The following is a 449,119-nucleotide window of genomic DNA, read 5'->3' as shown; positions in this document are numbered from 1 at the left end:
GAGAGTGATGTGGCGATCAGCCGCCAAACGCAGATGGGCGCAGTTGAGATCGGGCGGCTGGCTTACGGCTGTTGGCGGTTTTCTGGCAGCACGGTGCCTGCGGCCACAGCCAAAATAGAAGCGGCGCTTGAGATTGGTGCAAACCTTGTGGACACCGCTGCGATTTATGGATTTGGCGGGGAAGGATTTGGCGGGGCAGAGGACGTTTTGGGGCATGTCTATGCTGCCAACGCGGGGCTGCGAGAACGGACCGTTCTGGTGACCAAAGCGGGGATTCATCCGCCGGTGCCTTATGACAGCCGCGCGTCCAATCTGATCACCAGCTGCGAGGGCTCGCTCGCGCGGCTCCGGACCGATGTGATCGACGTTTTTCTGATCCACCGACCCGATTTACTGGCCTCCTTTGAGGAGGTGGCAGCGGCGTTGACGCAATTGCGCGCGGATGGAAAAATCCGTGAAGCAGGTGTCAGCAACTTCTCCCACACCCAGATCCGGGCGTTGCAGAGCAAGTTGGATTTTGCGCTGGTGGCCACGCAGCCCGAGTTCTCACCTTTGGCGATTGAACCGCTGCAGGATGGCACGCTGGACATTGCCCAAGAGATGAACCTGACCACCATGGCGTGGTCGCCGCTGGGCGGGGGGCGGTTGACGCCCCAGCATCAGCCTGAAGCGGGCACACAAGAAGCGCGGGTGCTGGCGGTGTTGGAGGCGATTGCTGCGCGCGAGGGTGTTGGTGTGGATCATGTGGCGCTGGCTTGGGTGTTGGCGCATCCGGCCAACACGGTTGCCCTGATTGGCACGCAGAATGTGGCCCGGATCAGAGACAGTGCCAAAGCCTACGATGTGCGTTTGAGCCGTCAGGATTGGTATGACGTGCTGGTGGCCGCACGCGGAGCCCCCATGCCGTGAGAGCTGCGGCGCGACATATCACGCTGACGGCACCCACCGCCGCTTATGGCTCGCGGCGGTCGCGGATTTCCTGCTGGCGCAGAGGCAATTTGTCGATGCTGGCCGAGATTTCGCGCACCGTCCAAGGCTGCGGTTTGCGCAGATACACGGTGCCGTCTTTGCTGAGCAGCACCATGGTGAACCCGCGAGGTCGCAGTGTTTCGCGCAGAGCAGACTGGGCGGCGGGATCGGTGTCTGTCAGCACCACCACATCACGTTCGAGCAGCTCTTGTGGCAAAGCGTTGATCAAGTCCATTTGCTGTGCAAATCGGGGGTCGCGGTCCGTGTCAGCAAAGATCACCAGAGGGCGATTGACCCAAAGGAAGTCTTCCAGACTGGCGTTGGGATCAGATTGTATTAATTCCGGTGTATTTTCTGCCTCCTCCGATCCAACTTCGGATGTCGTGATTTCGGCAGATTTGGGGGCAGATTCTGAGGCCTGCGCGGTGGCGCCTGAGGCGGCCATTATGGCAATCAGAACAAAGGGTAAGCGGTATGTCATCGTCTCTCCTGTTGACACCAATATAAGCGCCCAACGCAGCATTACGATCCCCTTTGTGAAAGTGGGTCAAATTTTAACGTCAGTTAACAGCATTTCCATGGGTGTTAAGACATGATGGCGGCCTCTGTATATCCGGTCGCACCTTGGGGGTGGGCCTTAACAAAGGTGCACGCTGCCATGGACGTCATCCTGCATGTGGGAAGCCATCTCTCTGGGGTTTCCACGCTTTCGAGCTATCTCAACCGCAACCGCAAACCGCTGAGATCGCGCGGCGTAGAAGTGTGGACCACCGATGTGACGCGCAAGGGGCTGTTTGACGGTTTGACCCTGCGGTCGGGATTGAACGGCGTTGATATGCGCCGGGCGCGCGGTGCAGGGCGTGTGCAGCTGCGCTGTGCCATGCTGGAGCGGGACAAGATCAAAGAGCTGATGGTGTTGGACCCGGTGATGTTGGGCACCATGGAGAACAACCTGGCGGCGGAACGTCTGTATCCTGCGGCGGGCGAACGTGTGGCACGGATGGTGCATGCTTTTGGTGGACGGGTGAAACGGATCATCATCGGCATTCGCGCGCTTGAAGACTACTGGGGTGGCGCGTTGGCACATGGGCTCAAGAAAGGGATTGGCATGCCGGATGAGGCGATGCTGGACCGGCTTGTGACACAGCCCCGCAGTTGGCGCAAAGTGGTGATGGATGTGGCGTGCGCCGCACCGGATACAGAGGTTGTGGTGGTCCCTTATGAGCGTTTGGGCGAACAACCACAGACCGTGACCGGATTTGCGATCAAGGGGCGGTTTGCGCCGCCGACAAATTTTCGCCTCAACGGCTTGGCACAGGTGCCCAAGCTGCCGGAGTTGCGCGAGATACTGAAAGACCGCGGCGAACCCACGGAGGTTTTGCCGCAGGGCATGGACCGCTGGCACCCATTTGGGGACCTGCAGGTCGACATATTGAGAGAAATTTACGTTGAGGATCTCGCTTGGCTGCGCGCCGGAGCGGATGGCTTGGGGTATCTGATTGAAGACAGCACTGCGGATCGAGTTGGCCAAGCCAGCCGATTTGGCTCTTAGCAAGGCACGAGGATGACAGCGATGACGGACACCAAGAAATGGGCCGAACTGGCAGAAAAAGAACTGCGCGGGAGACCGCTTGAAGATCTGACGTGGAAGACGTTGGAAGGCATTGATGTCAAACCTCTTTATACCGAAGAGGACACCAAAGATTTGGACCACATGGGCAGCATGCCTGGATTTGGTCCGTTCACACGAGGGCCCAAGGCAACCATGTATGCCGGGCGTCCTTGGACGATCCGCCAGTATGCTGGGTTCTCGACCGCCGAGGAATCCAACGCGTTTTACCGCCGCAATCTGGCCGCTGGTCAGCAGGGTGTGTCGGTGGCCTTTGATCTGGCTACGCACCGGGGTTATGACAGCGATCATGAGCGGGTTGTGGGCGACGTGGGCAAGGCTGGCGTGGCGATCGACAGTGTTGAGGACATGAAAATCCTATTTGACGGCATTCCGCTGGACAAAGTGTCGGTGTCGATGACCATGAACGGCGCTGTGGTGCCGATTTTGGCCAGCTTCATTGTGGCAGGCGAAGAGCAGGGGCACGACAAGAGCCTGCTGGCGGGCACCATTCAGAACGACATTCTGAAAGAGTTCATGGTGCGCAACACCTATATTTATCCGCCAGAGCCGAGCATGCGCATCATCAGTGATATCATTGAGTACACCTCGAACGAGATGCCGAAGTTCAACAGCATTTCGATTTCCGGCTATCACATGCAGGAAGCGGGCGCGAACCTCGTGCAGGAGCTGGCCTATACGCTGGCTGACGGGCGTGAATATGTGCGCGCGGCCATGGATGCGGGGATGGATGTCGACAAGTTTGCTGGGCGTCTGAGCTTCTTCTTTGCCATTGGCATGAACTTCTTCATGGAGGCCGCAAAGCTGCGCGCGGCGCGGTTCTTGTGGCACAAGGTGATGACCGAGTTTGGTGCAAAGAACGAACGCTCCAAAACATTGCGCACACATTGTCAGACCTCTGGTGTGAGCCTGCAGGAGCAGGACCCGTACAACAATGTGATCCGCACCGCCTATGAGGCGATGTCCGCCGTGCTGGGCGGCACACAATCGTTGCACACCAATGCGCTGGATGAGGCGATTGCGCTACCGACGGATTTCTCCGCACGGATTGCGCGCAACACGCAGCTTGTGTTGCAAGAAGAGACTGGCGTCACCAATGTGGTCGACCCGTTGGCGGGCAGCTACTACGTCGAAAGCCTGACCGATGATTTGATCCAAAAAGCCTGGGCCTTGATGGAAGAGGTTGAGGAGATGGGCGGCATGACCAAGGCGGTGGCCTCAGGCATGCCCAAACTGCGCATCGAGGAAAGTGCGGCGACGCGTCAGGCGCTGATCGACAAAGGCGACGAAGTCATTGTGGGCGTGAACAAATACCGCAAAGACGGCGAAGACCCGATCGACATTCTGGATGTGGACAATGTGGCGGTGCGCGAAAGCCAAGTGGCGCGACTGGAGCGCATTCGCTCGGAGCGGGACAGTGCGGCATGCGACGCAGCACTTGAGACCCTGAGCAAAGTGGCAAAAGAGGGCGGCAACCTTTTGGCGGCGGCTGTGGAAGCGGCGCGGGCGCGGGCCTCGGTGGGAGAGATCAGCATGGCGATGGAAAAGGAATTTGGACGTCACCGGGCCGAAGTGAAAACGCTGGCAGGTGTATACGGCGCCGCCTATGAGGGCGACGCGGGTTTTGCGGCCATTCAGAAATCCATCGAGGATTTTGCCGAAGAGGAGGGGCGTCGCCCCCGCCTGTTGGTGGTGAAGATGGGCCAAGATGGGCATGATCGAGGTGCCAAAGTGATTGCCACGGCCTTTGCGGACATCGGATTTGATGTGGACGTTGGTCCCCTGTTTCAAACCCCTGCAGAGGCGGCGCAGGATGCGGTGGACAACGACGTGCACGTGGTGGGCATTTCCTCGCAGGCGGCCGGGCACAAGACACTGGCACCACAGCTAATTGAAGCGCTGAAAGAGAAAGATGCGGAAGACATCATCGTGATTTGTGGCGGCGTGATACCGCAGCAGGATTACGCGTTTCTGCAAGAGGCGGGTGTGAAGGCGATCTTTGGGCCCGGCACCAACATTCCGGAAGCTGCGGAGAACATTCTCAAGCTGATCCGCGATACAAGAACCTAAGAGGGCTGGGGGCCGTCCGTCTGCCCCCAGACCCCCCGCAGGTTTTTGGCTCAAATCGCAGCTGCGCCCAAAAGCAAACGTGTCGCACGGTCTGCGGCGCGATGGCCTAAGGCATGGGTTATTTGACCAATCTCAGAATGCCAATCCACGGGTAGGACTTGCCGCTTTCGCGACGGTCGACCAGTTTGTTGTCGGCGTCCAACTGCACTGTTTTTGCCTTCACCGAGTTGCTGACGTTGCCGCCAATGGTGGTGATCTTTTTGGCCGCAAGGTCAACAGACACAACAATATCGCTGTGGGACGGGTAAGATCCGTCTTCGCCATAACGGGCCTGAGCGGTTAAAAAATCAAAGCGTTTGGCGTATTGCCGTCCGTAGTGCACGATGTCCCCCACTTGCGGGGTCTCGTCCTTTTGCGCAAAGGCCCGATACAGGTTGGAATTTGACAGCTGAACAAAGCGCTGGAAGTATCTTGCGTGCGCCATCTTTGCCGGGAAGTTATTCGCGCCTGCGCTGTGCAGGACATAGCTGACAAACACAGCGGACCACGCGGGATTATAGTCGTTGCCATCTTCGTCAATGAGGACGGTTCTTCCGGTGTAGGATTTGTCGACAACTGCCCAATAGTCGCCGACACGCAGATACTGTGGATCCTCGGACTCCTTGGCGCTGCCGTTCTTAAAGAAGGCCAATTCTTCTTTGCAAATTCGGGCGATGTGTTGTGCCAGAGTGGTTGTGTCGGTTGGCATTTCGACACTTGGCTTTGCCTCTTGGGCACCGACAGCATCAAAGTGGAATCGCTCGCTTTCAAACTGGATCATATACGGTACGGGCAGCGTGCCATGGGGCGGGAACCCGTGATAATGCACATCTTTGGCAGCGTCATTTCCCCAGACGGCGGTTGGGTTTGCTTTCACATGTCGGCCCCAATTGGCCATGGCTGTGCTGCTTGAGAGATAGGGATTCAAAAAATGCGTGGCGCCCTTGATGGCGCTGGCTTGGCCAGCAGCGCGATTTTTGACGTGGGTTTCGACAAACTGGGCAACGGCTGTTTTTGGGGTGGGCAGTTCATGCCAACCCTCCAGTTTGTTGATCGCAGAAAATTGTCTTTTCTGGTTGATGACGGCTTCGATGGTGCGGGGGTAGCCTTTGTGTGCAACACGGTTGAAAACTGTGTCGACAACCGCCGCCAGGCCGCCCTCAAATTGGGTGGCTCCGTACTTCTGAAAATGCCCCACTTCAGAGGCGGCCACAGCTTGAAGCGCTTGAAGATCACGCGAAGTGACCTCAATCGGCACATTCATCGCATTTAGGACGGCTGGCAGAGATACATTTTTCGCGGCGCCAAGCGTATCAGGCACCTCATAGGTGCAATAGGCGATGAATTTGCCCGGGTTGTTCGGGTCAGGTGAGGAGGAAAATTGGCCTCCGGTGTCTAAACAAGCGTCTTGCAGCCCCCCAAGCGAACTCTTTTCCTGTCGGGTCACTTGCCAAGGTTCAAAGGCCATAAAGCACCTCCTTTAGCTGTCACTAAGCTCTTTTAGAATCTCTTTGTTGCCGGCTGCATTTCGGGCGTCTTTTGCCGTCAGGATCGCTGAAATTTGCGGAGAGCCATGCGGTGCGACCGTCAACCCTTTGCTTTTTGCAAGGGTAAGATACCGCGGCGCGTTTTCGCTTGGATTGGCGTTGATCAGCGCGACCAAAGTATCCTCAACGGCGATTTCGGCGGTATTGGCGGAGCCTTCGACCGCGACAACCTGTTTGGCGGCCAGTTTGTTTGTTACCGCGTTGACCGTGTTTTCGTCCGAGCGGGCAAAGAATGTGGTGGCGGCTTTTCCAGACATAAAGGAGCCACGCATAGACACGCTGCCGCCGGTCAATGGGTTGCCGCTTTCGTCGACGGCTTGGGCAAGATCGAAGTTTGAGGCCATGTTGGCGGCTTCGCCCACGGCATTGCCGTTGGCATCCACTTTGCTGGGCGGGGTGACACCAATGACCTGCCGTCGAAAGCCGGTGTTCAATTCGATAGGGGTTGATTTGGCGGGATCAACGGTCACGCCGATGTTGATGCCGGTACGCTCGCCAAAAACCATGGTGTTTGTGGTGAGGTCGGCACAGCCAGACATCGATAGGGCAACCAGACCCATCAGAAAGGTGCGGTGAGGCGGGAGGACTATCTTCATGATCCGCCCTCCTTGTCTTTGGAGTCGGTGACTTCACAATCAAAGACCGTTGTTGTGCCGTTCAACTTGCTGGCCAAGGACACCGCAGCATCCCCTGTGACAACAAAATCTGAATATTGGACAAGTCGCGCGCCTTTGACCTTGGCGCGATTGCAGCCGATGGAGGCCATCACATCTTTTTTGGTGCCGCCGTTGCCGTCCGAAACGGTTACACTTTTGGGAATGATCGTCACGTAGTCGCGATCATACCCAATCACCAAACGCCCCTGTTGGCGCGTATCGCTGAGCTTCGCGTTGATGCCGATGACGGTGTCATGCGCCACGTAAAGATTTTTTGCTTCGCAGCCTGAGAGCAAAATAGCTGTCAGAATTAGTCCGGAATGTGCCAGTCGCAACGACGTGCCTCCCCCTCCTTAAAGTTCTAAAAAACAATCCCCACCGTCTGACACTCGTAAAAAAGTTTGTTCTAGATTGTTTGGTAAATATCGAATGAGCCTACAGTCGCTCTGAGTTCTGTCAAGGGCGGACAAAGAGGTGTGCTCGCGCAATCCTAGCGTGAAACTGGTTTCTCCCTCTCCGGATTTCAGCTGCAGGCCAACCACCCGGCTGGCGCTGAGATGTGGGTGTTGGGTTTGAAATGGGTTTGCGGGGAGGATTGCCTCTTCGGCCTCCGAGGATGGCGCGACAAAAACATGTGTGGCCTTGTAGTGCCCGAGGGTGAGGCTGGGCTGGGCATCGCGGGTGTCCAAGTGAATGCCGGGGGCGCTGGTCACATAAACCGAGGCCGTTTCCGTTTGCATGATCTCTGTGTGAATTAGGCCAAATTCATTGATGGAACATCCTGTCACCAAGAGGGTCGCCAGCAGGCTGACCGTCAGTTTTTGGATGTTTGACAATGGCAAAATGCGCGTTCCCAGTTCAAGTCGATCAACGGTCAATGACCGGAAACTAGTGCGCTGACATGGACTAAGCAACTCTTCGTCTGACTGTCTGGCGACCGCCCGTTTGATGTTTGCGAATGGGGGCGGTGGAAGACTAGGTCGGTACACGCACAACAGGAAATTGAAAACGTTGACTGGCGGGCTCAGGCACATGTGCGCATCTGGTGTTGCTGAGATCGCGGAAGCGGATAAGGTAGAGTGTCGGAAATCAAACAAGCAGAAGGGGCGAGCCATGTTGACATTGGATCATTTGGCCGTGGCTGGCGGGAGCCTTGCTGAGGCGGTGGCGCATGTGGAAGCCGCGCTTGGTGTGCCCATGGGGCCAGGTGGGGAACACGCGCATTTTGGGACGCACAACCAGCTGATTGGGCTGGCAGACGGACTGTATCTGGAAGCGATTTCGGCCAATCCAGCGGTTGGCGCTTTGCCATATCCAAGATGGTTTGACCTTGATCGGTTTGCGGGTGCTCCAAGGCTGAGCAACTGGATTTGCCGCAGCGACGACTTGGATGCCGATCTCGCTCTCATTGAGGCGGATGCGGGCAAGTCGGTTGCGCTGTCGCGGGGGGACCTGCGCTGGCGCATGGCGGTTCCAGGCACAGGTGTCTTGCCGTATGACAATCGCTTTCCCGCGCTTATCCAATGGGATGTGGCGGTGACGCCTGCGGAGATCTTACCAGCCTCCGGTGTGGCGTTGATCCGGTTGGAGGTCGCACACCCTGAGGCTGAGGCTTTGAGAAAGCTGGTGGCGTTGGACGACCCGCGCGTGGTCTTTGTCAGCGGGGCGTCTGAAGTGAGGGCGACATTTGAGACGCCGCATGGCCGGCGGGTGTTGCAATGAGCTTGCGAGACGCGGTCAGTACTGACGTCCCGGCAATTGCGGAGATTTGGAACCACGAAATCCGAGAAGGTGTGAGCACGTTCACAACCGAGCAGAAAGAACTGGGCGCATTGCAGGCGGCTCTGGCGTCTGGCGCGGTGTTTTTGGTGCACGAGGAGGCCGGTCGGGTTGTGGGATTTGGCACTTTTGGACCGTTTCGCAGCGGTCCGGGGTATGCCCACACCGCAGAACACACGGTGTATTTGGCGCAGGAAGCTCGCGGTAAGGGGCATGGGCGGGCGTTGGTCGATGCGTTGGAAGAGGCGGCGAAAGCGCGCGATTTCCATGTGATGGTGGCCGCGGTTGGAGGCGAAAACGTCGCAGGGATCAATTTCCACAAAGCGTTGGGATTTCAAGAGGTTGCTCGCATGCCGCAGGTTGGTCGCAAGTTTGATCGCTGGATGGATTTGGTGCTGTTGCAAAAGATGCTGTAATGCAGCGCTGGCCATTTCTGTGAGAGAGGATATTGTAAGCATATGTCGATTTGGTCTCGCATATCCCAAGCTCTCTCAGCCCTCAGTCAGGGTGAGTCCCTTTCCTCGGTGTTTGATCATCTGCGCGCACCGCCAGAACGGACCGTGGCGTTCACCATTGCGGTGATTGCTTTGGGCGCAAAAATGGCGAAGGCGGATGGGTTGGTGACACGTGACGAGGTCACCGCGTTTCGGGACGTGTTTCAGATTGCCCCCAAAGATGAGGCGAACGCCGCCAAAGTATTTAACATGGCACGTCAGGATGTGGCGGGCTTTGAAGAATACGCCAGTCGCATCAAGGGAATGTTCGGCGCGGTTGATGGCCGGCCGGATGATTTGATGGAAGGCCTGTTTCATATCGCGGTTGCGGATGGGGAATATCACCCCAACGAGGATATCTTTCTCAGCCGTGTGGCCGAAATTCTGGGCATGCATGAGCTGTGTTTTCAGGCCATGCGCGCGCGCTTTGTCCCGGATGCTGAACCCGATCCCTACCGGGTGTTGGGGGTGGCGCCAGAAATGTCGATCGAAGACATTCGCAAAGCGTGGCGCAAACTGGTGCGTGAGACCCATCCTGACAAAATGATTGCACGTGGGGTGCCTGAAGAAGCGGTGAAGATTGCCGAGAAACGGATGATCGACATCAACCGTGCTTGGGATCAAATCAACGAGGCGGCCTAAGCCATGCGGATAGCCACCTACAATGTGGAGTGGTTTTCCAGCCTATTTGACGACAACAATCGGCTTGTGATGGATGGCGGCTGGTCAGGTCGACAGAATGTGACACGTGCGGCGCAGATCGAGGCTCTTGGTGTGGTGTTCACCGCCTTGGATGCGGATGCCGTGATGGTGGTGGAAGCGCCGGATCAGGGCCGCAAGCGTGACACGGTCAAGGCTTTGGAACACTTTGCCGCCGCTTTCAAACTGCGCGCGCACCGCGCGGTGATGGGCTTTGCCAACTCCACCCAACAAGAGATTGCATTGCTCTATGATCCTGATGCGCTCAGCCCTGTGCATGACCCGCGCGGGCAGGAGATCGGCGCGTCAGGCATGACGGGCGCGCCGCGGTTTGACGGGGTGCTGCGCATTGATCTGGATGTTGATGCAACGGAAGACAAAGTGGTGTTTTCCAAGCCACCATTGGAGTTGGCTGTGCGCACCGCAGCGGGTCGCAACTTGCGGATGATTGGTGCGCATTTGAAATCCAAAGCGCCGCACGGTGCGCGCACCCATGATGAGGTGATGCGCATCTCCATCGCCAATCGACGCAAGCAGTTGGCGCAGGCGATCTGGCTTAGGCGGCGCATTGAAGACGATTTGGAACGTGGTGACGACGTGATCCTGATGGGCGATCTGAACGACGGTCCGGGCTTGGATGCCTTCGAGGATTTGTTTGGGCGCTCCTCTGTGGAAATCCTGTTAGGCACCAGCGGCGGTGCTGCGATGTTTGACCCACATGCACAGATGGCACTGCGTCATCGGTTGGCCGCACAACCCACCACGGCGCGGTTTCACATTGAACGCGAAGGCCGGTATCTGAACGCGCTGCTGGATTACGTGATGATCTCAGAAGGCCTACAGGCGGCGGATCCGCGCTGGCGGATTTGGCATCCGTTTGAGGATCAGACATGTTGGGATGTGCAGGATTTGCGCGAGGCGTTGCTGACTGCGTCGGATCATTTTCCGGTGGTGTTGGACATCGAGATTTGAAGACTTTTGATAGGTTCTTAGTGGGAGGCGCAACATGAACAGGACGAAACATCTGATCTTTGCAGCCATCATAGGGCTGTCTGCGGGGGCCGCCTCTGCGGAGGAGGCCGGGGACGGGCAGAGTTTGATGGAGCGGGGGCTGACGCTGTTCTTTGAAGGTTTGCAGGAAGAAATGGCCCCAACGGTTGAGAGCCTAAACTCTCTGATGGAGGAGATTGGACCCGGCGTGCAGGGGTTTTTGGAAGACATGGGGCCCAGATTGGGGGCGGTTTTTTCCAAAGTGGAAGACTGGAGCCAGTATCATGCGCCAGAGATGTTGGACAACGGAGATATCATCCTGCGTAAGAAGACCCCGGAGGACATCGAGATTCTGGATGAGGGCACTGAAGGCGGCGGCATAGAGCTGTGAGCAGTGTTGTGGGTTAAGGCGAGCTTCTTGGCGGCCCCACATTGCTCCCGCCTTGGGGTTTTTGGGCGCGTATAAAGTGCGCCCCAACTGACCTCACAGGGGGCGTTGTCAGTCCTTGACCGTGACTGAGGGGGTGGCCCCAAGTGTGTTGCACAGGCTGTTGAAGCGGCTTTCGGCCACCTCGCCGTATAGAGCGCCGGTGCTTGTGGGCAGCCTGAGGTTGAGAGCGCCTTTCTTGGGGTAATACTTCAACGTGCCCATGTTGTTGCTGTCTTGTTGCCAGAGCATCGCACCAAAGCGGATGGCTTTGCCGATCACCTCTGCGTCATGGCGTTCTTTGTCGCTGAGCAGGTGAGCGAGGTCTTCAAAGCGGGTGCCTTCGGCCTTGTTTCGGTAGCGGTGCAGCAGGGATAGGCCCAAAAACAGTCGTTCGCTGTGTTTGAGACCACCAAGGTTGGCGCGGGTTGTGCTGTCAAACACCGTTTCGGCGCGGTAGTCCGGATGCGCACGCCAGCTGACGTCATGAAGCAGGCAAGCGGCTTTGATCAAACGCAGCCGGTCAGCTTTGGCGGATTTGAACAGTGGGAATACAAATTTGTAGAGTGCCTTGCCAAATCCAGGAATGCGGGCGTCTTTGGCTTCCATAAAGCGGCAGGCTTCAATCAGCGGATCACGCTGGCGAATGTGATCTGACATCTGCTCATAGAGCACACCTTCGCGAATGCCATAAGAACTGATGGCGATGTCATGGGGTTTGAAGCGACGCAGCACGCCTTTGAGCACCTCGATGGCCAGAGGCACCAGATCCATACGCGAACTGGAGATGCCGCAACGACTGCGCAGTTCGTCCAGATCGTTTTCCTGAATGTAGCGGGCCGTGTCGCGCACCGTGGTGGCTGTCATGCGGTATTCGTGCAGAACCTTAAGCGGATAGCCCCGGCGCTCCATGTCGATGCGGGCGATGGCACGCCAAGAGCCGCCAACCAGAAACAAGCGATTTCGTTGATTGCCCATCTGTTGATAGAGATCATCAAGCGTGTCGTTTATGAAGCTGCGGCGGCCTTTTTTGCCCCCCTTCAGGTCGCGCAACTTCAGTGGGCCCAAGGATGAGGTCACCCGTTTGCCCACCTCGCCGTCGTTGATTTCCGCCAGTTCCATAGAGGCGCCGCCGATGTCACAAATCAGACCATAGGCACCGGGCCAGCCGGTCAGCACCCCTTGGGCAGACAGGCGTGCTTCTTCTGAGCCGTCGATCACGTGGATGTTGACGCCGGTTTGTGCGAGCACTTCCGCACAGAAATCAGGCCCGTCGGTGGCTTCGCGCACAGCAGCGGTGGCCACTGCGGTCAGCCCATAGACACGCATGGTTTTGGCAACAGCCGCAAAGCGTGCGATGGCGGCAAGGGCGCGCGCGCGGCCGGTCGGGTTCAGCTTGCCGGTCTCGGCAATACCAGCCCCCAAGGCGCACATGATTTTCTCATTGTAAAAATAGGCAGGGCTGCGGGCCGCACCGTCAAACACCACAAGGCGCACAGAGTTGGAGCCGACGTCGACCACGCCGACACGTGACAGGGCACGTGCTTCGGGATCTTCAAAGATCGGGCGTTCAAACAGCGAGTGGTCCGGAGAGGAAGTGTTTGTCATAGAGCGTCAGATCGTAGCCAAAAGTGCGCGTGGTGGTGGCTTACAGTGCGCCACGCGCCCTTTTGGGTCAATCGTCTGCGAAGGTCAATTGTTCTCAGTCTTCGGTGTGGGTCAGTTTGGGCACATCTGAGGCCCCGGCAGAACCGCGCCCTGACAAAGAAGGGTTTTCCATAAAGAACCGGTGGCAGTTAAACGCAAATTCGCCTTCGGGCACCTGTGTGCGTTCAAAGCTGCCGTCTGGTTTCATCACCCAGCTTTGGGCGACATCCGCCATGTTGGCAGCCATGACTTGCGATAAGATTTGCGCTTTGACGGTGGCGTTTTTAACCTCAACCAAGGTTTCAACACGGCGGTTGAGATTGCGGCCCATCCAGTCAGCAGACGACATAAAGATACGCGCCTTTTTGTTTGGAAGTTCCTGCCCATTGGCGAAACACACCAAACGTGAGTGCTCAAGGAAACGACCCACGATTGATTTGACGCGGATGTTTTCGGACAGACCTTCGATGCCCGGACGCAGACAGCAAATGCCGCGCACCACCAAAGAGATCTTCACGCCGGCCTGAGAGGCTGCATAAAGTGCGTCGATGACTTCGGCGTCCACCAAGGAGTTCATCTTGGCCCAGATCGCCGCGGGCTTGCCATTGCGGGCGTTTTCGGCTTCTTGTCCAATCATCTCGATCAAGCGCAGTTTGAGAGAGATCGGGGAGATCGCCAGATTGTCGAGCTTTTCGGGCTCCACGTAGCCAGACAGGTAGTTAAACACCTTGTTGGCGTCGCGCCCAAGATCCGCATCGCAGGTGAAGAGGCTGACGTCGGTGTAAATTTTGGCGGTGATCGGGTGGTAGTTGCCTGTGCCGTAGTGGGTGTATGTCACCAGCTGTTCGCCCTCACGCCGCACCACAGTGGAAATTTTGGCATGGGTCTTCAGATCAAGAAAGCCGTAGACCACATGCGCGCCCGCGCGTTCCAGACGGCGGGACTGACGGATGTTGGCGGCCTCGTCAAAGCGGGCTTTGAGTTCCACAAGGGCGGTGACGGATTTCCCATCTTCAGCGGCTTCACAAAGCGCTTCCACAATGGGGGACCGTTTGGACGTGCGATACAGCGTTTGTTTGATGGCCACCACGTTGGGGTCACGCGCCGCCTGCTGCAAGAAACGCACCACCATATCGAAGGTCTCATAGGGGTGGTGCAGAAGCATGTCTTTCTGGCGGATGGCTGCGAACATATCGCCGTCAAAATCCTGTACCCGTTCGGGCACGCGCGGCGTGAAGGACGGCCACAGCAGGTCAGGGCGGTTATCCAGCACCAGCTCCTTGAGATCCGCGAGGCCGATCATGCCGTCGATGTCCACCACCTCGTCGCCGGTGACTTCGAGCTCTTCCATGATCAGTTTTTTGAGGGCTGTCGGCGCATCAGCAGAAATTTTCAGGCGCACAACTTCGCCGCGGCGGCGTCGTTTCAGTGCGACTTCGAATTCGCGTACGAGGTCTTCGGCCTCGTCTTCGACTTCCAGATCGCTGTCCCGCAGCACGCGGAACGCACAGTGGCCTTTGGGTTTGTAGCCCGGGAACACGCTGTCTAGGTGCAACAAGAGCAATTCTTCGAGGGGCAGGGCACGAATGGTGCCATCTGGAGAGGGCAGAAATACAAACCGATCAATCTGGTTTGGAATCGGCAACAGCGCCAGCAGCACACGTTTGTTTTTCTTCCGCTCCAGTTGCAGCGCAAGCGAAAAGCCGGTGTTGGGGATGAAGGGGAAAGGGTGCGCAGGATCGATTGCCAAGGGGGACAAGACCGGGAAGACGCGGTTCATGAACACATCAGCAAGGAAATCGCGGTCGTCGTCAGACAGCGCGTCACGTTGCATAATGTGGATGTTTTCGCCTTCAAGTTCGCCACGTAGATTGATGAACATGCGTTGCTGATCTTGCAGCAAATGGCGCGCGTCAGCGTTGATCAGAACCAATTGTTCGGCCGGGCTAAGACCGTCTTGTGCCGGGCTTGAGTGGCCTTCGCGCACAAGTTCGCGCAGACCTGCCACGCGGACGGTGTAGAACTCGTCAAGGTTGGTTGCAGAGATCGACAGGAACCGCAGGCGTTCCAACAAAGGCACGCGGGCATTTTCGCTTTCTTCCAGCACACGCCAATTGAACCCGAGCCAACTAAGTTCGCGGTTGTGGAACCTATCGGGGCCCGTCAGGTCGGCGTCGGGCAGGGCGATTGGGGCGGGGAAATCAGATTTCAGAAAGTCAGCTTGGGTCATAGTGCTCTCATGCCATTGGCAGGTAACGAGAAGATGACTGTAAGCGGGTTTGTTCGAAGGGTCCAGAGAAGGCGGATTCGTCTGGGATTTCCAGCGTGTGGCTGCGCAAAAATTATACGTGCTGTGACAGGAAAAAACGTGGAGGCAATTGAGCGGGTTAGTCTTGGTCTAACACACGCTTGGCCAAAGCTTTGGTGATGGGGCGCTTTTCACTGAGGCTGAGTTGATCCAGAGCCTCAACAAGATGTGCCGTTTTGGCAAAGCTGCGGTCCATGTTTTTGGCAATGTAGCTGAGCACATCAGGTGTCGGGGTCAGTTGGCGGTCCCCAAACTGTTTGGCCATCACGGCCATAAGGAGCATATCGTCGGGTTGCTCCAAAGTGGCCACGGTGCTGCCCTGCATGCGCGACAGTAAGTCAGGCAATGTGAGGCCCCATTGCAATGGGGCGCCCACGCCGGTGAGCAACAGGGTGTTGCCTTCGGCCAAGGTCAGATTGTGCAGATGGAACAGCGCCGTTTGAGCTTGAGGGTCATCGGCAATGCGTTGCACATCTTCGACCGCAATTGGAGATGTGGCAAGCGTGGGGACAGCCTCTTTGGTGAGCGTTGCTGCATCAATGATGTGTGCGCCAGCGATTGCCGCCCACACGTGGGTCAAATGGGTTTTTCCGGAGCCGACGGGCCCGGACAATACCAACTTGCCTCCTGCCCAATTGGGCCAGAGGTCCACAAGCCCAAGTGCCATAGCATTGGCCGGGCTGACGAAGAAGTCATCACGCCCAAGGGCTGCCCGAACGGGCAGATCAAAGTTTAGCTGTTCAGCCATCGGTGCTTAGTTGGCGTCCTGTACGCTTTCCGTCTCTGGGTCGCTCTCTTGATCGCTGTGTCCGCGATAGAGCTTAGATGACATGTATTGGCCCGTCACGAAACGTGCAAGTACACCAATGGAGGCCGCAACAGGGACGGCAACAAGCATGCCGACGAATCCAAACAACGCACCAAAGACGGACAGGGCCAGCAAGAGCCACACGGGATGCAGGCCAACAGACTTGCCAACAAGTTTGGGCGTCAGGATGTTGCCTTCGACCATTTGTCCAATGGCAAAGATTGCCCCCACCAGTCCGATGTGTAGCCAATCACCCCAGAACTGAAACAGTGCCAGACCAATGGCCAATGCCCCACCGATCAACGCACCAAGGTATGGAATGAAGGTCACCAGGCCGGCGATGAAGCCAACCACCAGACCAAATTGAAGTCCAACCACCATCAAAGCGACAGCGTAGTATGTGCCGAGTACCAAACAGACGGTGCCCATGCCTCGCACAAAGGAGGCCAGCGTTTTGTCGATGTCTTTGGCCAAGGCGCGCACTGTTGGAGCATGATCGCGTGGCAGCAAACTGTCGATCTCAGCCACCATGCGGTCCCAGTCAAGCAGCAGGTAGAAGGCGACAACAGGGGCGATCACCAGTAGCATCACAACGTTCAACAAAGAGGCGGCAGAGCTGAGCGCCCCTTGGACAAGCTCACCACCGCGTTCTTTTAGAACTTCGCCGATCTGCAACAGCGTTTGATGCATCACCGACTCGGGCTGCATAAGGCTGGGAAACTTCGTTGAGACAAAAGTGCGCAGTTGCGCGATGACTTCGGGCAATGTGTCCGCCAGCGCAACGGCCTGTTGGATCAGGCTTGGCACCACCGCAAGCACGCCAATCGCAAAAACCAATACGCCTACCAAGGTGATGATGGCGGTTGCTGCCACACGTGAAAGGCCACTTTCTTCCAGCCGGTCGGCAACCGGATCAAGGAAATAGGCAATAGCGCCACCAAGCACAAACGGCAAAAGCACATGGCCAAGGGCCCAAAGCATCACCGCAAAAATAACTACAAAAATACCCCAGAACTGAAACTGCTTATGGGCGGGAAGGGCCATGAAATCGGGCTCCGTGCAAAATACCAATGGCGACAGTCATCGCCCAAGCCGGGGACGGTTGCAAGCCTTGGAAGTCAGCTCGCGCGCAACGCAAGCAAATCGGTGCGCCGGATCGGTTTGGGCAGGCATTTGTCAAACCCAGCCTCAAGGTAGCTGTCGACATGATATTGGAACACATTGGCGGTCACAGCGATCAGTTCTGGCAGCTTCGTCAATTGCTGTTGCCGCTCTAACTCCCGGAGTGCGCGGGCCACGTCGTCTCCGTTCATTTCCGGCATGCGAATGTCGATAAACAACATGTCAAACGTGCCGTTTTGAGCTGTGTTGAGCGCTGACTTTCCATCCGAAACCGTGACCACCTCAGCGCCCAGGCTTTCCAGCATGCGCGCGAGTACCATCTGATTGACCTGGCTGTCATCGGCAACCAAGACCCGAGCCCCGGCAAAGGATTTGTCCATATGCCCGTGTAATCCCGCGTCGTCGGGACGTAAATCAGTCGGGGCAAAAGGGGCCCAAGCGGAAAAGGTTGTGCCTTTGTCCGGGGTGCTGGTTACGCTGACCTCACCGCCCATCAGGGTGATCAGTTTTTTGACAATGGCCAGTCCCAAACCGGTGCCACCTTTGCGCCGCGCAACCGAGTCATCCGCTTGTTTGTAAGGGGCAAACACTTGGGCAAGCTGTTGTTCACTCATGCCTGCCCCAGTGTCAGTGACCGTGGCGCGGCATCCGCTTGAATCGGCGTCCAGATGCAAATGAATGGTGCCATGGTCCGTGAATTTGACCGCGTTGCTGAGCAAATTTCCCAGCACTTGGCGCAGACGGTATTCATCTCCCAATCGCAAATCATTTGGTGCCGTGTCCGTGGCCGTGCATTCCAAAATGACCCCTTTGCACTCAGCAGAGGAGCGGTGCAGTGCGATCACGTCGGCGACGGCCGCGCGCAGATTGAACGGGGCCATTTCCAAAGCCAATTCGCCAGCGTCTATTTTGCTGAGATCAAGGGAGTCGTTCAGGGTTCTCAAAAGCCCCTGTGTCGAGCTGTCGACCGCATTCAAAAGCTGTTTTACATCACGGCTGCAATCCGTTCCGTCTATTTCAGAGGTGAGAAGATCGACGGACCCGATAATTCCATTCAGCGGCGTGCGGATTTCATGCGCCATGTGCGCGAGGAACTCCTCACGCGAACGGGCTGCAGATTGGGCATCCTCTTGAGCGGAGTTTGCATCGATCAAAGCGGCTTTCAAGGCAATCTGCTCATTCACGCAGAGCGCGATCTGCTGCAGGGATTTCTGGTCGTCAGCGGTCCAATTGCGTGGTTTGTGGTCTATTGCACAAAGCGCCCCGATTGGGGTGCCGTCAGGTAGGTGAATGGGCGCCCCCAAATAGGCGATGATACCGAGGTCTTTTACGGCACCGTTGTGTTGCAAAACAGCGTGTGTGCGCGCATCGCCGACTTCTAAAACAGCGTCGCTGTTGCGGACATGTTGGCAAAAAGAGTGGCTGAGTGGCGTTTGACGTGCCTCAGCGACCTGCCCTGAGAGGCCAACGTGACTTTTGAAATACTGGCGATCCAGATTGCATTGTACAATGCTTACCAGCGCAACGGGGGTTTTGAGGACCCGGCTTACAAGAGTGGTATGGTTGTCAAACGATTGTTCGACGCTGGCATCCACCAAGCCAAGTGCTTGCAGAAAAAGGTCATCTGCTGCAGGGAAATCAGTCTCCAAAGCTCCGGGCGTGTTCGTCATTTGAACTCATTTACTCAGGTAAAAGTGCGGGCACCCATTTCAACTGCGCCGTCACACTCCCTTAATCAAGGGGAAAAAGCGGGATCGGCACCTTTTGACAAGACAATGTGATCAAACCCTTTGCAGTGGTAAAAGTGAAAGCTTAATTCCGCACTAATTGCGCCATGCAAAACTTAACACTGATTTTTGCTCAGCAATATGAGACCTTTGAACAGGCCGTTAGCGTGATCTTCGGATGCTCTCTACAATCGGCGGAACGATGAGATCTATACCGGCAAGTGAGGCGTGGTTGCCATCGGTAAAGAGCAGTTTGCCCTCTCGGACCAGATCACATTGGTCGGCTGTACAAAAAATCTCTGCAGGTTTTACGATACTTAACTGGTCAGCATTCAGCGTGGAGATTTGGACCGCGTCGTCAACGATGGATTGGAGGCGGGTGCCCAATTCGTCATAAATTGCGCGTGGATAGCCGTCGCGTTGCGGAAGTGGGGTGCCCCACCAAAGCTGTGTCGCGTAGTGGCGTGGAATGTCTACGTCCGGCCTTGGTGTTGGCAAGACCAAGGTGACGTGGCGATCATTTTGCGCCAATGCGTCCAGCTGAGCGGCAAGGGCATGGGCAAATGCACTTTCGCGTTCTTGTTGCGAGACAGGGAGTGGCGTCAGCGTTGATACACTGTAGAAACCATCTTCGCTTTCACGGCCGAACATATTGGGACCGCTTTCGTCAAACATGTAGTTGGTCCAACTGGCAAACATCACAACATTCTTGATGCGTGTTTCGGTCTGCAATGTTTCCAGCACGGCTTTGTTAAAGGCTGGACATTGGGCCGCGCGGGATTGGCCCACATTGATCAGGTCGGCCACAGGTAGGCAGCTGGAAAGTGTGAGTTGCCGCATGGAAAGTCCGGCTTCTGACAACGCATCGGCCAAGGGCTCCGCCAATCGTGCACCGTGACTGTCGCCAATCAATAAGACCGATGGCGCGGGTTCCGGCCCAAATGTGCAGCTGGTGCCAAAGTCATATGTGGGAACATCTTTGCGGGAGGGCAAACACTTGCGATAGGTGGGGCTGTAGTCATCCTCCATCGCCAGCACATCGAGAACTTGGTCGGGCATGCGTGCGGGGAAACCTTTGGACATGTCTCCGGCAATGGCCACTCCCCAGACACCAGCGACTGCGAGAAAGAGCGCACCTAGCCGAAGTCGTGGCACAGGTGCCGTGCCGCGAAAAGGTTGTTCGACGAACTTCCAGCTGAGTGTCGCCAGAGCGATCATTGCGGCCAATACCGCCAGAACTCCGTAGAGGGTGTCTGGCCACAGATAGGCCTTTTTGAGCAAACTGATCACAGGTTGATGCCAGAGGTAGAGCGAATAGGAAATCAGTCCCAGAAACCGCATCGGGGCATTTGACAGAATTTTGCGCAGAGAAGGTGCGGCCTGAGGCGCCCACAACACCAAAACAGTGCCGATTACCGTGGGAAGGGTCCACAAACCCGGCCAAGGTGCCGTGGGAGGCACAGACCAAAGTCCCCAAACAATCAGCAATAATCCCATCGAAAACGCGGGCGAATGCATGCCCGTTGGCAGTGGGCGATTGCGTTGGCTCCAAGCAACCAGCACGCCGACCAAAAGCTCCCATGCGCGTGTGTGCAGCAGGTAGAAGGCTTCCATGCGAAACTCCGCTGCTGTGACCAGCGCGATGCCAAAACTTGCAAGGGCCAAAAGCGCGAGAACGGGCATCAAGTAGCGTGGCCGCCAACGCCAAAGTAGCAACAAGAGCAGGGGAATGATCAGGTAGAATTGCTCTTCGATCCCTAAGCTCCATGTATGGATCAACGGATCGTATTTGGCCTCCGGGTTAAAATAGTCGATCCGGGTTAGGAACCAGACGTTGGACAGCGACAAAAGTGCGGTGACGGCCGCGCCCCCCATGTAGCGGTAGTCATTGGGCATCATCGAAAACCAACCAAGACACATGACCGCAAGGATCATCACCACCAACGCCGGGAGGATGCGCCTTGCGCGGCGGGTGTAGAAGGTTTTGAAAGAGAACTGACCTGCGGCGAGATCGTCCAAAATCTTGCCACCAATCAAATAGCCAGAAATCACAAAAAACACATCAACCCCGGCAAAGCCGCCAGACATTTGCTTGAGGCCCGCGTGAAACAGAACCACGCCGAGGATGGCAATGGCACGAAGCCCGTCGATTTCAGTTCTGTAGTGCATCTAGCCCGTACCTTTGGGGGAAGTGTTTGCGGGTTTTGTATCTGTGGTGTCCTCCGTTTGGAAGCACCGACCTTGCCACGCGCGGGGGATTGGGCTAGCCCATGGCGAAAGTCGATCCCCGGTTTTGGCGCCCGCACGTGTGCCAAGCCCCATCCGAGAGAGTAAGTGTCCATGCGCCTGTCCCGCTATTTCTTGCCTGTGCTGAAGGAAACCCCTTCTGAGGCGCAGATCGTCAGCCACCGTTTGATGCTGCGTGCTGGCATGATCAAACAATCCAGTGCGGGGATCTATTCCTGGTTGCCGCTTGGTTTCAAAGTGTTGCGCAAGATTGAAAACATCGTGCACGAAGAGCAGGTGCGGGCAGGGCATATCCCAATGCAGATGCCAACAGTACAGTCTGCAGATCTGTGGCGTGAGAGCGGGCGGTATGACGCCTATGGCGACGAAATGCTGCGCATCACCGACCGCCATAACCGTGAGATGCTGTACACGCCAACCGCCGAAGAGCTGATCACCGACATTTTCCGTAGCAATGTGAGCTCTTACAAAGACTTGCCGCTGACGATGTATCAGATCCAGTGGAAGTTCCGTGATGAAATTCGTCCACGGTTTGGCGTGATGCGGGGCCGCGAGTTTTACATGAAAGACGGCTACAACTTTGACCTGTCAAAGGAAGACGCTCTGCATGCCTATAACCGTCATCTGGTGAGCTATCTGCGGACCTATGAGCGTATGGGGCTGCAAGCCATTCCAATGCGCGCTGACAGTGGCCCAATTGGTGGCGACGACACCCATGAGTTCTTGGTGTTGGCTGACACGGGCGAGAGTGAAGTGTTCTACGATAGCGCTGTGACGGACCTGACGTTTGGCGATCGTGACATTGATTATGACGATGTGGCGCAATGTCAGGGCGTGCTGGAGGAGTTCACCTCCAAATACGCGCGCACGGATGAGACACATGATGAGGCGTTGTTTGGCGAAGTGCCCGAAGAGCGTCGCCGCACGGCGCGCGGCATCGAAGTGGGACAGATTTTCTACTTTGGCACCAAATACTCCGATGCGCTGGGCGCGACAGTGCAGGGGCCGGATGGCAAACCTGTTGCGGTGCATATGGGCAGCCACGGAATTGGCGTGAGCCGTTTGTTGGGGGCGATCATTGAGGCCAGCCATGATGAAAACGGCATTATTTGGCCAGAAGGCGTGACGCCATTCCATGCGGGTATCGTGAACCTCAAGCAGGGTGATGCGGAAGCGGATGCGGCGTGTGAGGCGTTGGAGGCGGCGTTGGTCGCCGCTGGGCTTGAGCCGCTTTATGATGATCGCAAGGAGCGGGCAGGCGGCAAGTTTGCCACGATGGATTTGATTGGTCTGCCTTGGCGGATCACCGTTGGCCCGCGTGGCTTGAAAAACGGCGTGGTGGAGTTGACCAGCCGTCGCACCGGTGAAAGCGAAGAGATGGCACCAGAAGCGGCGGTGGCGAAACTGATCGAGATTTACGCCAACCACCGGGTTGTTGGGCTGTAAGGTCCCAAGTCTGACGCTTCGGCGCGGTATGAATTGATGAAAGCCCCTGCTTTTGCAGGGGTTTTTTTGTTTAAGGGGCAGGGGTCTTGACAGGGAGGGATTGCAACACGGCAAAGCAGAGTTCGACGGCTAGGAACCCCCAGAGCAACGGGCTTGCCCCGTTCAAAAGCGCATAAAGCATCCAGGTGGAGAACAGCCAACGCCCGGCGGCGTCATATCGTGCGAGCCGCATGTCGTTCAGGCGCAATCGCACCACCGACCAGATGATGACAACCGTGCCAAAGAAGTTTGCAAAGAGCGTCCCATACACCGTCAGAACAGGCAGGGGTGTGAGGCCTGAAGCGGCGTGCGCGCTGTTGAGCGTGGTCCACATGACGCCTAGTGTGACGGGCGTCATGTAGGGCCAGGTGATCAACACATCATACCATGCGGAGATGCGAAATAGACGGTGGAAAGCGTTTGGAGACATGGGGCATCCTTTGATTGGTTGATTTGGATGCCACGAGGTGTAAACCTTTGAGTTAGGTCCAAGGTCAAGGAGAAATGTGATGCGGATCGGGGCATTGGCAGAGGCCACTGGCGTGAGCCGAGATACGTTGCGTTTTTATGAGCGGCAAGGATTGTTGCGTGCAGATCGGCGTGGCAACGGATATCGGGACTATCCTGAGGGAGTAGTCACCCTGGTGCGGTTGATCCGGCAGGCGCAGAGCTTGGGGTTCACGTTGTCAGAAATTGGCGCGTTGCTTCAAGGGCTCCATGGCGGTCTGTCGCAAAACGAAATCGAAACAGTGTTGCGGTCTAAGTTGCATGAGATCGACGTGCGCATGGCGGAGTTGGCGGAATTGCGCGCTGTTGTGGCGGCGCGATTGGCGGCGGCCTGTCCGTTGGGGCTCAAGACGGCCGGACTGCTTGACCCTGTACGGGCTGGCCCATAGGGTCGCGCCAAACAAGAACTCGGAGCAGTCATGGCAGGTCGAACCGCCCCTTTTTCCCGATTTGAATGGATGATCGCCTGGCGGTATCTGCGGGCCCGACGCGCCGAAGGTGGCGTGAGTGTGATGACGTGGATCAGTCTTATTGGCATCACGTTGGCGGTGTTTGCTTTGATTGCCACGCTGGCGGTAAGGGCCGGGTTTCGTGCAGAGTTTGTGGACACAATTCTGGGGGCAAATGCCCATGCAACCGTATATCAGAGTGGTGAACTTTCAGAAACTGGCGAGATTGACCGCACGATCCGTGACTATGAGGATGTGGCCGCACGCTTAAAAACGGTGCCGGGTGTGGTGCGGGCCGCACCTTTGGTCAAGGGACAGGTGATGGCCAGTCTGCGCAGCCGAAACGCAGGTGTCGAAGTCTTCGGCATGGCCGCCAAGGATTTGGCGGAGCTGCCACGAATAGCTGATCCTGAGACCAGTGATGGGGATTTGGCACGTTATCAGGAAGGAATAGCGATTGGGTCTGGCGTCGCGCGGGAGCTTGGGGCGCTGGTTGGAGATAAAGTTAAGATTATCTCTCCCAACGGTGTAAAAACTGCCTTTGGCACCTCCCCCCGGATCAGCGTGTATGAGGTGGTGTATATCTTCAGCGCCGGGCGCTATGACATTGATCGCACAAGAGTATATTTGCCGTTTGCAGAGGCGCAGCTGTTCTTTGACCGGGACGGGGCGGCGGATGAGATTGAGGTGATGGTGGCAGAGCCGGAGGCCGTTGAGAGCCTGCTGGTGCCGTTGATGCAGGCGGCAGGGGATCGCAGCTTGGTCTGGACGTGGAAGCAGGCCTCTGGTGGCTTCCTGAACGCGTTGGAAGTGGAGGACAATGTGATGTTTGTGATCCTCTCCATTCTGGTGCTGATTGCCACGATGAACATTGTCTCTGGTTTGGTGATGTTGGTCAAAAACAAGGGACGCGACATTGGGATCTTGCGCACTATGGGGCTGACCGAAGGGTCCGTCCTGCGGGTGTTTTTCATGTGTGGCGCGTTTACCGGGCTGTTGGGCACCGTGTTTGGTGTGGTGTTGGGGTGTTTGTTTGCTGCTTATATCGATCCGATTTTCTCGTTTGTGAATATCTTGTTGGGTGGTGAAGCTTGGGACCCATCGATCCGAGGGATTTACCATTTGCCTGCCAAACTGGAAGTGGGAGATGTCATCAGCGCGGTGAGCTTGTCGCTGGGGCTGTCCTTCATTGTCACGATCTTTCCGGCGCGACGTGCGGCGCGGATGAACCCTGTGGAGGCGCTGCGCTATGAGTGACGTTGTGCTAAAGCTGGGCGGCGTAGAAAAGTTTTACAACAAGGGCTTAGCCGGTGAGATCCACGTGTTGCGCGGGGTCGATCTGGACCTGAAAGCCGGAGAGATGGTGGCGCTTGTGGCCCCATCTGGTGCGGGGAAATCGACGTTGTTGCACATCGCGGGCTTGCTTGATGAAGCAGATGTGGGTGTGGTCGAGATCGGCGGGAAAGAGCTGGGCGGAACCTCAGACCGGCGGCGCACCAAGGCGCGGCGAGAGGACATTGGATTTGTCTATCAGTTCCATCATTTGTTGCCTGAATTCAGCGCTTTGGAGAACATTTCCTTGCCGCAGATGGCCAATGGGGTCAGCAAAAAGGCTGCGGCCGAACGGGCGCAGGAGCTGCTGGACACCGTTGGCGTGGCCCATCGCGCCCATCATCGGCCGGCAGAGCTGTCTGGGGGCGAACAGCAGCGGGTGGCGTTTTGTCGGGCCTTGGCGAATAAGCCACGGATTTTGCTCGCTGATGAGCCGACAGGAAACCTTGATCCGGCGACCAGCGATCAGGTGTTTGACGCTTTGATGAGGCTGGTACGGGAGACCGGATTGGCGGCTTTGGTGGCCACACATAATATGGCATTGGCTGCGCGTATGGATCGCGTGGTTCGGTTGGAAAACGGGGTTTTGGTCGACGGCCAAGCTGACGCCGTTGCGTAAGTGGTTAGCGCCAGAAATCTCTTAAAATTCACGTCGGTATTGCGTCGGTAGCGTGGCTGTTTCGCGGAGGTGCTGCTCTTGCGTTTGCGCCGTCCGTAAACACAAGGGACGCTGATGGTGCGGCGATGGACCGGCGATGGGCCATGGTGCCGCACAACAAAAAAAGCGCGGCCCCAACAGGAGCCGCGCTTTAAATGTCTGGATCGCTAAGGCTTATGCCAATGCGAGGTTGATCGCGGATTCACGACCGTCGCGACCTGCTTCGATGTCGAAGGTCACTTTTTGGTTGTCAGCCAGACCAGTCAGGCCAGAGCGTTCCAGAGAAGAAATGTGTACAAACACATCCTTGCTGCCGCCGTCTGGTGCGATGAAGCCGAAACCTTTAGTTGTGTTGAACCATTTTACGGTGCCAGTAGCCATTCCGTAGTCTCCTTAAAAATCTGCCCGCGGGATGCGGCAGCGCGGCGAGGTCGGTCTGTATCGAGAGACTGAGCGCCGTTGGAAGGGAGACAGTGGTCGAAAAAGAAAAACGTGTGCGAGCGCTATGTATAGCGCGGCGGCGGAAATTACAAGGGCCACCTTTACCAGACCTGCGGATCGTTGAGGGCGGTCACACAGGTGGGGGTACCCGTCATCCGCGTGAGTGGCGCGTCGGTCAAAGACTGGCCCATCCAGCCATGTGGAAAGCTGAGCGGGTGTGGGGCAGGGGCGATGTCTTCGGTGATCGGCTGAAAACCAACTTTGCCGTAAAACGCTGGGTCGCCATAGGTGAGGGCGACATCCACACCTTTTGTCCGAAGGGAGACCAGCGCATGCTTGATCAGCGCCTGGCCAATGCCTTGGCAATGGCGCGCGGTGGTGACGGCCATCGGGGAGAGCAGCACAACTTTGCGCGGATCGTCAGTGTAGGGCATCGGGGAGAAGAGCACGGCGCCGACCAACACAGTGTTGTCCGTGGCGGTGAAGACCCGCGTGCCGTCAGAGTGACGGTCGCGCAGCAGGTTTTTGACCAAGGTGCCGATGAGCGCGCCCTCCGTTTCGCCTTCAGATGCGGCGAAAGTGTCTGCAAAGAGCGTGGTGATCTGTGCCGCGTCCGGTGTCTGGTCTTCGGTGTGGATCATGGCAGGGTCTCTTTTGCAGGTGCGGATGATTTTTACCGGCGCGGATAAGGTGTGTCACGCGCTATGATCCGGATCAAGGTGCGGCGCTTACGGGCATGGCATCCTGAAGCTGAGTTTATCGCTTAAGGAGGACAATGCCATGAAGAGATTTTTGTGCAGCTTGGCCATTGCCATGGCGGCCAGTGGAAGTCTTGCGGAAGACATCACGGAGGGCGAATTGCTCTACCTTGAGTACTGTGTGACGTGCCATGGGTTCAATTTGGACGGCATGGGACCGATGGCAGGCGTCTTGACGATCAAGCCCGACAATCTGACCACATTGAGCCAGAACAACGACGGGGTGTTTCCTGTGGTGCGGGTCATTGGGCGCATCGACGGGCGCGACCCATTGGTGAGTCATGGCAGCCCAATGCCGGTCTATGGACAATTTTTTCAGGGCCTTGATGTTGCGATGAAAGCCCCAACGGGACAGCCCATCATGACCTCTCAGCCCATCGCCGATCTTGTGGCCTATCTGAAAAGCGTGCAGCAGTGAGACTTTGCAATGGTGTTTTGGCGGTGTGACAGGTCGAGTTGCGGGGCTACCAAAGCGAGCCTGCGTTGACTTGATAGTCTTCCATTGTGAGCGCCCGTGCCGCATCGCTCACCAGAAAGGCGGCAAGTTCGGCAACTTCCTCTGGTTGAACCAGCTGGTTCTGAGGATTTGATTTGGCGTAGTCTGCGCGGACCTGCTCGCGGGATTGTCCTGTGGTGGCCATATCGGCTTCGATGAATTGGGTGAGCATTTCGGTCTCCACCCAAGTTGGGCTGATCGACACACAGGTCACCCCATGGGCCGCACCCTCAAGGCTGACACAGCGACCAAGTCCCAGAAGCCCGGCTTTTGAGGCGCAATACGCGGCGTTGTTGGCCATGCCGTTGTGCGCGGCCACCGAGGCGAGATTGACAATCCTGCCCCATCCCGCCGCTCTCATATGGGGCATCACAGCCCGGATCATGCGGAAGGTGCCCGACAGGTTGGTGTCGATTTGATCCAGCCAGATTTGATCGGGGTGGTCGATGATCGCAGCTTCGTCATACACGCCGGCGGCATTGATCAGGATGTCGACGCCGCCATGGTCGTCCGCAACCTGCGCCACAAAGGCGTTGACGCTGTCGCTGGAGCACACGTCGAGCGGGGCGGCGTGGATTGTGCCATAGTGATCGCCAAGGGCTGTGCGGACTTTGGCGTCGTCACCGCCGCTTCGGGCGCCGACAATCACCGTGGCCCCGTCATCTGCCAGCCGTTTTGCAATTGCGCAGCCCATGCCGGAGAGACCCCCAGTGACGATGGCGGTTTTCTGTTTGGACGTCATAGGTGGGCCTCAAAGAATTGGTGCGGGTTGAGGCAGTGCTACGTCAAAATGGCTTGAGGTGCACCGCCAAAGTGCGGAAACGTCCAAGGAAAGCTTGGACCAGCGCATAAGGCGCGGATTTGCTTACAGGCTGAACGCCAGAACCCGGCTGATTTCTGTGAGGCTGCGGCCGGATTGATCCATCCAGATGTTAAACGTCTCTTGCACCTTTTTCATCGCGCCTTTGGAGGTGGGTTGTTTGTCGATCACACCTTCGGCAATCAAACGCGCGACCACATCGCGGGACAGGATGAAGCTGTCTTTGCCCAAGAAACGCAGGGCATATTGGCCGGTGTTGCCACCAATGCGAGAGCCGCCTTTTTTCATGAAGTCCAATTGGTTGACGTAGTCGGTGGAGGCCCAACCGCCGAGCACTTGGCCCGCGCCGCCCTGATCGCGCAGGCTTTGCAAGAAATGGGCGTTTTCGATGACAGTGCGGATTTTGGGGCCGTTGCGCACGATGGCGGTGTCTGACATCAGGCGGTCCATGTCCTCGTCATGCAGGAAGGCGCAGCGGTCCACATCAAAACCGTGGAAGGCGGCTTCGAACCCGTCCCATTTGTTTTCGATGACCTGCCAGTTGAAACCTGCTTGAAAGACACCTTTGGTGAATTGGGCCAGCCAGCGGTCCTCGGGGATCTGGGCGAGGTCGGCGGCGGATTTGGGCTTGGACAGCTGAGCGTTGAGGGCATCGGCGCCGCCTTTGCGCTCAGCAGAAATGGCGAAAAGGTCGTCGAAGGTGCGCATGGGGTGGTCCTGTAGGGTTCTAAAGGCTTTTGCCATTGTTACCCGCTGTTGGCATAAATGCTAGAGATCGCGTCAGACCGTTTTGCTGAGCGGCACGAGCTGATCTTTCCATTTGTTTAATGCGATACTCAGCGAAATTATTGGATTTGTGATAGTTAGGAGCATTAAATTTTGGATATTCCGGACCCAAACTTGGTAGCACGAAATGTGATCCATCTCTTAGGCGGGCGGCAAGAAGCAAATAAAAAGATCGAACGAGAGCATGCGGCGATAGACAAAGCTTGGGCGCAAAACGCGGAGATTATTGGTCGGATACTAAGAGGCCATCTCTTTGTCGAGCATTACTTGACCAAGTTCTTGGAAAGAGAAAACCCTCAGTTGAAAAACTTGGCCAGAGTTCGGCTGAACTTTTCGCAGAAGATAGAATTGGTCAACACAGGATCTCCAGTCATTGACGATTTGATGCCAGGCATCAGGCATCTGAACAAAGTTAGGAACCGCGTTGCCCATACACTTCACGGCGATGTTACACAAAACGACGCCCAAATCTTCCTAGGCTGTGGTCTCTTTCGGGCTATGCGAGTTGAGAGTGCGACTGCTACTGAGAAAGAATTGAGTAACGAGCCAATTGAAATACTGGAAGATTTTTCAAGGTATGCTGGTGGTGCTTTTCAATCCGTTCATTCAGAGTTAAGCGCTGCGTTTGGTAGGGCTATCGAAATGGCTCGTGAACAGTCACCACAATAAGCACTCTCTCGAAAAAGGTGCGTTTAGGGTTGCATACCGCGCACGAACCGAGGGGCAGGAAGCGAAGCGCACGCCCCGTGGGGGCGGTTCGGGCGCTGCCGATGCTAAGCATCGGCATTGGTGAGCCACGCAGAAGTGACCTGCCAAGCCCCTGCTCTTTACCTGCCCTTAACCCAAAAATCATTAGGTGGCCTTGCAGCTCCCCAAACCCAATACTAAGACTCTCTTGGTAGGGTCCGATGGGCGGGCCGCAACGCGATCTACAGGCAGGCGATATGAACGACCCTTATGAAACGTATATGAACACCCTTGTGCCCATGGTTGTCGAACAGACCAGCCGTGGCGAGCGCGCGTATGATATTTTCTCGCGCCTGCTCAAAGAGCGCATTATTTTCCTCAACGGTCCGGTGCATGACGGCATGTCCAGCCTGATCGTGGCGCAGCTTTTGCACCTTGAGGCGGAAAACCCCTCCAAAGAGATCAGCATGTACATCAACAGCCCCGGCGGCGTGGTGACCTCTGGTCTGTCGATCTATGACACCATGCAGTACATCAAACCAAAGGTGAGCACGCTGGTGATTGGTCAGGCGGCCTCCATGGGCTCGCTGCTGCTGACCGCGGGTGAAGCTGGCATGCGCTTCTCACTGCCCAACTCGCGCGTGATGGTACACCAGCCTTCCGGTGGCTATCAGGGTCAGGCAACCGACATTATGATCCACGCCGAAGAGACGTTGAAGCTGAAGCGGCGCCTCAATGAAATCTACGTCAAGCACACTGGTCGCACCTATGAAGAGGTCGAGCAGGGACTTGAGCGGGACAACTTTATGTCCGCAGAAGACGCCAAAGAGTGGGGTTTGATCGACGAGATTGTCGAAAACCGCGCCAAAGGTGATGACGAAGACAGCTAATTTTAGGTGCCCGGCGGCGCGGTTGCGCTATCGGGCACTTTCGCATTGTGCCCACTTTCCGGCTGTCTTAAGCTGGTTGGAACGTGGGGAGCTCCTTGTGAAACGGGAGCGGTATTTGGCCTGAAAGGTACGACATGTCGAACACGTCCGGTGGTGACAGCAAGAACACACTCTACTGCAGCTTTTGCGGCAAGAGTCAGCATGAAGTGCGCAAACTGATTGCGGGCCCCACGGTTTTCATCTGTGACGAATGTGTCGAACTCTGCATGGATATCATCCGTGAAGAGACCAAGGCGAGTGGCCTGAAATCCAGCGAGGGTGTACCGACACCGCGTGAGATTTGCGACGTGCTGGATGATTATGTGATTGGTCAGGCGATGGCCAAGCGCGTGTTGTCTGTGGCGGTGCACAACCACTACAAACGTCTGAACCATGCGGACAAGACCGGTGACATTGAGCTGGCGAAATCCAACATCCTGCTGATTGGCCCAACCGGTTGCGGTAAGACGCTGCTGGCGCAGACGCTGGCGCGGATTTTGGATGTGCCGTTCACCATGGCGGATGCGACCACGTTGACCGAAGCGGGTTATGTGGGCGAAGACGTTGAAAACATTATCCTGAAGCTTTTGCAGGCATCGGAATACAACGTGGAACGTGCGCAGCGCGGCATCGTGTACATCGATGAGGTTGATAAGATCACCCGCAAGTCTGAGAACCCGTCGATCACACGTGACGTGTCCGGCGAAGGTGTGCAGCAGGCGCTGCTGAAATTGATGGAGGGCACCGTGGCCTCCGTGCCACCGCAAGGTGGGCGCAAACATCCGCAGCAGGAGTTCCTGCAGGTGGACACCACCAACATCCTGTTTGTCTGCGGCGGCGCATTTGCCGGTCTGGACCGGATCATCGCACAGCGCGGCAAGGGCAGCGCCATGGGCTTTGGTGCAGATGTGCGTGACAATGATGAACGTGGCGTTGGCGAGATCTTCCAAGATCTGGAGCCGGAAGATCTGTTGAAATTTGGTCTGATCCCCGAATTTGTTGGCCGTTTGCCAGTTCTGGCGACGCTGGAAGATCTGGATGCAGAGGCGCTGGTGATCATTCTGACACAGCCGAAAAACGCGCTGGTGAAACAGTATCAGCGTCTTTTTGAGTTGGAAGATGTGCAGCTGACCTTCACCGATGATGCGCTGAATGCGATTGCCAAACGCGCCATCGAACGCAAGACCGGTGCGCGGGGTCTGCGCTCCATTCTTGAAGAAATCCTGCTCAACACGATGTTTGAGCTGCCCGGTCAGGATAGTGTGACCGAGGTTGTGGTGAATGAAGAGGCAGCCACAGGTCAGGCGGCGCCGTTGATGATCCACGGAGAAGCAGAGAAAGAGCCCGCCACAGCTGGGTGATCTGTTTGCAATAGCTGAGAGAATTTGAAGGGCGTCCCGGTGGGGCGCCTTTTTTGTTGTGGCGGCAATGTAAGTTGCGCGGATGCTGCCCGCCTTGACGAAACCAGTTTCACGGTCTGGAATGCCCCTGTGACATTCCCCCCCCCCCAAAGGCTTGTGGTATGACGCGCTTAGAAATCTCAAAGGTCCCGGCCTCGCGACACTCCAATGTTGCAGAAAAAATCGAAGATGCCTTGTTGAGTTCACTTGCCGAAATGAACGAACAGTCGGTGAATTCATCGGTTGTGATGCAGGTCACTGACAAAAACGACCGTCTTATCGCGGGTGTCACGGGCGCGACTTCATACGGGTGGTTTCTGATAAAAACTCTGTGGGTGGGTGAGACCCACCGCAGATCCGGTTTTGGCACGCAGCTGATGTCAGCAGCAGAAGATGAGGCCAGGCGGCTGGGCTGTCATAGCGCTTGGCTCGACACGTCCACGTCTGAGGCCAGAGAGTTCTACCTTCAGCTAGGGTACGCGGACTTTGGGGTTCTCAAAAACGGCGCTGAAAACGAGCCGACCAACCATAGTCGATGGTTCATGCAAAAGTCGCTCTGACCCCAGACGAGATCAGGGAAAAACAGCCCGATCTGATTTTTGACACATGTCGGGGTGTTTGGCAGCGGATGGTTACAGCTCTTTGCCACAGCGTTTGGGTCGGTCTCAACCGGAGGGTTTCGGTGGGCAGATGTGGCGCGGCAGCTGGCATCTGGGGCGGTTGGGGACGGCCATCGCGTTTGTGATCAAACTTCTATTTTTTGAGCAAACGGCCCCAAATTTCTAAGATGTTTGCGCCTTGTGACCATTGAGGCCGGAAACAGTTTGACTTTGAGGTGTGTCCTGCACATGGTTTTTTTACCAATAAGTCAAAAATAGGAATCCTGCGGTGAACAAACTTGCTACACATTTTACGGGTCTGGACTTCGTCAATCCATTTGTTCTGGCATCTGCGCCGCCAACCGAGAGCAAACGCAAGATTTTGAAGGCTTTTGACTCTGGTTGGGGCGGTGTTGTCACCAAGACCATTGGGTTGCACCCAGTGGAAAACGTGGCTGGCCCCAAGACGATCTATCAACGTACCAGCGAAGAGAAGCCTTATGTGTCGCGCAACAAGCGGCCCGATACGGTGTCCCATTCCTCTTGGAACTGGGAGCTGATCTCTGACCAACCGCTTGAACAGTGGTTGCCAGATCTCAAAGAGATCAAAGAGACCTATCCGGACCGGATGGTGATTGCCTCCATTATGGCAGGCGCAGGCAGTGAAGAAGAGATGGACAATTGGCGCAAGCTGGCGACCTCGGTTGTGGGTGTGGGGTGTGACGCGCTGGAACTGAACCTGTCGTGCCCGCATATGGACCGCAAAGATATGGGCGCACATGTGGCCAACGACGAAGATATCATCCGCTCTATTCTGGGTGCTGTGACCGAAGTGGTGGATGTGCCGATCTGGGTGAAGCTGACGCCATCAACCGCCACGTTGGTGGACGCGGCGGCGGCGGCCTATGAAGCTGGGGCGTCCTGTATTTCACTGTGTAACACCTTCCCATCGCTGCCTCTGATGGACCCTGAGACGATGAAATTTGAGGTGGAAGTGGACGGTCTGGTGACCTCTGGTGGTCAGGGTGGTTTGGCGATCTTGCATCAGGCGCTGTTGCGGGTGCACGACATCTCAAAAGCTTTCCCGGACAAAGAAATCTCTGGAATTGGCGGCATCAAAGGCTTCCGCGAAGCGTTCAACTTCATTGTGCATGGAGCAGGCAATTTGCAGGTCTGCACAGCCGCAATGGAGGAGAAGGGCAGTGGCGGCGTTGGCGTCAAGCTCATCCAAGATCTCAAGGATGATCTGAGCGACTATTTGGAGCGCAACGGCTATGCGTCTATCGAAGAGTTCCGTGGCGTCGCTCGGGAGCGGATTGTGGAGCATTCCAAAATCCGCAGAAAGAGCGACGAATACAACGGTGGCTTCGCCAAGTCCGCCTAGACCGCAGGGACCTGCCCGCTGACACGCATGTTTGCATGACATGTTGTGGTCTGCGCGAAAAAAGTGGGGCATTTCGCATCGTCCTGAGAGACGGATGCGAGGTGCCCCAAAACGTTCTGAGTGGTGTGCTCAGATGTCCAAATCTGGTGTCGCGGGTTATTGACTCTCTCCCCTCTGCAAAGGATGTCTTGGGTGGTCAATTTAAGGAGCACGTCATGAGCGTTCGTCACATTTCCACTGGGTCACCTTTCGAAGAAAAAATTGGGTACTCCCGCGCGGTTGTGGCTGATGGCTGGGTGTTTGTGGCAGGGACCACAGGCTATGATTATGACACCATGACCATGCCCGAAAGTGTGGCTGATCAGTGCCGCAACACGCTTGCGACCATCGGCAAAGCGCTGAAAGAAGCTGGCAGTTCACTCGATGACGTGGTGCGGGTGAACTACATTCTTCCCAATGGCGATGATTTTGAGGCGTGCTGGCCGGTGACGAGCGAAGTTTTTGCCAAGGCCAAGCCGGCGGCCACCATGATCATTGCGGACCTTATGGAAGCGGCAATGAAAATCGAGATTGAAGTCACCGCACGCGTGTCAGACTGACGGCGCGGTCAGAGGGCAGGGCCGGTTATACGATCCCGAAATGCGCACGCCAGATGTCGGTGCGGGCGGCATCGCGTTGGTTGTAGGCCTTCAGAGCAGTGGTCAAGTCGGTTGCGGTATCCGTAGGGCGCCCGTTGCCAAGAGCTGTCATCTGCATTGTGTACCAGGCGGTGATCCCGCCTTCGGGGGCGGCTTGAAACCGCGGAAAATCAGGGTCGGTTGGCTGAGCGCGGGCCCATTGATCGGGCAGATCCGGCGCCAAAACCAAGGCCCGGGCAAGACCAACGACATCCACCACGCCGTTTTCGATCAAGGCCGCAGCTTGGGCGTGGGTCTTGATGCCACCGGTGAGCATCAGCGGCTTGCGAGTGTATTCGCGCGCGCGTTTGGCAAAACCCTCAAAATACGGACCGGAGCCCGCGCTGTCAGAGGCCGCGCGCGCGCCCGGGAAATAGGTGCCGCCGCTGATGTCGATCAAATCTAGTGAGGTGTGATCGAGGGCGCGCACAACCTCCAGAGCCTCCTCGTTGGTGAGACCGCCGTCCAGTTGGTCGGTGGCATTGAGTTTAAGGCCAATCGGGAAGCCTGCGCCTACGGCCTCGCGGATGGCCTCAAGGCATTCCAGCAGCAGACGCATGCGGTTTTGTATGGACCCACCGTAAGCATCGGTGCGTTTGTTAAACAGAGGTGAGAGAAATTGGCTGAGAAGGAAGCCATGTGCGGCATGCAGTTCAACACCGCCAAAGCCAATGGTTTGGGCGCGTTGTGCCGTCTGCGCGAAGGTGGTGGGAAGGGCATGGATGTCCGCAAGCGACATCTCAGTGCACGTGAGCCCGGCGATGTTGAGCGCACTGGGGCCTTGAGGCTGGCTTATGGGTGCGTAGGCCATGGCACCGGCGTGGCCAAGCTGTAGCCAGAGCTGGCTGTTGTTGGCTGCGCCAGCTTGGGCAAGCGGGCGGAACCGGGTCAGGTCAGCCTGTGCATCAAGCACGAGGTTGCCGGGTTTCTCGGCAAAGTCAGGCGTTGGCTGGACCTCACCAATGATGGAGAGCGCAAGTCCGCCTTTGGCCCATTTACCGTAGAGTTTGGTTTGCGCCACAGTGGGGTGGCCGGTGCCATCCCCAAGGGAGTCCGACATCGCCGCTTTGGCGATGCGATTTTTGAGCGTGGTTCCACAAGGCAGCGTGAGAGGCGTGAAAAGTGTGGTTGTCATGGGGGCAACTTTCGCGGGGTTCGGAGAGCTTAGGCGGATGTGTTGTGGACGTACAGAGCGACCTGCTGCGGACAGGCTTTGCGCAGGTTGCGCGGGGCTGATAGGAGGGTCGTAAGCGGCCGCATGTTTGCGTGTGCTGCTGACGGAGAGGGTCTCACAAACATGAGCAATGCCATAGCCACCGATCGGGCCGCCAATCGCCTTGGAAGCCTCTTTATGATTGCCGCCATGGCGGGGTTTGCGGTTGAGGATGCCTTTCTGAAGGCGGCTGCGCGAGACCTGCCGATATCGCAGGTGATGGTGCTGTTTGGGGCAGGTGGGGCTATGGCGTTTGCGCTTTGGCTGCGCAGTCAGTCGCTGCCATTGGCGCCACGTGAAGTGTTGTCACGACCGATGCAAGTACGCGTTTTCTTTGAGATATTTGGGCGTTTGTTCTTCACGCTGTCCTTGGCTTTGACGCCGCTGAGCTCCACCACGGTTATCTTGCAAGCCACGCCTTTGGTGGTGGTTGGATTTGCCGCTTTGGTGTTGGGTGAGCGAGTCGGCTGGCGGCGCTGGTTGGCGATTGCAATTGGACTGGCGGGAGTGGTGATTGTGGTGCGTCCGGGCGGAGATAGCTTTTCGCTGCTTTCACTGCTGGCGGTGGGGGGCATGTTGGGCTTTGCAGGTCGCGATCTGGCGAGCCGCGCGGCGCCCGCCAGTCTGAGCACCGCTGTCTTGGGCCTCTATGGCTTTCTGGCGATTGTTGTTGCGGGCGCGCTGTACGGGGTGCTGTGGGAGCAGGTGCCGTTTCACACACCGCCGCCCGAGGCGCTGTTGATGGTGGTTGGCGCCGTGGTATGTGGCGTGGGGGCTTACAGCGCTTTGATGCGGGCGATGCGCACGGGTGAAGTCTCTGCCGTCACCCCCTTTCGATACAGCCGACTGCTGTTTGGAGTGGCCTTAGGCGTGCTGGTGTTTGGCGAACAGATGGACGCAATGATGCTCTTGGGCTGTGGTTTGATCGTGCTCTCCGGCCTGTTCATTATGGTCAGAAAACGGCGGGTCTCTGCTCAGGCAAACGATTGATCAACCACGCAGTTTTGATGCACTGGACCTTTGGCCTGAAATGGGTCATATGAGGGATGAATTTGCGGAGATTTCCATGGGCATTCTGAGCACACTCAACAATGTTTTCACTTGGTGGAATGGCGCCACGCTGAACACCCGGCTTTTCACAGCGCGTAAGGGCGTGAAAGTGGGGGAAGATGCGGAGGGCAATATCTACTACCGCACGGCCAATGATTCCAAACGTTGGGTGATGTTCAACGGCGATGTGGAAGCCAGCCGTGTGAATGCGGATTGGCATGGGTGGCTGCACCGGACTTTTGATGAGGTCCCAAGCCAGAAGCCGCTTGTGCACAAAGACTGGGAAATCCCTCATCAGGAAAATGTGACCGGTACTGCGCTGGCCTATGCGCCTGCGGGCACCATCCGTGCGACGGGCAAAGCGCCAGTGGCGCGCACGGACTATGAGGCATGGAGCCCCGAGTAACCAATGTCGGCAGTACGGACAGAGACCTTTGTCGGCGCGGCTGTTGTGGCCGTTGCGGCAGGCTTTTTGATTTATAGCACGCAGTTTGCCAATATGGGACGCGATGCGGGCGGCTATGGGCTGAACGCCTCATTTCGGTCGATTGAGGGTGTGAGCGTGGGCACAGATGTGCGGCTGGCCGGGGTGAAGATCGGCACGGTCACGGACATCGAACTGGATCCCGCAACCTTTCGCGCGCTGACCACGTTTAGCGTGGCGCAGGGGGTCGCGCTTCCTGATGACAGCTCTGTGGTGATTTCTTCAGAAGGATTGCTGGGCGGCAATTTTGTCGAAATTCTGCCGGGTGGCTCCCCGTTTAATTTTGAACCGGGTGACGAGATCGAAGACACACAGAGTTCTGTGAGTCTGATTTCATTGTTGCTGCGCTTTGTGAGCGGTGGTGACGAGGAATGAGCTGTCGCGGCGTGATATTTTCAGCCCTGCTGGCCGGGTTTGTTGTACCGGGTGCGGTGATGGCGCAGGAGATCGTCATCGAGATGCTCGACATTGCGCCGCTGAAGTATGAGCCACTGGACATCCCTTTAGGGGACGTGTCCAGCGAGACCGTTGTGGCTGCGACGGTGGGTGAGGGCGCTATGCTACGCGGCCTGGACAAGCTGACCGGTCAAGTCGCTGATTTTGAGTTGGACAACGGCTTCTCGGTGAATTTCGGTACACTGCGCGTGGATATGGCACAATGCCGTCATCCAAGCGAAAACGCGACGGGTGAGGCTTACGCCTTTATCTCCGTGTATGAGGACAAAGGTGCGGGTGCAAATCTGTTCCAAGGCTGGATGATTGCCAGCTCTCCGGCCCTGAGCGCGCTTGACCATGCGCGATACGATGTTTGGGTGTTGGCGTGCAAGCCAAGTGCTGCCGCTCAGGCAGAAGACGACAGCACCTCTGAGGGCGACGGCAGCGAGTGAGCCGTGATGTCGGCCTGATGGCGCAGCGCCCAAGTGAGCATTTTGTGATAATCGGCACGCGGAATTTCGATCGCCCCCAACGAGGCGAGATGGTCGGTAATGAACTGGGTATCAAACAGTGTGAACCCGCAGCGGCGCAGATGCTCGATTAAGAACGCCAGAGCAATTTTTGAAGCGTCTGTGGCGGTAGAAAACATGCTTTCTCCAAAGAAAGCCCCCCCCAATGTGACACCATAGACGCCACCGGTAAGGTGTCCATTCTGCCAGACCTCCAGCGAATGGGCTTCGCCCCGTTTGTATAAGTCCACGTAGAGTTGACGGATTTGCGCGTTGATCCAAGTTTCTTCGCGGTCGGCGCAGCCATCCAACACACCTTCAAAATCAGCGTTGAGAGTGATGTCATAGTTTGCACGCCGAATGCGGCGCGCGAGGCTACGGGAGATGTGGTAACCGTGCAGCGGGAAGATGCCGCGCCGGATCGGATCCACCCAGAAGATATCCGGGTCATCGCGGTTCTCGGACATGGGGAACACACCCATGCCATAGGCGCGCATCAAGAGGTCTGGTGTGACCTCAGACATGACGCGCGCCCATTGGGTATCAGCCCTCTACCAAGTTGGTCTCGAGCCATTTCTCCAACCAGTGAATGTTGTAGTCACCGGTTTGGATGTCATCCTCGGCCAGCAACGCGTCAAACAATGGCGTGGTGGTGTCGATGCCGTCAATGATCAGCTCTCCCAGCGCGCGGCTGAGGCGGGCCAATGCTTCGGGACGATCACGCCCATGCACGATCAGTTTGCCGATCAAACTGTCGTAGTAGGGGGGAATCGAGTAGCCGTCATAAAGCGCACTGTCCATGCGCACGCCCAAGCCGCCCGGCGCGTGATACGCCGTGATCTTGCCGGGCCGCGGCGCAAAGTCAGGCAGCTTCTCTGCGTTGATGCGCACTTCGATGGCGTGGCCATTGATCTCCAGATCATCTTGACCAAATGTCATCGGCTCACCTGCCGCAACGAGGATTTGCTCGCGCACCAGATCGACACCAAAGATCGCCTCGGTCACCGGATGTTCCACTTGAAGGCGGGTGTTCATCTCGATGAAATAAAACTCGCCATTCTCATAGAGGAATTCGATGGTGCCCGCACCGATGTAGTTGATTTTTGCAACCGCATCTGCGCAGACTTTGCCAATTTTGGCACGCTCTTCAGGTGTGATTGACGGGCCGGGGGCCTCTTCAAACACTTTCTGGTGGCGACGCTGCAAAGAACAATCCCGCTCGCCCAAATGCACGGCGTTGCCTTTGCCATCGCCGAAGACCTGAATCTCGATGTGGCGAGGTGTGGTGAGGTACTTCTCGATGTAGACTTCGTCATTGCCGAAGTTGGATTTGCCCTCTGCCCGCGCAGTCATAAAGGCGCTTTCCATGTCGGCGGCGGTTTGCGCCACTTTCATGCCACGCCCGCCGCCACCTGCGGTGGCTTTGATGATGACAGGATAGCCCATCTCTTCGCCGAGCTTCTTGGCTGCGGCCAGATCAGGCACGCCGCCGTCAGAGCCGGGTACCACAGGCACGCCAAGTTTGATCATCGTGTCTTTGGCGGTAATCTTGTCGCCCATGACGCGGATGTGCTCAGCTGTGGGGCCGATGAAGGTCAGGTCGTGGTCTTCGACGATCTGCACAAAATTGGCGTTTTCTGACAGGAAACCATACCCCGGATGGATCGCTTGCGCGCCGGTGACTTCGCAGGCGGCAATCAGGGCCGCCATGTTCAGATAGCTGTCAGTGCCCGGAGGTGGGCCAATGCAGATGGCCTCATCAGCCATGCGCACATGCATCGCATCGGCATCTGCAGTGGAGTGCACTGCAACCGATTTGATGCCCATTTCGCGGCACGCACGGATCACGCGCAGGGCGATTTCTCCGCGGTTGGCGATCAGGATTTTATCAAACATATGAATGCCTTATTCGATGATCGCCAGCGGTGCGCCGTATTCAACGGTGTCGCCATCGCCAACCAGAATGCGCTTAATGGTGCCAGACTTGGGCGCCGGGATGTGGTTCATGGTTTTCATCGCTTCTACGATCAGGAGCGTGTCGCCTTCGGCCACGGTTTGACCCACGGCGGCAAATGCAGCGGCCCCGGGCTCTGGTGCCAGATAGATTGTGCCGACCATCGGAGAGGTCACAGCGCCGGGATGGCTTGCTGGGTCATCGTCTGAGGTGGCTGGTGCGGCAGCGGCTGCCGGAGCTGCTGCTGGTGCGGCAGCCACTGCCGGTGCGGCCACGGCCACAGGTGCCGGAGCGGCAACCATTTGAGTCTGGCGGCTGACGCGCACGTTCAGGCTGTCGTCTTCGCCATATTCACGCATGACCTCAAGCTCGGTCAGGTCATTTTCGCGCAACAGCTCTGCCAAAGCAGAGATGAAGGCCACATCAGAATCGTGATTTTTTTTGCTCATGTTCCGTTTCTATCCCCTACGCGCGGCGCGCGGTTGAGTCTTATTGGTTTCCCCTGCGGCGCTTATAAAGAAAAAGCTGCCCCTAGGAAAGCTGAACTGCCCTGTCAGATGGGAGGAAAAGACATGGTTTTCTACCCCTAACACGAAGCAACGTCTCTGTTCACAGCGGCATGCCTGCCAATTTGGCGACCAATTCTGCCAATTTGCGCGCGCCAAACTTGCGCAGCAGCCGCGCGCGGTATTCTTCGACTGTGCGGTAGGACAGTTTGAGTTCCAGTCCGATTTCTTTGGACGTCAGGCCGCGACAGGTCAGAATGGCGACTTCACGTTCGCGCTGGGTCAGCTCGACAATCGGGCGGTCTTCACTCAGATCAGCAAAGGACCAGACGCTTTTCTGAAACGGGTTGTCTGGCGATGTGGACTGGCCGCGCACACGGCACCAAAACAACGTGTCATCGGCCCGTCGCATCACACGTTCATCACTATAGCGACCGGTGTCGGCAAAGGATGAGTAGACTTTTTCTCCTAATTTTTCAAAGTCTTCAGGTGAGGCATAGAATGCCTCAATGGATTGTGCCGCACAGGCGTCAGCCGTCACACCAAACATTTCTGCGAACCTGAGGTTCGCCCGCTGGATGATGCGGTTTTCCAAAATACAGAGCCCAACGGGGGCGTGATCAAAGGCCAGTTCGTGCAGTTCCATAGGGCAGTGTTGGCACAGCTCGGCGATAAGGGGAAGAGGGCTGTGTTATGTGCTCACATGTGACCGCAACGTGCAAAACGACTCATTGACATGAATGATGTCACAATGACATTTATAGTGTCATGGAAAAGTTTGATGCACTCTACCGAATTATCTGGATGTCCCGACCGTTGATGCAGGCGGCGGAGGCAACTGTTGAAACAGCGTTGCGCGACACTGATTTGACAGTGCGTATGCGGGCAGTTTTGGAAATCCTCCTCCAATTTGGGGACTTGGCTGTGCCCGACATTGCCCTTCGGCTGGAAATAAAACGGCAATATGTGCAGGTGATGGTGAACGAAACGCTGGACGCGGGATTGACAAAGAAGTTGCCCAATCCACGACACAAGCGGTCTGTTTTGATTTCGCTGACAGAACGGGGCCACACTTTGATTGAGGAGGTTGTCGCGCAAGAGAAGCGTCTCGCTATGAGCTTGGCTCAAGGTTTTGAAGAAGAAGACATTCTTAATGCGCTGCAAGTTGTGGAGCGACTGACGGAACGCTTGAAGCAAGTTGCAGAGGGAGAGGATGGATGATCAAAACTCTATTGGTGATTTTGGCGGTTGGTTTTGTCGGCTGGCTGGCCAATGGCGTGCGTTTGATTGGGGCGGTCAGCTTGGGCGAACGTATTCCTGTGCGCCCCAAAGAGGCGGTGTTGCTGATTGATTTGCAAACCGTGTTTTGGGAGCAGGGCCCCTATTCGGAGGCTGACAAGGCCCTTGCTTTGGCGACCATCGTTGAAGAGGTGAACAGAGCCAAAGCCGCCGGAGTGCCTGTGATCGCCATGCGCCAGGAATGGTCTATTCCATCGACAAAAGTGATCGCGAAGCTGACCATGGGTGGTCAGGCAATCGCGGGATCAAAGGGAACAGAGATTGCCACACCATTTGCCGACCTGCCGGATTTTGTGTTGACGAAACGGGTGCAAGATTCATTTGAAACGGGGGATCTGGATGCACTTTTGGCCGAATTGGACGTTGGTCGGCTTACGATCACTGGGTTGGACGCGCGGTATTGTGTCGCCAAATCCATCCAAGCCGCCAAAAACCGAGGCTACCAAGTAGACGTTGTGCAGAACGCCGTGTTGTCAGCGGACCATGCCTCTGGCGTTGGCGCATTGGAAGCATTGGTGGGTGAAGGCACAATCTTGCGATAGCGCAGCGCGGATTGTAGACAAAAACCCCGCCGGGTTTGGCGGGGTTTTTGTTGTTCCTGAAAGGAGATCAGTCGACGATGGTCGCCTCAGTGGCGGCGCGCAGTTCGTCTTCGCTGACACCTTCGGCGCATTCAACGATTTTCAGGCCGCCATCGACCACATCCAAGACACCTAGGTTGGTGATGATGCGGTCAACCACACCTTTTCCGGTCAGGGGCAGGGTACAGGCCTTCAGAACTTTGGACTGACCGTGCTTGTTGGCGTGATCCATCACAACCACCACGCGGCCAACGCCAGCCACCAGATCCATTGCGCCGCCCATGCCTTTGACCAGCTTTCCGGGGATCATCCAGTTGGCCAAATCGCCATTTTCAGCGACTTCCATCGCACCGAGGATGGCCATGGCGATTTTGCCGCCGCGGATCATCGCAAAGCTTTGCGCGGAGTCAAAATACGCGGTTTGTGGCAGTTCGGTGATGGTCTGCTTGCCAGCGTTGATCAGGTCTGGGTCCTCGTCGCCCTCATAGGGGAAGGGGCCCATTCCGAGCATGCCGTTTTCAGACTGCAGCGTCACCTCAACCCCTTCGGGGATGTAATTGGACACCAGCGTCGGGATGCCGATGCCGAGGTTCACATACCAGCCGTCTTGCAGTTCTTGTGCGGCGCGTGCCGCCATTTGATTGCGATCCCAAGCCATGTTTATGCCTCCTCGCGCGCGCGCACGGTGCGCTGTTCGATGTGTTTTTCGGCACTGCCTTGGATCATGCGGTGTACATAGATGCCGGGCAGGTGGATGCTGTCGGGCTCCAAGGTGCCGGTGGGCACAATCTCTTCGACCTCAGCGATGCAGATTTTGCCGCAGGTGGCCGCAGGTGCGTTGAAGTTGCGTGCGGTTTTGCGGAACACGAGGTTGCCGGTTTCATCGGCTTTCCACGCTTTTACGATGGAGAGGTCAGCAAAAATGCCTTCCTCCATGATGTAGTCTTCCATCGCGCCATCTGTGCCGGTTGGGAATTGCTTCTCAAATTTACCTTCGGCAATCACCGTTCCCACGCCGGTTTTGGTGAAGAAACCGGGAATGCCGGCTCCGCCCGCACGCATGCGTTCGGCCAGCGTGCCTTGTGGGTTGAATTCCAGCTCCAATTCGCCTGACAGATATTGGCGCATGAATTCGGCGTTCTCACCTACGTAAGATGACATCATTTTGCGCACCTGACGCGATTCCAGCAATATGCCGATGCCGTGGCCGTCGGTGCCCGCGTTGTTGGAGGCAAACGTCAGATCTTTGACGCCGGAGTCGCGGATCGCATCCAGCAGCATTTGGGGCACACCGCAGAGCCCGAAGCCGCCCGCCGCGATGAGCATGTCATCGCGCAGCACACCTTCAAGCGCCTCGGTGGCGTTTTTGAATACCTTTTTCATGAATGTCTCTCTCCCTTGCGTCGGAATTTGCGCCGAGTTGTGACGGTGCGTCAGGTGGGAGTCAACGTTTGCAGGCGGTGGGCGTATTACTACGGGGGCACAGACGGCGCGCACTTGCTGCGTTGCGCAGGCGCTGTTTCTCGGCGCACAGGAACCTTCGGTGCGCCAAGCAACATGTACAGTTGGCACACCAAGTTCGGGCTGCGTTAGAGGATGCGAACCTGTGTGCCGATTGGGCTGATCTCAAAAAGTTCGGCGATCATCTGGTTGTAGAGCCCGATACAGCCGCTGGAACTGCGGCGGCCGATTTTGCGGGTGTCATGTGTTCCGTGGATCAGATAGGCGGGCCACTCCAAGTACATCGCATGGGTGCCAAGCGGATTGCCCGACCCTGGTGGCATATATTTTAGCGTGGGGTCACGCTCGATCATTGAAGAGGTTGGAGTCCAATCAGGGCCAACGCGTTTGCGCACAATTTTGGTGTAGCCGCGTTTGGTGAGCTCCTCGGACATGGGCACCGATGTGGGGTAGACACGATAATCGCTGCCATCACCCGCCCAGAAATGTAGCGCACGCGAGGTGGTGTCCGCCACAATGGTGGCCACGCCAAGTTCGTCAAAATGGTCACGCCAGTCCTGCCGCTTGAAGCTGGAGATATTGCGCTGCGCGGTTTCTGGCGTTTCGATCTCAGTGGGGGCAGGCGTAGCCGTGTCTTGTGCCCATGCAAGCCTAGATCCAAAAGTGAGGGCAGGGGCGGCAAGGAGAAGGCTACGCCTTGTGATGCGGCTTTGTGACATGACATTTCCTGGATGATGCTCGTTTGACGTAGACCTTGGCCCAGAGAGAGACCACTGGCAATTCACATCCGCTTGAGCCGCACCTGAGACGCGATACGGTGCGCGAAATTGGCGCTGGGTTGGCCGGTTGGTCGCAGCAAGCAGCACACCGTGAAAAATTCGCGCTGGGGTTTAGGTCGGGCGCGCCTCATCGGTATATTGCACGGCAAAGGCGGCGCTTGGTGGGATTGGGGTGATCACATCTATCAGCACGCCATTGGGATCGCGGAGAATAAAGTGGCGTTGGCCAAAGTCTTCGTCGACCAAGGGTTTTACAACCTCCAATCCCTGATTGGTCAGGCGTGTGTATTCCGCTGTGGCGTCTGCGACCTCAAAGTTTAGCAGCATGTGGGTTGTGTGACCCCGGCCAACTTCGGGCACCGTGGGGTGATGCCCATCCAAGACCGCTAGGTTGACCGATGGGTCCGCATCGCTTTGTAGATGGATGTACCAATCCGATGTGAAGGCTGCGGAGAAGCCAAAGTGCTTTTGGTAGAAGGCTGCGGTTGCCGCAACATCATTGGTCTGAATCACGGGGTAGAATTGGGTGGGTTTCATTGGAAGCGATTCCTCGATAAAAACAAACAGAGTGTATGCAATAAACAAACAGGCTGTATGTATGCAAGAAAAATCCACCCGGACGCCCAATGTTGAACGCCGTGCCCAGATGCGGGCGCGCCTGATTGCGGCGGCGCGCGCCGTCTTTGTTGAGAAAGGGTATGCGGATGCTGGCACGCCGGAGATAGTGCGTGTGGCAGAGGCCACGCGGGGCGCGCTGTATCACCACTTTGAGGACAAGCAGGCGTTGTTTCGAGCCGTGGTTGAGGCAGAGGCCGCAGACGTGACGCAAGCGATTGAAACCGCAAGTGGGGCAGTTGAGGCGTCGCAGGCTTTGGCAGCGGGCAGCCACGCGTTTTTTGCCACGATGGCTGTTGCCGGACGCGCACAGATTTTGTTGGTGGATGGGCCAGCCGTGCTTGGGGCTGCGGAAATGGATCGGATTGACGCGGGTGGTGGGCGGCAATCGCTTTTGGTTGGGCTGCAGGCGGCGCATCCGGAGCGCTCTGGCGCAGAGATCAAGGCTCTGGCGATTGTGCTGTCAGCGGCGTTTGACCGGGCCGCGTTGGAAGTGGCGCAGACCGGTGCGCAGGCAGCTGTGTTTGAAGCGGTGTTGACCGGAATGCTAAACACGGCGCTAACCCCCGGCTAAAACCGGGGGCGCGTTGCTGTGCGGGCGTCTATTTCTTGGCGGCGGCTTTTTTCGCCGGAGCTTTTTTCTTAGCAGTCGGCTTCTTTTTTGCTGCCGCTTTTTTCTTGGCAGGTTTTTTGCCCGCCTTCTCGACGATCCATTCCATGGCCTGTTCCATAGTCACGTCTTTGACATCGACCTCTTTTGGAATGGTCGCATTGACCTTTTCCCATTTGACATAAGGACCATAGCGGCCATCCATGATGTTGACCGGGCCGCCCGCATCCGGGTGTTCGCCAAGCTCACGCAACGCCTTGGCGGCAGCACGACGTCCACGGCCCGGGTTGTTGCGCTTCTCCGTGATCATTTCCATCGCGCGGTTCATACCGATCTCAAAAACGTCGAGCGTTTCTTTGAGGTTGGCATAGATCGGTTTTTCTTCGTCCGGCAACTGGTGCATGATGTAGGGACCAAAGCGGCCCAGATTGGAGGCAATCATACCCCCTTCAGGATGCTCGCCGATTTCACGAGGCAGGGTAAGCAGAGTGACTGCCTGCTCTAAGGTCACCTCTTCGGGTCCCCAACCGGGCAAAAACTCCTTGCCTTGTTTGGGCAGAGAGGAACGCGGTGGTTTTTTGTTTTCAGGCGTGGCTTCGCCGCGCTGTACGTAGGGGCCAAAGCGACCGGATTTCAGGTGGATTTCGTCACCTGCATCTTCGCCCAGAACCTTTTCGTAGCCTTCCGCACCTTCGCCAGAGATCGGACGGGTGTAGTTACATTCGGGGTAGTTGCCACACCCCACAAAGCCGCCGGTGCGTGAGGTCTTCAGGTGCAGTTGACCAGCACCACATTTGGGGCAAATGCGTGGGTCGGAACCATCCTCACGTGGCGGATACAGTTGTGGCGCTAGTGCGTCGTCCAGAATGTCGAGGACTTCGGAAATGCGCAGGTCGCTGGTCTCAGCGATGGCTGCGGAAAAATCCTTCCAGAAACGTGTGAGCACGTTTTTGTAGTTACGCTCGCCGGCGGAGACGTCATCAAGCTCTTCTTCGAGGTTCGCCGTGAATTCATATCCGACATATTGGCGGAAGAAATTCACCAAGAAAATGGTCACGATCCGGCCCTTTTCCTCGGGGAAGAGACGGTTTTTCTCTTTGCGAACGTACTCGCGATCTTGGATGGTGGTGATCACAGAGGCGTAGGTCGAAGGGCGGCCAATGCCGAGCTCTTCCATACGCTTCACCAATGTCGCCTCGGTGTAGCGTGGCGGCGGTTGGGTGAAATGCTGTTCTGGTGAGACAGAGCGTTTGGCCATGGCTTCGCCTTGCGCGATCTGCGGCAGGCGCTTGTCATCATCATCCACAACTTGATCATCGCGGCCTTCTTCATAGACACGCATAAAGCCATCAAACAACACGACTTGTCCGGTGGCGCGCAGCTCGATTTGTTGATCAGCGGAGGCGATATCGACGGTGGTGCGCTCCATGCGGGCCCCTGCCATCTGACATGCCAGCGTGCGTTTCCAGATCAGGTCATAGAGCTTGCGCTGATCGTCTTCGGAGACTTTCAGATCAGACGGTTTGCGGGTCATTTCTGTGGGGCGAATACACTCGTGCGCTTCTTGCGCGTTTTTGGCTTTGTTTTTGTATTCACGTGGTTTTTCAGGCACATATTCTGCGCCGTAGAGGGACGTGATGGCGTTTCGGGCTTCGGTCACCGCCTCGGGTGCCATGTCGATGCCATCGGTCCGCATATAGGTGATGTAGCCTGCCTCATAGAGACGCTGCGCTGTGTTCATGCATTGCTTGGCGCCCATGCCAAATTTGCGGCTGGCTTCTTGCTGCAAAGTGGAGGTCATGAAGGGGGCGGATGGATTGCGGGAGGCAGGTTTGGCCTCAACACGGGCCACTTTCAAGTCCCGACTTTGGATGGCTTGCACAGCCAGCTCAGCGGCTGTGGAGTTTTCCAAGGAGAACTTATCAAGCTTTTCGCCGCCCAATACGGTCAGGCGGGCTTCAAACTCTTGACCACGTGGGGTCGCGAGCATGGATTTCACAGACCAGTATTCACGGGCATTGAAGGCATCGATTTCGGCCTCACGCTCTACGATCAGACGCAGGCAGACAGATTGCACACGGCCTGCAGAGCGCGCGCCGGGCAATTTTCGCCACAACACGGGCGAGAGATTGAAACCCACAAGATAGTCGAGCGCGCGGCGCGCCAGATAGGCGTCCACCAACGGTTGGTCGATCTGACGTGGGTTTCGCATGGCCTCGGTGACGGCGGTCTTGGTGATGGCGTTGAACACCACACGTGACACTGGTGTGTCTTTTTTGATGGCGCGACGTTTGCGCAACGCTTCCTCAAGGTGCCAACTGATCGCTTCGCCTTCGCGATCGGGGTCGGTTGCGAGGATCAGTTCGTTGTCATCTTTGAGGGCGTCCGCGATCGCTTTGACGTGGGGGCGGGAGCTGTTGCCGATTTCCCAGGTCATTTCAAAATCGTCGTCGGGATCCACCGAACCGTTTTTGGCGGGCAAATCGCGGATGTGGCCGTAAGACGCCAAGACAGTGTAGTCTGAGCCAAGGTATTTATTAATTGTTTTGGCTTTGGCTGGGGACTCTACGACGACAACTGGCATTCATTTTCCTCTCGACTCGGCGCGAGCCTTATGGCGGCGAAAAATGTGGGGCGAAAGGGGGGATTGTCAATGCATGTCGGTTTTTGCGGTAAAAGAATGATGCACAGAAAGGGAAATAGCGTGTTTTTGAAGCGAGTGATTTTGGCGGCCACGGTTGCAGTTTGTACTGTGGGGAGTGCGTGGGCACAAAGTTGGACCGAGCCTGCGCGCGGGTCGCAGCAGCGCAAAGATTTGATGAGCGCCGTGCGACCCATCGCAGAATGGCAACTTGGAGCGCCGGTACAGTTTGTGGTGAACGAACTGCGGGTGTCAGGTGATATCGCGTTTGCAATGCTTCAGGCGCAACGCCCCGGTGGGCAGCCAATTGATTTGGAGCAGACGCCGGGCAATGCGCGAGGTGAAATGTATGTGGAAGACATGGATGGCGCGCGGTTTGACGTGCTCTACAAGAAATCCGGAAATATGTGGGTGGCGGTCACTTGGACGCTGGGCGCAACGGAGGCTTGGTGGTCATGGAAGCCAATCTGTGATGCGTTTGGGCCGGTCATTGAAGACTATTGCCAATACGTAGAGTAACTGCGTTTCAGGTTTTGGACAGCAAACCACCGGCAAGTCGTGTGACTTTGCCGTCCATTTCCAAATCCAGAAGTGCGGCCGTGAGATCGTGCGCGCGTATCGACAGGTCGCGATTCAGCTGATCCTCGCTCAGTGGCGAAGGGCCGAGTCGGGTGAGTATCTCGCTGTGCAGCGCTGCTGTTTCGCGCAGGCTGCGCGGAGGGGTGGTCGGCGTGTCCAGCGGGATGATTGGCGTGTCTTTGGGGGCGGGCATGCGCATAGGCAAGGTGTTGAGAGCCTCCAGCACATCGGCAGCATCGCGCACCAAAAGCGCGCCATCTCGGATAAGAATGTTCGCGCCCGCAGCGCGGGCATCAAAAGGATGTCCCGGCACAGCAAGCACATCGCGGCTTTGATCCAATGCGATGCGCGCAGTCAACAGGCTACCGGATTTGGCGGCTGCCTCGACCACGACAACGGCACGCACCAAGCCAGAGATAATCCTGTTGCGTGCAGGGAAGTGGCGTGCGCGGGGTTCCATGGTGGGGGGCTGCTCAGACAGGCAGAGGCCTTTTTCACTAATTTCTTCAGCCAACTGATTGTTTTTAGCGGGGTAGGGGCGCGACAGGCCGCCCGCATATACGGCGATTGTGCCGGTCTCCAAAGCGGCCTCATGCGCCGCAGCGTCGATGCCACGGGCAAGACCCGAAACCACCGTCAGACCTGCCTCTCCCAGTTCTTGTCCCAAGCGGCGCGCCATGCGTTGGCCCAATGAGGAGGCGTTGCGCGCACCGATCACTGCCACGCAGGGGGTGTTCAGAAGCTCGGCACGACCCAAGGTCCACACCATCGGCGGTGCATCAGGCGTTTCAGCAAGCAGACGGGGATACTCGGCCTCGCCAAAGAAAAGCGGCCGCGCTCCAAGAGCCCGGCCGGTGTTCAGTTCGCGTTCTGCGTCTTCGGTCGATGTGGGTGTGTACCGAGACACACCAGCAGTTCTTGCTATGTCGGGCAGGGCCTCGAGTGCCGTCTGCGCCGTTCCGTATTCTCGCATCAGCCGATGATATGTTATTGCCCCGACGCGGCGGGATCGCAAGAGGCGAAGCCGCGTCAATCGCGCTTCCTCCGTGGTGGGTGGGATTTGGGGGTGAGTGGAAGAAATTCGATCTTCGGTCATCCGCAACCTCGCCTGCTTGCAAGACAAGGATTAAGCTTTCAGTGGTTAACAGGGCGTAAATCAAACCAGAAAAAATTGTCATTACACAAAAATAAATGGTCTGGGCTGCTATTAACCACAGTTAGCGGATCTAGGATGCGGACCCTCCGACGGTCAAACCTTCCATCAGAACAGTGGGTTGCCCCACACCCACCGGCACCCATTGGCCAGCTTTGCCGCAATTGCCCATGCCCGGATCAAGGGCCATATCGTTGCCCAGCCCCTTAATCTGCATCATTGCGGTCGCACCATCACCTATTAACGTGGCTCCCTTTACAGGCGCGCCGACCTTGCCGTTTTCAACCCGGTAGGCCTCGGTACAGGAGAACACGAACTTGCCATTGGTGATGTCTACCTGCCCGCCGCCAAAGCCGACAGCATAGATGCCATCCTTCAGAGACGCGACCAGATCAGAAGGATCAGAGCTGCCACCTTCCATATAGGTGTTGGTCATACGTGGCATCGGAGCGTGGGCGTAGCTTTCGCGACGGCCGTTGCCTGTGGGAGACACATCCATGAGGCGCGCGTTTTGTCGGTCCTGCATGTAGCCGACCAGAATGCCGTCTTCGATCAGCGTGGTTTTGCCGGAGGGTGTGCCCTCGTCATCAATGGTGATCGAACCACGGCGGTCGGGAATGGTTCCGTCATCAATCACGGTCACCCCTTTAGAGGCCACTTGCTGTCCGATCATGCCAGAGAATTTGGAGCTGCCTTTGCGGTTAAAGTCGCCTTCAAGGCCGTGGCCCACCGCTTCGTGTAGCAGAATGCCGGGCCAGCCTGGCCCCAGCACGACTTCCATGGGACCTGCCGGTGCCGCGACAGCGTCTAGATTGACCAAAGCGACACGCAGGGCCTCTTGGGTTTTGGCTTGCCAGTCTTTGGGATCAAGCAGCCCATCAAGCCCGATGCGCCCGCCGCCGCCAGCGGCGCCGCTTTCACGGCGGCCGTTCTCTTCGACAATGACCGAGACGTTCACACGTGTCATGGGACGCACGTCAGAAATATGGGTGCCGTCAGGGCGCAGAATGTGCACCTCTTGATGGGATGCAGCCAGCGTGGCCGAAACTTGAACCACACGGGGATCAAGGTCACGTGCGAACATGTCGATGTCGCGCAGGGTTTCGATCTTCACCGGAAAGTCGATGCCACCAATAGGATCCGCGTCGGTGTAAAGTCGGCGATTGGTGGCGATAGGGCCGGTTGCCAAAGTGCCGCCGCCGCTGCCCACGGCGAGCCGCGCGGTTTCAACGGCGCGCTTGATGGCAGATTCGCTAATTTCGGACGAGTGGGCGTAGCCTGCGACCTCGCCATTGACCGCGCGCAGGCCGAATCCTTCGGCTGCATCATAGCTTGCGGTCTTCAATCGGCCGTCATCGAACACCAAAGCCTCTGCACTTCGGCGTTCGAAAAACAATTCTCCGTCCTCTGCGCCCTCAGTGGCTGCGCGCAACAGGCGCAGGGCTGTGCCCTCATCTACGTTGGTTTCAAAGGGTTGAAAGCGCGTGTTTGTCATCGGTGGTCATGCCTCTTGTTTTGATCTAAATCAAAAAAGCGTCTGTTTGCCGCAAGCTTCGATCTTTATCTGTGGGAGAGAATATGTTTTTTAGGCGCGAAACAACAGCAGGATTCCGCCGAAAGGTGCTAGGGATTCTGTGATACCGTCAAGAACAACACCGCAACCGATCAGGGTGACACATGCGAATTCTATCGACATTCCTGGGCCTTATGGCAGCCACCATCGCCGCGCCCGCCTTTGCGCAGAGCGCCGAAACCATCGGCAAACCCGTTCCAAAAGCAACCGGCTTCCAGCCAGCTGCGACAGAACTGGCGCGCCAAATCCATTCTTTGGACAACCTGCTCCTCTGGATCATCGTTATTATTACGCTGTTCGTGACCGGTTTGTTGGCGTACTGCATCGTCCGCTTCAACCGCCGCTCCAACCCAGAGCCTGGTACATTCACGCACAACTCTCCTCTGGAAATTGCTTGGACCCTTGGTCCAATCCTGATCCTGTTGTTCATCGGCGCAAACAGCTTGCCGGTTCTGTTCAACCAGCAGGAAATCCCAGAAGGTGAAGTGCACATCAAAGTGACCGGGTACCAGTGGTACTGGGGGTATGAATACACAGACCACGAATTTGAATTCGAAAGCTTCCTGCTTGGCAAAGACGAATTGGCGGCGAACGGCTACAACGACGATGAATACCTATTGGCAACCGACACAAAAGTGGTCGTGCCCATTGGCAAAACAGTTGTCATGGATGTGACCGGCGCAGATGTGATCCACAGCTGGACCATTCCAGCCTTTGGTGTGAAACAGGATGCTGTGCCAGGCCGTATCGCTCAGCTTTGGTTTAAAGCGGAGAAAGAAGGCATCTACTTCGGTCAGTGTTCTGAGCTTTGCGGCAAAGACCACGCGTATATGCCAATCACCGTTCAGGTGGTGTCTGAGGCTGAGTACGACGCTTGGCTCAAAGGCGCGATCGAAGAGTACGCTGGCGACATGTCCACCCTTCCGGGTATGGAACTCGCCTCTGCTGACTGAGCGATCAGGGCGGGAGTGTTCCCGCCACACAAAAGCCAAGGCGGGCAAGGTGCCCGCCTTTGATACACAGGACAGAACATGAGCGACGCAAGCATCCATACGCAAGCCAGCCACGGTGAAGCAGAATTCGGCGATTACTTCGCGCTGCTGAAACCACGGGTGATGTCGCTTGTTGTGTTCACAGCCGCTGTAGGTTTGTTGGCCGCGCCCGGTTCTGTGCACCCTTTTGTTGCGTTCTGCGCGATTTTGTTCATTGCCGTAGGCGGCGGTGCTTCCGGCGCGTTGAACATGTGGTATGACGCCGACATCGACCGGCTTATGAAACGGACGCAGGGGCGTCCGATCCCTGCGGGGAAAGTCACAGAAGGCGAAGCGCTCGCTGTTGGTGTGGCGCTTTCTGGTTTCTCGGTTGTGATGTTGGGGCTGGCCGCCAATTGGGTTGCGGCCGGGTTGTTGGCTTTCACAATCTTCTTCTACGCGGTGATCTACACCATGTGGCTGAAACGTTGGACGCCGCAGAACATCGTGATTGGTGGTGCGGCTGGTGCCTTCCCGCCAATGATTGGTTGGGCGGTTGTGACCGGCGGTATTTCGATTGAAAGCGTGCTGATGTTCACACTGACCTTTATGTGGACCCCGCCACACTTCTGGGCGCTGTGTTTGTTTATGAAGTCCGACTACAAAGACGCAGGCGTGCCGATGTTGCATGTGACCCACGGGCGTCGCGTGACTCGCAACCACATTTTGGTTTACACGCTGCTGCTCGCCGTTGTCGCAATAGGCATGGCCTTCACCGGCGTTGGTGGGCCAATCTATCTTACGACGGCTGTCATTTTGAATGGTTTGTTTGTGGCTGGCGCGATTTCAATCTGGCGTCGCGACGAAAAAATTTCTGAGGCAGATGGTTACAAGCGTGAACGCGCGTTTTTTGCCCTGTCGTTGCTTTACCTGTTCTTGCATTTTGGTGCGATTTTGGCAGAGGCCACGTTGGCCCCTTATGGCATTGGAGGATGGTAAGCAGATGAGCTTTCGCGAGGAACACGAACTGCACAAGCGCCGCTTTGGCCGCAACGTTGGGGTTGCGCTGGTGCTGGTGAGCTTCATTGTCATCGTTTTTGGCCTGACCGTGGTGAAAGTCACCCGCGGGGATTATGAGCCAGAAAACGCCAGCATCCAGAGGGATCAGTGATGGCGATGGACCCGAAGAAAAAGACGTTGGTTCAGACCGTGGGCGTGGTTGTGACCATGGGCGCGCTGGCTTGGGCATCGGTGCCGTTTTACGACTGGTTCTGCCGAGTGACAGGCTTTGGTGGTGTGACCAACGTTGCGGAGACCGGCAGCGATGTGATCTTGGACAAGACCATCAAAGTGCGCTTTGACGCCTCCACTGAGCGTCACATGCCGTGGGACTTCAAACCCATGCAGCGCGAAATGGAAATTCGCATCGGTGAAACTGGGCTGGCGTTTTATGAGGCGCACAACCCAACCGACCGGGCTGTGGCCGGCACCGCGAGCTACAATGTGGCGCCCTATGACGCAGGTGGTTTCTTCACAAAAATCGATTGCTTCTGCTTTGAAGAGCAGGTGCTGCAACCCGGCGAAACAGTCATGATGCCGGTGAGTTTTTACGTAGATCCGGAGATCGTTGATGACCGGGACGCAAAATATGTAAAGGTGATCACTTTGGGATACACCTTCTATGAAACTGACTTGCCCGAAGAGTTGGCGTCCTTGACGCCAGCGGGTGAGAGCAAGCAAAACTAAGGGCAAGCCTTCCAACGAGGGAAACTGAAAAAATGGCGCACGCGAAAAATCACGACTATCACATTCTCCCCCCGTCGGCGTATCCGCTCATCGGCTCAGTGGCAGGCTTCGTCATGCTACTTGGTGCTGTATTATGGATGCACGACAGTGGTCCTTGGATCTTCCTTATGGGTCTCATTGGTGTGCTCTACACCATGTGGGGCTGGTGGGCTGAAGTCATTGCAGAAAGCAAAGTGGGCGACCACACACCGGTGGTGCAGATTGGTCTGCGCTATGGGTTCATTCTCTTCATCATGTCCGAAGTTATGTTCTTCTCGGCATGGTTCTGGACCTTCTTCAAACACGCAATGTACCCAATGGGTCCAAACAGCCCTGCGATGGATGGTGTGTGGCCACCTGCTGGCATCGAGACGTTTGACCCGTGGCATCTGCCGCTGATCAACACGCTGATCCTGCTGTGTTCTGGCTGTGCCGCGACATGGGCACACCACGCTCTGGCACATGAAGACAACCGCGAGGACGTGAAGTGGGGTCTGATCATCTCTGTGGCTTTGGGCGCAATCTTCACCGTGTTCCAAGCCTATGAATACAGCCACGCAGCCTTTGGCTTCTCTGGCAATATCTACGGCGCATCCTTCTTTATGGCGACTGGCTTTCACGGCTTTCACGTGATCATCGGTACGATCTTTTTGCTGGTGTGTCTGCTGCGTTTGCAGGCTGGCCACTTTACCAAAGAAAAGCACGTCGGTTTTGAAGCCGCTGCTTGGTACTGGCACTTTGTGGATGTGGTCTGGTTGTTCCTGTTTGCAGCCATTTACATTTGGGGCCAATAAGCCTGCGTGCAAAAGGTTGATCCTTTTGCCTGAATACGATTAAAGCAGAGCGCGGCAGATAATCCTGCCGCGCTTTTTCTTTTAAAGGACTTCTGAAGTGCGCCGACTGATTCTGCCGTTGTTTTTTGGCATTTTGGGCACTGTTGTGCTGGTGTCTTTGGGCATATGGCAGCTGCAGCGGATGGCGGAAAAAGAAGCGTATCTCGCTGATATCGACGCGCGGATGTCCGGTGCACCTACGGCCTTGCCAGATGCCATCGACCCGGTTGACGACAAATACCTGCCAGTGGTGGTTTCTGGCACGATCCTGAGCGATGAAATTCATCTGCTGGCAAGCACGCGCGACGTCGGGGCCGTTTACCGGATTGTGTCTGTTTTTGAGACCAGCGACGGGCGGCGCATCTTGGCGGATCGCGGTTGGGTGAAAACGGAAGACAAAGACGCGACGGATCGCGCGCCCGAGGCTGCGGAGTTGACAGGCAACTTGCATTGGCCAGAGGAACGCGACAGTTTCACGCCGGAAAATGATGTGCAGGCAAATATCTGGTTTGCGCGTGATGTGGACCAAATGGCCACGCAGCTGAACACAGAGCCAGTGTTGCTTATTGTGCGGGAAACGACTGAAAAAAACGCACCTGTGACGCCCTTACCTATAGACAAAGTGGGCATTCCCAATGACCACTTGGAATATGTGATCACCTGGTTCGGACTGGCAATTGTATGGGTGGCAATGACCCTGTATTACCTGCGCCGAATGCGCAAAACCAAAAAGGCACTAGAGACGTGAAATACATTTCGACCCGTGGAAATGCCCCGGAGCTGAGCTTTGAAGAGGCCATGCTGACCGGCCTTGCCCGTGATGGCGGTTTGTATGTGCCAAAAACGATCCCGACACTGAGCGTGGATGAGATCGCAAGCCTCGCAGGCAAATCTTACGAGGAAGCGGCTTTTGTTGTGATGCGCCCGTTTGTGGGCGACGCTTTCACCGATGACGAGTTCAAGGGCATCATCGCGCGCGCCTATGCCAATTTTCGCCACGAGGCGCGTGCGCCTTTGGTGCAATTGGCCCCAAATCACTATTTGCTTGAGCTGTTTCACGGCCCAACGTTGGCGTTCAAAGACTTTGCGATGCAATTGATTGGCCAATTGTTCCAGTTCTCGCTGGGCCGTCGGAATGAACGCGTGACCATCGTTGGGGCAACCTCTGGCGACACCGGCTCAGCCGCGATTGAGGCGTTTCGCGGTTTGGAGAACGTGGATGTGTTTATTCTGTTCCCGCACGGGCGCGTGTCGCCCATTCAGCGCAAACAGATGACCACTCCGGAAGATGCGAATGTGCATGCACTGGCTTTGGACGGTGACTTTGACGATTGTCAGGCCAAGCTCAAAGACATGTTCAACGACTTTGAGTTCCGCGATGGCGTGAAACTGGCCGGTGTGAACTCGATCAACTGGGCACGGGTTTTGGCGCAGGTTGTGTATTACTTTACCTCGGCTGTGAGCCTTGGCGCGCCGCATCGTAAGGTGAGCTTTACGGTGCCGACTGGCAACTTTGGCGATATCTTTGCAGGTTACATCGCCAAGAAGATGGGGCTGCCCATTGAGAAGCTGGTGATTGCCACCAACCAGAACGATATTTTGCACCGCACCATGGAGAGTGGCGCCTATACCAAAGAGGGCGTGACGCCTTCGATCAGCCCCTCTATGGACATTCAGGTGAGCTCAAACTTTGAGCGCGCACTTTTTGATGCTTATGGCCGGGATGGCAATGCCGTCTCGCAACTGATGGACGAGCTCAACGATGGTTCGTTTGCTATCAGCCAAGGGGCAATGGAAACATTGCGAGAGCATTTTGACAGCGGTCGGGTGTCTGAGGATGAAACCAAAGCCACGATTGCAGCGGAATTTACCGCGTGTGGAGAAGTGCTTTGCCCACACTCCGCAGTTGGCGTAAAGGTCGGGAATGCCCATATGGGGGCAGTGCCTATGGTCACGCTGGCCACGGCGCACCCAGCTAAGTTCCCGGATGCGGTTGAGGCTGCCATGGGCGTAAGGCCGGGGCTTCCGACACATATGGCGGATATGATGGATAAAGATGAACGCGTGACCCGTGTGCCCAATGATCTTGGAGCCTTGGAAGCGCTTATTAAGGAACGGATTGCACAACGTTGACGGTTAAGTTTCATACACTCTCAAATGGGTTTCGCATCGCTACTGAACATATGCCTGGGCTAGAAAGTGCCTCGATTGGCATTTGGGTGAACGCTGGGGGCCGCCATGAGCGCGCGCCGCAAAACGGCATAGCGCACTTTCTGGAGCACATGGCCTTCAAAGGCACCAAGCGCCGAAACGCGCTGGAAATTGCGGAAACCATTGAGGATGTGGGAGGCTATATCAACGCCTATACCAGTCGCGAGGTGACCGCATATTACGCGCGCGTGCTGAAAAACGATGTGGCGCTGGCCATGGATGTGGTGGGCGATATTGTGCTCAACCCGATCTTTGATCCCAGTGAAATCGAGGTGGAGCGCGGTGTGATCTTGCAAGAGATCGGACAGGCGTTGGATACGCCGGATGATGTGGTCTTTGACTGGTTGCAAGAACGCGCTTACCCGGATCAACCTATTGGCCGCACCATTCTGGGTGAGGGCGACCACGTGCGCAGTTTTGACCGCGAAGATCTTGCAAGATTTGTAAAGGAACATTACCGGCCTGAGCGTATGATTTTGTCAGCGGCTGGTGCTGTGGATCATGATGACATCGTGCGGCTTGCCGAAGAGATGTTCGGCCATCTCGAGCGTGGGCCTGCGATTGAATTGGTGCCTGCGCAGTTTTCAGGTGGCGAGTACCGCACGGAAAAGGCGTTGGAACAGGCGCATTTCGCGATTGGGTTTGAAAGCCCGGATTATTGCAGCCCAGATATCTACACTGCGCAGATTTACTCCTCTGCATTGGGCGGCGGAATGTCGAGCCGTCTGTTTCAGGAAGTGCGCGAAAAGCGTGGGCTGTGTTATTCAATTTTTGCGCAGACCGGAGCCTATGCCGACACCGGCATGACGACAATCTATGCGGGCACATCTGGCGGACAGATTGCGGAGCTGGCCGAAATCACCATTGATGAGCTCAAGCGCGCAGCAGAAGATATCAATGCCGTTGAAATTGCACGCGCCCGCACGCAGATGAAGGCGGGTTTGTTGATGGGACTGGAAAGCCCATCAAGCCGCGCAGAGCGTTTGGCGCGGATGTTGGCGATTTGGGATCATGTTCCAAGCTTGCCTGAAACCGTGGAGCGCATCGATGCGGTGTCGGATGCCGATGTCCGCCGTTTTGCGGAGCAGATGGCAACGCAGGCACGCTGCGCGATGGCGCTTTACGGTCCTGTGTCTGCGGCGCCAGCCTTGGAAGCCTTGGAAGAGAGGCGCGCTGCCTGATGCTTCTGACGCGGCGCAGGGTTCGGATAGAGACCGACCAGCTGACGTTACGTCCGCCCATCCACGCGGATTTCCGCGAATGGGCGGAGTTGCGCAGCGCCAGCGCCGATTTCTTGGTGCCGTGGGAGCCCGTGTGGGCTGCAAGCCACCTAAGCCGCAAAAGTTTCACCAACCGCGTCTATTGGGCACAGCGGTCGATCTCCAATGACACTGCGGTGCCTTTGTTTATGTTTCGCCGCAGTGATGAGACCTTGGTGGGGGCCATCACGTTGGACAATATTCGGCGTGGTCCTGCGCAAGCTGGCACATTGGGCTATTGGGTTGGGGCGGCCTTTTCGCGGAAAGGCTATATGAGCGAAGCGATTGAGGCGGTTGTGCATCATGCGTTTAGCCGACTAGAGCTCAGCCGGATCGAAGCCGCGTGTTTGCCGGAGAATATCGCGAGCCGCGGCGTGCTTGAGAAATCTGGTTTCAAGTATGAAGGGGTGGCGCAAAGCTATCTGCAGATCAATGGGCGCTGGCGCACACATGTGTTGTACGCAGCACTGCGTCATGATCGTCGTGGTCGTACTATGGCGGGCCAAGCCTAGGTCAGATCAGCCATCATGGCAGGATGATTTGCCCAAATTTGCGGCGTGACCTCCGAAGCGTCGACCCCGCACAGAAAACAGGGGCGCTTGTTTTTCAGCTTTCTGGTAGTCTTCTTTCAATAGGGAGAGGATTTGCTATGCGGCTACTGTGGATGATCTTCATATTTTTGGCTGGTGCGGCACAGGCGCAAGACCGACGTCCGAGCCACTGCATCGCATTGGCAGAAGCGCCCGGAGTGCAATATCTGCACAAGGCATCTTTTCGCGATCCGGTGGAAAAGCACGACGTGCGGATCAGCTATATCGCACATGCCTCCTTTCTGCTTCAAACCCATGACGGCATTGATGTGGTCACAGACTACACAGGCTTTTTGGGCGCGACAGACCTTGTACCGGATGTGGTCACTATGAACCACGCGCACGACACACATTGGACGGCCAATCCCGATCCGGCTGTGCCACATGTTTTACCGGGCTGGGGCGACTATGGGCTTGGAATCGAGCATCACCTTGATCTGGGCTCCATGCTGGTGCGCAATGTGGCCACTGATATTCGCAGCTATGGTGGTGTTGAGGAAAAGGGCAACTCGATCTTTGTGTTTGAGGTTGCTGGCCTGTGCATTGGCCACCTTGGGCATCTGCATCATGAGCCCAATGACGCGCAATATGCGGCTCTTGGGCGGCTCGATATTGTGATGGCAGCGGTGGATGGCGGTATGAGCTTGGATGTGCCCACCATGATCCGGGTTTTGCGGCGGCTGCGGGCCCAAGTGGTGATCCCAATGCATTGGTTTGAGGACTGGACGCTGGCGGCGTTTTTGACCGGTATGTCGGATGCATATCTGGTGGAGCGCAGACCGGGAAATGCACTTACTATGAGCTTACGTGACCTGCCATCTCAGCCAACAATCATGGTGCTGTCGCCGCGCTATCTGCAAGACCCCTAGACGGAGGATTGTCTGGGGCGTAAGCCTTGGCGTATGACCTTAAACGCTGCCACTCCCGCCTTTGTACAAGCCCTTGCCGACAGTTTGCCCGATGACACGCTGCGCGCCCCTGAAACTCAGTATCTAGAAGAGCCGCGCGGACGGTTTTTCGGCGAAGGTGGCGTTGTCGCGTTGCCACGCTCGGTTGAGGAGGTTGCTGCAGTCGTAAAGGCTTGTGCGGCGGCGCGGGTTGGCGTTGTGCCTTATGGCGGCGGTACCGGGCTTGTGGGGGGGCAAGTGGCCACGGGCGCGCCCGCGCCACTGATCCTGTCTTTGCAGAGGATGACTGCCATTCGTACGGTGCATGCACTTGAAAACGTTTTGGTGGCAGATGCAGGTGTGATCCTTGTGGATGTTCAATCGGCTGCCACCGCCGTTGACAGGCTGTTTCCATTGTCGTTGGGATCGGAAGGTTCCGCACGCATCGGGGGCAATTTGTCCACCAACGCTGGTGGTGTGAACGTTTTGCGATACGGGAACACGCGGGATCTGTGTTTGGGGCTGGAGGCGGTCTTGCCCAACGGCGATATTTGGCACGGGCTGACACGGCTGCGCAAGGACAACACAGGCTACGATCTGCGCAACCTTATGATTGGGGCGGAGGGCACGTTGGGCGTGATCACCGGCGCGGCGCTGAAATTGTTTGCGCGACCCAAGTTTGTGGCAACTGCGATGATGGTGGTGACAGACCCGCAGGCGGCGTTGCGCCTGTTGGCCCTTGCGCGCGGCATCGCGGGTGAGTCAGTCTCCGCCTTTGAATTGTTACACGCGCATGGGATGGAGTTTGTGTCTGAGACCTTGCCGGACGTACGTCTGCCATTTCCTGAGGCCCCAGAGTGGTCTGTGCTGATCGAAGTTGGCGCGGCGACAGCGGCGCAGGAGCAACTGGAAGCTTTGTTTGAGGCTGCCCTGAATGAGGGGTTGGTGCACGATGGTTTGATTGCACAGAGCGCGCGCCAGAGGGATGAAATGTGGAGCCTAAGAGAGCACATTCCCGTTGCCAACAAAGCGATTGGCTCCGTTGCCAGCCACGATATCTCCCTGCCACTTGAGGCGTTGCCGGAATTCATCACAGAAGCAGACGCCATGATCGCTGCGAAAGGCCCGTTCCGGATCAACTGTTTTGGCCATCTTGGAGATGGCAATCTGCACTATAATATTTTTCCACCCAAGGGTGGCAGTCGGCATGACTATGACGATCTGCGCCATGATTTAAGCGCAGCAGTGTATGAACTGGTGCATCAATATGAGGGATCGTTTAGCGCCGAACACGGCGTGGGGCGCTTGAAGGTAGGCACGCTGGAAAAATATGCCGATCCGGCACGGCTTGCGGCGATGCGTGCCATCAAAGACGCCCTAGACCCGATAGGCATAATGAACCCGGGCGCCGTGCTTGCGCGCTAGGATGTTGACTTGCTGCACGTGTCCTTGGAGGTGTCCACGATGGATAAGGCGGGGGCAAAGCCCCGATTTTTAGAGCCCTTCGAATTCACACAGCACCGATACATCCATCCCCATTGCCTCTAGCTTTTTACGGCCACCAAGCTCTGGGAGGTCGATGATGAAGGCGCAGCTAATGATTTCTCCGCCCAGCCTCTCAATCAATTTGATACCAGCCTCAGCGGTGCCGCCGGTGGCCAGTAAGTCATCCACCACGAGGATTTGTTCGCCGGGTTGAATGGCGTCGTCGTGGAGTTCCACAATCGCCTCGCCGTATTCCAATTTATATTCCTGCGAAATCGTGGTGCCGGGCAGTTTACCCTTTTTGCGGATCGGCACAAAGCCGACGCTTAGCTGGTGTGCGATTGCGCCACCAAGGATAAAGCCACGCGCTTCAAGTCCGACAACTTTGTCGATGCGTGTGCCGGCGTAGGGGTGCAGCATCTGGTCGATTGCCATGCGAAAGCCGCGTGGATCGGCGAACAAGGTTGTGACATCGCGGAACATGATCCCTTCATGCGGGAAGTCCACAATGGTGCGGATGTAGTCTTTTACGTTGGCGCTTTTGGGCATCAGATTCCCCAGAGAGTGGCAGTTGTTACCTGCGATATCTCGCCGATGCGGGCCCCCAGCGCAAGGGGGGGTTATGGTTGTTTGGCATCTCCGTGGAAGCGTCGCAAACGATACATTGCATTGCTCAACCAAGAGGCATGAGGCTTGTGCCAATCCATGCGATCGGTGACCAGAAGTGTTTTGGCTGTGTTCAGGTTCATTTTTGTTTTCCTTTCCTGAAAGGCCTCAGATATAATTTTCGTGTAGACTATGTATATTTAATGTATATACACTCCATCGTGATTTCAAGACAAAGACGGACGGACGCTGCCATGCCCAAAAAAGACAAGACCGATCTGGGCGGCGCAACCTCCAAGAAAAAGTCCAAGTCTAAAAACAAAGACAGCCAACTGGTGTTGCGGCTTGATAAAGAAGAACGCGACGCATTTGTCGACCTTTGCAAGGATCTAGACACCAGCGCCGCACGTGAAATTCGCGGTTTCATACGCAAATTTATGAAGAAAAACGGTGGTTAAGTCGCGCGTTTGAGTGTGGCCGTCAGAACACCCATTCCGATCAAGGTTAGGCCACCCAATCTCGTCAGACTGTGCATCACCGCAGGGCGCTCAATGCGGCTGCGCAGGCGGTCTGCAAGCAATGCATAAGCCAGTGCATTCAGTGCGGCGAGGGTCACAAACGTGGCGATAAGGATTGCGAACTGCGGCAGCATTGGCGCCGATGGAGTCAGAAACTGCGGTACGAAGGCAATGAAGAAACCAATGCTTTTGGGGTTTAAGGCGGTAACGGCAGCGGCGTGGCCAAAGACCCCATGTGCCGGTAGCTCACTCGCTTTGGTCATATCCCCAAGAGTGGCTGTTCCGGCAGTGCGCACCATTTTTACGCCCAACCAAATCAAATATACGGCACCAACCCATTTCAGCACAGCAAAAGCTGTGGCTGACGCCAACACCAAAGCCCCCAATCCCATAAGAGATGCGGTCATTGCGATCAGATCGCCTAGGGCGACTCCCGCAGCTGTCGCCACGGCGACTTTGCGCCCCTGTGTGAGCGCGTAGCTGAGAACCAGCAGGATGGTCGGACCCGGGATCAACAAAAGAGCGGTGGATGCGGCGACAAACGTCAGCCAGAGATCAAAAGACATGAGTGCGGCCTTGGAGACGCTGTGGATTGGGCGTGTACCAAACCGCAAAGCCGTGCCTTCGTCTAGGGGTTTTGTACCGCTATGGCAGTTTTATTGCCTGTACATGCATCCAATCAAAATTGCGCTCACGCCCCAGCGACACCCATCCTTCCTGCTCCCAGAAGGTCCAAAAGTCGAGACAATCGGCACGTGCCAATCTGGCTTTGTCCCACCCCCAATTCAGCTTGTTTCGGCTGGGGTCAAAATCAATGGCTGCCGCGAAAGAGTGGGTTGACCAGGTGCTGCCCCCGCGCTTTTTGCGCACTGCTTTGCAGCCGCCGTAGATGTCGAGCCCCATGTCCCTGCGCGCCGCATCATCATAGCGGTCTGCGATTTTGGTCAAAACCCGCTCCAGACTTTCAGCAAGTTTTGGGTGGCACCCAATTTTGGATGTCTTGGCCGAGCGATCCCAATCCAATTTCATGGTCCAGGGAACACGTACAATTTTGGTAGCGGGCTCGCCGCCGCGGTTGGGGTTGAAGTCAAAAAAATCAAACAGTTCAGCCTGTCCGGGGCGATCGGTTGGCCACCCATTGGGGTTGCTGTTCAACGGTACGATATCGCGAAAGTTTAGAGGCCGCTCGCCGGTGTTTTTGAAGAACCGGAAATCTGCGTAGGCAGACTCTGTCAGGCTGCCCCAAAGGCCATCAGCAGGACCGGGATCAAACTCTGCATCTTTGCATACCAGTTGAAAGGCGGCCACTCGTTTGCGCGCTGTGCTCCAGCCAGTTGGCGTGCCGTGCAGTTCTGCTGGGCGGGCGTCAATCAGCTGGGCGACGGCGGTGTCCAAAGTTGCGTTGAGGTCACCGTCGATGGGGCCAGTGTATTTTCCGGCCGCATCCATTTCTTGCTGCAAAATACGAATAGCACCTTGTTTCATGGTCGTTCTCCCAAAAATATCTCTCTAAAATTGGGGAGACCATACCACGAAATGGCGGCTGTTCTAAGTGGAGGAGTTCAATACCCTGCCTGCGACGGCACCAAGTTTTGCCACCATGCCTGCGTCGCGCTTGTCTGGCGCTGTAAGGATGGCGAATTCCAGAGCGCGATCGCAGCCGTGCTCACAGGGCGCACGATTTTGACCAAGCAGGTCGGGCAGGCGGCGGACCAAGTCGCGGGCTTTGTTGGCGTTGCCGGTCAATATGGCAATGATTTCTGTCACATCCACTTCGCCGTGGTCCGGATGCCAGCTGTCATAATCGGTGACCATGGCGACAGAGGCATAGCAGAGCTCTGCTTCGCGGGCCAATTTTGCCTCGGGCATGTTGGTCATACCGATCACATCTGCGCCCCAGCTTTCACGGTACATTTTGCTTTCTGCCAGTGTGGAAAACTGCGGGCCTTCCATCGCCAGATAAGTGCCGCCTTTGTGCACGGTGATGCCTGCGTCGGTGGCTGCCGTGAAACAGGCATCTGACAATCGGGGGCAGGTGGGGTGCGCAACGCTGACGTGGGCCACAAGACCGGGGCCGAAGAAGGATTTTTCGCGTGCAAACGTGCGGTCAATGAATTGATCCACAACGACAAAGTCTCCTGGAGCCATGTTTTCACGGAAGCTGCCTGTTGCGGAAACGGAGATCACATCGGTGACGCCTAGGCGCTTAAGAGCGTCGATGTTGGCGCGGTAGGGCACCGAGCTTGGTGTGTGTACATGACCACGGCCGTGACGCGGCAAGAAAGCCATTTTCACACCACCCAAACGCCCCGTGAGGATTTCATCAGACGGTGTGCCAAACGGGCTCTCAACGGCCTGCCATTTGGCGTCTTCCAGCCCGTCGATGTCGTAAATGCCGGATCCGCCAATCACGGCGATCATGGTCTCTTTGGTGGCCTCAGTCATGGCTGTCTCCCCGTTCCAAATCTTGCGGCAAGTCTTGGGCAGGGCACCGCAAAATTGCAAGCGAAAGGCATGTCGGTATCGCGTCTGTAATGCGACTGTATCGCGGAGGTGGTGAATTGGCGGGCAAAAGTGTCGCGGCGCTGTGCGCAACAGGCCCCCGCGCGGCATCACTATTGTTTGTTAACGGTAAACCCGCTAGGGAGGCGCAAAGCGAACACTCCCGAATTAACGCAGGTATACGTATGAAACGCACGGCGTTGGCCATGCTGGCCAAGAATATTTCTCCTCCCAATCTTTCCATCATGCAGGATGAAGGGTTCACCCCGAGCCGGCTCAAGACCGAAGTGCTGTCTGGATTGACTGTGGCGCTCGCGTTGGTGCCCGAAGCGGTGGCGTTTGCCTTTGTGGCTGGTGTGCACCCGCTGGTGGGCCTTTACGCCGCCTTTATGGTGGGTTTGATCACAGCGCTGATTGGTGGCCGACCGGGAATGATTTCCGGTGCCACTGGCGCGTTGGCCGTTGTGATGGTGGCTTTGGTCGCCGAGCACGGTGTGGAATATCTGTTTGCCACCGTGATCCTTATGGGGATTTTACAGGTCATTGCCGGTGTCATGCATTGGGGTAAGTTCATACGCCTTGTGCCACACCCGGTGATGCTTGGTTTTGTGAACGGTTTGGCGATTGTGATTTTCCTCGCTCAGCTGACCCAATTTAAGGACCCTGATACCATTGTGAACACCGGCCATGGCGCTGGTGGTGGCGAGTGGTTGGCGGGGCCGCAGCTTATGATGATGCTGGCGCTGGTGGCGCTGACCATGGTGATCATCTGGGGCTTGCCGAAACTGACCAAAGCCATTCCGGCACCTTTGGCGGGCATTGGCATCACAGCCTTGGTTGTCATCATCTTTGGCATCAACGTGCCGACCGTGGGTGACATGGCCTCTATCGCGGGTGGCTTCCCAAGCTTCCACGTGCCGTTTGGCTCAGGTGAAGGCATCTACCCACCTGCGCTGCTGGCGCCGCTTAACCTTGAAACGCTCTGGATCATTTTGCCCTACGCAGTTATCTTGGCTGCGATTGGTTTGATTGAAAGCCTGCTGACGCTGAACCTTGTTGGTGAAATGACTGGCAAGCGCGGTGGCGCATCTCAGGAATGTATCGCACAGGGCACAGCCAATGTGGTCACTGGTTTCTTTGGTGGCATGGGCGGTTGTGCGATGATTGGTCAGTCTATGATCAACGTGAAATCCGGTGGTCGCACACGGATCGCCGGCATTGCCGCAGCGCTGTTCCTGTTGGCGTTTATCGTGGTGGCAAGCCCGTTGATTGAGCGTATCCCGCTGGCCGCTTTGGTGGGTGTGATGTTCATGGTGGTGATCGGAACCTTTGCTTGGAACAGCTTTCAGATCATGCGCAAGGTGCCACGTATGGACGCCTTTGTGATCGTGTTGGTGACGGTTGTGACCGTGCTCGAAGATCTTGCTGTGGCAGTGGTTGTTGGTGTGATTGTGTCCGCGCTGGCGTATAGCTGGCAGAACGCACGCCGCATTCATGCCCACACCCGCGAAAGCGAAAGCGACCCGGGTGCTAAGGTCTATGAAATTGAAGGCCCGCTGTTCTTTGGCTCCGCTGAAGGTTTTGGCGAGTTGTTTGAGATCGAAACAGACCCAGACCACGTGATTGTCGACTTTGTGCGCTCGCGCGTTGTTGACCAATCCGCGTTGCAAGCGATTGAGGCTCTGGCGGGCAAGTATGAAGCTGCAGGTAAAAAGCTGGTGTTGCGCCACTTGAGCCGTGATTGCCATGAGCTGCTGAGCAAAGCAGGTCACCTGATCGTGGATAGTGACGATGATCCCGACTACGAATTGGCGGTGGACTACTCGGTGCGCACGGGCGTGCTTAGCGGCGGTCACTAATCTCTCTTTGAGATTGAGGGTTTTGAAAGGGCTGGTCGTTGACCGGCCCTTTTGGGTTGATGCGCTGCGTCCTCTTGTGTTGGTGGGCAGATAGGCGCAATAGGGACGCATTGATTTGGAGCGTCCCAGAATGACCTTTATTGCCATTTTAGTTGGGTTGACGCCTTCCTTTCTATTGGTCGGCTTGGGCGGGCTTTTGCGGTCGCGTTTGTCGGTGAATGCGTGGCAGGGGTTGGACAAACTCAATTTTGAAATCTTGTTTCCTGCGCTGCTGTTTGTGGCCGCCAGCCAAAGGCCTTTGGAGATAGGGCAAGTGGTGGGCATTGCGCCGTTGGTCTGGGGGGTGTTGGCCGTCGGGCTGATCGTCGGGTACGGCGCGCGGCGATTTGGGCCAGAGCGATTTCTGGATTTTGCCGGAGCATGGCAAACAGCTTGGCGGTTCAACACCGCGCTGGCGTTTATAGCCATCGCGACCACTGATATGGCGGATGTGTCCGTGATGGCTGTGGCCGTCGGAATGGCGGTGCCTGCATCCAATGTGTTGGCCGTGTCCGTGTTGAGCCGCGGGGACAGTCTTGGGCTCTGGGGCACAGTCAAAAAGGTGGCGCTGAACTCGTTTTTTGTCGCCTCGTTGGCAGGCGTGTTGGTGGGGTTGTCTGGCTTGCGTGTTCCGGGACCGGTCTTGGCACCTCTGGAGATGTTGTCGGCTGCCGCGATCCCAATTGCGCTGATTTCTATTGGTGCGACAATGAACTGGGGCGCGCTGGCGCGGCTCAATCGGTTCAGCGCCATCATTTGTGTCACAAAGCTCATCGTGATGCCGATCACGGCGCTGGCGTTGGCGATGGGGCTCGGACTGGAAAGCGGCGTTGCGGTTGTGTTGGTGATTTGGGCCGCATTGCCAACGGCGAGCGCGTCACATGTCTTGGCGTCAGGGTTTGGCGCAGACCGCGAGCTGTCGGCCACATTGGTGGCGCAGACAACCCTTTTGAGTGCAATCACCCTGCCAGTGTGGATTACCCTGGCAGAGGTGCTTTTTTAGGTCGCTTGACGCGCGGCCGTATCAGCCCGAGGTGAAGGCTGCCTGACGTGCCATTGACCATCTTCTATCTGGCGCCGTTGCGCCGACAATCAGCTTAGGTGCCCGGACGGGCAAGGGTGAAGGTGTTGTCCACCACCGCGTAGTCTTTGTAGCCCAAACGGCTGAGGGGGCGGTAGGTGGTGACGTCAAAGATGCCATCGACAATACAGTCATCACGCAGGTGAATGCCTGTGACTTCGCCGATGGTCATAAAGTTGTTTTCCCCTTGAAGCGTAATGATCTGCGTCATGCGACATTCCAGCGAGGCTGGCGCACCGATGAGGCGCGGGCAATCGATGGTGTCGCATTGCGTGGCCTCAAGGCCTACCTTGGCAAATTCGTCTTCTTCCTTGGCCAGACCGCCAGAAGACACATTCATCGCATCGCGCATCCCTTCGGCCACGATGTTCACACAGAACACGCCGGTGGCGCGGATGTTGGCGAGGCTGTCTTTGCCCTCAGCCTGATCGTCTTTGCTGCCGGTGGAGGCAAACATCACCTGTGGGGGATTGTCGGCCAATGCATTGAAAAACGAATAGGGGGCGAGGTTGCGGTGACCGTTGGCATCTTGTGTCGACACCCAAGCGATGGGGCGTGGGCTGACAATGGCTTTGAACGGGTTGTGCGGCAGGCCGTGGCCGTCTTGGGGCTGATAGAACATCGCAGGCAATCCTTATTGGTTTGCAGGCAGTCCTAGCGCCATGTTAGGGGCGAGGGAACCGCAAAATTCTAATGACGGGTATGGGGGCGCGCAGGTGTTTACGCTTGCAGTGGAAACAGGCGAAGACTGGTGGGAAGTGGAGGCGATTTACGATCTCTGCTTTGCACCTGGCCGTGAAGCTTTGAGTTCTTATCGACTGCGAGATGGTATTGATCCCGTGACTGGGCTCTCGCTTGTGGCGCGCGACAGAGATGGCATTCTGGCAGGTGCCATCCGGTTTTGGCCCGTCAAGGTTGGGCAGGTGCAAGCCTTGTTGCTGGGCCCGGTGGCTGTCCACCCCACACATCAAGGAGAAGGTTTGGGCGGTCTGCTGATCGAGGACAGTTTAGAGCGCGCCGCGACGTTGGGCTGGAAGCGAGTGATGTTGGTGGGCGATGCGCCCTATTACGCGCGATTTGGGTTTGAGAAGCTGCACGATGTGGTGATGCCCCCCCCGACGAACCCAGAGCGCGTTCTGGGACGGGCCTTGGTTGAGAGGGCTTGGGAGGGTGTTGCCGGGGATGTTGGCAGCATTTCGTGAGGTGTCGGAAGGTCGATCCTAGAAACACCTCGAAGCACCTAATTCCGTAGTGCGGGGCCATTCAAACCTTCGCTGTACGAACACAAAATTTGGTTTGTCCAAGAACCGTTCAGCAAACGGTTGTTTTTGGGGAGGCTAGCCAAGCGTATCAAGACAGGCATTGGCCGCTGCCGTACGCCAGGCCCAATCCTCACCCTTGATGTATTTCCACTCCGCCCCCAACTCATCAAGCCATGAACGCAGCCTGTCGGTGAACCATGCTCGGCGTGTCGGATCGGAGAAATATCGTGTTCCGTCATCTTTCCAAGGCGTTGCATGGTCGAGCAGAAGGTAGGTTTTACCGACCATCGCAGCACGTGCACGGTCTACGAGCGGCTTATGCACCTTACCTAACAACGCCTCGGCCCAAACCAAAGTTTGTATGGCATCTGTATCCTCGATCATGATTGGTCCACCTCGTGCCGCCATCGTATCGGCCAACGCCTTGTGACCCGCCATGATCGCGTCGAAGTCTGCCGCAATCCAATCTTGCCCATGCCGGAAGACGGCGTCGTAATCACGCCCATATTCAGGGATCGGAACACCTTTGAGCCGTGCGGCCAAAGCCTCGCACAATACTGTCTTGCCGGTGCTTTCTGCTCCTAGCAGAACAAGGCGACGTTGGTAATGGCTCCGCACTGGAACTGGTACATAGCTCCAATTCTTTTCCATATTCTCTCGGATTGCCGTGGCCGACACCGGCATAACCTGTCGCTCCGGGTCCACTGGAAAGGGCCGCGCGCCTACTTCCCGGGCGAGGCGGTGGATGTAGCCTTCCGAGCCGAAGACCCAATCAATCGGCTCGGGGTGGAATTCTGCGATTGCTGCGCGCCAGATAGGCCAAAAGTTATGGTGATCTTCGGGGGCCTGCGGAATATCGCGGTGCATGTGCAGTACGCGATAGCCCGGCCGCGACAGGCACTCCTTTATCCACTTTGCTCGTAAGTATCCATCGATTGGCTCTGCGTTATGGCTACATACGAGCACCGTCATCACATCACACCGAGCCTTCCCGACCTCTGCGCAATAGAGATGGCCGGCATGGGGCGGCATAAACTTCCCCAGTAGAAAGCCATGTGTTTTCATGTCGTCAGAGGCTGCATCGTGGCCCGACGCCACTGGACCAATCCTGTGACAGCAAGGCCAAGGAACACGAGGTAAAGTGCCGCCGTTGGCTCCAGTCCGCGCGTGTAGAAAAGCCCAATCGCCAGGACATCCACAGCAATCCACAAATACCAGCTTTGCAAGTATCTTCGTGATAAGAGGAACTGCGCAGTTATGCTTAGGGCCGCCACCGCCGCATCCCAGTAAGGGGCCGCTGCATCGGTATAGGCAGCCATCAGACTCGCAACGATCAACCATACAATGGCGGTCGCCCCAAGATACAACGCGAACATGCCAATTCCCAAAGGCGCCACGATGACACGACCGTCGTGCGCGCGTCCGTTTAGCCAGACATAGAGGCCGTAGAACTGAACAAAGAAAAAATAGACCTGTAACAGCGCGTCACTATAAAGCCGATATTCCCAGAAGATGAAAAAATACAGCGTCACCACAGCAAAGCCAAACGGGTAGTTCCAAATCGAACGTCGGATAATGAGGCTTACGTTCAGTATTCCACATACGACAGCTATCCACTCTACAGGGCGGCTGCCAACCATGCCCCAAAAAACTCTACCACGTCTTTCATCCTGCTCGTTTTACTTGCCGATTTAGACAGCAAGTCATCAGTCGGGGCAACCAATACAATTTGGCTCTTCGCCTCCTCGTTCCGAAACGTATGACATTGCATAAACCCTCTCTGTCGGAACGGCAAAGAAGGGTTCATTTTTCGCCGCCAAAGACATCATTCAGACCCCAAGCGGCTTTTGAAGGTTTTTGTTTCTCTCATGTCAATAGATATGAGCCGCACTGCGGAAAATCGGTAAAGTGGGCTCAACCTGCCTTCAGAGCGACCTTTCTTTTAGAGCCATATTTGCACGCCACCAAGCCTTTCTGCCCCCAATGGTTGAACCGGGCGACACGGTACCTACTTCACTTATATGACCCAAACAGAGATTTTGCCGGACGTTCCGGTGCGCGAATTTGATGTGGATGCGGAACTGGATGCTTTGGCCAAGCGCTACAGCGGAGCCAGTGGGGTGGGCATGAAGGTGCTTGGTGTGCTGGGCATGCCGGTCAGCGGGTTGCTTAAGAGTCTGCCAAACGACGTGCAGGATGGACTGGGCAGCGCGACCGAAGTGGCGTTGATGCAGGCGGTGAAATGGGCGGATGGCAGCCGGGGGGTGATCAAGGATCAGCCGGACTGGGTCAACGCCTCGATCACGGCGGCGCTGGGCGCGGCAGGTGGGGTGGGCGGTGTGACATCTTCGCTGGCAGAGTTGCCGATCACGGTGACCGTGCTGCTGCGCGCCATTCAAGGTGTGGGTGCGCAATATGGGTTTGATCCCAGTCATGAAAGCGTGCGGTTTGATTGTGTGCGTGTGCTGGCGGCCAATGGGCCATTTGAAGAAGACCGCGGTGCAGACTTGGCGATGTTGGAGCAGCGCGCGGGTTTGGCTGTCGGTGGCACCAAGTGGATCACCAATGTGATTGTGCCGCGCCTTGCCCCGGTTCTGGGGCAGAAGCTCGCCGCCCAAATGGTGCCGGTGATTGGTGCGGCGGCAGGGGCCGCGACAAACTACGCCTACACCAGCTATTACCAAGACATCGCGCATGTGCACTTTGGCCTGCGACAGCTGGCGGTGGAGGCAGATGTGGCGCCACAGGTGCTGGTAGACGGTATGCGCAGGCGACTTTCTTAGCGTGACCTGTATGTGGCTGGCGGGGCGCTTTTTGCGCCGCGTCTATCCGCTGGTGCGCAAGTATTCCATCACGGCCGGGCGCACCGACTGATCGCCGCGCTCACGCGCGGTGTGGATCACCTGTTTTACTTCACTTAAGTCCACGCGTCTTATCAGGCTCTTCACCGGCCCAATCGAGGCAGGACGCATGGAGAGGTTGCGAAGCCCCATGGCCGCCAGACACACCGCTTCGATGGGACGCCCAGCATCCTCGCCGCAGAAGCTTATAGGGGTATTGGTGTCCACACAACGGTTCACGATGCCTTCTAGAAAGGTCAGGAAGCTGACGTTGAGGGTGTCATAGCGCCGGCGCACACGCTCATTTTCGCGATCCGCAGCAAAGAAGAACTGTTTCAGATCATTGCCGCCAATCGACAGGAAATCGACCTCTTCATAGAACTTCTTGGGCGCAAACGCCAAGCTGGGGGTTTCCAGCATAGCGCCCACTTCGATCTCTGACGGCAAGGGATGACCAAGGATCATTTCGCGTTCAATCGCTTTGTCCACCTCGGCGCGGGCGGCGGTGTATTCTTCATACTGCGCGACAAAAGGGAACATGATTGTCAACGGGCGGCCATTGGCCGCGCGCAGCAGCGCCTGAAGCTGCATGCGCATAACGCCGGGTTTGTCTAGCGCGACACGCACTGCGCGCCAGCCAAGCGCCGGATTGGGCTCATCCTGAGGGGCCATGTAAGGCAGCACTTTGTCAGAGCCGATATCCAGCGTGCGAAACACCACGCGTTTGCCAGCCGCCGAGTCCATCACCTTGGCGTACAATTGCGCCAGTTCGGTGCGTTTGGGCATTTGGTTGCGGATCAGAAATTGCAGTTCGGTGCGGAACAGACCAACGCCTTCGGCGCCAGAGGTGGGCAGCGAAGGCAAATCCGCCATCAGCCCGGCGTTCATGTACAAATGTACAATGTCACCGTCTCGGCTCTTGGCCTCTTTGTCGCGGATCGACGCATAGCGTTCCTGTGCCTGCGCGGCCATGGCGATCTTGTCCCGAAACGCTGTGACCACAGTGTCGTCGGGACGCAGGTGCACAATGCCCTGATCCCCGTCCACCATGACATGATCCCCGTTCAGCGCTTCGGTTGTTATTTTTTCTGCGTGGATCACCAAAGGAATCGCCAAGGCGCGCGCCACAATGGCGGCGTGGCTGCCCACAGAGCCTTCCTCAAGCACAACGCCTTTGAGTTTGCGGCCGTATTCCAAAAGCTCCCCAGGACCGATGTTGCGCGCGATCAGGATCGGGTCGGTGGGCATTTCAGAGCCGGTTTCGCTGCCTTGCCCGGTGAGAATACGCAAAAGCCGATTGGACAGATCGTCCAGATCATGTAGCCGCTCACGCAGGTACTGATCGGTGACTTGCTCCATGCGGGCACGTGCGGCGGATTGTTCCTTTTCCACAGCGGCCTCTGCGGACAACCCGCGCGAGATGTCTTCTTCCATGCGCCGCATCCACCCTTTGGAATTGGCAAACATGCGATACGCTTCCAGCACGTCCAGCTGTTCTTTGTCGCCGCGTGCGGCGCCATCCAGCATTTTGTCCACACCAACACGCAGCTCATCAACAGCCGCGTTCAGGCGCAGCAGCTCAGCCTCAGGGTCGTCTGCGACGGGATTGGTGACCACAACGCGCGGTTCGTGCAGCCAAACATGTCCCTCGGAGGCGCCTTCCTGACCGGAGGTGCCACGCACCATCTCCGATTGTTGGTGAAGCGCACTCATGGCGGCGCCTTCCCCAACAAACGCACCAAGCTCGGTCATCTCGGCCAGAACCATCGCGACCACTTCAAGGGCGTAGACTTCATCGGGGGAAAACACCCGGCGTTCTTTGGACTGTACCACCAGAACGCCGAGATTGTCGCCCAGACGTTGAACCGGCACACCGCAGAAACTGGAGTAAATCTCCTCGCCGGTTTCAGGCATGAACCGGAAGCCTTTTGCCGATGGGGCGTCATCGGTATTCACAACTTTGGAGGCGCGTGCGACCCGACCCACCAGTCCTTCGCCAACCCGCATACGGGTTTGGTGAACAGCCTCTGCGTTCAGACCTTCCGTGGCACAGAGTTCAAGCGTTTCATCGTCGCGAAACAAATAGATGGAGCACACTTCGGTGCCCATAGAGGAGGCGATCAAGTTGGTGATCTTATCCAGCCGTTCCTGTCCGGCGCTGTCTTCGGCCAAAGCATCTCTCAGCCGTCCCAGAAGTTTGCGGCTTTCGGTTTGGGTGTCTTGCACCATAAACGATCTGATCCTCGGTTGTCGCTCCCTGCGCCGAATAGACCACAAGCTGCATGAAAGCAAAACGGTTTATCGGGGTTCTCCTGCGTCAGATTTACGCTGCATTGCAGCGACTTCGTGCGAATTGAGCGCGGCCTGTCATGAAAAACACGCTGTAGACCTAACAGCGAAAGGCGATTGTCCGAATGCTGCGGTGAAGCAAGAAATTTGTGCTGCGACACTGGAGCGTACAGCTCAGGCAGAAAGACGCGCAAAATATTCTGGCGCGACGCTTGAGAATTGTGCAGGCAGGCGTGTGGCCTGCCCAGTTCGCAATGTCTGGGGGCGCGCAGGACACAAAAAAGGCCGCGATCAGCGATGTGCGCGGCCTTGCTTGTGATAATCGGAGGCGTGACTTAGTTGGATTTTTCCAACTCAAACGCGTCATGCAGGGCCTGTACAGCCAGCTCCATGTATTTGCGATCAATCAGCACCGAGATTTTGATTTCAGAGGTGGTGATGACTTTGATGTTGATGCCTTCGTCAGACAGCACTTTGAACGTTTTGGCGGCAACTCCGGACTGGCTGCGCATGCCAATGCCAACCACAGACACCTTTGCGACGTTTTCGTCGACAATGAGTTCCGCAAAGTTGAGACCGCCGGTTTCTTTCAATTCTGCCAAAGCTTGATCTGCGCGTTTCACCTGATCGGTGGGCAGGGAGTAGGTCATGTCGGTGCGGCCATCTTCAGAGATGTTTTGCACGATCATGTCGACGTTGACGCCAGCATCAGACAGGCAGCCAAAGATGATCGACGCGATGCCGGGGCGGTCAGCCACAGATTGCAGGGTCATTTTGGCTTCGTCGCGCGAATAGGCGACACCGGAGACGACGTTGGATTCCATGATTTCCTCCTCATCGCAGACCAAAGTGCCTGCCTCGTCGGATTGTTCTTCAAAAGAGCTCAGCACCCGAAGGCGCACTTTGTTGCGCATCGCCAGCTCAACGGAGCGGGTTTGCAGGACCTTGGCACCAAGGGAGGCCAATTCCAGCATTTCTTCAAAGGCGATCTTGTCCAGTTTGCGTGCTTTTTGGCAGATACGCGGGTCGGTGGTGTAGACCCCGTCCACATCTGTGTAGATGTCACAACGTTCTGCCTCAAAGGCCGCAGCAAAGGCCACTGCGGTGGTGTCAGAGCCGCCCCGACCCAGTGTGGTGATGCGGCCCTCTTCAGAGATGCCTTGGAAACCCGCCACAACCGCAACACGCATGCCTTCGCCAAACTTGGCGGTGATGTTGTCGGTCGGAATCTCTTCGATCCGGGCCTGACTGTGCGCAGAAGTGGTCTTAAGCGGCACTTGCCAACCTTGCCAGCTGCGTGCCGGAACATCCATCTCTTGGAGGGTCAATGCCATAAGGCCGGCGGTGACATTCTCGCCTGAGCTGACAACAGCGTCGTATTCACGTGCGTCATACAGCGGGGAGGTTTCATCCACATACCCCACCAGTTTGTTGGTTTCCCCAGACATGGCGGAGACAATGACAATGACGTCATAGCCCTTGGCCACTTCGACGCCAACACGTTTGGCGGCGCGGCGAATGCGGTCCAGATTGGCCACTGAGGTGCCGCCGAATTTCATCACAAGTACGGGCATGGCGCGTCCTTTGGTCTTAAGTCGCAGGCGGTTTACGCGCTCATAGGCCAAGAGGCAAGGCGGATTGCCGAAAGGCCAACTGAGGCCTGTCTTTTGCAGGCCTGTGACCTCTCCACATATGTATCTGGGCACCAAGTTCCGACGTGGATTTCTGTTGCCGCGAGCGCAGAGCAAACAAGAGGCCGCAGTTTGCCGTGGTGCGGATCAAATCGCGTGTGCCGTGCCGTCCCAGTTTTCAAAACATCCTGTCGTTTCAAGGGTCAATGCCTCAAACCTGTTTGCAAGACCCTGGGCGGAGTCGGTGACAGAGAGTGCGGCCTGTGTGCCGCCCATATCTGTTTGCACCCAGCCAGGGTGATAGATACCCACAGCGATGTCGATATGTTTGAGGTCTTCGGCCAAGTTGAGCCCGAGATTGAGAGCGGCCGCCTTAGAGGCGCGATAGATGTAGCTTCCGCCGCCAATTTTTGTGCTGGATCCCATTTGGGAGGAGATGATTGCAATTTTGGGAGCGGGCGAAAGTTGCAAATTGGGCAGCAGCGCCTGCACGGTCAGAAACACGCCTGTGACGTTGGCGGCGAAGGTGTCGGCCCAGAGAGTGGCCTCATAGCCGTCTGCAAGGTTTTGGCCTTTGTCTAAGTAGACACCTGCATTGCAGATCAGCAGATCGACGGGCTGCGCGTCAAGCGCGCGTGCAAACTCCAACTGGCTGGCTGGATCGGTGACGTCCAATGACAGAAAGCCACTTCCCGCGCGGCTGGCTCCGGTAACGCGATGCCCTTGGGCCTGCAGGATGTGGTCTAGTGCTTGTCCAATGCCACGGTTGGCTCCGGTGATGACTGCATGCATGGAAGCGTCCCTTTCGGCTGGCGTTCAGTTTGTTTTGCGGCCGATGTTGAAGGGCAGCGGCGCAACGGGGACGCCGTCGTCGATCAAAGCTTTGGCGTCTTCCAGTTTGGCCTCGCCATAGATGGCACGCTCGGGCGCGCTGCCTTCGTGCATGGCGCGGGCCTCGGTTGCAAAGTCTTTTCCGACATAGTCGGAATTGGCTTCCACGTGGGTGCGCAGTTCTTTCATCGCCTGTTCCGCTGCGGAGGCGGGGGCCGAAAGAGGGTTGGGCGTTGACGACACGGGCGTGGGCGCAGTTTCTTGCGTGTCGGTTTGCGGCGGTGTGGCGGTTTTGGATGCGGGTCGCACCCTAGGGGCCATCATCGCTTTGGTCACAGATGTGTCACCACATACGGCGCATTCAATCATGCCCGCAGCTTTGAGCTTGTCAAAGGCGTCTGCGGATTGAAACCAACTGTCAAAACGGTGGTTTTTTGAACATTTAAGCGTGTAGTTAATCATGCGCCTGCTTGTCTATGGCTCGGTCGAGCAAACATAGTCGCGCCGATCATAGGGATCAAGCGATGGCGCGCTATGACGCTCAATTGGTTCAGTGCATCAGCTTTCGGTGGTCAAAGCTGCGTACAATTTCTGCAAGCTCTGGATTTTGGATTCGTTTGGCTGCCTTTTTGGGAGTGAGCCATTTTCGGTTTCGCTGGCCCTTTTCTGGGTAGGCCGAGGAGAGCTTGCTGACCTTTAAGGGGAAGACCATGACGTTGATCTTTTGGCCGCGTTTCGGCCCGCGTTCTTTGCGGTAGCGATATTTACCAAGCCCAAATTTGCCCGGCTGTCCAATCACGCCGGCTTCTTCCCAGGCTTCCTGAGCGGCAGCCTTGTGAGGTTTGAACCCGATCATGGGCCAGCCTTTGGGGATCAGCCACTGGCGGGTGCCGCGTGAGGTGATGAGGAGAACCTGCGTTTTGTTTTTGCGCACGCGGTAGGCGAGCGCCGCGAACTGGACATGTTTGCCTGCTTTCTCGGCCTTGCGGATCATCGCGGTCGTTTCAGAGGGGGCGAGTGAGCCCATACGGCATCTCCGGGTCATTGGCGTCAGTATCTGCGGGTCAACGCTATCCTAGTCAGCAATGGGAATGCGGCCAAGATGCGCGCGATACTTTTAGCAGAAGTGTGTTGCTAGAGCGTTAGGGCATCTCTCGATCTTTTGGGGGGAGGTGGGTCTATATGGGATCTCAGGTGGGAATTGATGGGATTTGGGCGCCTGATCCATGGGAATGCAGCCGAATCATCAGGCGTGCTGTGAAATTTCAGGCGCTTATCCACAGATTTCGAGGAGTTATCCACTGCACGTGATCAGCTGAATTGAAAAAAGTTGGGAATTTCTGGGAATACTTGTTCGGCGAAAATCTGCGCATCATTTGGTGTTTGATTGGGTGCATGGATCAATATGTGGTAGATTGGGGTTGAAATTTTTCGTCAATATCTTGTTTTGGGAGGCTGTGGATAACTAAATGTGGACTCTATAAGGCGAAATACTTGTTGATTTCCATAAATTCCCATGGCATCCCTAGTTACACGATGAGGACGGGATCAAACGAGGCGCTAAGACCTCAAATTCCAAGTCAGGTTTCATACAGGCGCCCGCTTTCATCGAAAAAAAGAGATCCGGTGCGTGGGCGAGCAGAACATCCCCCCAGGTGGCACGCGCAACTGGACTACCCGCAAAGCGGGACGAGGGCGGCGGATTGATCAGTGGCAGCAGATCAATCCGCCGTTTCGCTTCCTGGCCCCCTTCGGTGGCAGGCAACATGAGGTTAAAGGGGCCATAGGCAGTGGCGCTAATGTTTCGAGGCGAAAGCCGCAACAAGGTGGATACGAAAGGACGGATGTCAATTCCGGCCAAGTTTCGCCGTGTGCTCGAAGCAGGGGACCCTGACTGGAAAAGTGGCGACACGCCGAACCTTGTAATTGTATACGGCGGGAAAACCCGAGATTTCCTAGAATGTTTCACGGTTGAAGCGATGAATGATGTGGTCAGCCGCATCATGAAAATGCCCCGTGGCAGCAAAAAGCGCCTTGCGCTTTCCAAGCTTTATCTCACGCAATCTTTGGAAGTCTCCGTTGATGAGACCGGCCGATTGGTGTTGCCCAAAGAGCAGCGCGACAAGATTGCGCTGACGGACATGGCGTTTTTTGCCGGTAAAGGCGACACGTTTGAAATTTGGCAGCCTGAGGCCTATGAGGCCATGGAGGCTGATGCGCTCGAAGCGGACGATGACTTTGACCCGGATGCAGACCCTTCCATCTATCTAGATGGCGACGAGGATTTCTAAACATGGCGACGCCTGAAGATCCCGCCGCCAAACGTCCCCACATTCCCGTTTTGCTTGCTCCCTTGTTGCGTGAAGTGGCGCCTGTCTCTGGCCGTTGGCTGGACGGCACCTTTGGGGCTGGAGGTTACACCCGCGGTTTGATCGCGGCTGGCGCAGACAAGGTCTATGGCGTTGACCGTGACCCGCTGGCATTTGAGATGGCAGCCCCTTGGGTTGGGGACTATGGCGACCAGATTGAACTGGTTGGCGGCGTGTTCTCAAAGATGGATGAGTATGCCCAAGAATTGGATGGCATAGTGCTCGACCTTGGGGTCAGCTCAATGCAACTTGATCTGGCAGAACGTGGCTTCTCCTTTATGCGCGATGGGCCATTGGACATGCGCATGAGCCAGGATGGACCTTCTGCAGCGGATTTGGTGAATGAGGCTGAAGAAGCTGATATCGCCAATATTCTGTTCCAATATGGCGAAGAGCGCGCAAGTCGGCGGATTGCCAAAGTGATTGTGCGCGAGCGGTCGGTGGAACCGATTAAGACAACCCTGCGTTTGGCGGAGATTGTGGAGAGCTGTTTGCCGCGATCCAAGCCGGGGCAAAGTCATCCGGCCACGCGCAGCTTTCAGGCACTGCGCATTGCGGTGAATGATGAATATGGTGAGCTGTTTCGCGGCCTTATGGCGGCAGAGCGCGCGCTAAAGCCGGGCGGTTTGTTGGCTGTGGTGACCTTTCATTCGGTTGAGGATCGGATGGTGAAGAGGTTCATGCAATCGCGTGCTGGTAAGACCGGCAACGTCAACCGCTATGCGCCTGAAACAGAACAAGAAACACCTGCCTTTGAGCTGATCACGCGCAAAGCGGTTGGGCCTGATCCGGATGAGTTGGTCGACAACCCACGTGCGCGGTCAGCAAAGCTGCGCGTGGCGCGGCGCACCGATGCACCCGCAGGAGAGATTGCGGAAAAGGCGATTGGCATGCCCATGTTGGGAGGGCGCAAGTGATGCGCACAGTGTTGTCGATATTGGCCGCAGCAATGGTGATTGCGCTTTCTGTTTGGGCCTATCAGGAGAACTATCGTACGCAGGCAATGATTGGGGAAACCGAACGTTTGCAGCGCGAAATCGGCGATGCGCGTGCGCGTTTGTCGGTGCTTAAGGCCGAGTGGGCGTATTTGAACCGTCCAGATCGGCTGCGCGACTTGGCAGAGATCAACTACAACGATTTGCAGCTTCTGCCGCTGCGCCCAGATCAGTTTGGCCGCGTCGAGCAGGTGGCCTACCCATCAGTGGAAGAGCCGATCACATTTGAAAACGCGGTTGAGGTGTCCTTAGAGGAGGCAAAGCCATGATCCGCAAACCGCTGCGTCCCTTGGCGTCCGTTTTGCATGCGCGCAGCGCAGGTGAGAACCCAGACAGCATTGAGCGCGCAAATTTGCGCGTGCGACATGAGGAGATGCGCAACAAAAGCCGGGCGCGTGCCGAAGGGCGGTTGTTGATCATGGGTGTGCTGTTTGTCGGGGCGTTTCTGACGGTGGGCGCACGTATGGGTGTGGTCAGCATGTCTGAAGCAACAGAGCCGCGCACCAGTTTCGCGGGCAGCCGCATTCAGGCAGAACGCGCTGACATCGTGGACCGACATGGGCGCATTCTGGCGACCAACCTGGAAACACACGCGCTATACGCTCAACCGCACCACATGATCGACAAAGCGGGCGCGGCGCGAAAACTGGTTGAGATATTTCCAGAGCTAAAAGAAGAGCGTCTGATAAAAGATTTCACTGGTAAGCGTAAGTTTCTGTGGATCAAAAAGAAAATTAGCCCCGAGCAACAGCAAGCCGTACATGATATTGGCGAGCCCGGCTTGATGTTTGGTCGCCGTGAGATGCGCCTGTATCCAAATGGGCGCTTGGCAGCGCATATTTTGGGCGGCGCGAGCTTTGGCAAAGAGGACGTGCATGACGCCGAGTTGATCGGTGTGGCTGGTGTTGAGAAATATTTCGATGACGCGCTGCGTGATCCCGCCAACGGTGACAAAGCTCTGACGTTGTCAATTGATTTGACCGTTCAAGCGGCCGCCGAGCGGGTGCTTTGGGGCGGTATGAAGTTGATGAACGCCAAAGGCGCAAGCTCGGTTCTGATGGATGTCCATACGGGCGAAATCATTTCGATGGTGAGCCTGCCGGACTTTGACCCGAACAACCGTCCACGCCCGCCCGTACAAGGGCAGGCGGCAGATAGCCCGCTGTTCAATCGGGCTGTTCAGGGGCTGTATGAGCTTGGTTCAACGTTCAAAATCTTTACGGCAGCTCAGTCGATGGAGCTGGGATTGGCCAATCCTGAAACCAAGATCAACACCGCGGGTCCGCTGCGGTGGGGCAAGTTCCGTATCCGCGACTTTCGCAACTACGGCGCACAGTTGACGTTGACCAAAGTGATCGTGAAATCGTCTAATATTGGCACAGCGCGGATCGCTCAATTGATTGGGGCAGCACGTCAGCAAGAGTTCCTTAAGAGCCTAGGGTTTTTTAAGCCGACCCCGGTCGAACTTGTTGAGGCAGGGGGCGCGCAGCCGCTGTTGCCTAAGAATTGGTCTGAGTTGTCGACGATGACAATCTCCTATGGTCACGGGATGTCCGCAAGCCCGTTGCACTTGGCGGCGGGTTATGCGGCGATTGCGAATGGCGGGACCAGTGTGGTGCCAACAATCATGAAGCAGGATAGCGTCGAAAAAGGCCCACGCGTCATGACACGTGCGAGTGCCGAGGCCTCGCGTGTAATGCTGCGGAAAGTGGTCAGCGAAGGCACCGCTTCCTTTGGCGAAGTGCCCGGATACGCTGTGGGGGGAAAGACTGGCACCGCCGACAAGCCGCTCGAAAGTGGCCGGGGGTACTACGAGGACAAAGTGATCGCCACTTTCGCCGCGATGTTCCCGGCACATGATCCAAAATACGTGCTGATCTTGTCGCTGGATGAACCTGTGGAGACCTCAGGTAGTGAGCCACGCCGCACTGCGGGGTGGACCGCGGTGCCCGTGGCCGCAGAAATGATCACGCGTGTTGCGCCGTTGCTTGGGTTGCGTCCCGAGGTTGAGCCCGCCCAGCTGGCTGATATAACGCTGACATCAAACTAAGCCGAATAAGGGCAGGAACCGATGGCAGCAGGCACAAAACAGCTTTCAGAACTGGGCCTGACGGCTCTTGGGGGCGCAAACCCTGAGATCACGGGATTGGCTGTAGACAGTCGCGATGTGAAAGACGGCTACCTCTTTGCGGCACTGCCCGGCACGCGGGTGCATGGGGGCACATTCATCCAGTTTGCTTTGCGCATGGGCGCGTCCGCCATTCTCACGGATGCCGCGGGCGCAAAGATTGCAGAATCTGAGCTGGAGCAAAGTGGGGCTGCGGTGGTGATTGCAGAAGACCCCCGCCAAGCCCTGGCCTATACGTCCGCGCTGTTTTTCGGCAAACAACCGGGCATCATTGCCGCCGTGACAGGCACCAACGGCAAGACCTCGGTGGCGACTTTTTTGCGCATGATATGGCAGGAGATGGGGCTTGAGGCGATCAATCTTGGCACCACCGGTGTTGAGGGCGATTTTACTGCGCCTCTGAAACACACCACGCCAGAACCGATCACGCTGCACCGGACGCTGGCCGCCGCCGCTGAAGCAGGCATCGGCTTTGCCGCCATGGAAGCGTCGTCGCATGGGTTGGCACAGAGCCGGCTGGATGGTGTACAGCTGAAAGTTGCGGGTTTCACCAACTTCACGCAGGATCATCTCGACTATCACGAGACCTTTGAAGACTATTTCAACGCCAAGGCCGAATTGTTTGGGCGCGTTTTGCCCGAAGAGGGTACGGCGGTGATCAACGTGGATGATCCCCGTGGGCTTGATATGGCGCTCATCGCGGGCACACGCGGGCAGGGTGTCCTTACGGTTGGCAAGGCGGAGGCGGATCTCGCCTTGATGGCGCAGCGCTTTGATGCCACGGGTCAGGACATTCGCTTCACGTTTCGCGGTAAAGCTTATCAAACACGTTTGAAGCTATTGGGTGGGTTTCAGGCCGAAAATGTTCTGTTGGCAGCAGGCATGGCGATTGCCTGTGGGGCAGAGCCTGAACGGGTGTTTGAGGTGTTGCCCGAGCTCAGAGGTGTGCGAGGCCGGATGCAATTGGCCGCAACCCGTGAAAACGGTGCCGCGGTGTTTGTGGATTATGCGCATACACCGGATGCGGTGTCCACGGCGCTCGCCGCGTTGCGCCCACATGTGATGGGACGGCTTGTGGTCATCATTGGCGCCGGGGGTGATCGTGACGCCGCCAAGCGCCCGTTGATGGGGCAGGCGGCCACGCAGAACGCAGATGTTGTTTTTGTGACCGATGACAATCCGCGCAGTGAAGACCCGGCAGTGATCCGCGCCGCCGTGATGGAGGGCGCGCCGGGGGCCACAGAAGTTGGCGACCGGGCCGAGGCGATTTTGCGCGGCGTGGATGCTTTGGGGCCAGGGGACGCTTTGTTGATCGCAGGTAAAGGCCACGAGACTGGCCAGACCATTGGCGACGATGTGTTGCCGTTTGATGATTGTGAACAGGCTAGCGTGGCTGTGGCCGCATTGGATGGAGGATTGGCATGAGCCTTTGGACATCAGAAGACGCCGCCACCGCAACGGGTGGCCGTGTCACCACAGATTGGGCGTGTGACGGCGTGTCAATTGACACGCGCACGCTGGCGCAAGGTGATTTGTTTGTGGCGTTGACGGCGGCGCGTGATGGCCATGAGTTTGTTGCGCAGGCTTTGGCAAATGGCGCCGCTGCAGCTTTGGTCAGCCGGATCCCCGAAGGTGTGGCGCCGGATGCGCCTCTTTTGATTGTGGACGATGTTCTTGCCGGATTGGAAGCCTTGGGCCGAGCAGGCCGCGCCCGTACAGATGCGCGTGTTGTGGCGGTGACCGGATCGGTGGGCAAAACTTCCACCAAAGAAATGCTGCGGGCCATGCTGGACAGTCAGGGACGCGCCCATGCATCGGTTGCGAGTTACAACAACCATTGGGGTGTGCCGTTGACACTTGCGCGCATGCCGCAGGACTCCGAGTTTGCTGTGATTGAGATCGGCATGAACCACCCGGGTGAAATTTCGCCGCTTGCGAAACAGGCCCGCCCCCACGTGGCATTGGTGACCACGGTGGCAGCCGTGCATCTGGAAGCCTTTGAAAGCGTGGCAGGCATCGCGCAGGAAAAAGCGGCCGTATTTGATGGGCTTGAGCCAAGAGGCATGGCGATTTTGAATGCGGACATCGACACAGCTGATGTGCTGCGCGCGCATGCGACCACGCTTGGTGTGGCCATGCAGGAGTTTGGTGAAACCGGGGCCGATTGGCGTTTAGATGAGGTGACGTTGCAGGGCAATGTGACGATTGCGCGTGCGACCCATGCGGACGCCCCCGTTATGTTCAAAGTGCAAAGCGCAGGTCGGCATTTCGCGATGAATGCGTTGGGCGCGTTGGCTGCTGTGGAGGCCATGGGGGCGGATTTGGCGCTGTCGGTGGCATCCTTGGGACGCTGGACACCCTTTGTGGGCCGTGGCGCACGTGAAACGTTGGTGCTGGATCCGGTTGAAACCGATCGCACGATGGAATTGATTGACGAGGCGTACAATGCCAATCCCACAAGTGTTGGCGCGGCGCTGGAGGTTTTGGCGGCGGCGGAGCCCATCGACGGGATCGGGCGCATTGGCCGCGGGCGTCGCATCGCCTTTTTGGGCGATATGAAAGAACTGGGGCCGCAAGAAGCGGCGATGCACGCAGATATCGCGACACACCCCGCACTGGCGACCATTGATGTGGTGCATTGCGTGGGCCCTCTGATGCAGCATCTGCACGCGGCTTTGCCAGAAAGCAAACGCGGGGAGTGGTGTGAGAGCAGCGTGGAACTGACAAGCGAAGTTCGACGGCTGGTGGATGCTGGTGATGTGGTCATGGCCAAGGGCAGCCTGTCGATGGCTTTGTCCAAGGTGGTTGACGCCATCCGCAATCTGGGCCATCCCGCCCAGCAATCCAAAAACGAGGACGCGTAATGTTTTATTGGCTGACCGAGCTGTCGGATGGCGGTGATTTTTTTAACTTGTTCCGCTATATCACCTTCCGGGCAGGCGGTGCCTTTATGACTGCGTTGATCTTCGGTTTCCTGTTTGGGCAGCCTTTGATCAATGTCCTGCGCCGCAAGCAAGGCAAAGGTCAACCGATCCGTGATGATGGGCCTGAGGGCCACTTTGCCAAAGCAGGCACACCCACGATGGGGGGCTTGCTGATCGTGGGTGCGTTGGTAACCTCGACGCTCTTGTGGGCGCGTTGGGACAACGGTTTTGTTTGGCTGGTGTTGTTTGTTACCTTGGCCTATGGCCTGATCGGGTTTGCGGACGACTACGCCAAAGTCTCCAAGCAAAACACCAAAGGCGTGTCGGGCAAAGTGCGGTTGCTTCTGGGCTTTGTAATTGCGGGCATCGCTGGCGTTTGGGCAACGTATTTGCAGCCAGACGCACTGCAATTCCAATTGGCAGTGCCGGTCTTTAAAGAGGTGCTGATCAACCTCAGTTGGGCCTACTTGCCCTTTGCCATGTTTGTTGTTGTGGGCGCCGCCAATGCCGTGAACCTGACCGATGGTCTGGACGGGCTTGCCATCATGCCGGTGATGATTGCGGCAGGTGCACTTGGCGTGATCGCCTATGCGGTTGGACGCGTGGACTTTACCCAATATTTGGATGTGCATTACGTGCCGGGCACTGGCGAGATTTTGATCTTTGTGGCTGGTCTAATTGGCGGCGGGCTGGGCTTTCTGTGGTACAACGCGCCCCCGGCCGCAGTGTTCATGGGGGACACCGGATCACTGGCTCTTGGAGGCGCATTGGGTGCCATTGCGGTCTCCACCAAACACGAACTTGTTCTCGGTATTATCGGCGGATTGTTTGTGGTCGAAGCGTTGAGTGTGATCATTCAGGTGCTCTACTTCAAACGCACCGGCAAACGGGTGTTCTTGATGGCGCCGATCCACCATCACTATGAGAAAAAGGGCTGGTCCGAACCGCAGATCGTGATCCGTTTCTGGATCATCGCTGTCATCCTTGCGATGATCGGACTGGCCACACTGAAGCTGCGCTAACCTGAGCGCATTGACGTGCATGCCGGGAGGGGCAATACCCTTCGCCCATCCGCAAAATACACTTTCAGCAGTGGCCCCGACTTGGCCACTGCTGACGGTCGTTTTTTTGAGCCGGAGCCTCGTGGGAATGTGGCAATCACGGTCCAAATCTTCCTTTGGTGCCAAGCACGTCTAACCGCAGCTCGCAGCCCTAAGTAGCCACGACGTTTCAGGCATCGATTGACAAAAGCCGACGTTCATGGAGTTGTTTCCCAGTGACGGTATACGGGACGAAGCCGCCGCTCGACCTTCCAGATTGAACGACAATTTTTAGAATTTGAAAGTCTGCCATACAAGGCTCCTATCCCAGCAAGCACGGGCCATCGCAAGAATGACTGATGACTTAAAAATCGAAGCCATCATCTCCGATATTGGCACATCTGTTGTCTCGAAGGAGAAGCTCAAAGGCGGCTTCTCGCATGAAGCGTGGTTGGTGAAGTGTTCGGACGAAAGACGCGTCGTCGTGCGGTTTGGTGACGCAAACTCTTTGATCGAAGCAGCGGTCCTGTCATTGGCAAAAACAGTTGTTCCAGTGCCCAATGTGTTGTCATTCGGCGACGACTTCACGGTTCTAAGTTTCGTTGAAGGTCAGACTTTAGAAGAGGTGTTGCTTACCCACAGCCCCCGCGAAGATTTTAAAAAATTGGCTAATCAACTTGGGCAAATGGTCGCTGCGATTGGCAGCATCCAGTTTGGACGACCCGGCTTTTTCGAGAGTGACGACTTAATACCGTCGAGCGAAGATCTTTGGTCGCAGCAGCTCGTGATGTTCTGCGCAGATCAACTTGCCTCTTCGGACCGCTTTTCTTCCTCTGAGTCGGCTGATTGGATGCATTTGTGCAAACAAAATTCAGGAGCTTTAGAACCCGTGGACTTAGTCAGCCGGTTTGTCCACTCGGATATGAATCCCAAGAACATCATCGTAGATTGCATCAATAACGAGTGGCAGATCGCAGCAATCATCGACTGGGAGTTTGCCTATTCAGGTTGTCCCTTTGCTGACGTGGGAAACTTCTGCCGGTTCCCAACCGACTATCCAGCAGGCTTTTTGGCAGCGTTCATCCGCGGCTTTGAATTAGCCTCACCGCAGTTGACCGACCAATGGAAACTTCAAGCACGTATTCTGGATATGTTCGCTCTGAGTGCTCTGGCCGCAAAGCCGAAAGGGCACAAAATCGGTGACAAGGCTGAAGCGATCATTCGCGAATGGTCTGCAAATGGAATTCCACCATTAGCTGTTTAGCTCCCGCCGAAGCTGACATTGTTGCAATCCGCAGCACCAAGCATTTGGGCTCTAAGCTGTCGTTGGTTGCGATTTCCGCTTGTTTCAGACTTCCAAAGCTCGTGATGTGGATAGAGACGTCAAAGAAATGGACGCGTCAGCGGGTTTTGATCAGGGCTTAAAACCTAGCGCGCAGCCTCATACCAGTCCACTTCATGGACGTCGACGAATGCTGTGTGATCCCGACCAAACGCGACAATACCAATCGATGTGATTGTTTCTGCACGTGGCGTTTGCCTGAGAAATTGGCCGGACGGCTTAAATGTATCTAACGGCAGTTGGATGTCGGACCAATTGGACGTGGTCGAAAACTGTGCCTGATAGTACTGCCAAGGCAGGCGGGTGCCTTTGGTGCGAAGATGCACAAAATAAGTGTCGCCATTGCCGCGAACCTTTAGGCGTACACCTTCGGTGCTACTGGGCAAACGCTTGGATAGACTGCGCCGAACCTGGATGAAGCCACCATTGTTGTCTGTGCTAACCTGACCTGCCAATCGGACAAATGCGCCGGTGGCATCGCGCTCAAAAGTGGCACTGCCCGCCGAAACGCCGCCCATCACAGTGTCGGCCAAATAGGTCCAACTTGTTGCCGGATCACTTTCGAAGGTTTCAAACATCGCTTCCGCACCGGCAGTTGAAGACAGGCTGAGGGCCACAAGACTTGCCACAAAACATTCACGCATCCGCATCACCCCCGTCTCCCTAATTAAAAATCGCTATGGACAGGTTCAACAAACTCGCAAAGCTGACCCAGACCAAATACGGAATGAACGCCAATGCGGACAACCGATCTCTGGACCAAGTGCCGCGTATGAAGAGCGCAATCACAGCCAAGAGGGCGAGGATCACCGCCAGCGCCAGCCATGGCTGCTGTAAGACAAAAAACATCGGCGACCACAAGAAATTCAGTAAGAGCTGCACCCACCAGAGGGTCAGGTAGCCGCCTTCATTACGTGCTTCATACTGGCGCCACCCGGCCATTGCGATCAGCACATAGAGGGTTGTCCACACGGGTGCAAAAATCCAATTGGGCGGATTGAACACAGGTTTGTCCAAGGCCGCATACCATGGGCCTGGCGCTGTGAGCGTGCCTATCAAAATACCGCCGCCCATAACCAACAGGAGAAAGGCGATGCGGATCGTCCATTTTGTCACGGTTGTCGTTCCACTTTGTTGGCAGCAGTGCGTTGCATTAGCATGAAAAGCCTACAACCCAAGCCTTGGCCGCCGTGTCAAACTGCGCCGACCTTTGACCTTGTGATCCGATGAGGGTCACCGTTGCGTCGGCAATTTCAGATCCGGACACTGTGATCTCGCGTGCACCAAGCGTATCATCAACATCGGTTGTAAACGATATCTTGTCGCCTGAGCTCAGCTTAGATATGCGCAGATCCACTGCGTTTTGTCCGTCCATCACAGCCGGTACTGATGCAAGCGCGTCTTTCCCAGTCACCACTTCAAATGGTTGAAAGACTTCCACACCGGCCCCGCCATCAGCAACGTCAAAGATCAGCGCGCCTTGAGACGTGGACATGTCCAGCGTGATGACGCTCTCGCGCAGCACGCAGTCCCCCTCGTTCTTGATCTCAAAGCGATCCTTTGGTGCACCTTCTACAAAACGGACGCTGAGGTCGGCGTGCACTGGGCTGGCGATCAAAGTGACGGCGACGATGGCATGGGCAAAGCGCAAGCGTTGAAACATCTGTGAACCTTTCAGGTTGTCTGTTGTTCCGTCTACGTCGCGGTACGAACCCAAGATCAATTTTTTCTGATCTGAAGTCGTCCGGATACCGACCGTTCCCGTATCCAACAGCAAAGCAGTAGAGGAGGGTCGGGTGCAATTAGTTTGGTTCAAACGCGACCTTCGCGTGCAAGACCATGGCGCGCTGTCCTTTGCGTCGCAGCGCGGTCCGGTCCTGCCTTTGTATGTTGTTGAGCCGGACTATTGGGCGCAGGGTGATGCATCACGTCGGCAATGGGTGTTCGCATCGGAGACACTTGCGGAGTTGAGAAAGCACCTTGCAGGCTTGGGTCAGCCGCTTGTTGTGCGGGTCGGAGATGTTGTGGAGGTCTTAGACAGCCTGCAACGGGAACATCGCGTGGAGGTGCTCTGGTCGCATGAAGAAACCGGCAATGGCTGGACTTATGCACGTGACAAACGGGTGGCAGCTTGGTGTCGCGAACGCGGTCTGCCTTGGCACGAGATCTCACAGCATGGGGTGCAGAGACGTTTGGCGTCGCGTGCTGGATGGGCAGGTCACTGGGATCGCTTTATGGCAGAGCCAATGGCCCAACCGCCCGTTTTGGCGCCAGTCCACATTGCCGCCGGACAGATCCCAACTGCCTCAGATCTGAACCTTGCTGCCGATGGTGCGACTGATACGCAGCCTGCGGGGCGCCATTTGGCGCAAGAGCTGTTGTCGTCTTTTCTGGCGGAACGAGGACAAATCTATCGCCGCGCGCTGTCTTCGCCAGTGACGGGCGCACATGCCTGTTCCCGGCTGTCGCCGCATTTGGCCTGGGGCAGTCTTTCTATGCGAGAGGTTACGCAGGCGACTTGGGCAAAACAAAGGGACGTGAAAGCGCGTGGTTTGCGAGATGGCTGGAGTGGGGCGATGTCGTCGTTTTCCAGTCGCTTGCATTGGCATTGTCATTTTATCCAGAAGCTAGAGGACGCGCCGCGTATTGAGTTTGAAAACCTGCATCGCGGCTACGATGGTATTCGGTCGTCTGCGCCCGACAGAGAAAGACTTGAGGCTTGGGCGCGGGGGGAAACCGGATTGCCGTTTGTGGATGCCTGCATGCGCGCGCTGCGTGCCACCGGGTGGCTGAACTTCCGTATGAGGGCCATGGTCATGTCGGTGGCGAGCTATCACCTGTGGTTGCATTGGCGGGCTCCGGGGCTGGCGCTTGCGCGGCTGTTCACCGACTATGAACCCGGCATTCACTGGAGCCAGGTTCAAATGCAGTCTGGCACCACGGGGATCAACACCGTGCGGATTTATAATCCGGTAAAACAGGGACAAGATCAGGATCCAACAGGCGCGTTTACCCGGCGTTGGGTCCCGGAACTGGCCCAAATTGAAGACCGTTTTTTGCACGCGCCGTGGCAAGCTGACAATGCAAGCGCTGTTCTGGGCCGTGCCTATCCCATGCCCATTGTGGATCATCTGAGTGCTGCGCGTGACGCACGTGAGCGCGTTTGGGCCGTGCGCAAAGGAGCGGCGTTCCGTCAGGAAGCACAAGAGCTTGTGGTGAAGCACGCCAGCCGGAAACCCACGCGCCTGCGCGAAAACAAAAAAGCCCCCACGGCACAACTTGACCTGCCGTTCTAAAAGGAGGGTCTGATGAAGATGCGTAAGAAATCTGACCTGCCCAGCAAGATTTGTGTCCGGTGTGAGCGACCATTCTTCTGGCGCAAGAAGTGGGCCAAGGTATGGGATGAGGTTCGGTATTGCTCGGAGCGCTGCAGGCGTGGCGGATAAGAAGTCAGCTGGACAGGCCATCCAGCACAGCTGACGCGCTGCTGCGATAAGCATGTTGTTTGTCCGGGCTCATCCGGTCCCAAGTGCGGTAGGCATGCCCAAGGCGCGGGTTTCCGCGCAGTTTTGCTTCGTTGCGTATGAGGAAGTCCCAGTAGAGCGGATTGAAAGGGCAGGCATCGGCACCGGTTTTCTGCTTCACATCGTAACGGCATCCCTGACAGTGGTCGGACATCTTGTTGATATAGTTTCCACTGGCCGCGTAGGGCTTGGAGGCCAGCAAACCGCCATCCGCAAACTGGCTCATGCCAATGACATTGGGGGCTTCGACCCACTCGTAGGCATCCGCATACACGGCCAGATACCATTCATGTACTTCATGGGGATCGACCCCAGCCAACATGGCAAAATTGCCAGTGACCATAAGACGTTGGATGTGATGCGCGTAGGCGTGGTCGCGGGTTTGCGAGATGGCTGCGGCCATACAGGCCATGTCGGTTTGCGCGGTCCAATAGAAAGCGGGCAGCGGGCGTTGCGCGTCAAAGAAATTGGCCTCTGTGTAGCCCGGCATTTTGAGCCAGTAGATGCCACGCACATACTCACGCCAGCCGATGATCTGGCGGATGTAACCCTCTACCGCATTTAGAGGCGCATCTCCGTCATAGAAGGCGCGCTCCACGCGGCGGCATATTTCCAAAGGCTCAAGCAATCCGGCGTTGAGATACAAAGCCAAAACCGAGTGATATAGAAAAGGTTCGTCTGTCAGCATGGCGTCTTGATAATCGCCAAACAGCGGCAGGGCGGATTGAACGAAATGCTCCAACGCCAGCAGTGCATCTGTGCGAGTTACGCCAAACCAAAACGGCTCAAGAGCGCCAAAATTGTTGGAAAAACGGGTGCTGACAAGCGACAAGACATCCTCGGTGATCGCGTCGCGCATCGTGTGCCGGGGGTGTGGCATAAACAGATCGCCTTTGGCAGGCTTGCGGTTCTCGGCGTCATAGTTCCACTTACCGCCTTCGGGCGCGTCACCCTTCATCAGAAGACCGGTTTTGCGGCGCATCTCGCGATAGAAAAACTCCATTCGGAGCTGTTTTCGACCCAGCGCCCATGCCTGAAATTCAGCGTGCGTGCAGATAAATCGCTCGTCCTCGCGCATGTCTAAGGCAATGTCTTTAGACTTGGACCAGCTCAAAAGCGTTTGTTTGAGCCGGAACTCCCCGGGCTCCGTCATCACAACCTTTGCGCAGCCAAATTGCTCCAGCTCGTGGGTCAGTTGGTTTGGTAAGCTTCCCGCATTATCGTCATCGTCCAGTTGCACATACCTGACCGCCCACCCTTCTTGTCGCAGCAGCTTTGCGTGATGCCGCATGGCCGAGAACAAAAATGCAATTTTCTTTTTGTGGTGTGGCACGTAGCTGGCTTCATCAGCCACCTCCGCCATAAGGATCACATCTCGCTCTTTGTCTGCATTGCGCAGCGAAGAAATGTTCAAAGAGAGTTGATCCCCCAATAGCAGGATCAGGCGCTCGCACCGTTTCAAGGTCGTCTCTTTAGTCATGCGATCTACCAAAGGCTTACTTCAAAAGGTCTTCGATTTGGCTGGTGATGGCGTCAGACATCGGCTTTGTGTTGGATCCAAACTGGGCAACAACCGTGCCGTTCGGGCCAATCAGGACTTTGCTGAAATTCCAACGGGGCACAAATCCCGCCTCCTTGCGCAAGGACACAAAGAGCGGATGTGCTGATGGGCCTTTCACAGAGGTGATCCCAGTCATCGGCATGTCGATGCCATATTGCAGTTCACAGAACTCTTTGATGTCGGCGTTTGATCGCAACTCCTGTTTGAAGTCGTTGGAGGGAACTGCAAGCACAACCAGCCCTTGATCACGATAGGTGTCGTATAAATCTTGCAGTCCGCGATATTGCTTGGTGAAAGCACATTGTGAGGCAGTGTTCACCACCAACACCGGCTGTCCTGCCCAGTCGGACACGGCGAGCGTGCCGCCATCAATCGAGTCAAACTTTGCCGACACGTCCAAAGCAAGGGCCGCACCTGCAGCAGACAGCGCGCCCATCAATGCAACAAGGAACTTCATAAACGTTCTCCTTTATAGGGTTACGACAGTTCGGGAACATTGGATGTTCTTTCCGCTTTCTTTTTGGCTTTCATAGATGGGCGTTTCTGACCCTATGAGGAGACAGGTGTGCTGCGCGCCATCCGACGCGCCCGCCTGCCGTTTGACCATGCCATCGGAGCCGGAAATCCAGTGCTGTTTTGGGCTGCGCGCGATCCTTCACTTTGCGACCGGGCCAGATAAAATGTCGCGTAAGACCGACCAACTGCGGCTTTGGGCCATTGGTGCCGACGGTCGACCATTGATACCGGTCGTATCCGGATCAAGGCGCCTTGGGCTGCCACTTGTGCCTCAGCGCTCGGGCGGGCACTCTGCCAGAAAACATGAGGTGGGTGACGCGCAATGATTCCGGTACAAGGATACGAAAACGCCAAGGTGGCTGTGTTGGGACTGGGCCGCTCGGGATTGGCGGCGGCGCGTGCCTTGCGCGCCGGCGCGGCAGAGGTCCTCTGCTGGGATGACAACTCCAACGCACGCGAAAACGCAGAGGCCGAAGGTTTTCTGTGCGCTGACTTGCTGAAGCAAGGTGCCTTTGAAGGTGTCGCAAGCCTGATCGTGTCGCCGGGCATACCACATCTCTATCCCGCACCAAACCCTGTGGTCGCTGCAGCTCTGGATGCGGGGGTGCCGGTGGACAATGACATTGGCCTGTTCTTTCGCTCCTTTGCCACGCGCCAATGGGACAGTTTTGAAACCACACCCAAAGTGGTTGCTGTTACTGGCTCTAATGGCAAATCGACCACCTCCGCGCTGATCCATCATGTCCTCACCGAGGCGGGACGCCGCACACAATTGGCAGGCAACATTGGCCGCGGTGTGCTGGACCTAGACCCTGCGGAGGATGGCGACGTGATTGTGCTGGAGCTTTCCAGTTATCAGACCGATCTTGCGCGCAGTTTGACACCCGATATTGCCGTTTTCACAAACCTCAGTCCCGACCATCTTGATCGGCACGCGGGCATGGGGGGGTATTTTAGCGCCAAGCGCCGCCTGTTTGCCGAAGGTGGGCCGGATCGTGCGGTTGTGGGTGTGGACGAGAATGAGGGCAAATACCTTGCCGGACAGCTTGCTGAGGGTGTGGCGGATGACCGGGTGATGCGCATCTCTACCGAGCGCAAATTGACCGGTTCGGGATGGAACATCTTTGCGCGCAAAGGGTTTTTAAGTGAATATCGCAAGGGGCGTCAGGCAGGGTCGATTGATTTGCGCGCGATCAAGGGCCTTCCCGGGGCACATAACCATCAGAACGCCTGTGCCGCCTATGCGGTGTGCCGGGCCTTGGGATTGGCTCCGCGGGTGATCGAGGCGGCGTTTGCCAGCTTTGCAGGTCTGCCACATCGCAGCCAGATCATCGCGGAGTCGGCTGGTGTGACGTATGTGAATGACAGCAAAGCCACCAATGTGGATGCCGCCAAGAAAGCACTGTCCGCGTTCAAAAATATCCGCTGGATTTGCGGTGGTTTGGAGAAAGAAGGTGGGCTTGGCGATTTGTCAGACAGCGCCAGTGGTGTGCTCAAAGCTTATGTGATTGGGCGCGAGGCCGCCAATTTCGCAATGCAGCTAAAAGGCATAGAGACAGAGGTCTGCACCACCATGCAAGAGGCCGTGCAACGCGCGGTCTCGGATGCACAATCTGGTGAGACCGTGCTGTTGGCGCCAGCGGCCGCTAGTTTTGATCAGTACGACAGTTTCGAAAAACGCGGCGCGGATTTTGAAGCCTGCGTCAAAGCCTCCATAGGTCTGTAAAATAGGCCCAATAACTTGTTTTTGTCCGGATCATGCATAGCTCTTTTGTGTAACAATGAAAGGCACATCAGATGCAGATTCAGGTAAACACAGACAACTTTATCCATGGTGACACACGGGTGATTGAGGTGGCCGAACGGGCCGTCACACAGGATCTGGATCACCTGAGCGAGCGGTTGACTCGTATAGAGGTACATCTCAAGGACCAGAACGCTGACAAGCACGGACCTGATCATATTCGCTGTACTCTAGAGGCCCGGCCACGCGGCATGGGCCCGATGTCAGCACATCACGATGCGGCAGACATTTCGGCCGCGCTTAAAGGCGCAGCCAAGAAACTGCGCAGCCGTCTGTCCAGTGAGTTTGGTAGGGCAGATCAACACCGTTGATTGGCTCTCTAGGGCCGTCCGGCAATGGCTTTTCCGGCGGCCCAACCTGAGGACCATGCCCACTGAAAATTGAACCCGCCTAACCAGCCGGTGACATCCACAGCTTCGCCGATCACGTAGAGACCGGGCACAGCTTTCGCTTCCATGGTTTTGGACGACAGTGCATTGGTGTCAATCCCACCCAAGGTGACCTCGGCGGTGCGATAGCCTTCGGTGCCGCTGGGCTGCAATTCCCAATGTTGCAACACGTCACACAGCGACCGCAGTGCGCTGTCAGATTGATCCGCAAGATTGCCGGACAGATCCATGATACCGGAAAGATGCTCGACCAGCCGTGACGGCAGAAGTGTGGCCAGTTCGGTTGTCAGATTGCGGCGACCTTGGGCCTGTCGACGTGTGCGCAACTCTTCAAACGGATCACCGTTTGGAAACAGGTTGAGGCTGATGGAGTGTGTCTCTTGCCAGTAAGAGCTGATTTGCAGCATAGCAGGGCCGGACAGACCACGGTGGGTAAACAGCATGGCTTCGTCAAATTGGGCCCCGTTGGCGCTGGCACGCACAGGGTGTGCGACACCTGCGATGGGCGTAAACCGCCCATCTGAGAACGTGAAGGGCACAAGACCTGCACGTGTGTCGGTGACGGCCAGCCCAAATTGGTGCGCAATGTCATATGCCAGACCAGTGGCGCCCATTTTGGGGATGGATTTTCCACCTGTCGCCAGAACCAGATTTTTCGCTTTCAGAGTTTGGCGCAGCCCATCTTTTTCGACCTCAACGACAAACTCTGTTCCTGTGTGCGCCACCGAAACGATTTTTGTTTGTAGCCATAGTTCGGCGCGGGCTGCCTCCATCTCCGCACGCAACATGGCGATGATCTCTTTGGCAGAGGTGTCGCAGAACAGCTGGCCAAGGGTTTTTTCATGGTAGGCGATGCCATGTCGCGTGATCAGATCGATAAAGTCCCATTGGGTGTAACGACTGAGCGCAGACTTGCAGAAATGCGGGTTGGCGGAGAGGAAGTTCTGAGGGCCTGCGTACATATTGGTAAAATTGCAGCGTCCGCCTCCGGAGATGCGAATTTTTTCGCCCGCTGCTTTGGCATGGTCCAACACCAACGTGCGCCCGCCTGCGTGCGCGGCGCACATCATGCCGGCGGCCCCGGCGCCAAGGATGAGTGTGTTCCAAGTCATGGTCGCGGCGTGCCTGATCGATGGCGGCGGGTCAAGAGTGGTTGCGCGTTTCACGGCAATACGTGGTCGTGATCAAGCTTTGGCGCCGACAGACAGCCAAGGCAGGGCCCGCATGTGATGATTTGCGGCATGTTGTTGGCGCGCTGTAGGTCAAAATCGTGCCTCTACGATGGTGAAGCGCAAATTTTCTTGATGGGCACCCTCGGGAAGGCACTCTTACCAAAAAGCCGAGAGACGAATGAGCATCCCGCTCATACATGCAATGTCGCAGTCGTGGCCTTTGTGAGGGGTCTAATCTTTGAGAATGATTTTGTGAGTAAAAAGTATTGCCGCAAATATGAGTGCAGATGAGGCTTTGTTTGCCAAATAAACAACGATACGTTGATAGTCATGGACAGAATTGACTTAATGAGAGCCTATGTGGCGGTGGCAGACTCCGGATCCTTTGTGGGCGCGGCGCAACGGTTGAGCATCACGCCCCAATTGGTGAGCAAATACGTCCGCACGTTGGAAGATCACCTTAGTGCGCAGTTGTTCATTCGCTCGACGCGCAGTGTGCGACTTACCGAGACCGGCGCGGCGTACCTAGGAAAATGCCGCCAGCTGTTGGACGACTTCGAAGAGCTCACCGCAGCTGTGCGCCAGGATCATCGCGCTCCGCAGGGCAGGCTGACGATTGCGGCGCCGACCACCTACGGCGAGATCCATTTGGCAGATGCCATCGCCGAATTTGCCTTAACTTACCCCAGAGTGGAGATCGATCTGCGCTTGTCAGATCGCTATGTCAGCCTTGTAGATGAAGGCATTGATGTGGCTATTCGTATTGGTCATTTAGATGATTCAAGTTTCGTTGCGCGTAAGTTATCCGACGCACAACTCGTCTATTGCGCAACTCCACATTATCTTGATCGCAACGGGCGTCCGCAAAGGCCAGAAGACCTGACCCAGCATAGTTGTGTGATCGATGCCAACTTTCGGGCCGGTGATCGGTGGCCGTTTGTTGTCGAAAGCCAAGATGTTCAGATAACCGTGTCGGGCCGTTTGCGGGCCAATAGCGCAAGTGCTGCGCGACGGTTTGCATTGAAGAACGGCGGTATTTTGCTTTGCCCCAAGTATGTGATCGCGGACGATTTGGAAAAAGGTCGATTGCTACCAGTTCTGGACCAGCACTGGCCGCAGCCTCTGGGCGTTTTCGCCGTGTACCTTGAGAACCGCCATCTCTCTGCGAAGATACGCGCCTTCGTTGATTTTATGCGCCAAAATTTACGCCAGCCCAATTAGCAACAAAATGACGATTAAGTTGGTCCAATTCTATCCATTATCATGATGATGGGTTGAGTTTATCTGTGCCTTCATAACTTAGACGAAAGGAAAAGATATGTTGGTCAACGGGACATGGGATGCAGAGTGGCAACCCGTTCAATCATCTGATGAAGAGGGGCGGTTTGTTCGACAGACGTCAACATTTCGCCAATGGGTGACACCTGATGGTACTCCGGGACCGGAAGGCCAACCGGCCCTGCGCGCAGAAGCGGGGCGCTTTCATCTGATTGTTGCCTATATATGCCCTTGGGCATCGCGCGCTTTGATGGCGAGAACCCTAAAAGGGTTGGAAAACGTGATTTCGGTCTCTGTTGTAGATCCTCGATTGTCTGATCAAGGCTGGACCTTCGGTGATTTCCCCGGTGCGACCTTGAAGGATGAGCTGATCGGGGCAAGCTATATGCATGAATTCTACACCCACACTGACCCCGATGTCTCCGGTCGCGCAACGGTTCCGGTGCTCTGGGACAAGAAGACCAATCGTATCGTGAACAATGAAAGTGCGGACATCCTGTGCATCCTTAACGACGGCTTTGGTGAATTGGCGGACCCTCGCATTGATCTGCGTCCAGCCGATCTGCTGTCTGAAATCGAACGGTTGAACACGCAAATGTATGAAAGCTTCAATAACGGGGTCTACAAGGCCGGATTTGCATCGACGCAGTTGGCTTATGAAGAGGCCAATCAGAGTGTGTTTGCAACATTGGATTTGTTGGAGACACAGCTTTCCGATGGGCGTCGGTTTTTGTTTGGTGCGAAGATCACCGAAACCGATTTACGCGCGTTTGTGACTTTGATCCGCTTTGATGCCGCCTATTTTGGTTTGTTTAAAACCAACATTCGTCGCGTCGCGGATTATCCCAACTTGCAGAATTTTCTGAAGTCCGTTTTGTCGCTAAAGGGTATTCGCGACACAGTGCGGATCGATCACATTCAGGCCGGATACTACTCTATCAAGGCTCTGAATCCGCTCGGCATCGTTCCACAAGGGCCAGATTTGTCCGACCTTGGTCTTTGACGAGGCATGCGGGCCGCAGTGATCAATTGGGCATTTGTTCAGCGCGACGTTCGGCGTCACATCAAATGGGCGCAATTTGGCCGGAGAGGCGAGACGTTTATCTCTTTTCTTTTCATGAAGGCCAATGGGTGTTAGGCTGTCCCTTAGACCCGGAAAACGGGCGTTTTGAGGCAGAGATCGGCGGATTTCGATGACAGAGATGGTATATGGCGCGTTGCCCCAGCGGGCACGTGAACCTGTGATTCCAAAGTGGTGGCAGACCTTGGACAAATGGACGATGACGTCCATTTTGCTTTTGTTTTGCATTGGCTTGATGTTGGGTATGGCGGCCAGCCCGCCTCTCGCCGCCAAAAATGGCTTTGAGCCGTTTCACTACGTCAAAAAACAAGTGGTCTTTGGCGGTGCGGCGATGGTCGCTATGGTTGTCACCTCGATGATGACACCCACTCTTGTGCGGCGTCTGTCGGTTGTTGGCTTTGCTGTGGCGATGGTTGCGATGATGCTGTTGCCGATTTTTGGCACCGATTTTGGCAAAGGCGCGACGCGGTGGTATTCGCTAGGTTTTGCGTCTTTACAGCCTTCTGAGTTTCTGAAGCCCGGATTTGTTGTTGTGTGCGCGTGGCTTATGGCCGCCAATGAAGAAATCAACGGGCCGCCCGGACGACGTTGGTCGTTTCTCTTGATGATGACCATTGTGTTTATGCTGGCGATGCAGCCTGATTTTGGGCAGGCCTGTCTGATCCTGTTTGGCTGGAGCGTGATGTATTTTGTCTCCGGCGCGCCGATGATGTTGATTGGTGGAATTTGCTTGTCACTGATCCCAGTGGCCAATTTTGCCTATAACAATTCAGAGCATTTTGCGCGTCGGATTGATGGTTTTTTGGATCGCTCTGTCGATCCAACCACGCAGATTGGCTATGCCACGGAAGCCATCCGGGAGGGCGGATTGTTTGGTGTCGGCGTGGGGGAGGGGCAGGTAAAATGGTCACTGCCTGATGCGCATACGGATTTCATCATTTCGGTGGCTGCGGAAGAATACGGCCTGATCTTGGTGTTTGCGATCATGTTCCTCTACGCGACGATTGTTTTGCGCTCTTACTTCCGACTCATGCGGGAGCGTGACCCGTTCATTCGTCTGGCGGGCACCGGCCTTGTGGCGATTTTCGGCGTACAAGCGCTGGTCAACATGGGGGTCGCGGTGCGCCTATTGCCCTCAAAAGGCATGACTTTGCCATTTGTCAGCTACGGTGGCTCCTCTCTGATTGCGGGGGGGATTGCAGTTGGCATGATTTTGGCGTTTACCCGCTCCCGCCCACAGGGCGAACTCAGTGACATTCTCCGCGGTCATACGCGATAAAAAGGCAGACGCTATGAGCAAACAACCCCTTCTGGTGATCGCAGCGGGTGGCACGGGTGGGCATATGTTCCCAGCTCAGGCCTTGGCAGAAGTCATGTTGCGCAGAGGCTGGAGGGTGAAACTTTCCACCGATGCACGTGGCGCGCGCTACACCGGTGGATTTCCACATACTGTTGAGATTGAGGAAATGAACTCAGCCACGTTTGCACGTGGTGGGGTGGTGGCGAAGCTGGCGGTGCCGTTCAGAATTCTTGCTGGTGTGCTCGGCGCAATGGTCAAAATGCGTCGGGACCGGCCCGATGTGGTTGTTGGATTTGGTGGCTATCCGACCATTCCCGCGATGGGAGCTGCGTGGTTGATGAAACTGCCGCGGATGATCCATGAGCAAAACGGCGTGTTGGGCCGCGTCAATCAGGTCTTTGCAAAACGTGTGGATGTGGTGGCTTGTGGTACATGGCCGACAAAGCTTCCGGACGGAATAGAAGGGACACCTGTCGGCAATCCAGTGCGCAAATCGGTTATGGATCGTGCAGGGGCAGGGTATATTGCCCCCGGTGACTATCCGATGTCTGTGTTGGTGATTGGCGGCAGCCAGGGCGCGCGCATACTAAGTGATCTTGTGCCCTCCGCCATTGCGGCGTTGTCGCCCGATATTCTTAAGAACCTAAGGGTCAGTCATCAGGCGCGCGGCGAAGATTTGGATCGGGTCACCGCGTTTTACGACGATCACGGCATCTCTGCCGACGTGCAGGCGTTTTTTCAAGATGTCCCCGCACGTATGAGCGAAGCACAGCTGGTGATTTCACGCTCTGGTGCCAGCTCGGTGGCCGATATCAGCATCATTGGCCGCCCGTCGATTTTGGTGCCTTTTGCAGCGGCAGCCGGAGATCATCAGACCGCCAATGCCCGAGGTTTGGCTGAAGCCGGGGGGGCAATTGTCATCCCAGAGGGCCTTCTGACAGAGGCCGCACTTACCGAGAACATCACAACCATCCTGTCCGACCCTCAAGGCGCCACGCAAATGGCGCATGCAGCGCTGTCGGCAGGGAAACCCGATGCCACAGAGGCGCTTGTTGCGCTGGTCGAGCAGCTGGCCGAGAAGGACCAATAATATGAACGCAGCAACCAAACTTCCCGGCGACGTGGGTGCAATTCACTTTGTGGGCATTGGCGGAATCGGCATGTCTGGCATCGCTGAAGTGCTTTTGAATCATGGCTACTCGGTGCAAGGTTCTGATCTTAAGACCACCAAGATCACAACGCGTTTGGCAGAGATGGGCGCGACCATATTTGAAGGTCAGCGCGCAGAGAATTTGGAAAACGCCCAAGTTGTGGTGATCTCCTCCGCCATCAAGCCAGGCAATGCAGAGCTGGATGAGGCCCGCAGGAAAGGCCTGCCGGTGGTGCGGCGTGCGGAAATGCTTGCTGAGTTGATGCGGTTAAAATCCAACATCGCGGTTGCTGGTACACATGGCAAAACCACCACCACAACCATGGTGGCCGCGCTTCTGGATCATGGCAAGTTTGACCCCACGGTGATCAACGGCGGCATCATCCATGCTTATGGCTCCAACGCCCGTGTGGGCGAGGGGGAGTGGATGGTTGTCGAGGCTGACGAAAGTGATGGCACGTTTAACCGCTTGCCAGCCACCATCGCCATTGTCACCAACATCGACCCGGAGCATATGGAGCATTGGGGCACCGAAGAGGCTTTGCATCAAGGGTTCTACGATTTTGTCTCCAACATCCCATTTTACGGATTGGCCGTCTGTTGTACCGATGATCCGGATGTGCAGACCTTGGTGGGCAAGATCACCGACCGGCGTGTGGTGACTTTTGGCTTTAACGCGCAGGCCGATGTGCGGGCGGTGAACCTGACCTACAAATCGGGCGTGGCGCATTTTGACATTCAGCTGCAACTCGAAGGTAAAGTGATCGAAGGGTGCAGCCTGCCCATGCCGGGAGACCATAATGTGTCCAACGCGCTTTCTGCCGTCGCGATTGCGCGCCATCTGGGCATGAAATTGGATGAAATTCGGGCCGCTCTGGCTAGTTTTGGTGGCGTGAACCGTCGTTTCACCAAAGTTGGTGAAGTCATGGGCGGCGTGCCGGTGATCGATGATTACGGTCACCATCCTGTGGAAATTGCCGCCGTTCTCAAAGCGGCGCGTCAAGCGATTGGTGACAGTGGCGGCCGCGTGATTGCGGTACATCAGCCGCACCGTTTTTCGCGGCTGCATTCGTTGTTTGAGGATTTCTGCACCTGCTTTAATGAGGCGGATGTGGTCGGGATCGCGGATGTGTTTGCCGCCGGCGAGGCCCCCATCGAAGGTGCGAGCCGCGACGATCTAATCACAGGGCTGGTTGCACATGGCCACCGACATGCCGTTGCAATTTCTGAGGAAGCGGATCTGGTTGCGTTGGTAAAAGACGCGGCCAAGCCCGGCGATATTGTGGTCTGTCTTGGTGCGGGCTCGATCAGTGCCTGGGCCAATGCCTTGCCTGGGCATCTGGGATAAGTTTTGCGCCGTTCTGTTTCACTTCCTGACTTGCGCCAAGTGACGCCAAGTTTAGACTGTCTGCATATCTAATCATTTTGGGACATCTGTTGTGAGCCTGTCTTTGATCTTTGCCTGTTTCTGGGTGCTTGCAGCCGCCGGCGTGGCCATGCTTCCCATGCGCCGCCAGTACGCGCCCGGCCTTGCGTTGTTGGTCATGGCGCCGGTATTGATCGGTGTGATCTTCTATGAACATGGATGGCTCTTTGGTGGCGTTGCGCTTTTTGGGTTTTTGTCGATGTTCCGCCGCCCCTTAATGTTCTTTGGACGTAAAGCGCTTGGCTTGCCCGTTCAGGGGCCTGAAGCGGAGAACGATACGTGACGCTGTCTTTGACCTGCGCCTTTCTTTGGCTGGTCGCAGCCAATTTGCGGGCGATGTTCCCGTCCAAAGACCATCACTGGCGCTTTGCCTACGTGATGATTGCGATTGGTGTGCCGATTGTGATTGGCGTGGCCTATCAGCATAATATCTTGATTGCGCTGGTGGTTTTGCTCATGGGCGGATGGATCATGCGCTGGCCGGTGATCTTTTTTTGGCGCTGGCTCAAGAGGACTTTTGAATGATTGTGGATCTCACGCTTGGTCTCAATGCGGTGATTTGGTTTGCGGCAATGATTATGCCGGTTTACGGCGTGATCACCGGTTTCAAGTCGCGCCGGGATCTGATGTTGCGTGCCAGTCTGATTGTCGGCTCTCTTGTGGTGCTGCTTTTGGCGTTGGAGGTTTTGTTGAACGCCACCGCTGCTGACACTTACGCATCCACATTGTCCATGCTGCAAGGGTATCGGCCATGGCTGATATTTGGCGTGAGCGGCGCGATTGGTCTTGGATGGGCGCTGCACTATATCGGGTCAGCCGTGCGCAAGCGCAGCTAAGCAGGGCTTGTTTGGCCCCAGCGCCTTCGGTATCGGTGAGCTTCAAACCATATCGAGCACAAGGACTTTCTCATGACAGAGATGCCAACCCCGCGTGGGACATTGACCGAAGGCAGGGCTCTGTCGGAGCTGACGTGGTTGCGTGTTGGAGGTCCCGCAGATTTTCTATTTCAGCCCGCCGACGTTGCTGATCTGGCTGAGTTTATGAAGGCCTTGCCCAAAGATGTTGCGGTGTTTCCGATGGGGGTGGGGTCCAACCTGATTGTACGCGACGGCGGCCTGCGCGCGGTGGTGATCCGGATGGGGCGTGGTTTCAACCATATCGAAATCGAGGGCAATCGTGTGCGGGCAGGGGTGGCCGCGCTGGACGCTCATGTGGCGCGCAAAGCTGCGCAAGCTGGTGTTGATCTCACGTTTTTGCGTACCATACCCGGCGCGATTGGCGGTGCGGTGCGGATGAACGCGGGCTGCTATGGGAGCTACACAGCAGATGTGTTTGTTGAGGCCACGGCCGTCACGCGGGATGGGGCCATTGTGACACTGAGCGCTGATGATCTTAAGTTTCAGTACCGCCAAACCGATCTGCCTGAAGGTTGGGTACTCGTTGAGGCAATTTTGGAGGGGCCTTCGGGGGATCCAGAGGCCCTGGCCGCGCGTATGGAAGATCAGCTTGCCAAGCGAGACGCCACTCAGCCCACCAAAGATCGCAGCGCGGGCAGCACATTTCGCAATCCGGCGGGTTTTTCATCGACCGGGAGAGCCGACGACGTGCATGATTTGAAGGCTTGGAAGGTCATTGATGATGCGGGGATGCGCGGCGCACGGGTCGGGGGGGCGCAGATGAGCGAGATGCATTCTAACTTCATGATCAACACCGGTGACGCAACTGCCGCAGATTTGGAAAATCTCGGGGAGGAAGTTCGAAAAAGGGTTTTCCAAAACGCTGGAATAGACTTAGAGTGGGAAATCATGCGTGTCGGTGAACCGACAGCGGACTAATTCCGGACAGATGGCGCACTTTGAGCCAAAAAATAGAACCGGAAACGACAAGAAAACAAGGGCGCAAAGCCCTTAGAATATGGGCCTAGGGCCCAATTGAGAGCAGGGCCACGTGCCCACCCGAGCGGGCTTCACGCCTGAGATAAGAATGCAGCCCAAAACGGCTGTCATAATGAGTCCAAAGGGCTCGCATAAAAAGGGTCGCAAACGGCCCGTGAATTTGAGGCACAGTGGGCATGTCAGACAAGACACCCCGCAAAGTAGCAGTTGTGATGGGCGGCCCTTCGGCAGAACGGGATGTGTCGCTGTCAACAGGGCGCGAATGCGCTGCTGCACTTCGCGAAGCAGGATTTGACGTTGTAGAGCTCGACGCAGGGGCTGACATTGTTGCGCGCCTGAGAGACATTGCACCGGATGTGATTTTCAATGCCCTGCATGGGCGTTGGGGGGAAGATGGCTGCGTGCAGGGTGTCTTTGAATGGCTGCAAATTCCCTATACCCATTCCGGTGTGCTGGCGTCTGCTCTGGCGATGGACAAGCAGCGTGCCAAGGATGTGTTCGTCTCGGCAGGCTTGCCGGTTGTAAACAGCGTGATTGCCAAAAAAGCTGACGTTGCCCTGCGCCACGTCATGGCACCGCCTTATGTGGTGAAACCCAACAATGAGGGCTCCTCGGTTGGCATCTATATTGTGAACGAAGGTGCAAACTCACCGCCCCAACTGGCGGAGAGCATGCCAGATGAGGTTATGGTGGAAACCTATGCGCCCGGACGTGAACTGACCACAACGGTGATGGGGGATCGCGCACTTGGGGTCACCGACATCATCACGGACGGCTGGTACGACTACGAAGCAAAGTATGCGACAGGCGGATCGCGTCACGAAATTCCCGCGAATGTGCCGCAAGAGATCTATGACGCCTGCATGGCGTTTGCTGTGCGTGCGCACACTGCCTTGGGGTGTCGCGGTGTCTCGCGTACAGACTTTCGGTGGGATGAGGCCCGCGGTTTGGATGGCTTGATCCTGCTTGAAACCAACACCCAGCCAGGTATGACGCCAACGTCGTTGTCCCCGGAGCAAGCCGCCCACTGTGGCATGAGCTTTGCCGCGTTCTGCGCATGGATGGTGGAGGACGCCTCATGCGATCGATGAGGGCGGCCCGCCGCGACAACGCTCCGTCCCGTTGGGCATATCGTTTTGAACGGCTTATGCTGACGCCGCTGTTTCGACTTTTCTTACGGGTTGGGGTGCCCTTTTCCGTTGTGGCCATTGCCACAACCGTTTGGTTCTCCAATGAAACTCGCCGCGAGAACCTGAACCTCGCGGTCAATGATTTGCGGCGCAGTATTGCAGAGCGTCCTGAGTTCTCTGTCAGCGCCATGGCGATTGATGGTGCGTCAGACGGCACCGCCGAAGACATCAGAGACATTCTGGCGCTCAGCTTTCCGGTCAGTTCCTTTGACCTCGATCTGTCTGGCCTTCAGGCTCAGGTGGCAGACCTTCCAGCAATTGCCAGCGCCGCACTGAGAGTGAGACCCGGAGGTATTTTGCAACTCACCATCGTCGAGCGGACGCCAGTTGTAGTCTGGCGCACGCACGAAGGACTGACCCTTGTTGATCCGGATGGCCATGTCACGGGGCCGGCGATCAACCGCCACGCGCATCCTGAGATGCCGCTGATCGCGGGGGAGGGTGCGGACGCTCACGTTCTCGAAGCGCTGCGTCTCTTTGCGGCGGCGGCACCTATCGCGGATCGCGTGATTGGACTCGTGCGTGTAGGTGAACGTCGCTGGGACGTGGTGCTTGACCGCAATCAGCGCATTTTGCTGCCGGAGCAGAACGCAGAAGAAGCGCTGGACCGGGTGGTTGCACTTGGCAATGCAGAAGAGCTCTTAGAGCGCGATATTCAGATTGTGGACATGCGCTTGGCGCGTCGTCCCACCATCCAACTTACAGAAAACGCAGTAGAAGACTGGTGGCGAACCAGCAAGATGAATTTGGGGACGGCAGGACAATGACAGAGCTTTATCAAAGCCAGCGTGCCATGCGCGCGATGCGCAAAGCGGCGATGCAACGTGGCGTGATTGCGGTTCTGGATGTGGGGACGTCCAAAATCGCTTGTCTTGTGTTGCGGTTTGATGGCACCGATCGCTTGGCCAGTGTCGAAGGCATTGGCTCAATGGCTGGCCAATCCGGCTTTCGCGTGATTGGGGCAAACACAATTATGTCCCGCGGTGTGAAGTTTGGCGAAATTGCCACCATGCAGGAAACCGAACGTGCCATACGCACGGTGGTGCAAGCCGCGCAGAAGATGGCGAAGATCCGTGTAGATCACGTGATCGCCTGTTTTGCCGGTGCTGAACCGCGTTCTTACGGGCTGGACGGGCAAATTGACGTTGCCGAACATGTCGTGGGTGAACAGGATGTGGCACGGGTGCTGGCGGCCTGTGATGTGCCTGACTACGGCGCTGATCGTGAAGTATTGCATGCTCAGCCGGTGAATTTTGCACTTGATCATCGGTCTGGCCTTGGCGATCCGCGCGGACAGGTCGGACAAGTTTTGACCACTGACATGCATATGCTGACGGTTGACAAGGTCGCAGTTCAGAACCTTGTGCACTGTATCAAGCGTTGCGACTTGGAACTCGCGGGCATTGCGTCCTCGGCTTACGTTTCCGGCCTTTCGGCATTGGTTGAGGATGAGCAAGAGCTGGGTGCTGCCTGTATTGACATGGGCGGTGGGGCGACCAGCCTGTCGATCTTTATGAAGAAGCACATGATCTTTGCCGATACCGTACGCATGGGCGGAGATCATGTGACCAGCGATATCTCGATGGGCCTGCAAGTGCCGACCAACACGGCTGAACGGATCAAGACCTTTTACGGAGGCGTTGTGGCCACCGGCATGGATGATCGTGACATGATCGAGTTGTCCGGTGACACTGGCGATTGGGAGCATGATCGCCGTACCGTGAGCCGTGCGGAATTGATCGGCATTATGCGTCCAAGAGTTGAGGAAATTCTGGAAGAGGTGCGCGCCCGCTTGGACGGCGCAGGCTTTGAACATTTGCCAAGCCAGCAAATTGTGCTGACTGGTGGGAGCAGCCAAATTCCTGGTCTGGATGGATTGGCCACAAAAATTCTTGGTCAACAAGTGCGCTTGGGCCGCCCTATGCGCGTGCACGGACTGCCACAAGCGGCCACTGGCGCTGGGTTTGCGGCAACGGTTGGCATGTGTCTCTTTGCCACCCATCCTCAGGACGAATGGTGGGACTTTGACTTGCCAGCGGACCGCTATCATTCACGCACGCTTGGGCGCGCGGTGCGATGGTTTAGAGAAAACTGGTGAGGAATAGACAGAAACACATTTTCGGGGGTGACCTTCTTTTCAGGCTCGTTTAAGATTTTGGTAACCGCGACAAAAACGCGGATTCATCAGGCCGAGCAGTGGCCCCCGACGTAAAACAAACTCCATTTCGTGACATCCTCCGTGTCTCGGGTGGTTCCTTAGTGTTGTGCTATGTGTGGATTGCCCCGCGAAATATGGCGGTTTCGGCAAGATACCGCTAGTTTTCAAGTTTTTGCCCCATATTTTGTGGCTAAATGTGCTTTTTAGGATGACGATTCCTGAAAGCCTGTTTAATAATGGCTGTGAGTAGGCAGAAACTCGCCCGCTATGCGGGAACGAAAAAATACAGGCGGACAGTTCTATGACATTGAATCTGACAATGCCCGATGAGGGTGATCTGAAACCCCGCATCACCGTGTTTGGTGTTGGCGGTGCAGGTGGCAACGCGGTCAATAATATGATCGATAAAGAGCTTGAAGGCGTTGAGTTCGTGGTTGCGAACACAGACGCGCAGGCGCTGCAGCAGAGCAAATCTGAAAGCCGCGTGCAATTGGGCGTGAAGGTTACCGAAGGTCTGGGCGCTGGGGCGCGCGCAGCCGTAGGTGCCGCTGCCGCCGAAGAAAGCATTGAGGAGATTGTTGATCACCTCGCAGGTGCGCACATGTGCTTCATCACCGCCGGTATGGGCGGGGGAACAGGCACGGGCGCAGCCCCAATTATTGCGCAAGCTGCGCGTGAGTTGGGTGTTCTGACCGTTGGTGTTGTGACCAAACCGTTTCAGTTTGAGGGCGCAAAACGTATGCGCCAAGCGGAAGACGGTGTGGATCAACTGCAGAAGATGGTCGACACACTGATTATCATTCCAAACCAGAACTTGTTCCGCCTTGCCAACGAGAAAACGACCTTCACCGAGGCGTTCTCCATGGCGGACGACGTTCTGTATCAGGGCGTCAAAGGCGTGACGGATCTGATGGTGCGTCCGGGTTTGATCAACCTCGACTTTGCCGACGTTCGTGCTGTGATGGACGAAATGGGCAAAGCGATGATGGGCACCGGCGAAGCAACCGGTGAAGATCGCGCCATTCAGGCCGCTGAGAAAGCCATTGCCAACCCGCTGCTGGACGAGATTTCACTGCGTGGTGCCAACGGCGTGCTGATCAACATCACTGGCGGTCACGATCTGACTCTGTTTGAGCTGGATGAAGCTGCCAACCGCATCCGTGAAGAAGTGGACGCGGACGCCAACATTATCGTTGGCTCTACCATGGATGACAATCTTGACGGTGCCATGCGCGTGTCTGTTGTTGCCACAGGGATTGATGCTGCGGAGACAACTTCCGCCATGCCATTGCCACGCCGGTCGATGAAGGCGCCATTGGCACAATCACCAGAGGAGGCGGCTGCTGTTGAAGCTGCAGCTCCGCAACAACAAGCTCCTGCAGCGTATTCCGCGCCGCATGAGTCAGAGGTGGTTGCAGCGGAACCTTCGTTGTTCCCGCAAATTGACGCACAGCGTGCAGCTGCTGCGGAGCAAATGGAAGACATCTTTGAAGAGCCTGCGCCAGTGTCCGCGCCGGCCGCACCAACCTTTGATGCCGCATCCGCCGGTGCTGACGTGCCGGCTCCGGCGTATCAGCCGTCTGCTGCTCAGCAGGTTCAGCCACAGATGTTTGAGGAAGAAGAGCCTCAGGATTTTGTCGCCCCTCAGCGCCCAGCACCGGGCACACCAACGCCTCAGCTGATGCAACGCTTGCAGGCTGCTGTTGATAAAGCCCCGGCAGCTCCGGCCCGTCCGGTGGTTCCAGATGCGGAACCTAAGGCCGAAGAACGCCCTCGGTTCGGTATCAATTCATTGATCAACAAAATGACTGGGCAAGCTGGCGAGCAACCCGGCGCGCGCGCTCCACAACAGATGCCTGCCGCACGTCAACAGCCAGCGGTTCAGTCCAGCGAACCTGCGACTCAGATGGACGAAGATCAGGAACGGATCGAAATTCCGGCTTTCCTGCGCCGTCAGGCGAACTAAATTATCGACCATACCTCGTGAGAAGGTCGCCTTTCGGGGCGGCCTTTTCTCTTTTTGTATCAACGACTTTCGACGGGGATGGCGATGTTTTGCCGAAGTGTTACATTCATGTTTCAGATCGTTGCAAAGCTTTATTTGAGATGACGGGCTGAAGCCACTACCTCAAGGATGCGGCCAATGGGGTGTGCCGCGCCACATTGGGGAAACGCGTGCAAGCCACACTTAAGACACCAGTTCATTTTTCCGGCACCGGGCTACATTCCGGTGCAGCAGTACATCTGACCGTGTGCCCTGCATCATCCGATTACGGCATTTGGTTTAAACGCACTGACGTTCTCTTGGGCGATTCCATGGTGCCTGCCCGCTGGGATGTGGTGGAACAAACTGCACTTTGCACACGCATCAAAAACGACTCGGGCGTCACGATCTCCACCATTGAGCACCTGATGGCCGCTCTGGCGGGCTGTGGCATTCACAATGCTTTGATCGAGTTGGACGGCCCCGAGGTTCCAATTCTTGATGGCAGCGCAGCAGAATTTGTTCACAGTTTTCTCAGAGCGGGTATTGTGTCACAAGGCACACCGGCTTGGGCCGTGGAAGTTTTGAAACCCGTATCCGTGCAGCGAGGCGACGCAATTGCAGAGCTGCACCCTGCGGAAGAAATGCGGATTGATTTCCACATCGATTTTGTTGACGAAGCTATAGGTCAACAGACCAAAGGTCTGAACTTGGCCAATGGCAGTTTTGTGCGGGAACTCTGTGACAGCCGGACGTTCTGCCGTCAGGCGGACGTCGACGCGATGCGCGCCAATGGCTTGGCTTTGGGGGGTGATCCTGCGGAAAATGCGGTGGTGTTTGACGGCGCCCACGTCGAAGCAGCGGGCGGATTGCGTCATGCGGATGAGCCTGTGCGCCACAAAATGCTGGACGCCATGGGTGATTTGTATCTCGCCGGGGCCCCGTTGTTGGGCCAATATCGTGGACACCGCGCTGGTCACGCATTGACCAATGCGCTTCTTCGCGCGCTTTTTGCCGATCCAAGCAACTGGCGCATGGTGCAATGCACTGCAGCACAGGCCGCACGTTTGCCTGGCGCAGGGGTGCATATGGGCGAATTTCCTGCCGTCGCTTGATCCATCTCACGTCAATTCCTTCCAAAGGCGTTTTGCCTCGGAATTTTCTGTGCTAACAGCATGTGAAAGACAGGGGAAATCCCCTCAGGGAGCAGAAGGTTGAGTACTATGTCAGGCATCGGAGCACGCGCCCGCATTCTTGGTTCGGTTCTGGCACTAGCAATTGTTGCTGCCTGTGGTGACAACGATGCAAGCCACGCCCGGCGTGGGTTGATCGATATGGAACAATTCACACCCGATCAGATCTATGAGCGCGGCGAATTTGAGCTGGCGCGCGATCGTGGTACTGACGCTGCATTTTTCTTTTCAGAAATCGAACGCCTCTATCCGTATTCGGAACTGTCCAAGCGCGCGTTGATCATGCAGGCGTTTTCTTATCATTCTGACAAAAGCTATCCAGAGAGTCGTGCTGCTGCACAGCGGTATATTGACTTCTATCCGGCCGATGAAGACGCAGCTTATGCTCAGTATCTCTTAGCATTGAGCTACTATGATCAGATTGATGAAGTGGGACGCGACCAAGGGCTGACATTCCAAGCTTTGCAAGAACTGCGCAAAGTGATCGAAATCTATCCTGAGAGTGAATACGCCCGATCTTCGATACTGAAATTTGATCTGGCGTTTGATCACTTGGCCTCCAAAGAAATGGAAATCGGTCGTTATTACCTACGCCGTGACCACTACGCCGCCGCCATCAAACGGTTCCGTGTTGTTGTAGAGGATTTTGGCACCACCACCCACTCGCCAGAGGCTTTGCACCGTCTGGTGGAAGCCTACCTGTCACTGGGCCTGACCCAAGAAGCACAGACCGCCGCCGCCATATTGGGGCACAACTTCCAAGCCACCGAATGGTATGAGGACAGCTACGCTCTGTTGCGGCAAAACGGTCTGGAAGCCAAGGCAGAAGGCAGCAGCTGGCTTAACCAAGTCTATCGTCAGACCGTGCAGGGCAAATGGCTGTAGAGGGGCGCGGGTTTAACCCCGTGGTGTGACGCCAGATGCTGCGTGCGCTTGATATCCGAGATATGTTGATCATTGATCATCTGGAACTCGCGTTCCAGCCGGGTCTCAACGTGCTGACCGGGGAAACCGGAGCTGGTAAATCCATATTGCTCGACAGCCTTGGTTTTGTGCTGGGCTGGCGTGGCCGTGCGGAGCTGGTGCGTGCAGGTGCCGAACAGGGCGAAGTGGTCGCTGAGTTTGACTTGCCTGAAAATCATCCTGCGCATGCCATTTTACAAGAGGCTGGCCTGCCGGGTGGAGAGGAACTGATCCTGCGGCGTGTCAACCGAACGGATGGCCGCAAAACGGCTTGGATCAATGACCGTCGCGCCTCCGGTGAGGTGTTGCGTCGCCTATCTGAAACACTGATTGAACTGCATGGCCAGCATGATGATCGCGGGTTACTGGACCCCAAGGGGCACCGAGACCTATTGGACATCTTTGCAGACACCTCGGTCTTGCGTCAGGACACAGCCACAACATGGCGCGCGTTAAGTGCGGCGCGCCGGGCTCTTGCCAGCGCAGAGGCGGCTTTGGCGGAGGCAAAAGATGAAGAAGAGTTCTTGCGGCACGCGGTTGCTGAGCTGGACAAACTTGACCCGCAGACAGGTGAAGAAGCGGACCTCGATACACGCCGCCGCATGATGCAGGGTGCCGAAAAAGTGCGTGAAGACGTCAGCCGCGCGCATGCAGCTCTGGGCAATGGCGGAGCAGAAAGCGCCATGGGGGATGCCTTGCGGTGGTTGGATGGCGCTTTGGCCGAGACCGGCGACACATTGGAGGCTCCGGTGGCAGCCTTGGAGCGCGCGCTCAATGAGTTGGGCGACGCTGTGGATGGGATCGAACGTTGTTTGGACGTGTTGGATTTCAATCCGCACGAGCTTGAAGAGATCGAAGAACGCTTGTTTGCGATCCGTGCGTTGGCACGAAAACACGGTGTTGTGCCTGATGAACTTGGTACATTTGCGCAGGAGTTGCGCGCGCGTTTGACGGCGCTCGATGCTGGTGAAGGTAATATTGCCGGCCTGAAGGCTGAGTTGAATGCGGCACAGACAGCTTTTGATACCGCAGCAGACGCATTGACTGAGGCGCGGAGCGCTGCGGCATTGGACCTGGACACAGCAGTCATGGCAGAACTGGCGCCCCTTAAAATGGAACGCGCGGTTTTTCAGACCCAAGTGACACCGGGGGACGCGGGGTCTGAGGGTCGAGATCAGGTGGAGTTCGTCGTGGCGACGAACCCCGGAGCGCCTTCTGGTCCGCTGGCGAAAATCGCCTCTGGTGGAGAACTCAGCCGCTTCTTGCTGGCGCTGAAGGTTTGCTTGACCGACGATATCAGTGGCATGACCCTGATTTTTGACGAAATCGACCGCGGCGTCGGTGGCGCAACCGCAGATGCAGTGGGGCGGCGGCTGAAAGCACTTGCCGAAGGAGGCCAGGTCCTTGTGGTCACTCACTCGCCACAGGTGGCCGCTTTGGGCGCGCATCATTGGCGGGTGGAAAAATCGGTCAAGAACGATCAGACTCTTAGCCAAGTGGTGCCTTTGGATGCTCTGGAACGGGTAGACGAAGTGGCCCGCATGATTTCCGGTGACACGATCTCTGACGAAGCCCGCGCCGCCGCAAAGGCGCTTTTGCTCTGATCTGGTGACGCCAGGTCGCATAGATGCGTTGGCTGCTGAACAAATTTGGCCACTTTGACGTGAAACTCCACGCTTACCCCTTTGCCTTGTAAGCAAAATCTGACTACATCAAAGATTACCCAACGATGGTCCACCCACCCCGGAGATTTTGCGGAACTATGGCGAAGTCGGTAGGCTCCTTTCTGGCGGAAAGCGCGCATGACGCGGCAGATACCTGCCGTGGCGGATGGAGGGTGCTGGTCAACAAAGGCCCCAGTCAATTTCAATTCTGGATCATCGCCTTGTGTATCGGGATTGCCGCCGGGTTTGCGGCGCTCCTGTTCCGCAAAGGCATTCATTTCCTGCAATCCAGCCTCTATGGCGCGGAAGACCTGACCCGTCTGCATAGTTTTGCAGGGTCGTTGCCGTGGTATTGGTTGTTGCTCATTCCAACGGTTGGCGGTTTGTTGGTTGGCTTGATTTTGCACCGGTTCACGCCGGATGGTCGGGTGCGCTCTGTTGCCGATGTCATCGAAGGGGCTGCGCTGCATGAGGGCAGGGTAGAACGCCGCGCCGGGATTGCCTCAGCCTTTGCCTCATTGATCACCCTTAGCTCTGGTGGTTCCACTGGGCGCGAAGGACCCGTTGTGCATTTGGCCGGTGCGATCGCCAGCTGGGTCAGTGACAAGATCCGGGCAGATGGCATCACCGGGCGGGATCTGTTGGGCTGTGCTGTGGCCGCCGCCGTGTCAGCCTCGTTTAATGCGCCGATTGCTGGCGCGCTCTTTGCTCTCGAAGTGGTGCTACGTCACTTTGCAGTGCATGCTTTTGCACCGATCGTCATCGCGTCTGTGGCAGGTACGGTTATCAATCGGCTCGAATTTGGCGATGTCACAGAATTCACGCTTAACACCGGGACCGCGCTTCAGTTTTATCAAGAGCTGCCAGCGTTCCTGATCTTGGGGGGGCTGTGTGGCTTGGTCGCTGTGGCGCTTATGTGGACCATCTTTTGGGCGGATGACATGGCCAGCCATCTGCAAGAAGATCTGCGTATCCCTCGGTGGCTGCGTCCTGCAATCTCAGGTTTGTTGCTGGGCGCTTTGGCAATCTATTTTCCGCACATTATCGGCGTAGGGTATGAAACCACCTCTGCGGCTTTGACGGGCCAATTACTGCTACATGAGGCTGTGGTCTTTGCCATCCTGAAGGTGGTGGCCGTGTCGATCACCATGGCAGGTCGTATGGGGGGCGGTGTCTTCTCTCCAGCGTTGATGGTGGGGGCGCTGACCGGATTGGCCTTTGGTATGGTCGCAACCGCGATTTTCCCTGATGTGTCTGGTACCACCACGCTTTATGCCTTGGCGGGGCTTGGGGCGGTTGCCGCAGCAGTGTTGGGCGCGCCGATATCAACAACATTGATCGTCTTTGAACTTACAGGGGACTGGCAAACGGGTTTGGCGGTGATGGTGGCTGTGTCAATCTCCACCGCCCTCAGTTCACGTTTGGTAGAGGGGTCGTTCTTTCTGGCTCAGCTTGAGCGGCGCAATGTGCATATCGCAGCTGGACCGCAGGCCTATTTGTTGGCCATGTTTGGCGTGAATAAAATTATGCGCCGTCTCGAGCACCCGCGCGCCGCGCCAGAAGACCAATGTTGGGACATGATCGCGGAGGGCCAATATGTGGATCGGACCGCCACATTGGAAAGCGCAATGCCCTTGTTTGAAACGCTGAACGTGGCCTTCCTGCCCGTGGTGCGTCTGGGCGCCGAAGGGGAGCCGCCGGTGCTGTTGGGGGCGGTGTTCCATGTTGATGCACTGCAAATCTATAACAAGGCATTGGCTGAGACCGCCGCAGAAGAACATTCCTAAAGCGCGTAGATCAGAATTCGTATTCCCGCACGCTGGTGGCGTCCAATTGATAGGTGACACTGACATCTGTGTCGCCATCAACCAAATACAATGACTGCTGTACGGGCGCGTTGCGCAACTCTCCGGTGATCCAAATCGGTGTGAAAAACCCATCAGCGACGAAGCCCTCAGGATAGCTCACCCGTATGATCTGGTTCGCAGGCGGTGGCGGGACGTGAATGCAGGAACCAACCGTGGGCACCAAAAGGAATTCCACGGCCCGCTCACCGTCCATCTCCAGCGGCAACATATAGCCGGGCAGGCGGATATTCTCACCGACCAGATCTTCGTTTGCTGCGCTGGCTTCCTTTTCAAGCTGCGCCATAATGCGCAGCCGTTCTTTCAGCAAAAAGTCAGCGTCGATGCTCTGTGCCTTGAGGTCTGATCGCAGGGCGCTGGCATCGCCCTCACTGGAGGTATCGATGCCGTCTTCTGCCAGCATATCGAGACGCAATATTTGCGCCAAAGTATCCATCTGATCAGAACTCAGATCTTCAAATGGGTTTTCGAGTTGTGTCGTGGGGCCCGTCAATTCGTCCCAGCCGATGTCACGCGGTTCAAGGGCAAAGCTCGGGGCGGCGAGCACCGCTGCCATAAGCGCCATAGTTGCAGAAGCATAACCCGGTTTCATCAACGTTCTCTGTCCTCTCCTTTTGGCGCAGACCGACCCACATCTATAGGCGTGTGGTCAAACCGTCAGCCAAAGTTATCCGATACACCCGCCACGCTGGCAGAAAACTGGCCAAACAGCCAAAACAAAAAATCGCGAGCACACGCAGGCTGTCGCTTTCTGAGACCCCAAACATCGCAATCCTGAAACCAAATTGATCAAACAAAACGGGGTTGGCAGCGCCTGTTGCACAGATCAAGAAAATCAGACCGACAATGATGCCCGCCGTCGTTGTGAGCATGGCCTCCATGATGATCAAACCAACGATACGCTTCGGAGTTGCACCAACTGATCGCAAAATGGCGAACTCGCGCCGTCGGCTTTCCAAGGCTGCTGACAACATGACAACCATCCCGATCAAACTGGCAACGGCAACGGCCAATGACATGAACCGCAACGCCTTTTCGGCCGTCCCAGTGATCGCCCAGAGCTGAAGCAAGGCCACGTTGGGCATTACCGCGCTCAAAGTGCTGCTGGTGTTCGCTGAAACGTGCCGCTGAACTGCCAGAATTGCGTTGCGGCTTTTGAGACCAACAAACACACCGTTTATTTGCGCTGAGACCTCAGTGTCATGTGCTTGGGTCGCATCACCGGAACCATTGTCGGTTTTCCAGGCGAGGGTTGCAGCGTTTGCCCCGTTTTTGTGGCTCGGGGCGGTGCCTGACGCAGCGGCCAAAGGGTCGGTCTGAGGGGAGGCCAAAGGTGCATGCAGCGCATCAAATCCGCTCAAAGTGACAAACACCATTCGGTCAACAGGTGTGCCGGTCGCAGCCAATATGCCAGACACCGTAAATGGGGCATCGTCGTGGAGCTCAAAGGACACCGCGCCGGTGCCATGCGCGTTTACAATTTCAGTGCCAACGCCGTAGCCAAACCGGGCCGCAACATCTGCGCCAATCACGGTTTCTTCAGCTGTGTCAAATCTGCGTCCTGCAGCGAAACGCAGCGGCTGATCCGCGCCGTATCGGAAATGGTCAAAATAGGCGGATTGAGTGCCGACTACGGGGTGTCCTCGGTGGTTGTCCCCCATCATCAGAGGCACAGCCCAATCCACTGCGTCCAAGGCTTGCAGATCTTTGTAGTTTTGCCAGTTCATGCCAGCGCCGGTGGACCCAACGCCAAACACTGTGGACATTAATATCTGAACGTCGTTGCCGCGTGGCGCTACAATCAGATCGATACCGGACACCGAGTTGAAAAACGACTGTCGCGCGCTGTCTCGTAAACGCTCAACACCAAGTATTAACGCGACGCTCAACGCAATTGTCAGAACTGTCAGGCTGGCGACAAAACGTCGGTTCCACAGGCTTTGCACGGCATAACTCAACATGCGACAGCACAACATCTGTTTAACTTTTCGAAGGAAACAACCCGATCAAAGTGTCGCCCAAGGGTCTCGTCATGGCTGACCATCAGCAAGCTTGCCCCGGTGTCCTGCACCTGCTGGTTCAGCACATCCATGAACCTGTGTTTTGCCCGCTCATCCAGCGCGCTGGTGGGTTCATCGGCAAGTATCACCTCCGGGCTGCCAATCAGCGCGCGCGCCGCAGCCACCCGTTGTTGTTGACCAACACTCAGATTTGCAGCCGGTTGGAGACCAACGGTGGCTGGATCCAATCCAAGTGCTTTCAATAGCCGATCTGCTTCAGCTTGAGGCGACAGCTGCAGCCGTGCCTTGCGCATCTTAGAATAGGTGATTGGCAACAGAATATTTTCTCGGGCGGACATCCATGGGATCAAGTTGAAGACTTGAAAAATCATGCCCAGATGATCGGCGCGAAATTGATCTCTTCGGCGCGAAGACAGTTTTGCAATGTCGGTGCCAACGACTTCGACCGCGCCGTTTGGAAGTGATGTGATCCCTGAAATTGCAGAGAGGAGCGTGGATTTCCCACTGCCGCTTGGCCCTTGCAGAAGGAGCCGTTCACCTGCCTCCAGCGAAAAATGGTCAATGCTCACGACCGTCTGATCTTGTCCCGGCCAAGCAAAACTCAGATCGTTGATGGATATGCGGGTCATGTTGGGCCTTTGTATACTACAATCGACCAAAATCGAACAGTCGGGATTGGACGGCTTAGACCCGTTCTACAGCCACAAGATCGCTCGTATAGAAGGCCAAATGCCCTTGGATACGTGCAGCAGCCTCGGTTGGGGCTTCGTAGCTCCAAGCAGCATCTTTAATCGTCTGGCTTTTGGTGACGATTGAATAGTACGTCGCATCGCCTTTGTGTGGACAATGGGTGCGTTTCTCGCTGTCGTCCAAAAATGCGGTGGCGATGTCGCCGCGCGGAAAGTAGATCACCGGGGCATAATCGCCTTCGGTCAGTTCCAACGCTGATGTGCTTTCGCCCAGAATCGCGCCGCCAGCCCGAACAACCCAGTTGCCCTCTGCTTTGCGAATGGTGATTTTGATGCTCATAGGTCATCCCCTTTCCGAATTGCGGTGTTTATAACCACGTTGCGTGACACAATAATGTCACGTGGTGCGACGTGCTGTGATGTCACAAGGTCGCGGTGGCCGCATCCAACCATAGATTGTCGTCAGGCGCGAGTCGCTGCGACAAAAGCTGACGACACGTCGCATGATAGGCGTTGAGCCAAGCACGGTCTTCTGCGCTGAGCATCTCAACCACAATCATCTCCCGCGCGATCGGTGCATAGGTCAACGTGCGGAACTGCAGCATCTCCCTATGATCGTCGCCACCTGGCAGCGCGGGGGCTTCTTCGACCACAATTAGGTTTTCCAGACGAATACCAAAGGCACCGGGGCGGTAATATCCCGGCTCATTGGACAGGATCATGCCGGGCTCCAGCGGCGTATCGCTGATCCGCGCCAAACGTTGTGGTCCTTCATGTACGCAAAGATAGGCGCCAACGCCATGCCCCAAACCATGGTCGAAGTCTTGTCCTGCAGACCACAGGGGAAGGCGCCCGATGGCCTCAATATGGCACCCCGCCACCCCTTTGGGAAACCGCATGCGTGACACTGCGATCATACCTTGCAGAACGCGGGTGAAGGCAATCTTTATCTCATTGTCCACGTCACCGATCGGCAAGGTGCGCGTGATGTCTGTGGTGCCATCCGCATATTGCCCACCGCCATCGAGCACCATCACATCGCCGTTTTGCAGAGCGCGGTTGGTTTCTTCGGTGACGCGGTAGTGCATGATGGCGCCATGCGGACCGGTTCCGGCGATGGTGTCAAAGCTGATATCCAACAGCGCGTTGGTCGCACGACGGCACTCTTCGAGTTTGCGTACCACATCAATTTCGGTGAGAGCGGGTTTGTCTTGGCGCTCAAACCAGCTTAAGAAATTCGATACAGCTGCGCCATCGCGCAGGTGGGCCTCAACCATACCGGCGACTTCGGCATCGTTCTTGCAGGCCTTGGGCATCACACAGGGGTCTTGACCATAAGAAATGGCTGCATCGCTTTGTGCCACTGCCGCCTGCACCGCCAAGGGGGCGCTCGCTTTGTCCAGTCGGATCGTGCCATCGCGACTTGCCAAATGTGGGACAAACTCAGAGGGCGCGTGAACGCGCACGGATGCGCCGAGGTGCGCGCCAACTGCGCCCAGTTTTTCTGTGGCCATAAAGAGATCAACGGTGGCATCGGCATTCAGAATGCCAAACCCATGGGCCAGTGGATTGCGTGGAATGTCCCCACCTCGGATGTTGAGCAACCAAGCGATGCTGTCCGGCAATGTGATGACAGCTGCTGTTTCGCCCTTTGCGGTCAGTTCGGCCGCAAGCCGGGTGCGTTTGTCTGCGTGGGCCTCGCCGGCGATGGCTGTGGGATGGGCTTTTACGGGCGCCATGGGCGGTTCAGGCTGATCCTCCCAAATGGCGTCAATGACATTGCTCATAGGCACAAAAGACACGTCACTTCCGGAGACGGCGTTTTGCAAGGCTTCAATTTGACCAACAGTATAAAGCCATGGGTCAAAACCAATTTTGCCCGAAGACAAATTTTCTAAAATCCAAGGGCCTGGTAAAACATCAGGCCAGTCCACCGGCGTAAAGCAGTTGGCGACTTGCCCTTTGACCTGTGTCCGGTAGCGCCCATCCACAAATACGCCAGCCATCTCATTGAGCACCACACAGAATCCGGCAGACCCGGTGAAGCCGGTTAGCCAAGCCAGACGATCATCACGCGGCGCGACATATTCTCCCTGATGTGCGTCCGCCCGTGGCACCAGAAACCCGTCCACACCTGCATCCGCCAATTTGGCACGCAAAGCCTGTAGGCGTGCAGGCCCTTGTTCCGGGCGGGTGGTCACGTCAAATTCCTGAAACATGTTGAGTCTCCATCAACGGGTGAACATGTGTTCATGTGATAGCCTGTGCTGATGCAATAGCAAGCCCGATGAAAGGCCTTGGCGCCGAAACCGCGCCAGAGCGCTCAGCGTCGGCAAGCCTGCGTTTTACCCATCAAAGCCTTTGTCAGCGGAAAAACAGCCGACAGGGTGCCCCAGTTGCAAAGATGGGTGCGCCCGATTGGGGCCGCAATCAATGTTTGAGCCCTTATCCGACTTTGCGCATGCCCATAATGCGTGCGCGGGCGCGCGGGTCGTTGTCAAACAAGGCCGCCAACTGTTCGGTCATTGCACCCGCGAGCTGTTCCACATCGGTGATTGTCACCGCGCGGTCATAGTAGCGGGTCACATCATGACCAATACCAATTGCCAACAACTCAACCATCTTGCGCTTTTCGACCATCGCGATCACATCGCGCAGGTGCTTCTCAAGATAGTTGGCAGGATTCACCGATAGTGTACTGTCGTCGACCGGAGCGCCGTCCGAAATGACCATGAGGATTTTGCGCTGTTCTGGCCGCGCCATCATCCGGCGATGTGCCCATTCGAGCGCCTCGCCGTCGATGTTTTCTTTCAGAAGTCCCTCTTTCATCATCAGACCCAGATTGGGTCGCACACGACGCCAAGGTGCGTCCGCCTGTTTGTAGATGATGTGGCGCAGATCGTTCAGTCGGCCTGGCTGCTGCGGGCGGCTGTCATTGAGCCATTTTTCGCGGGCCAAACCGCCTTTCCAAGCGCGGGTGGTGAAGCCGAGGATCTCGACCTTCACGTTGCAACGTTCCAATGTGCGCGCCAGAACGTCGGCGCAGATCGCAGCAATCGAGATTGGGCGGCCACGCATGGAGCCAGAGTTGTCCAACAACAAGGTCACCACCGTGTCCCGGAACTCCGTGTCATGCTCCATTTTGAAGCTGAGCGGCGTGGTGGGATTGGCAACAACCCGCGCCAGACGGCCCGCATCAAGCGTGCCTTCCTCAAGATCAAATTCCCAGCTGCGGTTTTGCTGCGCCTGCAAGCGGCGCTGAAGGCGGTTGGCCAAACGGCTCACAGCGCCTTTGAGCGGCTCCAGCTGTTGGTCCAGATACGCGCGCAGGCGTTCCAGCTCTATAGGCTCCGCCAGCTCTTCGGCGGCAATCTCTTCGTCGTGGGTGGTGTCAAACACCACATAGTCCGGGTCCGCCTCCGAGATTGGAGGGGGAGGGGGGGGATCGAGCGGCGCTTCGCCATCCGGCATTTCGGCCTCGTCAGACATGTCTTCGTCCGCCATGTCGTCCATGGTGACCTGCGCCTCAGACATGTCCTGTTGCTCTTCCTGAGATTGCTCAGGGCTGGCTTCGCTGTCGTCTTCTTCGCTGTCGTCCTGACCGCTGCTGTCAGGATCGTCCTCTTCCTCTGATTCCGGTTCCGCCTCGTCCTGATCATCTTCAAGATCATCCGGGTCATCGCCCAACTGATCGCCATACCCAAGGTCATCTATGATCTGGCGGGCAAATTTGGCGAAGGCCTGCTGGTCATTTAACATGTCCTGCAAATCGTCGAGATGGTCTCCGGCGCTTTGTTCGATATAGCCGCGCCATAGGTTCATCACGTTCGCCGCTGCAGATGGCAGATCACGTCCCGTGGCCAAATGGCGGATGAGATAGCCCGCCGCTACGGGCAATGGGGCCTGTTCAGAAGACGTCATGTCGCCATAGCCGCGCCCGGCAGCCTCATGGCTTATTTTCACGTCGATGTTCGAGGCTGTGCCCGGCATGTCGCGCGCGCCCATAGCTTCACAGCGGGCGGTTTCCATGGCCTCATAAAGATCGCGGGCAATGCCTTGTCCGGGCGCATAGCGCGTGTGTGTGGCGTTGTCGTGATACTTGCGTTGCAATGCCAAGGCATCCGCTGTCCCTCGCGCCAAAAGAACCTCGTCCCGGCTCATACGGCGGCTGACCTGCGGCAGCCGCATCGCATCCCCGGACACACCCGACGGATCTACCGTGTAGGACACGGATAGTTCCGGATCGTCGGCCATGACTTTGGTGGCCTCAGCCAGGGCCTTTTTGAACGGATCAGCGGGGTTGTCGCTTGGTTTTTTCATTCTAAATAGCCACTTCATCTAGGCGGGTGCGGCCACAGGCCAAATCGGCCAGCACATCCACGTGCACATCCAGTGCGTCCACCACCTTATAGCCGGTATCCTGCCCGTCAAAGGCAAGGTTGAGATCTGTGCCTGCCAACACAATGGCATCTGCGCCATGGTCCTGCACCATGCGTTGCCCTGCGTCGATCAATTCAGCGCGCTGCGTTTCAGAACAGGTGCCGGCCACGGCGATGTCCTGATAGGTTTGCCCCAGCACCTCAATTTCGTCATCCAGCGCCACGGCGCCGGTCTTGGCCAACTGCCCATAGAGCCGCGTCCGCATCACCACCCGTGTGCCCAGAAGCCCAACCTTGTTGAAGCCTTGCTGCACAAAAAACTGATCCAGTGGTGTCACGCCGGAGATCACTGGCAGGCTGGACAGCGCGTTCATCTCGTCCACGCAATAGTGCGCCCCCAAGGAGGTCAGCGCCACACAGTCACAGCCCGCGCCTTTCAGATCGTTGATTTGCGCGGCAAAGATGTCTGCTTGTGGTGCACGGTCATCGGCCAGGTTGTTGCGGATCAGCGTGTGAATGTCACCGTGGCTGATTGTGAGTTTTAGGTCGCCGCCACGCGCTGCTACAGCGGCCGTAAGGCGCTGGTAGTAAACAACAGTGGCTGCGACGCCGATGCCTCCAATCAGACCGATGTGCATTCTTGCTCCGATCTTAGCCCAAGCTCACGCTTGCCGCGCTTTCAGGCAGCTCTTCGTCAAAGCAACGCTGATAGAACTCGGCAACGGTCTGGCGCTCCAGCTCGTCACACTTGTTCAAGAAGCTGAGACGGAACGCATAGCCGACATTGCGGAAGATTTCCGAGTTCGCGGCCCAGTTGATCACGGTCCTTGGGCTCATCACGGTGGACAGATCACCGTTCATAAACGCAGTCCGGGTTAGGTCCGCAACGGTCACCATCTGGTTCACAATCTTACGGCCTTCGGCAGTGTTGTAATGTGGCGCCTTTGACAGGATGATCGCGGCTTCAGCATCGTGGCTGAGGTAGTTCAGCGTGGACACCAGCGACCAACGGTCCATCTGGGCTTGGTTGATCTGTTGTGTGCCGTGATACAGCCCGGTTGTGTCACCCAGACCAACAGTGTTTGCGGTGGCAAACAGACGGAAGTAGGGGTTTGGCGTGATCACTTCGTTCTGATCTAGAAGGGTCAGCTTGCCGTCATGTTCCAGCACACGCTGGATCACAAACATCACATCGGCGCGGCCCGCATCATATTCATCAAACACAATGGCCGTGGGGTTGCGCAGCGCCCAAGGCAGGATGCCTTCGTGGAACTCGGTGACCTGCTTGCCGTCGCGCAGTTTGATGGCGTCTTTACCAATCAGGTCGATCCGGCTGATGTGGCTGTCCAAATTCACCCGTACACAGGGCCAGTTCAGGCGCGCGGCGATCTGTTCGATGTGCGTGGATTTACCAGTGCCGTGATATCCTTGAATCATCACGCGACGATTGTGGCCAAAGCCTGCGAGGATCGCCAATGTGGTTTCAGGGTCGAATTTATAGGTCGGGTCGATCTCTGGCACGCGGTCAGTGCGCTCAGCAAAACCCTTGATTTTCATATCACTGTCAATGCCAAAGACGTCACGCAGATCAATGTCTTCGGTGGGCTTTGCGTTGCTTTCCATCATGCCGTCGGCCATGTCCATTGTCCTTCTACAGGCCGCGCGACGAGGGCGGCCAAATTCTACCGGCCTTTGGTGCATCAAATCCCAACGGATCACAAGGGAAACTGATCAAAAACACAGGCGTTGTCATGAAACTCACGCGGCTGTGCAAAACTGTTCCTTGCACACCGTACAACTGCTGCGCATTTTCCAAGAGGAGGGAGAGATGCTTATGCACAGACGTCATTTTATCTTGGCTGCGTCCGGAACGGCGCTAACGGCGATGGTCTTACCGCGTGCTTCACTGGCCAATGCTTTTGAAGTCACACGCACAGACGCGGAATGGCGCGCGCTGCTGACGCCGCAGGAATACAAGGTCATGCGCAAAGAAGGCACTGAGCGCGCAGGGTCTTCGCCGCTTGACAAGGTCTATGACAAAGGCACCTACCACTGTCGTGGTTGCGATCTGAAGCTCTATAGCTCTCGGCATAAATACGACAGTGGCACCGGTTGGCCAAGCTTCTACAAATCGCTCCCCAATGCGATTGGAACCAAGCCGGACCGCAAGCTCCTCCGGGTCCGCACCGAATGCCACTGTCGTCGCTGTGGGTCTCACCTGGGGCACATTTTTGACGATGGACCCCGACCCACAGGGAAGCGCCATTGCTTAAATGGCGTCTCCCTTGTTTTTAAACCGGTCTAGAAGACCGGAATGCGCAACGGCGTGCTTGTTTAGGCGGCCATACGTGGCGAAGTGTCCGTGAAACGATATCCAAGTCCATAAAGCGTTTGGATTGCGCTGAATTCCGGGGCAACGCCGCGCAGCTTACGTCGGATGCGTTTCACCTGACTGTCGATGCTGCGATCAGTGACATAGACATCCTCACCATAAGCCAAATCCAAAATCGAGGCGCGGCTCAGCACATGGCCGGGGCGTTGTGCGATGATCCAGAGCACATTGAATTCCGTCGCCGTTAGTATGACTTCTTCGCCATCCCATGTTGCCTCGTGGCGCAAGCGATCCAACCGAAGCGGCCCCCGCTCTAAAACCGAGCTGTCGCTGACGGGTTGATGCGCAGGTTGTCCGGCACGCAGCGCTGCCGCGACCCGGGCGGACATCACATTTGAAGCATAAGGCTTGGACAGGAAGTCCGCAGCTCCAAGCCTCAGGAACATCGCTTCATCAGAGGCGGTTCCTCCGCGACTGATCAAGATCACCGGAACACCAAACCCATCGCGCAGGCGTTCAAACAAGGCCAATCCATCGGTCTTGTTATACCGCGTTTCCATGATCACAAGATCTGGCGCATGACGGCCCACATCAGGCATTGCCGTGTCTGGATCGACATGCGCGCGCACTTCGTGCCCTTCGACTTCCAAGACAGTCTGCAGTCGCTCCAATGCGCTGCGGTCTGGGTCAATCACAATAATGCTGCTCATGCTGACACCTCCGCCGATGTGGGCCTATGTGCGCAAACAAGGATTGGTTTGCGCGTCCTGTGTGGAGCGAACTGCGTGGCGTTCCAGATCAAGGTGCCGACACTGACAGCAAAAATTACAACAAACAGACTCATTTCATCTCCCATCTCACAGCAGAACTTCTTTGGGTGAGGGCATGGCATTGGGGCCGTGCTCATGGTGAAAGAGATGGGGATGGGACTCGTGGTTACCTTCGGCAAACACGCCAAGGTATTGTGCAAATCTGCCAAAGGTGACGGGTGTGACGCGGTTCAGTGCAACGTTTGACGCATCTCGCCCGGTGATGTCCCAGTCCAGCGCTTGAAAGCTGAGGCAAAGGAGCTGACATCAGAGTATCCCAACATATAAGCGATCTCACTTTGGGACAGGGTATGATCAGACAGGTAGCGCTCCGCCAGCGCGCGCCTGAGATTTGCCAGCAGCGTTTGATACGTTGTTCCTGCATTTCCTAAGCGGCGCGACAAAGTGCGCGCGCTCATGCCCAAATCACTCGCCACGGCTTCGACGGAAGCCTGACCTTGAGAGATGCGGTCTACAATGGCTTTTTCCACCTTCACCTGAATGTCAGGCCGGTCCTTGGGGCGGCTGGCCAATACAAGGTCACAGTGACGCTGTAAAACTTTCTGCAGGCCAGCATCGGCGGTGCGCAACGGCATGTCCAAATCCGTCAAGTGAAAGCCGATCCGGTTGGCCTTGTGTCCAAAGCTGATAGGGCAGCCGAGCAAATGCTGTACGTCGGCAATTCTTTGGACCCGACGATGTTCAAACTCGATGAACTTAGGCACAAGTTTGCGCGGCGTGACAACTCTAAGCCCACCGATCAGTTGGGCAGTTTGTGCCTCGACCATGCGTCCCAGATCGATCCGCGGCGGCAGGTTGTAGCTCCAAGAGAACGCGCCTTTTGTGTCAAGTTCAGACAAGTCAAAATCGATCGGCTCTGAAAACACACGGCGATAGCGCGCGACATTGATCACCAAGTTTTTCACACTGTGAGAGGAGCGGCCCAGATACCCCACGAGCCCCAATTGAACAAATCGGCGGTTAAAGCCCCAGCGCATGCCGATGAGGTCATCGCCAGAAAGCTTTGCCCCCTGATCAAAAATCCGTGCAAGTGCCGCAATTGGGGCCAATGCTTCCGGCTCCGCGATGTCCGCTTTGCGCAGCCCGGTGCCAGAAAAAATGTCGCCTTCTGAAAACCCTTGAGCAATCAAATGTTCTGCGAAATCACGCGCAATAGCGGCCAGATGTTTTGGACTGGTGTCAGACATGCCCACACAACAGCTGATTTGACGCCCAAAATCAACAACCTGCTTGAGGCCCCCGGTTTTTCATTTGCGGTGTGGATGCCAACATAAAGGTCTGCGCACAACGCATGGAGAATTGAAAGAAGGCAAACGGCGCTGCGATGGGAGACACGTATGTGAGGGCTAGCTCTTGTCCAGCGCGTCCTTAACGGCGGCGGTAATTTTGGCCCGTGTCGCGGCATCTAGCCCTTGCATGTCCACCACCAAATTAGAGCCGTCTTCGCGCGCGGTGGCGGTGCGTCGGGTGGTTCCATGCCGCAGCACACGATATGGAATGATCTCGCGTGAGATGCCTTTAAAGTGTTGTGGCTCCAAGGATTCCGCCTCTACCAAATCACGGACATGGGCATAGGTCTCATAGCTCATAACAATTCCGCCGGGCTCTGCAATCCCTTCCAACCGTGCGGCCAAGTTGGCCTCCGCCCCAATGATGGTGTAGTCCATCCGCGTATCGCTGCCAAAGTTGCCGACATTACAGTAGCCAGTGTTGATGCCCATGCGCGCGCGGAACGGGTGCTCAACGCCGTTGGCACGCCATTTCTGTTCCAGCTCATCCAGCCGTGCCTGCATGTCCAGAGCCATACGTACACAAGCCCGCGCGTCTTCGGTGGAGCCGTGCGTGGTGGGATCTCCAAAAAACGCCACAATGGCATCCCCAATGAACTTGTCGATTGTTGCGCCGTGTTCCTGCGCGATGGCACTCATCTCAGTGAAGTACTCGTTCAGCAGCGCAGTGAGCTCTTCAGGCTGCATGCGTTCTGTGGTGGCCGTAAAATCCTTAATGTCACTAAAGAACACGGTCAGTTTTTTGCGCTCAGTGCTGATTGCCACATCGCGTTCCCCTTCAAAAATGGAACGATAGACCTGCGGTTCCAGATACTTTGAAATTTTCAGAGACACATCTGCCAGGAACGAGTTGTTTTCGGTCAGCTCGTCATTTGCGGCGCGAAACTTGTCTGCCAATCGCAGCTGATGAGCCGCAAACGCAACGCCAAAGGCTCCCGCTACTAGCAGATATCCAAGCAAAAACTTAAACGAGCTCAAGTTCAGAGACAGCGGTTGACGCACCTGGACAACCTGCAGCCCGCGCACATCGCCTACTTGCCAATCGGTTTTAGTGCTCTCGGCATGGGTGTTGTGGCAATTGACACAGGCCTCTTGCATGAAGACAGGCGCAGCAAGCGCCATCCGGTGGTCCAGCAATCCGCCTTCTTCGGCGATGATACGCTCGCGCGTATTGTCAGGCGCTCGGAACGTCTCCAAGGCACGCTGTTCGAAATCGGTCATTTCGCGGTGGGACCGGCCTTTGAACGGGTGATCTGAGACAAAGTGATAGTCTACGCCGGGAAGGATTTCGGAAAACCGCTCAGACAACTCAATGGCTGCGGTGGCAGGGATCGGGAACGCGCCGGGAATGTCATGATAGTCATGCCGCGCCTGCGGAGCGCCTTCGGCCTGCTGCACCCGCGCAACCACGTTGGTGGCATAGTATGTGCGGACGTCGTCCATCAGACGGCTTAAGTTTGTCGCCTGCCGGTGCAAATTGTGATGTGAGAGGCTGTTGAGATCCAGCCAGAGCGCCACAGGCAACATCACAACAGAGACGGCGACAACAGTGTAAAGCCGTTGCGGTCGCGCCGTCACATATTCGATCAACCGCTGCATGTTGTGTGTCCCATGTTGCTTATTGGCCTGTAGGAGCAAGTGTTAACCAAGCCGTGTTCCACCTTACACGTCTTTTGCCACCCATTCTGTCGCAAATAAAAAAGGCGCGGCCCTTTGGCCACGCCCGTTTTTTAGAGATGTGTTGCCGTTAAACGAAGTTGCGGCTCTCTTTGATTTGATCCCAAGCCCACATAACTTCCTGCAGCTGCTCTTCCTGACTGCGATCTCCACCGTTCATATCCGGGTGCAGCACTTTGATGAGCTTTTTGTAGGCTTTGCGAATTTCAGCTTTGCTCCAGCTGTCTTTGGCCTCCAAAATCTCCATCGCGCGGCGCTCCGTGGGCGGCAAACGCTTGCCTGCTCCGCCGTTTTTACCGGGGTTCTGCGTGGCGTTGCCTCCAAGAACTTGATGTGGATCCTCGATGCCCAGCCGTGCCCAGGCGCGGGCCTCAGGGTCGGTCATCTTTTTGGTCTCACGCTCCCAGACTTTGTCTTTGGAATTTTGCGCGTTCAATTCGGCTTCTGTTTTACCATCAAAGAAATTCCATTTGAGATTATATTCCCGCACGTGATCTTTACAGAACCACTTGAATTCATCCAGCACATCAGGCGCGCGCGGAGCGCGGTATAGGCCTGCCTCGGTACAGCCAGGATGTTCGCAAACACGGGTTGATGTCTCAGAAGCCCCGGACATGCTGCGCCGACCGCGGGGGTTTTTCTTCTTTGCCGACTTTATCGACATATCAAAACCAAAGGGATCAGATTTTGTCATACACGCACCTATTCGACTCGGAGCAGAGAGTTTACCCTAACGCGCGGCAGATTGAAGAGGCAGAGGGCAGAAAAATGAGCGTTGCACAGGAAATTCACAATAAGTTGGCAAGCGCGTTTTCGCCAACCGAACTGGAAGTACACGATGACAGCGCGCGTCATGCCGGACATGCCGGAGCCCCCGCGACAGGGGAAAGCCACTTCAACGTGCGCATCCGAGCCGCTGCATTTTCTGGAAAAAACCGTCTTGCGCGACATCGCGCTGTACATGCTGCACTTGGCCCAGAGATGATTGGCCGCATCCATGCGTTGGCGCTGGACATCGACACGCCGTAGGGCGCACAATTTTCAGGCATATTGTCGCCGACTACGGTCGTTCAAGAGTTTCTACACGTTTCTTAAGAACGTCGGGCACGTCTTGCAGAGTGTCACCCTCGTCTGGGTCCTTGACTGCGGAGGCACCTGTTTTGTCGTTCTCTTCCAGAACCAGCGTCTCGTCATCTGATGGCGTGTTGTCTGCTTGTGGCGCTGGCAACTCAGCGGTCTTGGGAGGCGCTAAACTTTCAGGTTGAAAGGCCGCCACGTCTCCGGCTTTGGCGCGGCGAAACACCAGCACTGAGCGATAGGTTGTATTTGATCCGGTAAGCCCGCTGCGCTCTTCATTTGGCAGTGTTTCTGCGCGAACAAATTCCCAGCCATTGCCGGCCAAAAGGTTCATTTGCGATTCTAGAGCATGCGCAAATCGCCCCTCCGGGCCTTTCACGCCTTTGCCTTTCTGGCCGCGGGTGGGCGAGGGGATCACTTTGTATTCAAACGTCATTCTATACATTCCAAACCAACTTACCGCCAAAAGCTTAGATCACATTTAGCGGGCTTTGCGCAGGCTAACCACGCATTTTCTTAGGCAACTGTCGCAACCGATCCGGATAGGCCGGAACGTCTGCTCTTTCTTTGAACAAAGCCCAACTTGGGAACTTGTCTTGTGGATCACGATTCTTGGACATCGCGGTGCGCATCACCGGCTGGTCCAAATCTTCGGCCAGGGCATCGACACAGATCTGCACCAACGGCCATTTCTTGTGATAGTCGTGTCCACCGATCATGCCGCCGACCTTCACCTTGGAAAACCAGTCAAACATGGTCTTGCCGCGTTCTTCGCCGGTATGGGCGTAGCCATCGATGTAGACAAAATCGAAGTATTCGTCGGGAAAGGCATCCAATGCGTCCTCAAACGTCATCCGCAGCAGCCAATAGTTCTGCCCCATGCCCACATTTTTCAATGCTTTGATGTATTCTTTGGTGTCGTGATGGTCGCCATAAATGTCCACGCCATAAAGCTCGGTGAACAGCCCACCTTCCATCAATCGCTTTGAGTACCAGCCCTGCGCCACGCCCAGTTCGATACCGATCAGCCCATCACGCTCCAGAAACTGAGGCAGTTCCTTGCGTTCTTGAATAATATCTATCACGTCCGCCATTTGGCGCTCACCGTTTCACGCAGCTTGCCATTCGTCCAGCCTTTTGCACACAAGGACTCAGCAAGCGTGCCAACCGTGTCGCCCTTGCATCGTGTCACTTGCGACGAATGCCTATCTGCCGGCCTACCCGCTCTGGTTGGGGCAGGGCGCTATGCTCTCTGGCCAAGGCATCAAGCCGCGCCAGAATGTCCTCCGGCATTGGCGCCACACGTGGGCCGCTTTGGTCGATATGCAGCCCCATGCCCTCACCAGTTGCCGACAGCCACCCATCCGTATGGCGCAGTTCCTGATAGAAATGAAAGCTCTTGGCGTCGTGATCCAACAACTGAAAACTCGCCGTTACCTCATCCCCCAAATGCAGTTCGCGAATGTAGCAAAGGTGAAACTCAGCTGAAAACGTCGTATTGCCGGTGCGCTCCCGATAGGCGGGGCCAAAACCCAACGTCTCAAATACCTGATCCACCCCGCGATCAAACAGCACGTTGTAATAGGCCATATTCAAATGCCCGTTGTAGTCGAGCCACTGCGGCTCGATCGGCATGGGGGCGGAGAGGAGGGGGGCGGTGGTCATGAGGTGAGGTTCCAAGCTGGGTTTCGTACGCTTATGACAAATGCATCTTCGACGATAAAGCAGAACAGAGATGTCTACCCGCTCCGAAGCCCATCCGGCTCGCGAGGAAAGGATGTGTCGGTAAACGGTTTATCAAGCCTATGTCCGCATATTGCGCATGAAACACCCCGCCAGCAGAAAGCCGGTTCCAATGCCTATTGACGCATCCTTGCGCTTCAGTCTCCTGATCCTCTGCCTCACGGCCCCCGATGTGCAGGCAAAAAATGGTTCGCTGCTCCAGAATGGCTTCTTTGTGAAGCGTGCCTCCCTCACTGATGCCGCCCCCCTTGTGCCGCAACAGGCGGCGCTTGCGCAGCCCTCCGGCGCCGATGTCAGCCGTGGTGCCGTCGCCTTGCGCCCCGGGGCAGCGAGCCTGTTTCGCGGTCGCGCCAGCGGCGGCCTCTTTGCGCCGATCCAAGTCCTGCCGTCTGCCGCCAAGCAGCTTATGACCTTGATTGCGGGAGCGGAGGCAGGCAAGGCCGGGTATGATGCTGTGCAGCACGGTGCCCGGATCCGACCGGCCAAGCGGCCAACCGATATGACAATCGAAGAGCTCTATCAGTGGATTGACGCCACCCCGGGACAGCCCCATGCCATCGGGCGCTATCAATTCATCCCCGCCACCCTGCGCCGTCTCGTCCGCCATCAGGCGGTGCCACTCAACAAGCCCTTCAGCCCGGAGGTGCAGGACCAGCTGGCACATCAGCTGTTAGAAGAGGCAGGGCTGAGCGATTTCCTCGCCGCCGACATGCCGCGCGCCGACTTTATGCTCAACCTTGCCAAGATCTGGGCGGGCTTGCCCACGACAAGCGGCAAATCCTACTACGAAGGCTATGCCGGCAACAGCGCGGTCTACACGTGGGATTATTTTGACGCCCACTTCAAAAAGATCTTTCCGGGTTAAGCGCTGAAACGGGTCGGAAGAGGGCGGTGCGGTGACAGCCGCTGTCTGCTTCCAGCCCAAAGCAGACATGGTCTATCGTCACCAAGGGCGGTAAGCGGACTCTCGCTGCGGTCTGTTTGAAAGTCAGCTTAGCTAGTATTGCGGCTGTAGAGCTTGGTTGAAAAGGTTAGAAAGCCTGCTTGAACGCCATCAGTCTAACTGGTGTGGGCCTATGGCCTTCAGCCGTACAACTCTTCCCAAGCCGCAACCTGTTCAATCAAGACGTGCAACATCATCTCATAGTCATCAGGCCACTCCGAAAAGGCCTTGGTCTTGATACCTTCAAGCACCTCTTGATTTACCTTTGGGTTCTCATATTCAAAAAAATTTGAAGCAGCATCAATCTGCCCCTCAAAGACATGAACTTGCATCGAAAAGTCGTTGGGCCACTCCGAAAGAGACTTGCGCAAACAGGTGTCAACAATCTCGTTTGTCGTGTCCAAATTCTGCTGATAGTGGAACATTTTTTCAGCAGCTTCCGTTTGCTCTTCAATAACGTCGCGCTGCATCTCAAAGTCGTCTGGCCATTCTGCCGCCGCTTTAGATCTTATTATCTGCGTGGTTTCTAAGGATACGGTCAATTACTTCTCTCCGTGTGACTGCGTTGTCGACCCAATTTCTTGCGAATTCTAGTGATTAACTTGAATAGCTGCCCGTTTCGGTGAGTTTTAGGCTATGAACCCATTCCCATTTCAGCCCTTGCCGCCTTGATGTCGATCTTGGCATTGACACCGTGCTTCTCCAAAAGATGCAGAAGATGGGAACCGGTCATCAGAGTGATCGGCTTACCGGATGCGAATTTGTATGCATCAGGCCCGTAGTCAGCCGTTGTGACAAGAATGCCCTTACTCGCTCCCTCATTCATCGTCGTTCCAAATAGATCGCGCACAGCGCCGACCCCGACAGTACGAGTGTACCGTTTGGCTTGAATGACGATCTTGCCCCCGGTGATTGGATCAGGATCGAATGCAACCGCGTCAACGCCGCCATCGCTGCTTGATCGGGTGACTTTCACTTCACCACCTCTTGAAGCAAATTCTTTCTCGAAGAGTTCTCTGACAAGATGCTCAAATTCCTCCCAGTCCATTGCCGCCAAATTCGTAGTTCCATCGGCAGCGACCTGAGAGGCTCTCGCTTCAACGAACCGCTTGTCCGTTTTCTCAAGTTCGATGACCGGTGCAATCGGCGTCAGCCCAACAAGCGAAGCCGCTGAGACGCCTTTCAAGGACTTGAAGCAAGCCTTGGGGTCCACCTGCCCAAGGTTGATTTGCAGGAAGTCGCTCTTGCTTGTCATGACCGAAAGGACAGTAGCAGTGACCTGCTGACCAGTTGCACGATCAATGGTATCGGCCCAACCGTTGAATGCGATGTTTTCAATGTTGCCGGGGCTATCAGCTTCGTGCAACTCATGGATCGTTCTCAGGCAAATCTGATAACATAGATTGTCGTAAAGCGCCTTGCGATCACGTTCGCTTATGTTTGTTTCCTTCAACTCTCCTGTTGACGCCACGTATCGCACTGACTTTGTTACCGGCAAATCTTCAGGCGCAGGAAGCATGTACTCGACAACAAGTAGCTTGGTTTCTGGGCTGTACTGAATTTCCCATCGCTTCGGCACCGCTTCATCGTGATCAGAGGCTTCAAGAACAATCGAAGCATGTTCCTCGACGGCTTCGGGTTGACCGTTTTGCCAAGCGGACTTGAGCGCATCTACCTTTCCGTTCTCGGCGTCTTGTGCCTCAGCAAAGATGCGGGCTTTCTCATCCTGATCGGCGTTCCATTGGTCACGCGCTGCGACCCATTCGGCATGTGCTTTCGCATTTGCGGATTTCACCCGCTCTACTTCGCGAGTGTAGTTGGCAACTTGAGCATCGTACTGCGCTTGAAGTTTTCCACGTTGCCCAAATAGAACCTGAAAGAAGCCGACCTTGAGAGGTGGTGGCGCAGTCAGCGTAACCCTTTCCTCTTTGGGCTGCCTCGCATACCTCTCGCGCTCAAACTTGGAGTTGTCTTTGAGAATATTCCAATCAACCGTGTCATCAACTGAAAGCGTATGGCGCAATGTATTATCCAACCGATCACGGCGGAACGCCGCATCCGTACTCATTTGATCAGCAAGTTCCTTGCCTGATGCCGCCTCTTCCTTTCTGAGGTACGCTTCGTACTTTTTGTCCCACTGCGCCATCAGTGTGTCGACCTTATTCTGTAAGATCGAAATCTCAGGGGCGCTCAACTCTTTGTGCAGATCAAGAACAACGTGACGAAAATCCATATAATACCGGAGTATGCGGTCACCCGCCGCGCTAAATTTGGCGCGTAGTTCTCCCGCTTGAATGTTTTGCAGATTTGTCGATTGATATGAAATCTTTCCCAATGCGCCGTCCCGCCATCACGTTGCAACCGCTACGGTTGCATCGACCCGTTTTGAAATCAAGAGACCGGTATCGAAAACGACCTACAATCGCACAGCTCGGGTCGCTTCGGGAACCCATAGCTAACATTCAAGATCGCTTCGCGCTTTAGGTCCATCCAACTGCCGCCGGGATACCCCCTTTAGCTCATGGTCTTCTTTTGGTGTCCAAAGATGACGCCCGCTATGGGTTCGAAGCGGCCTTTCGCCGCAAAGTTCATGAACGGGAGGTTTGGGCCGTTCGCAATACTGTGCAAACTCAGCTTACTGCGCTTAGCTGCCGTTCCCAAAAGTGCTTCAACGATGCGGTCTCTGCCGTTGAAAAGTTAACGCCAAAAACGCGAAACGCGCCGGATTTTGCACCGACGCGATAACACTGTAATACAGACGCAAAACCGACGAGCGATTTAGCCGTTTAACTTCTGCGCCACCAATTGGTTAACGGCCTTGGGATTGGCCTTGCCACCGGTGGCTTTCATCACCTGACCAACAAACCAGCCCGCCAGTTTTGGGTTCTGTTTTGCCTTCTCCACCTGCGCGGGGTTGGCGGCGATGATCTCATCCAAAGCGGCCTCAATTGCGCCTGTGTCGGTCACCTGTTTCATACCGCGCTCTTCCACGATTTGCGCTGGATCGCCCCCTTCGGTGTAGATAATCTCAAACAGGTCTTTGGCGATTTTTCCGCTGATCACGTCACTGGAAATAAGCTCGATGATGCCGCCCAGCTGGGCCGGGGAAATTGGGCTTTCCGTGATGTCGTGATCTTCTGTTTTCAGACGACCAAACAGTTCGTTGATGACCCAGTTGGCGGCCAGTTTTCCATTGCGGCCTTGGGCAACTTCCTCAAAGAATGCGGCGCTTTCGGCCTCCGCAGTCAGCACGGATGCGTCATATTCAGATAGGTTGAAGTCTTTGACAAACCGCGCCTTTTTCTCATCCGGCAGCTCCGGGAGCGTCTTGGCAATGTCATCTACCCAGCCCTGTTCGATCTCCAGTGGGAGCAGGTCGGGGTCAGGGAAGTAGCGGTAGTCATGCGCCTCTTCTTTGGAACGCATAGAGCGGGTTTCGTTTTTGTCAGGATCATAGAGGCGCGTCTCCTGATCGACGCTGCCACCAGCCTCAACAATTGCGATCTGCCGCCGGGCTTCATATTCGATCGCCGCTTGGATAAAGCGCATGGAGTTCATGTTTTTGATCTCACAGCGGGTGCCAAGGTGGGAGAAGTCCTGCGTTTCCATGTACTTTTCGTACTGACCCGGACGGCAGATCGACACGTTTACGTCGGCACGCAAATTGCCGTTTTGCATGTTGCCATCACAGGTGCCCAGATAGCGCAAAATCTGGCGCATCTTTGTGACATAGGCCGCAGCCTCTTCTGGGCCACGAATGTCGGGGCGGCTGACAATCTCCATCAACGCCACACCGGTCCGGTTCAGGTCGACAAAGGACATATTGGGGTCCATGTCGTGTACCGATTTGCCAGCGTCCTGCTCTAGGTGGATACGTTCGATCCGCACCAAACGCGCCACACCCGGCCCCATATCGACAAGGATTTCCCCTTCACCAACAATAGGTTCGTAGAGTTGGGAGATCTGATAGCCCTGCGGCAAATCCGGGTAGAAATAGTTCTTGCGGTCAAACGCAGACTTAAGGTGGATCTCTGCCTTCAGACCAAGCCCGGTGCGCACAGCCTGCTCAACGCAGTATTCGTTGATGACCGGCAACATGCCCGGCATTGCACTGTCCACAAAGGCCACGTTGGAGTTCGGTTCCGCACCAAACTGCGTAGAGGCGCCGGAGAACAGCTTTGCGTTGGAAGAGACCTGTGCGTGCACCTCCATACCAATGACCAGCTCCCAGTCATGTTTGGCACCCGCGATCACTTTGGGTTTGGGGGTTTCGTATGTCAGGTCGAGCATCGCTCACGCTCCTTAGATATCAGGCTGGTCTGCGTTCTAGGCCAGCGCGAAGTAAGGAGCAAGGGGGCAGTGAGCTAAGGGTTCACCTGAGTGATGCCTTCGGGCGTGAAATACACGGTTTGCCCAGCCTGTAGGCCGCTCATAAACGGCATTGCCACCGCTTGAAGCGCGACATCTTTGCCTTTGGCGGACAAGCGCTCCTTTGAAATCACGCGCGCAGTGTTTTCAAAGCCAATTTCAGCATGTCCCCAGATAAGTGGGTGAATTTCCCGCAAATGTTTGCGCACAACCATCTCAAACGCCTGACGTAACGCCGGGGGCAAATCTTCGCGCAGACCATCCACACCATATTGCGCGCGCGCATGCTGCCAGCTGCGATACAATTGTGCCGCCATCAAATTCGCCGAATGCTGGTCTCCACGGCGCTGCAGAGCGTCGGTTACCCCATCAATAAAATATTCAATCTCAAGCATTTCCAGCCCGGTCGGATCGACCAATAGTGCATCAAACCACACCCATGCATAAGCGCCTGCTCCCCAAATGTCATAGGTTTGTGCGGCAATGCGGCGGGCTTGAAGATCTAGTTGATCGAAGTCGCCATACCAACGTGGCAATAGATAATTCCCCAATGCACGCATGTGGCGCGGATTGAGCGGATCTAGGGCGATCAGGGATTCAAACTCCGAACACAGGGTGTTTAGAGGCTGGTGTTCGCCAGGAAGCAAAGCACAGCGCGCTGCGGATAAGGCAGGGGAGTGGTGTTGTTTGGGGCAGTATCGAGACAAAATGTCAGACGCTCGGTCAAAATGAGCATGAAATGCTTCACGATTGAGTTCTCGAATATCCTCTTTGGATGCCGCGCCACGCCAGGCCCAACCCACGTCGATATGCATATGTGCAACCACCAAGGCCATCGGGTAGCTATCCGGATAGTCCTCTAGCAAATATTCCATTGCCTCGATGCCGGAAAAGAAATCAGCATCCTCTGCCGGACGGCCATGCAAGAGCGCATGTTCGGCTGCGCGGACCACATCAGCACGCGCACCAAACAGCATCAGCTCAGCCAAAGGTGTGCCTGTTGCGGTGGAGGCGCGGTTCTGATCATGAGTTCGGATCAAGTCTTCGAGCTCTTCCCAACGTTCTTGGCGAGCCAAAAATTGGCCGCGATCACGAACCTGTTCGCTTTCGACTTGGTCGGGGGTTGCTGCATTTATGGGTATCTGTAGGCGGTCAAGGAGATCACGACACGTTTTATTCCCCTCAATTGGGAGGCCGCTTGTAGCTTGAGGACGCGGAGAAGTCAGGACACGGCTCAGTTTGCTCAACGCATTGGGCGCAAGCGCGGCAGTCTGCCTTTGGGACTGCTGTTGCTGCGGCTCAGTCCGATTTCTGGAAAACAGTTTCATCATGGCTCCGTCCTGTCACTGTCCCCATTATGGAAGAGCTTTCAGGCCAAAAAAGGGCACCAAGTTGAAATCATGAGGCGACGTAGGGGCTGATTGGCGGCAAGAATGGGGCTTAGATTAGCCGGAGACGCTCGTGTTCCACGAGAATATTATGGTCTGCAAAAGCCGCTTCTAACTGCTGCCTTGGCGGTAAAACATCCCTTGGAATCCGTACTTTGCCATCGTTATCCATGATGAGTGTGACGCGAAATGCCACGTTCAGGCGGGTAAAAACTTTCACCGAAATGATGCGTGCAAAGTCGATGTCTGCTTCTTGCGTGGCATTTTTCCAGTGAAGTCCTGTGTCATCAATCAGGAACGTCGCACTGGGATTGAACAGTACGTCGACCAGATTCGGCACGGCAAACAACGCCAAAAAGGCGACGACTCCCCAGTGTGTCCCTACGAAAAGCAACGCGAGTAGGGCGCCAGCGACGCACAACAGCGATGCCACACTTTTGCGGCTGCGGCCTTGCGATGCAAATTCCAGATCAGCCAAATTTATCGCCCCCCGGACACATCGAGCGTTGCCCCAGTGATGTAGGAGGCTTCGTCGGACAATAGAAATAGAATGCTACGGGCAATTTCGGTCGCGGTCCCGGCGCGTTGCATGGGAATTTTGTGGGCCAGCCTCTGCGCGCGGTCCGGCGCGCCGCCTTTGGCATGAATTTCAGTGTCCGTGATCCCCGGGCGCAGGCAATTCACGCGGATGTTTTGCACGGCAACTTCTTCAGCAAGGCCTTTGGTGAACGTATCTATGGCTGCTTTAGAGGCCGCGTAGTCGACATATTCATTGGCGGACCCAGTACGAGAGGCTACAGAGCCTACGTTCACGATGGCTCCTTTTCCCGCCCTCTGCATGCGCAGCACAGCTTCTTTGGCGACCAACATGGCACCGATGACGTTGACATCGAACATGCGTTTTAGTCGCGCGTGAGAGAGCTCCGTGACGGGCGCTGCCAAATCTACGATACCAGCATTGTTTACAAGGGCGGTAAGGGTGCCAAACGTGGTATCAATGCCAGCGAACATTGACGTTATTTGAGTCGGATCTGCCACATCTGCTTGAAACAACTTGGCGCGCACGCCCGCATCTTTTGCATCTTGAGCGACGCGCTCTGCGCCAGCGATATCTTTTCGGTAGTGAATGGCCAGATCATAGCCAGCCACGGCCGCAAGGCGGGCTGTGGCCGCACCGATACCCGTACTTGCACCTGTGATGAGTAGTGTTTCTGCCATGTCTAACCCTCCAAAATACGAGTGACCATTTCGGTTGTATCGCGGCTAAGCCCGTTTTGAGATGCGATGCGCTCTAGCTGGCCTTGGATCATAGTCTGTCGCGTTTGGTCGTAGCGTTTCCATGTTTGGAACGCGGCGCACATGCGTGCTGTGGTCTGCGGATTGACCGGGTCCAGTCGGATTAACCAGTCGGCGAGAAGCTCATAGGCGCCCCCGCTTTCGTGGTGAAAACCAGCATGATGAGCAGCTAACATGCCCATGACGGCGCGGAATCTATTTGGATTTTTCCATTCAAAATCAGGGTGATCACAGAGTTTTCTTACCGTTTTGGTCAATGCTGTAGGTTTGGCATGCATCACCTGCATGGAGAACCACTTATCGATCACCAACCGGTCGTTTTGCCACTGGTCGTAAAACGCTTCGAGTGCGTCTTCGCCCTTTTCTGCGTCCAGAAGTGCGCTGAGCCCAGCGAGCTGCAAGGTCATATTGTCAGCGGATGCATATTGCTGCGCAGCGGTTTTCCCTTGGTCCAGCCGTGTTAGTAGGGAAAGGGCTGCATTTGCAAGGCTACGCTGACCGGCAGGACCCGCGTCTGGGCTGAAGGTCCCTGCGACTTGATTGTCCGCGTAGAGCCCAGGCAACAGATCCGCGAAAGCCTCTGCTTTGGCACGACGAAGCGCCTCGCTGGCGGTGTGTATTGCTGCTGGGTCAGGGGTATGGCCCATCTTATGCAACTCACTTGCGAGCTCGGATTGGGATGGCTGCCCCAACATCAACGCGCGATAAGCTGGATCCAACGTTTCGTCGCTCAGAACGGCCTTCAGGCCTTGCAAATAGGCTGTGTTGTGCGGCGTGCCCTCAAGGACTGCGCCCAACAAGCTATCACGTGCCAAATCGCGCCCAGCCTCCCAACGGTTGAAAGCATCGGTGTCATGCGCGAGAAGGAAAGCGCGGCGGGTGTTGTCGATGTCTTGTCTCAAGGTCACGGGTGCTGAGAAGCCACGCAGTACGGATGGGATGGGGCGCGACGCGTGGCCCTCAAAGGTGAAACTTTGTTCTTCTTGCGTGAGTTCGAGCACTTGTGTGGCCAGAATTTCGTCGCCATTGTCGTTCAGCAGGCCCACGGCCACTGGGATAACCTGCGCGGCTTTCTGGCTCTGACCCGGAGTTGGGGCGCTGGATTGGCTTAGATGCAGCGTGAATGTCGTGCCGTCGTAAGCTTCGCGGACCGCGACCTCTGGTGTGCCGGATTGAGAATACCAGAGCTTGAATTGGTTCAGATCACGACCTGTGGACTCCTCAAAGACTGCGATCCAGTCCTCAATCGTGCAAGCTTGTCCATCATGGCGCATGAAATAGAGATCGAGCGCCTGTGAATACGCCTCGTCACCGACCAGTGTTTTCAACATCCCAATGACTTCAGCGCCCTTTTCATAGACGGTCGCTGTGTAGAAGTTGTTGATTTCCTGAAAACTTTCGGGCCGTACCGGATGGGAAAGCGGCCCTTGATCCTCGGGGAACTGCCGGGCCCTTAGAGTGATAACGTCATCTATCCGTTTCACGGGTTCTGAGCGCATATCCGCAGTGAACTGCGCGTCGCGAAACACGGTCAAGCCTTCTTTCAGGCAGAGTTGGAACCAGTCACGACAGGTGATGCGATTGCCGGTCCAATTGTGAAAGTACTCATGTGCGATGATCGCTTCGATGCGCTCAAAATTCCCATCCGTCGCTGTTTCAGGAGAAGCGAGAACGCATGAAGAGTTGAAGACATTCAGCCCTTTGTTTTCCATTGCGCCCATATTGAAATCGTCCACAGCAACGATGTTGAATTCGTCCAAATCATATTCACGACCATAGATATCTTCGTCCCATTTCATCGATTTTTTCAGGGCTTCCATACCAAAGGCACATTTGTGCTCATCACCGGGGCGTACCCAAATGGCCAATTGCACCTGCTTGTCGGAGAGCGTGGTGAAGGTGTCGCGATGGGCGATCAATTCACCGGCGACCAAGGCAAAAAGATATGCCGGCTTTGGCCATGGATCGGACCATGTCGCACGCGCTTTGCTTAATTCCACGCCATTTCCGTTTGAGAGCATGATGGGTGTATTGTCGCCATCGGCCTCAATTTTCACGTCAAAGACCGACATTACGTCAGGGCGGTCAGGATAAAATGTGATCTTGCGAAACCCTTCCGCCTCGCACTGCGTACAGTACATGCCGTTGGACATGTACAGACCCTCAAGCGCGGTATTGGCCTGTGGGTTGATTTCAACCTCTGTTTCCCATGTGAATGGGACATCGGGCACATCCGCTTCCAGTCCACCCACGACCATTTTTGTGTTGATCTCAACGCCGTCTATTTTGGCGGAAATCAACTTAAGTTGTTCACCATGAAGGAAAAACCTAGTGTCAGATGCGTCGGGGATCGGGGTGAAGCGGATTTTTGAGATCACGCGCGTGGCCGTCGGATGAAGGCGAAACGTCAGCGACACACTTTCCACAGCAAACCCAAAGGGCGTGTAGTCTTTCAAGTAGATCGTCTGTGGTGCTGCGTCTTTCATAGGGCTCTCCATCAAGTCTCTCCGTTTGGTGTAATTCATCCGTCGCCACTCGCAAGGGAAGAAACCCATTGACTAGAAAAACGTGAAAACCATAGAGATTGTGTTGGAAAAGTTGAAAATCTCTTTGGTAAAAAAAGATAACCAATTTTGTTGCCTATCGGAAACTCATGCTCTAATTGAGAAACATAGCCAGAGAAAAGGGAGCTCCCCAATGACCACGCGCATTGAGCAACACGGTTTGCAGATTGCATCGCAACTCTACAATTTCATTGTCGACAAGGCGCTTCCCGGCACCGGTGTCTCCGAGGATGATTTCTGGGCAGGACTAAGCGTTTTGGCGCATGAATTTGGGCCGCAGAACCGGACGTTGCTCGCCAAGCGAGAAGAGGTCCAGCAAAAAATTGATGGCTGGCATTTGGCGCGTAAAGGGCAGCCGCATGACGCGGAGGCCTATAAGGCGTTTCTGGCAGAGATTGGATACCTCGTTGCGGAAGGCGATGCGTTTTCGATTGAAACGGACAACGTTGATCCTGAGATCGCAGCTTTGCCTGGGCCTCAGTTGGTTGTTCCGATCACCAATGCAAGATTTGCATTGAACGCTGCGAATGCGCGGTGGGGTAGCCTGTATGATGCGCTGTATGGCACCGATGCCATGGGCGATCTTCCCAACGGCGAGGGTTATGATTCCGCGCGTGGTGATCGGGTGATCGCGTGGGGGCGCAACTTCTTGGACCGGACTGTACCGCTTGCAGACGGATCTTGGTCTGACGCCACAAGCTTGAAAATTACAGGCGGGCAGTTTTCACCTGCACTGAAGCGTGCCGACACCTTTGTTGGATATGTCGGAGATAAAGATTCTCCTTCGCGTATTGTTTTGAAAAACAACGGTCTGCATGTCATTGTTGAAGTGAATTCTGGTGAAAATATTGGTGCCACGGACAAAGCCGGAATAAACGACATCACACTGGAAAGCGCGTTGTCGACCATCATGGATTGCGAAGACTCTGTCGCCTGCGTGGATGCGGAAGACAAAGTGGTGGCCTACGGAAACTGGCTGGGATTGATGAAAGGGGACCTCGCTGAAGAGGTGTCCAAGGGTGGTCAGAGCTTCACCCGTGTGCTGAATGATGACGTGACTTTTACCGCAACGGACGGTGCTGCAACGACATTGAAAGGCCGCTCGTTGATGCTTATCCGCAACGTTGGCCACTTGATGACCAACCCGGCGGTTTTGGATCGGGACGGCAATGAGATCGGCGAAGGCCTGATGGACGCGCTTGTGACCGTGATGGTCGCAATGCATGATCTGAAACGTGAGAGTGGCAACTCGGTGCATGGCTCTGTCTATGTGGTGAAGCCAAAGATGCACGGCCCAGAAGAGGTGGCTTTCGCGGATGCAATTTTTGCCAAAGTGGAGGATATTCTTGGTCTGCCGCGCAACACGGTGAAGATGGGGATCATGGATGAAGAGCGCCGCACTTCGGCGAACCTCAAGGAGTGTATCCGGGCTGCCAAATCCCGCGTGGCGTTTATCAACACGGGATTCCTTGACCGCACCGGTGATGAGATCCACACCTCGATGGAGGCAGGTGCCTTCTTGCGCAAAGGTGAGATGAAAACCACACCTTGGATTTTGTCGTACGAAGATCGCAACGTGGACATCGGGCTGGCCTGTGGTCTGCAAGGCAAAGCGCAAATTGGTAAAGGCATGTGGGCGATGCCGGATTTGATGGGCGCGATGCTGGAGCAGAAAGTTGGCCACCCGAAATCGGGTGCCAACTGTGCATGGGTACCATCGCCAACGGCGGCGACGCTGCACGCGACGCATTATCACGAAGTCGATGTTTTGGCGCGTCAGGAAGAGATCAAAGCGGGCGGTGCACGTGGTGCATTAGATGATCTGCTGACGGTGCCGGTGATGGCTGGCGAAAATCTGTCGGATGAGGAAATTTCCGCTGAGGTCGAAAACAACGCGCAGGGTATTCTGGGCTATGTGGTGCGCTGGGTGGATCAGGGCGTTGGCTGCTCCAAAGTATTGGACATCAACGATGTAGGACTGATGGAAGATCGCGCGACCTGTCGGATTTCCAGTCAGGGCTTGGCGAATTGGTTGCACCATGGCGTCGTTAGCGAGGCGCAAGTGATGGCGGCGATGCAGAAGATGGCCGCGGTGGTGGATCGCCAGAATGCCAGCGATGCGCACTACAAGCCAATGGCGCCAAGTTTTGACGGGATTGCGTTTCAGGCTGCATGTGATCTGGTCTTCAAAGGTCGCCTACAGCCGTCTGGCTACACAGAGCCTGTGCTGCATGCTCGGCGTTTGGAACTGAAAGCAAATCAATAACATCAAATAGGTCGGGGCGTTGCTCCGGCCTTTATTTTTGGGAGACAAGACACATGGCAATCTCACTGCGACGGGCTCGTACTATCATTCGTAAAACGTTGGAAAAAGGGCGTGCGCTGGAACTGAAACCTTTGTCGGTTGTGGTTCTGGATGCGGGCGGACATGTACAGGCGTTTGAGCGTGAGGATGGTGCGGCGCCGGGCCGGTTTTCAATTGCACACGGCAAAGCGTATGGCGCTGTGATGCTGGGCATGGCGGGCACAGCCCAGATGGCGCGCGCGGAGCAGCAGGCGTATTTCATGGCAGCGGTAAATGGCGTTTACGGTGGACAGGTTGTGCCAGTACCGGGTGGTGTCTTGGTGCGTGACCAAAAGGGACGCGTGATAGGCGCTATTGGGGTGACAGGGGACACGTCTGATAATGATGCAATTGCCGCAATGGCGGGCATCGAGGCCGTGGGACTGAACGGCGAGATGTGATCAGGGGTTCCTCAATTGCTGTGCAGGTCCTATGTTAACCTGTGCAGCAATTCAAAGAGGCCTCTATGTCGCGACCTATCGTTGGTATCATCGGAAACCAATACCTGATCAACGATCAATATCCAGCGCATGCTGGTGGCACCATGAATTCCGAAGCGATTTCAGGGGTTTCCGGATGCATGCCCTTGTTGGTGCCTGCAGACCCAAGGTTCGTGTCGGTCGAAGAACTGCTGAGCAAGTGTGACGGCTTTCTGCTGACGGGTGGGCGGCCGAATGTGCATCCCGAAGAGTACGGCGAAGCGGCGACAGCGGCGCATGGAGAGTTTGACCGTGCGCGAGATGCAATTGTACTTCCTTTGGTGCGTGCTTGTGTGGAAAGCGGGCAGCCGTTTATGGGGATTTGCCGTGGGTTTCAGGAGGTCAACGTTGCCATGGGGGGCAGCCTCTATCCAGAAATTCGAGACCTGCCGGGCCGTGACAATCACAGGATGCCGCCTGATGGCACGCTGGAGGAGAAGTTTGAATTGCGCCACAGTGTGACCTTTGGCGAAAACGGCCCGTTTCACCGTCTGATGGGGGCCCAAAAAGTGATGACCAACACCCTACATGGTCAAGGCATTAAATGTCCGGGAAGTCGTGTCATTATAGACGGTTACGCACCAGATCAGACGCCAGAGGCGATCTATATCGAGGGGGCTCCCGGGTTCACCATGTCAGTGCAGTGGCATCCGGAATGGGATGCTGCCAACGACCCTGTCAGCCGCCCTTTGTTTGAGGCCTTTGGCGAGGCTGTGCGGGCCTGGTCGGCGGGTCGCGAAACGCGCCCGATCCTGAAGTCTGCTTAAACGTTAACGGTGCAATTCGTCGTCATTCGAACGTCGGTATTGCGTCTGTATTGCGGTGGTATCGCGACGGTTCGAAAAATGCGAATTTGCAGAGGTTAACACAGCTGCAGAACTCCCGAAATGTGGGCTCCGGCGTGGAAGAGTCGCCGAAGCCCTGCGGGTGGCACCTCGCAAAAGGTTATTCGCCTTCTCCCTGAGAGGGCACGACATCTGGGGGAATGTCATTTGGCGTGCCCTGATCGGAGGTCAAGCTTGAGAGGCCGAGAGCCCCAAGCAAGATGACGGCGGCCACAACCGCGCCTGCTTTAAGCCAGCGAACGCCGGGTTTGACGGGTTTGGTGCTGAGAGCCATTCTGTGCTCCTTTGTCATTGAACGGATCATTCACCCAAAGGCCTACTGCGCAGGTGGGACGATCAGACCTGAGTCTAACGCTGCACTCAGTTCGAAGGCGTCAACATAGCTGTCACCGCTGCTGTCAACGGCGTCAAACGCCTCGCTGGTCAGGTCGGGGTAGACCACCAGCATCTCATCAAATGAGATCAGACTGTCGCCGTCTGCATCTATTTCAGACACGGTCAGGGCAAAAGCTGGGGCTGCGACCAGGCTGGCGGCCAGTAGGCTAATAGAAAATTTACGCATGTTGTTTCTCCTAAACTAAACCACAAAAGGCACATCCTTTCGTGTGTTCATAAGATGTGCCTTCAAAAAATATTGATCAATATCAATGGTATGCGGGATATTGCCAGTGGCGATGCCTTGCCGGAGGGCATCGGCAAAACTCCGCTGCGAGAAAGTCCGGATTGCTCGATGCATGCAAGATGTCTTTGAGTTTAAAGCGTTTGTGTAACCCAACGCAGACGGCGCAGAAGTGGCAAGGAGTGGCCGAACGGCAGCGGTGGCTTGCCATGCTGCTTTTGGTGGATCGGCGTGTTTGCGCATGGCCCTGTTGTGACCGCTCTGTCAGCGCGGTCTTGCTTACCTAGAGTTGGGGCTTGCGCCACCTATGTCAGGATTCTGGACATGAGTCGTGGCGCGACCTTTAGAAAACGGGGTGTCAGTTGGAGCCGCAACAGGTCTTGAGGGTGGCGTTGCCTTTGCAGCAGTCCTCCAAAAGGAACCGCATCAACCCGCCGATCTGATCAAAGTCGATCCGATAGGTCTGGCTGCGGGATTGGCGTTCTCTTTTGACCAAGCCTGCGTCCGATAAGGCGGCGAGGTGAAAAGAAGCGCGCGACGGGCTGGCGCCAATTTGCGTGGCGATACCACCGGCCTTCATACCGTCGGGCCCTGCCTCAACCAAGGTTCGCAAGACCAGAAGACGGTCAGCATTTGAAAGCGCGGCGAACAAGAGCGCGGCTTGGGTTTCAGTCATATTTCAACACCTCTTGAAATAATGTCGATCTTTGATATATTATTTCAAGAATCGTTGAAATGAAAGGTTGCGCGATGACATCTTTTGCAAAATTGTTGGCGGAACTGCAGGGGCAGGGTGCAGATGACCCTTTGGTGTTTGTCACCGACGAGGGCGAAATTGGAGCTGGTTACCACGTGACCGAGTTGCGCCACTCGCAGGCCACGGGAATTGATTGCGGTGGTGTGATTGAGACCTGGCAAGACGCGCGTCTACAGCTATTGGACGGCAACGGCGCAGCCCATATGCGGGTTGGCAAATTCTGCGCGATCGTCGAGCAGAGCCTGACGGCGGTGCCGGAATTGGCGGACGTGCCGCTTATGGTGGAGTTTGGTCACAACAATGCGGCGCTGCGGCTGCTGTCGATTGCGAATGTGGCTCACGAAAGCGGGCGTGTGGTCGTGCAGCTTGGCGAAACGGGCGCAGTGTGTAAGCCACAACAGCGCGGCTTGGCCGCGCTACAGGCCGGCCAAACAGCTGCATGTTGTGTGCCGAAGGTCTCGCAATCCTCCCAGTGTTGCGGGTGAGTGCTACATGTCTCCCCCTGACACTTGCACCATCTGACCCCGGATGGAATCGGCCATGTCAGAGCACAGGTAAAGTGCGGTGTGGGCGACCTCTTCCGGCTTGATGAGGCGGCCATGTGGGTTCACGCCCACCATCATATGTCGTGCCTCTTCCTCTGTGCATCCGGTGCGCGCCATGATGCTTTCGATGTTTTGGTCGATAATGGGTGTTTCCACATAGGCAGGGCAGATGGAGTTGAAGGTGATTGGCTGTTTTGCATAGTCCGCGGCCAGTGACTTGATCATGCCATTGACGGCGTGTTTGGAGGTTGAATAGGCCGGAGCTCCTTTCAGGCCGCGCAGTCCAGCAATTGAAGAAATCACCATAACGCGCCCCCAATCGGTTTGTGTCATGGATTTGAGGCTTTCGCGGATGGTGAGAAAGACGCCGTCGATGTTGATCGACATCATTTTGCGCCAGAACTCCATATCGGTTTTGTGCAGCGCGCGGCCTTCGGCGATGCCCGCATTGGCGACGCAGATCTGAATGGGTCCGCGCGCGGCGACTGCGGTGGCCACGCCGTCGACAACGGATGCTTCTTGCGCCACGTCCATGGCGAGCGGATGCAACCCGTCGGTGGCGGCGTCTTCCAAAACACTCAAACGACGTCCCGTGATGGTGACTTGTGCGCCTTCTGCGGCCAAGGCTTTGGCAATGGCCAATCCGATTCCAGTGCCACCACCTGTGACCAATGCGTGTTTGCCGTGCAGTGACATGACCTTATCTCCCTAAAATCTTTGCAATGACAGTATCGGGCAGGTCGCTTCAAACAAGACGGGCTGACGGAAACTGCCGCACCGTCATTATGGCAGCAACGCATTAGAACAGCGGCATGTTCCGGGTATAGATTGTGTTGTTTTGGTTTCAATATCTCTGAAAGAGCAGACATTCTGTCCTTTTTGACGCTTGCAGCGATTTGTGTCGTTGCGTCGCCTTCAAACATCGCTACACCGGGGGAGACGCTTTTTGCGTCGGCCACAGACGCACGAAGCGTCGCAAGCCAGTTGAGGAGCCTGTGCATGACCGAGACCGCAAGTCGGCGTTTTTTTGACGTGCCGCCGGTCTGGCTTGTGGTGGCGCTTTTGATTGCTTGGCTACAGGTGCACCACTTTCCCATGGGATTAAGCTTTGGACCGGTTTGGGCCGATCTGCTTGGCGGTCTTTTGGTCGGTGGTGGCGTTGTACTGGTGGTTTTGGCCGTCACCGAAATGCGGCGCCATCAAACCACACTCCATCCGCATCAAGACAGTGCACGCCTTGTGCAAAGTGGCATTTTTAAACGCAGTCGAAATCCAATCTATCTCGCAGATGTGATGATCCTTGCAGGGTTCATCCTCTACTGGGATGCTGTTTTGGCCCTAATTATGGTGCCTGTGTTCCTTTGGATGCTGGAGCGGCGGTTTGTCATTCCGGAAGAGAACCGGCTGCGCAGAACATTTCGCATGGATTTTGCACGCTATTGCGAGAAGGTGCGCAGATGGGTGTGATGCCGTTGCGTCGTAGTAACACGGAAGGGCGCTTGTTTGCTTGTGCAGCAATTCAGGTGTCGTTAAAATATTATGCAAGTGCAGCACGGTCTGCGTGAAACATTATTGCTCTGACTCTTAAGGGGGATAAGAAAGGTGAAAATAGGTACACCAAAAGAGGTGTTTGACGGTGAAAACCGGGTCGCGATGACGCCGGACAGCGCCAAACAGCTCCAGAAGCTCGGTTATGAGTGCGCCATTGAAAGTGGTGCCGGTGCCGGTGCAGGGTTTTCGGACGCCACATACGAGGCGGCAGGCGTTGAGGTTGTTAAAACCGCAGCGGCGCTTTGGAAGGCCAGCGATATCGTCGCCAAAGTGCGACAGCCCAACGAGACAGAGCTGAAACGCCTGACCAAAACCAAGACGTTGATTTCGTTCTTCAACCCCGCGGGCAATGAAGACGGAATGGCGGCGGCCAAGGCCAAAGGCGCCAATGTGATCGCCATGGAAATGGTGCCACGTATCTCGCGCGCGCAGAAAATGGACGCGCTGAGCTCGATGGCCAACATCGCGGGCTATCGTGCGGTGATTGAAGCCGGCAACAATTTTGGTCGTTTTTTCACCGGCCAGATCACAGCTGCTGGCAAAGTGCCCCCGGCCAAAGTGTTGGTTGTGGGCGCGGGCGTGGCGGGTCTGGCTGCCATTGGCACCTCAACATCGCTGGGTGCGATCACCTATGCGTTTGATGTGCGACCCGAAGTGGCGGAGCAGGTTGAATCGATGGGTGCAGAGTTTGTGTACCTCGATTTTGAAGAAGAGCAGGCGGATGGCGCGGCAACGGGGGGCTATGCGTCCGTGTCGAGCCCTGAATTCCGCGATGCGCAGTTGGCGAAGTTCCGCGAGCTGGCACCGGACGTGGACATTGTGATCACCACGGCGCTCATTCCGAACCGCGAAGCGCCGGAGCTTTGGACCGAAGACATGGTTGCGTCGATGAAGCCGGGGTCGGTGATTGTCGATTTGGCAGCGGAAAAGGGCGGCAACTGTAAGCTGACCGTGATGGACGAGAAAATTGTGACCGAGAATGGCGTGACCATTATCGGCTACACGGACTTCCCATCACGTATGGCGGCGCAGTCGTCCAGCCTTTACGCGACCAACATCCGTCACATGATGACCGATTTGACCCCTGAGAAAGACGGCCAGATCAACCATGACATGGAAGACGATGTGATCCGTGGCGCGACGGTGACGTTTGAAGGTGACATCACCTTCCCGCCACCCCCACCAAAGGTGGCTGCAATTGCGGCCAAACCTAAAGAGGTGGTGCCGGAACTGACACCTGAAGAAAAGCGCGCGGCCGAAGTGGCAGCGTTCAAACAGGCGACCAAACAGCAAGTGACACTGCTGGCTGGCGGTGGTGCTTTGATCTTGCTGCTGGGGTTGGTGGCACCCGCAAGCTTCATGCAGCACTTCATCGTGTTTGTGCTGGCGTGTTTTGTGGGCTTCCAGGTGATCTGGGGCGTGGCGCACTCGCTGCACACACCATTGATGGCGGTGACCAACGCGATTTCGTCGATCATTATCCTTGGTGCATTGATGCAAGTCGGCTCTGGCAGCTGGCTGGTGATTTTGCTTGCAGGATTGTCGATTTTCATGGCCGGGATCAATATTTTCGGTGGTTTCCTTGTGACACGGCGCATGCTCGCCATGTTCCAGAAATCCTAAGGAGGTCAGAGCAATGGAATTTGGTTTTACAACCGCTGCATACGTCGTTGCGGCAGTGCTCTTCATCCTGTCTTTGGGTGGTCTGAGCAATCAAGAAAGCGCCAAACGCGCGGTGTGGTACGGCATTTCAGGCATGGCGCTTGCTGTGTTTGCAACGCTGATCGGGCCGGGCTCTGGTCTGTGGCTTCTGTCGATCTTGCTGATCGCTGGTGGCGGGCTGATTGGCTATCAATTGGCGTCAAAGGTCGAGATGACCCAGATGCCAGAATTGGTGGCTGGCATGCATGCATTGGTCGGTTTGGCGGCTGTGTTTGTGGGCTATAGCGCCCATATCGAGCTGGGAAATGTGGCCGGTATGGACGAGGCCGCCAAGAAAGGTCTTGATGGCTTTGCGGCCTTGCTGGCCAAGAAAGACGGCGTTGAGATCAATATCTTGCGCGTCGAACTGGCGCTGGGTGTGTGGATTGGTGCGGTGACGTTTACGGGCTCCGTGATTGCCTATGGCAAACTGTCGGGCAAAGTGTCGTCCAATGCGGAAAAACTGCCGGGCGGTCATATGCTGAATGCCGGGGCGGCAGCTCTCTCTGTGATCTGCTTGATCTGGTATCTCAACAGCGGTGGAGTGTTGCCATTGCTGATCCTGACCGCAGCAGCGCTGTTCATCGGATATCACCTGATCATGGGCATTGGCGGCGCCGACATGCCTGTCGTGGTCTCTATGCTCAACAGCTACTCTGGCTGGGCAGCGGCGGCGATTGGTTTCAGCCTTGGCAACGATCTGTTGATTGTGGTGGGGGCACTTGTGGGCTCCTCTGGTGCGATCCTGTCCTACATCATGTGTAAGGCCATGAACCGCAGCTTTGTCTCGGTGATCCTGGGCGGCTTTGGTGGCACCACTGGGCCTGCGATGGAAGTCGAGGGCGAGCAGATTGCGATTGAGGCTGACGGTGTGGCGGCTGCCTTGGAAGATGCGGACAGTGTTGTCATCATTCCGGGCTACGGCATGGCAGTGGCGCAAGCCCAGCAGAACGTGGCGGAGTTGACCCGTCGCTTGCGGGCCAAAGGCAAGACTGTGCGCTTTGCGATCCACCCTGTGGCTGGTCGTCTGCCCGGGCACATGAACGTGCTCTTGGCGGAAGCGAAGGTGCCATATGACATCGTGCTGGAGATGGATGAGATCAACGATGACTTCCCGGAAACGGATGTGGCCATCGTGATTGGGTCCAACGACATCGTGAACCCGGCGGCACAAGAGGATCCAAACAGCCCCATCGCGGGTATGCCGGTTCTGGAATGCTGGAAAGCCAAACAGGTGTTTGTCTCCAAACGTGGGCAAGGGACCGGGTATTCGGGCATCGAAAACCCGCTGTTCTTCAAAGAGAACACTCGGATGTTCTATGGTGACGCGAAAGCCAGCCTCGATAAGCTGTTGGGCATGATCGAGTAATCGCAGAAACAAAAAACTCTGAAAAGGCGTCCTTCTGGGGCGCCTTTTTCTTTTGTCCTTTGATGTTTGGGCAACAGAAGAAGGCGCATGTCATGCCTCTTTTGGTGTCAAACACTTCGGGGTGGACACAGCCTGCTGTGTCAGGGGCAGCGCCCCTCAGGCTCAAGGCCGACGGCCTTGAGCCATGCCCAACCAAACGTGTTTTGGGCGGGAGGGTTAGGCGGCTTGCTGACGCGCCTCTTGTATCAAGAGCGAGAAAGATGCAGCCACGATGAGCGCGGCTCCCAGCCACAGACTTCCGGGCGGTGCATAGCCAAAGACCAACAGGCCCAAACCAACGTTGAACGGAAGCTTTAGGTGGTCAAACGGCTGCAGATAGGCCGCGTCCGCAACGCTATAGGCGCGCGCCAAAGCGTATTGCGCCACAGCGGTACATAGCCCGGCACAGACAAGCAAAATCCCGGTTGTGCCCGTTTCAAACCCAAGACCTGCATCCAAAGACAGCACCGCATTGACGGGTGTCAGCAGCATCAACAAATAGAGTGTGAGCGTGGTGGGGTTTTCTTGCGCACTCATTTCCTTGGTCATCAGGCTGGTCAGCCCCCAAAAGATTGCGGCACCCACAGGATAGAGCGCATGGTAGGTGAAAGCGTCAGACCAAGGCGCCAAGATGATCATCCCGCCAACAAATCCTGTGGCCACAGCAGCCCAACGTTGCAGCGAGATGGTTTCGCCAAGCCAGAGCCCAGCACAGGCGGTGACAAAAAATGGCGACAACATAATCAGAGCGATGGCTTGCCAGATAGGGACATAAGCAAGGCCCGTGACCCAAAGCTGCACACCAATCACCGCAAAGCCAACGCGTAAGATGTGTTTGGGCAAGACGGCTGTGCGCAGCGCGTGCGGATTGTGCCAAAGCGTCCAAGGCACAAACCAGAGGGTGGCGATGAGGTATTGCCAAAACGCAATGCGCGTGGGGGGAAGCCCCAGTTTCATGGCGCCCCATTGCACCATGGTGTTGACCAGCGCGAACAAGAGGCCGGCAAAGATCATCAGACATGCGCCGGCGGTTGCCGGGCTGAAGTTTGCAAGAATGCGAGTCATGGCAGTTGTCCTTTCTTCTAACCCATGACCCAAGGCAGACAGGACAACACCAAACAGCCGCGCCGCAAGCGGCGCACTGTTGGTCTCTTCCCGCTCTCTTTCATCCGGACTGTCACCGTCGGCTCAGGAGTTACACCTGATCTGCTGACACACCTTTGTTGGCTCCACAGCTTGGTCCGAAAACCGGTACCCACTTTTTGGGCCGTGGACGCATCCAAAAGATGCCGCTCGCGGGCTTACAGGAGCGCTGCTTACCGCCGGTGGGGAATTGCACCCCGCCCTGAGAACGTTGCGACCCCTAAGTGGACCGCGCACGCAGGCTACGGACAAACCTGAGACGTGACAAGAGGTTGATCAGAAATGGTTTTGGGCGACGCGACGTCGGGCTAGACAGGTTAGGCGGGAATGGGCAGGATTTGTTCAATTCTTGGGGGAGTAAGGTGTGATGCGCGCGTTTGTCTCGCTGCTGTTGGGCGGGGTTCTGATGGCTTTTGTGGGCTATTTCTGGATGGCGCAGCCTGAAAGTTTGCCTGAGCGCTATATTTTGAGCGCGGATCGTATCCTCACTCTGGCCTCTGACCCGCCCTATGCGCAGGCCGTATTGGTGTCCGAAGGCGAGATTGCCGCAGTTGGAGACGCAGAGGCCTTGGCTGCGCAATTTGATGTGCCGGTTGTGCATCGAAGTGCCGTGATCACGCCGGGATTGGTGGAGCCGCACACCCACCCGATTGCAGCGGCATTGTTGGGCGCAACATTAGACGTCAGCGCCTTTAGCCATACAGGCCGTGAGTCGATTATGGCAGCCTTGGAAGAGGCGGCGGGAAAACGGGCGATCACCCCTTGGATTGTGGCGTTTGGTTGGGATCCGGTGGCGTTTCCGGGCATGCTGCCGCCAACGTTGGAAGAACTGGATGCGATTGCGCCGGACAGGCCGATGTTGATCCTGTCTCAGATGTTGCACGACGCCTATATCAACACCGCTGCGAAAGAGGCGGCTGGGGTGCAGATCGCAGGCAACCATCTGCATGAGACAGCCGCAGTGAACAGCGTGGTCTCCAAAATCCCGTCGGCTTCGTCTGCGGTGGTAGAGCTGTTGGTGCGGCGGCAGTTCGCAAAATACGCGCAGGCGGGGTTCACCACAATTGGCGTTACGGGGGCTGTTGGGCGGCACGACGATCCGGTGGGCCTTTTGCAGACATTGAGCACTGAGCCAAGGAGCGTGTTGCGCAGCTTTGTGTATTTGTTGCAGGACCAACATGGGGAGCATCCATTTGGCGGGAACATGGACTTTGCTGTTTTGGGCGTCAAACTCTGGCTCGACGGGTCCCCATTTACCGGCGGCGCGGCCACGGCGTCACCCTACGCAAGGACCCAACTTGTAAACAGCTTTCTGGGCATTCCAGCGGGACAGAAAGCGCCGGTGATGATGGGCAAAGCCGACTTTGTAGATCTGGCGCTGCCCCTTCAGCAAGTGGGTGCACAGCTTGCACTACATGTGCAGGGCGAGCGGGCTGTGGATCGCGCATTGGACGGTATCACAGAGCTTCAGACGCGCCATCCGCAGCCGGGTCTACACCATCGTTTGGAACACAACGCCCTAATAACAAAGGTACAAATAGAGCGGGCGGTCGCTCTTGGGGTCAGTCTGAGCTTCTTTGTGGATCATGTGACTTATTATGGGCATGTGTTGCCGCTGTTGTTTGGGGTGCCTCGGGCGGAGCGGTATATGCCAATGGCAGACGCGCTTGCGGCGGGAGCCTCGGTGAGCCTTCACGGGGACCATCCGGCCACACCAATTGACCCAACGCAGACGTTGCGCACCGCTGTCACGCGGCAAGGTCTGCACGGGGACGGCCCCACCGGAATTGCGCAGGCAATTTCCAAAGAGGCAGCTCTTGCCGCCATGACGCGTGAAGCGGCGTGGCAGCTGCGCCAAGGGGACACACTGGGCACAATCTCCGTGGGAAAACAGGCCGACTTTACGCTGTGGTCTGCGGACCCGTTGGAGGATGGCGCGATGTCCGCTGAGGTGCTCGGGACTATCAAGGCGGGTCAACCAGTGGATACACGCATGATTTCCTGGCTGAAGCCAAGGTTGGTTTGGCAGGCTTTGCGCGAGATGCTTTAGGGTTTTCAACCCAATCGGTGCGTCTGACGTCTTCCAAACGTCAGCGTCTGCTGGCCGACAACTCTCTTTCTGAAAATAGTGCTTGAGCTGGAGTGCACTCCAACTCGTATGGTTGTGCGACTCATAAGAAAGGAGGGTCTGATGCGCATTTCAGAAGTGGCCAATGCGACGGGGCTCAGTGTCGACACTCTACGATTTTACGAAAAGATCGGCCTCATTGAACCGCCACCACGTGATGACGCCGGACGGCGTGACTACGGCGAGGAGGTCCTCAAGTGGATTCGCTTCATTGGGCAACTCAACGCCACAGGCATGAAGCAAGCAGACCGTGTGCGATATGCGCAATTGAGGGCCGCAGGTGACAGCACCTTAAAGGCGCGTCGTGAGATGTTGGAAACCCATCGGGAAGCGATCCGCAGTCAGCTGTCAACGTTGCAGGATACACTCGCTTTGATGGATCAAAAAGTGAACCTTTATAGGAAATTAGAAAGAGAGATTGAACATGTCTAAGGCATTGGAACGAGGGCGCGCTGTCCTTGCGGATTTGAACCCCACAGTGGAAGGCATTCTGGCAGATCGATATGATGGGCTGGTGCCTGATATGGCCGAGAGTCTGGTTGAGTGGGCCTATGGTCGCCATTACACGCGCGGCGTAGTGGATCTCAAAACTCGGCAATTGTGCACCGTTGCCGCTCTGACTGCACTGGGTGGGCAGACCGGGCCACAGTTAAAAATCAATATTGCCAACACGCGTCACGCCGGGGCCAGCCAAGAGGAGATTGCGGAAGTGATCTGGCAGATGTCGCTGTACGGTGGCTTGCCAGCCGCGATCAACGGACTGAATGCGGCGCGCGAGGTTTTTGAGGAAGAAGTTGCGGCCTAAATGTACTTTTGTATGCCGTGGTATTCCGGCAAGATATTGAAAATAAACAAAAAGATTTACATTTAGGCGTGTGTGTCTAAGGATGGCGGCAAGAGGAGTACCTGATGTCCGCCATCACCGATCATCCGTTGCGCTACAAACTTGCCAATGAACTGCATGCGCGCCCGTTTCCAACTTTGGACGCCCCGTGTCGTGCTGTTTTTATCGCCTGGCGGATTCCGCCACAGCAGGTTGGCAAGCAATCCGGAGCAGAAGTCGCGCATTTGCACGATCTGTTGGACCGGTTTGGCGCACCGCATCCACAGCCGGGTGCGACACACTACACAGGCCAAATTGGGCGCGATACTCTTAAGTGGGAGCAGCATGCAGAGTTTGTGACCTACACGGTGTTCATGGACAAAGTGTCCGCGCGCCCTTTTGATCCCGCGGATTTGGATGTGTTTCCAGAGGATTGGCTGGCAGCGTCACCGGGGCAGCGGGTGACGTCTGCAATGATCCGCGTTGAGCAGATGCCGGATGAAGCGCAAATGAATGAACAGATCAGCTCTTGGTTTGTCCCGGAAGCGGTTGCAACAAACTATGTTTTGGATCGCTCGTGCGTTGTGGCGACAGATTTTCGGATCGGCCAAAGCGGACATCAGCATATGGCAGTGTTTGTGGCATCTAAAACCGGATCACGACGGATTGGCCGTGTGGTGCAACGGTTGTGTGAACTTGAAACCTACAAGAGCATGTCAATGCTAGGCTATTTTCGGGTCAAGGCGATTGCAGGACAGTTGGGTGGGCTTGAGGCAGATGCTGCGCGGCTTGTTGGTCAGCTGCGTGCAGAAAAAGGCGACCCTGCAGGCACGCTGCAAAGTTTGCTTGAGCTTTCTGGTGATGTGGAGCAATTGATCGCGGAGACGTCGTTTCGATTTGGCGCCACCAGTGCCTATAGCAGCATCGTCGAGCAACGGATAAAGGTGCTGCGCGAGGAGAGGTTTCAGGGGCGCCAGACCTTCAGCGAGTTTATGACGCGACGCTATGATCCGGCAATGCGCACTGTTGTGCACAGTGAACAGCGACTGGGGTCGTTGGCGGAGCGGATTGGTCGCGCAGCGCAGCTGCTGCGCACGAAAGTCGAGGTGGCGCGGTCAGCACAGAACCAGGCGTTGTTGGAAAGCATGGATCGACGAGCGGATTTGGCGCTGAGGCTGCAGGAAACAGTTGAAGGGCTGTCGGTGGTTGCGATCAGTTATTATGCCGTTTCGTTGGCGGGTTACCTTGTCTATCCACTGACGGGTCCGATGGGCATCAGTAAGGGGATAATGACCGCCGCGCTGACCCCAATTGTGGTGCTGTTGGTGTGGTGGCTTGTGCGTCGGATCAAGGCCAAGATGCACTGAGATTACGCACCCTTTATATCAATTGGTCGTAGCGTCCTTAAGGCTTTCCGTTGCGAATCAATGGCTTCTCTGCGTTGCGGCACCGGGGGTTGCATGCTTTTTCGGGTGCGTTTTGATTGTGAAAACGTGCCAAACTTTTGAAGAAAGGGCGAATTTTTGCGGAATTGGGCGGATTTCCTCCGCTCCAGTAAGGGAATCCGTTTCCGTCTCGCCGCTTTCTTCCTATAGTCTTGCTGAGTTGCTCGCAAAAAATACATGCACGCCCTCAGGGAGATACACACCGATGATCCGTTCGGAATTGATTCAAAAAATTGCTGACGAGAACCCACATCTGTATCAACGCGACGTTGAACGGATTGTGAACACGATCTTTGACGAAATCACAGAGGCCATGAGCCATGGTGATCGGGTAGAGCTGCGCGGCTTCGGCGCGTTCTCCGTCAAGCAACGCGATGCCCGCACTGGGCGCAACCCGCGCACCGGCGAGTCGGTGGCTGTGGATGAGAAACATGTGCCATTTTTTAAGACCGGCAAACTTTTGCGGGACCGATTGAACGGGAAGTAACCTCATGCGGTATGTGCGCTATGCGTTTCTCGGCAGCTTGGCTGTCGTTTTGGTTGCGGTTGCTTTGGCCAATCGCGACACCGTAACCCTGACGCTGTTGCCGGGGGCTGTCAGTGATTTGTTGGGTCTGAACCATACGGCGCAATTGCCACTGTTTGCGGTGATTTTTGGCGCCATTGTTGTCGGGCTGATGATCGGTTTTGTGTGGGAATGGATGCGGGAGCACCGGATGCGCTCTCAAAAGAGCAAGACCGAGAAAGAGCTGCATCAGACCAAACGTGAAGTGCGCCGTTTGAAAGGCCGTGAGGCTGAAAACAAAGACGAGGTTCTGGCTTTGTTGGATGAAGCCAGCTGACCTCTTTGCTTTGGCCGTGCGGTCAGGTAGGGCACGTTCATGGACATTCGGGTAAAGATTTGCGGGCTCAAACAGCCTGAACATGTGGCTGCGGCGGCGGAGGCTGGTGCAGCCTATGTTGGGTTTGTGTTCTTTGAGAAATCACCGCGCAACGTTGGCCTTGAGCAGGCGCGCATGCTTGCAATCGATGTGCCGGTTGGTGTGGCTAAGGTGGCGCTGACGGTAAATGCGGACAACGCCTTTCTGGACCAGCTGGTTGAGACGGTACCGTTGGACATGTTGCAGCTACATGGCAACGAAAGCCCAGAACGTGTTGGCGAAGTGCGCGCACGCTATGGTCTGCCGGTGATGAAGGCTATTGGCATTGCAGATGCTGAAGACGTGGCCAAGATTGACATCTACGGGGCTGTGGCGGATCAGCTCTTGGTGGATGCCAAGCCGCCGAAGACTGCGGAGCTCCCCGGCGGCAATGGGCTGTCGTTTGATTGGCGTTTGGTGAACCGCAAATACTGGCCGTGCCCGTGGATGCTGGCCGGTGGGTTGACCGTGGACAATGTGGCAGAAGCGATGCAAATGACCGGTGCGCGTCAACTGGACCTGTCCTCAGGTGTCGAAAGCGCGCCTGGTGTGAAAGACGCCGGTATGATCCGCGCCTTTATGAAAGCGGCGTTGCACGCGGTTTAGAGCGCGTCGCGGATCTTGGATCCAGAGTCTCATCAACGCAAGGCGTCGCAGTTGTTGACGCTTTTTTAGTGCCCGGGCTTTGGCCTCAAAGAGCGTCCGCTCTTTGGCAAACCCAGTTGGCGGTTGATATGGCATTGGCCGTTTTGGAGGGTAAACGAGGTTCATTGGGAGGACTCCTGAGGAGAATTATCTTGACCAGTATGCCTTCAGTGTTATTTCAATATCAGAGTGATAATCTGAGAGTTTAATTTCAAAAATGGAACAATCTCCGCCCTTAGATGATTTGGCTTTGTTTGTGGATGTGGCTGAGACCGGCGGTTTGGCGGGCGCGGCGCGGCGCACAGGCGCGACCGTTCCAACCCTTAGCCGGAAGATGGCCGCGTTGGAGCGACAGTTGGGGCGCAAGCTTTTTGAGCGCGGGCCACGCGGATATGCGCTGACCACTGAAGGGCGTGCATTGCTGGACCAATTGGACGATCTACGGGCGGTGCGTGCACGGCTTACGCGGGTGCTGAGCAACCCGGAGGCGGTGCGTGTGCGTCTGACGGCGGGGAGCCTGACGGCAGGTTTTATTGCGCGCCGCTTAGCAACGGTATGGAGCCAGAAGGATCCGTGGCGCCTGGAATTTGTGGAAGGGTCCAAAATGCTTGATATCGCGCGCCGGGATGCGGACATTGGCGTGCGCAATCGGCGACCGGACCAGCCGTGGTTGGCCGGGCGCAGAACGCGGAAAGTTGAGTTCGCCGAGTTTGCGAGCTCTGAGCAGGTGACGGGGTATGTGACCTTTCGACAAGGCCCAGACCCGACGGCGTCAACGCGTTGGATACATGCGAACCATGCTGATGAAATTCTCACAACAGCGAGCTCTCCTTTTACGTTGATGCATTTGGCACAGGCCGGGGTGGGTCGGATTGTGGTTTCGACAACTGCCGCGCTTGACATGCCGGGGCTGCACCAAGTGAGTCCGGTGATTGAAGAGCTGACCAATGACGAGTGGCTGGTGTGTCATCATGAGGCGCGCCACGATCCGCCTATTCGCGCGGCACTGGATGCTGTGGCGAAGATCCTGACCGCGCGGGATTGAGACGCCTTTTGTCTGGCGACACCATGTCAGCGCGCTTTGCGCTTGCTCTCCCTATGCGCGGCGTTTTAGGTACATGCGACGCAAGGGAGAGACGCATATGTCCAACGATCTTTTCAACAGCTTCATGACTGGTCCCGACGAGAACGGGCGGTTTGGCGACTTTGGCGGGCGCTTTGTAAGCGAAACGCTGATGCCGCTTATCTTGGAGTTGGAGGCCGAGTATGAAAAGGCCAAGGATGATCCGACTTTCTGGGCGGAGATGAACGACCTTTGGAAACACTATGTCGGACGTCCCAGCCCGCTGTATTTCGCATCGCGGATGACAGAAGAGCTTGGCGGCGCAAAAATCTATCTGAAGCGAGATGAGTTGAACCACACGGGTGCCCACAAGGTGAACAACGTGTTGGGCCAGATCATTTTGGCGCGGCGCATGGGCAAGACACGCATTATTGCCGAAACCGGCGCGGGCCAGCATGGTGTGGCGACAGCCACCGTCTGTGCCAAGTTTGGCCTGAAGTGTGTGGTCTATATGGGCGCGCATGATGTTCAGCGCCAAGCGCCCAACGTGTTCCGTATGCGGTTGCTGGGTGCAGAAGTGGTGCCAGTTACGTCTGGTCGTGGCACGCTCAAGGACGCGATGAATGATGCGCTGCGTGATTGGGTGACCAATGTGCGCGACACGTTTTATTGTATCGGGACCGTGGCAGGACCACATCCCTATCCGGCAATGGTGCGAGATTTCCAATCTATTATCGGCAAAGAAGTGCGCTGGCAGTTGGCGGAGCAAGAAGGCGAGGGTCGTTTGCCGGATACGGTGATTGCAGCGATTGGCGGTGGCTCCAATGCGATGGGTCTGTTTTATCCGTTCCTTGATGACAAAGAGGTCAACATCATTGGTGTTGAGGCCGGTGGACGCGGCGTGGATGAAAAAATGGAACATTGCGCGTCGCTGACTGGCGGGCGCCCGGGCGTGCTGCATGGCAACCGGACCTATCTATTGCAGGATGACGATGGCCAGATTCTTGAAGGGTATTCAATTTCTGCCGGTTTGGATTACCCGGGTATCGGCCCTGAGCACAGCTGGCTGAACGACACCGGTCGCGCACAATATGTGTCGATCACCGACAAAGAAGCTTTGGAAGCGTTCCAGTTCTCTTGCTCCATGGAAGGCATTATTCCGGCATTGGAACCAAGCCATGCGCTTGCACACGTCATGAAGATTGCGGGTGATTTGCCCAAAGACCACATCCTTGTCATGAACATGTGTGGACGTGGCGACAAAGACGTGCAGACCGTCGCGCGCCATCTTGGCTTTGACATGTCCGATACTGAAGGGCGTGCGGCCGACTAAGGGCTTTGCAGATTTTGATGATAGGGAGGGGCGCTTGCTGAGGGCGCCCTTTTTCTTTTGCGCGCAAAACTAACCTAAAGATAAAAACCTCTACCGACGCACAGGTGTGCGTTTGGGGAAACGCGTTAGTCTGGCAGCAGGACCTTTGACCAAACCAAGGGCCAAAGACTTGAATAAAGGAGAGTGCCATGACGTCGCCAAAGAGATCGGCCCAGCCGACAACACGAAATGAGACCGCTTTGGCACGGACCATTCGTTTGGCAGCTCAGGTTGCGTCGTCGATGCAGACTCAGGGATATCGTGACGTTGAATGCGTCTTAAACGAAGTGCAGGTGAAAGTGGTTGCAGGCACCGTGGGAGGCGCACGGCGGGTTCAATACATGTCGTCACCAGATTTTGGCGCGGGTGCCAGAGACGCGCGTGTGCGCCAGGATGACCAACCCGCAAAACGGCGGCGTTTTGTGTTGTGATGGCAGAGGATAAACTTTTGTTTAGAGGCGTAAACCTGGGGAAAGAGGGCAGGCATATAAACGCGCGGCTGATAGGCGAAGGCACTGAGTCCTCCCAAGTATGGACAGCGACGCCACTCACGGTGTGCCATACCAAAATTTAGGAGAACCCTATGAAACGCATTCTTTTGACATCATCCGTAATTGCCATTGGTTTGGGCGTACAGGTGCACGCTGAGACCTTTGCTGAGCGCATCGAGGCCGCCATGGTGGCTGACGGATACACCGACATCGAAATTGCGCTGATTGATGGTCAGCTGAAAGTTGAAGGTAAGAAAGACGGCCAAGAGGTTGAGACTATCTATCTGGCCGCCACTGAGGAGGTTGTATCGCAGGAGTTTGAGCAGGACCACGATGACGATGACGACCACGACGACGACGATGACGATGACGACGGTGATGAGGCTTCTGATGACGTCGAAGATCATGACGATGCCATCTCGAAGGAAACTGAAGACGCGTAAGGGGTGAAAGCCGAAGTGGAAACCTGATTTTGCCATCCACTCACGGTTCGGTTAAATGATATCAGGTCGAGAAAGTCTTCAGATGGTCGGCACCGCGTCCCCCGGTGCCGACCAAACTAGGAACCCGTGCATGCAAATTATGACTTTGAAATTGGCAGCCGCGGCGGCGGTGGTGACCCTCTTTGCTGGGGCGGCGCTTGCTGAGTCTCGGACGGATGCCATCGCTCGCCATTTAAAGTCTCAAGGCTACACGGAAATCGAAGTCAGCCGGACGTGGCTGGGGCGTATGCGGATTGAGGCATACAAGGGAACCATGGAGCGGGAAATCATTGTGAACCCGCGCACTGGGGAGATTTTGCGCGACTACTGGGAGGATGATGACGATCATCATGTGTTGGGCGGGTCGAAGCGCGACGATGAGGAAGACGTTCGCCGCGCACCAATGCCTTCGGGGGGCGACGAGAGAGATGAGCGACCTCGACCGCCACCGGCGGAACCTTTGGAGCGTGACGGTGACGGAGATCGGCGAGGGAATGGCTCAGATCATGGCGAAACCGGCGACGACGGCGACCGTACCGATACAGACGGGGACGAAGATGATCGTCACGATGACTGACGGGGTTGGTGAGCCATTTGAGGGCGTGCTGTGAAGTCTGCTGTTCTGCTGTTTGCGTTGTTGGCGCTGCAATGCCTGTTCGCTTTGTTTTTTCTCAGCGATATCGTTTTGACGCTTGTTGGTGCACGCAGCGCACCAATCTCTTGGCAATTTCGCGAGATGTTGGAAATCGGCGCTGCGCTGGGCCTGTTGCTCGGCGCGGTTCTGGGTGGCGTGGCGATGCGGCAAACGATGCGCGCGCGTGCTCGGGCCGAGGCCAGCCTCGCGCAGGTGCAATTGGCATTTCGCGATCACATGGAGGCGAGTTTCACGGAATGGCGTCTGACTCCTGCCGAACGTGATGTGGCGCTGTTTTCTATCAAAGGCATGTCGATTCAAGAGATCGCTGGATTGCGCAATACATCGGAGGGCACAGTGAAGGCACAGTGCAATGCGATTTATCGCAAAGCCGGTGTGACAGGCCGTGCGCAACTGATGAGCCTGTTTTTGGACGATCTCCTGGCGGAGGCGACTTAGTCCGTCACCGCATGTTGTTGAAGCACACGCAGCGGCACGATGTCGAGCGCGCGCTGATGGGTGCCCTCAAGATTGGCTTTGGGGGCGCAACCTTCGTCATGGGCCTGCAGAAACCGCGCGGCGCAAAGACACCATTGATCGCCTGGTTTTAGTCCTGAGAAATTGAATTCAGGGCGTGGGGTAGACAGGTCGTTGCCCACGTATTTGGAATAGGCGAGAAACTCGGCGGTCATCACTGCACAGACCGTATGGCTGCCGGTGTCTTGTGCGCAGGTGTTGCAATGTCCGTCCCGGAAGAACCCGGTAACCGGGTCACTGGAGCAGGGCGATAGATCGCCGCCCAACACATTGATGGATGCATCTTTCTCTATCATGGAGGCAGCTTTGCACAGGTGGTTTGCTTTGGGCAACGCAAACTAGGGATCAACAAAAACATGTGTGTACAAAGAACCAGAACCGCGCATGCGAATTGAGCGCGGTTCGTGCTTTAAGGCTGTCCAGCGGCTCAGGCTTAGGCTTATTGCGCCGTTGCTGCAATTTCGCGGAACAGGGCGATGTTGCCGTCGGTTACGCCACTTTCTTTAAACTTGCGATCTGTGGAGTTCACGGCAATCACAACCCCTGCGGGGCGGTTGATATAGATGTATTGACCATAGACCCCGATACCAAAGAACTCGCCCTCGCGCGGATCTTTGGGCATCCACCATTGGTAGCCGTAGTGAAGTTTGCCGGGTTTGGTTTTTGCACTGGGCACGGTTGCGGCGGCAAGCCAATCGGCGGGCACCACTTGCTGCCCGTTGTAGGAACCTTCTTGCAAAACCATCTGGCCAAAACGGGCGTAGTCGCGCGCACGGATGTTGAGACCACCAAGCACAAAGGCCACACCCTCACCATCGGTGACATAGAAGGGGCTTTGTTCATAACCCAGCTTGGCGATAATTTTTTCGCTGAGCAAATCGGGGATGGATCGGCCTGTGGCCCCGCGGATCACCATGCTGAGGACATGGGTGTCAATGGACACGTATTGCATCTGCACGCCGGGGTCGACGAAGGTCTCCTGAAGACCTGCGGCAAATCCGTCCATGGTGCCGCCCAATGCAAGAACGCGCCCCATTCTGTTGATATCACTATTAAAATCCAAGTAATCTTCATCGAATGTAACACCCGACGACATCTGCAATACGTTCAGCACAGAGGCGCCATCATATGCGGAGCCTTCAAGAATTGGTGCGTATTTGGTGACCGGATCATCCAAGTTTACCAGACCCTCATCCACAATAATCCCCATCAAAGAGGAGAGATAGGATTTGGCCACTGACCAGCTGATCTTGCGATCTTCGGCTGTGGTGCCTTGATGATAGCTCTCATGCACAATGCCCCCGTCCTTTAAGACCACAAAGCTGGTGACCGCACGTGCGGTGAGCCATGTGTCAAAGCCTTCTGGCATTTCCATCATGACGCCTTGAGGCAAAGGGCTGGCAGGTGACTCTCCTTTGGGCACCTCTGCGGAAAGGAAAAGTGTGTCCATATGGGAGAAGTTACTGACAATTTTTTCTTCGGCAAAAAGAGAATTCACAGCCAAAAGGCGTGTGATTTCTTCTCGTTTCACAAAGTAGATCGCTGCTGCCACCAGTACCAAAAATACCAGAACCCGACCCAGCCACTTGCCAAAACTACGCATCAATGATGTCTCCCCATCTCACCGCTCAAACGATCTGCGCGAGTTGAGCACTCTCAAACCTATTGCCGCAACGGTGACGTTAGGGCAGGCGGGTGGGCGCTGTCCAATTGATCCAGCGGCCATGGAAATCTGCGCGGCCCAGTTCGATGGTGTGATTGCCCGGCCAAAGACGCAATGTCAGCGCCGCGCCATTCTTTTTCCCATCAGTTTCATAAGACAGCCATGCCAATGGTGCGTCGTTGGTGGCTTTGGCACCTGCAGCCGCGATCAGAGCGGTGCCTTTGGTCTGGCTGTCCACTGGGAAATACTGCCAAGCCACCGTGGTGTAGATGAAATGAATTTGGCCGGCCTTGTGATTTGGAAGTCGATGTTGCAACCAGTTGATTGCATCTCCCGAATCCACTGGGGCGTCTTGAAGTGCGATGGCTGCACGGGTGCGGATCATGCGCTCGGTTTGATCAGGCCACAGATAGGCCAACAAACGCAGGGCGTGTTCAGGTGATTTGCTATCCAGAGGATGCAAGTCCACGCCACGGCGCTCGGCGATGGTCAGTGGTGCCTGCACCGGCAATGGACCGCGCCAATCTGGTTGGAGAACAACGTTGCTTTGGGGGCCATACCCGCTGCCCACTGCAAGGTGAAAACGATCAAACATCAGATTCAGTCCGCCTGAGGCGCCCATTTCCGACACGGAAAACGGGAGATCAAAACGATCGGCCAAAAGCTGAGCTGTTGCGATCAGAACTGCGCTGCGCCGCACTTCGTTGGTTTGCGGTGTGTTGGTGATCCAGTTGGTGAGAAAGGTGTCGTGTGTGGTCAAAGCGTTACGCAAAGCCGTGCGCAAAACGTCATCTGAAACGTCATTGGGAGGGTAAACGGCGGTGAGGTTGGGAGCATCACTCCGCAGAACCAAAGCGTGCAGACCGCTGGCGATGCGCAAAGGCAAGCTGTGACCACTGGGACCGAGCTCACCTTCAAAGCTGGCACATCGTCGGCTTAGGTCGGACGTGTCCGCCATCAGGTCTGGCAGCATGCGCAAGATACGTCCCATAAAAGGGCTCTCTAGCGCTTCGCAACTGTCTGCTTGTGACAGGAAAGCGGCGCGAAGACCTGTCAAGAGAACTTGTCCATCAGTTTTTGCAGGGGGCTGCGTGCATCGATTTCCCGCTCCGCTTTGGCCGGCTTTTCGGTTGAGGGTTTGTCTTTTGAAGGCGGTTTTTGCTGCGCGCGCGGGTCAGCTTTGCCGGTTGAAGGTCGCGGCGGATTGAGGCGCAGGGCCACAGCGTTTGAAAACTTTGCAGGATCTCCTTCGGCCAGATGCGCCGCACCATCGGAAATGCCACGCAGCATGTCGTCTAGCCAGTCTTGATCCGCTTTGTGAAAATCATGCAGCACGTAGGCGCTTACAAGTTCTTTGCGTCCTGGGTGGCCAATGCCCATGCGCACCCGACCGTAGGTTTCGCCAATGTGTTGGTGGATGGACCGCAGCCCGTTGTGGCCCGCGTGCCCACCGCTCATCTTGTATTTGAGCTTGCCGGGGTTGAGGTCGAGTTCATCATGAAACACCACCACATCCTCGGACGTGAGTTTGTAAAACCGCATGACTTCACCCACAGATTGGCCTGAGAGGTTCATGAAGGTTTCAGGTTTCAGCAGCAGCACCTTTTCGCGACCAAGTCGACCTTCGGTCAAGGCCCCCTGAAATTTGCCTTTGAAGGGCGCAAACCCATGGTCGGACGCAATCTGATCCATCGCCATAAACCCGATATTATGACGGTTTTGCGCGTATTTTGAGCCCGGATTTCCAAGGCCTACAAAGAGTTTCATGGGTGTCTGCTCGCTGTCGTTTCTGCGCCGCAGTATAGCTGTGCTGCACCGGGGAGGCAAATCATGGCACGAATGTTTACGTTTCGCCTTTGCACCGATCCAAGTGATCTTGCGCGTGCAGCTTCAGGCGACGTGAGGCGGTAAAGTCGCCACGCACATGGGCCCACCAAGCCGCAGCGTAGCTTTGCTCTGCTTTGGCATGAAACACCTCAGGGGCGGTGCGGTGCAAGGTCGGCAGACGTGTCCATGGCACCGTGGGAAAGGAGTGATGCTCGTTGTGATAGCCGGTGTTAAACAACAGCCAGTTTATGGGACCATAGGTTGAGCGGGTGGGGTTCTCATCGTCGTCCCCGGGGTGTTCGGTAAGCGATTGGCCGAGGTTTGAGACACCCAGTTTACCAAGGAAAAATGACAGCGACCATAGATGGTAGAGCAGGGCCCAAGGGCCGAGAAGGGCCAGAAGCGTGAGGTTTGAGATCGCGGAGACGAGAATAAAGGGGCGCAAGTTCGACGCCGTCGGGGAGGTCCCGTTAAAGCGATCCTGAGGATCCTGCACTGGTCGCCCAGAGGCCCAAGCATAGAGCGGTGGTAGGATTTTGTCGGCCAGAACCACCGAGCCCAGAGGTAGCGCGTGCAGAAACAACGTTAGTGCCGTGAGCGCGTGTTGCAACGCAGGTCGGGTTTTGCCGATGGAGAACCGTGCTTGTAGTGCGCAGAGGTCTTCGTGTTCATAATCGTTGTCGTAATCTCCCACAAACGGGTGATGACTGGTGACATGCTGATGCTGATAGGTCAGCTGTTTGCCATAAGAGGTCAAGATGACTTCGAGACCAAGGTCAAAGGCAAGTTTGGGAACCGGGTTGCGAAACACCAATTTATGGCAGGTCTCATGTATCAAAGATGCGGCAGAGTGATAGGTGAGCTGACCAATCAGAAAGGCGCTCAGACCAATGACCCAAACAGGTTGATCAGACACCCACCAAGCCAGGCTCCAGTGTACAGCCAATAGAAGCGGCAAAGCCAATGCGGTCAAAGGCTGTGTTCCGGACAAATTGGCCAAGTCCGGGTGTGCGGCCAGAGCGGCTTTGCGCATCGCATTGTGGCGGCGCGATTGCGGGGAAATTCCTTTGGGGCGCGGGCTGTCCGTCATTCATGTCGCTCTGAAGTGAGTTGGTTGTGATGCCAGCCTAAGCCGTTCGCGGGCGGGGTCAATCCGGCAAACCGCAGCGCACTGAGAATATGCTCCGCTTTGGTTTTCCATTGAGCGCAGTTTTGCGGATCTCATGAGATGGTCTCATCTTGGATGTCGCGCCGCGCGGTCTCAAGATGAGAGCCTTGAGACATACCCAGCTGTGGCGACACACTGTAAGCTGTCGCTTGGTCTGGCAGGCGTGTTGGGATCTTGCGAGCTGCTTCACTCTGTGCGGTTTTCCGCACATCTCCGCAAGACGACGTGCGGAAAACCGCACGAGCTGTGTTCGAACCGCGGCCGGAGAGATAGGCTATCGATGCATAAATTTATGAAAACAAACATTTAAATTGATACTTCCACCGGAGACAAAAGAAACTGTTGAGCGGGCTTTCGCCGAGAGGCACTGTTTTGTCATCATCTGCACCAAATCGGGGCAGGAAGATGATTGAAGATTTCTGGGAGGAAACACAGATGAAATTTTTGACCACAGCCGCCACCGCGCTGGCACTCACCGCCATGGGAGCATCTTTTGCATCCGCTGCATGTGATGATGGCGAAATTGTTGTAAAATTCAGCCATGTGACCAACACCGACAAGCACCCCAAGGGGATCGCGGCGTCGCTTTTGGAGCAGCGCGTGAATGACGAGATGAATGGCACAATGTGCATGGAGGTCTTCCCGAACTCCACACTCTATAACGACAACAAAGTTCTGGAAGCCATGCTGCAAGGCGACGTGCAGCTGGCTGCGCCGTCTCTGTCCAAGTTTGAGAAGTTTACCAAGCAGTTCCGCCTGTTTGACCTGCCGTTCATGTTCAAAGACATCAACGCAGTTGATGCGTTCCAAGCATCTGACAATGGTCAGGCGATGTTGGACAGCATGCAGCGCCGGGGTCTGCAGGGGTTGGGGTATTGGCACAATGGTATGAAGCAGATGTCTGCAAACGTGCCTTTGACACTGCCCACAGATGCGGACGGTCTGAAGTTCCGCGTGCAGTCTTCTGACGTGCTTGTGGCACAGATGGAAGCCATGGGTGGTTCTCCACAGAAAATGGCCTTCTCCGAAGTGTATGGCGCGTTGCAGCAGGGTGTTGTGGACGGACAAGAAAACACTTGGTCCAACATCTACGGCAAGAAGTTCTTTGAAGTTCAGGACGGCGTGACCGAAACCAACCACGGCATTCTTGACTATCTGGTTGTGACCTCTGTGGATTGGCTCGACAGCCTGCCAGAAGATGTGCGCACACAGTTCATCACCATCTTCCAAGAGGTGACCCACACCCGCAACAAAGAAGCGGAAGCGGTGAACCTGGCAGCACGCCAGTCCATCATCGATGCAGGCGGCACCATCCGCGAACTGACTGCAGATCAGCGCCAAGCATGGGTCGACGCCATGAAGCCGGTCTGGGAGAAGTTCACTGATGATGTTGGCCAAGACAACATCGACGCTGCGCAGGCAATCAACGCCGCCAGCTAAGCTCAGATCTCAAATCTGATCACCTTCAGAGCGGGCGGGCCGCAAATGGCCCGCCCGTTTTGCAACCACTACTCACGGGACTCAGAACCATGCAAACCAAGCATAGCTTCGTGGACCGGATCGAAGAAACGCTGATCGCCTTTCTTCTGGGTATGATGACATTGATCACCTTCGCCAATGTTGTTGCCCGGTTCGGTTTCAATTCAAACATTCTTTGGGCATTGGAGGCGACCGTCTTCCTCTTTGCCTGGTTGGTGCTGCTTGGCGCAGCCTATGCGGTCAAAAAACACAGCCACCTTGGGGTCGATGCGATCCTAAACATGGTGAGCCCGGGGGCCGCGCGTGTCATGGGGCTGATTGCTGCGGGTGCCTGTATGGTCTTTTCGCTTCTTATGTTGAAAGGGGCGTATGACTATTGGGCAGTGTTTGCGGATCTGCCTCCAACATCTGGTCGTTGGTTTCCAACCGGATTGGATATGAAGGCGCGCAGCCAGTCATTTTATGAGGTGCAAGATGTGCCCATGATTGGCCTTTTTACTTTCTTGGAAGATCTGATCAACTACGGGGACGAATACGAAAAGCTGCCCAAAGTGGTGCCCTACATCGTATTGCCGATCTCCATGTTCTTGCTGGTCTATCGCTTTGCGCAAGCGTCGCTTGCCATTTGGCGGGGGGAGACAGATCGATTGGTGGCGAGCCACGAGGTGGAAGACGAAATTGAAGAAGTGCGCGCGCTTCAAGGGGAGCATGACTGATGTCTGTCGTACTACTTTTTGCCATGGTGATTGGCCTTCTGCTGATCGGGGTCCCCATTGCGGTGTCTCTCGGCTTGAGCTCAATCCTTTTTTTGCTGCTGTTTGGCGATGCCACGATGGCTTCGGTCGCGGGCACGTTGTTTGAAGCCTTTGAAGGGCACTTCACGCTGTTGGCGATCCCGTTCTTCATTCTGGCCAGCTCGTTTATGACGACGGGCGGCGTAGCGCGCCGCATTATCCGGTTCTCGATTGCTTGTGTCGGGCACTTGCCCGGCGGATTGGCGATTGCGGGTGTGTTTGCTTGTATGATGTTTGCGGCGCTGTCGGGCTCTTCGCCCGCAACTGTTGTGGCGATCGGCTCCATCGTAATCGCGGGTATGCGTCAGGTGGGCTATACCAAGGAATTCGCAGCCGGTGTGATCTGTAACGCGGGCACGCTGGGCATTCTGATCCCGCCCTCCATCGTGATGGTGGTCTATGCAGCGGCTGTGGAAGTGTCTGTGGGACGTATGTTCCTCGCAGGTGTGATCCCAGGTTTGCTTGCCGGTGTGATGTTGATGGTGACCATCTATGTGATGGCCAAGGTCAAGAACCTGCCAAAAGGCGAATGGAAGGGCTTTGGTGAGATTGCGCAGAGCGGCATGGAAGCAGGCTGGGGCTTGTTCCTTATCGTGATTATTCTCGGTGGGATTTATGGTGGGGTGTTCACTCCAACGGAAGCCGCTGCGGTTGCCGCTGTATACGCCTTTTTCATTGCCTGTTTTGTTTACAAAGACATGGGGCCTTTGGCCGCGGACAACAACGGCGGTACAAAAGTGTCGCTTCTGCGCAAGCCACAAGCTTTGATCACTTCCTTTTTCCATGCTGACACAAAACACACGTTGTTTGAGGCTGGAAAGCTGACCGTGACATTGTTGTTTGTGATCGCCAACGCCTTGATCCTAAAGCACGTCTTGACGGAGCAACAAGTGCCTCAGACCATCGCCAATGCGATGTTGTCTGCGGGCTTTGGTCCGGTGATGTTCTTGGTTGTTGTCAATGTGATCTTGCTGATCGGTGGCCAGTTTATGGAGCCATCGGGCCTCTTGGTGATTGTCGCACCCTTGGTGTTTCCGATTGCCATGGAGCTTGGCATTGATCCGATCCATCTGGGTATCATCATGGTTGTGAACATGGAGATCGGAATGATCACGCCACCGGTGGGGCTCAACCTATTTGTGACCTCAGGCGTGGCTGGGATGCCGATGATGGCTGTGGTGCGGGCGGCTTTGCCTTTCCTTGCAGTGCTTTTCGTCTTCCTGATCATGATCACGTATATTCCCTGGATTTCCACTGTGTTGCCAAACGCGGTCATGGGGCCAGAGTACATCACCAAATAGGCGGGTGAGCAAACGGAGCGCCTTTGGGAACTCCTGATAGAAAACTGTGAAGCGACGCTCCAAATTGGGGCGTCGTTTTGATTTGAAGAGGTTTGGAAAGGCCAAGTTTTATTGCGGCCTTCATGCTAAGCGCGCGTGGCAATATAGCCGTAGCTTGTTCGACTGGGGGGACCTTTGGAGAAGGGCAGGGCGCGGACATCGACAAAGCCCGCTGCAGTGAGCATGCTCTGCACTTGGTTGGGCGTGAATGCTTTGTGTCCCCACCGCCAGCGTACCAACGCCGTACACCAATGGGGTTTGCTGACCGAAAGCGCAACTTGACCACCGGGACGCAGGCATTGAGCGAACCAGCTCAGGCCGCTCTCTGGGGTGTCCAAATGCTCAATCACATGTGCTGAAAGCACAAGGTCACAGGTATTTGGCTGGATTTCAGAGCTGCCCAATGCCGCGTTCAGCGACACGATTTTTGGAACATGTGCGAGATTCCGACGCGCCTGCATCAGCATCTCTTGGGAGGTGTCCAGAAGCGTCAACACGCTGTAAGGCTGCCCTGTTTTAAGCCAAGCTTGGGCCAAGGCCCCGGTGCCGCAACCCGCATCCAGTACAGTAGAAGGCTGTGACGTCTCGGCCAGACGCGCGATCAGTTCGTCGTAGGCGGAAGGATAGCCAAGGCGCGTGATGTCGCGATGCCAGCGGTCGGAGAACCGTGCATAGAGCGAGGACAGCTGCGCCTCAGCCATTGGGTCAGCTGGCGTCCAGCGCGGCGATGATTGCGCCAAAGTCGCTTGCCTTCAGGCTGGCGCCGCCGACAAGCGCGCCATCAACGTTGGACACAGCAAAGATCTCAGGAGCATTGCCGGGCTTTACAGAGCCGCCATAGAGCAGTGGTACTGTGCGGCCCACGCCTTCGCCGAAGCGGCGCTCAAGTCGGGCGCGCATGAAATCGTGTACATCGCCGATTTGGCTGAGTGTGGGCACCTTGCCGGTCCCAATTGCCCAAATGGGTTCATAAGCGACCACAAGGTTCTCGCCTGTTGCGCCGTCCGGAATGGAGCCTGCAAGCTGGCCGCCAATGATGTCGAGTGTGTTGTCGGCCTCGCGCTCAGACAGGCTTTCACCAACGCAGATCACGGTGACAAGGCCCGCATCCCAAGCCGTTTTGGCCTTGATGCGTACGTCTTCGTCACGTTCATTGTGATCTTCGCGGCGCTCAGAGTGACCCAGAATGACGTGGGTGGCGCCGGCATCTTTCAGCATCTCCGCAGACACATCGCCGGTGTGGGCACCGCTTTGGTTCGCATGACAGTCTTGTCCACCGATGCTGATGATATCACCTGCCACATCTTTGGCGCGTGATATCAGCGTGGAAGGTGGGCAGATCAACACTTGTGCATTTTCTGGAGCGCCCTTCGCGGTGAGCGTTTCCAGCTCCGCCAGTGCTGCGGCGGTGCCGTTCATTTTCCAGTTTCCTGCTGCCAGCTTACGTCGCATGAGTGCCCTCTCTGAATGACATGGTTGTGCCAGTCATACGGGTGGGGCAGGTCAGGTCAAGGCCGTCAGTTCAATTTTGGCGCACCGTTTGCTGCGACCTGTTCGGCCATCTCGTCCATATCTTTGAACTTGATGGATTCGCCACAGCCACAGGCGTCTTCCACATTGGGATTGTTGAACTTAAAGCCGCTCTCTAAGAGCGAGACCTCATAGTCTATCTCCGTGCCAAACAGAAACATCTGCGCCATGGGTGCGATCATCACAACGGCGCCATCCTGCTCGACAACCTCGTCATGTGGGTTGGTGTCGGTGACGTAATCCATGGTGTATTCCATGCCCGCACAGCCACCCTTTTTGACACCAATACGCAGGCCTGCGTGACCCTCTTTGGCCATCAGGCGCGCAATTTGAGTCGCCGCCTTGGGTGTCATACTCACCGCTTGTTTTCCGGGAATGCCAAACATCAGCGTTCCTTTCTAATCCGTTGAATGATCACATAAAGCCCAACTCTAGGCGGGCTTCATCACTCATCATTTCCATGCCCCAAGGGGGTTGCCAAACCAATGCAACTTCAACAGTGCGAACCCCGCCGACACCCGCAATGGCCTCTTGCACCCAGCCTGGCATTTCGCCAGCCACAGGGCAACCCGGGGCGGTCAGCGACATGAGCACATTCACGTCATTTTCCTCGTTGATCTCGATGGTATAAATCAGGCCGAGATCATAGATATTTACCGGGATTTCGGGGTCATATACACTGCGACAGGCCTCGACCGCTTGCGCGTGCAAAGGGTGATCGACGCTTGAGGGCGCGATCAATGGTGTGCCTTCGACGGGATCGGTTGTGGCGCCGGTGGCGGGATCTGGGGCCTGTGTCATGCTGTATCCTGCAATAATCCTGAGTTTTTCATATAGGAAATATGGCAAGCGACGTCCAGAGGGGGACGTGCGCGAATTTGGGACATGTGTTGCGGCGCGGGTTTTGAAAGGTGATGAAGTTCGCGGAGCTGACTGAACATGAAATGGTGACTAGGGCGGGCTAGAAAAGTGCGCAACATTTTCTGAACGCGTTTCCACGGAAGGTATTTGAGTTTACGGCGAGACCAGCTTGGTTTGCCACTTTGCGCATTTACTCATGATTGAAGCTAAGACATTGTCACGCGCCGTGATGAACTGGTGAAGAGCTTGTTGAGGTGTCAGTCTGAGGGTGTCTGGCATAGGCCGCGGCACCGATACCAACGGCGGCAGAAGCCACGACGATCATTTGTAAGATGTGTTTCTGCAAGAGGCTACAACTTGGGCGCTGTTTGCCAAGAGCTTACAGTGGTTCACACTTGGGGCGCCTCGTTTGGTGCACCTGAGGTCTGCTCAACCAAAAAGGGCCCATACCGAAGCATGGGCCCAATGGTTTGATTCAGAATGGATCAGTCGTTGATGTCGTGATCAAAGGTTTTCACTTGACCCTTGGGCAGCGCAAACACCCGACGCAGCACCAGCCATGCCGCCAAACTCAGCGCGGCAAAGATCACCAAAATCATTGGCACCGACAACATCTGTAGGGGGCCAATTAAGGCAAAGCCCACAAAAGCTGCACCGATGGCAAAGCCAACAAAGATAAAGCCCGGGGCCAGCACTTCGAGAATGGCCAAGATAAGTGCGGCGGCGAGCCAGACCCACCATGTTGTAAGAAGGTCGGCCATCGTTTTATCCTTTCAGAAGTTTGAAGGCATCGCCAAAGGCTTCGAGCGCGGCGGCTGGCAGCACAATGGTCTGTTTGCCCTCACCCTTGCCAAGTGCGTTCAGCGCCTCAACCTGCTTGAGCGCCACTTGGTATTGCGCCGCCTCAATGCCGTTCTCTTTGATGGCTTTGGCGACAACCTCGGTTGCATAAGCTTCGGCGTCTGCACTGATACGGCGTGCTTTGGCGGTTTGTTCGGCAGCGTAGAGTTCTGCGTCTGCTTGCAGCTCCACAGAACGTTTTGTGCCTTCCGCTTCGGTGACCTGCGCGCGACGGGCGCGTTCGGCGTTGAGCTGTTGCAGCATCGCGTCGCGGGTGGCCTGATCAAGGTTCACATCGAGGATTTCGGCACGGGTCACTTCAATGCCCCAGTCGTCTACGGCTGTTTCTACGCTTTGCTGGATGGAATCGATCAGGCTTGCGCGATTGGATTGCACTTCGTCCAGATCCATCTTGCCGATGTTGGCGCGCACGATGCCGGCCACAGTGGTGGAGATGGCGCCATCAACATCGCGGATGCGGTAGACCGTCTTTTCTGGTTCAAGAATGCGGTAGAAGACGGAGGTGTCGATCTGCACCAGCACGTTGTCTTTGGTGATTGCGTCTTGGGTGGCGTTGGGCAGTTGGCGTTCCAGGATGGAAATCTGGTGACGCACGACATCCAGAAACGGCACCACAAAGTTGATGCCAGGGCCAAGCACCGAGTGCAGTCGGCCAAAGCGTTCCACCACATGTTTCTCCGATTGCGGCACGATGCGTACGCCTTTCAGCACCACAACAACCAAGAAAACGGCCGCTAGCAAAAGGACGATGTTTTCTGACAAAAGGCTCAAAATAAAGTCTTCGCTCACGACAGACCCCCTCAAAAACGTTGGTATTTCCTTGGGTTGCAATATGGCGGCTGACAGATGTTTTACAAGCCAGAACTGAAGGCGTAAGGAAGGGGAACTTTGTCAAATTTTTCCCGAACAGGTTCCGAATGTCGCAGAAATTCTCATTTTCGCTCAACGCCACAGACGGCAAAGCGCGCACCGGGGTGATCAACACACCACGCGGGGACATCCGCACGCCAGCGTTTATGCCTGTGGGCACAGCGGCCACGGTGAAAGCGATGATGCCAGAGAGCGTGCGCGCGACTGGGGCGGATATTTTGCTCGGAAATACCTACCATTTGATGCTGCGGCCGACGGCTGAGAGGATCTCAAATTTGGGCGGCTTGCATAAGTTCATGAACTGGGAGCGGCCGATCCTGACAGACAGCGGCGGTTTTCAGGTGATGAGCCTCGCTGAATTGCGCAAGCTGACAGAGGAAGGCGTGACGTTTAAGAGCCATATTGATGGGTCCAAACACGCGCTGACTCCCGAGCGGTCGATGGAGATCCAAAAGCTGCTCGGCAGTGACATTGTCATGTGCTTTGACGAATGCCCGGCGTTGCCTGCGGATCGGGATCGGATTGCCGAGAGTATGCGGTTGTCCATGCGGTGGGCACAGCGTTCGCGTGATGCCTTTGGAGATCGGCCCGGTCATGCGCTGTTTGGCATTCAGCAAGGCGGGCTGGAGCAGGATTTCCGCGAAGAGAGTGCGGAGGCCCTGAAAGAGATTGGCTTTGACGGTTATGCTGTGGGCGGTCTGGCCGTGGGCGAGGGGCAGGAAAAGATGTTTGGCTGTCTGGATTACGCGCCGGATATGCTGCCGGTGGATAAGCCACGCTATCTGATGGGGGTGGGCAAGCCGGGTGATATTGTCGGCGCTGTGAAGCGCGGCATTGATATGATGGATTGTGTGCTGCCGTCCCGCTCTGGCCGCACAGGACAGGTGTTTACGCGCCGCGGGGTTGTGAACATCAAAAACGCGCGCCATGCGGATGACCCGCGGCCACTGGATGAAGCCTGCACATGTCCAGCCTGTCAGAACTATTCACGTGCTTATTTGCACCACGTGTTCCGCAGCAACGAGATGATATCCGGCATGCTGTTGACGTGGCACAACCTGCACTACTTTCAGCAGATCATGCAGGAGATGCGTGAGGCGATTGCCGCGGGCACCTTTGATGCTTGGGAAAAGCAATTCCACGAGGTGCAGGCGATCGGAGACATCGAGCCGCTGTAAAAACGGCGGTCAACCCATCATTCCTTTGCGCAGCAGGTTCACCCCGGCGAGTACCAACACAAGTAGGGTCAGGCGGCGGAAGCGGTTGGGGTCCAGGTGGTCGTGCAGTCGGGAGCCGATCCGCAAGGCGCGATATCGATATGGTGGTTGGAGCCGCGTGTTGTCCATTGACTGAATTTAACGATCTGGTAATGCTCGCCTTAAGATTGATTTTGCCGTGATTTGGATGAAGAATTCGCTATGATTTTTAGGAAGTTAGTTTGTTTTTCTTAAATATTGAGCGATTGTTTTCGCGGAATATGTGCGCGCTTCTGCTCTTCGCAGCGCTGGCTGCGACAGGGCAATCTGCGGTGGCGGAGGCTGCGCCAATCCAGACATTGGAGGACACCGCCTATGCCGTTTCGACAAGATTGGAGCGTTTTGGCACGGTGGAGATCGACACCGAAAATTGGGCCGTCACACTGACGACAGAGACTGGTGAGCACCAGGTGTTTTTTCCGCACAATTTGGCTGCGCAGCTTCAACAGGAGAGTTCACTTGCGGAGCAAGAGGCGCTGATTGACCGCTATATTATGGTGGGACTGGGCGCCTCTCAGTCTGCCACGTCCGATACCGTTTTGGACAAAGGTGGGTTGCGCTTGTTGGTGCGCACCAGAGATTTTCTTGAGGTCCTCGGAGCGGAGGCACCAACCTTGCCCTTGCCAGGAGAACTGGCGGTTTTTCTGGCCGAAGACAGCCCGGAACATGTTGCGATTGTCACTGCGGACAAGTTGCGGGCAAGCGGGCTCACCCAAACCGAGGCTTTTGGAATCGCTTTGCGCAACACGGATGTTGCCGTTGGCGTGCCGGAGATCACAGGGCAACGTATTTACATGCTGTCGCTGCCCGACGACACCTATGTGGCCAGCCTGCTCGTGGTGCCGCGTGTGTGGGTGCCGTTTGAAGAGGCGTTTGGCGAAGTGGTTGTTGCTGTGCTAGCGCGGGATTTGGTTTTGGTCGTGGACGGTCGCGACGCGAGTGCAGTGGCAGATTTGCGCAAGCTCGCGTCCGATATCGAAGGCGAACTGGCCTATCCGCTCACAAAGCAGCTTTTTGTGCGCAAGAATGGCGTTTGGAAGCTGCACTAGGCGGAATTGCGTTACTGTTCGCAAAAGAAATGATGTCTTGTGGTGCAGATTGAAAGCGCTATCGCTGGATTTTCGAAAGGCGCAGCTCTCTTTCGCGCCGCACAAGCTCGATATTTTTTCGCATCTATCCCTTTTCGCGCCTTGTTCCTCACGCTCTGTAAAGGCATTGTGTGTTCCAACCAACAACACGCTGTTGAAAGCGGAGGCCAGCGGCCCCAAATCAATAAGCCGAGGAAACGGAAAGTGGCCGAGCGGTTGCCAAATATGGGACCGGTGTCGCTTTGCTAATACAAGGAATACTCATGACTGAGCCTCTCAACACGTCTTATCCTGTGCTGCCTCTGCGCGATATTGTGGTCTTCCCACATATGATTGTGCCGCTGTTTGTGGGGCGGGAAAAGTCGGTCCGCGCGCTCGAAGAAGTGATGGCTGACGACAAACAGATCTTGCTGTCCAGTCAGATCGACCCGGCGGACGATGATCCAACGATGGATGGCATCTATCGCGTTGGTGTTTTGGCCAATGTGCTGCAGCTTCTGAAATTGCCCGATGGCACCGTCAAGGTGCTGGTCGAAGGTCAAAGCCGTGTGACAATCACCGACTTCCTCGAAAACGATGACTTCTTTGAAGCGCGTGCGGAACCGTTGGATGAAATGCCCGGCGATGCCGCCACCATTGAAGCGCTGTTGCGCTCTGTTGGCGACGAGTTTGAACGCTATTCTAAGGTCAAGAAAAACATCCCCGAAGAAGCGCTGAGCGCTGTGGAAGAAGCAAGTGAACCTGCGCGTTTGGCGGATTTGGTTGCGGGCCACCTCGGTATCGAGGTGAACGAGAAGCAAGAGCTTCTAGAAACGCTGTCTGTGAGCGAGCGTCTGGAGAAGGTCTATGGCCTGATGCAGGGCGAGATGAGCGTTCTGCAGGTCGAGAAGAAGATCAAGACCCGGGTCAAAACCCAAATGGAGAAGACGCAGCGCGAGTACTATCTGAATGAGCAAATGAAAGCCATTCAGAAGGAGCTGGGTGACGGCGAAGAGGGCGAGGGCGAAATTGCGGAGCTTGAGGACAAGATCGGCAAGACCAAGCTTTCCAAAGAAGCCAAAGAAAAAGCCGATGCTGAACTCAAGAAGCTCAAAAACATGAGCCCGATGAGTGCTGAAGCGACCGTTGTGCGCAACTATTTGGATTGGATGCTGTCCATTCCATGGAACAAGCGTGGCCGGGTCAAGAAAGACCTGAACGCGGCGCAGGCCGTGTTGGATACAGACCACTATGGTCTGGAGAAAGTCAAAGAGCGCATCGTTGAATATCTTGCTGTGCAACAACGTTCAAGCAAGCTGAAAGGCCCGATCCTTTGCCTTGTGGGCCCTCCCGGTGTTGGTAAGACCTCGCTCGGGAAGTCTGTGGCGAAAGCGACCGGACGTGAATTTATCCGTATTTCGTTGGGCGGCGTGCGTGATGAAAGCGAAATTCGTGGCCACCGTCGGACGTACATCGGCTCCATGCCGGGCAAGATCATTCAGGCGCTTAAAAAGGCGAAAACCACCAACCCGCTAATATTGCTCGATGAGATCGACAAGATGGGGCAGGATTTCCGTGGGGATCCAGCATCGGCAATGCTTGAGGTTCTGGACCCTGAACAGAACGGCACTTTTGTGGATCACTACCTTGAGGTGGAATACGATCTGTCCAACGTGATGTTCCTGACCACAGCAAACTCCTACAACATGCCGGGCCCACTGCTGGACCGGATGGAGATCATTTCGCTTGCGGGCTACACCGAAGACGAGAAGCGCGAGATTGCGCGTCAGCACCTGATCGACAAGCAGATCAAGAACCACGGCCTGAAAAAGGGCGAGTTTGAAGTGTCTGATGAGGCGATCCAAGAGATTGTGCGCACTTATACCCGTGAAGCAGGTGTGCGGAACCTAGAGCGCGAGCTAGCCAAGCTGACCCGTAAGGCTGTGACCAAGATTGTCAAAGGCGATGCGGAAACCGTGTCTGTCACAGAGGACAATCTGGATGATTTCCTTGGGGTGAAGAAGTTCCGCTATGGTCTGGCTGAGGACGAGAGCCAAGTGGGTGTTGTCACCGGTCTTGCGTGGACCAGCGTGGGCGGTGATTTGCTGCACATTGAGGGTCTGAATCTGCCCGGCAAAGGCCGTATGAAAACCACCGGTAAGCTGGGCGACGTGATGAAAGAGTCGATTGATGCGGCGTCTTCTTACGTGCGTTCGATCAGCCCGAAAATCGGCGTGAAACCAACGGTTTTTGATAAGATCGACATCCACGTGCACGTGCCGGATGGCGCAACGCCAAAGGACGGCCCGTCTGCAGGTCTTGCGATGGTGACGTCAATTGTGTCTGTGCTGACCGGTATTCCGGTGCGCAAAGACATCGCGATGACTGGCGAAGTGTCCTTGCGTGGCAACGCGATGCCTATTGGTGGTCTGAAAGAGAAGTTGCTTGCAGCCCTGCGTGGGGGCATCAAAACGGTTCTGATCCCTGAGGAGAACGAGAAAGATCTCGCGGACATTCCGGACAACGTGAAAGACGGTCTGGAAATCATCGCAGTGAAGCACGTGTCTGAGGTGCTGAAGCTGGCGCTGACAGAGGAGCCTGAAGCGATTGAGTGGGACGAGGCGGCTGAAGAAGCTGCGGCGGCTGCGCTCAAGAAAGAAGAAAGCGCTGGCGCCACCGCGCATTGATCGTTTCACATTTACCAACAATGAAAAGCGCGTCCCTATCGGTGGCGCGCTTTTTCTTTGAAGCGCTGGGCCAGAGCTTGTTGTATTCCACCTCGACGGGAATTTGATTTTTCTATCTAACTCTTGTCAAAGGAAGGTGAGGGCGCCGGAAAAATAGTCTCAAAGTTACATGTTTTGAGATTGTGATGGGTGCACTTCTATTTCTGGCTTCTGAGCAGAGAAAACGCAGAAGTCTAAGGCTTTTTAGCAATGGGCGGCATGTCGGGTTGCGGAATGGAAAAGGAAACGGAATGCCCAAAGCGATTGTTCTTGGCGGGTATGGCTTGATCGGGCATGCCTGTGTGCGGGCACTTTCCGAGGCGGGCTTTGAGGTTATTGGCGTTGGGCGATCTCTGCGGTCCGCGCGTGTCGCTGCTCCAGCTGCGGAATGGATTATTCGCGACATCCCCACCATCACAACCGAGGAGTGGTTGGTGATGCTCGAAGGTGTCGATGTGGTTGTGAATGCGTCAGGCGCCCTGCAAGACGGCGCAAAGGATGACCTTGAAGCCATACATGTGACGGCGTTGACGCGCCTCGCAGACGCTGCAGCATTGTTGCCCGTGCGGGTTGTTCAAATTTCCGCCGCTGGTGTGACTGAAACGGCCTCGACGGCGTTCTTGCGCACGAAAGCCCAAGGGGACGGAATACTCTCTTCTCGCCTTGAGAACTGGGTTGTCCTGAGGCCCACGCTGGTATTGTCGCATGAGGCTTACGGGGGGACTGCCCTTCTTCGAGCGGCTTCTGCGCTGCCCCTGATCCAGCCTCGTGTTTTGCCAAACGCACAGATTCAGACTGTCTATGTTGGAGATGTTGCCGATGCGGTTGTCGCATCAGCGCGGGGGCAAATACCTTCGGGCACCACGGCGGATCTCACGGAACGTGAGTCTCACAGTTTCCCGGAAGTGCTTGCAAAGGTTCGCAAATGGCAAGGGTGGTCGGACGCGGTTGCTTGTCCGACCATTCCGGCGCGCGTTGTTTTCGCGTTGGGTAAAATTGCCGACTTGTTTGGTCATCTGGGATGGCGTTCACCACTTCGAACCACCGCTCTTGTGACACTTGCGGATGGCGTTTGCGGCGACCCACACGCATGGGAGACAGCCGGCGGTCGCTCTTGTCGATCACTGGATGAAACACTGGCTCTATTGCCGGCAACCCGCCAAGAACGCCTGTTTTCCCGTGCGTACGTCGCGCTCCCCCTCGCAATTGCCACGCTGTCGATTTTTTGGTTTCTATCCGGGTTGATAACGCTCATTGATCCGGCGCGCGCAATGTCGGTTCTGACTGACCGTGTCGTGGCCTCTTGGTTGATTGTCCCAACTGTTTTTGGCGGCGCGGTTGCTGATGTCCTTTTGGGTGTCGCGATCTTGTGGAGACCGTTGACGCGGTATGCCGCGCTGGGAATGCTTGGTCTGTCGAGCGGTTATCTGATCGGCAGTCCTTTTGTCGCGACCGATCTGTGGGCAGACCCGCTGGGGCCCATGGTCAAAGTGCTGCCAGGGATGACGCTTGCGGGCTTGGTATGGCTTATGATGGAAGAACGATGACCTATGAAATCCTGCTCTTTTTGCATGTCCTTGGTGCAACGGTTTTGCTGGGAACCGGAGCGGGAATAGCCTTTTTCATGGTCATGTCCAATCGCAGTAAAGACCCCAAGCTCATCGCGCATGTCGCTGGTATTGTTGTGTTTGCCGATATGGTGTTCACCGCCTCTGCGGCGATTGTTCAGCCCATCACGGGCTACCTATTGGCACGTGAAGTCGGGTGGTCGTTATTGGAAGGTTGGGTTCTTTTGTCGCTCGCGCTGTACATCCTCGTAGGCGCTTTCTGGCTTCCGGTTGTATGGATGCAAATGCAGATGCGCGATCTCGCAATTGCCGCTCAGAGTGCTGGCGTCCCTTTGCCCGCGAGATATCACAAGCTCTACAGTTGGTGGTTCGCGTTTGGGTTTCCTGCTTTCGGGGCGGTGTTGGCCATTGTCTGGCTGATGTTGACAAAACCAAGCTTCTAACACGAGGGCGGGGCCTCCGATTGGGAGAGCTCTTTGCCATGTTTCCAAGTGCAAAATATGCTGTCTGCAGGTGCGCAGAGCGGGGGACCTTTGCCCGCGTAAGCTAGGCGGACTTGGCAAAGGCAAGCCAGTTGTTCCCGTAAAAAGTGCACTGTTCTTTAATCAAATGCTGCGATTCCGGAGGGGTAAAAGAGACAGGAGCCAGAATGGAACCTCAAGAAAGACTCGGCCTCGCCCGTCTAACAAAAATGGCCTTTGAAGGGGTCGATTTGCGCCCATTGCGGAACGAACTGATCAGCGAATGCCACCATGCGCAGGATGCGGACGGCATGTTTATGGACCTTTCCGTGATTGACCAACTTTACGGCAATCAAGAAATGGGTCTGCGGTGGCAAGCAAAAGCACTGGAACGGCAACGGGTGTTTTCGACCAATCGACGGGGCACCGACCAGCCAAAGGTACTGGTGCTTGCAGAGCCGAGTCATGTTGGCGGCAACACACCAATTGAATTTCTGCTGCAAAACTCAGATTTCGAAGTGATCACCTACTATCCGAATCTGGATGGGGATGTGGATCTTCTGCCTGACCATGATGTGGCGTTCTGCGCCGTGCCCACGGATTCTCATCAGGCTGATGCATTTTTCTCGCGGGTGCAGATGTTGACAGACATCGCCAGAACGCGCGCGGTGAACCTTCCGAGAGGCCGCGTAAATCTTGACCGTGATGCTTTGGCTGGGATCTTTTCCTATGTTAACGGGCTCCGCTTACCGAAAACGCAGCGCGTAGAGCGCTTGGACCTCGTTCCGGCGGTTTGCAATGAAGTGGAGTTGAGCCTGTTGCGGTCGGTGGGAACATATCCGTTTATCATCCGTCCTGTTGGCTCACACGCGGGGGCAGGCCTGGAGAAGGTGGAAACGCCTGATGCGTTGCGCCGGTATTTGGCAAGGCAAGGGGCGCTTGAGTTCTTTGTATCAGAGTATGTCGATTACGCATCTGAGGATGGAAATTTCAGAAAGCACCGGATTGTGTTTGTGAAGGGACGGGCCTTTCCCTGCCATATGGCCATCTCCGATCAGTGGGACCTTTGGTATTTGAACGCCCACATGGACGCCTCTGCCGCAAAGCGGGCAGAGGAGGCGGCGTGGATGAACGGGTTTGATGACAGCTTCGTTCTACGTCACAAAGAGGCTTTGGAGGCGCTGACCGATGGTATCGGTCTGGACTATTTTGGCATTGATTGTGCTGAGGACCGAGACGGAAATCTGGTGGTTTTCGAAGCAGACAACGCCCTGATTGTGCATGACATGGATTCCTCTGCTGTGTTCCCCTACAAAAGTTTCCACATGCAGCGCATATTTACGGCGTTTGAGAGCATGCTGATTGCAAGTTGCCGAGATTGTGGTGTTGCGCGTGCCTCAAAGACCCTGAGCACAGTTACTGCCGCGCTGGCAAAGCACTAGGAACTCTGATCAGAAGTGGCTCGGCGCGTTGGTGTCGTGCCACTGTGGAAAGCTAAGTCATACATGCCGCCAGCTGGTGTTGCATGATTGGCGGATTGCGCCTTCGATTATGCATCTTTACGGACGGTTTCTGCTCGCTGCTGACAAGCCGAGAGGCCATGCAATACCGCCATGGACGCAGGGGTGGCATCATGCTGTCGAAAAATGCGTGCGATTTTGGGCATATTGGAAACCGCGGAAAATTTCTGTTTGAAGCGAAACGTGACAGGCGCAGCGTTTGTTGTAAAAAATTGGGGGGCGCGAGGCCCCCCAGTTTCGCCATTCAGGCTCACTCTTAGTTACCGCTCGATGTTTTTTGCCTGCGGCCTGAATGTCGTCGGAGCGAGCGCACCCGCTCCGTGGATCACCACTGTCAGACCGAAGCCTTATCAGTGGGATATTTCGTCGGGGGCCAGAGCCCCCTACCCAGGTCCCCCCGGGATCTCATGGTTTGCCAGATCAGCTGCTTTTGCGTGCGGCGTAAAGCAGATGTTCCGCGTAGTCATTTTGGGTCGCCTCTGAGGCGCCATTTTCGGTTGTCTCGTTGCGTACCTTGCGTGCCCAATCTCCGCTGATCACGATGCGTCCAACCAAGGCGCATTCCTGTGCTGAGCAGGTGTCTGGTGCGCCATTGGTGTTGTCAGCAGGGCGACGCATGTCTGTCTGTTCTGGAAGGCTTCTGCGCTTCTCCACTGATATCTCCTTAGCTGCAGCCTGAGGTTGCGCCGCAAGTGTTGCATTTCATGCAGGTGCCGTTACGCACCAGCGTGTAGTTGCCGCAGTCTCCACATGGATCACCCTCATAGCCCTGCATTTTCGCTTTGGTGCGGGCATTCATTGTGACCGGCGCTGCCACAGCGGAGGTGCTAGTTGCCACGTCTGATACGGATGCACCAGCGGTTTCCGGCACCAAAGTGTTCAAGGTTTTGACAGTATCGGGGATTTCCGCCGATACGCCGCCACCGCCATTAAGAACTACCAGTTCTTGTGGCAAACGCTTGCGCAAATACCCGGTAGAGGAGATCTGTTTGAGCACCTCAAGCGAGCGACTCGCCGCAGTGTCTGACAGCTCTGATACGTTGGAGACACCTTCTTCTTCACCACGTCCCACATCGTCAAATGTGGTCCCTTCGGGCTTGATATGTGCAAGGTCAGTACGGTCGAGATAGGACACGGCCAATTCACGGAAGATGTAATCAAGGATCGAGGTGGCATTCTTGATTGAGTCGTTGCCCTGAACCATGCCAGCAGGTTCAAATTTGGTGAATGTGAAAGCGTCGACAAACTCTTCGAGTGGCACACCGTATTGCAGTCCCACCGACACAGCGATTGCAAAGTTGTTCATCATGGCGCGGAAGCCTGCGCCTTCTTTGTGCATGTCGATAAAGATTTCGCCCAGGTTTCCATCCGAGTATTCGCCTGTGCGCAGGTACACTTTGTGACCGCCCACAACCGCTTTCTGGGTGTAGCCTTTGCGGCGCTCAGGCATCTTCTCGCGGCCGCGTGCCACCTCTTTCACGATGATTTTTTCGACAATCTTTTCGGCCAGAACCTGTGCCTTTTCGTGTGAGGAACCTGATTCGAGGACATCAGCGGCGTCTTCATCGTCCTCCACCAGTGCAGCGGCCAAAGGTTGCGACAGCTTGGAGCCGTCACGGTAAAGCGCGTTTGCTTTGATGCCGAGGGACCAAGACAGCTCATACGCCTTTTGGCAGTCTGTGATGGTCGCGTCGTTTGGCATGTTGATGGTCTTGGAGATGGCGCCAGAGATGAAGGACTGCGCCGCCGCCATCATGGTGATGTGACTGTCCACGGACAGGTAGCGTTTGCCCTTTTTGCCGCAGGGGTTGGCGCAATCAAAGATGTGGTAGTGCTCTTCTTTGAGGTGCGGTGCACCTTCAAGCGTCATCGTACCACAGACGTGGTCGTTGGCGGCGTCGATATCGGCCTTTGTGTAGCCCAGGTGAGACAGCAACTCAAAGGCGGGGTCGTTCAGCTTCTCGGAAGGGATACCCAGCACGTTGGTGCAGAACTCTTCGCCCAAGGTCCATTGGTTGAACACAAACCGGATGTCAAAAGCGGAGCCAAGAGCGGCTTCGACTTTTTCGATTTCATTGGTGGTGAACCCGTGGCCAATGAGAGATGTGTGGTTGATGCCCGGTGCGTTGCCGATGGTGCCATGGCCAACCGCGTAAGACACGATCTCTTCGATCTGTGCGGATGAGTAGCCGATGCCTTCCAACGCCGCTGGAACTGAGCGATTGATGATCTTGAAATAACCCCCGCCAGCAAGTTTCTTGAACTTTACCAGAGCGAAATCTGGCTCAATCCCGGTTGTGTCACAATCCATCACCAGACCAATGGTTCCGGTTGGTGCGATAACCGAGGTTTGTGCGTTGCGGTAACCGTTTTTCTCGCCAAGCTGCAGGGCTTCGTCCCAGCTGGATTTGGCCAACTCTACCAACACTTGGTCGGGGCAGTTGGGGGCGTCCAGCGGCACAGGTTTGACCGCAAGACCTTCGTAACCAGATTTTTCGCCGTAGGCGGCGCGACGGTGGTTGCGAATGACCCGAAGCATGTGCTCGCTGTTGCGCTCATATCCGCTGAAGGGGCCAAGTTCGCCTGCCATTTCGGCGGAGGTTGCATAAGAGACGCCGGTCATAAGGGCGGTCAGCGTGCCACCGAGTGCGCGGCCTTCGTCACTGTCATAGCCATAACCAAGGTTCATCAGCAGACCACCGATGTTGGCATAACCCAGTCCCAGTGTGCGGAAGTCGAAAGACCGCTGCGCAATTTCCTTGGACGGGAACTGTGCCATGGTCACAGAAATTTCCAAGGTAACGGTCCACAGACGGGTTGCGTGCATGTAGTCTTCGGCCTGAAATTTACCGTCCTTCAGGAAGGTCAGCAGGTTCATCGAGGCGAGGTTGCAGGCGGTATCATCCAGGAACATGTATTCCGAACACGGGTTTGAGCCGCGGATTTCGCCATCTTCAGGGCAGGTGTGCCATGCATTGACGGTGTCGTGGTATTGAATGCCCGGATCGGCACAAGCCCATGCGGCATGGCCAACGTCTTCCCACAGATCACGCGCTTTGATGGTCTTAGCGACTTTGCCATCGGTGCGACGGATCAGCTCCCAATCATCGTCGTTTTCGACGGCTTTAAGAAATGCGTCGGTGACACGGATCGAGTTGTTGGAGTTTTGCCCCGATACAGATGCGTAGGCTTCCGAATCCCAGTCTGTGTCATAGGTTGGGAATTCGATGCTGGAGTAGCCTTGTTTCGCGTAATCCAGAACACGTTTGATGTAGGTCTCTGGGATCATGACTTTTTTGGCGTCACGGATCGCCGCTTTTAGACTGTCGTTCGCTTTTGCGTCATAGGCGTCTGCCTCCGCACCATCCCAAGCTTTGATCGCGGCAAAGATACCATTGAGCTTTTGTTCGTGCATCTTGGAACCGGCCACGATGGAGGCAACTTTCTGCTCCTCTTTGACCTTCCAGTTGATGTATTCTTCGATATCAGGGTGATCTGCATCAACAATCACCATCTTTGCTGCGCGGCGTGTGGTGCCGCCGGACTTGATTGCGCCCGCGGCGCGGTCACCGATTTTCAAGAACCCCATCAGGCCTGAGGATTTGCCGCCGCCAGAAAGAGATTCGCCATCTGCGCGCAGGGAGGAGAAGTTGGTTCCGGTGCCAGAGCCGTATTTGAAAAGACGCGCTTCGCGCACCCAGAGATCCATGATGCCACCGTCGCCTACAAGATCGTCGGCGACGGACTGAATAAAGCAAGCATGTGGTTGAGGATGCTCATAGCTTGACTTGGATTTGGTCAGCTTGGCTGTTTTGTAGTCGACGTAATAGTGGCCTTGGGCCGGGCCATCGATACCATAGGCCCAATGCAAACCCGTGTTAAACCACTGGGGGCTGTTTGGCGCTGCGCGCTGGGTTGCCAGCATGTAGCGCATTTCGTCGAAATAGGCGCGGGCGTCTTCTTCGGTGGAGAAGTAGCCACCCTTCCATCCCCAATAAGTCCATGCGCCAGCAAGGCGATCAAACACTTGTTTGGCGCTGATTTCGCCGCCCAGTTCAACATCATCATTGGCAGGTGCAGACCGCCACAGAAATTCAGGGACGCCTTTTTCGCGTACCTTGCGCAGTTTTGCCGGGACACCCGCTTTGCGGAAGTATTTTTGCGCGATCACATCAGAGGCAACCTGAGACCAGCTGTTTGGCACTTCGACGTTTTCTAACCGGAAGACGATGGTGCCATCTGGGTTCCGAATTTCGGACTCCGTGGTCACAAAGTCGAGGTCCGCATATGCGTCCTGTCCGGTCTTGGTGAAACGTCTCTGAATTTTCATGCCGCTGCCTCGTTCCCAGTGCCAATTTTTCGCCGCACCTTCTGTGCGATTGTTGTTGCGGCGTTCAAATCGACCTAACCATCCTTAAGAGGATGGAATGTCGCAGTAGGCAAAGGACAACTGACAGGCGAGCACATGTCGTGTGCTACCTAAACCAACCCTTCAGAGGGGTGTTGTGGTGTTTGTCCCCGCGGCCTACGGCGTCACTATATGTAGTGTCATTCTCCGGCTGCTTACACAAATTGGCGTAAGGGTGCATATAGGGTCAACGTTTTTATTTACCAAAAATCAGGATTTTTCCTGTTGACCGAAAGCGCGCGAGAGGCGACTCGTTGAAGCCTTCTGATTCCTCCACAAGAGAAACGTCCTCGCCAGATTTCTGCCACAATTTATAAGACTTTGATCTATCTAAGTTTATTGCTTCAAGCCCCGAGAACACGCATGCTTATCCACAAAATGTAGTGTCGTGCTCCCTCTGCCTGTGGAAAATATTGCGTTGAGCGCCTGTGAACCATTTGCAACGGTCCGGTTTTCTTGAATCGTTAACAAAAAGGCCGCCCAAGGGCGGCCTGTTGCTGAGATTTTGTGCAGACTGAAGTGTCAGGCTGCCGTGTTTCTGTTGGCTGGTTTACGTGCCCTGGCGGTTTTTGGGGCCGCTGAGTTTGCATCAATGAAGTCCAGCACAAGGGGGCGGATGTTGTTGCGCCAGCTCTTGCCGGCAAAGATGCCATAGTGGCCAGCGCCTGGCTCTACATGGCTTGCTTTCTTGCTGTCAGGCAAGCCGGTGCAGAGATCGAGTGCGGCAATACATTGGCCGGGGGCGGTGATGTCGTCTTTGGCGCCTTCAACTGTTTTGACCGCGACGGTGGTGATCTTACCAATGTCGACTTTGCGCCCGGCAACGACAAATTCGTTAGCGGCGATTTCCCCGTTCTTGAAGATTCGCTCGACCGTCGACAGGTAGAATTCTGCGGTCATATCCATGACTGCGAGATATTCATCGTAGAATCGGTTGTGGGCATCGTGATCTGAGGCCTCGCCCCGTGTGACTCGCATGATCTGGTCGGAGAAGGCCTTTGAGTGGCGGTCTGCGTTCATCGACATAAAGGAGGACAGTTGCAGCAGGCCGGGATACACCATGCGCCCGACGCCTGGATATTTAAAACCGACGCGTTGGATCATGGTTTCCTCGAGTTGGCCCATGGTCACGCGATGGCCGAAGTCGGTGACTTCCGTCGCCGCAGCGTTTGGGTCAATAGGTCCACCAATCAAAGTCAGAGAGCGTGGCTGTGCCTTTGGGTCTTCTTCTGCAAGATAGGCTGTCGCAGCCAACGTCAGTGGGGCAGGTTGGCACACGGCAATGACGTGGGTGTCCGGGCCAAGCTCTTTCATAAAATCGACAAGGTATAGCGTATAGTCGTCGATATCGAATTTGCCTTCGCTTACCGGGATATCACGCGCGTTATGCCAGTCGGTAATATAGACTTCGCAATCTGCAATCAGGCTTTTCACTGTGGACCGCAGCAGCGTCGCGTAGTGGCCGGACATCGGTGCAACCAACAGAACCTTGCGCTTCATCGGTTTGCGACCGGAGACATCAAAGTGGATCAAATCGCCAAACGGGAGTTCGACAACTGTGTTGATGTTGACGATGTGATCTTTGCCGTCTTCGCAGGTGAAGCTGTCGATGCCCCAATCCGGTTTGACAACCATCCGCTGGAATGCACGTTCGGTGACTTCGCCCCAAGCAGCCATCCATTGCAAGGCAGGGTTAGGCACCATGGCCATGGCCGGATATGACGCCATGGCAGATGCAGTGGCCCCCAGCCATTGGTTGGTGTTGCGTACTGTATCCATCAAATCATACGTGGCCATGTATCGCATGGGGGTCTTCCTTACGTTGGGGTATCCACTTGGTTAGTTCCCCAGTAGTATTAACGTGGGGTCGAATTTTTATGCTGCGTGGCAGCAACGATAAAGCGAATAGGTTAATATGACAACAAATGAGACCGAATCCGGCGAAAAAATGGAACTCCTAAACGCCAATTTGGCCAAAGTTGAAGAGTTGTCACTGCGTCTTGCCGAAGTGATGGGGCATCATAAGCCATTGAGAAATGAGCTAAATGCCCCAGAGCCAGAGGTCTTTATGACGGCCGCCACTGCATATTGGCAGAATATGCTTAACGACCCGGGCAAAATGATCGAAAACCAACTCGATCTTTGGACGAAGTCGGTCAAGGGCTTCGTGGATGCCCAAAATTTGATCTTAAAGGGACAGTTTGCTGCACCGCAGGATGACACGCCAACCGACCGGCGATTCTCTCATCCGATGTGGAAAACCCATCCGTACTTTAATCTGGTCAAGCAGCAGTACATGCGCAACGCTGAGGCAATCCGAAAATCGGTTGGAGAGCTGGAAGGGCTCTCGGGTAAGGACAAGCAGCGCATCGAGTACTTTTCCAGCCAGATCATCGACATGATGGCTCCGACCAATTTTTTGGGGACAAACCCGGAAGTGCTTGAGAAGGCCGTCGCTACCGAAGGCCAAAGCCTGGTGGATGGGTTGGAAAACTTGATTGCAGACCTAGAGTCCAACAATGGGGAGCTTTTGGTCAAACTGGCAGATGAGAACGCCTTTGAAATTGGGCGAAACATCGCAACTGCGCCTGGTAAGGTTGTGTATCGCAACCGGATGTTTGAGTTGCTCCAGTTCGCGCCAACAACGGATACCGTGCACGAAATTCCGCTGGTGGTTTTTCCGCCCTGGATCAACAAGTATTATATTTTGGATCTTAAAGAGCAAAACAGCATGATCCGGTGGTGCGTGGCACAGGGGTATACTGTGTTTGTGGTCAGCTGGATCAACCCGGACCGCTCCTATTCTGACGTGGGAATGGAAGACTACATTACGGAAGGGTTTTTGGAGGCGATCGCCAAGGTCAAGTCGATCTGCGATCAGCCCAAGGTGAACGCTGTTGGATACTGCATCGCGGGCACGACGCTGCACCTGACTTTGTCGCTGATGAAACAGCATGGCGACACGTCTGTGAACTCCGCTACTTTCTTCACGACATTGACCGACTTTTCTGATCAAGGCGAATTCACACCGTTTTTGCAGGACGATTTTATCGACGGTATCGATGAGGAGGTTGAAGAAGAAGGAATTCTGCGCTCCTTCATCATGCAGCGTACGTTTAGCTTTCTGAGATCCAACGATTTGATTTATGGGCCCGCGATCAAAAGCTATATGATGGGAGAGGCGCCGCCAGCATTTGATTTGCTGTATTGGAACGGGGATGGGTCGGGTTTGCCGGGTAAGATGGCGCATCAGTATTTGCGGGAACTGTGCCAATCGAACAAATTTGTGGGCGACGGTGTCGAACTTTGTGGCAAGACGCTCAAGATCAGTGACGTTGATGTGCCCATTTGTGCAGTGACTTGTGAGACCGATCATATTGCACGCTGGCGGGATTGCTTCCATGGGTTTCAGCAAACCAAGAGCCGGTCCAAAACCTTTATCGTATCGCAATCCGGCCATATCGCGGGGATTGTGAACCCGCCTTCAAAAAAGAAGTATGGGCATTTCACAAATAAAAAACTCAAAGGTACCGCCGACGAATGGATGGAGGGGGCAACTTTCCATGAAGGGTCATGGTGGCCGCGCTGGGATACATGGCTGTCACAGAAATCCGGTAATCAAATACCAAAACGGACGCCTGGAACATCTGACTTCCCCGTCTTGGGCGATGCGCCCGGGACTTATGTACTGGAAAAAGCCACAAAATAACAAGTATTTGCAGGATTTATGCTGCGGTGCGGCAAAAAAAACTTGAAATGCCGCGCTGCAGCATTCATATTGTTTCCAGACACTAGAAACACAGCCCACAACACCTCCCGTATTTCAGCGGCTGTTATTTAAGCAAGGAACTGGAACAATGGCTAAAGCACCACAGGACGTGACAGCGATCTTCAAAGACGTAATGGGCGCATTCCCGGTAGACACGTCTGCATTTGAAGACGCGTTCAAAAACTCTGCAGCTCTGAATGAGAAATTGACAGCCGTTGCGCTGGGTGCAGCTGAGAAATCTTCTGAGATTTCCTCCAAATGGACCAAAGACACGTTGTCCAAGCTCAGCGACATGTCCAAGGCAAAAGAAGAGCCAGCTGACTATGCAAAAGCGATCACTGATTTTGCATCCGCTCAAGCAGAAGTTGCTGCTGAGAACATGGCGGCTTTCGCTGAAGTTGCCAAAAAGGTTCAGATGGAAACTGTCGAGCTGCTGATGTCTGCAGGCAAAGAGGCCACAGAAGAAGCAACAGCTGCTGTGAAGAAAGCCACCGAAGAGGTGACTTCTGCTGCCAAGAAAGCGACAGCCAAGTAAGAAACGTCGCAAGTCTGCTGCCTCCTTCCTCCCTGAGGCGCAGTTTGCGGGGGCGGGCCTTGTGCCCGCCCTTTCTTTTTGTGCTGCGGTCGCATAGGCTTCCCTGCAGCGCATAAATGTTGGGGAGATTCACGTGGCCGAAGATAAAAAACCACTGCTGATCAAACGCTACGCGAGCCGCAGGCTTTATAACACTGAAACCAGCGACTACGTGACGCTTGAAGACATCGCAGGTTTTATTCGGTCTGGACGGGAAGTTCAGATTGTAGATCTAAAAAGCGGAGATGACCTGACCCGTCAATATCTGCTTCAGATCATTGCAGAGCACGAAAGCCGTGGAGAGAATGTTCTGCCGGTTAATGTGCTCAATGATCTGGTCCGCGCTTACACCACCCAAGCTACATCGATGGTGCCACAGTTCTTGCAGACCTCCTTCGAAATGCTTCGTGAAAGCCAAGAGAAGGTGATGGAGAGCATGGGCGGCGGCATGAAAGTGCCGGGTCTTGAAGCGATGCAGGCGCAGCATGAGGCCTTTATGAAGGCGATGACCGGCGGAATGGCTTGGCCGGGCAGCTCAGGCCCCGCGCAGGACACTGAGAATTCAAGTGGCGAAGGTGAAGATCTGGACGACATCAAGAAGCAGCTCGCCGAGTTGCAAGACAAACTGTCCAAGTTGAAATAGGGCTGAGAGCCTCGGCTTTGACCAGGCATCACTTCAACCGCTGATATAGACAAATTGACCGCCAAAGCGCCCATATATTGTGCGGTTTGGCGGAAACACCTGTCTTTTTCTTTCTGCTCTTGCTAGACTTTTCGTGTCGAGCAGACCAGTGAGGTACAATCATGGCGAAAGCGGCAACATCCCGTGCCAAAGGCAAGACGACCACGAGTCGCGCCAAATCAACCAAGACAAGAGCAAGAAGCACTACGACGCGAAAGACCAGCGCCAATCTGCGTGAAAGCGCTGAGGCGGCCCAACCTTCAGAGGAGCTTACGGTGGTGACAGAGGCGACAACGGATGCGGACGATTCAGTGGAAACGCTGGATGTGGTCGACGATGCACTGCGCAAACGCGATTTGATCGAAGCTGTTGTTGCACGATCCGGTGTGAAAAAGCGGGACGCGAAGCCCGCAATCGAAGCGACCTTGGCTATTTTGGGGGAAACTTTGCAAGGTGGGCGCGGATTGAACATACCGGAATTTGGCAAGCTCAAGATACAAAACAGCAAGAAAGTGGAAGAGGCGAGCATCATTAATATGCGACTGCGGCGTAAAGCAAAGGTCGCCTCTGAAACTGAAGAATAAAGTCATAAAGTAGGACTTGCAGACAGTTGAGAGTGGCGCTAGAACGCGCGTCACCGGGTCGTTAGCTCAGTTGGTAGAGCGCTTCGTTTACACCGAAGATGTCGGGAGTTCGAGCCTCTCACGACCCACCATTCAATCAATGCATTTCCTTGTTTTTTACAATGCGTGCGTCAGTTCGTTGAACTTTAGCTCACACTCTTTGCGTTTCGGATTTGCTCTATGGCGCGAACTCATAAACTTGGTGGTTTCGCCGATACGTATATCACGCGAAATGGTCTTCGGATTGAGTGGAGCGAGAATGCCCAAGAACCTGACAAACCCTGCGCTCCCATACATTGAACTGCCTTGGAACGAGACCGATGCAAACGCGACGCGAACGGGGCTCATAAGTTTCCCCGAGCAACTTCCTTCAGGATCAATTTATCCAACGTCAGATCGGATACAGCCCTTCTCAGTGGCTCTTTTTCCTTATGCAGTCGCGTCAGTTCCTTCAAGTGATCTACGCCCATTCCACCACATTGCTTGCGCTGGCGATAATAGGTTTCTTCAAAAACGCCGATCTGTCTGATTGCATCCAAACGAGACACGCCGTGCCCTATAAGAACTTCATCCTGCCCTAACTTCGAGACAATCTCTTCCGGCTTTGGTTGCTTGTTTGCCACTCTCGGTTTCCCGTTTTTCTAAACATAGACGAGGACCAGTTCAGTTGGGGAGGCTCGGGGGAAAGCATCCGCGTTCCCAAAGCGAGGATTTCGCCTCCCCATCTCCGTTCTTAAATGCTGAACCAACGAACAGGTTTACGGGTCCTCCGTAAGGGCTGCTTCATTCGAAACAGCCCTTGTCCAAAGGCCTAAACCGCGCCGCTCCTTATGCGGCACAAAACCAGCATGACGTAGGTCGACATGAAGGGGGTCACTCTGAATTTGCAGAGCCGGCTTCAGCAAGACTGTCCGCTCCGGATTGATGCACAGAGAACGGTTGGATCGCGAAATTCTGCAACCACTCCTTAACGACAATAGGCTCAAATCGGCCACGATCTTCTACCGGAAAACGGATGGGTTGGCCGGCCCAGACTTTTTGGAACGCTCCGTCCTTGACCACCAGCTTTCCGTTAACGATGACGTAGGGAATTCCCGTCGTTGGATTGCCTTGTTGACCAGCTTTGTAAGTCGCATTGTCACGAACGCGCACGGGATCGAAGATTGTGATATCGGCCACCATACCCTCCTGCATACGTCCACGCACCTTCATGTCCTGCAGACCTGTATCGCCGAGGTGTTTCGCCGGCCAATACGACATTTGCGCAATAGTAAACATGAGTGGAACACCCTGTTCTCGTCCAAGCCGAAACACCGTCCCGCGGGTGCCAGCGGTTCGTGGATGGCCCTGATACTCAGACGGATCAAGATCCCAACTGTCCAGACCTTTGCCGGAGTAGATCGAGTCAGAAGCGACAATCATATGCGGCATCCGCAGCCAATAGGGCAGCCATATTTTACGAGAAGGACTGAATACAACAACGAGACGGCTGGGGTCAGAATCACGCGTTGCCTCATACTCCGACTGCGTCAGAAACTTGTCGGCGATCGGATCGTACATTGAGTCTTCGTAGGGAACTCCGAAGGTGGCATAGACTTCGGGCTGGAAGAAGTCAGAGGAGATTGACGTCGAAGCCGCAGTGTACGGATAGTACTCTGACCACACGTTGTACCCTTGTGATCTAGCAGCCTGCAGCTTTTCTTCGTTCTCCCACCATCCATAGTCATTGTTGTGCAACAGAGCAACTGGTGCATCAAGCGCCATAGCATTGGCCAAAATTTCATCAAAACCGAGTGGTGCTTCGGGGGTCACAGGGCTGCCATGAAAACGCACATGCGCCCCAAGGTAGCGTCCGTAAAAAGACCCAACTTCCTGTGTCTTGAACATTTCATATGTCGTAAGGCCATTGGCCATGTAACCCACAGTGGAGGCGATATTAAGGGCACCTTGGCGAAGCTCGTCATCAATAATGGACAAAACCTGATTTAGCTCGCCCAAATCGCTGCGTCCGTCCTGCCAACCGCAGAACCCATCCGCGCAGGCCTCGGCCCGCAGACCGCCAAGTATGAGCGGCGCATCATACCAGCCGTCAATATCGACCTCTGGGTCGTGCACCCGCAATCGAGCACCTTCTTGACTGACACCAGTACCATAGTTCAATGGCCAGGCGTCTGCTTTGGCGCTGTACCAGTCACCAACGTTTATAGCCCCGATCTCAAGATCCATACCGGTGGTAACACCGTCCAAAGCAGCAAGCTTCAATGAAAGACCGTCAAGTGCGTGAAAATGGAAGTCGATGAATCCTGGCGACACTACATGTCCCTGCGCAAAGATCGTCTCAGCGCCAGTGATTTCGTCTGCTGTGATGGTCTGGATAATGCCATCCGTGATACCGACGTTAAGGACCGCGTCCAGCATGGTCTCCGGATCCATCACGCGGCCATTGAGGATAACCAAATCAAAATCCTGCGCAAATACGGGTTGGCTGAAAACCAAACCAGCCGACAGGCCTAACGCGGAACACGCCGTGAATTGGTTTCTTATTCTCTTGAAAGACAGTGACATCTAAAATCCTTTCATTCTAAGGGCAGAGATCTTAATTGCAGTGCAAGCGGGTCAAAAGATCCGCGCTTTGGCGTGTTCATGCTTGCAAAGCTTGGAGCAACGAGGCGGCTTTCAAAGCGCTGGTGTGTGCCGCAGAACACTTGAGCGAGGCTGACACCGTTGCGAATGGGAGCACCGCCTTTTCCCAGCGTCGCGCCAATCGTGCTAAGGTCGAGCGCAGCCGAGCGCACAAGATCATCAAAAGCAGTGGTGCCGGTCCCTGCGTTGATGTTCTCGGCCTCCGTTTCTGGGGAAGCGTTAGAAATCAGGCCATTCAGATCGTTTGCGTTAATGGCCTGTGCGCCGGATAGCGTTGCAGACGCGGAAAATATCGTCGCCGTCAGTATGTGCCGTAGCATGGTGTTTCCAATACTTGTTTTCGTCAAAGCTTTTGACTGGTTCGGTGTCGCGCCAACTGCGACACGGCTCAAAAGTTCAAAACTTTGAAGCCGACTTCAAACGACCAGTCGAACGGGGCGTCCTTGCCAATTCCTACGCCGGGCTTGATAAAAACTTGGCTGTCCCCGCCGAAAAGCTTACCCGTCAACATTCCAAGGGTGACCTGCAGGCTTCCAAACGTGTCGCTGCTTTCCCAGTCATGGACAATGGCGGGGTCAAAGGTCATGAATAGTTTTCGATTGGGCAGCTTGGGCACATAGTAGAAATCCAGCGTAGTTGTGTTGAGTTTCTTTCCAGCACTATTGCCGCCCTCCAGACCGAAGGTCTGCACCCAGGCCGGGGCAAAAATTGCGCCATTGTCGAGGAACATCGCATAAAACAGCGAAGTCTCGAGCGCCATTTGACCATAGCCGGCACCATTGCTTGCCGTGTTTAGAAACAGCTCTGCGGTATAGGCAGCGCCTGCCTTTGGGGTCAGGTGAAAGACATTGAGAAACGTCAGGCTGACGTCACCGACGGCATTCTCTTCAAACAGGTTCAAGTTTTGACGGAGATTCGGGTTGTCCGCAAAAGGAACAGTCACCTTCAACGCCTTGGAGCCATCCCCGATGGGGTGTTGGTAGAAAAACTCCAGCAGTCCGTTATTTAGGCTCGGATTTATCTTGTTGTACGAATACTGCAGACCCATCTGTGTGGTTAACTTGGTGGGATTGGTCCCATTTTCTGCATCTGCCGAGTCGCTACGTTGTCGTTGAATATCATCAAGATTTGCACCTTCCTGAGCCGATGTCGGAACCGACAACAACAGGGCCACCGCACATACTGTTGCTGCGACGAATGAAACCCTTTTGGAGAATGCCAAAACACGGACTAATTGACTCTGTTTTTCAGTCATACTCTTTCCTCCAAAACTAACTACCTTCCGAACTCCGCACTGCTCTAAAAAGCGATACGCGCCCGTAAACCCAACAGAGCAATGGTGTCTTCGTTGGGATTGAATGCTGGATTATGAATAATCTGGAGGCTTGGGGTCAGCTCGATGCTCTCGGTCAGTTGCCACTTTTGAAAGAGCTCAACCGTAATTTGCTCATCCAGTCCTGAGCCAAACGTGTCTTCGTTTGGGCGGCTCCAGTTGACACCAACACCAAGTAAATTTCGACTTGGATCCTGCGTGTAGCCCAATCCAGCACTCAATGCGGCCTCATAGAGGCTACCTCCGCCGTCCGACCAACCGCCACGCAGGAACGGAAACCAATGATCGCCGACAATTTGGCTGACACTAAAGGCCACACCATGGCCTTTTGGCGTTCCGGCCTTTTTGCGTTCGTCAATTTGCCAGAATGTGATGTGCGCGTTGTTGACGAAGCGCGCTTTTTGACCCGTGGTCCAGCCGATTTCTGCCGATTTGAAGGTTTCACCCTCGCCAAAAAGTGTATCCCATCCAGCAAGTGGATCCGACGCATCCGCATTGGCATCAGCGATGCCCGCTGCAACATAGATATTGTCGTTCAAGAAATAGCCTGCCGCCAATCCAAGCGAACCATCCGGCAGCCCACCGATGGTGCCAGATCCGGTTTGAAATGCGAGATTGGAGAACCCACTCCATGGGCTCGCAAGGGCATAGACATCCACATAGTCAGTCACGTCCAGCCAGCCAGCGTAAGCAACGCCGCGACCCTGTGCGAAATTTTGCTCCCAGTATAGGTGGGTTGTGCGCCATCCTTGAGCGCTGAAGACTGAGCTTACCAGTCCCGCATAGCCGATCTCTCCGCCGAAGTCGGTTACAGCTACGTCCCCGTATCTGTGACGGTTCTCGAATTTGAAGACCAGGCTACCGCTGTTGGCGGAACCGCGGCCGGCCAGCTCCCATGAACCAAACATGCGAAGGGCGCCACTACCAGCTGAGTTTTCGCCAAGGCTTTCAGAAGCGGCATATGCCAGCGCATTGTAATCGAAACCGATATCCAGACCGATTCTTTCTTTTAGAGACGCCTTTCTCTCCGACCAAGACTTTTGAAGATCGACATCCAAAACATCGTTCTTTTCCTGTTCATCGGATGCAAGCAGAGATGGAGTGGACGCTGGCCCTGAAAGTGCCCCTCTAGCAGTTTCAGCTTGGAGCGAAACCGATAGGCCGAAAAACAAGGCCCAAGACGACAGCCCGATCTTAGCTGCACGGACGTAAGGTACGGTGCTTAGATATGTGGTAGGTCTTTGTTTTAAAATCATATTCACAACTCATCCTTGAAAATCTTGCCACCTTTCATGATCAAACTGATCCCACTCTCTGGTTCAGCCAAAAGCGAAATGTCTTCGAGCGGATTTCCGTTGAGCAAAAGGAGGTCGCCGTAAGCACCTTCCTTGATGACCCCAAGCGGTCCATCCAAGTAGGGGTGGCGTCGCCCAGACCGTTCAAAAAGCTCCGCATTCAAAGAGGTTGCCTGACGGAGAATATCGACTGGCTCGTAGTAGGCAGTACGCGCCACAAACTCCTGACTCTGGAACGGACCAAGGTCGATCGTTCCCAAAATATCGGTCCCAAAGGCCATTTTAAGACCAAGCGCTTTAGAGCGTTCGTATCCGTTGGTCGCTCCTGCCTGTGCCTCAAGGTATTTTGGAACGGAACTCCCAGTCATTCCCGCCTGTTCAGGCCCCACGCTGAAAGACAAAAACTGGGTGGAAAAAAAGATGTCGGCGTCTTTCATCATTTGCATCGTTTCTTCGGACGCAAAGAGGCCATGTTCGATTGATCGTACACCTGCTTTGATAGCGTTTTGTATCGCCATATCGGTATAGGCGTGGATCGTTGCATAGGTGCCCCAATTTTTGGCAGCCTGAACGATCGCGGAGAGCTCTTCCTGAGTGTATTCTGTGACATCTAGAGGGTCGTGTGCACCAGTAATTGAGCCAGAGCCCATGATCTTTATCTGGGTCGCGCCATATCTAAGTATTTCCCGGGCCGCTTTCTGCACCTCGGGCACACCGTCGGCAACAATCGTCCAACCCCGCAAATATGCGGGGTCTATCTGGTTGGTGAAATGCGGCGACAGATAATTCATCCTTGGATCGAAGTCACCATGGCCAGATGTCTGAGAAATGAAGAACCCTGACGGAAGTATTCGGGGACCCGGTACAACGCCACTGTCAATTGCCTGTTTGAGCCCGAAGGACGGGCCGCCCATGTCACGTACGGTTGTGAAACCGCGCATCAACATGCGCTCTGCGCTTTGAGCCGCCATGGCCCCCGTGTATTCTTGCGGGGACGCGTAAATCAAATTTTCAATGGTATCGTTCCACATGATGTGGACATGTGCGTCGCTCATTCCGGGCGTTAGTGTTCGCCCGTCGGCATCGACCACGGTGGCATCAGCGTCCGACAATGCCTCGCCCACCTCAGCGATCATCCCATCGCGCACCAAAACGTCGAGCCCGGTCATCAACTCTTCTGATGTTCCGTCAAAGATTTTTGCACCGCGGATAAGCCTGGCTTTGGTTGAAGGGACCTGCGCGCGTCCGGCATTTGGAAACACAGATGCTGCGGCACCCCCGGCAACGAAGGCTCTGCGATTGAGTTTCAACATCAACCATCTCCTGAAAAAATTTGCATCAATTAGAAAACGATAACCGGCAACCACGCATTTGGGGCCATATTTCGAGGCCCAAATCTTTCACCTCGCCATCCGATATGAAAACTTCATGTGTCGCACGTCTAAGTTACGCGAGTGCAATTCGCAGTGTCCGAGGGACTGAAAGGCCCATTGTGCCAAGTAGGTGCACCAACAAGGCGTTGCAGTGCGGACTTCGGCAATGCAACCAATATTGAACGCGGAGCTGGAACTCAGGTGAAACTCGTTTTGATGTCAATCCCGCAACAACATGACGTCTTGTCACTAAGCCGAATTTTGAGCACCAGCTGCTGAAACGACCAACCGCACAGAATAGTCATCTGCGCCGTTTCGAAGCCGGCAGCAGCTCAATTACGGAGGTCAAGTAAGAGGATCCTCTGCTCATCAAATCAACCTGCACGAGATTTTCACACGATTTTTTGTCGTGACAGACATCAAGGCATGCTCCATTGTTAGTAAGCGCAATTTTTTTCGCCATTTGCGCAACTATATTGCGCAAAATCTTCGGCTTGTTGTTGATTTCTGTAAAGATTGGTTTTTGATCTGCTGTGATAAGTGATTTCGATACACAATCTGGTTTGTTTGCCCCTTCGGATCTCGGAAGGACATTGGGCCTGCGCGCAATTTCATCTATGCGCGAGCAAAACATCGGGCTGCCGGTTGTCGAAGGCGGTATCGTGTTTTTGGGTAATCGCCGCCCAACGATGCGCGCTTTCAAGATGGCAGGACGAAATTGCGTGATCACGCGCATGCATGTGCCACAAGCTTATACCGCCTACAATGTTCCGGATCCAAATTGGATCACCCTGCATATCCCTCTTACATGGAGCGGGGACTATGTTTTTGATGGATACCAGGTCAGCGAGGGCGATGCCTTTCTCGCAGACTGTTTGAACGGCTACTCGACAGCGGGCGAGAACCGTGACGCCATCACTTTGGGAGCAACACGCGAAGCAATTGAATCTGCAATGCGATCCATGAATGGCGGGTGTGATAGCTCTTTCGAATTTGGCGCATCTATTATTCAGCCGAGCACCGTCCTGTTGCAAGCCGTTGCGGGGCAGATCCACGCCGCGATGGAGGTGGAGCGTTCACTAGGGGCTCGCCAAGAATTACATTTTATGCCTGAAGTTGCTGAGCGCGACTTCATAGATGTTTTGGCTATGGAATTCCGTTCGGCCGAAAGTGCGAACGCAGTAACAAGAGGACTAAACCGTCGCGCCGTAGATGTGGTTGCCGAGGCACGGCAGCTTACACTCGCGCACTCTAGTTCTGTACCCAGTCTTTCAGAAATCTGCGCGATAACGCGCGTCGGTCAAACCCGTCTCTTTGAGTGTTTTCAAGAGGTTCACGGCTTGGCGCCGTACAAGTGCCTTATGGCATTCAGGCTGAGTGCCGCACACGAAAGATTAACCGACAAAGACAATCCGCCACACTCGGTGAAGCAAGTCGCACTGGACTCGGGTTTCACCAAATCGGGGCGTTTTGCGGAGTGTTTTCTCAGACAGTTCGGTGAACTCCCATCTGAGGTTCTTAATCAAACCCAAAACGAGGCGTTGATGAACACATGACAAACGAGACAACAGTTATTTGCGAGGGCTTAGTTTGGCCTGAAAGCCCGCGCTGGCATGCTGGAGAGCTTTGGATAACGGAGGCCTTTGCAGAAAAGTCTGGAGTTAGGTCTGTCTCTCTAGATGGTACGCAAACATTACATATCCCGGTCTCCGGTGGACCTGCTGGAATGGATTTTCTGTCCGATGGTACGGCGGTGTTAGCTGCTGCGTTCGATCGAAAAATCCTCAAGCGCGGCCCTGAAGACGAAGCGTTCTCAACCTTCCTTGATCTTGACGGCATTGCAGCTTACCCCAATGAATTGATTGTTGGGCCAGGCGACCGAATTTTCATCGCAGACAGCGGCTTTCAGGTCGGTGTCGATCCTTACCAGTCAGGGCGACTTATTGTTGTGGAAACCGACGGAACCGCAAGTGTTCTCTGCGACGAGCTGCCCTTTCCAAACGGCCTTGCTATCACGCCCGACGGGCGAACCCTGACCATGGCAGAGTCATTCGCAGGCCGCCTGTCGCAATTGAAATTTGGCTCAGAGAACAATCTCTTGGAACACTATGTACACGTCGCCTTTGATACCCTCGGCGTGATTGAAGACTTCGAAGCAACCTTCACACGCAAGTCCGCTCCAGACGGAATATGTCTAGACGAAGCTGGTAACATATGGGTTGCTAACCCGCTTGAAGCCAAAGTCCGATGTATTTCTGCTACGGGTAAGCAGGTTGATGAGGTTGTTATCTCTCAAGGTGGAATTGCATGTATGCTCGGTGGCCAAAATGGCACAACCCTCTTTGTTTGCACGGGTGATCCACTCGCGATGGCGCAACAAAACGGCCGAATAGAGATAGCAGAAGTCGATGTTCGCGGCGCGGGTTATCCACGATCCGTCATCCCCCAATAGCATCTTATGTCATTGGTCTGGACCAGACTGCATGAGCCAACGAGATATATTCCCTTAATACGTAGATTGCTCTCTTCTTAACTCGGCGTGGCAAAATGAAAGAGGCTCATCGCCTCTGTTGCCGCGAAGTAGGGACAGATCAATATCACTCAGTGTCTGAGCGAGGCGAGTGTGCTGGCTCCGAAGTCTCTGTGCTGGCGGCCTTATCCTTTAGAACTCTCTCATTCTCAACATGGGTTAGAGCCCGAGCAAATTGTGTAAACAACAAAACGAAAACTCCCACTCCGACAAAGATGTAAACGACGGTAAAAATCTTCCCCAGATCAGTCTGCGGCGACAGGTCGCCCAGACCTACCGTGGATACTGTGGTGGCGCTGAAATAGAGTGAGTCCGTCCAACTCCAGCCTTCTACGCTGCGATAAAACACGGTGCCCGAAAAAAGAATCAATGATGCGAGCACAAATCCAGCTCGAAAATCGGGAATGCTCCAAGAGCGTCCAATTGCCTTAAGTAGGCGAAGTAAATTCAGGCCAAGCGACATCATGAACAAGGGTGCTCCCACCAAACCAAGTGTCCTACAAAGCCAATTGATGCACGAGATTTCAGGCGCAAGCAATGACGGTATATTGGGGGAATGTCAGGGGCGGGTCCGGGCCTGTGGCACTTTCGACAGAACAGGAGACCGCGGAACGCCGGGTCAAAGCCAAACTTTGGAAGGACAGAGCGGAGGCAACGCACAGCAATGAAACAAGGGCAATGGAGCTTGTGCACAACCAACTTGCCAGGTGCCGAAATATACGTGTGCTGGCCTAAAGTGAGGCAACCATTTCGGACAGGTTTGCAGCGTTGCTATGGTGCATCCTGTTTATGCTTCTGCCGACTTTTGTATCTGCGCTTGTGCGACGAACATCGACAATGCCAGCGTCCAGTCGTAACCGAGGCGTGTTTTCTTTACACCGAAGATGGCGGGAGTTCGAGCCTCTCACGACCCACCATTCTCTAGATTTGTATGATGTATTTACAGGCTTGACCCTGTCGACGCTTCATTTGGAAGGCTTCCTCTAAGTCGAGGATAATATTGAAGTTCTAGGCACCACAATTGTGGTGTAAACAAAGCGACACTCAAAGGAGTGCCGCTTTGTTTTTAGCGTGACAACACGCGGAGACGGCTTTCGAATTCGCCCCGGTCAACGTAGCAACCGTGCAAGTGGCGCCGACCGGTGTTGGGGTCAAATGCAGACCGACCATGCAGAACCCGACGGTTGTCAAAGACCACCATCTCGCCTGCTTTTAGTTTCAAGCGCAGGATGTAGTGGGGGTCTCGCGTCATGGCCATGAACGTCTGGTAGGCACGGTAGTACCGCGGCATGTCCTGCGGAGCGATGTCCAAGAAGTCTGCCAAATGTGCGTTAAAGCAGATTTCGATGACGTCGCCATTGTCATTGCAAGTAATCACGCGTTTGCGGCACCTGATGTCGGTCTCTTTATCATGAAACCGAAAGGGGATGCTGATGTCGCAAAGCGCGGCGAATGCATCGGGATCGTTGCGTTTGAGATCTTCGGCAACTGCATATCCATCACAAAAGAGCGACTCGCCGCCTTCAGCCTCATTGGCGAGGCAATGTAGAAACTGAAAGCCCGGCGGCAACTCTTGGTTGGTGAGGTCAGTGTGCAAAGGGAGGGCGACCGGCGTGTAGGCGAGATTGTTCGGATTTGGTTTGGAAACGACTTCAAAGGTCACCCCGAAGTTGGTTTCCCGCAGAAACCCAATGCGGCGGGCAACATCCATACCCGCATCGGTTGTGTCCGCCAAATGATCAACGATGCTCAGTCCATATTTTCGAGTTAATACAAGCCAGTCTTTCAATGCACCATCATCGTTGATCACGATGTCCGCGTTTGTGCGTGGAATACCCGCGGGAGATAGGTCTGTGCGCCATGTTGTAAAACCGGTATCTGCTGCGTCAGCAGACGAGTGGCCAGGGCGGTGCGCCAAGAGCCAATCCAGATCAAACACGCTTAGATCATCACCTTCGTCCCAATAGACTTCGAGTTGGTTTTCGACCTGCTTTGCAGCGCTTGCGGTGATGTTGAGCGAAATTGTGGTGAGGTCTGTCATCCGTTCCTGCGTTTGAGGGTGGAAGCCAGTTGGATCGTTTTCACGTAGCCAAACAAATGGAAAGTCGCCGGCTGTTTCGGCGTTCCAAGTGATGCGCACGTGTGTCTCGGCCAGTTCGATGCGAACGGGTGGGGAGGCATTTTGAATGGTCATAGTGATCTCTTTTTCCGAGTTGAAAGTATTGAGTGCTCAGAAAGAGAGGGGGGTGGCCACCAGTTAAGCCCCTTGCCAGATGTGTTGTAGATTGTGTGGGGGCGGCAAGTTGCAATTCGGCGCAATTTCATCATTTGCTTTCTCTTGTGTAGCCTTTATGTGGAAAGGGTCGAAAAGATTTTAGGCGGGTTTGGTTATTCCCGTCCCCGCGTGAGCGGGATTTAAGCACGTCCAAGCGGCGTGATCCCGCGACACCACCCTTGCAACAGGATGGTGTCATATTGCGCAGGGAGCGCATCAAGACTCCATCCGTCATTGAAAGAAATACTGATGGAAAAGAAGACAATGTTTCTAACCCAAGTCATCATGACATTTTTGATGGCCACTGGCATGTCAGGGATTATGTCCTTGATAGCCCTTGGGCCGACCTCCCTTTGGCTTTCGGTCTGGCCGAAAACAGCTCTGATCGCCTTTCCGATCGCATTCGTGATGGGAGCTATCGCCTTCCCGCTGTCTGCACGGATCGCAGGTCTCCTGATGAAGCCCCGATCGGAGGCGTCCAGCGGCTGATACGGGAAAGCTAAGGCCGGCATCACCTCGGCATTTTCCGCAAAACGAGATACAAGATGAAAACGCCTTCGCAGATATCTGCGAAGGTGTTTATTCATCTGAATGCCAAACGCACACGTCCACGTGTTCGGTTACTCCAACACTTTTGGTAAGGGGCTTGGCCGCCAGCCTTATGCCTTTTTGTATGGGGGGCCTGGTCTGCGCCCAATCGTTGCTGGAGATTTGAAGTCCTGCTGCATGGCTGGGGTTCAAATGGTGTGGTGATTGTCGAACTTTGATCGAAATTTGTTGGCTGGCTTTTTAGGTAAGTCAAACGAATGTTGTCTTAGTACAAATGACCGCTCCGTAGATCGCTGTATTGTTCAGCGGATGCTAAGGCACAACGACATGTGAGTTGATCTTGAGACAAACTTTAGGTGTCCTGCATCAACCGTGGCCGGCAGAAAATCGATGGGGAGATATGCCATAAGCCTCACGGAACCGCTTTGAGAAGTTTCCAGCTGATTCATATCCGCATGCGGTCGCCACATCGACAACAGCCATATCGGTTTCGGCAAGAAGAATGCGGGCTTTTTGCAAGCGGAGTTCTTGCAGGTATTTTTTGGGTGTCACATTGAGATGTGTTTTAAAGAGCCGTTCCATCTGACGGCGCGATACGCCTAAGTTTTTGGTCAACGTGTCAAGGTTCACGGTTTCCTCTAAGTGGTCTTCAAAGTAGGAAATGATGCGTACCAGTTTGTCGCTGCGATTGCCGATCACCGCAGCCGTGGAGCTTTGTTGGCGGTCGTTTTCTGATCTTTGAACGGTGTGCAGGCACATATTAAGCACCGCGCGGGCCAGTTGGGCTCCATGACGCTCGTAGATCAATTTCAAAAACAGATCCATTGGCGCGACACCACCACCGCAGGTCATGATCCGCCCATCGATGGCGTATAATTGCTCCAGAGGAGAGAGATGCGGAAAGTGTTCGCGAAACGGCGGGATATTTTCCCAGTGTAGCGTGAAATCTTTGCCTTCAAGGATCCCAGCCTTGGCAAGTGTGTAGGCGCCCGAACAGAGTCCTCCCACACGGCGTCCTGTTCGCCATTGATGGCGAACCCAATCCGCCATCTTCTGGCTGGCGGCATGCTCGGGCTCAACGCCTGAACACACAAAAATCGCGGCATTCGGGGGGGGGGCGCCCAAAGCACTGTCGATGCCTATTTCGATTCCATTTGAGCAGCGCACATTCTCGCCGGTCTCAGACATTGTGGTCCAAGAATAAAGGCTTTGGCCGGTCAGTTGGTTGGCGATCCGCAGCGTTTCGATGGCGGAAGTAAAGGCCAACATCGACAGGTTTGGTTGCAGGGCAAAAACAATAGGGTCTGCAGTGCCTACGGTGTCGACGGAGACATGAGCGACGCCTTTGGGAATAATGGGCTCAGGCATTTGGGTTCCTAGCGGAAATTTCACGCCAATTTACGAGAGTTTGAGGGGGAAGCAAGAAAAGTTCAAAATTGGGGTTGCATGCCCTCGTCGTAGGGGCTAAATCCCCGCTCACCGGGTCGTTAGCTCAGTTGGTAGAGCGCTTCGTTTACACCGAAGATGTCGGGAGTTCGAGCCTCTCACGACCCACCATTCTTCCTTAAGTCCTCGGTGAAAACCATCAAAGATGGGTTGTCGTTCTTTATGCGATGCGCGTCGCGAGCTCAGCGGCGGCAGAGATCATGCCTTGGCGATCCCGATTTGTATTGATGATTTCCAGTTCGGTGCCAAAGTCATCGACTGCTGCTTGCATTGTGCGCTCACAGCGCCCCAGAACCCAGTTTGTCTACCGGGGTTGATATAGGAAACAGTCATTGCTGTGGCCGGGGACACGGTTGGGAGGATAACTCCAGCAACCGACAGGTTTTTGCACAAAAAGTGCATTTGACCTCCATTCACGATGTGAAATGTGTGAACGTGTTGCCGGCCCTTTGTTCATAGATTCATGTGCTTCTAAAGCGGAGGAGGGGGAGCCGCAGAAGGGTCTGTCTTTGGTAAACAAAAACGGCGGCCCCTTTATGGACCGCCGTCAAAGAACCTGTGTAGGTTCGCTTAGCTTGCTGGTGCGCAGACCAGAGCGCCGGAATCAGTGGTCATCAGATCATAGCCTGCGGAACAGCTTGCAGTGCCAGCTTTGTCAAAGGTGGGCTGAGCATAAACTGGAGTTGGCTCTTCCTGTTGGGAGCAAGCAGCCAATGTCAGGCCAGCAACACACAGGGCAGCGTAAAGAGGTTTCATATGGGTTATTCCTTCAAATACAATTGAATCAGGTGGAGCCATCTAATCACAAAATTGTATTTGCGCAAAGTAAAGTAACCTTAGCTTTCTACGGGGAAAAATGGGGTGGGCGGATCAGTGCGAAAATTCTTTGAATTTGGTGCGGATATCCGCTTGACGTGCCAAAGCACTCAGCATAAACCACGCCACACGCTGAACGGCACATGTCAGTCAGCAGGTAGTGAGCGGTTGTAGCTCAGTTGGTTAGAGTACCGGCCTGTCACGCCGGGGGTCGCGGGTTCGAGCCCCGTCAACCGCGCCACCACTACCAGTCCAGTCCAGGGCGCCCAATGGGTACCGGACATGCCGAAAGGCGAAGTTAGATGCGCGGTTGTAGCTCAGCTGGTTAGAGTACCGGCCTGTCACGCCGGGGGTCGCGGGTTCGAGCCCCGTCAACCGCGCCACTTCTTCCCCCTCCAAGAGAAAACGTTTTGATTGGGCGAACATCCTGCATTGATGCTCGTGTAGATTGTATGTCAGTCTGCGCCTTCAACAAGGCTAAGGATTGGAACTATGGATTTTGTCGCGGCGAAACGGCTGATGGATGCTGCCTTGGATAGCGTTCTGGGGAACTTTTGGACAGCATTGAAGGTGACATTGCTGCCTCTTTTCATCTTTGCCATCCTCGTTTTGGTGATGTTTTTTCAAAATATTGTCGGAGGTTTGGCAGCGAATGAGGGCGCCCCGTCAGCGTTCGGATTAAAGGTTGTCATCGCCGCTCTCGCGGGGGCGTTGTTGTTTTACAGCGCGGCCGTCAACTGGCATCGCGCGATACTGCTTCCGCCCGATCAACGCAGCCTTCTTCCCGTTGCCGAAACATTCAAATATCTACTGAAATCCGTAGGAGCTACGCTGTTTTTTGTGCTGATTGGCCTGATGATTGTCGTACCAACCTCCTTCATCACGGGAGCAGGCGTGAGAATTTCGATAGGGGACTTCGTTGGCGCCTACCATCAAGGCTGGTTCCAAGTTGTGCTGACTGCCGCGCTCACCTGGGGGTTTTGGTTTTGGTACCTGTCAGTGTCACCGAGCCTGGTTCAGGCAGCTTTGGGACGTAAGGAGGGGATTTTTGCCGCGTTCAATAGAAGTCTGGAGCATGTCGAGATCACGTGCGGTTTGGCCACTATAATGACGCTGTGCATGTTGGCATATTCCGTGGCCGGTGCGGGGCTGCCGGCTTTGCCGCCGGTGTTGATGGCTGTGGTCGAGGTCGGCGTGCTATGGTTGGTTTTTGTGTTTTCAATTTCACTGCTGACTCAGTTTCACAAGCTGTGCGCAGCTGACGCCGTGTGAACGTGAAACGCCCGCCTAAGGCGGGCGCTTTTCGTTCGTGCATTCACTTACTGTGACAAAGCAGCCAAGATGCGTGCCCATGATCGGGTGCCTTTGTGAAAGCTTTCCATGTCGTATTTTTCGTTGGGTGAGTGGATTTGATCGTCGTCACGACCAAAGCCGATCAACATCGAATCCATATCCAACATATCCTTAAAGAAGCCCGCAATCGGGATGGAACCACCACAACCCACATAGGCAGCGGGACGGGGCCATTCGTCAGACAGCGCTTCGCGTGCCTTCTCAAAGGATGGATCTTCAATCGACATCTGTGACGCGGCGGAGCCTTTTTCCGTGCGGTATTCTACCGTGAATCCCTCAGGCAATTGCCCCTCCAGATAACTGCGAAAGGCGTCTCGAATTTTGTCTGGGTCTTGCTGACCGACGAGACGGAAGGACAGTTTGGCGGAGGCTTGAGAGGGCAGAACGGTTTTGAATCCGTCCCCTGTGTAGCCGCCCCAAATACCGTTTACGTCACAGGTCGGGCGCGACCAAATTTGCTCCAAAGGGGTGCGGTCCAGCTCTCCAGCTGGCGATTTTAGACCCACATCTCCCAAATAGGTTGCGTGATCAAAGTTTAACCCCTGCCACTGCGCGCGGATGTGGTCGGGTAACTCTGGCACGTCGTCGTAGAATCCCGGAAGGGTCACAGCGCCCGTCTCGTCGTGCAAACCGGCCAGAATTTTGGAGAGCACGCGAATTGGGTTCATCGCGATGCCGCCATACATGCCCGAATGAAGATCGCGGCTTGGTCCTGTTATCGTAAAGTCTTCCCCCAAAAGACCACGTAGCATTGTGGTGATTGCGGGAACCGCGCTTTCAAACAGGCCGGTGTCGCAGATCAGGGCGATGTCGCAGCTCAACTCTTCGGCGTTTTCTTTTAGGAAAGGCACAAGGCTAGGGGAACCTGATTCTTCCTCACCCTCAAACAGAAATGTTATCTTGCAGGGCAGGGCACCATGAACAGCCTTCCAAGCGCGGCAAGCTTCGACAAAGGTCATCAACTGCCCTTTGTCATCAGATGCACCGCGAGCACGAATGACCTGACCTGCATCGGTGTCCTCCAGCGCTGGGTCAAACGGGTCTCTGTCCCAAAGTTCCAGGGGATCGACAGGTTGAACGTCGTAGTGACCGTAAAACAAAAGGTGCGGACCAGGTCCATCAACATGCCCGACAACCATGGGGTGCCCGGTCGTTGGGCGTTTTTCCGCTTCGATTCCAATGCTTTGAAGCTCAGACACCAACCACTCGGCGGCACGGTCGACATCGGCGTTAAAAGCCGGGTCTGTAGAAATTGATTTGATCCGCAGCAGATCAAACAACCGGTCGACTGCGTCGGGCATGTTCTGATCAATACGGGCGAGTACGGGGTCCAGCGTCATGAAGGCTCCTGTAAGTTGGTTGGGGTGCGACGATTTGCGGGAACCGTAACACCGGATCGGCCAGTGTCCAGACTCGCGCATTTACACATTGATCGATATCAATGTGGTATCGTTGTGTCGTCTGGTAGCCATTGCCCAACGCGCAACGGATGACTAAAAGAGCAGCGATGTCTTAAATGGGCATTGCAAAGCCAAGTCTCTGAGACTGGTAAGAAGGAACGCCACTGTGGATTACACTGCAAAGCTAGATGACGCAATTAATCGACTTCACGAAGAAGGGCGCTATCGCACGTTCATCGACATCGAACGTAAGCAGGGGCATTTCCCGCATGCGACTTGGACCCGTGAAGATGGCAGTGCGCGTCCGATCACAGTGTGGTGTGGTAACGACTATCTTGGTATGGGACAGCATCCTGTTGTGATGAATGCGATGCATGACGCTGTTGACGCTGCTGGTGCAGGATCTGGTGGCACTCGGAACATTTCGGGCACCACAGTTTTCCATAAGCGGTTGGAAGCTGAGTTGGCTGATTTGCATGGCAAAGAAGCCGCATTGCTTTTCACCAGCGCGTATATCGCCAATGACGCGACGTTGAGCACTCTGCCAAAACTGTTTCCTGGACTGATTATCTATTCAGATGAATTGAATCACGCATCAATGATTGAAGGCGTGCGCCGCAATGGCGGCGCGAAGCGTATCTTCAAACACAATGATGTGGACCATCTGCGCGCGTTGTTGGAGGCGGATGATCCTGCCGCGCCGAAACTGATTGCTTTTGAGTCTGTGTATTCCATGGACGGAGATTTTGGACCGATTGAAGCGATTTGTGATTTGGCGGATGAGTTTGGCGCTTTGACCTATATCGATGAGGTGCATGCTGTCGGCATGTACGGTCCACGTGGTGGTGGCGTCACTGAGCGTGACAATATTGCGCATCGGATCGACATCATCAACGGCACTTTGGCCAAGGCCTATGGTGTGATGGGCGGCTATATCGCCGCGTCTGAAAAAATGTGCGACGCTGTAAGGTCTTATGCGCCAGGGTTCATTTTTACGACATCGCTTCCTCCGGCCATTGCTGCTGGGGCTGCAGCCTCGGTCGCACATCTGAAAACAGATCAGGCGTTGCGCGAACGCCATCAAACTCAGGCGAAAATACTGAAACTTCGGCTGAAAGGTTTGGGCCTGCCTATCATTGACCATGGCAGCCACATTGTGCCGGTGATTGTTGGAGACCCTGTCCATACCAAGGTGTTGTCCGATCATTTGCTTGAAGACTATGGCATCTACGTTCAGCCAATCAATTTCCCAACCGTTCCACGTGGTACGGAACGACTACGGTTTACGCCGTCTCCCGTACACGGCCCGCATGAAATGGACGCTCTTGTGGGTGCTCTGGACGCACTTTGGAGCCATTGTGCGCTGAATCGTGCCGATTTGGCAGGTTAACCACACATTAAGTTCTCGCGGTCCTTAATTGTGCTATAGATTCTGTTAATAAGGGATCGGTCCGAATCGGGGATGATGAAGGGTCGGCGGTGCGAGATGGGGCATTTGTGATGATCGGGCGCAGATCAAAGCGCAATACCGAAGAGGTAGTTGAAGGCCCGAAAGGGTACGATGACTTTGCTGTCAGTCTTGGCGACATGATGCGCGGAGAGCGTGCAACGCTGGGCAAATCTCTTCTCGATGTTCAGCGTGAATTGCGTATCCGTGCCAGCTATATCGCTGCCATTGAAAACTGTGATCCATCTGCATTCGAAACGCCTGGGTTTATTGCTGGGTACGTGCGCTCTTACGCACGCTATTTGGGGCTCGACCCGGAAACGGCGTTTGACATCTTTTGTGCAGAGAGTGGGTTTACCACTGCGCACGGCATGTCTGCGGAGGCCTCGGGCGCGCGGAAGACCGAAAAGGTTGCTCCGGTGGTTTCTGGTGATCCGTTTGCAAGAAATGCACCGTTCACTCCCATTCAGGAGTCATTGTTGTCTCGTATCGAGATGCGCGCGGTTGGATCATCTTTGGTGTTGGTCGCCTTGATTGCTGCGATCGGCTACGGTGGATGGTCTGTTCTCAATGAAATTCAACGTGTTACGCTTGCGCCTGTGGAGCAATCTCCAGTTGTGTTGAGCGATTTAGACCCGCTGGATCGTGCGGATCGTATGACGTCTCGTCCTGAGACTGCGTTAGAAGGCGAAGCGGTTGCTACATTGGGGGCTGGTGTGTTTGCGCCAGCTGAAGCTTTGGATCGATTGTATCGCCCTCAGGCTCTGGATGTTCCAGTATTGGTGGCGCGTGATGCGCCGATTTCACAGTTGAACCCCAATAATATTGGTGTGTTCACTCCGCAGGTTCCGGAACTTGTCGCCAAAGTGGCCGTTGAGGAAGAACGTATCGTTCCCAAGGTCGTTGAGGATGACGCACCAGAGTTGGTGCTGATGGCCGTGCGTCCCGCATGGGTGCGTGTGCGCGCTGCAGATGGCAGCGTGTTGCTTGAGAAAATCCTTGATGCAGGCGAGGAATATATCCTGCCGGCAACCGAAGAGGCCCCTACACTGCGGGCCGGGATGTCTGGTTCTGTGTATTTCAAAGTGAACGGCGCACTTTATGGCCCTGCAGGTGAGGGCACCGGCACGGTGCGGGACCTGCAGCTTGCGACGGATGCGGTGAGAGAGAACTTTGCTGTTGCTGATCTGGCAGATGATCCAGAGCTGGCAAAAATTGTGGCTCTGGCGGCCGCCGCGGATGTTGTTGTCGCGGAAGAGTGATCAAGGCACTGTCCTAGAGACTCAATCATTTCATATACTTGATAGACCTGCGCGCAAACCATCGGTGTCTGTGCGTCTTCGCGCATTGCTCCTGAACTGTGAAGTGATTAGACAGGCATCAAAGCTGTTCTTGCGATGGTGCGAAAGGCCCTGACATGTCCATGAACCACATCCGTCCTTGGCGCAATATTGAACGACGTAAGTCGCGTCAGATCATGGTGGGCAATGTGCCTGTCGGCGGCGACGCACCGATTGCGGTTCAAACAATGACAAACACTGACAGTGGTGATGTGAAGGCAACACTGGGTCAGGTGCTGGCAGCTGCGGAGGCCGGAGCGGACATCGTGCGCGTCTCCGCGCCAGATGTGGCGGCCACGCAAGCGTTGAAAGAAATTACAAAAGAAAGCCCTGTTCCAATCGTTGCTGATATTCACTTTCACTACAAACGTGCAATTGAAGCGGCTGAGGCGGGCGCAGCGTGTTTGCGGATCAACCCCGGAAACATCGGTGATGAGAAACGGGTCAAAGAGGTCATCAAGGCGGCCAAAGATCATGGCTGTTCGATCCGCATTGGTGTCAACGCCGGGAGCCTTGAGAAACACCTGTTGGACAAATACGCGGAGCCGTGTCCAGACGCGATGGTCGAGAGCGGCTTAGAGCATATTAAGATATTGCAAGATAACGACTTTCATGAATTCAAAATCAGCGTCAAAGCCAGTGATGTCTTCATGTCTGCGGCTGCATATCAGATGTTGGCAGATGCCACAGATGCGCCGATTCACCTTGGGATCACCGAAGCTGGCGGCTTTGTCAGCGGCACAATCAAATCCGCAATTGGGCTCGGACAACTTCTGTGGATGGGTATTGGCGATACCATACGCGTGAGTTTGAGCGCCGATCCAGTCGAAGAGATTAAGGTTGGTTTTGAGATCCTCAAAAGCCTTGGTCTTCGTCATCGTGGGGTCAATATCATCAGTTGCCCGAGCTGTGCGCGGCAAGGCTTTGATGTAATTAAGACTGTGGAAACATTGGAAGAAAGGCTTGCGCACATTCACACACCTATGAGTCTTTCGATCATCGGCTGTGTGGTCAACGGGCCCGGTGAGGCCCTGATGACGGATGTGGGATTCACCGGCGGTGGTGCGGGGGCTGGCATGGTGTATTTGGCCGGTAAGCAAAGCCACAAAATGTCCAACGAAGAGATGGTCGATCACATCGTTGAGCAGGTTGAGAAGAAGGCCGCGCAAATTGATGCTGAGACCTCTGCTGAGGCAGCGGAATGACCTAAATCTCCCGCGAGGCGATATTGGTTAATGTCGCAATCGCATGGTGAAATTGCGCGTCGGTATCGCGTCTGTATTGCGGTGGTATCGCGCCGGTCTCAAATCTACCATTTTGCACCCTTTCAACACCGTACGTTGCACTAGGAAAATTCAGGGCAAATACAGCGTACTGTCTGCGCCTTTCGCAAAAAGTGCGACAAGATCAAGTCTGTTGGGTTGTGCCTGTCATGTGCCACTATAGAGTTGCCGAATGTGCACAAATTTTACCGGAAAGTGCCTCTGCGGGGCGGTAACCTATAAAGCCGCTGGTCAGCCCGTTGTGGTGGCGCAGTGTCATTGCGAAGAGTGCCGCCGTTTGAGCGGCACCGGGCATACTGTTGGTGCCATGTACTTGGCGGAAAATGTTGATGTGCATGGGCAGGTCGGGGTCTTCACCTATGAGTCTTGTAAAGGCACCACGGTCAGCAAAGGGTTTTGCGTGAAATGTGGCAGCCCGATCTGGGGCAAAAACACAGGGTCACCGCAGCATATCACCCTGTCGCTTGGTACCATGGATGATGCGCGCGATTTGGCAGTTGAGGTTGTGATTTTTGAGCGGGACAAGCCGCATTGGGATCAGCTCGATGCCGATGTTGTTCGGTTTGCGACACAGCCAGATTGGACGCCGGAGACTTAACGCCACCCACTTGGGGCGTGGACTTGATAGCTGTTTGCCGCCTCAGAAAATAGAAAGCAGCGGACGGGCCGCTGCTTTTTGCGTTGTATGGTCAGGCCATCAGCTGCGTTTGTCAGCGACAATGGCGCGCATGTTCTCCAGCGGCAGGTAACCACGCAGCATTTCGTCTTGCAGTACAAAAGACGGTGTGCCGGAAATGTTCATGTCACGTGCCAAGGCGCGGGTGGTGTTGATTTCCGACGTAACCTCTTCGCTGTTCATATGCTCCAAGATATTGTCCGCCTCAAACCCAAGGCTTTTGGAGAGTTTTGTCAGCGACTTTGGCGTCACATCACCGCGCATTTTGATCAGGCTGTCATGTGCCAGTTTGTAGGCGTCATCCCCCAATTTCTGCTTCACGGCGATGGCAAAGCGGGCGCTTTGCTCAGACGCTTCGCCAAGGATTGGATATTCTTTCACGATAAAGCGGATGTTGCCGTCAGAAGAGATCAGCTCTGCAACTTCATCGTGCGCCTTGCGGCAATAGCCACAGCGGTAATCGATGAACTCCACCAGCGTGATGTCGCCCTCGGGATTGCCACCTTGCCAGCTGAAGCCATCATCAAACAGACGATCGGCGTTGTTGGCCACCAAATTCACGTCTGCATTGGCCTGCTCCGCTTCGCGGCGCTGTTCCAAAACCGCCACCGCTTCCATGATCACCTCTGGGTTTTCCAGCAGATAGGCGCGGATTTCGGCGCGAAACGCACTGCGTTCGCTGTCTGACAGGGCATCGATGTCAAAGGCCAAAGCAGAGGAGGCGGTTAAGGACAGGGCCACCATGGCCGGGGCGAACAGGTGTTTCATGAAGGTCTCCATCATCTTTTTTTGTTGGCACGCTTTGCGGCGCTCACAATATCTTCGGCACGTCGGGCGGCGCCAGAACCACGGGGCAGGCGGACCAGTGCACGTTGCGCATGTATGTCGGCATCTTTCAGGCGATTGGCAAGGGCATAGCGCTCTGCGGATGCGAGTGAGGCCATCCCGTGTTGACCTGTCTGGGAATAGGCAGATCCAAGGTCGCGCAAGACTCGCGCGTCGCGAAAATCAAGATCGCGGGCCTGTTCCAAATAGTTCAGCGCCTCTTTGGGGCGTTTGACGGCCAGCAGCGCGCGGCCAAGACCCCCCAAGATCAAAGCATTGCGTGGTGCAAGATCATTGGCTTTGCGGTAGGCGGTCACAGCGTTCTGAAACTGTCGGTTTTCCAGATAAATCTGACCTTTCAGTTCATAATAGAACGCATCGTTGGGACGGATCGCAAGCGACTGATTGATGTGGGAGATGGCTTTGGCCAAGTTTTGTTGGCGGTGATACGCCACGGCGAGCCGCATGTGGCGCACATCATCCGCCGGGCTTTCTGAGGCGCGTTGCATGGTCCACTTGGTCGGGCGCAGAAAGGCGGTGGTTTTGCCGCGTGCGCGGTCGTACCAATAGTCCAGATCAGGTTGTGGGCGGGACTTGCCCGAGTAGGCGGCTACAAACCCTTCCATGGCGCGCACCCGGTCACGTGTCAGCGGGTGGCTGCGTGTGTAGGGATCTTGCCGAGAGACGTTCAAAAGCTCCTGGCCTTCAAAAATCTTGTGCACTTGCACCGCGCCAATGGGATCAATGCCAGCCGCCGCCATATAACGCACAGCGGATTGGTCTGCGGAGGCCTCCTCGGAGCGGGTGTGGGCAAGAAATCGCCGTTGGGCGGCGCTTTGAGTGCCCAAGGCCAGCCCCGCGGCCACATCTCCGCGTCCTGTGGCGGCAGCAGCGGCAAGCGCAAGGGCGAGGCCCAGGCCGGATGCGGTGCGCGCCGAATCAAGATTGGCCATGCGTCGGGTGATATGTCCGTTGGCGATATGGGCCGATTCATGTGCAATCACAGACTGCAGCATTTCAGGTTTGGACATGCGCATGAGCATGCCGGTGTGAATGAATATATGGCTGTGATCGACCACAAAAGCGTTGAGGCTATCATCCCCAACCAGCAATATTCTAACGGTATCGCCAAGGCCGGCAGCGTTTAAAACGGGTGACGCCATTTTGCGCAGGGCGTGTTCAATATCAGGATCACGCAGCAGGCTGACCGCGTGGGCAGTTGACGTGGTGACCATCAGCACAAGCGCCGTCAGCAAAGCGATGGCGCGGGCCTTAAAAGCGGTGATTGACGGCGCCGTCATTTCGCGGTGAAAGCTCATGGCGACACTAGGGAGCAAAATGATGCGGAACTCAAGACGTGGGGCAGTTGATCCCTTCATTGTGATGGATGTGATGGAGGCGGCGCGCCAAGCCGAGGAGGGCGGGCGCCATATCATCCACATGGAGGTGGGCCAGCCGGGCACTGCAGCTCCTCAGGGCGCGCGGGATGCTTTGGCAGGTGCCATGTCGCAGGGCGCTCTGGGCTATACGGTGGCTTTGGGCATCCCGGAACTGCGCACCCGGATCGCGCAGCTTTACGGAGAATGGTATGATGTGGACCTGAACCCAAGTCGGGTGATTGTGACCCCGGGGTCGTCAGGTGCGTTCTTGCTGGCGTTTACCGCGCTGTTTGATGCCGGAGAGAGGGTGGCGATTGGGGCACCGGGATATCCAAGCTATCGACAGATTCTCAAAGCGTTGAGTTTGCAGCCGTTAGATGTGCAAACCGCGCCTGAAAACCGGTTGCAGCCCGTGCCGGATGATTTGCGCGCCTTGGATTTTGATGGGCTGATGGTGGCGTCGCCTGCAAACCCGACAGGCACGATGTTGGATGCGCCTGCTATGGGGGCGTTGATTGATCTGTGCCGCGAGAAAAACGCGGAATTTATCAGCGATGAGATTTATCACGGCATCGAGTATGAGGCCAAGGCGGTGACGGCGCTGGAGCTGACGGATGACTGTTATGTGATCAACAGCTTTTCCAAGTATTTCAGCATGACCGGCTGGCGTGTGGGTTGGATGGTTGTGCCTGAAGATCACGTGCGCAAGATCGAGCGTTTGGCGCAGAACATGTTCATTTGCGCCAGCCACGCCAGCCAAGTGGCGGCACTGGCTGCGATGGAATGTCATGAGGAGCTTGAGGCCAATATGGCGGTGTATCGCGCCAATCGAGACTTGATGATCTCAGGGCTGCCAAAGGCGGGGTTTGATAAGTTTGCGCCGCCAGATGGCGCATTTTACGTCTATGTGGATGTGAGCGCCTTTACCCAAGACAGCCGGGCCTTTGCAGGTGACATTTTGGCGGAGGCAGGTGTTGCTGTAACGCCGGGGTTGGATTTTGACCCTGTGCGTGGCCATCAAACGTTGCGGTTTTCTTATGCGCGCAGCACGGCCGACATCGAGGATGGTTTGGCGCGACTGCAGCGATTTATGGCAGCGCGCGGATTTGTGTGACCGGTGTGCGGGCCTGTGGGGAAAGCGCTCCTTTGCTTGCTATGGTGGCAGCGGACCCCTTCGTTTGAAGGTATTTTGATCAAAGGAAAGCTGGGCGTGGCGGTGTGCTGGCGGCTGGTGTAAGCTGTGGCAAAAGACAACGCGAGAGAGCGGCATGAGCAGGATTTTTCTGACATTGGTTTTGGGGCTGTGGGCCTGTATGGCGACCGCCCAGGACGCGGGGTTTTCTGCCTTGGCGCGGCTGGATAAGGCCAGCAGCAACCTGTCAGAGGGGTGGCGCGGGGCAGCGGAATTGCGGCTTGGCTTGTCTCAAGGGGTGCCATGGAGGGTGTTCACATTGGATGCGCCGCGCCGGGTTGTGCTGGATTTCAAAGAGGTGGATTGGGGAGACCTTCAAGCCGCTGACTTGGGCGTCGCAGAAGGTGTTTCTGCGGTCAGATTTGGCGCATATCGTCCGGGTTGGAGCCGGATGGTGCTTGATCTGGAGCGCGCACTGGCCGTGGACACCGCAGAGATGGCTGTGGATGTTGGCACGGGCGGCGCCACGCTGACGCTGGTTTTGTCACCTGCGGATACCTTAGAGTTTGCCAAGGCGGCGGGGGCACCACATGATCCACGTTGGGATTTGCCGGAACCTGCGACCCCCGAGATTTCACGCGCCGAGGATTGGGCAGAGACAATCATTGTGATTGATCCGGGCCATGGCGGTATTGATCCGGGCGCAGAGCGCGGGGACGTGCAGGAAAAGACCTTGATGCTGATGTTTGCACGTGAGCTGCGCGACGTGTTGCGACGTGCGGGCGGCTTTGAGGTGGTGCTGACGCGCGATGAGGATGTGTTTGTGTCCCTTGAGGGCCGCGTCGCGATGGCGCATCAGCATCAGGCGGATGTGTTTGTGTCGCTGCATGCGGACAGCCTGAGTCAGGGCAATGCCAAAGGGGCAACGTTCTACACATTGTCTGAGGAGGCCAGTGATGCCGCCTCTGCCTTGTTGGCGGAGCGTCATGACCGGGCTGATATTCTCTCGGGTGTGGATCTGTCGGGGGCGGACGATGAAGTCACCGATGTGTTGTTGGATCTGGCACGGATGGAAACGGAGCCGCGCACCGAGACTTTGGTGCATTCGCTGGTCGATGCTTTGAAAGAGGGCGGTGTAAGACTTAATCGTAAGCCATTGAGAGAGGCCGCATTTTCAGTTCTGAAAGCAGCAGATGTTCCGTCTGTTTTGGTGGAGCTTGGCTTCATGTCTGATCAGCAGGATTTGGCCAACTTGACAGATCCGGGGTGGCGGGCAGCCATGGCGGCAGGTCTGAGAGATGGGCTGTTGGCATGGGTGGCTGAGGACAAGGCGACGCGGGCGTTGGTGCGGCAGTAACGCGGAGACAGCAGTGAAGAACGGTTTCAGTAATTTTGTTTGAATTGGCGTTGTCTCTAAGAGGGGTTTTTGAGTCTAGTTTGGTGCATGTTCGACATTGCTCGGTTTTGAAGATGAGTAATGCGGTGCTGCACATGCAGGCACGGTTGGTGAAGTAATTGGTAGGAAGGAGTGTAGCGTGTGGCCAAGGTGAACAAGGACTTAGAGAGGCTCGCCGATGTCGCGGATGTTCTGGAAGACATGGTAGAGCACCCGGTCACAATGGTAAGGCGACAGTTCGCGATGGCTGCCTATTGTGTGTTGCTGTGTCAGGACTACCAAACATTTGTATCAGATTTGAACGACGATCTGGCAGAGGTGACAATAGAATTCTCGTCCGATACCGTTCCAAAGAAATTGTCAGCCAATCAAAAACACCTGCAAAAGACCGCGGATCGCTTGCGCAACAAGCTGCGCAAAATACTGAAGGCCAAGCGGGCGCTAGACATACAAGGCTTGCTAGACGAGACGTCTTTGTTGCTCAAAGAAGCGGCGACTGGTCTCCCGGGGTTGGGTTTGATCAGGAAGTCGGCGAAAGAAGTTCGGAAGGTTTTTTCTCAGGAAGGCAGTCTTGGCGTCACATTGAGTGATTTGCAGGTGCATCTGTCCGGTGTTGCGGATGAATTTGAATGGCGCACACAGGCGCTCGCTTCCCTTGGTATTGAGATAACAACAAGGTTGCAGTTATTGGAGAGGTTTCAGAGCGATGACGGTCTAGAGTTGCCCAGTGATTTGGTGGCATTGGAAATATTGTACAAAGAAACTTTTTTCGATGTATGCGGCCATTTCTATGAGACGGTTGACCGCGTGCTTTCAGATCACGGCGGGTCACCGGTGTTTTCGGAGCTTTATGACCATTAGGCAAAAGCTCTAGAGATATGCGCGCCTGATGCGGCGCAAATTTGCTGGTTCCTACAGAGACGTGTTTTGACCCTGTGCAACGGCCTCTGTATAGAGGAGCTCTGAGCGACGTCAAAAGGCCTGCACGTGATACGATTCATACTGTCCTTCTTCGGGACCATTTTCACCTTTGTGACCATGGGGATTGCCGTGGTGGCGCTCTCTATTGGTGCGGTGTTCTGGATTTATGGCCAAGAGCTGCCGAGCCATGAGAGCCTTGCGCAATATAAGCCGCCCACCATCAGCCGGATTTATTCGGGTGAAGGGCATATCATTGATGAATTTGCCAAAGAACGCCGTTTGTTTGTGCCCGCGGATGAAATTCCGGAGCTGGTGAAAGAGGCGTTTATCTCGGCAGAAGACAAGAATTTCTACACCCATTCCGGCTATGATGCGCGCGGTATTGCCGCCGCCGCCGTGGAGGCTGTGCAGAGCCGTGGCGCCAATGTGCGCGGGGCGTCTACGATCACGCAGCAGGTGATGAAGAACTTTTTGCTGTCAGGCGATCGCCGAATTGAACGCAAAATCAAGGAAATCATTCTGGCGACTCGGGTTGAAGAGACGTTAAGCAAAGATCAGATTCTGGAGCTGTATCTGAACGAAATCTTCCTTGGTCAGAACTCTTATGGTGTGGCTGCGGCGGCGCAGACCTATTTCAACAAAACGCTTGAACAATTGACGCCACATGAGGCGGCGACGCTGGCCTCAATGCCCAAAGCGCCGGGCAAATTTCACCCGGTGCGCAACAAAGAGCGTGTTCTGTCGCGGCGCAACTTTGTGCTCAAAGAGATGTCAGAGAACGGCATCATCACACAGGCGGTATATGAGAGCGAAAAAGAGTTGCCTTTGGCATCGGTGCAAAACGGTGACTATGAAAGTTACAAAGTGGGTCTGCCACCTCGGGATTACTTCACCGATGAAATCCGCCGTCAACTGAGCCGTGATTTTGGTGAGGATGAGTTCTTTTCCGGCGGGATGACTGTGCGCTCCACCGAAGATCCAGAGATGCAGGATGTGGCGGCGCGCGCGCTGCGTCGGGCGCTTGAAAAATATGACCGCTCGCGTGGGGTGTGGCGTGGCACAGGCGAAGTGCTGCCTGCGGAGATGTTGACCGATGAGGTGAGCTGGCGTGCGGGGCTGGCCAATCTGTCGGTGCCGCGTGATGTCGCTCTGGAAGGTCAGTGGTACCCTGCTGTGGTGCTGCGGGTTGGCAACAATGACGCGCGTGTTGGTATCGAAGGCATCGAAGAAGATGATGACGGACATTGGGTTCCAGCCAAAGATGTCACGTGGGCACGCAAGCAACGTGAAGATGGATCATTGGCGCCCAAAGCGAAAGTGGCCGGAGATCTGGTGTCTGTGGGGGACGTCGTATTGGTGCGCGCGATCACCAATGACGAAAGTGGCGCGTTTGTGCGCTGGTCGCTGCGGCAGGTGCCGGAAGTGCAGGGCGGTTTTATGGCGATGGACGTCAACAACGGCCGTGTGATCGCCATGCAGGGTGGCTTTAGCTATCAAGACACGGTGTTTAACCGCGCAACACAGGCGAAACGTCAGCCGGGCTCAAGCTTCAAGCCGTTTGTTTATGCCTCCGCGCTGGACAGCGGATACTCACCTGCAACCATCGTGATTGACGCGCCGATTGAGATCAACACGCCGCAGGGTGTGTGGCGGCCCAAGAACTCCACCAACAAATTCTACGGTCCGACCCCGTTGCGGACCGGCATTGAAATGAGCCGGAACTTGATGACCATTCGTTTGGCGCAAGAGGTCGGCATGGAAACCGTGGCGCGCTATGCGGAGCGGTTTGGTGTTTATGACAATATGGGTGCGTTTTTGGCGAACTCGCTGGGGGCGGATGAAACCACACTTTATCAAATGGTGGCCGCATACGCGATGTTTGCCAATGGCGGTGAGCGTGTTGAGCCCACGTTGGTGGACCGTGTACAGGACCGTTACGGCAAGACGATTTATCGCCATGATCAGCGCGAATGTACCGACTGTTTGGACCCAAGCATCCCCGAAACACGCGGCCCGCGGATTGTGACCAACCGCGAACGGGTGATGGATGCGGTGACCGCCTATCAGCTGACCTCGATGATGGAAGGTGTGGTGAACCGCGGCACGGCCAGCAGCCAGATCAACCTGTCCGTGCCTGTGGCTGGTAAAACCGGGACCACAAACGAGGCCAAAGATGTTTGGTTTGTGGGCTTTACCTCCAACATCGTGGCTGGGTGCTATATCGGCCATGACCGTCCACGTCCGTTGGGGCGTGGCACCTATGGGGGCACCACCTGTGGTCCTGTGTTCCAAGAGTTCATGGAAGAAGCGATCAAGAAATATGGTGGCGGCAAGTTCCGTGTGCCACCCGGCGGACATTTCATCAAAATCGACCGTTACACTGGTGCGCGTTTGGACAATGACGCCAGTGGCACGCATGTGGTTGCAGAGTATTTCCGTGACGGCGAAGAGCCGGTGTTTGGCATCACCTACGATGGTGGTTTTGCAATGGGGTCCAACTTGCCTTTGGTTGAAGAGGTGCAAGCCTCTCAGGGGCGCGAAGTGACCACATCGTCAGGCGGCACGGGCATTGTGGGGCCGAAAGCGGATTTTGGCACTGTGAGCTCTGGCGGTCTCTACTAAAGCGCCCGCGCAGGGGGACAGGTCGCGCGCCCGCTCTTGCAGGCACGGCGGGGTTGCCATTGCAGTTTCCGGTGGCGTAAAGGGTGTTACCTTATACCATCGCGTGTCTCCTTGGAGGCAGGCAGATCACCGGAGATTTCCATGACCGCCACAACCATCGATGCCGATACGCTCAAAACTTTGCGCAAAGCGCGTAAGCTGGGACGGCCCAAGCTGGCCAAATTGGCCGGATTGACAGAGCGGCAGGTGGCGCGGCTGGAAGGGGCGGCACCGATGCGGGACGCTTTGGCACAAGACAGTGTGTTGCGGATTGCAGCGGCGCTTGGGGTGTCTGCTGAGGTGTTGTTTGGCGATGCGCCGCTGACCGATTTCGATCTGCAACCTGCGGCAAAATCCTCCTGTACCAGCGGGTGCTGCGGCTGATCAGGCCGCACGTAAGATACGCGTGGCCTCGCTGCGCAACACTTCGGCCAGCAGCTCGCTGCCGGGGCGGGGTTTGGACAGGTTCGGTTGGATCAGAGCCAGCGTGCGGCTGGCGGCGGGATCCTTTATCAAGTGCAGACTGACATCGGTACCGCGTCGGGATTCCGTTGCGGCATAGATTGACGGCAGGATCGCGACCCCGGCGCCTGTTGCTGCCATCAGGCGGATCGCATCCAAACTGGTGCCTTCATATTCGTCGGACACGCGCCCGCCTGCCGTGGCCGCAAGGCCAGCCACAATATGTGACAGCCGATGCCCTGATCCCAATGTCAGAAATGTTTGTCCCGCCAAAGCGGGCAGGGTGAGCGGTGTGGCGGCCACCAACAGCGGGTGATCAAGCGCCAGCGCGGCCCAGAGTTGTTCGGTGAACAACATGTCAGCTTTGGCACCGGGGTGATCCTCGGGGGTAGAGATGATCATATCAAGCCGCCCGCTGCGCAGGCCCTCGTCCAGATCACGGGTGCTTTCTTCGCGGACTATCAGGCGAAAACTGGGGTGATCGCGGTGCAGGCGCTGCACCACACCCGGCAAAAGATAAGGGCCGATTGAGGGCAAAACCCCCAAGCGCAAACGGCCTTGGAAAATGCCACCCCCTTGAGCTGCGGCGCGTAAATCTTTGTGTTCGTGAAGAATTTGCCGTGCCCGCCGCACAACCTCTTCGCCAGCGGGGGTGATTTTTGCCCCAGAACGCCCACGCTGAAACAGGGTGACCCCGAGATCGAGCTCAACCTCAGAAAGCTGTGCAGACAGGCTGGGTTGGCTGACATTCAACTGGGCGGCTGCGAGCCCGACCTGACCTGCGTCGGCCACAGCCACAATGTATTCGAGTTGTCGTAGAGTGGGGCGCATAAGATAGCCTGAAACTATGTAAATCAGAGTAAACATATATTTGAGAGTATGTAGATTACAACCGATACAGCGCCAACACACTCAGAGAGCCCTTACCGAGGGGCGCATTTTCCAAAGGACTCAATATGGATCTCTCAATCGCGGCGCTCGCGGGCAATCTTCTCGCGCCCACAATCCTGTTCTTCATTCTTGGACTTGTGGCCGCCTTTGCCCGCAGTGATCTGTCGATCCCGGAGGGGGCGGCGAAGATCATGTCGATTTACCTCTTGCTTGCGATTGGTTTCAAAGGTGGTGCTGCGGTGGCCAAAAGTGGTGTGGACGGCCAGCTGGTTGCGGCATTGGCGGCTGGCGTGGTCTTGTCGTTTGTGTTGCCCTTTGTGGCTTATGGGTTGCTGCGGGCGATGACGCGGTTGGATGGGCTAAATGCGGCTGCGGTGGCGGGGCATTATGGGTCAATCTCGATCGTGACCTTTGTCACCGCGGTCAGCTTGCTTGAGGCGCGCGGGATCACCTCCGAAGGGTACTTGGTGGCTGTGGCAGCCGTGATGGAGGTGCCCGCCATTATGTCCGCACTTTGGTTGGCGGCGCGCAAGAGCGGTGCCGTGGTCGCGGGCAGCGGCTTGATGCGCCATATCCTTGGCAACGGATCGATTGTGCTTTTGGTGGGCTCGTTTGCCATTGGCGCGGCCACGGGCGAAAGCGGGCTCAATGATCTGCATCCCTTTATTGTGGTGCCTTTCACGGGGGTTCTTGCGCTTTTCCTTCTGGATATGGGGCTGTCGGCAGGCAAAAGCCTGAGTGAGAACCGCAAGGATATGTCTTGTGGGGTGTTGGTGTTTGGGTGTGTGATGCCGGTTGTTGGCAGCCTGTTTGGCCTGTTGGCGGGCACGTTGGTCGGCTTGTCGGTGGGCGGCACGTTCTTGATGATGGTGCTGAGCGCATCGGCGTCCTATATCGCGGTCCCTGCAGCGATGCGCTTGGCGCTGCCACAAGCAAAGTCGGGCATTTATCTGTCGCTGGCGCTGGGGGTGACCTTTCCGTTCAATCTGACACTGGGCATGCCGCTGTACTACGCCTTGGCAAGCCTGCTGTGAGTACCATGATTGGATCATTGCTCATTCAGTTGTCCCCGCCATAGGCGGGGGCGTTGGCATTGGCGAGAGCGTGGCGACTTGCCCCTGTCGCGGGGCTGCGCTATCACCCTGACCTGACCCCACGAGAAGGCTAAGACCCCATGCGCGCAGAAGCTCAGAACACTGTTACAGAGATCGAAAAATCCCTGACCCTGTTGCGCCAGCGCCTGGATTGGGAAACCGCGCCTTATCGGTTGGAGGAATTCAACGCACGCGTGGAAGATCCCAATCTGTGGGACGATGCGGCGGCGGCGCAGAAGTTGATGCGGGAGCGTCAAAATCTGGTGGACGCTATGGAAACGGTGGAGGCGATTGCCACAGATCTGTCTGACAACATGGAGCTCATTGAATTGGGCGAAATGGAAGAGGATGAAGAGGTGGTGGCCGAGGCGGAAGCCGCGCTTAAGACCTTGGCGGCAAAGGCCGCTGAGAAAGAGCTTGAAGCGCTGCTAGACGGTGAAGCGGATGGCAATGACACTTTCCTTGAGATCAACTCGGGCGCGGGTGGCACAGAAAGCTGCGATTGGGCCAGCATGTTGGCGCGCATGTATGTGCGTTGGGCGGAGAAAAAGGGCTACAAAGTTGAGCTGCAATCAGAGTCTGCGGGCGAAGAGGCGGGCATCAAATCGGCGGCGTATAAGATTTCCGGTCACAACGCCTATGGCTGGTTGAAATCAGAGAGCGGCGTGCATCGCTTGGTGCGCATTTCGCCATTTGACAGCGCCGCCAAACGCCACACGTCGTTCACGTCGGTCAAGGTCTACCCAGTGGTGGACGACAATATTGAAATTGAGGTGAACCCGGCAGACATCCGTGTCGACACCTACCGGTCCTCTGGCGCGGGTGGTCAGCACGTGAACACCACGGACTCGGCTGTGCGCATCACCCACCACCCCACAGGGATTGTGGTCACCAGCTCTGAGAAATCGCAGCACCAAAACCGCGACATCGCCATGAAGGCCTTGAAATCGCGGCTGTATCAGATCGAGCTTGATAAGCGCTCTGCGCTGGTCAATGAGGTGCATGAAAGTGCCGGTGACGCGGGCTGGGGCAACCAGATCCGATCCTATGTGTTGCAGCCCTATCAGATGGTGAAAGATCTGCGCACGAGCTTTGAGACCAGCGATACCAAAGGGGTGCTGGACGGTGATCTGGACGGGTTCATGGGCGCGACCTTGGCGATGGATGTTGCGGGGATGAGCCGGGCAGACGCGCAGGCTGACGAGTAAACGCGGCTGCGTTGCGAAGGCACCCCATCTTCGTGGGATGGTGACATTTCCAACGTACCTTGAGGCCAGAAAGAAAAGCGGCGCCGTTGAGCGCCGTTTTGTTGTTTTGGCGACCTTGTGTTGCGGGCCGGAACGTGCTGCCATTGAGCCGCGGGATTGATTGCGGGGAGGGTGTTTTGGCGGAATTCTTGGATTGGGATGCAACGGTGTTGGTGTCGGCCCTAAGAGAGGGGCGGTTGACAGCGGAGGCGGTGATGGCGGCGACGTTGGCTCGTGTGGATGAGCGCAACGGGGCCGTAAATGCCATTGTGGATCTGTGCGATGCGGAGGCGTTGATGGCACAGGCGCGCGAAGCGGATGCGGTGCCCTATGGGGCACGCGGGGCGCTGCATGGTTTGCCAATGGCGATAAAAGCGCTGTCCAACGTCAAAGGCCGTCGCAACACCGAAGGCAGCCCACTTTATGCTGATCGGATTTCGGAAAAAGACAGTGCGTTTGTGGCGCGGCTGCGTGCTGCGGGGGCGATTTTCATCGGCAAGACCAATGTGCCGGAGTTTGGCTTGGGCAGTCACAGTTACAATCCGGTGCATGGCCTGACGCGCAACCCGTATCTCGAGGGGCGCACAGCAGGAGGCAGCTCCGGTGGTGCTGGGGCGGCGCTTGCGTTGGGCTTGGTGGCCTTGGCAGACGGCAGCGACATGATGGGCTCTCTGCGCAATCCGGCCGGCTGGAACAACGTTTATGGGTTTCGTCCCAGCTGGGGCGTTGTGCCGCGTGAGGTCGGGGCTGAGAGCTTCTGGCACCAGCTCTCCACAATTGGGCCGATGGCACGCAGCCCGCGCGATTGTGCGGCGTTGCTGGCGGTGATGGCACAGCCCGAGCCGGGGGTGCCGTTTAACATGGCGCCTCAGGATTGGGACATACCTGAGCGCTGTGATATCGCGGGATGGCGCATTGGCTGGCTCAGGGACTGGGGCGGCGCGATGCCAATGGAGGCGGGCGTTTTGCCCCTGTGTGAGAACGGACTGGTTGTCATGCGCGAGCTGGGGGCACAGATCAGCGATGTTGCGCCGCCGTTTGACGCGGAGGCGATGTTTCAGAGCTGGAGCGATCTGCGGGCTTTTGTTTTGGCGGGTGAGTTGGCGCCGCTTTATCTGAACGCAGGAAGCCGCGGGCGGTTGAAGCCAGAGGCGCAGTGGGAGGTGCAACGCGGGATCGACATGCTGGCGATGGAGTTGCACGCCGCCACACGTGTGCGCTCCGCCTGGTATGCGGCGGCCGCGCAGATGTTTGAGAGCTATGACGTTGTGACCTTGCCGGTGGCGCAATGTTTCCCGTTTCCCGCTGATTGGGATTGGCCCAAATCCATCGGCGGGGTGCAAATGGACACCTATCATCGCTGGATGCAAGTGATGGTGCCTGCCAGCCTCTTGGGATTGCCTGCGATTAGCGTGCCGGTTGGGTTCAATGATGACGGGGTGCCGATGGGATTGCAGATCATTGGTCCCAAGGGGGCTGACCGCAAGGTCTTGGAGGTGGCGCAGGCGTATCACATGGCCACGCATTGGCCGCAGAGCCATCCGGCCTTGGCCTGATTTGCAGCCCCAACCACAGCCCTATTCGGGCGACTTATCCGTTTGTCATCGCAGAGAGATCCCATCCGCAATCATGATTGCCTGCCTCTAGCGGTTGATTTGCGCGGCCTATGCGGCTTTGATCCACGATGAGACGAAGAGGAGGAGGCAGCTATGACCGAGAAGGTGGCGCAGGCCGTCGCGTCGGAGGGCAAGGACATTGGCTTAGAACATGGGGTGCCGCCTTTAGGGGATGTCACGGTTGCCATGTTGGGGGCGGCACTGCGGCGCGGCCTCAGGGATTTTGTGAGCAAACCCATTTATGGGATTGGGTTTGCCGTGTTCTACGTTCTGGGTGGGTGGGCCATGGTTTGGCTGACCGTTGCCAGCGGGCAAAGTTATTGGCTGACATTTGCCGCGATAGGATTTCCGTTGATTGGGCCGTTTGCGGCCGTTGGTCTGTATGAGGTGTCCCACCGGCTAGAGCAGAAACAGGGAATGAGCTGGCCAACCATCGCCGGTGTTGTGTTGCGACAGAGCAAACGACAACTGCCCTCAATCTGTGCGGTGATCATCATTGTTTTTCTATTCTGGTTCTTTCTGGCCCATATGATCTTTGCCTTGTTTTTGGGGCTGTCGACAATGACCAACGTGTCCAGCTCGTTTGAGGTCTATTTAACGGTCAACGGGATGACGATGCTGGCGGTTGGGTCGGTTGTTGGCTTCTTGTTTGCGCTTCTGTTGTACATGATCACCGTGTTGTCTCTTCCGCTATTGCTTGATCGTGAGGTGGATTTCGTCACAGCTATGATCACCAGCTTTCAGTATGTGCAGCGCCATTTTGTGGTGATGATGCTGTGGGCTGCATTGATTTCAGGACTGACGTTTGTTGCGTTGATCCCCGGATTTTTGGGTCTGCTGGTTGTGTTGCCGGTGCTGGGACATGGGAGTTGGCACTTGTATGCGCTGATCAAAGAAAAAGGACGCGCGGTATGAGTGAGGTGCGTTTGAAACCAGAGCATCTTATAGGGGACGAAGCCACGTTGCGCGGCTTGTTTCCCGCAACGCATGACTTGGCGATCAAGAAGTGTTTGGATCATCTGGATGAACATGCGTCGAGCTTTGTGAGCCGCGCGCCTTTTTTGTGTATCGGCACACAGGCCGGTCCCGCACAGGCGGATGTGAGCCCACGTGGCGATCCGGCTGGGTTTGTGAAAGTGCTGAACACTAAGACGCTGCTGATCCCAGACCGGCCGGGCAACAATCGGTTGGATACGCTTGCCAATATACTCGCCAATCCAACCGTGGGCTTGTTGTTTATGGTGCCGGGGTTTGATGAGACGCTGCGGGTGAACGGGACAGCTCAAATCACGCAAGACCCGGACATTTTGAATATGATGTCCGTGCAGGGACGCGTGCCGCGTGTTGCTATCGTGGTGAGCGTCAATGAAGTATTCCTGCACTGTGCCAAGGCGTTCCGCCGCGCAAGTCTGTGGGATCCTGAGGCGCGTCAGAACCGCAAGGAGATGCCGTCTCTGATGAAAATGATCTTGGATCAAAGTACAGGCGCGCCAGAGAATCCTGCTGAGATGGCGGAGTTGGAGGCAGGTCTCGAAACAGACTACAAAGCCTCCATGTATTGATCCCACAACGGGATTTCGCAGGGGCAGTTGGTTACGTGCCTTGAGTTGGCACCCAGCATGGAAGGGCTAAGCCTCGTGTTCAGACAAACGGGGTTTGCAGACGCAGATAGCGTTCGTGAAAGGGGGGCAGATTTTGCCGCTCGGTATAACCAGTGGCGCGCGCCGCTTTCATGATGTCGGCGAACGGCATGTCCAAGTGCTCATACACCAGCCGTGTGACCCGGCGGCCCGACACGGTTTCCCGGCAGGGCCGGGCTGTGTAGCCAACCCAGTAGCTGTTTTGATAGGTCGCCACGCGGCAAAGGTAGTTGAAAGTGGTGGCGGCATTGTTGCGGTGGGCCACGTTGAAAGCCACGCCATCATCTTGTGGCGTCACCACACCACGGAATTCACGCTTGCTGCTTTGCAACGGCAAACCTTGTTTGCGCATCGCATTGCGCGCCTCATAGCCTCGCACAAAAACGAAGTTATCGCGGCGGAACACGTAGATTATGCCAAGGACAATCAGGTCTGTCTCTACATAGCTTTCGCGCGAGAACCGATAAAAACCAGTGGGGAACACCTCTTCTGGAATGGTTTGCAGATTCAGGCCAAGGTAGTCTTGCAAATAGGGATGGCTAAAAACACCTGGAGGCCTGGTGGCTGTTTCGATTGGTTCCAGCAAAATGCGCGCGTCGACCCCAAAGAAGGTGCATATTTGGGCCAAGATGTCTGGTCGCGGGAAGCTTTCTCCTGCAAGGTAGCGATTGAACTGGGTGCGGTTGATACCCAGATCGCGGCACAACGCCGAAACCGACCGGTAGGGCTTGGTCAATATCCGCAAATTTCGGCCAAAGACTTTCCGAAGTTCTGCTCGTGAATTTGCGTGCTGATGGGCGGTGGATTTCAAGTTGTACCTAATTTTTTGCACATGTGTGGTGGTGCACCTACAGTTTTTGTGATTCTTTTCAATATATCACATTTCGACGCTAAGTTGTGTCGTTGTGATGCTTTTTCGCGTCAAGAACGTTCTCTTTAGACACAATTTCAGTCGATATTCGTGGCGGATAGAGGTGTACTGCGCGCCCAGATTTTGTGACAGTTTGAGTCGGGAATTAAATCAGTTTGTATGTGTACGGGATAAATCGGGACCTAAGGAGAAAAAGATGTATGGGGTGGTACTTTGGAGTGATCCAAAGCGCCGCAAAGCCGTAATTTGGTGTGAAGACCACCAAGACCTCGCGTATTATGACGGGATTGAAGAGGTGTTGGTGGGCAGGAAGCCTGACGAGAGTGCCGAAGTAGCGGTATTTGAGGCGGGGGATATGCTCTTGTTTGATGTGAGTGACAACGGTGAGCGGCGTGTAGCGCTCAACCCTAAACGGGTGGTGGTTGCTGCAGCTGAAGAATTGGTACGACGCTTAAAGGCCGAAGGCGAAGGCGCGACCAATCTGTCAAAATCGCGGGACAGACAGCATGGAAATGTTGTGCGGTTTCCTGACAGAAAAGAGTGGGGAGAAACCCGACCATTGGCGCCAGGATGATCTAAGAGCAGTCAACCGTCTGTAGATGGACACGAACGGCGCTTCGAAAGAGTGGCATCATCAAAAACGGGAGGTCAAATGACCTCCCGTTTTGTATTTTTGTGCATCGCATATGAGAGCTGTCGATTTACTCCGAACCACGCGACAGCGCAGCCACACCTGTACGTGCCACTTCGACAAGGCCCAACGGGCGCATAAGCTCGGCAAAGGCGTCGATTTTTTCAGGCGCGCCGGTCAGTTCAAAGACAAAGCTCTCCAACGTGCTGTCCACGGCATTGGCGCGGAAGATATCCGCCAGACGCAGGGCCTCAACACGTTTGTCACCTGTGCCTGATACTTTGAAGAGTGCGAGCTCTCGCTCAACGGAGGCGCCCTCGACAGTCAGGTCGTGCACGGCGTGCACCGGGACGATCCTGCCCAATTGCGCTTTGATTTGTTCGATAACTTGTGGCGTGCCGGTGGTCACAACAGTGATGCGGGACAAATGGCCGGTGTGATCGACCTCAGCCACGGTCAGGCTTTCGATGTTGTAGCCTCGGCCAGAAAAGAGGCCGATCACGCGCGCCAGAACACCCGGTTCGTTGTCCACCAGGACGGCCAGAGTGTGGGTTTCGATTTCGTCCGAAAAGGTCGGGCGTAGGTTGTAGGCAGAGTGGCTCGTGGAGCCTTTTTTGATTTTTAGAGCAGACATTTATTTGCCTTTGCTTGCTAGGCGCCGCTTTGCGACGGAGAGTTCGGAGGCGGTGAACAGGTGACGCCACTCATCTTTTGGAACGAGAGCTTCGACCGACAAATCTAACCGAGAGTGGAGGGCCAGGTTGGCAAACCCTTCCGAAACAGCGCTTGGGTTGCCCGCCAAAAGTGACTTGGCGGTCTCAACTCCACCTTGCTCTCTTACCATGGCTAAAAATCGGGTCGCATTATAACCAGTCGCCGCTTTGCCTTCTTCGTAAATTGAGAGCATGGCCTGTTGAAATTTTTTCGCATCGTTTGTCATTGTCACACCATCACCGCGCCGCCGGCTTCGATGGCGCCTTGGGTGCTGGCTTCACCCAGAAGCATTTCGTTGTGCGGTTTGCCCGATGGGATCATCGGGAAGCAGTTCTCGTGTTTCTCTACCAGACAGTCGAAGATCACCGGACCGTCGTGATTGATCATTTCCATGATCGCATCGTCCAGATCATCGGGATCAGAGCACAAAATGCCTTTGGCGCCAAAGGCTTCAGCGAGTTTCACAAAGTCGGGCAGGGCCTCGGACCAGCTGTGGCTGTAGCGTTCACCGTGCAGCAGCTCCTGCCACTGGCGCACCATGCCGAGGCGCTCGTTGTTCAGAATGAACTGTTTCACAGGCAGGCGGAATTGCACCGCGGTGCCCATCTCCTGCATGTTCATCAGCCAAGAGGCTTCGCCAGCCACGTTGATCACAAGGCTGTCTTTGTGCGCCATCTGCACACCGATGGAAGCTGGGAAGCCGTAACCCATGGTGCCCAGCCCGCCGGAGGTCATCCAACGGTTGGGATCTTCAAAGCCCAAGTATTGCGCCGCCCACATCTGGTGCTGACCCACTTCGGTGGTGATATAGCGATCATGGTCTTTGGTCAGTGCCTCAAGGCGTGCCAACGCATATTGCGGCTTGATGGTTTTGCCTTCCTGAACGTATTTCAGGCATTCCACCTTGCGCCAGTCGCTGATCTGGCTTTGCCAGTTGGCAATGGCGTCGCGGTTCACATTGCGGCCACGGGCTTTCCAAACTTTCAGGACGTCGGTCAACACGCTTTCCACGTCACCCACAATCGGAATGTCGGCCTTGATCACTTTGTTGATCGAGGAGGGGTCGATGTCGATATGCGCTTTGATCGAGTCGGGCGAGAATGCGGAGATCAAACCGGTGATGCGGTCATCAAACCGTGCGCCAATGTTGATCATCAGATCACAGTCGTGCATCGCCATGTTGGCTTCGTACAGTCCGTGCATGCCCAACATGCCCAACCACTGTTCGCCAGACGCTGGATAGGCGCCAAGGCCCATCAAGGTGGAAGTGATCGGAATGCCGGTGGCCTCGACCAACTCACGCAACAGCGCGCTGGCTTTGGGGCCAGAATTGATCACGCCGCCGCCGGTGTAAAACACCGGACGCTCAGCCTTTTCCATCGCTTCAACCAGCTCATTGATTGCGGTGATGTCGCCTTTGGTCTGCGGCGCATAGATGCTTGTGTCGGACTTCTCAGGCGCCGTGTAGGTGCCGTTGGCAAACTGCACGTCTTTGGGGATATCCACCAAAACAGGGCCGGGACGTCCGGATTGGGCCACGTGGAATGCCTGATGCAGGGTTTCCGCCAGAGTGTCCGTGTCTTTGGCCAGCCAGTTGTGCTTGGTGCAGGGGCGGGTGATGCCCACTGTATCTGCTTCCTGAAAGGCGTCAGAGCCGATCATGAAGGTTGGCACTTGGCCGGTCAGAACCAAAATTGGGATCGAGTCCAACAGCGCATCTGTCAGCCCGGTCACCGCGTTGGTCGCGCCGGGGCCCGATGTTACCAGCGCCACGCCAACCTTGCCGGTGGAACGGGCATAGCCTTCGGCGGCGTGCACCGCGCCTTGCTCGTGGCGCACCAGAATGTGACGAATGTCATTTTGCTGAAAAATCTCGTCGTAAATCGGTAGGACGGCGCCTCCGGGGTAGCCAAAGACTGTGTCCACACCCTGATCCTTCAGGGCCTGCACCACCATTTTTGCTCCGGTCATTTGACGTGTCATCATTCTCTCCGTTACCGACGACGTACTTTCTTGCCACAAAAAAGCCCCCGCTGTTTGGCGGGGGCGCATGGGGTACCGTTATGGTGTCCGTTACCGGCCCATGCGCCTATTTCCGACAATGACGACTAGCCTTGGCATCGTATTTGTCCTCAAGTGGGGTCTACTTTGTGTTCGAAACGGACCTTATGGGCGCTGCGGCGCGGCGTCAACCGAGAAAAATGGCGAAAAGCGACCTTTTGGGTTGAAATTCTTTGCGAATGTTGCGCTCAGCGTCGGCAAAATGAAATTTGAGGAAAAATAGTGAGCCAATTTCAAGTGATTCAGATCACACCGTTCGTCCCTTGCAGCAATTTGGCGCGTCAAATTGCATTCTACAGGGATATGCTCGGTTTTGAACTGGGGTTTCACGCGGACAACTACGCGTTCATGCGCTTGGGCAATGCTGCGATCCGGTTGATCGAGGTTGCGGCTGGGACAGGGTTGGAAGCCGCAGGCAAAGAGACCTCATTTTACATTGATGTATCGGGGTTGGATGCGCTGTATGCGCGTTTACAGCCGGGTTTGAAGACCTTGCCAAAAGGACGTGTGCGTGCGCCGTTTGTTCAGGACTATGGCCAGCGCGAGTTCCACGTCAAAGACGAAGATTGCACCTTGGTCTTATTTGGAGAAGCCGTGGCCGCCTAATTGGGACGCAGATCTAAAGATATTTTCAGCGACCCCAGAGCCCCAGCACGTTGACCACGCGCAGCATTAGACAGGCAAAGCTGTGTTGTGTCTCAAACAGGGCGGGGTGCCACCGCCGGAGTTATAGACCTGCGCCGGTGCCCTGTAAGACCCCATGTTCCATCGCATAACGTGTGAGGCCCGCAGTCGAGGAAATGCCAAGCTTTCGTTTGATGTTTTTACGATGGGTTTCCACGGTGCGCACAGAAATATTGAGCGTATTGGCCACATCTTTGTTGGATTTGCCCTGTGCCAGTTGCAGCAACACAGTTTGTTCTCGGCTGGTCAGAGGTTCCCGGTCTGATCCGCCCACCGGCTCCAGCGACCCCTGCGCTCCAGTGCAGAGATAGCGCTCGCCCCGCATCACCGCGTCGATCGCTGTTTTGATTTCCTCTGTCGGGACATCTTTGAGAATATACCCCATAGCGCCGTGGCTGAGGGCTGTTGAGATGTATTCCGGACTGTCATGCATGGAGAGGATCAGCACGCGAAGAGCTGCATCTCGTTCCAATAACATCTCGGTGGCTGTCAGCCCCCCGATTTCCGGCATGTTGAGATCCATCAGAACGACGTCTGGTGATAAATCGGATAACTTATCAATGGCTTCCCGGCCATTGCTCAATGTGCCGACCACGGTGATGTCGTCGTAACTTTCCAATATGGACTCGATGCCTTCGGCGACCATGGGATGATCATCCACGATCATGACTTTCACAGCAGTGTCCGTGAGGTGATCGGGGGTTGGGTCGATCATGCGCTGGCCTTTTTGTTGTTCTCGGTGCCGTCGTTTTGTGGCGTCAGGATGTGGCTTAGCGGGACTTCTGCCACAATCACCGTGCCAGAGCGAGACGAGAAAATCCGGAACGTACCATCAAGCTGCTCTACGCGTTCTTGCATGTTGCGCAACCCAAGCCCACCTTTGGGTTCTGCATTGCGTTCTTGAGGCAGGCCGCTTCCGTTGTCGGCAATGCGCAGCGTCGCCCCATTTTTGTGCCCACGTACATCCATCGAGACCTCCGTGGCGCCAGCATGCCGCTCTATGTTGGTCAAAGCCTCCTGCGCGATGCGGTACAGTGCGATCTTGGCGTCCTGATCGAGGCGATTTCGGAAAACAACTGTTTGGAAATCCACATGTATTCCGGTGCGGGTTGAGAAGTCATCTGTCAGGGCCTTGAGTGCAGGGCCCAGGCCCAGATCGTCCAACACACCGGGGCGAAGGTCGCGCGAGATGCGGCGGACCTCTTGAATGGCGCTGGACAGACTGTTGATGCCTTTGTCCAAGGAGTCCAGGCCGCGATCATCACCTGTCTTCAGCCGACGGCTTGCGATGTCGAGCGCATAGCGGACCCCGACCATCAGCTGTGAAATCCCATCATGCAGTTCGCGCGCCACACGCCCGCGTTCTTCTTCTTGAGCGTCAAAGACTCTTTGGGTCAGCGCCTTGAGCTTCGCATCAGCGAGCCTGCGCTCGCGCACGGTGATGACAAAGCCGGACACAAACACCAAAAGGAGCGCCGTGACGGTGATGACCATTATGTAGAACGATGTGCGTTGAACGCGGGCTTCGACTTCGGCACGGGCCGCGGCCACGCTTTCGAGCACATCGTCAATGAAGATGCCGGTGCCGACGGCCCATTTCCAATCTTGCAATCCGATCACGTAAGTGACCATTCGTGCGGTTTCCAGCGTGCTGGGTTTGGGCCAGTCAAAGCTGTGATACCCACCGCCGGTACGGGCGATCTGGATCAAAGGGTCCGTGATTTCAGTGCCGTTCAAATCTGTCAGACCGCGCCAGTTCTTTCCGATCAGATTGGTTTGGCGCGGGCTGACCAAGTTGTTGCCTTCATAGTCAAAAACAAAGAAATACCCGTCTTGGCCATAGAGCATCGACGACAGAATTTGAGTGACGGCGAGTTTGGCGTCACTGTCATCTGGTGCTGCGCGCCCGTAGATGTTCACGAAGGCCGTGCGCGCAATTGAGATATAGTTTTTGAGTTCTGCCTTCTTTGCCTCGATCAATTGTGCTTCGAGGGCTCGGATTTCGCGATCAGCCAATTGTCTGGATTGGTTTGCCACCAGAACGGAAATTGCAGCCACCGCCAGCAACAAAGGCAGTGTCGCCAGAAGGAACAGCTTCTGGCCATACGATAGACGCAGGCGGATTAGAAAGGAGCGCATGTATGATTCGTTACGGAAAAATTAAAGAGAATCAAAGAAGAGAATCAAAAATGTGAGCGCTACCATTGATTTTTTTGGCAAGTTTTAAAGTGGAATTGGTCAGAAATTATTGCCGTTTGACTGTTTTCTACGCGGTAGTGGGTATTTCCTCTACGTAGGGGCAAGGCTAGGCTCTGCGAACTTAACGATCCGCTCGGAGTCTCTGTAAAGGGGCCCGGGCTGAACAATTTCTGGGAGGAAACCTACATGGATCGTCGTTCTTTTCTAAAAACTTCTGCTCTTGGCGGTACCGCAGCGGCAGCAACAACTCTGGCAGCTCCGGCGTATGCTCAAGGCAAGCGCACCCTGACCATGGTGACATCTTGGGGTCGCGGCCTGGCAGGTGTTTTTGATGCGGCACAGTACGCAGCAGACACAATTACAGCCATGTCCGGCGGTGATCTGACTGTCGAAATCAAAGCGGCTGGTGAGCTGGTTGGCGCGTTTGAAGTATTTGATGCTGTGACCGCTGGTCAGGCAGATATGTATCACGCGGCTGACTACTACTTCACAGGTCAGCACCCTGGCTACGCCTATTTCACCGCTGTTCCGTTTGGCATGACCGCTCAGGAACTGGTGAACTGGTACTACCACGGTGAAGGTCACGCTCTGCACGACGAGCTTGGCGAAATCTTCGGTCTGAAGTCCTTCCTCGCAGGTAACACCGGCGCACAGGCTGGTGGCTGGTTCTCCAAAGAGATTGCCGGTCCAGAAGACTTCCAAGGTCTGAAGTTCCGTATGCCTGGTCTTGGTGGCCAAGCGCTGGGTAAAATGGGCGCGTCCGTTCAGAACCTTCCAGGCTCCGAAGTGTATCAGGCGCTGGCGTCTGGCGCGATTGACGGCACCGAGTGGATCGGTCCTTGGGCAGATGAAAAAGCTGGTTTCCAGGAAATCACCAAGTTCTACTACACTGCGGGCTTCCACGAGCCAGGTGCTGGTCTGTCTCTTGCGACAAACCGTGAGGTTTATGACAGCCTGTCTCCTGCACACCAGAAGATCATCGAAACTGCCGCAGCTGCTGCGCACCAGTGGAACCTGTCTCAGTTCCTCAACAACAACGGTGCAGCGCTTCAGCGTCTGCAGGCCGGTGGCGTGAAAACTCTGGAATTCCCTGACAGCGTTTGGGATGCAATGGGCGTAGCTGCTAAAGAAACCATGGACAGCTACATGGACGACGAACTCTTCGCGAAGATCCGTGCGTCTGTGGACACATCCATGCGTGCTTCTTCCGGTTGGTTGGTTAAGTCCGAAGGCGTGTACCGCGCCCAGCGTGACCGCGTTATGGGCTAAGCCCTGTTTCGAACATACAATTGGCCCCCCTACACATGCGTTTGGGGGGCCTTTTGCAAACACCTGTTTGCAAACTATCGACAGAACGCACTCTACGCGCTGTCTAAAACAAACAAAAATAAGGGGATGAGGGGACAATGCTGGACGGTCTGGTCTGGTTCCTTTCCAATATTGGCCAAGCTTTTGTGAATGCCGGCTACGCGCTGACGCATCCAAGCAGCTGGTTGAGCTGGATTGGCGGCCTTGAAACCACCGAAGACAAACAAGCGCTGATGCGGTTTGTGTATTACGGTGGTTCGGTTGAGTTTTTCTTTGTGGTGTTCACAGTCTTTCTGATCGTAACGGCGATCGGTGTGTGGCGACCAAGTTTCATGTGGGGCTGCGTGCGCGGGCTGGAAGGCTTTGCCAACACCGTGGGTCGCTTCTTTGCTTGGGCAGGCCTGTTGATGGTTCTGCAGCAGATCGTGATCGTCTTTATGCAGCGGATTTTCACTGTGGCAGAGATTTCGCTGATCTGGAATGTGCCGTGGCTGACCAAAGACGTGAGCTGGTGGGCGGAAGAGCTAAAGCTCTACAATGCCATGATCGTTTGCATGTGCGCCACGTACACCTTTGTTCAGGGCGGACACGTTCGCGTTGACCTCGTGTATTCCGGCATCAGCCATCGCGCCAAACGCGTGGTGGATATGTTTGGCTCTTTGATCTTCATGATGCCCGCAGCTGTGCTGACTTGGATGTATGGCTGGTTCTTCATGTGGCGTCACCTTGTGACACCAAAAGTCTCAGCGTCTGACAAGGTCGAACTGCTGATGAAAAAGGCGCGTATCTTGAAGTGGAATGTCGAAACCATCGGCTTCTCACCCAACGGGTTTAACGCGTATTTCCTATTCAAAGTGCTTCTTGTTTGCTTCGCAGGGATGGTGTTCCTGCAGGCCATCGCGTTCTTTTATCGCTCCTTTTTGGAGTACAAAGAAGGTGCTGGCAGCATCGGCAAATACCTCGACCGCGACACGCTGGGCGAGGGCGAAGAAGCCTACGAAGGCACACACTGATCTAAGGGGCAGTACCTATGCTATTTGGACTTGATGGGGTCGAGATCGGCCTGATTATCGTCTTCCTCTGCCTCTTCGGCGGCATTCTCTCCGGCTTTCCAGTGGCGTTTGCCATTGGTGGGGCAGGGGTGATCTCTTTTGCAATTATCGCGGCGCTTGATAGCGCTGGTATCTTGATCCACCAAGCCATTGACACGGGCTCTGCGATGTACGCAGACCTGATCGCTCAGGGGGTCAAAGCAGATACAATCTCAACGTTCCGATATCCGGATTTGCCACGCATGGCAGAACCTGTGTTCCCGGGCGGTTGGGAACAGGCGATGGACCGCAATCTGAGCTTTATCGTGAACCGGATGAACGAACGTGTTCTGGCCGGGCAGTCGATTGAAACGCTTTTGGCTGTTGTGATGTTTGTCCTGATGGGCATCACGTTGGAACGCTCAAAGATTGCAAACGATCTGCTGACCACCATGTCGCGCGTCTTTGGGCCGCTGCCGGGCGGTTTGGCCGTGTCGGTTGTTGTGGTTGGCGCGTTTCTGGCTGCATCCACAGGTATTGTGGGTGCGACAGTGGTGACTATGGGCCTTCTGTCCCTGCCGACCATGCTGAAGCACGGCTATGATCCGAAGCTGGCCACCGGTGTGATTGCCGCCTCAGGCACGCTTGGGCAAATCATTCCACCGTCTATCGTCATCGTTTTGCTTGGCACATTGGCGGGCGACCTTTACTCGGCAGCGCAGGAAAATCGTGCGCAGGTTGCTGGGTGTTCAGATGCGCTTACGTTCTTGGGTGAACCTGCGGTTATCTCGGTGGGCACATTGTTCCAAGCCGCGTTGATCCCTGGGATCATGTTGGCGGTGCTTTATGGATTGTATGCCTTTGGCTATGCGTTGTTGAACCCGAAAGCAGCCCCTGCGGTGGAGTTCGGCGATTCAACTGGCGAAGCGATCACCCGTGGCGAAGGCGTCACCTGGTTCCTCGCGGTGCCTGCTGGTCTGATTGCTGGCGTGATCTTGTTAGGTCAGGTCAATGTGATTGGTGATCAGAACGTCACAGTCGACAGCTTCTCTGACGCCGGTCAAACTGCAAGCTTGCGCACCAATGTTAGCGAAGAGTGCCAAATCTCGATGATTGACCTGCATGGTCAATTGGCTTGGGACACGGCGGTGGCTGAGCAAGCCACAATCAACGAAGCTGGTGGTGTTGCAGAAGCGCGTGCGCTGTCTGATGAAGAGCGGGCTCAGCTGCGCATTGAGAAGATTGCGGCAGCTGCCCCGATCGGCTCCGGAGTTGCCATTGGCTTTCTTCTGCTGACTCTGATCCTGACCACAGCACGTGGTGTGGCTCCAAGTGCAGACAGACGTCCGTTGCTGATTGGTGGCGCAGGTGTGCTTTTGACGCTGGGGATCGACATCGTCTTGGTGTCGCCTGTTACCACACCTGGTTGGACGCTGATCTACCTGGCCATCCCACTGGCGATGACGCTATATGGTGTGCGCTATGCGGCTGGCTTGCTTGGTAAGAATGAGCTCTTGCGCGTGGTGTTCCCACCGCTTGTGTTGATCATCGCTGTGCTTGGTTCAATCCTTGGCGGCATCACCAACCCGACGCCGGCGGCGGCGCTTGGGGCAGGTGGGGCCATCATGCTCGCGGCGTATCGCAAGCTGCGCGATCAAGAGAAATCCGGCGCAATTGTGATCTGGGCAACCTTTGCAGTGATTATCATGATCCTTGTGGGCGTGAACTTTGATCTGCGTGTCAATCAAGCAGACGTGGCTGTTGAAAACGCGATCGCGTTCTTTGTGGCCAAAGGTGCGTATCTGTTTGCGATGTTTGGTCTGCTCTATGGGTGCTGGGTTCTGTTCCGCGGTAAAGTGCTGAGCCCGATTGTACGTGAAACGGCCAAAGTAACCTCGATGGTGTTCACCATCCTGATCGGATCGCAACTCTTGAACCTTGTGGTGATCAGCTTTGGCGGTGAACATTACATTCAGGGCTTCCTGAAGTCGTTTGATAACGAATTCAAAGTCTTCCTGATCGTGATGCTGGTGCTGTTTGTGCTTGGCTTTGTGCTCGACTTCCTGGAGATCATTTACATCGTGATCCCCATTGTTGGGCCGGTGATCTACGGGGGAACATTTGATCCCAAGTGGGTGACGATCATGATCGCGGTGAACTTGCAGACCTCGTTCCTGACGCCGCCGTTTGGCTTTGCGCTCTTCTACCTACGAGGGGTTGCGCCAAAAGAGGTGACCACCGGGCACATCTACAAAGGTATTATACCTTTCGTGCTCATTCAGGTGGTGGGGCTTGGAATCTTGTGGTTCTTCCCCTCAATTGTGACGATCTTGCCAGCGCTGATTGGCAACTGATCTAAGACACCAGCATTCAAACAAAATACGGGGGCCAAACGGCCCCCGTATTGCATTTTTGGTCCCAAAGTGAAGTTACGTTAACTGCGTGCCGCGCGGTTGATAGCCACAGATCCCATAAATTGGTCCGTTAGCCCTTGTTTGCGATCTGTGGTGATCATCAAAACAATTGAGATGATTTGCAGGATGGGGAACATCACCGAGATCGTGAATCCCAAGGTGTGCAGGAAGGCGGCCCCCAGATCAAAGCGGCGACCGTCAGATTGGCGCAATTCAATGGACATCAGGCGCATACCCCAAGTGGCCGACCCGGTGGCGATGGTCACCACGCGGTACGCAAATCCAAAGACAAACAGCAGGGCTCCAAAAAAGAACAGGCCGGTGAACGCGGTGAACGGCAGCACCAATATGCACAACACAAAGACAACAGCTGTGTCGATAAACCATGCCAACAGACGCTTAAACGTCACATCTTCATAAAACTCGGACTGGGTGTCCGGATCAGGCAAAACAAAACTGCGGCGGCTCATGACGGCCTCACTCCTCGTCTCTGCAAAACAAAATCAGCGCGGAAGGACCCTCCCGCGCTGGTACCACTCTTGGCAATGGGTTTACGCGTCTTCGGTTTCGCGTGGTTCCTCAGTGGCCTTGCGGGCACGCTCGTCCATGAACTGATCAAACTCTGATTTGTCCTTTGCGGCGCGCAGCCGTTCCAGGAAATCTTCAAAGCTCTTCTGCTCATCTTCCAGTCGGCGCAATGTCTCGTCGCGATAGGCATCAAAGGCACTGTTTCCCGAGGTGGACATGACGTGCATGTGTCGGGCGCAGCTGCGGTTGCGGGAGGACTTCTTGAACATATCTTTGCTCCAGATCATGTAGAAAAGAAAGGCTAGGCCAACGGGCCAAAAGAACACAAAGCCAAGAACCATGGCAGCGATCCAGGCACCTTTGCCTTTGCTGTCGAGCCAGGCCTCGCTTTTGCCAAACCAACTCAGGTTCTGAGTGTCAGCGGTATAGGCGGTCGCGGCAGGGGTCATGGTGGTCTCCAAGGTTACGTGTCAAACTGTTTTCGGGAAGCGTATGTAAATCGCTTTCACATTATATAGATTGGCGTTGCCCCCGCGCATTGCAAGTAAAAATGTGAAGGATATTTACATTTTTGTACTAGGGTATTGTTTTTATATATTATTTTTAGAATAGATCATGTGGGTCAGACACTAAAGTCAGCGATTTTTGCACCGCTGACCGCATGTAAATCGTGCGGCGAGACGCAGAATACATGGTTGGGCGTGCCCGCGGCGGCCCATAGCTGATGAAACTGCATCAGATGGGAGTCGATAAAACAGGTTGGCGGCGTCAGATGCCCAACAGGGCTGACCCCACCAATGGCAAATCCCGTTTGCGCTCGCACGGCGGCTCCTTCTGTTGTGGTTGATTTCTGCCGCAAAGGGCTTAAGCCTGCCAACATGACAATGGCAGACACATTAAGGGACACGCTTTACGCGTTAGAAATACAAGTGTGGGACGCGCTTGTAAGCGGTGATGGCAACGCAGATGGGGCCTTATTGACCGAGGATTTTCTGGGGGTTTATCCGGATGGTTTTGCGGGCAAGGACGCCCACGTACAACAGTTGGACCATGGTGCCTCTGTCGCGGACTATCGGCTGAGCGCTGTGCAAATTCGTCAAACTGGCCCTAACTCCGCACTTCTGATCTATCGTGCGGACTACTTGCGTACGGGCAGTGCCTCTTGGGAGGCCATGTTGATCAGCTCTCTTTGGGAAAACCGCGCAAACAGGTGGTTGAACAGCTTCAGCCAAGACACCCCTTTGACAGGTGAAGGTGTGCCCTAAGTGCGGCGACCGCGATCTGCGGCGGTGCATCCAATTGACCTTCCTGCGCGGCCTATCCAAAGTCTGATCTATGTCTTTTGAATCCCATATCACCCGCCTGCCGCATGCCTTTGATCCTGATTTGGGGGATGAGGCCTGCGCTGCGGTCCCCGCGTTGTCCGGGGATGCGGCCAAGCTTGTGCGCGGGGCTGCGGGATCGAGCCCTTACTTAAAAAGCCTTATCCACAAAGAAGCGGCGTGGCTGCCGGAGGCGTTGAACAGCCCTGATGCCGCTTTGGCCCAACTTTCGGCAGATCTTGTGAGCGGCGCGCCGGACCAACGCCCTGTGGCGTTGCGCGCTGCCAAACGCAAGGTCGCTTTGTTGACCGCATTGGCAGATTTGGCAGGCGCTTGGACCTTGGAAAAGGTCACCGGCACGTTGACTGATTTTGCTGATCTTGCCAGTCAATTGGCGCTGGAAGCGGCCATTGGTGTGGAGATCAAACGTGGCAAGCTGCCCGGCGCAACTGAGGATGATATCGCCACGGCGGGGGGGATGGTGTCTATCGCCATGGGCAAAATGGGCGCACATGAACTCAACTACAGCTCTGATATTGATCTGATCTGCTTGTTTGACGAAAGCCGTTTTGACCCCGCAGATTACCACGATGCCCGTGCGAGCTTCATTCGTGCAACCCGCAAAATGGCCGCAATGCTCAATGACATCACAGGGGATGGCTACGTGTTTCGCACCGATCTGCGGCTGCGTCCCGATCCAGCGGTCACCCCCGTGTGTATCGCGATGGAAACCGCGGAACGCTATTATGAAAGCCTTGGTCGGACATGGGAGCGCGCCGCCTATATCAAAGCGCGCCCTTCGGCGGGTGATCTTGCGGCAGGGCAGCGCTTTTTGGACACGCTCACCCCATTTGTGTGGCGAAAACATCTGGATTTTGCCGCCATTCAAGATGCCCACGACATGCGTTTGCGTATCCGCGAACACAAGGGCCTAGGGGGCAGCATCACGCTTGATGACCACAATATGAAACTGGGACGAGGCGGCATTCGAGAGATCGAGTTTTTCACCCAGACCCGGCAGTTGATCGCGGGGGGGCGCGATCCCTATTTGCGCGACCGTCACACGGTGCCGGCTTTGCGCAAGCTCGCCTCCAAAGGCTGGGTGCCAGAGGATGTGGCCGAGGCTTTGTCAGACCACTACAGGGCACACAGAGAAGTAGAACACCGCATACAAATGGTGGGCGACGCCCAAACACACCGGTTGCCGAAGAATACAGACGGTTGGGGGCGCATTGCCGGGTTGATGGGATGTGATGTGGCACAGATCAAGGCGGACCTGCAGAGGCGTCTGACCGAAGTCCATGAGATGACTGAAGGCTTCTTTGCCCCTCAGGCTGGCACCACGGAAACCGAGATTGCGCATAAATTTGATCCCGCCATGCTGGAACGCTGGCAGACCTATCCTGCGTTGCGCAGCCCAAGAGCGGTGGAGATTTTCAACCGGGTGCAGCCTGAGATCCTAAGCCGTTTGGCCTTGACCGCCCGTCCGGATGAGGCGCTTGCCGCGTTGGATGGTTTCCTGCGCGGATTGCCGGCCGGGGTGCAGTTGTTTTCGTTGTTTGAGGCCAATCCTCAGTTGATCGACCTGTTGGTGGATATCGTTGGCACCGCACCAGCGCTTGCCCAGCATTTGTCACGCAACTCAGGTGTGTTTGACGCGGTGATTGGTGGCAGCTTCTTTACCGAGTGGCCCGGTGCACAGGGGCTTTCAGAAGATCTTGCCGCCAGACTGGCACGTGAACAGGACTACGAGGCGCAGCTTGACGCAGCGCGGCGGTGGGCCAAAGAATGGCAGTTCCGCATCGGGGTGCATCACTTGCGTGGCTTGAACGGCGCAGAAGAGGCCGGACAGCAGTATGCAGATTTGGCTGATGCGGTGCTGGTGGGGTTGTGGCAACCCGTCGCGGATCAGTTTGCCCAAAAACATGGGCCGATGCCGGGACGGGGTGCGATGGTTCTTGGCATGGGGTCCCTTGGTGCGCGGCGTCTCAATGCGACCTCTGATCTGGATTTGATCGTCATTTATGATGCGGATGGTGTGGAGGCCTCTGATGGACGGCGCCCACTTGCCGCGCGGCCCTATTATGCGCGCTTTACCCAAGCGTTGGTGACCGCGATCAGCGCGCCCATGGCGCAAGGCCGGCTCTATGAGGTCGACATGCGTTTGCGTCCGTCCGGAACACAGGGGCCCGTGGCCACATCATTGGCCTCGTTCAAAAACTACCAGCGTGAGGATGCCTGGACCTGGGAGCATCTGGCTCTGACCCGCGCGCGCCCGGTGGCCGGTGCGCCGGATTTGGCCGAAGAGGTCGAAGCCTTTCGGCAAGAGGTCTTATCCATCGCAAAAGACTCAGCCGTGGTGCGTCGCGATGTTCAAGACATGCGGGCACGGATTGCGGCTGCAAAAGCGCCAGAAGGGCCGTGGGACGCCAAAATCGGTGCCGGACGTTTGCAGGATATCGAATTGCTGAGCCAAACAGGGGCGCTTTTGGCGGGCAGCCCGCGCCGCGCAGTCAGCCAAGGTTTGCAGGCCGGTGTCGCAATTGGCTGGCTGAATGCCGAAGATGCATCAGACCTCGCTGCGACTTATCGGCTTTGTTGGCAGGTGCAGCTCGCAGCAAAGCTGCTCTCGGGGCAAACTGTTGTCCCGGATCAGATCGGTGAAGGCGGTCGGGCGTTTTTGTTGCGGGAAACCGAAACGGAGGACATGGACGTGTTGCAGACACGGCTTCAAACCGCTTGCGCCTCTGCGGGCGACATCATTACAGACGCGCTGACACGCTCAAGCGGCGGCGTTGGCGGGAAGGCATGACATGCAAAAGTTGGACTGCGACCCAAAGGGGTTGATTTTTGAGAGCTATCGGATCGACGGCATCGTCGCATCTGAATGCCGCTCTATTTTTCTGGACTGGGCATTGTCGCTGCCAGAGGATCAGGACAGCGCGACCGCCATTCAGACATTATTGACCACTTATGGAGCGGACCATCCGACCCATCCAATGACCAAAGTGTTGGAAGAGGGACAGGGGCAAACGCAGCGCCCACGCCGCCGTGGCGGATGGCGCAGTCGTAAAAGAGACTGACCTTCGTTTTTCGATTGATAAGGGGTTTTTCGCGCCTGAAAGGTGGCTTGCAGGCCTCTAAAGTTTTATTCAATTCCCACGAATGGTCCCGTGCATGTCGCAATGCCGCCCCATTTGGACAGCAGTTTGACATGGAACCAGCAGAGGCCAGAAAGGCTCGAGGAGTGGGAAATGTCTTATGTACGCGTGATTGCAGCGATGGTTTTGGGCTTGGGTGTGAGCGCCTGTGCTTCCGTAGACACGGCAACCCGAAACGCCCCATATAACGCACTGCCCGCGGCGATTTCCGCCCCGGCCCCGTCTTATGAAATGGTGGGATTTGAGGTGTCTGTTCCACGCACATTGCGTGCCTCTGAGGCCAATATGTTCTACCCGGGTGGTGACATTGTTTGGCGCGGCGAGGGCTATGGCGACCGCCACCAGCAGGTAAAAGCGATCTTAGAGGAAAGCGTGCGTTTGGGCGCAGGCCCGCTGAATGGGACAACACCGGTTGAGGTAAAGATCGAAGTACAGCGTTTTCATGCGTTGACCGAAAAAACCCGCTACACAGTCGGCGGCATCCATTCTCTGGCGTTCACCATGACTATTATTGATCCTCAGAGCGGGGTTGTGCTGCGTGGTCCAAAGCCGATCCATGCGAACCTTGTGGGTTATGGTGGGCAGAAAGCTGTGGCCGCAGAAGCGCGCGGCCTTACACAGAAATACCGCATCACACAGCATCTCGCCCGTGTGATCCGCGAGGAACTTACAAAGGCAGAAGGGTTTGTTGGGCCGGAGCGCGGCGCAACGCAAACCGTTCGCCCTCTGGAGCCCATTGGCAAACAGCTGGCAGCGCACGATGGTGTGGACCCACAACAGGGTTAAACCCCGCCGCATCATCAGAGGGCTTTTCACGCCTCAAAGAACACAGTAGGAGGGCGGCATGTCTATGCCGTCCTCTTATCCCGTTGTTCGCCTGAAACCCAAAGCCAATGCCCGTGCGATCCGCCACGGCTTTCCTTGGGTCTATGACAATGAGCTGGTCACCGATCGGCGCACCAAAGCTTTGTCGCCTGGCGCCATTGCGTTGTTGGAGGATGACAACCGCCAACCTCTTGGATTGGTTGCGACCAACAGCCAGAGCAAGATTTTCTGTCGGATGTTGGAACGCGATATCACTGTTCAGATCGATCAGGCATGGTTTGAGCACAAATTCACCCGCGCATTGGCTTTGCGAGAGCGGTTGTACGATACGGATTTTTACCGGTTGATCCATGCTGAAGCGGATGGGGTGCCCGGCGTGGTGGTGGACCGTTTTGGCGACACCGCCGTAGTGCAGCCAAATGCTGCTTGGGCGGACAAACTGATTGAGTCCCTTGTGGCAGCGCTTGTTTCGGTGACCGGTATCAGCTGTGTGATCATGAACGGATCAGGCCGCGCGCGTGGTCTTGAAGGGCTGGAAGAGCGCACCGAAGTCATGGTGGGCACAGCGCCAAAAGCACCGGTGCCGGTGGTGATGAATGGTGCAACCTACATGGCCGATTTGACCGGTGGTCAGAAGACCGGGCTTTTCTACGATCAACGTCCCAACCACGGATTCGCCGCCAAGCTTTGCAAAGATGCAAAGGTATTGGATGTGTTTTCTCATGTGGGTGGCTTTTCGCTTGCCGCATTGGCCGGTGGCGCGACGCAGGCCACAGCTGTGGATGGCTCCGCCCCCGCACTGGCCTTGGCAGAGGCGGGTGCAGAGGCCGCCGGAGTGGCCGCGCGCTTTGACACCCGCAAGGGTGACGCGTTTGATGTGCTGACTGCTTTGGGCGAAGAGGGCGCAAAGTTTGATGTTGTGATCTGTGATCCTCCTGCCTTTGCACCGTCAAAACCGGCGCTTGAGAAGGGGTTGCGGGCCTATGAACGCGTGGCGCGACTTGCTGCACCTTTGGTGGCAGAGGGCGGCTATCTGGTGTTGTGCTCCTGCTCTCACGCTGCGGATGTGGCGCGGTTTCGTGGTGCATGCCTGCGCGGGATTGGCCGGGCAGGGCGTCATGCGCAGCTTTTGCACACTGGATTTGCCGGTCCAGATCACCCGCTGATGCCGCAATTGGCGGAAAGCGGCTATCTGAAATCTCTGTTCTTCCGACTATGAGCGCGCCGATGCAGCGCCTGTTGCTGGACACTTGCGTGCTGTATCCGACGGTGATGCGGGAGGTCCTGTTGGGCGTGGCGGCAACCGGTGCGTTTGAACCACAATGGTCGGACCGCATTCTGGAAGAGTGGGCCCGTGCCGCGCGCAAAATTGGCCCCACTGGCGAAGATCAAGCCCGCGCGGAAATTGCTCTTTTGCGGACGGCTTGGCCCAAAGCTGCGGTGACTTGGAAGCCCTCCCTTGAGGCGCGTCTCTATTTGCCGGATGCGGATGATGTGCATGTTCTTGCGGCGGCCATTTCAGGGTCATCAGACGCGATTGTCACAATGAACGCCAAAGATTTCCCGCGCCATACATTGGCTGAGGAGGGGCTTGAACGCATCGACCCAGACGCGCTGCTGCGCGGCTTTTGGGCGCTTGATCCCGAAGGGGTCGGACAGGTGTGTGAGCGCGTTCGGCAAGAAGCGGATCGGTTGAGTGGTGAGACCTGGGACATGCGCCGCTTGTTGAAGAAAGCGCGCCTGCCAAAGCTTGCCAAAGCCGTGAGCGCATACGGAATGTCTGCCTAAAACGTGTGTGCACAGTGGCTTGGGACGACCTGAGTTCGATCAGGAAAACACCTGAATGTACCGATTTCTTACCACAGCGTACCCACCAACCCTGATGCTGGTAGAAGGCGCGTGGACCGGAATCCCAAATCATCCCTATCCGCTGTTTGATGCATCGCATTCTCGTGCTGGCTTGCGTGCAGCAGTGGAACTTGAACCTTGTAAACTTGCGCGGCCAGCGGTATCCATGACGAACAGACAGATGGAGCAAACGAACATGGAACAGTCACTCGAAAGCTAACACCATTTTGGTTTTTCTTGCGAGCGTACATCATGTCTTCCATTTCTATCGCCGGCTTGAGCTGGCACTGCCCAAACAATCATCCCATTTTCAGCGATCTCAATTTGACATTGAGCCCCGTGCGTACCGGTCTTGTCGGTAGAAACGGCACGGGCAAGACGTCTCTTTTGCGCCTGATAGCAGGTGAATTGCTCCCTGACAGCGGGACCATCACAGCGGCTCTTTCCGTGGGATTTCTCCGACAAAACCCTGAGCAAGATGAGTATGGCACAATTGCGGATCTGTTTGGAGTGGCGGACCAGCTTGCCATCCTTGCACGTGCCGGGCGCGGGGAGGCAACGTTGGAGGATCTCACCAAAGCCGATTGGACTTTGGAGGCGCGGTTGGAAACGGCACTCAGCAGTCTTGGTCTTGACCAGTCCCCAAACACCCAGCTCGACACGTTGTCAGGTGGACAGCGGACGCGTGCCAGCCTTGCTGCGCTGATGTTTGCGGAACATGATGTCCTTTTGTTAGATGAGCCGACCAACCACCTTGATCGTGCAGGACGCCAATACCTCATCAATGCTGTGCGGGCGTGGCGGGGCGCTGTTGTGGTCGCGAGCCATGATCGCACCTTGCTTGATGAAATGGACACCATTGTTGAACTGACGTCACTTGGGGCCCGGAGCTACGGCGGCAACTACAGTGCCTATCGCGCCGCTAAGGATGCGGAATTGGCATCAGCTGAACAAGACGTGTTGCGTGCGGAACGCGAATTGACGCACACACAGGCCCGCGCGCAGCGTGCCGCAGAACGCAAGGCCCGGACAGACAATCAAGGTCAGCAGCTTCGCAGGTCTGGCAGCCAACCAAAGCTGGTACTGGACGCAATGAAAGCGCGAAGTGAAGGATCCGGTGGGGCAGCGGCGCGGCTGCGTGAACGCCAAACCAAAGAGGCTGAGGTGGCGTTAGACACAGCCCGAGAAGCGGTGGAGGTTCTAAACCCGCTGGCCATGGATGTTCCGTCTTCCAATTTGGCGCGCGGTCGTGACGTGCTGAGCGTCAATGATCTTGGGTTTGGGTATCAGAAGGGCAGCCTGTTGCTGGATGGCATTTCGTTCTCGATCCGGGGGCCGGAACGCGTGGCCATTGAGGGGGCCAATGGGGTCGGGAAGTCGACGCTCCTTGCTTGTGTTCAAGGGCAGCGTCAACTTGCGTGTGGCTCTGTGCGTGTCCATGTCCCCGCGGCTTTGATCGATCAAGACCTAAGCTTGCTGAAGCCTGATGAAACGGTAAGAGAGGCCTTCGCGCGGATTGACCCGCTCGCCACCGAGAACCATCGCCGCGCTGTTCTTGCGCGGTTTCTGTTTCGTGGTGCGGATGCTGATCAAATCATCGGCGGGCTCAGCGGGGGGCAGCGGATGCGCGCTGGGCTGGCCTGTACGCTTGGCCACAGCCAGCCAAGGCAGCTTCTGCTGTTGGACGAGCCGAACAATCATTTAGACATCGAAGCGGTTGAGACCCTTGAAGCGGCGCTGAACAATTACGATGGGGCTATTCTTGTTGTGAGCCACGACCAAAGGTTTCTGGATCAGATTGGTATTGAACGCCGAATATCGCTCTGACGGTCGACGCCCCTCGCAAAAGGCTGTCATTCACGCTCGCGAACCCGTCTGCCATCACGGTCTGATCGTTTTCGGACAGGCGAACAGGCTGTCGTTATGGCAGTATGGCTAAGGAAACTTTGGACGTGCACTTTGTTGCGTTTCGCCGGGAGCGCGCCAATCAACGCCTAAGAAGTCCCAATGTCTTGAGGCCATGGAGTCCTATGTGGCGCGTCTGGCTGCCACAAACCTAAGAATGACATTGGCCGTTTCTTTCGGGGCTGTTGTATAGTGCTGCGACGGTGTGGTTCGCATGTTTAGACCACACTTGGTGATCCAAAACTCAAGGTCCGCAGAGCTTTTGTAAGTGAGATCAATTGCAACAATACTTGGTTCATTGTTGTCTGAGATGTCTTGCGGCAACTCGCCAAATTCGGCTTGGATGGCTTCCAATGTTTTCACAAACATCGGCCCGTTTGCTGTCGCAACCTGAAAGCCGCCGTCACATGGTGTTGCGGCGCCATAGAGACCGGCAAGCTTTGTTTTCAGACTGCTGTGCACAGACTCTTGGGCCAATACTGTGACCCCGCCGATACCCATGACGGAGTTGGGATGTGCAAGCCAGTCAGGCACATAAATCAACTCGGGTTTGTGTTGCTGACACAGAAAAAAGGACAAGCGCGGGAAATCGGGATCGGGCAAAAGCGCCAACGTTGTTTTTGTGCGATCGGCGCGCCCGTCAGGCAAGGTGACGTCACGCCCAAATTCCAAATGACCTGCGACCGTGAAACCCGCAGCTTGGGCGGTCGCTGCATCCGCCATGCTGTCCGTGCTATGCAACGCGCTCAGCGCAACGCCTTCGCGCTCTTGCAGGTGTTCAAAAACGTGTCGCCCAAAGCGGAAATCACCGGCGGGCACCTCGTCGATCAGCGTGTCATCGTAGATGCCCATGATCTCCAGCAGGCACCCTTCAAACATCGCAAGGCTGGTGCTGGTGCCCCAAGGATGCTTGCCAATCGCCGTCATATTGAATCCAAGCGAGATCAGCCGATTGCGCAGCCCTTCGATGTCGTGGGTCGCAACAAGCGGGTGGTCGATGCCAAAGGAGGCGTTCATTTGCGTGTATCCTCTTTCAAAAAGGAAACGCGTGCCGGGCCGATGTCCCGCGCTTTGGTGCCAATGACAACGCGGCCTGCGGGAACATCCTCCAAAACGATTGCGCCTGCTGCAACATTTGCGCCTTTGCCGATGGTGATGTTGCCCAACACCAATGCCCCGGCGCCGATGATCGCCCCGTCCTCGATCTTTGGGTGCCGATCTGGGCCGGAATTGTTGAAGGTGCTGCCAAGGGTCACGTTGTGCCAGATCGACACGTCTGTACCGATGACGACCGTTTCACCCGCGACAAATCCAAGCCCGTGATCCAGCCAGAAGCCCGCCCCAATTTTGGCGGCCGGGTGAATGTCTGTGCCAAAAGCCCGTCCAAACGTGGCCTTTAGCGCCATCGCCAAGGTTGTTTCACCCTGTTGCCACATCGCATTGGCGACGCGATGTCCCATCGTTGCGTGAATCCCACGAGAAAACAAAAGAACAGCGGCGGGTCCGCCGGGTTCAAAGTTTCGCCGTGCGGTTTCATGGATGTCCCGCCCTGTCTGGGCAATGATCTGAGGAGAGTGGCGATGGGTTTGTGCAACGATACGACCAACATCCTCATTGCACAGCATGCTGAACAATGCCCCCGCGAGGTCGGGGAAATCATCAAATGGCCCCAGCGCCAATACTTCAGCCGTTACAGTATTTGCCGCAAGCAGCGCTTTGACGTCATCAACTAACATAGCCAAACGCTATCTGAGGGGTGGGGGCGCTGTCGAGCCAAACGCTTTTCGCCGAGGTGTATTCCATCAATGCATCCGTGCCGCTTGAGCGTCCAAAGCCCGAGTTTAGTGACCCCCCAAACGGGGAGGACACATGGATCGCCTTGTAGCTGTTGATCCAGAATGTGCCCGCGCGCACATGATCCGCCACACGGTGGGCGCGTCCAACATCTGCGGTCCAGACGGCCCCAGCAAGACCAAACGCCGTGGCATTGGCCAAGGCCACAGCCTCTTCTTCGGTCTCAAACGGGATCGCGGTAACGACCGGACCGAAAATTTCGGTTTGCGCCGCATGATCGGTGTTGGACAAACCATCCAGAATTGTTGGGGGGACAAAGAACCCGGTGTCAGGCTTATTGTCCCGGCGAAGAACATTTGCACCGTCCGATTGGGCCCGTGCCACCATGTTGCCCACATGGAAAAACTGTCGCGCATTGCTGATTGGACCAACCTCGGTGGCGTTGTCCAACGGATCACCAAGCCGAATGCTGTTCATACCCTTTGTGAGCATATCGACCAATTCGTTATGGACGGATCGATGCACAAGCAGACGAGAGCCCGCGACACAGCTTTGTCCCGCGCCAGAGAATATCGCGGCCTGTGCCCCAAGGCAGGCATGTTTGAGATTGGCATCCTCAAAGACAATGTTGGCGGACTTCCCTCCAAGCTCCAACACAGATGGTTTTAATGCTTTGGCGGCCGACATCGCCACGATACGCCCCGTCTCGGGTGAACCAACAAAGATCACCTTGCGCACCGCATGGTGGTCAATGGCGGCTTGCCCCGCGGTCGGCCCAAGTCCGCACAAAACGTTGACAAGGCCTGTGGGCAAACCGACCTGTTCGGCCAAATGCACAAGCGCGACTGTGGTTACAGGGGTCAACTCGCTTGGTTTGATCACCACGCCATTGCCTGTGGCAATGGCAGGCGCGATCTGCCAACCTCCGGTGAAAACGGGCGCGTTCCATGGCGTGATCTGAAAGACGACGCCCAAAGGCTCGCGTTTGGTATAATTCAGGTGGCCGGACGGCACAGGGATCACTTCACCATGCACCTTGTCGGTCCAGCCGCCGTAATAGGCAAACATCTCTGCCACCTTGGCCACTTCGACGCGACAATCCCGGATTGGTTTGCCAGCAATTAGGGCTTCAAGGGTCGCAAGTGGATCGACGTTGGCAAGAACGGCGCGGGCGATGTCTTGCATCACCTGCCCACGTGCCGCACCAGACAGCTTGGCCCAACCAACCTGCGCAGTTTGGGCCGCAAGGCAAGCCTCCACCGCAAGGTCCGCACCAGCGTCTGCGTAAGAAGTAAGTCGCTGTTCCGTGTAGGGATCGATCAACTCTATCGTGTCGCCAGTGCCATCCACCAGGGCACCATTGATGAAGCTTTGCGGCTTTGAGCCGAGGCCAAGTTTGGCCATCTGCGTTCTAAAAATATCGGCCCGCGCGGTCATGTGTTTGCTCCATATTTGGTGATTTCGTTAAAATCGGAGGTGTCGGGAATGTCTTTGGACGTCTCCAACCAAAGATCTGCGATGCCTTTGAAACCTTCGAGATCCACGCCAGTTTGCTGCGCCAGTTCCAGCGCAAGCCCCACATCTTTGCGCATCAAGCCCATCGTAAACCCGGAATCAAACGCACCGTTGAGAACCCATTTGGGGAAGTTCACCTCGCTTACGCCGCTGCGGCCCGACCCGGCATTCACGCCCTCAAGCAACCCCTCAGCCGTGACGCCCGCAGCCTCGCACATACGCACCGCTTCTGCGACAAGCACAAGGTTTGCTGCACAAAGCATATTGTTGGCGATCTTTGCTGCATGTCCCGCACCGGACGCGCCAACCATCACGGTTTTGGCCGTCAGAACGTCCGTGACGGCGCGCAAGCGATCAATGGCACTTTGATGACCTGCAAGGAGCATTGTCATGGTGCCGGAATTTGCTGCCGCAGGCCCGCCACTCACAGGCCCGTCAATGAAGTCAAACCCATGTTTTGTGCCCAATTCCGCCATAGCCTGCGAGGTCGACGGCGTTGACGTTGAGGTATCCAAAACGATTGCGCCAGTTTCGATATCAGTGGCAATCTCAGTCATCACCGCTTCAACGATCTGCGCCTTAGGTAAGGAAAGGATCACCACGTCTTGGCCCGCCACCACTGCCTTGGCGGTGTCTGATATCCGCGCGCCAAGGGAGTCCATCTTCGCTTGAATCGATGTGTCAGGGTCAAAGCAGCTCACGTCCATGCCCGCCGCGACCAATTGGCCGACCATCCCGCCGCCCATATTTCCGCATCCAATTACACCGATTTTCATAAGCAACGCTCCGCAAGGTTTTGCAGATCATAGCAGGGGAATTTCTTCAAAAAATGCAATCAAACAGAAAGATTGTTGCACTCAATGCAACACCTAAGCGTTTAGGGCCGCCAAGGATCGCGCCATAACTGGGACGAGTTTTTGTGCGGCCAAAGGCAATCTCCGGCCCTGCCGAACAAATAGGGTTACGGTACCCATGCCAAAATCCGGAATGGAAACATGTCTGGCGCGCAGGATGCCCGCCTTGATATCATCTGCGACGACAAACTCGGGCAACAGCGTCACTCCCAGATCGGTCCGAACAAACGCCTTGAGCGCAGCGATTGATCCGGTCTCCATCACCGCGCGCGCGCGAAACCCATGTGAAGCCTCCATCGCGGCAATCACCGCGCCGACCCCGTAACCCTTGTTCAGAAATGCAGATGGGAGAGTGGAAAGCTCTTCGACCTTCACCGCGCCTGCAGTATCAAACGTCCCGTTCTTGCGGCAAATGACAACAAGAGGGCGGTCAGTGTGCGCCACGACGTTTAGCCGCGGGTCGGGGGCAACATTGAAAGCCAACCCGATGTGTGCTTGGTCCTCGATCACCGCGTCCTTCATCTGTTCCGTGGCGCCCACAGTGAGGGAAAACGTGATCTGCGGATGGTCTTGCGTAAACTTGGCCAATACAGATTGCGAGAAATCCCCGACGAAGCCCTCACCCAAAGCAAGCGACACTGTCCCGCGTTCCATATTGGCAAGGGCGTCAAGTTGGGATCGAAACGCTTCCATCTCGCCGGCCTGCCGTTGGATGTAGTCAATCAACAACGACCCAGCCTCCGTCGGCAGCACACCTTTGCGTCCCCGTTCGATCAATGCGGTCGCAAGTTGTTTTTCCAAAGCCGAGATATTCCGGCTGACAGTGGAGGGTTCCAGCCCAAGTTGATCAGCCGCAGCCCGAATTGTGCCGGTCAGCAGAGCTGTCTTGAAGCTGAGGAGATGTTTGGGGTCAGGCTGCATTGCGTCTCTCGATTTGCAAGGTACCTTAGGATTTGTTGCGAGCAGCGCAACACAAAGGCCCAATTCTGTCGTGCATGCAGCCGTTTTTTTGTGTCAGGCTGACTTTGGTCAGGTCGCGTCGGGCGCGTGCGCACGATCGGTCACAAAGAAGCGATCACCTCGATTTTTGGTGTCCACTCATGATTTCAACGTGAGACAGGATTCGACCCTGCATGTGCTTTAGGACCGGTTTCGCGGCAAATCTCTCGCGCGAAGCGGACATAGGCATCTTGCAGCGGGGGCCGGGGCAGGTGGCCAATCTCCCCAAATGCGTGGATTGATCCGTCGTTGGAGCAACCTTATGTGCCGCTGTGCAGAGACGTTTGGGGCAACGCACTTTGGGATGCAAGCCTCAGAACGTATCGCGCCCCCCACAGGATTATGTGGGAGGCGCGTCGCATAAGGTACTGATGACAGACAGCAGACATCTATCAACAGCATGGAACACAAGACACGAGCTAACTCTGAGCGGTCTCAGTTTTTAAAAACTGCGCTCCTCGCGTTGCAAGCGCGTCTTAAGCCCAAGCACGATCCAATTCGTCTTCGTCGTCCCCATCCGTGGTTTCTGCCTCTTCCGGCTGTCGATGTGTCGCGACTTCAAAACCCTGCATCAGCGTGCCAAGTCGTTGGGCATCCGCCGCCAGCAATTGTCCCGCCGCACTGGTTTCTTCCACCATGGCTGCGTTTTTCTGGGTCACTTGATCCAGATGGGACACCGCTTCATTTGCCTCATCCAACCCGCCGGCTTGCTCGCCGGTGGAGGCGGCTATCGTGCTCATCAATTTGGAAATATGCGAGACGCGCTCCACAATGTCGTGCAGGGCCGTACCAGTTTGCCCCACCAAGTTCACTCCTGTTTCCACCTGCAGAGTGCTCTTGGAAATCAGCTCTTTGATTTCGGTGGCCGCTTCTCCGGTGCGTAGGGAGAGGCTCCGCACCTCGGAGGCCACCACAGCAAATCCAAGACCTGCGTTTCCAGCTCGCGCTGCTTCCACGCCCGCATTCAATGCCAAAAGGTTGGTTTGGAAGGCGATGTCATCAATCACACCAATGATCTGGGCGATTTGTGAGGAGCTTTCTTCAATGTCATGCATCGCGCGCACGGCATCGGCCACAACTTCACCGCTGTCGGTGGCCTGTTTTTGTGCTTCTCTCGTCGTGGACTCGGCGTCTTTTGAACCACTTGCAACCGAGCGCACGTTTTCTGTCAGCTCATTGAGTGCTGCGGATGTCTGCTCCAGCGTTGCTGCCTGACTTTCGGTGCGCTTTGCCAACTCGTCGGAGGCTTGTGAGATCTCCGCAGACCCGTTCCTGAGGGATTCTGTGACGTTTGCCACTTCCACAACCGTCGCGTTGAGGGTTTCGGCAGTGCGATTGAAGTCTTGTTTCAACTGCGCATACCCATCCGTCAGTTCTGTCTCAATGCGATAGGTAAGCTTACCATCTGCGAGATTTGAGAGACCCTGACCAATGGCCTCAACAGCTGCAGTCTGTTGAGCTTGATTGGCGGCGCGTTCTTCATCCGCAACCTTCTGAAGCTCCTCTTTCTCCACCAGCCCATCGCGGAATACGGTGAGGGCTTGGGCGATCCGCGCAATTTCGTCGCTGGAGCGATCGAAGCCTTTGACAGGGCTCATGTCCCCTTGTGACAGACGTTCCGTTGTCCGGCTGATTGCATTCAGAGGCCCCACGATCAAAATGTGGTTCAGCACGAGGACCACCACGATTAGGCCCGCGGCAAACCAGCCCATGAGGACGAGGTTTTCTTGGACCATGGTGGCGTCTTCGGCAATGCCGATTGCGCGATTTGTGATTGCGAACTGGCTATCGACACCAAGTGTTGTTGCCCGGTCAGCGATGACAAACACCTCGTGAATGGTGTCTTCTGCCGCGACCGCTGCCGCATGTTCCGCATCAATGGAGCTTAGGCGATAAAAGGCGAGGCCTGCACCCGGCGTGGCGATGACACCAATCTGTTCGATGTATTCTGCAAGTTGGCCGTCGCCGAAACTGCTATAGGGCTCCAAAGACTGCGCAGCGGCCAGCATGCCGCGTTCCGCAGAAAGAGCACCTTCTTCTGTTTGTGTTGCAACCGCCTTAAGCGCCTCAATTTGGAACGTGCTGAGCCAAGAGTTGATCTCTAGCAACTCACTCATAAACGCAACTTCGTTGTCCAGCAGGTTTTGGATCGCGTCACGGTTCCCAGTGGCCGCGTCATCTGCGGCAATGGTCAATTCAAAGACCATGTCGTCCACAGCCCCGGCCAGAAGTGCATCGGCCTCCTGACGCGCAGACAGAACGGCGCCTTGATCAACGCGCCGCCCGGAGGCGCCATCTACAACTGCTGCGCCCATACTCTCAGAAATCGCCGAAATTTCCGCCCCGATGATATCCCCGGCGTCGGTCCCTTCCAGTCGCGACATCGCGTTCTCCAGGCGGCTGCGGGACGAGGTTGCAAGATCGTTGAAAATGGAGCGTGTCGCACTGTCAGACGTTGTGGCAATGGCCAACGCTACCCCTGACAACAGGTTGATCTCTGCACGGGTCTCCAAAATGGCTTGCAATGTGGCAAACTTGTTTTCTGACAAATCGAACAGCGTGTCTTCGACCGTCGCCATCGTGTCTTCGCCCTGCAGCGTGATATTGAAATAGGCGCCATCGGCAATTTCAAGCAGAACGGACTGCAAGCTCACGGTCAGCGCTTGCAGGTCTTGTGTCATAGTGTTCACACGATCCATATTCTCAAAGAAATAGGCCCGTGCCCCGATTGTGGCATCGAGTTTTGACGTCACCAAGGCCATCTCGGTGTCAAACTCTTCTCGCAACGCCTCCGGCAACTGGTCAATTGCCGTCTGCAGTTCATTTGACGACTCCTGAACCTTGGTTTCCGCGTCATTGAGTTCTGATGCGTTTTGCGAGGCCAACACAGCGACCATAGAGTCTTTTGTTTGGCTCGCTGCGCGGATCAGCGCATTGCTTCGGTCAAGCTTGGGGAGATCTTCTGTGGTCATCGTCACCACGGAGGCCGTCACCCGTACGAAAGACTGATATGTCAGATAGCCAGCAAACCCAGCCATCACTGCGAGTGTCAACAAAATGAATGTGATCTTTCCCCTAATGCTTGAAAGCACGTTCAAACGGAGAAGAAGGTTACGTCCAAATTGACGTTTCAGTTTGAGACCCATGGCTGTCGCCTTTGCTGATGTCCCGCCAGCGAAAATACGGCGGAGGAATTGGCTTTGGAAGGGGCGCGCCCTTGGGCGCGCCCAAAAGGTAGCTTAGGAGTTGCCGCCTGCGACGATTGGATCAAAACCACCGTCTGCGTTGATGCGGGTCAGGAACACATCGTCCATGCCTTGGTTGTCGCCTGCACCATAGGTCATGGTTACACCGCCAAGATCCACTGCGGTCAGACCATTCAAAGCTGCGAGAAAGCTCTCACGGGTCAGGTCTGCACCTGCGGCTTCAAGACCTTCAATTGCCAGACGGCCCACCATGTAGCCTTCAAGCGATACAAAGCCGGGTTTGGCTTCCGCATCCACAGCTTTCAGTGCGTCGGTGTATTGAGCCACAACAGGGATGGACATATCCCAAGGGAACGGCACAACCTGGCTGATGATCACACCTTCACCTGCATCGCCGAGTTCGTTGGACAGCGCGTCAGATCCCACAAAGGAGATGTTGACGAAAGTGGCATCCATTTTCATCTTGCGGGAGAGTTTGATGAACTCTGCGACGGGTTTGTATGCGCCCACCATCACCACCGCGTCAGGCTTTGCTTTGCGGATAGACAGCAGCGCTTTTTTCACAGCAACTGTGTTGCGCGTATAGGTGCCCTCGGCGGCAAGAGTCATGCCACGCTTTTCAAGTGCAGCAGTCACACCTTTCAAGCCAACACGGCCGAAACCATCGTCTTGGTACAGCAATGCAATGGACTTCATGCCTTGCTCATCCACCAGATGCTTGATCCAAGCTTCGGTTTCTGCGGCATAAGTTGCACGTACGTTGAAGATGTTGCCGTGGCTCGCATCGCGGAGGAAGCCTGCACCCGTGAAGGGGCCAATGAACGGAACGTTTGATTCTGTTGCGATTGGTTGTGTCGCCGAAGAGGTTGGTGTGCCAACTGCGCCAATCAGACCGATATGAGCGTTGCCTTCAACGACGCCTTTGACCAAGGACGCAGAACGATCAGGCTCATAGCCATCATCCATTGTGTCCAACTTCAACATCCGACCATGAACGCCGCCTGCGGCATTGGCCTCTTCAAATGCGGCGTTGATGCCCAAGCGCATCCCGGTTCCGAGGGCGGCAGCTGGCCCTTCGAAGGCTGCGACCTGTGCAAAGGTTACGCTGTTAGGCGTGACACCTTGCTCAGCGGTGGCGAAGGAAGGAATGGCCAACAGCGCAGCAGCTGATAGCACCTTAAGGTTGAATGACATTTTGACAGCTCCGTAAGAGGTTTTAATCATGCTGAAAGAGCGTGCGGTAAAGCTGTTAAAAGGGTCTGAATGGTGGCTTTTGAGGCTTGCGTCGCTGCCTGAAATCGTGAAGCTTGGCCAACTCTTGGATGGCCCAAATTTGGCATCATGACCTTGGTTTTCCGAATGTCACGACGTGGCCATGACAAGAGGGCGGCCCTATCTAAACCAAGCTAAAATATTGAAAATAAATGAAAAAAATAGCGGAGTCTCAAGTCTCAGTCAGACCGGTGCGTCAGAGGTGCCGCCATTTCTGTTGCACTGTTTGCCTTGTGCCGCACATCCGGCATTTTGTTGGTTCTGAAGAGTCTGGTCTCAGACGGTGTGCGAGGCGGGAATTTCGCGACAACATACCAAAACGGAACCGATGTCACCGAATCATTTGATATCATCACATGTCCTAAAGATGTAAAATACACCTATAGGGAGAGTCGCGTTGTCCGCAAGAGGTTTGTTCGGCGGCGCTCAGAACCCACTCATGCGCAAATCTTAGGCAAAAACGCAGTGGTATGAAGGCATGCGCCGCGCCATAGGTGCGAGGATAGTCCGCCGTTGCGTTCCATCCACGCTTTCAAACGCGCTTTTCACCGGGCGCATTGCTATAGTTACATATCGCCGTGGGCCGATTTTTGCTCAGACTTCTTTCCAAAATGAAGGCAGGCCAGATTCAGCTGTGAGCAATGCCCCAGTCGCGCTCCAACTTTTCGATGGCACCGATGCGCTCTTCAGTCTTTGGGTGACTGAGCAGCCAAGCTGGCGTGCTTGCGCCGCGGGCACCAGTGAGATGTGAGAGCTTTTCAAACATCGACTTCTGCGCGCCTGTGCCGATGCCGGACTTCACCAGAAGCGCAGAGGCATAGGCATCGGCTTCAAACTCGTCTGCGCGGGAGAGCCGGGCCATAAGCAGGGACAGCGCCGCGCCAGAGATCACCGCACCAAGACCCGGCAGAAAGCGATTAAGCACCATAGCCAATGCCGTTCGCAGCGCGTTCTGACCCGAAAAATCAATCATACGGCGGCGCGAATGACCCAAAGCCACATGGCCAAGCTCATGCGCGATCACACTTGCCATCTCTTCGGCGCTCACGTCGCCCTGGCGATATCGGTCATAAAACCCACGGGTCAGGTAGATCTTGCCATCCGGTGCTGCCAATCCATTGACCGGCTCAATCTCATAGATGTGCACGCGAATGCGCGGCAGATCGAGGGCCTTGGCCATGTCTTTTATCAACGGATTGAGTTTGGGGTCCGCAAGTTCAGTTGATTTGGCAGCCAGCTCTTTGGTGGTGCGCCAAGCTGAGAACTTGAACGACAGGATCCCCATCACAAGGGCCAGCAGAATGGGCATAAACTTGATCATATGTGGTATATGGAAACCTGTGTGGCTACGAGCAAGGGGTCAGAGTTCAAAGAGCTGTGGGGCGTGGCGGGATAGTCGCTCTGTGCCGGTGTTGGTGCAAAGCACAGAGTGTCCGAGACACATGGCATCACCGCTGTCAGCGTCCATCAGGATCATATGCAAAAAGAAGACTTGGTTGGCACGCATGATCTGAGGGTTCCCTTCATAAAACATGGGGAAATCCACCCAGATCGGCGCGAAGACAGCCCCCATGCCATATCCACAGGCTTGAAGACGGGCATTGGAAAAACCATGGGCATCAAACACCCGAGCATGGGCATCAAACACATCGCCCATTGGCGCGCCGGGGTGAATGCTGGCTTCACATGCAGAGAGCGCTTCAGAGGCGGCTTCATACATACGGCGATGATTGGCGCTGGCGTTGCCGACGATCAGTGTCTGCATCATTGCGGCATGGTAGCGAGCATAGACGCCAGACCATTCAATTGTCATTTGGTCTTGCGCGGTGAGATGCCGCCGACCAGAGGCGGAGCGACACAAAAGCGCGGCCTCGCCGGAACCAAGGATAAACTCATTGCCCGCATAGTCGCCGCCGCCTTTGAGCACTGCGCTTTGCATGTCTGCCAAAATGTGCCCCTCAAAGGCGCCCGCCTTGGTGGCGGCCAGCGCGGCATCCAGCGCATCATCTGACAACGCAGCCGCGCGGCGGTGCATGGCAATTTCAGCCTCTGATTTGTCGCGCCTCAGATCGGAAATCAGGTCGCTGAAATCCGGTGCCGTTGGAAACACCTGACGCAGGCGATGGCCCCAGAAATCGGTGAGCCCGGCGGTCTTAGATTCAAATCCAATTTTGCCCCCGGTCAGCTCCAGATCAGCCAGCAGGTGGCTGAGATCTGCGATCGGGTCTGCACCTTCGACCTCTGACCAGATGTGAATATTGCGGTTGCCCAATGTGCTGGTCAGTTTGGCCTGAAGCCGATCCGCCCGCCGGGTCAGCAGATGAATGTCACCTGTCTGTGTGAGAACCATGCATTGAAACATCGCAAATCCAAAGGTGTCATACCCGGTCAGCCAATAGTGATTTTCCGGTGCAAACAGCAGCATCGCGTCCAGTCCATTGCGGGACAAAGCAGCGCGCGCGCGTTCGACGCGCGTTTGGTATTCGTCGGGCGAAAAGTGGCGGGGCATGGTGACCTCATGATGCTGTTGCACCACAAGACGTGTCATTGTTGGGTTTTGCAAGAAAGTAGTGTGAGGCCGGGGGACTGCGCCTTAACGGGTCAGCTCGCGCATACCGCGTTCCAGGCCTTGCAGGGTCATTGGCACCATACGGTCCTCAAAGATCTCGCGGATCATGCCGATGGAATGGGTGTATTGCCAATGTTGTTGTGGCAGCGGGTTGATCCAAAGGTTTGAGCTCCACTGGTCACGGGCGCGTTCTAGCCACACCTGACCGGGCTCTTGGTTCCAATGCTCATTGGCCCCACCGGCATAGGCGATCTCGTAAGGTGACATGGATGCGTCACCCACAAAGATACATTTGTAATCCGGGCCATAGGTGCGCAGCACCTCATGGGTGGAGGTCTGATCATTCCAGCGACGCTGGTTGTTGCGCCACACCCCTTCGTACAGGCAGTTGTGGAAGTAGTAGTATTCAAGGTGTTTGAATTCTGCGCGGGCGGCGGAAAACAGCTCCTCGACCACTTTGATGTGCGGATCCATCGAGCCGCCAACGTCCAAAAACAGCAGTACCTTTACGGCGTTGTGCCGCTCGGGGCGGGTTTTGACATCGAGATAGCCGTGTTCTGCTGTGGCTTTGATGGTGCCATTGAGGTCAAGCTCATCCGCAGCCCCTTCGCGCGCCCAGCGGCGCAGACGTTTGAGCGCCACTTTGATGTTGCGGGTGCCCAACTCAACAGAGTCGTCAAAATTGCGGAATTCGCGTTTGTCCCAGACTTTGGTGGCGCGCTGGTGACGGCTTTCTTTCTGGCCGATGCGCACACCTTCTGGGTTGTAGCCATAGGCGCCAAACGGGCTTGTGCCAGCGGTCCCAATCCATTTGTTGCCGCCCTGATGCCGCCCTTCCTGTTCCTTCAACCGCTCCTGAAGCGTCTCCATGAGCTTCTCAAAGCCACCCAGGGCTTCAATCTCGGCGCGTTCCTCCGCACTCAGATGTTTTTCCGCCATCTTGCGCAGCCATTCTTCGGGAATGTCCACAGCCTCCAGCACATCCTGTGCGGTAATCTCGCCAAGCCCGTCAAATGTGGTGGCAAATGCGCGGTCAAACTTGTCGATGTTGCGCTCATCTTTGACCATGACGGTGCGCGCCAGATAGTAGAAACTCTCCACATCATAGGTCGCAAGCCCAGCTTTCAGCCCTTCCAGAAATCCCAAGAACTCTCGCAACGACACCGGAACTTTGGCGGCGCGCAGGTTTTCAAAGAAGGGCAGGAACATGGGGGTTTACACGGCTATGCGGTGGAGGATCAGGGTGGCGAATAAACCCACCATAGCAAAAATCATCGCAAACACAGCGCCATATTGCAGGATATCGGCGCGTTTGCCGCCACGTTTCTTGGCCAAGCCGCCGCCCAAAACTGCGCCAAAGAGGGCGCCAAAAATCACGAACATTGTGTGCTACGATCTCCCTTTGATCGGGCTGAGCGCCGAGATTTCGCGCAGTTTTGCGCGCACGGCCCAGTCCGGACCAAATCCGTATCTTGCCCAGCCGAGACTGTCCAGCCGCAGTTGGCCGGCCTCGTCAAACTTGCCTTCCATGTCCAGCGCCTCAGATTGCAAAAGCATAAGTGTGGACAGCAGAGCGGCGTTTTCAAATTGCGCCGCTGGACCAAGTTGCGGGCCGATCAAATTCAGAGCTTCGCGGCTTTGGCCTGCGCTGATTGCGTATGCGGACAACTGCGTGCTGACAAAGGCACGGTGCGGGCCGAATTGAGCCGCCGAGCGATAGGCACGATCCGCGGATTTGAAATGGTGCAGAGCCTCTGCGATGTCTTGGGACTGAAGAAGCCGACCCAACGCATAGTGGGAAAATCCCAAACGATGATCTTGCCAGCCTTCTGATTGCGCAATGGCAAGCGCTTGGCGTGCAGCGCTGCGCCGACCCTCAGGGGACGTTCCTGGGCCAAGGGCTGCTTGTACTGATGCAATCCACACACGTGGGGTTGCAGGCAGTGGGTTGGATGACAAGCGCTCGCCGCGCGGGTTGATACGGGCCAGCACCTCCGGCAAGCGGGCGGCGACTTGTGCACGGTTCATCCCATTGGCCAGTGCGGGGTCGTAGAACGCACGCAGAATGGTCATGTCAAATCCGGTCAGCACCGCGTGGATGTTGTCATCGTTAAACACGCTGTCAGGCAGACGGTAGAGGTCGTTGAGTGGGCCGAGCGCTTGTGCCAGCTCTTCATGCAAACAATCGCGGGTTTCTTGCGGACTGGCGTCATTGGGTAAAAAGATCGCGATCTTTTCGCGCCGCTGCAAAAGCGCCCAATTGGCCTGACCGTTGCGCCGCGCGGCACGATATTGAGTGATGGCGCTGATATTGGGCACCACAAAACAGGCCGCTTGTGGCAGTGCTCGGCGGATATCGCGGCGTGACACGGCCTGAATGGTCACATTGGCCGCGCTGTCATTGGTGAGCGTGATGTTGATGCCTGCCTCGTTTCGCAACCGCACCAAAAGCGCCTTAAGATCGCTGATGGTACCGGCAGAGGGGTCGCCCGTGACGCGGACCGTGATCGGCCCCTCAAATCGTGTCAGCCGTTCCAGCGGCCTGCCGCTTTCCAACTCAAAGGTCAAATCCAGAAAGTCGCGTGCGATATCGCGATTTGATCGGGCAGGGGGCAAGGGTCTCGGGGTGGAGAATGCTTTGACCGGGGGTAAGGTGGTATCCGCAATCGCCGCGCGGCTGGTGCTGTTGCCGTCACGCACAGGGGCGCAGGCGCCAACAACAAGGACAAGGGGTAACAGAAAACGAAGCATCAAGGCCTTTGGTACTTAAGAAACGGGGTTAGTTTGCCCACGCGGTCATACAGTTTGCGTGCGTGCGCATTAGAGTCCTGTGTCATCCAATACACGTTTGGTGCGCCTTTTGCATCTGCAGCGTCATAAACCGCCTCAATCAGCTGGCGGCCGACACCGGTGCCACGCACTTCTGGGTTGGCGTAGAGGTCTTGCAGATAGCACACGTTTTCCAGTTTCCACGCGTGACGGTGAAACAGGAAATGTGTCAAACCAATCAGCGTGCCATTGTGTTCAGCAACCAAACACGAGAAATCCTGCGGATCGTCTCCCAGTAGCCGCGCAAACGTGCTTTCATAGACCTTTTCAGGCAACGTGGTCTCGTAGAATTCCAAATAGGCGGTCCAAAGCTGATGCCACGCTGCATGGTCGGATGCCACAAGCGGGCGAATGAGGGGTCTGGACGTGCTCATGGCGGCACCTTTTCTATGCGCCCGGACGTGCCGGGTTGGTTGGAAGCTTTAAGGTGCCTTCAGACTTGGGCAAGAATGCGGTGCCCGTCGACAGAATTCAGGGCCATGCACGGGGTTGTGAGCCTCAACGCCCGGATCGCGCCATAAAGGCGAGGCGTTCAAAGAGGTGTACATCCTGCTCGTTCTTTAAGAGTGCTCCGTGCAGCTTAGGCAAAGCATTTGCCCCGTCGCGTTTGAGGTCTTCTGGGGACAGGTCTTCGGCTAAGAGCAGTTTGAGCCAGTCGATGACTTCAGAGGTAGACGGCTTTTTCTTCAGACCAGCCGTGTCGCGAATCTCAAAGAATTGGGTCAAAGCAGTGGTCAAAAGCGATTCTTTGATGCCCGGATGGTGCACTTCGACAATTTTCTTCAGCGTCTGCATATCCGGGAACCGGATGTAGTGAAAAAAGCAGCGACGCAGGAACGCGTCGGGCAGTTCTTTCTCATTGTTGGAGGTGATGATGATGATCGGGCGATGCTTGGCTTTGATGGTTTGGCCCGTCTCATAGACATGGAACTCCATCTTATCGAGCTCTTGCAGCAGATCGTTGGGAAATTCGATGTCTGCTTTGTCGATTTCGTCGATCAACAGCACGACTTTCTCGTCGCTCACAAACGCATCCCAAAGTTTGCCGCGTTTGATGTAATTGCCAATATCGTGAACACGTTCATCACCCAACTGACTGTCACGCAAGCGAGAAACAGCATCGTACTCATAGAGGCCTTGTTGCGCTTTGGTTGTGGATTTCACGTTCCACTCAATCATTTTTAGGCCCAGAGCCTGTGCAACTTGCATCGCCAATTCTGTCTTGCCAGTGCCCGGCTCACCTTTGACCAACAGAGGCCGCTCCAGCGCCACAGCGGCATTTACCGCAACCGTGAGGTCGTCGGTGGCAACATAATCTTTTGTGCCCGAAAACTGCATGAAATTTCCTCGCCCGTTCGCCTGTTTCGGCCGGCACATTAACGTGAACATATTTTGTCCGCAATGTGCCGCTAAGAGGTAGTGACATTCCCGTCGCTAGGCGGTAAATGCTGGCGATATAGAAGGGGGGTTACATGTCTGAATTGAATACCACGAAAGACGTGAACCACGGTGAGGGAGCAGAAATGAAAGCCGAAACTTTCCTGCCCGACGATTATCGTCCCGCAGAAGATGAGCCGTTCATGAATGACCGGCAAATTGAGTACTTCAGTCGTAAGCTGCTACATTGGAAAGAAGAACTTCTGGCAGGCAGCCGTGATACAATTGAAGGTCTGCAAGACAGCACGCGCAACATTCCTGATGTGGCTGATCGCGCCAGCGAAGAAACCGACCGCGCCTTAGAATTGCGCACACGGGATCGCCAACGCAAACTGGTTCTGAAAATTGACAGTGCCCTGCGCCGGATCGACGAAGGCGAATACGGTTACTGCGAAGTGACCGGAGAGCCCATCTCGCTCAAGCGTTTGGATGCACGTCCGATTGCGACAATGAGCCTTGAAGCGCAAGAACGTCACGAACGCCGTGAGAAAGTTCACCGCGACGATTAAGCTGCGACGGAGCCCGTCGTGGCTCTTTTTTTGTCCGTAAGCTAAAAAACAAAACGCCGGGGCTTTCGCTCCGGCGTTTTTTTGGTGATATGGCCGCCATGGAATTATTTGGAAAGACGGTCTGCGTGATTGGCGCAGGCATCGGTGGGCTGACTGCGGCGCTGGCGCTTCGGCGTCTGGGCGCAAAGGTCTGTGTCTTAGAGCAAGCCGAAGCCATCACCGAGGTGGGCGCTGGGCTTCAGGTCAGCCCAAATGGGATCGCCGTATTGCGCGCACTTGGACTTGAGGGCGCCCTGAGCGCTCGCGCTGTGCGTGCACGCGCTGTTGAGCTTCGCGACTACGCGGCGGGACAATTGGTGTCACACTTGGACTTGTCATTGCTTGACGGCGAGGCGCCTTACTACTTTGTGCACCGTGCTGATTTGATCACCTGTTTGGCAGATGCTGTGCGCGCCGCTGACGTCAAAGTCCTGCTCTTGCAAAAGGTGAATACGGTGGTCCCAGGCGCGCGGCCCAAGGTGATCCTGTCAAACGGTGCAGAAATGAAACCCGATCTGGTGGTGGGGGCGGACGGGTTGCATTCCCGGTTGCGGCCGGTCTTGAACGGAACGATTGCCCCATTTTTCACCCGACAAGTCGCCTGGCGCACCACTGTGCCAAACACAATTGGCCATGGGCCTGTCGCACAAGTGCATATGGGCCCGCACCGCCACATGGTCAGCTACCCGTTGCGCGGCGGCGAACGGGTGAACATCGTGGCTGTACAAGAGCAGGTCGGTTGGAGCGAAGAGGGCTGGCAGATCGCGGATGATCCGGACACGTTGCGCCGCGTCTTTGCGGATTTCGGCGGGGACGCGCGTGCGCTTCTTTCTGAGGTGACCGATGTGCGCAAATGGGGCTTGTTCCGCCATCCGGTGGCGCCGGTCTGGCACAAAGGCAATTGTGCGTTGCTCGGAGATTCCGCCCATCCAACTTTGCCCTTTATGGCGCAAGGTGCCGTGATGGCGATGGAAGACGCCTGGGTGCTTGGGGATGCGCTGCAAAAGGCGGCAACGATCGAAGACGGGCTCAGCCAGTATCAAACCCGCCGTGAGATGCGCACTGCGCGCGTGGTTGCGGCTGCCAGCAAGAATGCATGGAAATATCACCTGTCAAACACGCCCATTCGCAAGATCGCCCATCTGGGCCTGCGTGTGGCCTCCGCTGTGGCGCCCAAAAAGATGATGGGCCAGTTTGACTGGATCTACCGACACGACGTTACGCAGAGTTGAGGCGGTGGCTCCCGCCACCAAGGCCGCGCCGCAAGCGGCTTGCTTGGTGTTGGGCGTGGCTCAAGGCGATGCCTTGAGCCTTGGTCGCCCAGCCCATGTGCTGCGGCGCATAAAGTGTCTGAAACCCCAACCTGATGGGCAGAACTACTAAAATATTAGTAGATTTCGCAGCGAGAGGATATGTTCCTGATTGCGGTAACAGAACGGGCGGCGTAGGGTGCCTGCCAAGACTGCTAAGGGAGGCCGCCGTGACCCATATTCTTGCCATTGACCAAGGCACCACATCCAGCCGCGCCATTGTGTTTGATGGCGACATTCGCCCCATCGCCAGCGCACAGTTGGAATTTGAACAACACTTCCCACAATCCGGTTGGGTTGAGCACGATCCCGCGGATCTTTGGGTCACCACTGTGGAAACGTGCTCAGGGGCCTTGGCGCGCGCCAAGATCAGCGCCAAGGACGTCGATGCAATTGGCATCACCAACCAGCGCGAAACCACTCTGATTTGGAACAAACACACCGGGGAGCCTGTACACAATGCGATTGTGTGGCAGGACCGCCGCACCGCCGCGATTTGCGAAGAGCTCAAAGCATCAGGCCATGCGGATAAAGTGCAAGCCATAACAGGTCTGCTGCTGGATCCCTACTTCTCGGGCACCAAGATCAAATGGATTCTGGACAACGTCGAGGGGGTTCGGGCCGCTGCCGAAGCGGGTGATTTGCTGTTTGGCACCGTAGACTGTTACCTGATCTGGAAGCTGACAGGTGGCAAGGTTCACGCCACCGACGCCACCAACGCCGCACGCACCTTAATCTACGACATTCATCAAGGCGTATGGAGTGCAGACATCTGTGCGTTGCTTGGCATTCCGATGGCGATGTTGCCAGAGGTGAAAGATTGTGCAGCCGATTTTGGCGAAACCGATGCTGATATCTTTGGTGTGGCGATCCCAATTCGGGGCGTGGCGGGCGATCAGCAGGCCGCAACCATCGGGCAGGCCTGTTTTCAGGCGGGCATGCTGAAATCCACCTATGGCACCGGATGTTTTGCGCTCTTGAACACCGGCGATACGCCTGTGACCTCCAACAACCGCCTGCTCACCACCATTGCCTATCAGCTGGATGGCAAGCCGACGTATGCGCTGGAGGGGGCAATCTTCATCGCTGGCGCGGTGGTGCAATGGCTGCGCGACGGGCTTGGCATCATTGACGATGCGGCCCAGACGGCCGGGCTTGCAGAGGCCGCAGACCCCGGTCAGGAATTGATCTTGGTGCCGGCCTTTGTGGGGCTTGGCGCACCTTATTGGAATCCGGAGGCACGCGGCGCGGTCTTTGGCCTCACGCGGGGATCCGGGCCCAAGGAATTCTCCCGTGCAGCACTTGAAAGCGTTGGGTTTCAGACCCGTGATCTTTTGGAAGCCATGCAAGCGGATTTTGCCTTCTCAGGGGGCACCGTTCTGCGCGTAGACGGTGGCATGAGCGGCTCAGACTGGGCCATGCAGTTTCTCTCAGACGTCTTGGGTGCGCCGGTGGACCGCCCGATGGTGGCCGAAAGCACGGCCAAAGGCGCGGCCTGGCTGGCAGGGATGCAGATCGGGGCGTATCCGGACATGGCTGGCTTTGCGACCACTTGGGAGAAAGAGCGTCAGTTCACGCCAGCACAGGATGACGACTGGCGCGAAGCGCGGTATGCAGGCTGGAAAAAGGCCATCACCGCCACCTTGGCGATGACGGACTGACGCCTCTTTGTGGAACTGGAGCTTTTGATGTCTGACACCTGCGCGCTTTGCGGTGCTGCTGGCCCGCTTGTGGCCACCCCTGTTTTCCCAGAAGACACCACTGTTGCGCTTTGTGCGTCATGTGGGGCTGGCGTGGCGCAGGGGCCATCGGACACACCGCACTGGCAGTGTCTGCATGACGCCATTTGGAGCCAAACCCCGGCGGTTCAGGTTTTGGCATGGCGCCTTCTCAAAGCACTGCCGCAAGCACCTTGGGCGCGTGATCTTTTGGACATTGCCTATCTTGAGCCAGAGGTCTTGGCCTGGGCCGAGTCTGGCCCCGAGGCGCAGGACAGCAATCCGCCAGAACACAAAGACAGCAATGGCGCGCAACTTTCGGCAGGGGACACGGTTGTGTTGATCAAAGACTTGCCAGTCAAAGGTGCGGGTTTCACCGCCAAACGCGGCACATCGGTGCGCAATATCTCTTTGGTGGCGGACAATCCTGAACACATTGAGGGACGGGTCGAGAGCCAGCGCATTGTGATCCTGACCAAGTTTGTCAAAAAGAGCTGACGCGCGGGCCTTAGACCTCCATCCAGATCGTCACCGGTCCATCATTGATCAGCGCCACTTTCATGTCTGCGCCAAATTCCCCAGTTTGCACTGGGACAAACGCTGCAAGCTTATGTGCAAACAGTTCATACAGCCGTTTGCCATCCTCTGGCGCTGCGGCTGCAGAAAACCCCGGGCGATTGCCGCTGCGGGTATCTGCCGCCAACGTAAACTGGCTCACCACCAAGGCGCTGCCGCCAATGTCCACCACGGATTGGTTCATCTTGCCATTTTCGTCTTGGAAAATTCGGCATTTGGCGACCTTTTGGGCAAGTTTTTCAACCTGCGCTTCGGTGTCGCCCTGCATGGCGCAGACCAACAGCAGCAACCCCGGCCCACACTGCCCAATCAGCGCACCGTCAACCTTGACCTGCGCCTCGCTCACCCGCTGCAACACTGCCCGCATCACGTACTCCCTTTTGGTCTCCGCAAACTGCGCCACAGCGAAAGGCTCGGCAAGGTGTGGATGGCTTTCAGAGCCTGAAATATCCTCAGGGAGCCTCCATTTGATGTGACAGAAGCAGAGCGTTAGAAGCTCGCCATGACTTATCGTTTTGGGTTTGCCATGATGATACAGGTGGTGGAGCCGGTTGCATAGAGTTTCCCGTCGTCCACGCCGCGCACTTCGCCATTGGAGACACCGGTTGAACGGCCAACATGCTGCACCTTGCCGATGGCGTGAACGGTCATGCCCACAGGGATGGGACGCAGGATGTTTATCTTATATTCCAACGTTGTGTAAATCTGTCCCGCTTTCAACGAGGTCTGCACCGCACATGCCATACAGCTGTCCAGGATCGTGCCGTACCAACCGCCATGAACCGTCCCAATCGGGTTCATTGTGCAGAACTCTGGTGTGCCCTCAAAGATCGCCAAACCTTCGTCGACCTCAATGGGGCGAAATCCCAATGTTTGGCCGATCGGTGGCCCCGCGATACGCCCCTCCACAATGTCGCGCATGAACGCCAGTCCGCTCTTGGAGAGAATCTCGTCTCGTGGCGCCAACTCTTCGACCGATTTCGCGTAGTGATGCATGTGCAAAGGCCCTCCTGCCGCTGGGGCAAGAAGGCCGTAAACTGATCTGGTTCTCAAGGGGGGAGGGGGCTCGTTACGCGACGTTTTCCAGACGCACAGACGGGGTCACACCCAGCGCGTGACATACATCACGTGTCAGTTCCGGGCGGTTCAGCGTGTAAAAGTGCAATGCATCCACACCTTCGTCTATCAGCTCAGAGCACATCTCTGTGCACACGGCGGTGGCCAGCAAGTCCTCGCGCCCATCACGCTCCGCTTTCTCAAACGCGTCGATCAACCATGTCGGCACAGAGGTTCCACAACGGGCCGCAAATTTACGCACACCTTTCCAGTTCTCAATCGGCAGCACGCCGGGCAGGATCGGTGCGTTGATGCCCGCTTTTACACAGGCGTCGCGGAACCGAAGAAACGTCTCACTCTCAAAGAAGAACTGTGTGATGGCCTCGCTGGCACCTGCATCAATCTTGCGTTTCAGCCAGTCGACATTTGCCGCCATGTCTGCTGCCTCAGGATGGGTCTCAGGATACGCGCCGACGCGGATCGTAAATTTGCCAGTGGCCGCCAGCGCCTCGATCAATTCGACTGAATTGGCAAAGCCTTCTGGGTGTGCTTCAAAGCCCGTGCTGCCTTTTGGCGGATCTCCACGTAGTGCCACCAATTCTGTGACACCGGCCGCCGCAAAGCCATCTGCAATTTCGAGCGTCTCAGCTTTCGAAGCGTTCACACAGGTCAAGTGCGCCGCCACATTGAGGCCTGAAGATTTGTGCAACGTTGACACTGCCTCGCGCGTCAAATCGCGCGTTGTGCCACCCGCACCATAAGTGACGGACACAAACCGTGGCTCCAGAGGTGCCAAGGTCTGTACCGTGTCCCACAGCCGGAAAGAGGCTTCCAAATTCTGCGGCGGGAAGAATTCGAACGAAACTTGAGGCGTGGTCATAATCGGCATCCTGTATCTTGCGGTTGTCCTCATGTCTCACACGTGTCATCTTTACGCAAATTCATAATACTCAAGAAAGTCATGAGCCGAACATGAAGATGCACATTGAATTCCGCCACCTGCGCACGGTTCGCGCAATCCATGAATTTGGTGGATTGGCGCGTGCTGCGGAACAGCTCAACATTACGCAGTCGGCTTTGTCGCACCAAATCAAGGGTTTGGAGGATCAGGCCGGTATCGAGTTGTTTGTGCGTCGGTCCAAACCGATGAAACTTTCTGCTGCTGGTTTGCGTCTGCTGCGCTTGGCCAACCAAGTGTTGCCGGAGGTCGAAAAACTCGAAGCTGAGTTTGATGGTCTGCGCGATGGCAGCTCAGGGCGCCTGCATATCGCCATCGAATGCCACGCCTGTTTTGAGTGGCTCTTCCCCGTGTTGGAACAATTCCGCAAAAATTGGCCTGATGTGGACGTGGACATTCGTCCCGGTCTCGCCTTTGACGCCATGCCTGCTCTCCAAAAAGAAGAGGTGGATTTGGTGGTCAGCTCTGACCCTGAAAACCTGCAAGGGGTGTCGTTCAGCCATCTGTTTGACTACGCGCCCGTTTTTGTGGCGTCTTCTCAGCATCCTTTGGCGCAAAAGGACTTCGTCGAGGCAGAAGACTTCCGGGGTGAAACCCTGATCACATACCCGGTGGAACGCTCGCGTCTGGATGTGTTTTCTCAGTTGCTGACTCCGGCCAAAGTGGTTCCCGCAGCAGTACGGCAAGCGGAACTGACGGCTGTGATTCTTCTGCTGGTGGCTTCAAACCGGGGGGTATCGGTTTTGCCAGATTGGGTGGTGCGCGAGGTGAAATACTCCTCTGATTATGTCACCCGGCCGCTCACGGAAACCGGGCTCACCCGTGCACTGTTTGCGGCGACCCGATCTGATGATTTGGACAAACCTTACATGAAAGATTTGATACAAATGGCCGGAAAAGAAGCGCGGCGTCTGCAACAGGCGTAATGCTTATTTAAGTCCCTTTCTTGAAAACTTGGCATCTGAAAATCGGGTGTCAGAAGGCCCAATCCACTCTGTAGCGATAAGGACTGGGCCTTTGTGACTTGCGCATTCGTGCGGAGTCACATGGTTTCTGAAACGACCATGCCAACCACTTTTTATGCCCGGTTTCACGGGCCATACGACACTATCGACTGTGCTCATGTCGATTGTAGCAACGGCCCCGAAAATCTTGGCCGCAGCACGCGCGCACGCTTTCCTCAAGTCTGGGAGGCGGCCTCATGTTTGTAGCGGGCACTTTGGTCACCACCGCTGATGGCGACCGTCTCGTCGAAGATCTTGTGGCAGGGGATATGGTCCTGACCATGGATCACGGCTTTCAGACTCTGCGTTGGGTTGGCCATCGCCTCGTAAAATCCTACGGATTGCTTGCGCCAGTGCGGATAGCGCCGGGAACCATGGGCAATGAGCAAGCCTTGTTTGTGTCTCCGCAGCACCGCATGCTTGTGTCCGGTTGGCGTGTCGAGATCAACTTTGGCGATGAGGACGTTCTGGCGCCAGCACACAGCCTCATGGATGGTGACATGGTTGTGCAGGTGCCCGGAGGCGGAGTGACCTATCTGCATCTGGTGTTTGATCAGCATGAGGTTGTCTATGGCGCGGGTATCCCGAGCGAGAGTTTCATGCCCAGAGCACAGGGGCTGTCGTCTATGGAGCAGGCCGTGCAAACAGAGATACACGCGCTCTTTCCAGAGCTGCTGAGTGACGGGTTTGAGACCTACGGCCACGACGTTCAGCCCGCCACGCGTGCCAAAGAGGCCCGTGTGTTGATACACTGATCGCCGGTTCAAACGGGCGCAGGCGACAACATTCAAATCCGCGGTGACTCTCGTGACCACTGTTCTTTTGAGAGGGCCGTGGTTGCTTCGCATTAAGTGTAATGTGAGACTTTTCTGATATTTCTCCCCCTACCAAATTGCGGCGCTACGGCCCATTTGGTGTGTAACGAGTGTTAGTTTAGGGGGTGGGGCATCACCCGACGTGCGGATTGGTCAAATGTGACAGCTGCATGTTGCGTAAGCCTCATAGATGCAAATGCCAACAACGTTTAATGCCATTTCGCTGGGCCAATTGGCCGATATCGATACGACCGAAGGTAACACGCGCGCTGAAAACGCATCTGCGCTTGTGGGCCAGACATTTGGCGGGCCCGGTGATGCTTTGGTGGATGACTTTGTTGAAGTCTCCTCCTTTGGCAATGTTGGTTCGTTCTATGACATGGACAACAGCCCCAACGACCGTTTCACAGTGGACGGTGGCAGCCCCCAGACCTTTGACGCCACATCCGTCTATAGTGCCACGATCACCTATTTGGATGGCACGACTGCCACCATATCTGCGGTGGTCTTTCAGGATACTAACGGCAATACATACCTCGCACCGGAGTTGTCCTCCAATGGAGATCAGGCCGCGCTTGAAGCAGGTCCAATCCAATCGTTGTCTTTGGACAGTTTGATTGGCAACCGTTTCTCGGGCATGTCATCCAACCGCGAGGAGTGGGATTTTGTCCCCTGTTTTGTGGCAGGCACGCGTATCATCACGCAAGGTGGCGAAACCGCTGTAGAAGACCTCAAACCCGGCGACCTGATCCTGACCATGGACCATGGCTTTCAGCCGCTGCGTTGGAGTGGCACACGGACAGTGCGTGCCAAAGGCGCTTTGGCACCGGTCCGATTTGAGGTGGGCGCATTGGGCAACGAGGTGCCGCTGATGGTGTCGCCGCAGCATCGCATGATGGTGCGCGGCTGGCGTGTCGAAATGCACTATGGCGAGGCCGAAGCCCTTGTCCCTGCGCTTAGCTTGGTGGACGGGGACTTGGTGCGCCAAATCTCGGGCGGCGAAGTGATCTATGTACACCTGCTGTTTGATCGCCACGAAATTATTTATGGCGGCGGCATCCCGAGCGAGAGCTTCTTGCCCGGGTCACAAGCGCTTTGCAGCATGACCGACGCCGTGCAGGCAGAGATTTTTGAACTGTTCCCGGAACTGCAAAGTCGCGGCCTGCATGGTTATGGCGAGGAGGCGCGCCCGTCACTGAGAGTCCAAGAGGCACGTATGTTGGCAGGTTAAGACATCGGGCAACGTGCGCTGCGTTTGCTTTTTCGGTGGCGGGTTTTTGCAAAAACACCACCTCCGCGAAACAGTCGCGATACAGACGCAATACCGATGTGACCGAAACCACAGAATTTGGGCGTTAACCCTCGTACGCCCAAGTCCAGACCGCCGCACATTCCCCCAGTTTGTGCGGCGGTCTAACTCTGACGATCTCAGATCAATTTGACCAGTTGCTTGCCGGTGTTCCCGCCTCTTAAAAGCGAGCGGAACGCCGCTGGGGCATTCTCCAACCCTTCGGCGATGTCCTCTGCATAAGCGATCTGTCCTGCGGCCAGTTTTGGTCCTACGTCGCGCAAAAAATCACCATATCGGTCATAGTGGTTGGATATGATAAAGCCGTTCACGGACAACTGGTTAACCAGAATTGTGCGCCACAGACGTGGACCGGTCAGACTGTCCATCGCCGCATCTGCGCCAAGCCCGCCTGCGTTGTACCATGCGATCATCCCGCAAAGCGGTACACGCCCACCTTGATTGATCAGCGGAAGCACAGCATCGAGCACCTTGCCGCCCACGTTTTCGAAATAGACATCAATGCCATCTGGGCACTGCTCCGCCACCGCTTTGCGCAATGCACTTGCCGTATCAAAGGCGCGGTGATCAATGCAGGCATCAAACCCGTAAATATCTGTCGCAATTCGACATTTCTCAGCACCTCCGGCGATCCCGACTGTGCGCAAACCTTTGGTTTTGGCGATCTGGCCCACCATCGAACCAACCGGCCCAGTGGCGGCGCCAACCACCAGTGTTTCACCCGCTTTGGGTTTGCCGAGTTCGGTCAAGCCATACCAGCCGGTGAACCCGGGCATGCCCATCACCCCCAATGCCGTGGTTATAGGTGCAACGCTCGGGTCAAGCTTTTGTATTTCATGACCTTTTGCCTTGCCATGTGTGGCCCACCCAAACATACCCAGCGCAAAATCTCCTGGCGCGAACTGGTCGTGGTTTGAGGCAATCACTTCGCCAACCGCACCACCTCCCATGGTTTCACCAATCTGCACGGCTGCAGAATAGGATTTGGCGTCGTCCATGCGCCCGCGCATATAGGGATCAAGCGACATATAGTGGGTCCGCACCAGGACTTCGCCATCCCCTATTTCAGGCAAATCGGTTGTTTCCAAACGAAAATTCTCGTCCTGTGGTTCTCCTGTTGGTCGGCTAGCCAGCACCATTCGTTGCATTTGTTCGGTCATTTCGGACATCCTCCAAAGCTCTGCCAATAGCTTGATGTGTCGTCCTGTCGGTGACAAGGTCATGCGGAATTTGGACGCTTTTTCTGACGTGGCGTTTTTCTGCAAATGGCCGGTCGGTATAAGGCCTTGGCAAAATGGGTTTTCAGGCGTATACGCGCGCTCTGTGTTAAAAGGAGCCGTGCCATGCCGGGCAGCGCAAATCTGAACATCATGATGAAGGCCGCCCGCAAAGCGGGACGGTCGCTGGTAAAAGACTTCCGCGAAGTCGAAAACCTGCAGGTGTCGACAAAGGGAGCAGGCGATTTTGTAAGCCGCGCCGACATCGCCGCCGAAGAAATCCTGAAAGAAGAATTGCTTGGCGCACGCCCAACTTACGGATGGCTGGCTGAGGAAGGTGGCGAGATTGAGGGCAAGGACCCCACCCGCCGCTGGATCGTTGACCCCCTGGACGGGACCACCAACTTCTTGCATGGCTTGCCACATTGGGCGATTTCTATCGCGTTGGAGCACAAAGGCGAAATTGTTGCCGGTGTGGTCTTTGATGCCGCCAAAGAAGAAATGTTCTATGCAGAAAAGGGCTCAGGCGCTTGGTTGAATGACAGTCAGCGTTTGCGTGTGTCAGGTCGTCATCGCATGATCGAGTCGATCTTTGCGACAGGCCTGCCATTTGCCGGTCGCGCCGACTTGCCACAGACATTGCAAGACCTCGCGCGTTTGCTGCCTGCGACGGCAGGTGTGCGCCGGTTTGGGGCTGCATCGCTCGATCTGACCTATGTGGCGGCTGGCCGCTATGAAGGCTTTTGGGAGCGCAACTTGCAGCCATGGGACATCGCCGCCGGTCTACTGATCGCAAAAGAGGCGGGTGCTTTGGTGGAGCCTTTGACCCCAGGCGGGGACATGCTTGAAGATGGTGAGGTGCTTGTCGCCAACGAACCGATCTTTTCAACCTTCGCGAAAGTCATCCGCAACGGCTAACGCACTTCGATTTAAGGTCGGTTTTGCGAAACTGTGAAAAATATTGAACCTGGCCCAATTGGGTCAGGTTTTTTTGTCTGCAGTCTCATCAAGGGCATAACTGACGCCATCTACCCACTGAAACGGGGCAAAATCGCTCGGGTTTACGTTTTCCAAAGCGCCAATGTTCACACCATACACGTCAGGATTGGATCGGCGACGATGATGGGTGTAAATCCCGCAATTGCGGCAAAAGTAATGTTTCGCAGTTCCCGTGCCCCATGTGTAAAGGGTCAGACATTCATGGCCCTTCACAATTGTCAAATCGTCCAGCGCCACATCAACATTTGGCGCAGCGCGACGGCGGCAAAAGGAGCAATCACATAGGCGCGCTTCGCTTGGATCCTGAGCGAGCTCTACGCTTAGCTCAACGGCACCGCAGTGACATGTTAGCTTATGTATCATCGTCGTCTCCGAACACGTGGAACTGAGCTTTGTGTCAGCCGGTATTTGGTTTCGGGGTGGGGGGGATGACCATGTGTCGTTTTCCAATATCGCGGTCCCCCGCGCTTCAACCAAATGGGAAGCGCCAATACCGTGCCAATGACAAACCCGCCGGCATGCGCCCAATGCGCCACGCCACCGGCCTCAGGGTCAGAAGCAACACCGTTGAACAGTTGAAGACCAAACCAAAGTCCCAACATTACCCAAGCAGGCACTGTGAAGATGCGAAAAATTATGATCAGAATCAAAAGGATATCAACGCGTGCTTTTGGGAAAAGCAGCAGGTAGCCCCCCATAACCCCGGCTATGGCTCCTGAAGCGCCCACCATGGGGATCAAGCTGTCAGGATCAGCGGCGATCTGTGCAAAATCTGCTCCAAGGCCGGAGAGCAGGTAGAACAAAAGAAATCCAAGATGCCCCATTTCGTCTTCGAGGTTGTCGCCAAAAATCCACAAAAAAAGCATGTTGCCCAGCAAGTGCATCCACCCGCCATGCAAAAACATCGACGTGACCAACCCGTGCAGACGCCGTCCTTCCATGACTTCTCCTGGCAGCAGGGCCCAGTCGTGAAAGAACAGCGTTAGCCGGTAGTCGTCGCTCATAATCGGTTGATAACTCAGAAAAACAATGAAGTTCAGAATGATCAAAGTGTAGACGACGTAAGGCGTTCGGCCTGATGGATTGTGATCTCGAATTGGAAACATAAGGTCAAGCTGGGGCGATTTGCTTGTGAGGTCAACCACCCCCACTCAAAAGTGCTGCATTGCCACCTGCTGCTGTTGTATCGACGCAAATATGGCGCTCGCCTAACACGCGCGCAGCATCCGGCAGCCCCGTGATCAGCGGTAAAATAGCACCCGCTCGCGCGGCAAGTGCGTGTTCGTATTGACGTCCGATTGTGACGTCGCCCCACCAAATCACCCCGGAAAAGCCTTCCAGAGTGGTAAGGGCCTCCGCTGCGAGAGCGCCAGATACAACAACCGCTTTCCCACCTAAGGATTCGATTATCGCGGCTTGTTGTTGCGCAACGTCTGCGCCGGGACCAAGGCAAAGCAGTGCGGACTTGATGAATGTGCCAAGCTGATTTGACTCACCGGTGGGGCCGGGGAGCGATTGTGGCATGGGCGGTGATTTATATTGAGCATTTGTTTGCTCTAGCTGAGTCTGGACATGTGTCTCAGATACCGATGTGGTCCATGCACCGCATGTCTGCGGCTCAGCTTTGGCAAATCGCGTCAAGTAGTGGGGTCCGCCTGCTTTAGGGCCGGTGCCGGAAAGCCCCTCCCCGCCAAAGGGTTGGGAACCGACGATGGCCCCAATCTGGTTGCGGTTGACGTAAATGTTGCCAGCCTTGATGCGATCAGACACATGCTGAACCCGGTCATCAATGCGGGTTTGGAGGCCAAATGTCAGCCCATAGCCTGTTGCATTGATTGCATCAATTACGTCGTCCAATTCATGTGACTTGAATGTGGCCACATGCAGAACCGGGCCGAAGATCTCTTCTTTGAGATCAGCAATGCCTTGGACCTTTATCAGCGTTGGAGCAACGAAAGTCCCCGTTTGCGGCGTAGACATTTGGAAAATCACATTTCCCTCTGCCTGAGCCTTTGCGATATGCGCTGCGATGCCTTTTTGTGCCGTGCGGTCGATGACGGGCCCGCTGTCGGTGGCCAAATTCCATGGGTCCCCCAGCGAAAGCTCTTTCATCGCTCCGGTCAACATTGTGAGCAGGTTTTCGGCGATGTCTTCTTGTACATAAAGGCACCGAAGGGCCGAACACCGTTGTCCCGCGGACTGGAACGCGCTTTCTACAATGGCTGTGACAGCTTGTTCCGGCAAGGCGGTGGAGTCGACAATCATTGCGTTTAACCCACCAGTTTCTGCGATCAATGTCGCCCCCGGTGCAAGATGCTCCGCCATTGAGGAACGAATGCGCTTTGCTGTCGCCGTGGAGCCTGTGAAGGCAACACCATCCACTCGTGCATCCGAGGTAAGTGCTGCGCCAACTGTGGCACCGCCGCCGGGCAAGAATTGCAACGCAGCACGTGGGACGCCGGCCTCGTGCAGAAGCTCAATTGCTCGGTAGGCAATCAAAGGTGTTTGATCAGCAGGCTTTGCCAAAACCGCATTGCCTGCGGCCAACGCCGCAGCGATTTGTCCCGTGAAAATGGCCAAAGGGAAATTCCAAGGCGAAATACACGTGAAGCATCCTGCGGCATCGGTCGAAGGCGCATTGGCTCCATAGTATCGCAGAAAATCGACTGCTTCTCGCAGTTCAGCTACGGCATCTAAGGGGGTCTTACCGGCTTCTCGCGCCAAAAGAGCGAACAGCTCCCCAAAATTTGCCTCATAAAGGTCTGCAGCTTTGGAGAGAACATCTCCACGGGCTGCTGGGCTGGCCGTCCAAGGTGATGCGCCACTTAACGCCACTTTGATATCTGCCCGGCTTGCACTTGCGACCGTACCAGGGCTGTCTGAGGGGAGAAATGGGTTTTCGACGTCCACGGGCGTTACCGGTTCGGCAAGCCCAGTCAGGAGGGGGGTAGCATGCCATTTTGCGGAGCGAAAAGGCGCGCGCGCTGACTCGATAGCCCGCAGGGTCGGCGCGTCTGTGAGGTCAAACCCTTTGGAGTTGATCCGTTCTGGTTTGAACAGATCGGGCCCGCGGGTGAGTTTGTGCTGTGAACTGTCCAGCGCCGCAAACGGATCGCTGGCGACTTCTTCGGCGGGCACGTTTTCGTCAACGACCTGATTTACAAAAGAGCTGTTTGCGCCGTTTTCCAAGAGTCTGCGAACGAGATAGGCCAAAAGATCCTGATGCGCCCCAACGGGTGCGTAGATCCGACATTTTGTGCCTTCAGCCTGCATAACCAGATCGTGCAAAGCTTCACCCATTCCGTGCAAACGTTGGAATTCGAACGCAGATTTGTCCTCAGCCATATGCAAGATCGCGGCGACGGTATGAGCGTTATGGGTCGCAAATTGCGCGTAAATTCGGTCCGTCATCCGCAAAAGTTTGCGGGCGTTGGCAATATACGAAATGTCGGTGGCGGCCTTGTTTGTGAAAACTGGAAAGCCATCAATGCCTTCGACTTGAGCGCGTTTGATTTCTGTGTCCCAATACGCTCCTTTGACGAGTCGGACCATGATTTTACGGTCATGTGTTTCAGCCAACTGGTACAGGTGGTCCAGTGTGGCCCCGGCACGTTTGCCATATGCCTGCACCACCACGCCGAACCCATTCCATCCAGCCAAAGCAGGCTCTGCTAGAACTGCCTCGATGACATCGATGGAAAGGGCAAGCCTGTCAGCTTCTTCTGCATCAATGTTCAACCCCATGCCTGCCGATTTGGCGAGCAGCGCAAGTGAGCGTAGGCGGGGCACCAATTCTTCCATGACGCGTTCGGATTGCGCAATCTCATAGCGTGGGTGCAGCGCAGAGAGTTTTACCGAGATACCTGGGTTGACGCGAACGTCTTCGTGCGTACAGGCCGTTGCAATCGCTGTGATCGCCCGTGAATAGGCGAGGTGAAACCGCATGGCGTCGGCGTCTGTTTTGGCCGCTTCACCGAGCATATCATAGGAATAGGTATATCCTGTTGCCTCCATAGCTTTGGCACGGTGCATAGCGGCTGCAATATCTTCGCCCAACACAAACTGACGGCCCATTTCTTTCATGGCGCGACCAACTGCGGTTCGAATGACGGGTTCTCCAAGGCGTTTCACGGCACCTCGCAGCGTACCGATCAACCCCTCCTCACCGTCTTCCATAACCTTTCCTGTCAGCATGAGAGCCCAGGTGGATGCGTTCACAAGAGAGGACGTGGACTGCCCCAGATGCTTGCCCCAATTGGAGGAAGCGACCTTGTCCTCGATCAAGGCGTCGATGGTGTCTGCATCTGGTACCCGCAGCAATGCCTCGGCCAAGCACATCAGCGCGATGCCTTCATCGGTGGACAGGCCGTATTCGGCGAGAAAGACCTCCATCATACCGGGCTTGGCTTCTGTGCGCACCATGGTCACAAGCGCAGCGCCGCTGGACCAAATCTCTGCACGATCTGTGGGCGAGAGCTCAGACTGGCGCACCAGTTCAGATACAAGGGTCATTTCGTCGGTATAGGTCTGGGTGTCTATCAATACGCGCGGGTTGGTCATCTGTGCCTCCTGTCTTTTGCGCATTGTACAGTGGTTATGGAAGGTAAAATGACTTAGTTTGTTGTCTGTGGAAGTCATTGTGGATCAAAAACAGGGGATATGATGTGCAAAAAGATCAGTCAGGCTTAGATGCATTTGACCGTGCGATTCTTGAAGTTCTTGCGCGCGATGGGCGGGTTTCCATGACTGACCTTGCGCGTGAGATTGGTTTGTCCAAAAGCCCCACGCAGGCGCGGTTAAGGCGCTTGGAAGAGGAGGGGATCATTTTGGGGTATAGAGCGCTGCTAGATCCGATCCGTTTAGGCATAAACCACGTCGCATTTGTTGAAGTAAAGCTGTCTGAAACCAGAGAAAAAGCGTTGCGTGCGTTTAATGCTGCTGTTGCGCAGGTGCCCGAGATCGAACAAGCCCATATGATTGCGAGCCATTTTGATTACCTGTTGAAAGTGCGCACCGTTAGCATGTCTGCCTATCGGCATGTGCTTGGGGAAAAGATCTCAGCGCTGCCATTTGTAGCAAGTACGTCGACCTATGTTGCAATGGAGGCCGTAAAGGAGACGGGTCTCGCAGAGATGTGATTTTGCCGGTTCCCCGATCTGTGCCATTTTTTGAGCATGCGTAGCTTGATTGGATTTTTGTTGAGTGCAGGGGCAGGGTTCGCCTCTGATTGTCCGGCTGCACCGGATCACTCCGAAGCCCTGACAGTGCTATTTGAAGAAATCTTGATTGCACCACATCCTGCCGCCGCACAGGCGATTTCGGATGACATGTGGGCCTTTTGGGTGGATGCACCTGACGACACGGCTCAAGAAATTCTAGATCGAGGAATGCGCAAACGATCCAGCTGGGATTTACTGGGTGCACGCGAAGACTTTGATGCTTTGGTGGGGTATTGCCCGCACTATGCGGAAGGCTACAATCAGCGGGCGTTTGTGAACTTTTTGAACCAGAACTATGATGCCGCGCTCCCTGATCTTGAGAAGGCGCTTGAGCTGTCTCCACGTCATGTGGGAGCGCATTCTGGCAAGGCGCTTACACTCATTGGCTTGGGCAGAGAAGCCGAAGCGCAGGACGCATTGGCGGCGGCGTTGGAGCTTAATCCGTGGTTGCCGGAGCGCAGCCTATACAAACCCGCAGCAACAAAAGAGATGCCGGGCGAAAAGCTTTAGACTTCGCCACTTTACACCAGTCGCGGAATAGCTATTGTCGCGCCGCTGACTCTGGTCAGCAAATTGGTTGCCCGCGTGGTGGAATGGTAGACACAGGAGACTTAAAATCTCTAGGCCGTATAGGCCGTGCCGGTTCGAATCCGGCCGCGGGTACCAATTTGATTACAAGAGATAAATTCGAACACTGAACCGCAGAACACGCGCGCTTTAGTTTTCCTTGCGCATTGTGATCAGAGCCACAAAGAAACAAAGAATAGCGGCCACGATCGCACTCAGTCCAAGCAACATAATCGACGAAGTGATAACCGCTGGAACGAAGTCAATGAGGTTCCAGAAAACGTTTAGAATGGCTTCCATTGGGATCTCTCCGTGAGCTGAATGAGCAAATGAATGTATGTTTTATACATCATTGTTGCGCACACGATGCCATATGTCGAGGATCCAAACGTTGACATGGATCACATGATCCATTGGTATCTACTAACGGTCGTAAAAAGCAAAAGACGCACCGGTGAGGTGCGCCTTGCTAAGTGAGGTCAAAAAAGGTGTTGGGTCTACTCGCCGCGTTTGCCTGCGAAAGACTCCTGCCATTCTTCCCGTTCGTCGTCAGAGATTTTGCGGAAGGTGACATCTGGCACAGTGAAGGCGTGACCAGGCTTAAGTGCCTCAAGCGCAGTGGAGACATCTGTGGGCCACTCGTCGTGGTCAGTGTGCATCGCCGTCATCAAAGATTCAGTGGCATCAGGGATGAACGGAGCTGAAATTACAGCATAAATTCGGATGAGGTTCAGCGCCAGGCGGATCTGCGCTGCGGCCTGTTCGGGGTCCTCCTTAAAGGTGGACCACGGTGCGGCTGTTTGCAAATACTCGTTGCCAGCCACCCAAATTGCGCGCAACTCTTGCGCTGACTTGCGCACTTCCATGTCGGTCATGTGGCGCTCATAGGCGCGCAGGCGCGTGGTCAGCTCGTTAACCAATGCGGCCTCTGTTTCACCAAATTCACCACCGGCTGGCACTTCTTCCCCGAATTTGGCACGACAGAACTTGGTCACGCGGCTTACAAAATTTCCAAGCACGTCCGCGAGATCTTTGTTCACGGACAGTTGGAAATTTTCCCAGGTGAATTCGCTATCAGAGCTTTCAGGCGCATGTGACAAGAGCCACCAACGCCAGTAGTCGGATGGCAATATTTCAAGCGCCTGATCCATGAAAACACCACGGCCGCGCGATGTAGAAAATTGACCGCCATCATAGTTCAAGTAGTTGAAAGATTTGATGTAATCGACGGCCTTCCATGGCTCTTCTGAGCCGAGAATCGTGGCTGGAAATGAGAGCGTATGGAACGGCACGTTGTCTTTGCCCATGAACTGCGTGTAGGTCACATCCTCGGCGCCTTTGTCCGTGCGCCACCAGCGTTCCCAATCGTCTCCTTTGCCGGCTTCCGCCCACTCTTGGGCGCAGGCGATGTACTCAATTGGGGCGTCAAACCAGACGTAGAAGACCTTGCCTTCCATGCCAGGCCAATCTTCGCCACCTTTCTTAACGGGCACGCCCCAGTCCAGATCACGGGTGATGCCCCGGTCTTGCAGACCGTCACCGTCGTTCAGCCATTTGTTGGCGATCGAGGTGGTCAACACGGGCCAATCTTTCTTGCTGTCGATCCACGCCTGCAGTTTTTCACGCATTTGGGACTGACACAGGAAGAGGTGTTTGGTCTCGCGTTCCTCTAGATCGGTGGAGCCTGAGATGGTGGAGTAGGGGTTTATCAGATCGGTTGGATCAAGCTGCTTTGTGCAGTTGTCGCACTGATCGCCACGTGCACTCTCAAAACCGCAATTGGGGCAAGTGCCCTCAATATATCTGTCGGGCAAAAAGCGGCCGTCTGCGTTGGAATAAACCATCTTTTCAGTGACTTCACGGATCAAACCCATGTCAGAAAGACGGCCTGCAAAGTGCTGTGTCAGTGCGTGATTTTGCGGGCTTGAGGAGCGGCCGTAGTGGTCAAAACTCAGACGGAACCCATCGGCGATTTTGGCCTGAACCTCGTGCATTTCTGTACAGTAGTCCGCGACGTCTTTGCCTGCTTTGGCAGCGGCCAGTTCGGCGGGTGTGCCGTGTTCATCGGTGGCGCAAAGGAAGAGCACTTCGTGACCGCGCGCGCGCATGTAGCGGGCGAACAGATCGGCGGGCAGCTGGCTGCCGACGAGATTGCCGAGGTGTTTGATGCCGTTGATATACGGCAGGGCCGAGGTGATCAGATGGCGCGCCATGTGGGTGTCCCTTAACTGTTTGATCCCCAATTAGCCCAAAGCCACCGCCAGTGCCACAGGGTAAATTAACCCGAATTTCGCACGTCAGTATTGCGTCGGTATTGCGGTTGTATCGCGTTGGTGTCGTTTCGCGCCGTTTTTCTGCGTTAACCTTCTGTCGTGTCGGTCCGCTTGGGTGCCTCGCGCTGTCGTTTTGTGAGCCGCCCGACGGTGAAAGAGGTGCGTGGTGCATAGACGTAGCGGGTGCGGTCCTCGACTGTTGGACGTGCCAACATTCGGGTGAGGCCAAAGACGATCAACAGTGCGTGGCCCACCGCAATCATTATGAAGAGCGCGGAAGGCCCAAAGCGCTCGATCAAACCAGAAGCAAACAGCGGCGTGCCGATGGCGCCGACGGCAAAGAAGAACATCAAGGCGGCGGAGAGTTCCACACGTTCTTCTGAGGTCGCAAAGTCGTTGGCGTGGGCGGCAGAGACCGAATAGATCGGGAATGAGGTGAAGCCGAAAAACCCAGCATTGAGCATCACCATTGTGGTGGTGCCGCCGCCAAAGACAACGGTTGTGGCACAGCTGAGCACAGCGGCCGCCGAGAGCCAGATGAGCACCCAGCGACGGTCAAATTTATCTGCCAACCATCCGACAGGATACTGCGCAAGCGCGCCACCAAGCACAAAGGCGGCAAGGAACCATGCGATTTGGTTGATCTGAAGGCCAACTTCGGTGCCATAGACAGGGCCGACCATTCGGAAGGAGGCTGAACTGAGGGCGGCCACGATCACACCGGCCACCGCCAGAGGGGAGCGCGCATATGCAAGTTTGGGGCGCAATCGCGGTGCATCGGGCGTTTTGGGCTGAGGGGAGGTGGTGAGCGTGATGGGCAGCAAGGCCGCGCAACAGATCAGCGCCAGAAGATTATAAGACACGTAGGAGGCGGGTTCCAAAACGCTGATCACCAGTTGGGCGCCAAGTGAAGCCACCATGTCGACCACACGGTAGGTGCCCATCGCGCGGCCACGGGTTTCGTTGGTGACCTTGGATTGCAGCCAAGCCTCGACCACAGTGAAACAGCCGGCCACGCAGAGGCCGGAGGCGATCCGCATCACCGCCCATGCATAAGCATCCACAAAGATGAAGTGTCCCAACAGTCCGATTGCGCCCATGGCGGTGAAGGTGGCAAAGGCGCGGGAGTGACCCACGCTGCCCATCAGGCGCGGGGACCACCAGCAGCCAATAAAAAAGCCTAGGAAATGTGCCGAGCCCAAAAGGCCGATCTGTTCCGTCGAAAAGCCCAACGCAATGCCAGAGAGCGCATCCAGCGGCCCGACGCCACCCGAGCTGAGTTGCAGCAGGATGACAGAAAGGAACAGGGCCGAGAACGTGAGGATCATGCGCATGAGGGCAGAATGGCGCAATGTTGTGGGAATGCTAGGGCAAAGTGAATGTCTTGGGCACAAATTTCGGTTTGGAAATGAGTTGCCGAGTGATTGCTCTGAGTATGTGGAAGTTGCTTGGGCGGCGACGGGTGAGGGTGGTTGTCGCGGAGAAAGCTGCCGCTTGCATTGCAGACGGGACGCGTTTCGCAGCGCTAAGGGGTCGAAGCGGTCAGGGCGTTGTGAGCATGGGGCGTGCGGGGCAACGCGACTATCGGTCCTCATACATTGAGGAATTGCGATGCGCTCCCGAATTTTGAATTGCGAAAATGACCTGCTCTGCCCCAAATCTCTGAAGTCGTTTTAACTCCACCATTTTGAGGTGTTCCAGCAGCTGACATGATGCGTGGTTCGCACTTTGTGTTTCAGCAATAATGCGGTCCAACCTTGGACCGGAAAGGGAGTGCTTAATGACGCAGGCTGCGGCCTCTCGCGCAAATCCACGGCCCCACCACTTTGGGTGAAACTGATAGGACATTTCATAGTCCTCTCCATCTTTGTGAGGGCTTAGCTCAATCAGTCCCACCTGCTTTCGCTTCTGTCGGGTTTGTACGATCCAAACACCAACGTCTGTGGGAAGGCTCAAATAGGACCGAAAGCGTGCAAACCGTTGTGTCCAAGGCACTGGGCCTCCAAGAAATCGCCTGACATCCTCGTTCCCAACCAAGCGCCAGAAGAATAAAAAATCTCGTGCCGAAACGGGGCGCAGAATGAGTCTTGGGGTCTCAAGGGTTTGCGAAATAAGCATACCGTAGAGGTTATCAGAGACGCGCTGATCTCAAAAGGCTGGGCATTGGCGCGGGTCGCGGCATAGGGCACATCTGGGCTCAAAGCGGCCATTGGCGAAAATGCAGAATGGTCTAGTTCCGTCGCGCCGCCGCGCTTGATTGCACCGCGTAGCCGATTTTCTCAAGTTGCGGACCCAACGGGCTGCTTTTGCGCCAAATCATGCCGATGTCGCGGGTGGGTTCGCGGCCTTTGAACTGATCTACGGACACGCCTGCGGTTGGGGTCTCCACGGGCACGGCCATTTCAGGGATCAGTGTCACACCCAAACCAGCGCCAACCATTTGCACCAATGTTGACAGTGAAGAGCCGTCCAGCCCTTCGTGTGTGCGGGCCGTTGGCAGTCCACAGAACGACAGCGCCTGGTCGCGGAAGCAATGGCCTTCCTCCAGCAGAAGCAGGCGCTCGCGCTCTAGATTTTCTGGTCTTGGGACAGGGTGGTCGGCCTCAGATTGAGGACGCACCAGAACGAAGCGCTCGGAAAACAACGGGCGCTCAACAAAGGTTGGCTCTGACACCGGCAAAGCGACGATGGCGGTGTCGATGCGGCCTTGGCGGAGCTCTTCGATCAAGGTGGCAGTCATCGTCTCGCGCACGTGCAGCACCAGATCGGGAAAGTCGTTTTGCAGACGGCGCAAAAGATTGGGCAAGAGGTAGGGCGCAATTGTGGGGATCACACCCAGCCGCAAACGCCCGGCAAGGCCGGTTTGGGACATACGCGCCATTTCGCCGATTTCCTCGACGCCACGCAGAACGTCCCGCACCCGACTGGCCATGTCCTCACCAAAGGCGGTCAGACGGATTTGGCGCGCGTTGCGCTCAAAAAGGGGCACGCCAAGATCTTCTTCCAACTCTTTGATTTGCACAGATAAGGCTGGTTGAGAGATGGCACAGGCGTCGGCGGCGCGGCCGAAGTGGCGATGTTGGGCGAGGGCTTCGAAGTACCGAAGTTGGCGGAGCGTGAGATTTGTCATAGGTTTTAGTTATCGAAGTGATTGGAAAATGCAACTTCGGATAATCGATGTCTCGTGTTTAGAATGGTTCCAGAGATTCGAATGACCCATCTTTTTGACAGGAGGAAACCATGGACGGTGACATGAAAACGGGCGGCTGCCCGGTGATGCACGGCGCAGTGACGCAACAGGCTCGCGGCAATCGAGATTGGTGGCCAAACCAACTTAACTTGCGGATTCTGCATCAAAATTCTGCAAAGTCCGATCCGATGGGGGCCACGTTCGACTATGCAGAGGCCTTTGGGAAAATTGACTATCAAGGGCTGAAAGACGACCTTTATGCGTTGATGACGGACAGCCAGGAATGGTGGCCCGCGGACTATGGGCACTACGGCGGTTTGTTTATTCGCATGGCGTGGCACTCTGCCGGGACCTATCGTACGGCAGATGGCCGTGGCGGTGGTGGTACCGGTCAGCAAAGGTTTGCGCCGCTGAACTCTTGGCCAGACAATGGGAACCTCGATAAGGCGCGCCGCCTCTTGTGGCCGATCAAGCAAAAATACGGAAATTCAATTAGTTGGGCGGATTTATTCATTCTGGCAGGCAATGCGGCAATTGAAAGCATGGGCGGCAAAACCTTTGGGTTTGCCGGTGGCCGCGCGGATGTCTGGGAGCCCGAAGAAGATGTCTATTGGGGGGCTGAGGCCGAGTGGTTGGCCGATTCCAAGACCGAGAACTCCCGCTATTCCGGTGAACGTGACCTGGAGAACCCATTGGCTGCGGTACAGATGGGTCTGATTTATGTGAACCCAGAAGGGCCGGACGGAGAGCCAGACGTATTGGCCTCGGGGCGGGATATCCGCGAGACCTTTGCGCGGATGGCGATGAATGATGAAGAGACCGTTGCGTTGGTGGCCGGTGGCCACACCTTTGGGAAAGCGCATGGGGCGGGTGATCCTGATCTGGTGGGTCCGGAACCGGAGGCCGCGCCGATTGAGGCAATGGGCTTTGGTTGGATCAACGCACTTGGCAGCGGCAAAGGTGGAGATACCACGACATCTGGTATCGAAGGCGCTTGGACGGCCAATCCAATCCAGTGGGACAACGGCTACTTCGATTTGCTGTTTGGCTATGAATGGAACCTGACCAAGAGCCCGGCGGGGGCTTGGATTTGGGAGCCTGTAGGTGTCACAGAAGAAGACATGGCCCCGGCTGCCCATGATCCGAGCCAAAAGGTGAAGACCATGATGACCACTGCCGACATGGCGATGCGTCTTGATCCGGTTTATGGCGCGATCTCCAAGCGGTTCCATGAGAACCCTGAAGACTTTGCCGATGCCTTTGCACGGGCTTGGTTCAAACTCACGCACCGAGATATGGGCCCTCGGGCGCGCTATCTGGGAGAAGAGGTGCCAAGCGAAGAGTTGATCTGGCAAGATCCGATCCCAGCATCTGAAACGGATCTGTCTGAGGATGATGTGGCCGCCTTGAAAGCGGCGGTGATGGGCGCAGGTCTGTCGGTCAGCGATTTGGTGAAGACCGCTTGGGCGTCGGCCAGCACATTCCGGGGCAGCGACATGCGCGGCGGCGCCAACGGGGCCCGTGTTTCCCTTGCTCCGATGAAAGACTGGGAGGTCAATGAACCGGCTGAGCTTTCGCGTGTGCTGAGCGTGCTTGAAGGCGTGCGATCCGCGTTTGGCAAGCCGGTGAGCTTGGCTGATCTCATTGTGATTGGCGGCGCTGCGGCCGTGGAGAAGGCGGCGCTGGACGCAGGTCATGACGTCTCTGTGCCGGTGACGTTGGGCCGAGGTGATGCCACCCAAGATCAAACCGATGTGGAAAGCGTTGGCATGCTAGAGCCGCACGCTGATGGCTTCCGCAACTACCAGAAGGCGCAATACACCGTGTCACCGGAAGAGCTCTTGGTGGACAAAGCCCAGCTACTGACTCTGACCGCGCCAGAGATGACGGCGTTGGTCGGCGGCTTGCGGGTGCTGGGCGCCAACCAAGGCGGCAGTGCACATGGCGTGTTCACGGATCGTGTGGGTCAGCTGAGCAATGACTTCTTCGTCAATGTGCTGGACATGGCGACCACGTGGTCTGAGACCGGTGACGGTGTGTATGAGGGCAAAGACCGGGCCAGCGGGGCAACCAAATGGACCGCAACCCGCGTGGATTTGGTGTTTGGCTCCAACTCACAGCTGCGGGCGTTGTCCGAAGTCTATGGTCAGAGCGATGGCGCGGCCAAGCTGGTAGGCGATTTTGTCGCCGCATGGTGCAAGGTTATGGACGCAGATCGGTTTGATTTGGCCTGATCTTGAGGCAAAGAGTGAAGAAGGCGCGGCTTTGGTCGCGCCTTTTTTGTTGGGGTGTTGGCTTCTGACAGGGCAACGCAAAAGGAAACGGGCGTTGGATTGATCGGATACAACGACGGTCAAACGCCGCATGCAGCCGGGTTGGCAGTTTCTGAGTTTTTAGAATTCAAAATCAATATTTTATGCGCATGTGTCGCCATGAGGGGCGTACCAAGTCGACCGGCTAAATGTTGCGGGTTGTTTCCAGAATGACATGTTCGGCGAGCGGCGATAGCTCCCGGTCCGATCGCGCGACAACAAAGAAGGGTGAGACGCGAACGTCTTCGACAACGTCCAGTCGTACGACATTCATGTCCAGCGCAGAGACCGTCAATAGCTCCACAACTTCTTGAGATTGGGGCGCAACAGCGGTGGATTGTTCTAGAAGGGCCAAGGCGACAAGCAAGGAAGACGTGTTGGTGATTTGAGTCGGCATCATAACACGGTTGGTTAGAAACGCTGCTTCCACAGCGGCGCGGATAGGTGTGCCGTGATCTTGAATGATCCAATCGAATGTATTCAATTCTCTCAGACGGATCGCTTTTCGTTTGGCCATGGGGTGATCTCTATAGACCAACATTGACACCACTTCACTGCGGGCCGGGTAGATGCGATAGCTTTGCCTGTTGTAATCTTGTGCGGGTCTTCCGACAACGAAGTCGAATATGCCTTCGTCGAGCCCGCGCATCAACGAAGCGGATGGGGCGACTTCGATGGTAAACTCCACCTCAGGTCTCTGTTCGCGCATTGCTCGAACCACTGGAACCACAAGACCTACAGCAGGGCCGGTCACTGTGCCTATCCTCACGGAGCCAGCTCGACCGCTTGAGATTTGTGCGACATCCATTTCGAGATTGTCGAAAGCTCGAATGATCTGACGCGCATGGCGCACGACCGCTTCGCCAATTGGCGTTGGCACCATACCTTTGGCATGGCGGGTAAACAGAGTCGCGCCAACCACCTTTTCGATCTCGGCCAACATTCGGGAAGCCGCAGGCTGAGACAGCGCAATTTCATCCGCGGCGGTTTGCAGTTTGCCCGTCAAGGCAACCTGCAAAACAAGACGAAGATGAATGTTTTTGAGACGACGGGTAAGATCCATAGTCCAATCACATATCACTTTTGGTATGATATACGCCAATAATTAAATTTTATTGCTATGTTTTTTTACGCTAGGCAAGGGAAGAGCTTAATTGCTCGCAACAGGGAAACGCGTGGGACGTCTTAGTTTAAGCGCGATTTTAGGGAGGAAAATATGACACTTACACGCCTGCTTACAACAGCAGCAGTGACGGCCCTCGTGTCGGGTGCCGCATACGCTGAAGGTACAATTGGGATTGCAATGCCGACGCAATCTTCTGCTCGCTGGATTTCTGACGGAAACTCTATGGTCGAGCAATTCGAAGCTGCCGGCTACGAGACGATCTTGCAATATGCTGAAGATGATATCCCCAACCAGCTTGCTCAGATCGAAAACATGATCACCAACGATGTCGATGTTCTGGTCATCGCTGCGATTGATGGCACGACCCTCTCGAATGCGCTGGAAAATGCACATTTCGCGGATATTAGCGTCATCGCCTATGACCGGTTGATCCGCGACAGCGCATACGTCGACTACTATGCGACATTCGACAACTTCAAAGTGGGTGTTCAGCAAGCAACATCGCTGGTGAGCGGCCTATCAGAACGCTTTGGCGATGGACCATACAATGTTGAGCTGTTCGGCGGCTCGCCTGACGACAACAACGCCTATTTCTTTTACAATGGCGCAATGTCTGTCTTGGACCCTCTGATCGCAGATGGCACGGTCAATATCGTGTCCGGCCAATTGGGCATGGAAACAGTGGGGACGTTGCGTTGGGACGGTGCTGTTGCACAGGCGCGCATGGATAACCTGCTATCTGCTCATTACACGGATGACACCATCCACGGTGTTCTGTCTCCTTACGACGGGCTGTCTATCGGTATCATTTCTTCGCTTAAGGGTGTGGGGTATGGGTCTGGTGATCAGGAGATGCCAATTGTGTCCGGTCAGGATGCAGAGCTGCGCTCGGTCAAGTCCATGCTTGCCGGAGAGCAGTATTCCACCGTTTTCAAAGACACGCGTGAACTTGCACGGGTGACTGTAGGTATGGTTGATGCCCTGCTTGAAGGTGGTGAACCTGAGATCAACGACACGACCACCTACGACAATGGCGTCAAGGTCATTCCAAGCTACCTGCTTGAACCTGTGTCCGTCGACATCTCCAACTGGAAAGATGTGATCATCGGATCCGGTTATTACTCTATGGACGAAGTCCAGTAATCTGGCTCCTCCCTAGGTCTGTCCGTCTAAGGGCGGGCAGGCCTGAACTCCTTTAGAGACGAGATTATGGACGCGTTACTTGAAATGCGCGCGATCACCAAGGAATTCCCTGGTGTAAAAGCGCTCGATACGGTCAATCTGGCTGTTCAAAAAGGTGAAATTCACGCCATCTGCGGTGAGAATGGTGCCGGTAAATCCACCCTCATGAAAGTTCTGTCAGGTGTGTATCCGGCGGGAACCTATGACGGCGAAATTCATTATGACGGCGCGTTGGCAGAGTTTGACGACATCTCGGAATCTGAGGCGCGCGGTATCATCATCATCCATCAGGAGCTGGCGCTTGTGCCGCTTTTGTCCATTGCTGAGAATTTGTTTTTGGGCAATGAGCGCGCCAAAGGTGGCATCATTGACTGGCGGGACACGAACCGGCGCACGGAGGACTTGTTGCGCAAGGTTGGCCTGTCTGAACCGCCAAGTGCCATCGTCGACAAGTTGGGAGTGGGCAAACAGCAGTTGGTCGAAATCGCCAAGGCGCTGTCTAAAGAAGTGCGCCTGCTTATCTTGGACGAACCGACGGCCGCCCTTTCAGAGAGTGACAGCCAAGCCTTGCTTGATTTGATGCTAGAGCTGAAAGAGCAAGGCGTGACTCAGATCATCATCAGCCACAAGCTGAACGAAGTGCGCCGCGTCGCTGATACAGTCACAGTGATCCGCGACGGATCCACGGTATCGACGATGAATGCCGCCAAGGGCGAAATCACAGAAGACCGCATCGTTAAAGACATGGTGGGCCGCGACATGGCTGACCGGTATCCCACACGCGCCCGCACCGCAGGCGATATGCTGCTGGAGATCAAGGATTGGAATGTCTGGCACCCCGTCCACTCGGAACGCCAGATGATCAAGGACGTAAACTTGACTGTGCGCGCGGGCGAGGTGGTTGGAATTGCCGGATTGATGGGGGCAGGTCGCACCGAATTGGCCATGAGCGTGTTTGGGAAATCCTACGGGCGCAGCATTTCTGGCACGGTTGAGATGAAGGGCAAACCCGTCGACGTCAGCTCTGTTAGCAAGGCGATCGACGCAGGGTTGGCCTATGTCACAGAGGACCGGAAGTCGCTGGGGCTGGTGCTCGATGAAACGATCCAGCGCAACATTACACTGTCCAATCTACCTCAGGTATCGCGCAACGCGATCTTGAACGAGGCCAGTGAAACCAAGGTCGCCGAACAGTATCGCAAGGCCCTGAACATCCGCACGCCAAGTGTGTTTCAGCGTGTCATGAACTTGTCGGGGGGAAATCAGCAAAAAGTTGTTTTGTCCAAATGGCTTTTTGCCGAACCTGAGGTTCTGATCCTGGATGAGCCCACCCGCGGTATCGACGTGGGCGCAAAGTTTGAAATCTACGGGATCATCAATGACCTGTCCAAGCAGGGCAAAGGTGTTGTGATGATCTCGTCCGAAATGCCCGAACTCTTGGGCATGTGTGATCGCATTTACGTAATGAACGAAGGCGCATTTGTCGGTGAGTTGACCGCGGATGGTGCCAGCCAAGAGCGCATTATGTCGCTCATCGTGACCGAATAGGAGACCCCAACATGGAAGCAGCAGAACAGAGCGCCGAAGCGTCCAAAAAGTTGGGCATCGGGGAATACTTAATGCGGCACATGCGCGAATACGGGCTATTGTTTGCCCTGATTGCAATTATGCTCTTTTTTCAGCTGGTGACGAACGGCACGCTTCTCAAGCCCGTGAATGTGACCAACCTATTGTTACAAAACAGCTATATCATCATCATGGCGTTGGGAATGCTGATAGTCATTGTCGCAGGGCACATCGACCTGTCGGTGGGGTCGGTGATGGGCTTTGTTGGGGCATTGGCCGCGGTGATGATCGTTGAATATGATCAATCCACCGGCATCACCATTGCCACCTGTCTTGTCGCAGGCGGACTTATCGGTGCGGCGCAAGGCTACTGGATCGCCTATTGGAAGATCCCGTCCTTTATTGTGACACTCGCGGGTATGCTGGTGTTTCGCGGGCTATCGCTTTGGTTGCTTGAAGGGCAATCTCTCGGCCCGTTTCCGCGTGAATTCCAGATGATCTCAAACGGCTTTGTGCCTGATATCGTTCCTCAAGGTGTCTCTGACGCCGTGGCGGGTCTGCTTGGTGTGAAACGCATCAATGTTTTGTCGCTGTCCACAGGGATTATTGCCGCCTTCTTGATTACGTGGATGGGGCTTAAGGCACGTGAGCAGAACCGTACCCATGGGATCGAACTTGAACCCAGCGCGTTCTTTTATGCACGCATCGGTATCACTTCGCTGGCGCTGATCTTTATCTTCTACAAACTCTCGACCTTTCGGGGCCTGCCCAATGTATTGTTGACGATGGGTGTGCTGACGATCATCTATGCATTTTTCACAGAACGCACCGTCACGGGGCGCCGGATCTATGCCCTTGGCGGCAATGAAAAGGCCGCAAAGCTGTCTGGTGTAAAGACCGAACGTCTCACATTCCTCGCCTTTGCCAATATGGGTGTGCTGGCTGCTGCTGCGGGCATGGTGTTTGCCGCACGTCTGAACTCGGCCACGCCAAAGGCCGGTTTTGCCCTAGAACTGGATGTCATCGCGGCAGTGTTCATCGGCGGGGCGTCCATGTCTGGCGGTGTGGGGCGCATTGTCGGCGCGGTTGTCGGGGCTTTCCTGATGGGGGTTCTCAACAACGGCATGTCGATCCTTGGTATCGGGATCGACTATCAGCAAGTCATCAAAGGCCTTGTGCTGCTGGCCGCTGTTATTTTCGACGTCTACAACAAATCGAAGCAGACTTGAGATGACATTTAAACCCGCCCCATGGCCCCGCCTCCTGCGCTCCGCTGGATGGTATGACGGCAGCTCCAAAGACGTGATCTATCATCGCGGTTGGATGAAGAACCAGGGCTACCCAGACGACCTGTTCGACGGACGCCCTGTGATTGGCATCCTCAACACGTGGTCAGATATGACACCCTGCAATGGCCACCTTCGCGACCTGGCGGAGAAGGTCAAAGCAGGTATCTGGGAGGCCGGTGGGTTTCCGCTGGAAGTGCCCGTTTTCTCAGCGTCTGAGAACACCTTTCGCCCGACGGCGATGATGTTTAGAAACCTCGCCGCGTTGTCGATTGAAGAACAAATCCGTGGCCAACCTATGGATGGCTGCGTGCTGATGGTGGGGTGTGACAAGACCACCCCTTCGTTGCTGATGGCCGCTGCGTCTTGTGATCTTCCCTCCATTGTCGTGACCGGTGGTCCGATGCTGAACGGTTGGTTCCAAGGAGAACGGGTTGGGGCGGGCACACATTTGTGGCGGTTCTCGGAGGCAGTCAAAGCCGGAGAAATGACGCAGGAAGAGTTCCTCAACGCAGAGTCCGCGGTCACGCGGTCCTCGGGAACGTGCAATACCATGGGAACCGCGTCTTCAATGGCGTCGATGTCAGAGGCGCTTGGAATGGCGCTGTCGGGCAACGCCGCCATTCCGGCTGTTGACAGCCGTCGTCGTGTCATGGCGCAATTGTCCGGCCGACGGATCGTGCAGATGGTAAAAGACGATCTGAAACCGTCAGACGTTCTCACCAAAGAGGCGTTTGAAAACGCGATCCGCTGCAACGGAGCTGTTGGAGGCTCGACCAATACGGTGGTGCATATGCTGGCGATTGCCGGACGTATGGGTGTTGATCTGACACTGGACGATTGGGACCGTTGCGGACGCGACGTGTCGACGATTTTGAACCTGCAACCGTCTGGTGAGTATCTCATGGAAGAGTTCTTCTATGCGGGCGGCTTGCCTGTTGTTCTTAAGCGGCTCGCAGAGGCGAACAAGCTGCACAAAGATGCCCTGACCGTGTCCGGTGACACCATCTGGAACGAGGTGAAGGACGCGGTCAACTGGAACGAGGACGTGATCCGTCCTGCCGACAATCCCCTCACAGAAAAGGGCGGTATTGCTGTTCTGAAGGGCAATCTGGCCCCAAAGGGAGCGATCTTGAAGCCCTCTGCGGCGTCGCCACATCTGATGCAACATCGCGGCCGCGCTGTCGTGTTTGAAGACATCGACGACTACAAGGCGCAGATCAATGACGATGCGCTTGATATCGATGAGACCTGTATCATGGTGCTGAAGAACTGTGGCCCCAAAGGGTATCCCGGCATGGCCGAGGTCGGCAATATGGGCTTACCTCCGAAGGTGTTGAAGAAAGGGATCAAAGACATGATCCGCATTTCCGATGCGCGCATGTCGGGCACGGCCTACGGCACAGTTATCCTACATACTTCACCCGAAGCCGCCGCCGGTGGACCCCTTGCCGTTGTGCAAAATGGCGACATGATCGAGGTCGACGTAGAAGGGCGTGGTCTGCATCTGGATATCTCCGATACGGAACTGGCTGAGCGGTTGTCCAAGTGGCAGCCCCGGCATGAGACAGCGGATTCTGGTTATGCCTGGCTGCATCAAACCCATGTGGAAGGGGCCGATACGGGGGCCGATCTGGGTTTTCTGAAGGGATGCCGGGGCGCAGCTGTTGGAAAGGACTCCCATTGATGAAAATTGCACTTATGGGCATCGGTAAGATTGCCGTAGACCAACATATTCCCGCAATTGCGGCGTCTCCCGATTGGGAACTGGCCGCAACCGTGTCACGCCATGGCACGGTGGATGATGTCGAGGCCTTTACCGATCTTGAACAGATGCTGGCCACCAGAGGCGACGTCCGTGTGGTTTCTTTGTGCCTGCCACCCGTGCCACGATTTGCAGCGGCAACCGCTGCGATAAAGGCAGGGCGTCACGTGATGCTCGAAAAACCTCCCGGCGCCACGCTTTCGGAATGCCATTCCCTCGAAATTTTGGCGCGCAAGCAACGGGTGTCCCTGTTTGCGACGTGGCATTCGCGTGAGGCCGCGGGCGTGGCGGGGGCCAAAGCATGGTTGGCAGACAAGACCCTGCGCAAGATGACCGTTACGTGGAAAGAAGACGTACGCCGCTGGCACCCCGGCCAAGACTGGATTTGGCAACCCGGTGGTCTTGGTGTCTTTGATCCCGGCATCAACGCCTTGTCGATTGTGACCGAAATCCTGCCGGACCCCATCCATGTGGCCAACGCCGTGCTTGAAGTGCCTGAAAACTGCCAGACGCCGATTGCTGCTTCTATCGATTTCACCCACCCCGGAGGTGCGCAGGTTCACGCCGCCTTCGACTTCAGACAGCAGGGTGATCAAATCTGGAGCATCACGGCAGAGACCGATCAAGGCACGCTGATGCTGTCTGACGGGGGGGCATTGCTGTCGATTGATGGCACCCAACAGCTCGATGCAAACGACCGGAGCCTCACAGGAGAATATCCACGGCTCTATGCCCGAATGGCTGAGCTGGTAAGCCAAGGCGATATCGATGTCGACCTGGCACCGATGCGCCATGTGGCGGATGCGTTTACCCTCGGGCAGCGGGTCATGGTCGATCCGTTTGTTGAATAAAACTGATATTTGGCGTTCGGCGGGCACTGCCTGCCGGGCTGACCTGACACTCCAAGGAGACCCAGAATGCAATATCCTTTGACGGGCATCTTACCGGTTGCCCCCACGCCGTTCCATGCAGACGGGCGCGTTGACGAAGACGGTATGCGCCGCGTGTTGGACTGCCTGATTGACCAAGGGGTCGATGCGATCTGCATTTTGGCAAACTACTCAGAACAGTTTGTCCTGTCCGATGAGGAACGCGCCACGCTGACCCGCGTCAGCCTTGAGCATGTGGCAGGCCGTGTCCCTGTGATTGTGACAACCAGCCATTTTTCAACACAAATTGCTGTGGCCCGCGCGGTTGAGGCCGAGGCCATGGGCGCGTCCATGATCATGATGATGCCACCTTATCACGGCGTCGGGTTGGTGCCGGGGGAGGCGGGTCTGCTTGAGCATTTCCAAGCGGTGTCGGACGCGATCAATATTCCGATCATGGTGCAGGATGCACCGTTGTCTGGGGTCACGCTCAGCGTGCCTTTGCTGGTCAAAATGGCGCGAGAGATTGAGAATGTCAGCTATTTCAAAATGGAAACGCCTTTCGCCGCGGATAAACTCGCCGCATTGATTGAGGCAGGGGGCGCGGATATCGTCGGACCGTTTGACGGGGAAGAAGCGGTCACCCTGTTGGCCGATCTCGACGCGGGTGCGACCGGCACCATGACGTCGGCCCTGCAGCCAGAACTGATCCGGCCCATCGTAACGCGATATCTGGCGGGCGATCATGACGGCGCGCTTGAGCAATGGAAACTCTGCCTGCCGCTGATCAATCACGAAAACCGCCAATGCGGCTTGCGGGCCGCCAAGACGGTTATGATGGCGGGCGGCGTGATCGGATCTGACCATGTACGCCATCCTCTAAAGCCGATGTCAGATCGCACCAAATCCCGATTGTTGCAGCTTGCCGATGAGCTTGATCTCATCGCGATGCGTTGGGGCAAATAAGGAGAGCATGACAATGACATTTCAACCTCACGGAAAACACTTGATCGCTGGTGACTGGGTTGCCAGCGATGCCAGCTTTGCGTCAGCTCCGGCCAGTGGCGCGGTCCATACCTTTGCCGTTGCGACACCCGCTGATGTGGATCGTGCCTGTGTCGCCGCAGAAGAGGCTTTTTGGTCCTATGGCTACTCTAGCCGTGCCGACCGCGCTGCGTTTCTGCACGCCATTGCAGACGAAATCGAAGCCCGCGCAGATGACATAACCGCCATTGGAACCCAAGAATCCGGTTTGCCCGAAGCGCGGCTGCAAGGCGAAAGGGGCCGCACCACAGGCCAGCTGCGCTTGTTCGCTGAGCATATCCTGAAGAGCGATTATCTGGATGTTCGCCACGACGAAGCCCTGCCTGACCGGGCGCCAATGCCGCGCCCCGACCTTAAGATGGTGCAGCGGCCTCTTGGCCCGGTTGCGATCTTTGGTGCGTCGAATTTCCCGCTGGCCTTTTCGACCGCGGGTGGTGACACCGCGTCCGCCTTGGCGGCGGGCTGCCCGGTGGTCGTTAAGGGGCATCCGGCCCATCCCGGCACCGGGGAGATCATCGCCGAAGCCATTCACGCCGCGATCCAAAAATGTGGTATGGCGCCGGGCACATTCAGCTTCCTGCAAGGGGACACCCGTGAAATGGGGCAGGCCCTCGTGCGGCATCCGCTAATTAATGCGGTCGGCTTTACCGGATCCCTTGGTGGTGGGCGCGCCTTGTTTGACCTTTGTGCGCAGCGTCCTGTTCCGATCCCGTTCTTTGGTGAGTTGGGAAGCGTCAATCCAATGTTCCTGTTGCCTGAAGCGTTGAAAGCGCGCGGGGGAGATATCGCCTCTGGCTGGGCGGCGTCGCTGACGATGGGTGCGGGCCAGTTTTGCACCAACCCCGGCGTGGTTGTGGTGATCGACGGGCCAGATGCTGAGGCTTTCGCAAAGGCTGCGGCACAGGCGCTTGAGCCAATTGCCCCGCAGACCATGCTGACCGACGGAATCGCCCAAGCTTACCGAAATGGCCGCGACCGCATCGCGGCGACGTCCGGCGTCGATGATCTTTTCTCATCGACTTCCGAAGATCGCACAGCCTCTCCCAACTTGTTTACCAGCACAGGGGCGCATTGGCTTAAGAACAAGGACCTCGGAGAAGAAGTCTTTGGCCCTCTCGGGGTTGTGATCCGCGCCGCTGATGAGGATGAGATGATCAAGGTTGCCAAATCACTTGAGGGGCAGCTGACCTGCACTCTGCATATGGACGACGGCGATTTGGGTTTGGCTCAAACCTTGATGCCTGTGCTGGAACGTAAAGCGGGCCGCATCATGACCAACGGATTCCCGACGGGCGTTGAGGTCAGCGATGCCATGGTCCATGGAGGTCCTTATCCCGCATCCACCAACTTTGGCGCGACCTCTGTTGGCACCCTCGCTATTCGCCGTTTCTTGCGGCCCTTGTGCTATCAGAATGTTCCGAGTGGTCTTTTGCCGGATGATCTTGGCTGAGAGATGTCTGGTCGTTGAAGAAACTGGCGAGGGTTTGGGGTTGACGCGTGGCGCGCGTCGGCCCCGTCCCGCACGGTCGATGTCCAACCGACAATGGCAGCGCAGGCCGTCCGGGATAGCGGGCGGTTACGCTGCCGCGGGCTTCGCAAAGGCCGCTTTCCGTGCATAGCTGCCATAGGAGCATATGTCCTTGGTGTCTCGGACAGTCTGTCTTAACCCGCTGAGCGATTGCGCCAACAGCAGTTTGGGGGTCTGAAAGGTCTTTGCGGCGTCTTTGAAGTTTAGGCCCTTTGGGAAAGGTACTGCAGGCAACCTTCTAGAGCGGCTGCGTCATCCGTGATCAGGCTGATCGGGAAGGTTTCCGGCTTCACGATCCCATGTGTGTCGCCCGTCAGCTCTGAGATGAAGTCGGGCAGAGCGGCGGATGTGAGGATGCCGCGCGAGGCGGACCCGGCAAAAGCGATGCCGTCACGTGGCATGTATTGATGAATCATGGCCTGCGTCAGGCGTCCCAAGGCGCGGGCAAAAAGGCGCACGGTGCGAGTCGCATCAGCGTCGCCCCTTGCAAAGCTGTCGACAATTTCTTTGCCTCCAAGCTTTGCGCCGCTTGATGTTTCGTGCAGGCGTTCAAGCCCACGTCCGCAGAAACAATCCTCAAAAGTTTGGAACCGCTCCGCAGATGCGCCCAGTTCATCACGGAGCAATTTGCCGACTGTATAAGGCAATTCCGCATGCCCAAGCTCGGCCTCCATGGCGATGATGCCATTGTCGGATGTGCGACGCGTGGGGCTGACGTTAAAGCCTGTGCCCATCCCCGCAACCAAGGCCTGACCGTTGGTTGTGTCTTGACGGGTGCCAAACACGGGGTCGGTGGAAATGCGGGCAAGTGCGTAGCCGAGTGCGGAAAGATCATTGATGAGCTCTGCGTGGCTGGCATTGGTCTGGGCGCAGATTTGTGCCGTGTCCAGTGCCCAGCTGCGATTGGTCAACGTGCCCTTTCCCGCATGCACAGGGCCGGCTATGGCGATGCAAACCCCGGCGAGCGCGCCGGGGTTTGTTTTGGAAAGATAAGTTGCAAGGACGGCGTCAAAACTGACGTAGTCATCATTTGAGGCTCGCATCACGGTGCTCGCATCGACGCCAGATGAGGTCGCCAGAGCGAGACGAGTGTTTGTGCCGCCGATGTCACCGACAAGGTAGGTCATGCAACCGAAGCTTTCTTCTGATTTGTTTCGTAAATTCGTTTACCGAATTAAATCAGGTCTGAACAGTGACGCCTTCGGGGTTTTTTCCCAGAATGATCATGCCCAGAAGGTCATCATCAGTGACATCCTTTACATCAACGGTTCCGACAAGCTTGCCGTTTTTCATAACGGAGGCACGATCACAGAGCTCCATGACATCATGAATGTCGTGGCTGATCAAGAAGATGCCGATACCTTGGGATTTCAGCTGTTGAATGAGATCAGACACCATCTTGGTTTCATGTGGACCCAGAGCAGCCGTCGGTTCATCCATAATCAGGATTCGGGCATCAAAGTAGACCGCGCGCGCAATGGCGACCGACTGGCGTTGACCACCTGACAGCGCTGAGACAGGCTCTGAGAACTTTTGGAAGTTCGGGTTGAGCGTGCCCATGATCTTGCGGGTTTCAGCCTCCATTGCGTCGTCATCGACCATGCCAAGAGGCGTGGTCAGTTCGCGCCCCAAGAACAGATTGGAGGCGGCATCAAGGTTATCGGCCAGCGCAAGCGTCTGATAGATGGTCTCGATGTTATATTTTCGCGCATCCCGAGGGTTGTGGATTTCGGCTTTTTCGCCGTTGATGTAGATCTCGCCGCCGTCGGCCTGATAGGCCCCGGAGAGGATTTTGATCAACGTAGATTTTCCCGCGCCGTTGTGACCCAGAAGGCCCACAACTTCGCCCGGTTTCAAATCCACAGAGACGTGATCTACCGCGTGAATGCCACCAAAGGAAATTTGGATGTCGCGCATCTCTACGAGAGGGGTTTGGTTGTCCATATTGGTTCTCCCTAAGTCTCTTTATGCGCCGGTGCGGCGGCGATACACGATATCGACCCAAACCGCGAAAACCAGCACGACGCCGACAACGATGTTCTGAAGCGGTGCGTCAACACCAACAGAGGCCATACCAGATTGCAGCGATTGCATGATCAGTGCGCCAATCACAGCCCCATAAATGGTGCCTGCGCCGCCTGCCAATGCCGTGCCGCCAATGACGGCTGCCGCGATCACGCGTAGCTCGTCCAAGGTGCCAAGACCCACATCCACTGCGTTTAGGCGGGCAGAGGCGATGATGGCAGCGATGCCGGTGAGTGCACCCATTAGGGCAAAGATCTTCACAGTCAGCAGGCGGGTGTTGATACCAGACAGCTCTGCGGCCTCTGGGTTGCCGCCGGTGGCATAGATGTAGCGGCCAAAGCGCGTGCGTGTGGCCACGATGGTCATCACAAGCGCCACGACCAGCAGGATCACCACAGGAATAGCCACGCCGTGGTTCCAGACCATGCCATCGGTGTATTCGATGCCTTGTGCTTTGGTAATGCGCTTCATTGCGCCTTTGGGAATTGGATAGCTGTTCATGATCCAAACAAAGATCATGATGCCGCCTGCCGCGATGGCCAACAGAATGCCTTCAGCCCAAGCAGGTTTTACGTTGAAGCCGTGGTTGGCTTTGTTGCGACGGCTCATCAGCATCAACCCAATGGCCGCGATGGCCGCAACGATGCCGAAAGCCCAACTGAGGGTTTCACCCAACGTGCCTTCTGCACCGCCACCCAAGAGGCGGAATGTGGTGTCCAGTGGCGCTTGAGTTTGGCCTTTGGTCACCCACCACATCGCCCCGCGATAGACAAGCAAGCCACCCAGCGTCACGATAAAGGCCGGCACAGTAAGATATCCGATGATCCACCCCTGGACCGCGCCAAGCACGGCGCCCATCAGGATGGCGGTCAACACAGCAATGATCCAAATGGACCAATGGCCGAGGCCAAGCAAATCGGGCAACACCTGCACTTGCAGTGCGGCGACGGTCATACCGATGAAGCCCAGCATAGAGCCCACCGAAAGGTCGATGTGGCGCGTCACGATCACAAAGACCATGCCGGTGGCCATTACGGCGACTGAGGCGGTCTGAACAGAGATGTTGAAAAAGTTACGTGGTGAGAGAAAACGGCCTTCGGTGAAGACGCCGAAAACAATCCAGATCACCACAAGCGCGCCGATCATTCCAAGCAAACGAGCATCGAGGCCCAGTTTGCCGATCAGTGATTTCGTTTGGTTTTGCATGTTGCGTTACCTCTTCGGTCGCAGGCGTATAGCTGCACAGATACACTGTGCGATATCAGCCGCGACAGCAAAGTTTATTGCATATTGTTGGGGGGGGAGCGGTGGTTGTCCCTCCGCAGAAAGCGGAGGGACAGTATTTTATCAGTTACATGCAGCGTTGGAAGAACCCGCGCACAGCACGTCTTTCTCGATCCAGCCTGCATCCAGAACTGCGTTCAGGTTGTCGGCGGTCACAGGAACCGGTGCCAGGAACATGGAGTTCATTGTGGTGCCACCTGGGGAAGTCCACTCAGCTGCACCGTCAACGGCGTTGCCGCCAGCCAGAGCAACAGCGATTTCACCAGCCGCTGCGCCCAGAGCGCGTGCGTCTTTCCATACGGAAACGGTCTGAGTACCCGTTGCAACACGGTTCAGAGCAGCGTGGTCGCCGTCCTGACCGGACACTGGAATACCTTCCATGCCTTGAGCTGTCAGAGCAGCCACAACACCACCGGCGGTGCCGTCGTTTGAAGCCACAACTGCGTCAACTTTGTTGTCAACAGATGTCAGGATCTGTTCCATGTTGCGCTGAGCGTTGGCTGGAACCCAGCCATCAGTGTAAGCTTCGCCAACGATTTTGATGTCGCCGGAGTCAATCGCTGCCTGCAGGATTTCCTGCTGACCACCGCGCAGGAAGTCTGCGTTTGGATCGGTCGGGGAGCCTTTGATCATCACGTAGTTGCCTTTAGGCATCGCTTCGAGAACGGCGCGGGCCTGCATGCGGCCAACTTCGACGTTGTCAAAGGTCAGATAAAATGCACGTGCGTCTTCGATCAGACGGTCATAGGCAACAACAGGGATATCTTCGTCGGCTGCGGCTTGAACAGCTGGACCAACCGCAGATGCGTCTTGTGCCAGAATGATCAGAGCGTCAGCACCTTGAGCGATCAGGCTCTCAACATCAGACAGCTGCTTAGCAGAAGAGCTCTGTGCGTCAGCAGAGATGTATTTCGCGCCAGCAGCGTCCAGAGCACTCTTGATGGCTGCTTCGTCAGTCTTCCAGCGTTCTTCCTGAAAGTTCGACCAGCTCACGCCGATTACCAGATCGTCTGCCAGTGCTGCAGTGCTCATGAATGCGCCAGCGAGTACCGCTGTCGCGGATGCGAATAGTTTCATAGTTTCCTCCCAATGTGTGACCCGGCGTATGGCGACGTGAATCGGTTATGAACCGGGTGTCGCCAATCGTAGCGTAATAAATTTGTAAATCAAATTAAATCGGCTAGCCTTGCAAAAAACCAGACAACTCCGGCATGGTGCGGCACCCGCTGACACAGGGCACTGGGCTGGAGTGACACGTGTTTGGCCTTGGGAGGAGATGACGAAATGTCTGTAAATCAAAGAGAAATTGGCCGCCGTGTGCTATTTGGTGAAATTCGCAGACATCAGCGCATTCCTCGCATTAGATTGAGTGAGCAGACAGGAATCAGCCGCGCAACTGTTACAACCATCACCGCTGAATTGCTGCGGGAAGGGTTGATTGAAGAAGTCACCAGCGACTCACAGGACAAAGACAGTCGCCGCGGACGACCCAAAGTGAACCTCAAAGTTCGAGGTGGGGCGCGGTTGATTGCAGGCGCCAAAATTTCGAAACAAACCATTTCTTTGGTGCTGCTGGATTTTGAAGGCAGACAGCTGGCGGAACATGAGGCGGATCTCGACAAAGCGGTGTTTGATGCTGATGCACTGGCCGCGCTTTTGGCGCAGTTGGTGGATGTGCTGGCGCAGAAAGTCGGGCTTGGCCTTGCGGATGTATCAGGTCTTGGTGTCGGTATTGCGGGTATTGTGGACGCGCCTAACGGCTTTGTGCATTGGTCACCATCATTAACTTCGCGCAATGTTGCCTTCGGGCCGGTTCTGGAGGCCGAGCTCGGCATTCCGGTGTTCTTAGACAACGACGCCAACCTGGTTGCCATGGCCGAAAAGAGCTTTGGGTTGGGGCAGGGCCACAGTGATTTCATTGTTGTGACCATCGAGAGCGGTGTCGGAATGGGCATTGTCATCGGCGGCGAGATTTACCGCGGCACGCGCGGAAGTGGCGCGGAATTCGGCCACACCAAAGTGCAGTTGGAGGGCGCGTTGTGTCGGTGCGGTCAACGAGGGTGCTTTGAAGCCTATGTGGCGGATTACGCCTTGCTGCGGGAAGCCTCTATTGTTGGCGGAGATATGGCACAGTGGAAGGTGGATGACGTTTTGGCGGCGGCCAAGGATGGCCATGCCATGGCGGCGTCCATTGTGAAAAGATCTGGGAGCATGTTTGCGATGGGATTGGCCAATATCGTCAATATCTTTGATCCAGAGCTGATCATTTTGGCGGGGGAACAAATGCAATCCAGCCACCTGTACGCCGAAGAAGTGATTGATGCGATGCGCAAGCTGATTGTGCAAATCGACAAAGCACCACCCGAAGTTGTGGTGCACAAGTGGGGCAACCAAATGTGGGCGCGAGGGGCTGCCGCCTATGCGCTTGAGAACGTGTCTGAGCTCGCTCTGCAAGGGATGGCTGAGCATGTGGCTTAAATATCTGGCCGTGGCCGGAACGGTTTTTGCAGGAGTGGCGCAGGCCGAGGTGCGGTTCGAGCCGGTGGTCGTGCCTGAACACACCTATGATGGCGGCTGGGAATTTTATGTGGGCGGCGGCGTAGCGGCTTTTGATTGCAGTGGCAATGGTTTGCCAGATCTGTTGGCCGCTGGCGGTGAAAACCCGCTGAAGCTTTTGCGCAATCGCAGTCAAAGAGGCGGCAAAGTGATCTTGGAGGCCGCAACGCCCGCCAGTTTGCAGATCACAGATGTAACAGGTGTCTACCCCCTCGATATTGATGGGGACGGGTGGCAGGATCTGGCGCTTTTGCGGGTCGGCGAGAACCTGGTGCTGAAAGGCGGGCCAGATTGCAGCTTTGCCCCAATGGAGTTGGCGGGGTTTTCCGGTGGCGATGCTTGGACCACCGCATTCTCTGCCACGTGGGAAGGTGCAAACGCGCTGCCGACGTTGTCATTTGGCAACTACGTTGATCGTGAGAACCCAGCGGGGCCGTTTGAGGCTTGTGACGACAATGATTTGTATCGACCCGATGGAGACGGCTATGTGCATAGTCTTCTGACGCCGGGGTTCTGTCCCTTGTCGATCCTGTTTTCAGACTGGGGGCGGCACGGTAGGGCAGATCTGCGCATGAGCAACGATCGGCACTACTACGTAAAGGGCGGCGCAGAACAGCTTTGGGCAATGGAGCAGACCCCACGCCTGTACGGGGAAGACGATGGCTGGGCGACCCACATGCTTTGGGGCATGGGGATCGCTGAGCGTGATCTTGATTTTGATGGTGTCAGCGAGGTGTTCTTGTCCTCGATGGGCGACCAGAGACTTATGACGCGCACAGACGACATTGCGCCGACATTTGAAGATGTGCCTTATGCTTTGGGCACGTCAGCGCACCGGCCTTACGTTGGCGGGGACGGGCGCCCTTCCACCGGTTGGCATATTGCGTTTGGTGATGTGACCAACGACGGATTGGACGATGTCTTTATCGCCAAAGGCAATGTGCAGCAGATGCCCGGAGCCGCGATGGACGATCCCAACAACCTGCTTGTGCAGCAGCCTGACGGATCGTTTGTGGAGCGCGGCGATGTGGCCGGAATTGCCTCTTTGGCCCGCAGTCGCGGCGCCGCGATGGTCGATCTAAACCACGATGGCCTGCTTGATCTGATTGTGGTGAATCGACGGGCGCCTTTGGAAGTTTATCAAAACGTGTCCTCGGGCACCGGAAACTGGATTGCTTTGAAAGTCTTAGGTGAGGGCTCCAACGTGGACGCCGTTGGGGCTTTCATTGAGGCGCAGGTTGGCGATCGGACCTATGTGCGGGAGATCACAGTTGGTGGTGGGCATGCGGGGGGCGTGTCTGTGCCTCATCACTTTGGATTGGGGGACGCCGAAGCCGTGAAAGTGCGGATTACGTGGCCTGACGGCCTCAGTGGAGACTGGATTGAGGTGCCGGTCAATGGCAGCTGGACCGTGTGGTCTGACGGTCCGGTCACAGTGCTGTCTGAATACTAAGGGGCGGTCGCTGGTTTGGCTAGTTCGCGAATTGGTCCATCGGGAGCCCTGAGGGGACGGTCTCTGGAACGCCAAGCCGTCCTTTGAGTGCGTCGTAATCCGTCAGGCTTTCGAGGAAGGCAAGGATGTCCGCCACCTCTTGGTCGGTGAGTGCGACCGGATTGAGCTCGTTGGCGCCTGCGATTTGAAGCACCTCAATCGGCAGAGACATCACTTTGAAATCATTTTCAAATTCACCGTCGGAATAGGTGGCGTTGTCCGCCGTGTATTGCATCAGGCTGGCCACCGGATCAAGGTGATGGCGGACAATCGCCTCCAATGACGTGTAAGCACCGTTGTGGCCGTATGGCCCGGTTTGCTTGATATTGCGCAAAGTTGGTGTCCGGAACCGATAGAAGTCCTCGTCGGCCCCGGTCACCCGGCCACGGCCGATGTCGCGGTTGTGGCGTTCAAACGGCGCAGCTTTGCCAGGGCCGATTTGTGGCAGCGCAATCGCATGAAAACTGTGGTCTGTTTGAAATTGGCCAGCGTGGCACGTGCTGCAATTTGCTCTGCCATAAAACAAATCCATGCCGCTCATGGCTGCGTCAGAAAGCGGTGTGCCATCGCGTAGGTGGTTGTCAAAGGGAGAGGCGTCAGCGCGCCACTCGAAAGTGATGAATGCCGCGATAGCGTTTGCAATGTCATGAAACTCGATTGCGGCGTCTGCGCCGATTACATCATCAAAGGCGGCGCGGTAAGCGGGAATGGCTTCGACCCGTTGCGCCAGAATATCCCATGCACCGCCGGGCCCGGTCAACTGGCCCAGGCGCACAGCTTGGCTGACATCGTTTTCCGAGTAGTGTCCTGCCATTTCGTCTCCCGAGAGCACCGGGAACATGGCCTGTGCAGCGAGGGCGTTGTTAAAGCCCATTTCCATTTCACGCCCCAACGGGGTGCGGATGCCCGATGGGCGGGAAGGGTCATCTTGTAGACGGCCGTCATGAAAGAAGGTGGTGAATTCGGTGGCGCCCAGATTCCAGAGGGCAGGTGCATTTCGCGGAATGCGCTTTTCTGGCGGGTTCTCCGGATCAATCTTGCGCTGAAGACCAAGCCCGGAAGCCCCATCACCGAGACCAAGCGAGACCCCGTCAGATGTGCCAAGATCCGGGTGATGGCAGGTGGCACAAGACACCGTTCGGTTTCCAGATAGAATAGGGTCGTAGAACAGAAGCTGACCAAGTTTGACCTCTGTCTGACTTTGTTCCGGGAACACCGCATCCGCGCTTGGCAACGCATCGGCGTTGGCAAATGTGGGAAGAAAGGCGGCGGTACAGAGCAAGAGGTGGCGCATGGCTTGTCTTTCTTGATCAAAAGCCCTCCACGCCTAACTATGGCGCAAAGGGCTCGTGATGTTTTTATAAGTTTTGTTTTCGAACAAATACTTAAACGAAGCGGTTCACGTAGTTCTCCAAGATTTCCTGACGGCCGGATTTCGGCGACGGGCTGATTTTACCGCTCAAAACATCCTCATAGGTGCCGTCCAAATCGCCAGCGAGCATCGCTTTGGATTCAGCCGTGTCCCAACCAGCGTAGCGTTCCTTCAGGGCGTCCTCAAGACCCCCATCTTGAAGCATTGCCGCCGCCGCTTTCAGACCTCGGGCACATACATCCATGCCGCCAATGTGAGACGCGATCAGATCTTCGGCGTCCAGAGACTGGCGACGCAATTTCGCATCAAAGTTGGTGCCGCCGGACTTCAGTCCGCCGTCTTTGAGGATGTGGTAGTAAGACAGCGCCACTTCCGGAACGTTGTTTGGGAATTGATCGGTGTCCCAGCCAGACTGATAGTCATTGCGGTTCATATCGATCGACCCCAACACGCCCAGTGCCGTGGCCGTCGCAATTTCATGCTCAAAGCTGTGACCTGCGAGGATCGCGTGGCCTTGCTCCAAGTTGAGTTTGACTTCGTTTTCAAGGCCATACTTCTTCAGGAAGCCATAGCATGTTGCCGCGTCAAAGTCATACTGATGCTTGGACGGCTCTTGTGGCTTGGGCTCAACAAGGATCGTGCCTTCGAAACCGATCTTGTGTTTGTAGTCCACAACCATATTCAGGAAGCGGCCCATATTGTCGAGCTCACGGCCCATGTCGGTGTTGAGCAGAGTTTCGTAGCCTTCACGACCGCCCCAGAGCACGTAGTTTTCGCCACCGAGCTTCTTGGTGGCATCCATGCAGGTTTTCACAGTTGCTGCAGAATAGGCAAAAACCTCAGGATCTGGGTTGGTTGACGCACCTGACATCCAGCGACGGTTGCTGAACATGTTGGCGGTGCCCCAAAGCAGTTTGGTTGCGCGGGTGCTCATTTTTTCTTCAAAGTAATCAATGATCTCTTCGAAGTTCTTCAAGCTTTCAGCAAAGCTGTCGCCTTCTGGTCGGATGTCGGCGTCGTGCCAACAGAAGTAGGGTTGGCCGAGGATGTCAAACATCTCAAACGCGGCATCAGCCTTGACCTTGGCCATGTCCATCAGGGTCTGTGGGTGCCACGGGCGCTCAAAGGTCTGGCCACCAAAGGGGTCGCCACCTTCCCAAGCAAACGAGTGCCAGTAGGCAACAGCAAAGCGCAGGTGATCCTCCATACGTTTGCCCATGACGATTTCGTCTGAGTTGTAATGGTGGAACGCCATTGGGTTGGTGCTGTCTGGTCCCTCGTATTTCACGGGTGCGATGTTTTTGAAAAAGTCGGTCATTGTTGCAGGGCCTTTATGCCGGGGTAGGATTTTACGAAACCGGCATAGGCGGTCTCGTAGCTGTCTCGCAATTCGCTGCGGGGGGGGACTGTTGTGCCGATGGCCGGTTTGGTCATAACGGCTTCTGGATCAGCGCCGGTGGCGGCGCAGATCGCCAAGCGCGCCGCGCCAAGTGCCGCGCCAAATTCACCTGCCTCTGGAAGAGAAACGGGCAAATCCAACAGGGTGGCGATCAATTCAACCCAGTAAGGCGATTGTGCGCCGCCGCCGATGGCGATCAGGTGATCAAGGTGCGCACCGGTGGATTTGAGCGCTTCGTAGTTGTCGCGCAGAGCAAAGGCGACGCCCTCAAGCACTGCTTGTGTGAGCGCTTCGGGCCCTGCATTGATGTCGATGTTTAGGAATGCGCCGCGAATTTCGGCGTCATTGTGCGGAGTACGTTCGCCTGAGAGATAGGGCAAAAAGCGCATCGTGCCGGGGCCGGAAATGCTGTCGCCAAGGGCTTTGCTCAGATCCGCAGGGGACTGTCCAAGGTTCTTCGCCAGCCAGTTGAGACTGTCGGTGGCTGCCAGTATCACGCCCATCTGGTACCAACGACCCGGGACTGCGTGACAAAACGTGTGCACCGCGCTTTCAGGCTTGGGCGCATATGCTCCGCGTCCAGTCAACAACACACCAGAGGTGCCCAATGACACAAACCCGTCGCCTTCGTTGAGCGCGCCAATGCCACATGCGGCGGCGGCGTTGTCGCCTGCGCCTGCAGCCACAATCACACCTTTGGGCAGGCCAAGTTGCGCAGCAATGGTGTCTTGCACAGGGCCGATTGCTTCAGACCCTTCAAATAGAGCGGGCATTTGATCTGCGCGCATTCCGGATGCGGCAAGAAGCGTTTCGGACCAGTTGCGCGTGCCAACGTCAAGCCAGCTGGTTCCTGCGCTGTCGGACATATCTGAGGCATATACACCGGTGAACCAAAAATTCAGATAGTCTTTTGGTAGCAAGACTTTGGCGGTTTTTTCAAATAGGTCTGGTTCATTGTCAGCAACCCAAGCGACCTTGGGTGCGGTGAAGCCCGGAAACACGATGTTGCCGGAAAGATCGCGCACGTTTGGTGTGCGGTCCAGCTTTGCAGCTTGGTCCACCGAACGTGTGTCATTCCACATCATACAGGGGCGCAGCGGTGTGCCCGTGTCGTCCAGTAGATTGGCCCCGTGCATGTGCCCCGAAATACCTATGCCTTTGATGGCGGCAACTTCATGAGGGAAGTCGGCCTTCAGCTGGGCAAACACATCTTTGCAGGCGTCGATCCAGCTGGATTGCGTCTGTTCACTCCATCCAGAGTGTGGCCGCGTGGTGTCATATATTGCCTCGCGCGCAGCAATAACGTTCTGCGATGCATCAATAAGCAGCGCCCGTAAACCGGACGTGCCCAGATCGAGTCCCACAAACATGGGCATCCTCCCTAAGTCTCCTCGACTTAATTTTTGCCTCAAATTAAATGTGAGATCAAACGGAAAATCGTTTTTGGGGAATAATACTTGGATGGTGCTCGACCCACACAAGCGGACACCCCTGTGTATGTTGATAAATAGCGGATTATGCTGCGATGCAGCTTGAAACGCGGGTTTCACCAACTTTGCCGTGAACGATGTCTTGACCCTCCAGCGGCTGGAACCTTTATAGGGAAGGTGGCACGGCGCGCGACTCAAGGGCTAAGAGATTCATGACTACACTGACATTCCAAATTGAAGGGCTGAGTTGCGCTGGTTGCGTTGCCCGTGCTGAGAAAGCTCTTGGGGGCGCGGCGGGGGTGCAGGCAGCTCAGGTGAACTTGGCAGATGAAACTGCGCGCGTGGACGTGGACGGTGCGCTTCAGGATGTGGTTGGGGCGTTGCAAAAGGCAGGGTATCCGGCGCGCGAACAGGGTGTCGTGCTGGATGTCGCGCAGATGACCTGTGCCGGTTGTGTGCGGCGCGTAGAGCAGGCTCTTGCAAATGGCCCGGGTGTCCTGTCAGCGGAGGTCAATTTTGCAAGCGAAACAGCGACGGTGCGGTATTTGGAAGGTGCAATCACACCTGAGGACCTTGCGGCGTTGAGTGCGAAGGCCGGGTATCCGGCGCAGCTGCCGCAGGCAGAGGGGGCCACTGCGGACCGCAAGGCAGATGAGGTGGCGCAGTTGCGGCGCGATGTATGCATTGCGGCGGTTCTGGCGCTTCCGGTGTTCGTCGTTGAGATGGGCGCGCATCTGTTTCCTCCTTTTCACCACTGGTTGATGGCACATTTCAGTATGTCAGCGGTGCACATGGCGCAGTGGGCACTGACCACTATATTGTTGGCCGGACCCGGGCGGCAATTTTATCTCAAAGGATTTCCGGCTTTGTTCAGGGGCGCGCCGGAGATGAATTCTTTGGTCGCAATTGGAACGGGCGCGGCCTACGTGTTTTCGGTCGTTTCCACTTTTGCGCCAGGCTGGCTGCCTACGGGAACGGCCAACGTCTATTTTGAGGCCGCAGCGGTGATTGTGGTGCTCATCTTGGTGGGGCGCTGGATGGAGGCGCGGGCCAAAGGGCGCACAGGGGAGGCGATCCGTCAGTTAATGCAGTTGCAGCCGCCGGTCGCGCGCGTCGAGCGTCACGGCGGTGTACAAGAGGTGCCCATTGCGCAGGTGGTGGTGGGAGATGTTCTGCACCTGCGACCAGGTGAGCGCGTGGCCGTGGACGGGCACGTGCTTGATGGGCATTCTTATGTTGATGAAAGTATGATGTCCGGCGAGCCGACCCCTGTCGCCAAAAGTGCAACAGATGCGGTGGTTGGCGGGACAATCAATGGTCAGGGCAGTCTGCGGTATCGAGCAGAGAAGGTTGGGGCGGACACTATATTGTCCCAGATCATCGCCCTGGTGCGGGATACGCAAGGCGCAAAACTGCCGGTTCAGGCGCGCGTGGATCGGATCACAGCGGTGTTTGTGCCTGTGGTGATTGGAATTGCCGCTTTGACGTTTTTTGTGTGGCTTATGGTTGGTCCGCAACCTGCGTTTGGCCACTCGGTTGTCGCGGCGGTGGCGGTTTTGATTATTGCCTGCCCCTGCGCGATGGGATTGGCAACGCCGACGTCGATTATGGTGGGCACAGGGCGTGCTGCGCAATTGGGGGTGTTGTTTCGCAAGGGCGAAGCTTTACAGGGCGCGCAGGCCTGCCGGGTTGTGGCCTTTGACAAGACGGGCACTTTGACCAAGGGCCTGCCATCATTGACCGATTTCCACGTGACACCCGGCCACTTTGCGGATGAGGTTTTGAGGCTCGCGGCATCGGCGGAGCAGGGGTCAGAACATCCCTTGGCGCGTGCATTGGTGCAAGCCGCTGAGACGCGCGGGATGGCGCTAGCGGAGTGTACGGCCTTTGAAGCGCATGTTGGATTTGGGGTGTCGGGGACTGTTCAGGGACAGCGGGTCATGGTTGGTGCGCAGCGGTTCATGGCAGCAGAAAAGTTAGACGCATCACACCTTCACGCACAAGCTGCGGCGCTGGCAGAGCAGGGCAAAACGCCAATCTTTGTTGCTGTTGATCGCGGGGTTGTCGCTGTGGTGGCCGTGTCAGACCCGGTAAAACCCAGTGCGAAAGCAACCATCAAAGCTTTGCAGGCGCGTGGTCTGAGTGTGGCGATGATCAGCGGCGACGCGCGCCAAACGGCCAAGGCGCTGGCGGCGCAACTGGGTGTCGATCATGTGGTTGCTGAGGTGATGCCTGCGGGCAAGGTGGATGCAATCGAGACCCTGCGGACACGGTTTGGTCCAGTGGCTTTTGTTGGAGACGGCATCAATGACGCGCCTGCTCTGGCGGCAGCGGATGTTGGCGTTGCCATTGGCACCGGCACAGATGTGGCGATCGAGGCGGCGGATGTGGTGCTGATGTCAGGTGATGTGCGCGGTGTGGTCACCGCATATGATCTGAGTCAGCGTGTGATGAGAAATATCGGGCAAAATCTGTTTTGGGCGTTTGGGTACAATGTCGCTTTGATCCCGGTGGCGGCAGGCGTGTTGGTGCCTCTTGGCGGGCCGGCATTGTCGCCGATGTTTGGAGCGGGTGCGATGGCGCTTTCAAGCGTTTTTGTGCTGAGCAACGCCTTACGGTTGCGGCGGGTACAGCCTGCGTTGGCGGAGGAGAAAGAAGTATGAATATCGGAGAAGTTGCCAAGCGGTCGGGACTGCCGGCCAAAACCATCCGTTATTATGAAGACATAGGGTTTGTGACCCCAGCGCGGGGTGACAACGGATATCGCAGCTTCGGCGAGAAAGAGCTTCACAAGCTGACGTTTCTGGGGCGTGCGCGTGGTCTTGGTTTTTCGATTGAGGATTGTCGCACCTTGATGGCGTTATATGAGGATCAGGGGCGCGCCAGCGCGGATGTGAAGCGCGTGGCGCAGCGGAATTTGTCGGAGATCGATGCCAAGATCGCAGATTTACAGGCCATGCGTGGCACACTCAGCCATTTGGTGGCGAATTGTGCAGGGGACGGACGACCGGATTGTCCCATTTTGGAAGACTTGGGGCGGGGCTAAATCTGCAACAGTTGTACCCGCTGCGACATCAAGGGTTTCTCGTTCTCCAACATGGCATTAGCGTTTGGGAATGACGCCACTTACACATGCTTTGCTTTTGTCACTGTTGTCCGGGCTGGCGATACCGCTTGGGGCGGTGCTGGCGCGTTTGGAACATATCTCTGATCGCTGGTTGGAAACGCGTGTTCTGAAGTCCGTGACAGCGTTTGGTGGTGGTGCGCTTTTGTCTGCCATTGCGCTGGTGTTGGTGCCAAAAGGGGCAGAGGCCCTGCCTGTCACGTTTGCGGTGGCGTTGTTGCTGTTGGGCGGCGTGTGTTTTGCATTGATCGACAAAGCGCTGGCCCGCGCAAGCGGCAGTGGCGCATTGGTATTGGCAATGCTGTTGGACTTTTTGCCTGAGGCAATGGCGCTTGGGGCGCTATTGGTGACTGAGGCTGCCACTGCAAAGTTGTTAGCGGCGATGATGTTTTTGCAAAATCTACCAGAAGGCTTTGCTGCGTTTCGGGAGATTTGGGGAAAGGGTCGGATTTCGCCCGCAAAGGTTTTGCTGATTTTTGTTGTGCTGGCGGGCTTGGGGCCACTGTGCGCGTTTGTTGGTTTCAGGTTCCTTGCCGCAGACCCCGAGACCCTGGGCGCGATCATGATTTTTGCGGCTGGCGGTATTCTTTATTTGGTGTTTCAGGATGTGGCACCAGAGGCCCATGAGAAGGGGGCGTTTTCACCCGCGGTGGGAGCTGTGGCTGGGTTCGCGCTTGGGCTTGCTGGGGACATGATCATTGGGTGAGAACGAAAAGAGCCGCCTAGAGAGGCGGCTCCAATTCTTGATGATTGAGTCTAGAAATCAGGCGAGGTCTTTGTAGGAAACCTCTTTGGTGTCCGCGCCTTCGCCTACTTTGTCACGACGTACGAGAAGGCGGTTCAAAGCGTGAATGTACGCCTTGGCCGACGCAACAACCGTGTCGGTGTTGGCCGATTGACCTGTGGCAATCACACCGTCTTCTTCCAAGCGCACAGCAACAGTTGCTTGTGCATCGGTGCCCTCCGTCACGGCGCTCACCTGATAGAGTTGCAGGCGGGCGGCGTTGGGATGGATTTGGCGGATCGCTTTGAAGGTGGCATCGACAGGGCCGTCACCTTCGCAGGTGGCGGAGACGTCTTTGCCATCGACTTCCATCTCAATCGTGCTTTCAGCTGGGCCGCCGGTGCCACACACCACTTTCATGGACACAAGTTGCAGTCGGTCGTCTTCGTCTTCGCCGCTGTCAGCACGCACAAGCGCGATGATGTCGTCGTCAAACACCTCTTTCTTGCGGTCAGCCAATTCTTTGAAGCGCACAAAGATGTCCTTGAGCTGGTTGTCACCGACTTCAAAGCCGAGTTGCTCCAGCTTGTCACGCAATGCCGCACGGCCAGAGTGCTTGCCCAAAGGCAGCGATGTGCCGGACAGCCCCACGTCTTCCGGGCGCATGATCTCAAAGGTTTCTTTGTTTTTCAGCATGCCGTCTTGGTGGATGCCGCTTTCGTGCGCAAACGCATTTTTACCAACGATGGCTTTGTTGAACTGCACTGCGAAACCAGAAACCGTGGCCACGCGCCGCGAGATGTTCATCAGCTTGGTGGTGTCGATACCAGTGGACCAAGGCATGATGTCATTGCGCACCTTGAGTGCCATCACAACCTCTTCCAAAGCGGTGTTACCTGCGCGTTCGCCCAGACCGTTGATGGTGCATTCGATCTGACGTGCGCCACCAGCCACAGCGGCCAGCGAGTTGGCTGTCGCCATACCAAGATCGTTGTGACAGTGTGTGGCAAAGATGACATCATCCGCGCCCGGCACGGTTTCGATCAGTTTCTTGATCAGTTCGGCGCTTTCCATCGGGGCGGTGTAGCCGACGGTGTCGGGGATGTTGATTGTGCTTGCGCCCGCCTTGATGGCGATCTCAATCACGCGGCAGAGGTAATCCCATTCGGTGCGGGTGGCATCCATTGGCGACCACTGCACATTTTCACACAGGTTGCGGGCGTGGGATACGGTCTCATGGATCTTGTCAGCCATCTCATCCATGGAAAGGTTTGGAATTGCTCGGTGCAGCGGAGAGGTGCCGATGAACGTGTGAATGCGGTTTTTCTCCGCATGTTTCACCGCCTCCCAGCAGCGGTCGATATCGGTGATATTGGCCCGTGCGAGACCGCAGATACGAGAACGAACGGAGTTCTTAGCGATCTCGGAGACAGCAGCGAAGTCGCCCTCTGAGGCAATTGGGAAACCCGCTTCGATGATGTCCACACCCATGTCATCAAGCATGCTGGCAATTTCCAGCTTCTCGTCGTGGGTCATGGTGGCGCCAGGGCTTTGCTCGCCGTCGCGCAATGTGGTGTCAAAAATCAGGACTTTGTTGTCAGACATTGTTTCTTGTTCCTGTTCAGATATGCGGTTTGGGGGCAGGCGGCGTGTCGCTGTCCCCACTGTTGGGTTCGCCTTTGGGCTCGATCAGAAGGACTTTGACCTCCTGCTCAGCTCGGGGGCGGTGAATTTGACCTTTGGGGACAATGACCAGTTCGCCTGGGCCGAAGGTGACCGAGGGCGCGTTGTCGTAGTCCATGGTCACGCTGCCCTCCAACACCAGAAAGAAATCATCGGTGGTGGCGTGTTGGTGGAAGGCGTATTCGCCCTGAAACTTGACGACCATGACGTCGTTGTCATTGTAGCTGGCGACCACATGTGGATCCCAGTGGCTTGAAAAATGAGAGAGTTTTTCAGCGAGATTGATTTTATGCATTTGAAATTCCTAGTGTCCTGAAAGTTGTCAGAAACCGGTTGGGTTTGGGACATTCGACGCGAAGATGTCTCCTCTGAGCACGTGCGCCGACAGGGTCACGCTCAGAGGCGGACTAGGAGTAGGTCAATGCCACGGGCAAAGGGCGCCGGAAGGCGCGCGTCAGTTGCGATATGTTTGATCGTGGTCATAGCAGGGAGTTATACATGTCGGCAGGTAAATGAAAAGCCAAAAAAGTTCATGGTTTTCTGGTGGCAGGCGCAGTGGAAACTTCGATACTTTGCTCCTCCCAGAGCGGGCTGTGTTCACCTCTGAATGTTCTTGTCCAAGGGAAGAATAGACATCCATTGACCGCGGCGCAGCGTACTAAAATAGAACGATGAGGAGGAAACCGTGCGAGCTTTGGTTATTGGGGACAGTGGTGGGATCGGGGAAGCCGTGGCAGATCAGGCGCGGGTGCGGGGGGATGAGGTTGTTGGACTGTCGCGGCGGCGTGATGGTTTGGAGTTTGCGGCGCCAGAGACAGTTGAGCGGGTTTTGTCAGGCATATCAGGGCCGTTTGACATGGTGTTTGTTGCCACTGGTGCCTTAAGCAGCACCGATGTGCGGCCGGAGAAGGCATTGCGTGAGCTGACAGCCGCTGAGATGGCGGCGCAGTTTGCGGTAAACACCATTGGTCCTGCCTTGGTCATGAAGCAGCTCGGACGTTGGTTACCGCGCCAAAGCCGGAGCGTGTTTGCAGTGTTGTCAGCGCGCGTTGGCTCAATTGGAGACAACAGAGCAGGTGGTTGGTATTCGTATCGAAGTTCTAAGGCGGCGCTCAATCAAGTGTTGCACACTGGGGCGATCGAGGTGGCGCGTACGCACAAGCACGCCATATGTGTTGCGTTGCATCCGGGGACCGTTGAAACAGACTTTACCGCCAGTTACCCAGCCCACAAGAAGGTCGGTCCAAGGGAGGCTGCAGAAAATCTTTTGTCGGTGCTTGAGGCGCTGACACCTCAGGAGAGCGGTGGTTTCTTTGACTATAGCGGTGCTCGTGTGCCGTGGTAGTAGGGCAAGCCGTGAGACAAAAACAAAAGCCGCGCAAAATGCGCGGCTTTCTTACATTGTGAAGTGCGGCGCACTAGCCGTCGTTTTGTTGGGTGTCTTGTGTGAGTGACCCGTCCGCCCAATTGCCGCTGCGCTCTTCGCCGGAGGCATATTTCATGGTGCCCTCGCCTTGGCGCTTGCCGCCTTTGAAAGTGCCCTCGTAAATGTCGCCGTTGGCATAGGTGGCCACACCGACCCCCTCGATTTCGCCATCTGCCCATTCGCCGGAGTAGCTAAAGCCATCTGGCATCACGATTTCTCCGATGCCGTCGCGCTGGCCGCTTGAAAACTGTCCCGTATAAACAGCGCCATCGGCATATGTGGTTTTGCCCATGCCATGACGTTGGCCTTCGTGCCATTCGCCTTCATAGCGGTAGCCATCAGCGTAAGTCATGACCCCACGGCCATGGTTTTTGGCGTCTTTGAAGTCACCTTCATAGATCAGGCCGTTGGCATAGACGGCTTTCCCAACGCCGTTGATGACACCGGCGATCCAATCGCCTTCATATGTCGAGCCGTCGGTATAGGTGATCTTCCCTTGGCCTTCGACGAGGTCATCGACAAATTGCCCATCATAAATCGAGCCATCGGAGTAGGTGACGCGACCGTTTCCTTCCATGACGCCATCAACCCAATTGCCGACGTACTGGTAGCCTTCGCTACCTGAAAAGGTGCCTAGGCCGTGGCGCAGATCACCGTTGAAGTCGCCCTCATAGGTGTCGCCATTGGCATAGGTCACCATGCCTTTGCCTTGGCGTTGCCCGCCAACCAGATCGCCGACGTAGACGTCGCCGTTGGGTTGGGTAAGCGTGCCGTTGCCGTCAATTTGACCGTCAACCCAGGTGCCTTCGTAGACCAGTCCACCGGGCATGGTCAGGCGACCTTGTCCAGCGCGCGCCCCGTCTTTCACCTCTCCATCATAGATGGTTCCGTCTTTGTAGGTGATTTTGGCAAGGCCTTCTTTAATGCCGCCAACCCAGTCACCTTCGTAACGGTATCCGGAGGGTGTGATCATCACACCCTTGCCGTGATGATTGGCGTTTAAGAACTGCCCCTCATAGCGGGCGCCATTTGCATAAGAGACCACGCCAGTGCCAGTGATCTTCCCATCGGTCCAGTCACCCTCGTAGGTGCCATTGTCAGTAAAAGTGATCTTGCCAAATCCATGTGGCTTGCCTTTGGCAAAAGCGCCTTCGTAGACGGAGCCATTGGGAAACCGAGCCATGCCTTGACCCAGGATCTCGCCGTCGACCCATTCGCCTTCGTACTCATATCCATTCGGCAGTCGGTAGATCCCGGTCCCATGTTGCAAGCCACCTTTGAAAGTGCCTTCGTACACGCCGCCGTCATCATATTGCTTGGTCAGAACTTGGCTGTCCTGTGCGAAGGCGGCTGTGCCGGCCAACAGGATGGCTAGTGTAAGTGCCTGTGTTCTGCTCATATTTTGTCGTCCCACTTTGGCCTCAAACTGAATGTGAGGCACATCCCCATCACCTTGCGGTGTTTTGCGTGATTTTAGGGCATGGTCTGTTCTGGGGCAAACTGTTTTGCAAAATTTGCAGGTTTCGGCAAAGGGATGTCGACATATGGATAATGTTTGCGCTTTTCCCTGCGGCTGTGTCTGCTACATCTTCGATCATACGCAGGGCGTTAGGGAAGAAGACCATGGCAGATACATTTCGTTTGACTTTGGCGCAGGCGAACCCGGTGATGGGTGATGTGGCGGGCAATGCTGATACGGCGCGCAGTGTTTGGAAACAGGCCAAATCAGCAGGTGCGGACATGGTGGCGTTTCCCGAGATGTTTGTCGTGGGCTACAATGCGCAAGACCTGATCCTAAAACCCGCATTGCAGGCCGCAGCTTTGGCTGAAATCGAGAAGTTGGCTGAGGACTGCGCAGACGGCCCTGCTGTCGCGATTGGTGGACCTCTGTCCAAAGACGGTTTGTTGTACAATGCCTATTTCGTTTTGAAGGGCGGGGAGATTGTCCATACTCAACTCAAACATCATCTTCCAAATTACACAGTGTTTGACGAGGAGCGTTTGTTCGTGCAGGGCCCAATGGGGGGGCCGTACAACGTAAACGGTGTACGTATTGGATCCCCGATTTGCGAAGATGCTTGGTTCGGAGATGTTCCTGAAACGCTTGAGGAAACGGGTGCCGAAATTCTCATCGTGCCAAATGGTTCGCCCTATTATCGCGACAAATTTGACCGGCGCATGAACCACATGGTGGCGCGTGTGGTCGAAACAGGGCTCCCCCTTGTTTATCTTAACATGGTTGGTGGACAGGACGATCAGGTGTTTGATGGTGGCTCATTTGTGCTCAACCCCGGCGGGCAGTTGGCCATGCAGTTGCCGGTGTTTGACGAAGCTGTGGCGCATGTAGATTTTGAACGTACCGACGAGGGTTGGCGTTGCAAAGAAGGGCCAAGAGCGGTTTTGCCGGCTGGCGAGGAGCAAGACTATCGTGTCTGTGTCGAAGCGTTGCGCGATTACATGAACAAAAGCGGCTTTCAAAAGGTGCTTCTGGGACTATCCGGGGGGATCGACAGCGCGCTTGTGGCGACCATTGCGGTTGACGCGCTTGGCGCGGACAATGTGCGCTGTGTGATGTTGCCGTCAGAATATACGTCCCAAGGCTCTCTTGATGACGCTGAGGACATCGCAAAGCGTCTTGGTGTGCACTACGATTATGTGCCAATTGCCGAGGGGCGCGCGGCGATCACCAACACGTTGGCGCCCTTGTTTGCAGGCTTGGAGCCGGGGTTGGCGGAGGAGAACATTCAAAGCCGTTTGCGTGGCCTTTTGTTGATGGCCATGTCCAATAAGTTTGGCGAGATGCTGCTGACCACAGGCAACAAGAGCGAAGTTGCAGTGGGATATGCCACAATTTATGGCGACATGGCGGGCGGGTATAATCCGATCAAAGACATGTACAAAACCCGCGTGTTTGAGACCTCGCGCTGGCGCAACAATGTGCATCGGGATTGGATGAATGGGCCGGAAGGCGAGGTCATTCCGGTGGCCATCATCGACAAGCCGCCGTCTGCCGAATTGCGGCCAGATCAGCGCGACGATGACAGTCTGCCCCCCTATGATATCTTGGATGCGATCCTTTACATGCTGGTGGATGAGGACAAATCTGTCGCAGATTGTGTCGCCGCGGGTTATGCGCGGGAGACCGTGAAGCGCGTGGAGCATCTGGTCTATATCAGTGAATACAAACGTTTCCAGTCGGCACCCGGCGCGCGGTTGAGCAAGAAGGCGTTTTGGCTGGACCGGCGCTATCCGATTGTGAACCGGTTCCGCGATCCGAGCTGAGCGGCAGCACTAACGTAGAATTATCAGGGGCTAGACCATGATTGAGCGCAAACACACGGGCACACGGATGTCCAAAATCGTCATCCACAATCAGGTGGCATACCTGTGTGGTCAGGTCGGCGCGGGCGACACGGTTGCCGAGCAGACGCGCGATTGTCTGTCTCGTGTGGATGCATTGCTGGAAGAGGCGGGATCGGATCGCGAGCATATCTTGCAGGCCATTGTGTGGCTGTCTGATATGGCCGATTTTGCCGAGATGAATGCGGTTTGGGATGACTGGGTGCCGGAAGGCCACGCGCCTGCTCGGGCCTGTGGCGAGGCTAAGTTGGCGCGGGATGTGCTGAAGGTTGAGGTGATCGTGACGGCTGCTGTGAAGGGCGGTTGAGAGAACTTTGCCGGGTTGGTGGAACGATTTTCTCACAACTTTTTATCAGCGGCGGACGGCTGGTTTGAGCCCATGTTGACACAGTTTACGACCCAATTGTAAAAATAACTTGACGCCCCATAAGGATGTTGAACGTCATGCGCGACAAAAACAGTGTTGAGTGGATGTATGCCTATGAGGTTGGCCCATTTAGCCGTTTGTTTGTTCCACTTCTTTCCGCAGGTTTTGCCGTTGGTGGGTTGCAAAGTATCGCAATACCGGTGGCGAACGGTGCGGTTGAAGAAAGTCTATTTAGTGTCGCGGCTGGAGCAGGGTTTCTAATTGTTGCGGTGATTTTGCTTCGCTGGCTCTACAGAAACAGTCAATCATCTAAGTCGGTTCGCCTTTTTGCCGACAGAGTCCAGCTTCCGATGACGAAGGGCGACGATGACGGGGACTATCTGAGTTTTCACGATGTTCTTGATACAATAGTGGAGAGAGAACTTCACGATCATGGCCCTGCCTTAATCGTGTCCACACAGTCAAAGCCTGTGGCTTACAAGAGTATGTACTTCGATGGTTACAGGAAATTTGAGGATTTCTGCGATCGTTTTGAAAGCGCAATAGAAGCTTTCAAGTACCGCCAAGCTTAGTTGGTCATCTCGGTAGTTTTACTCGCAAACCCAACGGAAGCTTCGTCCCGCAAAGCTGACACTTGTTCTTAAGGTGCCGTGTTGTCGTGACCTAAAAATTTCGGCGCATCCCCTTTTGGGAACGCGCTGTTTTCGTTTGAGAGACTTAACCGCGTGCCTTGATGACTTGCAACAGCGGCATCAGGGACGCCATGTCGGGGCCGTTTTTCTGGCCCGTGACGGCCTTGCGCAATGGCATAAATAGGCCACGTCCCTTGCGGCCGGTGGCGTCTTTCACCGCAGCGGTCCACGTGGCCCAAGTGTCATCGTCATAAGGGCCTTCTGGCAGAAGTTTCATGGCTTCGGCGATGAACTCTTTGTCTTCGTCGTCGATCTCTGGCTCGGCACCATTGGTGTAAAGATCCCACCATTTGCCCAGATCGTTGAGCGTGGTGATGTTGTCGCGGGTGACGTTCCAGAAGCGCTCGGCTTTGTCGGCGGGCACACCTACGGCGGCCACGGCGTCTGCCACATCTGCGAGCGGTGTCTCCTGCAGCACTTTGGCGGTCAGCGGGTAGAGGTCTTCGACGTCGAATTTGGTCGGCGCGGCGCCAAATTTGTTGATGTCAAAGCCATCCGCAATCTCCTCTAAGTTGGCGCGCAGCTCCATTGGGTCGGCGCTGCCCAGACGGGCCATGAGGCTCAGGAGGGCCATCGGCTGTACACCCGCTTCACGCAGGTCGCGCAGGGCCAAAGTGCCCAGCCGTTTGGAGAGCGCTTCGCCCTGTGGGCCGGTCAGCAGGGAGTGGTGCGCGAAGTTTGGCACCGCGCCGCCAAGGGCTTGGATGATCTGGATCTGGGTCGCGGTGTTGGTGACGTGGTCAGAGCCGCGCACCACATCGGTGATGCCGTAGTCGATGTCGTCACAGACAGAGGCCAGCGTGTAGAGGAACTGGCCGTCGGCGCGGATCAGCACCGGGTCGGACACGGAAGCGGCGTCAATCGAGCGGTCGCCCAGAATGCCGTCAGTCCATTCGATGCGGGTGTGATCCAGCTTGAAGCGCCAGTGGCCGTTGCCGCGCTCTGCGCGCAGTTTGGCTTTCTCGTCGTCCGACAGGTTTAGCGCCGCCCGGTCATAGACCGGCGGTTTGCCCATGTTGAGCTGTTTCTTGCGTTTCAGATCCAGCTCGGTTGGGGTTTCAAAACACTCATAAAACCGGCCCATGTCGCGCAGTTGCTGTGCGGCGTCCTCGTAGCGTTCCAGACGGTCGGACTGTTTTTCGATGCGGTCCCAGGTCAGGCCGAGCCATTCGATGTCCTGCTGGATGGCGTCGACATATTCCTGTTTGCTGCGCTCTGGATCGGTGTCGTCAATGCGCAGGATGAAGGTGCCGCCAGCTTTGCGGGCGATCAGATAGTTCATCAGCGCGGTGCGCAGGTTGCCAACGTGAAGGTAGCCGGTTGGCGAGGGGGCAAAACGAGTGGTCGTCATGGGATTCTCCTGTTGCGCTTCCCATTCCACACCCGGAGCGATTTGTCCACTATTGGGCGTGTAAGGGACATGCGCTCCCCGCTTAAAAGGCGATCTCCGCAACAATGCGTGTCCCGGACGCGGTCGGTTTCGTCAGCGGTGTCTGGCTTTTGGTTGTGCCATATTGGGCTAATGCGTCCTTCACCTCCCGGATGTGCTCGGCGGATACGCGATCTGCGGCGCAGGCGCCTTGCTTGGTCCACTGGGCTTTTGAGATTGGTCCTGCGACGGTTCCGGAAATCACTCTTGGGGCCACATCATTTGGAGCGACCCTATCTTGATCAATGAGTGTCTTAATGGCTTCGGCGATGATTTCGGCGCTCTCCTGAAAACTGACAGGTGCAATTTGTGTTTCGTTCGCGTCGGCGGTGCCGTCGGTCAAACAGCGTCTGGCAACGAAAAGCCAATCGTGCACCATGTAAGCAGGCGCATATCCCCACGGCGAGAACCCTTTGAAGAGCTGCGCAGCCTTTGGGATTGAGCCACCATCAGTGTAGATCATGCCCGGCTGGATGATCGGAAAAGTGCCTCCGTCACCGCCGCGCTCAAACATCAGAGGACGTCCGGGGGCTGGCACAAATACAAAGCGGCCGTCGCCTGATGTGCTGGAGCCTTCATCAACCCACAACAATAGAACGCTGCCGGAAAATCGGCCCACAGGGGCATCGTCAAAATCCACTTGCGCGCAGGACACAAGGCCGACAATTGCGAAACAAACTGCGATAATAGCTCTACACATTCCTGAATTATGCCGGATCGGGGGCAACAGAACAACGCAGACTTGCAAAGAAGGCAGGTCTCATTTGGTGTTGAGGCCCGCTATCCCCAATGAAACGCACGATCGTCGATCGTGTGGAAGTAGAGGCGGGATTTGTTGATGTGATGCTTTCCCAAACGTCTCAAGATGTTCGTATGGTCCTGATAGCCGGCCGCGATATGGAAACACTGTTCGCGTTGAACGCGCTGAAACTCAGGGTCGCGCAGTTTTAGCGCCCGCTGGTATACCCGTAGTGGTATCGTCAGAATTCAACATGTGTCACACTCTACGTAGTGATGATGAGACCGTGCTGAAAAAGTCGGTTGCTGTCGCTCATGCAGGCTAGGTTTTGCCGGCCACCACGATGCTCCGATTGGCACGGTGGTCAACTTTATGTGAAAAGCGATCCGGCGGGCCTCTTAGACAGTAACATCTCAGTACAAACTAATTTTGGTTTATAGAGGGAGACGCAAACGATGGCACAAGAAAAGACGCAGGAAAAAGCACTTTCACGAAGAAGTCTTTTGGCGGGGGCTGCTGCTTTGCCGGTTGCAGCAGCGTTGCCACGTAAAGCAGAAGCCAAGGCAGAGATGTTGGGGGTTGGGGCCACGCGTTTTAATCGCATGAAGTTGGGTGGCTTTGAGGTGACAACATTGCTTGTCGGAACACGCACCGTAGAAAGCCCGCAAAACATCTTTGGCATGAATGTTGGAGCCGATGAATTTGCGGCGGCCTCCAGTGCGGCAAATATCCCCACCAATGCTGCACAGTTTTTCTTCACACCAACGGTTGTGAACACCGGCAACGAGTTGGTGCTGTTTGACGCAGGTTTGAGTCCCGATGCGATCACAGGTGCGCTTGCCGCTGCAGGATACAGTCCAGACCAAATCGACACCGTGGTGATTACACATATGCATGGTGATCATATTGGCGGGGTGGCAGGCGACGCTGGTATGACTTTTGCCAACGCGAAACATGTGACGGGACGGGTGGAGTTTGACGCCTGGGCAAAAACGGACGGCAACAAGGCTTTCGAAGCCAAAGTACGACCCAATGCGGAGCGGTTTGAAATGATCGAGGACGGTGCATCCGTTGCCAGCGGCATCACGGGCATGGCTGCCTTTGGTCACACGCCGGGTCACATGGCCTACATGCTGGAAAGTGATGGCCAACAGCTTGTTGTCGCTGCAGATTTCGCCAACCACTATGTCTGGTCTCTGGCGTATCCTGATTGGGAAGTGAAGTTTGATCGCGACAAAGCGGCTGCTGCCCAAACCCGGCGCAAAATGCTCGACATGTTGTCGGCGGACTCCGTTCCGTTCATTGGCTATCACATGCCCTGGCCAGCTGTTGGTTTTGTAGAAACACGCGAAAGTGGCTACAATTACGTACCTGCCAGCTATCAATTCATGATGGACACATAGGGCGCAGTTTTTAAACAGAGCGCGGCATCCCTGTGGGTGCCGCGCTCTGTTTTGTTGGCAGGTGGTTCAGGCTCTTGAACGGGCTAGAGATAGAGCGCGGAGGCCACTACAAAGAATATCAGCACGCCGAAGACGTCATTCGTTGTGGTGATAAATATCCCCGTTGCGACCGCAGGATCGAGCTTCAGTGATTTGAGAACAAACGGAATAATTGAGCCCACTGTACCTGCAATGGTGGTCACACAAGTCAGTGCAATCAATGCTGTTAAGGCCAAGAAAACAGGTTGGTGCAGATCAACAATTAAACTGACCAACATAACCATGATGGCTGTGATGGCGCCGATGCACAGTCCATTCAACATAGCACCGAACAATTCACGCAATATCCTACCCGAAAAATCACCACGCCAATTGATGCCTGTTGTAATGGATTGCACCGAGACCGTGGAGGCCTGAATGCCCGCGTTGCCTGCGGTGGCCATCACCACAGGAATAAAACTGGCAAGCACTGCCGCTTGGGCTAAGGCCTCCTCAAAGGAGCCGATCACACCGGCCGCAAAACCCGCGCCTAACAAGCCGCCCATCAACCACGGCAAGCGTCGGCGTAGGATGGTTAAGGGGGTGTCAAACTGCGTTGTTGCTGGTGAAACCGAGCCCATCCGCAACATGTCTTCCTCAGACTCATCGCGCAAAATCTCGCCAAGCTCTCGGGCTGAAATCCCGCCAACCAGCTTTCCGGTGCCGTCAACAACACCAATAGAATGAATGTTCTTTGCGCGCGCCATTGAGAGAACGTCCTCGCGGTCCCAGTCGGCACTCACTAGTAAGAGTTCTGGATGTAAAATTTCCTTTAGCAGAACATCGTCTGCCGCAGAAAGAACCTCTCGAAATCGCAGGAAACCAAGAGGTCTACGTTCGGCGTCCACAACAAACATCATATCAATTTTGCTGAGTTCTTGGCTGCGGGCGCGAATGTCCTTGGTCAGTTTCTGCACTGTCCAATTGGCAGGGGCCATCAACACACCAAGCCGCATCACGGTGGCGGCGCTGTCGTTGCGGGCTTGCAAAACGGCGGAGATTTCTTCCGCTTTGGGATGTGCGGTAACCAATTGTGCAGCAAAGCTGCGCGGCAATTCGAGCAGTGTGTCGGCGGCCTCATCCACATCCATCATCGCGATGATGTTGGTGAAGGTTTGCAGAGAGGCTTCGTCAAATAGAACTGATCGCAGATCCGGATCGAGTTCTGCCATCACTTTCAGTCCGAGGCCGTCAGGAAGCCAATCAAACATGAGGCGTGCGCGGGCCGGGCGTAGTCTGGTGAGCACAGCGAGCGTGTCCGTCGCCGGCCAGTGCTCAGTCGCGGCCAGCAACGACTCTCGCTGTCCGGCAACAATCCAGTCGTCGACCTGCCGCAGCAGCGCGCGGTTGGAAGACTGAGCTGTTGCCGTTGTATCGTCCTGCCAAGTCAAAGCTTGCATGTGCCGTGTCCGCATGGAGAAAGCCGAAGTGATGCAGGCTGACCATCGCAAAAGAAAACATGGGTTGCACGCGAAAAATCGTTCGGCGTGCGCCTAGGGAAACGTGATGTCTTTTTGCGCCAAATACTGGTCGACCAAAGAGATGTCGGATGCGGACAGTGTTTGGTGGCGAGGGTATATGGGGTCAGAACGGTCGTCGATCACAGGTACGTCCCAACCTGTTGTTGTTTCAAAGAAGTTTTCGACACCAGCCTTACCAAAAATCTCTGCATATCCTTGCACTACCACGTCCAAATAGCTCAGCAAAATGGGGTGGCGTACATCTGGTTGCGCTTTAACATGGTCAGGCACCGCATACAGAGCAATGTCGATATCGTTGGTGTTTTTGTGACTGATTTCAGAAGTAACATCGACGCGATCATAGGCGTATTCACGTGCGTCCAATGTGACCCAATCGTTGTTGGGGACGTGTGCGATCACCCCATCTATCACAGTGTTTGGAGCTGGCTCTACGGTGAGAAAGGCGATTGGGCGCAGTTCGGTATGGCGCCAAGTGCGTCGCCAACCGCTGAGCCGGGCAGCTTGCACATCTGCGTAAGGATGTGTGCGCGTGTTCACCAAGCTGCCAAAACCAAAGAAATAAGAGGTGTTCATACCGCTGTCCCTACAGATGTGTTGATCCATGTCAATGTTCCAAACATCGGTTGCTGGCAAAAACATGTGACTGGTCAGTGCCAATACTAGAGCGTCAAAGGGTCAATATGCGTATAACAAAAAGGACGAATATTGCGATGCGCGTATTGATGTACTGTGCAGCGCATCAGACTCGCCTCGTCACCAAGCATGAGATTGCAAGAGTCTGTAATGCTTCAGAAAATCATCTGGCTCAGGTCATTCATCAACTGGCATTGATGGGGGTTTTGGAAACGCATCGGGGGCGCAATGGTGGCTTGGAGTTGGCACAGGACCCCAAAGATACAAAAATTGGCGATATTTTTCGTTCGATGGAGGCTAGGCCATCTCAGATAGAGTGCTTTGCTGATGTCGACAATTCTTGTCCTTTGGTGCCTGCGTGTCGCTTAAAGGAAGCGCTGCATGCCGCAGCGGAAGCGTTTTACCACGAACTCGACGATCTCACATTGGATGCGCTCGTTTGTGGGAATACCAAACTTTTGAACATACTGGCTCCAGAGCCTTGCGGTGTCTGACAAACTTCTGATTGGGTGTGATAAGCGGAGCTGAAGGCGTATTAAATTTCCTCAATATAGTGGCTTGCCAGCTAGCGGGCGGCATATTAGGTTCTCCGCAAGATGAATCGGGAGAACTGAACTCGTTCAGTGCCGAAGGAGCAACCGCCCCGGAAACTCTCAGGCCTCAAGGACCGACCATCTTACGAACACACTCTGGAGAGTGGCGCCAAACTGGGTGCCCGCCGAAGGGATAACGATCTCAGGCTGAAGGACAGAGGGGGCATCGCACGTGCACATGAAGTGCGCGATACTGGGATGCCGGATGTGACCATCGACCATGGAAACGCCCGGGGAAAAGAAGGGCGAAGCCTATGGGAGAGCTTAAGCGCACACCGCTTTATGATCTGCATGTAGAATTGGGCGCCAAGATGGTGGGATTTGCGGGTTATGATATGCCCGTTCAGTATCCGCTTGGTGTCATGAAAGAGCATCTGCACACACGCGCGTCAGCAGGCCTTTTTGACGTCAGTCATATGGGGCAGGTTGTCTTGCGAGGGCCAAGTTACGAGGCGGCAGCGCAGGGTTTTGAAACACTGGTCCCGATGGATGTGATGGGGCTGGGAGTTGGGCGTCAACGCTACGGGTTCTTTACAAATGACGCTGGCGGCATCGAGGATGATCTGATGTTTGCCAATCGGGGTGATCACCTGTTTGTGGTGGTCAACGCCGCCTGCAAGGTAGAGGACATCGCGCGCATGACTGCGGAGCTGTCCCCAGATATCTCAGTCGTAGAAATTACAGATCGAGCGTTGGTGGCGTTACAGGGGCCCGCCGCAGAGACCGCTCTTGCGCGGCTCAATCCTGCTGTTGCTGATATGGCATTTATGGACTTCGCTGAGGTGACGCTGGATGGATCTGCGTGTTTGATCAGCCGGTCCGGGTACACGGGTGAGGATGGCTACGAAATATCGATTCCAGAGGCTGACGCCGGTCGGATTTGTCGTCTTTTGTTGGAAATGGAAGAAGTCGAACCCATCGGGCTCGGCGCGCGTGACAGTCTGCGGTTGGAGGCCGGTTTGTGCTTGTATGGCAATGACATTGACGCCACCACATCGCCGGTTGAGGGCGCGCTGACCTGGGCCATTCAAAAGATACGCCGCGCTGATGGCGCGCGGGCCGGCGGCTTTCCGGGCGCCGACCGCATTTTCGGCGATCTCGCAGAGGGCGTTGCGCGCAAGCGTGTGGGCCTTGCACCAGCTGGACGCGCGCCGATGCGGGCGGGGACGCAGCTTTTTGCCGCCGCGGATGGTGGCGACCCCATTGGGGAGGTCACATCTGGCGGTTTTGGCCCAACTATCAATGGGCCGGTGGCCATGGGGTATGTCGGTGCGGCGCAGGCCGTCATCGGCACTGAGATTTTTGGTGAAGTGCGCGGCAAACGTTTGCCCGTCTTGGTGGCAAAGACGCCGCTGGTACCCGCCAATTTCAAACGTTGAGCAACAGGAGAGCAAGAAATGAAATTTACCGAAGAGCATGAATGGCTGCGGGTTGAAGATGATTTGGTGGTGGTTGGCATCACTGAACACGCCAGTGAACAACTGGGCGACGTGGTGTTTGTGGAATTGCCTGACACGGGCACAGAGGTCACCAAAGACGAAGAGGTCTGTGTGATTGAATCCGTGAAGGCTGCCTCTGACATTCTGGCGCCCTTGGATGGCGAAATAGTCGAAGTGAACGAGCCGCTGGTCGATGAGCCAGGCAAGATCAACGAAGACCCAATGGAAGGCGCTTGGTTCTTTAAGATCAAGCCAGCCGATCTGAGCCAGATGGACGACTACATGGACGAAGCCGCCTACAAGAAATTCATCGGCTGAGCGATTGTCTGGAGCGGTCGTAACCCGGCCGTTTCCACCCTCTGAGCAAAATCTGATTGGTTCGGCGATGTGCGTCGAACCAACGTCTGACTTTTTCTTCGCCGCTTCTGTTGCTGCGGCCCGTTGAGGATATGAAGATGACCTTCAAACCCACAGAATACCTGCCATACGATTTCGCCAACCGTCGTCACATCGGCCCGTCTCCAGATGAGATGGCAGAAATGCTGGACGTGATCGGCGCCGACAGCCTTGATGCGCTGATTGATGACACGATGCCCGACAGTATCCGCCAGAAGACGCCGCTGGACTTTGGGCACCCGATGTCGGAGCGCGAAGTCTTGCGCCACATGCGAGAGACAGCTGACAGCAACAAAGTGCTGACCAGCCTGATCGGGCAGGGGTACTATGGCACCGTGACGCCACCTGCGATTCAGCGAAATATCTTGGAAAATCCGGCGTGGTACACGGCCTACACGCCGTACCAGCCAGAGATTTCCCAAGGGCGTTTGGAAGCGCTTCTAAATTACCAGACTATGATCACTGATCTGACCGGTTTAGAAGTGGCCAACGCTTCGCTTCTGGATGAAGCCACGGCCTGTGCCGAGGCAATGACCATGGCCAAGCGCGTGTCAAAATCCAAAATGAACGCCTTTTTTGTTGATGAGAATTGCCACCCGCAAAACATTGCGGTGATGAAAACTCGGGCTGCGCCCTTGGAGATCGAGGTCATAGTTGGCAACCCAGACGATTTGGATGCCAGCGCGGTGTTTGGCGCCATCTTCCAGTACCCAGGCACTCATGGCCACATTCGAGACTTTACGCCGGAAATGGACGCGTTGCATGCGAACAAGTCCATAGGCGTTGTGATTGCAGATCCACTGGCCCTTACGTTGATCAAAGAGCCGGGAGCAATGGGGGCTGACATTGCGGTGGGCAGCACGCAGCGCTTTGGTGTTCCCGTCGGGTATGGCGGACCACATGCGGCTTATATGAGCTGTCGGGATGCCTACAAACGTGCGATGCCCGGTCGGATTATCGGTGTCTCGGTAGACGCACATGGCAATCGTGCGTACCGCCTCTCGCTGCAGACACGTGAGCAACATATTCGTCGCGAAAAAGCGAATTCCAACGTCTGTACGGCACAGGCGCTTTTGGCGGTGATGGCGTCAATGTATGCGGTGTTCCATGGTCCTGAAGGGCTGAAAGCAATCGCGCAGCGTATCCACCGAAAAACGGTGCGTTTGGCGACAGGCCTTGAAGCGGCTGGTTTCACAATCGAACCAACTGAATTTTTTGACACAATCACTGTGGATGTTGGGCTTTTGCAACGCGGCGTGCTTCAGCATGCGGTGCAAGAGGGTATCAACCTGCGAAAGGTGGGTAAGACCAAAGTTGGGATTTCATTGGATGAAACGGCGCGTCCGCAAACCGTTGAAGCTGTTTGGCGCGCCTTTGGCATTGTGCAGAACGACGATGATTTCACGCCCGAGTATCGCTTACCTGCGGATGTTATCCGCACGTCAAGCTATCTGGATCACCCGATCTTTCACATGAACCGGGCCGAAACTGAGATGATGCGCTACATGCGTCGTTTGGCAGATCGTGATCTAGCGCTTGACAGGGCTATGATCCCGCTTGGCTCTTGCACAATGAAGCTCAACGCTGCGGTTGAGATGATGCCTGTCAGTTGGCCTGAATTCGCCACCATGCACCCCTTTGCCCCTAAGGATCAGGCCGAAGGCTACACGCGCATGATTGATGATTTGAATCATAAGTTGTGTCAGATCACGGGCTATGATGCGATCTCCATGCAGCCGAATTCGGGCGCGCAGGGAGAATATGCGGGCTTGTTGACAATTGCGGCGTACCACCGGTCACGTGGAGAGAGGCATCGCGATGTATGCCTTATTCCAATGAGTGCACATGGAACAAACCCAGCGTCCGCGCAGATGGTTGGCTGGAAAGTGGTTGTCATTAAGACAGCTGAAAACGGCGATATTGATGTAGATGATTTCCGCGAGAAGGCGGAAAAACATGCAGATCAATTGGCTGGTTGTATGATTACATATCCGTCCACACACGGTGTTTTTGAAGCCACCGTACAAGAGATTTGTGAGATAACGCATGATTTTGGCGGGCAGGTCTATATCGATGGTGCCAACCTAAATGCGATGGTGGGATTGTCTCGCCCGGGTGATATTGGCGGAGATGTGAGCCACCTGAACCTACATAAGACGTTTTGCATTCCCCACGGTGGGGGTGGCCCTGGCATGGGACCGATTGGTGTAAAGGCGCATCTCGTTGAGTTTCTACCGGGGCATCCCGAAACAGGTGGTTCTGAAGGGCCGGTGTCTGCGGCACCTTTTGGGTCTCCTTCCATTTTGCCAATCAGCTGGGCCTATGTGCTTTTGATGGGTGGAGAGGGGCTCACCCAAGCGACACGTGTGGCGATCCTGAACGGAAACTATATCGCCAAGCGGCTCGAGGGAGCGTTTGATGTTCTCTATAAGGGACCAAGTGGGCGTGTCGCGCATGAGTGCATCATCGACACGCGCCCGTTTGCGGAAAGCGCAGGCGTCACGGTGGATGACATTGCCAAACGTTTGATGGACGCAGGCTTTCACGCGCCGACCATGAGCTGGCCAGTGGCTGGCACATTGATGATCGAGCCAACAGAGTCTGAGAACAAGGCTGAACTCGACCGGTTCTGTGAAGCGATGCTGGCTATTCGCGAAGAGATACGTGACATCGAAGAGGGGCGGATTGATGCGGAAAACAACCCGCTTAAGATGGCACCACACACGATGGAAGATCTCGTGAAAGACTGGGATCGTCCTTATTCTCGCGAAAAAGGCTGTTTTCCGCCCGGTGCATTCCGTGTCGATAAGTACTGGCCCCCCGTGAACCGGGTCGACAATGCTTATGGAGATCGAAATCTTGTGTGTACATGTCCACCAATGGAGGAGTACGCCGAAGCGGCAGAATAATCAAAAAGGGGGGGAAGCCCCCCTTTTTTAGCTGCGCCAAGTTATCCCGAGGGATTTAACACCGGTAAGATATCATTCGCTTGAGTTTCTCATTGGTGCCCCCCCCCCCGGGGGTCTCTCAGTTGTGTCTGAGAAGGAAAAAGACCCATTTCACATCTCAGTCTCTGGCACGAAGGGTTTGGGCTGGGCGTTTTTTCAACGACGGAAGTGCAAAAATGAGGCCGGCAAGTAAGTTGGCGACAATGCCCAAGCTGAGAACAGAGATTGCGTTGGGCCAAATCACAAAAAACTCATTCTCCATAACAAAAGTCAGCACGGCCCAGCCTCCGATCAGCCCGACGCATAGGGCAACAGTGCCGGCGGATGCGCCAAGTAGCGCGGCCCGCCATGTAAAACTGCGCAGGATTTGCGGCCGTGTTGCGCCAAGGGTTTTCAGAACGGCTGCTTCGTAAGTGCGCGCTGTCTGACCCGCTGCGGCGGCACCAAAAATCACCAGTAGCCCCGTCAGAAGGATCGTTGACGCCCCATAGGTGGTAGCGTTGGCTAGCTGTGCGACAAGGCGCGACACTTGTTGTGCTGCATCCCGCACGTGGATGGCCGTAACGTTGGGGTAGCCTTCTGACACATCTTTGAGCAAAGTGGCTTCGCTGTCAGGCTCAGCATAAACGGTGGCAATAAAACTGTGCGGCGCTGCCGCCAGAGCGGCTTCGTTCATCACGATGATAAAGCCCATGCCAGCAGAGGAAAAATCCACTTCTCTAAAACTTGTCACTGTGCCGGTGATATCGCGACCAAGAATATTGATGTTCATGGTATCCCCTAGAGCGACACCCATTTCCAGCGCCTCTTCTTCCGCGAAACTAATTTGGGGCGTGCCGCTGTGATTGGGGTCCCACCATGTTCCAGCAGTCAGCTTTGTGTTTTCGGGCATTTCTGCAGCATAGGTCACGCCGCGATCACCACGGATCACCCAATGATCGCCAGCGACCTCTTTTGCGGGGCGATCGTTGATGCGAGTTATCACGCCGCGCAACATCGGGGCGGTTTCCAAGGCGCTGATGGTCTCTGTTCGGTCCCATTCATCTTGTAGAATAGGCATTTGATCGCGTTGGATGTCGACGAAGAAAAACGAAGGGGCGATGTCCGGGAGGTCGCTTGCAATGGCATTGCGCAGGTTGCCGTCAACTTGGCCAACGGTTGCCAATACGCTGAGTCCGAGCCCGAGGGACAGGATCACCGGTGTTGTGGCATCGCCAGCACGACCAAGAGACTGAAGAGCCCAACGCAGCTCTGGGCGCAGAAAGCCTGCAGTGGCAAAACGGCGCAAAAGGGCACGTAGCGCGGCGGCGGCGATGGTCAAAACTATCATGGAGACGAAAACCCCGCCAGCGAACCAGAGTGTGAGGCGCGCAGATCCCGAAAGCCAGCTTGCAAGTCCAAGCAAGATGGCGATCAGCACGCCGATCCAGCATAGGTAGCGCAGCGAAGGCAGACGGCGGTTCTGTCCTAGGGTGTCGCGGAAAAGCGCACTTGGTCGCACACCCTCAACTTGCGCCAGCGGCCAAAGGGTGAAAATCGTGGCGGCCAAACTGCCATAAACAGCCGCTTCGAGAAGGGGCATCGGATAGAGCGCAAAATTGGCGGGGAATGGCAAAACGTTTTCAATGAGAGGCGCGAGCGCTATTGGGAGAGCCGCCCCTATGAGCAGGCCTAAGAAAATACCCACTGAAGCGACAAAGCCAATCTGTAAGAAGTAACTCAGAAAGATCGTTCGGCGGTCCGCTCCAAGACTGCGCAGCGTGGCGATGGTTTCGGTTTTTGTCGAAAGATAGGCGCGAATGGCAGTGGAAATGCCAACGCCCCCGACCGCTAGCCCTGCAAGGCCCACAAGGATCAGGAACGCGCTGAAACGCTCCACAAAGCGAGTGATGCCGGGGGCGCCATTGCGACTGTCACGCCAGCGCAGGCCTGAGCTTTCGAATTGGGCGCGCCCTTCGGTCTCCAAAGCAGCAAGGTCAAAGCCCTGCGCCAGAGAGAGGCGGTAGTGGCTGGTAAAGAGTGTTCCGGGTGCCAGAAGACCACTCGTCTTTAGAGCATCAGAATGTACGATCGCGCGTGGGGCGAAGTTAAATCCGCCAGAGGAGTCTGGTTCTCGCTCCAGCCTGGCCATAAGGATGAAACTTTGTGTACCCAGCTGAAATGTGTCACCAATCTCAAGCGATAGTCGATCCGCCAACAACCCGTGCAGTGCGGCTCCGGGAAGGCCTGCAGATCCCTTTAATACGTCGGGCCAAGCTATGGCCGGCGCCACATTAACTGCACCGACCAACGGGTAGGCGTCGTCGACAGCCTTTACCTGCGCGAGGGCGCGTTCGGTTTCAGGGCCGTTTGTCACAACTACCATGGAGCGGAAGTCGATGATTTCAGATACAGCCGTGGCTGTGGAGTTCATCCAAGTGCGCTCATCATCGGTTGCGCGGCGGTATGTGAAACTCATCTCTGCATCGCCGCCCAAGAGCGTGGCGCCCTCAGAGGCGAGGCCAGATTGGATTGCGCTGCGCACTGAGCCGATTGCTGCGATAGCGGCGACGCCAAGGATCAGACAAGACAGAAAAACAGTGAACCCGCGAAGTCCGCCGCGCAGTTCACGACGCGCGATGCGCACCGCATTGGCAAAACTCATGCCTGTACCTCGACCGCAGTCAAAGGTGTCTCAAGGCGGCCGTCCCGCAGACGCACGACCCGTTCGCAGCGCTGTGCAAGCCCTTTGGAGTGTGTGACCAGCACCAATGTTGTGTCGCGTTTGGCATGAAGATCAAACAAGAGGTCCATAATGGTTTCGCCCGTCGTTTGATCGAGATTGCCAGTGGGTTCATCTGCCAACAACAATTTCGGGGAGGGGGCGCAGGCCCGGGCCAGTGCGACCCGCTGCTGCTCTCCACCTGACATCTGGCTGGGGTAATGGTCTGCACGATGGGCAAGGCCAACCGCCTCAAGTTCGGCGCGGGCGCGATCCAGCGCATCCTTGTGGCCAGCCAGCTCCAGCGGCGTAGCGACGTTTTCTAGGGCGGTCATTGTGGGGATCAAATGAAAGTTTTGGAACACCACACCCATGTTGTTGCGGCGGAAGCGGGCCAGCGCATTTTCGTTCATTGCAGAGAGATCATGGTCCAGCGCGGTGATGGTGCCTGAGGTGGCACGTTCCAATCCCCCCATAAGCATCAGCAGGGAGGATTTTCCGGATCCGGAAGGTCCGATAAGGGCTAAAGTCTCTCCGGCTTGCACATCAAGCGAAATGCCGTGCAAAATTTCTATGCGGCCAGCATTGCTATCCAGAGCCAAAGTCGCATTTTTAAGAGAGAGAATAGATGACATGAAAGGTCGCCTGCTAATGAGAATTTCTTTTCTATATGGGGCGCGCACGCGCTTGGGCAAGGCGCTGGCATCGAGCATTTTAGTCGTTCCCTTAACGGCTTGGACATCTATTGCGGACCCTGTGGTCGTGGCGGCACTGGGGGACAGCTTGACTCAAGGGTACGGGGTGGCGCAGGGCGACGGCTTTGTGCCGCAGCTTGCGGCTTGGCTGAGCGCGCAGGGTTTGGAGGTCATTTTGCAGAATGCGGGTGTCTCAGGTGATACGACTCAAGGCGGTTTATCGCGAACAGCATGGACCTTAGGGCCGGACGTCGATGCGATGATTGTCACACTGGGCGGCAATGATGCGCTGCGTGGGATGGATCCGGCCGTTAGCAAGGCGAATTTGGCGGGGATTATTGAGGCTGCACTAGAGGCAGATGTCGAGGTGCTGTTAATAGGCGTTCAAGCACCTATGAATTTTGGGGCCGACTATAAAACCTCCTTTGACAGCATGTATGCAGAACTTTCCAACCAGTACGATATCGCATTGGCCCCCGAATTTTTTGCGGCCATTCGTGATTTACCGTCCGACGATTTGCGCGATTTGATGCAACGCGATGGGATACATCCGAATGCTGAGGGCGTGCGCGCAATTGTCCCCGTCTTAGGACCGTATGTGCAACAACTGGTGCTTGACGCTGCGTTAGGCGAATAGCGCCATGCCGGGGCGATTGTTTCTCACAACCTCCATGGCGGACCTGGGCCGCTGGGTGGGCCAGAACGTTGCGCCGATTGCTGAACAGGAGCCACGGCGAAACATTGCGCCCGGACAAGACGTGGTGTGCCTGACCGCTGATGGGTTTAAGCAGATGCGTTGGGGGCTCATCCCCGTTGGACGGGTCAACGCAAGAGGGCGGCCCGTGATGGAAACCATCATAAATGCGCGGTCGGAGACCGTTTTTGACAAATCAGCATTTGAAGGTGTTGGTCGCGCTGTGGTGATTGTTGATGGCTGGTATGAGTGGACTGGCGAGACGCGACATAAAACGGCTTGGCGCATTCGGAACGATGAGCCGTTGGTGTTTGCTGCCATCACGGATGTGTGGACGGCACCGGGTCGGCAGAAAATCCATCAGATGGCCGTGGTCACATGCGCACCAAATGCAGACGTTAAACCAATACATCATCGCATGGGGGTGTTGTTGGAAAAGGACAGCATAGAGCTATGGCTCATCGGGACACCGGAAGAAGTTGCGCCTCTGATGGTGCCTTGGTCTGGGAGCCGTTTGATTGTCGAGCGGGCCACAGATGTGGATTGGAACGCCTCTTAGGCTGCGAGGTCAATCCATACAGGCACGTGGTCAGACGGTTTGGAACGGCCACGTTCTTCTTTGTCGATTTGACAGTTCTGAAGCAGGTCGGCGCATTGCGGGCTGAGCAAGAAGTGGTCGATGCGGATGCCATTGTTGCGGTTCCAGGCGCCTGCTTGATAGTCCCAGAAGGAATACCTGCCTGGCATTTGATTGCAGGCACGGAAAGCTTCGGTAAACCCTAGGTTCATCAAACGGCGGAACGCTGCGCGGCTTTCCGGACGGGCCAATGCGTCTTCTTGCCAGACCTCAGGCTTGGCCGCGTCTTCGTCTTGGGGGATAACGTTATAGTCTCCGGCCATGAGGAAGGGTTCTTCGGTTGCCATGAGCTCTTGCGCGCGTGCGTAGAGGCGTTCCATCCACGCGAGCTTATAGTCATATTTGGGACCGGGGCAGGGGTTCCCGTTCGGCAGGTAGAGGCCGCAGACCCGCACCGGGGTGTCGCCCATGACGGTGGCCTCGATGTAGCGGGCTTGTTCGTCACTTTCATCACCGGGCAAACCACGTTTCACATCTTCCAAGGGCAGTTTTGACAAGATCGCGACGCCATTGAAGCTCTTCATACCATGGGTCTCAACGGTGTAGCCACGTTCCTCAAAAACCTCGCGTGGAAAGGCTTCGTCGATAGATTTGATTTCCTGCAATAGAGCAACGTCTGGTGCGGCTTCATCGAGCCAGCGGGGCAGAGTTTCGAGGCGTGCTTTGATGCCGTTGATGTTGAATGTGGCGATTTTCATGAGCCTGTCCTCTGTCCGCAAGATGTTGGTATCTACCCATTAGCAACGTTAGGCAGCAAGGCAGAATATTTGGTGAGCGCGATGAGAGGCTGTGATTTGATCGACTGACTTGGTGTTGATGTGGATATGTGTCAGGCTCAGCAGAAGTTTTTTGTGTGTTCAGTTGTTGTTTGATGAATTTGTTTTTGGGTTTTGGGTCAGCACGTGCGCTGGGTGGCGTTGTGGTTGTTTTATATTCACTGATCATTACTGGATCAGATGTGTTGATAAAGATGATCTCTCAATTTTTTCCGCCCGCCCAATTGTTTTCAGTGTCTTGCCTGACGGTCGTGGGGTTGAGTTTGATTTCGGCACATGTCGGATGCAGGCGCAACATTGGAGGTGTTGTAGCGAAGCTCTCCACAAAATACCCAGTACTCATGGCGCTGCGTTGTCTGATTGGTCTATGTGGCGCCTTTGCCTGCTTCCATGGCTTTCGACTGTTGTCTTTGGCAGAGATGTTCATGTTTTTTGGGATGATCCCTTTGGTGGTTGCGCCACTTTCGTGTTCCATTTTGGGAGAGCGGCTTGGTCCCGCATCGTGGGGTGCAATGGTGCTGGGAGTGTTGGGGGTCTGTAGTGTGTTCTTCGATGGAGAACTACGTCTCTCTACAGGAAATCTCTACGGCGCATCGGCTTGTGTGTTGGCTGCATTGTCGCTTGTCGTGGCGCGTTGGATGACACAAAGGGAAGGGGGCTGTCTTGCGCAAGTGTTCTGGCCCAATCTGGGTATTGGGATCGCTATGCTGATCTGGCTGCCATTTGTTATGGAGCCCATGTCCATTCAGGACTTTGCTTTGGCATTTGTATATGGTGGAGCAATGTTTGCAGCCCGGTGGCTTTGTATGATGTCCTTGAAGCTTTTGCCTGCCCATGTGGCAACGCCGATGATGAACATTCAATTTGTATGGGCTTTGGTCGCAGGAAGTCTGTTTTTTGGGGATGTTTTGGAGAACTCAGTGGTGTTGGGCGGCGCGCTCATTGTTGGAAGTTCATTGGTGCTTTTGTACCAACCCAGAAATGCCATCGCGCCAAGGCGGGCACTACATCTGACAGTCACATAGAGAAACTGGTTCCACATCCGCAGGAACTGGACGCATTGGGATTGTTGATCACAAATCGTGCACCGATAAGCTCTTCAGTGAAGTCGATAACGGCATCAGTCAGAAACGGCAGTGAGATACTATCCACCAGTACTTTCTCGCCACCACCTTCGAGCACAAGGTCATCCTCTTTGGGAGTATCGAGTTTTATCTCATACTGAAATCCTGAACACCCACCACCTTCGACCGCGACACGCAGGGCCTGGCCTTGTTCGGACGCGCCGATTTCTGCGAGTCGCTCGAAAGCTCTTTCTGTGACTTTGGGCGGCAACTGCATGATTTTTTGTCCTATTCGCGCGATTTGCCCGGTTCAAAGCGGGCTTAAACTACAATATAGAAAAGCCAAGGACAGGCTACAAGGACCCCGCACATGTATGCGCCCTATGCCTCAGATCCGGATCGTGCCAAGGGACGGCGCATTTCGGAAGAGGAAAGCAGCTTTCGGTCGTGTTTTCAACGAGACCGGGATCGTATCATTCACGCCAGCGCGTTTCGGCGGCTTAAGCACAAGACACAGGTTTTTGTGGAGCATGAAGGTGACTATTTTCGCACCCGGCTGACACACTCGATTGAAGTGGCACAAGTGGCACGCACCATCGCCGGCGCGCTGGGCTTGAACCAAGAGATCACCGAGGCCATCGCCTTGGCTCATGATTTGGGACACACGCCCTTTGGCCATACTGGCGAGGACGCGTTGCATGTGTTGATGGCGCCTTATGGCGGTTTTGACCATAATGCACAGGCTGTGCGGATCGTCACATCGCTTGAAAGGCATTACGCCGAGTTTGACGGGTTGAATCTGACCTGGGAAACCTTGGAGGGCATCGCCAAGCACAATGGCCCGGTGGTGGGCGTGTTGCCGTATGCCTTGGCAGACTACAACGCTCTGCACGACTTGGAATTGCACACCCATGCAGGTGCGGAGGCTCAAGTGGCCGCCTTGGCCGATGATGTCGCATACAACAATCACGATCTTCATGACGGGCTGCGCGCTGGGCTGTTCACAGAGGAAGAGATTTGCGCATTGCCAATTGTTGGTGAAGCTTTTGCGGAGGTTGACCGTCTCTATCCAAGGCTGGAAACCGTGCGGCGGCGGCACGAGGCCTTGCGACGAGTGTTTGGTGCGATGGTGAGTGATGTAATCGCAACTTCCCAAAAGGCATTGAGTGAGGTTGAGGCCGCGTCGGTAGCGGATATCAGACACTGTGGACGCCCCGTGGTGCAATTCTCAAAGGCGCTTTGGTTGGACCTCAAAGAAATTCGTACGTTTTTGTTCGCCCGAATGTACCGCGCGCCTTCGGTTGTGATGATGCGCGAAAAGGTGACGGTGGTCGTTGAGGAGTTGTTCCCGCTTTTCCTTGATCAACCAACGCTTTTGCCTGATCGATGGCATGGGGACCTGCAGCAATGCGACAGCGAAACTGCAGTGGCGCGGATGGTCTCGGATTATATTTCGGGAATGACGGATCGCTATGCGCTGCAACAACATGCCAAGCTTCTGGGCAAGTGACGTTGACGTGACGGATTGGGGTGTTAAACCACCGCAAATCCGAAAAGACCAAAGAACACATTGATAGGACGGTCTGATGAACCTGTTTTCCGAGATCCGCGCACTGGTGATTGATACGCTGGAGACGATGCAATCCGAAGGTACGCTGCCGCAAGGGCTGGACTTCAAAAACGTGGCTGTCGAGCCACCACGTGATGCGTTGCACGGCGATATGGCCACCAATGCCGCGATGGTGCTGGCAAAACCTGCCAAAATGAAACCACGCGACATTGCAGAGGTGCTTGCCGCAAAGCTGACCGAGGATGTACGGGTTGATGTAGCGGAAGTGGCTGGGCCCGGTTTTTTGAATCTACGGTTGGCGCCGGTGCTTTGGCAAAATGTGGTCAAAGCCGCACTAGACAGTCATGAAAATTTTGGGCGCTCAACTATGGGGGCTGGCAAAAAAGTGAACGTGGAATACGTCTCTGCCAACCCAACGGGCCCATTGCACGTTGGCCACACACGCGGCGCGGTCTTTGGAGACGCTTTGGCCAGCCTGTTGGACTTTGTCGGTTTTGACGTAACCCGTGAGTACTATATCAACGACGGCGGCGGGCAGGTCGATGTGTTGGCCCGGTCAGTCTACCTGCGCTATCTTGAAGCCCATGGTCAGGAGGTGGCGTTTGAAGACGGGACCTATCCTGGTGACTACCTTGTGCCAGTTGGTGAAGCGCTGAAGGCTAAAGTGGGCGATGCCTATGTCGGCAAAGGTGAAGAGGTCTGGCTTGCGGAGATCCGCGAATTTGCCACGGCGGCCATGATGGATTTGATCCGCGAGGACCTGAAAGCCTTGGGTGTGGAGATGGATGTGTTCTTCTCCGAAAAATCCCTATACGGCAGCGGTCGGATCGAGAGTGCGCTGAAGTCCTTGGAGAGCAAGGGCCTGATTTACGAAGGTGTGCTGGAACCACCAAAGGGTAAAAAGCCAGAAGATTGGGAGCCGCGAGAGCAAACGTTGTTCCGGTCCACAGATCACGGAGATGATGTAGACCGTCCGGTAAAGAAATCCGACGGGAGCTGGACATATTTTGCACCCGATATCGCGTATCACTATGATAAAGTGAGCCGCGACTTTGACGCATTGATTGACGTGTTCGGAGCAGATCACGGCGGTTACGTGAAACGGATGAAAGCGGCCGTTTCTGCATTGTCTGATGGCGAAGTGCCGTTGGACATCAAACTCACGCAGCTGGTGAAACTCTATAAGAATGGTGAGCCGTTCAAAATGTCCAAGCGGGCAGGGACATTTGTAACGCTGCGCGACGTGGTGGATCAGGTTGGACCAGATGTGGCCCGTTTTGTGATGTTGACCCGCAAGAACGATGCCCCGTTGGACTTTGATTTTGACAAGGTGCTAGCGCAGTCCAAGGACAATCCGGTTTTTTATGTGCAATATGCCCATGCGCGGGTGTGTTCGGTGATCCGCAAAGCGGAACAGGCCGGGATCGCTGCGGATGATGCGACGCTTTCGGCTGCGGATTTGACGCAGCTCGACAGTGAAGCGGAGATCAACGTTGCCAAGAAAGTCGCCGAGTGGCCGCGTCTTGTTGAGATTGCAGGACGCACCAACGAACCGCATCGGGTTGCCTTCTATCTCTATGAATTGGCAAGCGATCTGCACAGCCACTACAAGAAGGGGGACGATGACCACAGCCTGCGCTTTGTGCAAGAGGGTGATGCGGCCGCGTCTCAGGCGAAAATTGCCCTAGCACGTGCCGTGGCCGTTGTTATTTCTGCAGGTCTTGGTATTCTAGGCGTAACGCCGGTGCAAGAGATGCGCTAAAGCTGCACGTTTGCCGGGGTTGAGGACTAGGCAAGACGACCCCGGTTACACCTTCATGGGCACGGGCAGTGAGGCAAACATGGCAGAAATTCCAATGGGTGTGCAGGGCGCAGCCAAAGGCGACTCCCCGAATGCGGCTCTCTTGGTGAACCGTGCGGGCATTATTGTATCCGCTGCATTGATGGTTGGGGCCTGCGTCTGGGGGTATAGGATACTATCTCGTGACGTGAGTGGCGTTCCGGTGGTGCGTGCGTTGGAGGGGCCAATGCGCATTCAACCAGAGAACCCAGGTGGGCGGCAAGCTGGCCATCAGGGCTTGATGGTCAATGAAGTCGCCGCAGACGGCGGTGCTGCGGGGCCTGCAGATCAGGTGATTGTTGCGCCTCCTGCGATTTCAATTTCAGAGCGTGACAAAATCGATACGGCGGTGGCGCAAGCTTCCGCAAATGAGGTGAAGTCTGAAGGCACAATCTCTGCTGAGGTTGATGCCGTGGCACAGGCTAAGATTGCTCCGATCGTTGCACCTGAACCACTTGATATTAGTGCGCCATTGTCCGTTGAAGAGCTTGCAGCGCAATTGGCAGCCGGGGCGACACCACTGGAAACGGTGTCGGTAGAAGCAACTGTGCCAATAAAGGCATCTCTTTCTGCGTCAGACACTCTCGCTGAACCAGAAGTGGCGTCAGAATCAAACGTTATTGAGGGGGGGCTGAAACGCTCTCTGCGTCCGGTGTTGCGTCCCTCATCGTTGGCGGCCTCTTCAGCGCAGACGCAAATCGCTTCGATTGACGCAGCTGTTGGAAGCGTGCTGAAAACTGCGGATCCGGCAGATATTGTCCCAGGTACACGTCTTGTACAGCTGGGCGCTTATGAGAGTACCGAGATCGCCGAAACGGAATGGGCGCGGTTGCAATCGCGATTTGAGCCCTACCTCGGTGACAAAACGCGTGTGATTCAGAAGGCAAGTAGCGGTGGCCGGGTGTTCTACCGGCTGCGGGCCATGGGGTTTGACACTGTGAGCGATGCGAGACGTCTGTGTTCTGCGCTCAAAGCTGAAAACGCCGACTGCATTCCGGTGACAACCCGTTGAGCCGGTTCTGCGCTGCTATATTTGGCTGTGACGGCCTGCGATTGACTGCAGATGAAAGATCTTTGTTCCGAGCAGTACAGCCTTTCGGGTTTATTCTGTTTGCGCGCAACATCGACTCCGCTGCACAAGTACGTGCTTTGTGTGACGAGCTCCGGGAAACGGTCGCGCATAATGCGCCAATCCTGATTGATCAGGAAGGCGGGCGCGTTCAACGGTTTCGGTCTCCGTTAGCACGAGAGTGGCTGCCGCCACTGGAACAGGTCAGCAAAGCTGGGAAAAACGCTGCCCGTGCCATGTACTTAAGGTACCGGATCATTGCACATGAGCTGATGACATTGGGTGTGGACGCAAATTGTGCACCGATGGTTGATGTGGCCCGTGAGGACACACACCCGTTCTTGAAAAATCGCTGTTATGGGTCAGATTTCGCTCAGGTGACGGACATTGGCCGCGCTGTGGCCAATGGGCTGTGGGACGGCGGCGTGTTTCCCGTTATCAAACACATGCCAGGACATGGGCGCGCGGTTGTGGACAGTCATCTTGACCTGCCGCGTGTGTCTGCTGCGAGATCGGAGTTAGAGAGCGATTTTGCGCCGTTCCGCGCTTTGAATGATCTGCCCATGGGCATGACTGCGCATATCGTTTTTGAAGATATTGACGATGCGCCAGCTACGACCTCTCCAACAATGATGCGGCTTTTGCGGGAGGAAATCGGTTTTGATGGTCTGATCATGACCGATGACATTGGCATGGAAGCACTGGACGGTACGGTTGACCAAAGAGCAGTGGCATCGCTTGGTGCCGGGTGCGACGTGGTTTTGCACTGCAATGGGACGTTTGCCGATCGACGGGCTGTAGCAGAAGCTTGTGGTGACATGTCAGAGGAGGCGCAGCGTCGCGCTGAAACTGTCTTGTTGGCGCGGCGCGTTCCCGAAGCTGTTGACATTGATGCGCTTGCCGAGGAACTTAATGCCTTCTGAGTGAGAGGTTGACGGGCAGGGGGGCATGGCGGACACCGATCTTTTTGAAGACATAGACAAAATGTCGGTCGCTGAGCGAGTGGCAGCGGAAGCTTTGATTGTAGATGTGGACGGGTTCGAAGGCCCGTTGGACCTGCTTCTGACGTTGTCGCGCACGCAAAAAGTCGATTTGCGCAAGATCTCCATTTTGGAGTTGTCTCAGCAATATCTCAACTTTGTGGAGCGGGCGAAACGGCTGCGATTGGAATTGGCCGCTGACTATCTGGTGATGGCGGCATGGTTGGCCTTCTTGAAGTCCCGGTTACTTCTACCTCCTGATCCTACAGAGGAAGGTCCATCAGGCGAAGAACTGGCAGCACATTTGGCGTTTCAGTTGGAGCGCTTGCAAGCCATGCGAGACGCGGCTGCAAAGTTGATGGCCCAAGATCGCTTGGGCCGCGATTTTTTTGCGCGGGGTGTTCCTGAAACCGTCGAACGGGTGCGCCGCGTGAGCTACACCGCGACACTGCTGGACCTGATGCAAGGTTATGCTCGGCTGCGTACGCGTGATGAATTCAGACCCTTTGTGATGGATCGTGAATCGGTCTTCACTATGGAAGAGGCGCTGGAGCGGATGCGCGGTCTCATTGGGTTCGCCGGAGCGTGGACGGACATTCTGAGTTACCTGCCAATTGGATGGGAGAACGATCCAAAGAAGCGGCGTTCAGCGACTGCGGCGACCTTTGCGGCTTCTCTGGAGCTTGCCAAAGAAGGCAAGGTGTTTATCCGGCAAAGTGATACGTTTGCGCCCATTGAGCTGCGAAAGAGAGAAAACAGGGATGAGTGACGACAGCAACGCGCCGGATGTAGACGATGATTTGGCGGGGACAGCATCGCATGAGGCACAAGAAGAAAGCCTTTTTGAAGCGCCGCCCATGGCTGAGCAGGAACGCATGTGTGAGGCGGTGCTTTTTGCAAGTTCTGAACCCGTGAGCGTGAAGGAGCTGAATGACCGCATGCCACATGGCTGTGACGCCGCAGAAGCGCTTGTACATCTACGTAAACGCTACGAAGGGCGGGGTGTACATGTTGTGAAGGTCGGAGACGCTTGGGCCATGCGCACAGCGCCTGACCTTAGTTTTTTGATGCAAAAAGAGACCGTTGAGACACGAAAGCTCTCCCGTGCGGCGATCGAGACATTGGCAATTATCGCGTATCATCAACCTGTGACACGCGCGGAAATTGAAGAAATTAGGGGTGTTAGCGTCAGTCGTGGGACAGTCGATCAGCTTCTGGAAATGGAATGGATCCGTTTTGGGCGCCGTAAAATGACGCCTGGGCGTCCGGTTACTTTTGTTGTGACACCCGTGTTCTTGGACCAATTTGGACTCTCCAGCGCGCGCGACTTACCGGGATTGAAAGAACTTCGCGCAGCAGGGTTGCTCGAAAACCGCCCCCCTCCCGGCACCATACCATTGGGCGTTTCAGGCGAAGATGACGACGATTTGGAGGCAGTTGATGGTCAATCAGAACTGTTTGAAGACTGATTTGGCGCTTCCGCCCGCTGGGTCTTAATATCGGCTCAATTGTAGCCTACATTGACGTCTGAGGCACAAGGGAGCGCAGATCATGAATGCCAATCAAATTGTGAATATGATCACCCGCGTGATCATCCGTCGTCTGGTGAACGGTGGGATCAACGCTGGTATCAAAGCTGCGTCGCGAAAGCAATCTTCGCCCGAACGCGACCACAACGCCAGTCAACGTCCAAAAGCGCAACAAAACAGTGGGTCAGGTGTTAAGCAGGCGAAACAAGCCATGCGGATTTTGCGTAAAACAAACCGATTTTAGGGCGCATCAGACAGATTTGAAATGTTTGCTCAGCTTCAGGCCTTGCCCCTGATAGTTCGAAGAGATGCCCGCACCGTAGATCTGGTCTGGTACTTCTGACATCCGTTCGTACACCAGCCGCCCGACCACCTGACCGTGCTCCAAAACAAATGGGGCTTCGTGGCAGCGGACTTCCAAAACGCCCCGCGACCCCGTGCCGCCAACCGCAGCATGACCAAAGCCGGGATCAAAGAAACCCGCATAGTGCACGCGAAACTCGCCAACCATGGCAAGGAAAGGCGCCATCTCAGCAGCATAATCTGGTGGGATATGCACGGCTTCTTGACTGACCAAAATGTAAAATGCACCAGGGTCCAGAATGATTTTTCCGTCTGAACTATGCAGCTCTTCCCAGTACTCAGCAGGGGGATAGTGCCCGATATTGTCGAGATCGATCACACCTGTGTGTGGCTTTGCGCGGTATCCGACCAATGTGCCGTTCTTTGGCTTCAGATCGACAGAAAATCCTAGTCCGTCGTCAATCACAGCCTCACCATCCACCAGAGTGCTTTGCTCATGAAGAGCGCTTAGATCAGTGTCGGTCAAAATACTCTGACCTTGACGGAAACGAATCTGATTGAGGCGCATGCCCGGACGCACCAAGACAGAAAAACTGCGTGGGCAAATTTCAGCATAGAGCGGCCCAGTGTAACCCGCTGCGACGCGGTCAAACTCTGTTCCGCCGTCGGTGATCGTGCGGGTTAGCAAATCTAAGCGACCTGTGGAGCTCTTTGCGTTTGCGACGGCTTGGATGCCGTTCGGCAGCGCCAGACTTTCCATCAAAGGCACCACGTACACGCAGCCCTTCTCCAGCACTGCGCCGTCTGTGAGATCGATGCGGTGCATTTCAAATTCCGCAAGCCGTTCTTGGACGCTGCGCCCTTGACCGGAGAGGAAGGAAGCCCGCACACGATAGGCAATATGTCCGAGCCTAAGATCGAGGGAGGCAGGTTGAACCTGACCTTCGATGACAGGTTCCGTCACCGAAATTTCGCCGGTTTTCAGCATTTTTTCAATGGATTGGCTGGGCAAGACGCCGGTCATTTTATTCCCCCAGATGTACAAAACGCCCGGGCCTTTCGGCACGCGGGCGATTGTGTTTGGTCGGGCTAGCAGGACTCGAACCTGCGACCTTCCGTCCCCCAGACGGACGCGCTACCAGGCTGCGCCATAGCCCGACGATGGGCTGTTCATAACGTAAATGCGGGTGGGGGCAAGTCAAAAATCGCATCTTTCAAAGCAGCTGATCAGATTACCCGGCTCTTTTGTGGAGCGCTTCAAGGCGTGCCAGAAGGGATGCGGCTCGGGTCTTGTTTTCAGGCGGCATAGACACAGGCTTGCTAAACATCTGTAGGAACTCATCCTGCTTGTTTTCTCGACCTGAGGTGGCAATGTTTTGATCTTCTGACGACAGTGAGGACGTTGTGTCCGGACTTTGAGGTGCCTCTGTGCTCACCGGAACTTTTGGCGAAGAGGCCGCTTCTTCTTGACTGTGATCGATTTTGGCAGAGGCCGCGTGTGGATCTATCGCCGCGGAATCGGATGTTGCTTCAATTGCAAGGGGCTCGGATGAACGGGAAAAGGGCGGTTCAGCCGCGGACATACCGTGGTCGCTCGGAGAGGCAGGCTCTTCGGAGTTCCGATTGATGTCCCCCTCTTCGGTAGCCGGTGTCCCTTCCGAATCGGTTTCGGAAGGGGGCAAACCAGTTTGATCTAAGCTTATAGGAGGCTGCTGAGCGACTTCACCGGCAACGGAGCCATTCTCCGAGATAGAAGTTCTAGTTTCGTCCAATAGTGGTTGCTCAGCTTCGTAATCCTCGCTCACAGCCTTCTGCGGCTGAGTGAGTTCTCCGGACCGGTCTGCTTCCGAAGGCGACGGTTGCTCCAATTCGGAGAACAAGTCTCCAGTGGTGGGAGGCAACAGCGAGTCAGCCGGGACAGTGGGCGCCTTCCCAGTAGGAGCACCTTCTTCAATTGGGGCTTCCAAGCTGGGGTTTATGAATTGGCCGATCGAGGGAGCGTCATCGGAAGAAGCTGGCGTGAGCAGTGGTGAGGCCGCGCTTGTTTCGGGGAGTTCCGCAGATTGAGCAATGTCTTCTAGAGGTTCAGTGCTCAGACCACTCTCTTCGTGCACAGAAGAAGGTGTGCTCGTTATTGGCTCCTCAGCGGTCGCATTTAACGGGTCTGGTTCGTCTTCCACAGTTTCCGAAGTCGCGGAATCCGCCTCCGTATCGTTGGACGGATCTTCAGCAATATCGTCGGTTTCTGGAGGCTCGATTTCAGCGTGTGGCGCTTCTGCGCGTTCCGTTTGGTCCTCAGCACTGCCAGATTGTGCTACGTTATCTTCAGTGACGTCGTTCTCAGAGCCAATATCGTCAACTGGCTGAGACATCGCGGAAACGTGCTTTACGCCTTTTTCGCGCAGCATTTTTTGCGCGTCTTTGATGGGCACACCATCTTCGTGCAGCAGTTTTTTGATGCCGCCCAGCAGCTCCATGTCCTCAGGGCGATAGTAACGTCGCCCACCGGCACGTTTCACTGGTTTTACCTGCGAAAACTTGCTTTCCCAGAAACGCAGGACGTGGCTTTGAACACCGAGCCAATCAGCCACTTCGCTGATGGTCCGAAAAGCCTCCCGTGATTTTGCCATGGGCGGGATCTCGCCTTACTTTTTGTTGCCGGCCGCGACGCGATCTTTCATCAGATGCGATGGGCGGAATGTCAGGACACGCCGTGGGTTGATTGGGACTTCTTCGCCGGTCTTAGGGTTCCGTCCCACGCGCGCAGCCTTGTCGCGAACACTAAACGTGCCGAAAGAAGAGATCTTCACCTGTTCGCCGTTTACAAGCGCATCCGACATATGAGTCAAAACACTTTCAACCAGCTGTGCGGAATCATTTCGGGACAGGCCAACTTCGCGAAAAACCGCTTCGCTTAGATCCATCCGGGTCAATGTCTTGCCAGTCATGCGTTCCCCCCTGTTAAGATTGGTTCCAAAATCATAGAAGCAAGCCAATTTGGGAGTCAATGACTTGGGCTCTGCTTCGTACGATTATCTTTTATGTGCGCCAAACACTTAGGTGTCAGTAGCTACCAGCGCAAAACCACAGAGCCCCAGGCGAGCCCGCCTCCGATGGCCTCCGTAACCAACAAATCGCCTTGTTTGATCTTCCCTGTATCCACGCCGACGGAGAGAGCCAAAGGAATTGATGCGGCAGAAGTGTTGCCGTGATCTTGTACCGTAACGATCACGCGATCCATAGGAACGCCCAGCTTTTTAGCTGTGCCCTGTATAATGCGGATATTGGCCTGATGTGGGACGATCCAATCAACAGCATCGTCATCGAGGCCGATTTTCCCCAATGCGGTGTGCGCAGTAGAGGTAAGCTTTTCAACAGCTTGCCGAAAAAGTGCGTTGCCTTGCATCCGCAGTTTCCCAGCATCCCCAGTGGTAGAAACACCACCATCGACATACAGCATGTCACGATAGCGACCATCAGAATTCAAGTCTGCGCTCAAAACACCACGGTCGGACACGTCACCGGACCCCTCTTGGGCCTCAAGAATCAGCGCGCCAGCGCCATCTCCAAAGAGGACGCAAGTGGCGCGATCTGTCCAATCCATGATCCGGCTGAACGTTTCCGCTCCAATAACCAAAACGCGTTTGGCTTGCCCTGACAGAATAAGTGCGTTGGCATTTGTCAGTGCATACACAAATCCCGCGCACACGGCTTGAACATCAAAGCCAAATCCACGCGTCATGCCAATCTTGTCCTGAACCATTGTCGCAACAGACGGAAATGTCAGATCGGGCGTTGATGTTGCCACTACAACAGCATCAATGTCGTCGGCATCCAAGCCAGCGTTACGAAGAGCGGCTTGGGCAGCTAAGCTGGCCAAATCGGAGGTTGTCTGGTCCTCGCTCGCGAAATGCCGACGCTCGATCCCGGATCGCGTGCGAATCCACTCGTCAGACGTTTCTAAGGACTTCTCGAACTCAGCGTTTGGAACGACCCGTTCCGGCAAGTAGTGGCCTACGCCCTTAACCACGGCGCGTGTCGTCATATCGGTGCCTTGCTACGTTATTATTATTCGTTTTCGTTCTCGGCATCTTGCGGCAGCGACACAGCAGATGCAACCCGCGCAGCAAGCTTTTGCGAGAAGCCTGATTGAGCCAATTTGAAAGCCAGTTTTACTGCCGAAGACACACCTGTCGCGTCTGATGACCCATGTGATTTCACCACGGTTCCATTCAGGCCAAGAAACACGCCTCCGTTCACTCGGCGTGGGTCAATACGTTTGTTCAAACGATTCAATGACGTGTAAGCCATCAATGCTGCGAGCCGCGACAGAGGCGAGAATTTGAACGCTTCGCGTAACAGCGAGCCAATTAATCCGGCGGTGCCCTCACCAGTTTTCAGAGCCACATTCCCAGTGAATCCGTCGGTCACAATCACGTCCGCATAATCGCCAGGAAGATCGTTGCCTTCAACAAATCCGACAAACTCGTAGTTTGCGTTCTCAGCGTTTTGCGTAATTAACTCATGAGCCAGTTTGAGCTCGTTGCGTCCTTTGTGTTCTTCGGTGCCCACATTGAGGAGCCCAACACGCGGGCGCTGCAATTCCATGCCGTTGCGCGCGTACGACGCTCCCATCAAGGCATATTGCAATAAATCATGTTCGTCTGCGCTGATGTCAGCGCCCGCGTCGAGCATGATATTGAACCCTTGAGGCGCGCGTGAGGGCCACAAAACCGCAATTGCTGGGCGGTGGATGCCAAGAATTTTGCGTAGCCGCACAACAGACAGCATCATCAGCGCGCCTGTATTTCCGCAACTTACGACACCATCAGCTTCTCCGCTGCGCACCGATTCAATAGCGGACCACATCGAGGTGGACTTGCCTCTGCGGACGACATCGCGCGGCTTGTCTTCCATCGCCACGACATCTCGCGCGTCCCGGATTTCAACGCGACCATCAAGGTTTCGCTTGCGCGCAACCAGAGGTTTGAGCTCTTCCGCTGGACCGTGCAAGATAAAGGCGATGTCAGGATTCTTGCGTGCAGAATGTGAAATGCCGGCAACAACAGCTGCCGGCCCACGATCGCCACCCATGGCGTCTACAGAGATCACCGTGCGCCCGCTTTCGGAGTTTGCTGATGTAGTCAAACCGGCCATGCGGACGCTGATCCCACTGATTATGCCGCGTCTTCGTCCAGATCGACTTCGTCAACCATTGCAACGACTTCGCGGTCGTCATAGTGGCCGCAAGACGGGCAGACATGGTGGGGGCGCTTCAGTTCACCGCAGTTGGTGCACTCGTTTGGGTTCGCTGCAACCAGGGCGTCATGTGCACGGCGGTTGTTGCGGCGCGATTTCGATACTTTGTTCTGCTGGACAGCCATGTCGCAACCTTTGATCTACTGGGGCAAACTGCCCGATTTCGTGAGCGTTGTGAGCCTCTACGCAATCTACACGCACGAGTCCAACGCTAAATTCGAATGAGCGCGCGAAAATACTGCGATTTTCGCACAACGCAAGCCCTATTCGTTGTCTTTTGACGAGAGCTGGTCTCGAAGGCCCGCAAGCCCGGCGAACGGGCGCGCATCTTCGTCAGTCATGGGCTTTTTTCCGTCTTCCGTAAAGACCGTTTCCTGCAATTCTGCGTCTTTCGCACGAGGAAATTGGGGGATCAGCAGTGCAAGCGATTCATGAAGCACCGCCAGCAGATCTATTGTGGCTTGAAGGGCTTCAGCATTTTCATCCTCAGGCGTCTCCACCTCTTCTTCTTCACCGTCCAGCGTTGGCATTTGGCTTAGGAAGCGACGTTCGACAGAATCGTCGATGCGGGTGGTGACCGGCTCAAGTGTAACCACACATGGTTGTGAAACGGTGGCACCAAGTTTTCCGCGCAGTTCCCAATCCGCCTTGCCGAACGCGCGAATCTCTCCTTTGAAGCTCAACTTTTTTAAAGTGCTGAGTTCAAGATCTTCTGCGAGGGCAGCGACTTGGCCGGGTTTAAGGGACAGATCAAATGTGGTCGCGCGGTTCTGGTTGAGATCGGCGACACGGATCGATGCGTCAGTGTAAGCGGCTTTGGACATTTGGCAGGACTTTGGTTTAAGGGGTTGGAACGGTGCTTACTTTCTTGAACCAAGCGCGTTCATTCTGTAAGCGAGATAAAAGGCAAGACAAGCCAACACAAGAGGGCAGGTATGAAGACGCGCAAATCGGTGATCAAATATGCGGTCATGGGAGCGTGTGTGCTGTCACTGGCCTCCTGCGTACAACGCTATCGCAATCACGGCTATGTTCCATCGGCTGACGAGCTTGCATCTATTACACTCGGTGTTGATACGCGTGACACTGTTGAAGAAACGCTTGGGCCACCGTCGGCTTCCGGCGTGTTGGACGGAAGCGGATATCTCTATGTGCGCTCAAGAGTGCTGCACTATGGACCGCGTCGTCCCAAGGTCGTTGACCGCCAAGTGGTTCTTGTTGGATTTGACGGCAATGGAATCGCACGTAACGTCGAACATTATGCGTTGGAGGACGGCAAGGTGGTGCCACTATCGCGTCGTATTACCGACAATGGCATCGAGTCTGGTGGTCTGTTGCGACAGTTGACGTCAAATATCGGTAACTTTGGCCCAAGCGGAGCGCCAGCAGGTTCAACTGGCGGTTTCTAGCATGGAGTGCGTTTGTCATTCGGTTGTCACCTGAAACCTGCTATGGTCCGGCGGAGTTAGACCACGCAGAGAGCCGAGTGATGCTGCAAAAGGGCCGATACCTAGCGCGGATTGCCTCAAGCGAGGGTGATTTGCATGCCGCCCAAAGGTTGCGACAACTGGCCTTTCATGGCGATGCTGCGGCGTTGGATGCCGACGCATTTGACGCCCTATGTAGCCATATTTTGATCGAAGAAGTCGATGGCGGTCGGTTGGTCTGTGTCTTCCGGATGATGCCTTTGAATGATGGCGCAGAGATCGAACGGTCCTACTCCGCGCAGTTTTATGAACTAGACGCGCTCAAGGCGTTTCCGGGACCGATGGTGGAAATGGGGCGTTTCTGCATGCATCCAGAGACGCACGATCCGGACATATTGCGTATCGCTTGGGGGGCTATGACAACCTATGTCGATGAAAACAATGTCGAACTTTTATTCGGTTGCGCCTCGTTTGCGGGGACCGACACCACGTCCTACCTTGACAGCTTTGCGATGTTACGAGATCGGCATCTCGCCCCCAAACGCTGGTTGCCGCGTGTGAAGGCCCCCAACGTTTTTCGGTTCGCCGCGAGACTGCGTCGCAAACCCAATCTAAAAGCCGCGCAGTTGACGATGCCGCCGATGCTGCGCAGCTATATACTGATGGGAGGATGGGTCAGTGATCACGCAGTGGTTGATACAAAAATGAATACGTTACATGTGTTCACGGGGGTCGAAGTCAAGGCAATCCCCCCTGCGCGAAAACGGCTTTTGCGGGCCATAACAGTATAGCGTGATGGCCGAGGTTGACGGCGCAGCCTGAGCGGGCTAGGCGCTTCTCATGGCACGTATACCCCTATTACAGATGAGCGATATCTCCCTTACTTTTGGTGGAGATCCTGTGTTTGATCAGTTGAACCTCGTGGTGCAGCCCGGAGATCGGGTGGCCCTTGTGGGACGGAACGGATCAGGGAAATCAACCTTGATGAAAGTCATGGCCGGGCTTGTTGAGCCCGACCGTGGGGACATCGTTGTTCCTCCCGGTGTCAGTGTCGGGTATATGGAGCAAGACCCTGACATGAAAGGGTTTTCTACGTTGGGAGACTTTGCGTCAGCAAGTTTGGACCCGGGTGAGTTGTACAAAGTGGAACGGGCGGGCGAGGGGTTGAAGTTCGATCCTGCGCGGTCCGTGGAAACAGCATCAGGGGGTGAGCGGCGACGCGCTGCCTTGGCGCGTTTGATGGCGGAAGCCCCTGAGTTGATGCTTTTGGATGAGCCAACCAACCACCTAGACATTGAGGCGATCGCTTGGCTTGAGGCCGAACTGAATGCGACGCGGGCCGGGTACGTTTTGATCAGCCACGACCGGGCGTTCCTACGGGCTCTGACACGTGCAACCCTCTGGATTGATAGAGGAATGGTGCGTCGCCAAGAAAAGGGTTTTGAGGGTTTTGAAGCTTGGCGCGACAAAATTTGGGACGAGGAGGACATGCAGCGCCATAAGATGGATCGCAAGATCAAAGCTGAGGCGCGATGGGCCGTCGAAGGGATCAGCGCGCGACGCAAGCGAAACCAAGGGCGTGTGCGTGCTTTGAACGACCTGCGTTCGGAACGTGGTGCAATGATCAAACGGCAAGGATCGGCCGCAATGGATCTGGCAGCAGGACCAAAATCTGGCAAAAAAGTCATTGATGCCAAAGGTTTATCAAAATCATACGACGGTAAGAGTATTGTACAGACGTTTTCGCTAACGGTGCAGCGTGGAGATCGGATCGCCTTTGTAGGGCCCAATGGCGTTGGGAAAACCACACTTATCAAGATGCTGTTGGGGGAGCTTGAACCGGATGAAGGTGCGGTGACGCTTGGTACCAATTTGCTGCCGGCGGTATTTGACCAAACCCGCTCTCAGTTGGATCCTGATATGACCCTCTGGGACAGCCTGACCGGCGACCCAGAGATGCGTGTTTCGGGCAAGGCGGATCAGGTTATGGTGCGCGGAAATCCAAAGCATGTCGTTGGATACCTTAAAGAATTTTTGTTCGATGATCGGCAAGCGCGGGCGCCGGTGCGTTCGCTCTCGGGGGGAGAGAAAGCACGGCTTTTGCTGGCAAAATTGATGGCAAAGGAGAGCAACCTTCTGGTCATGGACGAGCCGACAAACGATTTGGACGTTGAAACGCTCGACCTGCTGCAAGAACTGCTTGATGATTATGACGGCACCGTGCTTTTGGTTTCTCATGACAGAGACTTTCTGGATCGGGTTGCGACGACAACCATTGCCATGGAGGGTGACGGGCATGCGGTTGCGTATGCGGGGGGGTGGTCAGACTACCGGGCGCAACGGCAAGACGACGCTCCAAAAAAGGCCGAAAAATCAAAGCAGAAGGGCGAAAAAGCCAAGCAAGATAAAGCACCGGTCTCTGGGTTGAGCTTTACTGAGAAACACCGGCTGGAAGAGCTTCCGGGCGTTATGGAACGGCTTGAGGCCGAAATCGCCAAGTTGGAAGTTTACATGGCTGATCCTGATTTGTTCACCAACGAACCCGTCAAGTTTCAGAAGGCGACAGAGGCTCTGGTGGAGCGGCACACTGCGTTGGCGACTGCTGAGGAAGAATGGATTTTGCTTGAGGAAAAGTCTGAGGCAAGCAACAGCTAAACAGCATGTCGGTATCGCGTCTGTAATGCGACTGTATCGCGGAGGTCTGCGATTTTTGAATATGTTGCCTTGGGACGGTGCGTTAAGCGCCGTCTCATTTTTTTTAGGGAGTTTGGTGTGTTAGTCGGATTGAGCTGTCAGAGTTGACATCACCAGTTTTTATCTCGATGCTTTTTGTGGGCTCCGGCCCGGACTATATTTTAAAAAGGATACTATTATGAAACCGAAAATTATCGATAAAAAAGCTCGTCCTGTACTTGGCGGTGGTGGCATTATCTCACCGAAGTTGGTCGCCAACGGACAGAAGAAATAAGGCGTCCTTTGGATGCGAGTTGGCTGGCCTTTATGGTGCGAAATGAATGACGAAAAGTCTTCGTATAGCTGAAAGCCAATTCAGCGATAAAGATCTTGGACCATTTTGTTTGGTCCAAGATATCGTGAATTGCGGCGAAGTGAGTGATCTCTGAAATGAGACTGTGAGTCGCCAATCAAACAATCCGGCTCCGCATATTTAGAGCGGGGTCGTTTTTTCAGGATAGGTTTGATTGGTGCGGCACCAGGCGTTGCATTTTCCGTGGCCGCACCTGCGGAGCTAGGCGTGTATTTGTTTGCGCTTTTTTCGCACTTCGGTGCCGTATTGGCCCAGCGGCACAGACACACCAGGTTGGCGGCGAAGTGTTTTGGAAAGACCTGCCATCGGGACGACATCGTCAAAAACAGTGGCCATATGCGCGGCTTTGTTTAGGTCGCGAATTTCGCTGGGCACACAGGAAATCTGAAACAGGGGGAATTCTTTTGGGAAATAGATTTCGCTGTTGGTGCGTGTCATTTGGATGTTTATAAACAGTGGAAGTGGTGAAAAGCTGTCCGTTTCCACAATACCCTCATAACACCAGAAAGAGCTTTTGGCATGGATGTTGACCAATGGGCGGACGTGGCTCCACTGGTTTTTGGGCGTGGACACAAACAACCCAGTGAATATCTGCACGACGCCCGGATCACTGAGTTCGGACAACATGTTTGGACAGGCGCCGAACTTGGATTCAAATTCAGCTTCCCAGCGTGATTCCAAGTTCTCCGGGAGTGGTTCGGATATCAGGGGACGCCATTCCCCTTCATCAGCGATAAAAACTTCGGTGCCGTCATAGGAGAGGCTAAAGTCTGTTGGGGGAAATACGTACCACCCCATTGAGGACGCGGTTCTCACCGCCTCACAATATTGATAGGCGGATATAGGGATGCGCCCCAATGCCGCCGTATCTGCCTTCATGGGAGGTGAGATGTCAGGGTGAATTGAGTAAAATGAGATCATTTTTCACCTATGTGATTGTCAAATAAAAATAAATTAAATATGCGATTCTAAAATAAATCCGTGAGATAGAGTTTCACTTCTTGGACGTCTTTTCCAGCACTTTGAAAATGAGCCACAAGGGAGACACCGGTCAGCGGTCAGCCTGACGTGTCACATTTTGCTTGGCCTGCGTGAGGGGCTATGGGCGCACAAGCGCTTGAATGTGTGGTGGCGTCGTTTGGTGGGCGGGTCTGACGCCAACTAGAAGCGCGTTTGCAGACCAAACATCACGCCGGTGTCACGGTTTCCGGCAATATGGCCGCGGTTTTCGGCATGTGCAAAGGACAGGCCAAGGGTGGTGTTGCGCGTTACCGGATGTTCGTAGGTCACCGACAAGCGCACTTCGCGGCTGTTTGGGGCCAGGCCGATCCGTACGTCCTCATGGGTGGTGGCGCCAGAACTTGAGGTCACAGGCAACGACAAGGACGTTTCCCCGGATGATACAGCGGCGGGAAGGGCGAGTGACAGTTTGAGCCGGTCGTTGTGTTTAAAGAGGTGATTGTGAGCATAAGAGACGGCGCTTGCATTCATCCGAACATCGGCGGACTGAACAAGGCCTGAGGCCTCTTGGCCGTAAGCATAGCCCAGCGAGATTGTCAGCGCAGAGGCCTCTGACAGGGCGGTGGACAGCGCCATGTCAAATGAGGCTATCGAGCTGTTTGTTCCGCCGCTCCAATTGGACATCAACGCAGCTGTGTCTTCGCCATAAGCGGTTCCGATGCGAAGGCTGGCGTCGCCGAGGTCAAATCTGCGGCTGAGCCCAAACCCCAATGCGTCGGAGCCGCCGTTCTGCCCATGAAACAGAGATAGCTCAACGTCGTCATCGCTCAACATCACTGGCAGGCCCTGTCGATCACCAAAGAATGCAGCGCTGCCAAGGTCTGCGGCTTGAGGGCGGCCAAAATTGGCCAGATCGTGGATTGAGAACAGCGGTGCAGCCGACCGTTGGGCAACCATCTGGGAGGCATTGACGGAGAAGGACGCAGAGAGCGCATCCCGGGTGTCGATTTGGACGTTTTGTAGCGCACGGGCCACAGCATCACCGGTGGCGTTTCCTGCTGTGACCAGGGGGCGCTGAGCATCGAGTACGGTGCCGTCCCCTGTGGTGACGGTGGCCCGTCCGATAGGCAGCAGCGCGGCGGCGACATCCAAAAATCCGTGTCCCCATTCGTCACTGTAGGCGTGTTCAAATCCCGAAACCAATTCGGTGGTGCCGCTTTGCGTAAAGCCGTCGAAATCATTGTCGGCGGATGCCAGCAGGCGAACGCGCAATTCCTGATTTGTCATGTTGGGGAAAGCTTCGCCCAGTAGAGCGAGCGCGCCAGAGACAGAGGGGGCGGCGTAGGAGGTGCCGGTGCCAAACCCGTAGCTGCTGCTGGAATCCGCATTGGCCCCTGTCCAACTGCCGTTGGCAGAGATGCACCATGCGGCCGCCTCAAGACAGGGTTCTGACACCCGTTCAGCGGAGATGACATCATCCCCAGACATCACTGGAACCCCGTTGACCACGGCGATCCAGCTCTGCTCCAGAGAGGGATCAAACATCGGCAAAGCTGGCATCAATCCGGTGACAGACAGGCTGGAGGTGTTGGGCACGGAAAACACAACAATCCCGTCCTCTGCGAAGTTGCGCAGAGCGGTCAGATAGGCCGCGCCTGCGGAGGAGCTAAACAGACCAACGTAGTCGGATGTTCGCGCGCCCCGGGTGGAAAAGCCCCATGAGTTGTTCAAGGCCACAGCATTGGCGGCGGCGGCGGCGTTGGCGGTTTCGGTGAGCTGGGCAAAAGAGTCAAAACTCCCGAAGATCAAGTCAGCTTCTGGGGCCACCCCGATCATGTCCGAAGAATTGCCAGCGGCGACGGAGGCGACAAAAGTGCCGTGATCCGCAACGCCAAGGCCGGTGCCGGTTGTGATGCTGCGCCCCGAAAAGGCATCATGTGATGTGAGAAAGCCGCTGTCAGAAAATGCGATCACCTCGCCATCGCCGGTCAACCCAGCGGCATGCGCATAGTGAATGCCGGCGTGTTCAATTGGATTGCCGACAAGGCGGACGTCAACGCCGGTGTCAAATCGGTTGTTGCGGTTCTTGTCCACATACATGCCGGAGGGCGCTGTCTGTAACGTATAGCGTGTATTTCGCGTGAGCAGCCGATTGGCTTGGCTGCGAATGGGATCCAGAGTGTCTATGAACGATGCGAGCAAGGTTGAACTGTCGGTGATCGGTAGTGTGGTTCCCGAAGACCCGCCAGTGCCGGACCCGGTGTCATCAGCGCCGCCTTTGCAGCTGGCCAGAAGAAATGGCAGCAAGACCAGAACGGTCAAACGGGGGAGTGTGCGCGTCATGATGTACCGACCTCAAGCGATGCTCAACACCTGACATTTTACGGTTTGACCCCTTAAATTTTGCCTGACACGCCCTGTGAATTCCCCCTCAATTGGTTCTGATTTTTAGCAAATTTTAAGGATATTGGTATGTATATCGAGATGTATAATGTGATGTCTTAAAAGCATAAATTAGAAAGCGGAGCGGAGATTGACGATGAAAGACACGATCGCAATCAGGCGGGTCGCCAGCGACAACCAGATGAAATCAAAGGAATAAACGACAATGAATAAACTGCCTATTTGCGTGCTTCTTGCACTGGCTCTTTCGGCCTGCGCGACGGTCAAGGGGCCATCGGACAAAGGGATCACCGCCAGCTTCAAAAATGAGCCGAGCACATCTTTTGTCGCGGGGTATCAGCCGGTAAATGTGCGTGTGTCCCAAGAGGGCAAAGGGCTGGAAGCGACTTGTACGATCGACTCGGCAAAATACTCCACCGAACCATTCAAAACCCCGGCCACGGTGAACCTACCTGCCTATAGCCAAGGCGCAGCCAATGTTACTTTGAGTTGTACCTATGACGGGGAGACCATGGCAAAAGCCTTTGCGCCAGAGAACCTCTCCAAGAAAGCAAGAGCAGGCTCTGCAATTGGTGTCGCCATCTTGTGTCCGATCTGTGGAGTGGGCGTTGCGGCCGCCAATTCGGGACGTAACAAAGAGAACGATATCTATGGTTTCACGAAGCTAGAAATCGAGTTCTAGGTTGATGGCGTGACGCTACAGCCATCTGGCCTTACACAAAGAAAGAGGCGAAAGCGCACCACGCGCTTTCGCCTCTTGTCACCACTTGGGTCTCAGAACATTCAGACCTTGAACAAGCCTTCATATGCAGGCTCCAGTGTCTCGGTTTCAAACAGAGATGAGACGGAGGTGCCGTTGGAGGTGTTCATAATCGCCTGAGCGAACATCGGCGCTGTGGGCACGATGCGGATGTTGGCTGCGCCTTTGACGGCGTCTGTGGGTTCAATGCTGTCGGTGATCACCAGCGATTTCATCACCGAGTTGGTGATGCGCTCAATGGCCGGCCCAGACAACACACCGTGCGAGATGTAGCTGTGAACTTCTGTGGCGCCGTGCTCCATCAGAACCTCAGCCGCTTTGCACAGGGTGCCAGCTGTGTCGCAGATGTCATCCACGATGATACATTTCTTGCCTTCCACATTGCCGATCACGGTCATTTCAGCAATTTCACCGGGCTTCTCGCGACGTTTGTCGACAATGGCCAGCGGCGCATTGATACGTTTTGCAAGTTCACGTGCACGCGCCACACCGCCGACGTCTGGAGAAATCACCATAACGTCACTTAGCGCATCTTTGAATTGTGCCTTGATGTCGAGTGCGAAGATCGGCGAGGCGTAGAGGTTGTCGACCGGGATGTCGAAGAACCCCTGAATTTGTGCGGCGTGCAAATCCATCGTGAGAATGCGCTCAATCCCAGCTTCGACCATCATATTGGCAACAAGCTTTGCCGTGATAGGGGTGCGGGCTTTGGTGCGGCGATCTTGGCGGGCGTATCCGAAGTAAGGGATCACTGCGGTGATCCGACGGGCTGACGAGCGGCGCAATGCATCCGACATAATCAGCAGTTCCATAAGGTTATCGTTCGCCGGATTGGATGTGGACTGAATGATAAACATGTCCTCGCCGCGGACGTTGTCGTAGACTTCGACGAAGATCTCGGCGTCGTTAAAGCGTTCGACGCGAGCGTTAATAAGATCGACGGCACTTCCCCGGTGCATCGTCATGCGCCGCGCGATGGCGCTGGCAAGCGGTTTGTTGGCATTGCCAGTGATCATTTTTGGTTCAAGAATATTGGCCATAGCGCAGTAATCCCCAGGTGGCTTTGGTGACAGATTCGTGACGTTGCACTCCGCTTAACATGGCCCTAACGTCTCGCAAAGCTAAGCGCGCCATCAGGGAGGCATAAATGGCCAAGATCACCTATTATTTCTCGACAATTTCTCCGTATACCTACCTCGCCGGGACCCGGCTTGAGGAGATCGCCGCCAAACACGGTGCTGAGATTGATTACAAGCCGCTGGACATCATTGCGCTGTTTGGGCGCACAGGAGGGACGCCACCCAAAGATCGGCATGTAAGCCGTCAGGACTATCGCGCGCAGGAACTGGTACGTCAGGCGCAGAAGCTGGGTATGGCATTCAACCTGAAACCGGCGCATTGGCCAACCAATATGGCCCCGTCTTCTTATGCGTTCATTGCGGCACAGAATGCCGGTGGTGGCGATTTGGGCGCTTTGGCACATGGGTTCACGCGGGCGTGCTGGTCTGAGGAGCGCGACATTGCCCAAGACGATGTGATCCGTGAGTGTCTGAGCGCGGCGGGGTTTGATCCGTCATTGGCGGACAGCGGCCTGTTGGTGGGTGCGGAGACTTATGCGCGCAATCTGGACGAGGCGGTGGAGGCCGGAGCCTTTGGCGCGCCGTTTTATGTGACCGATGATGGGGCGCGGTTTTGGGGGCAGGATCGGTTGGACGATCTGGATCTGCATTTGGCGGGCAAGCTCTAAGACATGGCATTGGACGACGGAAAACCCAGCATTCATTGGCGGGTGCTGGGGCAGGGGCCGCGCGCGGCCTTGGCTTTGCATTGCAACCTCGGGCATTCAGGCGCGTTTCGCGGCATTGGCGCAGCGCTTGATGACGTGCTGACACTTGAGGCGCCGGATATGCCGGGGCACGGGCGCAGCGCGGATTATGTTGCCGGAACCTCCACAGGCGATGCGATGATGGCTGCAATCCTTGCGCGGATCACCGCGCCAGTGGACGTGATTGGCCATTCTTACGGCGGTCTGTTGGGGTTGCGGCTGGCGATTGACCGCCCTGATCTGGTGCGTTCGCTGTCGCTTTATGAGCCGGTCACGATGCGGGCCGCGCGTGAGGTTGCACCAGAGCATGTGGCGGCCAATCAGGCGCAGATGGAGCAGATGTTTGCGCTCAACGATGCGGGTGATCCGGAAGCGGCTGTGCGGTTGTTTGTGACCGAATGGGGGGATGGCACCCCGTGGGCGCATTTGCCCGCTGAGGTGCGCGCCACGTTTACGCGACAATTGCCGTTTGTGATTGCGTCACAGAAAGACGTGTTGGAGGACACAGCTCAGATCATGCCGCGGCTTGGCGAGATTGCAGTGCCTGTGGTGGTGATGGACGGCGCGCTGTCGCCCGCGATTATGAAGCCGGTGTGTGACTACGTGGCCGCGACGGTGCAGAACGGCCGGCGGGTGACCGTGGCTGGCGCGGGGCACATGGGCGCGATTTCGCATGCCCATGAGGTGGCGGCGGAGGTGCGGCGGATTGTTGATGTTGCGACCAGTCCTGTGGCCTAAAAGCAGGCGGAGATTGTGACAAATTCTCTATATCAAATTCGTCTGTTTTTTGAACGGGGCGGACCATGCCTATGGGCGGACAATGCTGCCGCCAAAAACTCTTTTGGTTACGCTATCTCAGCTGAAAAGTTGCCACTTAGTGCCGCGACTTTGAGACAGCTAGATGCGCTCGTTGATTTGCACGACACAGCATTGAATTGGGGTGATCCGGCGGCGGCTAGTCCATGGTCTCAAGATCAGTTCGTAAGGTTTTCACAGGAAGCGCAGTCGATTTTACTCACTCTTCAAGAGGAACTGGGAGCAACGTTTCACGTTTGGTATCAGCCGGATTGAGCTGAACCGTGAGAAATTTACCCTTCGTACATACTCAATACAACGCCGCGCACGAACCGAGGGGCAGGAAGCGAAGCGCCCGCCCCGTGGGGGCGGTTCGGGCGCTGCCAATGCCAATGCATAGCATTGGCAATAAAGAGGTTATTTGCCTGACAGGACCATGTCTCGAATTTTAACCGCTTTCTCAAAGTGGTCCAGCTCATGTGTTTGAATCCACCAAGTGGCCGCTTCCATCAGCAGTTCCGGGTCATCATTCTTGTTGGCAAAGAAGGCATAGAAGGACAGGCCGACGGTCTCACCTTTCTTGGCGATTTTGTCGTTGCATATGGCAACGGCTTTGGCGCGCAGGCTGTCTCGCATGACTAGCCTGCCGCCAAGTCGAGGAATTGGTCGATCAACTCTTTGCTGAGGGACCAGTCGCAGACGAAGCGGGCGGTGAGCATTTCGCTGTCATCCTCACCTTCCAGATCGCCGCCCCAAAGGTGATAGGTTGCGCCTGCAGCGAACAGGCGTTTGTGGGTGCCGCGGGGCAGGTTCACAAACAACATGTTGGCCTGTGGCGGATGGGCGAAGGTCACGCCCTCAATCGCGCGCAGACCACCGGCGAGATGCGCGGCATTGGCATTGGCGCGGGTGGCGGCCTCGACCCATGTGTTGTCGTCAAGATAGCCAAGCATTTGCGCGGACAGGTAGCGGTGTTTGGAGAAGAGATGCCCGCCACGTTTGCGGCGCAGCTCAAATTCCCAGGCGTGTTTGGGATCAAAGAAGATCACCGCCTCCACACCCATACAGCCGTTTTTGGTGCCCCCAAAACTGACCGCATCCACACCGGCTTTCCATGTCATTTCCGCCGCCGTACACCCCAGCGCGACCATCGCATTGGTGAAACGCGCGCCGTCCAGATGCACCGGGCAGTCAAAGGATTTGGCGACGTCACAGAGGGCTGTAAGCTCTTTGAGCGTATAGACGGTGCCGCGTTCGGTGACCTGTGTGATGGAGACAGGACCACGCTGCGGGCCGTGCACGCCGCGGGTCTCTTCCCCTGCGATGGCGGCGCGCAGGCTGTCCGGTGTCATCTTGTCGACGTCTTTGTCTGTCGCCAAGGTCAGCTTGGCCCCGCCGGTGTAAAACTCAGGTGCGTTGCACTCGTCTTCGTGGATGTGGGCCACGTGAGAGCAAAAGATGGTTTCCCAAGGATTACAAAGTGTTGCGAGCGCTAGTGAATTTGCCGTGGTGCCGGTGGACACCAAATGCACGGCCGCCTCTGGCGCCTCAAAAATCTCGCGGATTTTCGCTGTCACCTGTGCCATTTCATCATCTGCGCCATAGCCCATGGCATAACCTTCGTTGGCTTTGGTAAGCGCTGAAAGCACCTGTGGCAGAGCTGGGCCGGAGTTGTCTGAGGCAAAGTGCATTAGATCGGTTCCTCGATGATGTGATCTTCCCACTGCTCCAGCGGGGTTTCAAATTCCGATACGGTTTTGTGCTGCACCGAAACATCGGCGGCGTGCACGCTGTCGGGCGTGCCAGAGATCAGCGGGTGCCACTCAAAAAGCGGTTTGCCTTCCCACAACAAACGGTAGGCGCAGGTTTGGGGCAGCCAATACGCGTGCTCGTTGATGTTTTTGGGCGTCATCACAATGCATTCGGGCACAAATTGGTGGCGGATGTCATATTGGGTGCAGCGGCAGGTTTCGTCATCCAGCAGGCGGCAGGCCACGCAGGTCAGGGCAACTTCGCCGGTGTCTTCGTCTTCGAGCTTGTTCAGGCAGCATTTGCCGCAGCCGTCACAGAGCGCTTCCCATTCGCGGTCATTCAGCGAGGTCAGTGGCTTTTTTTCCCAAAACCGTTTGGCGAGGCCATGGCGCTCTATGGGGTCTGAGGCGGACTTAAGAAACGGGGGGCGGCTCATAGGGTGCTCAAGATTTCGCGGGCCTGATCACAATCGCGGCCCATTTGGCTCACAAGTGCGTCGAGGCTTTCAAATTTTTGTTCAGAACGCAGATAGTCAACGAGGCCAACTGACAATGTGTGGCCATAAAGATCACCTGAGAAATCAAACAGATAGGTTTCGATGTTGGCCTTGTTCTCGCCAAACATCGGACGGGTGCCTATTGAGGCTGCGCCGAAGTAGCTGCCCTGATGTGGACCATCCAGCACATCCACCAGAACGGCATAAACGCCGTATTTGGGCTGGTGCAAATCGTCGATAGACATGTTGGCTGTTGGGAATCCAAGGTCCCGACCGCGTTGTTCCCCGCCAATCACAGGCCCGTCGATCCGATGCCAGTGGCCCAACATATTGGCTGCATCGCGTGGTCGGCCATCGGTCAGGGCTGCGCGAATGGAGGTTGACGAGACCTGACCGTCGCCGCCCTGCACCAAAGGTGCGATTGTCACGCCAAACCCCATCTTCTGGCCAAAGGCCACAAGGTCTTCAGCGGTGCCGGTGCGGCCTTTTCCAAAGCAGAAATCAGCCCCTACAACCACGTGTGTGAGCCCAAGCCCGTCGGCGATCACATCACGGGTAAAGGCTTCGGGAGTGAGGCTTGAAAGTGTTGCGTTGAACGGCAGTTCATAGAGTTTCTGCACGCCCAGCTTTGCCAGTCTATGTGCGCGCGTTTCAGCGGAAGAAAGGCGGAAGGCCGGTGCATTCGGCGCGAAATATTCCCGCGGGTGCGGCTCAAATGTCATGATGCCCAAAGGCGCATCTGGTGCGGCGGAGCGGGCGAGATCAATCACCGATTGGTGTCCCAAATGCACACCGTCAAAATTGCCGATCGCGACGCTGGCGCCGCGATTCTGAGGAGTCACAAATTGATAGTCGCGAATGATCTGCATGCGGCAGGGTTAGCCCTTGATGGAGCAGGGTGCAAGAGAGGAGACAACAGCTTATTGCGCGACATGTACATGGGTTTGGCTGCTGCTTTGGTCAACACCGAGCGAACTGGACACGCTTCAGCCGCCGAGTGGTCTCAATCCGGCAAATCGCACAGTGGCGGACGGGGCAGGGACGATCCTCTATCTGGTTAGGGAGAACAAGACGCTCGTGACAGCGTTGTGACAGATATCTTGCAGGGGACGCCGCCAGAGGAGACCGTGGAGCACATCTCCATGCAACACAATTCAGAGATCGCCTCGGGTCTGGAAGGCTTGGGGGGCAGTGCACATGATGGCTGAGGCGGGCATCGAGCTGCGGTATGCTGAAACAGAGCTGACAGTGGCGGAGAGACACTTTGTTTTCCCCACATTCGGAGGCTTTTTGGGCCAAGCGCCAAGCGTCTTTTTGTTTTTTGCGAATGGCGGATGGGAAGATTTTGGCGTGCTGGGGCAGGTCGGTGAGGTCTCGGGTGCGATGGTGCGCAACAACGCGACGTTCTGATCAAAACAGACGGTGTCAGCAGCCTGAGCCGACATGGTTTAAAAACAACGTTGTATTGCTGTAACTAGTCGAGTTTGCGTGAGGGGGCCATGACGGTTGCGTCGCCTGTGAGGACTTTTTTGCCCTCCACGGTGCAGGCGCAGTCCATGTGGACGCGGCGTTTGGCGATGTCGATGTCGCGCACTGTGACCGTGGCCACCACCGTGTCATTGGGGCGCACGGGGGCCAGAAACTTCAGCGACTGGCCCATATAGATCGTGCCATGACCGGGCAGCTGCTCGCCGATGACCGCAGAGATCAGACCGGCGGTCAGCATGCCATGGGCAATGCGGCCGCCAAACATGGTGTCCGCTGCGTACTCCTCATCCAGATGCACCGGGTTGTGATCGGTGGACACGGCGGCAAACATCTCGATGTCCTGATCGGTCACGGTTTTGCGCACATAACGTGACATGCCGATTTCCAGGTCTTCGATAAAGATGGTGCCGCGGGGCAGATTGTCCAACATAGGACCCTCCGGATTGGGGTGGTGACGCAACTTCATGGCGCACGGGGTGCGTGTTTCGAAATTTAATTACTTTGCAGTCGCAGAAAAATCAAGCGGTTTGTGTCAGCGCAATTTGCCAATCGCAAACTGTGGTGTCACGTTTTCTGCCGCCAGATAGGCGCTCAGCGCGTCCGGGTTGGGCTGATGGGTGGTCTGGGTTTCTGCCGCCGCCAACCCGCCGGTGATGAACAGCGAATCGATGCTTTCGCCCATGCCGCCGAGAATGTCGGTCTGTGGGCCATCCCCAATCGCCAGAATATCGCTGTCCTCAAGAGACACCCCCAACGCGCTCAACCGGCGGCGGGCGAGGTCATAGATCGGCGGATAGGGCTTGCCAAAATAGAGGCTTTCTCCGCCCATATCGGTGTAGAGTTTGGCCAGGGCGCCGGCACACCACTCGCGGATCTCGCCGCGGTCCACAATGATGTCCGGATTGGCGCAGAGCAGCTTCATGCCCTGGGTTTTGGCATAGAGGAAATCGGCACGGTTGACCTCTGGGTCGGCCAATGTGTCAAACGGCCCGCAGCAGACAATGCCATCCGCCTCTGCCAGCGGCACGCGGGTGATGGGGGTGGGATTGTCAAGGATTTCAAGCGGTTCGAAGAAGCCTTCGTCGCGGTCCCATTCGCCCATGAAGTAGACATTTTGGCCAACAGCCCCCTGAAACATCGCGGCGCGGGCGCTGTCACCGGAGGTGGCGATGGTGTCATAAGCGTCTTTGGGCACCCCAAACGCGCCCATCTGTTCGGCCACACCGGCGCGCGGTTTGGGGGAGTTGGTGACCAGCACCACAATGCCACCGCGGGCGCGATAGGCCTGCAGCGCCGCAACCGCCTCCGGATAGGCGGTGACGCCGTTGTGCACACAGCCCCAAAGATCCACAAACAACGCTTTGTAACGCTCAGAAATATCGGCGAGAGAGGAGATGATCGTGGTCATAAAGGCAGTCCTGCACACAGAGATGTTCGCCAAAGGTATGCCAGCCACACGCAAAGAGAACCAGCGATTCTGAAGGGGGGCGCGGTCTGCGTCGGGTTGGACTAAAAGAGGTCTTGGGGCAGGCGCAGCTGTGGGCGGAACCCATTGCGCAGCGCGGTAAGAGTGGGCGCGGGAGTCAGCACCGCGATTTGACCTTCTGGGCGTTTGCAAGGCGCGGCGTAGCCATCAGGCGTAAAGGGCAGCGCCATGTCGTCCAGCAACAGCGCAGGACCCGCGTCCAAGAGGACAAAGCTGGCATTTGGCAGGTTCTGGGCCTCATGCAACGTGCGACGCAGTTGATAGGCGCGGGGGATGGCGCGGGCAGCGTGAAGCTTTGTGTCAAATGAGGGGGTGCCGCCGCGGTGCTCTGCAGCGGTCAAAAACGATCTATGATCGGCGCGACGGCATTCAGCACAAGGGCGATGACCCGCAGCAAAGGCCACAGCCTCGTCAAAGAAGAAGAGTTCTGTGTAGCGGTTTGGGGCCATCAGTGTGCGGCGGCGATCCTTGAAGGCGAGCACGCAACACACCCAGGCCTTATGACGCCAACGGCGGTGGGTCAGCTGGCCATGTTGATGCGCGGTGTCATCATGTAGAATGCCGCGATTGCCCATGACGGCCCCACGTGTGGGGTGCGCAATGATGTCGCCCGTTGGCATAACGCGATTTTGGCGGGGCATGCTGCGGTCTCCTTTGCGGGAAAGCTAGCATGGATCGGCCATAAGAACAGGTTGGGGGCAAGCTTTGGGCCTCCCCCCTGACGGCTTATTGCATACGCAGGGCACCATCGATGCGGATGACTTCGCCGTTGAGGTAGCCGTTTTCCACAATAAACCCGGCCAGACGCGCATATTCTGACGGATCGCCGAGGCGTTTGGGGCAGGTGACATCAGAAGCCAGTTGCTCCTGCACCTCTTGCGGCAGACCTTGCAGCATGGGCGTGAGGAAGATGCCCGGCGCAATGGCCATGACGCGGATGCCGGAGCGGGCGAGATCGCGTGCCATTGGCAGCGACAGCCCGACAATGCCACCTTTGGAAGCGGCATATGCGGCTTGACCGCGTTGCCCATCCATCGCGGCAATAGATGCGGTGTTGATGATCACACCGCGTGCGCCGTCAGGTGCCGCATCGTTTTGTGCAATCACTTCAGCGGCAAGGCGGGCCACGTTGAAGGATCCCACGAGATTGATGTCGATGGTTTTCTGAAACGTGTGCAGCGGGTGGGGGCCGTTTTTGCCAATGGTGGTGGCGGCAGGGGCGATGCCAGCGCAGTTAACAGCAGCTGTGATCTTGCCCATGGCCTCTTTGGCCGCTGCAATTGCGGCGGCCACGCTGTTTTCGTCGGTGACATCGGTATGGTGGAACGTGCCGCCAAGCTCTGATGCGATCTCATTGCCGCGGTCTTCGTTGAGGTCAAACAGGGCCACCTTCGCGCCGTTTTCGGCAAAATGCCGTGCAGTGGCTTCGCCCAAACCGGAGGCACCGCCAGTGATCACGGCGCAGGTTTGATCAAGTTTCATGTTGTGGTCTCCTCCAGACGATAAATGAACGTGTGTTCAAATAACCGAAGGAAAGGTCCAGTGTCTAGAGTAAACAGGGCCTAGACCATGTCTCGGCGCTTTGTACTTGGCGCTTCCTTTACGGGGGGCGAAATGGCCTGTGTTGCCGCTTGATGGGCGGCGGATCTGACGTCTTCGGCGAGCTCGGAGTTGGGCAGGGTGCGCGCCAAAACCATGCCGCCAACGCATAATGCGGCGGAAGCGAGGGCCTTTTCACGCCGATCTGGTTGGTCGTCCGGCATTCCGGTCTCAAGTAGCCAGACCATCGCGGTGAGCAATTGTTGAAAGGCGTCTTGTGTTTCGGGGTCTGCGCGCGCGACATCTGAAGGCAAGGCAATCATCGGGCACTGTCCAGCAACGTCGCCAAGATGTTTTGAGGAAAGATAGGCATCTACCATCTGTTGGGCCATTTCAGGTTTGAGATCTGTCAGATCAATACCCGCTTCGGCGCGCCATTGCGCGCCGCGCCCCATGAGGAAGCTGGACACGGCCTCTCCAAAGAGCGCCTCTTTGTTGCGGAAGTGATTGTAAAACCCACCCCGCGTCAGGCCAGCGTGGTGCATCACCTGATCGATGGTGACGTTTTGAAACCCATGTTCGTTGAACAGAATTCGGGCTGCTTCGACAATTTTCGCGCGCGTCGCGTCGCGGTGGCTTGCGCTATAAGGCATGTTGGTTCCTTTCCAGCGACAGTATAGTGGCTGTTTTAATATGTTCTTTAACATAAATAGACTGCTGTTACCGATAGGGCATTGATCACATCAAAAGGAGCCCGATCATGCCAAAATTTTTGCTTATTTATCACGGAAAACCAGACCTTCAGAGCCCAGAAGATGGGGCCAAGCATATGGCCGCATGGAAGGCCTGGAGCGCAGGTCTGGGCGCGGCTGTGGTCGACCCCGGTCTGCCTGTAGGGCTTTCCAAAACCATCACACCGCAGGGTGTGGAGGATCATGGCGGGGCCAATCCGGCCGCGGGCATGACGGTTCTCCAAGCCGATACGTTTGAGGAGGCCATAGAGTTGGCCAAAGGTTGCCCGCATTTGAGTGGCACCGGCACAATCGAGATCGCCGAGGCGATGGATTTGGAAATGTAGGAAAGGATCTGGAATGGAGTCACTTTTTGAAGCGGTGCCTTTTTTGAGCGCCTATCGTCTCTCATTTCTGGTGCTGGCGGGGGTGTCTTTGATCACGTTGATCCAGAATTTCGCAACTGCGCCTTTGGCTTTTGTCAACGACGAACAGGTGCCGGGAGTCCCTGTGCGGTTTGATCATTCGAAGTTGAGTTTTCGTGCGTTGCGCACCTATGCAAACTCTGCGGAGACGTTTCCAGCATTTGGTTGGGCCTTGCTGATGGCAATTTTTGCCGGTGTTTCACCAGCAGTGGTGAATTGGCTGGCAGGCGGATATTTTGTGAGCCGGATAGCCTTTTGGATTGTGTATTATCTGGGTGTTGGAAAGCCTGCTGGTGGCCCGAGAACAATGGTCTTTGTGGCCGGATTGTTGTGCAATTTTGGTCTCGCTGGCGCTGCGATCTGGTTTCTTTTGCCGAACTTTGGGTAAGCCGCCCAAAAGCCTCTTGGTAGACGTTGTGCGGTTTGGGTTCGGTGTTCGCCACATCGCCAAAACTGGGTGATTTTGAGCCGGAAGGGTCGCTTGGAAAACCTGAGGCCTAAACAAAGACGGGCTCGCCGGTTTGGCGAGCCCGTTGTGCGTTTGTTCAGCGCGACCGATTTAGCCGTCCAGTTGCACCAGCGCGTGGCGCTTTTTGCCTGCAGACAATTTGATCGGACTGGCCAGCGCGGCCGCATCGATCATCAGACCTGCGTTGGTCAGTGGGGCGTCATCAAGTTTGGCGCCGTTTTCTTTGATCAGGCGTTTTGCGTCTTTGCCAGATTTGGCAAGGCCGGATTTCACGATCAATTGCACGATGGAGATGCCATCGCCGAGGTCTTCGGCGGTCAAGGTGACCGTTGGAAGATCATCGCCAATGCCACCTTTTTCAAACACTTCACGTGCGGTGGCTTCGGCGGCGGCGGCGGCATCTTCGCCGTGACACAGGGTGGTGACCGCATTGGCCAGAATGATCTTGGCTTCGTTGATCTCAGAGCCTGCGAGCGCGCCGAGGCGATCACATTCATCCACGGGCATTTCGGTGTAGAGTTTCAGGAAACGGCCGACATCGGCGTCCGTGGTGTTGCGCCAGAACTGCCAGAACTCATAGGGGCTGCGCATGTCGGCATTTAGCCAGACCGCGCCATCCGCAGATTTGCCCATTTTCTTGCCGTCGCTGGTGGTCAGCAATGGGGATGTCAGACCAAAGAGGCCACCGTCATCCACCCGGCGAGTCAAATCGATGCCGTTGACGATGTTGCCCCATTGATCAGAGCCGCCAAATTGCACCAGACAGCCGTAACGGCGGTTGAGCTCAAGGAAATCGTACGCCTGAAGGATCATGTAGTTGAATTCAAGAAATGACAGCGACTGTTCGCGGTCGAGCCGTGATTTCACGCTTTCAAAGCTGAGCATGCGGTTGACGGAGAAATGACGGCCGATGTCACGCAGAAATTCGAGGTAGTTCAGCCCATCAAGCCACTCGGCGTTGTTGAGCATTTGTGCATCTGTGGCGTCGTCGCCGTAGTCGAGGTACTTGGCAAACACCTTTTTGATGCCTGCGATGTTGTCATCGATTTGCGCTTCGGTCAGCAGAGGGCGCTCATCAGCGCGAAACGAGGGGTCGCCCACTTTGGTGGTGCCGCCGCCCATCAGGGTGATCGGTTTGTGGCCGGTTTTCTGCAACCAGCGCAGCATCATAATCTGGATCAGGGAGCCGACATGCAGCGACTTGGCTGTTGCATCAAACCCAATATAGCCGGGCACCACGCCGTCACAGAGCGCTTTGTCAAAGCCTTCATAGTCCGTGCAATCGGCCACAAAGCCGCGCTCTAGCATCACGGTGAGGAATTCCGATTTGGGCTGGTAGGTCATGGTGTCGATCCCGTATTGTCTGTAAGCCCGTGTATAGGCGGGGAAGAGCGGAAGGAAAAGGCCATGATTAAGGGCCAGAAGGCGTCAGCGCCCATGTGCGCACTTGGGGCGATGTCAGGCACGTCGTTGGACGGCGTAGATGCCGCAGTGGTGCTGACAGATGGTGTTTCAATCGAGCGTTTTGGCCGCGCGGAGTATCTCGCGTATTCTGCCGAAGAGCAGGCCGTTTTGGCCACGGCGCTTGGACATTGGTCTGGTCCAGAAGCCGAGGCTGCCGCAGCGGTGATTGAGGCCGCGCACGCGACGATTTTGAAGCAGTTTGAAGATGTTGAACTGGTTGGTTTCCATGGCCAGACTTTGGCACATGAGCCGCGTGGGCGCGGGACATGTCAGGTTGGTGACGGTCAGGCTTTGGCAGAAGCGTTGGGGGTTCCGGTGGTTTGGGACTTTCGCACGGCGGATGTGCAACTGGGCGGCGAGGGCGCGCCGTTGGCGCCGTTTTTTCATTTCGCCTGTGCAAAATGGTTTGGCGCAGAGGAACCTGTGGCGTTTTTGAACCTTGGTGGTGTCGGGAATTTGACATGGGTTGATCCGCGTAAATCAGCCGCTGAAGAGGACGGCGCACTTTTGGCATTTGATACAGGCCCAGCGAATGCACCGCTCAATGATCTGCTGCGGGCGAGACGTGGGCTGGCCTTTGATAAGGGGGGAGAAATTGCGGCAAAGGGCACCGTGGCCACGGGGGCGTTGGAGCTGTTTTTGCAAGAGGCGTATTTCTCAAGAATGCCGCCTAAGTCTCTTGACCGGAACGATTTTCCGGAAATGATGGAGTTGGTGAGTGAGCTCTCAGATGAAGATGCCGCTGCCACGATGACCGCGATGTGCGCCGCCAGCGTGGCCCAAGGCATGGTGCATTGCCCAACACCTCCCAGCCGCGTTCTGGTCACCGGTGGCGGGCGGCACAACCCTGTTTTGATGGAGATGTTGCAGGTGTCGTTGGACTGTCCTGTGGTGCCGGTTGAGGAGGTTGGTCTGGACGGGGATATGCTTGAGGCGCAGGCCTTTGCTTATCTGGCTGTGCGCGTGGCGCGGGGCCTGCCCACCAGTTGTCCCTCTACCACGGGCGTGATGGCGCTGGTGGGAGGCGGAACAGTGAGTGAGCCGGGCCGCTAGGGCGTCTTCAGGTGGCTTTGGTAGTCTTTGTGGAACGTGGTGTAGCCGTTTGAGGTGCTCTGCAGATGTGTTTTCACATCTTCATGCAGAGCCGGCAGTTGGTGAAACGGCACATTGGGGAAAGCGTGGTGTTCTGCGTGATAAGGCATGTTCCACGCCACAAACCGCACCAGTCTGTTGGTGAAGGTTGTGCGGGAGTTTTCCAGCATATTGGCGACCAGTGGGCAGCGACCGTGTTCTGCCAGCAAATAGGCGCGCAGGAACGGTTGCCCAAGTATGCTGGGCAGTATCCAGATCCAGAACGCCAAGGGTGAGACCAACAGGCTGAGAGCAATCAGCGCATAGGTCGCCAACAAAACACGCGCTTCCCGGCGCATTGCAGCGTGCTTGCGCGTCGGTAGATACGGCGCCGCGCGCGGTGTCTTGGCATTGTGCACAACGGTCGTCGCGGCGCTTTGCCAATAACGCCAACCGGACAGATGCAACAGATAGCTTGGCCAGGTTTCTGGACGCGGGCCATGTGCGAGCTCTGGATCATGGTTTGGGTCATTGGTGAACTTGTGATGCGCCATGTGAAAGGCGCGAAACCATGTGAACGGCAAGATCAATGGCGCAGCGCAGGCATGACCAACCGCGCGGTTGATCCAGCGCGTCGCAAATGGAGTGTCGTGGGTGCATTCATGGCTGAGCGTGAAGAGGAAAACCCAGAGAACGCCCAGTGGCAGGAGGGCAAGCGGCCACAGTGGGGCTTGTACTCCGACCCACAGTGCCAAACACAACAACGCCGACAAATAGATCGCCAAATGGCGCAGTCCCTTGGCATTGGACCGGGTTTGCAGCGCGGTGCGACGGGAGGCTGGTATCTGTGCGAGTATGTCTTTGTGTGAAGGCGGCGGGGTCATCGCGGGATGTCAAAACCCGGCGCGGCCAGCTCAAAACCTTCAAACTGAAAGCCGGGTGACACGGTACACCCCACCAGTGTCCATGCGCCGGTGCTGCGGGCCGCTTGCCAATGGTGTGACTTCACAACCAATTGCGGGAACTGGCCTGCTGCCAGGTCTGGGCCAAGCACATGTTCGGTTGCGGGGCCAGTTTCGGTTTGTGCCATTGAAAGGATGAGCGGGGCACCAGCATAGTGATGCCAAATCTCGCAGGCATCCACTTTGTGCCAATGGGACCTCTCACCCGCTTTGAGCAGGAAATAGATCGCGGTTCCTGCAGGCCTTGTGCCGTCAGCGGCGTCGGCAACCCAGGTCTGGCGGTAGTGGCCGCCCTCCGGATGTGGTGAAAGGTTAAGATGAGCGATGATTTCGTCGGCGGTCATGGATATGTCCTTAAGGCATGTCACCATAGATGCAATTCAGCTCGAAAACGCCAAGGAATTTTTTGATTTTGCACAGCTTGTTCTACGCCAAAGACCAAATGCCGTGGAAAAAATGACTCTCAGATTTGCGGGGGTCTGACCTAGTGTTGGCGTATTGATGAAGTTTGGAGCGTTGGAAATGCATGTTTCTCGAACACTACTCGCCGCAGTTTTTACGTGTTGTTGCTCACATATTGGGTTTGCACAAGAAGATCCGACGCAGGTTCTTTTCACCAACGTACACGTTTTTGACGGTGTTAAAGAGGCGCGGATAGAAAACGCGTCCGTTCTGGTCGAAGGCAAGCTGATCAAGACCGTGAGCACCGATGTCATTGATGCGCCCGGCGCGATGCACATCGATGGCGGGGGCCGCACTCTCACCCCCGGATTTATCGAAGCCCATGCGCATTTGATGCTGATGGGGCCAAGCCTACCCGCGATGGAAGCCAACACAACTTGGGAAGATTTTGCCATTCACGGTACGCGGATGGCTGAAATGTACTTGATGCAAGGGTTTACCACTGTGCGCGATGCAGGTGGGGGCAACGGCGGGTTACGTCGTGCGATTGATGCCGGACAGATTGTTGGACCACGGTACTACCCTGCGGCGGCGTTTATCGGAACACGCGGCGGGCATGCGGATTTTGCCAACTTCACAGCGCCTCCGGGATCATCAACCAATTTTGGCCGTCTCAACATGGCGCAGGAAGCGGACAATGTTGCTGATGTGCAAAAATACGGGCGCAACAATTTCCGCATGGGGGCCACGCAGCTGAAATACATGCAATCTGGTGGTGTTGTCTCTGCGTTTGATCCTTGGCAGCTGTTGGCGGGATCCCCTGAGGAAATCAAGGCGGCGGTGCAAGTGGCCAATGAATATGGCAGCTACGTTATGGCGCACTCTTATCGCAAAGAGGCCATTATGAGCGCATTGGAAGCCGGGGTGATGTCAATTGAACATGGGTTTTCGTTCGATTGCGAAATTGCAGAAGTGATGAATGCAAAAGGCGCGTTTATCACAACCAACCTTACGGCGTTTGATCCCGGTTTGTTGAGCATTCCGGCGATTGCGAACGTGCCGACAAGTCTTGCGAAGGCCAAATCGGCCTCAGCCACTTTTGCCGACTACGTTCCGAACATGCAGAAATGCCCGGTGAAGCGTGCGTTTCAGACCGATTGTGTGGGCTCTGTTGCAGCCTGTAACATCCAAATTGCCTATGAGAAAAAACTCAATAACGACTTCTTTGGATCGTATACCTCAATGGTGACACTGACGTCAGTGGGCGGCGCATTGGTGGCTTTGTCAGGGGACTTTATGAACCCGTACACAGCGGGAAAACTCGGTGTCATTGAAGAAGGTGCTTATGCGGACATCCTTCTGATCGACGGCAACCCTTTAGAGGATTTTTCGGTGGTCGGTACGGGCGACAAGTGGTTTGGCGCAGACCCGCGCCCCGACAGCCCGGAGACCATTCGGATCATCATGAAAGACGGTGTGATCTACAAGAACACGTTGTGAGGACACCTGCGGTGATGAGGTTTTGGCCAGAGGTACCGGTGCTCAGACCGCTGTGTGTCGTTGCGCTTGCCTGCCTGGCCACGCCTTTGGTGGGACAAAGCGGTGGTTTGGCGGGCCCGTCATCTGTGGCGGCAGATTTGGAGACCGGCGATGGGCTGACGGACCCTCAATTTCGCTCAGATTTTCCGCGTGGTGTTGCGCCGCGCTGGTTTGCTTGGAAAGATGGGGTGGCGGACAGAGGTTTGAAATTCAATTTCGACTATCTGTCGCTCGGGCAATGGAGCGATATGAATGTGGCCGAGAATGACGCCGCCGCAGGCATATTTCGGTTTTACGGCACGTGGGCCGCGACCGAACAGGGCGGTCTGACGTTCAAGCTGGAGAACCGACACGCCTATTCAAAGGTTGCCCCGCAGAACTTGGGCTTCTCCGCCGGAGCGGGGTTTATGCCGGGGACGGCGTTTAACGACAATGGCACGCTTTTGACCAATCTGTTCTGGACGCAACGCGATGCTGAGGGCGCATGGAGCCTTCAAGCCGGGCAAATCGACGTGACCGATTTTCTGGATCTTTATGGTGCGGTCAGCCCGTATACTGCCTTTCAAAACCTGTCGTTTAACACCAACCCCACAATCAATGCGCCCAATCCGGGACTTGGGTTGGCCGGGGGCGTGTGGTTGGGGGACACAGTCTACGCAGTTGGCAGTGTCGCGGATGCAAATGCCGATCCCTCTGAGCCGGGCTTGGACGTGTTTGATCATGGCAAGCTGTTCAAAAGCCTTGAGGTCGGACTGACCAGCGGGCGCGATCGCATTTATTTTGACAACGTGCACATGACGCTTTGGCACGTCGATGCGGATGCCCGCCAAGGCCGCGCCGAGGACTACGGAGCCAGCGTCTCCGCGTCTTGGTTTGTGGACAACAGGTGGCTGCCATTTGTGCGTGCGGGTGTCGCCGACAAAGGGACGGGGCTCTATAAACGGTCGCTGTCTACCGGCATTGCTTACTATGGGCGCAACACGGATGCGGCGGGGCTTGGATTGAACTGGGCGGAGGGTGCGTCTGGAGGGGAGACGCAGTTCACGGCAGAGCTGTTTTATCGGTTCTCGATAGCGCCGGGCTTGCAGATCACGCCTTCGGTGCAGGTGATTGACGCGCCATTGGGCAATCCGGGCTTAGGGACGGTGACTGTTCTGGGGCTGCGGACGCGGGTGGTGTTTTGAACAAAAGATCTTATTTGAATCTGCGCCTTGTGCGAGGTGCAATCTCTCGCTCAGACAACCGCTTATATAGGGCCATGAGATCTTCACTCGGAACTCCGAGGCTTTCTGCTGCATCAATCTCCGCCTTCATTGTTTCAGGTCCGTAGAGGCCGTCAATGGGCATAGAATAGTATTTTTCATGCGCTAAAAGGCCTTGGCGTAGGGCAACGCATGCTTCGTCTCCACTGTCGAAAAACACTGGGTTCTCATAGCGCAGTTGGACTCGTACATGATGTTTTACTTCTTCTCCGGAGCTAACAGCTGCTGTGCAACTCACTGAAACGTTGCCGCGCTCGAAATATGAAAGGCCAGACGCGGTATCGGTGAGTGCGGTCGATGACAAAATTACATTCGCGGCGAGCGAACTTGCAAACACTATGGTTTTAAATCGTCCAGAAACACAGCCGAAATGGATGTGTTCCAATAGCTCCGAGGCGACAATATATTCAGGGATGTTATCAAATACAGCAGCTAGTTCGGAATTATGGAACAGTGTATGTGCGGCTGCAATTGACTGAAGAAGTTTGGTTCTGTCTTCTGTGTTTGGCGGACGAAACGATTTGCTATTTGAAGAACGGGTCCAGTCTGTTGCCGTCAAAATAGTCTTAGCATCCAATAGTTGATCCACCGCATCTTGAAAAACATGGTTAGGTGGCATTGGAAGCGTGTCAGTAAGTAACGAAGGATGTTTAACTACAAAAGCAACATCCAAAACTAGGCAGACGTCGAGATTTTTCATGGGCCTCCCTCAACTTAACAGTGTGTTGAGTTTGCAAGAAACCATAGATGTCCCATGTGGGGTTCGCCAAGAAAAATCCTCTCTATTTTAGACCCAATTTGAGAATCAATCTGGCAATTCTGCTTTTCGTTAAAAGCATGGAACTTGTTGAGCCAAAACAAAAGCCCCGCACGCTGGCGGGACTTTCTTTCGTTCATGTCAGTCAGAGATCACTTCAGGATCGATTTGCCTGCGTATTCCGCAGTTTCCCCCAGCGCTTCCTCAATACGGATCAGCTGGTTGTATTTTGCCAGACGGTCAGAGCGCGACAGGGAGCCGGTTTTGATCTGACCACAGTTGGTCGCCACTGCGAGATCGGCAATGGTGGCGTCTTCGGTTTCACCAGAGCGGTGAGACATCACGTTGGTGTAGCGTGCGCGGTGGGCCATATCGACAGCCTTCAGCGTCTCGGTCAGGGAGCCGATCTGGTTCACTTTCACCAGCATGGAGTTGGCCACACCTTTGGAAATGCCATCTGCCAGACGGGTTGGGTTGGTCACAAACAGATCGTCACCCACCAGTTGAACTTTGTCGCCGATCATGTCGGTCAGCATTTTCCAACCGTCCCAATCGTCCTCGTCCATGCCGTCCTCAATCGAGATGATTGGGTAGTCGGCACATAGGTCAGCAAGATATTGCGCGTTCTCCGCAGAGGTCAGAGATTTGCCTTCGCCAACCATCTCGTATTTGCCGTCCTTAAAGTACTCCGAAGACGCACAATCCAGAGCGAGGAAGATGTCTTCACCCAATTTGTAGCCCGCTTTTTCAACAGAGCTTTTCACAAAGTCCAGCGCGACACGTGTGGACTCTAGCGCCGGCGCAAAGCCGCCCTCATCGCCGATGCCAGTATTGTAACCGGCTGCAGAGAGCTCTTTTTTCAAGGTGTGGAACACTTCGGCGCCCATGCGGATCGCCTCGCGGATGTTGGGCGCGCTGACCGGCATGATCATGAATTCTTGAATGTCGATCGGGTTGTCGGCGTGCTCACCACCGTTGATGATGTTCATCATTGGCACCGGCAACACACGCGCTGAGGTGCCGCCAATGTAGCGGAACAGAGGTTGAGACGTGTAGTCAGCCGCAGCCTTGGCAGCAGCAAGCGACACGCCCAGAATGGCATTGGCGCCAAGGCGCGCTTTGTTGGGGGTGCCATCGAGTTCGATCATCGCGGAGTCGATTGCAACCTGCTCGGTGACGTCCATGCCCACCAAGGCTTCGGCGATTTCGCCGTTCACAGCGTTCAGGGCTTCCAAGACACCTTTGCCCATGTAGCGTGACTTGTCGCCGTCGCGTTTTTCCACGGCTTCATAGGCGCCGGTCGACGCGCCGGAAGGCACGGCGGCGCGACCCATGGTGCCGTCTTCCAAGATCACGTCGACTTCGACGGTGGGGTTGCCGCGGCTGTCCAGAATTTCGCGGGCAAAAATATCAATGATGGTGCTCATGTCGGAGGGTCCCTCAGATGGCCAAAAATGTTGGTCGCAGCTATAGCAGGGCAGGGGCAAAAGTAAACGACATTTGATAGCGCTAACGGTGGTTTTTGTAACCGTTAGGGCTAACTGTGACACCGCGCCCCAATTCTTCATTTGGCTGAAATCAATTCAGGCCGAATGGCGCATGTGAACATGAGGCGCGGGCGCGTCCGGCGGGTGCCGACTTTAAAGTGGGCGAATTTTAAGATCCGTGATCCGATTGGCCTCGCGGCCAGTGACCTCAAACCGGAAGCCATGAAAGGAAAACACCTGCCCAGCGGTGGGGATCATTTGGGCCTCATGGATCACAAGCCCTGCCACAGTGTTGGCTTCCTCGTCCGGCAGGTTCCAGTCGGTGGCCCGGTTGAGGTCTCGAATGGTCATCGCCCCTTCGATCAGGAATTGGCCATCTTCCGATTTTCGGATGTGTTGTTCGCCGTCCTCGTCAAATTCGTCGGTGATTTCGCCAACAATCTCTTCGAGAATGTCTTCCAATGTGATCAAACCTTGAAGCGAGCCATATTCGTCCACCACCAGTGCAAAATGCGCGTGGCGGCGCAGGAATTCGCGCATTTGATCGTCCAATGATGTGGTTTCAGGCACAAAATAGGGTTCTTTAGCGACTTCATCGATCACAATATCCGTCAGCTGGTCCAGTCGATCAGGTGCGTTTCCAGCCTCGGTCACGCGGCGATACATTGCGCGGAACAGGTCTTTGGCGTGCACCACACCAATGATATTTTCTGGCTCATTCTTGAACACAGGCAAGCGGGTGTGATTGCTCTCAAGGCATTGGGTCAAGACATCGGATGGTGCATCATCCGCGTTGATCATCTCGATCCCGGAACGGTGCAGCATGATCTCTTCCACGGTGCGATCGGACAGGTCCAGCGCGCCCAATATGCGGTCGCGGTCTTCTTTCTCAACGATCCCTTCGGAATGGCCCAGTTGAATGGCCCCGGCAATTTCCTCACGCACGGCCAATATCTGGCTGTCGGGGTCGGTCTGAACGCCAAACAGGCGCAGAACCGCCCGCACCAGCACACGGACTGCGGCAACGATTGGCGAAAACACGGTCACAATCAGGCCGATGGGCCGGGCCGCCGCTGAGGCGGCATCTTCGGGGCGGGTGATGGCATAAGTTTTGGGCAGCACCTCTGCAAAGATGAGCACCAGTAGTGTCATCACCAATGTGGCCAGCGCCACGCCACTTTCCCCAAAAGCCCGCGTAAAGAGCGCGGTGGCCAAAGAGGTGGCCAGAATGTTCACGAGGTTGTTGCCCAACAGGACAGAGCCAATAAGCCGCTCACTGTCGTCGGTCACATCCAAAGCCCGTTGTGCGCCTCGGTCACCCTTGTCTGCTTTGGCCCGCAATTTACCACGAGACGCCGCTGTGAGAGCGGTTTCGGAACCTGAGAAGAAGGCCGACATCATGAGCAACAACAGGATCACCCCTGCGGTGATCATGAAGGCTGAATCAAATATCGTGCTGGTTGTTGGCTCCATAGGATCCTCATCTGGGTGTTTGAGTTGGTTATGGGCATGCGGCAGAAGCGGATCAAGGGGCAAGCACATTAAAACCTGCTTTGGTTTGAGCGCGTTGACCATGATGTTGTTGAACGTACGCGCGCAATTGGGCCAGGCGCAGCGCAGAGGGCGGCGGAAATAGAGGCGTATATCTGGAGGGCGGCTGACCTGCACGGGCGACGTGGTGGCCTATTGCGGTCATCCCTCAGAGACCCTGGCAGTTTTGTACGAGAGTGGCGCAGGGCGCAGAGTCAGTGCGGGGTGTGATTGGTATCATGGCGCAAGATGGTCGCTCGCGCCCATGCTTTGCAATTTTAGAGGGGTCTCCAGTGATATTTGCCAAAATGCCATATGGAAGCGCGGCGTCTTTTGCAAAAATGCAAAGGTTTGGATGGACATCAGGTTTCCAAACAGGGTTGATGACCGGCCATTGGTCATCAGAAGATGTGCCGCCTGAAAGCCCGTATGTGCCGATAGCTTATAGATCAGGTTGTTTGGTGTTGGAGGTTGGGCTCAGTCGGAGTCAGACGGTTTGGCGAGGGGGTGATGTGTGATGACCAGCTCTCGCAGACGCTCGTCCAGCACATGGGTGTAAATCTCTGTTGTGGCGACATCAGCATGGCCAAGCAGAGTCTGGATCACACGCAAATCCGCTCCATTTGCCAGAAGGTGGGTTGCAAAAGCATGCCGCAGAGTGTGTGGCGTGACCTTTGCGGGCGAAACGCCGGCGACCACAGCCAACTCTTTGATCAGGGCATAAAACCGATGCCGTGTCAGGTGGCCTTTTTTGCCCCGAGAGGGGAACAAAAACTGCGACGTGGGTTTTCCTGCGGCGCGCGCCTCATCCTCTGCGGTGTCCCGACAGGTCAGCCAAACCGACAGCGCGGCGCGGGCAGGGGGGGAGAGGGGCACCATCCGTTCCTTGCCACCTTTGCCCTGAACCAACAGCATCTGTGGATCCCCCCGTGCGGCGGAGACAGGCAAGCTGACCAGTTCCGTAACACGCATCCCAGTGGCATAGAGCAGCTGCATCAGACAGGTGTTGCGCAGCTGATCATTCTGGGTGCGCCCACTGGTGCGCGCCGCATCTAAAAGCCGATCAACGTCTGTCACTTCCAGCGTTTTGGGCAGACGTTTGGAGCGTCCAGGCCCTTTGATCTGCACGGCCGGGTTGTCGGTGCGCCAACCTTCCTCAAAGGCAAATCGATACAGTTGTTTGATGGCAGAGAGACGTCTTGCGCGCGTCGATTGCGCCAAGCCTTGGGCGTCGCAATAGAGCAGGTAGTCTTCGACATCGGGTTGTGTGGCGCTATCAAAGGTGATGGATTTGCGTTCTGCCCATCCTCCGAAATCGCGTAAATCGCGGGCATAAGCTGCTTGGGTGTTGGGGGAGGCCCCAAGTTCTGCGGCCTGAGCATCCAGAAACGTGCTGATCCAATGACGGGGGTGCATGATCCTATCCCCGCGTGTCCAGCAACGCCACCTGAAGTGCTGCGCGGCGGGCGGTGTCTTCCAGTCCGACCGCGCGGAAGGTGGCCAGAGCTTCGGTCAGGGCAACAAGGTTTCCAGCAGCCCCATCATCCATCAGCGACATTGCTGTTAAAATACCTTCGCCGAGCTGGCCTCGTGCAAGCATCGTGGAGATTTCTTGCGGCACACCCGCCCCGTGAAAGGCTTCGGAAATGGCGCGGTGCAACGGATCATTTGGGGTGCGCGGCGGACTGCCGAGCGCAAGGCCAGACAAGAAATCTCGTGGACCATTGCGCGCTGCCTTTTCATAGTCCGTAGACAAGAGGGCGATGTCGCGCGCCAATCGCGCCGTCACGCCCTGCAACGGCAGCTGCAACAGCAGCGGGCCATACAGACGCGCAAACGGCACCTCCAAATGCACTTGTTGCATCGATGCCCAAGCGGTGGGCAATGTGTCGGCAACCGCGCGGACATCTTTGGCAGCAATGCTTTTGTCAAAGGCCTGAACAGCGGCAACACGATCCCAGATCATGCCCGAGGCCGCGGGTTGGCGGTCGGAATAGATGCCAAGCAGTCGGTTTTCATGCAATGCTGAGGTTCGGGCAAGCCGTTCAGAGGCTTCAAGTTGCGCTTTCCAACCTGCGGTGTCGCGCAGATCAGCATGGGCAAAGGCGCGCGGTAAGCCTGTGGTGGGTTGCGGCTCCCCGATCGCCTCATACAAACGATATTTTAGCGGCGTTATTGGGCCGGCAGCCACCAAAAGCGGTTCCCCTTCGAAAAGCTCAGGATCAAGGAAACGCAACAGGAGCGCATCCATTTCCTCAGACACCAAGCCAAGCGCTTTTGCGGTGTCCAGAGTCAGAGCGGCGGCACGCCAATCACCCGCGCGCGCAGTGCAGAAGATGCGGGACGCATAATCGGGGGCAAGGTGTGGTGCCGCGCTTAAAGCCTCGCAGGCGCGTTGCTCTTCCCCCATCAGAAGGGTGACCTCAAACCAGCGCGCAAAAAGCGCTGGGTTTGTTGGCCCCGCGCGTTCGAGCAAAGCGCTGGCTTGTTCCAACGCCCCAAGATCCACAAGTTTGTCGATCCGGGAAAGCAAAAGCTCATCATCCAGCCCTGCACCGCGTGGCGCGTCAGCTTCAGCCAATAACAACGTATAAAGCAGGGCTTGCATGGAGGGCAGAACTTCTGGTCGCTGGTCAGCGACCATGTCGCTTAGATCAGAGGCGTCTGAGGAGGCCCACAAAGAAGCAGGCAGACCCGTAACGGATGACGGCAAAAGTCCAACTGCGTCTCGACCGTTGTCGTCAAGCGACGTGACTTTGATGTCGGGGGTTTGCAATCCCGCTGCGACTGGAGGCTCTGAAAGTGGCAGACCCATATCCAGCGTGACGGTTGGCGTTGGATTGAGCCAGTCAATGGCAGAAAGAGGGGCGTCTTGCGCGAGAACGGGCGTGACGCTGAGCAGGAGCGCTGACAATGCAGGGCGCAGGCGAGGGTTCGCAGGCATCTATTCGCCGTGCAACTGGACGGGGAGGCGTGTTTCTTCCTGCGGCGCAGAAAAGTCAGCGCCAAAAATTGGCCCGACATAAGCGTATGCCACCAACGCCAAAGCTGCGAGTAGCAGCAGAACCAGTAAGGCTCGAATGACTTTGCCCATGAGTCCCCTCAATTTTCCTGCTCGTTTTTTTCAACTTATAACTGGCCTTTTGGACAAGATCACGTCATTCAGTGCCGAAATCTAATTTTTGAGCAAGGCTTGGCCGATAGCGGGCGTTTCATGACCTATGAGCTGAATAAAACTGTAGTGCTTGTGGGCATGATGGGCGCGGGAAAAACGGCAGTTGGTCGGGCTTTGGCCGCGCAACTGAACGTCCCATTTATCGATTCTGACGCAGAAATCGAAAAGGCCGCAAACATGAGCATCGCGGAGATTTTTGCGCGCGACGGCGAGGCGTTTTTTCGAGAGAAAGAAAGTCAGGTGATCGCCCGCCTGCTTGAAGACGAACAATGTATCTTGTCGACAGGTGGCGGGGCGTATTTGGCGGAAAGCAACCGTAAGGCCATTTCAGAGCGCGGGGTTGCGGTCTGGTTAAATGCCGACATAGAGCTGTTGTGGTCACGGGTGAAACACAAAGACACACGTCCTTTGTTGCGCACGGAAAATCCGCGCGCGACTTTGGAGGATATCTTTGCCTCGCGTGTCCCCCTGTACAGCTTGGCTGATGTGTCAGTGGACGCTGAATCTGGGCTCAGTATTGAGGAAATGGCGGGGCGTGTTGCGGATGCGCTGATGGCACGGCGTTCTGACGTTTTGAAAGGGGCCGAGTGATGATGGAAACGGTACATGTGGGCCTTGAGGGGCGCGAATATGACATTCACATCGGGCCGGGGTTGTTGGCGCAGGCTGGGACCTTCATCGGTCCATTTCTGAAACGTAAACACGTGTGTGTTGTCACAGACGAGAACGTCGCGGCGCTTCATCTGGACACCCTGCGTGATGGGCTGGCCGCGGAAGGCATCGGCCTTGAGGCTCTGGTGTTGCCCGCAGGAGAGAGCACGAAGAACTGGCTGCATCTTGAGCGGACGGTTGAGTGGCTGCTGGCGCAACGTGTGGAACGGAGTGATCTTGTGGTCGCCTTGGGTGGTGGCGTGATTGGCGATTTGACCGGATTTGCAGCCGCGATTTTGCGTCGCGGCGTTGGTTTTGTGCAGATCCCGACAAGTTTGTTGGCGCAAGTCGACAGCTCCGTGGGTGGCAAGACCGGGATCAACAGCCCGTTGGGCAAAAACTTGATTGGAGCGTTCCATCAGCCGCGTTTGGTTTTGGCGGATATCGATGTGCTGGGTACGCTTACGCCGCGTGATTTTCTAGCCGGGTACGGTGAAGTTGTGAAATACGGCATGCTGGGCGATGCAAATTTCTTTGAATGGCTGGAAGCGCAGGGGCCAAAGTTGGCTGCAGGTGATGTGGCGACGCGGATTGCGGCGGTGAAACGGTCCTGTGAGATGAAGGCAGAAATCGTGATGCGCGATGAAACCGAGCAGGGCGATCGCGCATTGCTCAACCTCGGGCACACGTTTTGTCACGCCTTAGAGGCGGCAACGGGCTATGGGGATCGGCTGCTGCATGGCGAAGGTGTCGCAGTGGGCTGTGCCTTGGCGTTTGAGTTGAGTGCGCGTCTTGGCCTGTGTTCACAAGAAGACCCGAGTCGGGTGCGTCAGCATCTGCACGAGATGGGCATGAAGGTGGACCTCAAAGATATCGAAGGCGCTCTGCCGGACGCAGATACGCTTTTGGATCTGATGGGACAGGATAAGAAAGTGGTCGACGGCCAGCTGCGCTTCATTCTGGCGCGTGGGATCGGGAAGTCCTTTGTGACTGCCGATGTGCCAAGGGACACGGTGCGCGCGCTTCTCGTAGAAGAGTTGAGCGCACGCTAAGAGAGACCGCTTTGCGTAAGAAAGCCGAGCTACAGAGGTCGGCTTTCCGATTACTTGGCAGCGATTTGCACCAGTTTGGCGATCATGCGCGTGGCGCTGGCCATGTCTTGTACGGACACCCATTCCAGCGGTCCGTGAATTTCCATCATACCAGTGTAGAGATTGGGGCAAGGCACGCCCAGTTCCGTCAAACGAGAGCCGTCAGTGCCGCCGCGAATGGGCACGGAGTGCGGCTCTAAGCCTTCTGCACGGATGGCTTCGCGGGCAAGATTGACCGGCGTCATGTCGTTTTCAAGCCAGTAGCGCATGTTTCGGTACTGCTTGGTGATTTCACAAGTGACTTTGGCGCCGGGGAAATCGGTTTCCGCTTTGGCACAAGCGGCTTTGAGGCGTGTGCCTTGAGCCGTCAGATCATCCATCTCAAACGCCCGCAGGATAAACCTTAAGACGGTTTCAGAGCTTCCCCCCTCTTGTGCATACACGTGCGTAAAACTCTCACGCCCGGATGTGGTTTCCGGTGTGGTGCCTTCCACATCGAGGTCAGACACAATTTGAGCGGCAACGTGCAAAGCGTTGGTCAGTTTGTCCTTGGCATACCCCGGATGCGCAGAGGTGCCGGAAATTGTGACAACTGCCCCATCTGCGGAGAAAGTCTCGTATTCGATGTCACCTCGGCGTGCACCGTCCAATGTGTAGGCAAAATCTACACCAAAGCCGGTGGGAAGGTCCGGATGAACGCCACGCCCAATCTCTTCATCAGGGGTAAAGGCGAGTCGCACTTTGCCGTGGTTGAGACCCGGCGTGGTGAGAAGGTGTTCGGCCATTGTCATGATAATGGCGATGCCAGCCTTGTCATCGGCCCCCAACAAGGTGCGCCCTGAGGCGGTGATGATGTCTTCTCCTTCTTTGCCCGCAAGATACGCTGAGACTGAAGGGGAAAGAACCAGATCAGGATTGTCCGGATAGGTGATGTCAGTGCCATCCCAGTTGTGGATCACCCGTGGTTTCACGCCCGTGGCATTGAACTGCGGCGCGGTGTCCATGTGAGCGCAAAAACCGATTGTCGGTGCCGTATCATCGGTGGCCGGAACCGTCGCCAGAACTGCGCCATATGCTGTCAGGCTGACGTCAGTGGCTCCGATTTTATGAAGCTCTTCAACAAGATGTCTGGCAACGTTCAGTTGGATTTCGGTCGAAGGAGACGCAGCGGAGTGCTCGTCGCTTTGGCTGTCGATCGCGCAGTAGGAGGTCAGTCGCGTCTCCAGCATATGGTCAAATGAATGGGTCTCAGACACGCAAAATCCTCACTTCTGTTGATAAGTGACTACATAGGATGTCAAAGCTCAGGGGGGAAGAGATCGTTGCGGGTCAATGCCGCGTAGTGGCAAATGAAATGCCCCGCGAACTCGACATCACGGGGCATGTCAAACGTGAGCGCTGTGTCAGTCGCCAATTTTGAACGAGGGCAGCACCGCCACTGGTTGCACAATGGCTCCTGTGTTTGTTTCTGCGGTTAGGGCCGCCTGCAGCAGAGCCGCTCGGTCAGACTGACCAGGTGCGAAGGCTGCTTCTGAGCCAGCGTTCAGCGCTTCAATCGCGACTGTGTACCACGGCGCAGCCTTGTCGGTATCTGCCAAAAGGCCAAACCCGTGCTGCAAGTGATGCCCGATTAATTCACTGTATGGTCTTTGTCCGATCGCAGCCATCAAAAGGGCAGAACCGAGTGCCACGTCCATATTGTCGCGACGATAGGCTGAGAACAGGCAAATTTTAGCTGTATCTTGCAGCTGCTCTAGAGACATGTTTGCATTTAGAACAAAGGCTTGGACTTCTGGCAGCAGCTGAGACGGGTTGTCCGTCGGCAATTTGGCGACATAGGGCGCAAGGGCAGGGCCAAAGGCATCACATTGTTGATCAACTTGAGCCTGTGTTGCGCCTTGAACCGCTTGCATGATCTGCTCCCCGTTCGAGACTGCATAGGTTCGCGCCAGACAAAACTGTTCGCTCAATACAAATGACGGATCTGAGATGCTGTTGACTGTGACAAAGCCACCGTTCGAGTTGGTAAGTAGACTCACCTTTCCGCAATATCCTGCGAGAGATTTTTCCGGTGCTGCGGGTTTGGTGGCTTCGAAAAGGGTGATACCAGCCAGGCCTGCTGATGCGGGTTGTTCTTGTGAGGCTGCCACTGGCACAGTTTGTGGCGCGATGGGGGCAGGAGACACCGGAGCAGGTTGTACGGCCGCGAGCTGCGGTTGTGTGGCACTGTCGTTGAGGCGGCAAACCGATTGGTGGCATGAGAAGCTTGCAGGTGTCGCGATGTGGCTGAGGAAATCATTGCGCGCGAAACCGTTTGGGCCGGAAACAAACACCATTACCGTACAGTCTTTGGCGCCACACCAATAGGCACTGCCGGAGACAGATGTATCCAATATATAGTCAGTCTTGCCGTCGCCATTCAAATCCGCCAGTTGAATAAACCCTGACCTTTGAAGCAGTTGTTCCGCGCTTGGGTCAGAGCTTTCCGCGACTTCGTCAATCGCCGCAGACACTTCTGTAGGCATGCCACCATAGACGTTGCCCGACGGTCCGCCATGCGCCTCTGCGTACCACGCTGTGAGCAAGCTTCGGACGCCGTGCTGATGGGTTTGCATTGCCTTTACGACTTGCGGGCCACCGATCTGGGCCCTGTTGTAAGACCCTACCAGAAAATCACGTTCGTATGGAGACAGCGTTCCGGTTGCCGGAAAGCCAACGTAGGTTTGGTATTGGATAATGGCAGAGCGGGATTTACGCCCCATAACGCCATCAGGTGTGCCAGCCGGAAAGCCAAAATAGTTGAGAGATGTTTGAGTTTCGCGGTTTTGAGCACGCGCGGCGGAGTATTGGACACCACTGGATCGTTTTTTGTTTTTCTGGGCGCCTGACATGAGCGCTCCGCCAATGATCGCTCCGGCGATGGCGGCGCCGACGTCACTGGCCAGAGCGGGCGCAGACGTCGAAGTTGCCACCAATGCCGCTGCAATAGCTGTCTTCAATGACTTGGATAACATATCTATCTCCTTCAATAGCTTAGTAAAATGCCTTCGTGGAAACTGCATGATCCAAAGAAATTTGGTTGAAGAAAATCCCGCCTAAAGAGAGTGGGCAGCTTCACTAACAGTTTCAAAAAATTCAAACAGTTGAAATAGTCCCCTAAGTGTTCGGTTTTTTCAAGTTTTTATACAACTTCGAGGAGATCATCTTCGCTGCGTGTGAAGAGGGGGTTCGAAATAAAAAAAGGGCCGACATGTGTCAGCCCTTTGAAAGGTTGTCTTGGTCTTTGGATTAAGGCCGACTTAAAATGGAATTTCGTCGTCCATATCGCGGCTTGGGGTTGGTCCACCTTGATTGCCACCGCCACCTTGGTCATAGCCACCGCCGTAGCCGCCGCCTTGATCATATCCGCCGCCACTGCCACCGCCGTCACCGCCGCCTGAGCGGCCGTCGAGCATGGTCAGCACGCCGTCAAATCCCTGAAGGACAACTTCGGTAGAATAGCGATCTTGGCCAGACTGATCCTGCCACTTGCGGGTTTGCAATTTGCCTTCAACATAGACTTTGGAGCCTTTGCGCAGATATTGTTCTGCGATGCGCACCAGTCCTTCTTGGAAGATCGCTACGGAGTGCCATTCGGTGCGTTCTTTACGCTCACCGGTGTTGCGGTCTTTCCAGGTTTCTGACGTTGCAATGCGCAGATTGCACACTTTGCCACCGTTCTGAAAGGAGCGCACCTCTGGGTCGCGCCCCAGGTTGCCAATGATAATTACTTTGTTCACCGATCCGGCCATGCGCCTAAGTCTCCCACGGAATCTATTCTTTGATTTGGGCCACCATACACCACCGGACGGTCGAAATGGGAAGCGGATTCTTGCGGATGGTCTGATCTATCTTTCAGTCTGGCGTCCTAAGATGTGCGGGTTTTTGCTGTTGGTGTCGTAGAAGGCTGGAAAATTCTTTGAAATTTGATATAGAACCGTTCGAAACTAGGGTGGAGTGGCCTCTGATGGCGCACAGGGTATTGGGACTGTTGTTGAGCGTCACGCTGACGGCTGGACCTGTTTATGCACAGACTGTTTCAACCAAATCTCAGGCACGGTTGTTCAAAAACCAAACCAAAATTTTGGATGGTCGGGCTGCGGAGCAGTATAGAAATTCTGTTCGATTGCAGCCGCGTCCGGTGTACACCCCGTCGAAATGGGGCGACGGAAGCTACAATGGAAAGTACAATGGCCCCTATTTGGCCATGGCCCGCGAGGCAGCTCTTTTGCATGGCATTCCGGTGGATTTGTTTCTGAAACTGGTCCAGCAGGAGAGCAATTGGAACGCCACTGCTAAATCGCACAAAGGCGCGCTTGGGCTGGCACAGTTGATGCCTGGGACGGCACGTTTGCTACGCGTGGATCCGCTTGACCCACGGCAAAACCTCGAGGGCGGTGCACGGTATTTAAAGCAGCAATACCTGAAATTTGGCAGCTGGCGGCTGGCGCTTGCCGCCTACAATGCAGGCCCAAAAGCTGTGGAGAGATACGGCGGCGTGCCCCCATACAAAGAAACGCGCAACTATGTGCGGATCATCTTGGGCGGCTAGGGTGTGCCTGGGGGTTAACGGGATTGGGCCGACTTTCGCAACTGGCTTGGTGACGCACCAAAATGCTGTTGGCAGAACCTTGTGAAATAGGCGGCGCTCCCGAAGCCAAGCGCATTGGCAACACGGTTGATTGGCGCTTCACTGTCACGAAGCAAGCAGCGCGCGCGATGTTGTACCATTTGACTGAGCATTTCTGCTGCCGTTAGACCAGCGGCTTGTCGGCAAACCCGCGTGAGATGCGTTGGTGTGATGTCGAGTTGGTCCGCGTACCATGCCATAGGACGTCCAGATGTGAACTCGGTGGCAAGGATGTCGCAAAATCGACGGACAATACGTTCGGAAGCACGGGCGGGCGGCTGCGCGCCTGCGGATTGTATATCGCGTCGCAAGGTGACCGACAGCAGCCGCGCGTGGGCGTTCAGGGCCTCAGACATGAGGGCACGCTCTTGGTGCAGTTCGCGACGCAAAGCGTCCAATATCGCCGTGAGCTCTGCTTGTTCTGTGCCATCTTGCAGACGTAAGTGTTGTGTGCGGTCGGGCAGGGTGGCGCGGCCGTCATTGGGAATCAAAGTTGCGAGGCCTTGTACCTGTAAGCCAAGTTCAAATGAGAACACTTTACCGGCGGGTACAAAGATCGCGTTGTGGGCTCCAAAACCGCGCCGCAGCCCGTGCAACAGGACGCGCCCCTGACCACGCGTTGTCCACAGCAGGATGTGGTGATCGCGCACATGCAGCTGTTCAAGTATCCAAGGGGCGCCTTTGGTCATGTTGGCCAATGAGGTGACTTGGATTTGAGAGAGTGTCTGACTTTGATCTGAGATTAGATGATCGCGCACATCTCGTTTTCCGAAATCGCTTGTGGCGTGCGCGTCGGATTGCTTTTGGTTTCGCGGCACCGCCTCTGCTGGAGATCCGATGCCCGGTTTCGTCAAGAATGACGGTATATGTAAATTTTTAGATACCATTGTATGATATTTAAGCTCAAATTGTTTGTTTCAGGCAAGCCCTACGTCACAAGTTTTGTTGAGATTGCAGATTTTTATCGACTATTCCTGTGGGACTGAGGGGCAATATTTGTGCCAGCCCGACATTTTCGATCGAAACCAAGTGCGTTGCCGTTTTGCAAATTGGCGTGTGGCAATGGTCGCGCTTTCGCGGGCTTCGTTTAAGTCAATCTCACCCCGTAAATGCGCAATGAGTTCGGGAGCCCCTATGGCTTTGGCAGAAAGATGAGACGCGTCAAAACTTGCGAGATTTGATTGGGCCTCGTCCAATGCGCCCTCTTTCAACATCATGTCAAACCGCTGAGCGATGCGCGCATTGAGCCAGTCTTTGGGCACGTCAAATAGGATTGGAACGGCATCTTCTAGAGGGAGCATTGGCGCTGGTGTATCGTCTTGCCAGTCTGCCAGTGGCTTGCCAGTGGCCTTGAGCACTTCCCAAGCGCGCTGGACACGCATGGGATTTTGTTGGTCGATGCGCGCGGCGGTTTTGGCGTCAAGTTCTGCCAGAAGTGCCCTAAATCCTTCTTGCAAAACGCGGTCATTGGCCATTTTGCGTAGGTCAGGTGGTGTTGGTGGTATTTGGGCCAGACCTTGAGTCAGAGCCGTGAAATACAGGCCCGTGCCACCAACAATGATGGGCCGCTGGTCGCCTTCGAGCAGTGGGGCTATGTCGCGCAGCCAATGGCCTACAGAATAGTTGGCGTCGCCGGGGATATGACCATAGAGCCGATGCGGAGCGCGCGCCTCATCATCGCGGGAGGGGCGTGCGGTGAGTACGCGCCAGTTGTCAAACACCTGTATCGCGTCGGCATTTACGATGATGCCGCCCTGCGTTTCCGCGATAGAAAGAGCAAGTGCGCTTTTGCCGCTTGCGGTGGGACCTGCGATGAGGATCGGCTGATCTGGTGCGATGGGCGGCAAGACTGTCATGGAAGGAACCCGAATTAATGCGTGTTTGTGACAGAACTACGCAACTCTCGCATTGAACCTGCGCGCGTTTTCCGACATTTTGCGCGCAATCCTAAAACGATGCGCAGATGGAGTGCAACATGAGCGAAGATGCCGTCCCCGCCGAGACCACCTACAATCGTGTGATGCTCAAGATTTCGGGGGAGGCATTGATGGGAGATCAAGGCTATGGCCTGCATCCGCCCACCATCGAGCGCATCGCCAAAGAGGTGAAGACCGTCCACGATCTTGGTGTTGAAATCTGTATGGTGATCGGCGGAGGCAACGTGTTTCGCGGCTTGTCTGGTGCCGCGCAGGGTATGGAGCGTACCACAGCAGACTACATGGGAATGCTCGCCACTGTGATGAACGCCCTTGCTGTTCAGAGCGCATTAGAAGGCCTTGGCGTGTTCACACGGGTGATCAGCGCGATCCGGATGGATGAGGTGGCCGAGCCCTATATTCGCCGCCGCGCAGTACGGCACCTTGAGAAGAAACGTGTTTGTATCTTCGCCGCTGGTACGGGGAATCCCTATTTCACAACCGATACCGCGGCAACGCTTCGGGCCAATGAGATGGCATGCGAGGCGATCTTTATGGGCAAGAACGGCGTTGATGGAATCTATGACAAAGACCCTGCTGTACATGACGACGCGGTGCGCTTTGACGAGATAACCTATGATGATGTCCTCACCAAACGACTGAAAGTGATGGACGCCAGCGCAATTGCCTTGGCGCGCGACAACAACCTGCCTCTGATTGTCTTCCCGCTTGACGAGCCAGGGGGGTTCAAGGGGATTCTTGCTGGTAAGGGCACCTATACAAAGGTTGTTTGAAGCCGTTATGGTGGCAGGAAACTGTTACGCGCGGAAATGCGCGGCGGTAAAACGACACAAAGAATAACAAACACAGAGCAAACGCATGTCTGAAGAATTTGAACTCGATACCGATGATCTGACTCGCCGAATGGATGGCGCAATGGGGGCACTGAAAACCGAATTCGCTTCTTTGCGTACCGGGCGCGCTTCAGCCACGATGTTGGAGCCGGTTATGGTGGATGCTTATGGCTCAAAAACGCCGATCAACCAGGTGGGCACTGTAAACGTGCCTGAACCGCGTATGGTCACTGTCAACGTGTGGGACAAATCACTGGTCGGCGCCGTTGAAAAAGCCATCATGAACTCGGGCCTTGGCATCAACCCACAAACCAACGGCACCATCGTGATGCTGCCGATCCCAGAATTGAACGAAGAGCGCCGCACAGAGTTGGCACGTGTGGCTGCGCAATATGCGGAACACGCAAGAGTTTCCATCCGCAACCTGCGCCGGGATGGTATGGACCAAATCAAAAAAGCCAAGGCTGATGGTCTGTCTGAGGATGATCAGAAGATTTGGGAAGCCGAAGTTCAGGAGCTGACCGACACGTATATTAAGAATGTCGACAGTGCTTTAGAGAATAAGCAATCCGAAATCATGCAGGTCTAAGCAGAATGGCCGAGGACATTCCCGCGACTGGCCCACGGCATGTGGCCATTATTATGGATGGCAACGGCCGTTGGGCACAAGCGCGCGGGCGACCGCGTTTGTTTGGTCATCACGCCGGTGCCAAACGGGTCAAAGAGATTGTCCGTGCTTGCCGGCCTTTGGGCGTTCAATATCTGACGATATTTGGGTTCTCCACTGAGAATTGGAAGCGGACACAGGCCGAAGTTGCGGGGCTGATGAGTTTGTTTCGCCAATACATTCGCAAAGAAGCGCGTGCACTGAAGGCCGAAGGCGTTCGCGTGCGGTTCATCGGCGACCGGCCTGGGCTTGATGCCAAGCTGCGCGCCTTAATGGATGAGTTGGAAGATCTGACAAAGGATAACACTGGCGTCAATCTGACCATCGCGCTGAACTACGGCGGACGAGACGAGGTTGCACGGGCCACAAAACGGTTGGCTGAAGATGTCGCGGCGGGCAATTTGAACCCAGAAGATGTGAATGAAGAGACTTTGCCAAAGTACTTGGACACATGTGTGTTGCCCGACCCCGATTTGGTGGTTCGCACCAGCGGAGAAGCGCGCATTTCCAATTTTTTGCTCTGGCAATCCGCCTATGCGGAGTATGAGTTTATCGACACGTTGTGGCCGGATTTTTCGAAAGACGTTTTCCGCAAGCTTGTTTTTGCCTACGCTGAACGCGATCGCCGTTTTGGAGCCGTGAGCGCGTGACGGGGACAGAGGACAAGAAGGCCGGAAAGTGGGGAGATCTTCCTGCACGGCTTGGATCTGCTCTGGTCATGCTGCTGGTCGGTGGCGTTGCGATCTGGCACGGCGGAATATTGTTTCACGAACTTGTGGTTCTTATTTGTGCAGGCATGATCTGGGAGTTGACCCGGATGATGAACGGCGGTGAGATGCGCCACGCAGTTTTTGTGGCCGTTTTGGCCGGGGCTGCGATGCTTTCAACCCACTTTATTCCGGGCCAGGCGATCGCGCCGGTGTTGGCCGCTGTGGCTTTGGCTGGAATGGGGCAAATTAAGAAAGATCGTTTGATTTACGTCGCTTATGCTGTCGGGCTGATGTTCGCAAGCTATGGGCTGATTGTTCTGCGAGATGTGCGTGGTGCCTATTGGCTCGTTTGGTTGGTGTCGGTTGTGGTGGCGACGGACGTGGCAGGTTACTTTGCTGGACGCTTGATTGGTGGACCAAAATTTTGGGTCAAAGTGAGCCCCAAAAAGACATGGGCAGGCACCATTGCGGGATGGATTGCAGCCGGGGCGGTGGGCATTGCGTTTGGCGGTACGGCTTTGATTGTGATCAGTGTGCTAACCTCGTTTGCATCTCAGATGGGAGATGCAGCGGAAAGCGCGTTAAAGCGGCGCGCAGGCATCAAAGATAGCTCCAATCTGATTCCCGGGCACGGCGGTTTGCTGGATCGGTTTGACGCAATGATGGGAGCTGCGTTGTTGGTTCTGTTGTTGGGGGCATTTCTGGGACTGCCTGCAACATGAGAAAAGTGTCCATTTTTGGCGCGACCGGGTCGATTGGGCAAAACACCATTGATCTGATCAAGCGCGATCCAAGTGCCTATGACGTTGTGGCATTGAGTGGTGGGCAGAACATTCAACAACTGGCTGAAGATGCGGTGGTTTTGGGCGCAGACGTTGCTGTCACAGCAGATGAGACACGTTTGTCGGAGCTTCGTGCGGCGCTTGGTGACAGCGGTGTAGAGGCGGCTGCGGGCGCGCGCGCAATAGTTGAGGCGGCATGCCGTCCTGCTGATTGGGTGATGAGCGCGATTGTCGGGGCAGCGGGCCTGCCGCCCGGATTGGCGGCTTTGCAGCAGGGTGCGACACTGGCGCTGGCCAATAAAGAATCTCTGGTTACAGCGGGCCAGCTGATTATGGAAACGGCACAAAACCACGGTGGGCGCATTTTGCCGGTCGACAGCGAACACTCCGCGGTGTTTCAGGCGCTGGTCGGGGAAGACATGGACGCCGTTGAGCGCATTGTTATCACCGCGAGTGGCGGCGCGTTTCGTGATTGGACTCTGGAAGATATGGCGCGGGCCACACCAGAGCAAGCCAGCAGCCATCCAAATTGGAACATGGGGCAACGGATCACTGTTGACAGCGCATCCATGTTTAACAAGGCGCTGGAAATAATTGAAACAAAAGAATTCTTCAATTGTTCGCATGAGCAAATTGAGGTGTTGGTTCATCCGGAATCTCTGGTTCATGCTCTGGTCGGCTTCAAAGACGGTGCGTTGATGGCCCACGTGGGGCCGCCGGATATGCGCCACGCGATCGGGTATGCATTACATTGGCCAGAGCGACAGCATTTACCGGTGGCGCGGCTAGACCTTGCCAATATCGGCGCGTTGCACTTTCGTGCGCCGGATCCGCAAAGATATCCGGCACTAAGACTGGCACATGAAGTATTGGAGCTGGGTGGCCATGCGGGAGCGGTCTTCAACGCTGCCAAAGAGCGGGCACTAGACGCGTTTCTGGACCACAGGATTGGCTTTTTGCAGATGGCAGACGTGGTGGAGGAGGTTCTTTCACAGCTTTCACCTTCACATTGCCTCAAGAATGCCGAAATGAGCCTTGATACGGTGACGGAAACAGACCATGTCGCTCGCAGGACGGCGGATACGGTCATCGAACAGTTGGCATAGCGCCCCAAAAAATAGGACGTGCATTTTGGATATTTCAACGCTGATCCCAAGCTTTGGCAGTGGTGTTTTGACAGTCATCTGGTTTGTGGTGGCGCTGTCGATCATCGTGGCGATTCACGAATACGGCCACTATATTGTTGGCCGTTGGAGCGGGATTGGCGCCGACGTCTTTAGCATCGGTTTCGGGCCGGTTCTTTGGTCGCGCGTTGATAAGCGTGGCACGCAGTGGCAGATCGCTGCGATTCCATTGGGCGGATATGTGAAGTTCAAGGGAGATGCGAACGCCGCCAGCGGCAAAGATGGTGAAGCCATGGGAGAGATGGACGAGAGCGAGTTGCGTCACACGATGCATGGTGCTCCGCTTTGGGCGCGAGCGTCAACAGTCCTGGCCGGTCCTGTTTTCAATTTTATCCTGTCTATTCTGATCTTTGCCGGAGTGATGATGTTCAACGGGCAGGTGGGTGATAAGCTGATTGTTGGGCAGGTTTGGGATTTGCCCAACGCGCCATATGAGTTGCAACAAGGTGATGTGGTGCTGGCGATTGATGGCCAGCGGATTCCCTCTTTTGATGATCCCGAAGCTTTCGATGGTTTTGTGCAAGACATGTCAAAGACCGACCCGTTGCGTTACTTGGTAGATCGCGACGGCGCAGAAATGGAAGTGTCAGGCCCGTATTTGTATCCTCCAATTGTCTTGTCACTTGCGCCACGATCCGCGGCGTACAATGCCGGGCTGGAAGTTGGCGATGTATTTACTGCAATCGATGGCGCACCCATCGTCGCTTTTTCTCAACTGAAAGATGCGGTTGAAACCGGAAATGGACGAACGTTGGAGCTCTCTGTTTCTCGAGACGGGATGACACAGCCGTTTGCTCTGAGCCCGCGCCGTGTTGATGAGCCACAAGCTGACGGTGGATTTGTGACCAATTGGCGCATTGGGATTGGGGGTGGGCTTGCTTTTGAACCCGCCACTGAAACGCTTGGAATTGGCGACGCAATGACGGCCGGGGTGCGGCAGACTGGGCGCATTATGGAGGGATCGATCAGTGGTCTATATCATATGATCACGGGCGCGATCAGCAGTTGCAATTTGTCCGGCCCTGTTGGAATTGCGCAAACCTCCGCTGCGATGGCCAGTCAGGGTACGCAGAGCTTCATTTGGTTTATTGCGGTGCTGTCTACGGCAATCGGGCTGTTGAATCTGTTTCCGATTCCCATGCTGGATGGGGGGCACCTTGTGTTCTACGCCTACGAAGCGGTCGTTGGAAAACCACCCGCAGACGGTGTCGTACGTGTGTTGATGACCATTGGTTTGACCTTGGTTCTCGGAATGATGGCTTTTGGTTTGACCAACGATCTCTTCTGTCCGTAAGCTATTGTTGGGCACTATTTTCTAGTGCGTGCCCAACTTTTGCCCAAATTGATGTGTAAACTCTTTGGTAAGACACCGAATTTGGGGCAAAGGCTATGCATACGATTGAAGAAGGATACCGCGCGTTGGGTCTGTTGATTGACGTCAACTGGGAGCGGCTGTTTTTCCCGTCTGCGATTGTGGTTGGTCTCATGTTGGGCGCCTATATCAGCAGTTGGTTGGTTTAGCGCTTCGGGACACGTGTCTCGAACTAACTTCGGTTCAAGAGCACCACATTCTGTGGCAGCGATTCTTCCCCAACACCATAATTGGTAAAACAAAGAAGAGTTCGGTCTGACATGGATTTGTCTGATTGGTCTTTTGACAATGCCATTCATTCCCGGTAGTCACGTTCCAACAGGGATGTACTGCGGAGTTTGGGAATGACCAAACAATCTAGCGCTTTGGTGATCACCAAAGAGGATGGCGAGGCGCGCAAGACGCGCTTTCTAACTGGCTTTTTTATTCTTCTTTTTGCTTTGATGATGGCTCTGCCAAGCCTGGTATCAGCGCAAACCTACAATTTTGGCACTATCCGAGTTGACGGAAATCAGCGGATCGAATCCTCTGCTATTGTGAACTACGCGGGTGTTGAGCGTGGTGCCGCTGTGACCGCTGGGCAATTGAATGCGGCCTACCAACGTATTGTTGACAGCGGTCTTTTTGAGACGGTCGAGCTGGTTCCAAGCGGCAACACTCTTGTGATCAAAGTGTTGGAGTTTCCAACCATCAACCGTATCAATTTTGAGGGCAACAAGCGCTTGAAGGACGAAGCGCTGTCTCAGCTGGTCGAATCGGAATCACGACGTGTGCTTAACCCCGCCACCGTGGAGCGCGACGCTGCGCGTGTGACGCAAGCCTACGCAGAGGCAGGCCGGCTGGCTGCACGCGTGACCCCGCGTATCATTCGCCAAAGTGAAAACCGTGCGGATTTGGTGTTTGAGATTTTTGAAGGTGGCGTTGTTGAGATCGAACGCATCGGCTTTGTCGGTAACCAGAACTTCGGCGACAGCCGCTTGCGACGGGTGTTGAGCACCAAACAGGCGGGTTTGCTGCGTGCGTTTTTCAACCAGGACACTTTTGTAAACGACCGTATTGAATTTGATAAACAGGTCTTGCGCGACTTCTATTTGTCCCGCGGGTACGTCGATTTTCGGACACTCAGCGTAAATGCGGAATTGTCGCGTGAGCGCGACGGCTACTTTGTGACGTTTAACGTTGAGGAAGGTCAGCAATTTCGGTTTGGACAAATCACCGCGTCTAGCGAAATCGAAGGCGTCGATGCTCAGGAATACTTAGAGACTCTGCGTCTGAAACCGGGTGTGGTGTATTCTCCCAGTTTGGTAGAGAGTTCAATTTCTCGGATGGAACGGTTTGGGTTGAAGCAAGGCGTTGATTTCTTGCGGGTTGACCCTCGGATCACGCGCAACGACCGGGATCTGACTTTGGACATCGAGTTTGCGATTTCGAAAGGACCCAAAATTTTCGTTGAACGGATCGATATCGAAGGCAACACGACAACCTTGGACAAGGTGATCCGGCAGCAATTCCGAATTGTGGAAGGCGATCCGTTCAATCCGCGCGAAATTCGGGAGAGTGCTGAGCGTATTCGCGCACTTGGATTTTTTACTGTGGCGGATGTGAACGCCCGAGAGGGCAGCACGCCAGGCCAAGTGATCGTGGACGTTGATGTTGAAGAACAACCAACTGGGTCTTTAGGTTTTGGCGGTACGTTTTCGACAAACGATGGCTTGGGAATTTCGGTTCAGTTCCAAGAGAGCAACTTCCTTGGACGTGGTCAGAGATTGGGCCTGTCATTTGCAACCAGTTCTGATCTGAATGACTACGGGTTAAACTTCGCGGAACCAGCGTTCTTAGGGCGTGATCTTACCGCAGGGTTTGGATTGCAATATCGAGATTTTGAACCGAGTGAAGCTCGCTTCACAAATACGATCGGCGATTTTACACCGTATTTGGGTTTCAGTTTGGGAGAACACTCCTCGGCTCAATTGCGCTATACACTTTCGAGCTCGGACATCAAAATTCCTGACGGCAACGAAGTTGCGGGGTCTCTCATCGATGCAGAAGCTGATCGTGGAAATATCTGGAAAAGCTCTATTGGCTACACGTATCGCTACGATACGCGGCGAGGTGGCCTCGACCCAACTCGTGGATACCTCTTAGAGTTTGGCCAAGATTTTGGTGGGCTGGGCGGTGACTATACATTTGTCAAAACAACCGCGCGTGCGGTGGCCGAAGCGCGTGTATTGCATGAAGAAGTCACTCTGCGTGCTTCGCTTCAGGGTGGTATGTTGTATTCCCCCGATGGTGACAGCCGCATTGATGACCGTTTTATTGTCACCAGTCGCAATATCCGGGGCTTTGAGCCCTACGGTATCGGGCCTCGCGAGTACCAAGCCGGTGGTGTTCAAGATGACGCTCTTGGAGGCAACTACTATGCTGTTGCACGGTTTGAGGCGGAATTCCCGCTTGGATTGCCTGAAGAATTGGGCATCTCCGGTGGGTTGTTCTACGATGTTGGTTCACTCTGGAATCTTGATCAGTCTTCGGCGAATGTTCTGTACGATGACTTCTCTCTAAGACACGTTATCGGCGCATCGATTTTCTGGGAAACTCCGCTTGGACCACTGCGGTTCAATTTTACCAAAGCTCTTAAGAAAGAAGAGTTCGACCGAGAACAAACATTTGATTTCGCAATCAGCGCAAGGTTCTAAGGTGGCATGCGGCGTGCACTAACATGTTTGGTATTTGGGGTGGGCGCATTGTTCGCTACAAGCCCGCATGCTCAAACGGTGCCGCCGCAATTTGATGCGATTTCTGGCAATGTGTTGTCGGCAGCCGCTGTTCTGACTGTGGACAGTGAGGCATTGTTTGCCCAGTCGCGTTTCGGCCAACGTGTCTCTCAAGAGCTTGCGGCGGAAGAGTCAGTTCTCATGGCGGAAAACCGGCGTATCCAAGCAGAGTTGACTGAAGAAGAACGCGTATTAACTGCACGACGAGCAACGATGGACGCGAAAGCGTTTCGAGCTGTCGCGGATGCGTTTGATGCCCGCGTGGTAAAAATTCGCACAGAGCAAGATCAAAAATCTGCGAATATCATTCAGCAGCGGCAGCAAGAAGAGGATGCCTTCATTCGTGCTGCGAGTCCGGTGTTGACGGAGCTTATGCGTGAGGCCGGAGCGAGTGTGATCTTGGACCGACGAGAGATCCTGCTTTCAGATCCTTCGGTAGATATTACAGAGATCGCGATACAACGTTTGAACCTGCGATTGGGTGATGGCATTCGGCCCCAAGCGGATGCCGCAGAGGACTGAACGTTCTGCGCTTCCCGTGGTCATTCTTCTGGCACGTGCTTGCCCATAGCTGCGGGGATTGTTAGGGCTAGTTGCAGTAGAATTGATGCAGCAGGAGCCCGACATGTCAGATGACCTCAAAAGTGCAGACATTGAACTGATCCAACGGATTATCCCGCATCGGTACCCGTTTTTGCTTGTTGATAAAGTCGTTGAGATTGATGGCTATGCGTCGGCAAAAGGCATCAAAAATGTCACGATGAATGAGCCGCATTTTCAGGGTCATTTCCCCAATAAACCAATCATGCCCGGAGTGACTATCGTTGAAGCGATGGCGCAAACTTCGGCGGTGATGGTTGGCGTTGCATTGGAGATGGCTGACAAAGATCTTCTGGTCTATTTTATGGGCATCGACAAATGCAAGTTTCGTCGCATGGTGGTGCCCGGGGATGTTCTGGAAATGAAAGTGACCACCACACGTGGCAAACCCGGTGGCAAAGTCTGGAAATTCTCCGGATTGGCGACAGTTGACGGCGAGACGGCATGTGAAGTCGAGTTCACAGCGATGATGGATCTGCCGAAGGAGTAAGTCATATGGCAATCTCTCCAAATGCACGGGTGCATTCATCCGCTGTGATTGAAGATGGCGCAACGGTCTCAAACGGTTGTATCGTTGGTCCTTTTTGCGTGGTGGGCGCTGGTGTCGTGTTGCGCGAAGACGTGGTTCTGAAGAGCCATGTTGTCGTTTCCGGCAACACCGAGATTGGTGCGCAGACCGAAGTTTTCAGCTTCTCGGTCATTGGAGAGGTTCCACAGGATCTTAAATTTACTGGAGAAGAAACGCGTTTGGTCATTGGCGAGCGCAACCGCATTCGTGAGCATGTGACGATGAACACGGGGACCCAAGGTGGCGGCGGGGTGACGCGGATCGGCAACGACAATTTGTTTATGGCAGGGTGTCATATCGCGCATGACGCATTGATCGGTGACCGGGTCATTGTTGTGAATTCGGCGGCTGTGGCTGGTCATTGTGTGATTGAAGACGATGTGATCATCGGTGGTTTGTGCGGTATTCACCAATGGGTGCGTATTGGACGTGGTGCTATTATCGGGGCGGTCAGCATGGTGACCAACGACGTCATTCCATACGGATTGGTTCAAGGGCCGCGTGGGGAGCTAGACGGGCTCAATCTGGTGGGGCTGAAACGGCGTGGCGTCGCCCGCTCCGACATCACCGCTTTGCGCGCGGCCTTTCAGATGCTGGCGCAAGGGGAGGGCGCGTTTCAAGAGCGGGCCAAACGGTTGGGCGATGAAACAGACAGCCAGTATGTACAAGAAATTGTCTCCTTCGTTTTGGGAGACACAGAGCGGTCTTTTTTGACACCACGGTGATTTGAATATGAGCAGATTGGCAATCTTGTGCGGCGGAGGCGGTCTGCCTGTGGCGCTACATGCAGCAGCGCCTGAGGCCTATCCCGTTGTGTTTGAAGGTGTCGCACACTCGATGCCCGGGGTGGTGGCCACGCATCGGTTCGAAAAAATAGGCGCGCTGTTTGCTGCACTAAAGGCTGAAGGTGTCACTCAAGTAGTTATGGCAGGTGGTTTGGGGCGCCCGGCGCTGGACCCGACAGAATTTGACGCAGGAATGATGGCGATCGCCCCACGATTGTTGCCTGCGCTTAAGGGCGGTGATGATGCGGTTTTGCGTCTCATCATAGCGATCTTTGAAGAGCAGGGATTTGAGGTTGTTGGCGCGCACGAAATTATGCCTGAGCTTTGCGCTGAAGAGGGATTGATTGCTGGCCCGACACCGAGTGAAGAGGCTCTGAGTGATGCCAGCCGTGCCGCCGATATTTTGCTGGCACTTGCTCCGGTTGATGTCGGGCAAGGGGCCGTTGTGGCTGCGGGATTGTGTTTGGGAATAGAAACTCTGCAAGGCACCGATGCCTTGTTGGGGTTCGTGTCACAGACACCTGACAAGTTGCGCCGTGCAAAGGGCGTGTTTTTAAAGGCCCCAAAGCGTGGGCAAGATCTGCGCGTAGATATGCCTGCTGTTGGACCGGACACAGTGTTGTCTGCTGCGAAAGCGGGCGTTGAAGGCATAGTCGTTGCGGCCGGTCGTGTGGTGATTGTCGAGCGTAGCCAAACCTTGGCAGCATTAGAGGACACTGGGTTGTTTTTGCTGGGGCGCACGATCTGATGAAAGTGTATCTGGTCGCAGGCGAGATGTCGGGCGACCGGCTTGGTGGGGCCCTGATGGCGGGGTTGCGCCAATTGGTGCCGGACGTCGCGTTTGCAGGTGTCGGTGGTCCTCTGATGGCGGCGCAGGGGCTAGAGAGCCTGTTTCCTATGGATGAGTTGAGCGTCTTTGGCATTGCCGAAGTGCTCCCCAAGTATCGGCATTTGGTGCGCCGTATGCATCAGACGGCAGATGCGGTTGTCGACTGGCGGCCGGATGTTTTGATTACAATTGACAGTCCAGATTTTTGCCTGCGCGTTGCGCGCGCAGTTAAGGCCAAAAGTGGCATTCACTGCGTGCACTATGTGGCGCCGTCCGTCTGGGCATGGAGGCCCAAGCGTGCGGTAAAAATGGCCAAGTCGGTGGACCATGTTTTGGCGCTCTTGCCTTTTGAGCCACCTTATATGGAGGCCGTTGGGTTACGCTCAGATTTTGTTGGGCATCCAGTGGTTTCAGAACCTGTGGCAAGTGCCGAAGACACCGCCAGATTTCGCAGAGATTTGGGGCTTGGAGACGCGCCTGTCATGTTGGTTTTGCCCGGGTCGCGACGTGGCGAAGTCGGACGGTTGGCACCTGCTTTTGGAGAGGTGGTCGCCAAGGTTAAGCAGCAGCAGCCTGATGTGGAAGTTCTGGTCCCTGCCGCAGAGGCCGTGGTCGATTTGGTGAAAGAGGCTGTGGCGTCTTGGTCGCATCCAGTCACAGTGCTAGATCCAACAGTGGGTACGGCGGATCACGCTTTGGCACAGAAACGAGCGGCCTTTGCTTCCGCGAATGTGGCCTTGGCCGCGTCAGGAACCGTGTCGCTTGAGCTGGCAGCAAACAACACCCCAATGGTCATCGCATATGATATGAATTGGATCACATGGCAGATCATGAGCCGGATGGCACTGATCGATACGGTGACGTTGGTCAATTTGGTTTCAGAAACACGGGTCGTCGAAGAGTTTCTTGGCCCAGCGTTTCAACCGGAGCGCATCGCGCCTGCGGTCCTTCGTGCGCTGAAAGCGCCCAAAGCGCAGCAAGAGGCGATGACTTTGACCATGCAAAGGCTGGGGCGTGGCGCAGAGGCTCCTGGTCTACGTGCGGCGCGGGCTGTGCTTGACGGGCTACCCAAGTGATTGAGGTCGCTGGACTTGTCGTTTCGGCGGCCTTGGCTCATGTGGCCACCAATCTGGATAATTTGGTCATTATGGTTGGGTTGATTTTGACAATTGGTCGCCTGCGCACTGTGACGAGTTACATTGTGGCGCAAGTTATTGTGTTTGCCGCGGCCTACTATGTCTCTGAGGGACTAGAGACGGAACTGCCGATGAAGATTGGATACCTTGGAGTCATTCCCATTGCACTTGGTGTGGTCGCGCTCTTGCGGCGCAGTCCATCCACAGCCAGTGTAGAGGAAAAACCGCTTGGCCAGACCCATTTTATAGCGGTGCTGGTGTTGTTTCTGAGTGTGTCCTTTGACACCTTTGCCGTTTTCACACCTCTACTTGCCGATACACGACAGGTGTTTTTTATGCCGGTTTTGATTGGAGCAGCGGTATCAACATTGATGCTCGCTCTTAGCGGCGCGCTGCTTGCTGAGTTTGCCCCCAACCGGGTTGATCGGTTGGGGCGATTGGAGTGGCTTGCGCCTTATGTCATGATCGCAATCGGTCTCTACGTTGTGTTCAATACGAGCACGGATGCGGTTTAGTATCCGCGCCAAATCCAGCCGCCGCCAAAGATGCGTGAGCTTTCTGTATCGTAAAACACACAAGCTTGCCCCGGCGAAACGCCTTCTTCGGGAGTGAGCAACTCGACATCCGCTGTGTGTGGCCCGGTTGGGCGGATGATGGCCTCGCGTGGTGGACGCGTGGACCGAACTTTGACAGCAACATGCCACTCAGTGCGTGAGTCAAACGGCTCATCGCCTAGCCAATTGATCTCGCGCACAGGAATCTTACGGGTGGCGAGCATCTCTTTTGGGCCAATGATGACCTGTTTTTTGTCGACGTCGAGCCTAACCACATACAGCGGCTCTGATAGCCCCCCGATGCCAAGCCCGCGGCGCTGGCCGATGGTGTAGTGAATCACCCCGTTGTGTACACCACGGACTTTTCCCTCATGATCGACAATTTCGCCAGAATCAGCGGCGCCGGGCCGCAATTTTTCAATCACGCTGGCATAGTCGCCGTTGGGGACAAAACAAATGTCCTGACTGTCGGGTTTGTCTGCAACCGCCAAACCGTATTCTGCTGCCAGCGCGCGGGTGGCGTCTTTGTTGGGGAGGTGGCCTAGAGGGAATCGCAGATAGTCGAGTTGTTCGGGGGTCGTTGAGAACAGAAAGTAGCTCTGATCACGGCGGGCATCCGCAGCGGAGTGTAGCTCCGGACCCTTGTCACCAACCATGCGCTGGATGTAGTGACCAGTTGCCATGCAATCGGCATCTAGATCCTTGGCGGTCTCCAAAAGGTCTTTGAATTTCACACGCTCATTGCACCGGATGCAGGGCACAGGTGTGGCACCAGCAAGATAGCTGTCGGCAAACTCGTCGATCACGGCATCTTGGAAAATATTTTCATAATCAAGGACATAGTGAGGAAAGCCCTTTTCTTCGGCCACCCGGCGTGCATCGTGAATATCAATACCTGCACAGCATGCGCCCTTCTTCGCCAAAGCCGCACCGTGGTCATAGAGCTGCAGCGTGACACCAACCACGTCGTAGCCTTCGTCTGCCAGCTTCGCAGCGACAACAGAACTGTCCACGCCGCCGGACATGGCGACAACCACGCGGGTCTCGGACGGTGGCTTGGCAAAGCCAAGCGAATTGAGTGGCGAGTCGCTGTCAAGCGCCATTGTGTGTCTCTCCAAATCAGAAGTCCTCGAGAATATAGGAAAATCTTACATACTCTCAAGGGGCGCTTTAGGGCCTCGTTAAGCCACATGCACGAGAATTTTCTTCATTCATGAGGACGAGCTGCATGTTTTTGAAAAAAGTTGAAGGCCCACGATGTGTTACCCTGTCAGACGGACAGGTGATGACGCGTGCGGATCTCCCGTCGGCCAGCACCAAACGTTGGGTGGCATCGCGCAAGGCAGCGGTGGTCCGTGGCGTGGCGTATGGGTTAATCACCAAGAGGGAAGCCCTTGAAATGTATGGCTTAAGTGAGGATGAATTCAACGAGTGGGTGACCGCCGTGTCAACCCATGGTCAGGAGGCGCTCAAAGCAACAGCTGTACAAAAGTTCCGGCATAGCTAGCAATCTGTGTTAACCTTCCTAAATCGGTAACTGCTCGTTAACCTTTAATCGTTAAGGTTAACAGCTGAAACCTCCCAGATTTAAGGAAGCCGTTATGAGAGTGCTGCTGGTCGAAGACGATCCGACAACATCAAAAAGCATCGAGATGATGCTGACCCACGCCAATTTGAATGTCTATGCCACCGATCTTGGCGAAGAAGGCATCGATTTGGCGAAGCTTTATGATTACGATTTGATCTTGTTGGATCTTGGTCTGCCCGACATGACCGGCCATGAAGTGCTGCGCCAGCTGCGTACTTCTCGTATCGAAACGCCTATTCTGATTCTATCGGGTGCGGATGACACCGAAAGCAAGCTGAAAGGCTTTGGCTACGGTGCGGACGATTACCTGACAAAGCCGTTTCACCGGGAAGAATTGGTGGCACGGATCCATGCGATCATCCGCCGTTCCAAAGGTCATTCTCAGTCGGTTATCAAAACGGGTCAGATTTCGGTCAACTTGGACGCCAAAACCGTTGAGGTTGAAGGCAAGCCTGTGCATTTGACTGGCAAAGAATACCAGATGCTGGAGCTTCTTAGCCTGCGTAAAGGCACCACTCTGACCAAAGAAATGTTTCTGAATCATCTTTATGGCGGCATGGATGAACCGGAACTGAAGATCATTGACGTCTTCATTTGTAAGCTGCGCAAAAAGTTAAGCGAAGCGACAAGTGGCGACAACTACATCGAAACTGTTTGGGGGCGTGGCTATGTCCTGCGTGACCCAGAGCCAACGGCGGCGACAGACGACGCGGTGGCAATGCGCGCCTGAATTGGCGCGGCGAAGCTCTGGACGTTGCGCCTTGTCACCCCTATCACTTGGGAGGGTGAGATAGGGAGACGGCAGTGGCGAAAGAGATCGCAGTCATCGACATGAATTTGGATCAGGCGCGCGAGGAACTTGCGCGCCTTTCCGCGTTGCTAGGTCAGGCAAACCGTGACTACCACGGGGCCGATACGCCGACGCTTTCGGATGCAGAGTTTGACCGTCTTAAGCGACGGAATGCAGAGATCGAGGCACGTTTTCCAAAACAAAAGCGGGACGATAGTCCAAGCGAGATGGTTGGGTCTGCCCCTGCGGACGGATTTGGTAAAATCACCCATCGCGTTGCAATGCTTAGCCTTGGCAATGCCTTTGAAGACGATGATGTTTTGGCCTTTGACGACCGAATTTGTAAGTATTTGGGGCAGCCAAGGGGAGCGGTATCTTATACAGCCGAACCAAAAATAGATGGGCTTAGTCTTTCTATTCGTTACGAAAAGGGCGAGATGGTCTCCGCTGCGACGCGCGGGGATGGCGAGACGGGGGAAGACGTCACCGCAAACGCCCGGACGATTTCAGACATACCACAGAGAATTCCGATGGCTCCTGCGGTGCTGGAAGTCCGCGGCGAAGTTTATATGAGCCATGCTGACTTTGAGGTGCTTAATGCGCGCATTTTGGAAGAGAACAAGGCGCTAGAGGCCGCCGGCAAAAAAGTGAAAACGGTTTTCGCAAATCCCCGCAACGCTGCTGCGGGGAGTCTGCGACAACTTGATGTGCGGGTCACCAAAGAACGCCCTCTGCAGTTCTTTGCCTACGCATGGGGAGAATTGTCTGAACCTTTGGGCAGCACGCAGATGGAGGCAATCTCTCGGCTTGGCGGCTTTGGTTTTACAATCAACGACTTGACCCAGATATGCGATACCCCAGAGGCCATGATCACCCACTATCGGAGGATCGAAGCACAACGCGCGACGCTCGGGTATGACATTGATGGGGTGGTCTATAAGGTTAACGATCTGGCTCTGCAGGGACGTCTTGGGTTCAGATCCACCACTCCACGCTGGGCTATTGCCCATAAATTCCCAGCAGAGCTTGCCTGGACCAAGCTTGAGGCGATTGACATTCAGGTCGGACGAACGGGTGCTTTGAGCCCCGTGGCGCGACTTGCTCCGGTTACTGTGGGGGGCGTGGTTGTGTCCAACGCCACTTTGCACAACGAGGATTACATTGCCGGGCGTGACAGCAAAGGGGGCGTTATTCGGGAAGGTAAAGACATTCGTGAAGGGGACTGGGTACAAGTTTACCGTGCCGGGGACGTGATACCAAAGGTTGCGGATGTTGATCTGTCCAAACGGTCCGATGCGGCGCAGCGCTATGTGTTTTCAGAGACTTGCCCAATCTGTGGATCACCTGCTGTGCGCGAAGAAGGTGATGCTGTTCGATACTGTACAGGTGGGATGATATGTGCCGCGCAGGCGACAGAAAAACTAAAGCACTTTGTGGCTCGAAAAGCTTTCGATATTGAGGGGTTGGGCGCCAAACAAATCGAAATGTTCTATGACGATCCTGATTTGGCGATCCGGGAACCTGCGGATATTTTCACGTTGCAGACACGTGATAGGCAAAACCTCAATAAGCTAAAGAACCGAAAGGGCTGGGGCGATCAAAGTGCGTCCAACCTCTTTGCTGCGATTGACGAAAAACGCAAGATTGGGTTTGCGCGGGCGTTGTTCAGTTTGGGTATACGACACATAGGAGAAAGCGCTGCTAAAGACTTGGCGTTACATTTCATGAGTTGGGAAGCGCTGGCAACAGCTGCGGAAACGGCGCGGCCCGCTGCATTGGCATGGCGGGCTGCAGATTTGGCTGAGGAGCGTGAACGTCTCCTTGCGCAGAAAGAAGGACGGCGCGCGCGCGTGAAGGAAAGCCGGGACGCGGCAATGGCGAAATGTGACGTTGGTATCGCTGCGAAAAGCGTTTGGGCGGAACTGATCGGAATTGACGGAATAGGGGCTGCGGTCGGCCTGTCATTGACTGACGCTTTTGCCAATCCCGAAGAGCGTGCCGCCATTGACCGGTTGGTTCAAGAGCTAGACATCGAAAGGCCCGCGCCGCCTCGCCAAGAAAGTCCCGTGGCCGGTAAAACAGTGGTGTTCACTGGGTCATTGGAGAAAATGACCAGAGCTGAGGCAAAGGCCCGGGCGGAGTCATTAGGGGCAAAGGTTGCCGGTTCTGTGTCTAAGAAAACCGACCTTTTGATTGCTGGCCCGGGTGCAGGAAGCAAGGCAACCAAGGCGGCGGAGATGGGCATTGAAACCGTCGATGAAGATGGTTGGTTGGCGTTGATTGACGGACTATGAGTGGACGGCCAGAGATACTATTTCCGCTGTTTGCGGACATCAAAAAACTTGAAGGTGTCGGGCCTAAGACGGCACAAAATCTTGAGCAAATTGATGTAAGAAAGCCGCGTGACTTACTGTTTTTGCTGCCTTATTCTTGCATTGATCGCGCTGTGAGGCTCTCTGTGTCCGAGGCTGAGTTGCCCGGCGTTGTTACAGTGCAAGTGCTCGTTGGCACACATCGGCCGCCGCGAAATCGTGGCGGCGCGTATCGGATATCGGTGCAAGATACGAGCACCAGTTTTCAGGTCGTGTTTTTTCATGCACGCGGCGACTATCTCAAGAAGATATTGCCTGAAGGATCTCGGCGTGTGGTGTCGGGCAAGGCTGAACTCTTTGATGGCGTCGCGCAGATGGTGCACCCAGAATATGTCGTTGCCCCGGATGAGGCCGATGAAATTCCTGAAGTTGAACCTGTTTATCCGCTGACCCATGGCGTCACGCAGAAAACCATGGTCAAGGCTGTGCGGTCTGTTTTGGAGCGCACGCCAGATCTGGCGGAATGGATCGATCGCTCTCAGATGCAGCAGGCGAAATGGCCAGCTTGGCGTGAAGCTATGGAGATGGTGCATTTTCCTCAAAGCGTCCCGGAGGTGTCGCCCAATAGCCCCGCGCGCGAACGGCTGGCATATGATGAGTTTCTTGCACATCAGATCACATTGGCTTTGGCACGCAGTCAGTTGCAGAGAGCCAAAGGCATCGTTTCTGAACACACGGGGGTCTTGCAAGCAAAGGTGCGCGATGCGCTGCCCTTTGCGCCCACAAATGCTCAGGAGAAGGCGATCGCGGCAATAGCAGGGGACATGGTGTTGCCGACCCGTATGAACCGGCTTCTACAAGGGGATGTGGGATCAGGTAAGACGCTGGTGGCCATTATGGCTTTGTTGGGCGCTGTCGAGGCCGGCGGACAAGGTGTGATGATGGCACCCACTGAGATTCTGGCGCGTCAGCATCTCGAAGGATTGCAGCCACTTGCTGAGAGTGCCGGTGTGGTTTTGGAGATACTTTCAGGGCGTGACAAAGGCAAAGTCAGACGCGCGAAACTCGAAGCTTTGGCGCGCGGCGAGATTCACATCCTTGTCGGCACCCATGCAGTGTTTCAAGACGATGTAAACTTTGCAGATTTGCGATTGGCCATAATTGATGAGCAACATCGCTTTGGTGTCCGGCAGCGTCTGGAACTAGGTAAGAAAGGCGAGGGCGCAGACGTTTTGGTGATGACAGCCACACCGATTCCGCGCAGCCTAGCATTGGCGCAGTATGGCGACATGGATGTGTCCATACTGGACGAAAAGCCCCCCGGACGACAACCGATCACCACGGCGCTTGTGTCAACTGCGCGCATGGCCGAAGTCGTTGGCCATTTGCGAAAAGCGGTGGCAGAAGGCAAGCAGGCCTATTGGGTTTGTCCGTTGGTCGAAGAAAGCGAGCGTGTCGATTACACAGCCGCCGATGCTCGGTTCAAAGCGCTGCGTGCGGAGTTGGGTGAAGGTGTTGTGGGGCTGGTGCATGGGCAGATGCCGCCGGACGAAAAAGATGCAGCAATGGCAGCGTTTCAAGCGGGGCAAACGCAGGTGTTGGTGGCAACCACAGTGATCGAAGTTGGAGTGAATGTACCAAACGCCACGATTATGGTGATTGAGCGCGCCGAAGTGTTCGGTTTGGCGCAGCTGCACCAACTTCGAGGTCGGGTAGGGCGCGGCACCGAAGCGTCGACATGTCTGTTGATGTATCAGGCGCCACTAAACGAAAGTGGTGAGAAACGGCTAAAAGTGCTGCGTGAGAGCGAAGACGGCTTTGTGATCGCGGAAACCGATTTGCAGATGCGCGGGGCAGGTGATCTGATTGGTACCGCGCAGTCGGGTCTCCCAAGGTTCAGAGTGGCCGATGTGGAAACTCAGGCGTCTCTTATGGCGGTGGCGCAAAGTGATGCGCGTAAGTTGCTGCATGACGATCCCACTTTGCAAAGCGCGCGTGGCAAAGCGGCGCGTGTTCTACTGTGGCTGATGGAACAGGATCAGGCGATCCGTTTGATTTCAGTCGGTTAGAAAGAAAAGTCACGAAATGTTCTCAAATGTTCTCAAAAAGTTCTTTACTCGACTCGCGTGGTGTGAGAACAAAGTAGCAACACAACTGAGAGCAGGAGACATACCATGGTGCAGCAAATCAAATTGGTCGTGCGCAATTCAGGCGACACACTGTTGCAGGATGCCTTTGGTGGGATTGCTTTGGTGGTGATGCTGGTTATGGCCCTGCATGTGCCCGGGTTTGTTTGAGCGCCTGATGTGATTTGAGAGCATATTTGTGATGAATTGGACATAAGTTTCTGCCCGCGTTTTCACGCCGGTTTGTTCGCGCATCTGTCCCCATTTGATGCGTCCTGACTGACACTGCCTGTTTATAGTCCTCTTGGGGGTCTGCCTCCCCCTTAGCTGAACAATCCGGGTCCCTCGTGAAACCACTGGCTTTTGCCGCCGCCTTCCTTTGCGAAGCGCGGCGGTCTTTTTTTATTCAGAGATATATAGGTGCCAAACCACGCCTTGATGCGCAAAGATCTTATCCGTTCTGCGCACATGCCATTTGGTTAAGCTGAGGTGACTTAGGCGCAGTCGGACTGTTTGATTTGGTCAAATGCCTCGGCCAAGGCCTCAAGCGACAACAGGATAGACGCATGTCGATTTTTGTAGTCACACGCGGGGCGCAGCACTTCCAATCCGTCAAAGGGCGCACTCGGCGTCGGTCCATCTGCTTTCAACATCGCTTTGAGCGCGTCGCGCGCTGCAACGATTTCGTCTTGAGTACGACCTAACACATTGGCCCCAACCATAGAGGCCGCAGCCTGACCCAAAGCGCAGGCCTTGACGTCTTGTCCAAACCCCGAGATCGCGCCGTCACGCACCACAACATCGACGGTCACGGTGCTTCCGCAAAGTGGGGAGCGCTTTTTGACTGTTGCATCTGGTGTGTCCAGACGCTCCGTGTGTGGGATCGCGGCTGCCAATTGCAGGATCTGGCCAGAGTAGAGCTTGATCAGGTCGGTTTCGCCGGACATCTTGGTTTCCTTTGCTGTCTGTTTCCTAGATAGAGATGAAAAAGCGAGATGCAAAGAGGACGAAGGTATGGAATTTGATGCAAGTTCGTTGCGCTACAATGAGGCTGGTTTGATACCAGCGATTGCTCAGGACAACGAAACGGGCGATGTTTTGATGATGGCTTGGATGAATGCTGAGGCCGTCTCAAAAACCTTGGAGACCAAACGGGTTACCTATTGGAGCCGGTCGCGAATGTCATTTTGGATCAAAGGCGAAACCTCCGGCCATGTCCAAGAACTGGTCGATTTCCGGTATGACTGTGATCAAGATTGCATCTTGGTGTTGGTCAATCAGACCGGTGCAGCGTGTCACACCAACCGTCGCACGTGCTTTTACACGGCTGTACGGGATGGTGAAAATGTTGAATTGATGAAACCAATGGAAGACTAAAGGCCAACGAGGGCGCGAATGTCTTGAGGTGTTTTGCCCTCACTCCTCAATGCGGCCACCGCCCGGGCATCGTCCCTTTTTGCCAAGCGTTTGCCGTTGTCATCGCGGATTAGATTGTGGTGGTGATAGATTGGGGTTGGTAGACCAAGCAACGTCTGCAGCAGCACATGGATGGGTGTGGCTTCAAACAGGTCGGCGCCGCGCACAACATGTGTGATATTGGTGGCGGCATCGTCAAGCACCACAGACAGATGGTATGAGGCTGCCATGTTACGCCGCGCCAAAACGACGTCGCCGATTTGTTCCAGCATATGATATTTTGACGGCGTCTGAGGGCCTGTGTTCTGGGAGCCGTTCTCTAGGAATGTGAAACGATCCGCGATTTCGATGGCTTTCCCCATGTTAAGGCGAGTGCAGGTTGCCGCATCTCTATGATGATTTAGCGCCCGACAGGTGCCTGGATAGATGCGCCCATCAGGCCCAAACGTCGGAACACCTTCTTGAGGCGCATTTGCAGCGGCTTCGATATCACGACGCGTGCAGTTGCATTCGAACGTTAGCCCGATTTGCCGCAGCTTCTGCAATGTTTGCGCGTAGTCAGCGAAGTGTTCGGATTGACGACGCACTGGCGCATCCCAGTTTAGACCGAGCCAGTGTAGATCTTCGTAGATTTGCTCTTCCCATGCTGGGCGGGCGCGAGATTGGTCAAGATCGTCTATCCTCAGCAAGAAACGCCCGCCGGCTGCGCGCGCCATGTCGTGCGCAATGATGGCCGAATAGGCATGCCCCAGATGCAACGGGCCGGTAGGAGAAGGCGCAAATCTGGTGGTAAAGGTCAAGGTTTCAAGGGCTTACGATGAATTTAAATGCAAGGGCTGGCCACTTGGGCCGCTCATAGAATGCATGTTACTAAGGGACGTGCGCAAGGTCGAGTCAGGCCTGTAGCGCCAGCCAGGACTGCCATTCCGCTTTTGCGCGGTCCGTATAGGCTTTGTAGCGATCTTTGCGCCCTCGGCGCCCGCCTTTGAGGCCATCAACTGGCTGGAAAAGGCCGAAGTTCACGTTCATCGGTTGAAAGGTCTTAGCTTCAGCGCCGCCAGTGATGTGATGCACCAATGCGCCCATGGCTGTATTGAGAGGGGCGGTAGTCAAGTGCGTTCCGAGGATTTCCGCAGCAGCCAAGCGCCCTGCCAGCAATCCCATCGCTGCGCTTTCAACGTATCCTTCAACCCCAGTGACCTGCCCAGCAAAGCGGATATTGGGTTTCGATTTTAGGCGCATTTGGTTGTCCAGCAACGTAGGTGAGTTGATGAATGTGTTGCGGTGGATACCGCCTAAGCGCGCGAAAGATGCGTTTTCAAGGCCGGGGATCATTTTCAACACATCAGTCTGAGCGCCGTACTTCATCTTGGTCTGGAACCCGACAATATTTAGCAGCGTTCCCAAGGCATTGTCGCGGCGCAACTGAACCACCGCATAGGGTTTGTCGTCGGGCTTGTGGGCGTTCGTTAGGCCAACGGGTTTCATTGGCCCAAAGCGCAGGGTTTCACGGCCGCGCTCCGCCATAACCTCAATCGGCAAACATCCGTCAAAGTACCCAGCTGTTTCACCTTCGTGGAACTCGGTTTTATCCGCCGCCAAGAGCGCATCAATGAAGGCTTCGTACTCGTCTTTGGTCATCGGGCAATTGAGGTAGGCCTTGCGCTCTTCCTCGGTGTCGCCTTTGTCATAGCGCGACTGCAGCCACGCTATGTCCATATCGATACTGTCAGCATAAATAATGGGTGCGATAGCATCAAAAAATGCTAGGCGATCTGCACCGGTTTCTTCTTGAATGGCCGCCCCTAAAGCTGTTGAGGTCAGAGGGCCAGTGGCGATGATCCAGTGGCCTTCGTTTGGCAACTCGCTGATCTCACCGTAGTCCACAGAGATGTTTTGGTGCGCCTTGAGTGCTTCGGTAACCGACGCTGCAAAGGGATCTCGGTCCACTGCCAAAGCTCCGCCAGCCGGCAGGCGGTGTTTGTCCGCAGTGGCCATAATCAAGCCGTTGGCGGCACGCATTTCCCAGTGCAACAATCCTACAGCGTTTTGTTCGTCGTCATCTGATCGGAAGGAATTTGAGCACACCATTTCCGCAAGATGCCCGGTGCGATGCGCAAAGGTTTCTACCTTGGGGCGCATTTCGTGAATCACCACCTGAACGCCCATATTTGCCGCTTGCCAAGCTGCTTCGGATCCGGCCATGCCGCCGCCAATGATATGCAATGTCTGTGTCATGCAGGCGGACATAGGGGAGGGCGCGCCAATTTGGAAGAGCTTAAGCGGGGACTATTGATCCCAGTTTGGCGTTTCTTTGTTCAGGAAGGCCGCGATGCCCGCTTCGGTTTCGCGCCAGAGCATGTTTTCGACCATCACATCGCCCGTATACTCGTAGGCCTGAACCAAAGGCATTTGAAGCTGTTCATAAAATGCCTGTTTGCCAATTTTGACTGCAACACCCAGCTTTGCTGCGATCGTTTCTGCGAGCTCAGTTGTGGTTGCGGCCAAGCGCGCCTCTGGGACGACGCGGTTGAGCAGCCCAAGCTGCTCTGCCTTTTCCGCGGAGATGAACTGTCCAGTGGTGAGCATTTCCATCGCATGCTTGCGTGGGATGTTTCGGCTGAGCGCCACCATGGGCGTGGAGCAAAAGAGCCCAATGTTGACACCGTTGACACCAAATCGCGTGCCCTCTGCAGCGATGGCCATGTCACAGGTTGCCACCAATTGGCATCCTGCGGCCGTGGCGATGCCGTGAACTTGTGCGATCACCGGCTGAGGCAGGCGTTGGATGGTTTGCATCATTGTGGCGCAGCGAGAGAACAGATCTTTGAAGTAAGCTTTGCCCGAGTCTTCGGCCTGTCGCCCTGCAGTCATCTGTTTCAGGTCATGGCCTGCACAGAATGCTTTGCCTGCACCAGACAGGACTATTGCGCGAATGCTGTGGTCTTCTGCTAGTTCTCCAAGCTCTGTCTGGAGTGCGGCAAGCATTTCGTCCGACAGCGCGTTTAGCCGCTCAGGTGCATTCATTGTCAGATATGCAACCGCGTTTGTGTCGCGACGTTCCAAAATTGTCATCTTGCCCTCCCAAGGTATTCCCGCAACGATAACTGGACGGGGCAGGGAGGGAAAGTATGCAAGCCGTTATGAGCAAAGAAGAGATGATCAAATGGCTTCAGGACGTCTTTCCTCAGGTGAAAGATGATTTTGTCGTGGAGCATATAGACGGGGTAAATACCGTTATGCGGATGAAAATTGCGGATCGCCACTTGCGGCCCGGCGGCACCGTATCGGGGCCGTCGATGTTCGCATTGGCGGACGTCTCAGCCTATGTAGCGACCATGGCGTGTATCGGCAAAGAGGCTCTGACAGTCACCACCAATTGCTCCATCGATTTTATGCGCAAACCTTTGGCTGGCCGTGATCTCGTTGCCAGAACGACTTTGCTCAAACTGGGTCGTAGCCTATCTGTGAGCAGCGTGCTGATCTATTCGGAAGGCCAAGATGCACCCGTTGCACGCGCCAATATGACCTACGCGATCCCGCCTCGTCAGAACTAAAAAAAGGGTCGGGAAAATCCCGACCCAGTGGAAGGGGCGTCTGACGGGGATCAGATCTGCCACATCTTTTTACTTACTTCAGCGCGGGCCTCGTCGAGCGTTAGTCCGATATCGTTCAACTGTGCGCTGTCCAGATTGGAGAGCGCCCTGCGGGTTCGTTGTCGCTGATCCCATGTTGTGACCGCGGCTGCAAAAGACAGGGCAACGCGTGCAGCAATCGGGAGCTGCGAAGTTGTTGCGTGGCTTGATAGGCTTTCGAGATGAGCTGTGGTCAATGTCATGGTCGTCTCCATTATTGTATTGATACAATCCTCAGGTTTGTTACAAGACTTACCTAGCTTGATGGTGGTACAATGGCGAGGATAATATTGTGACTGATACAATTTGGCCCCCTGATTTCAAAGATTGTACCGATCATAAGTATTTAGTATTGGTACAATCTCTCCGGGGCGCAATTCGCAGCGGCCAATTGTCTATCGGAGACAAATTGCCGCCGGTTCGTGAACTGGCTTGGGAACTTGGTATCACCCCGGGGACTGTGGCGCGGGCCTATAAAATTGGTGTTGAAGAAGGTCTGTTGAATACCACTGTGGGCCGCGGAACGTTTGTAGCTGACGGACGTATGGATCCCGTTTGGGGGCCGGAGCCCTTGGTCACAGAAACACAAAACGAAGATATCGATTTGCGTGCTGTTCGGGTGCCAGATGTTGGCCAAGACGCAGCTATCCGTGCCGCAATGGTACAGGTTGCTTCCCATGGCGCGCCCTATCTTTTGTGTCCGGATGCAAAATCAGATCATGTTGCCCGGCAGGCGATTGTGAAATGGATTGGTCCAGACATAGCTGGCAGGGTTTCTGCCGACGATGTGGTGCTTACGCTTGGGGCGCAGAGTGCGTCGGTAATTTCGCTACAATGCTGTTTGCATGGTCCAGCGCCTGCGGTCTTGACCGAGGATATAACATTTCCCGGTGTCCGGCATGCGTGCCGACTTCTGCGTGCAGAGGTGATTGGTGTGGCGATGGATGAACATGGTCTGCGGCCAGATCGATTGGAAGATGCTCTCCGGCGGCATGGGGGGCAGGTTCTTGTGACATCTGCGCAGGCACATAGCCCCACAACGACCCATACGCCACTTGCGCGGAGACAGGAAATTGCAGAGCTCGCCCGTAAATACAACGTGCAGATTGTTGAGGATGATTGTTACGCCATTGCATGCTCAGATGTGCCGTCATACCGGGTTTTGTGCCCTGATCGTGCCTGGTACCTCGGATCTTTGACGAAAGCCGTTTCATCAGCGCTTCGGTTTGGGTATCTTGTTCCGCCCGAAGGGCGTGCTCAGTTGGCACGGCACGTGGCTCAATCGAATTTCTATGGTGTTCCGCAACCGATGTTGGACATTTGTGCCGAATTTATTCTCAATGGTCCGGCAGAGGACATTCGGAGGCGTGTGGTAAACGTTATTGAGGAGCGGGTGCGGGTTGCAGTCAATATTTTAGGTTCGTGGGACATCCGATGGCGTGCGGATACGCCTTTCATTTGGCTCAAGCTTCCGCAAGGTTGGCGAGGATCTACCTTTGTGCGTGCCTGTGACGCAGAAGGTATTCGTATCAAATCAGCGGATGAATACGCTTTGCCTGACGGGCATGCGCCAAATGCTGTTCGTATCGCATTGGCGCCGGAGTTGCCTGTTGCTGACCTTCAGGCCGCATTGGAAAAGGTTTCGACCTTGTTGGCCAATCCGATCTTGGGGTCCGACAATTGAGTGCCAAGCGTCGAAGCATGTTGCAGCAGGAGAAGGACTTCCTTGGGTGGCTTTTGAGGGCTCAGACTGGATGGCTTTGCCGCTGAGCACAGAAGCCATGCAGGCTTTGATGTTCTTTGTGGAAAACAGCACGCATTCGACGCAGCAACTTGGTCCGGGGCTGTATTGGAACGGTGCTTTTTACAGTGGGGTGGGAAAGTATCATGTTTTTAAGACATGCAACAGCTGGGTGTCGCAGGGTCTCAGGGCGGCCGGCGTTGCGTCTGCGCCAGGCCCGTCTGTGTTAAGTTCTGGTTTGCTGTGGGATTTGCGTTTGCGGTACCCAGATAGGGGGTAAGTGAATGGGGTATTTTGATACCTATTTTGTAAGTAATTGTTTTTGTTGTTTTAATTTGGATTTGATGCGCTTGACGCCGCGCGTGACTGCTTTATAACCCGGCCATCGAATTACTGGACAGACCGGCGTGCCGGGATTCCGGCCCATCTGTCAACCAATCTGGAAGACCAAACATGAAAACCTTCTCTGCTACTCCGGCAGACATCGAGAAGAAATGGATCATCATCGACGCCGAAGGCGTGGTGCTGGGCCGTCTCGCGTCGATCGTCGCCATGCGCCTGCGCGGCAAGCACAAGGCCACCTTTACTCCGCACATGGACACGGGTGACAACGTCATTGTGATCAACGCGGACAAAATCCAACTGACCGGTAAGAAACGTTCGGACAAGACCTACTACTGGCACACTGGCCACCCAGGCGGCATCAAATCCCGCACTGCAGGTCAGATCCTAGAAGGTCAGTTCCCTGAGCGTGTTGTGACCAAAGCTGTTCAGCGTATGCTGCCTGGCAACCGGTTGTCGCGTCAGATCATGACCAACCTGCGTGTTTATGCTGGTGCAGAGCACCCGCACGAAGCACAGGCCCCTGAAGTGCTGGACGTTAAGTCCATGAACAGCAAGAACACTCGGAGCTAATCGATGTCTGATCAAATCAACTCGCTTGAAGAGCTCGACGCCGTAGCTGGTGTAGAAGCTGTCGTAGAAGTTGCCGCTCCTCGTGAGCCGGTACGTGATGAACTTGGCCGCTCTTATGCGACCGGTAAACGTAAAGACGCTGTTGCACGCGTTTGGATCAAGCCGGGCTCCGGTAAGGTCATCGTAAACGGCAAAGACCAGGACGTGTATTTTGCTCGCCCTGTTCTGCAGCTGATCCTGCGTCAGCCAATGCAAGTTGCTGGCGTTGAAGGTGAATTCGACGTTTATGCGACTGTTAAAGGCGGCGGCCTGACTGGTCAGGCTGGTGCGGTCAAGCACGGTATCTCTAAAGCTCTGCAGCTTTATGAACCCTCCTTGCGCGGCGCACTGAAAGCTGCTGGCTTTCTCACACGTGATAGCCGCGTTGTGGAACGTAAGAAATACGGTAAGCGCAAAGCGCGTCGTTCGTTCCAGTTCTCCAAGCGCTAATCGCTGGAACCACTCGATCCAAAAAGGCCCGCAGTTTCTGCGGGCCTTTTTTTAAGAGCCACTGAAATCGCGTGCCAGTACACTTTCCCGACAAATGGTTTTGATTTTCGCGTCAGAGTGTTGCCTCGCGAACAGTCCCCTTTGAAACCCACTCGTTTCGCTTACCATTTGAAGAGACATTGGGTGCTACTTGTCGGTGACTTAAGCGCAGTTAACCATTGATTAACCCAATTGAACAAAACTTAACCCAAGTTGTTACGAGTGTTTTGTTTTGGAGGGACGAATGGCTTTGCCGTCCGCCCGTATGGTCAGAATGTTGGCCTTGATCGCGGCGATCCCAAGTGTTGTGCTGGCAGGGTTCACCCTTTGGTTTCCGGACATCAAACGTGCGCTAGCATATGGGCCTTTGATCGACGCCCATACCGATGTGGATTGTGTGCAATGTCATGTTCCAAGCAGAGGCACGGTACGTCAACAAATCCAGGCAAAAACACACCACTTGATCGGCTTACGCGAGAGCTCCGTGGATTTTGGGTACCAACCGGTGACATCCACAGCCTGTCTTGCGTGCCATGCACGTCCAAATGAGCGCCACCCGATCTATCGCTTCAATGAGCCTAGGTTTTCAGAAGCTGTTAGAAAGGTTGATGCGCGGAGTTGTTTAGGCTGTCATTCCGAACATGGTCCGCAGATTGTGGATGTTCAGATTGGGATGTGTTCCAACTGCCATACCGATATCGTGGTCAAAAATGATCCGATCGACATCAAGCACGACACCCTTATCCGCGATGGGCGCTGGGAGAGCTGTCTGACCTGCCACGATTTTCACGGTAATCACGCGTTTCAAGCACCTCTTGTGGTTTCTGAGGGGCTGTCGATCAATGCTATTCGCTCCTACCTGGTGATGGGCAATGATCCCTATGGCTCTGAAAAATTGTACAAATCGAGGCAGCCATGACGTCATTTCATATCGTTCTAATAGGAACCTTCTCTTGTATCGCGCTGTATTTGTTCGCGACCTCGCCGCCCGAACTGACAGATGGTGATGTGAGTACGTACGCGTGTCAGCATGAGGTGGAAGATCTCTTTGAGGCCGTAAATCACATCAACGCAGCGGCGCGCGGCATCTACACCAAACGCATCGTCGGCGGAGGTATGGCCGCTGGCCTAAAATTTGGTGAGGAGTGGCGTGAGCCGGATGTTGAGCAGGGACCACTGCCTGCGTTGTTTCTACGCGAAACAGCGGCGCATCTAGAAGCGATGCCACCACGTCTTGGCCTGTACCTCGGCTCAGATGCACCGGTCAATCAATCTAACCTCTTTGGTGCAGGACAGATGAAGGCCTTTACGCAGGTCAAGCTGACACGCGCTCCAGTGTTCGCCAAGGATGAGATCGCAGGGCATGTGGCGATGTATCCCGATCTTGCGTCGGTTACACCCTGTGTGCGCTGTCACAATGAGCACCCCGATAGCCCAAAGAAAGATTGGGTGCTTAATGATGTGATGGGCGCCACCACTTGGACCTATCCAAGTACATATCTGTCCACGGAAGAGTTCTGGAGTGTGGTTGAAGCGATGTTCTCCGCAGTTTCAAAGACATATGTTTCGTTCCTTGCGAAAACGGCCCAGTTTTCCAAAACGCCAATGCTGGGGACGCAATGGCCGGAGGCCGCCAGATATCACTTGCCCAACAACGAGGTGTTTATGGCTGCGGTACGCGCAAAGGCGGCTCCTGAGCTGATCCGCATAATGCTCGACAGTGGATCGTCTGCTTCCGAGGGCGTTGCTGGCAGCACTGCAGGGGCGGCCGCGTCGGAAGCCGAAGGAGATGTCTCGTGCGAATACTAGTCGCGACAGTTAAGCGCGCGCCTTATGTGGTCTTTGTCCTGAGTGGCGTGACGCTCGCCATTCTATTCTTGATTTTCGAACTGAAACTTGGTCTTCAGCAGTCCCTGTCCGGATTTGGCCAGCAGATCGCGACTGGATGCGTGTTACTGGTTTTGCTGAGTTATCAATGGGTTCTGTTTGCCAAGCGCGTAACCAGAAACAACAATAATGCACATCAAAGTCTGACCATACATCGTTGGGTTGGTGTCGTGACCACACTGGCCTTTACTGCTCATGCGGTGCGGTTTGGACACGTTTGGATGACAGGAGTGAGCGTTGTCTTCTTTCTTATCGCGCTCACCGGTGTATTGAATCGAACCGTGTTGAGATATCGACAGAATTGGATTTATCTAGTTTGGATGGTGTGCCACATCGGACTGTCCGCTGCGCTTGTCCCGTTGGTTGGTGTGCATATTTGGGTGGCTTTGGCTTATCAGTAAGGCCATGTGATCCGCAAATTCGCGTCAATCAATATCGATAAGGCCCAAGCCACGAAGATACACGCCTATACCGCTTTCGAGAAGGTCCTCCGGCGCAAACGGGCTTTGGGTTCCCGGCGAGTTTCGCGCATAGAGTTCAACAACACCGTGGCTCATTGCCCAGACGTGTGCCGAGAACATACTCGCCGGCGGGCGCCTTTCAGGCGGGATGTGCTTTGACAGTTCAGCAGCGGCGTGTTCCATAACACCGCGTGCACGGGCGGCGACGGCTGCAAGTTCCGGCGTACGATTTACCGAAATCCCGCTTTCAAACATGGCTATGTAGTGGCCGGGATATTTCCGGGCAAAGGCCAGGTATGCGCGGCCGGTGGCTTCAAAGGACGCAAGTGCTGAGGGTTGTCCTTTGTCAAAAGCAAATTGCATGAGATCAGCAAAGATTTCATAGCCTTGGCGCGCCGCTTCGGCGATGAGATCCTCACGCCCCTCAAAATGGCGGTAGACGGCTGCGGGTGTCACTCCTGCCGTTTTAGCGGCCTCCGACAATGTAAAACCGGTGGGCCCCTTTGCTTCGATAAGGCTCAGAGCGGCCTCGACCAGCGCTTGGCGCAGGTTGCCGTGATGATAACCGCGCTTAGGCATCCCAGATGTCCGGGCCTCCGCAAATTTCGGTATCGATTTCGCCAATCGCATCAACGTTTTTGCGGGTATATGGCAGCGCGTGCAAAACTGTTCTGATGGCATTCAATCGGGCGCGGCGCTTGTCGTCAGAGCGTATGACCGTCCAAGGCGCAATGTCGCTGTGACAGCGAGTCAGCGTTTCCTGAATGGCTGCGCTGTAGGCCTGCCAACGTTTGAGGCCTTCAACGTCTATCCAACTAAGCTTCCATTGTTTAAGTGGGTCTTGTTCCCTTTCCAGAAAACGACGAAGTTGTTCCGCCCGCCCAACATTGAGCCAGAATTTGAAGAGGAACACGCCGTCATTCACCAGTGAACTCTCAAACCCTGGAGCTTGGCGAAAGAAGCGCTCGCGACTGTCATCTTCGGTGAATTCAAACACTTTTTCGACAACGCCGCGATTGTACCAACTGCGGTCATAGAAGACGATCTCGCCACCAGCAGGCAAGTGATTGATATATCTCTGAAAGTACCATTGTGTTTGTTCGGCGTCGGTGGGTTTTGACAGAGCGACCACACGTGCGCCGCGAGGGTTCAAGTTTTCACGGAACCGTTTGATGGTGCCACCTTTTCCGGCAGCGTCGCGGCCTTCAAACACCATTGCGATACGTGCGCCACTGTCCTTGCACCAGTGCTGCATTTTTACCAACTCGATTTGTAGTGCCTGCAGATCGGCCTCATAGGTCTTTCGGCTGAGGCGTTCGCGGTGCGGGTAGGATTGGCTGAGAATGTCGTTCTTCTCGCCGTCTTTGATGGCACTGCGAACGGGTGAAGGGGCGTCGTTTTTGTAGTAACTGCTGATGGCACCGTCAAATGGCAAGTTCATGAAACCTCTCCCTTTTCCACAATATGGGGCGAGACAGACGCTTGTGCAATGCGGCGTGTTAAAACGCGTTACATTGCTCAAGGCCTGTGACGTTAGGCGCGCAGGTCCGTGATGTCGTGACCAATCCGCGCCATGTCAAAGGGTGTGGTTTGATAAATCTCGGAAATCCAATTGCCATACAGAAGATGTGCATGGCTCCGCCAGCGATTTTGCGGCGGGTTTTGAGGATTGTCATCTGGATAGTAGTTGGCAGGCACGTTTATCGACGTGCCTTCAGCCACATCGCGATCATACTCTTGTTTCAGCGTGTCGCTGTCGTATTCGAAGTGATTGAAAATAAAGAGATCACGTGTTTTTGGATTTTCAATCAGACACGGGCCAACATCGTCGCTGTGTAAGAGCGTGCGAAGCTCTGGGCGTTCGTCAACCTCGTTTTGGCGGATCTCTGTCCAGCGGCTTACCGGAATAACGCAATCGTCGGAAAACCCGCGTAAAAACGGGGACGCATCAGCAAGATTCTGGTGTCGGAAACAGCCAAAAGCTTTGTGGTCGAGGATGTGTTTCTGCACCCCGTGAAAGTAGTTGATCATTGCCATGCCGCCCCAACACACCCCGAAAGTGGAATGCACATGGGTGCGTGTCCACTCAAACACTTCGCAGAGTTCTTCCCAATAGGTGACCTCTTCAAAGGGCAGATGTTCAATTGGAGCCCCAGTGATGATCAGGCCGTCAAATTTAGCGCCAGAGGCCTTAACCTCCTGAAAGGGTCGATAAAATTCGGCCATATGTTCTGCGGCTGTGTTGCGAGTTTTGTGCTCCGACATCCGGATCAGCGACAGTTCCAATTGCAACGGTGTGGCGCCAATGAGACGGGCAAATTGGTTTTCGGTCTGAATCTTCTTGGGCATCAGATTCAAAAGCCCGATGCGCATAGGCCGGATGTCCTGACGGGATGCCTGATCCTCAGCCATAACCATGACGCCTTCGTGCTTGAGCACGTCAAAGGCGGGCAGGTCGGCGGGAATCTTGATGGGCATGTCAGTCTCTTTGGTTTGGAATTTTCGTGGAGGCCATACCTAGGCCTCTGCGGCTTGATCCTCAAGGGCGGAGGCGATCACGTCTGCGAAATCGTCGGCGGACGCAACAGAGGCAACGCGGTCTGCAGTCACCGTCAGCCCCCATTTCGCCATGGCGGCGTAGCGGGGCTGCCGATGTGCCAACGCACGGGCATAGGTCCAGCGCACAAAGGCATCCGGGTCCACAGAGCTTTCGGCGTGACCGGTTTCGTCAAGGTAGTCACGCCACGCGGAGAGAAGGAATTCTGGTTGATAATACATAGGCTTAGGTGCGCGATCAAACCGCTGGATCAGCGCGTCAGTATGGGTATCAGACCCTTTGAGCCACACCATGAGAGTGTTGTCTGACAGGGTGGTCAGAACGGGATCGTTTGGGTCTTCGGGGTCAACCACTTCGCAGATTGAGCCACCGGTATCGCAGATGAAATTGTCATAGCCATAGAGATCATGCGCACGGTTGATAAAGAGTTTGGTATCCATCAATGCGGCAATCTCTGCGGCACGATGCTGTTCTTGACGCGTCACGTAGTCTGCAAAGGCCAGGCCGCCCTGATCGGGGTTGCCCGGTTTGCCCAGATAGGCGGAAAGCGGGGCCAGATTGTTAAAGGTGATGTTGGAGCCGATGTAGATCGAATCCGACATCAACAGCTCGCGCAAAAACGGCACTTTCATGGCTTCACGTTTCGCATTGTCCGCGATGTGTTCGCCCATGTAGCGGGTGCCAATGCGGTAATCAATTGAGTAGTGAAACCACGTGCCTTGGTCCCGCAAGGTGTTGGAAATATGTGTTTTCCCCAAACCGGACATACCAAAGAGCAGCACCTTTTTCTGGGCTGCGTCGCGCCATTGTTGTGCTGATGTGTAGATCATGGGACATCCCCTTTGCCGTGCGCCTTTGGTGGTAAAGCGCGCGGGCAGAGCGGTCAAACGCATTTGGGGTGTTGCGTCTTAACCAATCAAACGCCGTGTCGGTATTGCGTCGGTATCGTGGCTGCAATCCGGAGGTGGAGCGATCGAGGGCTATGGCGAAATTTAACAGAACGCGCGTTGCACTTTCGGGGCGCGTTGAGGGCGTTTCCCCGTCACACCTTTGTCAGCGAAAACCAAAGGTAGATGGAAGGCGTGGTCGCACAAAAAAAGGCGCGGTGATGTCCCGCGCCTTTTGAATGTATGGTGTGCCGTCAGACGAGCCGTGAATTGTCTTTGGCTGCGCGCACAAAATCCCGGAACAACGGGTGTGGGTCAAACGGTTTGGATTTGAGCTCCGGGTGGAACTGCACGCCGATGAACCAAGGGTGGTCTTGCCATTCCACGATTTCCGGCAGGCGGCCATCTGGGCTCATACCGGAGAAGTTCAGGCCGCACGCCTCAAGCTGTTCGCGGTATTTGATGTCGACCTCATAGCGGTGGCGGTGGCGCTCTTCAATCGAGGTTGCGCCATAGGCGGTTGCGACCTTTGAGCCCTCAGTGAGCGTGGCGTTATAAGCGCCCAAACGCATTGTGCCGCCTTTGGCGTCTGTCGCCTTGCGGGTCACTTTGGCGTTGCCCTGCACCCATTCTTTGAGGTGATAGACCACGGGCTCAAACCGGGTTTTGCCCGCTTCGTGATCAAATTCCTCAGAGCCAGCATCGGCGATGCCAGCTTTGTTGCGGGCCGCCTCAATCACTGCCATTTGCATACCGAGGCAGATGCCGAGGTAGGGGATTTTGTGTTCACGGGCATATTGTGCCGCTTTGATTTTGCCTTCGGTGCCACGTTCGCCAAAGCCGCCGGGCACCAGAATGGCATCATAGCCTTCCAGATGTGGCGCGGCGTCCGTCTTGTCAAAGACCTCAGCATCGACCCAACTGACTTTGACTTTCACACGGTTGGCCATGCCACCATGTGTCAGCGCTTCTTTGATGGACTTATACGCGTCCTCAAGTTGGGTGTATTTGCCGACGATGGCGATGTTGACCTTGCCATCGGTGTTGTGCAGCCGATCGTTCACATCTTCCCAAACGGTCAGATCAGGACGTGGGGCGGGCGCGATGTTGAAGGCGTCCAATACGGCTTGATCGAGGCCTTCGCGGTGATAGGCCAGCGGGGCCTCATAGATCGACTTCAGATCATAAGCGGCCACAACATGCTCTTTGCGCACATTGCAGAACAGTGCGATTTTTTCGCGCTCTTTGTCGGGGATCGGTTGCTCTGAGCGACAGACCAGAATGTCGGGGGCTATGCCGATGGATTGCAGCTCTTTGACGGAGTGTTGGGTCGGCTTGGTCTTCAACTCGCCGGAGGCAGCCAGATAGGGCAGCAAGGTGAGGTGCATGAAGATCACATCACCGCGCGGTTTGTCGTGGGAGAACTGACGGATGGCTTCAAAGAAGGGCAGGCCCTCGATGTCGCCCACAGTGCCCCCGATTTCACACAGCATGAAGTCAACTTCGTCGTCGCCCACATGCAGGAAATCTTTGATCTCGTTGGTGACGTGTGGAACCACCTGAATGGTTTTTCCCAAATAGTCGCCGCGGCGTTCGTTTTCCAACACATTGGAATAGATGCGGCCGGAGGAGACACTGTCGGTGTTGCGGGCAGGCACACCGGTGAAACGTTCATAGTGGCCAAGATCGAGGTCCGTTTCGGCCCCATCGTCGGTGACAAAAACTTCGCCATGTTCAAACGGCGACATCGTGCCCGGATCAACGTTCAGATAGGGATCCAATTTGCGCAGGCGTACCGTGTAGCCTCGCGCTTGCAACAGCGCACCCAGCGCTGCTGACGCGAGGCCTTTGCCCAGCGATGAAACAACCCCACCAGTGATAAAAATGTAGCGAGCCATGTCTCTGGCGTCCCCCGTGATTGACGTCGTGTTTATTGATGTAGCAGCGCCCAAACCCATGCGATTTTCATCACAAAATGGCCCAGCATCACGGGACTTAAGTCATATAGGATTCGCAGACAAAAGGCAACCGGACCGCAAGATGCTGTTGCGGGTGGCTTTGTGGCCTCAATCTGTGGTGGTGCCCGCAGAGGGCAAAAAACGAAGCAGCCCCAAGAGGGGCCACTTTACTGGCGAGCTAGCAGAAGCCCGCGTTAGTCGGCGCGTGGCACCAGTGGTGCGTCGTCACCCGCTGATGGCGGCAGCAGCGAGTCTGATGCGCCGGGCAGGGTTGGAGCGGTTTCTCCAGCGGCGGGCGCTTGTGTGCCCAAACGGTCAAAGACCGAGCTCGAAGAGGAGTTGTTTGCAGCGATCACAGTAAGTGCAATCGAGGTGCAGATGAACGCCGCGGCCAAAATCCAGGTCACACGGGTCATAGCCGTTGCAGCAGCGCGGCCGGATACGGCGCCGCCGCCGCCACCGCCCATACCAAGGCCACCGCCTTCGGAACGCTGCATCAGAACGACGCCAATCAGCGCCAGAGCAAGAAGAAGATGGATGATGAGGACAACGTTTTCCATTGGGACCTGTAAAGCGAGCGTTCGGTTTTGTTAGCGGGGTATGTAGGCAAGTTTGCGGCGGGGGGCAAGGAGGTTTCGTCAACTTGGATGTTGAGTGGTTTTGAGACCCGTTTTGGTTGTGGACCTTGTGGAGGTGTTCTGGCAGGGTCGGGCCATGCCACATGATCATGACCACCCGCATTCTCATCTGCCCTCTGACCCCGCGTTGCGGGTGAAGGCTCTGGAAACATTGTTGACTGACAAAGGCTTGGTTGATCCAGCCGCGTTGGACGAGATCATTGATCTTTACCAAAATAAGATTGGTCCACAGAATGGCGCCAAAGTGGTTGCCAAGATGTGGGCCGACCCTGCGTTTCACCGTGCGATGATGGAAGATCCGATGCCGGTGTTGCGCGATATGGGGCTATATGGCCGTCAGGGGGAGCATATGGTGTTTGTTGAAAACACTGATGCGGTGCACAACATGGTCGTGTGCACTCTGTGCAGCTGTTACCCATGGCCGTTGTTGGGCATTCCACCGGGATGGTACAAATCAGATGCCTATCGGGCGCGATCAGTGAGAGAGCCACGCAGGGTGTTGGCGGAATTTGGTGTGACCTTGGCAGAAGAGACAAAGGTGCGTGTCTGGGACAGCACCGCAGAGGTGCGCTATCTTGTTGTGCCCAAGCGCCCATTGGGCACCGAAGGCATGTCGGAAGAGGCGCTTGCTCAGCTTGTGTCACGTGACAGTATGATTGGCACAGCATTGGCGCAGGAGCCAACACCATGAGCCGCGTGCACGACATGGGCGGGCGGCTGGGTACAGGTCCGGTGGACCCGCAGGATGGAGCCGAATTTGCCGAAGCCAAAGACTGGCACAAGCGCGCGTTGGCGTTAAATGTGTCCAGCGGGTTTTGGGGACAATGGAACATTGATGCGTCGCGTCATGCGCGAGAATTGCTTGATCCAAAGGATTACACGGTGTTCAGCTACTATGAAAAGTGGATGGGTGGATTGGCTGATCTGATGGTGGCGCGTGGCGTTGTTACCGAAGATGAACTGGCCAAGGGGCAGGCGGATGGGCTGTCTGCTTTGGCGGAGCGTGCTGCAAAGCCTGAGACTGTGGCAGAGCTTTTGCTCAAGGGAAGCCCCTATACACGTGACAGCGACGCGGCCGTGTTTGAGGTGGGGGACCGCGTGAGGGCGCGGCGTCCAGCCCGCAACATAGAAGTGCCCGGTGGGCATACGCGATTGCCGTCCTATGCCGCTGGAGCGGTTGGTGAGATTGTTTTGCAGCACGGGGCCCATGTGTTTCCAGACAGCAACGCGCACTTCAAAGGAGAAGCCGCGCAACCGCTCTATGCGGTGAAATTCAGCGCGCAGGAGCTTTGGGGGGCAGAGGCAGACCCGCGCGATGACGTTGTGCTCGATCTTTGGGAAAGCTATCTGGAGCGCGATCAATGACAGGGGGTGGTGAGCGGCCTGAGCCCGCCTTTGAGGAGCCATGGCATGCGCAGGTTTTTGCTTTGACCGTGGCCTTAAACGAGTCAGGCCATTTTACTTGGAGCCAATGGGCGGACCGGTTTGGCGCAACGCTAAAGGCGCATGGGCTGGCCAAGGAACTGGATGGCGGCGCGGATTACTTCGATGCCTGGCTGGATGCGCTTGAGGGGTTTTTGCAAGACCTCGGCGTGGCAGAGGCTTTGGTTTTGCAGAATCTCAAAGAAGGCTGGGCCAAAGCCTATTTGAACACGCCGCATGGACAGCCTGTGCATTTGTCCGCCGCGCAGTGAGTCACGTTTCGACGTCGTCGACATCCAGCTGACCCGACAGCATCCTGCGGACAATTGACCAACCGAGGCCAATGCCCAGCACGATAGACAGCGACAGGATCGCCAGCCAAGTGTTGACGGCGGAGTTGTCCAAGCTGAGCATTTTCCAGTCGTACAAAACCCAAGCCACCGCGGCGCAAACGGCAAGCACCAGAAACATGCCAAAGCCGCCGATAGACCGCAGGGTGGCGCGCAGATAAATGATGTAGCCAATCGTCAGCAGAAGACCAAACAGCACCGTGAGCGGGAGCTCTTCTACGTAATTGTCCGCACTCCAATGCACATAATTGTATTCGGTGGGGTTAAATGTCGCCGCCAAAAGCACGAAGGCAAACACCCATCGCAACAACAGCCCCATGACAATCCCCTCGAAAAGTAGCTTTTTTTCTATTCCTTGCGCAAAATCATGCGTTCTGTCCAGTGTAAGGCGCAGTTTGCGGTTTCGTGTGGTGCACAACATGGCTAAAAGGGCGCGGGTTTGAACTCTCTGCAAAGGACCAGATATGGCCAACGTCGTAGTTGTAGGCGCTCAATGGGGCGATGAAGGAAAAGGCAAGATCGTTGACTGGCTCAGCGAACGTGCTGATGTCATCGCACGTTTCCAAGGCGGGCATAACGCTGGCCACACGCTGGTCATTGACGGGAAAGTGTACAAGCTGCACGCGCTGCCATCTGGTGTTGTGCGTGGCGGTAAGTTGTCGGTGATCGGCAATGGCGTGGTGCTGGACCCTTGGCACTTGGTCAACGAGATTGCGACCGTGCGTGCACAGGGTGTTGAGATTTCCCCAGAGACGCTGATGATTGCGGAAAACACTCCGCTGATCCTGCCGATTCACGGTGAATTGGATCGGGCGCGTGAAGAAGCCGCCTCCAAAGGCACCAAGATTGGCACCACCGGGCGCGGTATTGGTCCGGCGTATGAAGACAAGGTTGGCCGTCGTTCTGTGCGCGTGGCTGATCTGGCGGATGAGGCAACCTTGATTGCCCGTGTCGATCGTGCGTTGCAACACCATGACCCACTGCGTAAGGGTCTTGGCATTGAAGCGATTGACCGCGACCAGCTGATCGCACAACTGAAAGAGATTGCACAAGACATCTTGCCGTATGCGGCGCCAGTTTGGAAAGTGCTGAACGAAAAGCGCAAAGCGGGCAAACGTATTCTGTTTGAAGGTGCGCAAGGTGCGCTTTTGGACATCGATTTTGGCACCTATCCCTTTGTAACGAGCTCAAACGTGATTGCCGGTCAGGCATCCACAGGTGTTGGTATCGGTCCGGGCTCGATTGATTACGTGCTGGGCATTGTGAAGGCATACACCACCCGTGTGGGGGAGGGACCGTTCCCAACCGAGCTGCTGAATGCCGACGGGACACCTGATGCAGATGGCGCGCGTTTGGGCGAGCGGGGCCATGAGTTTGGCACCACCACCGGCCGTCAGCGCCGCTGTGGCTGGTTTGATGCCGCGTTGGTGCGCCAGACCTGTGCGACCTCAGGTATCAAAGGCATTTGCCTGACCAAGCTGGATGTGCTGGACGGGTTTGAAACACTCAAAATCTGTGTGGGCTATGATCTGGACGGGGCGCGTTTGGACTACCTGCCGACCGCAGCGGATCAGCAGGCGCGTTGCAAGCCAATCTACGAGGAAATTGCAGGTTGGAGCGAGAGCACCGAAGGCGCGCGCAGCTGGAACGATCTGCCGGCCAATGCGATCAAATATGTGAAGCGGGTTGAAGAGCTGATTGAATGCCCTGTGGCACTGTTGTCGACAAGCCCAGAGCGTGAAGACACAATCCTGGTAACCGATCCATTTGCGGATTGATCACGTAGTGATCTGAAAGGAGAGGTCGACATGGCATTGAGTTACAAAGCCCGCCGTCGCGTGGCGTTACTGGTTCTGGTGGTCGGGCTGCCGATCTATATTGTTGTGGCTTCCGTTTTGGCCACTGCGATAGCGCCCGACTCTGTATTGGTGACTTTGGCGCTTTATGTCGGTTTGGGGATTGTTTGGGTTTTGCCGTTTAAGTCGGTGTTCAAAGGCATTGGTCAGGCTGATCCAGATGCGCCAGCTCCTCGGTTTGAAGACGATCCGTAAACGTTTATAAAATATATGAAACTTTAACGGTGGCGTGCAGATTTGCGCGCCGCCGTTTTGCGTTTCAGCGCATTGCCAATTGGGCAGTTTTCTGCTGCACTGCTGACAATTCCTCTGCATGGCAAGAGATTGACATCTTATGGCGCTACTTCCTGACCGACGCCCCTATTCTTACCGAGACGACGCAGCACTTGCGGCATTTGACGACGGGGGCCCGATCACAGTGATGGATGGGGACTGTGCATTGTGTGGCTTTGGTGCGCGCATGATTGCGCGCTTTGACCACAAGGATGTGTTTCGAATTTGTCCGGCACAAACCGATTTGGGCACGGCACTGTTGCGTCACTATGAACTGTCGCCCGATGATCCTGAAAGCTGGCTATTGATTGTGGAGGGGCGTGCTTATGCGTCGCTGGATGCCATAATCCGCGTGGGAGCATTGATGGGAGGGGTGGGGCATGTTTTGTGGCCCTTGAAGCTCATGCCGAGGAGCGTGCAGGATTGGATTTACCGTCGCATCGCGCGCAATCGTTATCAGATGTTTGGCCGTGGCGATATGTGCAGCCTGCCGGACCCGCGACTTAAGGCGAGGTTGTTGCTCAAGTGAAGGTTGCTGTTCTGGGCGGTTATGGCGTTTTTGGTGGGCGTCTGGCGGACTTGCTGGTGCGTGATGGCCATCAGGTTGTTGTGGTGGGCCGCAGCCTTGCAAAAGCTGAGGCACTGGCTGGACAATTGGGATGTGCCGCTTTGGAGTGGGACATACACAGTGATCCGGCGCCGTTGGTGGCCCTGTCGCCTGATGTGGTGATCGACGCTGTGGGGCCATTTCAGACCTATGTGGAAGATCCATATCGCATGGCCCGCCTGTCACTTAAGATGGGAGCCGACTATCTCGATCTGTCTGGCAGCGCGGCGTTTACATCTGGTATTTCCATCTTGGACGCGGAGGCAAAGAGAGTGGGGCGGCGGGTGCTGTCTGGCGTGTCCAGCGTGCCCGGGCTCTCCAGTGCGGTGGTGGCGGATCTGGTGCTGGGACTGGACGACGTTCTCCTGATTGAGAGCGCGATTTTGCCGGGCAACCGTGCGCCGCGAGGGGCGTCTGTCATGGCAAGCATCATGGGGCAGCTGGGGCGCGAAGCCCAGGTTTGGCGTGGGGGCAAATGGCGGGCGTTGCGCGGTTGGCGTGCGGCGCGTCGTGTGACGTTGGCACCGGGGCTTGAGCGGGTTGGTCGCTTTGTTGAAGTGCCAGATATCCGTTTGTTTCCAGAGGCATTTGAGGCCCGATCTGTGATGTTTCGTGCGGGTATGGAGCTTGGTTTTCTCAACTTTGGAATGCGGATGGTGGCGGCTGTGCGGCAGGTGGTTCCTTTTGAAATCACGCCACGCCGGGTTGCCGTCTTTCGCTGGCTGGCGCAATTGACAGAGCGGTTTGGCACAGATCGCGGTGGAATGCATGTGGAGGTCATTGGGCGACAAGGTGAACAGATGCGACGGCACAGTTGGACATTGGTTGCTGAGGCTGGGGAGGGCCCCTACATACCCGCCGTTGCAGCACGGGTGCTGATGCGTCACTTTGAGGAGGTGCCACCCGGCGCACGGCCCTGTGTGAGAGATGTTTCATTGGATCAAATGCAGGCGGGTTGGGCCGATCTTGAGGTGACAACACAGCGCCAAGATGGTTTCTGGCAGCCGCAGTTTGAAATTGCATTTGGCGAAAAATGGAATGACTTACCAAATAAAATCAAAGAACTACACTGCGTTGCTGATTTAGAGGTATTCACCGGAGAAGCGCGTGTGACGCGAGACGGTGGCCTGTTGGCGCAATGGGTTGCGCGTCTCTTTGGATTTCCCAAAGCGACAGAATGCTGTGCGGTGCGGGTGACCAAAACACGCACTGACAAAGATGAAATTTGGGAGCGGGATTTTGCTGGGCAGCGGTTTTTGTCACGCTGTCGTTTGGCCCCTGAGGCGGGGCGATTCCGTGAACGATTTGGCCCATTTCAGTTTGAAATGGATTTGACTGTGATGGATGGGGTGGTTGGCATGCCTGTGCGCAAGGGCTGGTTTCTGGGCCTGCGCATGCCGCGATGGCTTTTGCCGATCAGCGAGACACGTGAGTTTGTCGCGGATGGATGCTTTCACTTTGATGTGTCGCTGGCTGCACCATTGGGAGTGGGCGCGATTGTGCGCTATCAGGGCTGGTTAGAGCCGGAGCAATAAAATCGGGGACCAAAAATGAGGAAAGCCCGATCCAAAGATCGGGCTTTTTCGATTTGAAACGAGCGGTGTTACCCGGCTTCGCGATCGCGTGGCTTGTAGTTGATCGTGGCATTGGCGGCAAAGCGCCCCCCCGCCCGTTTTTCGATCTTCTTGTCACGCAAGAGTTGACCAAAGCTGCGCAATCCTTCTTCGCGGGTGAACTGAGGAATGTTCACTTCGCGGGACATCCGCATCAGCATGGGGCGGGAGAACCGCTCCAACCCTTGTACAAAGGTTAGGTAAGCGGCGGCCGCTTCGATGCTTTCTGGCAACTGGTTTGCACCAACGCTGTTGGCATACTCAATAAATCCGCTCAGCGTTGAGTTCTTTGAAGAGACCGGGGCAGCGGCCCGCGCGGCTTGATCGCGGTCCAAACGGTCTGAAGACACACGGCGCGGACGAACAGGGACGCGGCGTGGTGCCTTTTGTGCTTCTTCACTCGAAGGCTGAGCGGATTTCTCGGTGGTGGCAGCGGGCGTCGTATCGACACGCTGCGCGGCAACCAGTTTCAAAGGTGTGGCGACGCTTTTTGTGGAGGCTTCGGTTGAATCCTCGCCTTTGCCACCAGGAACCGTGCGCACAACACTTGCCAGATCATCGCGATAAGCGATGGTGTCATCTTCGCCTTTGCCACTTTTTCCGGCGTGTTTTTCAGCGCGGGTTGCGGCAACAGCGGCACGGAGGTGAGCGATGGCACTGCGGCGGCCTTTGCCAGCAGGTTCTTCCATCTCGCTGTCCGCTTTGGCCATCAGACGGGTCAAATCCGGCTCAGATGTCTGCGTCGCTTTGCGTGTGTCTTTGATGGTGTCTTCCACGATGCTGGCAACGTCCAGCTCAGGTTCCGCCTCAAGGTCGGAACTCTGCACCGACGCGTCATCCGCAAACATGTTTTCAATTGCGTCTTCAGCTTCATTGTCTGCGTCTGATGTCTGCAATTCTGCTTCGACCTGAGCCAGCTCCGCCAAAAGGTCAGCTTCGTCCTCAGGAGTTAGGCTTGTGGGCTCCGCTGAGGCGTCGTCTGACATCTCCTCCTCAGAGTTTGCTTCCAACGTGCCCGCTGCAACAGCCTCCTCGAAGTCCGCCTTTTTCATACGCACAATGCGAGCACGCAGTGGGCGCACCGTTGGTTTGACCACGGCTGTTTCTTCGGGCGCCTCTGCTTCGGCATCTTCTTCTGCCTCGCTGGCCATCTCTTCTGCGAGGTCGTTTGACAGAGAGAGCGCGTCGTGAGGCATGTCACTTGAAGACAACTCTTCAGAAATCAGCGCGTCCAATTCGGGATTTTGGTGCACATCGGCGTCTTGCAGATCTGCGTCCTGACTTGCGAAGATCTGATCTGCGGCAAAGTCGGACACAAACTCTGTGGTGGTGAGTTCTGGCTGTTCGTCTTCGCTTTCGATGGTGTCTTGGGGGGCTGTTTCGACGCGCGATACCACAGCGCGGATGCGCTCCAGTTTGGCGGCGATGGAGTTTTCTTCGTAGTCTGGTGCGTCGTCCTGTTCATCCCATGACCCAACAGGCTCAGCGTCAAACTCCTCTTCGAGGTTTTCAGCGACATCGATATCTTCGGCGAAAGGATCATCGCTTTCGTCAATCACACCTTCCAACACAAGAAGGTCGCTGCTGTCAGCCACATCGGAATCTGACTTCAACTGTGCGTCAGAAAGGGCGTCCACAGCGGAAACTGCCGCAGTAATGCTGTCCAGATCGATTGAGAAGTCTTCCGTGACCTCCGCGTCTGTCTCCGGTGCAAGCTCTTCTGCTGGTGCGGCTTCGGCAATGATGTCCTCTTCAACGTCGGCGAGCACCTCTTCAGCCACATTTTCTGTGACTGCGGAGAGCACTGCGTCAGACATGCCAATTTCGTCGTCTTCCTCGAGGGCAACAGCGGTGTCTTCTGATTGCGCTTCGGTCTCTGTCTCGTCTTCAGACTCTGCGACAATGACGTCGTTTGAATTCTGGTTTTCGTCTGCGGCGACGTCTTCTACCGGGGCAGATGGGGCATCAGCTGGATCTTGAGCCTCGACAACTTCTGCAACCTCGGCAACAGAGGGGGCATCTGATGCCTGCTCCGGCTTGTCTTCGATCACTGTTGTTGGCGTGTCTAGAACCGGAGCCTCCTCGAGTGAGGTGTCTTCGGGTGTGGGCTGGTCTTGCACGGCCTCAGCTGGTGCGGCATCCACATCGGCGACGTCAGAGCTGGGCGCGGTTGCCACAGATGCTGCCACTGGCGCTGCAGGTGCTGGGGTGTCCTCCACCGCTGCGGGAGCAGGTTGCGGATCGGGGGTCGCGCTGAGAACAATGGCTCCCTGATCCATACGGGCACTTACACGGCGCGCGATCTCTTGTTCCGCAATGCGGGCAAGCATCTCTGCGTCGGGTGTCGGGGGCTCTGCACCGAAATAGCGGTCATCCGCCGCCAGATCGCGGAAATACTCTGCGATTGCCTTCATCGTATCGAACGATTCCTCAAACCCTTCCAGGGTGCATGAAAACGTCCCGTAGGAAACCGTGAGCACTTTGTTATTAGTAACCATCTTCTGCGGGTCCTTTGCACTACTCAGCAATCAAACTACCACTAAAGGAAAGTCGAAACGCGACCGATTCTGTGGAAGTGAGCGTATCATTTCTGGGCCAAAATGTGGCCAAAGGCTCTCAGAGGGGGGGAAACCGGCAAATATGAGCAGCATTGTTCACAAATTGGAACCAATTACCCTCGTCGGGGCCGGACCGTTGTCCGAATCTGATCTTATGCAATCTCTGGCCTTGGCACCCCATCTTGTTGCGGCAGATGGCGGGGCTTCTCATTGCCTGTCTTATGATCTGATCCCGGAAGCTGTCATCGGCGATATGGACTCTTTTGAGGCACTTGAAGCGCAGGGTGTGCCGGCCACGCGGCTCCACCCTGTTGCGGAACAGGACAGCACGGATTTTGACAAAGCTTTGCGACATACCGTGGCGCCGGTTGTTTTGGCGGTTGGGTTCACGGGCGGGCGGTTGGATCATGAACTGGCGTGTTTCAATGGTTTGGTGCGGCATGCCCATCAGCCCTGTATCCTGATCGGCGACGTTGATGTGATCTGTCTGGCCCCGCCACAGTTGCGACTGACTGTTGCGGCGGGCACGCGCGTGTCGTTGTTTCCGATGGCGGCGGTGACGGGGCGCTCTGAGGGATTGCAATGGCCGATAGAGGGGATTGCCTTTGCGCCAGACGGATCCATTGGCACGTCCAATGCGGCGACGGGGCCGGTGAGCATGGCGTTTGACGCGCCGGGTATGTTGCTGATCCTGCCAAAGCGGGTCTTGCCAGAGTTGCTCACTCAGCTGCAGCAGGCGCCCGCAACGTGGCCCGTTCCCTGAGCACAACGTAGACACCGGCGGCCATTGTGATGCAGATGCCAATGGAGGCCAACGTGTTGGGCCAATCGCCAAACACCAGCCAACCGACAAATGCGGCCAAAGGGATTTCCACATATTGGATGGAGGCCAGCGTGGTCGACGGCGCATAGCGTAAGGACCAAGACATCAGCAGATGCCCAACCGTTCCGACCACTCCGATAAACACGAGCAACCCCCAAGTGTCAGGGGCAGGACGGATCAGAGACAGCTCGGCGGCGCCAAAGTGGTCTCCAATCAACAGAGCGGGCAACAGGACAGCTGTGGCGATCACACCGTTGCTGGCTTGCAGGGCAATGGGGTCGATGTCTTTGGCTATTTGGCGGGTCACCAGCATAAAGAGCGCAAAGATCACCGCCACCGCCAAAGGTAGCAGGGCGGGCGCACCAACCTCGACGAAGCTGGGTTGGATCACAAGCAGCGTTCCGGTGAAACCGACCACGCAGGCGAGCAAACGGCGCAAGCCAACGTCTTCGCCCAGCACATATTTGCCCAAGAGCAACATGATAAACGGCATGACGAAGGCAATTGCGATCGCATCAGCCAGTGGCAAATAGCGGAAGGCGGTGAACATACAGCCAATCCCGGCGATGTGCAGGAACGTGCGGATCACCACAATGCGAAACACGCGTGGGCTCATGTGCCATGGTCTGCGGGTCACAAAGACAATCGGAATCAGCAGGGCGGCTTGCACAAAAAACCGGACCAATAGCAGCTGCCCAAGAGGTAGAACATCTGACAACAGCTTTGCGGTTGCATCCCCAATGGGCGCAAGCACGCAAAAGCCAAGCATCAATGTGATGCCAAGGAGGGGGCGATCTGACTGAGACATCCCCGCACGCTATGGCGGAATGAACGATTGTTCAACTCCGGAAAGCCTTAGTCCTTTTTGCAAAAATAGAGCGCGATGTAGGGGGGCATGTTGTTGTGGGCTTGGTCCCCGCCTTCTGCGGACATGAAGCTTGGGTGTTGTGTCTCCCAGCTGGGGGTGGGCAGCACCTCTGGGTCATATTCGGCTCGGAGGCCAAAGGGCTCTTTGGACCCGCCAAACCCATCGTGGACGCTGGAATCTGGCGGAGAGGATGTAACGGTGTGGTGATGTTTCGGCATTTGTCCCTGTGTCAATAACACACGCTCTTCGCCACCATGGTCGCGATATTTTCTTTGGGTGGTCTCCTGATCTGCACTGCGTGACAGGTTGGAGGGTTTGCCAAAGGACGCGCCGATGATGGTGCGACCTTGGGCTTCGACAAATTCGCTCCAGCCGTTTGGACATCGTCCGGGGCTGTCCACGGCCAGCACCGCATTGGCCGGGATCAGCGCGTCGGTGTCTATTTGGGCCACCGTGTCCAGAAGGGTTTGCATCTGGCTTTCCAACGTTTCAATGCGCGAGAGGGCAGCCCGCAAGTCACTGTCCAAGCCGCTGACACATTCAAATGCGCGGTAGGCGTCGCGTTCCTGTTCTGGGTCAAGTCCACTGCAATCAAGCAACGCCTGCGCAGAGGCTGTGGTGGTCAGGCATGCGGTAAGTAAAGCCGTCGTCAATATCGTGCGTTGCATTTCAAAATCTCCGTCATCACACCATTGGCCTGCGCGATACAGTCTTCGCGCGTTGGGGGTGGCAAAATTAGGTTGAGGATCTGCTGGGGGCCGAGATCAAAATAGATCAAGGCAGGGATGGCGACCACGATCACGGCGATGGCCATGATCCGGTAGGGCGGTTTGGGCTTTTCCGGTTCAGTTGGGGGCGCGATTGTATCTGGCAAATACCAGTGCTGGGTGTCGTCTTCTCCGTGGATGACAACGGCACCCATATCAAAGAGGATGTTACGCAGCTCATCTTCTTTGTTGTCAAACACACCTAGTGATTTTTGGATGGCGCCGAAGCTGCGCTGACGTTTGGGGTACTGGGGGTCGTCAAACAGCGCATGCACGCGGGTACACACGTTAAAGAGACGCAAATCAAATTGGTACCGCCGCCAACGATCGGATCTCGCAGTCTCTATGTTTTTGTCAATTTCAAATAGATCAATGGGCATAACACACCCGGCTTTTGTAAAACCTCTCTAGTTTGGCGGGCACCACGCCGCAGATCAACAAAAAGCTCACAACGGTCTGACAGACAAAAAAAGGGCCGACACAACGGTCGGCCCAAAAGGAAGTGACCCCGGATGCGCGCTGGCAGCCGGAATCGGGGAAACGTTTAGA

440 protein-coding genes, 6 tRNA genes, 1 pseudogene and 2 riboswitches (1 of these 449 cut by a window edge) are annotated in these 449,119 nt (G+C 55.7%); of the genes and pseudogenes, 239 read left to right on the top strand and 208 right to left on the bottom strand.

Features of this window, described 5'->3' with window-relative positions:
* On the top strand, positions 1-909 hold the 3' portion of the coding sequence (locus tag ABWV47_RS18950) for an aldo/keto reductase (RefSeq protein ID WP_353314774.1). The gene continues 6 nt to the left of window position 1, outside the view; the window shows 909 of its 915 coding nt (coding positions 7-915); the start codon falls outside the window, past its left edge; the stop codon is at positions 907-909.
* Positions 910-952: 43 nt separating this feature from the next.
* On the opposite strand, the gene ABWV47_RS18945 is transcribed toward ABWV47_RS18950, so the two are convergent.
* Entirely contained in the window at positions 953-1,450 is a 498-nt protein-coding gene (locus ABWV47_RS18945; protein ID WP_353314772.1) for a DUF4174 domain-containing protein, read from the bottom strand.
* A gap of 114 nt (positions 1,451-1,564) precedes the next feature.
* Here ABWV47_RS18945 and ABWV47_RS18940 point away from each other — a divergent pair, with 114 nt between their 5' ends.
* Both ABWV47_RS18940 and scpA read left to right on the top strand, forming a co-directional pair.
* On the top strand, positions 1,565-2,521 hold the full coding sequence (locus ABWV47_RS18940; RefSeq protein WP_353314770.1) for a hypothetical protein: 957 nt from the start codon (positions 1,565-1,567) through the stop codon (positions 2,519-2,521).
* 21 nt (positions 2,522-2,542) lie between these two features.
* Positions 2,543-4,669, top strand: a complete 2,127-nt coding sequence (scpA, locus tag ABWV47_RS18935) for a methylmalonyl-CoA mutase (protein WP_353314768.1) — start codon at positions 2,543-2,545, stop codon at positions 4,667-4,669.
* Between the two features lie 118 nt (positions 4,670-4,787).
* Here scpA and ABWV47_RS18930 read toward each other — a convergent pair whose 3' ends face one another.
* The 4 genes from ABWV47_RS18930 to ABWV47_RS18915 form a co-directional block, all read right to left on the bottom strand.
* Positions 4,788-6,176: a DUF2272 domain-containing protein gene (locus tag ABWV47_RS18930; protein ID WP_353314766.1), complete on the bottom strand. Its 1,389-nt coding sequence runs from the start codon at positions 6,174-6,176 to the stop codon at positions 4,788-4,790.
* 12 nt (positions 6,177-6,188) lie between these two features.
* Positions 6,189-6,851 (bottom strand): hypothetical protein, encoded by a 663-nt coding sequence (locus ABWV47_RS18925; protein WP_353314764.1) that lies wholly within the window; start codon positions 6,849-6,851, stop codon positions 6,189-6,191.
* Positions 6,848-7,174 (bottom strand): hypothetical protein, encoded by a 327-nt coding sequence (locus ABWV47_RS18920; protein WP_353314762.1) that lies wholly within the window; start codon positions 7,172-7,174, stop codon positions 6,848-6,850. The genes ABWV47_RS18925 and ABWV47_RS18920 overlap by 4 nt, the downstream gene beginning before the upstream one ends.
* A gap of 90 nt (positions 7,175-7,264) precedes the next feature.
* Positions 7,265-7,789 (bottom strand): hypothetical protein, encoded by a 525-nt coding sequence (locus tag ABWV47_RS18915; RefSeq protein WP_353314760.1) that lies wholly within the window; start codon positions 7,787-7,789, stop codon positions 7,265-7,267.
* 235 nt (positions 7,790-8,024) lie between these two features.
* Between ABWV47_RS18915 and ABWV47_RS18910 the strand changes: the two genes are divergently transcribed.
* Genes ABWV47_RS18910 through ABWV47_RS18890 form a run of 5 tightly spaced genes read left to right on the top strand, consistent with a single transcriptional unit; the run spans position 8,025 to position 11,264 of the window.
* Positions 8,025-8,633 carry a VOC family protein gene (locus tag ABWV47_RS18910; RefSeq protein ID WP_353314758.1) on the top strand — a complete coding sequence of 203 codons (609 nt, stop codon included), beginning with the start codon at positions 8,025-8,027 and terminating at the stop codon, positions 8,631-8,633.
* Positions 8,630-9,106: a GNAT family N-acetyltransferase gene (locus tag ABWV47_RS18905; RefSeq protein WP_353314756.1), complete on the top strand. Its 477-nt coding sequence runs from the start codon at positions 8,630-8,632 to the stop codon at positions 9,104-9,106. The genes ABWV47_RS18910 and ABWV47_RS18905 overlap by 4 nt, the downstream gene beginning before the upstream one ends.
* Before the next feature lie 42 nt (positions 9,107-9,148).
* Complete coding sequence (locus ABWV47_RS18900; RefSeq protein WP_353314754.1) at positions 9,149-9,826, top strand: TerB family tellurite resistance protein; 678 nt, start codon at positions 9,149-9,151, stop codon at positions 9,824-9,826.
* A 3-nt stretch (positions 9,827-9,829) separates the two neighbouring features.
* Positions 9,830-10,855 (top strand): endonuclease/exonuclease/phosphatase family protein, encoded by a 1,026-nt coding sequence (locus tag ABWV47_RS18895; protein WP_353314752.1) that lies wholly within the window; start codon positions 9,830-9,832, stop codon positions 10,853-10,855.
* A 34-nt stretch (positions 10,856-10,889) separates the two neighbouring features.
* Positions 10,890-11,264 (top strand): hypothetical protein, encoded by a 375-nt coding sequence (locus tag ABWV47_RS18890; RefSeq protein WP_353314750.1) that lies wholly within the window; start codon positions 10,890-10,892, stop codon positions 11,262-11,264.
* A 108-nt stretch (positions 11,265-11,372) separates the two neighbouring features.
* Here ABWV47_RS18890 and ABWV47_RS18885 read toward each other — a convergent pair whose 3' ends face one another.
* From ABWV47_RS18885 to ABWV47_RS18860, 6 genes are all read right to left on the bottom strand, one after another.
* On the bottom strand, positions 11,373-12,908 hold the full coding sequence (locus ABWV47_RS18885) for a Ppx/GppA family phosphatase (RefSeq protein ID WP_353314748.1): 1,536 nt from the start codon (positions 12,906-12,908) through the stop codon (positions 11,373-11,375).
* Between the two features lie 94 nt (positions 12,909-13,002).
* Positions 13,003-15,177 carry an RNA degradosome polyphosphate kinase gene (locus ABWV47_RS18880; RefSeq protein WP_353314746.1) on the bottom strand — a complete coding sequence of 725 codons (2,175 nt, stop codon included), beginning with the start codon at positions 15,175-15,177 and terminating at the stop codon, positions 13,003-13,005.
* A gap of 157 nt (positions 15,178-15,334) precedes the next feature.
* Positions 15,335-16,003, bottom strand: coding sequence for an HdaA/DnaA family protein (locus ABWV47_RS18875; protein ID WP_353314744.1), 669 nt, complete (start codon positions 16,001-16,003; stop codon positions 15,335-15,337).
* Positions 16,004-16,009: 6 nt separating this feature from the next.
* Positions 16,010-17,107: an AI-2E family transporter gene (locus ABWV47_RS18870; protein WP_353314742.1), complete on the bottom strand. Its 1,098-nt coding sequence runs from the start codon at positions 17,105-17,107 to the stop codon at positions 16,010-16,012.
* A 74-nt stretch (positions 17,108-17,181) separates the two neighbouring features.
* Positions 17,182-18,855 carry a GAF domain-containing hybrid sensor histidine kinase/response regulator gene (locus ABWV47_RS18865; RefSeq protein WP_353314740.1) on the bottom strand — a complete coding sequence of 558 codons (1,674 nt, stop codon included), beginning with the start codon at positions 18,853-18,855 and terminating at the stop codon, positions 17,182-17,184.
* Between the two features lie 219 nt (positions 18,856-19,074).
* Positions 19,075-21,081 (bottom strand): acyltransferase family protein, encoded by a 2,007-nt coding sequence (locus ABWV47_RS18860; protein WP_353314738.1) that lies wholly within the window; start codon positions 21,079-21,081, stop codon positions 19,075-19,077.
* A 171-nt stretch (positions 21,082-21,252) separates the two neighbouring features.
* Between ABWV47_RS18860 and proS the strand changes: the two genes are divergently transcribed.
* Positions 21,253-22,605 (top strand): proline--tRNA ligase, encoded by a 1,353-nt coding sequence (gene proS / locus ABWV47_RS18855; protein WP_353314736.1) that lies wholly within the window; start codon positions 21,253-21,255, stop codon positions 22,603-22,605.
* 70 nt (positions 22,606-22,675) lie between these two features.
* Here the strand turns inward: proS and ABWV47_RS18850 are convergent, their stop codons facing one another.
* Positions 22,676-23,074 (bottom strand): hypothetical protein, encoded by a 399-nt coding sequence (locus tag ABWV47_RS18850; protein WP_353314734.1) that lies wholly within the window; start codon positions 23,072-23,074, stop codon positions 22,676-22,678.
* A gap of 79 nt (positions 23,075-23,153) precedes the next feature.
* On the opposite strand from ABWV47_RS18850, the gene ABWV47_RS18845 reads away from it, so the two are divergent.
* Genes ABWV47_RS18845 through ABWV47_RS18835 form a run of 3 tightly spaced genes read left to right on the top strand, consistent with a single transcriptional unit; the run spans position 23,154 to position 25,551 of the window.
* The gene (locus ABWV47_RS18845) at positions 23,154-23,540 is read left to right on the top strand and encodes a MerR family transcriptional regulator (RefSeq protein ID WP_353314732.1); all 387 of its coding nucleotides are present in this window, start codon (positions 23,154-23,156) and stop codon (positions 23,538-23,540) included.
* Between the two features lie 30 nt (positions 23,541-23,570).
* Entirely contained in the window at positions 23,571-24,857 is a 1,287-nt protein-coding gene (locus ABWV47_RS18840; RefSeq protein WP_353314730.1) for a lipoprotein-releasing ABC transporter permease subunit, read from the top strand.
* Positions 24,850-25,551 (top strand): ABC transporter ATP-binding protein, encoded by a 702-nt coding sequence (locus ABWV47_RS18835; RefSeq protein ID WP_353314728.1) that lies wholly within the window; start codon positions 24,850-24,852, stop codon positions 25,549-25,551. Before ABWV47_RS18840 ends, ABWV47_RS18835 begins: the two co-directional genes overlap by 8 nt.
* A gap of 213 nt (positions 25,552-25,764) precedes the next feature.
* Here ABWV47_RS18835 and ABWV47_RS18830 read toward each other — a convergent pair whose 3' ends face one another.
* Both ABWV47_RS18830 and ABWV47_RS18825 read right to left on the bottom strand, forming a co-directional pair.
* Positions 25,765-25,971, bottom strand: coding sequence for a cold-shock protein (locus ABWV47_RS18830; RefSeq protein ID WP_353314726.1), 207 nt, complete (start codon positions 25,969-25,971; stop codon positions 25,765-25,767).
* 161 nt (positions 25,972-26,132) lie between these two features.
* A complete protein-coding gene (locus tag ABWV47_RS18825) occupies positions 26,133-26,672 on the bottom strand; it encodes a GNAT family N-acetyltransferase (protein ID WP_353314724.1) in 540 nt (179 codons plus the stop codon).
* A gap of 139 nt (positions 26,673-26,811) precedes the next feature.
* Here ABWV47_RS18825 and ABWV47_RS18820 point away from each other — a divergent pair, with 139 nt between their 5' ends.
* Positions 26,812-27,207: a c-type cytochrome gene (locus tag ABWV47_RS18820; RefSeq protein WP_353314722.1), complete on the top strand. Its 396-nt coding sequence runs from the start codon at positions 26,812-26,814 to the stop codon at positions 27,205-27,207.
* A 46-nt stretch (positions 27,208-27,253) separates the two neighbouring features.
* Here the strand turns inward: ABWV47_RS18820 and ABWV47_RS18815 are convergent, their stop codons facing one another.
* Both ABWV47_RS18815 and ABWV47_RS18810 read right to left on the bottom strand, forming a co-directional pair.
* Positions 27,254-28,027 (bottom strand): SDR family NAD(P)-dependent oxidoreductase, encoded by a 774-nt coding sequence (locus ABWV47_RS18815; protein WP_353314720.1) that lies wholly within the window; start codon positions 28,025-28,027, stop codon positions 27,254-27,256.
* 123 nt (positions 28,028-28,150) lie between these two features.
* On the bottom strand, positions 28,151-28,813 hold the full coding sequence (locus ABWV47_RS18810; RefSeq protein WP_353314718.1) for a DNA-3-methyladenine glycosylase I: 663 nt from the start codon (positions 28,811-28,813) through the stop codon (positions 28,151-28,153).
* Positions 28,814-28,984: 171 nt separating this feature from the next.
* Between ABWV47_RS18810 and ABWV47_RS18805 the strand changes: the two genes are divergently transcribed.
* The 6 genes from ABWV47_RS18805 to ABWV47_RS18780 all read left to right on the top strand — a co-directional run bounded on the left by ABWV47_RS18805 (position 28,985) and on the right by ABWV47_RS18780 (position 34,489).
* Positions 28,985-29,560, top strand: coding sequence for a hypothetical protein (locus ABWV47_RS18805; RefSeq protein ID WP_353314716.1), 576 nt, complete (start codon positions 28,985-28,987; stop codon positions 29,558-29,560).
* A gap of 275 nt (positions 29,561-29,835) precedes the next feature.
* On the top strand, positions 29,836-30,468 hold the full coding sequence (locus ABWV47_RS18800; protein ID WP_353314714.1) for an ATP-dependent Clp protease proteolytic subunit: 633 nt from the start codon (positions 29,836-29,838) through the stop codon (positions 30,466-30,468).
* Between the two features lie 134 nt (positions 30,469-30,602).
* On the top strand, positions 30,603-31,868 hold the full coding sequence (gene clpX / locus ABWV47_RS18795; RefSeq protein WP_353314712.1) for an ATP-dependent Clp protease ATP-binding subunit ClpX: 1,266 nt from the start codon (positions 30,603-30,605) through the stop codon (positions 31,866-31,868).
* Positions 31,869-32,029: 161 nt separating this feature from the next.
* Positions 32,030-32,467 carry a GNAT family N-acetyltransferase gene (locus tag ABWV47_RS18790; protein WP_353314710.1) on the top strand — a complete coding sequence of 146 codons (438 nt, stop codon included), beginning with the start codon at positions 32,030-32,032 and terminating at the stop codon, positions 32,465-32,467.
* A 328-nt stretch (positions 32,468-32,795) separates the two neighbouring features.
* Positions 32,796-33,890: a tRNA-dihydrouridine synthase gene (locus tag ABWV47_RS18785; RefSeq protein ID WP_353314708.1), complete on the top strand. Its 1,095-nt coding sequence runs from the start codon at positions 32,796-32,798 to the stop codon at positions 33,888-33,890.
* Between the two features lie 215 nt (positions 33,891-34,105).
* Positions 34,106-34,489 (top strand): RidA family protein, encoded by a 384-nt coding sequence (locus ABWV47_RS18780; protein WP_353314706.1) that lies wholly within the window; start codon positions 34,106-34,108, stop codon positions 34,487-34,489.
* A gap of 25 nt (positions 34,490-34,514) precedes the next feature.
* Here the strand turns inward: ABWV47_RS18780 and ABWV47_RS18775 are convergent, their stop codons facing one another.
* Positions 34,515-35,702: an oxidoreductase gene (locus ABWV47_RS18775; protein ID WP_353314704.1), complete on the bottom strand. Its 1,188-nt coding sequence runs from the start codon at positions 35,700-35,702 to the stop codon at positions 34,515-34,517.
* Between the two features lie 162 nt (positions 35,703-35,864).
* Between ABWV47_RS18775 and ABWV47_RS18770 the strand changes: the two genes are divergently transcribed.
* The 4 genes from ABWV47_RS18770 (at position 35,865) to ABWV47_RS18755 (ending at position 38,201) form a co-directional block, all read left to right on the top strand.
* Positions 35,865-36,770 carry a DMT family transporter gene (locus tag ABWV47_RS18770; protein ID WP_353314702.1) on the top strand — a complete coding sequence of 302 codons (906 nt, stop codon included), beginning with the start codon at positions 35,865-35,867 and terminating at the stop codon, positions 36,768-36,770.
* A 76-nt stretch (positions 36,771-36,846) separates the two neighbouring features.
* A complete protein-coding gene (locus ABWV47_RS18765) occupies positions 36,847-37,236 on the top strand; it encodes an NADH:ubiquinone oxidoreductase subunit NDUFA12 (RefSeq protein WP_353315224.1) in 390 nt (129 codons plus the stop codon).
* 3 nt (positions 37,237-37,239) lie between these two features.
* Positions 37,240-37,689, top strand: coding sequence for an outer membrane lipid asymmetry maintenance protein MlaD (gene mlaD / locus ABWV47_RS18760; protein ID WP_353314700.1), 450 nt, complete (start codon positions 37,240-37,242; stop codon positions 37,687-37,689).
* Positions 37,686-38,201 (top strand): DUF2155 domain-containing protein, encoded by a 516-nt coding sequence (locus ABWV47_RS18755; RefSeq protein WP_353314698.1) that lies wholly within the window; start codon positions 37,686-37,688, stop codon positions 38,199-38,201. Before mlaD ends, ABWV47_RS18755 begins: the two co-directional genes overlap by 4 nt.
* On the opposite strand, the gene aat is transcribed toward ABWV47_RS18755, so the two are convergent.
* The 4 genes from aat to ABWV47_RS18735 form a co-directional block, all read right to left on the bottom strand.
* Positions 38,156-38,782, bottom strand: a complete 627-nt coding sequence (gene aat, locus ABWV47_RS18750) for a leucyl/phenylalanyl-tRNA--protein transferase (protein ID WP_353314696.1) — start codon at positions 38,780-38,782, stop codon at positions 38,156-38,158. The genes ABWV47_RS18755 and aat overlap by 46 nt on opposite strands.
* Before the next feature lie 19 nt (positions 38,783-38,801).
* Positions 38,802-40,154, bottom strand: coding sequence for an acetyl-CoA carboxylase biotin carboxylase subunit (accC, locus tag ABWV47_RS18745; protein ID WP_353314694.1), 1,353 nt, complete (start codon positions 40,152-40,154; stop codon positions 38,802-38,804).
* Between the two features lie 9 nt (positions 40,155-40,163).
* Entirely contained in the window at positions 40,164-40,661 is a 498-nt protein-coding gene (gene accB, locus ABWV47_RS18740; RefSeq protein WP_353314692.1) for an acetyl-CoA carboxylase biotin carboxyl carrier protein, read from the bottom strand.
* A gap of 160 nt (positions 40,662-40,821) precedes the next feature.
* Entirely contained in the window at positions 40,822-41,364 is a 543-nt protein-coding gene (locus tag ABWV47_RS18735; protein ID WP_353314690.1) for a LuxR C-terminal-related transcriptional regulator, read from the bottom strand.
* Between the two features lie 122 nt (positions 41,365-41,486).
* On the opposite strand from ABWV47_RS18735, the gene ABWV47_RS18730 reads away from it, so the two are divergent.
* Both ABWV47_RS18730 and ABWV47_RS18725 read left to right on the top strand, forming a co-directional pair.
* Positions 41,487-41,939 (top strand): MarR family winged helix-turn-helix transcriptional regulator, encoded by a 453-nt coding sequence (locus tag ABWV47_RS18730; protein ID WP_353314688.1) that lies wholly within the window; start codon positions 41,487-41,489, stop codon positions 41,937-41,939.
* The gene (locus ABWV47_RS18725; protein WP_353314686.1) at positions 41,936-42,559 is read left to right on the top strand and encodes a cysteine hydrolase family protein; all 624 of its coding nucleotides are present in this window, start codon (positions 41,936-41,938) and stop codon (positions 42,557-42,559) included. Before ABWV47_RS18730 ends, ABWV47_RS18725 begins: the two co-directional genes overlap by 4 nt.
* A 67-nt stretch (positions 42,560-42,626) precedes the next feature.
* Here ABWV47_RS18725 and ABWV47_RS18720 read toward each other — a convergent pair whose 3' ends face one another.
* The 4 genes from ABWV47_RS18720 to ABWV47_RS18705 form a co-directional block, all read right to left on the bottom strand.
* On the bottom strand, positions 42,627-43,256 hold the full coding sequence (locus tag ABWV47_RS18720; protein ID WP_353314684.1) for a CoA transferase subunit B: 630 nt from the start codon (positions 43,254-43,256) through the stop codon (positions 42,627-42,629).
* Positions 43,257-43,258: 2 nt separating this feature from the next.
* Positions 43,259-43,981, bottom strand: a complete 723-nt coding sequence (locus ABWV47_RS18715) for a CoA transferase subunit A (protein ID WP_353314682.1) — start codon at positions 43,979-43,981, stop codon at positions 43,259-43,261.
* A gap of 206 nt (positions 43,982-44,187) precedes the next feature.
* Positions 44,188-44,778 (bottom strand): L,D-transpeptidase, encoded by a 591-nt coding sequence (locus ABWV47_RS18710; RefSeq protein WP_353314680.1) that lies wholly within the window; start codon positions 44,776-44,778, stop codon positions 44,188-44,190.
* A gap of 171 nt (positions 44,779-44,949) precedes the next feature.
* Positions 44,950-45,375 carry a VOC family protein gene (locus tag ABWV47_RS18705; protein WP_353314678.1) on the bottom strand — a complete coding sequence of 142 codons (426 nt, stop codon included), beginning with the start codon at positions 45,373-45,375 and terminating at the stop codon, positions 44,950-44,952.
* A gap of 61 nt (positions 45,376-45,436) precedes the next feature.
* On the opposite strand from ABWV47_RS18705, the gene ABWV47_RS18700 reads away from it, so the two are divergent.
* Complete coding sequence (locus ABWV47_RS18700; RefSeq protein ID WP_353314676.1) at positions 45,437-46,027, top strand: TetR/AcrR family transcriptional regulator; 591 nt, start codon at positions 45,437-45,439, stop codon at positions 46,025-46,027.
* Positions 46,028-46,055: 28 nt separating this feature from the next.
* Here ABWV47_RS18700 and topA read toward each other — a convergent pair whose 3' ends face one another.
* Complete coding sequence (topA, locus tag ABWV47_RS18695; protein ID WP_353314674.1) at positions 46,056-48,647, bottom strand: type I DNA topoisomerase; 2,592 nt, start codon at positions 48,645-48,647, stop codon at positions 46,056-46,058.
* A gap of 96 nt (positions 48,648-48,743) precedes the next feature.
* On the opposite strand from topA, the gene ABWV47_RS18690 reads away from it, so the two are divergent.
* Entirely contained in the window at positions 48,744-49,223 is a 480-nt protein-coding gene (locus ABWV47_RS18690) for a hypothetical protein (RefSeq protein ID WP_353314672.1), read from the top strand.
* A gap of 7 nt (positions 49,224-49,230) precedes the next feature.
* Here the strand turns inward: ABWV47_RS18690 and dprA are convergent, their stop codons facing one another.
* Both dprA and tldD read right to left on the bottom strand, forming a co-directional pair.
* Entirely contained in the window at positions 49,231-50,379 is a 1,149-nt protein-coding gene (gene dprA / locus ABWV47_RS18685; RefSeq protein WP_353314670.1) for a DNA-processing protein DprA, read from the bottom strand.
* A 130-nt stretch (positions 50,380-50,509) separates the two neighbouring features.
* A complete protein-coding gene (tldD, locus tag ABWV47_RS18680) occupies positions 50,510-51,931 on the bottom strand; it encodes a metalloprotease TldD (protein ID WP_353314668.1) in 1,422 nt (473 codons plus the stop codon).
* A 182-nt stretch (positions 51,932-52,113) separates the two neighbouring features.
* Between tldD and coxB the strand changes: the two genes are divergently transcribed.
* The 11 genes from coxB (at position 52,114) to ABWV47_RS18625 (ending at position 61,970) form a co-directional block, all read left to right on the top strand.
* Entirely contained in the window at positions 52,114-52,962 is an 849-nt protein-coding gene (coxB, locus tag ABWV47_RS18675) for a cytochrome c oxidase subunit II (protein ID WP_353314666.1), read from the top strand.
* A gap of 78 nt (positions 52,963-53,040) precedes the next feature.
* Positions 53,041-53,979: a heme o synthase gene (gene cyoE / locus ABWV47_RS18670; RefSeq protein WP_353314664.1), complete on the top strand. Its 939-nt coding sequence runs from the start codon at positions 53,041-53,043 to the stop codon at positions 53,977-53,979.
* Positions 53,980-53,983: 4 nt separating this feature from the next.
* Entirely contained in the window at positions 53,984-54,151 is a 168-nt protein-coding gene (locus tag ABWV47_RS18665; protein ID WP_353314662.1) for a cytochrome c oxidase system small membrane protein, read from the top strand.
* Positions 54,151-54,726 carry a cytochrome c oxidase assembly protein gene (locus ABWV47_RS18660; protein ID WP_353314660.1) on the top strand — a complete coding sequence of 192 codons (576 nt, stop codon included), beginning with the start codon at positions 54,151-54,153 and terminating at the stop codon, positions 54,724-54,726. The genes ABWV47_RS18665 and ABWV47_RS18660 overlap by 1 nt, the downstream gene beginning before the upstream one ends.
* A 32-nt stretch (positions 54,727-54,758) precedes the next feature.
* Complete coding sequence (locus ABWV47_RS18655) at positions 54,759-55,559, top strand: cytochrome c oxidase subunit 3 (protein WP_353314658.1); 801 nt, start codon at positions 54,759-54,761, stop codon at positions 55,557-55,559.
* 97 nt (positions 55,560-55,656) lie between these two features.
* Positions 55,657-56,346: an SURF1 family protein gene (locus tag ABWV47_RS18650; protein WP_353314656.1), complete on the top strand. Its 690-nt coding sequence runs from the start codon at positions 55,657-55,659 to the stop codon at positions 56,344-56,346.
* A complete protein-coding gene (gene thrC, locus ABWV47_RS18645; RefSeq protein ID WP_353314654.1) occupies positions 56,343-57,731 on the top strand; it encodes a threonine synthase in 1,389 nt (462 codons plus the stop codon). Before ABWV47_RS18650 ends, thrC begins: the two co-directional genes overlap by 4 nt.
* Complete coding sequence (locus tag ABWV47_RS18640; protein WP_353314652.1) at positions 57,728-58,990, top strand: M16 family metallopeptidase; 1,263 nt, start codon at positions 57,728-57,730, stop codon at positions 58,988-58,990. The genes thrC and ABWV47_RS18640 overlap by 4 nt, the downstream gene beginning before the upstream one ends.
* On the top strand, positions 58,990-59,580 hold the full coding sequence (locus tag ABWV47_RS18635; protein WP_353314650.1) for a GNAT family N-acetyltransferase: 591 nt from the start codon (positions 58,990-58,992) through the stop codon (positions 59,578-59,580). Before ABWV47_RS18640 ends, ABWV47_RS18635 begins: the two co-directional genes overlap by 1 nt.
* 137 nt (positions 59,581-59,717) lie before the next feature.
* Positions 59,718-60,527 carry an MBL fold metallo-hydrolase gene (locus tag ABWV47_RS18630; RefSeq protein ID WP_353314648.1) on the top strand — a complete coding sequence of 270 codons (810 nt, stop codon included), beginning with the start codon at positions 59,718-59,720 and terminating at the stop codon, positions 60,525-60,527.
* A 33-nt stretch (positions 60,528-60,560) separates the two neighbouring features.
* Positions 60,561-61,970, top strand: a complete 1,410-nt coding sequence (locus tag ABWV47_RS18625; protein WP_353314646.1) for an FAD-binding oxidoreductase — start codon at positions 60,561-60,563, stop codon at positions 61,968-61,970.
* Positions 61,971-62,039: 69 nt separating this feature from the next.
* Here the strand turns inward: ABWV47_RS18625 and ABWV47_RS18620 are convergent, their stop codons facing one another.
* Together ABWV47_RS18620 and ABWV47_RS18615 are read right to left on the bottom strand one after the other, a co-directional pair.
* Positions 62,040-62,579 carry an adenine phosphoribosyltransferase gene (locus tag ABWV47_RS18620; protein ID WP_353314644.1) on the bottom strand — a complete coding sequence of 180 codons (540 nt, stop codon included), beginning with the start codon at positions 62,577-62,579 and terminating at the stop codon, positions 62,040-62,042.
* A 71-nt stretch (positions 62,580-62,650) separates the two neighbouring features.
* Positions 62,651-62,779 (bottom strand): hypothetical protein, encoded by a 129-nt coding sequence (locus ABWV47_RS18615; RefSeq protein ID WP_353314642.1) that lies wholly within the window; start codon positions 62,777-62,779, stop codon positions 62,651-62,653.
* A 111-nt stretch (positions 62,780-62,890) separates the two neighbouring features.
* On the opposite strand from ABWV47_RS18615, the gene ABWV47_RS18610 reads away from it, so the two are divergent.
* Positions 62,891-63,094: a hypothetical protein gene (locus tag ABWV47_RS18610; RefSeq protein ID WP_353314640.1), complete on the top strand. Its 204-nt coding sequence runs from the start codon at positions 62,891-62,893 to the stop codon at positions 63,092-63,094.
* On the opposite strand, the gene ABWV47_RS18605 is transcribed toward ABWV47_RS18610, so the two are convergent.
* The 3 genes from ABWV47_RS18605 to ABWV47_RS18595 all read right to left on the bottom strand — a co-directional run bounded on the left by ABWV47_RS18605 (position 63,091) and on the right by ABWV47_RS18595 (position 65,599).
* Entirely contained in the window at positions 63,091-63,720 is a 630-nt protein-coding gene (locus ABWV47_RS18605; protein ID WP_353314638.1) for a LysE family translocator, read from the bottom strand. The two genes, ABWV47_RS18610 and ABWV47_RS18605, sit on opposite strands and share 4 nt — an antisense overlap.
* 79 nt (positions 63,721-63,799) lie before the next feature.
* Entirely contained in the window at positions 63,800-64,639 is an 840-nt protein-coding gene (locus ABWV47_RS18600) for a hypothetical protein (protein ID WP_353314636.1), read from the bottom strand.
* Between the two features lie 63 nt (positions 64,640-64,702).
* Positions 64,703-65,599, bottom strand: coding sequence for an S-methyl-5'-thioadenosine phosphorylase (locus tag ABWV47_RS18595; protein ID WP_353314634.1), 897 nt, complete (start codon positions 65,597-65,599; stop codon positions 64,703-64,705).
* Positions 65,600-65,841: 242 nt separating this feature from the next.
* Between ABWV47_RS18595 and ABWV47_RS18590 the strand changes: the two genes are divergently transcribed.
* Both ABWV47_RS18590 and ABWV47_RS18585 read left to right on the top strand, forming a co-directional pair.
* Complete coding sequence (locus ABWV47_RS18590) at positions 65,842-67,515, top strand: SulP family inorganic anion transporter (RefSeq protein ID WP_353314632.1); 1,674 nt, start codon at positions 65,842-65,844, stop codon at positions 67,513-67,515.
* 130 nt (positions 67,516-67,645) lie between these two features.
* A complete protein-coding gene (locus tag ABWV47_RS18585; RefSeq protein ID WP_353314630.1) occupies positions 67,646-68,557 on the top strand; it encodes an AEC family transporter in 912 nt (303 codons plus the stop codon).
* Positions 68,558-68,651: 94 nt separating this feature from the next.
* Here the strand turns inward: ABWV47_RS18585 and ABWV47_RS18580 are convergent, their stop codons facing one another.
* Positions 68,652-69,257, bottom strand: coding sequence for a flavin reductase family protein (locus tag ABWV47_RS18580; RefSeq protein WP_353314628.1), 606 nt, complete (start codon positions 69,255-69,257; stop codon positions 68,652-68,654).
* Positions 69,258-69,351: 94 nt separating this feature from the next.
* Here ABWV47_RS18580 and ABWV47_RS18575 point away from each other — a divergent pair, with 94 nt between their 5' ends.
* A complete protein-coding gene (locus ABWV47_RS18575) occupies positions 69,352-69,837 on the top strand; it encodes a GNAT family N-acetyltransferase (protein ID WP_353314626.1) in 486 nt (161 codons plus the stop codon).
* Between the two features lie 135 nt (positions 69,838-69,972).
* On the opposite strand, the gene ABWV47_RS18570 is transcribed toward ABWV47_RS18575, so the two are convergent.
* Both ABWV47_RS18570 and pnuC read right to left on the bottom strand, forming a co-directional pair.
* Entirely contained in the window at positions 69,973-70,995 is a 1,023-nt protein-coding gene (locus ABWV47_RS18570) for an AAA family ATPase (RefSeq protein ID WP_353314624.1), read from the bottom strand.
* Positions 70,959-71,537 (bottom strand): nicotinamide riboside transporter PnuC, encoded by a 579-nt coding sequence (pnuC, locus tag ABWV47_RS18565; RefSeq protein WP_353314622.1) that lies wholly within the window; start codon positions 71,535-71,537, stop codon positions 70,959-70,961. The genes ABWV47_RS18570 and pnuC overlap by 37 nt, the downstream gene beginning before the upstream one ends.
* Positions 71,538-71,918: 381 nt before the next feature.
* On the opposite strand from pnuC, the gene ABWV47_RS18560 reads away from it, so the two are divergent.
* A complete protein-coding gene (locus tag ABWV47_RS18560) occupies positions 71,919-72,680 on the top strand; it encodes an EcsC family protein (RefSeq protein ID WP_353314621.1) in 762 nt (253 codons plus the stop codon).
* A gap of 42 nt (positions 72,681-72,722) precedes the next feature.
* On the opposite strand, the gene ptsP is transcribed toward ABWV47_RS18560, so the two are convergent.
* The 5 genes from ptsP to ABWV47_RS18535 form a co-directional block, all read right to left on the bottom strand.
* Positions 72,723-74,966, bottom strand: a complete 2,244-nt coding sequence (ptsP, locus tag ABWV47_RS18555) for a phosphoenolpyruvate--protein phosphotransferase (RefSeq protein WP_353314619.1) — start codon at positions 74,964-74,966, stop codon at positions 72,723-72,725.
* A 395-nt stretch (positions 74,967-75,361) separates the two neighbouring features.
* A complete protein-coding gene (locus ABWV47_RS18550) occupies positions 75,362-76,600 on the bottom strand; it encodes an aspartate kinase (protein ID WP_353314617.1) in 1,239 nt (412 codons plus the stop codon).
* A gap of 204 nt (positions 76,601-76,804) precedes the next feature.
* The gene (locus ABWV47_RS18545; RefSeq protein ID WP_353314615.1) at positions 76,805-77,449 is read right to left on the bottom strand and encodes an SDR family NAD(P)-dependent oxidoreductase; all 645 of its coding nucleotides are present in this window, start codon (positions 77,447-77,449) and stop codon (positions 76,805-76,807) included.
* A gap of 24 nt (positions 77,450-77,473) precedes the next feature.
* Positions 77,474-77,950, bottom strand: a complete 477-nt coding sequence (locus ABWV47_RS18540) for a DUF1178 family protein (protein WP_353314613.1) — start codon at positions 77,948-77,950, stop codon at positions 77,474-77,476.
* Positions 77,951-78,038: 88 nt separating this feature from the next.
* A complete protein-coding gene (locus ABWV47_RS18535) occupies positions 78,039-78,515 on the bottom strand; it encodes an NUDIX hydrolase (protein WP_353314611.1) in 477 nt (158 codons plus the stop codon).
* Between the two features lie 772 nt (positions 78,516-79,287).
* Here ABWV47_RS18535 and mraZ point away from each other — a divergent pair.
* From mraZ to ABWV47_RS18495, 8 genes are all read left to right on the top strand, one after another.
* A complete protein-coding gene (gene mraZ / locus ABWV47_RS18530) occupies positions 79,288-79,779 on the top strand; it encodes a division/cell wall cluster transcriptional repressor MraZ (RefSeq protein ID WP_353315222.1) in 492 nt (163 codons plus the stop codon).
* Positions 79,780-79,781: 2 nt separating this feature from the next.
* On the top strand, positions 79,782-80,774 hold the full coding sequence (gene rsmH / locus ABWV47_RS18525) for a 16S rRNA (cytosine(1402)-N(4))-methyltransferase RsmH (RefSeq protein WP_353314609.1): 993 nt from the start codon (positions 79,782-79,784) through the stop codon (positions 80,772-80,774).
* Positions 80,774-81,121 (top strand): cell division protein FtsL, encoded by a 348-nt coding sequence (gene ftsL, locus ABWV47_RS18520; protein WP_353314607.1) that lies wholly within the window; start codon positions 80,774-80,776, stop codon positions 81,119-81,121. Before rsmH ends, ftsL begins: the two co-directional genes overlap by 1 nt.
* Positions 81,118-82,902 (top strand): peptidoglycan D,D-transpeptidase FtsI family protein, encoded by a 1,785-nt coding sequence (locus ABWV47_RS18515; RefSeq protein WP_353314605.1) that lies wholly within the window; start codon positions 81,118-81,120, stop codon positions 82,900-82,902. Before ftsL ends, ABWV47_RS18515 begins: the two co-directional genes overlap by 4 nt.
* 21 nt (positions 82,903-82,923) lie before the next feature.
* Entirely contained in the window at positions 82,924-84,405 is a 1,482-nt protein-coding gene (locus ABWV47_RS18510) for a UDP-N-acetylmuramoyl-L-alanyl-D-glutamate--2,6-diaminopimelate ligase (protein WP_353314603.1), read from the top strand.
* Positions 84,402-85,844, top strand: coding sequence for a UDP-N-acetylmuramoyl-tripeptide--D-alanyl-D-alanine ligase (locus ABWV47_RS18505; protein WP_353314601.1), 1,443 nt, complete (start codon positions 84,402-84,404; stop codon positions 85,842-85,844). The genes ABWV47_RS18510 and ABWV47_RS18505 overlap by 4 nt, the downstream gene beginning before the upstream one ends.
* On the top strand, positions 85,844-86,926 hold the full coding sequence (gene mraY / locus ABWV47_RS18500; RefSeq protein ID WP_353314599.1) for a phospho-N-acetylmuramoyl-pentapeptide-transferase: 1,083 nt from the start codon (positions 85,844-85,846) through the stop codon (positions 86,924-86,926). The genes ABWV47_RS18505 and mraY overlap by 1 nt, the downstream gene beginning before the upstream one ends.
* 370 nt (positions 86,927-87,296) lie before the next feature.
* On the top strand, positions 87,297-88,208 hold the full coding sequence (locus ABWV47_RS18495) for a phosphotransferase family protein (protein WP_353314597.1): 912 nt from the start codon (positions 87,297-87,299) through the stop codon (positions 88,206-88,208).
* Positions 88,209-88,372: 164 nt separating this feature from the next.
* Here ABWV47_RS18495 and ABWV47_RS18490 read toward each other — a convergent pair whose 3' ends face one another.
* Genes ABWV47_RS18490 through ABWV47_RS18480 form a run of 3 tightly spaced genes read right to left on the bottom strand, consistent with a single transcriptional unit; the run spans position 88,373 to position 90,057 of the window.
* Positions 88,373-88,936, bottom strand: a complete 564-nt coding sequence (locus ABWV47_RS18490; RefSeq protein WP_353314595.1) for a CIA30 family protein — start codon at positions 88,934-88,936, stop codon at positions 88,373-88,375.
* 13 nt (positions 88,937-88,949) lie between these two features.
* On the bottom strand, positions 88,950-89,402 hold the full coding sequence (locus ABWV47_RS18485) for a TspO/MBR family protein (RefSeq protein WP_353314593.1): 453 nt from the start codon (positions 89,400-89,402) through the stop codon (positions 88,950-88,952).
* Between the two features lie 37 nt (positions 89,403-89,439).
* Positions 89,440-90,057 (bottom strand): aggregation factor core, encoded by a 618-nt coding sequence (locus ABWV47_RS18480; protein WP_353314591.1) that lies wholly within the window; start codon positions 90,055-90,057, stop codon positions 89,440-89,442.
* A gap of 25 nt (positions 90,058-90,082) precedes the next feature.
* Here ABWV47_RS18480 and ABWV47_RS18475 point away from each other — a divergent pair, with 25 nt between their 5' ends.
* Positions 90,083-91,582 carry a cryptochrome/deoxyribodipyrimidine photo-lyase family protein gene (locus ABWV47_RS18475; RefSeq protein WP_353314589.1) on the top strand — a complete coding sequence of 500 codons (1,500 nt, stop codon included), beginning with the start codon at positions 90,083-90,085 and terminating at the stop codon, positions 91,580-91,582.
* A gap of 18 nt (positions 91,583-91,600) precedes the next feature.
* On the top strand, positions 91,601-91,732 hold the full coding sequence (locus ABWV47_RS18470) for a DUF2256 domain-containing protein (RefSeq protein ID WP_353315221.1): 132 nt from the start codon (positions 91,601-91,603) through the stop codon (positions 91,730-91,732).
* A gap of 4 nt (positions 91,733-91,736) precedes the next feature.
* On the opposite strand, the gene ABWV47_RS18465 is transcribed toward ABWV47_RS18470, so the two are convergent.
* Both ABWV47_RS18465 and ABWV47_RS18460 read right to left on the bottom strand, forming a co-directional pair.
* Positions 91,737-93,290 carry a cryptochrome/photolyase family protein gene (locus ABWV47_RS18465; protein ID WP_353314587.1) on the bottom strand — a complete coding sequence of 518 codons (1,554 nt, stop codon included), beginning with the start codon at positions 93,288-93,290 and terminating at the stop codon, positions 91,737-91,739.
* A gap of 16 nt (positions 93,291-93,306) precedes the next feature.
* Positions 93,307-93,828 (bottom strand): glutathione peroxidase, encoded by a 522-nt coding sequence (locus tag ABWV47_RS18460; RefSeq protein ID WP_353314585.1) that lies wholly within the window; start codon positions 93,826-93,828, stop codon positions 93,307-93,309.
* Between the two features lie 381 nt (positions 93,829-94,209).
* Between ABWV47_RS18460 and murD the strand changes: the two genes are divergently transcribed.
* Together murD and ABWV47_RS18450 are read left to right on the top strand one after the other, a co-directional pair.
* Entirely contained in the window at positions 94,210-95,613 is a 1,404-nt protein-coding gene (gene murD / locus ABWV47_RS18455; RefSeq protein WP_353314583.1) for a UDP-N-acetylmuramoyl-L-alanine--D-glutamate ligase, read from the top strand.
* 71 nt (positions 95,614-95,684) lie between these two features.
* A complete protein-coding gene (locus tag ABWV47_RS18450; RefSeq protein ID WP_353314581.1) occupies positions 95,685-96,002 on the top strand; it encodes an HPF/RaiA family ribosome-associated protein in 318 nt (105 codons plus the stop codon).
* Positions 96,003-96,010: 8 nt separating this feature from the next.
* Here ABWV47_RS18450 and ABWV47_RS18445 read toward each other — a convergent pair whose 3' ends face one another.
* Complete coding sequence (locus tag ABWV47_RS18445; RefSeq protein ID WP_353314579.1) at positions 96,011-97,192, bottom strand: BaiN/RdsA family NAD(P)/FAD-dependent oxidoreductase; 1,182 nt, start codon at positions 97,190-97,192, stop codon at positions 96,011-96,013.
* Positions 97,193-97,582: 390 nt separating this feature from the next.
* Between ABWV47_RS18445 and ABWV47_RS18440 the strand changes: the two genes are divergently transcribed.
* The 17 genes from ABWV47_RS18440 (at position 97,583) to ABWV47_RS18360 (ending at position 116,321) form a co-directional block, all read left to right on the top strand.
* Complete coding sequence (locus ABWV47_RS18440) at positions 97,583-98,473, top strand: LysR family transcriptional regulator (RefSeq protein WP_353314577.1); 891 nt, start codon at positions 97,583-97,585, stop codon at positions 98,471-98,473.
* Between the two features lie 97 nt (positions 98,474-98,570).
* Positions 98,571-99,533: a glutathione S-transferase family protein gene (locus ABWV47_RS18435; protein ID WP_353314575.1), complete on the top strand. Its 963-nt coding sequence runs from the start codon at positions 98,571-98,573 to the stop codon at positions 99,531-99,533.
* 190 nt (positions 99,534-99,723) lie between these two features.
* Complete coding sequence (gene ftsW / locus ABWV47_RS18430; RefSeq protein WP_353314573.1) at positions 99,724-100,890, top strand: putative lipid II flippase FtsW; 1,167 nt, start codon at positions 99,724-99,726, stop codon at positions 100,888-100,890.
* A gap of 13 nt (positions 100,891-100,903) precedes the next feature.
* Positions 100,904-102,001, top strand: coding sequence for a UDP-N-acetylglucosamine--N-acetylmuramyl-(pentapeptide) pyrophosphoryl-undecaprenol N-acetylglucosamine transferase (locus ABWV47_RS18425; protein WP_353314571.1), 1,098 nt, complete (start codon positions 100,904-100,906; stop codon positions 101,999-102,001).
* A gap of 1 nt (position 102,002) precedes the next feature.
* Positions 102,003-103,409: a UDP-N-acetylmuramate--L-alanine ligase gene (murC, locus tag ABWV47_RS18420; RefSeq protein ID WP_353314569.1), complete on the top strand. Its 1,407-nt coding sequence runs from the start codon at positions 102,003-102,005 to the stop codon at positions 103,407-103,409.
* A gap of 91 nt (positions 103,410-103,500) precedes the next feature.
* Positions 103,501-103,770 carry a DUF2484 family protein gene (locus ABWV47_RS18415; RefSeq protein ID WP_353314567.1) on the top strand — a complete coding sequence of 90 codons (270 nt, stop codon included), beginning with the start codon at positions 103,501-103,503 and terminating at the stop codon, positions 103,768-103,770.
* Positions 103,767-104,012 (top strand): DUF2484 family protein, encoded by a 246-nt coding sequence (locus tag ABWV47_RS18410; protein ID WP_353314565.1) that lies wholly within the window; start codon positions 103,767-103,769, stop codon positions 104,010-104,012. Before ABWV47_RS18415 ends, ABWV47_RS18410 begins: the two co-directional genes overlap by 4 nt.
* Complete coding sequence (locus tag ABWV47_RS18405; RefSeq protein WP_353314563.1) at positions 104,009-104,323, top strand: hypothetical protein; 315 nt, start codon at positions 104,009-104,011, stop codon at positions 104,321-104,323. The genes ABWV47_RS18410 and ABWV47_RS18405 overlap by 4 nt, the downstream gene beginning before the upstream one ends.
* 72 nt (positions 104,324-104,395) lie before the next feature.
* A complete protein-coding gene (gene murB, locus ABWV47_RS18400; RefSeq protein ID WP_353314561.1) occupies positions 104,396-105,322 on the top strand; it encodes a UDP-N-acetylmuramate dehydrogenase in 927 nt (308 codons plus the stop codon).
* A gap of 236 nt (positions 105,323-105,558) precedes the next feature.
* Positions 105,559-106,473: a D-alanine--D-alanine ligase gene (locus ABWV47_RS18395; RefSeq protein WP_353314559.1), complete on the top strand. Its 915-nt coding sequence runs from the start codon at positions 105,559-105,561 to the stop codon at positions 106,471-106,473.
* A complete protein-coding gene (locus tag ABWV47_RS18390) occupies positions 106,461-107,339 on the top strand; it encodes a cell division protein FtsQ/DivIB (protein WP_353314557.1) in 879 nt (292 codons plus the stop codon). The genes ABWV47_RS18395 and ABWV47_RS18390 overlap by 13 nt, the downstream gene beginning before the upstream one ends.
* A complete protein-coding gene (gene ftsA, locus ABWV47_RS18385) occupies positions 107,336-108,670 on the top strand; it encodes a cell division protein FtsA (protein ID WP_353314555.1) in 1,335 nt (444 codons plus the stop codon). Before ABWV47_RS18390 ends, ftsA begins: the two co-directional genes overlap by 4 nt.
* A 361-nt stretch (positions 108,671-109,031) precedes the next feature.
* Positions 109,032-110,696, top strand: a complete 1,665-nt coding sequence (gene ftsZ, locus ABWV47_RS18380) for a cell division protein FtsZ (protein ID WP_353314553.1) — start codon at positions 109,032-109,034, stop codon at positions 110,694-110,696.
* Positions 110,697-110,905: 209 nt separating this feature from the next.
* Positions 110,906-111,829, top strand: coding sequence for a UDP-3-O-acyl-N-acetylglucosamine deacetylase (lpxC, locus tag ABWV47_RS18375; protein WP_353314551.1), 924 nt, complete (start codon positions 110,906-110,908; stop codon positions 111,827-111,829).
* Between the two features lie 108 nt (positions 111,830-111,937).
* On the top strand, positions 111,938-112,792 hold the full coding sequence (locus ABWV47_RS18370) for an outer membrane protein assembly factor BamD (RefSeq protein ID WP_353314549.1): 855 nt from the start codon (positions 111,938-111,940) through the stop codon (positions 112,790-112,792).
* A 35-nt stretch (positions 112,793-112,827) separates the two neighbouring features.
* Positions 112,828-114,474: a DNA repair protein RecN gene (gene recN, locus ABWV47_RS18365; RefSeq protein ID WP_353314547.1), complete on the top strand. Its 1,647-nt coding sequence runs from the start codon at positions 112,828-112,830 to the stop codon at positions 114,472-114,474.
* Between the two features lie 158 nt (positions 114,475-114,632).
* Positions 114,633-116,321, top strand: coding sequence for a chloride channel protein (locus ABWV47_RS18360; RefSeq protein ID WP_353314545.1), 1,689 nt, complete (start codon positions 114,633-114,635; stop codon positions 116,319-116,321).
* A 10-nt stretch (positions 116,322-116,331) separates the two neighbouring features.
* Here ABWV47_RS18360 and ABWV47_RS18355 read toward each other — a convergent pair whose 3' ends face one another.
* From ABWV47_RS18355 to cobS, 8 genes are all read right to left on the bottom strand, one after another.
* Complete coding sequence (locus ABWV47_RS18355) at positions 116,332-116,991, bottom strand: DUF3299 domain-containing protein (protein ID WP_353314543.1); 660 nt, start codon at positions 116,989-116,991, stop codon at positions 116,332-116,334.
* A 43-nt stretch (positions 116,992-117,034) separates the two neighbouring features.
* Positions 117,035-118,360, bottom strand: coding sequence for an ABC transporter permease (locus tag ABWV47_RS18350; RefSeq protein ID WP_353314541.1), 1,326 nt, complete (start codon positions 118,358-118,360; stop codon positions 117,035-117,037).
* Entirely contained in the window at positions 118,354-119,049 is a 696-nt protein-coding gene (locus ABWV47_RS18345; protein WP_353314539.1) for an ABC transporter ATP-binding protein, read from the bottom strand. The genes ABWV47_RS18350 and ABWV47_RS18345 overlap by 7 nt, the downstream gene beginning before the upstream one ends.
* A gap of 55 nt (positions 119,050-119,104) precedes the next feature.
* Positions 119,105-119,449 carry a DUF427 domain-containing protein gene (locus ABWV47_RS18340; protein WP_353314537.1) on the bottom strand — a complete coding sequence of 115 codons (345 nt, stop codon included), beginning with the start codon at positions 119,447-119,449 and terminating at the stop codon, positions 119,105-119,107.
* Positions 119,450-119,531: 82 nt separating this feature from the next.
* Complete coding sequence (locus ABWV47_RS18335; protein ID WP_353314535.1) at positions 119,532-121,328, bottom strand: aminopeptidase P family protein; 1,797 nt, start codon at positions 121,326-121,328, stop codon at positions 119,532-119,534.
* Positions 121,329-121,554: 226 nt separating this feature from the next.
* The gene (gene cobT, locus ABWV47_RS18330) at positions 121,555-123,429 is read right to left on the bottom strand and encodes a cobaltochelatase subunit CobT (protein ID WP_353314533.1); all 1,875 of its coding nucleotides are present in this window, start codon (positions 123,427-123,429) and stop codon (positions 121,555-121,557) included.
* Position 123,430: 1 nt separating this feature from the next.
* Positions 123,431-124,126 (bottom strand): aspartate/glutamate racemase family protein, encoded by a 696-nt coding sequence (locus ABWV47_RS18325; protein WP_353314531.1) that lies wholly within the window; start codon positions 124,124-124,126, stop codon positions 123,431-123,433.
* A gap of 13 nt (positions 124,127-124,139) precedes the next feature.
* Entirely contained in the window at positions 124,140-125,126 is a 987-nt protein-coding gene (gene cobS, locus ABWV47_RS18320; protein WP_353314529.1) for a cobaltochelatase subunit CobS, read from the bottom strand.
* Between the two features lie 196 nt (positions 125,127-125,322).
* Between cobS and msrB the strand changes: the two genes are divergently transcribed.
* Positions 125,323-125,793, top strand: coding sequence for a peptide-methionine (R)-S-oxide reductase MsrB (gene msrB, locus ABWV47_RS18315; RefSeq protein WP_353314527.1), 471 nt, complete (start codon positions 125,323-125,325; stop codon positions 125,791-125,793).
* A 29-nt stretch (positions 125,794-125,822) separates the two neighbouring features.
* Here the strand turns inward: msrB and ABWV47_RS18310 are convergent, their stop codons facing one another.
* The 4 genes from ABWV47_RS18310 to ABWV47_RS18295 all read right to left on the bottom strand — a co-directional run bounded on the left by ABWV47_RS18310 (position 125,823) and on the right by ABWV47_RS18295 (position 130,310).
* The gene (locus tag ABWV47_RS18310) at positions 125,823-126,530 is read right to left on the bottom strand and encodes a response regulator transcription factor (protein ID WP_353314525.1); all 708 of its coding nucleotides are present in this window, start codon (positions 126,528-126,530) and stop codon (positions 125,823-125,825) included.
* A gap of 290 nt (positions 126,531-126,820) precedes the next feature.
* Positions 126,821-127,837, bottom strand: coding sequence for an AraC family transcriptional regulator (locus ABWV47_RS18305; protein WP_353314523.1), 1,017 nt, complete (start codon positions 127,835-127,837; stop codon positions 126,821-126,823).
* Positions 127,838-127,996: 159 nt separating this feature from the next.
* A complete protein-coding gene (locus ABWV47_RS18300; RefSeq protein ID WP_353314521.1) occupies positions 127,997-129,538 on the bottom strand; it encodes an adenylate/guanylate cyclase domain-containing protein in 1,542 nt (513 codons plus the stop codon).
* A gap of 148 nt (positions 129,539-129,686) precedes the next feature.
* Positions 129,687-130,310 carry a DnaJ domain-containing protein gene (locus ABWV47_RS18295; RefSeq protein WP_353314519.1) on the bottom strand — a complete coding sequence of 208 codons (624 nt, stop codon included), beginning with the start codon at positions 130,308-130,310 and terminating at the stop codon, positions 129,687-129,689.
* 74 nt (positions 130,311-130,384) lie between these two features.
* Here ABWV47_RS18295 and ABWV47_RS18290 point away from each other — a divergent pair, with 74 nt between their 5' ends.
* Positions 130,385-130,645: a BolA family protein gene (locus ABWV47_RS18290; protein ID WP_353314517.1), complete on the top strand. Its 261-nt coding sequence runs from the start codon at positions 130,385-130,387 to the stop codon at positions 130,643-130,645.
* Positions 130,646-130,676: 31 nt separating this feature from the next.
* Here ABWV47_RS18290 and ABWV47_RS18285 read toward each other — a convergent pair whose 3' ends face one another.
* The 3 genes from ABWV47_RS18285 to ABWV47_RS18275 all read right to left on the bottom strand — a co-directional run bounded on the left by ABWV47_RS18285 (position 130,677) and on the right by ABWV47_RS18275 (position 132,358).
* Complete coding sequence (locus ABWV47_RS18285) at positions 130,677-131,129, bottom strand: DUF4177 domain-containing protein (RefSeq protein WP_353314515.1); 453 nt, start codon at positions 131,127-131,129, stop codon at positions 130,677-130,679.
* Between the two features lie 64 nt (positions 131,130-131,193).
* Complete coding sequence (locus ABWV47_RS18280) at positions 131,194-131,787, bottom strand: class I SAM-dependent methyltransferase (protein WP_353314513.1); 594 nt, start codon at positions 131,785-131,787, stop codon at positions 131,194-131,196.
* Between the two features lie 94 nt (positions 131,788-131,881).
* Positions 131,882-132,358, bottom strand: coding sequence for a thioesterase family protein (locus tag ABWV47_RS18275; protein WP_353314511.1), 477 nt, complete (start codon positions 132,356-132,358; stop codon positions 131,882-131,884).
* 157 nt (positions 132,359-132,515) lie between these two features.
* Here ABWV47_RS18275 and ABWV47_RS18270 point away from each other — a divergent pair, with 157 nt between their 5' ends.
* On the top strand, positions 132,516-133,301 hold the full coding sequence (locus ABWV47_RS18270; protein WP_353314509.1) for a hypothetical protein: 786 nt from the start codon (positions 132,516-132,518) through the stop codon (positions 133,299-133,301).
* A 218-nt stretch (positions 133,302-133,519) separates the two neighbouring features.
* Here the strand turns inward: ABWV47_RS18270 and ABWV47_RS18265 are convergent, their stop codons facing one another.
* From ABWV47_RS18265 to pepN, 7 genes are all read right to left on the bottom strand, one after another.
* Positions 133,520-133,921: a hypothetical protein gene (locus ABWV47_RS18265; protein ID WP_353314507.1), complete on the bottom strand. Its 402-nt coding sequence runs from the start codon at positions 133,919-133,921 to the stop codon at positions 133,520-133,522.
* Positions 133,922-134,013: 92 nt separating this feature from the next.
* On the bottom strand, positions 134,014-135,525 hold the full coding sequence (locus tag ABWV47_RS18260; protein ID WP_353314505.1) for a restriction endonuclease: 1,512 nt from the start codon (positions 135,523-135,525) through the stop codon (positions 134,014-134,016).
* Between the two features lie 632 nt (positions 135,526-136,157).
* Positions 136,158-137,669: an Asp-tRNA(Asn)/Glu-tRNA(Gln) amidotransferase subunit GatB gene (gene gatB, locus ABWV47_RS18255; RefSeq protein ID WP_353314503.1), complete on the bottom strand. Its 1,512-nt coding sequence runs from the start codon at positions 137,667-137,669 to the stop codon at positions 136,158-136,160.
* Positions 137,670-137,743: 74 nt separating this feature from the next.
* Positions 137,744-138,823, bottom strand: a complete 1,080-nt coding sequence (locus ABWV47_RS18250; protein ID WP_353314501.1) for a hypothetical protein — start codon at positions 138,821-138,823, stop codon at positions 137,744-137,746.
* 364 nt (positions 138,824-139,187) lie between these two features.
* A complete protein-coding gene (locus ABWV47_RS18245; protein ID WP_353314499.1) occupies positions 139,188-139,613 on the bottom strand; it encodes a hypothetical protein in 426 nt (141 codons plus the stop codon).
* A gap of 2 nt (positions 139,614-139,615) precedes the next feature.
* Positions 139,616-140,353 (bottom strand): SDR family oxidoreductase, encoded by a 738-nt coding sequence (locus ABWV47_RS18240; protein WP_353314497.1) that lies wholly within the window; start codon positions 140,351-140,353, stop codon positions 139,616-139,618.
* Positions 140,354-140,355: 2 nt separating this feature from the next.
* Positions 140,356-142,917: an aminopeptidase N gene (pepN, locus tag ABWV47_RS18235; RefSeq protein WP_353314495.1), complete on the bottom strand. Its 2,562-nt coding sequence runs from the start codon at positions 142,915-142,917 to the stop codon at positions 140,356-140,358.
* 211 nt (positions 142,918-143,128) lie between these two features.
* On the opposite strand from pepN, the gene ABWV47_RS18230 reads away from it, so the two are divergent.
* The 3 genes from ABWV47_RS18230 (at position 143,129) to ABWV47_RS18220 (ending at position 146,585) form a co-directional block, all read left to right on the top strand.
* Positions 143,129-145,261, top strand: coding sequence for a malate synthase G (locus ABWV47_RS18230; RefSeq protein ID WP_353314493.1), 2,133 nt, complete (start codon positions 143,129-143,131; stop codon positions 145,259-145,261).
* 53 nt (positions 145,262-145,314) lie between these two features.
* The gene (locus ABWV47_RS18225) at positions 145,315-145,740 is read left to right on the top strand and encodes a GlcG/HbpS family heme-binding protein (RefSeq protein WP_353314491.1); all 426 of its coding nucleotides are present in this window, start codon (positions 145,315-145,317) and stop codon (positions 145,738-145,740) included.
* Positions 145,741-145,805: 65 nt separating this feature from the next.
* Positions 145,806-146,585, top strand: a complete 780-nt coding sequence (locus ABWV47_RS18220; RefSeq protein WP_353314489.1) for a gamma-glutamyl-gamma-aminobutyrate hydrolase family protein — start codon at positions 145,806-145,808, stop codon at positions 146,583-146,585.
* Between the two features lie 178 nt (positions 146,586-146,763).
* Here ABWV47_RS18220 and ABWV47_RS18215 read toward each other — a convergent pair whose 3' ends face one another.
* The 3 genes from ABWV47_RS18215 to ABWV47_RS18205 all read right to left on the bottom strand — a co-directional run bounded on the left by ABWV47_RS18215 (position 146,764) and on the right by ABWV47_RS18205 (position 147,958).
* Positions 146,764-146,937, bottom strand: coding sequence for a hypothetical protein (locus tag ABWV47_RS18215; protein ID WP_353314487.1), 174 nt, complete (start codon positions 146,935-146,937; stop codon positions 146,764-146,766).
* A 42-nt stretch (positions 146,938-146,979) separates the two neighbouring features.
* Positions 146,980-147,225, bottom strand: a complete 246-nt coding sequence (locus ABWV47_RS18210) for an EF-hand domain-containing protein (protein ID WP_353314485.1) — start codon at positions 147,223-147,225, stop codon at positions 146,980-146,982.
* Positions 147,226-147,640: 415 nt separating this feature from the next.
* Positions 147,641-147,958, bottom strand: coding sequence for an ArsR/SmtB family transcription factor (locus ABWV47_RS18205; RefSeq protein ID WP_353314483.1), 318 nt, complete (start codon positions 147,956-147,958; stop codon positions 147,641-147,643).
* 74 nt (positions 147,959-148,032) lie between these two features.
* On the opposite strand from ABWV47_RS18205, the gene ABWV47_RS18200 reads away from it, so the two are divergent.
* On the top strand, positions 148,033-148,524 hold the full coding sequence (locus tag ABWV47_RS18200; RefSeq protein WP_353314481.1) for a DUF6428 family protein: 492 nt from the start codon (positions 148,033-148,035) through the stop codon (positions 148,522-148,524).
* Between the two features lie 3 nt (positions 148,525-148,527).
* Here the strand turns inward: ABWV47_RS18200 and ABWV47_RS18195 are convergent, their stop codons facing one another.
* On the bottom strand, positions 148,528-149,280 hold the full coding sequence (locus ABWV47_RS18195) for an SDR family NAD(P)-dependent oxidoreductase (protein WP_353314479.1): 753 nt from the start codon (positions 149,278-149,280) through the stop codon (positions 148,528-148,530).
* Between the two features lie 303 nt (positions 149,281-149,583).
* On the opposite strand from ABWV47_RS18195, the gene ABWV47_RS18190 reads away from it, so the two are divergent.
* From ABWV47_RS18190 to ABWV47_RS18180, 3 genes are all read left to right on the top strand, one after another.
* On the top strand, positions 149,584-150,051 hold the full coding sequence (locus tag ABWV47_RS18190; protein ID WP_353314477.1) for a methyltransferase family protein: 468 nt from the start codon (positions 149,584-149,586) through the stop codon (positions 150,049-150,051).
* 135 nt (positions 150,052-150,186) lie between these two features.
* Complete coding sequence (locus tag ABWV47_RS18185; RefSeq protein ID WP_353314475.1) at positions 150,187-151,758, top strand: Re/Si-specific NAD(P)(+) transhydrogenase subunit alpha; 1,572 nt, start codon at positions 150,187-150,189, stop codon at positions 151,756-151,758.
* 13 nt (positions 151,759-151,771) lie between these two features.
* A complete protein-coding gene (locus tag ABWV47_RS18180; RefSeq protein WP_353314473.1) occupies positions 151,772-153,205 on the top strand; it encodes an NAD(P)(+) transhydrogenase (Re/Si-specific) subunit beta in 1,434 nt (477 codons plus the stop codon).
* A gap of 216 nt (positions 153,206-153,421) precedes the next feature.
* Here ABWV47_RS18180 and ABWV47_RS18175 read toward each other — a convergent pair whose 3' ends face one another.
* Entirely contained in the window at positions 153,422-154,309 is an 888-nt protein-coding gene (locus ABWV47_RS18175) for a DMT family transporter (RefSeq protein ID WP_353314471.1), read from the bottom strand.
* A gap of 88 nt (positions 154,310-154,397) precedes the next feature.
* Positions 154,398-154,601: riboswitch (FMN riboswitch) on the bottom strand.
* A gap of 153 nt (positions 154,602-154,754) precedes the next feature.
* Between ABWV47_RS18175 and ABWV47_RS18170 the strand changes: the two genes are divergently transcribed.
* The 13 genes from ABWV47_RS18170 (at position 154,755) to ABWV47_RS18110 (ending at position 164,849) form a co-directional block, all read left to right on the top strand.
* Positions 154,755-156,437: an amidohydrolase gene (locus tag ABWV47_RS18170; RefSeq protein WP_353314469.1), complete on the top strand. Its 1,683-nt coding sequence runs from the start codon at positions 154,755-154,757 to the stop codon at positions 156,435-156,437.
* A 141-nt stretch (positions 156,438-156,578) separates the two neighbouring features.
* The gene (locus ABWV47_RS18165) at positions 156,579-156,947 is read left to right on the top strand and encodes a MerR family transcriptional regulator (protein WP_353314467.1); all 369 of its coding nucleotides are present in this window, start codon (positions 156,579-156,581) and stop codon (positions 156,945-156,947) included.
* Positions 156,940-157,320: a carboxymuconolactone decarboxylase family protein gene (locus ABWV47_RS18160; RefSeq protein WP_353314465.1), complete on the top strand. Its 381-nt coding sequence runs from the start codon at positions 156,940-156,942 to the stop codon at positions 157,318-157,320. Before ABWV47_RS18165 ends, ABWV47_RS18160 begins: the two co-directional genes overlap by 8 nt.
* Before the next feature lie 104 nt (positions 157,321-157,424).
* Positions 157,425-158,705, top strand: coding sequence for a DUF3422 family protein (locus ABWV47_RS18155; RefSeq protein WP_353314463.1), 1,281 nt, complete (start codon positions 157,425-157,427; stop codon positions 158,703-158,705).
* 283 nt (positions 158,706-158,988) lie between these two features.
* Complete coding sequence (gene ihfB, locus ABWV47_RS18150) at positions 158,989-159,270, top strand: integration host factor subunit beta (RefSeq protein ID WP_353314461.1); 282 nt, start codon at positions 158,989-158,991, stop codon at positions 159,268-159,270.
* 4 nt (positions 159,271-159,274) lie between these two features.
* Positions 159,275-159,625 (top strand): lipopolysaccharide assembly protein LapA domain-containing protein, encoded by a 351-nt coding sequence (locus tag ABWV47_RS18145; protein WP_353314460.1) that lies wholly within the window; start codon positions 159,275-159,277, stop codon positions 159,623-159,625.
* A 39-nt stretch (positions 159,626-159,664) separates the two neighbouring features.
* Positions 159,665-160,309: a phosphoribosylanthranilate isomerase gene (locus ABWV47_RS18140; RefSeq protein ID WP_353314458.1), complete on the top strand. Its 645-nt coding sequence runs from the start codon at positions 159,665-159,667 to the stop codon at positions 160,307-160,309.
* 256 nt (positions 160,310-160,565) lie between these two features.
* Entirely contained in the window at positions 160,566-161,393 is an 828-nt protein-coding gene (locus ABWV47_RS18135; protein WP_353314456.1) for a LysR family transcriptional regulator, read from the top strand.
* A 97-nt stretch (positions 161,394-161,490) separates the two neighbouring features.
* Positions 161,491-162,744 (top strand): tryptophan synthase subunit beta, encoded by a 1,254-nt coding sequence (gene trpB, locus ABWV47_RS18130; RefSeq protein WP_353314454.1) that lies wholly within the window; start codon positions 161,491-161,493, stop codon positions 162,742-162,744.
* A gap of 188 nt (positions 162,745-162,932) precedes the next feature.
* Positions 162,933-163,214: a hypothetical protein gene (locus ABWV47_RS18125; RefSeq protein WP_353314452.1), complete on the top strand. Its 282-nt coding sequence runs from the start codon at positions 162,933-162,935 to the stop codon at positions 163,212-163,214.
* A gap of 152 nt (positions 163,215-163,366) precedes the next feature.
* A complete protein-coding gene (locus tag ABWV47_RS18120) occupies positions 163,367-163,717 on the top strand; it encodes a hypothetical protein (RefSeq protein WP_353314450.1) in 351 nt (116 codons plus the stop codon).
* Positions 163,718-163,847: 130 nt separating this feature from the next.
* Entirely contained in the window at positions 163,848-164,333 is a 486-nt protein-coding gene (locus ABWV47_RS18115) for a hypothetical protein (protein ID WP_353314448.1), read from the top strand.
* A 30-nt stretch (positions 164,334-164,363) separates the two neighbouring features.
* Positions 164,364-164,849, top strand: a complete 486-nt coding sequence (locus tag ABWV47_RS18110; protein WP_353314446.1) for a helix-turn-helix transcriptional regulator — start codon at positions 164,364-164,366, stop codon at positions 164,847-164,849.
* Here ABWV47_RS18110 and ABWV47_RS18105 read toward each other — a convergent pair.
* The 5 genes from ABWV47_RS18105 to ABWV47_RS18085 form a co-directional block, all read right to left on the bottom strand.
* Complete coding sequence (locus ABWV47_RS18105; protein WP_353314444.1) at positions 164,846-165,223, bottom strand: DUF2237 family protein; 378 nt, start codon at positions 165,221-165,223, stop codon at positions 164,846-164,848. The genes ABWV47_RS18110 and ABWV47_RS18105 overlap by 4 nt on opposite strands.
* 143 nt (positions 165,224-165,366) lie before the next feature.
* A complete protein-coding gene (locus ABWV47_RS18100; protein WP_353314442.1) occupies positions 165,367-166,530 on the bottom strand; it encodes a serine hydrolase domain-containing protein in 1,164 nt (387 codons plus the stop codon).
* A gap of 79 nt (positions 166,531-166,609) precedes the next feature.
* The gene (locus ABWV47_RS18095; protein ID WP_353314440.1) at positions 166,610-167,647 is read right to left on the bottom strand and encodes a DUF2332 domain-containing protein; all 1,038 of its coding nucleotides are present in this window, start codon (positions 167,645-167,647) and stop codon (positions 166,610-166,612) included.
* Positions 167,644-168,357, bottom strand: a complete 714-nt coding sequence (gene pth, locus ABWV47_RS18090; protein WP_353314438.1) for an aminoacyl-tRNA hydrolase — start codon at positions 168,355-168,357, stop codon at positions 167,644-167,646. The genes ABWV47_RS18095 and pth overlap by 4 nt, the downstream gene beginning before the upstream one ends.
* Positions 168,358-168,433: 76 nt before the next feature.
* The gene (locus ABWV47_RS18085; protein WP_353314436.1) at positions 168,434-169,507 is read right to left on the bottom strand and encodes a fatty acid desaturase; all 1,074 of its coding nucleotides are present in this window, start codon (positions 169,505-169,507) and stop codon (positions 168,434-168,436) included.
* A gap of 513 nt (positions 169,508-170,020) precedes the next feature.
* On the opposite strand from ABWV47_RS18085, the gene ABWV47_RS18080 reads away from it, so the two are divergent.
* From ABWV47_RS18080 to ABWV47_RS18070, 3 genes are all read left to right on the top strand, one after another.
* Positions 170,021-171,025 (top strand): DctP family TRAP transporter solute-binding subunit, encoded by a 1,005-nt coding sequence (locus ABWV47_RS18080; RefSeq protein WP_353314434.1) that lies wholly within the window; start codon positions 170,021-170,023, stop codon positions 171,023-171,025.
* 89 nt (positions 171,026-171,114) lie between these two features.
* Positions 171,115-171,780 (top strand): TRAP transporter small permease, encoded by a 666-nt coding sequence (locus ABWV47_RS18075; protein ID WP_353314432.1) that lies wholly within the window; start codon positions 171,115-171,117, stop codon positions 171,778-171,780.
* A complete protein-coding gene (locus ABWV47_RS18070) occupies positions 171,780-173,159 on the top strand; it encodes a TRAP transporter large permease (protein ID WP_353314430.1) in 1,380 nt (459 codons plus the stop codon). The genes ABWV47_RS18075 and ABWV47_RS18070 overlap by 1 nt, the downstream gene beginning before the upstream one ends.
* 125 nt (positions 173,160-173,284) lie before the next feature.
* Here the strand turns inward: ABWV47_RS18070 and ABWV47_RS18065 are convergent, their stop codons facing one another.
* The 6 genes from ABWV47_RS18065 to ABWV47_RS18040 all read right to left on the bottom strand — a co-directional run bounded on the left by ABWV47_RS18065 (position 173,285) and on the right by ABWV47_RS18040 (position 177,239).
* Positions 173,285-173,899, bottom strand: a complete 615-nt coding sequence (locus ABWV47_RS18065) for a class I SAM-dependent DNA methyltransferase (RefSeq protein ID WP_353314428.1) — start codon at positions 173,897-173,899, stop codon at positions 173,285-173,287.
* A gap of 4 nt (positions 173,900-173,903) precedes the next feature.
* Complete coding sequence (gene tpiA / locus ABWV47_RS18060; protein WP_353314426.1) at positions 173,904-174,650, bottom strand: triose-phosphate isomerase; 747 nt, start codon at positions 174,648-174,650, stop codon at positions 173,904-173,906.
* A gap of 65 nt (positions 174,651-174,715) precedes the next feature.
* Positions 174,716-175,114 (bottom strand): HesB/IscA family protein, encoded by a 399-nt coding sequence (locus ABWV47_RS18055; protein WP_353314424.1) that lies wholly within the window; start codon positions 175,112-175,114, stop codon positions 174,716-174,718.
* Between the two features lie 28 nt (positions 175,115-175,142).
* Positions 175,143-175,529 carry an SUF system Fe-S cluster assembly protein gene (locus ABWV47_RS18050; protein WP_353314422.1) on the bottom strand — a complete coding sequence of 129 codons (387 nt, stop codon included), beginning with the start codon at positions 175,527-175,529 and terminating at the stop codon, positions 175,143-175,145.
* A 545-nt stretch (positions 175,530-176,074) separates the two neighbouring features.
* Positions 176,075-176,350, bottom strand: coding sequence for an NfeD family protein (locus ABWV47_RS18045; protein WP_353314420.1), 276 nt, complete (start codon positions 176,348-176,350; stop codon positions 176,075-176,077).
* Positions 176,351-176,354: 4 nt separating this feature from the next.
* Positions 176,355-177,239, bottom strand: a complete 885-nt coding sequence (locus tag ABWV47_RS18040; RefSeq protein ID WP_353314418.1) for an SPFH domain-containing protein — start codon at positions 177,237-177,239, stop codon at positions 176,355-176,357.
* Positions 177,240-177,367: 128 nt separating this feature from the next.
* Between ABWV47_RS18040 and tgt the strand changes: the two genes are divergently transcribed.
* The 6 genes from tgt (at position 177,368) to ABWV47_RS18010 (ending at position 185,840) form a co-directional block, all read left to right on the top strand.
* Complete coding sequence (gene tgt, locus ABWV47_RS18035; RefSeq protein ID WP_353314416.1) at positions 177,368-178,498, top strand: tRNA guanosine(34) transglycosylase Tgt; 1,131 nt, start codon at positions 177,368-177,370, stop codon at positions 178,496-178,498.
* A gap of 299 nt (positions 178,499-178,797) precedes the next feature.
* Entirely contained in the window at positions 178,798-179,625 is an 828-nt protein-coding gene (locus ABWV47_RS18030; protein ID WP_353314414.1) for a DUF1444 domain-containing protein, read from the top strand.
* Positions 179,626-179,927: 302 nt separating this feature from the next.
* Positions 179,928-182,330: an endopeptidase La gene (lon, locus tag ABWV47_RS18025; protein ID WP_353314412.1), complete on the top strand. Its 2,403-nt coding sequence runs from the start codon at positions 179,928-179,930 to the stop codon at positions 182,328-182,330.
* 290 nt (positions 182,331-182,620) lie between these two features.
* Positions 182,621-183,916 (top strand): SDR family oxidoreductase, encoded by a 1,296-nt coding sequence (locus ABWV47_RS18020; RefSeq protein ID WP_353314410.1) that lies wholly within the window; start codon positions 182,621-182,623, stop codon positions 183,914-183,916.
* Positions 183,913-184,380 carry a DUF2269 family protein gene (locus tag ABWV47_RS18015; RefSeq protein WP_353314408.1) on the top strand — a complete coding sequence of 156 codons (468 nt, stop codon included), beginning with the start codon at positions 183,913-183,915 and terminating at the stop codon, positions 184,378-184,380. Before ABWV47_RS18020 ends, ABWV47_RS18015 begins: the two co-directional genes overlap by 4 nt.
* Positions 184,381-184,586: 206 nt before the next feature.
* A complete protein-coding gene (locus ABWV47_RS18010) occupies positions 184,587-185,840 on the top strand; it encodes an ATP-grasp domain-containing protein (RefSeq protein ID WP_353314406.1) in 1,254 nt (417 codons plus the stop codon).
* 498 nt (positions 185,841-186,338) lie between these two features.
* Here ABWV47_RS18010 and ABWV47_RS18005 read toward each other — a convergent pair whose 3' ends face one another.
* The 3 genes from ABWV47_RS18005 to phaZ all read right to left on the bottom strand — a co-directional run bounded on the left by ABWV47_RS18005 (position 186,339) and on the right by phaZ (position 192,132).
* Positions 186,339-186,572, bottom strand: coding sequence for a hypothetical protein (locus ABWV47_RS18005; RefSeq protein ID WP_353314404.1), 234 nt, complete (start codon positions 186,570-186,572; stop codon positions 186,339-186,341).
* Between the two features lie 10 nt (positions 186,573-186,582).
* A complete protein-coding gene (locus ABWV47_RS18000) occupies positions 186,583-190,248 on the bottom strand; it encodes a vitamin B12-dependent ribonucleotide reductase (protein ID WP_353314402.1) in 3,666 nt (1,221 codons plus the stop codon).
* Positions 190,249-190,848: 600 nt separating this feature from the next.
* The gene (gene phaZ, locus ABWV47_RS17995) at positions 190,849-192,132 is read right to left on the bottom strand and encodes a polyhydroxyalkanoate depolymerase (protein ID WP_353314400.1); all 1,284 of its coding nucleotides are present in this window, start codon (positions 192,130-192,132) and stop codon (positions 190,849-190,851) included.
* Positions 192,133-192,241: 109 nt separating this feature from the next.
* Between phaZ and ABWV47_RS17990 the strand changes: the two genes are divergently transcribed.
* The 5 genes from ABWV47_RS17990 to ABWV47_RS17970 all read left to right on the top strand — a co-directional run bounded on the left by ABWV47_RS17990 (position 192,242) and on the right by ABWV47_RS17970 (position 196,066).
* Entirely contained in the window at positions 192,242-194,035 is a 1,794-nt protein-coding gene (locus tag ABWV47_RS17990) for a PHA/PHB synthase family protein (RefSeq protein WP_353314398.1), read from the top strand.
* 148 nt (positions 194,036-194,183) lie between these two features.
* Positions 194,184-194,630, top strand: coding sequence for a phasin family protein (locus ABWV47_RS17985; RefSeq protein WP_353314396.1), 447 nt, complete (start codon positions 194,184-194,186; stop codon positions 194,628-194,630).
* A 133-nt stretch (positions 194,631-194,763) separates the two neighbouring features.
* Positions 194,764-195,312: a polyhydroxyalkanoate synthesis repressor PhaR gene (gene phaR / locus ABWV47_RS17980; RefSeq protein WP_353314394.1), complete on the top strand. Its 549-nt coding sequence runs from the start codon at positions 194,764-194,766 to the stop codon at positions 195,310-195,312.
* Positions 195,313-195,473: 161 nt separating this feature from the next.
* Positions 195,474-195,935 carry an HU family DNA-binding protein gene (locus tag ABWV47_RS17975; protein WP_353314392.1) on the top strand — a complete coding sequence of 154 codons (462 nt, stop codon included), beginning with the start codon at positions 195,474-195,476 and terminating at the stop codon, positions 195,933-195,935.
* A 55-nt stretch (positions 195,936-195,990) separates the two neighbouring features.
* Positions 195,991-196,066: transfer RNA gene (locus ABWV47_RS17970), tRNA-Val, on the top strand.
* A 152-nt stretch (positions 196,067-196,218) separates the two neighbouring features.
* Here ABWV47_RS17970 and ABWV47_RS17965 read toward each other — a convergent pair.
* The 6 genes and pseudogenes from ABWV47_RS17965 to ABWV47_RS17940 all read right to left on the bottom strand — a co-directional run.
* Positions 196,219-196,597 (bottom strand): annotated as a pseudogene (locus tag ABWV47_RS17965) (IS3 family transposase); the annotation flags it as partial.
* 250 nt (positions 196,598-196,847) lie between these two features.
* Positions 196,848-198,539, bottom strand: coding sequence for an amidohydrolase family protein (locus ABWV47_RS17960; RefSeq protein WP_353314390.1), 1,692 nt, complete (start codon positions 198,537-198,539; stop codon positions 196,848-196,850).
* An 11-nt stretch (positions 198,540-198,550) separates the two neighbouring features.
* A complete protein-coding gene (locus ABWV47_RS17955; RefSeq protein ID WP_353314388.1) occupies positions 198,551-198,937 on the bottom strand; it encodes a hypothetical protein in 387 nt (128 codons plus the stop codon).
* A gap of 68 nt (positions 198,938-199,005) precedes the next feature.
* Positions 199,006-199,872: a hypothetical protein gene (locus tag ABWV47_RS17950; RefSeq protein ID WP_353314386.1), complete on the bottom strand. Its 867-nt coding sequence runs from the start codon at positions 199,870-199,872 to the stop codon at positions 199,006-199,008.
* Between the two features lie 44 nt (positions 199,873-199,916).
* The gene (locus ABWV47_RS17945) at positions 199,917-200,858 is read right to left on the bottom strand and encodes a carbohydrate porin (RefSeq protein WP_353314384.1); all 942 of its coding nucleotides are present in this window, start codon (positions 200,856-200,858) and stop codon (positions 199,917-199,919) included.
* 350 nt (positions 200,859-201,208) lie between these two features.
* Complete coding sequence (locus tag ABWV47_RS17940; RefSeq protein WP_353314382.1) at positions 201,209-202,558, bottom strand: metal-dependent hydrolase family protein; 1,350 nt, start codon at positions 202,556-202,558, stop codon at positions 201,209-201,211.
* Positions 202,559-203,235: 677 nt separating this feature from the next.
* On the opposite strand from ABWV47_RS17940, the gene ABWV47_RS17935 reads away from it, so the two are divergent.
* Both ABWV47_RS17935 and ABWV47_RS17930 read left to right on the top strand, forming a co-directional pair.
* Complete coding sequence (locus ABWV47_RS17935) at positions 203,236-204,174, top strand: AraC family transcriptional regulator (protein ID WP_353314380.1); 939 nt, start codon at positions 203,236-203,238, stop codon at positions 204,172-204,174.
* Positions 204,171-205,070, top strand: a complete 900-nt coding sequence (locus tag ABWV47_RS17930) for an SMP-30/gluconolactonase/LRE family protein (RefSeq protein ID WP_353314378.1) — start codon at positions 204,171-204,173, stop codon at positions 205,068-205,070. The genes ABWV47_RS17935 and ABWV47_RS17930 overlap by 4 nt, the downstream gene beginning before the upstream one ends.
* 145 nt (positions 205,071-205,215) lie before the next feature.
* On the opposite strand, the gene ABWV47_RS17925 is transcribed toward ABWV47_RS17930, so the two are convergent.
* From ABWV47_RS17925 to ABWV47_RS17905, 4 genes are all read right to left on the bottom strand, one after another.
* A complete protein-coding gene (locus tag ABWV47_RS17925; protein ID WP_353315219.1) occupies positions 205,216-205,611 on the bottom strand; it encodes a potassium channel family protein in 396 nt (131 codons plus the stop codon).
* A gap of 603 nt (positions 205,612-206,214) precedes the next feature.
* Positions 206,215-207,342 (bottom strand): TauD/TfdA family dioxygenase, encoded by a 1,128-nt coding sequence (locus tag ABWV47_RS17915; RefSeq protein WP_353314376.1) that lies wholly within the window; start codon positions 207,340-207,342, stop codon positions 206,215-206,217.
* Positions 207,343-207,563: 221 nt separating this feature from the next.
* Positions 207,564-208,010: a hypothetical protein gene (locus tag ABWV47_RS21065; protein ID WP_502959722.1), complete on the bottom strand. Its 447-nt coding sequence runs from the start codon at positions 208,008-208,010 to the stop codon at positions 207,564-207,566.
* A gap of 328 nt (positions 208,011-208,338) precedes the next feature.
* Positions 208,339-209,340 (bottom strand): GlxA family transcriptional regulator, encoded by a 1,002-nt coding sequence (locus ABWV47_RS17905; protein WP_353314372.1) that lies wholly within the window; start codon positions 209,338-209,340, stop codon positions 208,339-208,341.
* A 113-nt stretch (positions 209,341-209,453) separates the two neighbouring features.
* Here ABWV47_RS17905 and ABWV47_RS17900 point away from each other — a divergent pair.
* A tRNA-Val gene (locus tag ABWV47_RS17900) sits at positions 209,454-209,529 on the top strand.
* A 459-nt stretch (positions 209,530-209,988) separates the two neighbouring features.
* Here ABWV47_RS17900 and ABWV47_RS17895 read toward each other — a convergent pair.
* Positions 209,989-210,174, bottom strand: a complete 186-nt coding sequence (locus ABWV47_RS17895; protein WP_353314370.1) for a hypothetical protein — start codon at positions 210,172-210,174, stop codon at positions 209,989-209,991.
* A gap of 224 nt (positions 210,175-210,398) precedes the next feature.
* Here ABWV47_RS17895 and ABWV47_RS17890 point away from each other — a divergent pair.
* From ABWV47_RS17890 to ABWV47_RS17880, 3 genes are all read left to right on the top strand, one after another.
* Positions 210,399-210,475 (top strand) — tRNA-Asp (locus ABWV47_RS17890).
* A gap of 65 nt (positions 210,476-210,540) precedes the next feature.
* Positions 210,541-210,617: transfer RNA gene (locus tag ABWV47_RS17885), tRNA-Asp, on the top strand.
* A 109-nt stretch (positions 210,618-210,726) separates the two neighbouring features.
* A complete protein-coding gene (locus ABWV47_RS17880) occupies positions 210,727-211,506 on the top strand; it encodes a hypothetical protein (protein ID WP_353314368.1) in 780 nt (259 codons plus the stop codon).
* Between the two features lie 47 nt (positions 211,507-211,553).
* Here ABWV47_RS17880 and ABWV47_RS17875 read toward each other — a convergent pair whose 3' ends face one another.
* Positions 211,554-212,927 (bottom strand): M20/M25/M40 family metallo-hydrolase, encoded by a 1,374-nt coding sequence (locus tag ABWV47_RS17875; protein WP_353314366.1) that lies wholly within the window; start codon positions 212,925-212,927, stop codon positions 211,554-211,556.
* A gap of 226 nt (positions 212,928-213,153) precedes the next feature.
* Between ABWV47_RS17875 and hemA the strand changes: the two genes are divergently transcribed.
* From hemA to ABWV47_RS17855, 4 genes are all read left to right on the top strand, one after another.
* A complete protein-coding gene (gene hemA / locus ABWV47_RS17870) occupies positions 213,154-214,377 on the top strand; it encodes a 5-aminolevulinate synthase (protein ID WP_353314364.1) in 1,224 nt (407 codons plus the stop codon).
* Between the two features lie 110 nt (positions 214,378-214,487).
* Positions 214,488-215,696, top strand: a complete 1,209-nt coding sequence (locus ABWV47_RS17865; protein WP_353314362.1) for a helix-turn-helix domain-containing protein — start codon at positions 214,488-214,490, stop codon at positions 215,694-215,696.
* Positions 215,697-215,851: 155 nt separating this feature from the next.
* Positions 215,852-216,979 carry a flavodoxin-dependent (E)-4-hydroxy-3-methylbut-2-enyl-diphosphate synthase gene (gene ispG, locus ABWV47_RS17860; protein ID WP_353314360.1) on the top strand — a complete coding sequence of 376 codons (1,128 nt, stop codon included), beginning with the start codon at positions 215,852-215,854 and terminating at the stop codon, positions 216,977-216,979.
* Between the two features lie 250 nt (positions 216,980-217,229).
* Positions 217,230-217,655, top strand: a complete 426-nt coding sequence (locus ABWV47_RS17855) for a GFA family protein (protein WP_353314358.1) — start codon at positions 217,230-217,232, stop codon at positions 217,653-217,655.
* Between the two features lie 99 nt (positions 217,656-217,754).
* Here the strand turns inward: ABWV47_RS17855 and ABWV47_RS17850 are convergent, their stop codons facing one another.
* Positions 217,755-218,501: a DsbA family protein gene (locus ABWV47_RS17850; RefSeq protein ID WP_353314356.1), complete on the bottom strand. Its 747-nt coding sequence runs from the start codon at positions 218,499-218,501 to the stop codon at positions 217,755-217,757.
* A gap of 11 nt (positions 218,502-218,512) precedes the next feature.
* Complete coding sequence (locus ABWV47_RS17845) at positions 218,513-219,877, bottom strand: M48 family metalloprotease (protein ID WP_353314354.1); 1,365 nt, start codon at positions 219,875-219,877, stop codon at positions 218,513-218,515.
* 22 nt (positions 219,878-219,899) lie between these two features.
* On the opposite strand from ABWV47_RS17845, the gene ABWV47_RS17840 reads away from it, so the two are divergent.
* The 5 genes from ABWV47_RS17840 (at position 219,900) to ABWV47_RS17820 (ending at position 226,431) form a co-directional block, all read left to right on the top strand.
* A complete protein-coding gene (locus tag ABWV47_RS17840) occupies positions 219,900-221,051 on the top strand; it encodes a pyridoxal phosphate-dependent aminotransferase (RefSeq protein WP_353314352.1) in 1,152 nt (383 codons plus the stop codon).
* A gap of 154 nt (positions 221,052-221,205) precedes the next feature.
* Positions 221,206-222,426, top strand: coding sequence for an N-acetylmuramoyl-L-alanine amidase (locus ABWV47_RS17835; protein ID WP_353314350.1), 1,221 nt, complete (start codon positions 221,206-221,208; stop codon positions 222,424-222,426).
* Positions 222,427-222,606: 180 nt separating this feature from the next.
* Positions 222,607-223,326, top strand: coding sequence for a hypothetical protein (locus ABWV47_RS17830; protein WP_353314348.1), 720 nt, complete (start codon positions 222,607-222,609; stop codon positions 223,324-223,326).
* Between the two features lie 126 nt (positions 223,327-223,452).
* Positions 223,453-226,008 carry a penicillin-binding protein 1A gene (locus tag ABWV47_RS17825; protein WP_353314346.1) on the top strand — a complete coding sequence of 852 codons (2,556 nt, stop codon included), beginning with the start codon at positions 223,453-223,455 and terminating at the stop codon, positions 226,006-226,008.
* 141 nt (positions 226,009-226,149) lie between these two features.
* Entirely contained in the window at positions 226,150-226,431 is a 282-nt protein-coding gene (locus ABWV47_RS17820) for a helix-turn-helix transcriptional regulator (protein ID WP_353314344.1), read from the top strand.
* On the opposite strand, the gene ABWV47_RS17815 is transcribed toward ABWV47_RS17820, so the two are convergent.
* Complete coding sequence (locus ABWV47_RS17815) at positions 226,432-227,340, bottom strand: hydrogen peroxide-inducible genes activator (RefSeq protein ID WP_353314342.1); 909 nt, start codon at positions 227,338-227,340, stop codon at positions 226,432-226,434. It abuts the gene before it with no gap.
* A 125-nt stretch (positions 227,341-227,465) separates the two neighbouring features.
* On the opposite strand from ABWV47_RS17815, the gene ABWV47_RS17810 reads away from it, so the two are divergent.
* From ABWV47_RS17810 to ABWV47_RS17790, 5 genes are all read left to right on the top strand, one after another.
* Positions 227,466-228,434, top strand: coding sequence for a sodium-dependent bicarbonate transport family permease (locus ABWV47_RS17810; RefSeq protein WP_353314340.1), 969 nt, complete (start codon positions 227,466-227,468; stop codon positions 228,432-228,434).
* Positions 228,435-228,574: 140 nt separating this feature from the next.
* Positions 228,575-229,702: a peptide chain release factor 2 gene (gene prfB / locus ABWV47_RS17805; protein WP_353314338.1), complete on the top strand. Its 1,128-nt coding sequence runs from the start codon at positions 228,575-228,577 to the stop codon at positions 229,700-229,702.
* Between the two features lie 176 nt (positions 229,703-229,878).
* Positions 229,879-231,297 (top strand): amidase, encoded by a 1,419-nt coding sequence (locus ABWV47_RS17800; protein WP_353314336.1) that lies wholly within the window; start codon positions 229,879-229,881, stop codon positions 231,295-231,297.
* A 153-nt stretch (positions 231,298-231,450) separates the two neighbouring features.
* Positions 231,451-232,272 (top strand): DUF2189 domain-containing protein, encoded by an 822-nt coding sequence (locus ABWV47_RS17795; protein WP_502959721.1) that lies wholly within the window; start codon positions 231,451-231,453, stop codon positions 232,270-232,272.
* Positions 232,269-232,919 carry a pyridoxamine 5'-phosphate oxidase family protein gene (locus ABWV47_RS17790; protein WP_353314334.1) on the top strand — a complete coding sequence of 217 codons (651 nt, stop codon included), beginning with the start codon at positions 232,269-232,271 and terminating at the stop codon, positions 232,917-232,919. The genes ABWV47_RS17795 and ABWV47_RS17790 overlap by 4 nt, the downstream gene beginning before the upstream one ends.
* Positions 232,920-232,998: 79 nt before the next feature.
* Here ABWV47_RS17790 and ABWV47_RS17785 read toward each other — a convergent pair whose 3' ends face one another.
* On the bottom strand, positions 232,999-233,733 hold the full coding sequence (locus ABWV47_RS17785) for a helix-turn-helix domain-containing protein (protein WP_353314332.1): 735 nt from the start codon (positions 233,731-233,733) through the stop codon (positions 232,999-233,001).
* Positions 233,734-234,064: 331 nt separating this feature from the next.
* Between ABWV47_RS17785 and ABWV47_RS17780 the strand changes: the two genes are divergently transcribed.
* On the top strand, positions 234,065-234,442 hold the full coding sequence (locus tag ABWV47_RS17780) for a hypothetical protein (RefSeq protein WP_353314330.1): 378 nt from the start codon (positions 234,065-234,067) through the stop codon (positions 234,440-234,442).
* Positions 234,443-234,569: 127 nt separating this feature from the next.
* Here ABWV47_RS17780 and ilvN read toward each other — a convergent pair whose 3' ends face one another.
* The 3 genes from ilvN to ABWV47_RS17765 are packed head-to-tail and all read right to left on the bottom strand — an operon-like array spanning position 234,570 to position 237,196.
* Positions 234,570-235,133 (bottom strand): acetolactate synthase small subunit, encoded by a 564-nt coding sequence (gene ilvN, locus ABWV47_RS17775; protein ID WP_353314328.1) that lies wholly within the window; start codon positions 235,131-235,133, stop codon positions 234,570-234,572.
* Positions 235,134-235,439 (bottom strand): hypothetical protein, encoded by a 306-nt coding sequence (locus tag ABWV47_RS17770; RefSeq protein ID WP_353314326.1) that lies wholly within the window; start codon positions 235,437-235,439, stop codon positions 235,134-235,136. It lies immediately after the preceding gene.
* Between the two features lie 2 nt (positions 235,440-235,441).
* Positions 235,442-237,196 (bottom strand): acetolactate synthase 3 large subunit, encoded by a 1,755-nt coding sequence (locus ABWV47_RS17765; RefSeq protein WP_353314324.1) that lies wholly within the window; start codon positions 237,194-237,196, stop codon positions 235,442-235,444.
* A gap of 300 nt (positions 237,197-237,496) precedes the next feature.
* On the opposite strand from ABWV47_RS17765, the gene ABWV47_RS17760 reads away from it, so the two are divergent.
* Entirely contained in the window at positions 237,497-237,880 is a 384-nt protein-coding gene (locus ABWV47_RS17760; protein ID WP_353314322.1) for a bleomycin resistance protein, read from the top strand.
* Positions 237,881-238,001: 121 nt separating this feature from the next.
* Here ABWV47_RS17760 and ABWV47_RS17755 read toward each other — a convergent pair whose 3' ends face one another.
* Together ABWV47_RS17755 and ABWV47_RS17750 are read right to left on the bottom strand one after the other, a co-directional pair.
* Positions 238,002-238,673 (bottom strand): response regulator transcription factor, encoded by a 672-nt coding sequence (locus ABWV47_RS17755; protein WP_353314320.1) that lies wholly within the window; start codon positions 238,671-238,673, stop codon positions 238,002-238,004.
* On the bottom strand, positions 238,670-240,097 hold the full coding sequence (locus ABWV47_RS17750; protein ID WP_353314318.1) for a cache domain-containing protein: 1,428 nt from the start codon (positions 240,095-240,097) through the stop codon (positions 238,670-238,672). The genes ABWV47_RS17755 and ABWV47_RS17750 overlap by 4 nt, the downstream gene beginning before the upstream one ends.
* A gap of 246 nt (positions 240,098-240,343) precedes the next feature.
* Between ABWV47_RS17750 and ABWV47_RS17745 the strand changes: the two genes are divergently transcribed.
* The 3 genes from ABWV47_RS17745 (at position 240,344) to ABWV47_RS17735 (ending at position 244,850) form a co-directional block, all read left to right on the top strand.
* Positions 240,344-241,426 carry a TRAP transporter substrate-binding protein gene (locus ABWV47_RS17745; RefSeq protein WP_353314317.1) on the top strand — a complete coding sequence of 361 codons (1,083 nt, stop codon included), beginning with the start codon at positions 240,344-240,346 and terminating at the stop codon, positions 241,424-241,426.
* Positions 241,427-241,563: 137 nt separating this feature from the next.
* Positions 241,564-242,478, top strand: coding sequence for a TRAP transporter small permease subunit (locus ABWV47_RS17740; protein WP_353314315.1), 915 nt, complete (start codon positions 241,564-241,566; stop codon positions 242,476-242,478).
* Positions 242,479-242,495: 17 nt separating this feature from the next.
* Complete coding sequence (locus ABWV47_RS17735) at positions 242,496-244,850, top strand: TRAP transporter large permease (RefSeq protein WP_353314313.1); 2,355 nt, start codon at positions 242,496-242,498, stop codon at positions 244,848-244,850.
* Positions 244,851-244,930: 80 nt separating this feature from the next.
* Here ABWV47_RS17735 and ABWV47_RS17730 read toward each other — a convergent pair whose 3' ends face one another.
* From ABWV47_RS17730 to ABWV47_RS17720, 3 genes are all read right to left on the bottom strand, one after another.
* Entirely contained in the window at positions 244,931-245,380 is a 450-nt protein-coding gene (locus ABWV47_RS17730) for an RDD family protein (protein WP_353314311.1), read from the bottom strand.
* A gap of 81 nt (positions 245,381-245,461) precedes the next feature.
* Positions 245,462-245,887 (bottom strand): DUF2852 domain-containing protein, encoded by a 426-nt coding sequence (locus ABWV47_RS17725; protein WP_353314309.1) that lies wholly within the window; start codon positions 245,885-245,887, stop codon positions 245,462-245,464.
* A gap of 173 nt (positions 245,888-246,060) precedes the next feature.
* Positions 246,061-246,261 carry a YbaK/EbsC family protein gene (locus tag ABWV47_RS17720; protein WP_353314307.1) on the bottom strand — a complete coding sequence of 67 codons (201 nt, stop codon included), beginning with the start codon at positions 246,259-246,261 and terminating at the stop codon, positions 246,061-246,063.
* A gap of 61 nt (positions 246,262-246,322) precedes the next feature.
* Between ABWV47_RS17720 and ABWV47_RS17715 the strand changes: the two genes are divergently transcribed.
* From ABWV47_RS17715 to ABWV47_RS17680, 8 genes are all read left to right on the top strand, one after another.
* Entirely contained in the window at positions 246,323-246,703 is a 381-nt protein-coding gene (locus tag ABWV47_RS17715; protein WP_353314305.1) for a DUF4440 domain-containing protein, read from the top strand.
* A gap of 70 nt (positions 246,704-246,773) precedes the next feature.
* Positions 246,774-249,572, top strand: a complete 2,799-nt coding sequence (locus tag ABWV47_RS17710; protein WP_353314303.1) for a [protein-PII] uridylyltransferase family protein — start codon at positions 246,774-246,776, stop codon at positions 249,570-249,572.
* A 1-nt stretch (position 249,573) separates the two neighbouring features.
* Positions 249,574-249,843 (top strand): hypothetical protein, encoded by a 270-nt coding sequence (locus ABWV47_RS17705; protein ID WP_353314301.1) that lies wholly within the window; start codon positions 249,574-249,576, stop codon positions 249,841-249,843.
* Between the two features lie 171 nt (positions 249,844-250,014).
* Positions 250,015-250,707, top strand: a complete 693-nt coding sequence (locus ABWV47_RS17700) for a DUF6778 family protein (protein ID WP_353314299.1) — start codon at positions 250,015-250,017, stop codon at positions 250,705-250,707.
* A 58-nt stretch (positions 250,708-250,765) separates the two neighbouring features.
* Entirely contained in the window at positions 250,766-251,965 is a 1,200-nt protein-coding gene (locus ABWV47_RS17695) for an RSP_2647 family RNA methyltransferase (protein WP_353314297.1), read from the top strand.
* Positions 251,966-251,973: 8 nt separating this feature from the next.
* Positions 251,974-252,534 carry an RSP_2648 family PIN domain-containing protein gene (locus ABWV47_RS17690; RefSeq protein WP_353314295.1) on the top strand — a complete coding sequence of 187 codons (561 nt, stop codon included), beginning with the start codon at positions 251,974-251,976 and terminating at the stop codon, positions 252,532-252,534.
* 55 nt (positions 252,535-252,589) lie between these two features.
* Positions 252,590-252,814 (top strand): hypothetical protein, encoded by a 225-nt coding sequence (locus ABWV47_RS17685; RefSeq protein ID WP_353314293.1) that lies wholly within the window; start codon positions 252,590-252,592, stop codon positions 252,812-252,814.
* A gap of 32 nt (positions 252,815-252,846) precedes the next feature.
* Entirely contained in the window at positions 252,847-254,421 is a 1,575-nt protein-coding gene (locus ABWV47_RS17680; RefSeq protein WP_353314291.1) for an ABC-F family ATP-binding cassette domain-containing protein, read from the top strand.
* Positions 254,422-254,622: 201 nt separating this feature from the next.
* Here ABWV47_RS17680 and ABWV47_RS17675 read toward each other — a convergent pair whose 3' ends face one another.
* The 7 genes from ABWV47_RS17675 to ABWV47_RS17645 form a co-directional block, all read right to left on the bottom strand.
* Entirely contained in the window at positions 254,623-255,516 is an 894-nt protein-coding gene (locus ABWV47_RS17675) for a VOC family protein (RefSeq protein ID WP_353314289.1), read from the bottom strand.
* Entirely contained in the window at positions 255,513-256,235 is a 723-nt protein-coding gene (locus ABWV47_RS17670; RefSeq protein ID WP_353314287.1) for a serine acetyltransferase, read from the bottom strand. The genes ABWV47_RS17675 and ABWV47_RS17670 overlap by 4 nt, the downstream gene beginning before the upstream one ends.
* Entirely contained in the window at positions 256,225-257,730 is a 1,506-nt protein-coding gene (locus ABWV47_RS17665; protein ID WP_353314285.1) for an aldehyde dehydrogenase family protein, read from the bottom strand. The genes ABWV47_RS17670 and ABWV47_RS17665 overlap by 11 nt, the downstream gene beginning before the upstream one ends.
* The gene (locus ABWV47_RS17660) at positions 257,727-258,584 is read right to left on the bottom strand and encodes an NAD(P)-dependent oxidoreductase (protein ID WP_353314283.1); all 858 of its coding nucleotides are present in this window, start codon (positions 258,582-258,584) and stop codon (positions 257,727-257,729) included. The genes ABWV47_RS17665 and ABWV47_RS17660 overlap by 4 nt, the downstream gene beginning before the upstream one ends.
* Positions 258,585-258,677: 93 nt before the next feature.
* Positions 258,678-259,583, bottom strand: coding sequence for a LysR family transcriptional regulator (locus ABWV47_RS17655; RefSeq protein ID WP_353314281.1), 906 nt, complete (start codon positions 259,581-259,583; stop codon positions 258,678-258,680).
* Between the two features lie 554 nt (positions 259,584-260,137).
* Positions 260,138-262,714 carry a methyl-accepting chemotaxis protein gene (locus ABWV47_RS17650; RefSeq protein WP_353314279.1) on the bottom strand — a complete coding sequence of 859 codons (2,577 nt, stop codon included), beginning with the start codon at positions 262,712-262,714 and terminating at the stop codon, positions 260,138-260,140.
* 186 nt (positions 262,715-262,900) lie between these two features.
* Positions 262,901-264,061 (bottom strand): ABC transporter substrate-binding protein, encoded by a 1,161-nt coding sequence (locus ABWV47_RS17645; protein WP_353314277.1) that lies wholly within the window; start codon positions 264,059-264,061, stop codon positions 262,901-262,903.
* Positions 264,062-264,089: 28 nt separating this feature from the next.
* Between ABWV47_RS17645 and ABWV47_RS17640 the strand changes: the two genes are divergently transcribed.
* Positions 264,090-264,212 (top strand): hypothetical protein, encoded by a 123-nt coding sequence (locus tag ABWV47_RS17640; protein WP_353314275.1) that lies wholly within the window; start codon positions 264,090-264,092, stop codon positions 264,210-264,212.
* Between the two features lie 555 nt (positions 264,213-264,767).
* Here the strand turns inward: ABWV47_RS17640 and ABWV47_RS17635 are convergent.
* The 7 genes from ABWV47_RS17635 to ABWV47_RS17605 form a co-directional block, all read right to left on the bottom strand.
* Positions 264,768-265,460 carry a M48 family metallopeptidase gene (locus ABWV47_RS17635; RefSeq protein WP_353314273.1) on the bottom strand — a complete coding sequence of 231 codons (693 nt, stop codon included), beginning with the start codon at positions 265,458-265,460 and terminating at the stop codon, positions 264,768-264,770.
* Positions 265,461-265,499: 39 nt separating this feature from the next.
* Complete coding sequence (locus ABWV47_RS17630; RefSeq protein WP_353314271.1) at positions 265,500-266,687, bottom strand: M24 family metallopeptidase; 1,188 nt, start codon at positions 266,685-266,687, stop codon at positions 265,500-265,502.
* 45 nt (positions 266,688-266,732) lie between these two features.
* Positions 266,733-267,917: a vWA domain-containing protein gene (locus ABWV47_RS17625; RefSeq protein ID WP_353314269.1), complete on the bottom strand. Its 1,185-nt coding sequence runs from the start codon at positions 267,915-267,917 to the stop codon at positions 266,733-266,735.
* Between the two features lie 6 nt (positions 267,918-267,923).
* A complete protein-coding gene (locus tag ABWV47_RS17620) occupies positions 267,924-268,091 on the bottom strand; it encodes a hypothetical protein (protein WP_353314267.1) in 168 nt (55 codons plus the stop codon).
* Positions 268,092-268,097: 6 nt separating this feature from the next.
* Complete coding sequence (locus ABWV47_RS17615; RefSeq protein WP_353314265.1) at positions 268,098-269,459, bottom strand: DUF2927 domain-containing protein; 1,362 nt, start codon at positions 269,457-269,459, stop codon at positions 268,098-268,100.
* Positions 269,459-269,911 carry a GNAT family N-acetyltransferase gene (locus ABWV47_RS17610; RefSeq protein ID WP_353314263.1) on the bottom strand — a complete coding sequence of 151 codons (453 nt, stop codon included), beginning with the start codon at positions 269,909-269,911 and terminating at the stop codon, positions 269,459-269,461. The genes ABWV47_RS17615 and ABWV47_RS17610 overlap by 1 nt, the downstream gene beginning before the upstream one ends.
* A gap of 124 nt (positions 269,912-270,035) precedes the next feature.
* Positions 270,036-270,875, bottom strand: a complete 840-nt coding sequence (locus ABWV47_RS17605; protein WP_353314261.1) for an AAA family ATPase — start codon at positions 270,873-270,875, stop codon at positions 270,036-270,038.
* Positions 270,876-271,009: 134 nt separating this feature from the next.
* Between ABWV47_RS17605 and dksA the strand changes: the two genes are divergently transcribed.
* The 4 genes from dksA (at position 271,010) to ABWV47_RS17585 (ending at position 275,048) form a co-directional block, all read left to right on the top strand.
* The gene (dksA, locus tag ABWV47_RS17600) at positions 271,010-271,483 is read left to right on the top strand and encodes an RNA polymerase-binding protein DksA (protein WP_353314259.1); all 474 of its coding nucleotides are present in this window, start codon (positions 271,010-271,012) and stop codon (positions 271,481-271,483) included.
* Positions 271,484-271,581: 98 nt separating this feature from the next.
* Positions 271,582-272,754: an FAD-dependent monooxygenase gene (locus tag ABWV47_RS17595; protein ID WP_353314257.1), complete on the top strand. Its 1,173-nt coding sequence runs from the start codon at positions 271,582-271,584 to the stop codon at positions 272,752-272,754.
* 248 nt (positions 272,755-273,002) lie between these two features.
* Positions 273,003-274,493: a glycerol kinase GlpK gene (glpK, locus tag ABWV47_RS17590; protein ID WP_353314255.1), complete on the top strand. Its 1,491-nt coding sequence runs from the start codon at positions 273,003-273,005 to the stop codon at positions 274,491-274,493.
* A 27-nt stretch (positions 274,494-274,520) separates the two neighbouring features.
* Positions 274,521-275,048: an alkylphosphonate utilization protein gene (locus tag ABWV47_RS17585; protein WP_353314253.1), complete on the top strand. Its 528-nt coding sequence runs from the start codon at positions 274,521-274,523 to the stop codon at positions 275,046-275,048.
* A gap of 10 nt (positions 275,049-275,058) precedes the next feature.
* Here ABWV47_RS17585 and dtd read toward each other — a convergent pair whose 3' ends face one another.
* From dtd to metF, 3 genes are all read right to left on the bottom strand, one after another.
* Complete coding sequence (gene dtd / locus ABWV47_RS17580; RefSeq protein WP_353314251.1) at positions 275,059-275,493, bottom strand: D-aminoacyl-tRNA deacylase; 435 nt, start codon at positions 275,491-275,493, stop codon at positions 275,059-275,061.
* 140 nt (positions 275,494-275,633) lie between these two features.
* A complete protein-coding gene (locus ABWV47_RS17575; RefSeq protein WP_353314249.1) occupies positions 275,634-276,122 on the bottom strand; it encodes a PaaI family thioesterase in 489 nt (162 codons plus the stop codon).
* Positions 276,123-276,195: 73 nt separating this feature from the next.
* Positions 276,196-277,062, bottom strand: a complete 867-nt coding sequence (gene metF, locus ABWV47_RS17570; protein ID WP_353314247.1) for a methylenetetrahydrofolate reductase [NAD(P)H] — start codon at positions 277,060-277,062, stop codon at positions 276,196-276,198.
* A gap of 98 nt (positions 277,063-277,160) precedes the next feature.
* Here metF and ABWV47_RS17565 point away from each other — a divergent pair, with 98 nt between their 5' ends.
* From ABWV47_RS17565 to ABWV47_RS17555, 3 genes are all read left to right on the top strand, one after another.
* Positions 277,161-278,066, top strand: coding sequence for a LysR family transcriptional regulator (locus ABWV47_RS17565; protein WP_353315217.1), 906 nt, complete (start codon positions 277,161-277,163; stop codon positions 278,064-278,066).
* 275 nt (positions 278,067-278,341) lie between these two features.
* Positions 278,342-278,899 (top strand): Hint domain-containing protein, encoded by a 558-nt coding sequence (locus ABWV47_RS17560; RefSeq protein ID WP_353314245.1) that lies wholly within the window; start codon positions 278,342-278,344, stop codon positions 278,897-278,899.
* 250 nt (positions 278,900-279,149) lie between these two features.
* A complete protein-coding gene (locus tag ABWV47_RS17555) occupies positions 279,150-280,190 on the top strand; it encodes a Hint domain-containing protein (RefSeq protein ID WP_353314243.1) in 1,041 nt (346 codons plus the stop codon).
* 197 nt (positions 280,191-280,387) lie between these two features.
* Here the strand turns inward: ABWV47_RS17555 and curA are convergent, their stop codons facing one another.
* On the bottom strand, positions 280,388-281,428 hold the full coding sequence (curA, locus tag ABWV47_RS17550; RefSeq protein WP_353314241.1) for an NADPH-dependent curcumin/dihydrocurcumin reductase: 1,041 nt from the start codon (positions 281,426-281,428) through the stop codon (positions 280,388-280,390).
* 183 nt (positions 281,429-281,611) lie between these two features.
* Between curA and ABWV47_RS17545 the strand changes: the two genes are divergently transcribed.
* Positions 281,612-282,403 (top strand): inositol monophosphatase family protein, encoded by a 792-nt coding sequence (locus tag ABWV47_RS17545; protein ID WP_353314239.1) that lies wholly within the window; start codon positions 281,612-281,614, stop codon positions 282,401-282,403.
* Between the two features lie 63 nt (positions 282,404-282,466).
* On the opposite strand, the gene ABWV47_RS17540 is transcribed toward ABWV47_RS17545, so the two are convergent.
* Genes ABWV47_RS17540 through putA form a run of 3 tightly spaced genes read right to left on the bottom strand, consistent with a single transcriptional unit; the run spans position 282,467 to position 287,044 of the window.
* Positions 282,467-282,847: a GFA family protein gene (locus ABWV47_RS17540; RefSeq protein WP_353314237.1), complete on the bottom strand. Its 381-nt coding sequence runs from the start codon at positions 282,845-282,847 to the stop codon at positions 282,467-282,469.
* Positions 282,844-283,590, bottom strand: coding sequence for a rhomboid family intramembrane serine protease (locus ABWV47_RS17535; protein WP_353314235.1), 747 nt, complete (start codon positions 283,588-283,590; stop codon positions 282,844-282,846). Before ABWV47_RS17535 ends, ABWV47_RS17540 begins: the two co-directional genes overlap by 4 nt.
* A 31-nt stretch (positions 283,591-283,621) precedes the next feature.
* Positions 283,622-287,044 carry a bifunctional proline dehydrogenase/L-glutamate gamma-semialdehyde dehydrogenase PutA gene (gene putA / locus ABWV47_RS17530; RefSeq protein WP_502959720.1) on the bottom strand — a complete coding sequence of 1,141 codons (3,423 nt, stop codon included), beginning with the start codon at positions 287,042-287,044 and terminating at the stop codon, positions 283,622-283,624.
* Positions 287,045-287,148: 104 nt separating this feature from the next.
* On the opposite strand from putA, the gene ABWV47_RS17525 reads away from it, so the two are divergent.
* From ABWV47_RS17525 to ABWV47_RS17515, 3 genes are all read left to right on the top strand, one after another.
* Positions 287,149-287,622 (top strand): Lrp/AsnC family transcriptional regulator, encoded by a 474-nt coding sequence (locus ABWV47_RS17525; RefSeq protein ID WP_353314231.1) that lies wholly within the window; start codon positions 287,149-287,151, stop codon positions 287,620-287,622.
* A gap of 36 nt (positions 287,623-287,658) precedes the next feature.
* Positions 287,659-288,213: a tetratricopeptide repeat protein gene (locus ABWV47_RS17520; RefSeq protein WP_353314229.1), complete on the top strand. Its 555-nt coding sequence runs from the start codon at positions 287,659-287,661 to the stop codon at positions 288,211-288,213.
* A 69-nt stretch (positions 288,214-288,282) separates the two neighbouring features.
* A tRNA-Leu gene (locus tag ABWV47_RS17515) sits at positions 288,283-288,369 on the top strand.
* A 51-nt stretch (positions 288,370-288,420) separates the two neighbouring features.
* Here ABWV47_RS17515 and ABWV47_RS17510 read toward each other — a convergent pair.
* The 5 genes from ABWV47_RS17510 to ABWV47_RS17490 form a co-directional block, all read right to left on the bottom strand.
* Positions 288,421-288,570, bottom strand: coding sequence for a hypothetical protein (locus tag ABWV47_RS17510; RefSeq protein ID WP_353314227.1), 150 nt, complete (start codon positions 288,568-288,570; stop codon positions 288,421-288,423).
* 197 nt (positions 288,571-288,767) lie between these two features.
* Complete coding sequence (gene metG / locus ABWV47_RS17505; RefSeq protein ID WP_353314225.1) at positions 288,768-290,483, bottom strand: methionine--tRNA ligase; 1,716 nt, start codon at positions 290,481-290,483, stop codon at positions 288,768-288,770.
* A 146-nt stretch (positions 290,484-290,629) separates the two neighbouring features.
* A complete protein-coding gene (locus ABWV47_RS17500) occupies positions 290,630-291,877 on the bottom strand; it encodes an MFS transporter (RefSeq protein WP_353314224.1) in 1,248 nt (415 codons plus the stop codon).
* Positions 291,878-292,124: 247 nt separating this feature from the next.
* Positions 292,125-292,661 carry a GNAT family N-acetyltransferase gene (locus ABWV47_RS17495; RefSeq protein ID WP_353314223.1) on the bottom strand — a complete coding sequence of 179 codons (537 nt, stop codon included), beginning with the start codon at positions 292,659-292,661 and terminating at the stop codon, positions 292,125-292,127.
* 112 nt (positions 292,662-292,773) lie between these two features.
* Positions 292,774-293,673 (bottom strand): LysR substrate-binding domain-containing protein, encoded by a 900-nt coding sequence (locus ABWV47_RS17490; RefSeq protein WP_353314221.1) that lies wholly within the window; start codon positions 293,671-293,673, stop codon positions 292,774-292,776.
* A 110-nt stretch (positions 293,674-293,783) separates the two neighbouring features.
* On the opposite strand from ABWV47_RS17490, the gene katG reads away from it, so the two are divergent.
* Positions 293,784-295,967, top strand: a complete 2,184-nt coding sequence (gene katG / locus ABWV47_RS17485) for a catalase/peroxidase HPI (RefSeq protein WP_353314219.1) — start codon at positions 293,784-293,786, stop codon at positions 295,965-295,967.
* Positions 295,968-296,190: 223 nt separating this feature from the next.
* Here the strand turns inward: katG and ABWV47_RS17480 are convergent, their stop codons facing one another.
* On the bottom strand, positions 296,191-297,108 hold the full coding sequence (locus ABWV47_RS17480) for a LysR family transcriptional regulator (protein WP_353314217.1): 918 nt from the start codon (positions 297,106-297,108) through the stop codon (positions 296,191-296,193).
* Positions 297,109-297,261: 153 nt separating this feature from the next.
* On the opposite strand from ABWV47_RS17480, the gene chvE reads away from it, so the two are divergent.
* The 7 genes from chvE to ABWV47_RS17445 all read left to right on the top strand — a co-directional run bounded on the left by chvE (position 297,262) and on the right by ABWV47_RS17445 (position 306,333).
* Positions 297,262-298,314 (top strand): multiple monosaccharide ABC transporter substrate-binding protein, encoded by a 1,053-nt coding sequence (gene chvE / locus ABWV47_RS17475; RefSeq protein ID WP_353314215.1) that lies wholly within the window; start codon positions 297,262-297,264, stop codon positions 298,312-298,314.
* A gap of 66 nt (positions 298,315-298,380) precedes the next feature.
* Positions 298,381-299,901 carry a multiple monosaccharide ABC transporter ATP-binding protein gene (gene mmsA / locus ABWV47_RS17470; protein WP_353314213.1) on the top strand — a complete coding sequence of 507 codons (1,521 nt, stop codon included), beginning with the start codon at positions 298,381-298,383 and terminating at the stop codon, positions 299,899-299,901.
* Positions 299,902-299,912: 11 nt separating this feature from the next.
* On the top strand, positions 299,913-301,148 hold the full coding sequence (gene mmsB / locus ABWV47_RS17465; protein WP_353314211.1) for a multiple monosaccharide ABC transporter permease: 1,236 nt from the start codon (positions 299,913-299,915) through the stop codon (positions 301,146-301,148).
* 1 nt (position 301,149) lies between these two features.
* Positions 301,150-302,892: an L-arabinonate dehydratase gene (gene araD / locus ABWV47_RS17460; protein ID WP_353314209.1), complete on the top strand. Its 1,743-nt coding sequence runs from the start codon at positions 301,150-301,152 to the stop codon at positions 302,890-302,892.
* Positions 302,892-303,821, top strand: a complete 930-nt coding sequence (locus tag ABWV47_RS17455) for a Gfo/Idh/MocA family protein (protein ID WP_353314207.1) — start codon at positions 302,892-302,894, stop codon at positions 303,819-303,821. The genes araD and ABWV47_RS17455 overlap by 1 nt, the downstream gene beginning before the upstream one ends.
* 66 nt (positions 303,822-303,887) lie before the next feature.
* Complete coding sequence (locus ABWV47_RS17450) at positions 303,888-304,805, top strand: dihydrodipicolinate synthase family protein (RefSeq protein ID WP_353314205.1); 918 nt, start codon at positions 303,888-303,890, stop codon at positions 304,803-304,805.
* Positions 304,806-304,818: 13 nt separating this feature from the next.
* Complete coding sequence (locus tag ABWV47_RS17445; protein ID WP_353314203.1) at positions 304,819-306,333, top strand: aldehyde dehydrogenase (NADP(+)); 1,515 nt, start codon at positions 304,819-304,821, stop codon at positions 306,331-306,333.
* A 281-nt stretch (positions 306,334-306,614) separates the two neighbouring features.
* Here the strand turns inward: ABWV47_RS17445 and ABWV47_RS17440 are convergent, their stop codons facing one another.
* The 4 genes from ABWV47_RS17440 to xylF form a co-directional block, all read right to left on the bottom strand.
* Positions 306,615-307,538, bottom strand: a complete 924-nt coding sequence (locus tag ABWV47_RS17440; protein WP_353314201.1) for a glucokinase — start codon at positions 307,536-307,538, stop codon at positions 306,615-306,617.
* A gap of 52 nt (positions 307,539-307,590) precedes the next feature.
* Entirely contained in the window at positions 307,591-308,355 is a 765-nt protein-coding gene (locus ABWV47_RS17435; RefSeq protein WP_353314199.1) for an ATP-binding cassette domain-containing protein, read from the bottom strand.
* A 21-nt stretch (positions 308,356-308,376) separates the two neighbouring features.
* Entirely contained in the window at positions 308,377-309,642 is a 1,266-nt protein-coding gene (locus ABWV47_RS17430) for a sugar ABC transporter permease (RefSeq protein WP_353314197.1), read from the bottom strand.
* Between the two features lie 141 nt (positions 309,643-309,783).
* Positions 309,784-310,797 carry a D-xylose ABC transporter substrate-binding protein gene (gene xylF, locus ABWV47_RS17425; protein WP_353314195.1) on the bottom strand — a complete coding sequence of 338 codons (1,014 nt, stop codon included), beginning with the start codon at positions 310,795-310,797 and terminating at the stop codon, positions 309,784-309,786.
* A gap of 207 nt (positions 310,798-311,004) precedes the next feature.
* Between xylF and ABWV47_RS17420 the strand changes: the two genes are divergently transcribed.
* Together ABWV47_RS17420 and ABWV47_RS17415 are read left to right on the top strand one after the other, a co-directional pair.
* Complete coding sequence (locus ABWV47_RS17420) at positions 311,005-312,198, top strand: ROK family protein (protein WP_353314193.1); 1,194 nt, start codon at positions 311,005-311,007, stop codon at positions 312,196-312,198.
* On the top strand, positions 312,188-313,729 hold the full coding sequence (locus ABWV47_RS17415) for a CRTAC1 family protein (protein ID WP_353314191.1): 1,542 nt from the start codon (positions 312,188-312,190) through the stop codon (positions 313,727-313,729). Before ABWV47_RS17420 ends, ABWV47_RS17415 begins: the two co-directional genes overlap by 11 nt.
* Positions 313,730-313,748: 19 nt before the next feature.
* Here ABWV47_RS17415 and ABWV47_RS17410 read toward each other — a convergent pair whose 3' ends face one another.
* The 3 genes from ABWV47_RS17410 to xylB all read right to left on the bottom strand — a co-directional run bounded on the left by ABWV47_RS17410 (position 313,749) and on the right by xylB (position 317,909).
* Positions 313,749-315,062, bottom strand: a complete 1,314-nt coding sequence (locus ABWV47_RS17410) for a cytochrome-c peroxidase (protein WP_353314189.1) — start codon at positions 315,060-315,062, stop codon at positions 313,749-313,751.
* 91 nt (positions 315,063-315,153) lie between these two features.
* Positions 315,154-316,458 (bottom strand): xylose isomerase, encoded by a 1,305-nt coding sequence (gene xylA / locus ABWV47_RS17405; RefSeq protein WP_353314187.1) that lies wholly within the window; start codon positions 316,456-316,458, stop codon positions 315,154-315,156.
* Positions 316,455-317,909, bottom strand: a complete 1,455-nt coding sequence (gene xylB / locus ABWV47_RS17400; protein WP_353314185.1) for a xylulokinase — start codon at positions 317,907-317,909, stop codon at positions 316,455-316,457. The genes xylA and xylB overlap by 4 nt, the downstream gene beginning before the upstream one ends.
* A gap of 272 nt (positions 317,910-318,181) precedes the next feature.
* Here xylB and ABWV47_RS17395 point away from each other — a divergent pair, with 272 nt between their 5' ends.
* The 3 genes from ABWV47_RS17395 (at position 318,182) to ABWV47_RS17385 (ending at position 321,799) form a co-directional block, all read left to right on the top strand.
* Positions 318,182-320,632 (top strand): heavy metal translocating P-type ATPase, encoded by a 2,451-nt coding sequence (locus tag ABWV47_RS17395; protein WP_353314183.1) that lies wholly within the window; start codon positions 318,182-318,184, stop codon positions 320,630-320,632.
* Positions 320,629-321,015: a Cu(I)-responsive transcriptional regulator gene (gene cueR / locus ABWV47_RS17390; RefSeq protein WP_353314181.1), complete on the top strand. Its 387-nt coding sequence runs from the start codon at positions 320,629-320,631 to the stop codon at positions 321,013-321,015. The genes ABWV47_RS17395 and cueR overlap by 4 nt, the downstream gene beginning before the upstream one ends.
* A 70-nt stretch (positions 321,016-321,085) precedes the next feature.
* The gene (locus ABWV47_RS17385) at positions 321,086-321,799 is read left to right on the top strand and encodes a ZIP family metal transporter (protein ID WP_353314179.1); all 714 of its coding nucleotides are present in this window, start codon (positions 321,086-321,088) and stop codon (positions 321,797-321,799) included.
* A gap of 57 nt (positions 321,800-321,856) precedes the next feature.
* Here the strand turns inward: ABWV47_RS17385 and ABWV47_RS17380 are convergent, their stop codons facing one another.
* Together ABWV47_RS17380 and ABWV47_RS17375 are read right to left on the bottom strand one after the other, a co-directional pair.
* The gene (locus ABWV47_RS17380; RefSeq protein WP_353314177.1) at positions 321,857-323,422 is read right to left on the bottom strand and encodes a 2-isopropylmalate synthase; all 1,566 of its coding nucleotides are present in this window, start codon (positions 323,420-323,422) and stop codon (positions 321,857-321,859) included.
* Positions 323,423-323,438: 16 nt separating this feature from the next.
* On the bottom strand, positions 323,439-323,795 hold the full coding sequence (locus tag ABWV47_RS17375; RefSeq protein ID WP_353314175.1) for a cupin domain-containing protein: 357 nt from the start codon (positions 323,793-323,795) through the stop codon (positions 323,439-323,441).
* 390 nt (positions 323,796-324,185) lie between these two features.
* Here ABWV47_RS17375 and ABWV47_RS17370 point away from each other — a divergent pair, with 390 nt between their 5' ends.
* Positions 324,186-324,845 carry an SDR family NAD(P)-dependent oxidoreductase gene (locus tag ABWV47_RS17370; RefSeq protein ID WP_353314173.1) on the top strand — a complete coding sequence of 220 codons (660 nt, stop codon included), beginning with the start codon at positions 324,186-324,188 and terminating at the stop codon, positions 324,843-324,845.
* A 73-nt stretch (positions 324,846-324,918) separates the two neighbouring features.
* Here ABWV47_RS17370 and ABWV47_RS17365 read toward each other — a convergent pair whose 3' ends face one another.
* Positions 324,919-326,325: a 2-isopropylmalate synthase gene (locus ABWV47_RS17365; RefSeq protein WP_353314171.1), complete on the bottom strand. Its 1,407-nt coding sequence runs from the start codon at positions 326,323-326,325 to the stop codon at positions 324,919-324,921.
* Positions 326,326-326,549: 224 nt separating this feature from the next.
* On the opposite strand from ABWV47_RS17365, the gene ABWV47_RS17360 reads away from it, so the two are divergent.
* The 3 genes from ABWV47_RS17360 to ABWV47_RS17350 all read left to right on the top strand — a co-directional run bounded on the left by ABWV47_RS17360 (position 326,550) and on the right by ABWV47_RS17350 (position 329,225).
* Complete coding sequence (locus ABWV47_RS17360; RefSeq protein ID WP_353314169.1) at positions 326,550-328,208, top strand: NAD+ synthase; 1,659 nt, start codon at positions 326,550-326,552, stop codon at positions 328,206-328,208.
* Between the two features lie 37 nt (positions 328,209-328,245).
* Positions 328,246-328,593 carry a RidA family protein gene (locus ABWV47_RS17355; protein WP_294113537.1) on the top strand — a complete coding sequence of 116 codons (348 nt, stop codon included), beginning with the start codon at positions 328,246-328,248 and terminating at the stop codon, positions 328,591-328,593.
* A 137-nt stretch (positions 328,594-328,730) separates the two neighbouring features.
* A complete protein-coding gene (locus tag ABWV47_RS17350; protein WP_353314167.1) occupies positions 328,731-329,225 on the top strand; it encodes a hypothetical protein in 495 nt (164 codons plus the stop codon).
* 145 nt (positions 329,226-329,370) lie between these two features.
* Here the strand turns inward: ABWV47_RS17350 and gltX are convergent, their stop codons facing one another.
* Together gltX and ABWV47_RS17340 are read right to left on the bottom strand one after the other, a co-directional pair.
* Positions 329,371-330,696 (bottom strand): glutamate--tRNA ligase, encoded by a 1,326-nt coding sequence (gltX, locus tag ABWV47_RS17345; protein WP_353314165.1) that lies wholly within the window; start codon positions 330,694-330,696, stop codon positions 329,371-329,373.
* A gap of 82 nt (positions 330,697-330,778) precedes the next feature.
* Complete coding sequence (locus ABWV47_RS17340) at positions 330,779-331,474, bottom strand: hypothetical protein (RefSeq protein WP_353314163.1); 696 nt, start codon at positions 331,472-331,474, stop codon at positions 330,779-330,781.
* A gap of 89 nt (positions 331,475-331,563) precedes the next feature.
* Between ABWV47_RS17340 and ABWV47_RS17335 the strand changes: the two genes are divergently transcribed.
* Both ABWV47_RS17335 and ABWV47_RS17330 read left to right on the top strand, forming a co-directional pair.
* Positions 331,564-331,725 carry a hypothetical protein gene (locus ABWV47_RS17335; RefSeq protein ID WP_353314161.1) on the top strand — a complete coding sequence of 54 codons (162 nt, stop codon included), beginning with the start codon at positions 331,564-331,566 and terminating at the stop codon, positions 331,723-331,725.
* 243 nt (positions 331,726-331,968) lie between these two features.
* On the top strand, positions 331,969-332,916 hold the full coding sequence (locus ABWV47_RS17330) for an MBL fold metallo-hydrolase (RefSeq protein ID WP_353314159.1): 948 nt from the start codon (positions 331,969-331,971) through the stop codon (positions 332,914-332,916).
* An 83-nt stretch (positions 332,917-332,999) separates the two neighbouring features.
* Here the strand turns inward: ABWV47_RS17330 and mgtE are convergent, their stop codons facing one another.
* Both mgtE and ABWV47_RS17320 read right to left on the bottom strand, forming a co-directional pair.
* A complete protein-coding gene (mgtE, locus tag ABWV47_RS17325) occupies positions 333,000-334,409 on the bottom strand; it encodes a magnesium transporter (RefSeq protein ID WP_353314157.1) in 1,410 nt (469 codons plus the stop codon).
* 78 nt (positions 334,410-334,487) lie between these two features.
* A complete protein-coding gene (locus tag ABWV47_RS17320) occupies positions 334,488-335,048 on the bottom strand; it encodes a gamma-glutamylcyclotransferase family protein (RefSeq protein WP_353314155.1) in 561 nt (186 codons plus the stop codon).
* Positions 335,049-335,155: 107 nt separating this feature from the next.
* Between ABWV47_RS17320 and ABWV47_RS17315 the strand changes: the two genes are divergently transcribed.
* The 4 genes from ABWV47_RS17315 (at position 335,156) to gcvP (ending at position 340,445) form a co-directional block, all read left to right on the top strand.
* Positions 335,156-335,602 carry an RrF2 family transcriptional regulator gene (locus ABWV47_RS17315; RefSeq protein WP_353314153.1) on the top strand — a complete coding sequence of 149 codons (447 nt, stop codon included), beginning with the start codon at positions 335,156-335,158 and terminating at the stop codon, positions 335,600-335,602.
* 98 nt (positions 335,603-335,700) lie between these two features.
* Positions 335,701-335,788: riboswitch (glycine riboswitch) on the top strand.
* Positions 335,789-335,955: 167 nt separating this feature from the next.
* A complete protein-coding gene (gcvT, locus tag ABWV47_RS17310) occupies positions 335,956-337,080 on the top strand; it encodes a glycine cleavage system aminomethyltransferase GcvT (protein WP_353314151.1) in 1,125 nt (374 codons plus the stop codon).
* An 18-nt stretch (positions 337,081-337,098) separates the two neighbouring features.
* Positions 337,099-337,458, top strand: coding sequence for a glycine cleavage system protein GcvH (gene gcvH, locus ABWV47_RS17305; protein ID WP_353314149.1), 360 nt, complete (start codon positions 337,099-337,101; stop codon positions 337,456-337,458).
* Between the two features lie 137 nt (positions 337,459-337,595).
* A complete protein-coding gene (gcvP, locus tag ABWV47_RS17300; protein ID WP_353314147.1) occupies positions 337,596-340,445 on the top strand; it encodes an aminomethyl-transferring glycine dehydrogenase in 2,850 nt (949 codons plus the stop codon).
* Positions 340,446-340,602: 157 nt separating this feature from the next.
* Here gcvP and ABWV47_RS17295 read toward each other — a convergent pair whose 3' ends face one another.
* Both ABWV47_RS17295 and ABWV47_RS17290 read right to left on the bottom strand, forming a co-directional pair.
* Entirely contained in the window at positions 340,603-343,128 is a 2,526-nt protein-coding gene (locus ABWV47_RS17295; protein WP_353314145.1) for an ABC transporter permease, read from the bottom strand.
* Positions 343,125-343,820, bottom strand: coding sequence for an ABC transporter ATP-binding protein (locus ABWV47_RS17290; protein WP_353314143.1), 696 nt, complete (start codon positions 343,818-343,820; stop codon positions 343,125-343,127). Before ABWV47_RS17290 ends, ABWV47_RS17295 begins: the two co-directional genes overlap by 4 nt.
* Positions 343,821-343,836: 16 nt before the next feature.
* On the opposite strand from ABWV47_RS17290, the gene ABWV47_RS17285 reads away from it, so the two are divergent.
* Together ABWV47_RS17285 and ABWV47_RS17280 are read left to right on the top strand one after the other, a co-directional pair.
* Positions 343,837-344,517, top strand: a complete 681-nt coding sequence (locus ABWV47_RS17285) for an arylesterase (protein WP_353314141.1) — start codon at positions 343,837-343,839, stop codon at positions 344,515-344,517.
* Positions 344,518-344,521: 4 nt separating this feature from the next.
* A complete protein-coding gene (locus ABWV47_RS17280; RefSeq protein ID WP_353314139.1) occupies positions 344,522-345,133 on the top strand; it encodes an SOS response-associated peptidase in 612 nt (203 codons plus the stop codon).
* On the opposite strand, the gene xth is transcribed toward ABWV47_RS17280, so the two are convergent.
* Positions 345,130-345,909, bottom strand: coding sequence for an exodeoxyribonuclease III (gene xth / locus ABWV47_RS17275; protein ID WP_353314137.1), 780 nt, complete (start codon positions 345,907-345,909; stop codon positions 345,130-345,132). The genes ABWV47_RS17280 and xth overlap by 4 nt on opposite strands.
* 419 nt (positions 345,910-346,328) lie before the next feature.
* Here xth and ABWV47_RS17270 point away from each other — a divergent pair, with 419 nt between their 5' ends.
* On the top strand, positions 346,329-347,012 hold the full coding sequence (locus ABWV47_RS17270) for a DMT family transporter (RefSeq protein ID WP_502959719.1): 684 nt from the start codon (positions 346,329-346,331) through the stop codon (positions 347,010-347,012).
* On the opposite strand, the gene ABWV47_RS17265 is transcribed toward ABWV47_RS17270, so the two are convergent.
* The gene (locus ABWV47_RS17265) at positions 347,005-347,328 is read right to left on the bottom strand and encodes a HesB/IscA family protein (RefSeq protein ID WP_353314133.1); all 324 of its coding nucleotides are present in this window, start codon (positions 347,326-347,328) and stop codon (positions 347,005-347,007) included. The two genes, ABWV47_RS17270 and ABWV47_RS17265, sit on opposite strands and share 8 nt — an antisense overlap.
* Positions 347,329-347,421: 93 nt before the next feature.
* Here ABWV47_RS17265 and ABWV47_RS17260 point away from each other — a divergent pair, with 93 nt between their 5' ends.
* The 7 genes from ABWV47_RS17260 (at position 347,422) to ABWV47_RS17230 (ending at position 354,283) form a co-directional block, all read left to right on the top strand.
* A complete protein-coding gene (locus ABWV47_RS17260) occupies positions 347,422-348,561 on the top strand; it encodes a deoxyguanosinetriphosphate triphosphohydrolase (protein ID WP_353314131.1) in 1,140 nt (379 codons plus the stop codon).
* Between the two features lie 76 nt (positions 348,562-348,637).
* Positions 348,638-350,383 carry an arginine--tRNA ligase gene (gene argS, locus ABWV47_RS17255; protein ID WP_353314129.1) on the top strand — a complete coding sequence of 582 codons (1,746 nt, stop codon included), beginning with the start codon at positions 348,638-348,640 and terminating at the stop codon, positions 350,381-350,383.
* A gap of 79 nt (positions 350,384-350,462) precedes the next feature.
* Complete coding sequence (locus ABWV47_RS17250) at positions 350,463-351,473, top strand: SPOR domain-containing protein (RefSeq protein ID WP_353314127.1); 1,011 nt, start codon at positions 350,463-350,465, stop codon at positions 351,471-351,473.
* Positions 351,449-352,453, top strand: coding sequence for a beta-N-acetylhexosaminidase (gene nagZ, locus ABWV47_RS17245; protein WP_502959726.1), 1,005 nt, complete (start codon positions 351,449-351,451; stop codon positions 352,451-352,453). The genes ABWV47_RS17250 and nagZ overlap by 25 nt, the downstream gene beginning before the upstream one ends.
* A 25-nt stretch (positions 352,454-352,478) precedes the next feature.
* Positions 352,479-353,279, top strand: coding sequence for a segregation and condensation protein A (locus ABWV47_RS17240; protein ID WP_353314123.1), 801 nt, complete (start codon positions 352,479-352,481; stop codon positions 353,277-353,279).
* On the top strand, positions 353,272-353,979 hold the full coding sequence (gene scpB / locus ABWV47_RS17235; protein WP_422064737.1) for an SMC-Scp complex subunit ScpB: 708 nt from the start codon (positions 353,272-353,274) through the stop codon (positions 353,977-353,979). The genes ABWV47_RS17240 and scpB overlap by 8 nt, the downstream gene beginning before the upstream one ends.
* Before the next feature lie 82 nt (positions 353,980-354,061).
* Positions 354,062-354,283: a hypothetical protein gene (locus ABWV47_RS17230; protein ID WP_353314121.1), complete on the top strand. Its 222-nt coding sequence runs from the start codon at positions 354,062-354,064 to the stop codon at positions 354,281-354,283.
* A 6-nt stretch (positions 354,284-354,289) separates the two neighbouring features.
* Here the strand turns inward: ABWV47_RS17230 and ABWV47_RS17225 are convergent, their stop codons facing one another.
* The 8 genes from ABWV47_RS17225 to ABWV47_RS17190 all read right to left on the bottom strand — a co-directional run bounded on the left by ABWV47_RS17225 (position 354,290) and on the right by ABWV47_RS17190 (position 360,425).
* A complete protein-coding gene (locus tag ABWV47_RS17225; protein ID WP_353314119.1) occupies positions 354,290-355,366 on the bottom strand; it encodes a 2'-deoxycytidine 5'-triphosphate deaminase in 1,077 nt (358 codons plus the stop codon).
* 57 nt (positions 355,367-355,423) lie between these two features.
* Positions 355,424-355,500, bottom strand: a tRNA-Pro gene (locus tag ABWV47_RS17220).
* A gap of 74 nt (positions 355,501-355,574) precedes the next feature.
* Complete coding sequence (locus ABWV47_RS17215; RefSeq protein WP_353314117.1) at positions 355,575-356,972, bottom strand: MerR family transcriptional regulator; 1,398 nt, start codon at positions 356,970-356,972, stop codon at positions 355,575-355,577.
* A 15-nt stretch (positions 356,973-356,987) separates the two neighbouring features.
* Positions 356,988-357,290, bottom strand: coding sequence for an integration host factor subunit alpha (ihfA, locus tag ABWV47_RS17210; RefSeq protein ID WP_353314115.1), 303 nt, complete (start codon positions 357,288-357,290; stop codon positions 356,988-356,990).
* A 122-nt stretch (positions 357,291-357,412) separates the two neighbouring features.
* A complete protein-coding gene (locus tag ABWV47_RS17205; RefSeq protein ID WP_353314113.1) occupies positions 357,413-358,387 on the bottom strand; it encodes a beta-ketoacyl-ACP synthase III in 975 nt (324 codons plus the stop codon).
* A 23-nt stretch (positions 358,388-358,410) separates the two neighbouring features.
* Positions 358,411-359,499: a phosphate acyltransferase PlsX gene (gene plsX, locus ABWV47_RS17200; RefSeq protein ID WP_353314111.1), complete on the bottom strand. Its 1,089-nt coding sequence runs from the start codon at positions 359,497-359,499 to the stop codon at positions 358,411-358,413.
* Positions 359,500-359,519: 20 nt separating this feature from the next.
* A complete protein-coding gene (rpmF, locus tag ABWV47_RS17195; protein ID WP_353314110.1) occupies positions 359,520-359,726 on the bottom strand; it encodes a 50S ribosomal protein L32 in 207 nt (68 codons plus the stop codon).
* Positions 359,727-359,864: 138 nt separating this feature from the next.
* Entirely contained in the window at positions 359,865-360,425 is a 561-nt protein-coding gene (locus ABWV47_RS17190; RefSeq protein WP_353314108.1) for a YceD family protein, read from the bottom strand.
* A gap of 111 nt (positions 360,426-360,536) precedes the next feature.
* Here ABWV47_RS17190 and ABWV47_RS17185 point away from each other — a divergent pair, with 111 nt between their 5' ends.
* The 3 genes from ABWV47_RS17185 (at position 360,537) to ABWV47_RS17175 (ending at position 363,683) form a co-directional block, all read left to right on the top strand.
* On the top strand, positions 360,537-361,010 hold the full coding sequence (locus ABWV47_RS17185) for an outer membrane protein assembly factor BamE (RefSeq protein ID WP_353314106.1): 474 nt from the start codon (positions 360,537-360,539) through the stop codon (positions 361,008-361,010).
* An 80-nt stretch (positions 361,011-361,090) separates the two neighbouring features.
* Complete coding sequence (locus ABWV47_RS17180; RefSeq protein ID WP_353314104.1) at positions 361,091-361,819, top strand: GNAT family N-acetyltransferase; 729 nt, start codon at positions 361,091-361,093, stop codon at positions 361,817-361,819.
* A gap of 49 nt (positions 361,820-361,868) precedes the next feature.
* Positions 361,869-363,683: an ABC-F family ATP-binding cassette domain-containing protein gene (locus ABWV47_RS17175; protein ID WP_353314102.1), complete on the top strand. Its 1,815-nt coding sequence runs from the start codon at positions 361,869-361,871 to the stop codon at positions 363,681-363,683.
* Positions 363,684-364,275: 592 nt separating this feature from the next.
* Here ABWV47_RS17175 and ABWV47_RS17170 read toward each other — a convergent pair.
* Positions 364,276-364,953, bottom strand: coding sequence for a hypothetical protein (locus tag ABWV47_RS17170; RefSeq protein ID WP_353314100.1), 678 nt, complete (start codon positions 364,951-364,953; stop codon positions 364,276-364,278).
* A 282-nt stretch (positions 364,954-365,235) separates the two neighbouring features.
* Positions 365,236-367,377, bottom strand: a complete 2,142-nt coding sequence (locus ABWV47_RS17165) for a S8 family peptidase (RefSeq protein ID WP_353314098.1) — start codon at positions 367,375-367,377, stop codon at positions 365,236-365,238.
* Positions 367,378-367,642: 265 nt separating this feature from the next.
* On the opposite strand from ABWV47_RS17165, the gene ABWV47_RS17160 reads away from it, so the two are divergent.
* On the top strand, positions 367,643-368,119 hold the full coding sequence (locus tag ABWV47_RS17160) for a hypothetical protein (protein WP_353314096.1): 477 nt from the start codon (positions 367,643-367,645) through the stop codon (positions 368,117-368,119).
* A gap of 101 nt (positions 368,120-368,220) precedes the next feature.
* On the opposite strand, the gene ABWV47_RS17155 is transcribed toward ABWV47_RS17160, so the two are convergent.
* Entirely contained in the window at positions 368,221-369,213 is a 993-nt protein-coding gene (locus tag ABWV47_RS17155; RefSeq protein WP_422064767.1) for a ribose-phosphate pyrophosphokinase, read from the bottom strand.
* Between the two features lie 131 nt (positions 369,214-369,344).
* Between ABWV47_RS17155 and ABWV47_RS17150 the strand changes: the two genes are divergently transcribed.
* The 3 genes from ABWV47_RS17150 to ABWV47_RS17140 are packed head-to-tail and all read left to right on the top strand — an operon-like array spanning position 369,345 to position 371,093.
* Positions 369,345-369,944 carry a 2-hydroxychromene-2-carboxylate isomerase gene (locus ABWV47_RS17150; RefSeq protein ID WP_353314092.1) on the top strand — a complete coding sequence of 200 codons (600 nt, stop codon included), beginning with the start codon at positions 369,345-369,347 and terminating at the stop codon, positions 369,942-369,944.
* Positions 369,945-369,947: 3 nt separating this feature from the next.
* Entirely contained in the window at positions 369,948-370,760 is an 813-nt protein-coding gene (locus ABWV47_RS17145) for an alpha/beta fold hydrolase (protein ID WP_353314090.1), read from the top strand.
* A 15-nt stretch (positions 370,761-370,775) separates the two neighbouring features.
* Positions 370,776-371,093 carry an immunity protein CdiI family protein gene (locus ABWV47_RS17140; protein WP_353314088.1) on the top strand — a complete coding sequence of 106 codons (318 nt, stop codon included), beginning with the start codon at positions 370,776-370,778 and terminating at the stop codon, positions 371,091-371,093.
* A 141-nt stretch (positions 371,094-371,234) separates the two neighbouring features.
* Here ABWV47_RS17140 and ABWV47_RS17135 read toward each other — a convergent pair whose 3' ends face one another.
* Genes ABWV47_RS17135 through ABWV47_RS17120 form a run of 4 tightly spaced genes read right to left on the bottom strand, consistent with a single transcriptional unit; the run spans position 371,235 to position 373,934 of the window.
* On the bottom strand, positions 371,235-371,453 hold the full coding sequence (locus ABWV47_RS17135; protein WP_353314086.1) for a DUF6500 family protein: 219 nt from the start codon (positions 371,451-371,453) through the stop codon (positions 371,235-371,237).
* A 2-nt stretch (positions 371,454-371,455) separates the two neighbouring features.
* Positions 371,456-372,508 carry a threonine aldolase family protein gene (locus tag ABWV47_RS17130; protein ID WP_353314084.1) on the bottom strand — a complete coding sequence of 351 codons (1,053 nt, stop codon included), beginning with the start codon at positions 372,506-372,508 and terminating at the stop codon, positions 371,456-371,458.
* The gene (locus ABWV47_RS17125) at positions 372,508-373,005 is read right to left on the bottom strand and encodes a YcgN family cysteine cluster protein (RefSeq protein ID WP_353314082.1); all 498 of its coding nucleotides are present in this window, start codon (positions 373,003-373,005) and stop codon (positions 372,508-372,510) included. The genes ABWV47_RS17130 and ABWV47_RS17125 overlap by 1 nt, the downstream gene beginning before the upstream one ends.
* Positions 373,002-373,934, bottom strand: coding sequence for a bifunctional riboflavin kinase/FAD synthetase (locus tag ABWV47_RS17120; protein ID WP_353314080.1), 933 nt, complete (start codon positions 373,932-373,934; stop codon positions 373,002-373,004). The genes ABWV47_RS17125 and ABWV47_RS17120 overlap by 4 nt, the downstream gene beginning before the upstream one ends.
* Before the next feature lie 328 nt (positions 373,935-374,262).
* On the opposite strand from ABWV47_RS17120, the gene ABWV47_RS17115 reads away from it, so the two are divergent.
* Positions 374,263-374,475, top strand: coding sequence for a hypothetical protein (locus ABWV47_RS17115; RefSeq protein WP_353314079.1), 213 nt, complete (start codon positions 374,263-374,265; stop codon positions 374,473-374,475).
* 64 nt (positions 374,476-374,539) lie between these two features.
* Here the strand turns inward: ABWV47_RS17115 and ABWV47_RS17110 are convergent, their stop codons facing one another.
* The 5 genes from ABWV47_RS17110 to ABWV47_RS17090 form a co-directional block, all read right to left on the bottom strand.
* On the bottom strand, positions 374,540-374,983 hold the full coding sequence (locus tag ABWV47_RS17110) for a MaoC family dehydratase (protein ID WP_353309547.1): 444 nt from the start codon (positions 374,981-374,983) through the stop codon (positions 374,540-374,542).
* A 102-nt stretch (positions 374,984-375,085) separates the two neighbouring features.
* Entirely contained in the window at positions 375,086-375,961 is an 876-nt protein-coding gene (locus ABWV47_RS17105) for a TIGR01459 family HAD-type hydrolase (RefSeq protein ID WP_353314077.1), read from the bottom strand.
* A gap of 101 nt (positions 375,962-376,062) precedes the next feature.
* Positions 376,063-376,680 carry a hypothetical protein gene (locus ABWV47_RS17100; protein WP_353314075.1) on the bottom strand — a complete coding sequence of 206 codons (618 nt, stop codon included), beginning with the start codon at positions 376,678-376,680 and terminating at the stop codon, positions 376,063-376,065.
* 85 nt (positions 376,681-376,765) lie between these two features.
* Positions 376,766-377,521, bottom strand: a complete 756-nt coding sequence (locus tag ABWV47_RS17095) for an SDR family oxidoreductase (RefSeq protein ID WP_353314073.1) — start codon at positions 377,519-377,521, stop codon at positions 376,766-376,768.
* An 80-nt stretch (positions 377,522-377,601) separates the two neighbouring features.
* The gene (locus ABWV47_RS17090; protein ID WP_353314071.1) at positions 377,602-378,231 is read right to left on the bottom strand and encodes a TetR/AcrR family transcriptional regulator; all 630 of its coding nucleotides are present in this window, start codon (positions 378,229-378,231) and stop codon (positions 377,602-377,604) included.
* Positions 378,232-378,338: 107 nt separating this feature from the next.
* Here ABWV47_RS17090 and ABWV47_RS17085 point away from each other — a divergent pair, with 107 nt between their 5' ends.
* Both ABWV47_RS17085 and ABWV47_RS17080 read left to right on the top strand, forming a co-directional pair.
* The gene (locus ABWV47_RS17085; RefSeq protein ID WP_353314069.1) at positions 378,339-378,656 is read left to right on the top strand and encodes a YciI family protein; all 318 of its coding nucleotides are present in this window, start codon (positions 378,339-378,341) and stop codon (positions 378,654-378,656) included.
* A gap of 13 nt (positions 378,657-378,669) precedes the next feature.
* Positions 378,670-379,122 (top strand): MAPEG family protein, encoded by a 453-nt coding sequence (locus ABWV47_RS17080; protein ID WP_353314067.1) that lies wholly within the window; start codon positions 378,670-378,672, stop codon positions 379,120-379,122.
* 171 nt (positions 379,123-379,293) lie between these two features.
* Here ABWV47_RS17080 and tyrS read toward each other — a convergent pair whose 3' ends face one another.
* Positions 379,294-380,547: a tyrosine--tRNA ligase gene (gene tyrS / locus ABWV47_RS17075; RefSeq protein WP_353314065.1), complete on the bottom strand. Its 1,254-nt coding sequence runs from the start codon at positions 380,545-380,547 to the stop codon at positions 379,294-379,296.
* Between the two features lie 63 nt (positions 380,548-380,610).
* On the opposite strand from tyrS, the gene ABWV47_RS17070 reads away from it, so the two are divergent.
* Positions 380,611-381,720, top strand: a complete 1,110-nt coding sequence (locus tag ABWV47_RS17070; protein WP_353314063.1) for an anhydro-N-acetylmuramic acid kinase — start codon at positions 380,611-380,613, stop codon at positions 381,718-381,720.
* On the opposite strand, the gene ABWV47_RS17065 is transcribed toward ABWV47_RS17070, so the two are convergent.
* Together ABWV47_RS17065 and ABWV47_RS17060 are read right to left on the bottom strand one after the other, a co-directional pair.
* The gene (locus ABWV47_RS17065) at positions 381,717-382,622 is read right to left on the bottom strand and encodes a fatty acid desaturase (protein ID WP_353314061.1); all 906 of its coding nucleotides are present in this window, start codon (positions 382,620-382,622) and stop codon (positions 381,717-381,719) included. The two genes, ABWV47_RS17070 and ABWV47_RS17065, sit on opposite strands and share 4 nt — an antisense overlap.
* Positions 382,619-383,044: a cupin domain-containing protein gene (locus ABWV47_RS17060; RefSeq protein ID WP_353314059.1), complete on the bottom strand. Its 426-nt coding sequence runs from the start codon at positions 383,042-383,044 to the stop codon at positions 382,619-382,621. The genes ABWV47_RS17065 and ABWV47_RS17060 overlap by 4 nt, the downstream gene beginning before the upstream one ends.
* A 178-nt stretch (positions 383,045-383,222) precedes the next feature.
* Between ABWV47_RS17060 and ABWV47_RS17055 the strand changes: the two genes are divergently transcribed.
* Together ABWV47_RS17055 and ABWV47_RS17050 are read left to right on the top strand one after the other, a co-directional pair.
* Positions 383,223-384,602, top strand: coding sequence for a metal-dependent hydrolase family protein (locus ABWV47_RS17055; RefSeq protein WP_353314057.1), 1,380 nt, complete (start codon positions 383,223-383,225; stop codon positions 384,600-384,602).
* Between the two features lie 14 nt (positions 384,603-384,616).
* Positions 384,617-385,825, top strand: coding sequence for a carbohydrate porin (locus ABWV47_RS17050; RefSeq protein WP_353314055.1), 1,209 nt, complete (start codon positions 384,617-384,619; stop codon positions 385,823-385,825).
* 10 nt (positions 385,826-385,835) lie between these two features.
* Here ABWV47_RS17050 and ABWV47_RS17045 read toward each other — a convergent pair whose 3' ends face one another.
* The 6 genes from ABWV47_RS17045 to ABWV47_RS17020 all read right to left on the bottom strand — a co-directional run bounded on the left by ABWV47_RS17045 (position 385,836) and on the right by ABWV47_RS17020 (position 392,771).
* Entirely contained in the window at positions 385,836-386,603 is a 768-nt protein-coding gene (locus ABWV47_RS17045) for a peptidoglycan-binding domain-containing protein (protein WP_353314053.1), read from the bottom strand.
* A 209-nt stretch (positions 386,604-386,812) separates the two neighbouring features.
* Positions 386,813-388,087, bottom strand: coding sequence for a phosphopyruvate hydratase (gene eno, locus ABWV47_RS17040; RefSeq protein ID WP_353314051.1), 1,275 nt, complete (start codon positions 388,085-388,087; stop codon positions 386,813-386,815).
* 213 nt (positions 388,088-388,300) lie between these two features.
* On the bottom strand, positions 388,301-389,620 hold the full coding sequence (locus tag ABWV47_RS17035; RefSeq protein ID WP_353315214.1) for an HlyC/CorC family transporter: 1,320 nt from the start codon (positions 389,618-389,620) through the stop codon (positions 388,301-388,303).
* Positions 389,621-390,154: 534 nt separating this feature from the next.
* Positions 390,155-391,093 carry a site-specific tyrosine recombinase XerD gene (locus tag ABWV47_RS17030; RefSeq protein ID WP_353314049.1) on the bottom strand — a complete coding sequence of 313 codons (939 nt, stop codon included), beginning with the start codon at positions 391,091-391,093 and terminating at the stop codon, positions 390,155-390,157.
* A 4-nt stretch (positions 391,094-391,097) separates the two neighbouring features.
* On the bottom strand, positions 391,098-392,621 hold the full coding sequence (locus ABWV47_RS17025) for a hypothetical protein (protein WP_353314047.1): 1,524 nt from the start codon (positions 392,619-392,621) through the stop codon (positions 391,098-391,100).
* The gene (locus ABWV47_RS17020; RefSeq protein WP_353314045.1) at positions 392,622-392,771 is read right to left on the bottom strand and encodes a hypothetical protein; all 150 of its coding nucleotides are present in this window, start codon (positions 392,769-392,771) and stop codon (positions 392,622-392,624) included.
* Positions 392,772-392,891: 120 nt separating this feature from the next.
* Here ABWV47_RS17020 and ABWV47_RS17015 point away from each other — a divergent pair, with 120 nt between their 5' ends.
* Positions 392,892-393,443, top strand: coding sequence for a shikimate kinase (locus tag ABWV47_RS17015; RefSeq protein ID WP_353314043.1), 552 nt, complete (start codon positions 392,892-392,894; stop codon positions 393,441-393,443).
* A complete protein-coding gene (gene aroB / locus ABWV47_RS17010) occupies positions 393,443-394,555 on the top strand; it encodes a 3-dehydroquinate synthase (RefSeq protein WP_353314041.1) in 1,113 nt (370 codons plus the stop codon). The genes ABWV47_RS17015 and aroB overlap by 1 nt, the downstream gene beginning before the upstream one ends.
* Before the next feature lie 50 nt (positions 394,556-394,605).
* Here aroB and pepT read toward each other — a convergent pair whose 3' ends face one another.
* From pepT to ssb, 3 genes are all read right to left on the bottom strand, one after another.
* On the bottom strand, positions 394,606-395,823 hold the full coding sequence (pepT, locus tag ABWV47_RS17005) for a peptidase T (RefSeq protein ID WP_353315212.1): 1,218 nt from the start codon (positions 395,821-395,823) through the stop codon (positions 394,606-394,608).
* A 174-nt stretch (positions 395,824-395,997) separates the two neighbouring features.
* Positions 395,998-397,608 (bottom strand): peptidoglycan-binding domain-containing protein, encoded by a 1,611-nt coding sequence (locus ABWV47_RS17000; RefSeq protein ID WP_353314039.1) that lies wholly within the window; start codon positions 397,606-397,608, stop codon positions 395,998-396,000.
* A gap of 285 nt (positions 397,609-397,893) precedes the next feature.
* The gene (ssb, locus tag ABWV47_RS16995; RefSeq protein ID WP_353314037.1) at positions 397,894-398,385 is read right to left on the bottom strand and encodes a single-stranded DNA-binding protein; all 492 of its coding nucleotides are present in this window, start codon (positions 398,383-398,385) and stop codon (positions 397,894-397,896) included.
* A gap of 215 nt (positions 398,386-398,600) precedes the next feature.
* Between ssb and ABWV47_RS16990 the strand changes: the two genes are divergently transcribed.
* Positions 398,601-399,185 (top strand): lytic transglycosylase domain-containing protein, encoded by a 585-nt coding sequence (locus ABWV47_RS16990; RefSeq protein WP_353314035.1) that lies wholly within the window; start codon positions 398,601-398,603, stop codon positions 399,183-399,185.
* Between the two features lie 14 nt (positions 399,186-399,199).
* On the opposite strand, the gene ABWV47_RS16985 is transcribed toward ABWV47_RS16990, so the two are convergent.
* Both ABWV47_RS16985 and miaA read right to left on the bottom strand, forming a co-directional pair.
* Positions 399,200-400,021 carry a helix-turn-helix transcriptional regulator gene (locus tag ABWV47_RS16985; RefSeq protein ID WP_353314033.1) on the bottom strand — a complete coding sequence of 274 codons (822 nt, stop codon included), beginning with the start codon at positions 400,019-400,021 and terminating at the stop codon, positions 399,200-399,202.
* A gap of 210 nt (positions 400,022-400,231) precedes the next feature.
* A complete protein-coding gene (miaA, locus tag ABWV47_RS16980) occupies positions 400,232-401,119 on the bottom strand; it encodes a tRNA (adenosine(37)-N6)-dimethylallyltransferase MiaA (RefSeq protein WP_353314031.1) in 888 nt (295 codons plus the stop codon).
* Positions 401,120-401,238: 119 nt separating this feature from the next.
* Between miaA and pyrH the strand changes: the two genes are divergently transcribed.
* The 14 genes from pyrH to ABWV47_RS16910 all read left to right on the top strand — a co-directional run bounded on the left by pyrH (position 401,239) and on the right by ABWV47_RS16910 (position 413,955).
* Positions 401,239-401,973 carry a UMP kinase gene (pyrH, locus tag ABWV47_RS16975; protein ID WP_353314029.1) on the top strand — a complete coding sequence of 245 codons (735 nt, stop codon included), beginning with the start codon at positions 401,239-401,241 and terminating at the stop codon, positions 401,971-401,973.
* An 85-nt stretch (positions 401,974-402,058) separates the two neighbouring features.
* Positions 402,059-402,622, top strand: a complete 564-nt coding sequence (gene frr / locus ABWV47_RS16970) for a ribosome recycling factor (protein WP_353314027.1) — start codon at positions 402,059-402,061, stop codon at positions 402,620-402,622.
* Between the two features lie 5 nt (positions 402,623-402,627).
* Positions 402,628-403,350, top strand: coding sequence for an undecaprenyl pyrophosphate synthase (gene uppS, locus ABWV47_RS16965; protein WP_353314025.1), 723 nt, complete (start codon positions 402,628-402,630; stop codon positions 403,348-403,350).
* A complete protein-coding gene (locus ABWV47_RS16960) occupies positions 403,347-404,132 on the top strand; it encodes a phosphatidate cytidylyltransferase (protein WP_353314023.1) in 786 nt (261 codons plus the stop codon). The genes uppS and ABWV47_RS16960 overlap by 4 nt, the downstream gene beginning before the upstream one ends.
* Complete coding sequence (gene dxr, locus ABWV47_RS16955) at positions 404,129-405,298, top strand: 1-deoxy-D-xylulose-5-phosphate reductoisomerase (RefSeq protein WP_353314021.1); 1,170 nt, start codon at positions 404,129-404,131, stop codon at positions 405,296-405,298. The genes ABWV47_RS16960 and dxr overlap by 4 nt, the downstream gene beginning before the upstream one ends.
* A 25-nt stretch (positions 405,299-405,323) precedes the next feature.
* Positions 405,324-406,670 (top strand): RIP metalloprotease RseP, encoded by a 1,347-nt coding sequence (rseP, locus tag ABWV47_RS16950; protein ID WP_353314019.1) that lies wholly within the window; start codon positions 405,324-405,326, stop codon positions 406,668-406,670.
* Between the two features lie 95 nt (positions 406,671-406,765).
* A complete protein-coding gene (locus tag ABWV47_RS16945; RefSeq protein ID WP_353314017.1) occupies positions 406,766-406,897 on the top strand; it encodes a hypothetical protein in 132 nt (43 codons plus the stop codon).
* A gap of 195 nt (positions 406,898-407,092) precedes the next feature.
* Positions 407,093-409,444, top strand: a complete 2,352-nt coding sequence (gene bamA / locus ABWV47_RS16940; protein ID WP_353314015.1) for an outer membrane protein assembly factor BamA — start codon at positions 407,093-407,095, stop codon at positions 409,442-409,444.
* 6 nt (positions 409,445-409,450) lie between these two features.
* Complete coding sequence (locus ABWV47_RS16935; protein ID WP_353314013.1) at positions 409,451-410,044, top strand: OmpH/Skp family outer membrane protein; 594 nt, start codon at positions 409,451-409,453, stop codon at positions 410,042-410,044.
* Positions 410,045-410,147: 103 nt separating this feature from the next.
* The gene (fabZ, locus tag ABWV47_RS16930; protein WP_353314009.1) at positions 410,148-410,612 is read left to right on the top strand and encodes a 3-hydroxyacyl-ACP dehydratase FabZ; all 465 of its coding nucleotides are present in this window, start codon (positions 410,148-410,150) and stop codon (positions 410,610-410,612) included.
* A 5-nt stretch (positions 410,613-410,617) separates the two neighbouring features.
* Positions 410,618-411,415, top strand: a complete 798-nt coding sequence (gene lpxA / locus ABWV47_RS16925; RefSeq protein ID WP_353314007.1) for an acyl-ACP--UDP-N-acetylglucosamine O-acyltransferase — start codon at positions 410,618-410,620, stop codon at positions 411,413-411,415.
* Between the two features lie 7 nt (positions 411,416-411,422).
* Positions 411,423-412,223, top strand: coding sequence for an LpxI family protein (locus ABWV47_RS16920; RefSeq protein ID WP_353314005.1), 801 nt, complete (start codon positions 411,423-411,425; stop codon positions 412,221-412,223).
* Positions 412,223-413,380, top strand: coding sequence for a lipid-A-disaccharide synthase (lpxB, locus tag ABWV47_RS16915; RefSeq protein WP_353314003.1), 1,158 nt, complete (start codon positions 412,223-412,225; stop codon positions 413,378-413,380). Before ABWV47_RS16920 ends, lpxB begins: the two co-directional genes overlap by 1 nt.
* Positions 413,377-413,955 carry a cadmium resistance transporter gene (locus ABWV47_RS16910; RefSeq protein ID WP_353314001.1) on the top strand — a complete coding sequence of 193 codons (579 nt, stop codon included), beginning with the start codon at positions 413,377-413,379 and terminating at the stop codon, positions 413,953-413,955. Before lpxB ends, ABWV47_RS16910 begins: the two co-directional genes overlap by 4 nt.
* On the opposite strand, the gene mnmA is transcribed toward ABWV47_RS16910, so the two are convergent.
* Positions 413,952-415,097 (bottom strand): tRNA 2-thiouridine(34) synthase MnmA, encoded by a 1,146-nt coding sequence (mnmA, locus tag ABWV47_RS16905; protein ID WP_353313999.1) that lies wholly within the window; start codon positions 415,095-415,097, stop codon positions 413,952-413,954. The two genes, ABWV47_RS16910 and mnmA, sit on opposite strands and share 4 nt — an antisense overlap.
* Before the next feature lie 125 nt (positions 415,098-415,222).
* On the opposite strand from mnmA, the gene sciP reads away from it, so the two are divergent.
* The 5 genes from sciP to ABWV47_RS16880 all read left to right on the top strand — a co-directional run bounded on the left by sciP (position 415,223) and on the right by ABWV47_RS16880 (position 420,981).
* Positions 415,223-415,501, top strand: coding sequence for a CtrA inhibitor SciP (sciP, locus tag ABWV47_RS16900; protein ID WP_353313997.1), 279 nt, complete (start codon positions 415,223-415,225; stop codon positions 415,499-415,501).
* 94 nt (positions 415,502-415,595) lie between these two features.
* Positions 415,596-416,312, top strand: coding sequence for a response regulator transcription factor CtrA (gene ctrA / locus ABWV47_RS16895; protein WP_353313995.1), 717 nt, complete (start codon positions 415,596-415,598; stop codon positions 416,310-416,312).
* Positions 416,313-416,413: 101 nt separating this feature from the next.
* Positions 416,414-418,666, top strand: a complete 2,253-nt coding sequence (gene ligA, locus ABWV47_RS16890; protein ID WP_353315211.1) for an NAD-dependent DNA ligase LigA — start codon at positions 416,414-416,416, stop codon at positions 418,664-418,666.
* A complete protein-coding gene (recG, locus tag ABWV47_RS16885; protein ID WP_353313993.1) occupies positions 418,663-420,753 on the top strand; it encodes an ATP-dependent DNA helicase RecG in 2,091 nt (696 codons plus the stop codon). Before ligA ends, recG begins: the two co-directional genes overlap by 4 nt.
* 105 nt (positions 420,754-420,858) lie before the next feature.
* Positions 420,859-420,981, top strand: coding sequence for a hypothetical protein (locus ABWV47_RS16880; protein ID WP_353313992.1), 123 nt, complete (start codon positions 420,859-420,861; stop codon positions 420,979-420,981).
* Between the two features lie 323 nt (positions 420,982-421,304).
* Here ABWV47_RS16880 and ABWV47_RS16875 read toward each other — a convergent pair whose 3' ends face one another.
* Complete coding sequence (locus ABWV47_RS16875) at positions 421,305-421,757, bottom strand: iron-sulfur cluster assembly scaffold protein (protein ID WP_353313990.1); 453 nt, start codon at positions 421,755-421,757, stop codon at positions 421,305-421,307.
* 67 nt (positions 421,758-421,824) lie between these two features.
* Between ABWV47_RS16875 and hisI the strand changes: the two genes are divergently transcribed.
* Complete coding sequence (gene hisI / locus ABWV47_RS16870) at positions 421,825-422,187, top strand: phosphoribosyl-AMP cyclohydrolase (protein WP_353313988.1); 363 nt, start codon at positions 421,825-421,827, stop codon at positions 422,185-422,187.
* On the opposite strand, the gene gluQRS is transcribed toward hisI, so the two are convergent.
* From gluQRS to ABWV47_RS16855, 3 genes are all read right to left on the bottom strand, one after another.
* Positions 422,184-423,026, bottom strand: a complete 843-nt coding sequence (gluQRS, locus tag ABWV47_RS16865; protein WP_353313986.1) for a tRNA glutamyl-Q(34) synthetase GluQRS — start codon at positions 423,024-423,026, stop codon at positions 422,184-422,186. The two genes, hisI and gluQRS, sit on opposite strands and share 4 nt — an antisense overlap.
* 94 nt (positions 423,027-423,120) lie before the next feature.
* Complete coding sequence (gene trmFO, locus ABWV47_RS16860; protein ID WP_353313984.1) at positions 423,121-424,464, bottom strand: methylenetetrahydrofolate--tRNA-(uracil(54)-C(5))-methyltransferase (FADH(2)-oxidizing) TrmFO; 1,344 nt, start codon at positions 424,462-424,464, stop codon at positions 423,121-423,123.
* A gap of 51 nt (positions 424,465-424,515) precedes the next feature.
* The gene (locus ABWV47_RS16855) at positions 424,516-425,301 is read right to left on the bottom strand and encodes an enoyl-CoA hydratase (protein WP_353313982.1); all 786 of its coding nucleotides are present in this window, start codon (positions 425,299-425,301) and stop codon (positions 424,516-424,518) included.
* 56 nt (positions 425,302-425,357) lie between these two features.
* Between ABWV47_RS16855 and ABWV47_RS16850 the strand changes: the two genes are divergently transcribed.
* Complete coding sequence (locus ABWV47_RS16850) at positions 425,358-425,783, top strand: PaaI family thioesterase (RefSeq protein WP_353313980.1); 426 nt, start codon at positions 425,358-425,360, stop codon at positions 425,781-425,783.
* 50 nt (positions 425,784-425,833) lie between these two features.
* Here ABWV47_RS16850 and ABWV47_RS16845 read toward each other — a convergent pair whose 3' ends face one another.
* On the bottom strand, positions 425,834-426,064 hold the full coding sequence (locus ABWV47_RS16845) for a DUF1127 domain-containing protein (RefSeq protein ID WP_353313978.1): 231 nt from the start codon (positions 426,062-426,064) through the stop codon (positions 425,834-425,836).
* A gap of 89 nt (positions 426,065-426,153) precedes the next feature.
* Between ABWV47_RS16845 and ABWV47_RS16840 the strand changes: the two genes are divergently transcribed.
* The 7 genes from ABWV47_RS16840 (at position 426,154) to ABWV47_RS16810 (ending at position 431,333) form a co-directional block, all read left to right on the top strand.
* Positions 426,154-427,545 carry an aminotransferase-like domain-containing protein gene (locus tag ABWV47_RS16840; RefSeq protein WP_353313976.1) on the top strand — a complete coding sequence of 464 codons (1,392 nt, stop codon included), beginning with the start codon at positions 426,154-426,156 and terminating at the stop codon, positions 427,543-427,545.
* The gene (locus ABWV47_RS16835) at positions 427,427-427,882 is read left to right on the top strand and encodes a DUF2459 domain-containing protein (protein WP_353313974.1); all 456 of its coding nucleotides are present in this window, start codon (positions 427,427-427,429) and stop codon (positions 427,880-427,882) included. The genes ABWV47_RS16840 and ABWV47_RS16835 overlap by 119 nt, the downstream gene beginning before the upstream one ends.
* Before the next feature lie 173 nt (positions 427,883-428,055).
* The gene (gene rplM / locus ABWV47_RS16830) at positions 428,056-428,517 is read left to right on the top strand and encodes a 50S ribosomal protein L13 (protein ID WP_353313972.1); all 462 of its coding nucleotides are present in this window, start codon (positions 428,056-428,058) and stop codon (positions 428,515-428,517) included.
* 3 nt (positions 428,518-428,520) lie between these two features.
* Entirely contained in the window at positions 428,521-429,006 is a 486-nt protein-coding gene (rpsI, locus tag ABWV47_RS16825; RefSeq protein ID WP_353313970.1) for a 30S ribosomal protein S9, read from the top strand.
* A gap of 283 nt (positions 429,007-429,289) precedes the next feature.
* The gene (locus ABWV47_RS16820) at positions 429,290-429,964 is read left to right on the top strand and encodes a cytochrome c3 family protein (RefSeq protein WP_353313969.1); all 675 of its coding nucleotides are present in this window, start codon (positions 429,290-429,292) and stop codon (positions 429,962-429,964) included.
* The gene (locus tag ABWV47_RS16815; RefSeq protein ID WP_353313968.1) at positions 429,961-430,854 is read left to right on the top strand and encodes a DUF3365 domain-containing protein; all 894 of its coding nucleotides are present in this window, start codon (positions 429,961-429,963) and stop codon (positions 430,852-430,854) included. Before ABWV47_RS16820 ends, ABWV47_RS16815 begins: the two co-directional genes overlap by 4 nt.
* Positions 430,842-431,333 (top strand): hypothetical protein, encoded by a 492-nt coding sequence (locus tag ABWV47_RS16810; RefSeq protein ID WP_353313966.1) that lies wholly within the window; start codon positions 430,842-430,844, stop codon positions 431,331-431,333. Before ABWV47_RS16815 ends, ABWV47_RS16810 begins: the two co-directional genes overlap by 13 nt.
* A 24-nt stretch (positions 431,334-431,357) precedes the next feature.
* Here the strand turns inward: ABWV47_RS16810 and ABWV47_RS16805 are convergent, their stop codons facing one another.
* The 6 genes from ABWV47_RS16805 to secG all read right to left on the bottom strand — a co-directional run bounded on the left by ABWV47_RS16805 (position 431,358) and on the right by secG (position 437,355).
* Entirely contained in the window at positions 431,358-431,972 is a 615-nt protein-coding gene (locus ABWV47_RS16805; RefSeq protein ID WP_353313964.1) for a TetR/AcrR family transcriptional regulator, read from the bottom strand.
* The gene (gene ppk2 / locus ABWV47_RS16800) at positions 431,965-432,834 is read right to left on the bottom strand and encodes a polyphosphate kinase 2 (protein WP_353313962.1); all 870 of its coding nucleotides are present in this window, start codon (positions 432,832-432,834) and stop codon (positions 431,965-431,967) included. Before ppk2 ends, ABWV47_RS16805 begins: the two co-directional genes overlap by 8 nt.
* A 92-nt stretch (positions 432,835-432,926) precedes the next feature.
* Positions 432,927-433,871 carry a homoserine O-acetyltransferase MetA gene (metA, locus tag ABWV47_RS16795; RefSeq protein ID WP_353313960.1) on the bottom strand — a complete coding sequence of 315 codons (945 nt, stop codon included), beginning with the start codon at positions 433,869-433,871 and terminating at the stop codon, positions 432,927-432,929.
* A 39-nt stretch (positions 433,872-433,910) separates the two neighbouring features.
* On the bottom strand, positions 433,911-434,780 hold the full coding sequence (locus tag ABWV47_RS16790; RefSeq protein WP_353313958.1) for an ATPase: 870 nt from the start codon (positions 434,778-434,780) through the stop codon (positions 433,911-433,913).
* A 311-nt stretch (positions 434,781-435,091) separates the two neighbouring features.
* Positions 435,092-436,735 (bottom strand): CTP synthase, encoded by a 1,644-nt coding sequence (pyrG, locus tag ABWV47_RS16785; RefSeq protein WP_353313956.1) that lies wholly within the window; start codon positions 436,733-436,735, stop codon positions 435,092-435,094.
* A 254-nt stretch (positions 436,736-436,989) separates the two neighbouring features.
* On the bottom strand, positions 436,990-437,355 hold the full coding sequence (gene secG / locus ABWV47_RS16780; RefSeq protein WP_353313954.1) for a preprotein translocase subunit SecG: 366 nt from the start codon (positions 437,353-437,355) through the stop codon (positions 436,990-436,992).
* A 154-nt stretch (positions 437,356-437,509) separates the two neighbouring features.
* Here secG and nthA point away from each other — a divergent pair, with 154 nt between their 5' ends.
* Genes nthA through ABWV47_RS16765 form a run of 3 tightly spaced genes read left to right on the top strand, consistent with a single transcriptional unit; the run spans position 437,510 to position 439,127 of the window.
* The gene (gene nthA / locus ABWV47_RS16775) at positions 437,510-438,124 is read left to right on the top strand and encodes a nitrile hydratase subunit alpha (protein WP_353313952.1); all 615 of its coding nucleotides are present in this window, start codon (positions 437,510-437,512) and stop codon (positions 438,122-438,124) included.
* Entirely contained in the window at positions 438,121-438,798 is a 678-nt protein-coding gene (gene nthB / locus ABWV47_RS16770) for a nitrile hydratase subunit beta (RefSeq protein ID WP_353313951.1), read from the top strand. Before nthA ends, nthB begins: the two co-directional genes overlap by 4 nt.
* The gene (locus tag ABWV47_RS16765; protein ID WP_353313949.1) at positions 438,795-439,127 is read left to right on the top strand and encodes a nitrile hydratase accessory protein; all 333 of its coding nucleotides are present in this window, start codon (positions 438,795-438,797) and stop codon (positions 439,125-439,127) included. The genes nthB and ABWV47_RS16765 overlap by 4 nt, the downstream gene beginning before the upstream one ends.
* A 1-nt stretch (position 439,128) precedes the next feature.
* On the opposite strand, the gene ABWV47_RS16760 is transcribed toward ABWV47_RS16765, so the two are convergent.
* A complete protein-coding gene (locus tag ABWV47_RS16760) occupies positions 439,129-439,524 on the bottom strand; it encodes a DUF6524 family protein (protein ID WP_353313947.1) in 396 nt (131 codons plus the stop codon).
* A gap of 145 nt (positions 439,525-439,669) precedes the next feature.
* On the opposite strand from ABWV47_RS16760, the gene ABWV47_RS16755 reads away from it, so the two are divergent.
* From ABWV47_RS16755 to ABWV47_RS16740, 4 genes are all read left to right on the top strand, one after another.
* The gene (locus ABWV47_RS16755; RefSeq protein ID WP_353313945.1) at positions 439,670-440,983 is read left to right on the top strand and encodes an adenylosuccinate synthase; all 1,314 of its coding nucleotides are present in this window, start codon (positions 439,670-439,672) and stop codon (positions 440,981-440,983) included.
* A 30-nt stretch (positions 440,984-441,013) separates the two neighbouring features.
* Complete coding sequence (locus ABWV47_RS16750) at positions 441,014-441,256, top strand: DUF2842 domain-containing protein (RefSeq protein ID WP_353313943.1); 243 nt, start codon at positions 441,014-441,016, stop codon at positions 441,254-441,256.
* Between the two features lie 139 nt (positions 441,257-441,395).
* A complete protein-coding gene (locus tag ABWV47_RS16745) occupies positions 441,396-441,863 on the top strand; it encodes a thiol-disulfide oxidoreductase DCC family protein (protein ID WP_353313941.1) in 468 nt (155 codons plus the stop codon).
* Complete coding sequence (locus ABWV47_RS16740; RefSeq protein WP_353313939.1) at positions 441,860-443,476, top strand: saccharopine dehydrogenase family protein; 1,617 nt, start codon at positions 441,860-441,862, stop codon at positions 443,474-443,476. Before ABWV47_RS16745 ends, ABWV47_RS16740 begins: the two co-directional genes overlap by 4 nt.
* A 68-nt stretch (positions 443,477-443,544) precedes the next feature.
* Here the strand turns inward: ABWV47_RS16740 and ABWV47_RS16735 are convergent, their stop codons facing one another.
* Positions 443,545-446,052, bottom strand: a complete 2,508-nt coding sequence (locus ABWV47_RS16735; protein WP_502959718.1) for a hypothetical protein — start codon at positions 446,050-446,052, stop codon at positions 443,545-443,547.
* A gap of 142 nt (positions 446,053-446,194) precedes the next feature.
* Here ABWV47_RS16735 and ABWV47_RS16730 point away from each other — a divergent pair, with 142 nt between their 5' ends.
* Positions 446,195-446,875, top strand: coding sequence for a thiamine diphosphokinase (locus tag ABWV47_RS16730; RefSeq protein ID WP_353313935.1), 681 nt, complete (start codon positions 446,195-446,197; stop codon positions 446,873-446,875).
* Here the strand turns inward: ABWV47_RS16730 and ABWV47_RS16725 are convergent.
* Genes ABWV47_RS16725 through ABWV47_RS16715 form a run of 3 tightly spaced genes read right to left on the bottom strand, consistent with a single transcriptional unit; the run spans position 446,832 to position 448,950 of the window.
* Positions 446,832-447,743 (bottom strand): DMT family transporter, encoded by a 912-nt coding sequence (locus ABWV47_RS16725; protein WP_353313933.1) that lies wholly within the window; start codon positions 447,741-447,743, stop codon positions 446,832-446,834. The genes ABWV47_RS16730 and ABWV47_RS16725 overlap by 44 nt on opposite strands.
* Before the next feature lie 47 nt (positions 447,744-447,790).
* Complete coding sequence (locus tag ABWV47_RS16720; RefSeq protein WP_353313931.1) at positions 447,791-448,471, bottom strand: hypothetical protein; 681 nt, start codon at positions 448,469-448,471, stop codon at positions 447,791-447,793.
* Complete coding sequence (locus ABWV47_RS16715) at positions 448,453-448,950, bottom strand: hypothetical protein (protein WP_353313930.1); 498 nt, start codon at positions 448,948-448,950, stop codon at positions 448,453-448,455. The genes ABWV47_RS16720 and ABWV47_RS16715 overlap by 19 nt, the downstream gene beginning before the upstream one ends.
* Between the last annotated feature and the right edge of the window lie 169 nt (positions 448,951-449,119).

It is taken from the genome of Shimia sp. NS0008-38b, from assembly GCF_040370365.1.
GTDB lineage: Bacteria > Pseudomonadota > Alphaproteobacteria > Rhodobacterales > Rhodobacteraceae > Shimia.
Note: the sequence above shows the minus strand (reverse complement) of the source record. Positions and strands in the feature narration are given on the sequence as shown.

What these genes read in the sequence shown, in the direction of transcription:
- ABWV47_RS18945 (WP_353314772.1), bottom strand. Translation starts at nt 1,450, where the DNA reads ATGACATACCGCTTACCCTTTGTTCTGATTGCCATAATGGCCGCCTCA.
- ABWV47_RS18940 (WP_353314770.1), top strand. Translation starts at nt 1,565, where the DNA reads ATGGCGGCCTCTGTATATCCGGTCGCACCTTGGGGGTGGGCCTTAACA.
- scpA (WP_353314768.1), top strand. Translation starts at nt 2,543, where the DNA reads ATGACGGACACCAAGAAATGGGCCGAACTGGCAGAAAAAGAACTGCGC.
- ABWV47_RS18930 (WP_353314766.1), bottom strand. Translation starts at nt 6,176, where the DNA reads ATGGCCTTTGAACCTTGGCAAGTGACCCGACAGGAAAAGAGTTCGCTT.
- ABWV47_RS18925 (WP_353314764.1), bottom strand. Translation starts at nt 6,851, where the DNA reads ATGAAGATAGTCCTCCCGCCTCACCGCACCTTTCTGATGGGTCTGGTT.
- ABWV47_RS18910 (WP_353314758.1), top strand. Translation starts at nt 8,025, where the DNA reads ATGTTGACATTGGATCATTTGGCCGTGGCTGGCGGGAGCCTTGCTGAG.
- ABWV47_RS18905 (WP_353314756.1), top strand. Translation starts at nt 8,630, where the DNA reads ATGAGCTTGCGAGACGCGGTCAGTACTGACGTCCCGGCAATTGCGGAG.
- ABWV47_RS18900 (WP_353314754.1), top strand. Translation starts at nt 9,149, where the DNA reads ATGTCGATTTGGTCTCGCATATCCCAAGCTCTCTCAGCCCTCAGTCAG.
- ABWV47_RS18895 (WP_353314752.1), top strand. Translation starts at nt 9,830, where the DNA reads ATGCGGATAGCCACCTACAATGTGGAGTGGTTTTCCAGCCTATTTGAC.
- ABWV47_RS18890 (WP_353314750.1), top strand. Translation starts at nt 10,890, where the DNA reads ATGAACAGGACGAAACATCTGATCTTTGCAGCCATCATAGGGCTGTCT.
- ABWV47_RS18885 (WP_353314748.1), bottom strand. Translation starts at nt 12,908, where the DNA reads ATGACAAACACTTCCTCTCCGGACCACTCGCTGTTTGAACGCCCGATC.
- ABWV47_RS18880 (WP_353314746.1), bottom strand. Translation starts at nt 15,177, where the DNA reads ATGACCCAAGCTGACTTTCTGAAATCTGATTTCCCCGCCCCAATCGCC.
- ABWV47_RS18875 (WP_353314744.1), bottom strand. Translation starts at nt 16,003, where the DNA reads ATGGCTGAACAGCTAAACTTTGATCTGCCCGTTCGGGCAGCCCTTGGG.
- ABWV47_RS18870 (WP_353314742.1), bottom strand. Translation starts at nt 17,107, where the DNA reads ATGGCCCTTCCCGCCCATAAGCAGTTTCAGTTCTGGGGTATTTTTGTA.
- ABWV47_RS18865 (WP_353314740.1), bottom strand. Translation starts at nt 18,855, where the DNA reads ATGACGAACACGCCCGGAGCTTTGGAGACTGATTTCCCTGCAGCAGAT.
- ABWV47_RS18860 (WP_353314738.1), bottom strand. Translation starts at nt 21,081, where the DNA reads ATGCACTACAGAACTGAAATCGACGGGCTTCGTGCCATTGCCATCCTC.
- proS (WP_353314736.1), top strand. Translation starts at nt 21,253, where the DNA reads ATGCGCCTGTCCCGCTATTTCTTGCCTGTGCTGAAGGAAACCCCTTCT.
- ABWV47_RS18850 (WP_353314734.1), bottom strand. Translation starts at nt 23,074, where the DNA reads ATGTCTCCAAACGCTTTCCACCGTCTATTTCGCATCTCCGCATGGTAT.
- ABWV47_RS18845 (WP_353314732.1), top strand. Translation starts at nt 23,154, where the DNA reads ATGCGGATCGGGGCATTGGCAGAGGCCACTGGCGTGAGCCGAGATACG.
- ABWV47_RS18840 (WP_353314730.1), top strand. Translation starts at nt 23,571, where the DNA reads ATGGCAGGTCGAACCGCCCCTTTTTCCCGATTTGAATGGATGATCGCC.
- ABWV47_RS18835 (WP_353314728.1), top strand. Translation starts at nt 24,850, where the DNA reads ATGAGTGACGTTGTGCTAAAGCTGGGCGGCGTAGAAAAGTTTTACAAC.
- ABWV47_RS18830 (WP_353314726.1), bottom strand. Translation starts at nt 25,971, where the DNA reads ATGGCTACTGGCACCGTAAAATGGTTCAACACAACTAAAGGTTTCGGC.
- ABWV47_RS18825 (WP_353314724.1), bottom strand. Translation starts at nt 26,672, where the DNA reads ATGATCCACACCGAAGACCAGACACCGGACGCGGCACAGATCACCACG.
- ABWV47_RS18820 (WP_353314722.1), top strand. Translation starts at nt 26,812, where the DNA reads ATGAAGAGATTTTTGTGCAGCTTGGCCATTGCCATGGCGGCCAGTGGA.
- ABWV47_RS18815 (WP_353314720.1), bottom strand. Translation starts at nt 28,027, where the DNA reads ATGACGTCCAAACAGAAAACCGCCATCGTCACTGGGGGTCTCTCCGGC.
- ABWV47_RS18810 (WP_353314718.1), bottom strand. Translation starts at nt 28,813, where the DNA reads ATGCGCACCTTCGACGACCTTTTCGCCATTTCTGCTGAGCGCAAAGGC.
- ABWV47_RS18800 (WP_353314714.1), top strand. Translation starts at nt 29,836, where the DNA reads ATGAACGACCCTTATGAAACGTATATGAACACCCTTGTGCCCATGGTT.
- clpX (WP_353314712.1), top strand. Translation starts at nt 30,603, where the DNA reads ATGTCGAACACGTCCGGTGGTGACAGCAAGAACACACTCTACTGCAGC.
- ABWV47_RS18790 (WP_353314710.1), top strand. Translation starts at nt 32,030, where the DNA reads ATGACGCGCTTAGAAATCTCAAAGGTCCCGGCCTCGCGACACTCCAAT.
- ABWV47_RS18780 (WP_353314706.1), top strand. Translation starts at nt 34,106, where the DNA reads ATGAGCGTTCGTCACATTTCCACTGGGTCACCTTTCGAAGAAAAAATT.
- ABWV47_RS18775 (WP_353314704.1), bottom strand. Translation starts at nt 35,702, where the DNA reads ATGACAACCACACTTTTCACGCCTCTCACGCTGCCTTGTGGAACCACG.
- ABWV47_RS18770 (WP_353314702.1), top strand. Translation starts at nt 35,865, where the DNA reads ATGAGCAATGCCATAGCCACCGATCGGGCCGCCAATCGCCTTGGAAGC.
- ABWV47_RS18765 (WP_353315224.1), top strand. Translation starts at nt 36,847, where the DNA reads ATGGGCATTCTGAGCACACTCAACAATGTTTTCACTTGGTGGAATGGC.
- mlaD (WP_353314700.1), top strand. Translation starts at nt 37,240, where the DNA reads ATGTCGGCAGTACGGACAGAGACCTTTGTCGGCGCGGCTGTTGTGGCC.
- ABWV47_RS18755 (WP_353314698.1), top strand. Translation starts at nt 37,686, where the DNA reads ATGAGCTGTCGCGGCGTGATATTTTCAGCCCTGCTGGCCGGGTTTGTT.
- aat (WP_353314696.1), bottom strand. Translation starts at nt 38,782, where the DNA reads ATGTCTGAGGTCACACCAGACCTCTTGATGCGCGCCTATGGCATGGGT.
- accC (WP_353314694.1), bottom strand. Translation starts at nt 40,154, where the DNA reads ATGTTTGATAAAATCCTGATCGCCAACCGCGGAGAAATCGCCCTGCGC.
- accB (WP_353314692.1), bottom strand. Translation starts at nt 40,661, where the DNA reads ATGAGCAAAAAAAATCACGATTCTGATGTGGCCTTCATCTCTGCTTTG.
- ABWV47_RS18735 (WP_353314690.1), bottom strand. Translation starts at nt 41,364, where the DNA reads ATGGAACTGCACGAACTGGCCTTTGATCACGCCCCCGTTGGGCTCTGT.
- ABWV47_RS18730 (WP_353314688.1), top strand. Translation starts at nt 41,487, where the DNA reads ATGGAAAAGTTTGATGCACTCTACCGAATTATCTGGATGTCCCGACCG.
- ABWV47_RS18725 (WP_353314686.1), top strand. Translation starts at nt 41,936, where the DNA reads ATGATCAAAACTCTATTGGTGATTTTGGCGGTTGGTTTTGTCGGCTGG.
- ABWV47_RS18720 (WP_353314684.1), bottom strand. Translation starts at nt 43,256, where the DNA reads ATGGCTTGGGATCGCAATCAAATGGCGGCACGCGCCGCACAAGAACTG.
- ABWV47_RS18715 (WP_353314682.1), bottom strand. Translation starts at nt 43,981, where the DNA reads ATGAAAAAGGTATTCAAAAACGCCACCGAGGCGCTTGAAGGTGTGCTG.
- ABWV47_RS18710 (WP_353314680.1), bottom strand. Translation starts at nt 44,778, where the DNA reads ATGTCACAAAGCCGCATCACAAGGCGTAGCCTTCTCCTTGCCGCCCCT.
- ABWV47_RS18705 (WP_353314678.1), bottom strand. Translation starts at nt 45,375, where the DNA reads ATGAAACCCACCCAATTCTACCCCGTGATTCAGACCAATGATGTTGCG.
- ABWV47_RS18700 (WP_353314676.1), top strand. Translation starts at nt 45,437, where the DNA reads ATGCAAGAAAAATCCACCCGGACGCCCAATGTTGAACGCCGTGCCCAG.
- topA (WP_353314674.1), bottom strand. Translation starts at nt 48,647, where the DNA reads ATGCCAGTTGTCGTCGTAGAGTCCCCAGCCAAAGCCAAAACAATTAAT.
- ABWV47_RS18690 (WP_353314672.1), top strand. Translation starts at nt 48,744, where the DNA reads ATGATGCACAGAAAGGGAAATAGCGTGTTTTTGAAGCGAGTGATTTTG.
- dprA (WP_353314670.1), bottom strand. Translation starts at nt 50,379, where the DNA reads ATGACCGAAGATCGAATTTCTTCCACTCACCCCCAAATCCCACCCACC.
- tldD (WP_353314668.1), bottom strand. Translation starts at nt 51,931, where the DNA reads ATGACAAACACGCGCTTTCAACCCTTTGAAACCAACGTAGATGAGGGC.
- coxB (WP_353314666.1), top strand. Translation starts at nt 52,114, where the DNA reads ATGCGAATTCTATCGACATTCCTGGGCCTTATGGCAGCCACCATCGCC.
- cyoE (WP_353314664.1), top strand. Translation starts at nt 53,041, where the DNA reads ATGAGCGACGCAAGCATCCATACGCAAGCCAGCCACGGTGAAGCAGAA.
- ABWV47_RS18665 (WP_353314662.1), top strand. Translation starts at nt 53,984, where the DNA reads ATGAGCTTTCGCGAGGAACACGAACTGCACAAGCGCCGCTTTGGCCGC.
- ABWV47_RS18660 (WP_353314660.1), top strand. Translation starts at nt 54,151, where the DNA reads ATGGCGATGGACCCGAAGAAAAAGACGTTGGTTCAGACCGTGGGCGTG.
- ABWV47_RS18655 (WP_353314658.1), top strand. Translation starts at nt 54,759, where the DNA reads ATGGCGCACGCGAAAAATCACGACTATCACATTCTCCCCCCGTCGGCG.
- ABWV47_RS18635 (WP_353314650.1), top strand. Translation starts at nt 58,990, where the DNA reads ATGCTTCTGACGCGGCGCAGGGTTCGGATAGAGACCGACCAGCTGACG.
- ABWV47_RS18630 (WP_353314648.1), top strand. Translation starts at nt 59,718, where the DNA reads ATGCGGCTACTGTGGATGATCTTCATATTTTTGGCTGGTGCGGCACAG.
- ABWV47_RS18625 (WP_353314646.1), top strand. Translation starts at nt 60,561, where the DNA reads ATGACCTTAAACGCTGCCACTCCCGCCTTTGTACAAGCCCTTGCCGAC.
- ABWV47_RS18620 (WP_353314644.1), bottom strand. Translation starts at nt 62,579, where the DNA reads ATGCCCAAAAGCGCCAACGTAAAAGACTACATCCGCACCATTGTGGAC.
- ABWV47_RS18615 (WP_353314642.1), bottom strand. Translation starts at nt 62,779, where the DNA reads ATGAACCTGAACACAGCCAAAACACTTCTGGTCACCGATCGCATGGAT.
- ABWV47_RS18610 (WP_353314640.1), top strand. Translation starts at nt 62,891, where the DNA reads ATGCCCAAAAAAGACAAGACCGATCTGGGCGGCGCAACCTCCAAGAAA.
- ABWV47_RS18605 (WP_353314638.1), bottom strand. Translation starts at nt 63,720, where the DNA reads ATGTCTTTTGATCTCTGGCTGACGTTTGTCGCCGCATCCACCGCTCTT.
- ABWV47_RS18600 (WP_353314636.1), bottom strand. Translation starts at nt 64,639, where the DNA reads ATGAAACAAGGTGCTATTCGTATTTTGCAGCAAGAAATGGATGCGGCC.
- ABWV47_RS18595 (WP_353314634.1), bottom strand. Translation starts at nt 65,599, where the DNA reads ATGACTGAGGCCACCAAAGAGACCATGATCGCCGTGATTGGCGGATCC.
- ABWV47_RS18590 (WP_353314632.1), top strand. Translation starts at nt 65,842, where the DNA reads ATGAAACGCACGGCGTTGGCCATGCTGGCCAAGAATATTTCTCCTCCC.
- ABWV47_RS18585 (WP_353314630.1), top strand. Translation starts at nt 67,646, where the DNA reads ATGACCTTTATTGCCATTTTAGTTGGGTTGACGCCTTCCTTTCTATTG.
- ABWV47_RS18580 (WP_353314628.1), bottom strand. Translation starts at nt 69,257, where the DNA reads ATGTTCTATCAGCCCCAAGACGGCCACGGCCTGCCGCACAACCCGTTC.
- pnuC (WP_353314622.1), bottom strand. Translation starts at nt 71,537, where the DNA reads ATGGTTGGCAGCCGCCCTGTAGAGTGGATAGCTGTCGTATGTGGAATA.
- ABWV47_RS18560 (WP_353314621.1), top strand. Translation starts at nt 71,919, where the DNA reads ATGACCCAAACAGAGATTTTGCCGGACGTTCCGGTGCGCGAATTTGAT.
- ptsP (WP_353314619.1), bottom strand. Translation starts at nt 74,966, where the DNA reads ATGGTGCAAGACACCCAAACCGAAAGCCGCAAACTTCTGGGACGGCTG.
- ABWV47_RS18550 (WP_353314617.1), bottom strand. Translation starts at nt 76,600, where the DNA reads ATGCCCGTACTTGTGATGAAATTCGGCGGCACCTCAGTGGCCAATCTG.
- ABWV47_RS18545 (WP_353314615.1), bottom strand. Translation starts at nt 77,449, where the DNA reads ATGCATGCAGTCATCACCGGAGCCAACCGTGGCATTGGACAAGCACTA.
- ABWV47_RS18540 (WP_353314613.1), bottom strand. Translation starts at nt 77,950, where the DNA reads ATGATTAACTACACGCTTAAATGTTCAAAAAACCACCGTTTTGACAGT.
- ABWV47_RS18535 (WP_353314611.1), bottom strand. Translation starts at nt 78,515, where the DNA reads ATGGGCTCACTCGCCCCCTCTGAAACGACCGCGATGATCCGCAAGGCC.
- mraZ (WP_353315222.1), top strand. Translation starts at nt 79,288, where the DNA reads ATGTTTCGAGGCGAAAGCCGCAACAAGGTGGATACGAAAGGACGGATG.
- rsmH (WP_353314609.1), top strand. Translation starts at nt 79,782, where the DNA reads ATGGCGACGCCTGAAGATCCCGCCGCCAAACGTCCCCACATTCCCGTT.
- ftsL (WP_353314607.1), top strand. Translation starts at nt 80,774, where the DNA reads ATGCGCACAGTGTTGTCGATATTGGCCGCAGCAATGGTGATTGCGCTT.
- ABWV47_RS18515 (WP_353314605.1), top strand. Translation starts at nt 81,118, where the DNA reads ATGATCCGCAAACCGCTGCGTCCCTTGGCGTCCGTTTTGCATGCGCGC.
- ABWV47_RS18510 (WP_353314603.1), top strand. Translation starts at nt 82,924, where the DNA reads ATGGCAGCAGGCACAAAACAGCTTTCAGAACTGGGCCTGACGGCTCTT.
- ABWV47_RS18505 (WP_353314601.1), top strand. Translation starts at nt 84,402, where the DNA reads ATGAGCCTTTGGACATCAGAAGACGCCGCCACCGCAACGGGTGGCCGT.
- mraY (WP_353314599.1), top strand. Translation starts at nt 85,844, where the DNA reads ATGTTTTATTGGCTGACCGAGCTGTCGGATGGCGGTGATTTTTTTAAC.
- ABWV47_RS18495 (WP_353314597.1), top strand. Translation starts at nt 87,297, where the DNA reads ATGACTGATGACTTAAAAATCGAAGCCATCATCTCCGATATTGGCACA.
- ABWV47_RS18490 (WP_353314595.1), bottom strand. Translation starts at nt 88,936, where the DNA reads ATGCGGATGCGTGAATGTTTTGTGGCAAGTCTTGTGGCCCTCAGCCTG.
- ABWV47_RS18470 (WP_353315221.1), top strand. Translation starts at nt 91,601, where the DNA reads ATGCGTAAGAAATCTGACCTGCCCAGCAAGATTTGTGTCCGGTGTGAG.
- ABWV47_RS18465 (WP_353314587.1), bottom strand. Translation starts at nt 93,290, where the DNA reads ATGACTAAAGAGACGACCTTGAAACGGTGCGAGCGCCTGATCCTGCTA.
- ABWV47_RS18460 (WP_353314585.1), bottom strand. Translation starts at nt 93,828, where the DNA reads ATGAAGTTCCTTGTTGCATTGATGGGCGCGCTGTCTGCTGCAGGTGCG.
- murD (WP_353314583.1), top strand. Translation starts at nt 94,210, where the DNA reads ATGATTCCGGTACAAGGATACGAAAACGCCAAGGTGGCTGTGTTGGGA.
- ABWV47_RS18450 (WP_353314581.1), top strand. Translation starts at nt 95,685, where the DNA reads ATGCAGATTCAGGTAAACACAGACAACTTTATCCATGGTGACACACGG.
- ABWV47_RS18445 (WP_353314579.1), bottom strand. Translation starts at nt 97,192, where the DNA reads ATGACTTGGAACACACTCATCCTTGGCGCCGGGGCCGCCGGCATGATG.
- ABWV47_RS18440 (WP_353314577.1), top strand. Translation starts at nt 97,583, where the DNA reads ATGGACAGAATTGACTTAATGAGAGCCTATGTGGCGGTGGCAGACTCC.
- ABWV47_RS18435 (WP_353314575.1), top strand. Translation starts at nt 98,571, where the DNA reads ATGTTGGTCAACGGGACATGGGATGCAGAGTGGCAACCCGTTCAATCA.
- ftsW (WP_353314573.1), top strand. Translation starts at nt 99,724, where the DNA reads ATGACAGAGATGGTATATGGCGCGTTGCCCCAGCGGGCACGTGAACCT.
- ABWV47_RS18425 (WP_353314571.1), top strand. Translation starts at nt 100,904, where the DNA reads ATGAGCAAACAACCCCTTCTGGTGATCGCAGCGGGTGGCACGGGTGGG.
- murC (WP_353314569.1), top strand. Translation starts at nt 102,003, where the DNA reads ATGAACGCAGCAACCAAACTTCCCGGCGACGTGGGTGCAATTCACTTT.
- ABWV47_RS18405 (WP_353314563.1), top strand. Translation starts at nt 104,009, where the DNA reads ATGATTGTGGATCTCACGCTTGGTCTCAATGCGGTGATTTGGTTTGCG.
- murB (WP_353314561.1), top strand. Translation starts at nt 104,396, where the DNA reads ATGACAGAGATGCCAACCCCGCGTGGGACATTGACCGAAGGCAGGGCT.
- ABWV47_RS18395 (WP_353314559.1), top strand. Translation starts at nt 105,559, where the DNA reads ATGTCAGACAAGACACCCCGCAAAGTAGCAGTTGTGATGGGCGGCCCT.
- ABWV47_RS18390 (WP_353314557.1), top strand. Translation starts at nt 106,461, where the DNA reads ATGCGATCGATGAGGGCGGCCCGCCGCGACAACGCTCCGTCCCGTTGG.
- ftsA (WP_353314555.1), top strand. Translation starts at nt 107,336, where the DNA reads ATGACAGAGCTTTATCAAAGCCAGCGTGCCATGCGCGCGATGCGCAAA.
- ftsZ (WP_353314553.1), top strand. Translation starts at nt 109,032, where the DNA reads ATGACATTGAATCTGACAATGCCCGATGAGGGTGATCTGAAACCCCGC.
- ABWV47_RS18370 (WP_353314549.1), top strand. Translation starts at nt 111,938, where the DNA reads ATGTCAGGCATCGGAGCACGCGCCCGCATTCTTGGTTCGGTTCTGGCA.
- recN (WP_353314547.1), top strand. Translation starts at nt 112,828, where the DNA reads ATGCTGCGTGCGCTTGATATCCGAGATATGTTGATCATTGATCATCTG.
- ABWV47_RS18360 (WP_353314545.1), top strand. Translation starts at nt 114,633, where the DNA reads ATGGCGAAGTCGGTAGGCTCCTTTCTGGCGGAAAGCGCGCATGACGCG.
- ABWV47_RS18355 (WP_353314543.1), bottom strand. Translation starts at nt 116,991, where the DNA reads ATGAAACCGGGTTATGCTTCTGCAACTATGGCGCTTATGGCAGCGGTG.
- ABWV47_RS18350 (WP_353314541.1), bottom strand. Translation starts at nt 118,360, where the DNA reads ATGTTGAGTTATGCCGTGCAAAGCCTGTGGAACCGACGTTTTGTCGCC.
- ABWV47_RS18345 (WP_353314539.1), bottom strand. Translation starts at nt 119,049, where the DNA reads ATGACCCGCATATCCATCAACGATCTGAGTTTTGCTTGGCCGGGACAA.
- ABWV47_RS18340 (WP_353314537.1), bottom strand. Translation starts at nt 119,449, where the DNA reads ATGAGCATCAAAATCACCATTCGCAAAGCAGAGGGCAACTGGGTTGTT.
- ABWV47_RS18335 (WP_353314535.1), bottom strand. Translation starts at nt 121,328, where the DNA reads ATGTTTCAGGAATTTGACGTGACCACCCGCCCGGAACAAGGGCCTGCA.
- cobT (WP_353314533.1), bottom strand. Translation starts at nt 123,429, where the DNA reads ATGAAAAAACCAAGCGACAACCCCGCTGATCCGTTCAAAAAGGCCCTG.
- ABWV47_RS18325 (WP_353314531.1), bottom strand. Translation starts at nt 124,126, where the DNA reads ATGCACATCGGTCTGATTGGAGGCATCGGCGTCGCAGCCACTGTTGTT.
- cobS (WP_353314529.1), bottom strand. Translation starts at nt 125,126, where the DNA reads ATGGCCGACGGCATGATGGAAAGCAACGCAAAGCCCACCGAAGACATT.
- msrB (WP_353314527.1), top strand. Translation starts at nt 125,323, where the DNA reads ATGCACAGACGTCATTTTATCTTGGCTGCGTCCGGAACGGCGCTAACG.
- ABWV47_RS18310 (WP_353314525.1), bottom strand. Translation starts at nt 126,530, where the DNA reads ATGAGCAGCATTATTGTGATTGACCCAGACCGCAGCGCATTGGAGCGA.
- ABWV47_RS18305 (WP_353314523.1), bottom strand. Translation starts at nt 127,837, where the DNA reads ATGTCTGACACCAGTCCAAAACATCTGGCCGCTATTGCGCGTGATTTC.
- ABWV47_RS18300 (WP_353314521.1), bottom strand. Translation starts at nt 129,538, where the DNA reads ATGCAGCGGTTGATCGAATATGTGACGGCGCGACCGCAACGGCTTTAC.
- ABWV47_RS18295 (WP_353314519.1), bottom strand. Translation starts at nt 130,310, where the DNA reads ATGACAAAATCTGATCCCTTTGGTTTTGATATGTCGATAAAGTCGGCA.
- ABWV47_RS18290 (WP_353314517.1), top strand. Translation starts at nt 130,385, where the DNA reads ATGAGCGTTGCACAGGAAATTCACAATAAGTTGGCAAGCGCGTTTTCG.
- ABWV47_RS18285 (WP_353314515.1), bottom strand. Translation starts at nt 131,129, where the DNA reads ATGACGTTTGAATACAAAGTGATCCCCTCGCCCACCCGCGGCCAGAAA.
- ABWV47_RS18280 (WP_353314513.1), bottom strand. Translation starts at nt 131,787, where the DNA reads ATGGCGGACGTGATAGATATTATTCAAGAACGCAAGGAACTGCCTCAG.
- ABWV47_RS18275 (WP_353314511.1), bottom strand. Translation starts at nt 132,358, where the DNA reads ATGACCACCGCCCCCCTCCTCTCCGCCCCCATGCCGATCGAGCCGCAG.
- ABWV47_RS18270 (WP_353314509.1), top strand. Translation starts at nt 132,516, where the DNA reads ATGAAACACCCCGCCAGCAGAAAGCCGGTTCCAATGCCTATTGACGCA.
- ABWV47_RS18260 (WP_353314505.1), bottom strand. Translation starts at nt 135,525, where the DNA reads ATGGCGCAGTGGGACAAAAAGTACGAAGCGTACCTCAGAAAGGAAGAG.
- gatB (WP_353314503.1), bottom strand. Translation starts at nt 137,669, where the DNA reads ATGCTCGACCTGACATACGAAACCCCCAAACCCAAAGTGATCGCGGGT.
- ABWV47_RS18240 (WP_353314497.1), bottom strand. Translation starts at nt 140,353, where the DNA reads ATGGCAGAAACACTACTCATCACAGGTGCAAGTACGGGTATCGGTGCG.
- pepN (WP_353314495.1), bottom strand. Translation starts at nt 142,917, where the DNA reads ATGAAAGACGCAGCACCACAGACGATCTACTTGAAAGACTACACGCCC.
- ABWV47_RS18230 (WP_353314493.1), top strand. Translation starts at nt 143,129, where the DNA reads ATGACCACGCGCATTGAGCAACACGGTTTGCAGATTGCATCGCAACTC.
- ABWV47_RS18225 (WP_353314491.1), top strand. Translation starts at nt 145,315, where the DNA reads ATGGCAATCTCACTGCGACGGGCTCGTACTATCATTCGTAAAACGTTG.
- ABWV47_RS18220 (WP_353314489.1), top strand. Translation starts at nt 145,806, where the DNA reads ATGTCGCGACCTATCGTTGGTATCATCGGAAACCAATACCTGATCAAC.
- ABWV47_RS18215 (WP_353314487.1), bottom strand. Translation starts at nt 146,937, where the DNA reads ATGGCTCTCAGCACCAAACCCGTCAAACCCGGCGTTCGCTGGCTTAAA.
- ABWV47_RS18210 (WP_353314485.1), bottom strand. Translation starts at nt 147,225, where the DNA reads ATGCGTAAATTTTCTATTAGCCTACTGGCCGCCAGCCTGGTCGCAGCC.
- ABWV47_RS18205 (WP_353314483.1), bottom strand. Translation starts at nt 147,958, where the DNA reads ATGACTGAAACCCAAGCCGCGCTCTTGTTCGCCGCGCTTTCAAATGCT.
- ABWV47_RS18200 (WP_353314481.1), top strand. Translation starts at nt 148,033, where the DNA reads ATGACATCTTTTGCAAAATTGTTGGCGGAACTGCAGGGGCAGGGTGCA.
- ABWV47_RS18195 (WP_353314479.1), bottom strand. Translation starts at nt 149,280, where the DNA reads ATGTCACTGCACGGCAAACACGCATTGGTCACAGGTGGTGGCACTGGA.
- ABWV47_RS18190 (WP_353314477.1), top strand. Translation starts at nt 149,584, where the DNA reads ATGACCGAGACCGCAAGTCGGCGTTTTTTTGACGTGCCGCCGGTCTGG.
- ABWV47_RS18180 (WP_353314473.1), top strand. Translation starts at nt 151,772, where the DNA reads ATGGAATTTGGTTTTACAACCGCTGCATACGTCGTTGCGGCAGTGCTC.
- ABWV47_RS18175 (WP_353314471.1), bottom strand. Translation starts at nt 154,309, where the DNA reads ATGACTCGCATTCTTGCAAACTTCAGCCCGGCAACCGCCGGCGCATGT.
- ABWV47_RS18170 (WP_353314469.1), top strand. Translation starts at nt 154,755, where the DNA reads ATGCGCGCGTTTGTCTCGCTGCTGTTGGGCGGGGTTCTGATGGCTTTT.
- ABWV47_RS18165 (WP_353314467.1), top strand. Translation starts at nt 156,579, where the DNA reads ATGCGCATTTCAGAAGTGGCCAATGCGACGGGGCTCAGTGTCGACACT.
- ABWV47_RS18160 (WP_353314465.1), top strand. Translation starts at nt 156,940, where the DNA reads ATGTCTAAGGCATTGGAACGAGGGCGCGCTGTCCTTGCGGATTTGAAC.
- ABWV47_RS18155 (WP_353314463.1), top strand. Translation starts at nt 157,425, where the DNA reads ATGTCCGCCATCACCGATCATCCGTTGCGCTACAAACTTGCCAATGAA.
- ihfB (WP_353314461.1), top strand. Translation starts at nt 158,989, where the DNA reads ATGATCCGTTCGGAATTGATTCAAAAAATTGCTGACGAGAACCCACAT.
- ABWV47_RS18145 (WP_353314460.1), top strand. Translation starts at nt 159,275, where the DNA reads ATGCGGTATGTGCGCTATGCGTTTCTCGGCAGCTTGGCTGTCGTTTTG.
- ABWV47_RS18140 (WP_353314458.1), top strand. Translation starts at nt 159,665, where the DNA reads ATGGACATTCGGGTAAAGATTTGCGGGCTCAAACAGCCTGAACATGTG.
- ABWV47_RS18135 (WP_353314456.1), top strand. Translation starts at nt 160,566, where the DNA reads ATGGAACAATCTCCGCCCTTAGATGATTTGGCTTTGTTTGTGGATGTG.
- trpB (WP_353314454.1), top strand. Translation starts at nt 161,491, where the DNA reads ATGTCCAACGATCTTTTCAACAGCTTCATGACTGGTCCCGACGAGAAC.
- ABWV47_RS18125 (WP_353314452.1), top strand. Translation starts at nt 162,933, where the DNA reads ATGACGTCGCCAAAGAGATCGGCCCAGCCGACAACACGAAATGAGACC.
- ABWV47_RS18120 (WP_353314450.1), top strand. Translation starts at nt 163,367, where the DNA reads ATGAAACGCATTCTTTTGACATCATCCGTAATTGCCATTGGTTTGGGC.
- ABWV47_RS18115 (WP_353314448.1), top strand. Translation starts at nt 163,848, where the DNA reads ATGCAAATTATGACTTTGAAATTGGCAGCCGCGGCGGCGGTGGTGACC.
- ABWV47_RS18105 (WP_353314444.1), bottom strand. Translation starts at nt 165,223, where the DNA reads ATGATAGAGAAAGATGCATCCATCAATGTGTTGGGCGGCGATCTATCG.
- ABWV47_RS18100 (WP_353314442.1), bottom strand. Translation starts at nt 166,530, where the DNA reads ATGCGTAGTTTTGGCAAGTGGCTGGGTCGGGTTCTGGTATTTTTGGTA.
- pth (WP_353314438.1), bottom strand. Translation starts at nt 168,357, where the DNA reads ATGAAACTCTTTGTAGGCCTTGGAAATCCGGGCTCAAAATACGCGCAA.
- ABWV47_RS18085 (WP_353314436.1), bottom strand. Translation starts at nt 169,507, where the DNA reads ATGACGGACAGCCCGCGCCCCAAAGGAATTTCCCCGCAATCGCGCCGC.
- ABWV47_RS18080 (WP_353314434.1), top strand. Translation starts at nt 170,021, where the DNA reads ATGAAATTTTTGACCACAGCCGCCACCGCGCTGGCACTCACCGCCATG.
- ABWV47_RS18075 (WP_353314432.1), top strand. Translation starts at nt 171,115, where the DNA reads ATGCAAACCAAGCATAGCTTCGTGGACCGGATCGAAGAAACGCTGATC.
- ABWV47_RS18070 (WP_353314430.1), top strand. Translation starts at nt 171,780, where the DNA reads ATGTCTGTCGTACTACTTTTTGCCATGGTGATTGGCCTTCTGCTGATC.
- ABWV47_RS18065 (WP_353314428.1), bottom strand. Translation starts at nt 173,899, where the DNA reads ATGGCTGAGGCGCAGCTGTCCTCGCTCTATGCACGGTTCTCCGACCGC.
- tpiA (WP_353314426.1), bottom strand. Translation starts at nt 174,650, where the DNA reads ATGCGACGTAAGCTGGCAGCAGGAAACTGGAAAATGAACGGCACCGCC.
- ABWV47_RS18055 (WP_353314424.1), bottom strand. Translation starts at nt 175,114, where the DNA reads ATGTTTGGCATTCCCGGAAAACAAGCGGTGAGTATGACACCCAAGGCG.
- ABWV47_RS18050 (WP_353314422.1), bottom strand. Translation starts at nt 175,529, where the DNA reads ATGACACAGGCCCCAGATCCCGCCACCGGCGCCACAACCGATCCCGTC.
- ABWV47_RS18045 (WP_353314420.1), bottom strand. Translation starts at nt 176,350, where the DNA reads ATGGCCGACCTTCTTACAACATGGTGGGTCTGGCTCGCCGCCGCACTT.
- tgt (WP_353314416.1), top strand. Translation starts at nt 177,368, where the DNA reads ATGTCGCAGAAATTCTCATTTTCGCTCAACGCCACAGACGGCAAAGCG.
- ABWV47_RS18030 (WP_353314414.1), top strand. Translation starts at nt 178,798, where the DNA reads ATGTGCGCGCTTCTGCTCTTCGCAGCGCTGGCTGCGACAGGGCAATCT.
- lon (WP_353314412.1), top strand. Translation starts at nt 179,928, where the DNA reads ATGACTGAGCCTCTCAACACGTCTTATCCTGTGCTGCCTCTGCGCGAT.
- ABWV47_RS18020 (WP_353314410.1), top strand. Translation starts at nt 182,621, where the DNA reads ATGCCCAAAGCGATTGTTCTTGGCGGGTATGGCTTGATCGGGCATGCC.
- ABWV47_RS18015 (WP_353314408.1), top strand. Translation starts at nt 183,913, where the DNA reads ATGACCTATGAAATCCTGCTCTTTTTGCATGTCCTTGGTGCAACGGTT.
- ABWV47_RS18010 (WP_353314406.1), top strand. Translation starts at nt 184,587, where the DNA reads ATGGAACCTCAAGAAAGACTCGGCCTCGCCCGTCTAACAAAAATGGCC.
- ABWV47_RS18000 (WP_353314402.1), bottom strand. Translation starts at nt 190,248, where the DNA reads ATGAAAATTCAGAGACGTTTCACCAAGACCGGACAGGACGCATATGCG.
- phaZ (WP_353314400.1), bottom strand. Translation starts at nt 192,132, where the DNA reads ATGCGATACATGGCCACGTATGATTTGATGGATACAGTACGCAACACC.
- ABWV47_RS17990 (WP_353314398.1), top strand. Translation starts at nt 192,242, where the DNA reads ATGACAACAAATGAGACCGAATCCGGCGAAAAAATGGAACTCCTAAAC.
- ABWV47_RS17985 (WP_353314396.1), top strand. Translation starts at nt 194,184, where the DNA reads ATGGCTAAAGCACCACAGGACGTGACAGCGATCTTCAAAGACGTAATG.
- ABWV47_RS17975 (WP_353314392.1), top strand. Translation starts at nt 195,474, where the DNA reads ATGGCGAAAGCGGCAACATCCCGTGCCAAAGGCAAGACGACCACGAGT.
- ABWV47_RS17960 (WP_353314390.1), bottom strand. Translation starts at nt 198,539, where the DNA reads ATGTCACTGTCTTTCAAGAGAATAAGAAACCAATTCACGGCGTGTTCC.
- ABWV47_RS17955 (WP_353314388.1), bottom strand. Translation starts at nt 198,937, where the DNA reads ATGCTACGGCACATACTGACGGCGACGATATTTTCCGCGTCTGCAACG.
- ABWV47_RS17950 (WP_353314386.1), bottom strand. Translation starts at nt 199,872, where the DNA reads ATGACTGAAAAACAGAGTCAATTAGTCCGTGTTTTGGCATTCTCCAAA.
- ABWV47_RS17945 (WP_353314384.1), bottom strand. Translation starts at nt 200,858, where the DNA reads ATGTTTGGTTCATGGGAGCTGGCCGGCCGCGGTTCCGCCAACAGCGGT.
- ABWV47_RS17940 (WP_353314382.1), bottom strand. Translation starts at nt 202,558, where the DNA reads ATGTTGAAACTCAATCGCAGAGCCTTCGTTGCCGGGGGTGCCGCAGCA.
- ABWV47_RS17935 (WP_353314380.1), top strand. Translation starts at nt 203,236, where the DNA reads ATGCGCGAGCAAAACATCGGGCTGCCGGTTGTCGAAGGCGGTATCGTG.
- ABWV47_RS17930 (WP_353314378.1), top strand. Translation starts at nt 204,171, where the DNA reads ATGACAAACGAGACAACAGTTATTTGCGAGGGCTTAGTTTGGCCTGAA.
- ABWV47_RS17925 (WP_353315219.1), bottom strand. Translation starts at nt 205,611, where the DNA reads ATGTCGCTTGGCCTGAATTTACTTCGCCTACTTAAGGCAATTGGACGC.
- ABWV47_RS17915 (WP_353314376.1), bottom strand. Translation starts at nt 207,342, where the DNA reads ATGACCATTCAAAATGCCTCCCCACCCGTTCGCATCGAACTGGCCGAG.
- ABWV47_RS21065 (WP_502959722.1), bottom strand. Translation starts at nt 208,010, where the DNA reads ATGAATAAACACCTTCGCAGATATCTGCGAAGGCGTTTTCATCTTGTA.
- ABWV47_RS17905 (WP_353314372.1), bottom strand. Translation starts at nt 209,340, where the DNA reads ATGCCTGAGCCCATTATTCCCAAAGGCGTCGCTCATGTCTCCGTCGAC.
- ABWV47_RS17895 (WP_353314370.1), bottom strand. Translation starts at nt 210,174, where the DNA reads ATGAAACCTCTTTACGCTGCCCTGTGTGTTGCTGGCCTGACATTGGCT.
- ABWV47_RS17880 (WP_353314368.1), top strand. Translation starts at nt 210,727, where the DNA reads ATGGATTTTGTCGCGGCGAAACGGCTGATGGATGCTGCCTTGGATAGC.
- ABWV47_RS17875 (WP_353314366.1), bottom strand. Translation starts at nt 212,927, where the DNA reads ATGACGCTGGACCCCGTACTCGCCCGTATTGATCAGAACATGCCCGAC.
- ABWV47_RS17865 (WP_353314362.1), top strand. Translation starts at nt 214,488, where the DNA reads ATGATCGGGCGCAGATCAAAGCGCAATACCGAAGAGGTAGTTGAAGGC.
- ispG (WP_353314360.1), top strand. Translation starts at nt 215,852, where the DNA reads ATGTCCATGAACCACATCCGTCCTTGGCGCAATATTGAACGACGTAAG.
- ABWV47_RS17855 (WP_353314358.1), top strand. Translation starts at nt 217,230, where the DNA reads ATGTGCACAAATTTTACCGGAAAGTGCCTCTGCGGGGCGGTAACCTAT.
- ABWV47_RS17850 (WP_353314356.1), bottom strand. Translation starts at nt 218,501, where the DNA reads ATGAAACACCTGTTCGCCCCGGCCATGGTGGCCCTGTCCTTAACCGCC.
- ABWV47_RS17845 (WP_353314354.1), bottom strand. Translation starts at nt 219,877, where the DNA reads ATGAGCTTTCACCGCGAAATGACGGCGCCGTCAATCACCGCTTTTAAG.
- ABWV47_RS17840 (WP_353314352.1), top strand. Translation starts at nt 219,900, where the DNA reads ATGCGGAACTCAAGACGTGGGGCAGTTGATCCCTTCATTGTGATGGAT.
- ABWV47_RS17835 (WP_353314350.1), top strand. Translation starts at nt 221,206, where the DNA reads ATGAGCAGGATTTTTCTGACATTGGTTTTGGGGCTGTGGGCCTGTATG.
- ABWV47_RS17820 (WP_353314344.1), top strand. Translation starts at nt 226,150, where the DNA reads ATGACCGCCACAACCATCGATGCCGATACGCTCAAAACTTTGCGCAAA.
- ABWV47_RS17815 (WP_353314342.1), bottom strand. Translation starts at nt 227,340, where the DNA reads ATGCGCCCCACTCTACGACAACTCGAATACATTGTGGCTGTGGCCGAC.
- ABWV47_RS17810 (WP_353314340.1), top strand. Translation starts at nt 227,466, where the DNA reads ATGGATCTCTCAATCGCGGCGCTCGCGGGCAATCTTCTCGCGCCCACA.
- prfB (WP_353314338.1), top strand. Translation starts at nt 228,575, where the DNA reads ATGCGCGCAGAAGCTCAGAACACTGTTACAGAGATCGAAAAATCCCTG.
- ABWV47_RS17795 (WP_502959721.1), top strand. Translation starts at nt 231,451, where the DNA reads ATGACCGAGAAGGTGGCGCAGGCCGTCGCGTCGGAGGGCAAGGACATT.
- ABWV47_RS17790 (WP_353314334.1), top strand. Translation starts at nt 232,269, where the DNA reads ATGAGTGAGGTGCGTTTGAAACCAGAGCATCTTATAGGGGACGAAGCC.
- ABWV47_RS17780 (WP_353314330.1), top strand. Translation starts at nt 234,065, where the DNA reads ATGTATGGGGTGGTACTTTGGAGTGATCCAAAGCGCCGCAAAGCCGTA.
- ilvN (WP_353314328.1), bottom strand. Translation starts at nt 235,133, where the DNA reads ATGTCTGCTCTAAAAATCAAAAAAGGCTCCACGAGCCACTCTGCCTAC.
- ABWV47_RS17770 (WP_353314326.1), bottom strand. Translation starts at nt 235,439, where the DNA reads ATGACAAACGATGCGAAAAAATTTCAACAGGCCATGCTCTCAATTTAC.
- ABWV47_RS17765 (WP_353314324.1), bottom strand. Translation starts at nt 237,196, where the DNA reads ATGACACGTCAAATGACCGGAGCAAAAATGGTGGTGCAGGCCCTGAAG.
- ABWV47_RS17755 (WP_353314320.1), bottom strand. Translation starts at nt 238,673, where the DNA reads ATGATCGACCCAACCCCCGATCACCTCACGGACACTGCTGTGAAAGTC.
- ABWV47_RS17750 (WP_353314318.1), bottom strand. Translation starts at nt 240,097, where the DNA reads ATGCGCTCCTTTCTAATCCGCCTGCGTCTATCGTATGGCCAGAAGCTG.
- ABWV47_RS17745 (WP_353314317.1), top strand. Translation starts at nt 240,344, where the DNA reads ATGGATCGTCGTTCTTTTCTAAAAACTTCTGCTCTTGGCGGTACCGCA.
- ABWV47_RS17740 (WP_353314315.1), top strand. Translation starts at nt 241,564, where the DNA reads ATGCTGGACGGTCTGGTCTGGTTCCTTTCCAATATTGGCCAAGCTTTT.
- ABWV47_RS17735 (WP_353314313.1), top strand. Translation starts at nt 242,496, where the DNA reads ATGCTATTTGGACTTGATGGGGTCGAGATCGGCCTGATTATCGTCTTC.
- ABWV47_RS17730 (WP_353314311.1), bottom strand. Translation starts at nt 245,380, where the DNA reads ATGAGCCGCCGCAGTTTTGTTTTGCCTGATCCGGACACCCAGTCCGAG.
- ABWV47_RS17725 (WP_353314309.1), bottom strand. Translation starts at nt 245,887, where the DNA reads ATGACCCCTGCCGCGACCGCCTATACCGCTGACACTCAGAACCTGAGT.
- ABWV47_RS17715 (WP_353314305.1), top strand. Translation starts at nt 246,323, where the DNA reads ATGGCAGACACATTAAGGGACACGCTTTACGCGTTAGAAATACAAGTG.
- ABWV47_RS17710 (WP_353314303.1), top strand. Translation starts at nt 246,774, where the DNA reads ATGTCTTTTGAATCCCATATCACCCGCCTGCCGCATGCCTTTGATCCT.
- ABWV47_RS17705 (WP_353314301.1), top strand. Translation starts at nt 249,574, where the DNA reads ATGCAAAAGTTGGACTGCGACCCAAAGGGGTTGATTTTTGAGAGCTAT.
- ABWV47_RS17700 (WP_353314299.1), top strand. Translation starts at nt 250,015, where the DNA reads ATGTCTTATGTACGCGTGATTGCAGCGATGGTTTTGGGCTTGGGTGTG.
- ABWV47_RS17695 (WP_353314297.1), top strand. Translation starts at nt 250,766, where the DNA reads ATGTCTATGCCGTCCTCTTATCCCGTTGTTCGCCTGAAACCCAAAGCC.
- ABWV47_RS17690 (WP_353314295.1), top strand. Translation starts at nt 251,974, where the DNA reads ATGCAGCGCCTGTTGCTGGACACTTGCGTGCTGTATCCGACGGTGATG.
- ABWV47_RS17685 (WP_353314293.1), top strand. Translation starts at nt 252,590, where the DNA reads ATGTACCGATTTCTTACCACAGCGTACCCACCAACCCTGATGCTGGTA.
- ABWV47_RS17680 (WP_353314291.1), top strand. Translation starts at nt 252,847, where the DNA reads ATGTCTTCCATTTCTATCGCCGGCTTGAGCTGGCACTGCCCAAACAAT.
- ABWV47_RS17675 (WP_353314289.1), bottom strand. Translation starts at nt 255,516, where the DNA reads ATGAACGCCTCCTTTGGCATCGACCACCCGCTTGTTGCGACCCACGAC.
- ABWV47_RS17670 (WP_353314287.1), bottom strand. Translation starts at nt 256,235, where the DNA reads ATGTTAGTTGATGACGTCAAAGCGCTGCTTGCGGCAAATACTGTAACG.
- ABWV47_RS17665 (WP_353314285.1), bottom strand. Translation starts at nt 257,730, where the DNA reads ATGACCGCGCGGGCCGATATTTTTAGAACGCAGATGGCCAAACTTGGC.
- ABWV47_RS17660 (WP_353314283.1), bottom strand. Translation starts at nt 258,584, where the DNA reads ATGAAAATCGGTGTAATTGGATGCGGAAATATGGGCGGCGGGATGGTC.
- ABWV47_RS17655 (WP_353314281.1), bottom strand. Translation starts at nt 259,583, where the DNA reads ATGCAGCCTGACCCCAAACATCTCCTCAGCTTCAAGACAGCTCTGCTG.
- ABWV47_RS17645 (WP_353314277.1), bottom strand. Translation starts at nt 264,061, where the DNA reads ATGTCATTCAACCTTAAGGTGCTATCAGCTGCTGCGCTGTTGGCCATT.
- ABWV47_RS17640 (WP_353314275.1), top strand. Translation starts at nt 264,090, where the DNA reads ATGCTGAAAGAGCGTGCGGTAAAGCTGTTAAAAGGGTCTGAATGGTGG.
- ABWV47_RS17635 (WP_353314273.1), bottom strand. Translation starts at nt 265,460, where the DNA reads ATGATCAAGTTTATGCCCATTCTGCTGGCCCTTGTGATGGGGATCCTG.
- ABWV47_RS17630 (WP_353314271.1), bottom strand. Translation starts at nt 266,687, where the DNA reads ATGACACGTCTTGTGGTGCAACAGCATCATGAGGTCACCATGCCCCGC.
- ABWV47_RS17625 (WP_353314269.1), bottom strand. Translation starts at nt 267,917, where the DNA reads ATGTTCCTGCCCTTCTTTGAAAACCTGCGCGCCGCCAAAGTTCCGGTG.
- ABWV47_RS17620 (WP_353314267.1), bottom strand. Translation starts at nt 268,091, where the DNA reads ATGTTCGTGATTTTTGGCGCCCTCTTTGGCGCAGTTTTGGGCGGCGGC.
- ABWV47_RS17615 (WP_353314265.1), bottom strand. Translation starts at nt 269,459, where the DNA reads ATGCTTCGTTTTCTGTTACCCCTTGTCCTTGTTGTTGGCGCCTGCGCC.
- ABWV47_RS17610 (WP_353314263.1), bottom strand. Translation starts at nt 269,911, where the DNA reads ATGAGCACGTCCAGACCCCTCATTCGCCCGCTTGTGGCATCCGACCAT.
- ABWV47_RS17605 (WP_353314261.1), bottom strand. Translation starts at nt 270,875, where the DNA reads ATGCAGTTTTCGGGCACAAAAGATTATGTTGCCACCGACGACCTCACG.
- dksA (WP_353314259.1), top strand. Translation starts at nt 271,010, where the DNA reads ATGTCTGAATTGAATACCACGAAAGACGTGAACCACGGTGAGGGAGCA.
- ABWV47_RS17595 (WP_353314257.1), top strand. Translation starts at nt 271,582, where the DNA reads ATGGAATTATTTGGAAAGACGGTCTGCGTGATTGGCGCAGGCATCGGT.
- ABWV47_RS17585 (WP_353314253.1), top strand. Translation starts at nt 274,521, where the DNA reads ATGTCTGACACCTGCGCGCTTTGCGGTGCTGCTGGCCCGCTTGTGGCC.
- dtd (WP_353314251.1), bottom strand. Translation starts at nt 275,493, where the DNA reads ATGCGGGCAGTGTTGCAGCGGGTGAGCGAGGCGCAGGTCAAGGTTGAC.
- ABWV47_RS17575 (WP_353314249.1), bottom strand. Translation starts at nt 276,122, where the DNA reads ATGCATCACTACGCGAAATCGGTCGAAGAGTTGGCGCCACGAGACGAG.
- metF (WP_353314247.1), bottom strand. Translation starts at nt 277,062, where the DNA reads ATGACCACGCCTCAAGTTTCGTTCGAATTCTTCCCGCCGCAGAATTTG.
- ABWV47_RS17565 (WP_353315217.1), top strand. Translation starts at nt 277,161, where the DNA reads ATGCACATTGAATTCCGCCACCTGCGCACGGTTCGCGCAATCCATGAA.
- ABWV47_RS17560 (WP_353314245.1), top strand. Translation starts at nt 278,342, where the DNA reads ATGTTTGTAGCGGGCACTTTGGTCACCACCGCTGATGGCGACCGTCTC.
- ABWV47_RS17555 (WP_353314243.1), top strand. Translation starts at nt 279,150, where the DNA reads ATGCAAATGCCAACAACGTTTAATGCCATTTCGCTGGGCCAATTGGCC.
- curA (WP_353314241.1), bottom strand. Translation starts at nt 281,428, where the DNA reads ATGACCGAACAAATGCAACGAATGGTGCTGGCTAGCCGACCAACAGGA.
- ABWV47_RS17545 (WP_353314239.1), top strand. Translation starts at nt 281,612, where the DNA reads ATGCCGGGCAGCGCAAATCTGAACATCATGATGAAGGCCGCCCGCAAA.
- ABWV47_RS17540 (WP_353314237.1), bottom strand. Translation starts at nt 282,847, where the DNA reads ATGATACATAAGCTAACATGTCACTGCGGTGCCGTTGAGCTAAGCGTA.
- ABWV47_RS17535 (WP_353314235.1), bottom strand. Translation starts at nt 283,590, where the DNA reads ATGTTTCCAATTCGAGATCACAATCCATCAGGCCGAACGCCTTACGTC.
- putA (WP_502959720.1), bottom strand. Translation starts at nt 287,044, where the DNA reads ATGACCAACCCGCGCGTATTGATAGACACCCAGACCTATACCGACGAA.
- ABWV47_RS17520 (WP_353314229.1), top strand. Translation starts at nt 287,659, where the DNA reads ATGCGTAGCTTGATTGGATTTTTGTTGAGTGCAGGGGCAGGGTTCGCC.
- ABWV47_RS17510 (WP_353314227.1), bottom strand. Translation starts at nt 288,570, where the DNA reads ATGGAAGCCATTCTAAACGTTTTCTGGAACCTCATTGACTTCGTTCCA.
- metG (WP_353314225.1), bottom strand. Translation starts at nt 290,483, where the DNA reads ATGGCGCGCCATCTGATCACCTCGGCCCTGCCGTATATCAACGGCATC.
- ABWV47_RS17500 (WP_353314224.1), bottom strand. Translation starts at nt 291,877, where the DNA reads ATGCGCATGATCCTCACGTTCTCGGCCCTGTTCCTTTCTGTCATCCTG.
- ABWV47_RS17495 (WP_353314223.1), bottom strand. Translation starts at nt 292,661, where the DNA reads ATGCTTATTTCGCAAACCCTTGAGACCCCAAGACTCATTCTGCGCCCC.
- ABWV47_RS17490 (WP_353314221.1), bottom strand. Translation starts at nt 293,673, where the DNA reads ATGACAAATCTCACGCTCCGCCAACTTCGGTACTTCGAAGCCCTCGCC.
- katG (WP_353314219.1), top strand. Translation starts at nt 293,784, where the DNA reads ATGGACGGTGACATGAAAACGGGCGGCTGCCCGGTGATGCACGGCGCA.
- ABWV47_RS17480 (WP_353314217.1), bottom strand. Translation starts at nt 297,108, where the DNA reads ATGGATCTTACCCGTCGTCTCAAAAACATTCATCTTCGTCTTGTTTTG.
- chvE (WP_353314215.1), top strand. Translation starts at nt 297,262, where the DNA reads ATGACACTTACACGCCTGCTTACAACAGCAGCAGTGACGGCCCTCGTG.
- mmsA (WP_353314213.1), top strand. Translation starts at nt 298,381, where the DNA reads ATGGACGCGTTACTTGAAATGCGCGCGATCACCAAGGAATTCCCTGGT.
- mmsB (WP_353314211.1), top strand. Translation starts at nt 299,913, where the DNA reads ATGGAAGCAGCAGAACAGAGCGCCGAAGCGTCCAAAAAGTTGGGCATC.
- araD (WP_353314209.1), top strand. Translation starts at nt 301,150, where the DNA reads ATGACATTTAAACCCGCCCCATGGCCCCGCCTCCTGCGCTCCGCTGGA.
- ABWV47_RS17455 (WP_353314207.1), top strand. Translation starts at nt 302,892, where the DNA reads ATGAAAATTGCACTTATGGGCATCGGTAAGATTGCCGTAGACCAACAT.
- ABWV47_RS17450 (WP_353314205.1), top strand. Translation starts at nt 303,888, where the DNA reads ATGCAATATCCTTTGACGGGCATCTTACCGGTTGCCCCCACGCCGTTC.
- ABWV47_RS17445 (WP_353314203.1), top strand. Translation starts at nt 304,819, where the DNA reads ATGACATTTCAACCTCACGGAAAACACTTGATCGCTGGTGACTGGGTT.
- ABWV47_RS17440 (WP_353314201.1), bottom strand. Translation starts at nt 307,538, where the DNA reads ATGACCTACCTTGTCGGTGACATCGGCGGCACAAACACTCGTCTCGCT.
- ABWV47_RS17435 (WP_353314199.1), bottom strand. Translation starts at nt 308,355, where the DNA reads ATGGACAACCAAACCCCTCTCGTAGAGATGCGCGACATCCAAATTTCC.
- ABWV47_RS17430 (WP_353314197.1), bottom strand. Translation starts at nt 309,642, where the DNA reads ATGCAAAACCAAACGAAATCACTGATCGGCAAACTGGGCCTCGATGCT.
- xylF (WP_353314195.1), bottom strand. Translation starts at nt 310,797, where the DNA reads ATGAAACTATTCGCATCCGCGACAGCGGTACTCGCTGGCGCATTCATG.
- ABWV47_RS17420 (WP_353314193.1), top strand. Translation starts at nt 311,005, where the DNA reads ATGTCTGTAAATCAAAGAGAAATTGGCCGCCGTGTGCTATTTGGTGAA.
- ABWV47_RS17415 (WP_353314191.1), top strand. Translation starts at nt 312,188, where the DNA reads ATGTGGCTTAAATATCTGGCCGTGGCCGGAACGGTTTTTGCAGGAGTG.
- ABWV47_RS17410 (WP_353314189.1), bottom strand. Translation starts at nt 315,062, where the DNA reads ATGCGCCACCTCTTGCTCTGTACCGCCGCCTTTCTTCCCACATTTGCC.
- xylA (WP_353314187.1), bottom strand. Translation starts at nt 316,458, where the DNA reads ATGACCGACTTTTTCAAAAACATCGCACCCGTGAAATACGAGGGACCA.
- xylB (WP_353314185.1), bottom strand. Translation starts at nt 317,909, where the DNA reads ATGTTTGTGGGACTCGATCTGGGCACGTCCGGTTTACGGGCGCTGCTT.
- ABWV47_RS17395 (WP_353314183.1), top strand. Translation starts at nt 318,182, where the DNA reads ATGACTACACTGACATTCCAAATTGAAGGGCTGAGTTGCGCTGGTTGC.
- cueR (WP_353314181.1), top strand. Translation starts at nt 320,629, where the DNA reads ATGAATATCGGAGAAGTTGCCAAGCGGTCGGGACTGCCGGCCAAAACC.
- ABWV47_RS17385 (WP_353314179.1), top strand. Translation starts at nt 321,086, where the DNA reads ATGACGCCACTTACACATGCTTTGCTTTTGTCACTGTTGTCCGGGCTG.
- ABWV47_RS17380 (WP_353314177.1), bottom strand. Translation starts at nt 323,422, where the DNA reads ATGTCTGACAACAAAGTCCTGATTTTTGACACCACATTGCGCGACGGC.
- ABWV47_RS17375 (WP_353314175.1), bottom strand. Translation starts at nt 323,795, where the DNA reads ATGCATAAAATCAATCTCGCTGAAAAACTCTCTCATTTTTCAAGCCAC.
- ABWV47_RS17365 (WP_353314171.1), bottom strand. Translation starts at nt 326,325, where the DNA reads ATGAGCAGAACACAGGCACTTACACTAGCCATCCTGTTGGCCGGCACA.
- ABWV47_RS17360 (WP_353314169.1), top strand. Translation starts at nt 326,550, where the DNA reads ATGGCAGATACATTTCGTTTGACTTTGGCGCAGGCGAACCCGGTGATG.
- ABWV47_RS17355 (WP_294113537.1), top strand. Translation starts at nt 328,246, where the DNA reads ATGATTGAGCGCAAACACACGGGCACACGGATGTCCAAAATCGTCATC.
- ABWV47_RS17350 (WP_353314167.1), top strand. Translation starts at nt 328,731, where the DNA reads ATGCGCGACAAAAACAGTGTTGAGTGGATGTATGCCTATGAGGTTGGC.
- gltX (WP_353314165.1), bottom strand. Translation starts at nt 330,696, where the DNA reads ATGACGACCACTCGTTTTGCCCCCTCGCCAACCGGCTACCTTCACGTT.
- ABWV47_RS17340 (WP_353314163.1), bottom strand. Translation starts at nt 331,474, where the DNA reads ATGTGTAGAGCTATTATCGCAGTTTGTTTCGCAATTGTCGGCCTTGTG.
- ABWV47_RS17335 (WP_353314161.1), top strand. Translation starts at nt 331,564, where the DNA reads ATGAAACGCACGATCGTCGATCGTGTGGAAGTAGAGGCGGGATTTGTT.
- ABWV47_RS17330 (WP_353314159.1), top strand. Translation starts at nt 331,969, where the DNA reads ATGGCACAAGAAAAGACGCAGGAAAAAGCACTTTCACGAAGAAGTCTT.
- mgtE (WP_353314157.1), bottom strand. Translation starts at nt 334,409, where the DNA reads ATGCGGACACGGCACATGCAAGCTTTGACTTGGCAGGACGATACAACG.
- ABWV47_RS17320 (WP_353314155.1), bottom strand. Translation starts at nt 335,048, where the DNA reads ATGAACACCTCTTATTTCTTTGGTTTTGGCAGCTTGGTGAACACGCGC.
- ABWV47_RS17315 (WP_353314153.1), top strand. Translation starts at nt 335,156, where the DNA reads ATGCGTATAACAAAAAGGACGAATATTGCGATGCGCGTATTGATGTAC.
- gcvT (WP_353314151.1), top strand. Translation starts at nt 335,956, where the DNA reads ATGGGAGAGCTTAAGCGCACACCGCTTTATGATCTGCATGTAGAATTG.
- gcvH (WP_353314149.1), top strand. Translation starts at nt 337,099, where the DNA reads ATGAAATTTACCGAAGAGCATGAATGGCTGCGGGTTGAAGATGATTTG.
- gcvP (WP_353314147.1), top strand. Translation starts at nt 337,596, where the DNA reads ATGACCTTCAAACCCACAGAATACCTGCCATACGATTTCGCCAACCGT.
- ABWV47_RS17295 (WP_353314145.1), bottom strand. Translation starts at nt 343,128, where the DNA reads ATGAGTTTTGCCAATGCGGTGCGCATCGCGCGTCGTGAACTGCGCGGC.
- ABWV47_RS17290 (WP_353314143.1), bottom strand. Translation starts at nt 343,820, where the DNA reads ATGTCATCTATTCTCTCTCTTAAAAATGCGACTTTGGCTCTGGATAGC.
- ABWV47_RS17285 (WP_353314141.1), top strand. Translation starts at nt 343,837, where the DNA reads ATGAGAATTTCTTTTCTATATGGGGCGCGCACGCGCTTGGGCAAGGCG.
- ABWV47_RS17280 (WP_353314139.1), top strand. Translation starts at nt 344,522, where the DNA reads ATGCCGGGGCGATTGTTTCTCACAACCTCCATGGCGGACCTGGGCCGC.
- xth (WP_353314137.1), bottom strand. Translation starts at nt 345,909, where the DNA reads ATGAAAATCGCCACATTCAACATCAACGGCATCAAAGCACGCCTCGAA.
- ABWV47_RS17270 (WP_502959719.1), top strand. Translation starts at nt 346,329, where the DNA reads ATGGCGCTGCGTTGTCTGATTGGTCTATGTGGCGCCTTTGCCTGCTTC.
- ABWV47_RS17265 (WP_353314133.1), bottom strand. Translation starts at nt 347,328, where the DNA reads ATGCAGTTGCCGCCCAAAGTCACAGAAAGAGCTTTCGAGCGACTCGCA.
- ABWV47_RS17260 (WP_353314131.1), top strand. Translation starts at nt 347,422, where the DNA reads ATGTATGCGCCCTATGCCTCAGATCCGGATCGTGCCAAGGGACGGCGC.
- argS (WP_353314129.1), top strand. Translation starts at nt 348,638, where the DNA reads ATGAACCTGTTTTCCGAGATCCGCGCACTGGTGATTGATACGCTGGAG.
- ABWV47_RS17250 (WP_353314127.1), top strand. Translation starts at nt 350,463, where the DNA reads ATGGCAGAAATTCCAATGGGTGTGCAGGGCGCAGCCAAAGGCGACTCC.
- ABWV47_RS17240 (WP_353314123.1), top strand. Translation starts at nt 352,479, where the DNA reads ATGGCGGACACCGATCTTTTTGAAGACATAGACAAAATGTCGGTCGCT.
- scpB (WP_422064737.1), top strand. Translation starts at nt 353,272, where the DNA reads ATGAGTGACGACAGCAACGCGCCGGATGTAGACGATGATTTGGCGGGG.
- ABWV47_RS17230 (WP_353314121.1), top strand. Translation starts at nt 354,062, where the DNA reads ATGAATGCCAATCAAATTGTGAATATGATCACCCGCGTGATCATCCGT.
- ABWV47_RS17225 (WP_353314119.1), bottom strand. Translation starts at nt 355,366, where the DNA reads ATGACCGGCGTCTTGCCCAGCCAATCCATTGAAAAAATGCTGAAAACC.
- ABWV47_RS17215 (WP_353314117.1), bottom strand. Translation starts at nt 356,972, where the DNA reads ATGGCAAAATCACGGGAGGCTTTTCGGACCATCAGCGAAGTGGCTGAT.
- ihfA (WP_353314115.1), bottom strand. Translation starts at nt 357,290, where the DNA reads ATGACTGGCAAGACATTGACCCGGATGGATCTAAGCGAAGCGGTTTTT.
- ABWV47_RS17205 (WP_353314113.1), bottom strand. Translation starts at nt 358,387, where the DNA reads ATGACGACACGCGCCGTGGTTAAGGGCGTAGGCCACTACTTGCCGGAA.
- plsX (WP_353314111.1), bottom strand. Translation starts at nt 359,499, where the DNA reads ATGGCCGGTTTGACTACATCAGCAAACTCCGAAAGCGGGCGCACGGTG.
- rpmF (WP_353314110.1), bottom strand. Translation starts at nt 359,726, where the DNA reads ATGGCTGTCCAGCAGAACAAAGTATCGAAATCGCGCCGCAACAACCGC.
- ABWV47_RS17190 (WP_353314108.1), bottom strand. Translation starts at nt 360,425, where the DNA reads ATGTCCAAAGCCGCTTACACTGACGCATCGATCCGTGTCGCCGATCTC.
- ABWV47_RS17185 (WP_353314106.1), top strand. Translation starts at nt 360,537, where the DNA reads ATGAAGACGCGCAAATCGGTGATCAAATATGCGGTCATGGGAGCGTGT.
- ABWV47_RS17180 (WP_353314104.1), top strand. Translation starts at nt 361,091, where the DNA reads ATGCTGCAAAAGGGCCGATACCTAGCGCGGATTGCCTCAAGCGAGGGT.
- ABWV47_RS17175 (WP_353314102.1), top strand. Translation starts at nt 361,869, where the DNA reads ATGGCACGTATACCCCTATTACAGATGAGCGATATCTCCCTTACTTTT.
- ABWV47_RS17170 (WP_353314100.1), bottom strand. Translation starts at nt 364,953, where the DNA reads ATGAAGGCAGATACGGCGGCATTGGGGCGCATCCCTATATCCGCCTAT.
- ABWV47_RS17165 (WP_353314098.1), bottom strand. Translation starts at nt 367,377, where the DNA reads ATGACGCGCACACTCCCCCGTTTGACCGTTCTGGTCTTGCTGCCATTT.
- ABWV47_RS17160 (WP_353314096.1), top strand. Translation starts at nt 367,643, where the DNA reads ATGAATAAACTGCCTATTTGCGTGCTTCTTGCACTGGCTCTTTCGGCC.
- ABWV47_RS17155 (WP_422064767.1), bottom strand. Translation starts at nt 369,213, where the DNA reads ATGATCACTGGCAATGCCAACAAACCGCTTGCCAGCGCCATCGCGCGG.
- ABWV47_RS17150 (WP_353314092.1), top strand. Translation starts at nt 369,345, where the DNA reads ATGGCCAAGATCACCTATTATTTCTCGACAATTTCTCCGTATACCTAC.
- ABWV47_RS17145 (WP_353314090.1), top strand. Translation starts at nt 369,948, where the DNA reads ATGGCATTGGACGACGGAAAACCCAGCATTCATTGGCGGGTGCTGGGG.
- ABWV47_RS17135 (WP_353314086.1), bottom strand. Translation starts at nt 371,453, where the DNA reads ATGCGAGACAGCCTGCGCGCCAAAGCCGTTGCCATATGCAACGACAAA.
- ABWV47_RS17130 (WP_353314084.1), bottom strand. Translation starts at nt 372,508, where the DNA reads ATGCACTTTGCCTCAGACAACTCCGGCCCAGCTCTGCCACAGGTGCTT.
- ABWV47_RS17125 (WP_353314082.1), bottom strand. Translation starts at nt 373,005, where the DNA reads ATGAGCCGCCCCCCGTTTCTTAAGTCCGCCTCAGACCCCATAGAGCGC.
- ABWV47_RS17120 (WP_353314080.1), bottom strand. Translation starts at nt 373,934, where the DNA reads ATGCAGATCATTCGCGACTATCAATTTGTGACTCCTCAGAATCGCGGC.
- ABWV47_RS17115 (WP_353314079.1), top strand. Translation starts at nt 374,263, where the DNA reads ATGATGGCTGAGGCGGGCATCGAGCTGCGGTATGCTGAAACAGAGCTG.
- ABWV47_RS17110 (WP_353309547.1), bottom strand. Translation starts at nt 374,983, where the DNA reads ATGTTGGACAATCTGCCCCGCGGCACCATCTTTATCGAAGACCTGGAA.
- ABWV47_RS17105 (WP_353314077.1), bottom strand. Translation starts at nt 375,961, where the DNA reads ATGACCACGATCATCTCCTCTCTCGCCGATATTTCTGAGCGTTACAAA.
- ABWV47_RS17100 (WP_353314075.1), bottom strand. Translation starts at nt 376,680, where the DNA reads ATGCCCCGCCAAAATCGCGTTATGCCAACGGGCGACATCATTGCGCAC.
- ABWV47_RS17095 (WP_353314073.1), bottom strand. Translation starts at nt 377,521, where the DNA reads ATGAAACTTGATCAAACCTGCGCCGTGATCACTGGCGGTGCCTCCGGT.
- ABWV47_RS17090 (WP_353314071.1), bottom strand. Translation starts at nt 378,231, where the DNA reads ATGCCTTATAGCGCAAGCCACCGCGACGCGACGCGCGCGAAAATTGTC.
- ABWV47_RS17085 (WP_353314069.1), top strand. Translation starts at nt 378,339, where the DNA reads ATGCCAAAATTTTTGCTTATTTATCACGGAAAACCAGACCTTCAGAGC.
- ABWV47_RS17080 (WP_353314067.1), top strand. Translation starts at nt 378,670, where the DNA reads ATGGAGTCACTTTTTGAAGCGGTGCCTTTTTTGAGCGCCTATCGTCTC.
- tyrS (WP_353314065.1), bottom strand. Translation starts at nt 380,547, where the DNA reads ATGACCTACCAGCCCAAATCGGAATTCCTCACCGTGATGCTAGAGCGC.
- ABWV47_RS17070 (WP_353314063.1), top strand. Translation starts at nt 380,611, where the DNA reads ATGATTAAGGGCCAGAAGGCGTCAGCGCCCATGTGCGCACTTGGGGCG.
- ABWV47_RS17065 (WP_353314061.1), bottom strand. Translation starts at nt 382,622, where the DNA reads ATGACCCCGCCGCCTTCACACAAAGACATACTCGCACAGATACCAGCC.
- ABWV47_RS17060 (WP_353314059.1), bottom strand. Translation starts at nt 383,044, where the DNA reads ATGACCGCCGACGAAATCATCGCTCATCTTAACCTTTCACCACATCCG.
- ABWV47_RS17055 (WP_353314057.1), top strand. Translation starts at nt 383,223, where the DNA reads ATGCATGTTTCTCGAACACTACTCGCCGCAGTTTTTACGTGTTGTTGC.
- ABWV47_RS17050 (WP_353314055.1), top strand. Translation starts at nt 384,617, where the DNA reads ATGAGGTTTTGGCCAGAGGTACCGGTGCTCAGACCGCTGTGTGTCGTT.
- ABWV47_RS17045 (WP_353314053.1), bottom strand. Translation starts at nt 386,603, where the DNA reads ATGAAAAATCTCGACGTCTGCCTAGTTTTGGATGTTGCTTTTGTAGTT.
- eno (WP_353314051.1), bottom strand. Translation starts at nt 388,087, where the DNA reads ATGAGCACCATCATTGATATTTTTGCCCGCGAAATTCTGGACAGCCGC.
- ABWV47_RS17035 (WP_353315214.1), bottom strand. Translation starts at nt 389,620, where the DNA reads ATGGAGCCAACAACCAGCACGATATTTGATTCAGCCTTCATGATCACC.
- ABWV47_RS17030 (WP_353314049.1), bottom strand. Translation starts at nt 391,093, where the DNA reads ATGCACCCCCGTCATTGGATCAGCACGTTTCTGGATGCTCAGGCCGCA.
- ABWV47_RS17025 (WP_353314047.1), bottom strand. Translation starts at nt 392,621, where the DNA reads ATGCCTGCGAACCCTCGCCTGCGCCCTGCATTGTCAGCGCTCCTGCTC.
- ABWV47_RS17020 (WP_353314045.1), bottom strand. Translation starts at nt 392,771, where the DNA reads ATGGGCAAAGTCATTCGAGCCTTACTGGTTCTGCTGCTACTCGCAGCT.
- ABWV47_RS17015 (WP_353314043.1), top strand. Translation starts at nt 392,892, where the DNA reads ATGACCTATGAGCTGAATAAAACTGTAGTGCTTGTGGGCATGATGGGC.
- aroB (WP_353314041.1), top strand. Translation starts at nt 393,443, where the DNA reads ATGATGGAAACGGTACATGTGGGCCTTGAGGGGCGCGAATATGACATT.
- pepT (WP_353315212.1), bottom strand. Translation starts at nt 395,823, where the DNA reads ATGCTGGAGACGCGACTGACCTCCTACTGCGCGATCGACAGCCAAAGC.
- ABWV47_RS17000 (WP_353314039.1), bottom strand. Translation starts at nt 397,608, where the DNA reads ATGTTATCCAAGTCATTGAAGACAGCTATTGCAGCGGCATTGGTGGCA.
- ssb (WP_353314037.1), bottom strand. Translation starts at nt 398,385, where the DNA reads ATGGCCGGATCGGTGAACAAAGTAATTATCATTGGCAACCTGGGGCGC.
- ABWV47_RS16990 (WP_353314035.1), top strand. Translation starts at nt 398,601, where the DNA reads ATGGCGCACAGGGTATTGGGACTGTTGTTGAGCGTCACGCTGACGGCT.
- miaA (WP_353314031.1), bottom strand. Translation starts at nt 401,119, where the DNA reads ATGACAGTCTTGCCGCCCATCGCACCAGATCAGCCGATCCTCATCGCA.
- pyrH (WP_353314029.1), top strand. Translation starts at nt 401,239, where the DNA reads ATGAGCGAAGATGCCGTCCCCGCCGAGACCACCTACAATCGTGTGATG.
- frr (WP_353314027.1), top strand. Translation starts at nt 402,059, where the DNA reads ATGTCTGAAGAATTTGAACTCGATACCGATGATCTGACTCGCCGAATG.
- uppS (WP_353314025.1), top strand. Translation starts at nt 402,628, where the DNA reads ATGGCCGAGGACATTCCCGCGACTGGCCCACGGCATGTGGCCATTATT.
- dxr (WP_353314021.1), top strand. Translation starts at nt 404,129, where the DNA reads ATGAGAAAAGTGTCCATTTTTGGCGCGACCGGGTCGATTGGGCAAAAC.
- ABWV47_RS16945 (WP_353314017.1), top strand. Translation starts at nt 406,766, where the DNA reads ATGCATACGATTGAAGAAGGATACCGCGCGTTGGGTCTGTTGATTGAC.
- bamA (WP_353314015.1), top strand. Translation starts at nt 407,093, where the DNA reads ATGACCAAACAATCTAGCGCTTTGGTGATCACCAAAGAGGATGGCGAG.
- ABWV47_RS16935 (WP_353314013.1), top strand. Translation starts at nt 409,451, where the DNA reads ATGCGGCGTGCACTAACATGTTTGGTATTTGGGGTGGGCGCATTGTTC.
- fabZ (WP_353314009.1), top strand. Translation starts at nt 410,148, where the DNA reads ATGTCAGATGACCTCAAAAGTGCAGACATTGAACTGATCCAACGGATT.
- lpxA (WP_353314007.1), top strand. Translation starts at nt 410,618, where the DNA reads ATGGCAATCTCTCCAAATGCACGGGTGCATTCATCCGCTGTGATTGAA.
- ABWV47_RS16920 (WP_353314005.1), top strand. Translation starts at nt 411,423, where the DNA reads ATGAGCAGATTGGCAATCTTGTGCGGCGGAGGCGGTCTGCCTGTGGCG.
- lpxB (WP_353314003.1), top strand. Translation starts at nt 412,223, where the DNA reads ATGAAAGTGTATCTGGTCGCAGGCGAGATGTCGGGCGACCGGCTTGGT.
- mnmA (WP_353313999.1), bottom strand. Translation starts at nt 415,097, where the DNA reads ATGGCGCTTGACAGCGACTCGCCACTCAATTCGCTTGGCTTTGCCAAG.
- sciP (WP_353313997.1), top strand. Translation starts at nt 415,223, where the DNA reads ATGTTTTTGAAAAAAGTTGAAGGCCCACGATGTGTTACCCTGTCAGAC.
- ctrA (WP_353313995.1), top strand. Translation starts at nt 415,596, where the DNA reads ATGAGAGTGCTGCTGGTCGAAGACGATCCGACAACATCAAAAAGCATC.
- ligA (WP_353315211.1), top strand. Translation starts at nt 416,414, where the DNA reads ATGAATTTGGATCAGGCGCGCGAGGAACTTGCGCGCCTTTCCGCGTTG.
- recG (WP_353313993.1), top strand. Translation starts at nt 418,663, where the DNA reads ATGAGTGGACGGCCAGAGATACTATTTCCGCTGTTTGCGGACATCAAA.
- ABWV47_RS16880 (WP_353313992.1), top strand. Translation starts at nt 420,859, where the DNA reads ATGGTGCAGCAAATCAAATTGGTCGTGCGCAATTCAGGCGACACACTG.
- ABWV47_RS16875 (WP_353313990.1), bottom strand. Translation starts at nt 421,757, where the DNA reads ATGTCCGGCGAAACCGACCTGATCAAGCTCTACTCTGGCCAGATCCTG.
- hisI (WP_353313988.1), top strand. Translation starts at nt 421,825, where the DNA reads ATGGAATTTGATGCAAGTTCGTTGCGCTACAATGAGGCTGGTTTGATA.
- trmFO (WP_353313984.1), bottom strand. Translation starts at nt 424,464, where the DNA reads ATGACACAGACATTGCATATCATTGGCGGCGGCATGGCCGGATCCGAA.
- ABWV47_RS16855 (WP_353313982.1), bottom strand. Translation starts at nt 425,301, where the DNA reads ATGACAATTTTGGAACGTCGCGACACAAACGCGGTTGCATATCTGACA.
- ABWV47_RS16850 (WP_353313980.1), top strand. Translation starts at nt 425,358, where the DNA reads ATGCAAGCCGTTATGAGCAAAGAAGAGATGATCAAATGGCTTCAGGAC.
- ABWV47_RS16845 (WP_353313978.1), bottom strand. Translation starts at nt 426,064, where the DNA reads ATGACATTGACCACAGCTCATCTCGAAAGCCTATCAAGCCACGCAACA.
- ABWV47_RS16835 (WP_353313974.1), top strand. Translation starts at nt 427,427, where the DNA reads ATGCGCCAAATGCTGTTCGTATCGCATTGGCGCCGGAGTTGCCTGTTG.
- rplM (WP_353313972.1), top strand. Translation starts at nt 428,056, where the DNA reads ATGAAAACCTTCTCTGCTACTCCGGCAGACATCGAGAAGAAATGGATC.
- rpsI (WP_353313970.1), top strand. Translation starts at nt 428,521, where the DNA reads ATGTCTGATCAAATCAACTCGCTTGAAGAGCTCGACGCCGTAGCTGGT.
- ABWV47_RS16820 (WP_353313969.1), top strand. Translation starts at nt 429,290, where the DNA reads ATGGCTTTGCCGTCCGCCCGTATGGTCAGAATGTTGGCCTTGATCGCG.
- ABWV47_RS16815 (WP_353313968.1), top strand. Translation starts at nt 429,961, where the DNA reads ATGACGTCATTTCATATCGTTCTAATAGGAACCTTCTCTTGTATCGCG.
- ABWV47_RS16805 (WP_353313964.1), bottom strand. Translation starts at nt 431,972, where the DNA reads ATGCCTAAGCGCGGTTATCATCACGGCAACCTGCGCCAAGCGCTGGTC.
- ppk2 (WP_353313962.1), bottom strand. Translation starts at nt 432,834, where the DNA reads ATGAACTTGCCATTTGACGGTGCCATCAGCAGTTACTACAAAAACGAC.
- metA (WP_353313960.1), bottom strand. Translation starts at nt 433,871, where the DNA reads ATGCCCATCAAGATTCCCGCCGACCTGCCCGCCTTTGACGTGCTCAAG.
- ABWV47_RS16790 (WP_353313958.1), bottom strand. Translation starts at nt 434,780, where the DNA reads ATGATCTACACATCAGCACAACAATGGCGCGACGCAGCCCAGAAAAAG.
- pyrG (WP_353313956.1), bottom strand. Translation starts at nt 436,735, where the DNA reads ATGGCTCGCTACATTTTTATCACTGGTGGGGTTGTTTCATCGCTGGGC.
- secG (WP_353313954.1), bottom strand. Translation starts at nt 437,355, where the DNA reads ATGGAAAACGTTGTCCTCATCATCCATCTTCTTCTTGCTCTGGCGCTG.
- nthA (WP_353313952.1), top strand. Translation starts at nt 437,510, where the DNA reads ATGCCACATGATCATGACCACCCGCATTCTCATCTGCCCTCTGACCCC.
- nthB (WP_353313951.1), top strand. Translation starts at nt 438,121, where the DNA reads ATGAGCCGCGTGCACGACATGGGCGGGCGGCTGGGTACAGGTCCGGTG.
- ABWV47_RS16765 (WP_353313949.1), top strand. Translation starts at nt 438,795, where the DNA reads ATGACAGGGGGTGGTGAGCGGCCTGAGCCCGCCTTTGAGGAGCCATGG.
- ABWV47_RS16760 (WP_353313947.1), bottom strand. Translation starts at nt 439,524, where the DNA reads ATGGGGCTGTTGTTGCGATGGGTGTTTGCCTTCGTGCTTTTGGCGGCG.
- ABWV47_RS16755 (WP_353313945.1), top strand. Translation starts at nt 439,670, where the DNA reads ATGGCCAACGTCGTAGTTGTAGGCGCTCAATGGGGCGATGAAGGAAAA.
- ABWV47_RS16750 (WP_353313943.1), top strand. Translation starts at nt 441,014, where the DNA reads ATGGCATTGAGTTACAAAGCCCGCCGTCGCGTGGCGTTACTGGTTCTG.
- ABWV47_RS16745 (WP_353313941.1), top strand. Translation starts at nt 441,396, where the DNA reads ATGGCGCTACTTCCTGACCGACGCCCCTATTCTTACCGAGACGACGCA.
- ABWV47_RS16735 (WP_502959718.1), bottom strand. Translation starts at nt 446,052, where the DNA reads ATGGTTACTAATAACAAAGTGCTCACGGTTTCCTACGGGACGTTTTCA.
- ABWV47_RS16730 (WP_353313935.1), top strand. Translation starts at nt 446,195, where the DNA reads ATGAGCAGCATTGTTCACAAATTGGAACCAATTACCCTCGTCGGGGCC.
- ABWV47_RS16725 (WP_353313933.1), bottom strand. Translation starts at nt 447,743, where the DNA reads ATGTCTCAGTCAGATCGCCCCCTCCTTGGCATCACATTGATGCTTGGC.
- ABWV47_RS16720 (WP_353313931.1), bottom strand. Translation starts at nt 448,471, where the DNA reads ATGCAACGCACGATATTGACGACGGCTTTACTTACCGCATGCCTGACC.
- ABWV47_RS16715 (WP_353313930.1), bottom strand. Translation starts at nt 448,950, where the DNA reads ATGCCCATTGATCTATTTGAAATTGACAAAAACATAGAGACTGCGAGA.